Source organism: Streptomyces sp. NPDC013457 (assembly GCF_043089925.1).
Lineage (GTDB): Bacteria > Actinomycetota > Actinomycetes > Streptomycetales > Streptomycetaceae > Streptomyces.
The window spans coordinates 100,488-470,197 of record NZ_JBICBL010000008.1 but is presented as its reverse complement, the minus strand read 5'-3'; the positions used below and the strand labels follow the sequence as shown (position 1 = coordinate 470,197).

Genomic DNA, 369,710 nt, shown 5'->3' with positions numbered 1-369,710 from the left:
AGGCGAAGGAGTCCGTCCAGGTGGTGGACGTGGCCCAGCTGCTGCTCGACTCGGTGAAGACGAAGCCGGAGGACGTCGAGCCGGACGCCCCGGAGTCGGGTTCGGACTCGGATGCGGAGTCGGAGTCGGTCTCGGCCGAGTAGCGTCCGGCCGAGTAGCCGGTACGAACGAGGGAGCCGCCCCGCGCGAGATGCGCGGGGCGGCTTTCGTACGTGCGGCTGCGCGCTCTCAGTCCTGGCGGGGTGAACGGCGGTGATGGAGGGCGAACCCGAGCCCGGCGGCCCCGAGGGCGGCGAGACCGCCACCGGCTCCTATGAGGGTGGCCTCGTGGGCGGAGCCGGCGACCTTCTCGGCACCGGCTTTGACGGCGCCCTGGGGGACGTCGGCCCGGGGGACGTCGATCCGGGGGACGTCGATCCGGGGGACGTCGGTCCGCGCGGCCGACGGCGGCGCCACGACGGTGGTCGACCTCGTCGTGTGCTTCTCGGCGCGGTACTTCTCGACCAGCTTGCCGCGGAAGTCGTAGACCCAGCTGTTGCCGCCCTGCTTCGGGGTGTCGACGACGACGAACCGGTACTCCCCCTTGCCCACGACGACGAGCCTGTAGCTCCAGCCGCCGTGGTGGGCGGTGGCGTGCTTCGGGTCGAGCGTGGCGAGGCGCCGGCCGTCGGGCTGGGAGATCACGACGCGCGGCCCGTGAGAGCCCTTGACGAGCTTGGCGATGCGCCCGTCGGGCGTGGTGAGGGTGACGGAGGAGGCGGCCTTCCTCTGGACCTTCTTGTCGGGGACGGGCCTGGGCTTCGGCTTGGGCTCGGGCTTGGGCTCGGGCTTCGGCGCGGGCTTGTCGCCCTCGGTCCAGGAGGCGACGCTCCCGTCGGGCTGCAGGACGACGTGCAGGCCGTTGTTCTGCCCGTAGGCGGGGGATCCGGTGGTGGCGAGGGTGTCGATCAGCGTGCCGCCGGCCCAGATCTCGGCGGAGTACCGGTCCGTCCCCGTCTGGTAGACCTTGGCGACCGAACCGTCCGCGAGCCGGTACGACTGGATGAAGGCGCGCTCGACGGGCGGGCCCGTCCGAGGCTGCCGCTGCTCGTCGGGGAGGACCTCCGGCTGGTCGGGCTCCGCACCCTGGCCCGCCGTCGGCACGGGCGCCGGGACGGGCGCCGGGGCCGGGTGGTCGGCGGCGAAGGCGCCGGCGGTCGGGACGGCGAGGGCGGCGATGGTGCCGGTGGCGATCGCGGCGGTACGGATGGTGCGACGGGTGACGCGCATGGAAAGTACCTCGTGATGTCGGTTTCGTGCGTTTCGTCCTTCGACGCCCGTAAAGCTACGGATGGGACGTATAGGCGAAACATCAGCCTTGTAACAGTGGGCCGAGGGCCGGACACCGACCTTGTAAAGCCCTCAGGGGCCCCCTAGGGGATGTCACAGCTCAGTGGCAAAGGAGCGCCCACACAGCGGAAACGGGTACGTTCAAGGCGTGGCTGGATTCAGGAACGGACGCGGCCGGGACAACCGCCCCCCGCAACAACAACCGCAGCAGGCGCCGTACGGATACCCCGCGGCCCCGCCGCCCCACCCGCAGCAGCAGTGGGGCCGGCAGGCCCCGCAGGGCGGCGGGTACGGCGAGCCGGAGTACTTCGGGGACCCGCACGGAGCGCAGCAGCATCAGCAGCAGCACTACGCGGCGAACACACCGGGGCACACGCAGATGTTCAGCGTGAACGAGGACCCCTACGGCGACGCGGCGATGTACCACGCCGGCGCGGCCCCCGTCACGACGGGCCCGCGGCTGCCGTGGAAGGCCCTGCTGAGCGGCATCGTGCTGCGACCGGCGCCGACGTTCCTGCAGATGCGGGACCACGCGGTGTGGGGACCGGCACTGGTCGTCACGTTCCTCTACGGCCTGCTGGCGATCTTCGGCTTCGACCAGGCGCGCGACGAGGCGATCGGCGCGACGCTCTCGACGGCGATCCCGTACGTGCTGATGACGGGCGCCGGCTTCGTCGTCGGCGGCCTGATCCTGGGGGCGGTCACGCACACCCTCGCGCGCCAGCTGGGCGGCGACGGCAGCTGGCAGCCGACCGTGGGCCTGTCGATGCTGATCATGTCGATCACGGACGCGCCCCGACTGCTCTTCGCGATGTTCCTGGGCGGCGAGAACAGCCTGGTCCAGGTCCTCGGCTGGGTCACCTGGCTGGCGGCGGGCGCGCTGTTCACGCTGATGGTGAGCCGCTCGCACGACCTGCCGTGGCCGAAGGCGCTGGGCGCGTCGGCGATCCAGCTGATCGCGCTGCTCTCGATCATCAAGCTGGGCACGCTGTAGAACACAGAAGGGAGGGCCCCCGCCGCAACCGGCGGGGGCCCTCCCTCGTTCCGTGCCAGGCTCTCGGCCTCTTCGCCTCAGGCGTCGAGGACCTGGCCCTCGCGCCGCACGACGGGCGGCTCGACGGACCAGGGGAAGTTGATCCACTCGTCGGTCTTCTTCCACACGTACTCGCACTTCACGAGGGAGTGCGACTTCTCGTAGATGACGGCGGAGCGGACCTCGGCGACGTGGTCGACGCAGAAGTCGTGGACGAGCTTGAGCGTCTTGCCGGTGTCGGCGACGTCGTCGGCGATCAGCACCTTCTTGTCGCTGAAGTCGATGGCGTTGGGGACGGGCGCGAGCATGACGGGCATCTCGAGCGTCGTTCCGACGCCCGTGTAGAACTCCACGTTGACGAGGTGGATGTTCTTGCAGTCGAGGGCGTACGCCAGGCCGCCGGCGACGAAGACGCCGCCGCGCGCGATGGAGAGCACGACGTCGGGCTCGTAACCGTCGTCGGCGATGGTCTGGGCGAGCTCGCGGATGGCGCGGCCGAAGCCCTCGTAGGTGAGGTTCTCCCGTACGTCACTCATAGCTGTCACACCTGGGTCCGATGGAAGTTCATGTACGAGCGCGAGGCCGTCGGCCCCCGCTGCCCCTGGTAGCGCGAGCCGTACCGCTCGCTGCCGTACGGGAACTCGGCGGGCGAGCTGAGGCGGAACATGCACAGCTGCCCGATCTTCATCCCCGGCCAGAGCTTGATCGGCAGGGTGGCGAGGTTCGACAGCTCCAGGGTCACGTGCCCGGAGAACCCGGGGTCGATGAACCCGGCGGTGGAGTGGGTGACGAGCCCGAGCCGCCCGAGCGAGCTCTTCCCCTCCAGCCGTGAGGCGATGTCGTCGGGGAGGGTGATGACCTCGTACGTCGAGGCGAGCACGAACTCACCGGGGTGGAGGATGAACGCCTCGTCGCCCTCGGGCTCGACCTCGCGCGTCAGATCGAGCTGCTCGACGGCGGGGTCGATGTGGGGGTAGCGGTGGTTCTCGAACACCCGGAAGAAGCGGTCAAGCCTCACGTCGATGCTCGAGGGCTGCACCATGGATTCGTCGTACGGGTCGATGCGCACCCGTCCGGCATCGATCTCGGCCCGGATGTCCTTGTCTGAGAGAAGCACGCCCCCACGATACGCAGAGGGCGCGGACCTGCCCCAATCGGGAACCCGCCGCGCCCCGCGCCGGTCAGCGCCGCTCGAGCTCCACGGGCACCGCATGCCGCAGCCGCGCACAGCGCGGACACCGGATAAGCCGCCCTGGCCCGATCCGCCCGGCACCGAGCTGCTGCAGCGGGAACGAAGCGGTACTGAACACATGCCCTTCGGCACAACGAACGACGGTGCGCTCCATCGAACCCATCAAGTCCCTTCCCCGACAAGTGGTGGACGAGAGAGCCACATTAGAGGGGGACAGCACCCGCCTCCAGGCGCCGCTCCGTCACAGGGAGGTACGCCTCGACTTCGCGATGGGGTACAGTGTCCGAGTCTGCGGTACCGATCAACGAACCGCCAGGCGGATGTAGTTTAATGGTAGAACATGAGCTTCCCAAGCTTATAGCGCGGGTTCGATTCCCGTCATCCGCTCTTGAGAGAAGGCCCAGGTCAGCGACCTGGGCCTTCTTCGTCGTCTAGACCTCTCGACCCTCGTCAGTCATGTGGTCAGTCTGACGGCCCCAAGAGGCCTCACCCAGTGGATGATCGCACCAGGTCACGGAGACGGGATCTGCGATCCGTCCGAGCCTCTGACCTCGCACATCACAGCACGCGGCGAGCGTTGCGGCACATCTACCCGGGGTGGGGTGGCGAGCTGCGCGGGGTCACCAGGCCGGCTTCGTAGGCGAGGATCACGAGCTGGGCGCGGTCGCGGGCGTGGAGCTTGGCCATGGCCCGGTTGACGTGGGTCTTCGCAGTCAGCGGGCTGATCACCATGCGAGCCGCGATCTCGTCATTGGACAGGCCGTGCGCAACCAGGACGACGGCCTCCCGTTCTCGGCTGGTCAGTTCTTCCAGCCCCGGCCCCGTGTCGGTGGGGAGCGGCTGGGTGACGTACCGGTTGATCAGTTTGCGGGTGATCGAGGGTGCGAGGAGGGCGTCGCCGCGCGCGGCCACGCGTACGGCGTGCAGGAAGTCCTCCGGCACGATGTCTTTGACGAGGAATCCGGCGGCGCCGGCGGACAGGGCGTTGAAGACGTGTTCGTCCAGGCCGTAGTTGGTGAGGATGACGACGTGGACGCCGGTCAGGGCCGGGTCGGCCGCGATGCGCCGGGTCGTCTCGATGCCGTCGAGGACCGGCATCTGGATATCGACGAGTGCGATGTCGGGCAGGTGCTCTCTGGCGAGCGCCAGGCCCTCCTGGCCGTTGGCGGCCTCGGCCACGACCTCGATGTCGTCTTCGAGGTCGAGGAGCGCGCGGAAGCCGCTGCGGATGAGCGGCTGGTCGTCGACCAGCAGGACACGGATCACGATGCTCGTTCCACGGGGAGTTCGGCCCGGACGGTGAAGCCGCCTTCGTCGCGCGGTGCCGCCCGGAGGCGACCGCCGAGGGCGGTGACGCGTTCGCGCATCCCGAGCAGTCCGATGCCGGGCACGGGGTCGGTGTCCGGCGCGGCCTTGCCGTTGTCGTCGACCTGGAGGGCGACGGCGTCCGGACGGTAGTCGATGTGGACCGATGCCGTGGTCGCGTCCGCGTGACGGGCGATGTTGGTGAGCGACTCCTGGACGATCCGGTAGACGGTCCGACCCACCGCGGCCGGCACGTCATGCGGCTGGCCCTGGGTCGTCAGGGTCGCCTGCAGACCGGTCTTGCCGTGCCGTTCCACCAGTTCGGGGATGTGGTCGAGGCCGTGCGGTGGGCTGGTGTCGTCGTCGCGCAGCGCCTCCAGGGTGGCGCGGAGTTCCCGGGACGCTTCCCGGCCGGCCTCCCGTATCGCCAGCAGGGTCTCCGGGACCGGTTCGCCGCGCTTGCGGGCCACATGGACGGCGACTTCGGACTGCACCTTGATGACCGAGATCTGATGGGTGAGCGAATCGTGCAGCTCTCGCGCGATGTGCAGCCTTTCCTCGTCGGCACGTCGTCGCGCGCTCTCCTCGCGGGTGCGTTCGGCTTCGTCGGCTCGCTGCTCGGCCTGCCGGAGAGCTTCACCGGCGGCGCCGGCGGCGATGAGCCAGGCGATTTGGAGGGCGCCCCGGGCCTGCGCGAACGCCTCGCCCTTGTCGTGCAGGCCCGATATCAGGGCCGCGAGGGGGAGGGAGGCCAGCACGGCCACGCTGGTCACCACCGTGATGAGGCGGTGGCCCGCCCGCATCGCCGCGTACACCGCGAAGAGGAACGCGACGGCCGCCACGTCGAACCCCGCCGCTTGATACCCCACCGCACACAGCCCGGTGACGGCGAGGACGGGAACAGGAGCCCGCCGTCCGGCGGCGAGAGCCAGGCCGCCCACCGCCAGCAACACGTATCCGAGCAGGTCGAGTCCTGTGGCGGAGTGCTGCCCGGACAGCCCGGTGACCAGCAGCGCTGCCGCCACGCCTATGGCCATCAGCCAGTCTCTGACACCGGCCCGGACGCGGAACGGTCCTTTACTCATGGGCGCACCGTAGCCCGGGGCAGCCGCAGTCGAATCCCGCTGGCGGACGAGCACCCTGCTACCACGCACGCAGTAGCTCCGCAGCACGTGCCGCGTCCGTGGTAGCGCGAAGTGCCTGCGCCTGCTGGACGACCGGCGAGGGGCCCGGCCGACATGCTCGAAGCGCATCCAGTCGTGGGAAGAGAAGGAGCACCCCTGATGTCCGCTCGTCACCTGTTCGCCGCCTCCGCGACCGCCCTGCTCGGCGGGCTCGGTATTGCCCTTGCCACACCAGTGGCAGCGCACGCCTCGGTCCAGCCTGTCGCCGCGGGCGTCACCGACTTCAGCCTCGGGAGGCTCGGAGCCACCACCGGCGGGCTGCTGGGGCTGGCTGCCGTGGTCATCGCCGTACTGGCGCTGGCCCGTCCCGCCGGTCGTCTCGGCATTGCCAACGGGTCGCTCGGGGCCACGGCGGCGATAGTGGCGGGGCTGATCGCCATGGCTCTCGGCGGGCTGGTCGCGGCCACCGCTCACGGTGGACTCGGCACCGGCAACGGGCTTGGCGGCGCCTACGTGGCTCTGCTGCTCGGGCTGGCCGGCACCGCCCTGGGCGGGCGGGCTCTGACCCGCTCCCGCCGCACCCGTTGACCGCCCGGGATACGTGTTCGCGACGGTCACGCGCTGCGGGATCGGCGCCGCCGACCACAAGTCGGCGCGGTGCGGCACGGACCGTCGACACCCTCCTCGCCCACGCTCAGGCCATGGACGGGTGGCGGCGGTGGGGCGGCCGGCCAGGGGGCGGCCGCGATGATCAGGAGGGCAAGCGTGCTGAGCACGGAGCCGGCGGTCATCACGGCACGCGGTCCTCGGCGGTCGAGGATCCGGCCGATGGGGATGCCCGCCACGGCGGAGACGAGCAGGGCGCCGGAGAAGGCCGCGGTGGTGGCGGCCGGGGACCAGCCGGTGTCGGTGGTGATCCGGGAGCCCAGGACGGGGAAGGCGTAGGAGACGATTCCCCAGCTGGTGATCTGCGTCAGGCACAGGGCGGGCAGGGCGGCGCGTGGCCGCGACCGGACCCCCGTTCCGGTCGCGGCCACGCTGGCCTGTGTGTTGGGCACGGTGGTCAGCAGCCGCCGGAGACGGTGGCGGGGGCTCCGATGGCGAGGGTGGCCGGGGCGGCGCAGCAGCCGCCGCCGGTCTCTTCGGCGGCCTCGGGCTGGTCGAAGAGACCGGCGCCGCCGCACACTCCGGTCTCGGGGAGGGTGAGTTCGACGCGCTCGGCTGCTTCCTGGTCGCCGGCCAGGTGGGCGGCGATGGAGCGGACCTGCTCGTAGCCGGTCATGGCGAGAAAGGTCGGGGCTCGGCCGTAGGACTTCATGCCGGCGAGGTAGACGTCCTTCTCCGGGTGGGAGAGCTCGGCCGCGCCGTGAGGATAGACGGTGCCGCAGGAGTGCTGGTTGGGGTCGATGAGCGGCGCCAGCTCGACCGGGGCCTGGAGGCGCTCGTCGAGGCCGAGGCGGAGTTCGTCCAGGAAGGTGAGGTCGGGGCGGAAGCCGGTGAGGACGATGACCTCGTCGACCGGGTCCAGGCGGCGGCCGTCCTCGCCGACCAGGACCAGCCGGGCGTCCCCGTCGCGCTCGATGGCATCGGTGCGGAAACCGGTGACCGCATCGGCGTACCCGCCGTCGACCGCGGCCTTCGCCGCGAGGCCGAGAGCGCCGCGAGCGGGCAACTGGTCGGCTTCGCCGCCGCCGAAGGTGGAGCCGCTGATCCCGCGACGGAGGATCCAGGTGGCGTGCGTCCCGGTGCCGTCCTCGTCGTTCCTGGCGAGGTCGGCGAGGTAGGCCAGAGCCGTGAAGGCGGAGGCGCCCGAGCCGATGACGGCGGTGCGCTTGCCGGCGTACCGGGCCCGGACAGCCTGGTCCTTGAGGTCGGGGACGCGGTAGCTGATGCGGTCAGCCGCGCTCTTCTCGCCGAGGGCGTGCAGGCCGCTGCCGCCGGCCGGGCTGGGGGTGGACCAGGTGCCGGAGGCGTCGATGACGGCGCGGGCGAAGATCCGCTCCTCGCGGCCCTCGGGGCTGGTGAGGTGGACGACGAAGGGCTGGGTCTCGCGGTCGGCGTCGACGATGCGGTCGCGGCCGGTGCGCGAGACACCGGTGACGGTCGCGTTGTAGCGGACGCGGTCGCCGAGTACGTCTGCCAGGGGCTGGAGGTAGAGCTCGGCCCAGTCGCCGCCGGACGGGTAGGTGGCACCGTCCGGCTTCACCCAGCCGGTAGGGGCGAGGAGCTTCTCGGCCTCGGGGTCGACGACCTCTGACCAGGTGGAGAAGAGGCGTATGTGCGACCAGTCGCGCACGGCGGACGCGGCGGCCGGTCCGGCCTCCAGGACCAGGGGTTCGATGCCCCGCTCGATGAGGCGGGCGGCCGCGGCGAGTCCGATCGGGCCGGCGCCGATCACAACGACGGGCAGGGCTTCGGTGGATGCGTTCACGGCGGGCTCCCCAATTGATTCGACGTCTGTCGATGTCCTGACGCCTCCAGAGTGACCCCTGGATCGATGTTCGTCAACATAGACATCCGTCGAAGTTTTTCGGATGATGGGGGCATGACTACGAAGGTGTTGCCGCTGCTGGAGCCGGAGACCGTGGTCGCGTGCTGCCCGCCTCTGTCGGAGCGCCCGCTGACGGCCGAGGAGGCCGAGCGGACCGCGGTCATGTTCAAGGCCCTGGGCGACCCGGTACGCCTGCGCCTGTTCTCGCTGGTCGCCTCGCACGAGGGCGGCGAGGCATGCGTGTGCGACATCTCGGATGTGGGTGTGTCCCAGCCGACGGTCTCCCATCACCTGAAGAAGCTGCGGGAAGCGGGGCTGCTGTCCTCCGAGCGGCGCGGCACCTGGGTGTACTACCGGGTGGAGCCCGCGGTGCTCGCCGCGATGGGCCAGCTCCTGACCCGCGCGGCCTCCGCATGACCATCACGATCGCGTCGCTGACCGAAGTGCATGCCGATGAGGTCCTGGCGATCTACCAGGCGGGGATCGACGAGGGCAACGCCACCTTCGAGACCACCGCCCCCACCTGGCAGGCGTTCGACGCGGGCAAGCCGGCGGAGCACCGCTTCGCCGCCGTCGACGAGGACGGCAAGGTCCTGGGCTGGGTCGCGGCGAGCGCGGTCTCGGACCGGTGCGCTTACGCGGGCGTGGTCGAGCACTCCGTCTACGTCCACCCCGCCGCCCGAGGGCAAGGAGTCGCCATGCAGCTCCTTACCGCCCTGATCGGCTCGACGGAGGCCGCAGGGATCTGGACGATCCAGTCCGGCATCTTCCCCGAGAACCGCGCCAGCCTCGCCCTCCACCAGAGGGCGGGCTTCCGGATCATCGGCACCCGCGAGCGCATCGGCCGCCACCACGGCGTGTGGCGCGACGTGGTCCTGCTGGAGCGCCGCAGCCCCGCCATCACCTGACGGCACTGCGTTCTTCGGCGGCGATCTGGGCGCCGGAGTTGCCACCGCCGACCACGATCACCCGCTGGCCTGCGAACTCGGGGGGCTCTTGTACTGCACCGTGTGGAGCTGGCGGCCGGAGAACTCCCGGCGACCGGGGACGGCGGGGACGACGTGCTCGACGCCCAGGCGGCGCAGGTGGTAGCCGGCGGCGAGCCCCGCTCGGCCGCCGCCGATCACCACCACGTCCGTGCTGCACGTCATGCCGCGGGCTGCTCCGTGTCGCTCTTGCCGCGCATGAAGATGACCGCCACGAGCGCCAGCCCCACGACCGCGCCGACCAGTTGCATGCCGACGAACGCCGGGACCGAGGCGGGGGCGATGCCCGCGAACGTGTCGGTGAAGGCGCGGCCGATGGTCACCGCCGGGTTGGCGAAGGACGTGGAGGAGGTGAACCAGTACGCGGCGCCGATGTACGAGGCGACCGCGACGGGCGCGAAGCGCAGCCGGTCGGTACGGGCCAGGCCGAAGATCAGCAGGATCAGGCCGGCGGTCGCGACGACCTCACCGAGGAGGAGGTTTCCGGCGGAGCGGTCGTGCGTGGACCACTTCACCAGCGGCTCGCCGAACATGGCATCCGCGAGGATCGCGCCCGCGACGGCGCCGACGATCTGCGAAGGCACGTACACCGTCAGCTCGCGGGCGGTGACGCCACCACCGCCCCGGCGGGCGGTCCACCACTCGGCCAGGGTGACGGCCGGGTTGAAGTGCGCGCCGGAGACCGGACCGAGCAGGGCGATCAGCACGCCGAGGCCGAACACGGTGGCGGTGGAGTTGGCCAGCAGCTGCAGCGCCACGTCCTGGGTGAGCTCGGTGGCCTGGATGCCGGAGCCGACGACGACCGCGACCAGGGCCGCGGTGCCGACGAGCTCGGCGGCGGCGCGGGCGATCAGTGGGGTGCGGGGCGGGGTCGCGCCGGGTGCGGGCTGGGGCACGTCGGCGGCTATGTCGCTCTCCGCCGCGGGGGCGGCGCCGAGGGGCTCGGTGGCGGTCAAGTTAGGATCTCCTCGGGCAGGTGAGGCAGGCAGCGGGCTACGGGCAGGACCGCTTGAGGTTCGCTTCGGCGGTGGCACGCGCGGTCGTGGCGAGGTCGGCGAACTGACCGGCGAGGACTTCGATGACTTCCGGGCGCAGGCGGTAGTAGATGTACCTCCCGCATGGCTCCGTATCCACGACCCCAGCCTCGCGCAGCACCTTCAGGTGGTTGGAGAGGTTCGTCTGCTTGGCACCCGTCTCTTCCACGAGGTGGGTGGTGCACAGCGTCTCGCGGGCGAGCAGGGTCACGATCTGGAGCCTGAGCGGGTCGGCCAGAACCCGGATCAGGTCAGTGTCGACTGACGTCATCATGTACTGATACTTTCACATCAGCGGCCGCTGACACCAGCTCCGGCTGACGCCCTGCCGCCCGCGCTTCCCGCCTGCCCGAGAAGGGGCCCCGCATGACCTCCGCCAAGCCCTCCGTGCTGTTCGTCTGCGTCCACAACGCCGGCCGCTCCCAGATGGCCGCCGCCTGGCTGACCCACCTGGCCGGAGACCGCGTCGAGGTCCGATCCGCCGGATCCGCCCCGGCCGACTCGGTGAACCCGGCCGCGATCGAGGCCATGCGCGAGGTCGGCATCGACATGTCCGCCGAGACCCCCAAGATCCTCACCGTCGACGCCGTGAAGGCCTCGGATGTGTGCATCACCATGGGCTGTGGCGACGCCTGCCCCGTCTTCCCGGGTAAGCGCTACCTCGACTGGAAGCTCGAAGACCCCGCCGGCCAGGGCGTCGAGGCCGTCCGCCCGATCCGCGACGAGATCAAGAAGCTGGTCGAGGGCCTGATCGCGGAGATCGCCCCCGCCCCGTCCGCCTGACCGCTTGCGGGCGCAATCCCCGATGTCGGCGACCCGGATGACGCTCGTTCCCGCAGAGCGGGATTTCGGTCTGCCCGTCTACCCGAGTCCACCGAGACGGAGGGCGTCCCTTGTCCCGCCGAGCTTCGCGGTCGTCGCCGGGGTCCGTTCCCTCGCCTGTTCGGCGAGTCGGACGGCATCCTCGATCTCGCCGAGCTTCGCGGAGGACAGGACACCCGCCTGCTCGATCAGGTCGTCCCGGGACACGGTGGTCAGCCACCTGCAGGGGGTGAAACCCGGACGCGGAAAAGCGAACCGCAGCTCGCCTTCGTAGGGCAGTCCCTCCAAGGCGCCCACGGCCACTTCGACGCCCAGGCCGCCGATGTCGACGCCCGCCGGGGCGACGACCTGCAGCAGCCGGAGCCCGGACGCGCCGTCTCCCGACAGCAGTACGACCGGCCGTCGCTCGTCGAACTCGACCCACCAGATTTCACCGCGTTGCACAAGTCCTCCTGGTGCAGGACGGGGGTGGTCATGCCGGACAGGCGCGGAAGTCAGCCCAGGGCGAGCCAGCGGATGCCGAGCTGTTCGACCTGCGCGGCCTCCGCCTCGTTCAGTGGCTCCCGGCCAGTGGCCTTGCGCAGGAAGTGCGGACGGTCCCACTCCAGCCTGTCGGCCGCCGTGGCGTGCTCCGGGCCGAGGAGCAGCTCCGTCACGGCGTCACCGGCCGCCGGGGTGAGCCATGCCTCGCGTCCGAGTGCGTCGGCCATGTCGAGGCCGTGGACGGCGACTTCCACGACGCGGGTGAGGAGGAACTCCGACAGGAGCATGGCATCGCCATGACGTGTACGCACGGTCCGACCGGCCGGCTGGACCGTGCACAGCCGGTCGACCCGCCGCCAGGTCGCGGCGAAGTCCTCGGCGAAAGCGGCGCCGTTGGCCGGTGCCGCCGCGCGGTGCTGGGCCAGGGCGATGCGCTTGCCGTTGGTCCGGGGTGAGAAGCGGTCGTCCGGGCGGTAGTACTCCACCGCGGAGATCTCCGCCTCGCCGGGCGCCGGGGCGTCCAGCATGGCCGGAACCCAGTCGATCACCACGCACACGTGCCCGAGCAGGTCGCGTACGGTCCAAGGAGTGCAGCGTGTCGGGAGGTTCCGCTCGGCCTCGGACAGTCCGGCCAGGGCGGCGGTGAGGGCCCCGCATTCCAGCCGGAAGGCTTCGAGCACCTGGTCATGGTCCACTACGCGCCGCACCCCGTCCGTTCGCCGTCCCGCGCTCACTTCGCCGTCCCGCCGGTCCGCTTCGCGCGGAACACGACTTCTCGCTTCGCGCCTCTCAGATCATCGACACGCGTGCCGAAGCGGTCCCGGTTGCAGACCGCTGGAAAGAGATCGCCAGGCAGCGACCTACCAAGCGGCAGTGCTGCTCTTTCCCTCCGATTCGACACCCCGCCCGACCCCGCGCCCGTCGGAACGGTCCGGCTCGATCCCGCTCTCATCCCTGACGTCTACGCGGTCGTGAAGATCCGGTCCAGGTGGTGACCGAGCACCGCGACGGCCGACTCCGGACTCCGCTGGCCCACCAGGATGCTGGTGCCCATGGTCGCCGCCATCGCGAGCAGGCTGATCGCCTCCGTGCGCGCGTCGACGCCCGGATCGGCCAGGCCGGCCTCCTGCGCCTGCTCCAGGATCCCGGTCAGGGCGTTCTCCGCGGCGTCGGGGTTGTCGATGAAGGGCTGGGCGGCCAGCGCCTCATCGGTCACCGACAGGATCGCGTAGGAGCTGTACAGCAGGTGGAACGTGCGGCTCTCCTCGTCGGTCGGCAGCGAGGCCGACAGCAGCGCCTCCACCGTGGTGCGCGGGCCCGGGTCCGGGCCGGCGGCGGCCAGTCGGGCGCCCACCCTCGCGGTGAAACGGTCGGTCAGGTGCCGGAGGCCGTAGAAGAGCAGCTTCTCCTTGGTCTCGAAGTAGTACTGCACGAGCCGGAGCGACACACCGGCCTCCGCGGCCACGTCCCGCATGCCGACGGCGTGCAGCCCTCGCCGCCCCGCGACCTGGACGAGCGCCTCGGCGATCTGGGCGCGCCGCTCCTCGTGATCCACACGCTTCGGCATGTTCCCGTGTCTCCGCCCGTCGGTGGTGGGTTCGCGGTCCGCTCCCCGAACTCCTTCATGATACAGCCGTACCATGTTCATGGTACGGTCGTACCACGAAGAACGGATCTTCACAGGAGGTGCCGCCGTGCCCGAGAACACCGCCCGCGTACGCCGCGATGTCGGCCGCTACGTCAACGACACCCTGCGCGACCGCTACTTCGCCGCCGACGACGTGCTCCACGCGATGGGGGCACCCGTCCGCTCCGAGACCGACGTGGAGACCGCCTTCGGCACCACGCACGTCTACCGGTACGGGCCCGCGGACCCCGCCGCCGACTCCAGGACGCCGATCGTCCTGATCCACGGCGCCGGCTACGGCTCGGCGATGTGGTACCCCAACACCCCCGGGCTCAGCCTCCACCGTCCCGTGTACGCCCTCGACACCCCGGGCGACGCCAACCGCAGCGTCCACCGCGAGCCCATGTGGCAGCCCGAGCGCGCCGCGCAGTGGATGGACGAGGTCCTCGACACGCTCGGCCTCGACCAGGTCCACCTCGTCGGCTCCTCCTACGGCGGCTGGCTGGTACTCGACCAGGCCCACCTGCGGCCCGCACGGATCGCCTCCGTCACCGCCCTCGACCCCGGCGGCCTGGAGAAGGTCGGCCTGCGCTTCTTCGCCTGGGTCTTCGTGAGCCTGTTCGCCACCCTCGCCCCGAAGGCGCTGCGCCCGCGCCTCGCCGCCTGGCTGGACCAGCCGGTCCTCGCCGTCCCCGAGATGCGCAAGTGGATCCAGCTCGGAGCCCGCGCGTACCGGATCCGCCGTCCCGCACCCCTGCCGCTGGCCGAGGACGAGCTGCGGTCCATCCGGACCCCGCTCTACGTGATCATGGGCAGGCACAGCCTGCTCGTACACCCCAAGCGGCAGCTGGAACGCGTACCGCGCCTCGTCCCCGGAGCCCGCGCCGAGATCATCACCGCGACCGGGCACGGCCCGCAGATCGACCACCCCGACATGGTCAACGCCCGGATGCTCTCCTTCATGGAGGACATCGACTCCCGTCAGCCCCGCGAAGTGCGGCACCCGGAGGGCACGCACACGCCCTAGATGCGGGCGAACTTCTCGGTCTGGAAGACGAGTTCCTTGGCCATCGTGGCACTGACCGTGGGCCTGGTCTCGTCGATCGTGCGCAGGTAGTCGTCGGTGGTGGGGCGGGCCCGGGCTCCGGTGTCGAAGGTGCGCTCGAACTGGACCTGGGAGACGGTGCGCGCCACATGCGCGATGTCGGCAGGGGTGAACCCCTCGCTGGCGGACGCCAGGGCCGTGCTGTCGGCCTCCGCGCCGGCTCGGGTCAGGTAGCTCTCCCACAGCGCGGTCCTCGCGCGGTGGTCGGGCGGGCCGATCGGCAGCACGTAGTCGAAACGGCCGTGCCGCAGGAACGCGGAGTCGAGCGTGGTCACGTCGTTCGTGGCGCAGACGAGCAGCCGCCCGTCCTGACCCCGAAACCGGACGATCGCCTTCAGCAGTTCGTTGACGACACCGACCGCGGTCGCGTCCGCACCGCTCCGGGCCCCCGCGATCTCCTCGACCTCGTCGATGAAGACCAGGACGTGGTCGAGCCGGGCAATCTCGTCGAAACGCCGGTTCAGCCCGCTGGCCAGCCCGTACTCGGCAGCCAGCCGGGCGGGGAACAGTTCGAGGAACGGCCATCCCAGGCGGCTGGCGATCGCGTGCGCGAACGTGCTCTTCCCCGTTCCGGGCGGCCCGAACAGCATCACCGCCCGCGGCAGCTCCACCCCGTGCTGGGCTGCCAGTTCGGGATGGGCCAGCGGCAGGACCAGGCGCCGCTCGATGAGCTCCTTCTCCCTCTGCATGCCCGCGACCTTCTGCCACAGTCCTCCGGGGGGCAGCTCCGCTCCCAGCGACGCGAGCATGCTGACCGCCTTGGGGGTCACTCGCCCGTGCTTCTCGAAGAAGACCAGACCCGGGCGGCCGACGAAGCCGCAGTTGTGCAGGGCGGTGGCACCGGTCTCGCTCTCGGGCAGGACCGCGTGCAGCGTACGGACGCCGTCGGCGAACAGCCGGTGCTCCAGGGCCGTGATCAGGTCGCTGCCCAGCCCCTGGTGCCGCCAGGCAGGCGCGATGCTGATGCGCAGGATCCACGCCCGGTCGCCCTCCACCCTGCTCACCGCGGCACCGACCACCTCCTCGTCCGCGGTGGCCACCACCGCCGGATGAAGAGCCTGGAGGGCCGCCACCGCGTCCGAGAGCGGAAAGAGAGGTGCCTCCTCGGCCGTGCCGCTCTCCGCGTCGACTCGGAGCACCGCTTCGAGATCGTCCTGGGCGTAGTCCCTGACACGCCAACCCGTCATGGTCAGCTCCGCGTGCTCGGCCGTACTCCCCATCATCGCCCGATGTGCGCGGGACACGCACGCCGGGCGACGGGGCCTCGACTCATGTCGCCGCCCGGTGCTGGTGACCCACCTCGCGGGCGAGGTCCAGTCCGAGGACGCGGTCGAGAAAGGCGAACGTCTCGAACTTGGCACCGGCCGGTACGTCGGCGCGCTTCGCCAGGGTGACCAGCGTGTCCAGGACAGCGGGGACGCCGAGGTCCTCGGCCAGCTCGGCATGGGTGTGTCGCAGCGCATCGGCAGGGACCGGCCTGGACGGCTCCTGTGCCCAGTCGGCCACCAGCCGGCGCCAGTGCCCCAGCTTCCGCCGGGCCTCTTCAAGCGCAGTACCGGTGACCGTGATCGGTGTGCGATACGCGTGGCCGAGCAGAAGCATCCTCACCGCCAGCGGATCCGTCCCCTCCGGGGCGAAGGCGTCCAGGAGCCCCGGGGCCGGGAGGTGGGCACGGTCCGGAACGCCCTTGTCCCCGGAGGCCGTGCCGATCCGGCCCACGTCGACGCGGACCCCGTCCGCCGCGTCCTGGGCGGCGGTCCCGTACGCGCAGACGTGTACATCGGCAGCGGCGCGGACTGTTCCGGTCGGATGGTGAACACCGACGGTGGCGGGCGGATGGATGCCAAGAGCGGACATGGCGCCATCAAGTGCCTGGGCCTGCTCGTGCGGCAGGTCCGCCGTGGTGAGGAAGGTGCGGGACTGCAGGCCGTGCAGCTCCGCAGTGCGCGCCAGTACGTCCCCGACCAGGAGCACCCGCAGATCCGTCATGCCGATCCCGGCGCCGCCGACCGGCAGGTGGACGCAGATGCTGAGCAGATGGCGGCTCACGGAGGGAATCTCCGCAAGGTGGCCGGTACGGGTGTCGACGATACGCAGCATGATGCGGAGGTTAGCCGTGGAAACCGTCGCGCGCCCCGCTGCCCAGCTCACCGGAGCGGGCGGTGGCGGGCGGAGCCGCGGCTGCGCAGGGCCACGTAGAGCAGGTCTGCCACGAGTACCGCGATGCCGATGAAGAGCAGGAAGAGGAGTCCGTCGGCGACGGCGCCGATGAGGCCCAGAATGATCGCCACGATGATCAGGAAGAGGAAGAGTGTCATGGGGCCGCCTCCCCGGCGGTCGGGGGCTCAGCGTCGGGCCAGTTGGCGTTCGCCGTTCGCACCGGGTTCGTAGACGAGGCCGTAGTGACGGAAGACGGCTTCCTCGTCCTCGAAGGGCAGGACACCGTCCGTGCCGATCGAGGGGCTCCGTTTCACCAGTTTCCTGTCGCGGGCGACCCGCACGTACCCCGGCCCCACCGTCGCCCCCTCCAGGGGGACGAACACCAGGCGGTGCCGGGTGGGCAGGCCGACCCGGACCGTGGCCATCGCCGGTTCGTCGGTGCTGGTGTCGACGTAGACGGATTCCAGTTCGCCGATCTTGTGGCCGTCGGGGTCCACCACGTCCTGGTCGCGCCACTCGCGGATGTCCGCCGTCCGGATCATGCCGTTCCTCCCTGCTCGGTCGCCGGTGGGGGAAGCGCGGCGACGAGGAGCTCGGTGGCCGGCGTGATGTTGTCGGCGTGGACCGCGCGGGCCATGGCCGCGCGGGCGGCGTCGGGCTCCGTGTCCGGCGGCACCACCATCAGCGCGAAGTGGTCCTTGTCGCCGCGGGTGATCAGGGCGGTGTCGTCGCCGACCGGGAAGGAGTCGAGGTGGACGACCCGGTCGTCGATGATCATCCGGGGCGGAATCCCGTCCCACGCGGTGGCGTCCAGGCCGACCCGGGTGATGGGTCCGAGGTGTTCGGTCAGGGCTGCCACCAGCGCGGGAACCTCCTGCTCCACGTCGCGGGTGCGCGGCCACCACACCCCGTCGAGGACGCCCTGCCGCGAGTGCGTCGTCTCCAGCCGGAGCAGGGCCGTACCGGGGCGCACCGCCTCGTGGATCGCGTCCGGCAGGAGCAACGGGGGCGGGGGCGGAATGTCTGGGTCGACCATGGTGGATCCGCCCGTCTGCAGGTGAGCTGCCGCGACCCGCCGGCCGTGCCTGAGGGGGCGACAGGCCGCCGGCGGGGCGACTTGTTCTGTCAGTTCACGGTACCCCCGGCTCGCGTATGTCCGCCCGTCGCCGCACCCGCGTTCGTGCGGCTCGGAAGTCTCTCCCCTCATCAGGCCGAAAACGGGCTGTTCGGACGTAGGGTGGAGGTACCGGAAGTACTTCGAGCACCAGCTTCCACGCAGGTGTCATTTCCGGGGAACACGAAAAACCGGGCTGCCGACGGGCAGCCCGGGGGCAGGTTCGCCGCCATGACCACCACCCTCGACAGGACAGCGAACCGGGCCCTCACCCCAGGACTTCCGGCCCGCTTGTCGCTCACCCCGAAGACCCCACTCGTCGGTCGGCTCGACGGCGCCTGGTGGCCCCGCTCACGCGACCTGGCAGCCGAGCTGCCGGCGCTGGCCGACTCCCTCGAAGGACGCTGGGGCCGCATCACCCGCGTCCTGGTGAACCCGGGCCACTGGCCCGTCATCCCGCACAAGGTCGCCGCCACCGGCCATGTCCTGCACGTGGGCTGGTTCACCGAGCAGGACCCGGACAAGATCATCCTGCTGTCCTACACGACCGGCCGCTGCGACCTACTCGTGATTCCGCCCGAGACCGAACCCGCCTCCGCGGCCCGGCTGATGACCGCCGCCGCCCTCCCGGGCAGCGTCCTCACCGCGGGCTCGCTGATGTCCGGCGAGGCCGCGACCGGCCGCCGTATGCGGGAGGCACGGAGCAGCGAAGACGCCTGGGAGACCGACGGCGGGGCCGCCCCGGCGCCCCAGCCGCACCCAGCGGCGCACCCGGTCGTCGGCGCCCGGATGATTCCGCTGCCGGGACGCATCGGGAGGTGAGGACATGGAGACCGTGATCACTCTCCTGGCAGGCGCACTTCTGATCGCGCTCGGCGCACACCTGATCCACCGGCTGAACGCCCAGCACGACGCACGCATAGCGGCCCGCCACTTCAGCGACCCCTACCCCTCCCTCAGCCGTCCCCCCGGTCACGACAACCCCAGGCCGCCCGAACGGATCGCCGATCGCCGGCCTACGGGCACCTGGCCCTGACCTCAGACCACTCCTCCGACCGAAGGCCGCGGGTGGGGCACCCGACCCCAGGGACAACCCACCCGCCGGCCTCTCGCCTTGCCCCGAACGGAGCACGCCGTCTTGCAGCCCACCGAGAACGAGCCCCTGCCGCAGGGGGGACACGCCGAGATTCGTATCGTCTCCGCCGACCCCGAGGCCGCCCGTGCGGTCGCCGAAGTGATCCGCCGGTGCTTCGCCGGCGCAGAGCAGCGCAGCTACCCCGTGCCGGGCGGCGGCACACGGCTCCACCTCACCGTCGACACCGAGACCGCCGCCGGACCCGCCCGCACCTGGCTCGCCACCAGCAGACCTCCCACCGGCACCGGCCCCCACACCGAGGAATTCTGACCGGCCACGAACGACACCACACGACGACAGGACCACGCGGCCATGTCGACACTCCACGAGCGGCAGCGGTACCGCCGACAGATCCTCCAGGCCCTCTACGCTGCCGCCGAAGGCAACCGCCTGCTCGGCGTCACCGGAGCCGCGCTCAACCACGACCTGCGCATCCCGGAGCAGGATCTCGCCGCCGCCTGCTCCTACCTCGCGGGCGAGGGACTGGTCTCCGTCGACTGGGAGCCGGGAAACACACCCGCGATGGTCTCGCTCACCCACCAGGGCATCCGCCTCATGGAGGCGGAGGAGGAAGAGGGCGACTGAGCGGGTTCGCCTCCGGGCCCGGCGGGCTCGGAAGGCCCAGGGAGGGCGTCGTCGGCCGCATGCGGCCGATGGCCCCCCGCACGGTGGCCGGGTGGCGTGCCCTGCCGCCGAGAAGCATCCTGGAGGCCACGTCTCTGGTGCGGGCCGCTCCGGTACCCGGTCGCGGCGCGGTCGCGGTACCCGACCCGTACGGCAGGACCGGACGAGGTCATCGCCGCTCGGTTGGAGGCAACGGGATGACCGTCGGACCGCGCAGGGAACCCGATCGCTCGGAGAGCTTCGACGAGGGGCTTCTGGGAACGATCCTGGACCAGGCGCACGAGCTGCCCCCTCACCGGGTCGGGCTGGTCGTCACCGAGACGGTCGGCCGGCTGGGCGGCAGGAATCCGCAGATCCTTCTCCAGGACTATCAGCAGCAGAGGCTCGTCCCCCTGCTCTCCGAAGGACTGACGGGCGGCGAGACGCTGTCCATCGACAGCTCGGACGCCGGCAGGTGTTTCCTCACGTCGCTCCCGGTCGAGCTGGCGACGGCCGACGGAGTACGCGTCCACGTACCGCTGCTCGGCGGCGGCGACCAGGCCGGCGTCCTGGCCGTCACCCTGGACACGGTCGACGACGACGTCCGCCGCATCGTGCGCCGGATCGCGGGCCTGGTCGCCGACCTCCTACAGACCAAGAACGACTACACCGACCTCTTCTTCCGCACCCGTCGCAGCGAGCCGTTGAACGTCGCCGCGGAGATCCAGTGGTCGCTCCTGCCGCCGCTGACCATGACCATGCCGCGCGTCGCCGTCGCCGGAGTCCTGGAACCCGCCTACGACGTGGCCGGCGACAGCTTCGACTACGCCCTCAACGGCGACACCCTCCACCTCGCCATGATCGACGCCATGGGCCACGGCCTGGACGCGGCCACCATGGCCACCGTCGCCATCGGCGCCTACCGGCACGCCCGCCGCATCAGCGTGGAGCTGTCCGAGATCTACCTCTTCATGGACCGGGCGGTGGCCGAACAGTTCGCCCCCGACCACTTCGTCACCGCCCAGATGATGCGACTGGACACGACCGTCGGCCGCCTCCAATGGGTCAACGCGGGACACCCCGCCCCCGTCCTGATCCGCGAGCACCGTGTCCTGGGCCGCCTGGACAGCCCCACCACCCTCCCCGTCGGCTTCGGAGGAGCACAGCCACAGGTCAGCAGTGTGACGCTCGAACCGGGGGACCGCGTCCTCTGCTTCACCGACGGGCTGATCGAGGAGCACGAGAGCGGGCAGGAGCAGTTCGGCGAGGACCAGCTGATCGACTGGGTGAACCAGCTGGAGAAGACGGACCGGGGAGTCCGCGCGGTGGCACGGGACCTGTCCCACACACTCAAGCGAGCACGCGGCGAAGCCACCTCGGACGACGCCACTCTCGTCCTGGTCGAGTGGCGTGGCTGATCCGCCGCCGTGCACAACGTGCCCGTAGGGGCGGTCAACAGCGGACGGCAAGGGAGCCGAGGAGACGGCGAAGAAGCGGCGCCAGGCCAAGGGACCCGGGCCTTCGTCGTCTTCCAGACCGCTCGGGGACTCCCCCGGGCTCCGACCCGCTGACGCAGGTTCCGATGACTTGCCGACAGCCCAGCCGGCCGACCGCCCTGCTTCCGGCCCGCCGAATTCGGGGTGCACGAATACCTGTGTTCGCGGGCTGAGGTTTTAACGGCCGTCGCAGGCAGAGATTTTAGCGGCGCCACACAGGGAGAAATACTCGCGACACACAGGCGGCGGTGACGTGCTACTGTCGAACCCAGTTGCAGTTTTGGTACCCAAAAAACTTCAAGCGCCTCCCGTCGGCCGCGTGCCGCATGGAAGCGCTTTGTATTTCCGGTCATTTTCCGGGCAGGGCATCATCGCGGCGACACGGTATCCGTACGGTACGGATACCGTCGTACTGCCCAAAGGAGATATGACATGGCTACTGGCACCGTGAAGTGGTTCAACGCGGAAAAGGGTTTCGGCTTCATCGAGCAGGACGGTGGCGGCCCTGACGTGTTCGCCCACTTCTCCAACATCGCCGCCCAGGGCTTCCGCGAGCTCCAGGAGGGCCAGAAGGTCTCCTTCGACATCGCGCAGGGCCAGAAGGGCCCGACGGCCGAGAACATCGTTTCCGCCTGACGCTGACGCGTAATACGTAGCTGGGGCCCGCATCCCTCGGGGTGCGGGCCCCAGCTGCATGCATTTCGCAGGGTTTTCGCGTACACCTGCGCCTCTCGCATTTCTTTCGCTCGCCCGCTTGCGCCGACAATTCCATTGTCCTGAGCCAGGCTGCTTGCTTTCGCATTTCATTCGGCCCGTGTCTGTGATTCCCAACGCTGTTCATCCGCTGCCGGGTCCTTGATTACGCGCCGTATCAAGGAAGGTTCTGCATGAACCCCACACGCACGAACGGCCGTTCCGCCCGCACCCGCCGCAACGGCGGCCACACGTACGACTCCTCCGCCGGAACGGGCCGGAGCGGTCGACCCGGTTCGTCCGCCGCGAACCGGTCGGGAGGTCCTAGCCGGTCGGGAGGTCCTAGCCGGTCGGGCGGACGCGGCAAGCGTTCCGCCGCCGTGCAGGGGGAGTTCGCCCCGCCGAAGACGATCACTCCGGCACTGCCCGCCGTCGAGACCTTCGCCGACCTGGCCATGGACCGGCGCATCCTGGCCGCGCTCACCGCACAGGGCGTGTCCGTCCCGTTCCCCATCCAAGGCGCGACCCTGCCGAACTCCCTGGCGGGCCGCGACGTCCTGGGCCGCGGCCGGACCGGCTCCGGCAAGACCCTCGCCTTCGGCCTGGCCCTGCTGGCCCGCACCGCCGGACAGCTCGCCGAGCCCCGTCAGCCGCTGGCGCTGGTTCTCGTCCCCACCCGGGAACTCGCCCAGCAGGTCACCGACGCGCTCACGCCCTACGCCCGCGCCGTGAAGCTGCGCCTGGCGACCGTCGTCGGCGGGATGCCGATCGGCCGGCAGGCGAACGCTCTGCGAAGCGGCGTCGAAGTCGTCGTGGCCACCCCCGGCCGACTCAAGGACCTCATCGACCGCGGTGACTGCCGGCTGAACCAGGTCGCGATCACCGTGCTCGACGAGGCCGACCAGATGGCCGACATGGGCTTCATGCCCCAGGTCACCGCGCTCCTGAACCAGGTCCGCCCCGAGGGCCAGCGCATGCTGTTCTCCGCGACCCTGGACCGTAACGTCGACCTCCTGGTCCGCCGCTACCTCACCGACCCCGTCGTCCATTCCGTGGACCCCTCACAGGGCGCGGTCACCACGATGGAGCACCACATCCTGCACGTGCACGGCGCTGACAAGCATCGGCTGACGACGGAGATCGCGGCGCGCGACGGCCGGGTGATCATGTTCCTGGACACCAAGCACGCCGTGGACCGCCTCACCGAGGACCTCCTCCACTGCGGTGTCCGGGCCGCCGCCCTGCACGGCGGCAAGTCGCAGCCGCAGCGGACGCGCACCCTCACCCGCTTCAAGACGGGGCACGTCACCGTCCTGGTGGCGACGAACGTCGCCGCACGCGGCATCCACGTCGACAACCTCGACCTCGTCGTCAACGTGGACCCGCCGACGGACCCCAAGGACTACCTCCACCGCGGCGGCCGAACCGCCCGGGCCGGCGAGTCCGGCAGCGTCGTCACCCTCGTCACGCCCCAGCAGCGCCGCGACATGACTCGCCTCATGGCGGCCGCCGGCATCGTGCCGGAGACCACCCAGGTCCGATCCGGCGAGGAGGAGCTCCGCCGGATCACGGGCGCCCAGACCCCTTCCGGCACCCCCGTGACGATCACCGCGCCGCCGGCCGAGCAGCGCGAACACGGCACGGCCTCCCGCGCTCGGCGCGGGCGCGGCACTTCGGCGAGGCGCGCCGGCGGACGGCGTTCCGCCGGCGACGCGGCGGCCTGAGCCGTACGTGATCCGGAAGCTGACCCATCTCTGCAGGAGGCACGTCATGACGCTGGTCCAGATGCAGTCCCGCCCGACGCACCCCGCCCCCGCGCACCTGACGGCGGCCGACTCCGTCGACACGGCCGGACCGCTGGTCTGCGACGACATGACCGTGGAAGTGGCCCTGGCCGTCATGGCCGGGGCCCACACCACGCACCTGCTCGTCTGCGACAGCGATGATCAGTGCACCGGCCTGGTCACCCGGACCCAGCTCACCACCGTCCGTGACAGCCCCGCCTACACGGACCGGATCCAGCTGCGCGACCTCTCCGGCGACGGCGGGCCGCTCACCCCGGCCACCGCTGTGACGATCGGGCGGGCCGTACGCCCCAGGGTCGTCGCCTCGTCCTGCGTGGGCGGACAGGACGACACTCCGGGCGCCCTCGCGCCCGCTCTCGTCCTCGCGTGAACCGCCTCACCACGGCGGAACCATTCCCTTCCTCTCCCTGTGAGGCATCGTGCGCTGTGTCATCGCCCGTTTCCCCTTCGACCTCACCAAGAGCGGCGTCCTGGACTCCATGAAGGGCGTCAAGCCCGAGGAGGTCGTCGGCGAGTCCGTGATCATCGGCCGCCGCACGTACCCCGTCATGCAGGTCGGCCAGGTCATCACCCGCCAGGACCGCCGCGACTTCAGCGCGGGTGAAGTTCTCCGCGCCATGACCAAGCTCGGCTTCACCTGCCGCGGCCTCCCCCGGAACACCGCGCCCACCCACGCCCCCGACCCGTTCCAGCACGCCTCCGCGATGCTCGGCACTCCGGCTGCGGCCTGACCGTGACCCACGGGCGGACGTGAGCTGACACTCGGGCAGCCGAGAGGGCCCGACCGGTCCGCCGGTCGGGCCCTCTCGCGTAGCGGTGGACGAGTTCCCCGAGGGCTCGAAGTCAGTGATCGGAGTAACGGAAGTCGCCCATGGTCCAGGCGCTGACATCCGCGATCGAGACGCGGTACATCCCGCCGGTCTCCGGGATCCCCACCGTGCCCTGAAGGATCCGCGCCATGTGGAAGTGCAGGTACGCGGGCGGTCCGTCCCTCCTTGTCGTAGCGGTGAAGACCGCGGAGAACTCTCCCAGGCGGGCGGAGTCCGCCAGGACCTCCGAGACCCGCTGCCTCCACACCGCTTCGGGCGCCAGCCGACCGGTGATGACAGCACCACCGGTGACCACGGTCATGGACATCTGATTGCTCTGCCCGGACTCCACCAGCGTGGCGACGTCAACGAGCAGCTCGTCAAGCTTCGACATGAGAGCCGATCCTATTCACGGGTCGCCCCGTCCTCTCAACCGGTCGTGCGGCCGGGGAGACGCACAGTCGCCGTCTGACGCCGGCGAGGAGCACGACCACCTGTTCGGCCGACAGAAAGCCATACGGCCTCCGGACCAGGTGCCCATCCCAGGCACAGTCTGCCCCCTCCGACGGAACTTCCCCTGAACGGGGATCGAAGCTGGTCACATGGGGTGAAAGGGCTGCCTGGCTCGTTTCCTGTCCCCGGGCGGGAGACGTTGGTGCGGATGTGAACACCACGAGCATCGTCCCCATAGTGGCCACCTCCCACGCCGCCCCTGCCTCTACCGCCGTGCATGACTCGGGCGCGGACGGCGCGCCCGGCGTCATAGTCATCTCCTCCTGCACCACCCTCGGCACCACCCTGATGGTCCAGCTCGCAGGCGAGATCGACCACTACAGTGCCGCCCCGCTGCGGGCATTGCTGGCCTCGGCCGCCGACACCGGCTGCACCGGCCTCGTCCTGGACACCGCCCGGGTCACCTTCTGCGACTCCGGCCTCCTTGCCATCCTCGAACGGTGGCCACGCCACGGACGCAGGCTCCGGCTCGTCAACCGGTCCAGGCCCGTGCAGCGTCTCCTGAACGCCGCCACCGCGGCGCAGAAGCAGCCGCTCCGGACCTGCGCGCCGACGTCAGCAGCCACGCCAGGGCCTTCATACTCCTGACCGGTGTCACCATGCTCGCAACGGTTCCCCTCGTCCATCGAGATCCCGCGAACCTCGCCACCGCCCCGCCCGCCTTCCCCGGACAACGCCTCACAGGACGCTGATCCCTGCCGTGTGGCACCCCCGCCCCATGGCGCAACGGCACAGGTGACAAGAGGTGTCGGGGCCGCCGGCAGGCCCCGACACCTTCACTGTCCTCGATCGGCTGCGCCGTAGTGACGCCGATCCCTGCACCGGGCTCCCGGATACGCGGTGGGCAACCCGGCGGTGCCGCTCCGCGACCCCGCGCGTCACTGTTCGAGGCCGATTACCTATCCAGCGGACGCGCGAAAATCTATGTTGGCCGGAGTAGACATGCGGCTGTGGCGTGGCTATGGTTTCTCTCGTAACCCGGAGAGACAACAGGGCCCGGCAGAGATGAACTGCCGGGCAGGCGTTACCAGCAACTACAGCTGGTTGCAGTTCGCAGGACGGTGCGGCGGTGGAGTTTCGAAGCCAGGGCTTTCGCAGGACGGCGACGGGACTGGCGGCCGGACCGGGTGGCCCGCAGTGATCAGGGGCCGCCACAAGCGGGACCGCGGTCATGGCAAGTGCGGTACCCGTGGGTGCAGTACGCAGTACCCAGCAGTGAAGTCAGCAAGCGGTACCCCTGGTGAAGGCGTCGGCTGCGGACGCGCGCACCGGGAAGTTCGGCAGTGGGGTTCTAAGCCAGAGCAGACGCAGGACGGGCAACGGGGCTGGCTGTCGAAGAGTGGCGCTGTCACAGGCCGCTGAGCAAGCAGTACGCATCACCATGCAGTACCCGCAGTACGCAGTTCCCTGTAGTAAGTAGTTGATCACCGAGGAAGAACGGAGGAACCCGCCGCCATCAGGATCGCCCGGGCGGTACGTCTGAGCCCGGGTACCGCAGGACATCGATAGTGAGGTGGTCTCCGGTCAAGCAACCGCGATCCCCGCAACCCCGACAGCAACCAGGTCGGGTGCGCGGACACAGAACGCCGGCGCAGTATCAGGGCCGGCAGGTGGTGTAGAAGTTCCTTCGGGGCCCTGGTGCCAGTACTGGCACCAGGGCCCCTCAACGCGTTTCCCAGAGAGGTGCAAATGACAGCAGATGACTCGTACGGCCGTCTCGACGACGACGACTACCCCGCCTACACGATGGGCCGGGCCGCCGAGATGCTCGGCACCACCCAGGGCTTCCTCCGCGCCATCGGCGAGGCCCGCCTGATCACCCCGCTGCGCTCGGCGGGCGGCCACCGCCGTTACTCCCGCTACCAGTTGCGCATCGCCGCACGCGCCCGCGAACTCGTCGACCAGGGCACACCGATCGAGGCCGCCTGCCGCATCATCATCCTCGAAGACCAGCTCGAAGAGGCCCAGCGCATCAACGCCGAATACCGCCGCGCCGCCGCATCCGACGGGCAGCCAGAATCGGCTTGAGGTGAGTCCGCACGCCGTCGGCATCGACCGGAGGGTGCAACCCCGGGGCTTGGCGGAGGACTGCTCACGAGCAGATGCCCGCGCGAGGCCCGTCCCCCAGGTCAGCACTACGAGTGGCCTGGTAGGCGCTGTACGCCCGGCGTGCGCGTTCGTGTCGGGAGTTGCCCATCAGGCCGTGGATGCCTATGGAGACCGCCCCCGAGCGGTCCGGGAGAGTTCGTACTCGACTTCAGGCCGTCTCCGGGCAGCCCGCCGACCAGATGCCGCAGCACGGCATGCTCTCCGGTGACGGCTCGCTGTACCCGAGGTACACCGACGTCGTCGACCGACGACGTCACCGCGGGCTCGATGTGGCCTTCGTCGTCGTCCGGGCCTCTCCGGGCGCCCCGCGCCGGGGCCGGACGGGAGCGGTCAGAACTCCAGCACCTCGCGGTCGAGCGGGTACCGGGCCCGGTGGGGGCCGTCGTACGGCGAGGGTGTGATCGGCAGGACTCCGGTCGGCTGGAGGCCCAGGTTGTCGTCCCAGATCCGGGGTTCGACCTGTCCGACGACGCGGAACCGCCGGAACGTGAACGGCGGGCTGTCCGTCGGGAAGAACTCGGGCGTGGTCATCACCTGGAAGTGCAGGTGCGGCGTGGTCGAGTTGCCGCTGTTGCCGATCAGGCCGAGGACCCGGCCGGGTTCGACGTGGTCGCCCTCCCGGACCCTGAGCGAGCCGGGCTTCAGGTGGGCGTAGAGCAGATAGCGGCCCGGCGAGACCTCCACGGTGACGTGGTTGCCGACGGTCTCGTCGATCGGCGGGACCGGCGGAGTGACGGGCGGCGTGTTGTCCGGGATCCCGTCCTGGACCTCCACGACCCTGCCGCCGGCCGCCGCCACGACCGGCTGCCGGTAGCTCAGGTAGCTGGTGAGCCGGGCGGGGTCGCCCTCCCAGGTCTGTCCCTGCTCGCCGACCCGGTACCAGTCGATCGCGAACCGCTGCGGCACGTAGAAGCGGCCGTTGATCGGACCGAGGCCGCGCCGGTGGTGGGTGTTGCCGCAGCACGACTCGCTGGAGTACCAGGTGCCGGGGCGGACCGGCGCGTTCAGGTTCAGCGGCGCGGCGCGGTCGGTCGGGGTGACCTGGACCGTCTCCTCGAACGGGGAGGAACCGGAGGCGGTGAGGACGGCACCCGAGAGACGGTGTTCGAGGACCTCGGGCACCCGCCGGCCGCGGTCCAGGGCCAGGTCGATCCAGACGACCCACTGCTGGGAGCCCGGGATGACGGTCGGCGTCGGCCCCGGGGGCGCCGGGGTGTACCCGTCCGCACCCGGCAGGGGGTCGCCCACCGGGTTGGCGGCATCGGCCAGCGCCTGGCCGCTCAGCGCGCCCACCACCCGGTGCGTGCGGGCGTCCCGGACCTCGACACGGTCGAGCCGCACCTGTGCGCTGCTGGACAGTGCGTTCGTGGCGAGCAGTTCGTACGAGAGGTGCGTCTTGCCGTCCGTGGCCCGGAACGGCGCCGGTTCGGTCATCACCGCCGCCGTCAGCGGGGTGAACTGCGGTCCGGGCGCCGACGGGGTCGCGCCGGTTCCGAATCCGGGTGCCGCCGCAGCCGTCAGCATGCCGACCGCGAGCACGGCGGCGGCGAGCCCGCGACGTAGCGGGTTGCGGCCGGTGCGGTTGCGAGGGTGGCGCTCTGCCATGGTGCTCTTCCAGTCGTCGGGTCCGGGCCCGTGAAGGGCACCGGCACGCCCCGCGCCGAGGCGCAGGCCCATGTAATCCGGCCGAGCGGCGCTCCCGGCGGACGGCGCCGGAGTCGGGTACCGAACTACACCCGTCCAGCCGCACCGGACCGCCGGGCGGGAGCCGGCACGTGCCTCATCCGCGCCCTCCAGGGCGGTGACAGCGGTCACCACGGGTACGAGCAGAGCCTCCCGGCAGGACCCGCGAAGAGACTTGTCCGCAGGTCAGAGGCCATACGGACGGCCAGCAGCGGTGATTCCCAGGCTTATGGCGCGGGTTCGCCTCCCGTCATCCGCTCTTCTACGAAGCCCCAAGTCAGCGACCTGGGGCTTCGGCGGTCTTCCAGGGAGCAGGATTTTTCAGGGAGCAGGATCTCGCGGATCGTCGATGTCGACCGCGACTTCCCCCGGGGCCGAACCGGTGGGCAGGGACGGCTGGTCGGCGGCTGCCCCCAGCCCCGCTCAGCCTCGGCGGTCGGAGCGGCGTGTCGCGGCGGCGATCACGGCGGTGACGGCGGTGGTCACGGCGAGGCATCCCATCATGACCATCACCACGCCGACCATGAAGAGGCCGCTGGCGTCGTCCGACCAGTCGTAGAAGGCGGCGACCGTCAGCCCGGCGGTGGTGCCGGCCACCGCACCGACGACGTGGCGCCGGGACGCCGCCCAGGACACCGACGCCAGCAGAGTCAGCACCAGCCCGATCACCTGCCAGGCCTCGTAGGGGCCGGTCGTGGAGCCATCGGGGTGCACGTCGCGGTGCTGGTCCCAGCCCAGCCAGGCGGCCCAAGCGGCCAGTGTCGTAAGGACCAGCAGCAGAGTCACCAACGGCTGGTTGTCGAGCATCGGGAGTCGTCGTCGCATGGCCCAAGCGTTCCGGCTCGCCGCCGAGGAGGGCAGAGCGCACGTACTCACCGCACCCCGAGTACTTCCACCAGGTACGCCGGACGAGGTCCCTCCCGCCGCGCGGTCAACCGGAGGCCGGGATACCGAGTTCGTCGAGCAGGCCGTGGCGACGACCTCGCCCAGCCACAGTTGGGGAGCGGAGCGGTCGTGGGTGGAGAAGGACAGCACCGGTCGGCCGAAGACCGCGTTGGCCGGCAGCGAGCCGGTGACCGCGCCGCCGATCTGGGCGGGTACGTACGCGGCCACGTCCCGCCGGATTCACGGACGTCTCGATCACCCCGACCCACGCGGTCGCCGACGGGATGCACTCCGCGATCGTGAAGGCCACCAAGCGGGGGTAGGCGCCACCCCGGACGCAGCGCGCCGAACAGCGCGGTGGGGGAGACGTCGAGAACGCGGGTCGTGCGCCATCCGGGATCATGGGTCCGACAGATCGGCCGGCGTGTTCGTCGCCTCGTCACGGCAGGGGGATCGCATGGAAGAGCTGGTTGCGTCGGATGCCGGCGTGGCGCGCGGGGACAGGTTCGAGTGGTTCTGCCAGGCCGTGTCCAGCGATGTGATGCCCGTCCTGCTCAGCACACGGAGCAGGGCCGACTTCCACGCGCGCATCGCGGATCTGGATCTCGGTGTGGTGCGGCTGTCCACCGTGGCGTGCTCGCCGGTGAGTTCGCGCCGCACCCCGGTCCACGTGCGGCGCGGTGATCCCGAGCACCTGCAGCTGGCGCTCGTCACCCAGGGCGCGTTCCGGATCTCTCAGCGGGGCAGCGAGTCCGTGGTGGCGGGCGGACTCGTCCTCACCGACACCTCACGGCCCAGCGAGGGGGCCAGTGTGGGAGGGCTGGTCGAGTCGGTCGTACTGCAGATTCCCCGGCCCGCCCTGGCGCTGCGCGCCGACCGGGTGGACCGGCTCCTCGCACGGAGTCTGGCCGCTGACGTCGGGTCGGGGGCCGTCCTCGCCGGCTTCCTGAAGACGCTGCTCGCCCACGGCCCGCACTGTGGCCCGGAGGAGCTGCGCGCGATGGGGTCCGTGGCCCTCGATCTCGCCACGGCGCATCTCGCGCGGCAGCTCGGTGACCCCGGCGAGGCTCCTGCCGAGGCCCGTGCGCAGGAGACGCTGCAGCGGATCCACCGTTTCATCGAGAACAACCTCGGGGACCCGGACCTGACTCCTCAGGTGGTGGCCGATCGGCACGGGATGTCCCTGCGGAGTCTCCACACCCTCTTCCGCGACCAGCCCCTGACCGTCGCGGCGCAGATCCGGCACAGGCGTCTGGAGCGCGCCCGTGCCGACCTCGCGCGCGGGGAACTGAGCGGTCAGCCCGTGCAACTGATCGCGGCTCGCTGGGGGTTCTCCAGCGCGACCGCGTTCAGCCGCGCCTTCCGTGAGGCGTACGGGATCACCCCGTCCGAACACCGGTCGTCCTCGGCCCTCGCGGGACGCGGTGCGCGCGGTGTACAGAAAGTCTGCACGTCACGCACACCACCGCGCGCCGGGCGGACCTAGATTCTCCGCTGCCGGGGAACACCGCCGCAGCGAGAACGCGGCGGCGGTGGCCCGGCGATCTGCACGGGCCGAGACCTCAGGGGAAAGCATGAGCATGCGCAGGAAGATCGCCACGACCGTCGGAGCAACGGCACTGGCGTTCGCGGGAATTCTCGGCACCGCCGGTCAGTCCTTCGCCGGCTCCAACGGCCAGATGCTCCAGTTCTACGACAGGGAAGGTAAGACCTACTCCCTCTACGTCGTCGGTACGAATCAGAACGGCCAGCGGGTCGACGGCTGCTTCCAGACGCCCTCCACCTTCACCCTGCTCTCGGGCTATTGGTGGAAGGGGGCCGTCAGCTACATGGGCTTCGAGAGGGCGAACTGCACCGGCCCGACCACCGGCGCCGTCGACGGATGGGTTCCCGCGTACCAGGAGCACCAAGACATCTACACCATCAGCCTCTGACCGCCGCCACCCCGACAGAAGCCCCAGGTCCAACGGCCTGGGGCTTCTGTCGTGCGGGGGGGGGCCGGCTCAGCGGAGGGTGAGCGGGGTCTCCGACTCCACGTGGGAGAGCTTCTCGGGGTTCCGGACGTAGTAGAGGCCCGTGATGCGGCTGTCCTCGACGTGGATCGCCATGATGCCGTCGAGCTCGCCGTCCAGGTGGACGAGGAGGGCCGGGCTGCCGTTGATCACCGTGAAGGCGACCTCCATGGGGAGCTTGTTCTTGCCGAGGCCGCCCAGCATGAAGCGGGTCACCTTGTCCGCGCCGGCGATCGGGCGGAGCGCGGCCTGCTTGATGCCGCCTCCGTCGCTGACCAGGACGACCCCCGGGGCGAGTACGTCGAGAAGGCCCTGCGGGTTGCCCGTCTCGAGCGCCTGGCGGAACGACTCCAGAGCCGTCCGGGCCACGCTCGGCGAGACCGCCTGGCGGGGGCGCCGGGCGTCGACGTGGCGGCGGGCGCGGTGGGCGATCTGGCGGACCGCCGCCGGGGTCCTGTCGACGGCGGCGGCGATCTCGTCGTAGCCCAGGTCGAAGGCCTCGCGCAGGACGAAGACGGCGCGCTCGGTCGGTGCCAGCGTCTCCAGGACGAGCATCATCGCCATCGACACGCTCTCGGCGAGCTCGACGTTCTCGGCCACGTCGGGCGCGGTGAGCAGCGGCTCCGGAAGCCAGTTGCCGACGTACGCCTCCTTGCGGCGCTGCAGCGTGCGGAGCCGGTTGAGCGACTGCCGCGTCGTGATCCGGACCAGGTAGGCGCGCGCGTCGCCCACCTGTTCCAGATCGACCTTGACCCAGCGCAGCCAGGTCTCCTGGAGGACGTCCTCGGCGTCGGCGGCCGAGCCGAGCATCTCGTACGCGACGGTGAAGAGCAGGTTCCGGTGGGCGACGAACGCCTCGGTCGCCGGGTCGGTGGCTTGCTCGTCCATGTGCATCCTCGTCAGGGTCCTTTACGTCGAAAGGTGTTCGCTCAGACTCCGGCCCGCCGCGCCGGGGCGGGCGTGGCGGTCCGCGCGGCTGCCGCCGCCCGGAGCTGCCGCTCGCGCGTGCCCCCTCCCGCGACGCGGTGCAGACGGTACGAGCCGGGCTTGCCCGCCTCGTCGGCCAGGTGCTTGACCACGCCCACGCACACGAGCTCCTTGAGCTTCGCGCCCAGGCGGCCGTCGACCTTGAGCCAGACGGCGACGTCGGTCCGCTTGGCGAACTGGAAGATGCCGTCGCCCCGGCCCAGGCTGATGCACTGCGCGGCGAACGACTGGTTGAGGGTCTCGGGCCGCTCCCCCGCGATCCGGCTGAGCACCGTGTCGGCGGCCCGGGCGCCCATCGGCATCGCGGCCTGGCAGCTCATCCGCAGCGGCAGGTCCGAAGGCGCCGCCGAGTCCCCCGCCGCGATGATGCGCTCGTCGTCGATGCTGGTCAGCGTCTCGTCCGTCCGCAGACGGCCCAGCGCGTCGGTGCTCAGACCGCTGCGCGCGGCCAGGTCCGGTACGCCGAAGCCGACGGTCCAGATCGTCACCGCGCTCGGCAGCTCGCGGCCTCCGCTGAGCGTGACCGCGTCACGCGTCACGGCCGTCACTCTCGTGTCGGGGCCGTCGAGGACGGTCACCCCGAGCCCGGCCAGCCGCCTGGCGACCGAGCGCCGGCCCCTCGGGTGCAGGTACGGGCCGAGCACCCCGCCGCAGACCAGGGTGACGGCGCGGCCCGCCTCCGCCAGCTCGGCGGCGGTCTCGATACCGGTCGGACCGGCTCCCACGACCGTCACCGCGGCCGTCGCGGGCGCCGCGTCGAGGACCGGGCGCAGCCGCCCGGCCTCCTCGAAGGTGCCGATGGGGTAAGCGAATTCGGCCGCCCCGGGCACGCTCGGGTCGGCGCTGCCGCTGCCCACCGCGTAGACCAGGTAGTCGTAGTCGACCGTGCCGCCCGACGCCAGCTCCACGCTGCGTCCGGCCGCGTCGATCCGGGTCACGGTGTCGACCACCAGCCGTACGCCCTCGCCCAGTACCTCCCGGTAGTCGACGACCGCGCCGTCCGTCCCTCCCACCAGCTGGTGCAGGCGGATCCGGTGGACGAAGCTCCGGCGCGGGTTGATCAGCGTGACCGTCACGTCGCCGCGCCGCGTCAGGCGGTTGGCCGCCATGACGCCCGCGTACCCGCCGCCGATCACGACCACATCGGTGTTCTCGCTCATGGTGTGTCCTCCGCTTCAAGGGGTTCGACATCAAGACACCGACGACCCGGATTCTGTGACACGTACGGCCATGTGACCCGCACAACATTCGAGTTCACGCCAGTGCTGTCGTTGCACTGCTGTGCAGCGACTGCACGAAGATATACTTATGGCCTGAGGGGGCGTCAAGACCCCGCCGAACCGATCGCCCCGGGAGGACAGGGCACGATGAGCCAGGACGATCCCGCCCGCCGCGGCGGCCGCGAGGCGCAGCGCCGCCGTACCCGTAAGGCGATCGTCGACGCGGCGGTCCGGCTGAGCGCCGGCGGAGCGACGCCGTCCGTCGACGAGATCGCGGCCGCCGCCGACGTGTCACGCCGCACGGTCTATACGTACTTTCCGAGCCTCGACCACCTGCTGATCGACGCGACCGCCGGCGCGCTCAACGAGCCCCCGGTCGAGCAGGCGCTCGCCGATCCCGCGATCGCCGGCGACGCCGCTGCCCGGGTGGACGCCCTCATAAGGACGCTGTTGACGTACTCACCACAGTCACTGCCCCTCGGCCGCCGGCTGATCCGCCTGACCGTCGACCTGCCGGAGGGCGAGACTCCGGATCCGCCCGCCCCGCGCCGCGGCCCCCGCCGGATCCAATGGCTGGAGCAGGCCTGCGAGCCGCTCCGCGACACCCTGAGCCCGGAGTCGTACCAGCGGCTGATCTCGGCCCTGACCATCGTGGTCGGCTGGGAGGCGCAGATCGCTCTGCGTGATGTCCGTGGCCTCGGCCCGCAGGCCGAGGAGGAGGCCATCACCTGGGCGGCACGCGCCCTGGTGGAGGCGGCGATCAGAGAACACGAAGCGGGCGCGCCCTAAGGGGTGTTGCGAAGCTCCCGGCTGTCCCGCGACGCCCGACGAGCGCGCTGGGCGGGCCCCGCCGGCACCCGGGGCGGCGGAGAAGGGCGCTCTGTCCGCGTCGGTTCGCGGCGTGCGGTGCGCTGGGCAGCGGCTCGGAGGCGGGTCAGGACGGCGCGGTAGCGGGTGGAGTGTCGGTTCGGCGGCAGATTCGGCATCACGGTCGTCCGCTGACCGTCACACCGCGGGCGGGAATCCCGGAACCCCGGGATCGAGTGGCTCCCCGGCGCTCAGTAGTACTCGCGCATGATCTCGGTGGCCCAGTCCGGCTGCGTCACGGCACCGCGGGGGCCGAACTCGGACAGGTACGGCTTGATGTCGAGGACCGGGGTGCCGTCGACGGCGTCGAGGCCCTGCACGTGGACGTCGCGTCCGTCGACGCACAGCAGGCGGCAGCGGGAGACGCCGAGCCGGTTGGGTCGGTTCTTGCCGCGCTGGGCGAAGATGCCGACCAGCGGCCAGTCGGTGTTGCCGCGCGGGTGCCGGGCCCCGGTCTCCACCTTCTCCGCCGGCACCCGGTCGAAGTGGTAGACGACCTCCACGTGCGAGAAGGAGTCCAGGCCCGCGAGCGCGTCCGGACCGAAGCGCTCGTCCAGCCGGATCACCGCGGAGACCTCCCCCCATGCGTCGTCACGGACCTCCGCCCGCCCGCCGACCACTCGGCCGATCGGGTCCGAGACGACCTCGGCGGTGGGTGTGCGCTCCGACATGTGGTGCTCCGTTCGCGGGAAGGGAGTGATCGGCGTTCACGGTACTCAGCGGTCGACGGCGTTCTGCCACCAGGAGGGCGTCCCTCTGACGGCCGTCAGGAATCGAGAAGCGGCGGGCCACCGGCCCAACTAGCGTGGTGGGCATGGACATCACCATTCACACCACCGTCCTCCCGCACGACGACCCCGACGCCGCCGTGGCCTTCTACCGGGACGTGCTGGGCTTCGAGGTCCGCAGCGACGTCGGACAGGGCAGGATGCGCTGGATCACCGTCGGGCCCGTCGGACAGCCCGGGACCTCCATCCTGCTCGCGCCGCCCGCCGCCGACCCCGGGATCACCGAGGACGAGCGGCGCACCATCACCGAGATGATGGCCAAGGGCACGTACGGGTGGATCCTGCTGGCCACCCCGGACCTCGACGGCACCTTCGAGAAGGTGCAGGCCGGGGACGTCGACGTCGTGCAGGAGCCCACCCAGCAGCCGTACGGCGTGCGGGACTGCGCGTTCCGTGACCCCGCGGGCAACCTCGTCCGCATCCAGGAAGTCCGCTGAGCCGTCCGGCTGAAGGGAGTTCCACCCATGTGCCATCCCGCGTGGAGGCGGGCACGCGTCGCGGCGCAGCACCTGAAGGACCTCGCACGGCTGCGCCGTGTCCGCGACCGGATCGACCGGGAGTACGCGCGGCCCCTGGACGTCGACGCGCTCGCCCGTGACGCCGGCATGTCTCCCGGGCACCTCGGCCGCCTGTTCCGCCAGGCGTACGGCCGGTCGCCCTACTCGTATCTGATGGCCCGGCGCGTCGAGCACGCGACGGCGCTCCTGCGCGGGGGTGATCTCGGCGTCGCCGAGGTACGCGCCCGGGTCGGCTGCTCCTCGTCCGGCGTCTTCGGCGCGCACTTCGCCGAGCGGGTCGGCATGGAGCCCGACGACTACCGGCGCCGGGCGGCGGACGCGTTGGAGCGGTCCGCCGGACCGGTCAGGATTCGAGAAGCGTCGGCGGCCCTGCCGTCACTAGCGTGGCAGTCATGAACTCCATCGACACCGTCACCCTGGAGGTGGCCGACACCACGGCCGCCGAGCGCTTCTACACCGCCTTCGGTCTGGGCGACCAGGTCCGTCTGCGGGCCTCGGACGCCCCGACCACCGGCTTCCGCGGCTTCTCGCTGTCGCTCACGGTCTCCCGGCCGGCCGACGTCACGGCCTTCGTCGACGCCGCCCTCGACGCCGGCGCCACGGCGCTGAAGCCCGTCTCGAAGTCCTTCTGGGGCTACGGCGGTGTCGTCCGGGCGCCCGACGGCACGATCTGGAAGATCGCCACGTCGGAGAAGAAGGACAAGGGCCCCGCCACCGGCCGGATCGACCAGATCGTGCTCCTGCTCGGCGCCGCGGACGTGACCGCGAGCAGGCAGTTCTACGTCGAGCACGGCCTCACCGTGACGAAGAGCTTCGGCCGCAAGTACGTCGAGTTCGCCGCGGGGTCCGGCCCCGTCAAGCTCGCCCTGTACGGCCGTCGCGCCCTCGCCAAGGACGTCGGCGTCCCCGTCGACGGCACCGGCTCGCACCGGCTCGTCCTCGGCGGCGGAACCGAGGCCCTCACCGACCCCGACGGGTTCGCCTGGGAGCCCGCCCCGGCCACCAGCCGGATCTGACCCGCAGCACCCGATCCGACGAGTACGACGAGTACGAACCAGCGCGACCGGCACGGAGAACCGACCCGCCCCGACCCGCCCCAGCACCGCGAGAGGACCTGCCATGAAGAGCACCGACTCGGCCGCCACGTCGTACGACGGTTTCACGGAGGATGAGCGGGGCGCGATGAAGGAACGCGCCCAGGAGCTGAAGAAGGCCGCCCGCCGCAGCCCGCGCGCGGCCAAGGCGGACGGCGAGAGCGAGGTGCTCGCGAAGATCGCCGAGATGCCGGAGGCGGACCGCGTCCTCGCCGAGCGGATCCACGCCGTCGTGAAGGCCGCCGCGCCGGAACTCACGCCGAAGACCTGGTACGGGATGCCTGCCTACGCCAAGGACGGCAAGGTCGTCTGCTTCTTCCAGAGCGCGGCGAAGTTCAAGGCGCGCTACGCCACCCTCGGGTTCAACGACGCCGCCAACCTCGACGAGGGCACCATGTGGCCCACCGCCTTCGCCCTGACGCGGCTCACCGCCGACGACGAGGCGTTCATCGAGGCGCTGGTCAAGCGCGCGGCGAGCTGAGGCAGGCCCGCCACGGCTACGGGACTCCCGTCGGCGCCCGTCCCGTCAGGGCGCCAGGCGGACGAAGGCCACCTCGAAGTGGTCCACCGAGACCACCCGCTGGCCCTCCCGCTGGGACGACTCGTCCCGTACCCGCGCCGCCGGCTCCTCGCTCTCCAGCATCGCCGCCTCGTCCTCCCACAGGGTCAGCGACCTCGCCTTCCCCGTCACCCGGTCCACGAGGTAGAACGCGCCCCGGAACCCCGGCAGGTTCTCCACCTGTTTGACGATCACCTCCGACTTGGCGGCCAGGTCGCCCTCCGGCGGTACCGGCGACCCCTGGTAGGTGCTCAGCCTCGCGAACATCGACGGACGTCCTTTCCTCGGCCTTCCCCTGCGGGCGGGCGGCTCAGGACCAGCCTGCGTCGGCGGGGCGCGCGCCGCATGCCGGGTCGTCCGCACGGGACACGGGCCGCCCCCGCACAGGACACGTCGTGGGATCGCGGGAGAATGGGGGTACGAGGCATGAGGAGGCGGATGCCGTGGCGTCGTACATCGCCGTGACCGCCCTCAGCCACGCCGGGCTGGTGCGCGAGCACAACGAGGACAGCCTCGTCGTCGGGCCGTGGACCCTGTGCGGGACGGTGACCGACACACCCCAGACCCTGGTCTTCCCGCCGGACCGGCCGCTTCTCGTCGCCGTCGCCGACGGGCTCGGCGGCCAGCCGGCCGGTGAGGTGGCCAGTGCCCTGGTCGTCCGCCGGCTCGCGGGTCTCGGACCCGCGCTCGACGGCCCGGAGACGGTCGGCGAGGCGCTGACCCTGTGCAACCGTTCCGTGTACGCGGCCGCCGAGGGCCGTCCCGAGCTGGCCACCATGGGGACCACCGTCGCGGGCACGCTCGTCCTGGAAGGGTCGCTGCTGTCGTTCAACGTCGGCGACAGCAAGGTCTTCCACGCGGACAGGGACGGTCTGCGCCAGGTCAGCGTGGACGACAGCCCGCCGCCCGCACCCGGGCACCGCACCACGTCGGCCGTCACCCAGACCCTCGGCGGCAGCCTGACGTACAACCCCGTCGCCCCGCACGTCGCCGCCTTCCCGCTCTCGCCGGGCGACCGCTATCTCGTGTGCAGCGACGGGCTCACCGACCCGGTGCCCGAGGACGAGATCGAGGAGCTGCTGCGCGTCCACGACGACGGCAAGGCGGCCTTCGAGCTGTGGAAGGCCGCCATCGACGCCGGCGGGCCGGACAACATCACCATCGCCCTCGTCCGGATCGGCGAGTGATCACGAACTCCCGCCGGTCCGAGCGGGGCCGTTCGCGGACCGTCACCCGGGTGCCGCAGCAGCGCGGGGCGGGGCCGGGCCCCTGTCGTACGGTCGGCCGGCCGCGCGATCATGGGGCCATGAAGCCGCGCTGTGCCGTACTCGACGACTACCAGGGCGTCGCCCTCTCCTCCGCCGACTGGAGCCGGCTCGCCGACCGCGTCGACGTACGCGTCCTTCGCGAGCACCTGACCGGCCGGGACGCGCTGGTCGCGGCGGTCGGGGACTGCGAGATCCTCGTCGTCATGCGCGAGCGGACGCCGCTGGACGCCGAGCTGCTCGGCCGGCTGCCCCGGCTGCGGCTCGTGGTCACCTCCGGGATGCGCAACGCCTCCATCGACCTGACGGCGGCGGCAGCCCTCGGGATCACCGTCTGCGGTACGGCCAGCAGCTCCGAACCGCCCGCCGAGCTGACCTGGGCGCTCATCCTGGGGCTGGCCCGGCAGGTCCGGACCGAGGCACAGGCGCTGCGCGAGGGCGGGCCCTGGCAGTCGACGGTCGGCGCGGACCTGTCCGGGCGGACGCTCGGGCTCGTCGGCCTCGGCAAGATCGGCGGCCGGGTCGCCCGGGTCGGGCTCGCCTTCGGCATGGAGGTCGTCGCCTGGAGCCCGAACCTGACGGCACAACGGGCGGCGGAGCACGGGGTCGCCTACGTGCCGGACCGGCGGGCGCTGATGGAGCGCGCGGACGTGGTGTCGCTGCACATGGTGCTCTCCGAGCGGACCCGCGGGCTGATCGGGGAGCCCGAACTGCGGGCGATGCGCCCGTCTGCGTACCTGGTCAACACCTCGCGGGCGGGCCTGGTCGACGGCGAGGCGCTGCTCCGGGCGCTGCGCGAGGGCTGGATCGCGGGCGCCGGCCTCGACGTCTTCGCCACCGAACCGCTCGCGGCCGACGACCCCCTGCGCACCCTGCCGAACGTCCTGGCGCTGCCGCACCTGGGGTACGTGACGCGCGGCAACTACGACCGCTACTTCGGGCAGGCGGTGGAGGACATCGAGGCGTACCTGGCGGGCGCTCCCGTACGGACGCTGGGGGAGCGTTAGCGCGGAGGAGCGGTGACGCCCGGGAGAGAGCGGTAGCGCGGAGGAGCGGTGACGCCCGGGAGAGAGCGGTAGTGCGGGCGGCACACGTCGGCGGCGGCACGTAGTCGTGACGGCGGGGCGGCCGTATGGGACGGTGGACGTATGCCCGTACCCGTGATCCTCGACTGCGATCCCGGTCACGACGACGCGTTCAACATCCTGCTGGCCGCCGCTCATCCGGCCGTCGACCTGCTGGCCGTGACCACCGTGGCGGGCAATCAGACGGTCGAGAAGACCACCCTCAACGCCCGCCGGGTCTGCGCCGTCGCCGGGATCCGCGGGGTGCCGATCGCGGCCGGGCGGGACCGCCCGCTGCACGGGCCGCCGCTCGTCGCGGAGAACATCCACGGCGGCTCGGGGCTCGACGGCCCCGGCTTCGGCGACGGCGAACCGGACGTCCCGCAGGATCCGCGCGACGCGCGCACACTGATCCGGGACACCCTGCTCGCGCATCCCGCACCCGTCACGCTCGTGCCGACCGGGCCGCTGACCAACATCGCCACCTTTCTGCTCGCCCACCCGGAGCTGACCCCGCGCATCGAGCGGATCGTGCTGATGGGCGGCTCGACGGGGCGCGGGAACACCACCCCGGCCGCCGAGTTCAACGTCCTCTGCGACCCTGAGGCGGCGGACATCGTCTTCTCCAGCGGGCTGCCGATCACGATGTTCGGGCTCAACGCCACCCACCAGGCACGCGCGACCGCCGACGTCGTCTCCCGGATCGCGGCGCTCGGCACGCCGCTGTCCAGGCTCTGCGTCGAGCTGCTGACCTACTTCGCCGGTACGTACCGCGAGGTGTTCGGCTTCGACTCGCCGCCGCTGCACGATCCGCTGACCGTGGCGCATCTGATCGACCCGTCCCTGATCAGCCTGGTGCGGGCGGCGGTGTCGGTCGAGCTGACGGGCACGTACACGCGGGGCGCGACGGTGGTGGACCTGCTCGGGGTGACGGGCCGCCCGGCCAACGCGGAGGTGGGTATGGAGGTCGACGTCGCGGGCTTCTGGGATCTGATCGTGGAGGCCGTGCGGGTGCTGGGCGAACCCACCCGGGACTGACGAGACGGAACGTCTTGCAAGCTGGCGCGCGATCCCTTATCGTCGAACACGCGAGACGAGACGTCTCGTATCGGAATCCCAAAGTCGTCCACCGCGAGTCCTCGACCGACAGGCGTCAGCCGTCGACACCGTCCGGCTCCCCCGTCCCCGACGCGAAGGATCCCCACTTGTTCCGAGTCCAACTCACCGACGTCACCAAGCGCTACGACGACCGGCTCGTCCTCGACCGCGTCTCCCTCACCGTGCGGCCCGGCGAGCGCGTGGGCGTCGTCGGCGACAACGGCTCCGGGAAGTCCACCCTCCTCCGGCTCCTCGCCGGCCTGGAGGCGCCCGACAACGGCACCGTCGCCGTCGACTCCCCCGGCGGTCTCGGCCACCTCGCCCAGACCCTGGACCTCGCGGGGACGGCGACCGTCGGCGACGCGATCGACCTCGCGCTCGCCGACGTACGGAAGCTGGAACGCTCGATCCGGGAGGCCGAGGCGGCGCTCTCGCGCACCGGCGACCTCGACGGCTACGCCGCGCTGCTCGCCGCGTACGAGGCGCGCGGCGGACGGGACGCCGACCGGAGGGTGGAGACGACACTCCGCCGGCTCGGCGAACGCGAACCTCTCGACCGCGACCGCCCCCTGGGCACCCTCTCGGGCGGACGGCGCTCACGCCTCGCGCTCGCCGCGACCCTCGCCTCCGACCCCGAACTGCTGCTGCTCGACGAGCCGACCAACGACCTCGACGACGAGGCCGTGGCCTGGCTGGAGGAGCGTCTGCGCACCCACCGCGGGACGGTCGTCGCCGTCACCCACGACCGGGCCTTCCTCGACGGGGTCACCACCGCCGTCCTGGAGGTCGATCACGAGCTGCGGACGGTACGCCGTTACGGCAACGGCTACGCCGGCTATCTGGCCGGACGGGCGGCCGAACGGGCGCGGTGGGAGCGGGAGTACGAGGAGTGGCGGGCCGAGACCGCCCGCCACTCGACGCTCGCCGACGCGAACATCGGCCGCTTCTCCGCCATCCCGCGCAAGGCTCCGGCGGCGTTCAGCGGGGCGGGCGCGTTCCGGGCCCGGTCACGGGCGCACGGCGCGATGAGCAGGATCCGGGCCGCCCGGGAGAGGCTCCACCGGCTGGACCAGAACCCGGTGCCGCCGCCGCCGGAGCCGCTGCGGTTCACGGCGGACATCGAGGGCGACCCCGGCGCGGTCGCGCTGACGGACGTACGGGTGGAGGGCAGGCTGCGCCTGGACTCCCTGCATCTGGCCCCCGGCGAACGCCTCCTGGTCACCGGCCCGAACGGCGCGGGCAAGACCACGCTGCTCAAGGTCCTCGCCGGCGAACTCGCCCCGGACGGCGGGACGGTGACGGCCCCGCCGCGGGTCGGCATGCTCCGCCAGGACGGCGCCCCACCGGACGACCCGCGCACGGTCGCGGCGGCCTTCGGGCCGGCCCGGGAGGAGGAGCTGCTCCGGCTCGGGCTCTTCGGGGCGGCCGATCTGAACACGCCCGTACGGGAGTTGTCGACGGGCCAGCGCCGCAAGCTGGAGCTGGCCCGTCTGGTCAGCCGCCCGACGGACCTGCTCCTCCTCGACGAACCGACCAACCACCTGGCCCCCGGCCTCGTGGAGGAACTGGAGGCCGCGCTCGCCACCTACCCGGGCACGCTGGTCGTGGTCACCCACGACCGCCGCATCCGGCGGTCCTTCCCCGGCCGGCGCCTCGAACTGACCCCGGCGCAGGCGGCCCGGGTGTAGACCGTCGGCCCTCGAGGCCCGGCGCCGGGGCCCGCCCCCGGCGCCGGGGCCGCCCGGCCCCGGTGAAGGCCTCGGCCCTCGCCTCCGGCGCAGGGGCCTCAGCCCTCGGCGCCGTCCTCCAGGTCGCCCTCCGTGTCCAGGAAGACCTGGCGCAGGGCGGCCAGGGTCTGCGGGTCCGGCTTCTCCCACATGCCGCGCGACTCGGCCTCCAGGAGGCGTTCCGCGATGCCGTGCAGGGCCCAGGGGTTGGCTTCCTTCAGGAAGGCCTGGTTCTCCGGGTCCAGGACGTACGTCTCGGTCAGCTTGTCGTACATCCAGTCGGCGACCACGCCCGTCGTCGCGTCGTAGCCGAAGAGGTAGTCGACCGTCGCCGCCAGCTCGAACGCGCCCTTGTAACCGTGGCGGCGCATCGCCTCGATCCACTTCGGATTGACCACCCGGGCGCGGAAGACCCGCGAGGTCTCCTCGACCAGGGTCCGGGTGCGGACCGTCTCCGGGCGGGTGGAGTCGCCGATGTACGCCTCGGGGGCCGTGCCCGTCAGCGCGCGGACGGTCGCCACCATGCCGCCGTGGTACTGGAAGTAGTCGTCCGAGTCGGCGATGTCGTGCTCACGCGTGTCCGTGTTCTTCGCGGCCACCGCGATCCGCTTGTAGGCCGTCTCCATCTCCGAGCGGGCCGGACGGCCCTCCAGACCGCGGCCGTACGCGTATCCGCCCCACACCGTGTACACCTCGGCGAGGTCCGCGTCCGTGCGCCAGTCGCGCGAGTCGATCAGCTGGAGGATGCCCGCACCGTAGGTGCCCGGCCGCGAGCCGAAGATCCGGGTCGTCGCGCGCCGCTCGTCGCCGTGCTCGGCCAGGTCGGCCTGCGCGTGCGCCCGTACGAAGTTCTCCCCGGCCGGCTCGTCGAGCGAGGCGGCCAGCCGTACGGCGTCGTCGAGGAGCCCGATGACGTGCGGGAAGGCGTCCCGGAAGAAGCCCGAGATGCGCAGCGTGACGTCGATGCGCGGGCGGCCCAGCTCGGCGAGCGGCACCGGCTCCAGGCCGTTCACCCGGCGCGAGGCGTCGTCCCACGTGGGGCGGACGCCCAGCAGGGCGAGGGCCTCGGCCACGTCGTCGCCCGCCGTGCGCATCGCGCTCGTGCCCCACAGGGAGAGGCCGACGGAGGTCGGCCACTCCCCGTTGTCGGAGCGGTAGCGCTCCAGGAGCGAGTCGGCGAGCGCCTGGCCGGTCTCCCACGCGAGGCGGGAGGGGACGGCCTTGGGGTCGACGGAGTAGAAGTTCCGGCCGGTCGGCAGCACGTTGACCAGGCCGCGCAGCGGCGAGCCGGAGGGCCCCGCCGGGACGAAGCCGCCGTTCAACGCGTGCACGGCGTGGGCGAGTTCGTCGGTCGTGGCGGCGAGCCGCGGCACGACCTGCTCGCAGGCGAAGCGGAGGACGGCCTGGACGTCGGGACCGTACGCGGCGGCGACCGCCGGGACCGCCTCCACGGACCAGTCCGCCGCCTCCATCGCCTCGACCAGCTCGCGCGCCGTCGCCTCCGCCTCGTCGGCGGTGGTACGGGTCGCGGCCGACTCGTCGAGGCCCAGGGCCTCACGGAGACCCGGCAGCGCCTGCGTACCGCCCCAGATCTGCCGGGCGCGCAGGATCGAGAGCACCAGGTTCACGCGCTCGGGACCGGCCGGTGCCCCGCCGAGCACATGCAGACCGTCCCTGATCTGGGCGTCCTTGACCTCGCACAGCCAGCCGTCGACGTGCAGCAGGAAGTCGTCGAAGCCGTCGTCCTCCGGGCGGGCCTCCAGGCCCAGGTCGTGGTCGAGCTTGGCCGCCTGGATCAGCGTCCAGATCTGCGCGCGGATGGCGGGCAGCTTGGACGGGTCCATGGAGGAGATCTGCGCGTACTCGTCGAGCAGCTGCTCCAGGCGCGCGATGTCGCCGTACGAGTCGGCGCGGGCCATCGGCGGCACCAGGTGGTCGACCAGCGTCGCGTGCACGCGGCGCTTGGCCTGCGTACCCTCGCCCGGGTCGTTGACCAGGAACGGGTAGACCAGCGGGATGTCGCCGAGCGCCGCGTCCGGGCCGCAGGCGGCGGACAGGCCCGCGTTCTTGCCGGGCAGCCACTCCAGGTTGCCGTGCTTGCCGAGGTGGACCATCGCGTCCGCCCCGAAGCCGCCGTCCTCGGTGCGCGCCGCGATCCAGCGGTAGGCGGCCAGGTAGTGGTGGGACGGCGGGAGATCGGGGTCGTGGTAGATCGCGATCGGGTTCTCGCCGAAGCCGCGCGGCGGCTGGATGAGGACGAGGAGGTTCCCGCGCCGCAGGGCGGCGAGGACGATGTCGCCCTCGGGGTTCCGGGACCGGTCGAGGAACATCTCCCCGGGCGCCGGGCCCCAGTGCTCCTCGACGGCCTCGCGCAGCTCGGCCGGGAGGGTCGCGTACCAGCGGCGGTAGTCGGCGGCCGGGATGCGGACGGGGTTCTTCGCCAGCTGCTCCTCGGTCAGCCAGTCCTGGTCGTGGCCGCCCGCCTCGATCAGGGCGTAGATCAGCTCGTCGCCGTCCCCGGAGACCAGCCCGGGGATCTCCTCGACCGGGCCGAAGTCGTACCCCTCCGCACGCAGGCGCCGCAGGAGCGCGACGGCGGAGGCGGGGGTGTCGAGGCCGACCGCGTTGCCGATCCGGGAGTGCTTGGTCGGGTACGCGGAGAGGACCAGCGCGATCCTCTTCTCGGCGTTCGGGATGTGCCGCAGGCGGGCGTGGCGCACCGCGATCCCGGCGACGCGAGCGGCGCGCTCGGTGTCGGCGACGTACGCCGGAAGTCCGTCCTCGTCGATCTCCTTGAAGGAGAACGGGACGGTGATGAGCCGGCCGTCGAACTCGGGCACGGCGACCTGGCTCGCGGCGTCCAGCGGGGAGAGGCCCTCGTCGTTCTCCTCCCAGGCGGCGCGCGAGCCGGTGAGGCAGAGCGCCTGCAGGATCGGCACGTCGAGGGCGGCGAGCGCGCCCGCGTCCCAGGCGTCCTCGTCCCCGCCCGCCTGCGCCTCGGCGGGCTTGGTGCCGCCGGCAGCGAGGACGGTGGTGACGATCGCGTCGGCCGTACGAAGGGTGTCGAGCAGCTCCGGCTCGGGGGCGCGCAGGGAGGCGACGTACAGCGGCAGGGCCCGGGCGCCCGCGTCCTCGACCGCCGCGCAGAGCGCGTCGACGAAGGCGGTGTTCCCGCTCATGTGGTGGGCGCGGTAGTAGAGCACGGCGACGGTCGGGCCGTCGGTGGCGCGCGCCTCCCGCTCCAGCGGGCCCCAGGTGGGCGCGGCGGCGGGGGCGTCGAAGCCGTGACCGGTGAGCAGCACGGTGTCGGAGAGGAACCGGGCCAGCTGCTCCAGGTTGGCCGGACCGCCGTGCGCGAGGTAGGCGTGGGCCTCGGTGGCGACGCCCACGGGGACGGTGGAGGCCTCCATCAGCTGGGCGTCGGGAGCCTGTTCCCCGGAGAGCACGACCAGCGGCTTCTCCGTCGCCCGCAGGGCGTCCAGGCCGTCCTCCCAGGCGCGCAGACCGCCGAGGAGGCGTACGAGAACGAGGTCGGCGCCGTCCAGGAGCCCGGGCAGGTCGTCCAGGGCGAGGCGGGAGGGGTTGGCGAACCGGTACGCGACGGGGCCGCCGGCCGCGCGGGCGCTGAGCAGGTCGGTGTCGGAGTGCGACAGCAACAGAATTCGCATGCGTGCGCAGGCCTTCCTCGGGGTTGTCCGCGCCCCGGGTGGTCGTGTGGACGGCAGGAGTTCCTGACTCACCCGGCCCCTTCCGGGGCCCGGCTCACAGTGGCGGGACCGCGCCGGATTCTCACCGGGCTTCCTCCCCGGGGTCCTGGGACCCCATGCCGATCTGCATAGTAGATCGTGCGCTCGGCGGCCCGGGGGGTCACCCGGATTCACGTGGGTATGCTCGCCGCCATGCCGCCCACCACGCCCCCTGCGCCCAACCAGGGCGAACCTCTCATACGGGACCGTGGCGACGCCTGCCCCGGGGCGCTCCGACTGCACCCCGCCGACGACGGCCGCCTGGCCCGACTGCGCCTGCCCGCCGGATTGTTGACGTCTCGTCAGGTCGAGGTCCTGGCGTCGGCGGCGGAGTCCCTGGGCGACGGACGGGTGACGGTCACGTCCCGGGGGAACGTGGAGCTGCGGGGGCTCGGCGAAGGCTGCGGCGCGGAACTGGCGGACCGCCTGGCGGAGGCGGGCCTTCTCCCCTCGACCACCCACGAACGGGTCCGCAACATCGTCGCCTCCCCGGCGGCCGGACTGGACGGACTCGGCCACGCGGACGCCCAGTTGTGGGCCCGCGAGCTGGACGCGCTGCTGTGCGCGACCCCCTGGGCGGCGGCCCTCTCGGGCCGCTTCCTCTTCGCCCTGGACGACGGCCGCGGCGACGTGGCGGGGCTCGGCGCGGATGTGACCTTGATCGCAGGAGGCGCCCGGCCGGACACCGACCGGGGGTCGGGCGGGAGCCCGTCGGGCGGCGGAGCCAGGACGGGCGGGAGCGCATCGTCCGGCGACACCGGAGCCAGGACGGGCGGGAGCCCGTTGCCCGCCGGATCCACGGCGAGCGGCTGCGTCGGCCCGGCGCTGCGCGCCGGCGACGCCCTGCTGTGCGTCGGCGGACAGACGTTCCGCGTCGCAGGCGCCGACGCGCCGCGAGCGGCGCTCGCCGCGGCCGACGCGTTCCTGCGCGCCGCACAGAACGCCGGAAACGGCGCGTGGCGCGTGAAGGAACTGCCGCGCTCCGGGGCGCCGGAAGCGGAAGCCACCGACGACGCCGGCCCGAACGGGCTGCCAAGCGTCGGGCCGACGGGCGCCCCCGGCGCCGGGGAGGCCGGCCCAGGCGCCCCCGGGGCCGGAGAGGCCGGCGCGCCGAACGCCGGGACCGGCCTCCTCGACCTCGCCGCCGCGCTCGCGCGGGCCGGGGTCGACGCCCGCCCCGTCACCCCCGCACCGCCGCTGCCGCACCGCGCGCCGCCCGTGCCCGGGGCACTCGGCGGGCGCGCGCTGCACGTGCTCGCGCCCCTCGGGCGGCTGACCGCCGCCCAGCTGCGGGCGCTGCTGCCCGCCGACGAGGTACGGCTCACACCCTGGCGTGGCGCCGTCGTCGTCGGGGCCTCCCACGAGCGGCTGCCGGAGCTCGACGCGGCCGGCCTCATCACCCGACCCGCCGACCCCTGGGCCGGCGTCGGCGCCTGCACCGGGCGCCCCGGCTGCGCCAAGTCCCTCGCGGACGTGCGCGCCGACGCCACCCCCGGCCGCGGCGGTCTCCCCGTCCACTTCTCCGGGTGCGAGCGGCGGTGCGGCCACCCGCAGGGCCGCGCCTGGGTCGACGTCGTCGCCACCGCCGACGGCCACTACCTCGTGGACGGCCGCGCCACCCCCCGTACAGACCTTCCCCACGCCGTCGCGGCGGCCCGCACCCCAACGAGATGAGCGAGAGCAACAGGATGTTCGACTACGAGAAGGACGGCGCGGAGATCTACCGCCAGTCCTTTGCCACGATCCGCGCCGAAGCGGATCTGGCGGGTCTGCCCGCCGACGTCAGCCAGGTCGCGGTGCGCATGATCCACGCCTGCGGCATGGTCGACCTCGTCCGCGACCTCGCGTACTCGCCCGAGGTCGTCTCCCGCGCCCGCGCCGCCCTGCGCGCCGGCGCGCCCATCCTCTGCGACGCGCAGATGGTCGCCAGCGGCGTCACCCGCAAGCGGCTGCCCGCCGACAACGACGTGGTGTGCACGCTCTCCGACCCGTCCGTGCCCGCGCTCGCCGCCGAGCTCGGCACGACCCGCAGCGCCGCCGCGCTCGAACTCTGGCGCGACCGCCTCGAAGGCTCGGTCGTCGCCATCGGCAACGCCCCCACCGCCCTCTTCCGCCTCCTGGAGATGATCGAGAAGGGCGCAGGACGCCCGGCGGCCGTCCTCGGCATCCCGGTCGGCTTCATCGGCGCCGCCGAGTCCAAGGACGCGCTGGCCGACCAGACCCTGGGCCTCGACTACCTCGTCGTACGCGGCCGGCGCGGCGGCAGCGCGATGACCGCCGCCGCGATCAACGCCATCGCGACCGAAGCGGAGATCCAGGCATGAGTGCCACCACCCCCGGCAGGCTGTACGGAGTCGGTCTCGGCCCCGGCGACCCGAACCTGATGACGGTGGCCGCCGTGAAGGCGATCGCCTCCGCCGACGTGATCGCGTACCACTCCGCCCGCCACGGCCGCTCCATCGCGCGCTCGATCGCCGCCGAGCACATCCGCGAGGACCACGTCGAGGAGCGGTTGATGTACCCGCTCACGGTGGAGACCACGGACCACCCCGGCGGCTACCGGGGCGCGCTCGACGACTTCTACGAGGAGGCGGCCGCCCGCCTCGCCGCCCACCTGGACGCCGGCCGCACGGTGGCCGTGCTCGCCGAGGGCGACCCGCTCTTCTACGGCTCGTACCAGCACATGCACAAGCGCCTCGCGGACCGCTACGACACCACCGTCATCCCCGGTGTCACCTCCGTCAGCGCCGCCGCCGCCCGGCTCGGGGAGCCGCTGTGCGAGGCGGAGGAGGTCCTGACGATCATCCCCGGCACCCTGCCGGAGGACGAGCTCACGGCCCGCCTCGCGGGCACGGACTCGGCGGTCGTGATGAAGCTCGGCCGCACGTTCCCGACCGTGCGGCGCGCCCTGGAGCGGGCGGGCCGGCTGGAGGACGCCCGCTACGTGGAGCGGGCGTTCATGGCGGGCGAGCGTACGGCAGTCCTCTCCGAGGTCGACGCCGAGACGGTGCCGTACTTCTCGGTGGCCGTGCTGCCCTCCCGTATCGACGCCGTCGCCCCCGAGTCCCGCGAGACGGGCGGCGAGGTCGTCGTCGTCGGCACGGGCCCTGCGGGTGCGCCCTGGCTGACCCCGGAGTCGCGCGGCGCGCTGGTCAACGCCGACGACCTGGTCGGCTACACCACGTACCTCGACCGGGTCCCGGCGCTGCGTCCCGGCCAGCTCCGGCACGGTTCCGACAACAAGGTCGAGTCCGAGCGCGCCGAGTTCGCCCTCGACCTGGCCCGGCGCGGACGCCGGGTCGCGGTCGTCTCGGGCGGCGACCCTGGCGTCTTCGCGATGGCGACGGCGGTCCTGGAGGTGGCGTCGGAGGAGCGGTACGCGGACGTTCCGGTACGGGTCCTCCCGGGCGTGACCGCCGCGAACGCGGCGGCGGCCGCGGCGGGCGCCCCGCTGGGCCACGACTACGCGACCGTCTCCCTCTCCGACCGCCTCAAGCCCTGGGACGTCATCGCGGCGCGGCTGCGCGCGGCGGCCTCGGCGGACCTGGTCCTGGCGCTCTACAACCCGGGCTCGAAGTCCCGTACGCACCAGGTGGCGGCCGCCCGTGACCTGCTCCTCGAACTCCGCTCGCCCGAGACCCCGGTGGTCGTGGCGCGGGACGTGGGCGGCCCGGAGCAGTCGGTACGGGTGGTGACCCTGAAGACGCTGGAGCCGTCCGAGGTCGACATGCGGACGCTGCTGCTCATCGGCTCGTCCCAGACGCGCGCGGTCGAACGCGGCGACGGCCGCACGATCGCCTGGACGCCCCGGCGCTACCCGGAGGCGTAGGCGGGTGGGGCCGCGGCGGCCCCCGGAGGCGTAGGCGGGAAAGGGGCCTTCACGCCCGCGGCGGAGGTGCCTCCGCCCGCCCCCGCACCCAGGCGGCGGCCTCCTCCGGGGTCGCCGCCACCGGTACGCCCCGCGGGACCGGCGGGCGGCGGACCGTGACCACCGGAATGCCCGCCTCGCGGGCCGCGGCGAGCTTGGGGGCGGTCGCCGCGCCCCCGCTGTCCTTGGTGACGAGCACGTCGATGCCGTGGCGGGCGAGCAGCTCCCGCTCTCCCTCCAGGGTGAACGGCCCCCGGTCCAGAAGGACTTCGGTGCGGGCGGGCATCGGGGGCTCGGGGGCGTCCACCGATCGCACGAGGAACCACTGCGGGCAGTCGGCGAAGGCGGCGAGCCCCATCCGGCCGGTCGTCAGGAACACCCTGCCCCCGAGCCCGTCCAGGGTCCGCGCCGCCTCCTCCAGGGAGGAGACCGGGTGCCAGTCGTCCCCCGCCGCCGGGACCCAGCCGGGGCGGCGCAGGGCGAGCAGGGGAACATGGGCGGTGGCGGCCGCCCGGGCCGCGTTGAAGCTGATGTTCTCCGCGAAGGGATGGGTGGCGTCGATGAGCACGTCCACGGCGTGCGCGCGCACCCACTCCACGAGCCCGTCCACGCCGCCGAACCCGCCGATCCGGACCTCCCCGACGGGCAGCCGGGGGGCGGCGACCCGCCCGGCGAGCGAGCTGGTGACCCGTACGGTGGCGTGGAGTCGCGCGGCGAGGGCGCGGGCCTCGGTGGTCCCGCCGAGAATGAGTACGTGCACGGGAGCCCTTTCATGAGCGCAGGCGGCGGGCGCGACGCCCAACTCAAGCACACCGGTCTGCGCCCCGGGTGGACGACCGGGGCGTGCGCGACGGCGGCGACGACGGCCGCGTACACGGCGCTCCTGACGGGCGACTTCCCCGACCCCGTGACGATCACGCTGCCGAAGGGCGGCCGCCCGGCGTTCGCGCTCGCGGCGGAGGAGCTGACGGCGGACCACGCCATGGCGGCGGTCGTGAAGGACGCGGGTGACGACCCGGACGTGACCCACGGGGCGCTGGTCCGCTCGACGGTACGGCTCCTCCCGGCCGGCTCGGGCGTCGTGTTCCGCGCCGGTCCCGGCGTCGGTACGGTCACCCTGCCGGGCCTCCCCCTGGAGGTCGGCGAGCCGGCGATCAACCCGGTCCCGCGGCAGATGATGCGCGAGCACGTGGCGGAGGTCGCGGCGGCGCACGGCGCGGGCGGCGACGTGGAGATCACGGTCTCCGTCGACCACGGCGAGGAGATCGCCCGCTCGACGTGGAACCCGCGGATCGGGATCCTCGGCGGCCTGTCGATCCTGGGGACGACGGGGATCGTCGTGCCGTACTCCTGCTCGGCCTGGATCGACTCCATCCGCAAGGGCGTGGACGTGGCGCGCGCGGCGGGTCTGACGCATGTGGCGGGCTGCACCGGCTCCACCTCGGAGAAGACGGTGACGACGCTCTACGACCTTCCGGAGATCGCCCTGCTCGACATGGGCGACTTCGCGGGCGCCGTCCTCAAGTACGTCCGCCGCCACCCGGTCGACCGCCTCACCGTCTGCGGCGGCTTCGCCAAGCTCTCCAAGCTGGCCGCGGGCCATCTGGACCTCCACTCGGCCCGCTCCCAGGTCGACAAGGCCTTCCTCGCGGACCTGGCCCGCACGGGCGGTGCGTCGGAGGCCCTCGCCGCGGAGATCGCCGGGGCGAACACGGGCCTGGCGGCCCTCCGCCTCTGCGAGGCCGCGGGCGTCCCCCTCGGTGACCTGGTGGCCGCCCGCGCCCGCGACGAGTCCCTGACGGTCCTGCGCGGCGCCCCGGTCGCGGTCGACGTCGTCTGCATCGACCGCGCGGGCACGGTGGTGGGCCGAGCGGAACCCGCGGGACCGTGACGGCGCCCGGGCCCACCGGTCGCGGGACACGGGATGCGGCCCCCGAGCCCCGAACCTAGGCTGGCGAGGGCAGTGCCCCCACGAGAGAGGGATGTGGCCCCATGGCGAAGCGAGGCAACAAGAAGCGCGCCCGCAAGAAGAAGAAGGCGAACCACGGCAAGCGGCCGAACGCCTGACAGCCGGGGCCGGACACCCACCGGGGTGTCCGGCCCGGGCGCATTGGAGGGGTGCGGCGCCGGCCCACTGCTCCCGGTTCAGCAGGTGTGACGGTCCCTCGCCGGGTCGTAGAGGTGGCTGTCACGGAACTGCGAGGCCGCCAGCGTGCGGCCGACAAGGATCACCGCCGTCTTCGTGATCCCCGCCTCCTTCATCTGCCCCGCGATGTCCTCCAGCGTGCCCCGCAGCACGATCTCGTCCGGGCGGCTGGCCATCGCCACGACCGCGGCCGGGCAGTCCGCGCCGTAGTGGGGGAGCAGCTCGGCGACGACCCGGTCGACGTACCGGGCCGCCAGGTGGAGCACCAGGAGTGCGCCGCTGCGGCCCAGGGTCGCCAGGTCCTCGCCCTCCGGCATGGGCGTGGCCTGCTGGGCGATGCGGGTGAGGATGACCGTCTGGCCCACCGTCGGGACGGTGAGCTCCCGCTTGAGCGCGGCCGCCGCGGCGGCGAACGCCGGGACGCCCGGGACGACCTCGTACGGGATGTCCAGCGCGTCGAGCCGGCGCATCTGCTCGGCGACCGCGCTGAAGACGGACGGGTCGCCGGAGTGCAGCCGCGCCACGTCCTGCCCGGCCTCGTGGGCGCGGACGATCTCGGCGACGATCCGGTCCAGGTCCAGGTCCGCGGTGTCGACCAGCCGCGCGTCCGGCGGGCACTCGGCGAGCAGTTCGCGCGGGACCAGGGAGCCCGCGTACAGGCAGACCCCGCAGGAGGCGAGGGTGCGGGCGCCCCGCAGGGTGATGAGGTCGGCCGCGCCCGGGCCCGCTCCGATGAAGTAGACGGTCATGCTCCAGCTCCTGCCTTCGTTACGGACCACTGTGTGACCGGCATCGCCTGGCGCCAGCCGGTGAAGCCGCCCACCGGAACGGCCTGGGCGACGGCGAGCCGGACCAGCTCCCCGCCGTGCTCGCCGTACCACCGGGCGAGCAGCGCCTCGGACTCCAGCGTCACTGTGTTGGCGACCAGCCGTCCGCCCGCAGGCAGGGCGTTCCAGCACGCGTCGAGCAGGCCCGGCGCGGTGAGGCCGCCGCCGATGAAGACCGCGTCCGGGGCGGGCAGGCCGGCCAGGCCGCCGGGTGCGGCGGCGGTCACGACCCGCAGCGCGGGGACGCCGAGGGCGGCGGCGTTGCGTGCGATCCGGGCGGCCCGCGCGGGGTCCTTCTCCACGGCGACGGCCCGGCAGGACCGCTCCGTACGCATCCACTCGATGCCGATCGAGCCGGAGCCGCCGCCGACGTCCCACAGCAGCTCCCCCGGCGCGGGGGCGAGCGCGGCGAGCGTCGCCGCGCGGACGTACCGCTTGGTGAGCTGGCCGTCGTGCTCGTACGCCTCGTCCGGCAGCCCGGGTACGGCGCCGAGGCGTGGCGCGCCGGGCGAGCGGACGAGATCGAGGGCGATGACGTTCAGGGGGTCGACCCGCTCGTGCGGCGGCCAGGTGTCGGCCGTGCCGTCGACGGTCCGCTCGCGGTCCGAACCGAGCTGCTCCAGGACCCGCATCCGGGTCCCTCCGAAGCCCTTCTCCCGCAGCAGCGCCGCGACCGCGCCGGGCGTATCGGCGCCCTCGCTGAGGACGAGCACCCGACGGCCGTCGTGCAGCGACGCGGAGAGCGCGGCGAGGGGGCGGCCCACCAGGGAGACCGTCTCCACCGCCTCCAGGGCCCAGCCGACGCGGGCGCAGGCGTACGACACGGAGGAGGGGTGCGGGAGGACCGTCAGGCCGGCGCGGCGCTCGGGGTCCAGCGTCTCCACGAGCGTCCGGCCGATCCCGTAGAACATCGGGTCGCCGCTGGCCAGCACCGCGATCCGCCGGCCCCCGTGGGCGGCGAACAGTCCGGGGACGGCGGGCCGCAGCGGCGAGGGCCAGGCGATCCGCTCTCCGGGGCACTCGGCGGCGGGCAGCAGGCCGAGCTGACGGGAGCCGCCGATCAGGACCTCGGCGGTGCCGAGGACGCGGCGGGAGCGCGCGGGAAGGCCGTCCCAGCCGTCCGCGCCGATCCCGACGACCGATATCGCAGCTGGAGGAACGGTACTCACGTCGGCGAACTCTACGGGAGGCCCCTCCCGCCCCTGCTTCTGGGCGTTCCGGCCCACGTGGAAGAGGAGCCGGCGACCTGGACGGGAGCCGGGAATGGGACGCGGGGATGCGCGGTTGAGCGAGATAGTTTACGATTCAACCAACAGCCCCCGAGGCGAGAGGTGAGCACGATGCAGTTCGGGATCTTCACCGTCGGCGACGTCACGACCGACCCCACGACCGGCCGCACCCAGAGCGAGCACGAGCGGATCAAGAACACGGTCGCCATCGCGCTCAAGGCGGAGGAGGTCGGCCTCGACGTCTTCGCGACCGGCGAGCACCACAACCCGCCGTTCGTCCCGTCCTCGCCGACCACCCTCCTCGGACACATCGCCGCGCGGACCGAGAACCTGATCCTCTCCACGTCCACGACGCTGATCACCACCAACGACCCCGTGAAGATCGCCGAGGACTACGCCACCCTCCAGCACCTCGCCGACGGCCGCGTGGACCTGATGATGGGCCGCGGCAACACCGGCCCGGTCTACCCGTGGTTCGGTCAGGACATCCGCCAGGGCATCCCGCTCGCCATCGAGAACTACGCCCTCCTCCACAGGCTGTGGAGGGAGGACGTCGTCGACTGGGAGGGCAAGTTCCGCACCGCGCTCCAGGGCTTCACCGCCACGCCGCGCCCGCTGGACGGAGTCCCGCCGTTCGTCTGGCACGGCTCCATCCGCTCCCCCGAGATCGCCGAGCAGGCCGCGTACTACGGCGACGGCTTCTTCGCCAACCACATCTTCTGGCCCAAGCAGCACACCGAGAAGATGGTCCGTCTCTACCGCCGGCGGTACGCGCACTACGGCCACGGCACGGCCGAGCAGGCGATCGTCGGCCTCGGCGGCCAGGTCTTCATGCGGAAGAACTCCCAGGACGCCGTACGGGAGTTCCGCCCGTACTTCGACAACGCGCCCGTCTACGGCCACGGCCCGTCCCTGGAGGAGTTCACCCGCGAGACCCCGCTGACGGTCGGCTCGCCGCAGGAGGTCGTCGAACGCACCCTGTCCTTCCGGGAGTACGTCGGCGACTACCAGCGCCAGCTCTTCCTGGTGGACCACGCCGGTCTGCCGCTGAAGACCGTCCTGGAGCAGCTCGACATCCTCGGCGAGGAGGTCGTGCCGGTGCTGCGCAAGGAGTTCGCGAACCTGCGGCCGGCCGGTGTCCCCGAGACCGCCCCGCTCCACCCCGCCGTCACCCGCACCGGCACCGAGAACCAGGAGGCGTAAGTCATGCAGACCCTGAAGCTGGTCGCCGTGTCGGCCGGTCTGAGCAGCCCCTCCTCCACCCGGCTGCTCGCCGACCGCCTCGCCGGGGCGGCGAAGGCGCGGCTCACCGAGCAGGAGTACATCGTCGAGGTCCGCGTCGTCGAGCTGCGGGACATCGCCGTCGACATCGCGAAGAACTTCGTCACCGGCTTCCCCTCGGGGCAGCTCCAGGAGGCGATCGACGCGGTGACCGGTGCCGACGGGGTGATCGCGGTGACCCCCGTCTTCACCGCCTCGTACAGCGGTCTGTTCAAGTCCTTCTTCGACCTGATCGACCCGGTCGCGCTGACCGGCACGCCCGTGCTGATCGCCGCGACCGGCGGAACGGCCCGGCACTCCCTCGTTCTCGACCACGCGCTGCGCCCGCTCTTCGCCTATCTGCGGGCCCTGGTCGTCCCGACGGCCGTCTACGCGGCCTCGGAGGACTGGGGCTCGGGCGGCGACGAGTACACCGACGGCCTCCCGTCCCGGATCGCCCGGGCGGGCCACGAACTCGCGGACCTGGTCGCGGCCAGGGGCCCGGCGGGTGACGCGGACGAGGACGAGGTCGTCCCGTTCGAGCGGCAGCTCGCCGACCTGCGCCTGGATTGATCCGCTCTTACGTTGGCGTCGGGGGCAGATGTGCCGTACGACGAGCGGAGGTCGACATGGCCGGCAGGATCGTGGTGGGCGTGGACGGGTCGGAGCCGTCCCTGAAGGCGCTGAAGTGGGCGGCCGCCCAGGCCGCCCTCACCGGGGACTCCCTCCAGGCGGTGATCGGGTGGGAGTACCCGGCGTCCTGGGCGGCCGCGCCCGGGGTGCCGCCGGACTTCAACCCCGAGATGCTCGCAGAACAGTTCCTGGACGAGTCACTGGCCAAGGCGCTGGACCCGTCCGTCGCCGCCGGCGTCACCCGCACGGTCGTCGGCGGCAACGCGGCCCAGGCCCTGATCGACCAGGCCGAGGGGGCCACCCTGCTGGTCGTCGGCGACCGCGGCCGCGCCGGCTTCAAGGCCGCACTGCTCGGATCGGTCTCCACCCGGGTGACCCAGCACGCCCCGTGCCCGGTGGTCGTGGTCCGGGGCGAATGAGCCGGTTGCCGTGCAACCGGCCGTCGGCGGGCGCATGATGCCCTCATGGACATCAAGCTGGAACTGATCGGCGTGCCCGTCACCGACATCGAGCGGGCCAAGGCCTTCTACGAGCAGGTGGGTTTCCATCTCGACCACGACTTCCCCGTCAGCGACGACATCCGCTTCGTCCAGATGACCCCGCCCGGTTCGGCCTGTTCCATCGCCTTCGGCAAGGGCATCACGGAGATGAAGCCGGGCTCCCTCGACAACATGCAGGTCGTCGTGACGGACATCGAGGAGGCGCACGCCGACCTCAAGCGGCGCGGGATCGAGACCAGCGAGATCGACGACCAGCCGTGGGGCTCGTTCGTGTACTTCGCCGACCCGGACGGCAACCGCTGGGCGGTCCAGCAGACCACCCCGCGAGGGCAGTGACCCCGTACGGCGGTCACCTCGTACGGGGGTGACTACTTGCGGCGGTGACTACTTGCGGTTGTAGAGCCGCATCGTGATCGCACCGAAGACGATCACGAAGAGCGCGGACCACCCGAGCGACCATGCGATGTCCGCCGCCGGCCAGTTCCCGGCCATCAGCTCCCGTACCGCCGTCGCCACGTGCGTCACCGGGCTGTTGTTCACGAACGCCTGGAGCCAGCCCGGCATCGTGCTCGGGTCGACGAACACGTTGGACAGGAACGTCAGCGGGAAGATCACCATCATGCTGACGCCCATGACCGACTTCTCGCTGCGCAGCATCAGTCCGAACATCGTCCAGATCCACGAGAACGCGAACGAGAACACCAGCAGCAGCGCGACACCGAGCAGCACGCCGGGCACACCGCCGTCCGCGCGGTAGCCGATGATCATGCCGACCGTGAGCATGACCGCCGACGCGATCAGATAGCGGACGACGTCACCGAGCAGATAGCCGACCATCGGGGCGGGCCGCCAGATCGGCAGCGTGCGGAAGCGGTCGAAGACGCCCTTCTCGATGTCCGTGTTGACCGAGACACCCGTGTACATCGTGATCATCACGACGCTCATCACGAGGATGCCCGGCAGCAGGAACTGGATGTACGCCGAGACCGAGCCGGCCAGCGCGCCCCCGAAGAGGTACGTGTACATCAGCACCATCATGATCGGGAACGCCGTCACGTCGAACAGCTGCTCCGGCACGTGCTTGATCTTCAGCATGGCCCGCCAGCCGAAGGTCATCGACGCGGAGAGCGCGCTGGGGCGCGGCGGACGGGTACCGCCCACGAGGAGCGCCGCGAGTTCGTCCGCCTTCGGGGCGACGAAGTCGAGCGTGTCGGCCGCTTCCTTGCCGGTGGTGACGGTGGTCATGCCGTCGTTCCTTTCCTGTCCGTCAGTGCCAGGAACACCTCGTCGAGGCTGGGCTGGCCGAGCGCGAAGTTGTCGACCGTGATCCCGGCCCGCGACAGCTCCGCCAGCGCCCGGGCCGCCTGCTCGGCGGCGCCGAGGTCCGTGCCGTGGCCGTCGACGGTGGCGGTGAGGGCGACCGGGTCCTGGTCGAGCTGGACCGTGGCCTTCAGGGCGTCCCTCAGGACCCGCTCCGCCTCCGGGCGCTGCTCGGGGTCCCGGAGCCGTACGTGCACCGATCCCGAGCCGACGGAGGCCTTGAGCTCGCCCTTCGTACCCTCCGCGATCACCTTCCCGTGGTCGATGACGGCGATACGGGAGGCGAGCTGGTCCGCCTCGTCCAGGTACTGGGTGGTGAGGAGGACCGTGGTGCCCTGGGCGACGACCGCGCAGACGATGTCCCAGACCTGGTTGCGGCTGCGCGGATCGAGGCCGGTGGTCGGTTCGTCGAGGAAGAGCAGATCGGGCGTGTTGAGGATGGACGCGGCGATGTCGATGCGGCGCCGCATCCCGCCGGAGTAGTTCTTGATCTGCTTGTCGGCGGCCTCCGCCAGCCCGAACGCGGCGAGCAGCTGCTCCGAGCGGTCCCGAGCGGCGGGGCGGCTGTGGCCGAGGAGCCTGCCGAGGAGGACGAGGTTCTCGGTGCCGGTGAGGTCCTCGTCGACGGAGGCGTACTGACCGGTGAGGCTGACCCGGCCGCGCACGGTGTCGGCGTCCGCGACGACGTCCTTGCCGAAGACCCGGGCCCGCCCGCCGTCGGGACGCAACAGGGTCGCGAGCATCTTGACGGCGGTGGTCTTGCCCGCGCCGTTGGGGCCGAGGACGCCGTACACGGTGCCGGCCGGGACACGCAGGTCGACACCGTCGACGGCGCGGTTCGTACCGAAGACCTTGACCAGGCCCTCCGTCTCGATGGCGAGGTCGGTCATGCGCGTGCCTCCAGGCTGCCGGATGCGGTCCGCTCCACCCAGTCTCCGACGGACGCGGCCCGTATGCCAGAGAACGACCCGCTCTCCCCCGTCCGGCGGAGAGGCCCGGGCCCGCACGGCGACGCCCCGGCCCCCGGCCCGGCGGCACGCTCGGGACATGCCGAAGACGAACGTCCTTCCCGGAGTGCCCCGTTGGGCCGCCCTCGCCGCCCACGCCGTACCGCTGATCGTCCTCCCCTCGGGGATCTGGCGCATCGCGCTCACCCTGGGACTGCCCGTCGCCCACGTCGGCGACCCGGGCATCGCCCAGAACGTGTTCCAAGTCGTGCTGACCGTCGTCGCCGAGCTGCTCGCCTTCCTCACACTCGGCCTGGTCCGCTCCTGGGGCGAGGTGCTGCCGCGCCGGCTGCCCGTCGTCGGCGGACGGCCCGTCCCGCCCGGCGCGGCCACCGCGGCCGCGCTGGGCGGGGCGTTCGGGCTCTTCGCCCTTACGGGCTGGTACACGTACGTGGCGGTCGCCGGGATCGGCGCGGACGCCGCGGGCACCCACACCGAGGGGCCGGTCCAGGAGGCCCTGTTCCTGGCCTGCTACCTGCCCCTGGCGGCGTGGGCCCCGCTGCTCGCCGCCGTCGCGCTCGCCTACCGGCGCCGTCGCGCCACGGCGCGCTCCACGGCCGCGACGTCCTCGTGGGTGTAGAGCCAGTAGAACGCGGCGATGATGGTCCCCCCGGCGACGACCAGGCCGAGGACGGTGGCCGAGTACACGCTCGGGCCCGAGAGGCTGAAGAGGAAGCCGACGGCGCAGCCGGTGAGCACGCCCCAGGCCGCCGCGTGCACCTCGCGCGGCAGGACGTGACCCCACTGGCGCAGTGCGTACACGGCGCCCGCGAGCACGGCTCCGGAGACGATGCCGAGGACGACCTCGCCCCAGTCGATGATCCCTCCGTCACGGACGATCGCCGCCGCCCAGAAGCCGTAGGCGAAGCCCAGCGTGAGGGGCAGGACCAAGCCGTGGGTACTCAGATGCCTCCGGGCGGGCATTGCTGCGTGTGCGGCCATGGCAGGAGCTCCTTCACTCTCGCCCCCCTTGCACCCTCTAGGGCACACCCGCAGCCCCCGCCGCCGCAACCGGGCGGGACGGGGCAGGCGTCGGCCGGCGCCTCGGGGCCCGCCGGTTCGGGGTGAGGCCGGGCCGGAGGCGGTCAGACTGCCGGGCGGACCGCGACCGCGTCGATCTCGAAGAGCATCCCCGGCAGCGCGAGCGCGGCGACGCCGCTGAGCGTCTGCGCGGGCAACCGGTCGCCGAAGGCGCCGTGCAGCGCCCCGCCGAGGACCTCCAGCTTCGCGAGGTCGTGGTCGACGATGTACGAGCCGAGGCGCACGACGTGCTCGAAGCCGAGCCCCACGCCCTCCAGCGCGCGCCGGAGGTTGGTGAAGGCCAGCTCGACCTGGGCGGCGAAGTCCCCGGGGACGGGAGCGCCGGTCTCGTCGGAGGCGTACTGGCCGCCGATGAAGACCGGCGCGGCAGCAGCTCGGCCGTCATCACGGTGAAGATGCCGAGCGTGACGGCCGCGACCCGGGCCCAGCCCCCTTGCCGCGTCGCCACCTCCTTGATCTGGATATCCAGCATCCAGAATTACCCCCTTGAAAAGCCCTCCCGGCGAAGGGAGGGCGCGTCGAGAACGGCCCGGTGGGCCCGTCGGACCCCGCGGACCCCGCGGACCCGTCAGGCGTTGGCGAACCAGTGACGAATGCGCTCCGGGGCCGCGGGCGCCTGGAGCTCCGCCCGCTGTCGTACGTCGTCCAGGGTGCGGGCCGCCAGCTCCCGCCGCCAGGCCAGCTCGGCCGCCCCCATCGCGCCCGCGATCGCGCACTCGGCCGCGTAGCTCCCGGCCGGTCCGGCGCCCGGCCCCTGCTGCCGGATCTCGGAGCAGCGGAACGCCTCCTCCGGGCCCTCGATCGCCGTGACGACGTCCATGAGCGTGATCCGGTCGAGCGGCCGGGCCAGCCGGAAGCCGCCCTTGGGGCCGGAGACGGAGCTGACGATCCCGGCTCGGGAGAGGGCCTGGAGCTGCTTGTTGAGGTAGGCCGAGGGCAGCTCGTGATAGGCCGCGAGCCGCGCCGCCGTCACCGCCCGCTCAGGCCCGATCCAGGCCAGGTTGAGGCAGCTGTGCAGCGCCCACTCGACGCCCTCGTTCATCCTCATGTTCTGGATATTAGATGTCCAGGATTCCTGAGGCAAGTCCGGCGAGCCGCCGCAGCGCGTCGTCCAGGACCGGCAGCGGAGGCGAGGCGAGCCCCACCCGCACCGCGCCCGCCGCGCCGCGGCCCCCCGCCGCGAAGTCCGCGCCGGGGGTCAGCGCGATCCCGTGCTCTGCCGCCGCGGCCACGAAGGTCTCGGCCCGCCAGGGCGCGGGCAGCTCCCACCAGCAGTAGTACGCGTGCGGCGAGGTGCGGATCCCGTACCCGCCCAGATACCGCCGCACCAGCGCCTGCCGGGCCGCCGCGTCCGCGCGCTTCGCCGCCACCACCTCCGCCACCGTGCCGTCCGCCGCCCACCGGGTCGCCGCCGCGAGCGCCAGCCCGCCCGCCGTCCACGCGCCGGAGCGCAGCGCCCCCGCCAGCTCCTCCACCAGGCCCGCCGGCGCCACGAGATGGCCGACGGTCAGCCCGGGCGCGAGGCGCTTGGAGAGGCTGTCGACGAGCACCACCCGCTCCGGGGCGTGGGCGGCCAGCGGCGCCGGAGCGTCCGGCACCAGGAACGCCCACGTGGTGTCCTCGATCGCGGTCAGTCCCGACTCCCGCAGCACGCCCGCCAGTTCGGCCCGACGCTCCGGACCCGCCGTCACGGAGAGCGGGTTGTGCAGGGTGGGCTGGACGTACACGGCGGAGAGCGATCGCGCGCGGACCGCCGCCGCGAGCGCGTCCGGCCTTATCCCCTCTCCGTCGAGCGCGATCGGCACCAGCCGCACCCCCAGCCGCTCCGCCACCGTCCTGACCAGCGGATACGTCAGCTCCTCCACGCCCAGCACGCCCCCGGGCGGCACCAGCGCGGCGAGCGCCGCCGCGATGGCCTGACGGCCGCTGCCCGCGAAGAGCACCCGCTCCGGCTCGGGCGCCCAGCCCGGCCGCGCGAGGACCCGGACGGCGGCGGCGCGCGCCTCGGGCGTCCCCCCGGCCGCCGCCGGACCGTTCGTCGCCCCGCCCAGCACATCGGCGCGGGACAGCGAGACGAGAGCCCGCGCCATCAGTGCCGACTGGCCCGGCGCCACCGGGTAGTTGAGCTGAAGGTCGACCGGCGCGTGCCCGGTGGCCTCGGCGAGCGCGACCGCGGCCCCGGCCGGCGGCGGAGCCGCCCGTACGAACGTGCCGCGCCCCACCTCGCCCACGACCAGACCCCGGCGCGCCAGCTCCCCGTACACCCGGATCGCGGTCGAGTTGGCGATCCGCTGCCGGCGGGCGAACACCCTCTGCGGCGGCAGCCGGTCGCCCGGCCGGAGCCGCCCGTCCGCGATCCGCTCCGCGACCCGGTCGGCGATCCGGCGGTACTCCTCCATCGGGCCCCTCTCTCATTGCACCGAGAGCAAAGGATTCCATTGCACCGAGCGTTGGCGGCTCCCTAGCCTCTGACCATGCCTTCCGCAGAGATCGACGGACTGACGATCCGCTACGAGGACGAGGGAACGGGCCCCGCGCTCGTCCTGGTCCACGGCCATCCCTTCGACCGCACGATGTGGCGGCCCCAGATCGACCGCTTCTCCGCCACGCACCGGGTCGTCGCCCCCGATCTGCGCGGCTACGGTGCCACCACCGTCGTCCCCGGCACCACCCCGCTCTCCGCCTTCGCCGGGGACCTCGCCGCGCTCCTCGACCACCTCGGCATCGGGGAGTTCGTCCTCGGCGGCCTCTCCATGGGCGGCCAGATCGTCATGGAGTGCCACCGCCTCTTCCCCGGCCGGATCCGCGGCCTGGTCCTCGCCGACACGTTCCCCGCCGCCGAGACCGAGGAGGGGAGGGCGGGCCGCCGCGCCCTCGCCGACCGGCTGGTCCGCGAGGGCATGAGGGGGTACGCCGACGAGGTCCTGGACCGGATGGTCGCCCCGTACAACACGCACGCCGCGCCCCACGTCCACCGGATGATGTGCGCCACCGACCCCGAGGGCGCGGCGGCGGCGCTGCGCGGCCGGGCCGAACGGCCCGACTACCGCGAGCTGCTCACCACCGTCTCCGTACCCGCGCTGGTGGTCGTCGGCCGGGACGACACGTACACCCCCGTCACGGACGCGGAGGCGATGCACGCGGCGTTGCCGCAGTCCACGCTCGTGGTCGTCGAGCGCGCGGCGCACCTGCCGAACCTGGAGCGGCCGGAGGAGTTCGACGCGGCGCTCGCCGCGTTCCTCGACGCGCTCTGAGCCCGGGCCTCACCCGTACGGCCCAGCTGGACGTTCGCTCACGGACCGGCCGCCGCACGATGGCCCCATGAGTCAGCACACCGCACCCCCGCCCCCGCCCTCACCCCCGCCGCCGCGTCCGCCCCAGCCCTCGTCCGGCTCGGCGTGGGCCGCCGGCGGCACCCTGTTCGCCGGCGTCCTGATGCTCGTCATCGGCATCCTCGACGTCCTCCAGGGCATCGCCGCCGTGGCCGAGGACGACGTCTACACCCGCGTCGGGGACTACGTCTTCAAGTTCGACCTGACGAGCTGGGGCTGGGTCCACATCGTCCTCGGCATCCTCGTCGCCATCTCCGGCGCCGGGATCCTCAAGGGCTCCGAGTGGGGGCGCATGGGCGGCATCACGCTGGCCTCCCTGAACGTCGTCGCCCAGTTCCTCTTCCTGCCGTACCACCCCTGGTGGGCGCTGTTCTCGATGGCGATCTCGATCTTCGTGATCTGGGCGCTGGCCACGGACGACACCTCCTTCGGCAAGGACAGGGCGGCATCGGCATGACCGGCGCCCGTACCCCGCCCGGCGCCACCCGCACCCGGACCCGCGCCCTCTGCGCCACCGTCCTCCTCGCACTGGCCGTGACCGTCACAGGCTGCACCGAGGAGAGCCAGCAGAAGGCCGGGGACATCGTCTCCTCCGCCACGGCGGCGGCCGCCTCGGCGGCCCAGGAGAAGATGAACCAGGTCAAGGACGGGGTGAACGCCACCGACAACGTGAAGGCCGGAGCGACGCAGACGGACGGCGACCGGGTCACCGCCGAGATCACCGCCACCAACCCCACGGACAAGAACGCCGACTACACGGTCTGGGTCAACTTCCGTGACGCCGACGGCAATCTGCTGGACGCCGTCGTCCTCGACATCGACGGCGTGGAGCCGGGCGGCTCCAAGACCGGTACGGCGCGCAGCAACCGCTCCCTCTCGGGGGAGCCGAAGGCGGAGATCCAGCAGGCGCTGCGACACTGACGGGGTGGAGCACGTCCTGGCAGAGCACCGGCCCTCCGGCCCCGCGTCCCCTCCGACCTCCCCCCGGCCCGGGCGGCGGCTCGCCACCTGGGCCGCGGCCCTGCTCGCGGCCGTACCGGCCGTGGTCGCGGGCTGCCGCCTCCTCGGCACCGACGCGGTCACTCCCGTACCGCAGGCCCTGTCGTTCCTGCCCTGGCTCACCGTCCCGGCCGGCCTCGCCGCGCTGCTCGCACTGGCCGCCCGGCGGCGTCCGCTCGCGGCCTTCGCGGTCCTCGTCCTCACCGTCACGGCCTGGTTCACGCTGCCCTACGGACCGGACACCACCACCGCCCGCGGCCCCGTCGTCGAACGGCTCCGGGTGCTCACCGCCAACGTCGAGTTCGGCCAGGCGACCGGGGCCCTCGTCGAGGCCGTCCGACGGGAGCGGCCGCAGCTCGTGTACGTCTCCGAGTGCGACCCCGCCTGCGCCTGCGCCCTCACCGCCGCCCTGGCCGTCAGCCACCCGCACCGGGCGGTCGTGGACGGCGAGGGCTCGACCGGCTCGGTCGTCCTGAGCACGTATCCGCTCACCACACGGCTCCCGGTCCCCGCCGCGATGGGCATGCCGGGCGCCTCCGCCCGGATCGGCGGCCGGAACGTCGAGCTGCGGCTCGCTCACCCGCTGCCGCCGATCCCCGGCCAGGTCGGCCTGTGGAAGCGCGAGCTGGGGCGGCTGGAGGCGTTCGCCGCCGCGCACCGCGACGGCGGCCCCGTGCTCCTGGCCGGGGACTTCAACGCCTCCCAGGACCACGCCGCGTTCCGCGCCGTCCTCGACGCGGGCCAGCTGCACGACGCGGCACGGCTCGCGGGCGCCGCGCGGACGCCGACGTGGCCGCGGGAGCTGTCCCTGCCGCCGTACGTCCAGATCGACCACGTGCTGGTCAGCGACGACTTCCGGGTACGCGACGTGCGGTTCCTCGACCTGGCGGGGTCGGACCACCGCGCCGTCCTGACCGGGCTCGACCTGCACGCCGGGCGCTGATCGGCGACGCTGGAACCATGGACCGGATGTACGACGACGAGCAGATCCTCACGAACATCGGCGCCCTCGTCGAGGAGGAGCGGGCCCTGCGGCAGCGGATGGGCGGCCTCCTCCCGGAGGAGCGGACGCGGCTCGCCGAGCTGGAGGTGCAACTGGACCAGTGCTGGGACCTGTTGCGCCAGCGCCGCGCCAAGGTCGAGTTCGGCGAGGACCCGGACACGGCGGCCGTCCGCCCGGCTGCGGAGGTGGAGGGCTACCGCAGCTGACCGCCTGCACCTGCCCGCGCCCGCCTGCACCTGCCCACACCTGCCCGCAATCGCCTGCACCCGCCTGCCGGACGACTCGCCCCCGCCCACGTACCGTGAGCCCATGGCACGTCCCGCGCGGCTCACCCCACCGCCCTGGCTGACCGCCGGGCTCCGTCCCGCCCCCGCGCCCGTCCCCTGGGCGGCCGTCGCCCGCGCCTCCGTCGCACTGTCCGCCCCGCTCGCCGTCGGACTCGCCGTCGACCAGCCCGTCTACGGGGCCCTTGTCTCCATGGGCGCCCTCTCCGGGGTCATCGGCGACACCGCGGACGCGTACCGCATGCGGTTCTACAACATCGCCGTCCCCCAGCTCTTCGGCGCCCTCGGCGTCACCCTCGGCAGCCTCGTGTACGGCGAGGGCTGGCTCGCCGTCGGCGTGCTCACGCTGATCGCGCTCGTCTCCGGGATGATCTCCTCGATCGGCGCCGTCGCCTCCGTCTCCGGCCTGCTGCTGCTCCTCAACGCGGTGGTCGGCGCCGGACTGCCGATGCCCGACCCGTGGTGGAGACCGCCCCTGCTGCTCGGGCTCGGCGGGGCCGTCGTCCTCGCCCTGACCCTGCTCGGCTGGCCGCTGCGCGGCGGGGTCCCCGAGCGGACGGCCGTGGCGGGGACCTACCGGGCCGTCGCCGACGTCCTCGAAGCCGCCGGCACCGACGCGTACGACGAGCGGCGGCAGGACGTCACCGCCTCCCTCAACCAGTCGTACGACCTCGTCCTCGCCCGCCGCGCCCGCGAGCACGGCCGCGCGCCGATCCTCGTCCGGCTGCTCGCCCAGCTCAACGCGGTCATCGCGCTCGTGGAGGCCGCCCCGGCCGCCCATGTCGCCGCCCGCCGGTTCCACCGCCCCCTGTCCCCGGCGGTCCCGGCCGCCGTGCGCGAACTCGCCGCCGCGGTCGCGGAGGGCCGTACCGACCTCCCCGACCTCGACCTCCCCGCCGCCACGCGGCCCTCCGAGAAGGCCGTCGACCAGGCCCTGCGCCACGCGGCGAACGTCGTCCGCGCGGCGGAGCCGAACCCGTACAACGTGGACGACCGCCTCGGCCGCCCCGCGGCGCTGCGGGTCAGGTCCCGCCGGACGGTCCGCGGCGTCCTGCTCTCCGAGGCCTCCTGGCGGTACGGGCTGCGGCTCGCGCTCTGCATCGGCCTCGCCCAGACGGTGGTCTCGGTGATCGACGTACCCCGCTCGTACTGGGTCGCCCTCACCGTCACCTTCGTCATGAAGCCGGACTTCGGCTCGGTCTTCTCCCGGGCCGTGCTGCGCGCGCTCGGTACGGCCTTCGGGCTGGTCACCGCCGCGCTCGTGCTCGCCGAGGTGCCGCGCGGATGGTGGTACGTACCGGTGATGGTCGTCCTCGCCGGGCTGATCCCCGCCTTCTCCGCGAAGGGGTACGCCTTCCAGACCGCGGCGATCACCCCCGTCATCCTGCTGCTCTCCGACCTCCTCAACCAGCAGGGCTTCGACCTCGTACTGCCCCGGTTCTACGACTCCCTCATCGGCTGCGGGATCGCGCTGGTCGCCGGCTATCTGCTCTGGCCGGAGTCGTGGCACAGCCGGGTCGGCGACCGGCTCGCGGACTCCGTCGCCGACGCGGCGGCCTATGTGGCGCAGGCGTTCTGCCCGCCGGAGGACGAGGACCCGGGGGCCCGGCTGCGGGCCCGGCGGAAGCTGTACCGCGATCTCTCCGCCGTACGCTCCGAGTTCCAGCGTGCCCTGACCGAACCGCCGCCGACCGGCACCGTCGCCTCCGCCTGGTGGCCGCTGGTCGTCGCCGTGGAGCGGATCGTCGACGCGACGACGGCCGCCCGGGTCCGCGTCGATCACGGCGCCCCGCCCCCCGATCCGGAAGAAGCCGCCCAGCTGGAACAGCAGTTGCGGGAACTCGCCGACGGACTGCGCGGAACCGACGTGCTCGTGGAGGTCCGGGCGGAGCTGAACGGTGACGAGGAGGGCGTCCTCGCCGCGCTCCGCGCCGAGGTGACGGCGGCCCGTGCGATCGCCACTCCCCGCGCGGCATCGGACTAAACACCTCACCGGGGGCGTACGGATGCCCTTACCGGCGGTCACAGAACGGAACGTTCCATCCGCCGTTACCGGAATCCGTCAGGGCGACTACGATGCGCTCGATTCACCTTGATCCGTGCGCGGTCCGGCGAACAACTGACTCGGCGGCACGGTCACTCCGTCCTGCACCGCTCCCGTGCCCCCCAAGGACATCCGCCATGCGCACGACCACCGGCAGAGGGCTCCAGCCCAACGTTCTCGGGACGTTCGACACCATCGTCATGGCCGTCGCGGGCAGCGCGCCCGCCTACTCGCTGGCCGCGACCACGGCCGTGCTCTTCGGCGCGGTCGGCCTGGCGGGTCCCGCGGCGCTGCTCTACTGCGCGATACCCATGCTCGGCATCGTCCTCGCCTACGCGCGCCTCGGCCGGATCGACGTCAACGCGGGCGCCGGCTACTCCTGGGTGGGCCGCACCCTCCACCCCTTCCTCGGCTTCCTCTCCGGCTGGGCCCTCGTCGTCTCCGCGACCGTCTTCATGGTCGCCGGGTCGCTCCCCGCCGGCGCGCTCACGCTCTCCCTCGTCGACCCCGGCCTCGCCGACAACACCCCGCTGGCCGTGGCCGTCGGCGCCGGCTGGTTCCTGATGATGCTGCTCGTGGTCCTGGGCGGCGCCCGGCTCACCGTCCGGGCCCAACTGATCATGTCGGGCGTCGAGATGCTCGTTCTCGTCGCCTTCATCCTGGCCGCGCTGCTGCACCGCGGGCACGCGACCGCGTTCGACTGGTCCTGGTTCGGCTTCGGTCACTTCGACGGCCCGGCCGGCTTCGCCTCGGGCGCGCTGATCGCCGCGTTCTACTACTGGGGCTGGGACGTCACCAGCAACCTCAGCGAGGAGACCCGCGACAGCCGCCGCACGGCCGGGCTCGCCGCGCTGGTCGGCGTGGGCATCGTCTTCCTGGTCTTCGAGGCGTTCACGGTCGCGGTCAACGTGCTGCTGACGTCGGGGCAGATCGAGTCGGCGGGCGCGAACGTCCTGGCCGTCCTCGGCCAGGAGATCTGGCCGGGCGTCGGCGGAAAACTGCTGGTCGTGGCGGTGCTGCTGTCCACGGTCGCCACCCTGGAGACCACGCTCATCCAGGTCACCCGCTCGCTCTTCGCGATGGGCCGCGACCGCACGATGCCGGCCGCGCTCGGCACCGTGCACCGCCGCTGGAACACCCCGTGGGTGGCGATCGCCACCGTCGGTGGCGCCGCGCTGCTGATGTTCGCCGCGGCGGCGGCCGCCGGTTCGATGGGGCGGATCCTCAGCGACGCGGTGTCCGCGATCGGCCTGCTGATCGCGTTCTACTACAGCCTGGCCGGGATCGCCGCCGTGGTGGCGTACCGGGGGATGCTGCTGAACTCCGTACGGAACTTCCTCGTCGGGGGCGTCTGGCCGCTGCTCGGGTCGGCGTTCATGCTGTGGGCGTTCGTCGAGTCGCTCGGCGAACTGTCCACGACGTCACGGGTGATCGGCCTGGGCGGGCTGCTCGTGGGCGTGGTCCCGATGCTCGTGTACTGGCGCGCGGGCAGCGCCTACTACCGCCCGGCACGGCTCGACGCGGCGCGCGCGCTGGCGGCCGCGGGTCCGTTCGCGCCGAGCACGGCGCGGGCGCGCAGGACGGACGAGTCGCTGGCGACGGACTTCTGACGCCGGGCCGCGACAGGCCGCTCGACGGCAACTGGCTCGACAGCTTCTGGTTCCAGGGCTACTGGCTTCCGAGGGAGGATCTGGATGGCCGCTCTCCGCCGATCGGCGCGCTCGGCCCGTGCGGCCCGCTTCACTCCGGTCTTCGACCCGGACTTCGGCGACCGCGCGCTCACCGAGGCGCGGCACGACATCGTCATCGGCCGCTGGCAGGGCGTACGGGACCTGCTGCGGGACACCGGTGACGACTGGGCGCGCCGGACGCACCGGGTCCGGCTCCTCGCGCACGCCGCCGCGGGCAGTTCGTCGGTCGAGGCATGGCGGGCGGCCGAGCCGGACAACCCGGACGGGGCGGTGCTGCGGGCGGCCACCGAGGTCGTACGGGTCTTCGACACGGCGATCGCGGCCGGCCGGGGCACGGTCGTCGACCGCGGGCGGGTCGACGCCACCGTCGACGCCTGTCTGCGGGCGACGGAGGCGGCACCCGCGGACCCGATGCCGTGGGTCTCGCTGCTCTCGGTGGCCCGGCTGTACGAGGGCGGGGTGCCGCGCCGCGAGCTGCGGCAGTGGTTCGACGAGCTGCGGCGCCGCGACCCGTTCAACACCGAGGGCCACGCCCAGGTGATGCGCTACCTGTCGGCGCGGTGGCACGGCACGCACGGAGCGATGTACGACTTCGCGCGGGACGCGGCGGGCGTGGCGCCGCCCGGGTCGCCGCTGCCGGTCCTGGTGCAGGTGGCGCGGGTGGAGGAGTACCGCTACATCGCGGACGGGGCGCTCGGCCGGGGTCCGGTGCGCGGCTTCGACCAGCACTGGAAGCACGAGCTCGCGGTGGACGAGCTGCGCCGTACGTACGAGCGCTGGATCGGCAGCCGCGAGCCGGGCGGCCCTCCTGCGCCCGAGGAGGTACCGGACCTCAACTACCTGGCACACGCGGCCTGCTACGCGGGCCAGGTGGAGGTGGCGCGCGAGGTGCTCGGGATGCTCGGGGCGCGGGCCGCCTGGGTGCCGTGGGCGTACACGGGCGAACCGGAGGAGCAGTTCGTGCGGTTCAGGGAGGGTCTGGGGGTGGTGTGAGGGGCGGTGCCACGCCCCTCACACCACGTTTCAGGGGGCTCAGACGCCGATGTCGCGGCCGTCCTTGCGCCAGACGGAGACGACCGAGGGACGGACGATCCTGCCGGGTCCGTCGGGCCACTCCGACTTCGGGTTCTCGACGGAGGCCCCGTCGAGCTCGCCCGGGTGCTGGACCGCGACGACGACGCGGCGGTCCTGGATGATCGGGCCGCAGGTCTCGGCACCCTTGGGGACGGTCAGGAACTGCTTGATCTCACCGCGCCGCTCGCCCTGCGTGGCGACACCGAACAGGCCGTCGTGCGAGCCGAGCTGGGCACCGTCGGTGCTGATCCACAGGTTGCCGTGCGGGTCGAAGGCGACGTTGTCCGGGCAGGAGATCGGGGAGACCTTGTCCTTGGGGAAGCCCGCGAAGTACGTGGCCGGGTCGTTCGGGTCGCCCGCGACGAGGAAGAGGCGCCAGGCGAAGCCGTCGGAGGCCGGGTCGTCCCAGTGCTCGGCGAGTTCCAGGATCTGGCCGTGCTTGTTGAGGTTGCGCGGGTTGGCCTCGTCCGCGGGGGCCTTGCCGGCCTTGCCGCGGTCGGTGTTGTTGGTGAGCGCGACGTAGACGCGGCCGGAGCGCGGGGACGGCTCGACGTCCTCGGGGCGGTCCATCTTGGTGGCGCCGACCTTGTCACCGGCGAGGCGGGTGAAGACGTACACCTCTTCGGCGGTCATGCCCTCGACGTGCGAGACGTCGCCGGTGGCCAGCGGGATCCAGACGCCGGAGCCGTCGAACTCGCCGTCGTTCGGGAGCTTGCCGGTGCCGTCGATCTGGGCGGCCGGGCTGTCGCCGGTGAGCTTGGCGACGTAGAGCGTGCCCTCGTCGAGGAGCGTGAGGTTGTGCGCGTGCGCGGCGCGGGAGCCGCCCTTCATCATCCGCTTCGACGAAACGAACTTGTAGAAGTAGTCGAAGCGCTCGTCGTCGCCCATGTAGACGACCGGGCGGCCGTCCGCGGTGAGGCGGGGCTGCGCGGCCTCGTGCTTGAAGCGGCCGAGCGCGGTGCGCTTCTTCGGGGTGGACTCGGGGTCGTACGGGTCGAGCTCGACGACCCAGCCCTGGCGGTGGACCTCGTTGGGCTCCTGCGCGAGGTCGAAGCGCTTGTCGAACCGCTCCCACTTGCGCTCGGAGGCGGCGGAGCCGATGCCGTACCGCTTGTCGGTGGCGCTGGAGCCGTTGGCGAAGTACTGGTTGAAGTTCTCCTCGCCGTGCAGCGTGGTGCCCCAGGGAGTGGTGCCGCCGGCGCAGTTGTTCAGCGTGCCGAGGACCTTGCGGCCGGTCGGGTCGGCGGAGGTCTTCAGGAGCGCGGAGCCGGCGGCGGGGCCGGTCAGCTCGAACTCGCTGGTGGTGTGGAGACGGCGGTTGAGCGGGTGGCGCGTGACCGGCGTGAGCTTGCCGGAACGCTTCTCCTCCTGGACGACGACGACGGAGAAGCCGTGGGCGGCCCAGGCGACCTCGACCTGCTCGCGGGTCGGGTTGGCGGCGTCGTAGCCCTTGAACATCAGGATCTCGTCGGTGTACTCGTGGTTCGCGACGAGCACCTGCCGGTCCCGCTCCCCGGGGAGGGGGAGAAGGCTCAGGAAGTCGTTGTTGTAACCGAACTGGCCGGCCTGCGCGGCGGCGGTCTGCTTGTCGGCGTCGAAGGCCGGGGCGCCGCGGAGGATCGGCTCACCCCAGCGGATGACGACGTTCTGCTCGTACCCGACGGGCACGGTGACCTTGTCGGCGGTGTTGGGCGCGACGGGCGTGAAGCGGAGACCACGCGCGCCGTCGGCGACGGGGCGGCCCTTGGCGGCGGCCGTGGCGGCGTCGGAGTTGCCGGCGGCGACGGCGGGGGTGGCGCCACCCGGGCCGACCACGGCGCTGCCGGCCGCGGCGGCGACGGTCACGACGGCGGCGGCGCGCACCATGGAACGACGGGAGAGGGCGCCGGCTATGACGTCGCCGACGTACTCGTTGTCGCTGGTGTTGGGCACCTCGTGGAAGCAGGCGTCACCACAACGGAACCGGCAGGTGAGGGCGGAACGGCCGCCTCCGTGCGGGTTGGTGCTCAGCAGCGGCAGCAGTTTGCGCACTTGGTCCTCCTCCGGCGCGTTTCTGCGCCGCCCCTTGGTCCCGACATGGTGTCGGGATTCCGTCCGGCGGTGACGTTATGTGCACACATCTGCACGGGGGCGGCGCGCAAGTGAACGCCGAATGAATGAGCGGAAACGGGGGCTGGTTCGGGGGCGGTTGGGATGGAGGAGGGGCCGCTCGGGGCGGGGCCGACGGCAGGGATCCGCGGGGCCGTTCGGGGCCGCCCGAGGACCCGGGTCGCCGGTCCGCTTGGGACGGTCGGGGGGTGCGAATCCCGTGGTCCGAGGGGCGTACGGGTGCAGTGATTCCGCGTCCGGTTGGGGCGCCGGGGGCGACACACCAGGGGCCGCTAACCTTACGTGTCCGCCCTGGCCAGGGATGATTCCTCCCAGTACGGACATACACCGCACCCAACTCATGCGAAAGGCCTCGCCCATGGGCATTCGGAGCTTGCTGCGCAAGGTGTTCGGACGCGATCGTGCGGAAGGGCAGGCCGATACCCCGGCGACCTCCGTCCCGTCCCAGGCGTCGCCGTCCCGCCAGGAGGACGCCACGCCGACGCCGCCCCCGACCCAGGACGAGGCCCAGCACGCGGCGGCCGACCTGGTGGCGGCGGCCTTCGACAACCCGAAGGTGCCGGCGGCGAGGACGGCCGGGAAGCCGGCCGCCGAGGAAGAGCCGCCGGTGGCGGAACTGCCCAAGCAGGCCACGCCGGAGGCGGCGGAGAAGCCTGCGGAGGAGGTCCCGGCCGCCGAGGTTGCCGAGGAGCCTGCGGAAGCGGTGACCGCTACCGAGGAGCCCGCCACGGCGGAGAAGCCTGCGGAGGCGGTCCCGGCGGAGCCGCAGACCGGGGCGTCGGACGTGTCGGAGCCCGAGGCCGGCGCCGCCGAGACGGCGGACGAGCCGCAGGCCGAGGCCGCCCGGACGGTGGACGCTCCGGCGGAGGAGGTCGTGGCGGAGGCCGAGACCTCGCAGGACGAGCCCGTCGCGGACGAGGCGGTCGCGGACGAGGCGAAGGCGGAGGCGGCGCAGGACGAGCCCGTCACCGAAACGCCTGCCGCTGACGTCGCCGAGACGCCCGAGCAGGTCGCGGCGGAGCCGCAGGCCGAGGCTGCCGCCGAGACGGTGGAGGCTACGGCGGAGGCCGAGGCCGCGCAGGCGCCCGTCGCCGACACGGTCGTCGCCGAGGTCGCGGCGGAGCCGCAGGCAGAGGCTGCCGCGGAGACGGTGGACGCTCCGGCGGAGCCGCAGGCCGAGGCTGCGAAGGAGCCCGCCGCCACGGAGCCCGAGTCCGAGCCGGAAGCCACCCCGGCCGAAGCCCTCACCGCCCAGGCGGTCGAGGACGAGCCCGAGGCCACCGAGGCAGAAGCCCACGCTGCCGAGCCGGAAGCCACCCCCGCCGACGAAGCCGTCGCGGACGAGCCGGTCGCCGCCGAGGTGGAGGCCGACGCCACCGCCGAGCCGGTCGCCGCCGAGACGCCCACCACGCCCGGACGCACCGTCCTCACCTCCGACGCGCCGCAGCTCGTCGGGGCGTACGACGCCGCCGCGGGCGCCCTCGCGGAGCGTGGGCTCGTCGGGGCGGGGCCGGTCGCGGTGTACCTCGTCGTCGACCGCTCCGGCTCGATGCGCGGGTACTTCAAGGACGGCTCCGTCCAGCGCATCGCCGAGCAGACCGTCGCCCTCGCCGCTCACCTCACCGAGGACGCCGCCGTCACCGCCGTGTTCTTCTCCACGGACATCGACGGCACCGCCGAACTCCGCCCCGCCGGCATCGAGGGCCGCATCGACGAGATCAACGCGGGTCTCGGCCGTCTCGGCCGCACCAACTACCACCGCGCCGTCGAAGAGGTCCTCGCGCACCACGAGAAGACCGACCCCACCCGCCCCGCCTTCGTCGTCTTCCAGACGGACGGCGCTCCCGAGTCCAAGACGGCCGCCACCCAGGCGCTCGCCGAGGCCGCCGGGCGCCCGATCCACTGGCAGTTCGTCGCGTGGGGCGAGGAGGACAACAAGGCGTTCGACTTCGTCCGCAAGCTCACCGCGCCCCGTACCGGCCACTACCTCGCCGGCCCGACCCCGGCCGAGACCGCCCACGCCGACTTCTACCGCGGGCTGCTCTCCACCTGGGAGGCCTGACCGGGACTCCCGGCGCGCCCGGGACTCCCGGCGCGTCCGCCGGTGGTGACGGTGACCGGCAACGTCACCGTCACCACCAGGCCGCCCCCCTCCCGCTCCCCCCGGGCCACCGCGCCCACGGTCCCGCCGTGGGCCGCCGCGATCGACCGGACGATCGACAGACCGAGCCCGGCCCCCGGCCCCATCCGGTCGCGCCCCGCCCCCCGCCGGAACGGTTCGAAGAGCCCAGGGACCTCGTCGGGCGCCACGACCGGCCCCGTGTTCTCGACGGTCACCACACCACCGTCCACACGCACGTCCACGGACCCCCCGGGCACGTTGTGGGCGACTGCGTTCGCGACGAGGTTCCGTACGAGCTGCCCGAGCAGCACCCGGCTCCCCAGCACGACGGACCCCTCACCGGCACGGCGACCCCCGTCCCCGCCGGGACGGCCACCCCCGCCGGGGCGGCCACCCCCGCCCCCGTCCCCACCGCACTCCACCCCGAACGCCTCGCACTCCTCCGCGACCACCTCCCCCAGCGGCACGTCCTCCCGCTCCTCCAGACCGCGCTCACTCCTCGCGAGCACCAGCAGCCCCTCGATGAGCCGCTCGCTGCGCCGGTTGCTGTCCAGCAGGACCTGTTTGACCTCGTCCGCGTCGTCGAGCCCGATCTGGATCGCGGCACGCTGCGTGGCCAGCGGGGTCCGCAGCTCGTGCGAGGCGTTGGCGATGAACCGCCGCTGGCTGTCGAACACGGCCTCGAGCCGTCCCAGCAGCGCGTCGATCGTGTCGCCGAGCTCCTTCAGCTCGTCGTCGGGCCCGCTCGCGGCGATCCGCCCCCAGACTCCGTCCGGGGGAACCCCCACGTGCAGGTTCCGCTCCGAGAGCCGCCGCGCCCGCGCGGTCATCTCGTGGACCGGCCGCAGGACCCGTCCCGCCGTCCACCAGCCCACCGCGACCGCGCCGAAGGCCATGACGGCGAGGGCGAGGCAGGACCACATGAGCATCTGCTCGCCGGCGGCCCGGCTGACGTCGTCGCTCAGCCGGTACGCGGTGACCGTCTCGAACGGCGCCACCACCCGTACCCGCGCCGCGATGGCGTCCGCCTCGCCCTCCGTACCGGCCCGGGAGAGCAGGTTGACGATCGTCAGCAGGCATCCGCCGAGGACGACGAAGACGCCTCCGTACACGAGCGCGATCCGGGTCCGGATCGTCGAGCCGGCGCCCAGCAGACCGGCGCTCACAGCGCGTACCCCACGCCCTGGACCGTACGGATCAGCCCCGGCTCGCCGAGCTTCGCGCGCAGCTTGCTCATGCAGACCCGTACCGCGCCCGTGAAGGGGTCGGTGTGCACGTCCCAGGCCCGCTCCAGGAGCTCCTCGGCGGAGACTGTCGCGCCGTCCGCCTCCAGCAGGATCTGCAGCACGGCGAACTCCTTCGGCGACAGGTCGAGCGCCCGGCCGTCCCGCGTCACGGTCCGCCGTACGGTGTCCATGACCACCCCCGCACGGTCCAGGAGCGGCGGTACGGGCCGTGCGCTGCGGCGCCGCAGCGCACGCACCCGCGACACCAGCTCGGGGAACTCGAAGGGCTTGCCCAGGTAGTCGTCGGCGCCCAGATCGAGCCCTTCCACCCGGTCCTCCGTCGTGGCCGAGGCGGTCAGCATGAGGATCCGGGTCCGGGCGGTCCGGGCGACGAGGGCACGGGCCACGTCGTCGCCGTGGACGCGGGGCAGGTCGCGGTCGAGGACGACGACGTCGTAGTCGTGCAGGCCCAGGTAGGCGAGGGCGGCGTCGCCGCTGTAGACGGTGTCGACGGCGAAGCCCGCCCGCCGCAGACCGGTGGCGAGGAGCTCCGCGAGGACCTCCTCGTCCTCGGCGACTAGTACACGCATGATCTCTTCCTCGCTGCCGGCCACGGCTCTTTCTAAGCGGCCCAACGTTTCGCGAACGTCTCCGTCTCCCGCCGCCCGCACCGCACGCCCGGCCCCCACCCGTTATCGATGTGAGTGGATCTTGAACTGCCCGTTAGGATTTCGACCATGGCGGCCACTGGATCCGAGAAGCAGGGGGCGAAGGCGTACTACGTCTCGACCCCCATCTACTACGTCAACGACGCTCCTCACCTGGGCCACGCCTACACGACCGTCGCAGGCGACGTGCTCACGCGCTGGCACCGTCAGCGCGGCGAGAAGGTGTGGTACCTCACCGGCACGGACGAGCACGGTCAGAAGATCATGCGCACGGCCGAGGCGAACAACGTCACGCCCCAGGCCTGGTGCGACAAGCTCGTCGAGGAGGCCTGGAAGCCCCTCTGGGAGCACCTGAACATCGCGAACGACGACTTCATCCGGACGACGGAGAAGCGTCACACGGACCGCGTCCAGGAGTTCGTGCAGGACCTGTACGACAAGGGCGAGATCTACAAGGGCGGGTACGAAGGCCCGTACTGCGTGGGCTGTGAGGAGTACAAGCTCCCCGGCGACCTCATCGAGGCGGAGGACGGCACGAAGCTGTGCGCCGTCCACAAGAAGCCGGTGGAGATCCTCAAGGAGGAGAACTACTTCTTCAAGCTGAGCGAGTACGGCCCGAAGCTGATCGAGTTCTACGAATCGAACCCGGGCTTCGTCCAGCCGGAGTCCGCACGCAACGAGGTCGTGAACTTCGTCAAGCAGGGGCTCGAGGACCTGTCGATCTCGCGCTCGACGTTCGACTGGGGCGTTCCCGTCCCGTGGGACGACAAGCACGTGATCTACGTGTGGATCGACGCGCTCCTGAACTACGCGACGGCGGTCGGCTACAACGAGAACCCGGAGAAGTTCGACGAGACCTTCCCGGCCAACGTCCACCTCATCGGCAAGGACATCCTCCGCTTCCACGCGATCATCTGGCCGGCGATGCTGATGGCGCAGGGCCTGCCGGTCCCGGGCCGGGTGGCGGCGAACGGCTGGCTGATGGTCGGCGGCGAGAAGATGTCGAAGTCGAACCTGACCGGCATCAAGCCGCAGGACCTGACCTCGCACTTCGGCGTGGACGCGTACCGCTGGTACTTCCTGCGCGCGATCGCGTTCGGCCAGGACGGCTCGTTCTCGTGGGAGGACTTCACCGCCCGCTACACGAGCGAGCTGGCGAACGACTACGGCAACCTCGCCTCGCGCGTGGCGGCCATGGTCGGCAAGTACTTCGACGGCGCCCTGCCGGCCGCGACGGCCGACGGCGACGCGGAGAAGGCCGTCCACGAGGGCCTCGCGAAGGCGGTGGCCACGGCCGACCAGAAGATCGGCGAGGAGCTGGACTTCCAGGGCGGCATCCTGGCGATCTTCGACTTCGTGAAGCAGGTCAACGGCTACATCACGGAGCAGGAGCCGTGGAAGGTCGCCAAGGACGAGTCGGAGGCGGGCCGCGCCCGCCTCGCCACGATCCTCTACACGGCCGCGGAGTCCCTCCGCGCGGTCGCCGTCCTCCTCAACCCGATCATGCCGGAGACCTCCCAGAAGCTCTGGGACTCCCTGGGCGCGGAGGCCTCCCTGGGCGCCCTGTCCGCCCAGCAGGTCCAGTCGGCCGGCGACTGGGGCAGGCTCCCGGCGGGCACGACGGTGACGAAGGGCGCGGTGCTCTTCCCCCGTCTCGAGGAGCCGAAGAAGGACTGACGCAGTCCCGTCCACGTATGTGAGGAGAGCCCCGGAACCGGAAGGTTCCGGGGCTCTCCCCGTTCCGATCCTGCATCAAACAATCAGAGCGGGCACTACTGGCCGTCTCAGGAGAGCCTGGTCATCGGAAGGGAGGCGTTCGAGCGTGCAGGAATCACCATCCTCTGACAGGACCCCGCACACGGACGGTGAAAGTCACGGCGGGTACTGGCTCACCGGCTCTTCACTGGAGGAACTGGAACGACTCCCGTGGGAGCCAGACGCTGCGAAATATTCACTGAATCACTGGGAGCAACTGCGCGATGTGACTGTCGGCCGTATGCAGTCCCGCACTCTCCCGCCGGAGATCAGGATGCGATGGGGTCGCCTCGCCCTTGTCGCGATCTCAGGGAAGGGAAAGAGTCAGACGCCACAGGAAACGGTGATCGACTCTGCCCGCGTACGCGCCTACATGATTCAAGAATTCGGTGCCAGCGCAACAGATGAAGCCCGAAATCTGTCGAAGCTTTGCTCTGACGTCTCCCAGAGCGCCGGTATGTCGCTGGAGGCCGTCACTAAGCTCGCCGAGGACTGGAAATCGGCCCCTCGCGAGACGTGGCTGGCGCTGCGCCGGATCAAGAACATGCTCACGCCTCTGCTCCCCCTCCGCAGCCTCCTGACAGATGGTGACGCCGCCTGCCAGGAGACCCGAGCCTGGCTGGACATTCTTCCGAAGCTTCCCTGAGCGACGCCGAGGCGATGGGCACCCAGGCACTGATACAGCGCGCCCGATCGACACGCGAGGTGACCCGAGTGCAAATTGCCCCCTCCCTACTCCTTGATCTGGTGCGGAACATCGCATCCACTGATCCGAAGACACGCGAGCGAGCGGCGGAGCGAGTGACCGACCTGGAGTCCAGCTATTCCGTGGCCGACGGGCGCGTCCTCACCGGCGGCTTGGCTGCGGCAGCGGCATGCGAGCGCGATGCAGGAACCCTGGAGGCGGAGCTGAACGCGATCATCCAACTAGGTTCGCTTGCGGAGCCGGAGATGGTTCTCGGCTTGCAGAGTCTGAACACTGAAGATCTCCCCCGGAGAGCTCGGGAAGTACGTTGAAGACATCTTGGAAGGATGAGGACCAGGCTGATTCAACCGTGTCACCGCAGCCACCACCGGACAGAAGTGAGCCTCGCACTGTCGCCGGTCAACCTGTCTGGGATGCAACGGGACTCGGGACGAATCTCGTCCGTGGAGGGACCGCTGGATGATGTTGCGGCCGTGTGGGTCTTCTGTGATCCGCTCGCGGAAAGGGCTGCCTGGACATCGACGCTACCTCACCTGAATCAAGAGAAGTTCTTCACTTGGAAAGCAAATTTGCGCCCGGAAGGATGGGAACCACTCCGCGACGAGCCCTCGCTCCTGCGGCGGTTGAGAAAGCGAGCGGCGACGCACGGTTTCCCGGCACTGCCGTACTACGAGTCCACGTTTCGAGCCCTTCCGAACACCGCGACTGCAGTAGGTCGATACATCGACGAACTGAAAATGAGGAGTTCCGGGTTCGCGTGCGCCGTAGGAGAAGGGAACGAGACGGGTGACTCCTGGGTCCGGTCGTCACAAATCATGGAAGAGCATTTCTCACTCTCCCGAGATTTCAAGAACTCGATCGACCTGGAGGCGCAGCGTAGAAGCGTGACTTCCATGTACGTGAGCCTGTCCATCCAGGCAGGTTTCTGTCCCGTCATCCCCCTCAACAAGCACCCTAACGCCGGGTTCACCCTTTTCTGCCCCACTCGACACTATGCGGAGACTCTCCAGAGAATGTCGACTGGCGCGAGGGTCCTCGAAGGCGACGCGGCTGAAGACCAGATCCGCGGATTCATCGAACAAGGCGGAGATCTCGCCTACATCTGATGGTCCGTGCCCGAGTTTCAGCACCGCGATGCCACCTGCCAGCCCGCCGCGCTCCTCGCGGCCCATCTGCATCACGTGGAGCTCGACTCTCCGCAGAAGCCAGGAGAGCCCGGGTACCAGTCGGCGCCCGTTCATGTGAGACACCCGGCACGGAGCCGCACTACTACTATGACCGATAGTTTTACCCTGGTGAATGCCGAGATCCTGGCAACCCTCTATGGAGAGGTCCCGCCTCTCGACGGCTTCAGGCTGCGATCCCTCAATGTGGACTGGCGGGGGCCCACTGTCACCCTGAGGGTGGACCTTACGAGCTTCCCAGCCACACGCCATCCGGAGTGGGAGGGTGCGGACGTCGACACCGTCCAGTGCCACCTGCAGTTCCTGGCGGTGGAGGACCTGTCCCTGGCGCAGTGGAACCCCCCTGTACGCTCCGCGTCGTTCGATGCCCAACCCCTGGGCGAGGAAAGGAGAGTTCGGGTGCGGGTGACAGGTCCGGAGGTGGACCTCGGCTTCACCAGCAACGCGTCCGTCCTGGTGGGGCATGTCAGCGCCTTCAAGGTCGCGGCCGACGGCACGGACGGAAGCCGTCATTTCTTCTCTCGGAAGATCGACAGCCGGCGCCACGAAACCATTCCGGAAACCGATGAAAAGACCTTTCATGGGCGACTCTGACTGGACCTTGATCGTCGACTCCGCAGGGACGTTCACGGACGCCTATGCGAGGCCGCCGAGGCTGAATGAATGCGAACTTTTCTACGTACAGATCGACGAAAGAGACGCCTCGGTTACGTTGGGTTTCGAGACGTCCGTTCTCCCGTCGTCTCCGCCTCCCGCCTGGACAGGCCTGACGCACAACGCCGTCGAGTTCTACCTCAGGTTCATGCGGGTGAAGGAGCTCCGGATCGCGGGCTGGGACTCCAGTGCTCGCGATGCGGTGGTCACGCTGGACCGTTGCGATGACGAAAGCGTCAGAGTTTCCGTGGACGGCGAGCGATCGCACCTCGATTTCGCCGCCTCTGCTCCTCTCCTGACCCGAACGCGTCCATTCCTCCGCTCTGACGCCTCGTGACGCGGATGCCGATCGTCGTCCGCCCATCCCCTCAGACGCCCGGCCCCTCCCGCAACCCGGGGTCCGCGACGCGTCAGACGCTCGACGCGTACGCGACGAAGCCCGTCCAGGCGGTCGGGGTGAGGGTGAGTCGGGGGCCGTTGAGGCACTTGGAGTCGCGGACGTGGACGGTGGCGGGGGTCGTGGCGACCTCGACGCAGGAGTCGCCTTCGCTGCTGCTGCTGTAGCTGCTCTTGAACCACGCCAGTTCGGAGGCGTCCCCGGCCGAGGTGTTGCGGATCATGTCTCTCCCAGCAGTCGCTCGATGAGGGCGGTCGACTCACGGGGCGTGAGAGCCTGGGCCCGGATGATGCCGTACCGCAGCTCAAGGATACGGAGCTGCTTCCGCTCGGTCACCGGTCGGCCGTTGGACACGGCGGGGGAACGGCCGACCGCCGATCCGTCCCCGAACTTCAGCACCTCGATGCCACCGGCCAGCCCGGCGTGCTCCTCTCGGTCCATCGGCATCACCTGAAGCTCCACACTCCGCAGATGCGCCACGCCCAGAAGGTGTTCGAGCTGTGCTCGCAGCAACGCACGGCCACCCAACGGGCGTCGGAGTGTCCACTCCTCCAGGACGAAGCCGAGCTCAGGTGCCGGGTCCCGTTCGAACACGGACTTGCGTGCCATGCGCCCGGCCACCATCCGCTCCACCTCGTCCTGCGTGTACGCCGGCCGCCGCATCAGCAGCAGTCCGCGCGCGTACTCAGGCGTCTGCAACAGGCCGTGGATGTTGAGCGGGTCGTAGAGCTGGAGCTCGACCGCACCCGCCTCCAGCTTCGCCAGGTCGCGGACCTTCTTCGGGTACCGGACCTTGCGCACATCGTCCTTCATCGCCGCGATCATGCCGTCCGCCCTCAGCACCTCGTCCGCCCTGTCGAGGAACTCGGGGCGCGGGATGCGCTTCCCGCCCTCCAGCTTGTAGATCATGTCCTCGCCGTAGCCCACCGCGACTCCGAAGTCGCCGGCCCGCATCCCCGCCGCCTCCCGCCACAGCCTCAACTGCCGCCCCACGGTGGCGACGACGGCCACACCCCAGTCGTCGTCCGGGTCCACCTCCCAGCCCGGCTCGTCCGCCTCGCCCTTGAGCCGCCCCACCCCGTCATCCACCGACATGCCGCACCCTTCCTCTCGTCCTGCGTGCCGCAACGGCCCTACCCGCCGCAGAGGCACCGACAGCCCGGACAGCAGTGGACAAGCACCGGACAGTCACCCTACGCATCGGCGTCATCACTGTTCACGGTCGGCGTGGGCCGCCACGCTCGGTCACGTGAACCAGAAGAAGTACGCCCAACTCCGCGCCCCGTCACGTCACTTCCGTGTCCTGCTGTCCTCCACGCCACGCGGAGCGCGACTCGCCCGCCTGCTCGCCGTCGAGTGGCTGCGGGCGGAGGGGGAGCTGTCGTGTCGGGTCGTCGGGGCCGCCGAGCATGTCGTCGCGGAGCTCGCGGCGAACGCCGCCACGCACGGTCGTGTCGCCGGCCGGAACTTCCGCCTCGCGCTCGTCACCCAAGAGGACACCCTCCGTATCGAGGTCACGGACACCCGGGGCCGCGATCTCCCGCAACTGCGTGCGCCGGGAGGCGAGTCCGGGCGCGGGTTGCTCCTCGTCGATGCCCTCGCCGATCGCTGGGGCGTCGACCTCGGGCCCGTCCCCTGCAAGATCGTATGGGCCGAACTCGATCTACAAACCCTGTGACCTGCGAAAACGACTCACCCACCGGAGCCCGGGAGTGTGGGCTCCGGTGGGGCCGGCGGCCTTCCCAAGCAACGACGAGAGAGAAAGAACCCTCACCAAGCCCCACCCCTCCCGCCCAGGGCGGGACGATCACTCGCTCGGGTGAAATATGCCAACTTGACTGGCTTCAGGGCAGGTTGCCTGATCTACGCTCAGCGCGACAGATCACCCGACCGCAGAAATGCGTCGGCCCCCGCCGGGAGTGCGAATCCCGATGCGAGGGCCTACCAGCGAGGAAGTCAGACCTTCCTGATGGATACCCAGCACACTAGCGTGCACCCGCCCTCGCAGTCCCGTAACGCCGGGAAGAACCACCCTCAGCGGCGAACCTGCGGCGGTGTCATCCACGACAACGTCCGCCACACCACTCGCTTCACGGTGATCGGCAACCACCTCGCCCAGCACGCCGAGCTGTCGCTGCTCGCCATCGGCCTTGCCGTCCACATCCAGAGCCTGCCCAGCGGCACCGCCATCGACATCCGGTCCCTCGCCGCCCGTTTCCCGGAGGGCAAGGCCCGGATCGCCGGCGCACTGCGCGAGCTCGAAGCCCACGGCTATCTGCGCCGTACGTGCGAACGCACGAGCAGCGGCCGCATCGTCACCCGCACGGTCTCCTGCAACCAGCCGGGCCACACCAAGGGCGCGGGCGACCCGAACCCCCAGCCCCAGCGGCCCGCGCGCCGAGCGGACAAGCCCCCGCGCCGCGTCCTCCCCGCCGTACCGCAGCCCGCGTACCCCGCCCCCGACCTCCTCCGGACCGCCCTCGACGTGCTCGCCGGCCTCCACCGCGCGGATCCGCGACTCCTGCTCTCCGCCACGGACGCCGAGCACCTCGCGCCAGGGGTGGTCGCCTGGCTGGAACGGCAGATGCCACCGGACGCCGTCCGGCACGCCCTGACCTCCGGCCTGCCCCCAGAGCCCCTGCACCGCCCGGCCGCGCTGCTCGCGCACCGCCTCGCCGCCCAGCTCCCACCCCTGCCGCCGTTCCGCGGCCCGGATCCGCCGGTCGTCGACCTCCCCCTGCAGAACTGCGACCACTGCGACCGCGCCTTCCGAGGCCCGGAAGCAGGCACATGCGCCGGTTGCCGTGCCACGGACGAGCACCCCGGGTCCCGAACTTGCTGAAGGGCCCGGAATCCGTGAGGAATCCGGGCCCTTCGGCGAAGCTCAGCGGTGGTTGCTACCGCGCCGCGTCCGGGTGGACGGCGTCCGTGACCGGGCGGTCGGCGGTGGGCTTGTCCACGGCCTTCGTCTCGACCGGCTTGCGGAGCTGGATGTTCAGCTCCTTCAGGCGGGCCTCGTCCAGCTCCGTCGGGGCGCCCATCAGGAGGTCCTGGGCGTTGCCGTTCAGCGGGAAGGCGATCGTCTCGCGGATGTTCGGCTCGTCGGCCAGGAGCATCACGATGCGGTCCACGCCCGGGGCGATGCCGCCGTGCGGCGGGGCGCCGTACTCGAACGCGCGGAGCATGCCCGCGAACTCGTGCTCCACGGTCTCCTTCGAGTAGCCCGCGATCTCGAAGGCCTTGAACATGATCTCGGGCTCGTGGTTCCGGATCGCGCCCGAGGACAGCTCGATGCCGTTGCAGACGATGTCGTACTGCCAGCCGAGGACGTCCAGCGGGTCCTGCGTCTCCAGGGCCTCAAGGCCGCCCTGCGGCATGGAGAACGGGTTGTGCGAGAAGTCGATCTTGCCGGTCTCCTCGTCCCGCTCGTACATCGGGAAGTCGACGATCCACGCGAAGCGGAAGACGTTCTCCTCGAACTGGCCGGCGCGCTTGGCGGCCTCGACCCGGACCGGGCCCATGATCTTGGAGACCTCGTCGAACTCGCCCGCGCCGAAGAAGATCGCGTGGCCAGGCTCCAGGCCGAGGCGCTCGGTGAGGACCTTGACGTTCTCCTCGGTGAGGAACTTGGCGATCGGGCCGGTCAGGGCGTTGCCTTCGCCGACGCGGACCCAGGCCAGGCCCTTCGCGCCGAGGGAGACCGCGAAGTCGCCCATCGCGTCGAAGAACTTGCGCGGCTGGTCACCCGTGTTCGGGACGGCCAGGGCACGCACGTGCTTGCCCGCGAAGGCCTTGAACTCGGAGTTCTCGAAGACGTCCGAGATGTCGACGAGTTCGAGGGCGGTCCGCAGGTCCGGCTTGTCGTTGCCGTACTTCAGCATCGACTCGCGGAACGGGATCCGCGGGAACGGGGACGTGACGTGGCGTCCGCCGCCGAACTCCTCGAAGAGCTCGGTCATGAGCTTCTCGATCGGCTGGAAGACGTCCTCCTGCTCGACGAAGCTCATCTCGACGTCGAGCTGGTAGAACTCGCCCGGCGAACGGTCCGCGCGGGCGTCCTCGTCGCGGAAGCACGGCGCGATCTGGAAGTAGCGGTCGAAGCCGGAGATCATCAGCAGCTGCTTGAACTGCTGCGGCGCCTGCGGCAGCGCGTAGAACTTGCCCGGGTTCAGCCGGGACGGGACCACGAAGTCGCGGGCGCCCTCGGGGGAGGTCGCGGCGAGGATCGGGGTCGCCATCTCGTTGAAGCCGAGGGCCACCATCTTGGAGCGGATGGAGGCGATGACGGCGGAGCGCAGCATGATGTTGCGGTGCATGCGCTCGCGGCGCAGGTCGAGGAAGCGGTACTCCAGGCGCCGCTCCTCGTTCACGCCGTCGTCGGCGTTGATGGTGAACGGGATCTGCTTGGCGGCGCCCAGGACCTCGACCGTGGCGGCCTCGATCTCGATCTCGCCGGTGGCGAGCTCCGGGTTGACGTTCTCCGCGCCACGCGAGACGACCTTGCCGTCCACGCGGACGACGGTCTCCTTCGTCAGCTTGTCGAGCACCTCGGCGGCGGCGGTGCCGGGCCGGGCGACGAGCTGCGTGATGCCGTAGTGGTCGCGCAGATCGATGAAGAGGATGCCGCCCAGGTCGCGCCGATTGTGCAGCCAGCCGCTCAGCCGGACGTCGGTGCCGACGTCAGAGGCGCGGAGCTCGCCGCAGGTGTGGGACCTGTACCGATGCATCGTCGTTCATCCAGTCTTCGGGATCTACGGGAATCAGGGGTGTGCGCCGTCGTGACGGGTCGTGACGGCAGACCCGTCCCAGCCTACCGGGCGACCCAAGATCGCATTTCGAATACGCTCAGTGGCGACCTGCTGGCCGATATTCATAAAGTAGGGCAATGCGCACCGAGGACGTCCTGGCCGCGATCGCGACCGGCCTGTGGCGCTGGGACAACGCTTCCGGGACCGTCACCCTCGACGCCGAGGCCGCCCGGCTCCTCGGCCTGCCCGCCGAACCGGTCGAACTCACGGAAGCGGCCGTACGCTCCCGGTTTCATCCCATCGACTGGAACGAGATCGACGGGGTCGTGAACCTCGCCGTCGCCGAAGGGACGCTCGCCGAGGCCCGGCTGCGGATCATGGACGGCGACGGACGGGTGATCCGTACGGTACGGAGCCGGTCCAAGCCGCTCGTCGACGGTGACGAGTACGAACTCGTCGGCACCCTCCAGGAGGTCGCCGAACCGCAGCCGGGCACCGCCGCCCGTACGCCCGTCACCGGCGACTGGCGCCGCTCGCGCGAGGCCTTCCTGCTCGACGCGGGACGGGCGCTCGCCGAAGCCCGGTCGACCGCCGAGGTGCTGCGGGTCGCCGCCTCCCTCTCCATGCCGGGCTTCTCGCCGGACGGACTCGCCGTCTTCGGGGTCGCCGGCGAACGGCTGACGATCATCGGCCACCACGGGCACAACGCGGGCGACGAGGGCCCCTTCACCTCGATGTCGGTGGACACCGACTACCCGGCGGCCGAGGTCGTACGGAACGGGCGGGCGATCTACCTGCCGACACCGGAGGAGTACCTGCGCCGCTTCCCGGTGACCTGGCCGCTGGCGCAGCGGTTCGGCCGGCAGTCCTGGGCGTACCTCCCGCTGATCGTCGCGGGGCGCACGATGGGCGCCTGGATGGCCGCCTTCAAGCATCCCGTCGCCTTCACGCCCGACGAGCGCTCCGTCCTCACCACGGTCGCCCGGATGCTCGCCCAGGCCCTCGCCCGCGCCGGGGTCGCCGAGTCCGAGCGCGAGCTGTCGCTCGGCCTGCAGCGCACGATGATGCCCGTCCTCGGCCCCGGCATCCCGGGGCTGCACGTCGCCGCGCGGTACGTACCGACCGGCGGCGGACTCCAGGTCGGCGGCGACTGGTACGACATGATCCAGCTGCCGGGCGGCCGGATCGCCCTCGTCATCGGCGACGTCCAGGGCCACGACGTGCGCGCGGCCGGACTGATGGGACAGCTCCGGATCGCCCTGCGCGCGTACGCCTCCGAGGGCCACCCGCCCGACGCCGTCCTCTCCCGCGCCTCGCGCTTCCTGTACGGGATCACCGACGGGGCCGACGAAGGGGATGCCGCCCAGGCGACGGTGGACGGAGCCGTCCGCGGGGGCACCCCCGGAGGGCACCCGAACGGTGGCCCACGGGGCGGACGCCTCGCGCCGCACGACGGGACAGCGCCGGGCGGACGCCGCGCGCCGCACCACGGGACAGCGCCGGGCAGAGGTGGCGCGCCGCACCGGGGCAGCGCGCGGTACGGGGGTGTCGCCCCGGACGGGGTCTCCCCGGACGGGGACGGGCGGTCACCGAACGGGGTCTCTCCGAACGGGCGAGCCCAGGACGTGGGTCCGCGCTTCGCGACCTGCCTCTACCTGGAGATCGACCCGGTCACCGGTGTCGTGGACATCGCCCGCGCCGGGCACCCCGACCCGGCGGTCCGGATGACCGACGGAACGGTGCTGCTGCGTCCCACGGCCGGCGGCCTGCCCCTCGGCATCGTCCCGGACACCGACTACCCGACGACCCGGTTCACCCTGGAGCCCGGCGAGACCCTGATGATGTGCACCGACGGGCTCCTGGAGACCGGCGGCCACGACCTCGACAGCGGCTGGGAGCGGATCCGCGCACTCCTCGAAGGGCACGCCGAGGACTCCCTGGAGGACCTCGCCGACAGCCTGGTCGAGGCCGTCCACGGGCCCGGCTCGCACCACACCACGGGACCGCTCGCCGACCGGCGCGAGGACGACATCGCCGTCCTGCTCGTCTCCCGCCAGGGCGCGGCCGTCCGCGAGGCGCCGCGCCGCACCATGATGACCATCGCGCAGGCGGAGCCGGAGCGGATCGCCGCCGCCCGCCGGCACGTGCGGCAGCTGCTCCACGACTGGACGGACGAGGAGCAGCTCGACTCGGCGGTCCTCATGGTCTCCGAGATGGTCACCAACGTCCTCATCCACACGGACGGCGACGCGCTCCTCGTCGCCGCTGTGACCTGCACGGGGGAGGCCCGCCGGCTGCGCGTGGAGGTCTCCGACGGCAGCGACGAGCTGCCGCACAAGCGGCATCCGGGGGAGATGGCGTCGTCGGGCCGCGGCCTGGTCCTGATGGAGATGCTGGCGGACGCGTGGGGCGTGGACCCGCGGGGCGAGGGCAAGTCCATCTGGTTCGAACTGAACGAGCCCCCGTCGAAACGAGGCGACGGCTCCGGGTAGCCCGCGGCCAGACCCCGGTCGTACACCCGGGGGGCACGGCCCCGGGGGTACGACCGGGGCCTGCCCCCCGGGGAGGGCGGGCCCCGGCCTTACCCCCGCGGCCGGACCCCGCGCCGTACCCCCCGGCCCGGGCACGGCCGTACCCCCGCGGCCCGGGCACGGCCGTACCCCCCCGGCCAGACCCCGGCCGTACCCCCCCGGCCCGGGCACGGCCGTACCCCCGCGGCCGGACCCCGGCCGTACCCCCCGGCCCGGGCACGGCCGTACCCCGCGCCGCGCGCCCCGCAGCGTCGCGGAGGAGACTGGTGTCGTACGCCCGCCGTCACCGGGGGGACCACGGAGCACCCCATGGACACCCACAAGGTCGGAAGCGACACCACCGTTCTCGCCGACAGCCTCGAAGTGCCGGGCATCGGCCACCTCCCCGTCAGCGCCTACGTCGTCACCGCCACGGAACCGGTCGTCGTCGACACCGGTGTCTCGATATCCGACCGGGACTTCGTCAACGCGCTCGGCTCGGTCGTGGAACCCGCGGACGTCCGCTGGATCTGGCTCACGCACCCCGACCGCGACCACACGGGCGGCATCTTCGACCTGCTCGTGGCCGCGCCCCGGGCGAAGGTCGTGACCACGTTCATCGGCGCGGGGATCATGTCGACCGAACGGCCGCTGCCGATGGACCGCGTGTACTTCCTGAACCCCGGCCAGTCGCTCGATGTCGGCGACCGCATGCTGCGCGCGTTCAAGCCACCGCTGTGGGACAACCCCGCCACGGTCGGCTTCTACGACGAGAAGACCCGGATCTGCTTCAGCTCCGACTGCTTCGGCGGGCCGATGCCCACCGCCGAGCTCGCCGAGAGCGGGCACGCCAACGACCTCAAGCCCGAGGAGCTTCGGCAGGCACAGCTGCTGTGGGCCTCCGTGGACAGCCCGTGGGTGCACATGGTGGATCCGGCGAAGTACGGGGCGACGATCCGGCCGCTGCGGGAGATGAACCCGGAGATCGTGCTCTCCACCCATCTGCCGCCCGCCGTACGGATGACCGGCAGGATGCTGGAGACGATCACGATGGCCACGGACGTGGAGCCGTTCGTGGGCCCGGACCAGGCCGCGCTGGAGCAGATGCTGGCGACCTTCGAGCCGGGCGGCATGCCGGCCGCGACCTGAGCCCCCGGGTTACGGGTGCCTCGCCCTGAGTCCCTCAGGTGCCTGGGCCGAGTCCCTCAGGCGCGGGGGACGGCATCGTCCCCGGGCCCGTACCGCCCGCGCAGCTCGCCGATCACGCCGAACGCCGCCGCCGTCAACGGTACGGCGAGCAGCATGCCCAGGATTCCGGCGACGGACGCGCCTGCCGTGATGGCGAGCATGACGAGGGCCGGGTGCATCTGCACGGTCCTGCTCTGGATCACGGGCTGGAGGACGTTTCCCTCGATGACCTGCACGGCCAGGACGACGCCCAGGACCCAGAGCGCGATCACGAAACCCCGGTCGGCGAGGGCGACGAGGACGGCGACGGCCCCGGAGAGGAAGGCGCCGAGGTACGGGATGTAGGCGGTGACGAAGACCAGCGCGCCGAGTCCGACGGCGCCGGGCACCCTCAGGATCAGCAGCCCGATGGTGATCAGGACCGCGTCGACGAGGGCGACGACGGTCGTCCCGCGCATGAAGCCCTCGACGGCCTCGAAGGCGCGGCGGCCCATGGCCTCCATCGTGTCGCCGGTCGAGCGGGGTGCGAGGGAGCGCAGGGCGCCGGCGGCCTTGTCGGAGTCCCGGAGGAAGAAGAAGATCAACAGCAGGGCGAGGACGGCCATCGCGGCCACCTGTCCGACGACGCTCAGCCCCGAGATCACTCCGGACGCGGCGGTCCCGCCGAACTTCTCCAGGAGCGCCTTCGCGTTCTTGGCGAGGTCGTCGATCGAGGTCCCCGCCGCACCCAGATGGTCGGCGATGTCGACGGCGGCCTGCCGCAGCGAGGCGACGATCTGGTCGCCGGTCTCGATGAGCGCGACGACCACGATGTAGGTGGCGCCGCCGACGAAGGCGAGGACGGCGAGGACGGTGAGCCCGGCGGCCAGCGACTTCTGCACCCTCATCTTCACCAGGCGCCGGTACAGCGGCCCGAGGAGCGCGGTGCCGAGGATGGCGAGCAGGACGGGCGTGACGGCCGTCTGGAAGACGACGCAGAGCCAGATCCCCACGGCGGCGACCCCCGCGACGAGCAGCAGGACGACGCACCAGGCGGCGACCCGCCGCGCGGCGTCGGGGAGGAGGGGGCGGGGGCTCGGCGTCTGCACCCGTCCACCGGACCACGGCGCCCGGCATGGCGTCCTGCGCTACGGTCCGGACGAGTGACGCACCGTCAGAGCGGGTCGGGAGCAGCAGCGCGCCCGCACCCACACCCACACCCACACACGCGTACGGGGCCGAGCGCGTCGCACCCGACCCCGTACCGGCGAGCCTGCCCGCCCGTACCGCCGTTACTCGCCCATCCCGTGGACCGCCGGGATCGTGCCGAGCCGGCCCGCCTGGAAGTCCTCGAAGGCCTGGCGGAGTTCGGCCTGGGTGTTCATGACGAACGGGCCGTAGTGCGCCATCGGTTCACGGATCGGCCGGCCGCCGAGGACGACGACCTCCAGGTCGGGCGTGTGCCCGTCCTGCTTCTCGTCGGCCCGGACGGTGAGTGCGTCGCCCTTGCCGAAGACCGCCGTCTGGCCCGTGTGGACCGGCCTGCGCTCCGCACCGACGGAGCCGCTGCCCGCGAGGACGTAGACGAGCCCGTTGAAGTCCTCGCGCCACGGCAGGGTCACCTCGGCGCCCGGCCGGATCGTCGCGTGGATCATCGAGATCGGGGTGTGGGTGATGCCCGGTCCGGCGTGGCCGTCGAGCTCGCCCGCGATGACGCGGATCAGCGCGCCGCCGTCGGGGGAGGTGAGCAGCTGCACCTGGCCGCCGCGGATGTCCTGGTAGCGCGGGGCCATCATCTTGTCGGACGCGGGCAGGTTCACCCACAGCTGGAGGCCGTGGAAGAGCCCGCCGCTGACGACGAGGGACTCCGGCGGGGCCTCGATGTGGAGCAGCCCGGAGCCGGCGGTCATCCACTGGGTGTCGCCGTTGGTGATGGTGCCGCCACCGCCGTTGGAGTCCTGGTGGTCGAAGGTGCCGTCGATGATGTACGTGACGGTCTCGAAGCCGCGGTGGGGGTGCCACGGGGTGCCCTTGGGCTCTCCGGGGGCGTACTCCACCTCCCCCATCTGGTCCATCATGATGAACGGGTCGAGGTACTGGTAGTTGATCCCGGCGAACGCGCGGCGCACCGGGAAGCCCTCGCCCTCGAATCCGGACGGAGCCGTGGTCACGGCGAGCACGGGGCGGGAGACGGCGTCGGCCGGGGCGGCGACGCGCGGCAGGGTGAGCGGGTTCTCGACAGTCACAGCGGGCATGGCGGGACCTCCTTGTGCGACCAGTTTAGTTGAACAATGAACTTCCTGCCACCCGGAACGCGGAACGCCCGGGAGGAATTCCTCCCGGGCGTTCTCCCACGTGTCCAGCCTGCGTCAGCCGTACATCCGCCGCATCGCGAAGTCGACCATCTGCTCGACGGCCTTCGCGTCGAAGACCATCCGGTGGTCACCCTCCATGTCGAGGACGAAGCCGTACCCGGTCGGGAGGAGGTCGATCACCTCGGCGCCGGTGATCACGAAGTACTTCGACTCCTTGCCCGCGTATCGCCGCAGCTCCTTGAGCGACGTGAACATCGGGATGACCGGCTGCTGGGTGTTGTGCAGGGCCAGGAAGCCGGGGTTGTCGCCGCGGGGGCAGTAGACCTTCGAGGTCGCGAAGATCTGCTGGAAGTCCTCGGCCGCGAGCGACCCGGTCGTGAAGGCCCGCACGGCGTCGGCGAGAGAGGGCGGCGAGGGCTCGGGGTACAGCGGCGGCTGCTGACCGTACGGGGCGCCCTGCATGCCCGGCATCCCGCCCGCCATTCCGCCCGCCATCGGCTGCTGCGGCGGCGGGGCGTACTGCTGCTGGGCACCCGGGTTCTGCTCGTAGCCGTACATGGTCCCGAGCCTAGTGGTTCCCGGTGAGTACACGGTCCGCCCCGAGCGATTGTCGTCACAGATGACCGGATAGGGGTTGCTTCTTATTACCGGCGGGTAGCATCATCGGAGAGAGCATTGCGCTACTCGCTGGTACGTGTACGAGGAACCTGCCTCCCCGATCCTTACGGAGCCGTCGCCATGGGGCACTACAAGTCGAATCTCCGCGACATCGAGTTCAACCTCTTCGAGGTGCTCGGTCGCGACAAGGTGTACGGCACCGGTCCGTTCGAGGAGATGGACGTCGAGACCGCCAAGAGCGTCCTGGAGGAGCTGACCCGCCTCTCCGAGAACGAGCTCGCGGAGTCCTTCGCCGACGCCGACCGCAACCCGCCGGTCTTCGACCCCGAGACGAACACCGCCCCGGTCCCGGCCAGCTTCAAGAAGTCCTACAAGGCCTTCATGGACTCCGAGTACTGGCGCCTGGGCCTGCCCGAGGAGATCGGCGGCACCACCTCCCCGCGCTCCCTGATCTGGGCCTACGCGGAGCTGGTCCTCGGCGCGAACCCGGCCGTGTGGATGTACTCCTCCGGCCCGGCCTTCGCCGGCATCCTCTTCAACGAGGGCAACGAGGCGCAGAAGAAGGTCGCGCAGATCGCGGTCGAGCGCCAGTGGGGCTCCACGATGGTCCTGACCGAGCCCGACGCCGGTTCGGACGTCGGCGCCGGCCGCACCAAGGCGGTCCAGCAGGAGGACGGCTCCTGGCACATCGAGGGCGTGAAGCGCTTCATCACCTCCGGTGAGCACGACATGGAGGAGAACATCCTCCACTACGTCCTCGCCCGCCCCGAGGGTGCCGGCCCCGGCACCAAGGGCCTCTCCCTCTTCCTCGTGCCGAAGTACCACTTCGACTGGGAGACCGGCGAGCTGGGCGAGCGCAACGGCGTCTACGCCACGAACGTCGAGCACAAGATGGGCCTCAAGGCCTCCAACACGTGCGAGATGACCTTCGGCGACCAGCACCCCGCCAAGGGCTGGCTGATCGGCGACAAGCACGACGGCATCCGCCAGATGTTCCTCATCATCGAGTTCGCCCGCATGATGGTCGGCACGAAGGCGATCTCCACCCTCTCCACGGGCTACCTCAACGCCCTGGAGTACGCCAAGGAGCGCGTCCAGGGCACCGACCTGGCGAACTTCATGGACAAGGCCGCGCCCAAGGTCACCATCACGCACCACCCCGACGTCCGCCGCTCGCTGATGACGCAGAAGGCGTACGCGGAGGGCATGCGCTCCCTCGTCCTCTACACGGCCACCGTGCAGGACGAGATCCAGCTCAAGGAGGCCGCGGGCGAGGACGCGAAGGCGCTCATCGGCCTGAACGACCTGCTGCTGCCGATCGTGAAGGGCTACGGCTCCGAGAAGGGCTACGAGCAGCTCGCGCAGTCGCTCCAGACCTTCGGCGGCTCCGGCTTCCTGCAGGAGTACCCGATCGAGCAGTACATCCGGGACGCCAAGATCGACACCCTCTACGAGGGCACCACGGCCATCCAGGGCCAGGACTTCTTCTTCCGCAAGATCGTCCGCGACCAGGGCGCGTCCCTGAACGCGCTGGCCGAGGAGATCAAGAAGTTCCTCGCGGTCGGCACCGGCGGCGAGGAGCTGGCCGGCGCCCGCGACGCACTCGCCAAGGCGGCCGTGGACCTGGAGGGCATCGTCGGCACGATGCTCACCGACCTCACCGCGACCGGCGAAGACGTCAAGAACATCTACAAGGTCGGCCTCAACACCACCCGCCTGCTGATGGCCTCCGGCGACGTGGTCGTCGGCTACCTGCTGCTGAAGGGTGCGGCCGTCGCCGCCGAGAAGCTGGCCGCCGGCGCCTCCGCCAAGGACCAGGCCTTCTACGCCGGCAAGATCGCGGCCGCGAAGTTCTTCGCCGCCAACGTCCTGCCGGGCGTCGGCGCCGAGCGCGCGCTGGCCGAGGCCGTCGACGGCTCGCTGATGGACCTGGACGAGGCCGCGTTCTAGCAACGCATCTCGTTCATCGAGGAACGGCTCGCTCCCGGGGAGGGGAGCGGGCCGTTCCGTCTTTCGGGGTCCCGGCGCCGCATTCCGGGGCGTGCGTAAGGTGAACCCATGACGAGCACCGCCCGCTTCGACCGCGGCCACACCGACGACCTCATGACCTTCCTGGCGGCCTCCCCGTCGCCGTACCACGCCGTGGCGAACGCCGCCGAGCGGCTTGAGAAGGCCGGCTTCCGACAGGTCGAGGAGACCGCCGCCTGGGACGGGACGACCGGCGGGAAGTACGTGATCCGCGGCGGCGCGCTCATCGCCTGGTTCGTACCGGAGGGCGCCACCGCCCACACCCCGTACCGGATCGTCGGCGCGCACACCGACTCCCCCAACCTGCGCGTCAAGCCGCAGCCCGACATGGGCGCGCGGGGCTGGCGCCAGGTCGCCGTCGAGATCTACGGCGGGACGCTGCTCAACACCTGGCTCGACCGCGACCTCGGCCTCGCGGGCCGTCTGACCCTGCGGGACGGCAGCCACCACCTGGTCAACGTGGACCGCGCGGTGCTGCGCGTCCCGCAGCTCGCGATCCACCTCGACCGGCAGGCCAACGAGGGCCTCAAGCTCGAACGGCAGCGCCACATGCAGCCGATCTGGGGCCTCGGCGAGGTGCACGAGGGCGACCTGATCCGCTTCGTGGCCCAGGAGGCGGGCGTCGACGCGGAGGACGTCGCCGGCTGGGACCTGATGGTCCACGCGATCGAGGCCCCCTCCTACCTCGGCCGCGACCGCGAACTCCTCGCCGGGCCGCGCATGGACAACCTGATCTCCGTCCACGCCGGCGTGGCGGCGCTCGCCGCCGTCGCGGGCCGCGCCGACCTCCCGTACATCCCCGTCCTCGCCGCCTTCGACCACGAGGAGAACGGCTCCGAGGCCGACACCGGCGCGCAGGGCCCGCTCCTCGGCAACGTCCTGGAGCGCTCGGTCTACGCCCGCGGCGGCGCCTACGAGGACCGCGCCCGCGCCTTCGCGGGATCGATCTGCCTCTCCTCCGACGTCGGCCACGCGGTCCACCCCAACTACGCGGAGCGCCACGACCCGACGCACCACCCGCGCCCCAACGGCGGCCCGATCCTGAAGGTGAACGTCAACCAGCGGTACGCCACCGACGGAAGCGGGCGGGCGGTGTTCGCCGCGGCCTGCGAGAAGGCGGGCGTGCCGTGGCAGACCTTCGTCTCCAACAACGACATGCCCTGCGGCACGACCATCGGACCGATCACGGCGGCCCGTCACGGCATCAGCACGGTCGACATCGGCGTGGCCTGCCTGTCGATGCACAGCGCCCGCGAGCTGTGCGGCTCGGAGGACCCCTACCTCCTGGCGAACGCGCTCGTCGCGTTCCTGGAGGGGTAGCGCGCGGATACCCGGGTACCCGATCCCAACTACCCCACTAGGGAGGCGGGATTCATGGGCCTGGGAGGCTGCATCATTCTCATAGCCGTGGGCGCGATCCTCACGTTCGCCACGGACTGGGAGCTCGACGGCGTCAACCTCGACCTGGTGGGACTGATCATGATGGCGGTCGGTCTCATCGGTGTCGCGACCTTCACCAGCATCGCGCGGCGCCGGCGGGTCGTCGTCCCCCCGGCCGCCCCCACGGTCGTGGAGGAACGGCGCGACCAGGGCTTCTGAGCGGATCCGGGAGCGACGAAACATCCGGGAAAGGCGGCCTCCGGCACCGTCGGATCTCATGGATCGTCATGAGGGCCCGCCCCCGGGGAAGTTCGTCGCCTGCCTCATCACGGCCGTGCTCGTCGGCACGGCCGTGGCGGGCTACGGCATCGCGCGGTACAACGAACGCCCGCCCTGGGGCACCGACATCGCCTACGAGGGCGGATATCTGCAGGCCGTCCGGATCCGGAAGGCGGACCCGACCGGGGAGCGCAGCCGGGCCATGCTGTCGGGCGAATGCGCGCAGATGGAACGCATGGGCATGGGCGGCGGCCGGGCCGTGCACGACCCGGCCGCCTGGGTCACCGGCTGCCTGGACGGCGCGGCCGGCCGGCCGTCGCAGAACCAGGGGCTGGTGCGCTAGTCGGTGGCGTCCATGCCCGCCAGGATGAGCGGGAGGCGGGCGGCGCCCTCGGGCGTCACCTTCACCGGGACGCCCCAGTCCTGCTGGTGCACATGGCAGGCCGGGTACTCGTTGGCCGGATCGTCGTCGCAGGACGCGGCCATCGCTGAGACGTGCAGGACGCCCTCGGTGACCTCCGGGTCGAGGTCGAGCTCCCGGAACAGGTCCGTGCCCGTGCCCGAGCCGCCGAGCAGCAGCTCCGGCGGGGTCGAGGAGACCAGGAGCCGGGTGGAGGGGCCGTAGCGCTCGTCGAGCTTCTGGCCCGTCGGCGCCTGGAAGACCACGTCGAGCCGGAGCCGGCCCGGCGCGACCTCGGTGGCCTCGCGCTGCGTGCGGTGGGCGACCGCCTCGACCTGGACCGCCTCCTCGGGCAGCCGCAGCCGGGTCAGCCGGTGCCGGGCCGACTCGACGACCACGATCTCGTCGCCGACGAGCACGGCGTCGCTCGGTTCGCGCAGGTCGGTCGCCAGCGTCGTCACCTCGCCGGACGCCGGGTCGAAGCGGCGCAGGGCGTGGTTGTACGTGTCGGAGACCGCGACCGAGCCGTCGGGCAGGGCGGTCACGCCGAGCGGGTGCTGGAGCAGCGCCTGGCCGGCGTCGCCGTCGCGGTGGCCGAAGTCGAAGAGTCCGGTGCCGACGGCCGTGTGGACGACGCTCTCGGTGTCGATCCAGCGCAGGGCGCTCGTCTCGGAGTCGGCGATCCACAGCCGGTCCTCGGTGGCGGCGAGCCCGGAGGGCTGCGCGAACCAGGCCTCGGCGGCCGGCCCGTCGACGAGCCCCTCGTTCGTCGTACCGGCCGCGACCGCGACGGTCCGCGTCTCCGGGTCGTACGTCCACAGCTGGTGGACACCGGCCATCGCGATCCAGACCTTGCCCTGCCACCAGGCCACGTCCCACGGCGAGGAGAGGTCCACGTCGAGGGCCGGGCCGGAGGTCGGCGAGCCCTGCCACCACTGCGTGCCGGTGCCAGCGATCCGCTCGATCACGCCGGTGGCGGGGTCGTACATGCGCAGCGCGTGGTGCACGGTGTCGGCGACGACGACCTTGCCGTCGGGGAGCACGGTGAGCCCCTGCGGCTCACGGAACTCCCCGTCCCCGATGCGCCGCACCACGGTCTCGCCGTCCGGCTCCAGCTCGACGAGCTGGTGGCGGGTGGTGTCGGAGACGAGGAAGTTGCCGGTGGGGAGGAGGACGGCCTTGCCGGGGAAGCGCAGGTCGGTCGCGACCGGCTCCGGCGGGACGTACGGTCCGTCCCCGCGCCGCAGCGTGCCCTTGGCCTCGTGCTCGGCCTCCAGCTCCTCGACGAGCGTCCGGATCGCGTTCGCGTGCCCCTCACCCGCGTGCTGGGCGACGACGTACCCCTCGGGGTCGATGACGACGAGCGTCGGCCAGGCGCGTACGGCGTACTGCTTCCAGGTCGCGAGCTCGGGGTCGTCGAGGACGGGGTGGTGCACCTCGTACCGCTCGACGGCGTCGACGACGGCCTGGTGCTCGGCCTCGTGAACGAACTTCGGCGAGTGCACACCGACGATCACGAGCGTGTCGCGGTGCTTCTCCTCCAGGTCACGGAGCTCGTCGAGGACGTGCAGGCAGTTGATGCAGCAGAAGGTCCAGAAATCGAGGATCAATGTGCGACCTCGGAAGTCGGCGAGCTTCAGTTCCTTCCCGCCGGTGTTGATCCAGCCGCCCTTGCCGATCAGCTCGGGGGCACGGACGCGGGCACGCTTGCGGGGTGCGGGCGCGGGGGTGGGCGCCGGGGCAGCATCGTTCATCCTTCAAGCTTGCCATCCGGCTGTGAACGGCGGATGACCCGTACGTCAGGGCCCACAGACGGGCCCGGCGGCCGCGAGAAGCCCTGGGACGTGTCGGTCACTCGCTGACGCGCCGGGTCGGGATGACGGGCTGACGCCGCCGGATCGCGGAGTGAACCGCGATCCGGCGGGGAACGCGTCTCGGTATGAAATATCTCGTACGGGACAGAATCTTCGCCGTCGGTGACGACTACTGGATCGAGGACGAGCGCGGCCGCCATGCCTTCCTGGTCGACGGCAAGGCCCTGCGGCTGCGCGACACGCTGGAGCTGAAGGATCCCACCGGGCATGTCCTGGTCACGCTGCGGCAGAAGATGTTCAGCCTGCGGGACGCGATGACGATCGAGCGGGACGACCGGCCGCTCGCCACCATCCGCAGGAAGCGGCTCTCCCTGCTCCGCAACCACTACCGGGTCACGCTCGTCGAGGGCACCGAACTGGACGTCAGCGGGCGGATCCTGGAACGGGAGTTCACGGTCGAGTACGACGGTGAACTCCTCGCCCACATCTCCCGGCAGTGGTTCCACGTCCGGGACACCTATGCCGTGAACGTCGTCCGCGAGAACGCCGACGCCCCGCTGCTCATCGCGGTCGCCGTGTGCGTGATCCGGATGGCGGAACGGGAGGACTAGGGGCGCGCCTGGTGGGGTGCACCGCGCCCGTGCGCCCTCCCCGCAGAACCCAGTCCCGCAGAACCCGGTCCTACAGCAGCCGGTCCTACAGCACCCGGTCCTTCAGCGCCGGGAACTGCTCCCTCGTCGTGGTCACCCGTTCCGCGTCCAGCTCCACCCGCAGGATCTCCTCGCCCGGGCCCGCCTCGGCGAGGACCTCGCCCCACGGGTCCACGACGATCGAGTGACCGGCCTGCTCCACGCCCGCGTGGGTGCCGGCGGTGCCGCAGGCCAGCACGTACGCCTGGTTCTCCACCGCCCGCGCCTGCGCGAGCAGCGTCCAGTGGGCGCGGCGGCGGGCCGGCCAGCCGGCCGGTACGACGAAGGCCTGGGCGCCCGCGTCGACCAGGCCCCGGAACAGCTCGGGGAAGCGCAGGTCGTAGCAGGTGCCGACGCCGATCGTCAGCTCCGGCAGGTCGACCGTCACCAGTTCGTCCCCCGCCGCCATCATCACGGCCTCGCCCTTGTCGAAGCCGAAGCGGTGGATCTTCCGGTAGCAGGCGACGAGGTCCCCCGAGGGGGAGAGGACGAGCGAGGTGTTGAAGAGCGCCCCCTCCGCCGCCTCGACGATCGATCCGGCGTGCAGCCAGACGCCCGCGTCCCGGGCGGCCGCCGCCATCGCCTCGTACGTGGGGCCGCGCAGCGGTTCGGACTCCGCCGCGAAGGACTCGTACGCGAACGCTCCCATCGGCCACAGCTCCGGCAGGACGACGAGATCCGCGGCGCCGCGCTCTGCGCGCACCAGCTCCGCCACCCGCGCACGGCGCGAAACGACCGGTTCGTCCGGGTCTACTGCGATCTGGATCAGCGAGGCGCGCACACTACCACCGTCCTGGCATTCGAGCCGTCAACACGGGCCTACGATCGTCACACGAAAGCACTGCCGGGGTGCCTTCGGGCAGCGTAACTTAGCGTCCGAGCCTCCCACGCAGTCTTGTCTCCAGCCCGCCTGTCCGCTCGATCGTCAGCCCGTGCACCGCAGAACCGCCGAGGGGTCCCGTGACCGTCCATCCCAGCCTTCAGACCTACGCCGACGCCTGGACCCACTCCATCGAAGCGATATCCGAGCTGGTGCAGCCGCTCGTGGAAGGCGAGTGGAACCGCGCGACACCGTGCCCGGGCTGGTCGGTGCGCGACATCGTGTCCCATGTGATCGGCCTGGAGTGCGAGATGCTCGGCGATCCGCGCCCCATCCACTCCCTGCCCCGCGATCTGTACCACGTACGCAGTGAGTTCGCGCGCTACATGGAGATGCAGGTCGACGTGCGGCGGCACCACACGGGCCCCGAGATGACCTCGGAGCTGGAGTACATCCTGATCCGCCGCGCCCGTCAGCTGCGCAACGAGAACCGGCAGCCGGACCATCTGATCCGCGCCCCGCTGGGCGCCGAGCAGACCCTCGAAGTGGCGTACCGGATGCGGGCCTTCGACGTCTGGGTGCACGAGCAGGACCTGCGGATCGCCCTCGGGAAGCCGGGCAACCTGGACTCCCCCGGCGCGCTGGTGACCCGGGACAACCTGCTCGCCGCGCTGCCGAAGGTCGTCGCGAAGGACGCGGGCGCGCCCCCGAACTCGGCGGTCGTGGTGGACGTGCACGGCCCGGTGGAGTTCCTGCGGACGGTACGGGTCGACGCGGAGGGTCGCGGCTCGGTCGACGGGGCCCCGTCGCTGGGTCCGGCGGTGACGCTGGCGCTGGACTGGGAGACGTACGTACGGCTGGCCTGTGGCCGGGTCCGTCCGGCGGCGGTCGCCGACCGGATCAAGATCGAGGGCGACACGGACCTGGCGCAGGCCATCCTGGACAACTTCGCCGTCACTCCCTGACGGCGTCCGGGGTCACGCCGGCACGTGGACCGTCTCGACGCGGCTCGCGACGAGGCGTTCCTTCTCCCGGCGGGCCGTTCGGGACTTCAGGCGCAGGATCTGCACGACGCCCAGCGTCTCCAGGACGAACACGGACGAGAAGGCGATCCGGTAGTCGTCGCCGGTGGCGTCGAGCAGGATGCCGACCGCGAGCAGGGTCGTCATCGAGGCCGTGAAACCACCCATGTTGACGATCCCCGAGGCCGTTCCCTGACGCTCCGGCGGGTTGGCGGGGCGGGCGAAGTCGAAGCCGATCATCGAGGCGGGGCCGCAGGTCCCGAGGACCGCGCAGAGGGTGATCAGCAGCCACATCGGGGCGTGGTCGCCGGGGTACGCGAGGGTGGCGGCCCACAGCAGTGCCGTCGCCGCGACCGTGCCGAGGGCGAGCGGGGCCCTGGCCGCGTGGTGCCGGGCGATGATCTGCCCGTACGCGAGCCCCACCACCATGTTGGAGAGCACGACCAGGGTCAGCAGCTCGCCCGCGACGCCCCGGGAGAGCCCCTGGGCCTCGACGAGGAACGGCAGCCCCCACAGCAGCAGGAACACCATCGCGGGGAACTGGGTCGTGAAGTGCACCCACATGCCGAGCCGGGTGCCGGGCTCCCGCCAGGACTCTGCGATCTGCCGGCGGACGAACACGGCGCCCGCGTGCGCGGCGGGCGGCGGCTCGTGGCCCTTCGGGTGGTCCTTGAGGAAGAGCAGCAGCAGGACGAGCACGAGGACGCCGGCGAGTGAGCTGCCGACGAAGGTGGTCGTCCAGCCCATGCCGTGCAGGGCGCGGGCGATGACGATGGTGGAGACCAGGTTGCCCGCCATGCCGAAGAGCGCGGCGACCTGGCCGATGAGGGGGCCGCGCCGGGCGGGGAACCACCGGGTGCCCAGGCGCAGCACGCTGATGAAGGTCATCGCGTCGCCACAGCCGAGCAGCGCGCGGGCGGCGAGCGCCATGCCGTACGAGGGGGCGAGCGCGAAGCCGAGCTGGCCGATCGTGAAGAGCACGACGCCGATGGTCAGCACCTTCTTGGTGCCGAGCCGGTCGACCATGAGCCCGACCGGTATCTGCATCCCGGCGTAGACCAGCAGCTGGAGTATGGAGAAGGTGGAGAGGGCCGAGGCGTTGACGTCGAAGCGGTCGGCGGCGTCGAGTCCGGCGACGCCCAGGGATGTACGGAAGATGACGGCGACGAAGTAGACGGCGACGCCGACGCCCCAGACGAGGGCGGCGCGCCGGCCTCCGGGCGGGTCACCGGGGAGGGTGACGGCTGATCCGAACCCGTCGCGGCTCACCTGTCCTCACCCCGGACCAGGACCTTGACCCAGCTCAGGTGCTGACGGACGCAGCTCGCCGCGCCCTCGACGTCACCGGCCCTGATGCGCTCCAGGATCTCGGCGTGCTCGGTGATGTTCTTGGCGATCCGGTCGGGCTGGGACTGCATGACGGCGACGCCCATCCGCAGCTGACGGTCGCGCAGCTGGTCGTAGAGGCGGGCGAGGATCTGGTTGCCGGCGTACTTGACGATCTCGGCGTGGAAGCAGCGGTCGGTGACGGCGACCTCCGCGAGGTCCCCGACCTCGGCGTGCCGCTTCTGCTCCTCCAGGAGCTCTTCGAGCCGCTCGACGAGCGCGGGAGAGGCGGGAACGGCGCGGCGGACGGCGAACTCCTCGACGAGCAGCCGGGTCTCGACGACATCGGCGATCTCCTGCGCGGAGACGGCGAGGACGAGGGCTCCCTTCTTCGGGTAGAGCTTGAGCAGCCCTTCCATCTCCAGCTTCAGCAGGGCCTCGCGCACGGGGGTCCGGGACACCCCGACGGCCAGGGCGAGTTCGCCCTCGGTGAGCAGCGTGCCGCCCTCGTAACGGCGGTCGAGGACAGCCTGCTTCACGTGCATGTAGACGCGGTCGGCTGCTGGGGGTGCGGATGCCATGCGCACAGCTTAGATACAACAGGGGTGCATCAGTCGGCCCTGTCCGCGATGCGGACGGCCCCTGAGGGGAGCTGGGGGACAGACCCGGAAAACGGACCCGGCCGGGGGCGTTTGCCCCCGGCCGGGTCCGTTTCACGTGAAACAGCGCAACTCGGGCACCGGGTCAGTGCCGGGCCTGGTTCCGGGCCCGGCACCGGGCCCGCTGGTTCAGGACCAGGTCATCAGGCGCTTGGGCTGCTCCAGGATCGCCGCCACGTCCGCCAGGAACTTCGAGCCCAGCTCGCCGTCCACCAGACGGTGGTCGAACGACAGGGCCAGGGTGGTGACCTGACGCGGCTTCACCTTGCCCTTGTGGACCCACGGCTGGAGCTTGATCGCACCGACCGCGAGGATCGCGGACTCGCCGGGGTTCAGGATGGGCGTACCGGTGTCGACGCCGAAGACGCCCACGTTGGTGATGGTGAACGTGCCGCCCTGCATCGCGGCCGGGGTCGTCTTGCCCTCGCGGGCGGTGGCGACCAGCTCGCTCAGGGACGTCGACAGCTCCGGCAGGGTCTGGGCGTGCGCGTCCTTGATGTTCGGCACGATCAGACCGCGCGGGGTGGCCGCGGCGATGCCCAGGTTGACGTAGTGCTTGAGCACGATCTCCTGGTTCGCCTCGTCCCAGGCCGCGTTGATCTCCGGGTTGCGCCGGACGGCGACCAGGACGGCCTTGGCGATGAGGAGCAGGGGGTTGACCCGCAGGCCCGCCATGTCCTTGTCGGCCTTGAGCTCGTCGACCAGCTTCATCGTGCGCGTGATGTCGAAGGTGACGAACTCGGTGACGTGCGGCGCGGTGAAGGCCGAGCCGACCATCGCGGCCGCCGTGGCCTTCCGTACGCCCTTGATCGGGACACGCGTCTCACGGGCGTCCGTGGACACCGCGGCCGCGGGCGCTGCGGCGGGCGCCGCAGCCGGAGCCTGGGCGGCAGCCGCGGGCGTGGGGGCCTCGACGGCGGCCGGCGCCGGGGCGGCGGCCGCGTGGACGTCCTCGCGGGTGATGATCCCGTCCGGACCGGTCGGGACGACCGTCGTCAGGTCGACTCCGAGGTCCTTGGCCAGCTTCCGTACCGGAGGCTTCGCCAGCGGACGGGTGGCGGTCGCGGTGGCGCCGCCGTGGCCGTTGAGCTCGCCCTGGATCGCGGCGGCGGCCTGGGCGGGCGCGGCCTGCGCGGAGGCGCCCTGCGCGGGGACGCCCGCACCCTTGCGGGCACGGCGCTTGGTCGAGCTCGCGGCCACGCCGTAGCCGACCAGGACGGGCTGACGGCCCTGCGGCTCGCCCTCCTCGGCCGGCGTCCCGGCGGCGGGAGCGGGGGACGGAGCCTCCACGGGCGCCTGGGCGACCGGGGCCTCGGCCGCCGGAGCCTCCCCGCCCACGTTCACCGAGATGATCACCTGGCCGACGTCGACCGTCGTGCCCTCGGGGAAGAGCAGGTCGTGGACCGTGCCGTCGAACGGGATCGGCAGCTCGACGGCCGCCTTCGCCGTCTCGACCTCGCACACGACCTGACCGTCGGTGACCGTGTCACCGGGCTGGACGTACCACTTGAGGATCTCGGCCTCGGTGAGGCCCTCGCCCACGTCGGGCATCTTGAATTCGCGGATCGTCACGGTGCTCTCCTCAGTACGCCAGCGAGCGGTCGACGGCGTCGAGCACGCGGTCCAGACCCGGCAGGTACTCCTCCTCCAGGCGCGCCGGCGGATACGGCGCGTGGTAGCCGCCGACCCGCAGGACGGGGGCCTCCAGGTGGTAGAAGCAGCGCTCGGTGATACGGGCGGCGATCTCCGCACCGGAGCCGAAGAAGACCGGGGCCTCGTGGACCACGACCAGACGGCGGGTCTTCTCGACCGAGGCCTGGATGGTGTCGAAGTCGAGCGGGGAGATCGAGCGCAGGTCCACGACCTCGACCGACTTGCCCTCCTCGGCGGCGGCCGCGGCGGCCTCCAGGCAGGTCTTCACCATCGGGCCGTACGCGACGAGCGTGAGGTCGGTGCCCTCGCGGGCGACCCGGGCCTTGTGCAGCTCGCCGGGGATGGCCTCGGTGTCGACCTCGCCCTTGTCCCAGTAGCGGCGCTTGGGCTCGAAGAAGATCACCGGGTCGTCGCTCTGGATCGCCTGCTGGAGCATCCAGTAGGCGTCGGAGGAGTTCGCCGGGGTGACGACCTTGAGGCCCGCGACGTGCGCGAAGAGCGACTCGGGGGACTCGGAGTGGTGCTCGACGGCGCCGATGCCACCGCCGTACGGGATGCGGATGACGACCGGCATCTTGACCGTGCCGAGCGAACGGGCCCGCATCTTCGCCAGCTGGGTGACGATCTGGTCGTACGCCGGGAAGACGAAGCCGTCGAACTGGATCTCCACGACCGGCCGGTAGCCGCGCAGCGCGAGGCCGATCGCGGTGCCGACGATGCCGGACTCGGCGAGCGGGGTGTCGACGACACGGTCCTCGCCGAAGTCCTTCTGCAGACCGTCGGTGATCCGGAAGACACCGCCGAGCTTGCCGACGTCCAGGCCCATGATGACGACCTTGGGGTCGGTCTCCAGGGCCTTGCGCAGCGACTCGTTGAGCGCCTTCGCCAGGGGAAGCTTCTGAACAGCCATGGTTACTCGGCCTCTCCGCCCGTGAAGGACGCCTGGTAGGCGGCGAACTGCGCGCGCTCCTCGTCGACGAGCGCGTGCCCGTCCGCGTACACGTTGTCGAACATCGCCATGTGCTCCGGGACGGGCATGGCGCGGACGACCTCACGTACGTGCTTGCCGAGAGCCTCGCTCTCCGCCTCGAGCTCCTCGAAGAAGGCCGCGTCGGCGTGGCCCGCGTTCTCCATGTACGCCTTGAGGCGCAGGATCGGGTCCTTGGCCTCCCACGCCTCACGCTCGGCGTCACGGCGGTAGCGGGTCGGGTCGTCCGAGGTCGTGTGGGCGGCCATGCGGTAGGTGAACGCCTCGATGAGCGTCGGGCCCTCGCCGCGACGGGCACGCTCCAGGGCGGAACGGGTCACGGCGAGACAGGCGAGGACGTCGTTGCCGTCGACGCGGACGCCGGGGAAGCCGAAGCCTTGTGCGCGCTGGTAGAGCGGGACGCGGGTCTGCTTCTCGATGGGCTCGGAGATCGCCCACTGGTTGTTCTGGCAGAAGAACACGACCGGGGCGTTGTAGACCGCGGAGAAGACGAACGACTCGTTGACGTCGCCCTGGCTGGAGGCGCCGTCGCCGAAGTACGCGAGCACGGCGGAGTCCGCGCCGTCCTTGGCGATGCCCATGGCGTAGCCGGTGGCGTGCAGGGTCTGCGAGCCGAGGACGATCGTGTACAGGTGGAAGTTGTTGGTGCTGGGGTCCCACCCGCCGTTGTTCACACCGCGGAACATGCCGAGGAGGTTGGTCGGGTCGACCCCGCGGCACCAGGCGACACCGTGCTCCCGGTAGGTCGGGAAGACGTAGTCGTCGTCGCGCAGCGCGCGGCCGGAGCCGATCTGGGCGGCCTCCTGGCCGAGCAACGACGCCCACAGGCCCAGCTCGCCCTGGCGCTGCAGGGCGGTGGCCTCGGAGTCGAAGCGGCGGGTGAGGACCATGTCCCGGTAGAGGCCGCGCAGCTCGTCGGCGCTCAGGTCGATGTCGTACTCGGGGTGCTGGACGCGCTCCCCTTCGGGCGTCAGCAGCTGAACGAGCTCGGGCTCGGAAGTCTGGGACTTCTTGGCGCTCGCGCTGGCAGTGCGCTTGGTGCCGCTGCTGCGTCGCGTCGTCTTGCGCGCGGCAGTGCTCTCCACGGTCACGTGCGTGCTCCTCCGTCGGTCCGGCCCCCGGGGTTGCCGGGAAAGGCCAGTGCGGCTCGCCTGAATCCGTACTCGCGCACGGGGTGGGTGCGACTCGGCCGGGCCAGGCGTGACAGGTGCCCCGGCGAGCGCCCTGTCATAGGCACGTTACCCACTGCCGCGCATTCCTGCGAAACCCCATTTGACCTGCGATTTTGCTTGGATTTCCAAGTAAATCGAGAAAAGTGGGAACAGTAGCTGGTCAGCGCACTGGCAACGGCCTGGCAGGCCGCCGGAACACGGGGCACGTTATCCCGCGCACCCCGGGCACGGGAAGAGCCAATATGTGAGACTGAGCGGGTGCGCGAAGATGGAAAAATCCGGGTATTTCTGCTGGACGACCACGAGGTCGTGCGGCGCGGCGTCCACGAGCTGCTCTCCGTGGAGGACGACATCGAGGTGGTCGGGGAGGCCGGCACGGCCGCGGACGCCCTGGTCAGGATCCCCGCGACGCGCCCCGACGTGGCGGTGCTCGACGTGCGGCTGCCGGACGGCAGCGGTGTCGAGGTCTGTCGCGAGGTGCGTTCGCAGAACGAGGACGTCAAGTGCCTGATGCTCACCTCGTACGCCGACGACGAGGCGCTCTTCGACGCGATCATGGCCGGGGCCTCGGGTTATGTCCTCAAAGCCATCCGGGGAAACGAGCTCCTTTCCGCCGTTCGTGACGTTGCTGCCGGAAAGTCGCTGCTCGATCCGGTCGCGACCGCCCGCGTTCTGGAACGGCTACGCGACGGAAACAATCCGAAGGGTGACGAGAGGCTCGCCAATCTGACGGAGCAGGAGCGCAAGATCCTCGACCTGATCGGCGAGGGCCTGACCAACCGGGCCATCGGCGAACGGCTCCACCTCGCGGAGAAGACGATCAAGAACTACGTCTCCAGCCTGCTGTCGAAACTGGGCATGGAGCGCCGGTCCCAGGCCGCGGCGTACGTCGCCCGGCTGCAGGCCGAACGACGCTGAGGCCCCGACACGGCGCTGAGACCCCGGCACGGGGCCGAGGCCCCGATTCGGGACCTACGTCCTCGGCGAACCGGGGCAGGCGTCCCTTCCGGCACAGTGCCGGGTGGCGGGAGAGTGGAGGCCATGTCCACCGAGGAGATCCGCGCCATCGAACTGCTGGGCAGCGTCTCGTACGGACGGGTCGCGACCAGCATGCGCGCCATGCCGTTCGTCGCCCCGGCCCGGCACGTCGTGGACGAGGGCCGTGTCCTGCTCCGGATGCACCGCGGCCTCGGATACCACCGCGCGTGCGCGGGCAGCGTCGTCGCCTACGGCGCGGACAACTTCAACTCCGGCGCCGAGAACCTCTGGTCCGTGCAGTTCACCGGCACCGCGGAGGTCGTCGAACCCACCGAGGAACAGCTGGCCGCCTTCGGCCCCACCCCGCAGGTCGTGGACGGCGAGCCCTTCGACCCGGTCTACATGCGGATCGAGCCCCAGTTCGTGACCGTGCACCAGCTCGACTACACCACCGCGCGACATCTCCAGCACGTAGCGTGATCTAACATCTGGGGAGTGCCGCGCTCATCTGAAACGCTTGCTCCGCCCGTCGGCGCCCTGCTGCGCCGCTACCGCGAGGCCGGCGAGCCGCTCTCCTGCGAACCCGTCACCCAGGGGCTCCTCAACCGCGGCTACCGCCTCTGCACCACCCGCGGCGCCTACTTCCTCAAGCAGCACCTCGACGCCCCGACCGCCGACCGGGACACCATCAGCCGTCAGCACCGCGCCACACAGCGCCTGCACGCCCTCGGCCTGCCCGTCGCCCCGCCGCTCGCCGACTCCGACGGCCGCACGGTCGCCGTCATCGGCGGCCGCTGCTACGCCCTGCACCCCTGGGTCGACGGCCGCCACCGCGACGGCGCCCAGCTCTCCACCGGCGGGTGCACGCGCCTGGGCGCGCTCCTCGGGCACGTCCACACCTGTCTCGAGCAGGTCATGGAGTCCCCGCCGCCGGGCGAAGGCCACGAGAGCGCCCGCCCCGAGGACACCCTCCGGGTCATCGACGAGCTGCTCCGTCTGGCCCGCGCCCACCGGCCGCGCACCGGCTTCGACGCGCTCGCCGAGCACCGGCTGCTCGAACGCCGCGGGCTGCTCGCCGAGCACGCCCACCGCCGGCCGCCGCCCGCCACTGCGGCGGGCTGGGTGCACGGCGACTTCCATCCGCTGAACCTGCTCTACCAGGGGGCCGAGCCCGCCGCGATCGTCGACTGGGACCGCCTCGGGGTCCAGCCCCGTGCGGAGGAGGCCGTCAGGGCCGCCGCCATCTTCTTCGTACAGCCGGCGGGCGAGCTGGCCCTCGAGAAGGTGCGTGCGTACGCGCGCGCCTACCGGCGGGCGGCCGGCGCGGACGGGGCCGAGCTGGCGTCGGCGGTGCACCGGGTGTGGTGGGAGCGGCTCAACGACTTCTGGATACTGCGCTGGCGCTACCAGCTCCACGACCGAAGGGCCGACCCGCAGTTTCCCGCGGCGTCGGCCCTGGCGGTGTGGTGGACACGTCAGTACGAGGCGGTACGTGACGCCTTCGCGGGCTGACCGTCCCCGGAGGGGGCCGGCCGGCCTGGTGGTGCCGGCGGTGGTGCGGCCGGTCCCCGGTGGGGCCGGCCGGTCAGGGGTTGGTGCCCGGGCGGGTCGGCTGCCCGGTGCTGCCCTGCACGGCCGCCGGATCCGTGGGGTCGCCCGTCGGCGGGTCGGTCGGCTCGTCCGTCGGCTCGCCCGTGGAGCCGCCGTCGTCCGAACCGTCGTCCGTCGGCTTCGTCGACGGGGTGGTCGGCGGCGTCGTCTGCGGCGTGGTGGGCGGCGTGGTCGACGGGGTGTACGACGGCGTCCAGGGCTGCTGGTTGCCGCCCGTCGACGTGTCGGGCTCCTGGCTCTCCTCGCTCGGCGGCGGGCTCTCCTGGCTCGGCTCCTCCGACGGCGCCGACGAGGAGTCGGTGACCACCGGCGTCGTGGGCTTGTCGTTGCCCTTGTCGCCGGCCTTGTCCAGGGCGTACGCGACACCCGCGACGATCGCGATCAGCGCGAACGCCACGAAGAGCATCGCCTTGGCGCGGCCGCCCTTGCCGCTCTTCCCGCCGTGGTGCGAGCCGTAGCCGTCCTGGCCGTAGCCGCCGCGCCCGCCGTCGTATCCGCCGTCCTCCGGGTTCATCGGCGGCAGGATCGGGCCCTGCGAGGTCTCGTGGTGCATCGGGTGGCCCATCGCGGCCGTCGCCGCGACACCGCCGACCGGCGTGTGCGCGCCCTCGTGCACCTCCACCGGACCGGTGTTCCACGTACCGGTGTGGCCGCCCGCCTGCTGGAGCATCTGCAGGCCGTACTGGATCAGCCCACGCATCTCCTCGGCGCTCTGGAACCGGTCGTCCGGATCCTTCGCCAGCGAGCGCATCACCAGTCCGTCCAGCTCCGGCGGCGCGTCCTGGGCGACGTCGGACGGCGGGACCGGGATGTCCTGGACGTGCTGGTAGACCACCGAGAGCGGGGTCTCGCCGGTGAACGGAGGCCGCAGCGCGAGGAGTTCGTAGAGCAGACAGCCGGTGGCGTACAGGTCCGAGCGGTGGTCCACGGCCTTGCCGAGAGCCTGTTCGGGGGAGAGGTACTGCGGCGTGCCCATGACCATGCCGGTCTGGGTCATCGTCGACTGCGCGCCGTGCAGGGCGCGCGCGATGCCGAAGTCCATCACCTTCACCGCGCCGGCGTGCGTGATGATGACGTTCGCGGGCTTGATGTCGCGGTGAACGATGCCGTGCTGGTGCGAGTACGCGAGCGCCTCCAGCACACCGGAGACGATGATCAGGGCCTGCTCGGGACCGGGCGCCTCGGCGCTGATCAGCAGGTCACGAATGGTGCGGCCCTCGACCAGCTCCATGACGATGTACGGCACGGACTGGGTGCCGACGACATCCTCGCCGGAGTCGTACACCGCCACGATCGCGTGGTGGTTGAGGCCGGCGACCGACTGGGCCTCGCGTGTGAAGCGGGCCTTGGAGACCGGGTCCTCGGCGAGGTCGGACCGGAGCAGCTTCACCGCGACCGTGCGTCCCAGGCGGACGTCCTCGGCCGCGAACACCTCGGCCATGCCGCCGCGCCCGAGGCGGTGGGTCAGGCGGTACCGGCCGTCGCCGACCACTCCGCCGATGCCCCAGGACTCGGCGGCAGCGCCCGACAGGCCGCCGCCGCCTGCTTCGGATTCGGGTGCCATCAGTCCTCGCCGTCATGTGTCCGTCGTGTGGTGCCGTACCGCCGTCACGCTACAGGCTTCGTCCGACACCACGGTCCGAGTGGACCGGCCATCCAACCGTCTTCGCGTGTACCGATGCAAATTCCGGCCTTTTCGTGTAACGCTTCCGAGACGCTTCTTACGCGGACGGTCACGGAACGGGCACCCGGCTTGACGTGTCGGTGCCCTGGGGCAGACTTGGCCAGGAAATTCCGGATCAGCGCCGCCACGCGCGCGTAGGGGGAGCACGAATGAGCCAGGACGGCGCACAGGGCCGCTATGCGGGCGGTTCGGTCGCGAACGGCCGGTACCAGCTTCGCGACCTGCTCGGCGAAGGCGGAATGGCCTCCGTCTACCTGGCGTACGACAGCGCCCTGGACCGTCAGGTGGCCATCAAGACGCTGCACACGGAACTCGGCCGGGAACAGTCTTTCCGTGAGCGGTTCCGGCGTGAAGCGCAGGCCGTCGCCAAGCTTTCGCACACGAACATCGTGTCGGTCTTCGACACCGGTGAGGACACCCTCGACGGCGCCGTCATGCCGTACATCGTCATGGAGTACGTCGAGGGACAGCCGCTCGGCTCCGCCCTGGCCTCCGACGTGCAGCAGTTCGGCGCGATGCCGGCGGACAAGGCGCTGAAGGTGACCGCCGACGTCCTCGCCGCGCTGGAGACCAGCCACGAAATGGGCCTGGTCCACCGGGACATCAAGCCCGGCAACGTGATGATGACCAAGCGCGGCGTCGTCAAGGTGATGGACTTCGGCATCGCCCGCGCCATGCAGTCCGGTGTCACCTCGATGACGCAGACGGGCATGGTCGTCGGCACGCCGCAGTACCTCTCCCCCGAACAGGCCCTCGGCCGTGCGGTGGACGCCCGTTCCGACCTGTACTCGGTCGGCATCATGCTCTTCCAACTCCTTACGGGGCGCCTGCCGTTCGACGCGGACTCGCCGCTGGCCATCGCGTACGCGCATGTGCAGGAGGAGCCGGTCGCGCCCTCGTCCATCAACCGTTCGGTGACTCCGGCGATGGACGCGCTGGTCGCACGCGCGCTGAAGAAGAACCCGAACGAGCGGTTCCCGAGCGCGGCCGCGATGCAGGACGAGTGCCTGCGGGTGCTCTCGGCGGGGCAGACCGGAGCGCCGGTGATCGTGGCCGGCGGGCCCGTCAGCAGCGGTTCCGGTGTGGGCTCGGCGGTCTTCCCGCCGGTCGGCCAGACGCCGCCGCCCTCGACGCACGGTGTCCAGCAGCCGTACCACCAGCCGACGCCGCAGCCGGGTCCGTACGGTCCGCCGACGCCGGCCCCGTCGTACGGATACCCGCAGCAGGCGCAGACCCCGCCGCCGTCCCCCATGTACCAGACGCCCACTCCCGGGCCGTACCAGATGTCGCCGCAGACCCCGCTGAGCACGCCCATGCACAACGGATCCGGTGGGTCGGGCGGGTCGGGCGGCTCCGGGCGGAACATGCCGGTGGTCGTGGGGTCGATCGTGGTCGCGCTGCTGGCGATCGGCGGTGTGATCACCGCGATCTCGCTCAACAAGGACGACCCGGAGGGCAAGGCGGACGGCGACCCCAGCCAGAGCCAGTCGGCCGCGCCCGGGCACAAGGGTCCGGACCTCACCAAGACCATCGACGTGAAGAAGTGCACCGAGCCGAGGGAGTCGAGCGACGACCCGTCGAAGTTCGAGATCCCCGACTTCACGTACAAGAACATCCAGTCCGTGAAGGACTGCATCCAGGCCGCGGGCTGGAAGATCACGAAGCAGACCCCGGTGGACGAGGCGACGTACGGCGAGGGCACGGTCCTCAGCCAGTACCCGCCGGCCGGTGCGGACGCGTCGAAGGACGACGCCGAGTTCACCCTGGAGATCTCGACGGGCAACCCGGGGCAGTAGCCCCTCTCACCCCTCTCTCACCCCTCCAAGGGCCGAAGGGCGCGGCGTCCCGTCGCGCCCTTCATCCGTGCGCGGGTGCCCGGATGCCGGAAATGTCCCCCCATGTGACGCTGAGTGGGAAACCTCGGCGGTTCGGTACGGGAGGGGGGTCACCCGGTGACTCCAGGACTCCGCGACGCGCGGACGCGGGCACTTCGGTGGCGGGCACTTCGGTGGCGGGCATCACGGCGGCGGGCACCCCTTTCGGGCGGCCCGCGACGGCGGGCGCTTCGGCGGGGCGCGCCTCGGCGGGCGCTTCGCCTGCGGGCGCTCGGCCCGGTGGCGGCGTGCTGGCTGGTGGTGGGCGTCGTACCGATGGCGTACGGACACGAGCACCCCGGCCCCGCACCCTCGACGACGGCGCCGAACGGCGGACCCTCCAGGCAGTGGAAGCAGGGGCCGTCCCCGTGGGCCACTCCGTCCCCCTCGGCCTCGGCCCCGACGAGCGGTCCGCCGGGCACCCCGGGCGCGTCCGGCCCTCCAGGGCGACGGCCCCCTGGCGCCGCACCCTCCTCCCCGGCGGTGTCGCGCCCCGCGCCGGCACCGCCCTCCGAGGCTCCCGGGCCCACCCCGTCCCGCTCGCTCGCCGGCCGCCCCGCCGGGGAGGGCCGCGAACGGCCCGGCCGGCCCCCCGGCCCCCCGGAACCGAGCGGCACGGACGCGGCGGCCGACCCCTCACGTAGCAAAACCGCAACAGCCGAGGAGCCGCCGGAGGCGGTGGGCGAAGAGACCGACGAGGCGGGCGAGGTCCCCGAAGCGGTACCCGAGACGGAGGCCACGCCCTCCTCGCCGGCGCCCGCCAGCGTGCCCGCCGCGGCGCCGCGGCTCGGCTCCCGGACCGCCACCACCGCCGCTGACCGGCAGATTCCCGTACTCACGCTGGGCGCGGGGCTGGCTCTCATGGGGCTCGGTATCGGTTTTCTCGGCGTCAGGATGCGGCGCCGCTGAAGCCCCGGCTCCCTCCCGCGACCCCGGGTGTCCTCCCTGAGACGGACGGCCGTGTTCCGTCTCAGGTCGCTTGTCCGCCTCGGCATACTCGGTATACATACTGAGTATGTCGATCCGCCACGGGCTTCTCGCCCTCCTCGAACGCGGGCCACGCTACGGCTCGCAGCTCCGTACGGAGTTCGAGTCCCGCACAGGCTCCACCTGGCCCCTCAACGTCGGCCAGGTCTACACGACGCTCAACCGTCTCGAACGGGACGGGATGGTCGCCCAAGGCGGCGAGGACGAGGCGGGCCACGCGCTCTACGCGATCACCGACAGCGGTCGCGAGGAGCTCAGGGCCTGGTTCGAGAAGCCGGTGGACCGCACCAGCCCGGCCCGTGACGAGCTCGCCATCAAGCTCGCCATGGCCGTCGGAGCGCCCGGCGTCGACATCCGCGCCGTCATCCAGTCGCAGCGCCGCCACACCGTGAAGGCGATGCAGGACTACACCCGGCTCAAAGCCCAGGCGCTCACCGCGCTGGAGAGCGGGGCGTCCCGGGAGCGCGACGACGTGGCCTGGCTCCTCGTCCTGGAGCAGCTCATCTTCCAGACCGAGGCCGAGGCCCGCTGGCTCGACCACTGCGAGGCCCGGCTGATCCGCCTCTCGACGGCCGCCGTCGTCTCGGGGGACCCACGGCCCCCCGAGCCCGGTGAGCCCGCCCGGACGCCCACGTCGGGCTCCCTGCCCGAATCCGCGTCCCCGACCGCGCCCTCGACCGCCTCGCGGTCCACGTAGTCGTCCACGTAGTCACCCGCGCAGACGACCCCCGCGGCCCGGCACGGCGCCGCACCTCCCGTTCCCGCCCAGGCGCTCCGCGCCTCGCTCACCTCTCGCACCTCCCGTTCCCACCCGGCGCCCCGCGCCGTCCCGCACCACCTCTCCATCCGCTCCGTACGTGTGTCCCGACCGCGTTCGTACGTCCAAGGGGGACCCCTCCATGTCCACAGCGCAGCCCGTGCTGCAACTCCAGAACCTGACCCGCGTCCATGGCACCGGCGCCACCGAGGTGCACGCCCTGCGCGGCATCGACCTCGACGTGTTCCCCGGTGAACTCGTCGCCGTCATGGGCCCGTCCGGCTCCGGCAAGTCGACCCTGCTCACCATCGCCGGCGGCCTCGACACCCCCACCTCCGGCCGGGTGATCGTCGAGAACACCGACATCACCACCGCCGGCCGCAAGGCCCTCGCCGCCCTGCGCCGCCGCAGCATCGGTTACGTCTTCCAGGACTACAACCTCATCCCGGCCCTCACCGCCGCCGAGAACGTCGCCCTGCCGCGCGAGCTGGACGGCACCTCAGCCCGCAAGGCGCGCGTCGAGGCGCTGGCCGCGCTGGAGGAGATGGACCTCGGGCACCTCGCCGACCGCTTCCCGGACGAGATGTCCGGCGGTCAGCAGCAGCGCGTCGCCATCGCCCGCGCCCTCGTCGGCGACCGGCGTCTCGTCCTCGCCGACGAGCCCACCGGCGCGCTCGACTCCGAGACCGGGGAGTCCGTCCTCGCCCTGCTGCGCGCCCGGTGCGACGCCGGGGCCGCCGGCGTACTCGTCACCCACGAGCCGCGGTTCGCCGCCTGGGCCGACCGCGTCGTCTTCCTGCGGGACGGCGCCGTCGTCGACCAGACCGTGCGCAGCGAGGCCGACTCGCTCCTGACCGGCCAGGCGGCCGAGCGGTGAACAACTGGCTCCACTCCTGGCGTGCCGCGATCCGTATCGCCCGCCGTGACGCCTGGCGCTCCAAGGGACGCAGCTTCCTCGTCCTCGCGATGATCGCCCTGCCCATCCTGGGCGTGAGCGCCGCAGATCTGACCCTGCGCAGCTCCCAGCTCTCCACCGAGGAGAGCCTCTCCCGGACGATCGGCGCCGCCGACGGCCGATTCGTCGACGCATCCGTCGAAGGCGTGCCGATCCTCCAGGATCCGTCCGGCGAGATGAACACGACGGCCAAGGACTACGGCGACATGGCCTGGCCGAGCGGGCCGACCGACGTCACCAGGACCTTCCCGGCCGGCGCCACGTTCCTCACGGACGCCACCGGAAGTGCCAAGCTCACCACCAGCCACGGGCTGCTGCAGAGCGAGATCCGTGAACTGAAGGCCGACGACCCCTTGGCCCGCGGGATCATGACCCTCCAGGAGGGCCGCTTCCCGCAGAAGGCCGACGAGATCGCCGCCACCTCGCACTTCCTGGAGACCAGCGGGCTGAACATCGGCTCCACCCTCTCGGCGCGCGGCGACGACCGCGTGTTCCGGATCGTCGGCTCGTACGAGCTCCCCAACGACCTCAAGGCCGACCAGGTCAACGCCCTGCCGGGCGCCTTCCTCGCCCCGTACGCCAAGGCGGCCGAGAAGGCCGGGCTGAGCGGTTCCGACATCTCCACCACGTACCTCGTGAAGGCTCCCGGCGGTTTCAGCTGGGACGCGGTCCAGAAGGTCAACACCAAGGGCGTGACCGTCACCTCGCGGGCCGTGCTCCTCGACCCGCCCGCCAAGTCCGACGTCCCGCTGTACGAGAGGGAGGGCTGGGGCGACTTCCAGGCCAGCCCCGGCGCCCGGGCCGCCGAGCTCGCCGCCGCCGGCACGATCGTCGGCCTCGCGATGCTGGAGATCTGCCTCCTGGCCGGCCCCGCGTTCGCCGTGGGCGCCCGCCGTTCGCGCCGTCAGCTCGGACTCGTCGGCGCCAACGGCGGCGACCGCCACCACATCCGCGCCATCGTGCTGAGCGGCGGCCTCGTCATCGGCGTCGCCTCGGCCGTCGTCGGTACCGTCCTCGCCCTGATCCTGACGTTCGCCCTGCGCCCGCTCCTCGAAGACGCCATGGGCCAGCGGTTCGGCTCCTTCGACATCCGCCCGCTGGAGCTGTTCGGCATCGCGATGATCGCCGTGCTGACCGGCCTCCTCGCGGCGATCGTCCCGGCCGTCACCGCCTCCCGCCAGACCGTTCTCGCCTCGCTCACCGGCCGTCGCGGTGTCCGCCGCAGCAGCCGCGTACTGCCGCTCGTCGGCCTGGCAGCCCTGCTCCTGGGTGGTGCGATCGCCCTCTACGGGTCGGTGATCTCCGACCAGTTCGTGATCGTCGCGGGCGGCAGCGCCATCGCCGAACTCGGCGTGGTCGCCATGACCCCCGCCCTGGTCGGGCTCTTCGGCCGCACCGGCCGCTGGCTCCCGCTCTCGCCGCGCCTCGCCCTGCGGGACGCCGTGCGCAACCGGGGCCGCACGGCACCCGCCGTCGCCGCCGTGCTCGCCGCGGTCGCCGGAACGGTCGCCGTCTCCACCTACGCGGCCAGCCGCGACGCCCAGGGCGAGGCCGGATACACGGCGAAGCTGCCGCACGGCGCGGTCTCCGCGTTCGTGATGGAGGAGGGCGGCCGGGACGTCCCGGCGGTGCGCGACGCCGTGCAGCGCCTGGTGCCCGTCGACACCCGCGCCGATGTCCAGCGCATCCTCGTCGGCAAGCCGAGCTGCGCCCCGTACAGCGACAGCGCGGGCTGCGGCCGCTTCGAGATCGTCATCCCGGAGGCCAACGACTGCCCGCTGTGGGGGACCTTCGAGGAGGGCGAGGACCCGTCGACGAAGTTCACCGTCGAGCAGCGTCGCAAGCTGGCCGAGGACTGGCGCTGCAAGGACAGCCGCGGCGGTGAGCTGGGCGGCGGAGTCTTCGTCGAGGGCGGCCTCGTCGTCGGTGACGCCTCCCTGCTCAAGGTGCTCGGCATCAAGGACGCCGACGCGGAGAAGGCCCTCGCGGAGGGGAAGATCGTCTCCTTCGTCAAGGCTCCCGTCGACGCCTCCGGGAAGATCGGCATCAAGCTGGTCACCGACAACAAGAAGGCGCAGCAGGCCGAGCAGGACGGCAAGCCGGTCCCCGGCGAGGTCAAGACCCTCCCCGCCCACCTGGTGACCGGCGAGAACGCCTACGGCGTGGGGGCGATCCTCACCCCGGCCGCCGCGAAGGCCGCCGGCCTTCCGACGGTGCCGTTCGGCTCGTTCTTCTCCACCGACTCCCTGCCCACCGCCGAGCAGCGCCAGAAGCTCGACGGCGAGCTCGCCAAGATCGGCAGCGACACCGGGCTCTACGTGGAGGAGGGCTTCGTCAGCGACACGAGCATCGTGCTCCTGGCGCTGACCGTCTTCGCCGGCCTCGTCACCATCGGCGCCGCGGGCATCGCCACCGGCCTCGCGCAGGCCGACGCCGAGGCCGACCTGAAGACGCTGTCCGCCGTCGGCGCGCCCCCGCGGGTCCGCCGCACGCTCAGCGGCTTCCAGTGCGGGGTGGTCGCAGCGATGGGCGTGATCCTCGGATCGGCCGCCGGTGTGCTTCCGGCGATGGGCCTTCGGCTCACCGAGGAGCGCCAGGAGCTGCGCTTCTACCAGGAGAGCCTCGACCAGGGCTGGAGCACGTCGGCGGACGTGCCGTACGTCCCGATCGTCGTCCCCTGGGAGACGCTCGCGGCGCTCCTGGTCGCCGTACCGCTCGGCGCCGCGCTCCTCGCGGCCCTGGTGACCCGCTCCCGCGGGGCCCTGGCCCGCCGCGAGGCGACCTGACCGTCCTGACGGGTGCCGGCCTGACGGGTGCCGGCCTGACGGGTGCGGACCTGACCGGGCCGAAGGGTCCGGGCCCGACCTGACCGGCGACCGTTGCCGTCCCGTGCCCCCGGAGAAGGGTGGATCACCCTCCTCCGGGGGCACACCGTGTGGTGAGGCATGTGTGCGAGAGAATGGCGGCATGGAGATGCCGAGGAATGAACGGTCGCAGGAGACTCCCCAGGTCCTCATCGTGGGACAGGACGGGATGGCGCTCGGCGGCACTCAGGGTGACGACGAATCCCGCGAGGTCCCGGTGACGGAAATGGTCGAGCAGCCCGCGAAGGTCATGCGCATCGGCAGCATGATCAAGCAGCTCCTGGAGGAAGTACGCGCGGCACCTCTCGACGAGGCCAGCCGCGTCAGGCTCAAGGACATCCACGCCAGCTCCGTGAAGGAGCTGGAGGACGGGCTCGCGCCCGAGCTGGTCGAGGAACTGGAGCGGCTCTCCCTGCCGTTCACCGACGAGGCGATTCCCTCCGAGGCGGAACTGCGGATCGCGCAGGCCCAGTTGGTGGGCTGGCTGGAAGGCCTCTTCCACGGCATCCAGACGGCGCTGTTCGCCCAGCAGATGGCGGCCCGCGCCCAACTGGAGCAGATGCGCCGGGCGCTGCCGCCCGGTGCGTCGCACGAGGACGACGACGACCAGGGCCACGGGCACGCGGTCCGCTCGGGACCGTACCTGTAAGCGCGTACGAGAGGGCCCGGCACACCTCGGGGGTGTGCCGGGCCCTCTAGCACGGCGACGCGGCCTCTTGGTCAGCCCGCCTTGGGTGCCGTCAGCAGGACCTTGCCGACGTGGGTCCCGGATTCCAGGGCCCGGTGCGCCTCGGCGGCGTCCGGCATCTCCACCGTACGGTCGACGACCGCGCGTACCGTCCCCGATCCGATCAGCGGCCAGACGTGCTCGCGCACCGCCGCGACGATGGCCGTCTTCTCGTGCAGCGGACGGGCCCGCAGTGTGGTCGCGGTGATCGCCCCGCGCTTGGCGAGCAGTGCTCCGAGGTTCAACTCGCCCTTCACACCGCCCTGCATGCCGATGATCGCGAGCCGGCCGTTGACCGCGAGCGCCTTCACGTTGCGCTCCAGGTACTTCGCTCCGACGATGTCCAGGATCACGTCCGCCCCGGCTCCGTCCGTGGCCTTGCGCAGCTCCTCGACGAAGTCCTGCTCGCGGTAGTCGATCAGGATGTCCGCGCCGAGCTCGGCGCAGCGCGCGAGCTTCTCGGGGCCACCCGCGGTGACCGCCACCTTGGCGCCGACGGCCTTGGCGAGCTGGATCGCCATCGTGCCGATGCCGCTCGCGCCGCCGTGCACCAACAGCGTCTCGCCGGGCCGCAGATGGGCGATCATGAAGACGTTCGACCAGACCGTGCAGGTCACTTCGGGCAGCGCCGCGGCCGTGACGAGGTCCACCCCGTCCGGTACGGGCAGCAGCTGGCCGACGGGAACGACGACCTTCTCCGCGTACCCGCCGCCGACGAGGAGCGCGCACACCTCGTCCCCCACCGACCAGCCGGAGACACCCGGCCCCAGCGCGGCGATCCGGCCCGAGCATTCGAGGCCCGGGTACGGGGACGAGCCGGGCGGCGGGTCGTAGAAACCCTGCCGCTGAAGCAGATCGGCGCGGTTGACGGCGCTGGCCACCACCTCGACGAGCACCTCGCCCTCGGCGGGCACGGGATCGGGCGCCTCGGCCCAGACGAGGGCCTCGGGGCCCCCGGGTTCCGGAATCGTGATCGCATGCATGGCGGCGAGGCTACTCGGGCGGCGGCGACAGCGGGGTGACGGGCGCCGCCCGCACGATGGTGATCACACGGTCCGTCAACTGCAGCGGGCTGGCCGCCGGATCGTCGTAACCGAGCAGCCGATGCCCGCGCAACACGCTGACCACCAGGTCCTCGGTCTCCCGCACGTTCTTGCCGACCTCGGACTTTATGACCGGCCGCTCCACCAGATCGAGGCCCGAACCCTGCTGGATCAGATCCTCCATGACCGTGCCGGCGCTGGGGCTGAGCACCGAGAGCCCCAGCAGCCGTCCGGCGGCGCTCGCGCTGGTGATCACGGCATCCGCGCCGGACTGGCGCAGCAGCGGCGCGTTCTCCTCCTCGCGTACGGCGGCGACGATCTTCGCACCCCGGTTGAGCTGCCGCGCGGTGAGCGCCACCAGAACGGCCGTGTCGTCGCGCTGGGTGGCGATCACGACCTGCCGGGCCTTCTGGACCTCGGCACGGAGCAGAACGTCGCTCCGGGTCGCGTCGCCGACCACACCGACGAATCCGTCCGCGTTCGCCGTCTCGATCACCTTGGTGGAGGGGTCGACGATGACGATCTGGTCCTTCCGCAACCCCGTCGCGCAGAGCGTCTGGATCGCCGAGCGGCCCTTGGTGCCGAAGCCGACGACGACGGTGTGGTCACGCAAGGTGGACCTCCAGCGGTTCAGCCGCCACTCCTCCCGGGTCCGTTCGGTGAGGACCTCGAGAGTGGTGCCGACCAGGATGATCAGGAACAGGACGCGCAGCGGCGTGATCACCAGGATGTTGATGAGCCGGGCCGAGTCGCTGTACGGGACGATGTCGCCGTACCCCGTGGTGGAGAGGGTGACGGTCGCGTAGTAGGCGCAGTCGAGGAAGTCGAGCGTGCCGTTGGCGTTGTCGTGGTAGCCGTCGCGGTCGGCGTAGACGATCAGGGTCGTGAGGGCCAGCACCCCGAGGGCCATCAGCAGCCGCCTGGTCACCTGCCGCAGGGGCTTCTCGACGACACGCCGTGGCATCCGGATACGGGAGGGGGACGTCTTCTCGTCCGCTTGGCGGGCCATGACGTCACGGCTGGGAAGTTTCACGTGAAACACCCTCCCTGAGAAGCGCCCAGCGAAGGAGCCATCGGCCACGGAAGATCGAGAATCTCCAGGGCCTCTCCACGCCCTGCTCCGCCGGGCGCCACGACGGCCATCCCGTCCGCGGCGGCGATGCCACGGAGCATCGCCGGACCGTTGTAGTGCAGGGGTACCGCCTCCTCGCCCGCGTGGACGACGGGGACCAGCCGGGTGTCGTGCGGATGACCCTGGATCTCGTCCCGTACGGGAACGCGGTACGGCTCCGGCGCCGGGGCCCCGGCCAGGGCGCGCAGCAGCGGTTCGGCCAGGGTGAGCAGGCCGGAGACGGCGGCGAGCGGGTTGCCGGGCAGTCCGACCAGATGGCGGCCGGCGTCGAGGCGCGCGAGCAGCATGGGATGTCCGGGGCGCACCTTCACCCCGTCGACGAGCAGCACGGCGCCCGCCTTGGCGAGCACGGGGTGGACATGGTCCACGGGACCGGCGGCCGTGCCTCCGGTGGTGATCACGAGATCGGCGGGGGACCCGGTGACGGCCGCCGCTAGGGCGTCGGCGTCGTCGCCGATCCGGCGGGTGGCGAGCACCTCGGCACCGAGCGCGTCGAGCCAGGGGCCGAGCATCGGTCCGAGAGCGTCCCGGATCAGCCCGTCGTGGGGGAGTCCGGTGGTCAGCAGCTCGTCACCGAGGACGAGGACCTCCACCTTCGGGCGGGCGAGCGTCGGCAGCGCGTCGTAGCCGGCCGCGGCGGCGAGGCCGAGGACGGCGGGCGTCACCCGGGTCCCGGCAGGCAACAGCCGGTCGCCGGCGCGGCATTCCTGGCCCCGGGGCCGGATGTCCTGGCCGGGGACGACCTCGCGCCGCGCGTGCAGATGGCCGCTCGCGTCGGTACGGGCGTGCTCGCTGCGGATGACCGCCGTGGTCTCGTGCGGGACCCGGGCGCCGGTGGCGATCCGTACCGCCGTGCCGTCGGCCAGCGGAGCGGCGGGGGCGTGACCGGCGAGAACGGCGCCTTCCGCGCGGATCTCCCAGGGGCCGGGCCCGGCGACGGCCCAGCCGTCCATGGCCGAGGTGTCGAAGGACGGCAGATCGGTGAGCGCGCGGAGCGGTTCGGCGAGCACGTGGCCCATCGCCCGCCCGAGCGGTGTGCGGAGGGGGGCCCGGGCGGCCCCGACGGCCGCCCCGGCGCGGGCGGCGACGGACCGCGCGGCGGGCCACGGGGTGGCGCGGTGTTCTTCGGCGGACCCGGGCTTCTCACCGCGCGGCGAGGCGACGAGGGCGAGGATCTCGTCCACGCCGTCGTCGTCGGCCCCGGACACGGATCCCGGCTCGGATCCGGATCCGGACCCGGGCTGGGGCTGGGGCTGGGCTTGCGCCGCGCGCTCCTGAGGGGTCATCCGGCCGCGTCCCGCTCCGCTTCGGCCGCCCAGCGGCCGGCGAGCGCCGCGGCCTTGCTGGCGGCCTCGGCGACCGCCTCGGGCCCACCGCCGGACTCGGCCACCCGGCCGGCCGCGTACCCGACCAGGAACGTGGTCAGCGGTGCGGCGGGGCGGGCGACCCCGTGGGCGGCGTCGCGGGCCAGATCGAGCAGCACGCCGGTGTCGACGTCGATCTCGATGCCCAGTTCGGCCTTGACTGCGTTGATCCATTCGTCCAGCACGTTCCCATGCTCCCTGATCCGCGCCCGGGCCGTGGCGATGTCCTCCCAGGTGTCGCAGTCGAAGGAGGCGAGGGGGCCCGCGGTGACCCGGACGAGCCGCAGCCCCTGGGTGAGCAGACGCAGCGGGAGCCCGGAGAGGGTGCCGTGCGTGGTGATGAGGAGATCCATTTCACGCCGGAGGGCGGCGGCGCGGTAGGCGGCGACGAGCGGCTGGTCACGGCCGTCGGCGTCGACGAGGAGGGCCGCCTCGGCATCGGGCGCGGCAGTGAGGGCGTCCAGGAGCCGCCGGCCGGTGTCCTCGTCGAGGAACGGCAGGTCGGCGGAGAGCACGAGCACCAGGTCGGCCCCGAGCTCGCGCACCCCGGCGCCGAGCCCGGCCAGCGGCCCGCCGCCGGGCGGGTCCTCCCTGGCCCACACGACGGGCCGCACGGTCTCCCGCCGCCCGCCGACGACCACGGTGCGCCCGGCGCCCCGGCACCCCGTGAGCACCCGATCGAGCAGCGCCCGGCCTCCGACCCGCACCGCCGGCTTGTCCACCCCACCGAGCCGCTTCGCGCCTCCACCGGCGAGCACGACGGCGTCATACCCGATCGTCATCCCAGCAGTATGATCCGCTCCCCTTCCGGAAGCGCCCCTGCGTCTCAACCAGGGAGACGGAGCGCCGGGGAGACGAGGAGAACGATCCTGTGCGGCGCACCAGGGAGACGAGGAGAACGGTCCTGTGCGGCGCACCGGGGAATCGGGGAGACCGGTCCTGTGCGGCGCACCGGGGAGACAGGTAGACAGAACCCGTGCGGCAACCGGGGAGACAGGCTCCGGTCGGCCGGCCGATCGGGGCAGACGGGCCCCGGGCAGCCGGCTCATCGGCGAGCCGGGCCCGGGCAGACGGCTCGGGGCAGCCGGCTCGTCGGCGAGCCGGCCCCGGGCAGCCGGCTCGGGGCGGCGGGCGTCGGTGCCGCCCGCCGGAACGACGACGGGCGGGGGCGCGCGGGGCGGTGTCGCCCGGCGAGCCCCCGCCCGGCGGGGTCAGAGCGTGCGGAGCAGGACCGCCGGGTGTTCGACGCAGTCGGCGACGTAGCGGAGGAAGCCGCCCGCCGTGCCGCCGTCGCAGACCCGGTGGTCGAAGGTCAGCGAGAGCTGGACGACCTTGCGGACCGCCAGTTCGCCCTCGTGGACCCACGGCTTGGGGATGATCCGGCCCACGCCGAGCATCGCCGCCTCCGGGTGGTTGATGATCGGCGTGGAGCCGTCCACCCCGAACACCCCGTAGTTGTTCAGCGTGAACGTCCCGCCCGTCAGGTCGCCCGGCGTCAGCGTCCCCTGCCTGGCGGACTCCGTCAGCCGCGCGAACTCCTCCGTCAGCGACTCCGCCGTCCGCGTGCCCGCGTCCCGGACCACCGGGACGACCAGACCGCGCTCGGTCTGCGCCGCGAACCCGAGGTGCACGGACGGCAGCCGGACGATCTCCCGGGCCGCCGTGTCCACCGTGGAGTTGAGCTCCGGGTAGCGCGCGAGGGCGTGCGTGCAGATCCGGGCGAGCAGCGCGAGCAGCGAGATCTTCGGACCGCCCGCCGCGTTCATCGCGGCCCGCGCCGCCATGAGCTCGGTCGCGTCGGCGTCGACCCAGCAGGTCGCGTCCGGGATCTCCGTACGGCTGCGGGAGAGCTTGTCGGCGACGGCTCCACGGACCCCGCGCAGCGGAACCCGCTCACCCGCCGCGGTGACGGCGGCCGCAGGCACCGGCGCCGGGCCGGCCGCAGCCGTCTCGGCGGCGGCCAGGGCCGACTCGACGTCGGCCCGCAGGATCAGCCCGGCCGGACCGGACCCCCGCACCTCGCGGAGATCGATGCCCTTGTCCCGGGCCAGCTTCCGTACGAGCGGCGAGATCACCGGAACGGGCCCCGCCACGGGGGCGGAAGCCGCGGCCGGAGCGGAGGCCGGCGCCACGACCGCAGCCGGAGCGGAAACCGGAGCCGCCGCCGGAGCCACGGCCTTCGCCACCGCGGCGCTCTCGTGACGCACCCGGCGACGCCTCGCCGCCGGCCCTGCCGTGCCGTACCCGACGAGCACGTTGCCCGAGTACTCCGACGACTCGGCGTCCGCCGCGGCGACCGCCGGGGCCGCCGAAGCCCCCGCCTCACCGGACGCACCGGACCCCGCCGTACCGCCGACCGCGACCGTCAGCAGCGGTGCGCCGACGGGCAGTTCCGTGCCCTCCTCGCCGAAGCGGGCGGTGACGACACCGCCGTACGGGCACGGCACCTCCACCATCGCCTTGGCGGTCTCCACCTCGACGACCGGCTGGTCGATGGCGACGACGTCGCCCACGTTCACCAGCCAGCGCACGATCTCCGCCTCGGTCAGCCCCTCACCGAGGTCGGGCAGCTTGAACTCGAGCACCTGCGCCATCAGTTACCCGCCTCCCACTGCAGCCGCGCCACCGCGTCGAGCACCCGGTCCACGCCCGGCAGGTGGTGCCGCTCCAGCATCGGCGGCGGATACGGGATGTCGAACCCGGCGACCCGCAGCACCGGCGCCTCCAGGTGGTGGAAGCACCGCTCGCTCACGCGCGCGGCGATCTCCCCGCCCGGCCCGCCGAACCCCGTCGACTCGTGCACGACGACCGCGCGCCCGGTGCGCCGCACCGACGCGCAGACCGTCTCGTCGTCGAACGGCACCAGCGAGCGCAGGTCGACGACCTCCAGGTCCCAGCCCTCCGCCTGCGCGGCCTCCGCCGCCTCCAGACAGACCGGCACGGACGGCCCGTACGTGATCAGCGTCGCGCTGCGGCCGCTGCGCCGCACCACGGCCTTGCCGATCGGCTCCACCGACGCCGGCGCCTCCGGGCGCCAGTCGGACTTCGACCAGTACAGCCGCTTGGGCTCCAGGAAGACGACCGGGTCGTCGGAGGCGATGGCCGCCCGCAGCAGCCCGTACGCGTCCTCGACCGTGGCCGGGGTGACGACGTGCAGACCCGGCGTCGCCATGTAGTACGCCTCGGACGAGTCGCTGTGGTGCTCGACGCCGCCGATCCCGCCGCCGTACGGCACACGGATCACCAGCGGCATCGGCATCGCGCCCCGCGTGCGGTTCCGCATCCGGGACACATGGCTGATCAGCTGCTCGAACGCCGGGTAGGCGAAGGCGTCGAACTGCATCTCGACGACCGGCCGCAGCCCGTACATCGCCATGCCGACGGCCGTTCCGAGGATGCCCGCCTCGGCCAGCGGCGTGTCCGTGCAACGGTCCTCGCCGAACTCCTTCGCGAGGCCGTCCGTGACCCGGAAGACCCCGCCGAGCGTGCCGACGTCCTCGCCCATCACATGGACGGTCGGGTCCTCGGCCATCGCGTCGCGCATGGCCCGCTGGAGGGCCTGCGCCATGGTGGCGGGCTTGGCCGTGGCCTTGTCCGCCGCCGTCTTCTGCGCGGTCGTCATCACGCCTCACCTTCGGCGTCGAGCTCGGCCCGCAGCTGCGCGGCCTGCTCGCGCAGCTGCGCCGTCTGCTCGGCGTAGACGTGCGCGAAGAGATCCATCGGGTCGAGAACGGGTTCGGCGTTCATCCGCTCGCGCAGCGCCGCCGCCATCGTCTCGGCGGCCTCGGCCGCCGCCTGCTTGCGCGCCTCGTCGATGATCCCGCGCTCGGTCAGCTCCCGCTCCAGGATCACGATCGGGTCGTGAGCACGCCAGGTCTCGACCTCGCCGTCCCCGCGGTAGCGGGTCGCGTCGTCGGCGTTGGTGTGGGCGTCGATCCGGTACGTGACGGCCTCGACCAGCGTCGGTCCGCCGCCGCGCCGCGCGCGTGCCACGGCCTCGGTCAGCACCTGGTGGACGGCGACCGCGTCGTTGCCGTCGACGAGCCGGCCCGGCATGCCGTACCCGACGGCCTTGTGGGCCAGCGAGGGGGCCGCGGTCTGCTTGGCGAGCGGCACCGAGATCGCGAAGCCGTTGTTCTGCACCAGGAAGACCACGGGGGCCTGCCAGACGGCCGCGAAGTTCAGCGCCTCGTGGAAGTCGCCCTCGCTGGTGCCGCCGTCGCCGACCATGGCGAGCGCGACCACGTCGTCGCCCTTGAGCCGGGCGGCGTGGGCCAGCCCGACCGCGTGCGGCAGCTGGGTGGCGAGCGGGGTGCTCAGCGGCGCTATGCGGTGCTCACGCGGGTCGTAGCCGGTGTGCCAGTCACCGCGCAGCAGCGTCAGCGCCTGGACCGGGTCCAGGCCGCGGGCGACGGCCGCGAGGGTGTCGCGGTACGAGGGGAAGAGCCAGTCCCGGTCCTCCAGGGCCAGGGCGGCCGCGACCTCGCAGGCCTCCTGCCCCGTGGTCGACGGATACACGGCCAGTCGGCCCTGCTTGGTCAGCGCCGTGGCCTGCGCGTTGTACCGGCGACCGCGCACCAGCTCCGCGTAGAGCCGCCGCAGCAGCTCGGGGTCGGCGTCGGCCACCGCGTCCGTGCCGATGACCCGGAAGGGCTCGGCGTCGGGCAGCAGCGGGGCGGGGTCCGTACGCGGCTTCCACGCCGGGGGCGGGGTGGGCCGGTAGGCAGGGGCGGCAGCTGGCGGCTCTTGGACTGTCGAACTGCGCTGTTGCAACGAGTCCACCTCCTCGTGGGAGCGGGCATAAGACCCGAAGGCGGGTGGCGCGGGTGTGGCGCGCCTCACCTACCGATTGTTCGGTCGTGGAGGCATTTTGGCTACAGGCACCCTCAGCCTGTGGACAATCGGTTCTCCACAGCCTGGGATAGAGACATGTCGTCCATGGATGAGAGGCGGGGGGACATGGCGGATGAACAAATGGCCGACGGCTGGGAGCAGGCCCTGGCCCAGAGTCCGGCCGGAGTGCCACAGGGCCCGCCGGCCCGGCCGCTCGACGCGATCGACCGCGACATCCTGCGCATCCTGCAGACGGACGGTCGCGCCTCGATACGTTCCGTCGCCGAACGGGTGCACGTCTCCCGGGCCAACGCCTACGCGCGGATCAACCGACTGATCGACGACGGGGTGATCCGCGGCTTCAGCGCCCGCGTGAACCACGAGCGCGCGGGACACGGCGCCTCGGCCTACATCACGCTCAAGATCGTCCAGAACTCCTGGCGCACCGTGCGCGAACAGCTCCAGGCCCTGCCGGGCGCCGCGCACATCGCACTGGTCAGCGGAGACTTCGACGTCCTCCTGCTGGTCCACACCCCGGACAACAGGACGCTGCGGGAGCTGGTGCTCACCAAGCTCCAGTCGATCCCCGAGGTGCTCTCCACCCGCACGCTGCTGGTCTTCGAAGAGACGGACCTCGACCCGGACCACTGAGCGCCCGCGCAGGCACAGCAGGGGCCTCCAGCGGCCCCAGCGGCCCTCAGCGGGCCCGGGCAGTCCTCAGCAGCGGCCCGGCAAGTCCTCCGCAGCGGCCCGGCAGTCCTCAGCAGGGGCCCGGCAGTCCTCAGCGGGCCCCTGCCGGTCCCGGCGCCCAATGGGCCCGAGCATCACCTGGGCCCGGGCAGGGGCGGGCCTCCAGGCGCTCCAGGCAGCCCCAGGCGCCCCAGGCGGCCCCACGCACCCCCAGCCGCTTTCAGCGGGCCGTGCGCAGGCCGTCGAAGGCCAGGTGGACCACGGTGTCGGCGAGCTGGTCGCGCTCCGCGTGGGCGCCCGGCAGCGGCCGGTACCACTCCACCAGCGAGTTGATCATTCCGAAGAGCAGCCGGGTGGCGAGCTTGATGTCCACGTCGGCCCGCAGGTCCCCGTCGGCCACGGCCGCCTTCAGCAGATCGGCCACCCGGTGGTCGAACTCGCGGCGGCGCTCCATCGCCCAGCGCTCGGTGTCGGTGTTGCCCCGGACCCGCAGCAGCAGCGTCACGTACGGCAGCTCGGCGATCAGCACCTCGACCGTGCGCCGGGTGACGTACTCGACCCGCTCGATGGCCCGACCGCGCCCCGCGCCCGGCTCGTCGAGGATCCCGAACAGCCCGTCTATGGCGCGGCTGACGGCCCGCCGCAGCAGCTCCTCCTTGCCCGCGACATGGTGGTAGATCGAGGACTTGGAGATTCCGGCCGCCTTGGACAGGTGCTCCATGGACGTGCCGTCGTAGCCGCGCTCGTTGAAGACCTGCACGGCGACGGAGAGCAGCGTCTCGGGCGTGTACGTGTCACGCTTGGCGGTCGTCATGCCGTCGCCTCCGCCTCGGCCACGGCCGACTCCACCACCGCGGACTCGACCACGGCCGCCTCCGCGGCGGCACGCTCGGCGGCAGCCCGGCGGCGCAGCGCCTGCGAGGGGGCGTAGCGGCCCGTCGGGTACTCCTCGTGCAGGTTCGAGAGCGTCTCCAGGACCCAGTCGACGCCCAGCTCCTCGCCCCACGCGAGGGGACCGCGCGGGTAGTTCACGCCGAGCCGCATCGCCGTGTCGATGTCGTCGGCGGCGGCCACCCCGCGCGCGGCGGCGTCGAAGGCGAAGTCGGCGAGCATCGCGACCGTACGGGCGACGATCATGCCGGGCACGTCGCGGATGACGCTGACCTTCTTGCCGACCGCCTGGAAGAGGCCGATCGCCTCCTGCAGGGCGTCGTCCCCCACGGTGGCGGACGGCGCGAGCACGATCCGCTCGCAGGCGGAGAAGTCCAGCGCCAGGTCGATGTGGACGACCGGCATCTCGGCGTCCTCGGCCGCCGTCCCGTCGGCGAGGAACAGCCGGGTGCCGCTCGGCAGCTCGATCCAGCCCGGGTAGCCGGCCACGGCGTCGTCCCCGCGGTCGACCACGATCGCGGTCTCGTCGATCAACGCCACCAAAGCACGGGCCTGGTACAGGTCGCCCTGGACCGTCACCGAGGCCGGCGCCTCGGCGGGCGGCGCGGTGTGCGGCTCGGGGGCCGCCGCGCCGTCCCCGTACGGGAACCAGCCGTGCCCCGACTTCCGGCCGAGGCGCTCCGACTCCACCAGGCGCCGCTGGGCGAGGGAGGGCGTGAACTTGGGGTCCTGGTAGAAGGAGTCCCAGACGGACCGGGTGACGGCCTCGTTCACGTCCTGGCCGATGAGGTCCGTCAGCTCGAAGGGGCCCATGCGGAACCCTCCGCACTCGCGCAGGGCGGCGTCGATGGTGGCGGGGTCCGCCACGCCCTCCTCGTAGACGCGCAGCGCCTCCGCGTAGAAGGGCCGGGCTATCCGGTTGACGATGAAGCCGGGGGTGTCGGCGCAGCGCACCGGCGTCTTGCCCCAGGCCTTCGCGGTCTCGTACGCGCGCGTGGCGGCCGAGGCGTCGGTGGCGAAGCCGCTGACGACCTCGACGAGCGGCAGCAGCGGCGCCGGGTTGAAGAAGTGCAGTCCGACGAACCGTCCGGGCAGCCGCAGCCCGCCCGCGATCGCCGTGACGGAGAGGGAGGAGGTGTTGGTGGCGAGCAGCGTGTCGTCGCCGACGATCTTCTCCAGCTCGGCGAAGAGCTCCCGCTTGACCGGGAGCAGCTCGACGATCGCCTCGACGACGAGCGCGGCGTCGGCCAGGTCCGTCAGCGCGGCGGCGGCGTGCAGCCGGCCCACGGCCGCGTCGCGTGCCGCGCGGTCCATCCGCCCCTTCTCGACCAGGCGGTCCAGCCGGGCGGCGAGGGCGGCCACGGCCTCCTCGGCCCGGCCGGGGGCGCTGTCGTAGAGCCGTACGGGATGCCCGGCGACCAGCGCGACCTGCGCGATTCCCTGGCCCATGGTCCCCGTGCCGACGACGGCGACGGTACGGCTGCGGTCGAGGGCGTCGGTACCGGAGTCCGGCGCGGCGCCCGCCCCGGCGTCCGGCGCCGAGTCGCTCACATTGGCGGTCATACGACTGATCCTCCCCGATGGGTTGTCCACAGCTTCGACAGACCCCCTTGTCCCGACCGATCGTTCGGTTACTCTAACTCTGTCCGTCCTTTGCTGCCCACCCGTCTTCCACGACCACCCGTCGTGGAGCGCTCCGCGCGCCGAATCGATCTAGCTCGACGAGGAGTTGGTCCTGTAATGGCCGCCGCTCAGCTGACCACCGACGCCCTGGCCGAGAAGCACCGGTCCACGCTCGACCAGGCTCTCGACACCATCCGCACCCGTGCCTACTGGTCGCCCCACCCCGAGCACCCCAAGGCCTACGGCGAGAACGGCTCGCTGGACGCCGCCGCCGGCCTCGAGGCGTACAAGGCACTGCTGAACACCCGTTTCGAGCTGGACCAGCCCGGCACGGACGCCTGGACCGGCGACGAGACCTCGCCGTACGGCCCGTCGCTCGGCATCGAGTACCCGCACGCCGACATCGACGTCCTGCTGCCCGCGATGCGCGCCGGCATGGCCGGCTGGCGCGAGGCCGGCGCCGAGGTCCGCGCCCTGGTCTGCCTGGAGATCCTCGCCCGGATCTCGGCCCGTACGCACGAGTTCGCGCACGCCGTCATGCACACCAGCGGCCAGGCCTTCATGATGGCGTTCCAGGCCGGCGGCCCCCACGCCCAGGACCGCGGCCTGGAGGCCGTGGCGTACGCGTACGCGGAGCAGACCCGCACCCCCGGCAGCGCCGACTGGTCCAAGCCCCAGGGCAAGCGGGACCCGCTGGAGCTCTCCAAGGCCTTCACGCCGGTCGCGCGCGGCATCGCCCTCGTCATCGGCTGCAACACCTTCCCGACCTGGAACGGCTACCCGGGCCTCTTCGCCTCCCTCGCCACGGGCAACCCCGTCCTGGTCAAGCCCCACCCGCGCGCCGTCCTCCCGCTGGCGCTCACCGTGCGCGTCGCCCGCGAGGTCCTCGCCGAGGCGGGCTTCGACCCGAACCTGGTCGCGCTGGCCGTCGAGCGGCCCGGCGAGGGCATCGCCAAGACCCTGGCCGTCCGCCCCGAGGTCCGGATCATCGACTACACCGGCTCCACCTCCTTCGGCGACTGGCTGGAGGCCAACGCCCGCCAGGCGCAGGTGTACACGGAGAAGGCCGGCGTCAACACCGTCGTCGTCGACTCCACCGACGACTACAAGGGCATGCTGTCCAACCTGGCGTTCTCGCTGTCGCTGTACAGCGGCCAGATGTGCACCACCCCGCAGAACCTGCTGATCCCCCGCGACGGCATCACCACGGATGCGGGCCCCAAGTCGTACGACGAGGTCGTCACCGATCTCTCGGCTGCGGTCGGCGGTCTGCTCGGCGACGACGCCCGGGCGAACGCGCTGCTCGGCGCCCTGGTCAACCCGGACGTGAAGGCGCGCCTGGAGGCGGCCGCAGGACTCGGCGAGGTGGCCCTGGCCTCCCGCGAGGTGGCGAACCCGGACTTCCCGGACGCCGTCGTCCGTACGCCGGTGATCGTCAAGCTGGACGGCTCGAAGCCGGACCCGGAGGCGGCGTACTTCTCCGAGTGCTTCGGGCCGGTCTCCTTCGCCGTCTCCGTCGACTCGACCGCCGACGCGCTGGAGCTGCTGCGGCGCACGGTCCGTGAGAAGGGCGCGATGACGGTCGGGGCGTACACCACCTCGCCCGAGACCGAGCGTGCCGTCGAGGAGGTCTGTCTGGAGGAGTCGGCCCAGCTCTCGCTGAACCTGACGGGCGGCGTCTACGTCAACCAGACGGCGGCGTTCTCCGACTTCCACGGCTCCGGCGGAAATCCGGCCGCGAACGCGGCCCTGTGCGACAGCGCGTTCGTCGCCAACCGCTTCCGGGTGGTGGAGGTCCGCCGCCAGGCGTGACCTCCCGTGCTCGCGGGGGCCCTACGGGGTCTCCGCGGGCCGCCGCCGGTCAGGCGAGGCCCACGGGGGTCTCCTCTGGGGCAAAGCCCTACGAGGTCTCCTCGGGCCGCCGGCCGGTCACGCGCCGGGAGTGATCTCGGCGTACCGCTGCACCCACGCGTGCATCGCGATCGCCGCCGCGGCGCCCGCGTTGATCGACCGGGTCGAACCGAACTGGGCGATCGAGCAGACCATCTCCGCGTGCTCACGGGCCTCCTCGGTGAGGCCCGGCCCCTCCTGGCCGAAGAGCAGCACGCAGCGGCGCGGCAGCACGGTCCGTTCCAGCGGTACCGCGCCCGGCAGGTTGTCGATGCCGATGATCGCCAGACCCTCGGCCGCCGCCCACGCGGTCAGCGACTCGGTGTCCGGGTGGTGGCGCACATGCTGGTAGCGGTCGGTGACCATCGCCCCGCGACGGTTCCAGCGCCGCCGGCCGACGATGTGGATCTCCTTCGCCAGGAAGGCGTTGGCGGTCCGCACCACCGAGCCGATGTTGAAGTCGTGGCCCCAGTTCTCGACCGCGACGTGGAAGTCGTGGCGCCGGGTGTCCAGGTCGGCGACGATCGCCTCCCGCGTCCAGTACCGGTACCGGTCGACGACGTTGCGCCGGTCGCCGTCCGCCAGCAGCTCCGGGTCGTAGCGCTCGCCGTCCGGCCAGGGCCGCGGATGCGGTCCCACACCGACCTCGGGGGCGTACCCGTCGTCGTACTGGATCGGCTCGGACTGTTCAGCGGTGCTCACCCCACGAGGGTACGGGGGGCGGGTTCCTCACCCGAACGGCGCTGCTCGGGCAGCTCTCCTCCCCGGCGGGACAGCAGACGGTCCCGGCCGCGCACCACCCGCGCGCCCAGCCACACCAGGAACGCCGTCGGCAGGAACACCGCGTCCGCGGAGATCATCGCGAGCGAGAACAGGGGCAGTCCGAGGAGCACGGCGATGCCGGCGTGCTCCAGCATCATCGCGACCAGCAGGACGTTCTTGACCTTGCGGTTGAACAGGGCGAAGGGGAACGCGACCTGGACCAGCACGGTGCCGTAGGTCAGTACCAGCACCAGTACACCGCTGGAGCCGAACAGATCGGACAGGGCGGGCCAGGGCGTGAAGTAGTCCAGCTGGAGCGGGTAGTAGAGCGCGGTGCCGTCCTGCCAGCGCGAGCCCTGGATCTTGTACCAGCCGGCCGTCGCGTAGATCAGACAGACCTCGGCCATGATCACGACGAGGGTCGCGTTGTGGGCGAGGTTGGCAAGGACGTCGAGGAGCGTGCGGGGCTCGCCCGGGGCGTTCCGGCACACCCACCACCACAGCGCCTGCGCCAGCCACAGCACCCACAGCATCACCAGGAGCCACAGCGAGCCGGTGAGGTCGGCGAAGTACGTGGCGGCGAGCAGGAGGCCGCCCAGCACCGTCCACAGCAGCGGCCCGACGACGTCGCGGCGCGCCTCCCGCCCCTGGTCCGCCTCACGCGCCTCGCGGGCCGCCCGGCGGGCGTCGAGGGACCAGACCTGTCCGCAGCGGGTGAGGACGAGGTAGATCGCGGCGAGGTGGAGGACGTTGTCCCCGCCGTCCCCCATGAAGACGGAGCGATTCTGCAGGGACAGCACGCCGGCCATGAAGACCACCGACATGGCGCGGGTACGCCATCCGAGCAGAAGCAGGAGCGCGGAGGCCACGGCGAGGCCGTAGACGATCTCGAACCAGAGGGCGCTGTCGGACCACATCAGGACCGTGAAGGCGTCGTTCTGGGCGATCAGCTGCCGGCCCATCTCCCACGCCCAGGGGCCGTCGGGGCCGTAGAGCTCGTGCCGGTGGGGCAGTTCGCGCAGCAGGAAGAGCAGCCAGGTCAGGGAGAAGCCGATCCGGACGATCGCGGTCTGGTACGGGCCGAGCGCCGAGGCCGTCACCCGCTGCACACCCCGAGCGAGCCGCCGGTCGAACGGCTCCCGCGCGGCGGCGGGGGCCTGGGGGGCGGCGCCTTCGGCGTACGCGGCGTTCGCGGCGCCTCCGGCCTTCACTGCGTGCGCGGCGCCTCCGGCGCTCTCGGGCCCTCCGGCGTCCGGGTGCGTGAATGATCGGTTCACCTGGCCGCCTCCGTACGGTCGTCACGCGCCCCGCCCGGCAGATCGGCTGCGGTCACCTTCCACCACGGAAGCTCCCGGTGGACGGGTTCCGTGCTGATCTTCTCGGTGCTCCACGACGGTGCGGGAACGCCGCGTGTGGTGGAGCGGAGCTGTATCTGCTCCACGGCGCCGCCGAGCCGCTGCTCGTCGAGACGGAGCATGACGATCCGGCGGATGTAGTTCTCGGAGAGCCGGCCCCGCAGGCCGTTGGGGAGATGGTCCTCCGTGTGCGAGTTCAGGTAGAAGTCCCAGGCCCGGCGGAGCTCGTTCTGCTGGGTGTGGCTGGGCACGAGGCTGCCGCGTATCGCCTCGGCGTCCTGGGCGGTCAGATCGATCCAGCCGGTCGTGCGCGGGGTGCCGTCGCCGTCCCCGACGCGGGCGCGGACCTGGACGGCGACGTTCTGCTGCAGCGGGTTGGGGGCGAAGAGCTTCCAGTTCTGCTCGAACTCGGGGTACACCCAGTCGTCGACGGCGGCGCCGTGCTGCTTGGTCAGCGTGTTCGACGGCGCGACGTGCAGGAACACCATCGCGAGGTGGACGCAGGCGAGGACGCCGACGACGGCGAGCGAGACGGCCGCGACGACCTGGAACGGAAGGGAGAGGGCGGCGATCCCGGAGCCTTCCCGTGGACCCGGTTCCGGCAACGGATGCTCCTCGCGCGTGTCCGCGTCGTCGTGCGCTTCCATCCCGCCCCGATCCCGATCGGTCCACCCTCGGTTATCCACAGGGTTGACACCATACGGGCCGCCGACCGACCATTGAAGTCATTCAACCGAACGATCGGTCGGTAGGGAGTGCGATGACCGCAGGGACGGCAGCGACCGCAGTGACCGCGAGCGCGCAGGGCGCGCGGGCGGCCGCGCACGGCGAGCAGGACACGGCGGCGGAAGCGGCGCTCGCCGCCTACGAGGCGGTGTTCGACGCCGCCGTCGCCGCCGACGAGCGCATCGAGCCGCGCGACTGGATGCCCGACGCGTACCGGGCCTCCCTCGTCCGCCAGATAGCGCAGCACGCCCACTCCGAGATCATCGGAATGCAGCCCGAGGCCAACTGGATCACCCGCGCGCCCTCGCTGCGCCGCAAGGCGATCCTGATGGCCAAGGTCCAGGACGAGGCCGGCCACGGCCTGTACCTGTACAGCGCGGCGGAGACCCTCGGCACCGGCCGCGACGAGCTCCTCGACAAGCTCCACGCCGGCCGCCAGAAGTACTCCTCGATCTTCAACTACCCCACGCTGACGTGGGCCGACGTCGGCGCCATCGGCTGGCTCGTGGACGGCGCCGCGATCACCAACCAGGTCCCGCTCTGCCGCTGCTCCTACGGCCCGTACGCCCGCGCGATGGTCCGTGTCTGCAAGGAGGAGTCCTTCCACCAGCGCCAGGGGTACGAAGCCCTCCTCGCCCTCTCCCAGGGCACCGAGGCCCAGCACGCCATGGCGCAGGACGCGGTGAACCGCTGGTGGTGGCCCTCACTGATGATGTTCGGCCCCCCGGACGACGAATCGGCGCACTCCGCCCAGTCCATGGCGTGGAAGATCAAGCGGCACTCCAACGACGAGCTGCGCCAGCGCTTCGTCGACATCGCCGTCCCCCAGGCCGAGGCCCTCGGCCTCACCCTCCCCGACCCGGACCTGCGCTGGAACGAGGAGCGCGGGCACTACGACTTCGGCCCCATCGACTGGGCCGAGTTCTGGGACGTCCTCAAGGGCAACGGCCCCTGCAACGAACAGCGCCTCGACCGGCGCCGCCGCGCCCACGAAGAAGGCGCCTGGGTCCGAGAGGCAGCCGCGGCCTACGCCGACAAGCACACGGCAGCCCAGCACACGCACAAGAACACGCACACGGACACGAACGGGGAGGCACGGGCATGAGCACCGACGGATGGCCGCTGTGGGAGGTGTTCGTGCGCTCGCGCCGCGGGCTGTCCCACACGCACGCCGGCAGCCTGCACGCGCCCGACGCCGAGATGGCCCTGCGCAACGCCCGGGACCTCTACACCCGCCGCAACGAAGGCGTCTCGATCTGGGTGGTCCCCTCCACCGCGATCACCGCCTCCTCGCCCGACGAGAAGGACCCGTTCTTCGAGCCGTCGGCGGACAAGCCCTACCGCCACCCGACCTTCTACGAGATCCCCGAGGGAGTGAAGCACCTGTGAGCGAAGCACCCGCGAGCGCGACCGCCGGCACCACCGACACCGCCGCGATCACCGAAGCAGCCCTCGCCCTCGGCGACGACGCCCTCGTGCTCTCCCACCGACTGGGGGAGTGGGCGGGCGACGCCCCCGTCCTGGAGGAGGAGGTCGCCCTCGCCAACATCGCGCTCGACCTCCTCGGCCAGGCGCGCATCCTGCTCTCCCTCGTCGGCGACGAGGACGAACTGGCCTACCTCCGCGAAGAGCGGGCCTTCCGCAACTGCCAGCTCGTCGAACAGCCCAACGGCGACTTCGCCCACACCATCGCCCGCCAGCTCTACTTCTCCACCTACCAGCGGCTCCTGTACGGACAGCTGGCCGCCGGCGACGGCCCCCTGAGCGGCCTCGCGGCGAAGGCCGTCAAGGAAGTCGCCTACCACCAGGACCACGCCGAGCACTGGACCCTCCGTCTCGGCGACGGCACCGACGAGAGCCACGGCCGCATGCAGCGCGCCTGCGACGCCCTCTGGCGCTACACCGGCGAACTGTTCCAGCCCCTCGAAGGCCTCGCCGTGGACCTCGAAGCGCTCCGCGGCACCTGGCTCGACTCGATCACGGCCGTCCTCGAACGGGCCACCCTCACCGTCCCCGGCGGACCCGACACCGGCGCCTGGCGCGCCGGAGCCGGCCGACAGGGCCTCCACACCGAGTCCTTCGGCCGCATGCTCGCCGAGATGCAGCACCTGCACCGCAGCCACCCGGGGGCGACATGGTGACCACGACCATGACGGACCTGGAGCGGGAACTGGCCCGGATCGCCGGCGCCGTCCCCGACCCCGAACTGCCCGTCCTCACCCTCGAAGAGCTCGGCGTGCTGCGCGGCGTCCAGGTCCTCGGCCCCGGCCGCGTCGAAGTCGAACTCACCCCGACGTACACCGGCTGCCCCGCGATCGAGGCGATGTCCTCCGACATCGAGCACGCCCTGCACCAGCACGGCGTCCCCGACGTCTCCGTCGTCACCGTCCTCGCCCCCGCCTGGTCGACGGACGACATCAGCGACGAAGGCCGGCGCAAGCTCGCCGAGTTCGGCATCGCCCCGCCCCGCCCCCAGGGCCCGGCCGGCGGACCCGTCCCCCTCACCCTGGCCATCCGCTGCCCGCACTGCGGCTCCACCGAGACCGAGCTGCTCAGCCGGTTCTCCTCCACGGCCTGCAAGGCACTGCGCCGCTGCACGGCCTGCCGCGAACCGTTCGACCACTTCAAGGAGTTGTAGATGCAGTCCTCACGCTCCGGACGGGCTGAGTTCCATCCGCTCCGGGTGAGCGAGGTCGAGCAGCTCACGGACGACTCGGTGGCCGTCACCTTCGCCGTCCCGCCCGAGCTGCGCGACGCCTACCGCCACACCCCCGGCCAGCACCTCGCCCTGCGCCGCACCGCACGCGACGGCGAGGAGATCCGCCGTACGTACTCGATCTGCGCGCCCGCGGCCCCCAGCGGCCAGGATCCCGTCCTGCGCGTCGGCATCCGACTGGTCGACGGCGGCGAGTTCTCCACCTACGCCCTGAAGGAACTGACCGTCGGCGACACCGTCGACGTCATGGAACCCATGGGCCGCTTCACCCTCACACCCCGCCCCGGCCGCTTCGCCGCCGTCGTCGGCGGCAGCGGCATCACCCCGGTCCTCTCGATGGCCGCCACCCTGCTCACCCAGGAGCCGGACGCCCGGTTCTGCCTCGTACGGAGCGACCGCACCGCGTCCTCCACGATGTTCCTGGACGAGGTCGCCGACCTCAAGGACCGCTTCCCGGACCGCTTCCAGCTCATCACCGTGCTCTCCCGCGAGGAGCAGCAGGCCGGACTCCCGTCCGGGCGGCTCGACCAGGAGCGGCTGACCGGTCTGCTCCCCGCGCTCCTGCCCGTCGACGACATCGACGGCTGGTTCCTGTGCGGCCCGTTCGGCCTCGTCCAGGCCGCCGAAAGCGCCCTGCGCGGCCTCGGCGTCGCCCGCTCCCGGATCCACCAGGAGATCTTCCACGTCGACGACGGCTCGGCGCCCGCCTCCGCACCCACCGCTTCCGCCCCGGCCCACGCCACACTCACGGCGACCCTGCACGGCCGCTCCGGCAACTGGCCGGTGGAGAAGGGCGAGACGCTGCTCGAAACGGTCCTGCGCGCCCGTGCCGACGCCCCCTACGCCTGCAAGGGCGGGGTCTGCGGCACATGCCGCGCCTTCCTCGTCGAAGGCGAGGTCCGCATGGACCGCAACTTCGCGCTGGAGCCGGAGGAGACCGAGGCCGGATACGTCCTGGCCTGCCAGTCCCACCCCGCCACCGCCGAAGTGGAGCTGGACTTCGACCGCTGACCGTCCCCGCGCGGCCATTCCCTTCCCCTAGAACCTGTTCTATCTTGACGATCCGTCAGACAGGCAACGGGAGGGCATGGCCGTGGACTTCACCTTCACCGAAGAACAGCAGGCGGCCGTCGAGGCGGCCAAAGCGGTCTTCTCCGGCGTCACACCCGACGCCGTACCGAGCCCCGCGCTCACCCCCGGAGCCGTCGCCGACGACTTCGACCGACCGCTCTGGTCCCGCCTCGCCACCGCCGACCTCCTCGGCCTCGTCCTCGACCCCGAACACGGCGGCGCAGGCCTCGACACCATCGCCCTCTGCCTCGTCCTGCGCGAATCCGCCCGCGTCCTCGCCCGCGTCCCCCTCCTGGAGACCAGCGCGGTCGCCATGACCGTGCAGCGCTACGCCGACCCGCGCACCGCGGCCGAACTCCTCCCCCGCGTCGCACGCGGAGAACTCGTCCTCACCGCCGCCTCCAACGGCCGCACCGGCCACGACCCCGCCGAACTCGCCGTCACCGCCCACCGCGACGGCACAGGCTGGATCCTCGACGGCCTCCAGAGCGCCGTCCCCTGGGCCCACGGCGCCGACCGGATCGCCGTCCCCGCCCACACCACCGAAGGACAGACCGTCCTCGCGCTGCTCCCCCGCACCCACCCGGGCCTCACCCTCGCCGAGCAGTACTCCACCAGCGGCGAGCTCCTCGCCGAACTCCGCCTGGACTCCGTACACCTCGACACCGCCGACGTCATCGACACCGACGACGCCTGGGAATGGCTCCACGGCGTCCTCGCCACCGGCACCTGCGCCCTCGCCCTCGGACTCGGCGAGAACGTCCTCACCATGACCAGCCAGTACACGGGCAAGCGCGAACAGTTCGGCCACCCCGTGGCGACCTTCCAGGCCGTCGCCGTCCAGGCGGCAGACCGCTACATCGACCTACGGGCCATGGAGGTCACCCTCTGGCAGGCCGCCTGGCGCATCAGCAGCGAAGCCGGCGGACCACTGCCGCCCGCCGCGGACATCGCCGTCGCCAAGATCTGGGCCTCGGAAGGCGTACGCCGCGTGGTGCAGACCGCCCAGCACCTCCACGGCGGCTTCGGCGCCGACACCGACTACCCCCTGCACCGGTACCACGCCTGGGCCAAGCAGCTCGAACTCGCCCTCGGCCCGGCCGCGGCCCACGAGGAGACCCTGGGCGACCTCCTGGCCGCCCACCCCCTCGGCTGATCCCGCCCGGGCGAACCCATGCCCGGGCGTCCGATCCGTCCGGGCGAACCCGCCCGGACGCCCACGTCCTAGGCCACGAAGCCCGGGGCGCCCGCCGCCGTCACCACCGGCCGCCCGGCCGCATCCCAGGCGATCATGCCGCCGTCGACGTTCACCGCGTCGATCCCCTGCTGCACCAGATACTGCGTGACCTGCGCCGACCGGCCACCGACCCGGCACATCACATACGCGCGACGCCCGTCGGCCACCGCCTCGGTCACCTCACCGAAACGCGCCACGAAGTCGCTCATCGGCACATGCAGCGCACCCTCGGCGTGACCGGCCACCCACTCGTCGTCCTCACGGACGTCCACCACCAGGGCATCGGCCGGCACGGAAGCCACGTCCACCGAGGGGAGCGGGGCGAAATTCATGGGACAGGCCTTCTCTCGTACGAACGACTCGACGGAAGTCGAGCACTGTGAAACCTACTGCACCTACCCCGCGAGCGAGGCGAGCTCCGCCTCACGCTCGGCGACCTGCGCCAGGAGCTGCTCGGCGATCTCATCGAGGAGACGGTCGGGATCGTCGGGCGCCATCCGCAGCATCGCGCCGATCGCGCTCTCCTCCAGCTCCCGCGCCACCAGCGTCAGCAGCTCCTTGCGCTGCGTCAGCCAGTCGAGGCGCGCGTACAGCTCCTCGCTCTCGCTGAGCCGCTCCGGCTCGGGCACGGGACCGGCCGCCCACTCCTCGGACAGCTCACGCAGCAGCGCCACGTCACCACGGGCGTAGGCCGCGTTCACCCGGGTGATGAACTCCTCGCGCCGCTTGCGCTCGGCCTCCTCGCGCGCCAGGTCCGGGTGGGCCTGCCGGGCCAGCTCGCGGTAGAGCTTCCGGGCCTCCTCACCGGGCCGGACCCGCTTGGGCGGCTGCACCGGCTGCCCGGTCAGCATGGCGGCGGCCTCGGGGGAGAGCCCGTCGGAGTCCATCCAGTCGTGGAAGAGCTCGTCGACGGCCGGCATCGGCATCACGACGGCCCGCGCCTCCTGCGCCCGGCGCAGATCCTCCGGATCCCCGCTCCGAGCGGCCCGCGCCTCGGCGATCTGTGCGTCCAGCTCGTCGAGCCGCGTGTACATGGGGCCCAGCTTCTGGTGGTGCAGCCGGGAGAAGTTGTCGACCTCGACGCGGAACGTCTCCACGGCGATCTCGAACTCGATCAAGGCCTGCTCGGCCACCCGCACGGCCTTCTCCAGCCGTGCCTCGGGCCGCTGGGCACCGCCCGAATCCGCGCCTGTGCCCTGCGCGGCGCCCGCCGGGTCGCCGCCCGGATCCGAGCCCGCGCCCGGATCCACGTTCTGGTCCTGGTCCACGCCCACGTCCTCGCTCCGGTCCGTCACCACACCAGCCTACGATCCCCCGGGGGCCCCTCCCCCCTCCCTCCCCCGCCCCCGTCCCCCCGTGGTCGGCTTCGTCCGGCTACAGGTGCGGGCGCGCCTGTGGCCTCAGATGCCGAGTTCGGCCGCTATCCGGCCGTCGCGTACCGCCGTCACCAGGTCGGTGTGATCCGCCGTGGTGCGGTCGGCGTAGGCGACGGCGAAGGCCGCTACGGCCTCGTCGAACTCCTCGTTCTTGCCGCAGTAGCCCGCTATCAGGCGCGGGTCCGCGCTGTGGGCGTGGGCGCGCGCCAGCAGGGCGCCGGTCATGCGGCCGTAGTCGTCGACCTGGTCGGGGGTGAGCGCGGCCGGGTCGACGCTGCCCTTGCGGTTGCGGAACTGGCGCACCTGGAAAGGACGCCCCTGGACCGTTGTCCACCCGAGCAGGATGTCGCTCACGACCTGCATCCGCTTCTGCCCGAGGACCACGCGCTGTCCCTCGTGCCCCGCGTCCGGGACGGTGAAGCCGGCCGCCGGCAGGTGGGGGAGGAGCGCCGAGGGGCGCGCCTCCTTCACCTGGAGGACGAGCGCCTCGCCCCGGTGGTCGAGGAGCAGCACGACGTACGAGCGGGTGCCGACGCTGCCGGTGCCGACGACACGGAACGCTACGTCGTGCACGGCGTACCGCGCGAGGAGCGGAAGCCGGTCGTGGGAGACGGTGTCCAGGTACGGGCCGAGCGCGGCGGCGACGGCGGCCGCTTCCGCGTCCGGCACGCGGCGCAGGACCGGCGGTGCGTCGACGAACCGGCGGCCGCCGCCGTCGGCGTCGGTGACGGACTCGGTGGACTTGGCGGCGAACCGGGCGCTGGTGTTGTTCCGGGCCTTCTCCGAAACCCTTTCGAGGGTGCCGAGCAGGTCGCGGGCGTCGGTGTGGGAGACGAGCTCCTCGTCGGCTATCGCGTTCCAGGCGTCGAGTGCGGGGAGTTTGGCGAGGAGCCGCATGGTCCGCCGGTAGGCGCCGACGGTGTCGAAGGCGGCGGCCCGGCAGGTGTCCTCGCTCGCGCCGACCTCTCGTCCGGCGAGGACGAGGGAGGTGGCCAGTCGCTTGAGGTCCCATTCCCAGGGGCCGACGACGGTCTCGTCGAAGTCGTTGAGGTCGATGACGAGCCCGCCTCGGGCGTCTCCGTAGAGGCCGAAGTTCGCCGCGTGGGCGTCGCCGCATATCTGGGCGGCGACGCCGGTGACGGGCGAGGCTGCGAGGTCGTGGGCCATGAGCCCGGCGGAGCCCCGCAGGAAGGAGAAGGGGCTCGCGGCCATGCGGCCGACGCGGATGGGCGCGAGGGCGGGCACGCGGTCGCGGCTGGACTCCTCGACGGCACGGACGGCGTCGGGCCGGTCGTCGGCGAGGACGAGGGTGCTGTGGGTGGCGCGTGGGACGCGGGCGCGCAGGGCCTTGCCCTGTTCCTTGGGGGAGTTGGCGGCCCCCGCCGCCGCCCGCCGGGCGAACCCGGGCACGTGCGGTACGCGCCCGCTCTCCGTGCCTCGTTGTCCCGCAACCGCTGTCTGGATCTCGCCCATGGGACGCCTCCCCCGCCTTCGTACTGTGCTGTGCAACATCAACTGGGCAAGACGGTACCGCCGGGTTCGGTGGCCCGTCTTCCCCTGTGGACAACGACCTGTGGACAACTGTCCCCGGTAGCTGTCCACCAGGCCATGGGCCCTCAGACCCCGACGGCCTCCTCCATCTCGTCCTCAGTCGCAGCCTCCGACTCCGCCGCCCGGGGTCCTCCCGCCGCCTCGGACGGCGCCGGCTGGCGGCGGCGTGCTTCGGCCAGGCCCGCGCAGACCGTCACGGCCGCTCCGGCGAGGAGCCAGAGGGCGAGGACGAGCAGGTGTCCGCCGAACGCGTGGCCGTCGAAGTAGACGTGGCTGCGCACGCCCTCGACGAATCCGGCGCCGTTCCAGAAGGCGTGGAGGGCGCCGAAGAAGCCGGGTTGCAGCTCGGGGCGGTAGATCCCGCCGGAGCTGGTGAAGTTGAGCATGACGAACAGGACCATCACGCCGAGGGTGGTCCAGCGCCGCAGGAAGGTGTGGAGTCCGACGCCGATCAGCAGGATGCCGGCGGAGTACAGCCAGGACATGGCCCAGACTCCGCCGAGTCCCTGGTCGACGAGGTGGAACATCGGTCCGGCGAAGACGGTGCCGGCGAGGCTCACGACGAGGGACATTCCGGCGGCGAGCAGGGCGCGGACGCGCAGGGGCAGGACGGCTCCCGCCCCGCCGATGACGGCGACGGAGGCGTACGAGCCGATGCTGAGGGCGACCAGGAGGAAGAAGACACCCTGGCCGGTGGGGTCGCCCTGCGATACGGGTGCGACGTCGGTGACCTTGAGGGGCGCGTCCTGTGCGGCGGCGACCTTGGTGAAGACCTTCTCGACGGCGATGGCGCTGGTGTCGGAGGAGGCGGAGGCGACGAGCAGTTCGGGGTGGGCGCCGGGGAGGTAGGCGCCGAAGGAGGACTGGTCGCGGAGTGCCGAGACTGCCGACTCCCGGTCGGGGACGGTACGGATGTCGAGCGCCCCGGCCCCCTTGTCGTGGAGGGTCTGGGCGAGTACCTGGGTGGTGGGGCCCGAGCCGACGATGTCGACGCGCAGGTCGTGGGGTTGGGGGGCGTGGAACGCCCCGAGGTAGGCGAGGCCCATGCCGACGCACATGAGCAGCGGGGTCAGCAGGTGCCCGAGCACGTGCCGGAGCGCCCTCGTCGACGCCGGTCCCGCGGGGTGGGGTCCTGCGGACACCGCACACCTCCATGGTTGGCTTTTACAACTAAACAACCGTTGTACTATACAACTGAACCGGTGGGGAGCAAACCGGTCAGGTGAACCGGTGACCCAGGGAGCGCAACATGACCGACGGCCCGCGCGACGCATCCGTCGACATCATCCAGCGGGAGCTGACGGCGTTCTCCCGCCGTGCCCGCGCCGCGGCCGCCCGGCTCCACCCGGATCTGCCGCTCGTCTCCTACACCCTGCTCGCCCATATCGACGACCAGCAGGGCTGTCGCGCCACCGACCTCGCCGCCCACTACCTGCTGGACAAGTCGACGGTCAGCAGGCAGATCGCAGGTCTGGAGAAGCTGGGCCTGGTCGAGCGCCGACCCGACCCGGAGGACCACCGGGTCCACGTCCTGCACCCCACCGAGGCAGGCACCCGCGTCCTCGCCGCCACCCAGGCAAGCCGTCGCGCCGCCTACCAGGAGCGCCTCAGGGACTGGTCCGCCGAGGACCTCGCGCAGTTCGCGGCTTACCTGCTCCGCTACAACGCGGCGGGCGCCGCCGTCCTCCCCGACGTCACCCCCCGGGCCCCGGCAGCCGCAGAGGCCGCCGACGCGGACACGGCCGCCGAACAGGCCGCGGGCCGGGCATCGGACCCGACCCCGGGCTAGGGCGTGGGCTTCCAGTCGGCGGCGAGGAGCCCGAGCAGCACCTCGTCGAGGAACTCGCCCATCACCCAGGCCGAGGAGCGCAAGACACCCTCGCGGACGAATCCGTTGCGCTCGGCGGAGCGCAGCATCGCAGCGTTGTCCGCGAGGGTCTCGATCTGCAACCGGTGCATGCCGCGCACGACGAATCCGTAGTGGCACAGCACGGAGACCACGTCGGTGCCGTAGCCCTTGCCGCGGGCGGACGGCAGCAGTCCGAGCCCGATGTGCGCGGACCGGTGGTGGGTGTCGATGCCCCAGAGGTTCGCGGTGCCGACGAGGGTGCCGCCCTCCAGCTCCACCACGGAGAACGGGACGTGCCCCTCCTCCTTGTCGTCCACGACGAGCCGCGCGTCCTTCGAACCGGGCGTGATCGGACGCCACGGCGCGGACTGGGCCCGCGAGGTGCCGGCCACGTCGTCGTAGAGCTCGGTCCGCAGGATCGGGATGTCCTCGTCATGCCGGGCCCTGAGCCCGACCTTGCTACCCCTCAGCATGCGAGCTTCCTATCCGACCGGGCGGACCTGCGGCAAACCGATTTGAGCGGGCAACGACCGACCGAGGGGCCGGAGTTCGAGCCACCTTCAGGTCCCAGGGCCGCTCGACACCCTGTGCTGCCGCCGGCCCCCTCCCCTGGCCTCCCCGAGCCCTAAAGCCCCGCGTCGCGGGCCAGCAGGGCCGCCTGTACGCGGTTCTCGCAGCCCAGCTTCGCCAGGATCCGGCTGACGTACGTCTTCACCGTGGCCTCGCTCATGTGCAGCCGGCGCCCCGCGTCCGCGTTGGACAGCCCCTCGCCGAGCAGCGCGAGGACCTCGCGCTCCTTCTCGCTCAGGGCCGCCACGCGCCCCCTGGCCTGCTCGGCGCGGGCGACCTCCCGCCCCGACGCCAGCTGCTCGACCACATGACGGGTGGCAGCCGGCGAGAGGTACGCGTCTCCGGCCGCCGCGGCTCGTACGGCGCGGATCAGCTCGGCCGGCGCGGTGTCCTTGAGCAGGAACCCGGCGCCCCCGTGCTCCAGGGCCCGCAGCACGTTCTCCCGCTCGCCGAACGTGGTCAGCACGATCACCCGCGTCGAAGGCGCCGCCCGGCGCAGCTCCGGCAGGGCGGAGAGGCCGTCGAGCACCGGCATCTGGATGTCGAGCAGCACCACGTCGGCCGCGTGCGCCCGCGCCTCCTCGACCGCCTGTCGGCCGTCGGCCGCCTCGGCGACCACCTCGATCTCCTCGTCCGAGGTGAGGATCATCCGGATCCCGGCTCTGATCAGCGGCTCGTCATCGGCGATCACGACCCTGATGCGCTGCCCTGCCACAGCTACTCCCCAACGGCTACCGGTTCGGGCGGGTCAGCGCTAGCGCGTGACCTCGTACGACTTCTTCTCGATCAGCTTGCCGTCCTTGAAGCAGAACCGGAAAACCGGCTCCGCCTCGCTCTCCACCACCTCGGAGGACATCAGCACCAGGCACTTCGATCCCTCGGGCTCCGCGGGCCCCTTGCCGTGCAGGCCGGTGGTGGTGACGGTGTCGCCGGACGGCAGCCGGTCGCGTACGTCCTGCTCGGCGGCGCCGACCTCGACCGCGTCGTACTCGCCCGGGTCGATCATGCCCTTCTCCAGCGACGACACGAGGAAGTAGACGCCGAAGCCCCCCGCCACCAGCAGCAGCACGAGCGCCGCGAACGCTATCCCGCATCCCATCGCGACCCCGCGGCCCGTGCTCCTGCCCCCGCGCAACGCCATCGCCAGCTCCCGTTCCGTCAGCGTCCAGTCGGCCTGCCCGACCGGAACGCGACCACGGTCGCCCACGAGAGGCCCCGTCGACTGCTGCCGGAAGTCGTCCTCCGCATCGACCAAAGGCGCTGCTTCCACCGTCCCGTAGGGCAGCATCCCGGCGACCCGGAACCCGCCGCCGTCGACCGGCCCCGCGTGCACGATGCCGCCGACGAGCCTGGCCCGCTCGTGCAGCCCGGTCAGCCCCTGCCCGCCGCTGACCACGTCCCCCGGCGCGTGCGCGGCGGCCTCGTTGACGATCTCCACGACGAGGGAGTCCGGCTCGTACCGCACCTCCACGCCGATGAGCGCGCCCGGCGCGTGCTTGTAGGCGTTGGTGAGCGCCTCCTGCACGATCCGGTACGCGGCGTGGTCGGCGGCCGGCGGCAGTGGCCGGACCTCCCCGCGCCGCCGGAGCTCCACGCGGTTCCCGGCGCCCTGAGCGGTCTCCACGAGCTCCTGGATACCGGCGGTCCCCCGCGCCGCCCGTCCCGAGGAGTCGCCGGAGCGTGCCGGCGGGACGGCGGCGCCGGACGGCGCCGCGACGCCGTCGCGCAGGATGCCGACGACCTCGCGCAGTTCGTGCATGGCGGTTACCGAGGCGTTGCGCAGCACCCCCACCGCCTCCCGCTGGCGGTCGGTCAGCTCCCGGTCGACCTCCAGGGCGCCGGTGTGGACGGCGATCAGCGCGAGCTGGTGCCCGAGGCTGTCGTGCATGTCCTGGGCGATCCGCTGGCGCTCCATGAGCCGGGCCTGCCCGACCACCATCGCGCGTTCCCGCAGCAGCTGGGCGTTGTGCTCCTGCAGGGTGTGCAGCAGGGTCCTGCGCTGGGTCCAGTACCGGTTGGCGAGCCCGGGCGCGAGGGTCGTCGCCAGGTAGTAGAGCGTCGACATGAAGACGACGGTGAGCGTCCGGTGCAGGTCCCAGACGTCGACGACGCTGGCCGCGATGTTCAGCACGTACGCCACGGTGTACGCGATCAAGGCCCGTCCGGCGCCCGCGATGTACCGGCCCGACGACCAGCCGATCAGGATCAGGAGCATCAGGAAGCCCGGCACGAGCGGCGCGAGGCCGCCCGTGACGACGAGCATGGTGACGGGCAGCCGTCGGCGCAGCAGCGACAGGACGGCGGCGGCCAGGCCGACCGCGGCGAGCTGCCACCCCTCTCCGCCGAGCAGTTCCTCGCTGCCGGCGGCGAGCAGCCCGATCACGACGGCGAGCACCAGCTCGCCCGCCGTTCTGCGCCGCGACCAGAACTCGGGTGCGGCGAACCATCCCCATCCGGCGCCGATCCCGGCCCTGATCCTCGAAGTCGCGTCCACGCTCGCACCCTAGGCAGCGGCCGGCCCGGCCCGCGGTTCTCTTTCGTCTCGCCCCGCGACGACGAAGGTCGCATCGCTCACAGCGCCGCTCACATCGCCCGCCTGCCGGAGGCAGCCGCTCCACGGCCGACAACGCGAAAGCCCCGTAGGTCGATGACCTACGGGGCTTCCGTCTGGTGCGCGAGGGGGGAGTTGAACCCCCACGCCCTTTCGGGCACTGGAACCTGAATCCAGCGCGTCTGCCTATTCCGCCACCCGCGCATTGGGTGTGCTCCGGGCTCCCTCACCGCTTTTTCGGTGTGATCGCCTGGCGACATCTGAAGATTAGCACGTCGCAGACGCTGGATTCACATCCGTTGTTTGGCCCCCTCCCGGAGCGAACAGGGAGACAGGGGGCCGCCGAGTCGGACGGCAGCCGACGGCGGCGGGACAGGGCGGACCGCGGCGGGACGAGCGACAGGACGAAGGCGGGGCGGAGGCAGGACGGACGCGAGACGGACCGAACTGGAGCACAAGCGGTACACAGCCGGAGGAGAAAGAGGCCGGGCACCAGGCACCATGGGACGGAGCCCCGCACGCGGGAACGCGGACGGGACGGAAGAGCACGGGTAACGGGAGGAACGGGGCGGACCGCCCCCGCCGCCCCGCCCCGCTCCTCCAGCTCGCTCCCCGGGTGCGGGACACTGTCCAGGGGCCGCCTCTACGATCCGTGGGGAAAGCCTGTGAGAGGTGACACTCGTCCACAGGGCAGAGAAGGGGAACCAGCCGATTTCCCGACGCGTGGATACGATCAGTAAGCAGTACCAGGACGACAACGACGGAGGAGGTGCCCCATGGGAGTCCTGAAGCGTTTCGAACAGCGGCTCGAAGGCCTGGTCAACGGCACCTTCGCCAAGGTCTTCAAGTCCGAGGTCCAGCCCGTCGAGATCGCGGGCGCTCTCCAGCGCGAGTGCGACAACAACGCGACGATCTGGAACCGCGAGCGGACCGTCGTCCCCAACGACTTCATCGTCGAGCTGAGCACGCCGGACTTCGAGCGCCTCAGCCCGTACTCGGGCCAGCTCGGCGACGAGCTGGCCGGCCTGGTCCGCGACTACGCCAAGCAGCAGCGGTACACCTTCATGGGACCGATCAAGGTCCATCTGGAGAAGGCCGACGACCTCGACACCGGTCTGTACCGGGTGCGCAGCCGCACTCTCGCGTCGAGTTCGTCACAGCAGCAGGCCCCCGCCGCCGCCCCTCAGCCGGGCCGCGCGCCGGGTGGCTACGGCTATCCTCCGGTCGGTGCTCCGCCGATGCCCGCGGCCCCGCCGCCGGGCGCGGGCGGCATGCAGCGGCCCGGGCAGGCGCCCGCCGCCGGCCGCCCCACGGCCGGTGGTCCCGGCCCCATGCCCGCCGCCGGCGCCCAGGTGCGCCGGTGGATCGAGATCAACGGCACCCGCCATCAGATCTCCCGCCCGACTCTGGTCCTTGGCCGCAGCACCGACGCGGACGTGAGGATCGACGATCCCGGCGTCTCCCGTCGGCACTGCGAGATCCGGACCGGAACGCCCTCGACGATCCAGGATCTCGGGTCCACCAACGGCATCGTGGTGGACGGGCAGCACACCACCCGCGCTACGCTCCGCGACGGCTCGCGGATCGTCGTGGGCAGCACCACCATCGTTTACCGGCAAGCCGAAGGGTGAAGCGGGGGCAATGTCAGAGCTGACCCTGACGGTCATGCGGCTGGGTTTCCTGGCCGTTCTGTGGCTGTTCGTGATCGTGGCCGTCCAGGTCATTCGGAGCGACCTGTTCGGCACGCGTGTCACGCAGCGCGGTTCGCGCCGCCAGGACACCCGGCCGCAGCAGAATCCGCGCCAGGCGGCGACGCCGCCTGCCCAGCGCGGACAGCAGAACACGGGCGGCGGGCGCCAGCGCCGCGGCGCGCCGACCAAACTCGTCGTCTCCGAGGGGACGCTGACCGGCACGACGGTCGCCCTGCAGGGGCAGACCATCACGCTGGGCCGCGCCCACGACTCGACGATCGTGCTGGACGACGACTACGCCTCCAGCAGGCACGCGAGGATCTACCCGGACCGGGACGGCCAGTGGATCGTCGAGGATCTCGGGTCCACCAACGGTACGTATCTCGACCGGACCCGACTCACCACCGCCACGCCGATTCCGCTGGGCGCGCCGATCCGCATCGGCAAGACCGTCATCGAGCTGCGGAAGTAGTGCTACGTCATGTATGAGTGCGAGCGGAGCGAGCCGGCCGCGGCGGTCCCCACGACGGACCGCGCGGCGGACCGTCAGGTCCGGGCCGCGTACCGGCACGGGCTCCCGACCGGAGGGTGGGCAGTGTGGCTCGAGACCGGCTGTACCCCGAGGCGACGCCGACAGGGCAGGTGCGCATGAGCCTGTCACTGCGCTTCGCCGCCGGGTCGCACAAGGGCATGATCCGCGAGGGCAACGAGGATTCCGGTTACGCCGGGCCCCGGCTGCTCGCCATCGCCGACGGCATGGGCGGCCAGGCCGCCGGTGAGGTCGCCTCCTCCGAGGTGATCTCCACGCTCGTCACCCTCGACGACGACGTGCCCAGCTCCGACATCCTCACCTCGCTCGGTGCCGCGGTGCAGCGGGCCAACGACCAGCTGCGGCTGATGGTCGAGGAGGACCCCCAGCTGGAGGGCATGGGCACCACGCTCACCGCCCTGCTGTGGACGGGTCAGCGTCTCGGTCTCGTGCACGTCGGCGACTCGCGCGCGTACCTGCTGCGCGACGGTGTCCTCACGCAGATCACGCAGGACCACACATGGGTGCAGCGGCTGGTCGACGAGGGCCGGATCACCGAGGAGGAGGCCACCACCCACCCGCAGCGTTCGCTCCTGATGCGGGCGCTGGGCAGTGGTGACCACGTCGAACCGGATCTGTCGATCCGCGAGGTCCGGGCCGGCGACCGCTATCTGATCTGTTCCGACGGGCTGTCCGGAGTCGTCTCCCACCAGACGATGGAGGACACGCTCGCCAGCTACCAGGGCCCGCAGGAGACCGTGCAGGAGCTGATCCAGCTCGCGCTGCGCGGCGGCGGCCCCGACAACATCACGGTGATCGTCGCGGACGTCCTCGACGTCGACGGCGGCGACACCCTCGCCGGCCGGCTCAGCGACACCCCGGTGATCGTCGGCGCGGTCGCCGAGAACCAGGTGCAGCAGTCCGACGGCGGGGCGATGCAGACGCCGGCCGGCCGGGCCTCCGGTCTCGGCCGCACGGCGCCGCACCAGCAGCAGCCCGGTGGGCACGCGCCGCAGGGCTTCGGCCCGCCCGGCAGCGGTGACGAGCACGGCTACGGCGGGATGCCGCCGCAGGGCTCCTTCGGGGCCTACACCGACGAGAGCTTCGACAAGTACGAGAAGTTCGAGAAGCCGCGCACCGGCCGCAAGTGGCTGAAGCGCAGCTTCTTCCTGATCCTCGCGCTGGCCGTGGTCGGCGGCGGTGTGTACGGCGGCTACCGCTGGACGCAGACGCAGTACTACGTCGGCTCCAACGAGGAGCACGTCGCGCTCTACCGGGGTATCAGCCAGGACCTGGCGTGGGTCTCGCTCTCGGACGTGGAGAAGGACCACCCCGAGATCGAACTCAAGTACCTCCCGCCGTACCAGCGCAAGCAGGTCGAGGAGACCATCGCCGGCGGCAGCCTGGGCAAGGCCCAGACGAAGATCGCCGAGCTGGCCGTGCAGGCCTCGGCCTGCAAGAAGACCGAGCAGCGCCGCGAGGCCGCGGAGAAGTCCGCGGACCAGGCGAGCAAGCCGCCCGCCGAGGGCGCGACCACGCCCGAAGACAAGCCCGCCACAGCCGCTCCCTCCCCGGGCCCCACCCTCACGGAGGACGAGCAGAAGCTGGCCTCGAACTGCGGCAAGCAGTAAGCACCCGTAGGGGGCCTTTCACCACCATGAGCGTTGTCACCAACACGACCACCATCGGCGCGATCGAGGCGCCGAGCCGCCGGAACACCGAACTGGCGTTGCTGGCGTTCGCCGTCGGCATCCCGGTCTTCGCGTACCTGAACGTCGGTCTCGCGATCGACGGGAAGGTGCCCGCGGGGATGGCCGGCTACGGCCTCGGCCTCGGCCTGCTCGCAGGCGTCGCGCACCTCGTGGTGCGCAAGTTCGCCCCGTACGCGGACCCGCTGCTGCTGCCCCTGGCGACCCTGCTGAACGGGATGGGCCTGGTGCTGATCTGGCGCCTGGACCAGTCGCCGCGCATCATCAACCGGTACAAGACGTTCACCCCGGACGCTCCGAGCCAGATGCTGTACTCGGCGATCGCCGTCGCGATGTTCGTGGGCGTGCTGCTGATCCTGAAGGACCACCGGGTCCTCCAGCGCTACACGTACATCTCCATGGTGGCGGCCCTCGTCCTGCTGCTGCTGCCGCTGGTCCCGGGCCTTGGCGCCGACGTCTTCGGCGCCAAGATCTGGATCAGCGTCGCCGGCTTCTCCATCCAGCCCGGTGAGTTCGCCAAGCTCGTCCTCGCCGTCTTCTTCTCCGGCTATCTGATGGTGAAACGGGACGCGCTGGCGTTGGCCAGCCGCCGGTTCATGGGGCTCTACCTACCCCGTGGCCGTGACCTCGGCCCGATCCTCACCATCTGGGCCGTCAGCCTTCTGATCCTGGTCTTCGAGAACGACCTCGGCACCTCGCTGCTGTTCTTCGGCATGTTCGTGATCATGCTGTACGTGGCGACGGAGCGGACCAGCTGGGTCGTCATGGGTCTGCTGATGTCCACCGCCGGTGCCGTCGTGGTGGGCTCGACCGCCAGCCACGTGCAGTCCCGTGTCGCGGCCTGGCTCGACCCCTTCGAGTGCCTGAAGACGGCTCCCGAGGGATCCAACATGGCGGCGGCCTGCGACCAGATGAGCCAGGTGCTGATGTCCTTCGGCTCCGGCGGCATCCTCGGCACCGGCCTCGGCCAGGGCAACTCCGACCTGATCGGTTTCGCCGCCAACTCCGACTTCATCTTCGCCACCGTCGGCGAGGAGCTCGGCCTGACCGGCGTCATGGTCTTCCTGCTCCTGTACGGCCTGATCATCGAGCGCGGTGTCCGTACCGCCCTCGCGGCCCGCGACCCGTTCGGCAAGCTGCTCGCCATGGGCCTGTCCGGCGCCTTCGCGCTGCAGATCTTCGTCGTCGCGGGCGGTGTGATGGGCCTCATCCCGCTGACCGGTATGACCATGCCGTTCCTCGCGTACGGCGGTTCCTCCGTGATCGCCAACTGGGCCCTGATCGGCATCCTGATCCGGATCAGCGACACGGCGCGCCGCCCGGCGCCCGCCCCCGCCCCGTCCCCCGACGCCGAGATGACCCAGGTGGTCCGTCCGTGAACAAGCCCCTGCGCCGGGTCGCGATCTTCTGCGGCCTGCTGGTCCTCGCCCTGCTGATCCGGGACAACTGGATCCAGTACGTCCGTGCCGACGAGCTGAACGCCCACCCCAAGAACAGGCGCGTCACGATCGAGCGGTACGCGAACGAGCGCGGCAACATCATCGTGGACGGCAAGCCGATCACCGGCTCGGTCGACTCCCAGGACCCGTACTACCGGTTCAAGCGGACCTACACCGACGGCCCCATGTGGGCCCCGGTGACCGGTTACGCCTCGCAGGCCTACGACGCCAACCAGATCGAGAAGATCGAGGACGGCATCCTCACCGGCAACGACGACCGGCTCTTCTTCGACCGCACCCTGTCGATGTTCACGGGCGACAAGAAGAAGGGCGGCAACGTCGTCACGACGCTGAGCGGCGCCGCCCAGAAGGCCGCCTTCGAGGGCCTCGGCGACAAGACGGGCGCGGTCGTCGCCATCGAGCCCAAGACCGGCAAGATCCTCGCGCTCGCCTCCACGCCGTCGTACGACCCCTCGACCTTCGCCGGCTACTCCGGCAAGGACGAGAAGGCCTGGCTGGCGCTGGAGAAGGACAAGAACAAGCCGAAGCTCAACCGCGCGCTCCGCGAGATCTACCCGCCCGGCTCCGTGTTCAAGGTCGTCACGGCGGCCGCGGCGCTGGAGAACGGCAAGGTCAGCGACATCAACGCGCCGACGGACACCCCGGAGCCGTACAAGATCCCGCTCTCCACGAGGAACATGGTCAACCACGCCAGCGGGTGTGAGAACGCCAGCCTGAACAAGGCGCTCGAGGTCTCCTGCAACTCGGTCTTCGCCAAGCTCGGCGACGACGTCGGCCGCGACAAGATGGTCGAGATGGCCGAGAAGTTCGGTTTCAACGCCGAGCAGTTCACCCCGGTCCGCTCCGCCGCCTCCGTCTACGACAAGCAGATGGACCGCGGCGGTAACGCGCTCTCCTCCATCGGCCAGTTCAACACCGCGACCACGCCGCTCCAGATGGCGATGGTGGCGTCGGCGGTCGCCAACGACGGCAAGCTGATGAAGCCGTACATGATCGACAAGCTCGAGTCGCCGAACGTCGACGTGATCAAGCAGAACGAGCCCGAGGAGATGAGCCGCCCGGTCTCGCCGGAGACCGCGCAGAAGCTCCAGCAGATGATGGAGAACGTCGTCTCCAACGGCACCGGCGGCAACGCCGACGTGAAGATGGACGGCGTCAGGGTCGGCGGCAAGACGGGCACCGCCCAGCACGGCGAGAAGAACTCCAAGCGCCCCTACGCCTGGTTCATCTCCTACGCCAAGACCGACCAGGGCTCCCCGGTCGCCGTCGCCGTCATCGTCGAGGACTCCGAGGGCACGAACCGTGAGGACATCTCCGGTGGCGGCCTCGCCGCCCCGATCGCCAAGGCCGTGATGAAGGCGGTACTGAAGACCAGGAGCTGAGTTTGCGGCCGGGCACCGGCCAGGTACCGGTCAGGTATCAGGTGCCGGTCGCGGGCGGATCGCCCTCCCGTGGCCGGTAGCCTTTGCGCGAACAGCACACCGCCGGACCACACACGGGTGCGGTCGGGACAGACGGAGAGGGCTGGATCAGTTATGGAAGAGCCGCGTCGCCTCGGCGGCCGGTACGAGCTGGGCTCGGTGCTCGGCCGTGGTGGCATGGCAGAGGTCTACCTCGCCCACGACACCCGGCTCGGCCGCACCGTCGCCGTGAAGACGCTGCGGGCCGACCTCGCCCGCGACCCGTCCTTCCAGGCCCGGTTCCGCCGTGAGGCCCAGTCGGCCGCCTCGCTCAACCACCCGGCGATCGTCGCGGTCTACGACACCGGCGAGGACTACGTCGACCAGGTCTCCATCCCGTACATCGTGATGGAGTACGTCGACGGCTCGACCCTCCGTGAGCTGCTGCACTCCGGGCGCAAGCTGCTCCCCGAGCGCACGCTCGAGATGACGGTCGGCATCCTCCAGGCGCTCGAGTACTCGCACCGCGCCGGGATCGTGCACCGTGACATCAAGCCGGCGAACGTCATGCTGACGCGGACCGGTCAGGTCAAGGTCATGGACTTCGGCATCGCGCGCGCCATGGGCGACGCGGGCATGACCATGACGCAGACCGCCGCGGTCATCGGCACGGCCCAGTACCTCTCCCCGGAGCAGGCCAAGGGCGAGCAGGTCGACGCCCGCTCCGACCTGTACTCCACCGGCTGCCTGCTGTACGAGCTGCTGACCGTCCGCCCGCCGTTCGTGGGCGACTCCCCGGTCGCGGTCGCGTACCAGCACGTACGCGAGGAGCCGCAGCCGCCGAGCAACTTCGACCCCGAGATCACGCCCTCGATGGACGCCATCGTCCTCAAGGCACTGGTCAAGGACCCCGACTACCGCTACCAGTCCGCCGACGAGATGCGCGCGGACATCGAGGCCTGCCTCGACGGCCAGCCCGTGGCCGCGGCCGCGGCGATGGGCGCGGCCGCGTACGGCGGCGGGTACGGCAACGGCTACGGCGGCTACGCCCCGGACGACCAGCCGACGACGGCGCTGCGCCAGACCGACCCGGCCGGTCAGACGTCCATGCTGCCGCCGATGAACCCGGACGACGGCGGCTACGGGTACGACGACCGCCCGGACCGCCGGCGCCAGAAGAAGTCGAACACCTCGACGATCCTGCTGGTCCTCGCGGGCATCCTGGTCCTGGTCGGCGCGATCCTCATCGGCCGCTCGATCTTCGACGGCAAGGACGGCACGGCCCAGGTCGTCGTACCGTCCCTGGTCGGCCAGACCCTCCAGGAGGCCGAGGTCCGGGCGAAGAACGCCCAGGTCAAGGTCACGCAGTCGGGTTCCGAGCGCTGTGACCAGCCCAAGGGCAAGATCTGCAGCCAGACGCCGGTGGCCGACGGCACGGCGAAGATGAGCGTCGACGAGACGATCTCGGTCGTCGTCTCCGAGGGCGCCCCGCAGATCGAGGTCCCGGACGTCGTCGAGCAGTCGCAGGAGCGGGCCGAGGAGCGCCTCAAGCAGGACGGCTTCAAGGTCAAGGTCGAGTTCCAGGAGTCCGACGACGAGGTCGGGCGCGTCCTGGAGCAGAGCCCGAAGGGCGGCTCGAAGGCGGAGCAGAACTCCGAGGTCACGATCACGGTGGCGAAGCAGAAGAAGTCGCAGCTCCCGGACGTCACGGGTCGCCTCTTCGACCAGGCCGTCCAGGACCTCAAGACGCTCGGCTTCGAGAACGTCGCCCGTCAGGACGTCGACTCGGACCAGCCGGCCAACACCGTCATCGGCATGAACCCGCAGGGCCCCTCGAACCAGGCCAAGGACGTCCAGATCACGCTGAAGGTCTCCAAGGGCCCGCAGCAGACCCAGACGACGATCCCGACGGGCCTGACGGGCAAGAAGTTCGAGGAAGTGAAGCAGCAGCTGGAGGCCCTGGGCCTGCCGGTGCAGCAGACGGGCTCGGACAAGAACGACGCGATCGTCATGGGCACCAACCCGCCCGAGGGCAGCCCGGTGAACCCCGGTACGACGATCACCGTCTTCACGGCGGGTGGCGGCGGCAACGGCAACAACGGCGGCGGCTTCTTCGACTAGCGGCCGCGCGTACCGTACGCGCTGAGACGGAAGGGCCCCGGCATCCACCAGGATGCCGGGGCCCTTCCCGTTCGCCCGCCGGTGAGTCGCACCGGCGGGCGTTCAGCTCAGTTCCGCGGGCGGGGTCCGCTTCGCGTCGACCTTCTCCGTGCGGACCAGTTCGCCCCACACGATGTAGCGGAAGTCCGAGGTGTACATCGGCGTGCACGTCGTCAGCGTGATGTAGCGGCCCGGCTTCGACCTGCCCGACTCCTTCGGGACCTGCTGGAGGACGTCCACGTTGTACTTCGTCGTCTCCGGAAGGGACTTGTAGACCTTGTAGACGAACCACGTGTCCTTGGACTCGAAGACGATCGGGTCGCCGTCCTTCAGCTTGTGGATGTTGTGGAACTTCGCCCCGTGCCCGTCCCGGTGCGCCGCCAGCGTGAAGTTGCCCTGCTTGTCCTGCGGAAGGGCCGACTTGACCGGGTCCGTGTAGTAGCCGGCGACGCCGTTGTTCAGCGTCTTGCTGTCGGTGCCCTTCTTGACGAGTATCTCGTCCCCGCCCATCGCCGGGACGTGCAGGAATCCGATGCCGTCCTTGGTGTCCAGGGCGCCGGGCGCCGCCCAGTTGTCGCGGACCTGGTCGCCGTCCTTGTCGGCGGCGCGGTCGGCCAGGACGTTGGTCCACCAGAGCGAGTAGACGACGAAGAGGCCGAGCACCAGGCCCGCGGTGATGAGGAGTTCGCCGAAGACACTGACGACTCCGGCGATCCAGTTGCGCGCACGTGCCACTGCGTCGTCCCGTTCTGAAGTGTGTGGTCGTGGATCCGTAGGGTCTCAGCCTACGAGCGCGTCCGGCTTCCCCTTGCTGCGCGGGCGTTCCTCGACCATCTTGCCCCACACGATCATGCGGTACGTACTGGTGAATTCGGGCGTGCAGGTGGTCAGCGTGATGTACCGCCCGGGCTCCGTGAAGCCCGACTGCTTCGGCACCGGTTCGATGACCGACACGTTGGACGGCGCGGTCTGCGGCAGGATGCTCGCCATCTCGTACGTGTAGTAGGCGTCCTGCGTCTCGACGACGATCGGGTCCCCGGGCTTCAACTGGTTGATGTACCGGAACGGTTCGCCGTGCGTGTTGCGGTGCCCCGCGACGGCGAAGTTGCCCTCCTTGTCGCCGGGCATCGCCGTCTTCAGCTTGCCCTCGCCGTAGTGGCCGACCATGCCGCGATCCAGGACCTTGGGCTTGCTGATGCCCTCGGCGACGGGGACGACCACGTCCAGCTTGGGGATGTACATGATCGCGAAGCCCTGCCCCGGCTCGAACGCGCCCGGCGCGGCTCCCGGCTCCCGCCCCTTGGACCAGGAGTCCTCTATCTGTCCCTTGGCCTGGTTCGCCTGCTGTCCGGCCCGTACGTTCGTCCACCACAGCTGGTACGTGACGAAGAGCAGCATGACCACGCCGAAGGTGATGAACAGTTCGCCCACCAGCCGGCTCGCGACGACACCGACGCTGTCCTTCGCCGCCCTGGCCGCCCGTCTGGCCTCGACGCGGGACAGCGGCGCGGCGGGGGCGGTCTCGGCGGCGGGCGCGGCGCCCCGGCGGCCCTTCCCCTTGGCCCCCTTGCCCTTGGCGGCGCGCCGGCGCTCGGCCCTGCCGGGGCCGGCGGGCGGCGTCACGGCGGGCTCCACGGCCCTCAGAGCCATCGTCTCACCGTGGGGCTCGTGTGACTCGTAGGGCGCCTCCGGAGGCTCGTACGGGCCCTCCTGGGCCTCCTGCGAGGGTTCGTAGGGCGCGCGCTGCGTCTCGTAGGCCACGTCCCGCTGCTCGTAGGGCACGTCCCGCTGCTCCGGCACAGGCTGTGGCGGATCGGTGACGCCCTCCGGTATCGCGTCGTACGGGTACGCGTACTCGGCGTACGTGGCGGGGTGCGCCGTCGCGTACGGCGTCTCCTCCGGCAGCGATCCCGGTTCCGGTCCCGGCTCGTTCGTCGCCCGGAACCACGGCGACCCCGCCGTCACGCGACGGCCTTGCCCACCACCGGCGCGAGCCCCGCCGACCTGCCGATCGCCCCCCTGTCGCCGCACTGCTCCAGCCAGTTGGCGAGCATCAGGTGGCCGTGCTCGGTGAGCACCGACTCGGGGTGGAACTGCACGCCCTCGACGGCCAGGTCACGGTGGCGGAGCCCCATGATGATGCCGTCCTCGGTGCGCGCGGTGACCTCGAGCTCCGGCGGCACGGTCGTGGGTTCGGCGGCCAGCGAGTGGTACCGCGTCGCCGTGAACGGCGACGGAAGGCCCGCGAAGACGCCCTTGCCCTCGTGCGTGACGAGGGAGGTCTTGCCGTGCAGCAGCTCGGGGGCGCGGTCGACCACGCCGCCGTACGCGACGGCCATCGACTGCATGCCGAGACAGACCCCGAAGACCGGCACCCCGGTACGGGCGCAGTGGCGCACCATGTCGATGCAGACACCGGCCTGTTCGGGCGCGCCGGGACCGGGCGAGAGCAGGACGCCGTCGAAGCCGTCCTGGGCGTGGCTCAGTTCGACCTCGTCGTTGCGCAGCACCTCGCACTCGGCGCCGAGCTGGTAGAGGTACTGAACGAGGTTGAAGACGAAGCTGTCGTAGTTGTCGACGACGAGAATCCGCGCGCTCACTGGCCGTCCACCGTCACATCGTTGAACGGAAGCAGCGGCTCCGCCCAGGGGAACACGTACTGGAAGAGGGTGTAGACGACCCCCAGGACGAGGACGAGCGAGATGATGCCCCGGACCCACGCGTTGCCCGGCAGATGCCGCCAGATCCAGCCGTACATGACGTCCACTGCCCCTTCCGTTCGTTACGGGCACCAGAGTACGGGGCGAAGGGGGCGTGAGGGGTCAGCCCGTCAAAGCCGGTGGCTTGCCCTGCGTCACAGGCTGGGTGGCGTCGAGGTGCGCCCAGACGATCAGCCGGTGGCTGCTGCCCCACTCCGGCTCGCAGGTGGTGAGCGTCAGATAGCGGCCGGGGCCGTCGAAGGCGGCCGCGTCGCTGCGCAGCGGGCGGGGCACGGGATCGATCACGCCGACGTCGGTGGGGAGGGTCCGGTACGGCGCGCGGGCGATCCGGTACGTGAACCAGGTGGTGCCGTCGGTGAGGACGACCGCGTCACCCGGCCGCAGCCGGGGGAAGTCCTTGAACGGATCTCCGTACGTGCGCCGGTGGCCGGCCACGGAGAAGTTGCCGGTCCCGCCGAGCCGGGCGGTGGCGGCGTAGTGGCCGAGGCCCTTCTTCAGGACGGCGGCGGAGGTGCCCTCGAGGACGGGCCACTCCCAGTCCCCGCCGAGCCGGGGGATGTACATGACGGCGATGCCCCGGCCGTTCGCGTACGGCTTCGGGGGCGGCGCGGCCGTGGCGGCGCCGGGGACGGGCCGCTCCACCCACTCCCGCTCCAGGGTGTCGATCTGCCCGGCGGTCGCGCTCTCCGCCTGGACGCCGGTCCAGTGCAGCAGGTACACGACGAAGAGAACGATCACGGTCCCGACGGTGATGCACAGCTCGCTGAACGTCCTGACGATCAGTCGCACCCCCACCGGCCGGGCCTCCCCGCAGTCAGCTCACAGGCTTCGCGTAGTGGAGATCCACTGTGCCGGAGTAGCCGGGCAGAGTCATCGCCTTGCGCTCGTCGACTTTCCAGCCGAGGCCGTAGGCCTTCACGTACAGCTGGTAGTTCTGCACGGCCGGCGCTTCGGCGAGCGCCTTGGTGAGCTTCTCCTGGTCACCCACGGCGGTGATCTTGTACGGGGGCGAGTAGACCCGGCCCTGGAGGATCAGGGTGTTGCCCACGCAGCGCACGGCGCTGGTCGAGATGAGCCGCTGGTCCATGACCTGGATGCCCCGGGCGCCGCCCTGCCAGAGCGCGTTCACGACGGCCTGGAGGTCCTGCTGGTGGATGACGAGGTCGTTGGCCTGCGGCTCGGGGTAGCCGGGGGCCGCCTGGGCGTTCGGCGGGGCGTCGTTCAGGGTGACCGTCAGGCCCTGACCGGAGATCGCGGTGGTGCCGGCGGCCCTCTCCAGGGCGCGCAGCTTGGCGTCCTCGGCGCGCGTGGAGCCGTCGTCGCGGGCGGCGAGGGCGTCGACCTCGCCGCGCAGGGCGGCGGTGGACTCGTCCAGGCCGGCGTTCTTGTGGCTGCGCTCCTCGATGAGGTCGGAGAGCCGCAGCAGCGAGGCGTCCGTGCGGATGTTCGTACCCTTGGCGGTGTTGAAACTGGTCACGAAGATCAGCCCGGCCAGGGCGAAGACGGCAGCGGTCAGCACCCGGACGGGGCGCCACCTGGTGGGTCGGCCCGGCCCGGGGGAAGAGTCGGCAGAATTGCTCAACGTACCCTGATCCCCTTCGGTGCCGTGGAACCACTACGCTAACGGACGCCCGGGGGACGCAGTGGTCCTCCTACGTCACCCAGCCGTCCCACCCCGGCGCCAGCCACAGTTCCCTGCGCGGTCACGCAGCGCATCGACAGGAGAGTCCCTCGTGCCGAAGTCACGTATCCGCAAGAAGGCCGACTTCACGCCCCCGCCCGCCAAGCAGGCCACCAACATCAAGCTGACCAATCGCAGCTGGGTGGCACCGGTGATGCTGGCGCTGTTCCTGATCGGGCTCGTGTGGATCGTCGTCTTCTACGTCACCGACGGCACGCTGCCGGTGAAGTCCATCAACAACTGGAACATCGTGGTGGGCTTCGGCTTCATCGCGGCCGGGTTCGGCGTCTCCACACAGTGGAAGTAGCCGCCCTGGCGGTGGTCGCGACGGGCTCCCGGCGTGCCCGTCAAGCCTTGCCCTGAACTTATCCACAGCGTTGTGCACAGCACTGGATAACTTACGAAGATCTGTGGATAACCATCGCCCCGGTTGACGCCGGTGTGACTGCGGCACCCTTGCACAGATTCACCCGCACCCCCCGTTCCTGCTGGGAAATCCCAGCTCAGGAGCGGGGGGTGCGGTCGTTCTCCACGACATGCGCACAGTCCGCCACGCGCTGTGGATAACTCTGGGGAAAGCTTTGCGGAGAAGCTCGTCCACAGCCCTCTGCGCTCAGGTGAGCGCTGCCGAGCGGACGAGGATCATCCCCAGGTCGATCAGCAGCACCAGTCCACAGGCTCCGTACTGCACGAGGTTCCGCTGAGCCCGCGGCGCGTGCAGCAGGCCGTAGGTCACCAGGGCACCGCCGACGAGGCCGCCGATGTGGGCCTCCCAGGAGATCCCGGGCCGGGTGAAGGTCAGCAGCAGCGACAAGGCGACGAAGAGGACCACCGGCCGCATGTCGTACCGCTGGCGGCGGGTCAGCACGGCCCAGGCGCCGATCAGTCCGAAGACGACGCCCGAGGCGCCGAGCGAGGGCTGGTTCGGTGCGGCCAGCAGATAGGCGAGCGCGGAACCGGAGAGTCCGGAGAGCAGGCAGAGCGTGGCGTAGCGGATCCGGCCGAGCTCGGGTTCGACAATGCCGCCGATGACCCAGAGACCCAGCATGTTGAAGAGGAAGTGCGGGATCTCCTGGTGGAGGAAGGCCGAGGTCAGCAGCCGGTACCACTCGCCGTCCGCGATGCCCACGATCTCGCCGAGCGGCGGACTGAAGGCGTACCCGATCAGCGACAGCTCGTCCACGAGCCGGTCGCCGACCACCTGGACGGCGATGAAGAGGGCGAGGTTGATCGCGATGAGGATCTTGGTGACCAGACGGCCGTCCGATGCCACGCGGCCGCCGGCGAGCGTGCGGGGCTGGTTGGCATCGGGCGCGTGGCCTGTGCCGGATCCGTTCCGCACACAGTCCGGGCACTGGAAGCCGACGGACGCGGAGACCATGCACTGCGGGCAGATCGGCTTGTCGCACCGGGTGCAGCGGATGCCTGTCTCGACGTCCGGGTGGCGGTAACAACGCGGCAGGCCGGACTGCGGCTCCATGGAGGTCCCTCCCGAGGAGATGGGGGCGGCGAGGCGGCGCCCCGCCTCACCTGTACGGACGGGCGGGGCGGAAAGGTTCCCTGCGTGGGCGGGTCCGCGTGGGTCGACGGCGAGCGGCCCCGCCGGGGCGGCGACCGGTCAGCGGGTCTCGATGACGACCGATTCCAGGATCACGTCGTCGAGCGGCCGCTTGGTGTTCGGGTTGACGGGCGTGGCGGCGATCGCGTCGACGACCCTCTTGCTCGCCGCGCCGACGACCTCGCCGAAGATCGTGTGCTTACGGTTCAGCCACGTCGTGGCGCCGACGGTGATGAAGAACTGCGAGCCGTTCGTGCCCGGCCCCGCGTTGGCCATGGCCAGCAGGTAGGGGCGGTCGAAGAAGAGCTCGGGGTGGAACTCGTCGGCGAACTCGTACCCCGGCCCGCCGGTACCGTTCCCCAGCGGGTCCCCGCCCTGGATCATGAAGCCCTCGATGACCCGGTGGAAGACGGTGCCGTCGTACAGGCGGTCCGCGGCGACCGTGCCGGTGGCCGGATGCGTCCACTCCCGCTCGCCCTGGGCGAGTTCCGTGAAGTTCCTGACCGTCTTCGGGGCGTGGTTCGACAGCAGCCGAATCTCGATGTCGCCCTGGCTGGTCCTGAGAGTGGCGTAGAGCTGCTCGGCCACGGTCCGCCTTCCGTAAGTCTCCACTGACGCGCATCGCATCCTCGCACGGAAGCGTCGTGGCCATGCCCCGGATGCCAGCCCCGCATGCCGTACCGCGTTCTGGCAGGCATGATTTCGAAAAGGGTGGAAAGGCGAAATACCGACACCGCCACCGAGTAGGAGGATGCCGTGACCCGGATGGACAGCGTGCGCGCCGCGACCGATTCGGCCAAGGACAGCGTGCTGCACGCCGCGGAAGTGGTGGCGCCTTATGCCGACACGGCCAAGGAGCAGGCCGCTCAGTACGCCGGCACGGCCAAGGACCAGGCCGCGCGCTATGCGCACGAGGCACGCGTCAAGCTCGCGCCGAAGGTCTCGCAAGCCGCTCAGCAGGCCCGCAAGCAAGCTCGTGTGCAGTACGACTGCCTTGTCGCACCGCATGTACCGCCTCGGGTCGACGATGCCGCGCATCGTGCCGCGGTGGTGACCCGCAAGGCCGCCCGTCAGGCGGCGGACTACACGGTGCCGCGTGTGGAACAAGCGGTCGCCGCCACCGGACCCGTTCTGGACGAGGCCGGTTCACGTTCGGTGGCCGCCTGGGCCGCGCTGCGCGGTCAGGTGACACCGAGGGAGATCGAGAAGCTCGTGCGGAAGCACGAGCGTCGGGCCCGGGCCGGTCGTCTCGCCAAGGGACTCGCCGTCCTCGGCGTGGTGGCCACGGGTCTCTTCGTCGCGTGGAAGTGGTGGGACAAGCAGGCCAACCCGGACTGGCTGGTCGAACCGCCCGCTCCCACCGAGGTCGATGAGGCCGTTCCGGAACCGTCGTCCCGTACGTCGCCGCTGTCGTCCGTCGACGGCAGTGGGGCTCTCGATCCCGAGGTGGAGGCCAAGGAGGCCGAAGACGACATCGAGACGGATACGGATCGCGACGATCGTCGCTGAACCGCGAGGTCCGCTCGGCGTTCCGGCCGCGCCGTCGGGCCGGTCGTACCGGGTCCGCTCGCCGGGCGGGCGTGGGGAGCAGTGAAACGACTCCTCACGCCCTACGCCGCAGCGGCGAGCGCCCGGTCCGACAGCTCCGTCTGGTCCGAGAGATCGGTCTCGGCCGGGGAGTCGGCGCGCAGGTGGCGTACGGAGGGCGAGGAGTTGTGGGCCTCGGCCCGGATGCGCTGCTTGATCGTGGGCGGCAGGGAGCGCTCGCGGACGGTGGGCCACTGATACGCCGACCTCTGTGTCGGCACTGCCACGGTCGGGCGTGCCCCGGTGGCGGTGCCCGCGGTGGCCGGCTCCTCGGGCTGCTGGACGGCGGGAGCCTGCGCGGCGGCGGCGGTGGACGCCAGGCCGACGGAGGCGAGCAGGGCGAAGAGTACGGAGATGAAGGCGGTCCAGAACTGCTTGACCTTGGCGGTGGCCATGGCCCCTCACTTTCGTGACGCTACGTTCGTGGTGTTCTCGGATGGTTCATTTCGGATTGCGCGCTTTTCGTACCTTCCTCATGATGGGGACGCGGATCCGGATTTCCCGGAGCTACGCCGCCACCGCGCAGTTCTTCCGATGAACACCACTCGTACGGCTCAGTGGGCCGCCACGAGCTCCGTGGCGCCGTGGGTGACGGCTGCCCGGGGCGCCGTGGGTGACGGCTGCCCGGGGCGCCGTGGGTGACGGCTGCCCGGACGGGGCTGACCGATCCGCCCGACGGGCGAGGGTGAGCGCGATCCGCGCCACGGAGAGACCGCGGGCGCTCTGAGCCGGTGGCTCGGCCCCGGCCTGACAGGTTCATTGCGGGCCCTTGGGGAGGGCCAATCGACGAAAGCCCCTGCGAACCGCGCTGACGCGGTTCGCAGGGGCTTGTCCGGTGGAGCCTAGGGGAGTCGAACCCCTGACATCTGCCATGCAAAGACAGCGCTCTACCAACTGAGCTAAGGCCCCGGAACGAGAACAGAGTACCGGGTCACCCCCTCTTTCCCGCAAAAGGATTGGGACTCCCGGTGGACGACCACGCTCCGTAAGATGCTGACCGGGGTTCGCAGTGGCGAACCCAAGGGATGGGGAGAAGCAATGGACGCAGTACAGCAGGAAGCCACGGCAAGAGCCCGCGAGCTTCAGCGCAGTTGGTACGGAGAGCCGCTGGGGGCGCTCTTCCGTCGGCTGATCGACGATCTCGGCCTCAATCAGGCCCGGCTCGCGGCTGTACTGGGCCTGTCCGCACCGATGCTCTCCCAACTGATGAGCGGCCAGCGGGCCAAGATCGGCAACCCGGCCGTCGTCCAGCGTGTCCAGGCCCTGCAGGAGCTCGCCGGTCTGGTCGCCGACGGCAGCGTCAGCGCGGCCGAGGCCACGGACCGGATGGACGAGATCAAGAAGTCCCAGGGCGGCTCCGTCCTCACCGGCACCAGCCAGACCACCACCAGCTCGGGCGCGCCGACCGTGCGCCGCGTGGTCCGCGAGATCCAGTCGCTGCTGCGCTCCGTCGCGGCCGCGGGCGACATCATCGATGCCGCCGACTCTCTCGCCCCTGCCCACCCGGAGCTGGCAGAGTTCCTCCGGGTGTACGGCGCCGGGCGCACCGCCGACGCGGTCGCGCACTACGAGTCGCACCAGAACTGACGCAGAGCAGCCGGTCCGGTCGGACGGACCCGGAACGGGGAGCGGGCGCAGCGCAATGGGTGAGGTCTTCGCTGGTCGGTACGAGCTGATCGACCCGATCGGACGCGGTGGGGTCGGCGCCGTCTGGCGCGCCTGGGACCACCGGCGCCGTCGGTACGTGGCGGCCAAGGTGCTCCAGCAGAGCGATGCCCACACGCTGCTCCGCTTCGTCCGGGAGCAGGCCCTCCGGATCGATCATCCCCATGTCCTCGCGCCGGCCAGCTGGGCCGCCGACGACGACAAGGTGCTGTTCACCATGGATCTGGTGGCCGGCGGGTCTCTGGCGCACGTCATCGGCGACTACGGGCCGCTGCCGCCGCGCTTCGTCTGCATGCTGCTGGACCAGCTGCTCGCCGGATTGGCCGCGGTGCACGCGGAGGGGGTCGTGCACCGCGACATCAAGCCGGCGAACATCCTGCTCGACGTCACCGGAACCGGGCGGCCGCATCTGCGGCTCTCCGATTTCGGCATCTCGATGCGCAAGGGCGAGCCCCGCCTCACCGAGACCAACTACGTGGTCGGGACGCCCGGTTACTTCGCGCCCGAGCAGATGCTGGGCGCGGAGCCGGACTTCCCTGCCGACCTCTTCGCGGTCGGCCTGGTCGCGCTCTATCTGCTCCAGGGCCAGAAGCCGGACTCCCGCGCCCTGATCGAGTACTTCCTCGCGCACGGGACGCCGGGAGCCCCGGAGGGGATCCCCGAGCCGCTGTGGCAGGTCCTCGCGGGCCTGCTCCAGCCCGATCCGCAGGCCCGCTTCAGGACGGCCACGGGCGTACGGAAGGCGCTGACCTCGGCGGTCGAGATGCTGCCCGAGCCCCGCCCGGACGAGGAGTCGGTCGAGGTCTTCGACCAGATCGGCCCGCTGCCCGCCGGATTCGGCCCGAACGGCCCCGTGGCTCCCGAGCCGCAGGCCCAGGCCACCCCCGAGCCCCAGCCTCGCCCGGCCGCCCCCGCACACGTACCCGTACAGCCGCAGGACCAGGCCCGGCAGCAGCCGCCGGCACAGCTCCCGCAACAGCCGCCGAGCCCCTCCGAGACGGGCAGCTTCCATCTGCCCCCGCCGCCTCCTCAGCCGGTCGCCGCCCCCACGCAGCCCCCGGTCCCCGCATCCGCGCACACGGCCTCCCCCCATCCCGCCGCCGCGCCCGACTTCGCCCAGGCCTCGACGCCCGCGGTCTTCCACCAGCCTTCTACTCGTCAATACACCGCTCAGGCCGGTCAGGTTCCCGCCCAGGTCACACCGTCCGCCCCGGCAAAGCGGCCGGGACCGCCCCCGAAGGTGGCGATCCCGGTGCTCTTCGTCGCGCTGGTCTGCTTCGCCGTCGGCATCTGGGCGCTGACCCAGACCTGAGGCGCTGACCCAGACCTGAGGCGCGGCCCAGACCTGAACCCCGGCCCGGAGCTGAGGCCCGTCACGGGGACGTGACGACCCCTACCAGACCCGCAGGGCCCTACCAGGCCGTCGGCGGGCCGAACTGCGGCGGACCACCCTGCGGACCGCCCGGACCGTCCGCACCGCCCAACGGACCGCCTCGCGCCGCGTCCCGGGCGGCCCTGCGCCGCGCGGCGAGCGTCCACACACCGAGCCCGGCGACGAGGACCGTTCCGGCGCCGATGCCTGCCGCCGCGACCAGGGCCATGCTGTCGCTCTTCTCCGCCTGCGGCCCGCTCGCGCCGCTGGCGGCCGCCTCCCTGTCGTCGGCGGTCACCTTGAACGGCCCGGAGTCCCCGTCGTACGCGGGACCCGCCTTCGCCGTGCCGGTGACGCTCACCCGCAGGGACAGCGGCACCGGCTTGTCCCCGTAGGCCTTGGCGACCTCCGGACTCAGCGTCGCCGACAGGTAGTACCAGCCCGCGAACCGCAGGGCGTTGGTGTAGCTGTTGGAGGACCAGCGGTTCTCGAAGGCGACCGGCCGGTGCGGGTCGAGGGCCAGCGTCGCCGGCTTGCCGTCGTAGCTGACCGTGTCCTGGTCGACGTGGCCGCGCGCCGGGTTGTCGAGCGAGAGCACCAGCGCGTTGCCGATGAACTCGGTGGCGCCGGTGGCGCTGCTGCCCAGCTCGGCGGTGGCGAAGATCTGCTGCCCCCAGTCGACGGGCACCCGGTAGAACAGCGTCTCCCCGGGCTTGATGTCCGCGCGCCACTCGCCCTGCTTCAGCGAGACGGCGTCGTGGAACCCCGCGCCGCCCTGCCGCTTCTGCGGGCCGCCGGCGGGCGGCGGGGGCGAGGCGGAGGGCCAGTTCTCGGGCAGCTCCGTGGGGCCGGTCTGCTTCACGCCGGGCTCGGTGACGTAGCGGATCTCCAGCTCCCAGTCGTCGGGCGTGGAGACGGCCTTCGAGGTCCGCTCGACCAGCACGTAGTAGGCACCGGCCTGCTGGCAGGTGGAGCTGTCGGCCTCGATCGTGCGGTGGGCGTAGGCGGTGATGGGCCGGGTGAACGCGGCGGATTCGAAGGAGGAGTCCTGGTAGCCGCACTGCGCCGCGGAGCCGTCCTGGAGGCTGACCTTGATGCCGTCGCCGTACTCCGCCTTGCCGCCGGCCTTCGGCACGGCGACCACCGACACATACGCGTTCTGCTTGGCGTCGAGGTCGACCCGGTAGTAGAGCCGGCCGTCCTTCTTGATGCTGTCCCGGTAGCTCTGGCCGGCCTTCAACTGCCGGGCGTCCAGGCTGGTGGCCGCGCCCTTGATCGGTGTGGCCCCGCCGTCGAAGCCGTACGAGCCCCCGTCGGCGGCCCCCGCCGTCCCCGGCAGCGCCGCCGCCGTGAGCACCGCCGTCGCGACGAGCGTCCCGGCCGTCCGCCTCGCCCCCCGTCGCGTCGTCTCCACGCGCTGCGTCCTCACGCGCCTCTCCTCGTGTCCGTCGCTGTCCCGCCCCGTACCCGCCTCACGAGAACACCGCCCCCGCGATCAGTACGACGGCCCCGCCGCCCGCGAGATTGGCCCCGGTGACGGTCCATCCTGCCCCGCCCGTCCCTCCGCTGTCTGCGCGTACCGAGGTTCGCCCCGCTTGGCCCGCCTTTCCCCACGGGCGCCGCACATTTTGCTCTAGCAACGTAATGATTTGCTGGCGTGAACTCAAGAGGGCGGGCGGCCCTGGAACAGCACGAAGCCCCGGCCGCGCGAACGCGGCCGGGGCTTCGCCCTCAGACTGTCTGCGACTCAGACACCCGAACCTGCGGGCACGGAGTCGGTCGCCTCCGTCCACAGATCCTGCTCGGCGCGATCCGCCTGGATCTGGCGGTACACGAGGAGCCCGCCGATGGCGGCCAGTGCGACCAGGAGAAGCTTCTTCACCGCGCGACCTCGTCTTTCGTTGACGTAGGAGACTTCTGACGCCCACTCTACACACCGACCGATACCGATCGGTGACCTAGGCGGGGCCGGTCGTGCGAAAAGCAATCGGCCCGAACGGGTGAACCGTTCGGGCCGATCTGTCTGTGGGGCTAACAGGATTTGAACCTGTGGCCTCATCCTTATCAGGGATGCGCTCTAACCAACTGAGCTATAGCCCCGCCGCGCTCTGCGGTGTGTGTCCCGCGCGCTGACTCCTGAAGATTAGCGCACGTGGGGGCCAGTCCCAAAATCGGTTCCGGAAGGCCCCCCGCGCCTCACTCGTCCTCGGCCAGCGTCAGCTCCACACCGCCCACGAAACCGGCCGACAGGTTGTAGATGAACGCGCCCAGCGTCGCCAGCGCGGTCATCAGGACCACGTCGATCACGGCGATCACCGAGGTGAACATCAGCACCCGCGGCAGGGAAAGGAACGACTGCAGATCGAAGCCGTTGGACTCGTTCGAGCCCGTCGCCTCGCTGATCGTGCCGCCGACGGTCGAGAAGACGCCCATGGCGTCCATGACCATCCACAGCACCGAGGCCGCCACGACCGTGCAGACGCCCAGCGCGATGGAGAGCAGGAAGCTCACCTTCATCACCGACCACGGATCGGCCTTGGCCACCCGCAGCCGCGCCTTGCGCGTACGGGGCGTGGTGCGGGCCCCCGTACGCGGGCGGCGCACCGCGCCGGTGTTCTGACCGCCGGCGGCCGGCGCCTGAGCGCCGTACGCCTGCGGCGGGTGGTACGGCCCGCTCTGCTGCTGCGCGCCGGCGCGATCGCCCGGCAGCGGCCCGTTGTACGTCTCGTACGAGGGCCCCTGCCCTCGGGTGTCCGTCACCGCAACCCCCTGGGAGTCCGTGGCGGAGCCACGGGCACCGTTCGCTCCGGCACCAGCAGAAGCTCCGGCAGCCGCCGAACCTGCGCCCGTGGCTCCACTCACGCTCTACTCCTCGTGCTCCCCGGCCGAGGGCTCGGTGCCCTCGGCTGCCTCGACCGCGGTCGCGGCCTCGACGCCTTCGCCGATCTCGGCGCCGGCCGCTTCGACCTCTTCGGCCTCGCTGCCCGCCTCGGCGTTCCGCGCGATGCCCACGACGGCATCCCGCTTCCCCAGGTTGATCAGCTGGACGCCCATGGTGTCACGGCCGGTCTCCCTGACTTCGTTGACTCGCGTGCGAATCACACCGCCGGACAGCGTGATGGCGAGGATCTCATCCGTCTCCTCGACCACCAGCGCGCCCACGAGCGAACCACGGTCCTCCACGATCTTGGCGGCCTTGATACCGAGGCCACCGCGACCCTGGACGCGGTACTCGTCGACGTTGGTCCGCTTCGCGTACCCACCGTCGGTGGCGGTGAAGACGAACGTACCGGGCCGGACGACATTCATCGAGAGCAGTTCGTCGCCCTCGCGGAAACTCATCCCCTTGACACCCGACGTGGCGCGTCCCATGGGACGCAGCGCGTCGTCCGTCGCGGTGAACCGGATCGACTGCGCCTTCCTGCTGATGAGCAGCAGATCGTCCTCCGCCGAGACCAGCTCGGCGCCGATCAGCTCGTCGTCGCTGCCGTCCTCCGCCTCGCGGAGGTTGATCGCGATGACACCGCCCGAACGCGGCGAGTCGTAGTCCTTCAGCGCGGTCTTCTTCACCAGACCGGCCTTCGTGGCGAGCACCAGGTACGGCGCGGCCTCGTAGTCGCGGATCGCCAGGATCTCGGCGATCTGCTCGTCCGGCTGGAAGGCCAGCAGGTTGGCGACGTGCTGGCCGCGGGCGTCCCGGCCAGCGTCCGGAAGCTCGTACGCCTTCGCGCGGTAGACCCGGCCCTTGTTGGTGAAGAACAGCAGCCAGTGGTGGGTGGTGGAGACGAAGAAGTGGTCGACGATGTCGTCCTGCTTCAGCTTCGTCCCGCGCACGCCCTTGCCACCGCGCTTCTGCGAGCGGTAGTCCTCGGTCTTCGTCCGCTTCACATAGCCGCCACGCGTGATGGTGACGACGATGTCCTCCTCGGCGATCAGGTCCTCGATGGACATGTCACCGTCGAAGGGCACCAGCTTGGAGCGGCGGTCGTCGCCGAACTTCTCGACGATCAGCGCCAGCTCCTCGCTGACGATCTGCCGCTGACGCTCCTCGGAGGCGAGGATCGCGTTGTACTCGTTGATCTTCGCCTGCAGCTCGTCGTGCTCGGCGACGATCTTCTGGCGCTCCAGGGCGGCGAGCCGGCGCAGCTGCATCTCGAGGATGGCGTTGGCCTGGATCTCGTCGATCTGCAGCAGACCCATCAGGCCCTCGCGCGCGACCTCGACCGTGTCGCTGCGCCGGATGAGCGCGATGACCTCGTCGATCGCGTCCAGCGCCTTGAGCAGACCGCGCAGGATGTGGGCGCGCTCCTCGGCCTTGCGCAGCCGGAAGCGGGTCCGGCGCACGATGACCTCGATCTGGTGGGTCACCCAGTGGCGGATGAACGCGTCCAGAGAGAGCGTGCGCGGCACGCCGTCGACGAGCGCCAGCATGTTCGCGCCGAAGTTCGTCTGCAGATCGGTGTGCTTGTACAGGTTGTTGAGGACGACCTTGGCGACGGCGTCGCGCTTGAGCACGATGACGAGGCGCTGGCCGGTACGGGACGAGGTCTCGTCGCGGACGTCGGCGATGCCGCCGATCTTGCCGTCCTTCACCAGGTCGGCGATCTTCTGCGCGAGGTTGTCCGGGTTGGTCTGGTACGGAAGCTCCGTGACCACCAGGCACTGGCGGTTCTGGATCTCCTCGACCTCGACGACCGCGCGCATCGTGATGGAGCCGCGACCGGTGCGGTACGCCTCCTCGATGCCCTTGCGGCCCACGACCAGCGCACCGGTCGGGAAGTCCGGGCCCTTGATCCGCTCGATGAGCGCGTCGAGCAGCTCCTCGTGCGTGGCCTCGGGGTGCTCCAGCGCCCACTGGGCACCGGCCGCGACCTCGCGCAGGTTGTGCGGCGGGATGTTGGTCGCCATACCGACCGCGATACCGGCCGAGCCGTTGACCAGCAGGTTCGGGAACCGCGCCGGCAGGACCGTCGGCTCCTGGTTACGGCCGTCGTAGTTGTCCTGGAAGTCGACGGTCTCCTCGTCGATGTCCCGGAGCATCTCCATCGACAGCGGCATCATCTTGCACTCGGTGTACCGCATGGCTGCGGCCGGGTCGTTGCCCGGGGAACCGAAGTTGCCGTTGGAGTCCACCAGCGGCATCCGCATCGACCAGGGCTGGGCGAGGCGGACGAGCGCGTCGTAGATGGAGGAGTCGCCGTGCGGGTGGTACGTACCCATGACGTCGCCGACGACGCGGGCGCACTTGTAGAAGCCCTTCTCGGGCCGGTAGCCGCCGTCGTACATCGCGTACAGCACACGACGGTGGACGGGCTTGAGGCCGTCACGGACGTCGGGCAGCGCACGCGACACGATGACGGACATCGCGTAGTCGAGGTACGAGCGCTGCATCTCGGTCTCGAGCCCGACGGGCTCGATCCGCAGCACCGGCTCTTCTTCTTCGGTGGTCACAGGGGGGTTCTCGTCGGCCATTGCTGGTCGTCAGTCCTTTCGTACGGTCAGCTGAGACCGACTCAGATGTCGAGGAAGCGAACGTCCTTGGCGTTGCGCTGGATGAACGAACGCCGGGCCTCGACGTCCTCACCCATCAGCACCGAGAACAGGTCGTCCGCCTGGGCCGCGTCGTCCAGCGTCACCTGGCCGAGGACACGGTGATCCACGTCCATCGTGGTGACACGCAGCTCCTCGGCGTTCATCTCGCCCAGACCCTTGAAGCGCTGGATCGAGTCTTCCTTGATCCGCTTGCCGTTCCGCTTGCCCAGCTCGACCAGCGCGTCGCGCTCACGGTCCGAGTACGCGTACTCGAAGTCGTCCCGGCCCCACTTGATCTTGTAGAGCGGCGGACGGGAGAGGTAGACGTGCCCGGCCTCGACCAGCGGACGCATGAAGCGGAAGAGGAAGGTCAGCAGCAGGGTGTTGATGTGCTGACCGTCGACGTCGGCGTCCGCCATCAGAATGATCTTGTGATAGCGGAGCTTCTCGATGTCGAAGTCCTCGTGGACTCCGGTGCCGAAGGCCGAGATCAGCGCCTGGACCTCGGTGTTCTGCAGGATCTTGTCGATCCGCGCCTTCTCGACGTTCAGGATCTTGCCGCGGATCGGCAGGATGGCCTGGTACATCGGGTTGCGGCCGGACTTGGCCGAGCCGCCGGCGGAGTCACCCTCGACGATGAAGATCTCGCACTTGGTGGGGTCGTTCGACTGGCAGTCGCTCAGCTTGCCCGGGAGGGACGCCGACTCCAGCAGGCCCTTGCGGCGGGTCAGGTCGCGCGCCTTGCGGGCCGCCACGCGCGCGGTGGCCGCCTGGATCGACTTGCGGATGATGTCCGCGGCCTCGACCGGATTGCGGTCGAACCAGTCGTTGAGGTGCTCGTGGACGATCTTCTGGACGAAGGTCTTGGCCTCCGTGTTGCCCAGCTTCGTCTTCGTCTGGCCCTCGAACTGCGGCTCGCCCAGCTTGACCGAGATGATCGCCGTCAGACCCTCGCGGATGTCCTCACCCGTGAGGTTGTCGTCCTTCTCGCGCAGCAGCTTCTTGTCCCGCGCGTAGCGGTTCACCAGACCGGTCAGCGCGGCCCGGAAGCCCTCCTCGTGCGTACCGCCCTCGTGCGTGTGGATCGTGTTCGCGAAGGAGTACACACCCTCGCTGTACTGCGAGTTCCACTGCATGGCGATCTCGACCGAGAGCGTGCGCTCCTTGTCCTCGGCCTCGACGTCGATGACGGTCGGGTGGATCAGCTCGCCCTTGCGCGAGTTGAGGTACTTCACGAAGTCGACGATGCCGCCCTCGTAGTGGTACTTCACCGTGCGCGCGGTGGGCTCGGCGGCCGCCTCGGCATCCGGGTCGTCGGCGCCGACGGTCGCCTTCGCGGACTCGCGCTCGTCGGTGAGGGCGATGGTGAGGCCCTTGTTGAGGAAGGCCATCTCCTGGAAGCGGCGCGAGAGCGTCTCGAAGGAGTACTCGACCGTCTCGAAGATGTCCGGGTCGGACCAGAACGTGACCGAGGTGCCGGTCTCGTCGGTCTCCTCGTGCTGCGCGAGGGGCGCGGTCGGGACGCCCATCTTGTAGTCCTGCGTCCAGCGGTGACCGTCGGTCTTGATCTCCACCGAGACCTTGGTGGAGAGGGCGTTGACGACGGAGACGCCGACGCCGTGCAGACCGCCGGAGACCGCGTAGCCGCCGCCGCCGAACTTGCCGCCCGCGTGGAGGACCGTCAGCACGACCTCGACGGCCGGCTTGCCCTCGGACGGGACGATGCCGACGGGGATACCCCGGCCGTTGTCGACGACGCGCACGCCGCCGTCGGCCAGGATCGTCACGTCGATGGTGTCCGCGTGGCCGGCCAGGGCCTCGTCGACGGAGTTGTCCACGACCTCCTGCACCATGTGGTGCAGACCGCGCTCACCGGTCGAGCCGATGTACATGCCGGGTCGCTTGCGGACCGCGTCCAGACCCTCGAGGACGGTGATCGCGCTGGCGTCGTACGACGCAGCGTTGGCGGACGGAATGTTCTCGTTGGGGTTGCCGGAATCGGCCACGAAGCGCCCTTTCTGGCACAGCACAGGCCGTTCTCCGGGCATACGGGAGCGGCTGCGTCGTTCGACTTGTTCCGCGGGGTGGCGGGATTGTCTACCAGTCTACCGGTAGCGCTGACACGAATGGGGGTTTGCCGGTACCTGAGTCCGCATGTGCCGCCCTGGGCGGGAGCGAGACGACTCCCCATATCCGGGGAGGGGCTCCAGAAGCCCCTGACGGCCACCCAGCGCTTCGGGACGTGACCGGTTGTGGGCAAGCGTTCCGCAGGGGGCGCATCCCGCTGTGGACAAACGTGCGGCGCCCACCTTCACCCGCTGTGGACAAGCCTTCCGCCGGGCTGGGCGGACCCCCTCGGACCGAGTCGGGGGGCTGGTGCGCAGACGGAGTCCGCGGGCTGGTGCGCACGGGACCGGCACCCTTTCGCGGGGCGGGCACCGCAGGGCCCCGCACCCCGCTGCGCCGCGCTGCCCAGCGCCGCGCTGCCCAGCGCCGCGCTGCGCCGACGCCCCGTTGTCCGACGCCCTAGCCGTACGTATCCCCCGGTCCCACCGACCCCGGCGCCCGCAGCGGTCCGTACCCCTTGCGCGGCGCTCCCGGCCCCAGGACCTTGATCACCCGCACCGTCCCGTGTCCCAAGTCCTCGTTCAGCCGCGCCACCAGCCGCGGCGCCAGCAGCCGCAGCTGCGTCGCCCACGCCGTCGAGTCGCACTGCACGGTGAGCACCCGCTCCTCGGGATCCTCGTCGTACTTCAGCGGCACGCAGTGCTTCGCCAGGTCCTCGCCCACGATCTGCGGCCAGCGCCCCATGACCCCGCCCACCGCCGCGGGCGTCTCCCAGCCGCGCTCGGTGATGAGCCGGTTGATCGCGGCGCCCAGGCCGATCGGGTCCCGCCCGTCGGCGTGCGCGCCCGAGCGCAGCCCGCCGCCTCGCCGCGCCTGCTTCTTCTGCTGGGCCGCCGCGCCCCGTGCCTTCGCCTGTTCCTTGGCGGCGCGCAGCGCCACCCGGGCGAGGTCCACGCCGGAGGGCTCGGGCGTCCTGGGGGCGGGGCCGCCCTGGCCGGCCTCGGAACTCATGTTCTCGCTCACAGCCTCACGCGCCTCACAGCCTTGACGCGCCGCACAGCCCGCACGCGCCTCACAGCCTCTCCACCGCCCCGTCCGCGACCCCGTACCGCGCCCCGGCGAGCACCCCCGGAACGTCGTCGTCCACCGCCGCCGTCACCAGCACCTGCTCGCCCGGCGCCACCAGCTCCGCGAGCCGCTCCCGGCGCCGGGCGTCCAGCTCGGCGAACACGTCGTCGAGGACGAGCACCGGCTCGTTGCCCTCCGCCCGCAGCAGGTCGTACGAGGCGAGCCGCAGCGCCAGCGCGTACGACCAGGACTCCCCGTGGCTCGCGTATCCCTTGGCCGGCAGGTCGCCCAGCTTGAGCACCAGCTCGTCGCGGTGCGGGCCGACGAGCGTCACACCCCGCTCGATCTCCTGCTTGCGCACCTCCGCAAGCGCGGCGATCAGCTGCTCGTACAGCTCTTCCCGGGTGTGCCCGGGGCCCGGCGCGGACGGCCGGTACTCCAGCAGGATCGGTCCTCCGCCGGGGGCCAGCTGCTCGTAGGCCTTGTCGGCCAGCGGCTGCAGCACGCCGATCAGATCCAGCCGCTGCGCAAGCAGCTCGGCGCCCGCCCTCGCCAGATGCTGGTCCCAGACATCGAGCGTCGAGAGGTCCATGCCGCGGCCTCCGTGCCGCCGGGCCATGGCCGCCGACTTCAGCAGCGTGTTGCGCTGCTTGAGGACCCGTTCGTAGTCGGAGCGCACGCCCGCCATGCGCGGCGCGCGCGCCGTGATCAGGTCGTCGAGAAAGCGCCGGCGCTCGCCGGGGTCGCCCTTGACCAGGGCCAGGTCCTCCGGAGCGAACAGCACGGTCCGTACGATCCCCAGCACGTCACGGGGTCTGACCTGCGAGGACCTGTTGATACGGGCACGGTTGGCACGGCCCGGGTTCAGTTCGAGCTCGACCAGCTGGGAGCGCTCGCCCTGGGTGACCGCGGCCCGGATGATCGCCCGCTCCGCCCCCATCCGTACGAGTGGGGCGTCCGAGGCGACGCGATGGCTGCCGAGGGTGGCGAGATAGCCGACGGCCTCGACCAGATTGGTCTTGCCCTGGCCGTTGGCGCCCACGAAAGCGGTGACGCCCGGGTCGAGCGGGACCTCGACCCGGGCGTAGGAGCGAAAGTCGGCCAGCGACAGATGCGTGACGTGCATGGTGTGCGCCGACCTTCCCCCGGCTGCTGTGCACCGGGAGGTACACAGCCTGTGGACTACTTCTTGGACTCGACCGCGTGGCCACCGAACTGGTTGCGCAGCGCGGCGATCATCTTCATCTGCGGGGAGTCGTCCTGACGCGAGGCGAACCGCGCGAACAGCGACGCGGTGATCGCCGGCAGCGGCACCGCGTTGTCGATGGCGGCCTCCACGGTCCAGCGGCCCTCGCCGGAGTCCTGTGCGTAACCCCGGAGCTGGTCGAGGTGCTCGTCCTCGTCCAGCGCGTTGACCGCCAGGTCGAGCAGCCAGGAACGGATGACCGTGCCCTCCTGCCAGGACCGGAAGACCTCGCGGACGTCGGTGACGGAGTCGACCTTCTCCAGGAGCTCCCAGCCCTCGGCGTACGCCTGCATCATCGCGTACTCGATGCCGTTGTGGACCATCTTCGCGAAGTGGCCCGCGCCGACCTTGCCGGCGTGGACGGAGCCGAACTCGCCCTCGGGCTTGAGCGCGTCGAAGACCGGCTGGACCCGCGCCACGTGCTCGGCGTCCCCGCCGTACATCAGCGCGTAGCCGTTCTCCAGGCCCCACACGCCGCCGGAGACACCGCAGTCGACGAAGCCGATGCCCTTGGCGGCGAGCTCCTCGGCGTGCTTCTCGTCGTCGGTCCAGCGGGAGTTCCCGCCGTCCACCACGATGTCGCCGGGGGAGAGCAGGTTCGCCAGCTCGTCGACGGTGGACTGGGTCGCGGCACCGGCCGGGACCATGACCCACACGACCCGCGGACCCTTCAACTTGCCCACAAGCTCTTCCAGGCTGTGGACGTCGGCGAGGTCCGGATTGCGGTCGTATCCGATGACGGTGTGGCCTGCGCGGCGGATGCGCTCACGCATGTTGCCGCCCATCTTGCCGAGACCGACGAGACCGAGCTCCATCAGAGATTCCTTAAGCGTCGTGTGCGGTGTACCCGGGTCCGAGCCTACGCCCGGACCCCTGTGCACACCTGTGGGGTCAGCCGCTCAGTCGACGGCCACCCGAGCACACTCAGCCGCTGAGACGCACCGGCATGATCAGGTACTTGTAGGCCTCGTCGGCCTCCGCGTCGACGGCCGGCTTGCCGCTCAGCAGCGCGGGCTTGGTCGACGTCGTGAAGGAGAGCTGGGCGACCGGGGAGTCGATCGCGCTCAGGCCGTCCAGCAGGAACGTCGGGTTGAAGGCGATCGAGATGTCGTCGCCGTCCAGCTGCGCGTCCACACGCTCCACAGCCTGTGCGTCGTCGCTGGAGCCGGCCTCCAGGATCAGCACGCCCTGCTCGAAGCTGAGCCGGACCGGGGTGTTGCGCTCGGCCACCAGGGCCACTCGCTTGACGGCCTCGACGAACGGCGCGGTCTCGATCACCGCGATCGAGTTGAACTCGGTGGGGAAGAGCGTCCGGTACTTCGGCAGGTCGCCTTCGAGCAGCCGGGTGGTGGTGCGGCGGCCGGCGCCCTCGAAGCCGATCAGGCCCTCGCCCTTGCCGGAGCCCGAGAGCGCGAGGGTGACCGTGTCACCGCTGGTGAGCGCCTTGGCGGTGTCCAGAAGGGTCTTGGCGGGCACCAGGGCGACCGCGGAGGCGTCGGGGGCCTCGGGCTTCCACAGGAACTCGCGGACCGCGAAGCGGTAGCGGTCGGTGGAGGCCAGGGTGACCGTGTCGCCCTCGATCTCGATGCGCACACCGGTGAGCACCGGCAGCGTGTCGTCACGGCCGGCGGCGATGGCGACCTGTGCGGCGGCGGAGGCGAAGACCTCGCCGGGCACGGTGCCGGTCGCGGTGGGCATCTCCGGCAGGGCCGGGTACTCCTCCACAGGCAGGGTGTGGAGGGTGAAGCGGGAGGAGCCGCAGACCACGGTCGCCCGTACACCGTCTGTGGAAATCTCCACGGGACGGTTGGGGAGGGCGCGGCAGATGTCGGCGAGCAGGCGGCCGGAGACCAGGACGGTGCCGTCCTCCTCGATCTCCGCCTCGACGGAGACACGGGCCGAGACCTCGTAGTCGAAGCTCGAGAAGCTCAGCGCGCCGTCCTCGGCCTTCAGCAGAAGGCCCGCGAGTACGGGCGCCGGCGGACGGGCCGGAAGGCTGCGGGCCACCCAGGCCACCGCCTCCGCGAGTACATCGCGCTCCACCCGGATCTTCACCGGAACCGCCTCCTGCTGTTGCTGGCTCTTCGTCGACTGCGGGAACCAGTCTGACGTACGCCGCCGACACTCGGTGCGGCTCGGGGTCAAGTCGCGACAAGAGGCCGGGGAGGCTCCGGCGCCGAGTTGTGCACAGGTCCCACTTCGAAGCGGATTCCGGGCTAACTCTAGGTGGGAGTAGTAGTAGGGCCTGTGGAAACCGTGGATAACGCTGTATGCGCAGGTCAACCCCGGTTTTTTGTCCACTGACCCTGTGGGTGGAACCGGTGGACAACAGGCGTTCTCTGTGGACACCCGAAAGTTCTGCACACCCGGTACACAGGCCACGGGGACTTCTCCCCAGCGCTGTCCCCAGCTTTACCCACGTTCCCCACAGCCCAACCGTCCCTCTCGGTGTGACCGCTTTCACTCGACGCGGTGACCCCGGGCGTTTCGTTGCCGAACAGTGGACAGGGGTGTGGAGAACCTGTGGGCAACGGAACCGTCCTTGTGGGTTGCCAGTGGACAACCAACGAGAGCCCCTGTGGACGAAAGATTCGTCCACAACCTGTGGATCAAGGTTGCCAACAAATCCACACCCCTCTGACCTGGGATCTTGACCCCCAGCCCGCCCGGCCTGTGGAGAGGATCCGGATAACTCCGGAGTCCCCACCCTGTGGACGGAAGATCATCCCGCAATCTGTGGAGAACGCGCCACCGCCACGGAGAAATCGAACAGCCCGGCCTGTGCACAGACGTGTGGACCACGCCGGAGACCCCCTCCGGGCATGCGAAAGGGCGCTCCGGGAGGTGTCCCGGAGCGCCCCTGGAAGGTGCGGAGCGGCTCTCTCAGCCGTTCTTGATGCGGTTGGTGAGCTCGGTGACCTGGTTGTAGATGGAGCGCCGCTCGGCCATCAGCGCGCGGATCTTGCGGTCCGCGTGCATCACGGTCGTGTGGTCGCGGCCTCCGAACTGGGCGCCGATCTTCGGCAGCGACAGATCGGTCAGCTCTCGGCACAGGTACATGGCGATCTGCCGGGCCGTCACCAGCACGCGGCTGCGGGAGGATCCGCAGAGGTCCTCCACCGTCAGACCGAAGTAGTCCGCCGTGGCCGCCATGATCGCCGGCGCGGTGATCTCCGGCGACGAGTCCTCGCCGCCGGGGATCAGGTCCTTGAGGACGATCTCGGTCAGCCCCAGGTCGACCGGCTGCCGGTTGAGGCTCGCGAAGGCCGTCACACGGATCAGCGCGCCCTCCAGCTCACGGATGTTCCGCGAGATGCGGGAGGCGATGAACTCCAGTACCTCCGGCGGGGCGTTGAGCTGCTCCTGCACCGCCTTCTTGCGGAGGATCGCGATGCGCGTCTCCAGCTCGGGCGGCTGCACATCGGTGGTCAGGCCCCACTCGAAGCGGTTGCGGAGCCGGTCCTCCAGGGTCATCAGCTGCTTGGGCGGCCGGTCCGAGGAGAGAACGATCTGCTTGTTCGCGTTGTGGAGCGTGTTGAAGGTGTGGAAGAACTCCTCCTGCGTCGACTCCTTGCTCGCGAGGAACTGGATGTCGTCGACCAGCAGGATGTCCACGTCGCGGTAGCGCTTGCGGAAGGTGTCGCCCTTGCCGTCGCGGATCGAGTTGATGAACTCGTTGGTGAACTCCTCGGAGCTCACGTACCGCACGCGCGTACCGGGGTACAGGCTGCGCGCGTAGTGACCGATCGCGTGGAGCAGGTGCGTCTTGCCGAGTCCCGACTCCCCGTAGATGAAGAGCGGGTTGTACGCCTTCGCCGGCGCTTCGGCCACCGCGACGGCGGCGGCGTGGGCGAACCGGTTCGACGAACCGATGACGAAGGTGTCGAAGAGGTACTTGGGGTTCAGACGCGCGTGCTGCTCGTTCGGTCCGCCGGATCCGGCACCCTGCCCGGAGGCCGCGCCGACGCTTCCGCCGCCGTGACCCGACACGGAGCCACCGTGTCCGCCGGGGCCGCCATGTCCGCCGTGTCCGCCGGGACCTCCCGGCCGCGGGCCGGTACCGGGGCGCGGCGCGTCGGGCAGCTCGGCCCGCTCCGGCCGCTGGGGCTGGTCGTAGGCGGACGGGCGCTCGTCGTAGCGGGGCTGCTGGGGCTGCTGGGGGCGCGGGCCGGTGTACGGGTCGCGTTCCTGGAAGGACCCGAGGCGCGGCTGCTGCCAGCCGAGGTCCTCCTGGCTGCGCGGCCAGGAGCCCGGCTCGGGGCGCTGCTGCTGGTAGTCCGGGTACGCGGGGCGCGCGGTGGGCAGGCCGTCGTCCGGCAGGGGCCGGTGACCGTAGCCGTCGTACTTCTCGTACGTCTCCGCCGGCGGCCGCTCGTCGTAGCGGGGCGGCTGCTGCTGGATCGGGGGTGCGAGCGGGGTCGGCTCTCCGACGGAGTCGTCGACGGTGATCGCGATCCGGATCGGGCGGCCGCACTCGTGGCTGAGGGTCTCGCTGATGAGCGGGGCGAGGCGTCCTTCGAGGACGCGCTTGCCCCATTCGTTCGGGACGGCGAGCAGTGCGGTGTCGGCCACGAGCGCGAGAGGCTGGCAGCGCTCGATCCACTGCTTGTCCTTGGGCTCGATGCCCTGCTGGCCTTCTCCGAGGAGTTGCTCGAGCACGCGTGGCCACACTGCGGCAAGATCGGCAGGTACGTCAGCCACAGGGCACGCTTCCTCGTTGGTCCCACGAACGTGTGGTTCTCGGGACGGTGGGTCGATGTCCGTCAGGACAGGTAAGGACAGAACGGAAAAAAGATTGAGAAGAGTCCAGCCACGGTAGTCGCGGCGGATGACCTGGTTCAAGTTGTTGTCCACAGCCTGTGCACAATGGACCCCGGCGATCGGTCGGTTTGACCGGATGGCGTAGCCGCGCGTACCGTAACCAGGTCGAGTTGTCGATGGCTGCTGCCGCCTGCCTCCGATGGGCAAAGATCACGGTCTGTGATCGTGAAGCGGTGCACTCGGGCGTATTGCGAGCTACTCGTGGGCGCACGGTGACAGCCAGGCGATGTCCCGCCATCTACGAATCATTTCTGGAGCCCCCGAGTGAGCAAGCGCACCTTCCAGCCGAACAACCGTCGTCGCGCGAAGACCCACGGCTTCCGCCTGCGCATGCGTACGCGTGCCGGTCGCGCCATCCTGGCGAACCGCCGTTCCAAGGGTCGCTCGAGCCTGTCCGCCTGATCCGCTTAAACAGGTCATGACGTGCTGCCTACCGAGAATCGGCTGAGGCGGCGCGAGGACTTCGCAACCGCGGTACGACGAGGGCGCCGGGCTGGTCGCCCGCTCCTCGTCGTCCACCTACGCAGCGGTGCAACGGACCCGCACGCGCCTGGGGAGAGCGCTCCCCCGACGCGTGCGGGTTTCGTCGTGAGCAAGGCCGTGGGCGGTGCCGTCGTACGCAACCAGGTGAAGCGACGCCTGCGCCATCTCGTCCGCGAACGACTGTCCGAGCTGCCCCCCGGTAGCCTGGTGGTCGTACGGGCGTTGCCCGGAGCCGGTGACGCCGATCACGCACAGCTGGCCCGAGACCTCGACGCCGCGCTTCAGCGGCTCCTCGGAGGGGGCGCGCGATGAAGTACCCGCTGCTGGCTCTCATCAAGCTGTACCAGTGGACGATCAGCCCCCTCCTGGGGCCCGTCTGCCGGTACTACCCGTCGTGTTCCCACTATGGATTCACGGCCATCGACCGGCATGGCGCGATCAAGGGCACTGCCCTGACCGCCTGGCGCATTCTGCGGTGCAATCCGTGGTCGCCCGGCGGCGTGGACCACGTACCCCCGCGCAAGCGTCCTCGCTGGCATGAACTGCTGCGAAACGCACTGCGTGGCGACAAGGGCGGGTCCCCCGCCGAGACGAGCCCGGCCGCAGAGACTTCGCCCAATGCTCAAGGAGCCTGATTAGTGGACACGATTGCCAATTTTTTCAGCTTCATCACCACACCTGTCTCATGGGTGATCGTCCAGTTCCACAAGCTGTACGGGGCGATCTTCGGCCCTGACACGGGCTGGGCCTGGGGCCTGTCGATCGTGTCCCTCGTGGTGCTGATCCGTATCTGCCTGATCCCGCTCTTCGTGAAGCAGATCAAGTCGACGCGGAACATGCAGGCGCTCCAGCCGAAGATGAAGGCGATCCAGGAGCGCTACAAGAGCGACAAGCAGCGTCAGTCCGAAGAGATGATGAAGCTGTACAAGGAGACGGGTACCAACCCGCTCTCCTCGTGCCTTCCCATCCTGGCGCAGTCGCCGTTCTTCTTCGCCCTGTACGCCGTGCTCTCGCACATCGCCGAGGGCAAGACGATCGGTGTCATCAACCAGTCGCTGCTGGACAGCGCCCGCCAGGCGCACATCTTCGGCGCTCCGCTGGCGTCCACCTTCACGGACAGCGCCGCCGAGGTCGCCGCTCTCGACGCCTCGCTGACCTCGGTCCGCATCGTCACCGCGGTCATGATCGTCATGATGTCGGCCTCGCAGTTCTACACGCAGCGCCAGCTGATGATGAAGAACGTCGACCTCTCGGTGAAGACCCCGTACATGCAGCAGCAGAAGATGCTCATGTACATCTTCCCGCTGATCTTCGCTGTCATGGGCATCAACTTCCCCGTCGGTGTCCTCGTCTACTGGCTGACCACCAACGTGTGGACCATGGGCCAGCAGATGTACGTGATCAACCAGAACCCCACCCCGGGCAGCAAGGCCCAGGACGCCTATCTCCAGCGACTGCTGAAGAGTGTCGGGGCGCATGGTGAGGTCCGCGGCCGTCGCCGGAAGAACGTGGTCAAGGCGATCGTGGCCAAGGGCAGCGACCGCAACGAGAACGAGCGCCGCTTCTTCGCGGGTCTCGCCAAGGCCGGCTTCGCCGCCCAGGCCGACGGCACCGTGATCAAGGGCGACGCCGTCGCCGCCGAGGTCGAGGGCGGGGCCGCGGCCAGGCGTCAGCAGCCCAAGCGTCAGACCAAGGCGCAGCGCCAGGCCGCGGCGCAGCACGCCCCGGCCAAGGACACCGAGGAGACCGCCGACTCCGGCGAGGTCGCCAAGGAGCCCACCACCTCGCTGGAGAAGAAGCCCCAGGACAAGGCCGAGGACTCGGCGCAGGGTGACAAGCCCACGCGGCCGAGCCGGGCCAACTCCGGCGGCTCCCGCCAGGGCAAGTCCGGTCAGCGCAAGGGCCAGCAGCGCCCGAAGCACCCGTCGTCCAAGAAGTAGAAGGAGACCATCCGTGACGGAAGGCACCACCTCCGCCGCCGCTGAGGGTGGCGACACCCTGACCCGCCTGGAGCAGGAGGGTGAGATCGCGGCCGACTACCTCGAAGGTCTGCTCGACATCGCCGACCTGGACGGCGACATCGACATGGACGTCGAGGCGGACCGGGCCGCGGTCTCGATCGTCAGTGACTCGAGCGCCCGTGACCTGCAGAAGCTCGTGGGCCGTGACGGCGAGGTGCTGGAGGCGCTCCAGGAACTGACCCGCCTGGCCGTGCACCGGGAGACCGGTGACCGGAGCCGGCTGATGCTCGACATCGCCGGGTTCCGTGCCCAGAAGCGTGCCGAGCTCGCCGAGATCGGTGCCAAGGCCGCGTCCGAGGTGAAGTCGACCGGTGCGCCGGTCAAGCTGGACCCGATGACCCCGTTCGAGCGCAAGGTCGTGCACGACGCGGTCGCCGCCGCCGGTCTGCGCAGCGAGTCCGAGGGCGAGGAGCCGCAGCGCTTCGTCGTCGTACTCCCTGCCTGACCCCCCTCGCAGTGTCGGCCCCGTCTGCTCGCAGGCGGGGCCGATCTTGTCAGCCTGATAGTCAGCCACCACAGTGCGCTCGCACCCACGGGTGCGGTGCGGAAGGACGGTTCCCGTGACGGAGGCAGCGGAGCTCCCCCCTGCGCCCGAACAGGCGCGGACGGTATTCGGCGAGTACTTCCCGGAGGCCGTCCGGTACGCGGAGCTCCTCGCGGATGCGGGCGTCAAGCGGGGCCTGATCGGCCCGCGTGAGGTTCCCCGTCTCTGGGAGCGGCACCTGCTGAACTGTGCCGTGCTCTCCGAGGTGGTGCCCGAGGGCGTCACCGTGTGCGATGTCGGCTCGGGGGCCGGGCTGCCGGGTATCCCGCTGGCGCTGGTACGTCCCGACCTGAAGATCACGCTCCTGGAGCCGCTGCTCCGGCGGACGAACTTCCTCCAGGAGGTCGTCGAGCTGCTGGGTCTGGACCATGTGACGGTGATGCGGGGCCGCGCCGAGGAGGTACTCGGCAACTTCTCTCCGGTGCACGTCGTGACGGCGCGCGCCGTGGCGCCGCTGGACCGGCTTGCCGGCTGGGGTGTCCCGCTGCTCCGTCCCTACGGCGAGATGCTGGCCCTCAAGGGCGACACCGCGGAGGAGGAGATCGACGGCGCTCGTGCCGCGCTCTCCAGGCTGGGTGTGGTGGGCACGTCCGTGCTTCAGGTCGGTGAGGGGATCGTGGACCCGCTGTCGACTGTCGTACGGGTGGAGGTCGGCGAGAGCCCGGGCGGTGTGAGATTCGCCGCGAAGCGGGCCAAGGCCGCCCGCCCGAGCAGGACCCGGCGCCGCCGCTGAGCCGTCAACGTGACGCATATGAGCCGTCAACGCTGCGCAACTGATCCGTACAAGCTGCCATACGTACGTATTTCGGAGTGTCGAACGGTCCTGGGTCGGCTGCACGTGCATCGTGTTTCACGTGAAACGTCGCTCACTGCTGCAGGGGATCATCAGCCGCGGCCGCGCGGCTGCCACGCCCCGGGACCGCAAACCCCTCGCGAAACCACTCGCGAGGGGGACGGGATTGTCCACAGAGGTGGATTCATCCACAGAACCACGGGCCTCGCTGGTTCACGACCCCGAAAGCATGGCAGGCTCTGTTCATCGCGAGCCTGAAGCCGAGGAGAGTGAATCCTTGCGGTCCGACGCCAACATCGCGGGACCGATGACCGATCCGGTCCCCGGTCCCCGAACCGAATCGGCGGGGGAGGATGTTTCACGTGAAACACCGCCCCCGATGGACGACACCCCCATCGGTCGTGCTGCCCAATTGGCAGTAGAGGCGCTGGGTCGTGCCGGCGAGGGTCTTCCCCGGCCTGCCCAGACCCGCGTGATGGTGGTGGCCAACCAGAAGGGCGGAGTGGGCAAGACGACCACGACGGTCAATCTTGCTGCTTCCCTGGCGCTGCACGGTGCCCGTGTGCTGGTCATCGACCTGGACCCCCAGGGCAATGCCTCGACAGCCCTCGGTATCGATCACCACGCCGACGTGCCCTCGATCTACGACGTCCTCGTGGAGAGCAAGCCGCTCTCCGACGTGGTGCAGCCGGTGCGGGATGTCGAGGGCCTCTTCTGTGCCCCCGCCACCATCGATCTCGCCGGTGCAGAGATCGAGCTTGTGTCGCTGGTGGCACGGGAGAGCCGGCTGCAGCGGGCCATCCAGGCGTACGAGCAGCCGCTGGACTACATCCTCATCGACTGCCCGCCCTCGCTCGGCCTGCTCACGGTCAACGCCCTGGTGGCCGGCGCCGAGGTGCTGATCCCGATCCAGTGTGAGTACTACGCACTGGAGGGCCTGGGCCAGCTCCTGCGGAACGTGGACCTGGTGCGTGGGCACCTCAACCCCACGCTGCATGTCTCGACGATCCTGCTCACCATGTATGACGGCCGGACGAGGCTCGCCTCGCAGGTCGCCGACGAGGTCCGCAGTCACTTCGGCGAGGAGGTGCTCCGGACCAGCATCCCGAGGTCCGTCCGCATCTCGGAGGCACCGAGCTACGGACAGACCGTCCTCACCTACGACCCGGGCTCCAGCGGCTCGCTGTCGTATCTCGAGGCGGCCCGTGAGATCGCGATGCGGGGCGTCGGTATTCACTACGACCCGCAGCACGGCCACATGGGTCACCAGAACAGCCAGCACAGCATGTCGGAGGGGATCCAGTGAGTGAGCGACGTAGAGGGCTGGGGCGTGGGCTCGGTGCGCTGATCCCCGCTGCTCCCCAGGAGCGGCAGGTACCGGCAGCCGGCGGGGCGGCGGGATCCGCCTCTCCCGTGGCCGTTTCGGGCCTCGCCTCCGAGCGTGGGGTGGCAGCCGCGAAGGTGGCGACGCTGCCGCAGAGCCCGCAATCCCCAGACAGCGTGGTCCCGGTCGTCGAGGCGCCCGTGGTCGTGGAGCCGGAGGCTCCCGCTGGTGCGCACTTCGCCGAGCTGCCGTTGGACTTCATCACGCCCAACCCGAAGCAGCCGCGTGAGGTGTTCGACGAGGACGCTCTCGCGGAGCTGGTCACCTCCATCAAGGAGGTCGGCCTGCTGCAGCCCGTCGTCGTACGGCAGCTGGGTGCCGAGCGCTACGAACTGATCATGGGTGAGCGCCGTTGGAGGGCGTGCCGTGAGGCAGGCCTGGAGCGTATCCCTGCGATCGTCCGGGCGACGGAGGACGAGAAGCTTCTCCTGGACGCGCTCCTGGAGAACCTTCACCGGGCGCAGTTGAACCCGCTGGAAGAGGCCGCCGCCTACGACCAGCTGCTGAAGGACTTCAACTGCACTCATGACCAGCTGGCCGACCGGATCGGGCGCTCGCGTCCGCAGGTCTCCAACACGCTGCGTCTGCTGCGGCTTTCCCCTCCGGTCCAGCGTCGCGTCGCCGCGGGTGTGCTCTCCGCCGGCCACGCCCGCGCGCTGCTCTCCGTGGAGGACCCGGAGACGCAGGACAAGCTGGCGTATCGGATCGTGGCCGAGGGGCTCTCGGTGCGTGCGGTCGAGGAGATTGTGACGCTGATGGGCTCCGAGCCCACCTCCACGACCAAGCCCAAGGGTCCCAGGGCCGGGGCGCGTGTCTCTCCGGCGCTGACGGGTCTGGCCTCGCGGCTCTCGGATCGCTTCGAGACACGGGTGAAGGTCGATCTGGGTCAGAAGAAGGGCAAGATCGTCGTCGAGTTCGCCTCGATGGAGGATCTGGACCGGATCCTCTCGACTCTGGCGCCCGGCGAGGGGCGCGTCATGGATCAGGGGAGCTCCGAGCAGAGCGACGACGACGTCGAGGGCTGACCTCAGCAACTGCCTCCGCGACTCAGGGCGGGCCGTGATCCGGTGAAAGCCGGAACGCGGTCCGCCCTTTGCCTGCGAGCGGTATCGCCCTGAACGCCCCATCGATACGATTCTGGGAGGGCGTATCCGTACTGCGAAGGCCGTGGGAAGCGAGGGAACAGCCGTGGGGCGTCGGCTCGTACCGCTCACTCTGGACAACCTTCCTGACCTCCCCAAGCGATGCCGCTCCTGCGTCTTCTGGGAGCTGGACCCGGTGAGCGGGGAAGCGGCGGTGAAGGCGGGCCGACCGGAGCTGGAGAAGGAGGCCTGGATCTCGGCTGTGCTCCTGGAGTGGGGATCCTGCGGTCGCGTGGTCTACGTCGACGAGGTGCCCGTCGGCTTCGTTCTGTACGCGCCGCCCGCGTACGTGCCGCGCTCCATGGCCTTCCCCACGAGCCCGGTCTCCGCAGATTCCGTCCAGTTGATGACTGCCTGGATCATGCCGGGGTATCAGGGGCAGGGGCTCGGCCGGATGATGGTGCAGACCGTTGCCAAGGATCTGTTGCGCCGGGGCTTCAAGGCGATCGAGGCCTTCGGGGATGCACGCTGGAAGGAGCCGGCCTGTGTGCTCCCCACTGACCACCTCACGGCGGTGGGCTTCAAGACCGTACGGCCCCACCCGACGTATCCGCGCCTGAGGTTGGAGCTGAGGACGACGCTGTCGTGGAAGGAAGACGTGGAGCTGGCCCTGGACCGGCTCCTGGGCGCCGTCCAGAAGGAACCGGCGCTGCGGCCGCTCTGACCGAGCACGTCCGCTCCGATCGTCTCCCTGCGCCCCTCACGAGGACGGCCCGCCTCCCTGAGGAGGCGGGCCGTCGGTGTTTCACGTGAAACAGGGGTGTCAGGCAGTGGCCTCGACGAAGCCCTCGAGGTCGCGGAGGAGCGCGGCCTTCGGCTTGGCGCCGACGATCGTCTTCACGACCTCGCCGCCCTGGTACACGTTGAGCGTCGGAATGGACATGACGCCGTACTTGGCGGCAGTGGCCGGGTTCTGGTCGATGTTGAGCTTCACGATCTCGATCTCGCCGTGCTCAGCGGCGATGGCCTCCAGCGACGGGGCGATCTGGCGGCACGGGCCGCACCACTCGGCCCAGAAGTCCACCAGGACAGGCTTGTCGCTCTTGAGGACGACCTCGTCGAAGTCGGCGTCGGTCACGTTCTTCAGGGTGCCGGCCACGGCAACCTCCCTTTAACTTTGCGGGGTGTGAGTGGTGAAGATGGGGGTCAGACCGCGGGGGTCTCGGCGAGCTTCTCGCTCTTCTCGCTGTCGGCGAGGGCGGCGAGGAAGCGTTCGGCGTCGAGTGCCGCGGAGCAGCCGGTGCCCGCAGCGGTGATCGCCTGACGGTAGGTGTGGTCGACGACGTCGCCGGCGCCGAAGACACCGGCGAGGTTGGTCCGGGTCGAGGGGGCGTCCACCTTGAGGTAGCCCTCCTCGTCCAGCTCCAGCTGGCCCTTGAAGAGCTCGGTGCGCGGGTCGTGGCCCACGGCGATGAACAGACCGGTAGCGGCCAGCTCGGTGGTCTCGCCCGTCTTGGTGTTGCGGAGCGTCAGGCCGGAGAGCTTCTGGTCTCCGTGGATCTCGGCCACCTCGCTGTCCCAGGCGAACTTGATCTTCGGGTCGGCGAAGGCACGCTCCTGCATGGCCTTGGAGGCGCGGAGGGAGTCACGGCGGTGGACGATTGTCACGGACTTGGCGAAGCGCGAGAGGAAGGTGGCCTCCTCCATCGCGGTGTCACCGCCGCCGACGACGGCGATGTCCTGGTCCCTGAAGAAGAACCCGTCGCAGGTGGCGCACCAGGAGACTCCGCGGCCGGAGAGCTCGTCCTCCTTGGGGAGACCGAGCTTGCGGTGCTGGGAGCCGGTGGTGACGATGACGGCCTTGGCGCGGTGCACGGTGCCGGCGGTGTCCGTGACGGTCTTGATCTCGCCCGTCAGGTCCACGGCCACGATGTCGTCGGGCACCAGCTCGGCGCCGAAGCGCTCGGCCTGGGCGCGCATGTTGTCCATCAGGTCCGGGCCCATGATGCCGTCACGGAAGCCGGGGAAGTTCTCCACGTCGGTCGTGTTCATCAGAGCGCCACCGGCGGTGACAGCCCCCTCGAAGACCAGCGGCTTCAGCGACGCACGCGCCGTGTAGAGCGCAGCGGTGTAACCCGCGGGCCCGGAGCCGATGATGATCACGTTACGGACGTCGCTCACGGGTTTCTTCCTCGTCTCTGCAGACTGCCTACTGCCTACGGGGCGGTCGTATCGGTGACTCTCACCCCACCCAACGGATCCTACGGGGCAAGCATTCCCGAGAATGCCGCACGGCACGGCTGAGGAGTCAGGAGCGAGGGTAGGTCTGCGTCGACAGAATCTCAGCCTTGGCCGGTCCCGCGTTCTCGGCGCACGAGGCATCCAGGACGTACGCCTGCACATGGCTGCCCGCGGTGCCCTCGGGCAGGACGAGGAGATAGGCAGGGGTTCCCTGGTAGTCGCCCCTCTGGAAGGCGAGCACGGTGTCGGTACGACCGGTGCCGGCCTTGACGCAGTCGGGCAGGGGCTCGTCCGTCCCCCGCTTGGGGGTGTTGCCGCCCTCGGCGCTGAGTGATTCCGGGCTGGTCTTGGGGGCCCTGACATTTTCCCCCTGGAGCAGCTCCTGGACCTGGACTTCCACCGGCCGGTCGTTGAACCGGCCGTCGCCGATACTGCTCGCGGCGGTGGAGGTCTTTTTGTCGGCCGACTCACCGCCGGTCAGCGACTGCATGCCTCCCTGGGTGAGGAAGAGCGTCATGCCGAGCGCGGCTGCGCCGAAGACCGCGCCCAGAGCGGCGGCGCGGCGGCGACGGGCCTTGGAGCGACCAGGGCCTGTCGCGGCGCGGCCGGCGGTGGCACGGGGGTGTCCGGCCGGCCGATCCGGGGCCGGGGCAGACGCAGCCGTGGAGGGCCGCGCGTCGGGCTGATCGCTCGCTGTTTCACGTGAAACATGCGTGCCGGTCTCGGGGGTGGTCGCGTTGAGCAATGCTTCGGCGGCCAGGGCCGCGTCGATACGGCCCGCGATGTCGGCGGGCATGCGGGGCGGGCCGGGCAGGGTGCCGAGCAGACCGCGGATCTCCTCCAGGGAGGCCTGTACGTCCGCGCAGAGCGAGCAGCCCTCGATATGCCGACGCACCTCTGCCGTACGGGACGGCGAGAGCAGCCCTTCGGTCAGGTCGGAGATCTCCGAAACGTCCGGGTGCTGTGCTGTGTCGGCCCTGCCGGTCGTGGAAGTCACGCGCGCCCACCTCCGCCCTTCACAGCAGCCGGCCCGCTCGGTCCGGTATCCGATGGCCCCGACACCGGTGGGACGGATGTCCCCGGCGTCCGGTTCCTTCCCCGGTCGGGGCCTTCGTTACCCACGGTGTCGGCGCGCAGATGGCTGAGCATGGGCAGCAGCCGGGCGCGCCCGCGCGAACAGCGGCTCTTCACCGTTCCGGTGGGGACGTCCAGGATGCGGGCGGCTTCCGCCACTGGGTAGCCCTGCATGTCCACGAGGACGAGAGCGGCCCGCTGGTCTGCGGGGAGAGTGGCGAGCGCTGCCACCAGTTCACGGTGGAGGTCCTGGCGCTCGGCGGGGGCCTCGGCAGACTCGGCGGGTTCGAGGAGCTGCTCGAACCGTGCGGTGTCGTCCATGGGCGAGGTCCTGCGGGATGCGGCCTTACGGACTCGGTCGAGACAGGCGTTCACGGTGATGCGGTGGAGCCAGGTCGTGACGGCTGACTGGCCGCGGAAGGTGTGGGCGGCCCGGAAGGCGGACACCAGGGCGTCCTGGAGGGCGTCAGCGGCCTCCTCGCGGTCGCCCAGCGTCCGCAGCGCCACAGCCCAGAGTCGATCGCGGTGGCGCCGCACAAGCTCACCGAAGGCGTCGGGGTCGCCGGCGACATGGCGCGCCAGGAGTTCCTGGTCGCTGGTGTCGCCGCCTATGGCCTGTTCCAATGGTGAGCCCCCTCTCCCGATGCCGTCAGCTGGTGATCTTGATATCCGTGATCTTGCCGCGGTAGCCGCCGCCGCTGCTGGGCAGGTCGGTCAGCCAGACGAGAAGGTAGCGCGTCTTCACGGGCTTGTCGGCCGCGAGTGCGACCTGCGTACCCGAGCCCGAATCGACGGTCGTGAAGCCTTCGGGTGCCGCCGGCTGGGACGTGGCGTTCTCGGGTGCGGCCCGCAACTGGACGGCGGTCGTGCCCTGGAAGGTGACGTCGGCCTTGGAGACCTGCTGGACCGTGCCGAGGTCCAGTACGAGGCCCACGCCTTCCTTGAGCCTGCCGAAGTTCGAGTACCCGTAGTAGATGGACGTCTGCCAGGACGTGGAGGGGTTGCCGTCGAAGGCGTTCCTTATCTCCGACGGGGTCTCGGCGCCGTCGCCCTGGGGGTCGAAGTCCTGGGCTCCGGCGATCGTGACCGGCTTGCCCGTCTCGGGCTCCTTCTCATCGTTGTCGTTGTTCTGCGGCTGGGTGGTCTGCGGGGTCTCCTTGTTCCTGTCCTGGTCGAGGAGACGGTCCGCGATCTGCCAGCTGCCGAGCCCGAGGGCGGCGATGAGCAGCGCCGACACAACCCACTTCAGTACCCGGCCGGTGGGGCTCTCCAGCGGGGCGGGAGGCGCGATCACGGGCTGGGTCGGCGGGACGCCCGGTCGGGGCTGCGGGCGGCCGTAGGTGCCCTGCTGGTAGGTCGTGCGCTGGTAGTCGGGCGGCGAGGGGAACTCGGGCTCCGGCGGACGGATGCGGGGCATCGCCGCGACGGCCTTGGCGAGCTCGTCCGGAGTGGTGCAGGGCGGCTCCTGGCGCGAGGCGGTGGCCCCGTCGTTGGCCAGGGCGCGCATCGCGATCTCGGAGAGACCGCGGTGGACCCCTGCCCGCACCTGGTCGGGAGGGAGCAGGCCGACACCCTTGGGCAGCCCGGAGAGGCCGTAGGCGTCGCTGTCGTACGGCCAGCGCTGGGTCAGCGCCGCATAGAGCAGGGCGCCGATGGCCTCGGTGTCGGTGCGCTGGGGGCGATCGGCGCTGATGCCCCGCAGCGCGGCGTTCACGGCCAGGCCGCGGATCCGGTACTGACCCGTGGAGCTGCGCAGTACGGCGCTGGGCGTGAGGCGCAGGTGCGCCAGGCCTTCGCGGTGCGCGGCGGCCATGGCCTGCGAGACCTGGCTGACGAGCTGGTAGGCGTCGTGCGGCTCCAGCGGGCCGGCTGCGAGCAGCGCCGTCAGCTCGGTGGAGTCGGGAAGCCACTCGTGCACGACGTACACGAGGTCGTTCTCCTCGACGGCGTCGAGGACCTGGACGAAGCGGGGGTCTCCGAGGAGCGCCGAGGAACGGGCCGCCGCGAGGACCGAACGGGCCCGTGGGTGGTCGGCCGGCAACAGATGTACTCCGACGGCACGCCGAAGTTTCTCGTCGACGGCACGCCAACTGCTGAAACCGTCCAGACGAGTGACGCACTCCTCCAGTCGGTACCGCCTGGCCAACTTGTGGCCGCTGTGCAGCTCGGGAGTCTCGATGGAGGGCTGTTCGCCGTTCTGCCGCTGAGCGGCGTCGTCCTCTACGACCTCGGCGGACTTCTCCACCGTGTCCTGCGCTTCCGCCACCCCGTCGGTCGCGGCCTTCTCCGCCTTGGCGGTCAGCGGGTCGTCACCGCTGTTGTCGGCCACGTCGACGGCAGCCGTGCTACGTTCCGCCACCGTCGTTCCTGCCTCCCCATCCGTTGCGCCACATCCAACAGCCATGCCAATTGTGCCCACAGTCGGCTGCTATGCACGACACGCGGCAACCGACGATGGTTGTGCGGCAGCTGTCTTCCTATCGTCCCAGGCGTCCACGGACCATACCGACCATGGAGTTCAGCTCCGCGATCCGCATGCGCTTGGCGGCCACGAAGAAGACGCCGAGCAGGACCGCGCCGCCGACGACGAGGGCCACGAGCGAGCCGAGAGCGCCCTCGCCGAGAAGCTTCAACAGGCCGAAACCGACGGCGCCTGCCACGACCGCGGCGGGCAGCGAGGCCAGGCAGAGGCGGGCGTAGGTCCGCATGATGTGGGCGCCGTCCAGGTCGCCGCCCAGCCGGTTGCGCAGCCGCCGCCAGGCGACGCCGACACCGACGGCGTAGGCGAGCCCGTAGGAGGCGGCCATGCCGACGACGGCCCACTGGGCGGGGAGCACGAAGTAACAGGCAGCCGAGGCGGCCGCGTTGACGGCGGCGACGATGACCGTGTTGTAGAACGGCGTCCGGGTGTCCTCGTAGGCGTAGAAGCCGCGCAGGACGACGTACTGGACCGAGTACGGGATGAGGCCGAGGCCGAAGGCCATCAGGATGAATCCCATGCCCTGGGCGGCCTGGACGCCGCTGGAGGCATAGAGCAGGGTGCACATCGGGACGCCGAGCGCCAGGAAGGCGAAGGCGACCGGGACGATCGCGACGGCGGAGTTCCGCAGGCCCTGCGAGATGTCGTCGCGGACCGCGCCGGGGTCGTCGTCGTGAGCGGCGCGGGAGATGCGAGGCAGCAGGGCGGCCATGACCGAGACGGTGATGATGGCCTGCGGCATGCCCCAGATCAACTGGGCGTTGGAGTACGCGAGGAAGCCCGCGCCGTTCTTGCCGGACTCCTCGCCCGCCGCCGTGGCGAGCTGGGTCACGACGAGCACGCCGGCCTGGTTGGCGAGGACGAACAGCACGGTCCACTTGGCGAGCTTGACGGTCTTGCCGAGGCCGTGGCCCTTCCAGTCGAAGCGGGGGCGGAAGCGGAAGCCCGTCTCGCGGAGGTACGGGATCATCGCCAACGCCTGGACGACGAGGCCGAGGAGGGTGCCGATGCCGAGCAGACGGATGCCGTCGTCGGGGATCGTCTGCACGCCCATCTGGGATTCGGCGGAGGTGCCGTAGACCCAGATGAACAGCCCGAACGTGACGATCATGACGATGTTGTTGAGGACCGGGGTCCACATCATCGCGCCGAACTTGCCCCGCGCGTTGAGGATCTGACCCATCACCACATGCACACCCATGAAGAAGATCGTGGGCAGGCAGTAGCGGGCGAAGGTCACGGCGACGCTGTTGGCAGCGGCATCGTCGGCGATCGTGTTCGACATCAGCCGGATCAGGAGCGGGGCGGCGAAGACGGCGATGACCACGATGGCGCCGAGCGCCACCATGACCAGGGTCAGCAGCCGGTTGGCGTAGGCCTCGCCGCCGTCCTCGTCGTTCTTCATCGAGCGGACGAGCTGCGGCACGAAGACCGAGTTGAGGCCGCCGCCGACGGTGAGGATGTAGATCATCGTCGGCAGGGTGTACGCGATGGTGAAGGTGTCACCGAGCAGGGCGGCGCCGAGCGCTCCGGTGATCACCAGGCTGCGGACGAAGCCGGTGAGCCGGGAGACCAGGGTGCCGGCCGCCATCACCGCACTGGACTTCAGGAGGCCGGAGGCGCGGCCGGACTTCTTCGGTGCGGGAGCGGGCATCGGATTCGGCTCCGGGGCGGGCGGGGGCACCTGGCCGGGCGTCTGCTGATCCCGGTACAGGTGGGCGAAGGCGTCCGGCTCGGGCTGCTCGTCGCCGGCCCGCGTCACGAGATCGTCCACCCCGGTGAACTGGACGGTGCGGGCGTCGTCGCCGTACGGCAGATGCCGCGAGGGGCCGTCCGGCTCGGGCGCAGGGGTCTGCGCCCATACCCGGGGGTCAGGGGCGTGCTGCGGGGCCGCGGGCTGCTGGTAGAGCGGCTGAGGCTCCTGGTACGTGCCCGGCGGGGGCGGCGGGTGCGCGGCGCGGTCGTAGAGCGCCTCGGTCACCGGGTCCTGCGCGGACAGGTCCCGTGCCTGGTACGGGTCGTGGGCGTACGCGTCCTGGACGTAGGGGTCCTGAGCGTACTGGTTCTGGGCGTACGGGTCCGAGGCGGGCTGCTGCTGCGACGGAGGGCCCGGCGGCCGGCCGGGTCCCGGGGTCGCCGCGGGCGTTCCACCGGACGGCTCGGTGCCGCCCACGCCCTGGCCGCGGTCACCGTCGTACGGCGCGTTCATGGTTACCCCACCTCATCGTCCCCGGCCGACCGGCCACGACATCGCTCAACGGTCCACCTTCTCACCCGCGTCGGACGGGTTACCGCTTTCGGGACCGGTGTCCGGCGCAGGGTCACTCGGCTGCTCCGGATCGTCGCTCTCCGCAGTCTCCGCTTCGGCGTTCCGTGCCGCCGCGCGCTTGCGCTGGGTGTACATCCGGGCTCCGGCGAGGACGAGGAGCAGCACACCGCCGGCGATGACGAGCATCACGGTCGGAGTGATCTCGGAGACCTTCACGGTGAAGGTCATCTCCTGTCCGTACGGCGTGCCGTCCTTGGTGAACAGCTGGGCCGTCATGGGCACCGGACCGTTAGCGTTGGCCGAGGCGGTGAACTTCACCGACTGGCTGTGCCCGGCGGCGATCTTGACCGGGAGCTCGGCGACGGCGTCGCCGCCGTTGAGCTTCAGCCGGGTCTTGTTGCCGGAGGTCAGCCTCAGGACGAGATCGTCCACGCCCTGCAGCAGCTTGTTCTGGACGGTCACCGGGATGGTGGCGCTGCGGCCGGAGAGCGTGAGGTCCGACTTGTCGACGAGCTGTACCTCGCGCGTGAGGCTCTCGAGGTACTGGTGCACCGTGATCCGGTACAGCGAGGCGGAGGCGGCCTGGCCGCGCCAGGAGGTGGACATCTCGCGGCTGATGGCGTTGCCGAAGGGCGTCACCACGCGGTCGGGCAGGGTGAGGATGACCTTGAAGTCGTCCAGGGCCGCGCGGGTGCCCTTCATGTCGCGGAAGGCCTCGACCGGGAGCTCCTGCTTGCGCAGCGCACGGGGGTACCGGGATGCGCCCGGCACCGTGGTGGCGGCGTCGGGGTCCGGCTTCACGGCTGAGGCAGCGATGAGGTCGAGGGGCTGCGTCCAGCGCTGGGCCGTCAGGCCGCGCAGTGCGGTCGCCATGCTCTGTGCCTGCGAGGTGGTCGGAATCCGCTGGGGGGCGACCACGATGCTGCGCTGCTGCTCGGGCTGTTCCAGGGTGACCGCGAGCGTCTGGGCGAGGAACTCCTGGACGGCGAGGGTCGAGTTGCCTGCGCGGAGCAAGTCGCCCTCGAAGGCCGTCGAGAGGGAGGCGTCGCTCACGACGGCGGTGGTACCGCCCCCGACGGGGCGAGCCGCCGTCGGCGTGTACGAGAGGTCGTCCCGGAAACTGTCGCTGCGGGCGATCACCTTGTGGGCCCCCGCCGAGGTGGCCACATCCATGATCGAGGGGTCGACGGCCCCGTTCACGGGCCAGGAGAAGTCGGTGGACGGCTTCACATGGAGGATGGTCTCCACGGTCGTCCCGGCCAGCTCCGTCGCCGGCCGGAGGTGGCTCAGCGAGCCGGGGACGTCCTTGCCGCGGTGGGCGAGAGAGGCGATGTCCGGGTCCGCGAACGGCAGGGCGACGACCTTGCGGCCCACCACGGCCTTCTGCAGCGAGTCCAGCCACCGCTTGGCGACGGCCTGCTTGGTGCCCGGTACCGTGCCCGTGCCGTCCTTCACCTGGTAGCTCCGCGTCATGGCGTCGACGGTGGCCAGCAGGTCCGGGTCGATGACCCAGGTGACGGGAAGCTCCTTGCCCAGCGTGACCATCTGGTCCAGCCGTCCGCCGGGGGCGAGCTCGGCAGCCAGGTCGTCGTTCTCGAAGACCGGCGTCTGCTGGTCGTCGGAGCCGGTCTCGGCGGAGACGTGAGCCGAGGAGATCAGCGGCCAGAGGTAGGTGAGCTGGGTCTTCTTCTCCGCCGCCTCGGGCTGGTACGGCAGGAAGGTCCGCTCGATGCCGAGGACGCGCTTCCCGAGCTGGGAGGCGGTCTGGCCGGAGAGGGAGACCCCCAGCTGGTAGACACCCTCGTCATCGAGTCCGAGCTTGTCGACCGGGACGGAGAGCGTGAAGTCCTTGCTGAGCCCGGCCGCGAGGCTGGGGATCTTGACCGTGTAGCGGCCGCCGAGCGGGGCGGGGTCGCTGCCGGCCCGGAAACCGGTACGGCCCGAGATCTGCTCGATCTGGCTCCGGCTCGTCATCCGGGGGCCGACCCTGACGTCCACCGTGGCATCGGTCACGGTCTGCTTGCCCTTGTTGGTCACCGTCCCGGAGACCGTGACCGTGTCGCCCTCCACCGGCGCGCTCGGCTTGAGCGTGTCGAGAGACACATCGACGGTGCGCGAGCCGGTGCCGTCCTCAGCGGTGACGACCGACGGTTCCATGGCGGTCGCGGCGACGGCCGGCGGCGCCACCGCGCCCTGCAGAAGCCCGACGAGGAGGGGCGCCCCCGCGAGGAGGGACGCCGTGCGCCGCAGCCACCGACGGGCAGGTGAGGGATGGGTCCCCTGGATGTCTGCCGCCTCGGCCACGCGTTCGCCCGTCCTCGTCGTAATCAGTGGTGCAGGTGGTTCCCCATTGCTGTGTCCACGCATGGTAACGAGGCACGCCGGGAGCAAGTGCCGGGGACTGCTCCAGCCGATCTCGACGGGATCACCGGACCCCCGGGAAAACGGGGACGTCGGCGGGGGCCGGGGCACGTACCCTTTTCTGTTGTGCCGAACGCCAACGAAGACACCCCGACTGCACTGAGCCAGGTGCAACGCCGCGCGGTCAGCGAACTACTGCGCGTGTCCCCTGTCGCCGACGACCTCGCCGTCCGTTTCCAGGATGCAGGTTTCAGCCTCGCGCTGGTCGGCGGTTCGGTGCGGGACGCGTTGCTCGGGCGGCTCGGCAACGATCTCGACTTCACCACCGACGCCCGGCCCGAGGACGTCCTGAAGATCGTCCGCCCGTGGGCCGACGCGGTCTGGGAGGTCGGGATCGCCTTCGGCACGGTCGGCTGCCAGAAGAGCGGCTACCAGATCGAGGTGACGACGTACCGCTCCGAGGCGTACGACCGCACCTCGCGTAAGCCCGAGGTCTCCTACGGCGACTCCATCGAGGAGGACCTCGTCCGGCGTGACTTCACCGTCAACGCCATGGCCGTGGCCCTGCCGGAGAAGGAGTTCGTCGACCCGTACGGGGGCCTCGACGACCTTGCCGCGCGGGTGCTGCGCACTCCTGGTACCCCGGAGGAGTCGTTCTCCGACGATCCGCTGCGGATGATGCGCGCGGCGCGCTTCGCCGCCCAGCTCGACTTCGAGGTCGCCCCCGAGGTCGTCACGGCGATGACCGAGATGGCCGGCCGTCTGGAGATCGTCTCCGCGGAGCGGGTCCGGGAGGAGCTCAACAAGCTCTTGCTCGCCGCTCACCCCCGCAAGGGGCTCGGTCTGCTCGTCGACACGGGTCTGGCTGACCATGTGCTGCCGGAGCTGCCGGCGCTGCGGCTCGAGAGTGACGAGCACCACCGGCACAAGGACGTCTACGAGCACTCTCTGACCGTTCTCGACCAGGCGATCGACCTGGAGGAGGACGGGCCGGACCTCGTGCTGCGTCTCGCCGCGCTGCTGCACGACATCGGCAAGCCCCGTACCCGTCGCTTCGAGAAGGACGGTCGTGTCTCGTTCCACCACCATGAGGTGGTCGGGGCGAAGATGACCAAGAAGCGCATGACGGCGCTGAAGTACTCGAACGAGATGATCAAGGACGTTTCGCGTCTGGTGGAGCTGCACCTGCGCTTCCACGGATACGGAACGGGTGAGTGGACCGACTCCGCCGTCCGCCGTTATGTGCGCGACGCGGGGCCTCTGCTCTCGCGACTGCACAAGCTGACGCGCTCGGACTGCACGACGCGGAACAAGCGTAAGGCCGGCGCCCTCTCGCGGGCCTACGACGGGCTGGAAGAGCGGATCGCCCAGCTCCAGGAGCAGGAGGAGCTGGACGCGATCCGTCCCGACCTGGACGGCAACCAGATCCAGGAGACCCTCGGCATCCGTCCCGGCCCGGCCGTCGGGCAGGCGTACAAGTTCCTGCTGGAGCTGCGTCTGGAGAACGGGCCGATGGAGCATGAGGCTGCTGTCGCGGCGCTCAAGGAGTGGTGGGCGGCTCAGAGCTGAGGCGAACGCGGTCGATGTTTCACGTGAAACATCGACGCGCGGCATCGACGGAGGGGTGATGTTTCACGTGAAACATCACCCCTCCTTCCGTCGGCTCCACAGCATCAAGGCGATCGACGCATAGACGGCGGCGACCATCACCACGACAGGGACGGACCGGCCGTCGGGGGGCAGCATCAGCGCCGCGACCGCTGCCGCACCTACGAAAGCGACGTTGAAGAGCGTGTCGTAGAGCGAGAAGACCCGTCCGCGGTAGGCGTCGTCCACGGATGTCTGGACGACCGTGTCCGTCGCGATCTTGGTGCCCTGGGTGACCAGCCCCAGGAGGAAGGCCGCGATCATCAGCGGGGTCTGCGCGAAGGGCAGCCCCAGCGCGGGCTCCAGGACGGCCGCTGAGCCCGAGCACACGATCATCCAGCCGAAGGGACCGAACCGCCCGATCGCCCAGGGCGAGATGACGGCGGCCGCGAAGAACCCGGCCCCGGAGAACGCCACCGCGAGACCGAGCAGCGCGAGCCCTTCCGACTCCGTGGAGCTCCAGGCGTAGCGGCAGAGCATCAGCACGGTCACCGTGAGGGCGCCGTAGCAGAAGCGCATCAGGGTCACCGCGGCCAGTGCGCGGGCCGCGGGCCGCCGCTCGGCCAGATGGCGCAGTCCTGCCACCAGTCCATGGGCCGTCGACGCCAGCGCGGCACGGAGCCGGGGCTGGACGAGGTCCGGGTCGGGGCCGAGGAGTTCCCTGGGCATCCGCAGGGAGGCGAGGGCGGAGCAGAGATAGAGGAGGGCGCCGAGCACCACGACGGCTGCGTCGGAGTCCTCGGACAGGATGCGCACTCCGAAGGCCAGTCCGCCTCCCGCGGTCGCGGCCACGGTACCGGCGGTCGGGGAGAGGGAGTTGGCGACGACCAGCCGCTCGTCGTCGACGACCCGTGGTAGTGCGGCCGAGAGACCGGCGAGGACGAAGCGGTTGACGGCCGTCACCGACAAGGCGGAGGCGTAGAAGAGCCAGTCGGGCACGGAGGCGAGCATCAGCACCGCCGTACCGCAGGCGAGGAGGGTCCGCAGCAGGTTTCCGTAGAGGAAGACCTGGCGTCGCTGCCAGCGGTCCAGGAGTACGCCCGCGAAGGGCCCGACGAGGGAGTACGGGAGGAGCAGCACGGCCATGGCGGAGGCGATGGCCGCGGGAGAGGTCTCCTTCTCGGGGGAGAACACGACGTACGTGGCCAGTGCCACCTGGTAGACGCCGTCGGCGCACTGGGAGAGCAGACGGACGGCGAGAAGGCGGCGGAAGTTCGTCAGGCGCAGGAGTACGCGCAGATCACGTACGACGGGCATGGCAGCAAGACTCACATACGACGAGGGCCCCCGGGTGAAACACCGGGGACCCTCGATCGACGAAGTGGATCAGCGCCTCAGCGCTCGACCTCGCCCTTGATGAACTTCTCGACGTTGGCGAACGCCTCGTCGTCGAAGTACTGCACCGGCGGGGACTTCATGAAGTACGAAGAGGCAGAGAGGATCGGGCCACCGATGCCCCGGTCCTTGGCGATCTTCGCGGCGCGCAGCGCGTCGATGATGACACCGGCCGAGTTCGGGGAGTCCCACACCTCGAGCTTGTACTCCAGGTTCAGCGGAACGTCACCGAAGGCGCGACCCTCGAGGCGGACGTACGCCCACTTGCGGTCGTCCAGCCAGGCCACGTAGTCCGACGGGCCGATGTGGACGTTCTTCTCGCCCAGCTCGCGGTCGGGGATCTGCGAGGTGACGGCCTGGGTCTTCGAGATCTTCTTCGACTCGAGGCGGTCGCGCTCGAGCATGTTCTTGAAGTCCATGTTGCCGCCGACGTTGAGCTGCATGGTGCGCTCAAGACGGACACCGCGGTCCTCGAACAGCTTTGCCATCACGCGGTGCGTGATGGTGGCGCCGACCTGGGACTTGATGTCGTCACCGACGATCGGGACACCGGCCTCGGTGAACTTGTCGGCCCACTCCTTGGTGCCGGCGATGAAGACCGGGAGGGCGTTGACGAAGGCGACCTTGGCGTCGATGGCGCACTGCGCGTAGAACTTCGCGGCCTCCTCGGAGCCCACGGGCAGGTAGCAGACGAGCACGTCGACCTGCTTGTCCTTGAGGACCTGGACGACGTCCACGGGAGCCTCGGCGGACTCCTCGATGGTCATGCGGTAGTACTTGCCGAGACCGTCGAAGGTGTGGCCGCGCTGAACCGTGACGCCCGAGTTCGGGACGTCGCAGATCTTGATGGTGTTGTTCTCGCTGGCGCCGATGGCGTCGGAGAGGTCGAGGCCGACCTTCTTCGCGTCGACGTCGAAGGCGGCGACGAACTCCACGTCACCGACGTGGTAGTCGCCGAACTGGACGTGCATCAGGCCGGGCACCTTGGACGCCGGGTCGGCGTCCTTGTAGTACTCGACGCCCTGTACCAGCGAGGCGGCGCAGTTGCCCACGCCGACGATGGCTACGCGAACCGAACCCATTCCGGTTGCTCCCTGTGTGATCGTGGAAGCCCTGCGGGATGCAGGGATTCACTTGGCGGTGTCGTCGGACGGATCCGGCCGGGTACTGCCCCCGTGCCGGGGCAGGCCGCCCGTTTCTCCAGAATCGTTGTCCTGCTGAGCGGCGCCCTCGGGGGCGTCGGGACCGGATCGCTGATCCCGTCCCGCCCGCTCGCTCTCGATGAGCTCGTTCAGCCAGCGCACTTCGCGCTCCACGGACTCCATTCCGTGGCGCTGCAGCTCAAGTGTGTAGTCGTCGAGGCGCTCGCGTGTGCGGGCCAGAGAGGCGCGCATCTTCTCCAGACGCTCCTCCAGCCGGCTGCGGCGGCCTTCCAGTACGCGCATCCGCACCTCGCGCTCGGTCTGGCCGAAGAAGGCGAAGCGGGCGGCGAAGTGCTCGTCCTCCCAGGTGTCCGGACCGGTGTGGGAGAGGAGCTCTTCGAAGTGCTCCTTACCTTCGGCCGTCAACCGGTAGACGATCTTGGCGCGGCGTCCTGCGAGTGACGCGGCCAGGGCATCTTCGGGGGCGCTGCCCGGCTCCTCGATCAACCAGCCGTTGGCGACCAGCGTCTTGAGGCAGGGATAGAGGGTCCCGTAGCTGAAGGCCCGGAAGATGCCCAGCGAGGTGTTGAGCCGCTTGCGCAGCTCGTACCCGTGCATGGGCGCCTCGCGGAGCAGGCCGAGAACGGCGAATTCGAGGATTCCCGAGCGCCTGCTCATCCGTCCCCTCCTCCGCTGTCGGGTGCCCTTATGCCGTACTGATGTATCGACTCGATACATCATGACGATAGAACGGCCATCCTGCTGCGACAAGTGGGGCCACGGTGACCGGCGTCACATCGTCAATTCACAGCAATCGACTTGCCTGATTTGGGGTGAACTTCGGCTCTAGGAGGGTTTTGGCCGTGCGTAGTCTGTCCGGCATGCAGACCACCGGGAACCGAGCGACGCCGCAGTGCGTCAGTGATCGGGGTGACCGGCTGCGGTACGGGAGGGCTTCTGGTGAAGCCCGGCCGTGCGCATTTCGGGGGGACCGGAACTCAACTGCCGCTTCCAGGCGTACGCGCCTGCCCGAGGAGTAGTCGTTCGATGAGCGAGCATCGTCGCAAAATGCCGCAGTCGCAGCCGCCGAGTGGCGGCCGCGCGGCGGCCCGGCGCGCCGCCCAGCAGCCCCAGGGCCGCCGGTCGGCCCAGGGACGGGATGTCAGCACCGGCTCCCCTTCGTCTGGGTACGGAGAGGAGCCCACCTACGGTGGACGGGCCGAGGCTCGTCGTGCCGCGCAGCGCGGAGGCCGTCGGCGTGCGCCCGACGGCGGCGCGGGCGGCGGCCACGGTGGTGGCCGTCGTGGCGGTGGAGGCGGCGGGCAGGGTGGTGGCCCGGGCCGTGGCCGTGGGGGCGGTCGCCCTCCGGGCAGGAAGCGCCTGATCGACTACCCGCGGTACGACAAGTACGGCTGGCGCCGCTGGGTGCCCTCCTGGAAGCTCGTCTCAGGCCTCTGCCTGGCGTTCCTCGGCCTGGTGATGGGGGCGGCGACGATCGCGTACTCCCAGGTGGGGATCCCCAAGGAGGCTCTGGCCGCCAAGGCGCAGAACAACGTCTACTACTGGTCCGACGGCTCGCAGATGGCCGCGACCGGTGGTGAGGTCAACCGGCAGATCATCGGGATCGACCAGATCCCGAAGGACATGCAGAACGCGGTGATCTCGGCCGAGAACAAGACGTTCCGCGACGACTCCGGCGTCGACCCGATGGGCATCGGCCGCGCCGTCTGGAACATGGCCAAGGGCGGCGAGACGCAGGGCGGCTCGACCATCACCCAGCAGTACGTGAAGAACAACCTGCTCAACGACCAGTCGCAGACCCTGTCTCGCAAGGTCAAGGAGCTCTTCATCTCCATCAAGGTCGGCGCCGAGATGGAGAAGCCCGAGATCATGGCGGGCTACCTGAACACCGCCTACTACGGGCGCGGCGCCTACGGCATCCAGGCGGCGGCCCGGACGTACTTCGGCAAGGACGCCAAGCACCTCAACGCGAGCGAGTGCGCGTTCCTCGCCTCGCTCCTCAAGGGCGCGACGTACTACGACCCCGCCGGCTCCACCGAGATCGACCCCCAGGCGACGCCGCAGGCGAACCTGAAGCGGGCCACGGACCGCTGGTCGTGGATCCTCGACGAGATGGTCAAGGACAAGCACATCACCGCGGCGGACCGGGCGAAGTACCCGGCCTTCCCCAAGGTGCAGCCGCCGAAGAAGAACGCCCAGCTGACCGGTCAGGTCGGCTACCTGGTGAGCACGGCCAAGGCCAACTTCATCAACAACCATCCGGGGATGGACGAGAAGAAGCTCGCCGGGGGTGGATACGAGATCTACACGACCTTCGACAAGAAGAAGGTCAAGGCTCTCGAGGACTCCATCAAGAAGGTCTACGACGAGCACATCGACCCGAAGAAGCGGCCGAAGGAGGACACTCACGTCCAGTTCGGCGGTGCCTCGGTCGACCCGAAGACCGGTGAGATCGTCGCCCTCTACGGCGGCACCGACGCCACCAAGCACTTCACCAACAACGCCGACCAGACCGGTGCGCAGGTCGGATCGACGTTCAAGCCGTTCGTGCTGGCCGCGGCCATGGAGTACGGCGTCCGCGACCCCGACGAGGGCAAGGTCCAGGACGCCACGACCCGCACCATCGTCGACCCGAACAAGAGCCGCTACAACGGCAAGAACAAGCTCCGGATCAAGAACTACGACGGCACGGTCTGGCACAACGAGAAGGGCGAGGAGTGGCTGCAGGTCAACGACGATGACGCCAGCTACGGCCCGATGAGCCTGCGCGAGGCGATGATCCGCTCCGCCAACTCGCCCTACGTGCAGCTCGGCATGGACGTCGGCATCGACGAGGTCCGCAAGACGGCCGTCAGGGCCGGTCTGCGGGAAGGCTCGCTGGTCAAGGCCAACGTGCCGTCGTTCTCCCTCGGTATCTCCGACCCGAGCGCCATCCGCATGGCCGGCGCGTACGCGACCTTCGCGAACAACGGCGAGCGCAACGACCCGTTCTCCGTGAAGGAGGTGAAGGAGAAGGGGCAGGTCATCTACAAGCACGAGTCGAAGACCGAGCGGGCCTTCTCCTCGGCGGTCGCCAGCAACGTGACCGACGTCCTGCGCGACGTCGTCGAGAACCCGAAGGGCACCGGCCGCAAGGCCGCGATTCCGGGCCGGGACGTGGCCGGCAAGACCGGTACCACCGACGGCAACAACTCGGCCTGGTTCGTCGGGTACACGCCGAACCTGTCGACCGCGATCGACATGTACCGCTTCGACGACGACGAGAGCAAGGAAGGCCGTAAGTTCCTGTCGATGTTCGGCACGGGAGCCCAGCCCAAGATCCACGGTTCGTCCTTCCCCTCGCAGATCTGGAAGGACTACATGACCGACGCCCTTAAGGGCATGAAGGTCGAGTCGTTCCCGGAGCCGGAGGACCTGGACGCGGAGGCCGTCTTCGGCGGTGGCGCCGCCAGCCCCACCCCGACGCCGACCGAGACCCCGTCGCAGTCGCCGTCCGCGACCATCACTCCCTCGCAGACGCCGTCGCAGACGCCCAGCAAGTCGCCTGGCCCGGACAAGACCTGTGACGTCTGGGACTGGCCGTGCGAGGACAACGGCGGCCAGAACGGCGGTCAGGACGGCGGCCAGGACGGCGGAGCGACGGGGACACCGACGGCTCCGACGACTCCGACGTCACCGACGCCGACGGACACCGGCAAACCCGGCAGGGCCAGCGGCGGAAGCGGCTGGCTGGGCGGCTGACACCCGCCCGCCAGCCCCTGTCCGGCAGCGCCCCGAGGGCCGCGGTACCCGGCACGTACGCACACGTACGTCGCCCGGTACGGCGGCCCTCACCGTTTCCCGGGGACGTACGGCAGGATGTCCCCATGCCGAGCCTCCACAAGACGAGTCCGCAGCGGGACCGGCCGCAGAACCCGGCGACGGTGTGCCCCACCCGTCGCGACGAGGTCGCCGCGGCGGGCAGCGAGCTGATCGGCGGGCCGGTCGGCCGTCGGGCCCTGCTCGGCAGCGGGCAGCTCACCCCTGTGCGGGTGATCGCACTGGTGGCCATCGGGATGTTTGCGCTCGGCATGGTGCAGAAGATCCCGTGTTACGACTGGGCCTGGTTCCGGGGCACCACCTCGCAGTACACCCACGCCTGTTACTCCGACATCCCCCATCTCTTCGTCGGACGCGGGTTCGCCGAGGGCCTGGTCCCGTACTTCGACCGGCTGAGCGGCGACATAGAGTTCCTGGAGTACCCGGTCCTCACCGGGCTGTTCATGCAGGTCGCGGCCTGGCTGACGCCCGGTGGCAGCGACCTCGTGCACCGCGAGCAGATGTACTGGATGGTCAACGCGGGCATGCTGATGGTCTGCGCCGTCATCATGGCCGTGTGCGTGGCCCGTACGCACCGCCGTCGGCCCTGGGACGCCCTCCTGGTCGCCCTGGCCCCCGCGTTCGCCCTCACGGCGACGGTCAACTGGGACCTGCTTGCCGTGGCGCTGACCTCGGCCGCCGTCCTGATGTGGTCGCGCGGCCGTCCACTCGCGTTCGGGGCCCTGCTCGGCCTGGCGGTCGCGGCGAAGTTCTACCCGTTCCTGATCCTGGGGCCGCTGTTCCTGCTGTGCTGGCGGGCCGGCCGCTGGCGCGAGTTCGGCGCGGCGCTGGTCGGGGCGGCCGGTGTGTGGCTCGCCGTGAACCTGCCGGTGATGCTGCTCGCGCCGGAGGGCTGGAAGCAGTTCTACGCCTTCAACGAGGCGCGGAACGTCGACTTCGGGTCCGTCTGGCTGCTCATCAGCCAGCGCACCGGCGAGCAGATCTCCCCCGGCAGCGCCAACACGTACACCATGGTGCTGATGGCCGTCGTCGCCGCGGCCCTCGCCGTCCTGGCGCTGACGGCGCCCCGCCGACCCCGGTTCGTCCAGCTGGCGTTCCTGATCGTGGCCGCGTTCGTGCTGACCAACAAGGTGTACTCGCCGCAGTACGTGCTCTGGCTCATCCCCCTCGCCGCCCTCGCCCGGCCGCGCTGGCGGGACTTCCTGATCTGGCAGGCGTGCGAGGTCATGTACTTCCTGGGCATCTGGATGTACCTGGCCTTCACCACCAGCGGCAACAAGCAGGGGCTGCCGACGGACGGCTACCACTTCGCGATCGTGCTGCACCTGGTCGGCACGCTGTACCTGTGCGCGGTGGTCGTGCGCGACATCCTGGCGCCCGAACGGGACGTGGTGCGGCAGGACGGCTCCGACGACCCCTCCGGGGGCGTCCTGGACGGCGCTGAGGACGTTTTCGTACGGGGCAGGGCGGCCCACCCCGCCCGGCACGCGGCCCCGGCCGTGGAGGGGCCGCGTGTGGAGTGGGGAGTCCCCGCGGACGGGGCTCCCCGGGACCCGCGGGCCGACTAGGGCCTGTCCTTCGGACTAGCGCTCGACGAGCCGGTCGAACTGCGTCGTCGTGTGCCGCAGATGGGCCACGAGCTCGTCGCCGACCTTCGGCTCCTGGGCGTCGGCCGGCACGAACAGGATCGACACCTGCATGTGCGGCGGCTCGGCGAACCAGCGCTGCTTGCCGGCCCAGACGAACGGAGAAAGGTTCCGGTTGACGGTCGCGAGACCGGCGCGGGCCACGCCCTTGGCGCGTGGCATCACACCGTGCATCGCCTTGGGCGCCTCCAGACCCACTCCGTGGGAGGTGCCGCCGGCGACGACCACCAGCCAGCCGTCGGAGGCGGCCTTCTGCTGGCGGTAGCCGAAGCGGTCGCCCTTGGCGACGCGCGTGACGTCCAGGACCGCTCCGCGGTACTCGGTGGCCTCGTGGTCGCCCAGCCAGAGCCGGGTGCCGATCCGGGCACGGAACCGGGTCTGCGGGAACTGCTGCTGGAGCCGGGCCTGCTCCTCGGCCCGCAGATGGCTGACGAACATGGTCTGCAGCGGCAGCCGTGCGGCCCGCAGCCGGTCCATCCAGCCGATGACCTCCTCGACCGCGTCGGTGCCGTCCGTGCGGTCCAGGGGCAGATGGAGGGCGAAGCCCTCGAGCCGTACGTCCTCGATGGCCGCGTGAAGCCGTCCCAGGTCCTCTTCGAGGACGCCGTGGCGCTTCATCGAGCTCATGCACTCGATGACCACCCGTGCGCCCACGAGGGCGTGCACGCCGTCCACGGAGGACACGGAGCGGACCACGCGGTCCGGCAGCGGCACCGGCTCCTCGCCCCGCCGGAACGGGGTGAGGACCAGCAGGTCGCCGCCGAACCAGTCCTTGATCTTCGCGGCCTCGTACGTGGTGCCCACGGCGAGCATGTCCGAGCCGAAGCGCGAGGCCTCGTCGGCCAGCCGCTCGTGGCCGAAGCCGTAGCCGTTGCCCTTGCAGACCGGGATCAGGCCGGGGAACTGGTCGATCACGGACTTCTGGTGCGCCCGCCAGCGAGCGGTGTCGACGTAGAGGGAGAGCGCCATGGCCGGCCCGGAACCTTTCTGGTGGCTGCGGTGTATCAAAGGTGTGTACGAGACTTACGAGATTACGTACGAGGTTACGGGCGCGACGCCCGGCCCGTCAGCGACGCGACATGTAGATGTCCAGCGCCTTGTGCAGGAGCTTGTTGAGCGGGAAGTCCCACTCGCCGACGTACTCCACCGCCTCGCCGCCCGTTCCCACCTTGAACTGGATGAGACCGAAGAGGTGGTCGGTCTCGTCGAGCGAGTCCGAGATGCCCCGCAGGTCGTAGACGGTCGCACCCATCGCATAGGCGTCGCGCAGCATCCGCCACTGCATCGCGTTCGAGGGCCTGACCTCGCGGCCGATGTTGTCGGAGGCGCCGTAGGAGTACCAGACGTGCCCGCCGACCACGAGCATCGTGGCCGCCGAGAGGTTCACGCCGTTGTGCCGGGCGAAGTACAGCCGCATGCGGTTGGGGTCCTCGTTGTTGAGGACGGTCCACATACGCTGGAAGTACGACAGCGGGCGCGGGCGGAAGTGGTCGCGGACGGCCGTGATCTCGTACAGGCGCTGCCACTCGGCGAGGTCCTCGTAGCCTCCCTGGACGACCTCGACACCGGCCTTGTCGGCCTTCTTGATGTTGCGGCGCCACAGCTGGTTGAAGCCCTTGAGGACGTCGTCGAGCGAGCGGTTGGCGAGCGGTACCTGGAAGACGTAGCGCGGCTGGACGTCACCGAAGCCGGCGCCGCCGTCCTCGCCCTGCTGCCAGCCCATCTTCCGCAGCCGGTCGGCGACTTCGAAGGCGCGCGGCTCGATGTGCGAGGCCTCGACGTCCTTCAGGCGCTTCACGTCCGGGTCCTGGATGCCGGACTTGATCGCGGCGGAGTCCCAGCGGCGGATGACGACCGGCGGGCCCATCTTCACGGAGAAGGCGCCCTGCTGCTTGAGATGCGCCAGCATCGGCTGCAGCCAGTCGTCGAGGTTCGGGGCGTACCAGTTGATGACCGGGCCCTCGGGCAGATAGGCCAGGTAGCGCTTGATCTTCGGCAGCTGGCGGTAGAGCACGAGGCCCGCGCCGACGAGCTCGCCGGACTTGTCGAACCAACCCAGGTTCTCCGACCGCCACTCGGTCTTCACATCAGCCCACGCCGGGACCTGGCAGTGGCTCGCCGAGGGCTGGCTCTGGATGAATGCCAGATGCTGCTCACGGCTGATGGTCCTCAGGGTCAGGCTCACGGGGCGCTCCTCGGCAGGTGTGTCCCCATCGGTTCAGGGGCTCCGGCTCTCGCGCCGAAGCCTACTGTGACCGGGGAGCGCCCCGACGGGACGTGTGTCCCTTGGCCGGTGACCGACCCGGATGCCTCAGATGAGGCCCCCGTAGAACATGCCGAGATAGAAGCCCACCGCCGAGGCTCCGAGCCCGACGATCAGGGCGAAGCGCTCCCTCGTGGTCACGGAGATGAACTGGCCGGACGCGCCGGTCATGATGCCGATCAGTCCGGACCAGGAAGCCAGTACGTGCAGGCTGTGGAACTGCGCGGTGATGAAGGAGAGGACGCCGAGGAAGAGCGTCACCGCCATCAGGGTGTCCTGGAGCGGGTGGGGCCTGCCGTCGGTGGCGAGGAGGGAATGTCCGGGGTCGGGTCGCATTGCCTGTGCCATGGGGCACCTCCTGCGTGGCTGCGGGAAGGCGGCGCATCGTAGCGCCGCCGACATCCGTTGTGTACAGATTGCGTCCCCCCACCACCGGATTTCAACCGGAAGCGGATGTGCGGGTACTCTGTACGGTCTGCACCGGTGTCTGCCCTGGTCCGTCTCGGACCTCGACGGTCTCCTCGCTCGCCGAGGGGCATTGTCAGTGGCGGCCGATACCGTTGCTTACGCATCACGACCCTCCTGCCACGGAACGACCGTGGCCGCTGAGTCCAAAGGAGGTGGGTTCCACATGCGTCACTACGAGGTGATGGTCATCCTCGACCCCGATCTCGAGGAGCGCGCTGTCTCCCCGCTGATCGAGAACTTCCTCTCCGTCGTCCGTGAGGGCAACGGAAAGGTTGAGAAGGTCGACACCTGGGGCCGTCGTCGTCTCGCCTACGAGATCAAGAAGAAGCCCGAGGGCATCTACTCGGTCATCGACCTGCAGGCCGAGCCTGCGGTCGTCAAGGAGCTCGACCGCCAGATGAACCTGAACGAGTCGGTCCTCCGGACCAAGGTCCTCCGCCCCGAGACCCACTGAGCGTCTAGCTCAGAGGTCATCGGGTTCGAGTAGCAGTAAGCAGCCAGAAGCAATCCCGCCGAGAGGTTCATCCAATGGCAGGCGAGACCGTCATCACGGTCGTCGGCAATCTTGTCGACGACCCCGAGCTGCGCTTCACCCCGTCCGGTGCGGCGGTCGCGAAGTTCCGTATCGCGTCCACTCCCCGCACCTTCGACCGTCAGACCAATGAGTGGAAGGACGGCGAGAGCCTGTTCCTGACCTGCTCGGTCTGGCGTCAGGCGGCGGAGAACGTCGCCGAGTCGCTCCAGCGAGGCATGCGCGTCGTCGTGCAGGGCCGGCTGAAGCAGCGGTCGTACGAGGACCGCGAGGGCGTCAAGCGCACGGTCTACGAGCTGGACGTCGACGAAGTCGGCCCCAGCCTCAAGAACGCCACGGCCAAGGTCACCAAGACCACCGGTCGAGGTGGCCAGGGTGGCTACGGCGGCGGTGGCGGCCAGCAGGGCGGCGGCAGCTGGGGTGGAAACTCCGGCGGTGGCCAGCAGGGTGGTGGCGGTGCTCCCGCCGACGACCCGTGGGCGACCAGCGCGCCGGCCGGTGGCGGCCAGCAGCAGGGCGGCGGAGGCAGCTGGGGTGGAAACTCCAGCGGCGGCGGCTACTCGGACGAGCCCCCCTTCTAGGGCACTCCCCTCGAAGGGCAGCTCGTACCCAAACTTCTTGATCACACAGGAGAAACACCATGGCGAAGCCGCCTGTGCGCAAGCCTAAGAAGAAGGTCTGCGCGTTCTGCAAGGACAAGACCGCGTACGTGGACTACAAGGACACGAACATGCTGCGGAAGTTCATTTCCGACCGCGGCAAGATCCGTGCCCGCCGCGTGACCGGCAACTGCACGCAGCACCAGCGTGACGTCGCCACGGCCGTGAAGAACAGCCGTGAGATGGCGCTGCTGCCCTACACGTCCACCGCGCGATAAGGGAAGGGTGACCGAAAAATGAAGATCATCCTGACCCATGAGGTCTCTGGCCTCGGTGCCGCCGGCGATGTCGTCGACGTCAAGGACGGTTACGCTCGCAACTACCTGGTCCCGCGTGGTTTCGCGATCCGCTGGACCAAGGGTGGCGAGAAGGACGTGGCGCAGATCCGCCGCGCCCGCAAGATCCACGAGATCGCGACCATCGAGCAGGCCAACGAGATCAAGGCCCGGCTCGAAGGCGTGAAGGTGCGTCTGGCCGTTCGCTCCGGCGACGCCGGCCGCCTCTTCGGCTCCGTGACCCCGGCCGACATCGCCACGGCGATCAAGTCCGCGGGTGGCCCCGACGTCGACAAGCGTCGCGTCGAGCTCGGTTCGCCGATCAAGACCCTGGGCTCGCACCAGGTGTCCGTGCGTCTGCACCCCGAGGTTGCCGCGAAGCTCGGCGTCGAGGTTGTCGCCGCGTAACGCTGCTCTCAGCAGTACGGAAGGGCCGCACCCCTCAGGGGTGCGGCCCTTCCGCCGTTTTTCACCGTTTCACGTGAAACATTCAGCGCGTGGCCCCGGTGACGATCCAGCGTCCGGAGCGGGAGCGCAGCCAGAGGGTCAGCATCCGGACCGTCATCATCAACGTCATCGCCCACCACAGCGCGGTGAGCCCACCGCCGAGTGTGGGGACCAGGAGCGCCACCGGGGCGAACACGGCCAGCGTGAGCAGCATGGCCCAGGCCAGATAGGGGCCGTCGCCCGCGCCCATCAGGACCCCGTCGAGGACGAAGACCACACCGGCGATCGGCTGGGAGACCGCGACGACCAGGAGAGCCGGGAGCAGGGTGTCCTGGACCGTGGTGTCGCCGGTGAAGAGCGCGATGAAGAGCGGGCGGGCGAGGATGAGGAGGGCGCCCAGAACGACTCCGGAGACCACACCCCACTGCACCATGCGGCGGCAGACCTGGCGGGCGCCGTCGGCGTCGTCGGCGCCGAGGTACCGGCCGATGATTGCCTGACCGGCGATGGCGATCGCGTCGAGCGCGAAGGCCATCAGGCTCCACAGGGACAGGATGATCTGGTGGGCGGCGACCTCGGCGTCCCCCATGCGGGCCGCGACAGCGGTGGCGATCAACAGGACCGCGCGCAGGGAGAGCGTACGGACGAGAAGCGGGGCGCCTGCCTGGGCGCTGGCACGTATACCGGCCGCGTCCGGTCGAAGGGAGGCGCCGTGGCGCCGCGCTCCACGGACCACCACGACGAGATAGACGGCGGCCATGGCGCACTGGGCGATGACCGTGCCCCAGGCGGATCCGGCGATGCCCAGGCCGGCGCCGTAGACGAGGGCCACGTTGAGCACTCCGTTGGCCGCGAAGCCTCCGATGGCCACGTACAGCGGTGTACGGGTGTCCTGGAGGCCGCGCAGGACACCGGTGGCGGCCAGGACCACGAGCATGGCGGGGATGCCCAGGCTGGAGATGCGCAGATAGGTGATCGCGTACGGAGTGGCCGTGTCCGAGGCGCCGAAGAGGTCGATCAGCCATGGGGCGGCGGGCAGGGTGACGGCGACGACCGCGGCTCCCAGCAGCAGCGCCAGCCAGATGCCGTCCATGCCCTGACGGATGGCTGCCGTGAGGTCGCCGGCTCCCACCCGGCGGGCGACAGCGGCCGTGGTCGCGTAGGCGAGGAAGACGAAGACGCTGACGGCTGTCGAGAGCAGGGCTGCCGCGATGGCGAGACCGGCGAGCTGCGGAGTGCCGAGGTGTCCGACAATGGCGCTGTCGACCATGAGGAAGAGCGGCTCGGCGACGAGCGCGCCGAAGGCCGGAACGGCAAGCGAGATGATCTCTCGGTCGTGCTGCCGACGGGCGGCCTTGGGGGTCGGGGGAGCCTGGGTCATGGGTGTCAATCTAATCTTCCACAGGTAAGAGATGCAATGGTCCAGTAGTCCTTACATTGCCTTGGTGTGGAGCTTCGGGTGTGCGCCGTTTGTTCTGATCTTGGTCCGGAGTGAAAAGTTTTTCTCCCCCACAGCCCGTGGATCGAAAAGATGCAGGTCAGGCGGGTGCCATGGGCTGGGTTATGAGTTTGTCCACATGGCTGTCCCCCGGTCCGTGCACAGGTTCGGCGGGGTTCTCCACAGCATCTGGTCGTTCACCCACAGGCCCTGTGGATAACCAGATTGGCTGACGGTGCCGACGGGCCTACCGTGGTCCGGCGCACGACGCGCCAGAAGCGGAGTCAAAGCCTCTTGTTTGTCCGAGCCGTGGCGTAAGAAAGAGTGGCACGGCGAGGTCCGCGGAGCGGACGGGAGGAGGTGGCTTGGTGAGCATTCCCGAGCCCTTGGACGACCCCTGGGCCGACAGCGGACCGAGTGACCGGCTTCCCGTCGCACGACCCCGCGGCGAAAGCCGTGGACGCGGTAGGGGCCGTGAGGACCAGCACGAACGCGGCAGCGACAGCGGCCCGTGGGACAGCGGTCTGTCCGGCTTCGAGCGGGTGCCCCCGCAGGATCTCGACGCCGAGCAGTCCGTCCTCGGCGGCATGCTGCTCTCCAAGGACGCCATCGCGGACGTCGTGGAGATCATCAAGGGCCATGACTTCTACAAGCCCGCCCACGAGACGGTCTACGCGGCCATCCTCGACCTGTACGCGAAGGGCGAGCCGGCCGACCCGATCACGGTCGGTGCGGAGCTCACCAAGCGGGGCGAGATCACCCGTGTCGGCGGGGCCTCCTATCTGCACACGCTCGTCCAGTCGGTGCCGACCGCGGCCAACGCGGCGTACTACGCGGAGATCGTCCACGAGCGCGCCGTGCTGCGCCGTCTCGTGGAGGCCGGCACCAAGATCACGCAGATGGGCTACGCGGCCGACGGCGACGTCGACGAGATCGTGAACTCGGCCCAGGCCGAGATCTACGCGGTCACCGAGCAGCGCACCACCGAGGACTACCTGCCCCTCGGCGACATCATGGAGGGCGCCCTCGACGAGATCGAGGCGATCGGCTCGCGCAGCGGCGAGATGACCGGCGTCCCGACCGGTTTCACCGATCTCGACCAGCTCACCAACGGTCTGCACCCGGGCCAGATGATCATCATCGCGGCCCGACCCGCCATGGGTAAGTCGACGCTCGCCCTGGACTTCGCACGGGCCTGCTCCATCAAGCACAACCTGCCCAGCGTCATCTTCTCCCTCGAAATGGGCCGCAACGAGATCGCGATGCGCCTGCTCTCGGCGGAGGCCCGGGTGGCGCTGCACCACATGCGCTCCGGCACGATGACCGACGAGGACTGGACCCGGCTGGCCCGCCGTATGCCCGATGTCTCCCAGGCCCCGCTCTACATCGACGACTCCCCGAACCTGTCGATGATGGAGATCCGCGCCAAGTGCCGTCGGCTCAAGCAGCGTGCCGGGCTCAAGCTCGTGGTCATCGACTACCTCCAGCTGATGCAGTCCGGCGCCAAGCGGTCCGAGAGCCGTCAGCAGGAAGTCTCGGACATGTCGCGAAACCTCAAGCTCCTGGCGAAGGAGCTCGAGCTGCCGGTGATCGCGCTCTCGCAGCTGAACCGTGGCCCCGAACAGCGCACCGACAAGAAGCCGATGGTCTCCGACCTGCGTGAATCGGGATCGATCGAGCAGGACGCGGACATGGTCATCCTGCTCCACCGCGAGGACGCCTACGAGAAGGAGTCCCCGCGCGCGGGCGAGGCGGACATCATCGTGGGCAAGCACCGAAACGGTCCGACGGCGACGATCACGGTGGCCTTCCAGGGCCACTACTCGCGCTTCGTCGACATGGCACAGACCTGACCGAGGCCCGTGCAGGGTCTCAGATTTCGCTGCACAGTCTCACGCTCCGCTTCATATCGGCTGCACCTATGAAGCGGTCGTGAGACGAGCAGGTCGGCTCGTTCACTCGTTCGGGATGCTCGGCTCCCGACTGAAGGTGGGCGCAAGGCCACGAGATGATCGATTCATGACTGAGATAGTTCTGATGTCGGACCCGAAGGTCGCAGCCGTGCCTTTCCACGAGTGCGGTGAACGGCTCGTAGACGTGCGACGAGAACGCTCCTTGCTGGTCGACGAGCGGAAGTGGCAAGACTCCGCCGGTGCCTTCGCCCACCTGCGGGAAGGAGTGCTCGACCGGCTCCTCAAAGCACAGTCGCAGCTGCCTCAAGGAATGCGGCTGCTGTTCGTCGAGGGATACCGCCCGCCCTCCCTTCAACGCCGCTACTTCGACGAATACGCGGCCCAACTGCGCGCGGAACACCCGGAATGGACTGCTGAACAGGTCCGCTCGGCAGCCAGCCGCTACGTGTCTCCGCCCGAGATCGCACCGCACAGCGCCGGGGCAGCTGTCGACCTGACGCTCGCTGGTGACGACGGGCGCGAGCTTGAGATGGGCACTCGGATGAACGCGACTCCGGAGGAGAGCGCGGGGGCTTGTTACACGCAGGCCGGGAGCATCAGTGACGAGGCTCGCGCTCATCGGGACATCCTGGGCACTGCGCTCACCGCTGCAGGCCTGGTCAACTACCCCACAGAGTGGTGGCACTGGTCATACGGAGACCGCTACTGGGCCTTGCAAACAGGAGCGGAAGCCGCCCACTACGGGCCCAGGGAACTCGACTGACCGCAGATCTAGCGAAGGTCTCGAATCATAAGAAGTCAGGGCGATGCTCTATGACACCGATCGCGAGACCCTACAGCCCGCTCAGCCGGCGGGGGAGTCGCTGACCTTGCCGACCGGGGTGATCTGGAGGGGGCGGCTCGGGGAGTCCGGGTTGTCGACCGGGAGCGAGCCCGCAGGCCACTTCAGGCTGATGGTCTTCGTCTCGTTCGGCGGGGTCACGAGGATCGTGGAGATGCGGACACCCGAGCCGCCGCTCGTGTTGAGCGGGAACGAGATGTTGAAGGCGGCGGACTCGCCGTCCTTGAGAACATCGGCGGTGGGCTTGTCGCCGCTGCGGGCCACCGACAGAGTGTCGCCCGCCGCGGTCCTCAGGTCGACCCCGGCGAAGCCGCGGATCGTGCAGTCACGGCCACCGCCGTTCTTGAGCTGAACCGTGACGATGCCCTCCACCTTGTCGGTGGTGTTGTCGACGACGCTGATCTCCAGGTCGTCGCTGCGGCAGATGCCTGCCGACGTCCCGCCGGAACCCGAGCCCGATGTGCCTCCGTTGGCGCCGCTGCTGCTCTTGCCGTCGCCCTTGCCGCTTCCGCCGGCGTCCGTGGCCGCGTCGGTGGGGGCGGCCCCGGTGCCGGCCGAAGGAGAGGAGGACGCGGAGCCGTTGGATGCGGAACCGGCGGGCGTGGTGTCTGCGGGCTTGGCGTCCGTGGTGCCGGCGTCGCCGTTGCAGGCGGTCAGGGCGAGAGCGCTGACCAGCGTGAGGCCGGCGAGGAGCGTCTTGGTGGTGTGCGTCAGCTTCATGTCTTCCCCGTGGAGTGTGGTGGTGATCGCGGCCGGTCGGTGCTTCCGTCCGGCTCGGCAACAGAGAATCCGTTCCAGCGGACCGCGGGCAAGCGGACCTGCGGCATCAGGGACGCTGGAATGCCGATGCGGTTCTGACCTGCTGAAACGCCATGCCCTGGAACGCTGCCGTGGGACGTGTCCGAGGCTTCGCCGGAGTCGAACTCGTCCTCGCCACACGGGTATCCGACGCGAAATGTGGTCGACGCCCGCTCGGTCACAGCGTTGGATCAGTGCATGACCTCACCTCTCGAAGCTCTGCTTCCCAGTACCGAACGGGCGCTCCTGCACCGTGTCGCGGTCGCCCAGTCCGAGGGTCGTACTCCCTCTTTCGTCGGGGCTGTGGCCCGCGACGGGGGGATGGTGTGGACCGGTGCGCGCAGTTGCGTCGACGGGCACGATCCGGACGCCGACACGCAGTACCGGATCGGCTCGCTCACCAAGGTGTTCACCGCCGTGCTGGTGATGCGGCTGCGTGACGAGGGCCTCCTGGATCTGAACGACCCTCTGGAGAAGCATCTTCCGGGTACAGGCGTGGGCGAGACGACCATCGCCCAACTCCTCGCCCACACAGGAGGTCTCGCGGCGGAGAGCCCCGCTCCCTGGTGGGAGCGGACGCCCGCGGCGGTCAGGCCGAAGCTGGCCGATGTGCTCGGTGAGGAGCCACTGCTCCACCCGGTGGGGCGTCACTTCCACTACTCCAACCCCGGCTACACGCTGCTCGGTTCGCTGGTCGAAACGGTGCGCGGGGTCTCCTGGGAGGAGGCTCTTCGGGGCGAGATCCTGGAGCCGCTGGGGCTCACGCGAACCAGCGTGCAGCCGGTCGCTCCCCACGCCGGCGGCTGGGCCGTGCACCCGTGGGCCGACGTGATGCTGCCCGAACCCTCCGAGGATCTGGGGCTGATGGCACCGGCCGGACAGCTCTGGTCGACAGCCGAGGATCTCTGCCGCTTCGCGGTGTTCCTCGCGCGGGGCGACGACCGGGTGCTCGGCGCGGCCACGGTCGAGGAGATGCGCACCCCGGCGTCGGCGCCGGGTGCCGGTGACTGGGAGGGCGGCTACGGGCTCGGTGTCCAGCTGCTGCGCAAGGACGGCCGGACGCTGATCGGTCACACGGGTTCGCTGCCGGGCTTCGTCGCCTGTCTGTGGGTGTGCATCGAGGACGGTGTCGCGGCGGTCACCCTCGCCAATGCCACGTCCGGGCCGCTGATGGCGTCCGTGGCGGCCGATCTCGTACGGATCGTGGCGGAGGCCGAGCCCGGGTTCCCCGAGCCGTGGAGGCCGATGCCCGAGGCCGAGGTCGATCGGGAGCTGCTGGAGCTTGCCGGGCCCTGGTACTGGGGCACGTACGCGTTCGGGCTACGCCTTGGTGTGGACCGGGGTGTGACCCTCGAACCGCTGAGCGGTGTCGGACGGCGGGCGACCTTCCGGGCGCTGCCGGAGGGCGGCTGGATCGGCCTGAACGGCTACTACCTGGGGGAGACGCTCCGCCCGGTCCGTCGTCCGGACGGATCGGTGAGCCATCTCGATCTGGGGTCGTTCGTCTTCACCCGGGAGCCGTACGAGCAGAGCGATGCGGTTCCGGGCGGAGTGGACGAGGCGGGCTGGCGCGGCCTCTGAGCGGCTGTTTCACGTGAAACAGGACACCGAGGGCGGCTAGGCGGGAGCGGGGGCGCCTTCGACGACGCGGACCAGGGGCGCCAGCTCCGGGTTCTTGGCCGCTTCGTCGAGCGCTTCGCGGAGCGCTCGGTCATTGGTGGGCCGGGCCTCTGTGAGGAGTTCCATGCCTGCCTCGGTGACGTCGGTGTAGATGCCGCGTCGGTCGGTGGCGCAGAGATAGCGGGTCAGGAGCCCCCGGTCCTCCAGACGGGTCACGAGCCGTGTGGTGGCACTCTGGCTGAGGACGACGGCGTCGGCGACCTGCTTCATCTGGAGATGCCCGCCGGGACCGCTGTGCTGGCGGCTGAGCACATCGAGGAGGGAGTACTCGCGAACGCTCAGGCCGTGCTGCGACTCCAGCGCGCGCTCGATGTGGGACTCGATCCTGCCGTGCAGCAACGAGAGGGCACACCAGCCTTGGGAGAGGGCGGTGAGTGCGGGGGCGGTCGCGGTCATGGTCTCTCCTCGGTCCGGAGCGGCTTCTCCCAGAGTAGACGATGCGCGCAAAAGCCCGCGTGTGCAATTGCTGGTTATCCCGCCGCCACACTCAGGGGCGCGAACCGACGGCTCCAGTCGCCCGGAAGGTCGGGCCGGGAGCGCATCATGACCGCGTTGAACGCGATCGGGGCGAGGCCGCACGCCTTGAGCCAGGTCAGCAGCGCCTCGTGTCGTACGTCGACGTCCGTGCGCAGGGGACGGTCGGTGGCGGCGGCCAGGGCAGCGACAAGGGCCTGTGCGGTGGCCGTGTTCCGAGCGATCAGCGGGCCGACCACATGGGTGTCCATGTTGGGCCAGGCCGCTGCGAAGCCGGTGATCTCGCCGTTCTCCTCGGCGACACGAAGGTGGTCCGCGAAGGCCGGCAGCCGGGTGATCATGTGGGTGCGGTCCAGGCCGAAGACCTCGGCGTCCAACCGGAGCACGGCCGGGAGGTCCTCGGCCGTGGCGGCGCGGGTCGCGATCTCGGGGATCGGCTCCGTCGCGGTGAAGTGGCCGCGGAGCATCTCCGCACGGCCCGTCTGGGCGAAGCCCAGCTGCTCGTAGAGCGGCTGACCGTTCGGGGTGGCGTGGAGCGTGAGTGGGGTGTCTCCGGCCTCCGCCACCAGGTGCCGCATGAGGCGGATGCCCACTCCCCGGCGGGCGTAGCGCTCGGCGACCAGCACCATGCCGATCGCGGAGAGCTCGGACCCGTACGAGGTGACGACGCTCGACGCGATCAGCCCCTTGCCGTCGGGGTCGTCGATGCCGTAGCCGGTTCCCGCGGTCAGTAGAAGGTTCCACTTGTGCTCCTCGCGCGGCCAGCCCCGGTCCTCCGAGAGATCGGCACAGGCGGTGAGGTCTGCGGAGGTGAGGACACGGATGGGGAGCTGGTCGAGCGGGGCGAGCGAGGTCGGCATGAGGCTCAGGCTCTCTGACGCGATGATCGTTCGTCCAGCCCTTTACGGGAAGTGGTCAGTGCCCGCCGGCGACGGCCCCTGCGGGTCAGGCCCCAGGGCTTCAGCACCGAGATGGCGGTCATGAAGAGATAGGCCGTCGTCGACACCGTCGGTGCCGACACCAGGCTGGGATCGGGCACCCCGGCAGCGGCCGCGTGCTCGATCTGCGGGCGCAGGGCGAAGACGGTCGCGGCCGCGGTGGCGAGGGTGATCCAGAACTTGATCCAGACCCAGCGGTGCCGCGCCAGCCCCCAGGGAGTTCCCAGCGAGAGCACCAGCCCGCTCACCAGCGTCACCACCGCGACGGGAGCGAGCAGCCAGTCCGCGAAGACCTTCATCGCGCGATACGAGGCTTCCGTGAGGGAGGAGTCGCCCGTCGTATAGGCCGCGATGCCGAGCGTCAGCAGTCCCACACTGAGCCCGAGCCACGCCACGGAGACGGCGACATGGACGACGAGGAGAGCCCGCCGAGCGGGGCGCTGGAGATGTTTCACGTGAAACACCGTGGCGCCCGGCGCCCTCACTCCGCGTCTGACGGGAGGAGTAACCACAGGTACTAGCCTCGGCGTACATGACCACTTCTCCGGGCGCGGGCAAGCTCCATCTCTTCGATCTCGACGGCACCCTGATCAAGGGCTCGGCGGCCGCGGTGGAGATCTCGCGGCAGCTCGGCGTCACCGAGGAGATCGCCGCTCTGGAGCGCAGGTTCCTGCTGGACGGGATGGCGCCCGACGAGTTCGCGGTCCAGGCCCATGCCCTCTGGTCCGCTCTGACTCAGGAGCAGGTCACGGCCGCCTTCGAGGGGGCTCCCTGGCTGGCCGGCATTCGTGAGGTCTGGGCCGACATCCACGCTCAGGGAGGGCGCTGCGCCGTCATCTCGCTCTCGCCGGACTTCTTCGTCGAGCGTCTCCTCGACTGGGGGGCTGACGCGACCCATGGCTCCCGGTGGCCGGCGGTTCCGTTCGCCGCGCCGATCCACCGTCCGGGCATCCTCACCGCCGCCGCGAAGGTGAGCATCGCGCGCCGACTCTGCGCGGAGTACGGCCTGGGCCTGGAGGACTGCGTGGCTTATGGCGACTCGATGTCCGACGCGGAGCTCTTCGCCGCCGTGCCGCTCACCGTGGCGGTGAACGCCGATCACCACCTTGCCGGGCTGTCGCGTCACACCTACACCGGGGGCGATCTGCGCGAGGCCTACGACCTGATCCGAAAGAGCGCAGCCTAGCCCGCACCACGGGGCTAATGCCCGAGAATTCCACTTTCTGTCCGAACCGGGGGCCGAACCTGTCAAGCTGCGGCGACAAGAGCCGCATGCGTGAGGCGAGGCACACGATGGAAGAGGCCGTGCACGACGACGGCGAAGAGCCGCCCGGGATAGCTCCGGAGAGACCGCCGTCTCCGGACAGACCGTCTCCCGACGAACCGTCCCCCCACACCCCGTCCCCCGACGCGATCCTCATACGCCGCACCCTGGCCGAGATCGCTCCCGTCGCCGACAAGGTGACCTCGTACTTCTACGCCTTGCTCTTCATCCGCCACCCCGAGCTGCGCGCGATGTTCCCCGCGGCGATGGACACCCAGCGCGACCGCCTCCTCAAGGCGCTGCTGACGGCGGCCGAGCACATGGACGACGCGGCCGTACTCACGGATTACCTCCAGAACCTGGGCCGTGGACACCGCAAGTACGGAACCCGGCCGACGCACTACCCGGCCGTCGGCGAGGCGCTGATCGGTGCGCTGATCCGGTACGCCACCCTGACCTGGAACGAGGAGACCGAGGCCGCCTGGGTGCGGACGTACACGACGATCTCGCAGATCATGATCGACGCGGCGGCCGAGAACGAGCGGCACGCGCCCGCCTGGTGGCAGGCCGAGGTCGTCTCCCACGATCTGCGGACCCCGGACGTCGCGGTGATCACGCTACGGCCCGACCAGCCGTACACCTTCCTCGCCGGCCAGTACACGACGCTGGAGACGCCGTGGTGGCCGCGGGTGTGGCGGCACTACTCCTTCGCCTCGGCTCCTCGCCCCGACGGGCTGCTCACCCTCCACGTCAAGGCCGTCCCGGCCGGCTGGGTATCGAACGCCCTGGTGCACCACGCGCGCCCCGGCGACGTCCTGCGTCTCGGCCCGCCCGCGGGGTCGATGACGGTCGACCACTCCACGGACAACGGGCTGCTGTGCCTGGGCGGCGGTACCGGGATCGCGCCCATCAAGGCGCTGGTCGAGGACGTTGCGGAGCACGGGGACCGACGCCCCGTGGAGGTGTTCTACGGCGCGCGCAGCGGACACGACCTCTACGACATCGACACGATGATGCGGCTCCAGAAGACCTACCCCTGGTTGTCCGTGCGGCCGGTCACCGAGGATCAGGCACAGCTGCCGGACGCCGTGCGCCAGTACGGCCCGTGGACCGAGTACGAGGCCTACTTGTCGGGCCCGCCCGGCATGATCCGGCGTGGGTTCGACGCCCTGCGGGGGGCCGGTATCCCCGCAGAGCGGATCCGCCACGACCTTCTGACAGAGCTGGCGTCCTAGCCCGGAGGCCCGATCAGGGCCCCAGGAAAGCGCTCCTCGGCCCGGTCAGCCCAGGTCAGGGGCGTGCATCGCGCGGACGCCCTCGATGTTGCCGTCCAGGTAGTGACGCAGGGACAAGGGCACGAGATGGACGGCGGCGATGCCGACCCGGCTGAAGGGCACCCGGACGATCTGGTACTCGCCGCAGGGCTCCTCCACCTCGGGCCCGTGCCTCAGCGACGGGTCCATCGACTCGAGCCGGCAGACGAAGAAGTGCTGGACCTTCACTCCCGAGACTCCCCCGTCGACGATGTGCTCGACGGTGTCGACGAAGCAGGGGACCACATCGGTGACCTTGGCGCCGAGCTCCTCGTGCACCTCGCGGTGCAGGGCTTCGACGACGGTGGTGTCCGAGGGCTCGACCCCGCCGCCGGGCGTCACCCAGTAGGGATCCACCCCCGGCTTCGTGCGCTTGATGAGGATCAGGTCGTTTCCATCGAGCAGGATGGCGCGTGCGGTGCGCTTGACCACAGGACGTTCGGTCATGGGAAGAAAATGGCCCGCAACAGGTGTCCTGAAACTCACCAGTCGCCGGAGGCTCGCAGGAGCCACTCGTGAGCCCGCGCGATGTGCGGCAGCGCGAGGGTCCCGGTGCGGACGACGAGGAAGTACGTACGCAGCGGCGGCACGGGCGGATCGAGCAGTGCCACGAGGCGGCCCTGGTCCAGGGCCTCCTCGCACAGATAGCGGGGCAGGACGGCAAGGCCCGCCCCGGAGGCCGTGGATTCCAGCACGGCCCGCAGGTCGGGCGCCACGACGGTGGCGGTCGCGGCGGGCTTGGTCTCGAAGACCGCCGCCCAGTAGCGGGCGACGAACGGCAGCGACTCGTGCACCTCGACCACCGGCAGCTGCTCCAGGACCACGGCACCCCTGCGCAGGAGCAGGTCGGGCGCCAGCCGGGCGGCCCAGCGCGGGGCGGCGACCAGCACATGTTCCTCGTCGCAGAGCGGAGTGGAGTGGAACAGCCCTCCGCGCGGGCGGGCGGTGGCGACGGCCAGATCGTGGTGGCCCGCGGCGAGCCCGTCGAGGATCTCCTCGGTCGTGGCGGGGAACCCGGCTCGCACGGCGAGCCCCTGGGCGACCAGCGGGGTGAGGGCGGGTAACACCCGCGCGGAGGTGAACTCGGGGGGCCCGGCGAGATGGAGGGTGCGGACGCCGTTCTCCTCGTCCAGGCCGGTCTCGGCGATCTCCACGAGGGCGTCAAGGTGCGGGGCGGCGCGGTGGGCGAGCTCGTCGCCGATGGTGGTGGGGGTGACCCCACGAGCCTGTCTGAGGAAGAGCGGCCGGCCCAGCTGACGTTCCAGGGTGCGGATCTGGCTGGTGACCGCGGGCTGGGAGAGACCGAGAAGGGCCGCGGCACGGGTGAAGGAACCGGCCCGGTGCACCGCGACGAAGGTGCGCAGTAGGGCGAGATCCATGTCCGCCCCCTCCCGGCCGTGTCGGCCTCGACTCAGACGGTCTGCTGACTACGCCTCAGGACCGTCCAACTATAAATAAGTCGATAGGTCTCTGTCGCTACCGTGATTGGACACTGACGCAGAGTCAACTAGCCTTGTGCAGGCGGTTCTCCGCGCGTGGAACCAGGGGCGTTCCGAGCCATGAGGGGGGAGGCTCGGAGCGCCCCGGTTCTGTGCGGGGCGGCTCTCAGCCGACCGTGGCCGCTTCCGCCGCGTCCAGGGCGCGCAGGACGTCGGCGATCAGGTCTTCCGGGTCCTCCGCTCCGACGGAGAAGCGGATGAAACCCTCGGGCACGGCGTCGCCGCCCCACCGACCGCGCCGCTCGGCCGTCGAGCGCACACCGCCGAAGCTGGTCGCGTCGTCCACGAGCCGCAGTGCGCCGAGGAACCGCTCCGCCCGCTCCCGGTCGGCGAGGACGAAGGAGACCACGGGCCCGAAGCGCCTCATCTGCGTCGCCGCGACCGCATGGGACGGGTCGCCCGGCAGCCCGGGATAACGCAGCCCGGTCACCTCTCCGCGCTTGCTCAGCGCCTCCGCGAGAGCGAGCGCCGAGGCGCACTGCCGGTCGATGCGGAGCTGGAGCGTGGCCAGGGAACGGTGGGCGAGCCACGCCTCCATCGGGCCGGGGATGGCCCCGACGATCTTGCGCCAGCGCCGGACGTCCGCCGCGAGGCCCGGGTCGTGGCAGCTGACATGGCCGAGGAGGATGTCGCCGTGGCCGGTCATGCCCTTGGTGTCGCTGGCGACGGAGAAGTCCGCCCCCAGTTCCAGGGGCCGCTGGCCGAGGGGAGTGGCCAGGGTGTTGTCGACGGCGACCAGCGCCCCGGCCTCGTGGGCGGCCCGCGCCAGACGGCGGATGTCGCAGACGTCGAGCCCGGGGTTGGAGGGCGTTTCGATCCACAGCAGCCGCGCACCCTCCAGTACGGACAGCTGGGCGTCGCCGCCGGTGGGCGCGGTGCGGACCTCGATCCCGTACGCCCTGAGCTGTTCGTGCACCAGGGGCAGCGCCTGGTAGCCGTCATCCGGCAGGACGACCGCGTCCCCCGCCTTCAGCTGGGAGAAGAGGACGGCGGAGATGGCGGCCATGCCCGAGGCGAAGACGAGCGTCTCGACGCCCGGCTCCCCCGGCGCCTCCAGCTCCCCGATGGCGCGTTCCAGGTGCGTCCAGGTGGGGTTCTCGTCCCGGCCGTACGTGTAGGGGCCGGTGGGGTCGCCCGGCAGATGGAAGTGGGCGGCGAAGACCGGTCCCGGCAGGGTCGGTTCGTGCTTCACCGGTTCGGGGAGTCCCGCCCGTACCGCCCGTGTCCCGTCGCCGACGGCACCGAGGTCCTCGGCGCCCCCGAACGTGTCCGTGCTCATGCCGCCCGACCCTCCACACTCTCGCTCACCGCGGCCAGCAGTCCCTCGCTCGCCGCCTCCACCATCTCAAGACACTCCTCGAAGCCTTCCGACCCCCCGTAGTACGGGTCGGGCACGTCGAGGCCGCCGGCCGCCGGGTCGTACGAGCGCAGCAGCCGCACCTTCGCCGCGTCCTCCGGGGTCGGCGCGAGCGCGCGCAGTGCCCGTAGATGTCCCTCGTCGAGGGCGATCACCAGATCGAGGGCAGTGAACCACGAGGCGCGGAACTGGCGGGCTGTGTGTCCGGAGGCGTAGCCGTGCTCCTCCAGGACGGCGATCGTGCGCGGGTCGGCGGCGTCACCCTCGTGCCATCCGCCGGTGCCCGCGCTGTCCACCTCGACCGCGCCCGCCAGGCCGGCCTCCTCCACGCGGGCGCGGAAGACGGACTCGGCCATCGGCGAGCGGCAGATGTTGCCGGTACAGACGAAGCAGACGCGGTACGTCATCGTCCGCACTCAGTCCCCGTCGGGGAGGACGACGTTGAGCGCCCAGGAGACGATCGAGATGATCAGACCGCCGAGGACGGCGGTCCAGAAGCCGTCGACGTGGAAGTCCAGCCCGACGGTGTCGGCCAGCCAGGAGGTGAGCAGAAGCATCAGGGCGTTGATCACCAGGGTGATCAGCCCGAGGGTGAGGATGAACAGGGGAAGCGAGATCAGCTTGACGACCGGCTTCACCAGGAAGTTCACCAGGCCGAAGACCAGGGCGACGAGTATGAGCGTCCAGGCCTTGTCGGCGGTGCTGTCACCGGTCAGCTCGATGTCCGGCGACAGCAGCCAGACGGCCACGCCCAGGGCACCCGCGTTCGCGAGTGTCTTGACTACGAAATTCATCATGTGTCTGATCGTGGCAGACATGATCGGGCCAACGGCAGGGGCAGACGACCGATGAAAGCATTCCGACTGGACGAACTGGAGGCGGAGCGCGCCGCCAACGACGGTGCGTACCTCCAGTTCCTGCGGGAGCGGAACATGTCCGTCGGCCTGTACGCCCTCGACGCGGGCTCGCTCGACCCTCAGCAGCCGCACGGTCAGGACGAGGTGTACTTCGTCGTGAGCGGGCGGGCCGCCATCACGGTCGGTATGGAGACGACGCAGGTGGCGCGGGGCAGCGTGGTCTATGTGCCGGCGGGTGTCGCCCACAAGTTCCACCACATCACCGAGGACCTGCGGGTCATGGTGGTGTTCTCGCCGCCGGAGAGCTGAGTCGACGGAGAGCCGAGCCGGGGAACGATCGGGTTGCCCCCGTCGAGGGCCGGACTCCCCTAGGGGGCGGATCAGGGGAGAGCAAGGGCTCCGAGGCCCCCGCGGGCACAGGTGTCACGCCTAGCATCGAGAGTGTCCGGCGCAGAGTGCGCGGGACGGATTCTTCGGAGATGAGGGAAGCGCGATGGCGGTACGAGAGATTCTCGCGGGGATGCCCTGGTGGGTGAAGTGGGTCGCCATACCCGTCATCGCCCTGTTCGTCTTCGGCGGCCTGATCACCAGCATCGCGACGGTCGTGATCGGTCTGCTCTTCAAGGCGCTGATCTTCGTCGCCCTCGTCGGCGGACTGATCTACGTCGTACGGAAGTTCATGTCCTCGTCGTCGTCGCGCGAGGACTGGTAGAACACGCTACCGAGCGGTAAACGTGGGCCGGGGGTGTGTTAGCCCGGGCGAGGGAAGCGGCCCGAGAATCCAGGCTCGGGCCTGAGAGCTGCCATTAGAGTGCAGATCTCTGCCGCCCCGGGGAAAGCCGGCGTAGACCTCCGCATCGTCCTGCGGTGGCCCACCCGACCCGGGCGGGTCCGCCATGGACCCCACCGGTTCCCAGGCCGCGGCGGGCGCGGGGGCGGCCCCCGCGGGCGGGTGTTCGGCACCCGTCGTCACGCCTGGGGGTGACCTTTGGCCACGGCTACGCAGTCCGCCGCTCCTACCCTGATCGGCTCGGTGCAGCGGGCGCTGAGACTACTGGAGGCCGTGGGCTCCCACGAGGACGGAGCCCCCGCCAAGCAACTCGCGCGTGAGGCGGGCCTCCCGCTGCCCACCGCGTACCACCTGCTCCGCACCCTGACGCACGAGGGCTATCTCCGCCGCGAGAAGGGCGTGTTCGTCTTCGGCGACGCGGCAGGTCGACTGGCCGGTGGCGGAGTTCTGCAGAATCGTCGCACCAAGATCGAAGACTCCCTCGCGCGCTGGCGGGACGAAATCGGGGTCCCCGTCTACTTCGCGATCTACCGCGAGGGTGAGATCGAGCTCGTCGCCGTCGCCGACACCCCGTCCGCCCCTGCCGTGGACGAATGGGCCGACTTCCGCGAGACGGGTCATGCGCATGCGATCGGTCAGTGTCTGCTCAGTCAACTGGATCTGAAATCTCGTCAAGACCACCTCGATCGCCATCCGGTGGAATCCATCACTCCGTACACGGTGCGTAACCGCCGTACCCTTTTGGATCGTTTGGGCGGTATGGGGCGAATGGAACCCCTGGTGGAGCGTCAGGAATATGCACTGGGCACGGTCTGTGCCGCAATCCCCATCACCGCGGGCTCCACAGCGGCCACGATGGCCATTTCCCTCCCCCTTCACCAGGAGGAACGGTTGCTGCCCGCAGTCAACCGACTACGCAACGAAATCGGAGGGCTCTTCAGCTCCTTCGCTTTCTCTATCAGTATCTGAAAAATCACTCCTTGTGATCTGCTAGTGCGTGCAGCACGATTGCGTCAAGCAGGCCAGGGGGATCATTCCTGGCCGTTTTGCTAACAGCTTTCAGCTGCTGTGTTTACACACGTGCTTCATCTACAGCGGGGTACATCATGCGAGAGTCGGTGCAGGCCGAGGTCCTGATGAGCTTCCTCGTCTCCGAGGAGCTCTCCTTCAGGATTCCGGTGGAGCTGCGATACGAGACCCGGGATCCCTACGCGGTGCGGATGACGTTCCACCTCCCCGGAGACGCCCCGGTGACCTGGGCGTTCGGCAGGGAGCTGCTGCTCGACGGCATCAACGGGCCGAGCGGCGACGGCGATGTGCACATCGCGCCCACCGAACCCGAGGCCCTCTCGGACGTCGCCATCCGGCTCCAGGTCGGCAGCGACCGCGCCCTGTTCCGCGCCAGCGCTCCGCCCCTCGTCGCGTTCCTCGACCGTACGGACAAGCTCGTTCCGCTGGGCCAGGAACGGACATTGGGTGACTTCGAGGACAATCTGGAGGCGGCGCTCGGCCGGATCCTCGCGGAGGAGAACGCCGGCTGAACCGGCGCCCGGCTGAACCGGCGTACTCACTTGGCGCGACGGCGGCGGCCACCCCTCGCCACGGGCTTCCCCGTGCCGCCCGGCCGGTCGGCCGAGACCACCAGGGCAGCGAGAGCCGTGGTGAGCGGAACCGAGGCGACCAGCCCGATCGATCCCACCAGTGTGCGGACGATCTCCTCCGCGACCAGTTCGCTGTTGGCCACGGTCCCCACGCTGCTCTGAGCGATGGAGAAGAGCAGCAGCAGGGGCAGGGCCGCACCCGCGTACGCCAGCACCAGCGTGTTCACCACGGACGCGATGTGGTCGCGACCGATCCGGATCCCGGCCCGGTACAGCGCGCGCGGCCCCATACGGGGGTCGGCCTGGTTCAGCTCCCACACGACCGAGGTCTGTGTCACCGTCACGTCGTCGAGCACACCGAGCGAACCGATGATGATGCCCGCGAGGAGCAGCCCCGACATGTCGATCTCCGGGTAGAGACCGTGGATCAGCCCGGTGTTGTCGTCGGTGTTCCCCGACAGCGACGCCCAGCTGATGAAGTACGAGCCGAGCAGCCCGATCAGCAGCAGCGAGATCAGCGTCCCCAGAACCGCGACCGATGTGCGGGCCGACAGTCCGTGGCACATGTAGAGAGCGATCAGCATGATCGCGCTCGACCCGACCACCGCCACCACCAGGGGATTCGACCCCTGCAGAATCGCCGGCAGGATGAAGAAGGTCAGCACCATGAAGCTGATCGCCAGCGCGATCAGAGCCATCACGCCGCGCATCCGTCCGACGAGCACCACGGCGACGGCGAAGATCCCGGCGAGGACGGCCAGCGGAATCTTGCGGTCCACGTCCGTCACCGAATACTGCAGATCGCGGGGGGCGTCGGGCGCGTACGCCACCACCACGCCCTGCCCCTCGTCCAGTTGACGCGGTGCGTCCGGCTGCACGATCTCGGTGAAGGTACGGCCCTTGTCCGGACCGCTCGTGACCTCGATCGTCGCCCTCTCGCACTGCCCCTGCTGCGCGTTGAGCGCCTCACGCCCCTGGGGCGCGGAGGGGTTCTCGGTCGGCGGCACCTGACCGGCGTTCACGTCCTGGCAGTCGACCTGCTCGACCGAGGTGACCTGGCCCTGATAGGTCTGCCGGTCGAAGCCGACGCCGGTGCGTTCGTGCTCGGGAGCCCCGCCGGGCCACAGGACGACGAGCCCGACCACGACGGCCGTGGCGAACGGGATCAGGACGGCGGCGATGACTCTGCGCAGATGCCGGGAGACGGGTGCGGCCGGTCCGTGGCTGTGGGTGTGGCCGTGCCCGTGACCGGCGTCGCCGGGTCCGTGACCGACGTCGCCGTGTCCGTCATGGCCGTCGGGTTCCGGGGTCTGCTGCGAGGAAGTCACCGACCGATCATCGCAAGAACGGCGGGGGCCCACTGTTCAGCACGGCCGGGTTGACGCTAGCGTGGTGCCACCTTTGCACACGCGGGAGCTCGGAGCACCGGGCTGAGAGGGCGCTGATCACCGTACGCGCGTACCGATGTACGTACGGGAGGAGGCTGCGCCGACCGCCGAACCTGTTACCGGGTAATGCCGGCGTAGGGAGATCGGTCTCATGACCATTCAGGATGCACGCACGCCTGCCACCAGCGAGAACGCGGCCCAGGACGAGCGCAAGCCGGGCTGGCACAAGGGATACGTCGAGGGCTCGCGCCCCGACCTCCGGGTGCCCGTCCGCCAGGTGCACCTCACCAACGGCAAGGACGTGACGCTGTACGACACGTCCGGCCCGTACACCGACCCCACCATCGACACCGACGTACGGCGGGGCCTTCCGCCGCTGCGCGAGAACTGGATCATCGCGCGGGGTGACACGGAGGAGTACGCGGGCCGCCCGGTCCGCCCCGAGGACGACGGCATCAAGCACACCTCGCCGCGTGGTGGCCTGAAGAACCTCGACGCGGTCTTCCCCGGCCGTCCGCGCCAGCCCCGCCGGGGCCGCGACGGCCAGGCGGTGACCCAGCTCGCGTACGCCCGCCGGGGCGAGATCACCCCGGAGATGGAGTACGTCGCGATCCGCGAGAACGTCTCCCCCGAGGTCGTACGGGAGGAGATCGCGGCAGGTCGGGCCGTCCTCCCGGCCAACGTCAACCACCCGGAGATCGAGCCGATGATCATCGGCAAGCGGTTCCTGGTGAAGGTCAACGCCAACATCGGCAACTCCGCCGTCACCTCCTCCATCGAGGAGGAGGTGGAGAAGATGACCTGGGCGACCAAGTGGGGCGCCGACACGGTCATGGACCTCTCCACCGGCCGCAACATCCACACCACGCGCGAGTGGGTGCTGCGCAACTCTCCCGTGCCGATCGGCACCGTGCCGCTCTACCAGGCCCTGGAGAAGGTCGACGGCAAGGCCGAGGAGCTGACCTGGGAGATCTACAAGGACACGGTCATCGAGCAGGCCGAGCAGGGCGTCGACTACATGACGGTCCACGCCGGCGTGCTGCTGCCCTACGTGCCGCTGACGGCCCGTCGCAAGACCGGCATCGTCTCGCGCGGCGGCTCGATCATGGCCGCCTGGTGTCTGGCGCACCACAAGGAGAACTTCCTCTACACGAACTTCGAGGAGCTCTGCGAGATCCTGGCGACGTACGACGTCACGTACTCGCTGGGCGACGGCCTGCGGCCCGGCTCGATCGCCGACGCCAACGACGAGGCGCAGTTCGCCGAGCTGCGCACGCTCGGCGAGCTGAACACGATCGCCAAGCGCCACAACGTGCAGACGATGATCGAGGGCCCGGGCCACGTCCCGATGCACAAGATCAAGGAGAACATCGACCTCCAGCAGGAGATCTGCGAGGAGGCGCCGTTCTACACGCTCGGCCCGCTCACCACGGACGTCGCCCCGGCGTACGACCACATCACCTCGGGCATCGGCGCCGCGATGATCGCCTGGTGGGGCACGGCGATGCTCTGCTACGTCACGCCCAAGGAGCACCTGGGCCTGCCCAACCGCGACGATGTGAAGACCGGTGTCATCACGTACAAGATCGCGGCACACGCGGCCGACCTGGCCAAGGGGCACCCGGGGGCGCAGGAGTGGGACGACGCGCTGTCGGACGCGCGGTTCGAGTTCCGCTGGGAGGACCAGTTCAACCTGGCGCTCGACCCGGACACGGCCCGCGAGTTCCACGACGAGACGCTGCCCGCGGAGCCGGCGAAGACCGCGCACTTCTGCTCGATGTGCGGTCCGAAGTTCTGCTCGATGAAGATCTCGCAGGACATCCGCCGGGAGCACGGCGGCGACCTCAAGTCCGACGAGATCGCGGCCGGCATGGAGGAGAAGTCCAAGGAGTTCGCGGCCGCGGGCAACCGGGTGTACCTGCCGCTGGCTGAGTAGCCGAGGGCTTTCGTACGTACGTCCTGTCGGGTCGCATGAAGCGGCGGGTGTGGACCGCATGGTCGGGGGGCCGTGTGGCTCGCGCCCGCCGCGGCGTCTGTGGCGGCGGCGGGTCCCGCACCCGGCCGGTCCGGTGGGCGCCGGGCGCCCCTCTGCTCCGGTCCGGTTGCTCGGGCTGGTCTGTTCCGGGCCCGTCCGCCCGGCCGTCTGCGCCGGTTCGCCTACTCCGGGCCGTGGTCCGGCGATCCGAAGTCCGGGCTGGAGAAGTCGGGGCTGCTGAACGTCGGACGGGTGCCCGGAGAACCCTCGTTCGGGCTGCTGAAGTCCGGGCCGCTGTAACCGATCTTCGGTATGCGATCGGTGCGGGGTGGCGCGAGGGGCGGCGCCGCCGGCAGGGGGCCCGGGGCCGCCAGGGCGTCGCGCAGGAACGGCACGATGCCCCGGTCCACCAGCGCGCGGCGCCAGGCCTGGCGCGCGCGGGACAGTTCGTCGTCCGGTTCGGCCGGCGGCGGATCACTCGCGGCCACTTGCGTGGACCGGTTGCCCAGCGCCGTGACCAGCAGCCCGACCGCGGCGCAGAAGAGACCGGCGGCGGCGACGGCGCCGAAGAACCACCCCGCGGTCAGCAGCGTGTCGGCGAAGGCGAGCGTGGGCGCCAGCACCTTCAGTACGGCGCCGACCAGCAGGAATATCACCGCCGCCGTGCCGGCGAGAACCGGGGCGAGGACCGTCACGATCGCGACGATGCCGGCGCCCGGTCCGGCGCTCGGCCCCTCGCCCTCCGCCGCCAGGACGGCGTTCACCACACTCGAACCGCTCGGTGAGCGACTCTCTTCGCGGACCTTCACGAAGTGGTCGTACTCGACCGCCGCCGCGGCGGTGATCAGCGCCGTCGCGTTCAGTGCCATCGTGCGCAGTTGTTCGGCCGTGAGCCGCTTCCCGGTCTCGGCGAGATCCGGATGGTCGTGCGCGTTGCGCAGTGCGTCGTCGAGGAGTCGCACGTACTCGGCACGATCCTCGGTCAGCAGGTGCGGAGCCACGTTCATGTGCATCCCCCGATGCTCCGTAGGGCCTGGCCGGCCGCGAGGAACGGCCGGTTGGGCGGAAACGGAGGAGAGCCTGCTACGGATGATCCGATGGTATTGCGGTTATGGCACAGGGTGACAGGGGGTTTCCCGAAATCGACTTCCCCGGATGCGGAGGGTTATCCCTCAGCCCTGCAGGGGGAGTTGGACGACCAGCAGCTTTCCGGCCATGGTCACTCCGCCGTCCATGGCGATCGCGAGACCGTCCGCGTACACGTGCGGACCGTCGACGATCGGGTCCGAACCGCCCTCGGCGTCCTCTGTGCCGACCTGGCCCAGGAGGTACGGGATGGGGCTGTGACCGTGCACGACACGGCCGCCGCCGTACGTGGCGAGGAGCTCCTGGACGGCCTCGGGGCCCGCGTCGTCACGGAAGGCGAAGCGCTTGGTGAACTTGCGGAACAGGTCCCAGACCTCGTCCGCGTCGTTCCGGTTGATGATCTCGTGGACGGTCTCGTTGACGTCCTCGATGGTGGAGCCGTAGTCGAGGTAGGCGGTGGTGTCGGAGTGCATCAGCAGATGCCCGTCCTCCTCCACCACGGCGTCGAGCCGGGACATCCACTGGAGGTGGACGTCCTGGAGGCGGTCCATGTCGTGCTTCTGGCCGCCGTTGAGCAGCCAGGCCGCCTGGAAGGTGGCGGTGCCCGCGCCGGAGTTGACGGGGGTGTCCCCGAAGCGCTTGGCGCCGATGAGGAGCAGCTCGTGGTTGCCCATCAGGGCCTTGCAGTAGCCGCCGGCGGCCGCGGCCTCGGCGGAGAGCCGCATGACGAGGTCGATGACCCCGATGCCGTCGGGGCCGCGGTCGGTGAAGTCGCCGAGGAACCACAGGCGCGCGTTGCCCGCGGCCCAGGCGCCGTTCTCGTCGATGAGGCGCCGCTCGTGCAGGGCTGCGACGAGCTCGTCCAGGTATCCGTGGACGTCACCGACCACCCAGAGGGGGCCGGGGCCTTCGCCGTTCGGGGCGGGCGCGGGGGCCGCGTCCGGGTCCACGTGGACCTGGAGGGTGTCGCCCCGGTTGATGACCGGAAGGTCGCGTTCGGTGGGGGTGTAGCCCTCGGGGAGCTGGTCGTCCGGAAAGGCGTTCCCAGGGTGGCCCGGGGTCGCGGCCGCGGGGGTGACCAGGGTGGTCAGGGCGGAGAGCGCGGAGGAGGGCCGGCCGAGGAGGAGCGTGGGGTCGGCGACGGTGACGCGGGCGGGGGGTACCGGCTCGGACGGTACGACCGCTTCGGTCGGCTCGACGTACTCGACGGGTTCCACGGGCTCGACGAAGTCGACGCGCTTCGCGAATTCGACCCGTTCGAAGGAGTCCCCGTGCGCGACGGGTTCGCCGTGCGCACCCGGCTCGACGGGTGCGCCGGGCTCGTACGGCACGACGGGGTGCCCGGACGGAGGCTCCGGGGCCTGACCCTGCACGGGTACCCGGGCGTACGGCGGTACGCGGAAATCACGCAATGTCGCCGTGCGCACCACGGGTTCCTGCCCGGCCCCCTGAGTCATCGACCCCTCCACCACCGTCGCGATGCCCTGCACATCGCGGACCGGCCTGGTCGGGGTGGTCCGCGGTGTCGTGCGCCCATCATAGGAATGAGGGTCCGCCTGTGTGACGCACCAGGGGTGGTGAATCCGGGTCCACTCCGGGTTCACCGGTTGTTTCGCCCGAATTGAGAAGGTCCAGTCCAGGGTTGGGGCAGGGCCGAGGCCTGGTTTGTGTCCGGCTTCGGGTCCGTGCCCTCTCCGTACCCGCTTCGTACCCGACCCCCACCCGACCCGGCGTGGGCCGGGTTTCGGCGCGTACGTGTTCTTCTTCAGTCCTTCGAGGGTGACCGGGGAGGACTCACCGTCGTCCGCGGAGAACGCCTCTGGGAGGACGTCCGCACGATGAGTTCGGTCGGTATCACCTGTTCGACCGGTCCGTCGGTGTCGATCCCCTCGATGGCGTCGATGAGGAGCTGGACGACGGCCGTGCCGATCCGGCGCGGTTTGAGCGAAAGGGTCGTGATGGGCGGTTCGGTGGTGGCGTAGACGGTCGACTCGCTGCAGCAGACCAGCAGCAGATCTTCCGGTACGCGCAGTCCGTAGCGGCGGGCCGCCGCCAGGAGATCGGTTCCGTTCGGGTCGAAGAGTCCGTAGACGGCGTCGGGACGGTCGGGGCGGGCGAGCAGCCGGTCGGCCGCGACGGCGCCCGCGCACGGGTCGTGCGCCGGGTAGGCCTCGTAGACGGGGTCCTGCCCGACCCGCTCGCACCAGTTGAGGTACGCGGTGGTGGACAGGCGGGTGTACGTGTCGGTGGTGGTTCCGGTGAGAAGGCCGATCCGGCGGGCGCCGGCGGCGGCGAGGTGGTCGAGGAGGTCGAGTACGGCGGCTTCGTGGTCGTTGTCGACCCAGGCGGTCACCGGGAGGGTGCCGGCGGGGCGCCCGTCGGAGACGACGGGCAGGCCCTGACGGACGAGCTCGGTGACGACCGGGTCGTGGTCGGAGGGGTCGATGACGACGGTGCCGTCGAGGGCGACGTTCGACCAGACGTCATGGCGGGAGGTTGCGGGCAGGATGACCAGGGCATAGCCACGGGCGAGCGCGGCCGATGTGGCGGCTCTGGCCATCTCCGCGAAGTACGCGAATTCGGTGAAGGTGAAAGGTTCATCCCCGTAGGTCGTCACGGTCAGGCCGATGAGGCCGGACTTGCCGGTACGGAGCGTGCGGGCCGCAGCGGATGGGCGATAGCCCAGCCGGTCTGCGACCTCGCGGACGTGGCGGCGGGTGGCGTCCGGGAGCCGGCCCTTGCCGTTGAGCGCGTCGGAGACAGTCGTGATGGAGACCCCGGCGGCGGCGGCCACATCCCGGATGCCCGCTCGCCCCTGCCGGCTTCCCCGGGTCTGTGCCCGGCTCACCTGGTGCTTCCCTGCTGCTGTCATGGCGAGCCGATAGTAGGGCGAGGCCGGGTGGTTGGGACGCCCGCATATGCACCCGTTGACAGGCACGTTTTTGCATGATCAAAAACTGTCAATTACCTTGGAATTCAAGCGAGTTAAGGCCTCTTGGGTGTGATCTGCGGTTGCCGACCCGCATGGGCCTGCCAAGGAGGCCATGTCTCGAAGAGGTCTCAACTCACCTCTACGAGGGACGCGCGCCACGGCGCTCGCCACCGGCGCGCGCCACCCGACCCCGCGCTCCCCCACTCGTCCACAGGTTCCCCACTCCGTTGTCCACAGCCCATTCGCAGCGGAGGCGAATCCTCATAAGGTGAGGAGTATTGGTGGTACGGACGGTCGAGGAGGACCACAGTGAGCGCAGTGAGCGAGACCGGCGGAGACGGCGCGGCCGGCGGGACGGGCGCGGGCAGCCCCAGGCTGCGTGCCGTTCTGGACGGCATTCCCACCTACAAGCCGGGCAAGCCCGCCGCCGCGGGAGGTGCCGTCGCCTTCAAGCTGTCCTCCAACGAGAACCCGTATCCGCCCCTGCCGGGTGTGATGGAGAGCGCGCTGTCCGCGGCCGCCGCCTTCAACCGCTACCCCGACATGGCCTGCACGGGCCTGATGAACGAGCTCGCAGACCGCTTCGGGGTCCCGGTCTCGCACCTGGCCACCGGTACGGGGTCGGTCGGCGTGGCGCAGTCGCTGCTGCAGGCCACCTCGGGCCCGGGTGACGAGGTCATCTACGCCTGGCGGTCCTTCGAGGCGTACCCGATCATCACGCAGATCAGCGGGGCCACCTCCGTGCAGGTGCCGCTGACCGACGGCGAGGTGCACGACCTCGACGCGATGGCCGAGGCGATCACCGACCGGACGCGGCTGATCTTCGTCTGCAATCCGAACAACCCCACGGGCACGGCGGTGCGCCGCGCCGAGCTGGAGCGCTTCCTGGACCGGGTGCCCTCCGACGTCCTGGTGGTGATCGACGAGGCGTACCGCGAGTTCGTCCGTGACACCGACATCCCCGACGGCATCGAGCTGTACCGCGACCGGCCGAACGTCGCCGTGCTGCGGACGTTCTCCAAGGCGTACGGCCTGGCCGGGCTCCGGGTCGGTTTCGCGATCGCCCATGAGCCGGTCGCGGCGGCGCTGCGCAAGACGGCGGTGCCGTTCGGTGTGAGTCAGCTCGCGCAGGACGCGGCGGTGGCCTCGCTGCGTGCCGAGGACGAACTGCTCGGGCGGGTCGGCTCGTTGGTGGGCGAGCGCGAGCGGGTCCACGCGGGGCTCGTGGCCCAGGGCTGGACCGTTCCGGACACTCAGGCGAACTTCGTCTGGCTGCGGCTCGGTGAGCGGACGCTGGACTTCGCGGCGGAGTGCGAGCGGCACGGCGTGGTGGTGCGGCCGTTCGCGGGCGAGGGCGTGCGCGTCACGATCGGTGAGTGCGAGGCCAACGACCTGTTCCTGAAGACGGCGGAGGGCTTCCGTAACGGAGGCTGATCGACGGATGCCGATCGACGGACGCTGATCGACGGAGGTGATCGGCGGACGCTGATCGGCGCGCCGGGAGGTCAGACCTCCACGCGCTCGACGCGGATCGGGTCACCGTCCCTGACGGTGGCCAGGACGCGCGCGTCGCCGTCGAGCGAGCCCAGCACGTTGCAGGGGCTCGCGAGCCGGCATTCGGAGCCCCGGGATATCGGGGTGGGGCCGTAGGGGAGTGCGAGGGCGTCGCCCTCGGTCCAGAAGGCGACCGTGCCCGGCTCCACCACCTGCCGCGCGCCGGCCTCGACGGCGGTGGAGACCGGAGTGTCGAAATACACCTCCTCGCCCCAGGTCCGGGCGGTGGAGGAGATCGGCAGAGCCCCCACGAGCGCCTTGCTCGTGGGGGTTTCGTCGAGGGTCGCCGTGGTGTGCCCGGCGGGCCAGGAGATACGGATCTGAAGGGTCATAGCCAGGATTCAACAATATGTTGAAGGCCCTGGGAAGGGGTGACCTTCGGTAGGGGGGCCCCCGGTCTTACATACGGATTTCGTATGAGCCATAATGCTTGTGAATGTGAACGCGTTCACAAGCGTGTCCCGTTCATCCCTGGATTGGTGGGATTAAAGGGGCAAACTGCCGATGTGATCACGGCAAGGTAAGGAGAAGACGACGTGGACCTAGCTCTGGCGCCAGAGACCTTGGCGCGATGGCAGTTCGGCATCACCACCGTCTACCACTTTCTCTTCGTCCCCCTGACGATCTCCCTCGCCGCCCTCACCGCCGGTCTCCAGACCGCGTGGGTGCGCACGGAGAACGAGAAGTACCTCAAGGCGACGAAGTTCTGGGGCAAGCTGTTCCTGATCAACATCGCCATGGGTGTCGTCACCGGCATCGTGCAGGAGTTCCAGTTCGGCATGAACTGGTCCGACTACTCGCGCTTCGTCGGCGATGTCTTCGGGGCGCCGCTGGCCTTCGAGGCGCTGATCGCCTTCTTCTTCGAGTCCACGTTCATCGGCCTGTGGATCTTCGGCTGGGACAAGCTGCCGAAGAAGATCCACCTGGCCTGCATGTGGATGGTGTCGATCGGCACGATCCTCTCGGCGTACTTCATCCTGGCGGCCAACTCCTGGATGCAGCACCCGGTCGGCTACCGGATCAACGAGGAGCGCGGCCGGGCCGAGCTCACCGACTTCTGGCTGGTGCTGACCCAGAACACCGCGCTCACGCAGTTCTTCCACACCATGACGGCCGCCTTCCTGGTGGGAGGCGCGTTCATGGTCGGCATCTCCGCCTTCCACCTGGCGCGCAAGAAGCACGTCCCGGTGATGCGGACCTCGCTGCGGCTCGGCCTGATCACCCTGATCATCGCCGGACTCGGCACCGCCATCAGCGGCGACCTGCTCGGCAAGGTCATGTTCAAGCAGCAGCCGATGAAGATGGCCGCCGCCGAGGCCCTCTGGGACGGCGAGGCGCCCGCGCCGTTCTCGATCTTCGCGTACGGCGATGTCGACAAGGGCCACAACAAGGTGGCCATAGAGATCCCGGGACTGCTGTCCTTCCTGGCCAACGACGACTTCAGCTCGTACGTCCCGGGCATCAACGACATCAACAAGGCCGAGCAGGAGAAGTTCGGACCCGGCGACTACCGGCCCAACATCCCCGTCGCGTACTGGGGCTTCCGCTGGATGATCGGCTTCGGCATGGCCTCGCTGACCATCGGCATGGTGGGCCTCTGGCTGACCCGGAAGAAGTTCATGCTGGCGCCCGGGATGCGGACCGGTGAGGACGAGGTGCCGAATCTGGTCCTGTTCAAGCGGAAGGCGCTCAGCCCCCGTCTGGGCAGGTGGTACTGGATCATCGCGCTCTGGACCATGGCGTTCCCGCTGATCGCCAACTCATGGGGCTGGATCTTCACCGAGATGGGACGCCAGCCGTGGGTCGTCTACGGCGTGCTGCGCACCAGGGACGCGGTCTCCCCCGGCACCTCCCAGGGCGAGGTCCTCACCTCGATGATCGTCTTCACGCTGCTCTACGCGGTGCTCGCCGTGATCGAGGTCAAGCTGCTGGTGAAGTACGTCAAGGCCGGACCGCCCGAGCTCAGCGAGTCCGACCTCAACCCGCCCACCAAGATCGGCGGGGACGACCGTGACCCCGACCGGCCCATGGCCTTCTCGTACTGAGGCTCAGGAGATCGAGGCATGGAACTCCACAACGTCTGGTTCGTACTCATCGCCGTCCTCTGGATCGGCTACTTCTTCCTTGAGGGCTTCGACTTCGGGGTCGGCGTCCTTACCAAGCTGCTCGCCCGGGGCCGCACCGAGAAGCGGGTCCTGATCAACACCATCGGTCCCGTCTGGGACGGCAACGAGGTGTGGCTGCTCACGGCCGGCGGCGCGACCTTCGCGGCCTTCCCCGAGTGGTACGCGACGCTCTTCTCCGGCTTCTACCTGCCGCTGCTGATCATCCTGGTCTGTCTGATCATCCGTGGCGTCGCCTTCGAGTACCGCGCGAAGCGGCCCGATGAGAACTGGCAGCGCAACTGGGAGGAGGCCATCTTCTGGACCTCCCTGATCCCCGCCGTGCTGTGGGGTGTCGCCTTCGGCAACATCGTGCGGGGCGTGAAGATCGACAGCGAGATGGAGTACGTCGGCACCTTCGGGGACCTGCTCAACCCGTACGCGCTCCTCGGCGGCCTGGTCACTCTCGCCCTCTTCACCTTCCACGGGACGGTATTCGCCGCGCTCAAGACGGTGGGGGACATCCGGGCCCGTGCCCGGGCGCTCGCGCTGAAGCTGGGGCTCCTGACGGCCGTCCTCGCGCTGGTCTTCCTCGTCTGGACGCAGGTGGACAAGGGCGACGGCTGGAGCCTGGGCGCCATGCTCGTCGCCGTGGTGTCGCTGGTCGGCGCCATCGTGGCGATCAAGGTGGGGCGTGAGGGCTGGTCGTTCGCACTGTCGGGTGTCACGATCGCCGCGGCGGTGGCGATGCTCTTCTTCACCCTGTTCCCGAACGTCATGCCGTCTTCGCTCAACCCCGAGTGGAGTCTTACCGTGACGAACGCTTCGTCGAGCCCGTACACCCTGAAGATCATGACCTGGTGCGCCGCGATCGCCGCTCCGCTGGTGATGCTCTACCAGGGCTGGACCTACTGGGTGTTCCGCAAGCGCATCGGTACGCAGCACATCGCCGGCGACGCCGCTCACTAGGGGGAGATGTTTCACGTGAAACCGATCGATCCGCGTCTGCTCCGGTACGCCAGGGCCACCCGCTTCTTCCTCGGAGCGGTCGTGGTGCTCGGCCTGGCCGGGGCGGCGCTGGTCGTCGCCCAGGCGATGCTCATCGCCGATGTGGTCGTGGGCGCCTTCCAGGAGGGCCTGTCGGTTTCCGGCCTGACCACACCCCTGCTCCTGCTCGCCGGAGTCGCGGGGGGCCGGGGGCTGGTCTCCTGGCTGACCGAGCTGGCGGCCCACCGGGCGAGCGCCGCGGTCAAGTCCGAACTGCGGAGGCGGCTGCTCGACCGGGCGGCCGCACTCGGTCCGGGATGGCTCAGCGGCCAGAAGGCCGGCTCGCTGGCTGCTCTCGCCACCCGCGGAGTGGACGCGCTCGACGACTACTTCGCGCGCTACCTTCCGCAGCTGGGGCTCGCGGTGGTGGTGCCGGTGGCGGTCCTGGTCAGGATCGTCACCGAGGACTGGGTCTCGGCCGCGGTGATCGTCGTGACCCTGCCGCTGATCCCGCTCTTCATGATCCTTATCGGCTGGTACACCCAGGCCCGGATGGACCGGCAGTGGAAGCTGCTGTCCCGGCTCTCGGGCCACTTCCTCGACGTGGTGGCCGGGCTGCCGACGCTCAAGGTGTTCGGACGGGCCAAGGCCCAGGCCGATTCGATCCGCGCGATCACGTCGGAGTACCGGCGGGCGACGATGAAGACGCTGCGCATCGCCTTCCTCTCCTCCTTCGCCCTGGAGCTGCTGTCGACGCTCTCGGTGGCGCTGGTCGCGGTCGGGATCGGCATGAGGCTGGTCCACGGCGACCTCGACCTGTACACGGGTCTGGTCATCCTGATCCTGGCGCCCGAGGCCTATCTGCCGATCCGGCAGGTGGGGGCGCAGTACCACGCGGCGGCGGAGGGGCTGGCGGCCGCGGAGGAGATCTTCGAGGTCCTGGAGAGCCCGGCGCCCCAGAACGGCAGGGGCACGGTGCCTACGGCGCCCCGGATCGAGCTGACAGACGTGACCGTCCGTCACTCGGGCCGGGCCGAACCCTCGCTGGACGCGGCATCGCTCCTCGTCGAGCCTGGAGAGACCGTCGCCCTCGTGGGGCCGAGCGGGGTCGGCAAGTCCACGCTGCTCGACGTGGTGCTGGGGTTCGCGACCCCGGATGAGAGCGGCTCGGTCCGCGTCGGGGGCGCCGAACTCGGCACGCTCGACATGGAGGAGTGGCGCTCGCGGATCGCCTGGGTGCCGCAGCGGCCCTATCTGTTCGCGGGGACGATCGCCGAGAACGTCCGTCTGGCGCGCCCCGACGCCTCCGACGAGGCGGTACGGGAGGCCCTGCGAGACGCCGGCGCGGACGGGTTCGTCCGCGCCCTCCCGGCCGGGGCCGACACCGTGCTCGGCGAGGACGGCGCGGGTCTCTCGGCGGGCCAGCGCCAGCGACTCGCCCTGGCTCGCGCGTTCCTGGCGGACCGGCCCGTGCTGTTGCTGGACGAGCCCACGGCCGCGCTGGACGGCGCGACCGAGGCCGGCGTGGTCGAGGCGGTCCGCCGCCTCGCCGCGGGCCGTACGGTCCTCCTTGTCGTCCACAGGCCGGCACTGCTCGCGGTCGCGGACCGCATGGTGGAGCTCGTGCCGGCGACCGCCCCTGAGGAGCGGCCCGCCAGGCCCCTCGACCGCTCGTCCTGGGCCTCCGCCGTGCCCGCGCAGGCCGCGACGGAGCCGGCCGCTCCCGCCGCGACGGAGCCGGCCGCGCCCGTCGAGGCAGGGGCAGCGGTGGCAGACATCCCCGAGACGGAAGAGGGACGATCGGCCTTCGGGCGCGTCCGCGCCATGGCCGGGGAGCTGCGGGGGCGGATGGGCCTCGCCCTGCTGCTCGCGAGCCTGGCGCTCGGATCCGCCGTAGGACTCATGGCGGTCTCCGGGTGGCTCATCTCCCGGGCCTCCGAACAGCCCCCGGTGCTCTACCTGATGGTCGCCGTCACGGCCACGCGGGCCTTCGGCATCGGCCGGGCCGTGTTCCGGTACGCCGAGCGGATCGTGTCCCACGACGCGGTGCTGCGGATGCTCGCCGAACTCCGGGTCGCCGTCTACCGGCGCCTGGAGCGCATCGCCCCCGCCGGGCTGCGCCGCACCCGTCGCGGCGACCTGCTCTCCCGGCTCGTCCAGGACGTCGACGCGCTCCAGGACTACTGGCTGCGCTGGCTGCTGCCCGCGGGCGCGGCGCTCGTCGTGGGGGTCGGCTCCGTGGGGTTCACCGCCTGGCTGCTCCCCGAGGCCGGGGCCGTGCTCGCCCTGGGCCTGCTCACCGCGGGTGTCGCCGTGCCGCTGCTGAGCGGGCTGCTGGCCCGCCGCGCCGAGCGGCAGCTCGCCCCCGCCCGCGGCGCCCTCACCGCCACCGTCGTCGATCTGCTGCGCGGCTGTGCCGAACTGACGGTGGCCGGGGCACTGAAGGACCGTACCGAGCGGGCCGGAGCGGCCGACCGTACGCTCACGGCCATCGCCCGCCGGCAGGCGGCGGCCACCGCGCTCGGGGCCGGCCTCTCCGCCCTCGTCTGCGGTCTGACCGTCGCCGCGGCCGCGTTCGTCGGGGTCCAGGCCCTCCGTGACGGCCGCCTGGAGGGCGTGGCGCTGGCCGTCGTCGTCCTGACCCCGCTCGCCGCCTTCGAGGCCGTCACCGCCCTCCCGCTCGCCGTCCAGTACCGCCAGCGGATCAAGCGGAGCGCCGAGCGGGTGTACGAGGTCCTCGACGCCCCCGCACCCGTGCACGAGCCCGCACGGCCCGCCACACCGCCGCGAAGCCCCTTCCCGCTGGAGGTCGTCGGCCTCTCGGCGCGGTACGCGGGCCAGGAGCGGGCGGCGCTCGGCGACTTCGCGCTCACTCTGGGGGCCGGGCGACGGGTCGCCGTCGTCGGCACCTCCGGTTCCGGCAAGACCACACTCGCCCAGGTGCTGCTCCGGTTCCTGGACGCCGACACCGGCTCGTACCGGATCGGCGGGGTGGAGGCGGCCGAGCTCGACGGCGACGACGTCCGGCGTCTCGTCGGTCTCTGCGCCCAGGACGCCCACATCTTCGACAGCACCCTCCGCGAGAACCTGCGCCTGGCGCGGACCGGCGCGAGCGACGACGACCTGCGTGCGGCGCTGGACCGAGCCCGCCTCCTCGACTGGGTGGACGGGCTGCCCGACGGGCTCGACACCCTGGTCGGCGAGCACGGTTCGCGGCTCTCGGGGGGCCAGCGGCAGCGCCTCGCACTCGCCCGGGTCCTCCTCGCGGACTTCCCGGTCCTCGTCCTGGACGAGCCGGCGGAACATCTGGACCTCGCCACGGCGGACGCCCTCACCGAGGATCTGCTGCTCGCCACCGAGGGGCGCACCACCGTTCTCATCACCCATCGGCTGCACGGCCTCCATGCCGTCGACGAGGTCGTGGTCCTGGACGAGGGACGGACGGTGCAGCGCGGGCCCTACGCGGAGCTGGCACGTGTCGACGGCCCGCTGCGGCGGATGCTGGAGCAGGAGCGCGCGACCGATCTCCTGCTCACTCCGGGACAGGCTTCGGGCGGGACCTCGGGTGAGGTCTCGGCGGAGACCCCGGGAGACGCCCCGGGCGGGACCTCGGGTGAGGCTTCTGGGCATACCGCGGGGCACCCGACTTTTCTTGGCAAATAGGACTTACTAGGCTCAAGGCCATGACCGCCGCCGTGCCTGATCTCCCGGACCCCCTGGAAGCCGCCACCCAGGCCACCCGCAGCCTCCAGGGCCTGTCCACGGAGCTCACCGCGCGCGTGCCCCAGCTCCTGGAGGCGATGCGCTCCGTCGGCACCGGGCTCGAACTGCACTCCACCCTCGACCGCATCTGTGAGACGGCGGCCGAACTCGCCGGCTCCCGCTACGCGGCCATCGGCGTCGTCGACGAGGAGGGCGAGGGCCTCTCCGACTTCGTCACCTACGGGGTCGACGACGAGGTCGCCCGCCGGATCGGACGCCGCCCCGACGGTCACGCCGGACTGCTCGGCGCACTCATCCGCGACCCCCGCACGATCCGGCTCGCCGATCTGTCCGCCGATCCCCGCTCCGCCGGATTCCCGCCCGGCCACCCGCCGATGCGGACCTTCCTCGGGGTCCCGATCCGGGTCCAGGGCGAGATCTTCGGCAACCTCTACCTCGCCGAGAAGAACGACGGCGGCGAGTTCAACGACTACGACGTCCACATGGTCCGCGTCCTCGCCACGGAGGCGGGCATCGCCATCGGCAACGCCCGCCTCTACGAGGCCGCCCGCCAGCGCGAACGCTGGATCGACGGTTCGGTGGCCGTCACCACCGCCCTGCTCTCGGGCGGCGACGCGGACGACGCGCTCTCGGTGGTCGCCGAACAGGCCCGCAGACTGGCGGACGCTGCCGCCGGGATCGTGCTCCTGCCCGCCGAGGAAGGCGGGCTCGAGATCGTCGCCGTCTCCTCAGAACCGGTGTCCCCCGCGCTGGGCACGGTGATCCCGCCCGAGAGCGCCGTGGTGGACCGGCTGCTCGAAGGCGAAGCCGTCTTCGTCGACGACGCCTCGACCGACCCGCGCATGGTCAGCCGCCTCGCCGCCCGGTACGGCCCCAGCATGCTGCTGCCCCTGCACAGCGGCGGCAGGGTGCTCGGCGCGCTCGCCACGCCACGCGCGCGTGGCGGCCGCCCGTTCACCGAGGCGGAGCGGACGCTCGCCACCCAGTTCGCCTCCCAGGCGGCGCTCGCGCTGATGATGGCCGAGGCGCAGCGCGACCGGGAGCGGCTGGCCGTCTACGAGGACCGCGACCGGATCGCGCGTGACCTGCACGACCTGGTCATCCAGCGGCTCTTCGCCACCGGGATGATGCTGGAGAGCGCCCAGCGGAGGTCGGTCGTGCCCGCGGTGCGCGACGGCGTCGGCAAGGCCGTCGACGAACTGGACGTGACCATCCAGGAGATCCGTACGGCGATCTTCGCGCTCCAGCAGGGGCCCGCCGAGGCCCCCTCCGGGCTGCGCACCCGGGTGCTACGGGAGATCAACATGGCCGCCGTGCCGCTCGGCTTCAAACCCGCGCACCGCTTCCTCGGGGCGATCGACTCCACGGTCGGCGAACTCACCGGCAAGAACCTCATCGCCGCGCTGCGCGAGGCGTTGTCCAACGCCTTCCGGCACGCGCGGGCGACCCGGATCGAGGTCGTCGTCGACGCGGGCGTCGAACTCCCCGACGGCGCCGCCGGGGTGCGGCTCTCGGTGGCGGACGACGGCGTCGGCATCCCGGAGGGCGGGCGGCGCAGCGGACTGCGCAACCTGGCGCGGCGCGCGGAGTCGCTGGGCGGGTCGAGCTGGTGCGACCCGGGCATCGGCGAGGACGGCGGCGGTACGACGGTGGTGTGGCAGGCCCCGTTGTAGGGCCGCCCGTCCCCGCAGGCCGACCGCCCCCCTGGGCCGACGGTCTCCCCTGGGCCGACCGTCCCCCATGGGCCGACCGTCCCCGTAGGGCCCACCGGCCCGGTACGGCCGACCGTCCCCGTACGGCTGTCGGCCTGCCCGAGGCCTGCCCGCCGGCCCGTGCCGGATCCGCCACCGGGGCGTCAGTCGTCGATCGTGCCCGCGAGGACGCGCTCGATCACGACGGCCACACCGTCCTCGTTGTTGCCGACCGTGCGGCGGGAGGCGGCGGCGAACACGTCCGGGTGCGCGTTGCCCATCGCGTACGAACGGCCTGCCCAGCTGAGCATCTCGATGTCGTTCGGCATGTCCCCGAAGGCCACGACCTCATCGGCGGAGATCCCGCGCTCGGCGCAGCACAGCGCCAGCGTGGACGCCTTGGAGACCCCGAGGCCGCTGATCTCCAGCAGCGCCGTCGGGCTGGACCGGGTGAAGGAGGCCAGCGCGCCGGCGGACGCGCGGGCCGTCGCGAGGAAGTCGTCGGGCTCGAGGTCCGGGTGCTGGGCGAGGAGCTTGAGCACCGGGGCGGCGGCTCCCGGCTCCTCCTCGAAGAGCAGCTTCTCGGCGGAGGCGACGGTCGCACCCGGGTCGAGGAAGAACGGCGGGTACTGCGGCTCGTAGTGGATGCCGGTGGTGAGCTCGACCGCGAACGAGGTGCCGGGCGCGGCGGCACGCAGCGTCGACACGACGTCGAGGGCGACGTCGCGTGCCAGCGGACGCACTTCCAGGAACGTTCCTCCGGAGTGGAGGTCGACGACGGCCGCGCCGTTGGCGCAGATCGCCTGGCCGTGGCCGTGGACGTGGTCGCTGACGACGTCCATCCAGCGGGCCGGGCGGCCGGTGACGAAGAAGACCTCGATGCCGGCCCGCTCGGCGGCGGCGAGCGCGGCGATCGTGCGGTCCGACACGGACTTGTCGTCCCGCAGCAGCGTGCCGTCGAGGTCGGTGGCGATCAGTCGGGGGGCCGGGGCCGCGCGGCGCGCGGAGTGGGGTGAGGTCACCGATCCATTCTTCCGCACGTGGTGCACGTGCGTGCGAGGGGGCGCACATCTGAGAGGGGCATTCACCGCCCCGCCGTGCGCCCCCGCCGCTGTTCCGCGCCTCTGGCACCCGCCCCTGCGCTTCCGGGGACCGCCCCTGCGCTCCCGGCACCCGCCCCTGCGCCCCGACGCCTCGGCGTCAGGAGAGCTGAGCGGCGGCCTCGGTGGCGATCTGCTCGAAGACGCGCTGGTCGGCTGCGAAGTCCGAGTCGGGGATCGGCCAGTGGATCACGAGCTCGGTGAAGCCGAGCGCCTGGTGGCGGCCCGCGAAGTCGACGAACGCGTCCACGGACTCCAGGGGCCGGCCGCGGTCCGGCGTGAAGCCGGTGAGCAGGATCTTGTCCAGGTCGTCCACGTTCCGGCCGGTCTCCGCGCACGCCTTGCCGAGCTTCTCGACCTGGCCGCGGATCGCCTCGACGGACTGCTCCGGCGTGCCCTCCTCGTACAGCTTCGGGTCACCGGTCGTCACCCAGGCCTGGCCGTACCGGGCAGCGAGCTTCAGCCCGCGCGGGCCGGTCGCGGCGACCGCGAAGGGAAGCCTCGGGCGCTGGACGCAGCCAGGGATGTTGCGGGCCTCTTCCGCCGCGTAGTGCGTGCCCGGCTGGGTCACCGCGTCCTCGGAGAGCAGCCGGTCGAGCAGCGGCAGGAACTCTCCGAACCGGTCGGCCCGCTCCTTCGGAGTCCAGGCCTCCTGACCGAGCACGGTGGCGTCGAAGCCGTTTCCGCCGGCTCCGATGCCCAGCGTGACCCGGCCGCCGGAGATGTCGTCGAGGGAGATGAGCTCCTTGGCGAGCGTCACCGGGTGGCGGAAGTTCGGCGAGGTGACCAGAGTGCCCAGACGGAGCCGTTCGGTGGCCGTGGCGGCGGCGGTGAGGGTGGGCAGGGCACCGAACCAGGGGCCGTCGCGGAAGGTCCGCCAGGACAGGTGGTCGTAGGTGTAGCCGGCGTGGAAGCCGAGCTCCTCGGCGCGCTGCCAGCGCTCGCGGCCGCCGTCGTGCCAGCGGTGGACGGGAAGGATCACGGTGCTCAGGCGCAAGGTCATGCACACGAGCCTACGGCGGCCGGCGGGAAGCGCGCAGGGCGCGGGAGGCCGATCCGCGTCAGCGGACCCGTCCGCTCAGCCAGGGGGTCAGCCTGTCGTCCAGGATGAGTTCCCTGTACGTCTCGTCGCCGGGCAGCGGCACGATCAGACGCCAGCCGGGCGGGAAGAACCTGCCCTTCACATGGGCGAGCCCGCCGTGGACCGAGCGTACGAAGGCAGGGACGTGGTCGCGGGGGACGTCCTCGAAGTCCACGCCGTCGACGGTGATCTTCGCATCGTCCTCGGGGAAGAGGCGGACGGTGACCGCCGGGGAGCCGCCGAGCTCGACGAAGGCCTCGTGCGGGAGGGAGCCGTCCCGGTCGAGGACGGTGAAGACACCCGCGGAGGTGCGCCGGGTGGTCTGGTCGGCACCGATGTCGTCGGTGACGTTCATCTCCAGGTCGTACTCACGGGCGATCTCGCGGATCGCGGTGACGGCCGACTCGGTGGTGGGCAGATGAGGGTGCGCCATGGGAACGATCATGCCTCAGGCATGGCCCGGTCCGGGTGTCCCGGCGGGGCCCGGCCCATGCCTCAGCCAGGAAGGCGGAGGAACTCCGGGGGAACCGCGTCGGTCAGCCAGACGCCGTTGGCGCTGACATGGAACACATGGCCCGCCCGGTGCATCGCTCCGGCGTCGACGCCGAGGACGACCGGGCGGCCGCGGCGGGCGCCGACGCGGGTGGCGGTCTCCCGGTCGGGGGAGAGGTGGACGTGGTGGCGGGCCATGGGGCGCAGGCCCTCGGTCCGGATGGCGTCCAGCCGGGCGGCGACCGTACCGTGGTAGAGGTACGCGGGCGGCTCCGCGGGCGGCAGGTCGAGATCGACCTCGACGGTGTGGCCCTGGCTGGCGCGGATCCGCGTTCCCTCGATCGCGAAGCGCTTCTTGTCGTTGGAGTCGACGACATGGTCCAGTTCGGCGCGGGTGATCGGGAAGCCGTTGGCGGCGGTCGCGCGCAGGAGGTCGTCGATCTCGGTCCAGCCGTGCGCGTCGAGGGTCAGCCCGATCCGCTCGGGCTGGTGCCGCAGGTGTTTCGAGAGGTACTTCGACACCTTCACGGTGCGTCTCTCGTCCATCGGTCTGTTCATGAGGCCAGGATGCCGGAGCGCGGATCTGTCGACCAATGAATTCGCCGGGGATGTTTGATCCACAGCGAACTGTAGTTATCCACAGGGGAATTGACGATTCTGTGGACAACGAGCCTTCCGTATCAGTGCATTTGGGCTACTCCGCCACTTTCATTGTGATTTGAGGCGAGCGTGTCCAATGTCCTTGTCTGCACTTCGCGTTCGGCGGCCGCCGCGATGAAGGCGGCCACGTTCTCGGCGCCAACCAGACGCTGTACGGCTCGAATCGTGCCGGACGGCAGGACCACCGGGCGGGGCTCCTCGTCACGCACCGGCGGGGGCTCGGGCGACAGGTGGTGCTGGAGATGCCGCGTGGCGAACAGGCGCATGGCCCGGGCGAGTTCGGCGTCCACGGTCTGCTGGGCGAGCGGTCTCAGCCGCCGTACCATCGCCGCCGCCTCGACCGCGTCGGAGTCCGTCGGCGGCCGGTGCTCCAGATATCGCGCGAAGACGTGCTCGGTCGTGAACTCCAGGAAACGGGAGGCGATGTGCTCGACCTGGACGCGAAGTTCCCGCAGATGCCCGGAGATCGCAGGGAGCGGGACGCCCGCCTCGTACAACTCGGCCGCCACCGCCAGCTCTTGGGGGCTCGGGACGAGGAACTCGTCCTCCCGGTCCGGGATCCGCTCCAGGACACCGAGGTCGATCGCCTCGCGGATCGCGTCCTCGTCGGGCTTGCCGCCGAAGGTGGCGTCCAGATCCGCACGGGAGATCCGGTCGGCCTCCTCGTCCGTCCACGGGCCGTCGACCTCGGCGACCAGGCCGAGGACGCCGCCGAGACCGCGCCCCGCGTCCCAGGCCTCCAGGAGCTCCTTGATCGAGGCCAGGGTGTAGCCCCGGTCCAGCAGGTCCGCGATCTGCCGCAGCCGGGCCAGATGCGTGTCCCCGTACACGTTGGACCTGCCCCGGCGCTCGGGCCGGGGCAGCAGGCCCCGGTCCTGGTAGGCACGGATCGTCCGGACCGTGGCGCCGCTGCGGTGGGCGAGATCCTCGATCCGGTACTCCGCCGGGGAGGCCTGTGCCGAGGCGGCCCCGCCTCCCTGCGCTGTCTGCTCCGACAAACCCACTCCCACGCTCGATCCTGCTACCCGATCGCGGTCCTGCGCGGGGAGCTCTCCCGCGAGGGATGGTACGACCGCCGGCCGGCGCCCGCACCGGCCCTCATGCCGGCGGCTCCAGCCGGGCTATCGCGCGCAGCGCCTTCGGGGCGAAGCGGGACAGGAGGTGGGCGCCGCGCGCCTCGGGGGTCACGGGGACGACGGCCTGATCCCGGACGACGGCGCGCAGGATCGCGTCCGCGACCTTCTCCGGCGGGTAGTTGCGCAGCCCGTAGAGCCGGGAGGCCTTCTTCTGGCGGCGCCTCTCCTCCTCCTCGCCGGCACCGGCGAACCGGGCCGTCGCGGTGATGTTCGTGTTCACGATCCCGGGGCAGATCGCCGACACCCCGATGCCCCGGTCCGCCAGCTCGGCGCGCAGGCATTCGCTCAGCATGAGCACAGCCGCCTTCGACGTGCTGTACGCGGGCAGGGCGCGCGAGGGCTGGAAGGCCGCGGCGGAGGCGGTGTTGACGATGTGGCCGCCCTGGCCGCGCTCGGCCATCTGGCCGCCGAAGATCCGGCAGCCGTGGATGACGCCCCACAGGTTGACGTCGAGGACCTTCTTCCAGTCCTCGCTGGTCGTGGCGAAGAACGAGCCCGAGAGGCCTATCCCCGCGTTGTTCACGAGGACGTCGACGATTCCGTACTCGCTCGCGACCTTCGCCGCGAGCTTCTCCATGGCCTGTTCGTCACTGACGTCGACGGTCTCGCCCCAGGCTTCGGGGGCGCCGATGAGCCGGGCCATCTCCGCCGTGCGCGCCGCGCCCTCGCCGTCCCGGTCGACGGCGACGACCCTCGCGCCGGCCTCGGCGAAGGCGAACGCGGTGGCCCGGCCGATACCGCTGGCCGCGCCCGTGACCAGCACCAGCTGGCCGCCGAACCGCTCGGCGTACACGGGATCGGCCGTGCTCTTCGCGGCTGTGCTCGGTGCCCTGGTGGCCGGATCCTCGTTCGCCCGGACGAACTCGGTGATCCAGGAAGCCAGTTGGTCGGGCCGGGTGCGCGCGACCCAGTGCTTGGCCGGCAGGGAGCGCCGGGTCAGGTCCGGGACCCACGCGGCGAGGTCGTCGTAGAGCCGCTCGGACAGGAACGCGTCGCCGGTGGGCGTGATCAGCTGCACGGGCGCGTGGGCGTACGCGTCGGCGCGCGGCCGGCTCAGCCGGGAGCGGACGTTGTCCCGGTAGAGCCAGGCACCGTGCGCGGCGTCCTCGGGCAGCGAGGGCGTCGGATAGTCGCCGCTCGGGACCTTCTCGACGCGCTCCAGAAGCTTGGGCCACCGCTTGCCGAGCGGTCCACGCCAGGCCAGCTCGGGCAGGACGGGGGTGTGCAGCATGTACACGTACCAGGACTTGGCGCCCTGGCCGAGGAGCTGGCCGACCCTGCGCGGGGTGGGCCGGGTCATGCGCTGCTTGATCCAGTGCCCGAAGTGGTCGAGGGACGGGCCGGACATGGAGGTGAAGGAGGCGATGCGGCCTTCGGTGCGCGGGACGGTCACGAACTCCCAGGACTGGACCGAGCCCCAGTCGTGTCCGACCAGGTGCACGGGCCGGTCGGGGCTCACCGCGTCCACGACGGCCAGGAAGTCGTCCGTCAGCTTCTCCAGCGTGAAACCGCCGCGCAGCGGAGCGGGTGCCGTGGACCGTCCGTGACCCCGGATGTCGTACAGCACGACGTGGAACCGCTCGGCGAGCCGGTGGGCCACCTCCGACCAGACCTCCTTGGAGTCGGGGTAGCCGTGCACGAGCAGGACGGTGGGCCGCGCGGAGTCGCCCAGCTCGGCGACGCACAGCTCGATCCCGCCCGTACGGACCCAGTGCTCCCGCGCCCCGTTCAGTGCCGCCGTCATGCCGCCGCCCCCTCTTCGTTCCAGCGCCGCACGTGCGGCAGGTCGTCGTCCAGCCAGAAAGCGCTCTGCTCGGGATCCTTCGAGTCGGTGACGACGAGGATCTCCTCGAACTTCGCTCCCGTACCCCGGAATCCGAGGTGCGGCTCGACCGCCCAGAGCCCTGCCCGGGGCGGGTGGTCGGAGAACGTGTACGGCGACCAGAGCGGCGACCAGCCGTCTCGGTGGCCGTGGATCGCGTCGCTCACGAGGCCCTTCAGCGACTGGGTGCCGAAGCCGAAGAGGGTGGGGGACCAGCGGCGCTCCCTGACCCGGTCGATCTTGTGGGCGATCACTCCGAAGGGATACGCGCGGTGCCGGTTGGCGTATCCCTGGCGGACCATGAGCCGGTCCACGTCCTCGTAGATCTCCCGCAGCGAGCGGCGCTCGCGCACCTCGGCCAGGATCAGATCGCGGTGGGCCCGGAGGTCGGCGAGGAGCTTGTCGTGGACCGGGTTCAGGCCCAGACAGCCGGAGTAGCCGATGTCCGAGGTGTAGCCCTTGTACACGGGGGCCATGTCGAGGATGAACGGCATCCCCGCTTCGAGCCGCCGGTTCGTGGGGAAGAACTGCAGCGGGATCTTGAAGTCGACGAAGGCCGTGCGGTCGCCGAACCATGCGAACGGCCGGTGGAACCAGTCCCTGACCCCCCGCTCGTACAGCCAGTCGCGCTGCATCCTCGCGGCCTCGCGCTCGGTCACGCCCGGCCTGAGCTGCCCCGCGACGGCCTCCGCGCACTCGTACGAGAGACGCTGCACTTCCCGGAACCCGCGCAGCTCCGCGGTCAGTTCGCTTGTCACTGCTGAGGCCATGCCACCCGTCCGTCCCATGAACATCCGTGTGTGCGCTACGTGGTCGTAACTTGACACTGATGAATGTGACAATGCCCGGCGGCTACGTCAAGAGGTGTGCAGGGCGCCTGTGGAAAACTCGTCGGGGGCGCTCGCGGAAAGACTTTGGTCTCGACTTCCCCTAAGGATCTGTACGCCTGGAGTCGTACAAGGATCGAGCCGTTGGGCTGACGACTCCTGTGGCGCGCGCCACTACCGTCGAACCGTGACTGTGATCGCCACCGAAAGCCTCAGCAAGCGGTTCCCCCGGGTGACCGCTCTCGACCGGCTCTCCCTGGACATCGGGCCCGGTGTGACCGGACTGGTGGGTGCCAACGGAGCCGGCAAGTCCACGATGATCAAAATTCTCCTGGGCCTGTCCCCCGCCACGGAGGGCAGCGCCCACGTGCTCGGCCTGGACGTCGCCACCTCCGGCGCGCAGATCCGTGAACGGGTGGGGTACATGCCCGAGCACGACTGCCTCCCGCCGGACGTCTCGGCGACCGAGTTCGTCGTCCACATGGCGCGGATGTCGGGCCTGCCCGCCACCGCCGCCCGCGAGCGGACGGCCGACACCCTGCGCCACGTCGGTCTGTACGAGGAGCGGTACCGCCCCATCGGCGGCTACTCGACCGGTATGAAGCAGCGGGTGAAGCTGGCCCAGGCGCTGGTCCACGACCCGCAGCTGGTCCTCCTCGACGAGCCGACCAACGGCCTCGACCCGGTCGGCCGCGACGAGATGCTCGGCCTGATCCGCCGGATCTGGACCGACTTCGGCATCTCCGTGCTCGTCACCTCCCATCTCCTCGGCGAGCTGGAGCGGACCTGCGACCACGTCGTCGTCATCGACGGCGGCCGGCTGCTGCGCTCCAGCTCCACCAGCGACTTCACCCAGATCACCACGACCCTCGCGGTCGAGGTCACCGACTCCGACTCCCACCCCGACGGCTCCCAGGCGCTGCGCACCGCGCTCGCCGCCGCGGGCGTCACCCTCCACGAGGGGCTCGAGGACGGGCTGCCCGGCGCAGGCCACATCCTCCTGGTGGAGGCCGTGGGCGAGGAGACGTACGACCTCGTCCGCGACACCGTCGCCGACCTCGGCCTCGGTCTCGTACGGATGGAGCAGCGGCGGCACCACATCGCCGAGGTCTTCCGCCCCGACGCCCAGCAGCAGGAGGAGGTGCCGGCGCGATGAGCTCCCAGGCCCCCGAGACCACGCAGATCCACAACATCGGCTACCGCAACTACGACGGGCCGCGCCTCGGCCGCGCCTACGCGCGCCGTGCGCTCTTCTCCCAGTCGCTGCGCGGAGCGTACGGACTGGGTCGCAGCGCGAAGTCCAAGGTGCTGCCGATGCTGCTGTTCGCGGTGATGTGCGTGCCCGCGCTGATCATCGTCGCCGTCGCGGTCGTCACCAAGTCGTCGAAGCTGCCGATCGAGTACACCCAGTACGCGATCTTCCTCCAGATGGTGATCGCCATCTTCCTGGCCGCGCAGGCACCGCAGTCGGTCTCCCGCGACCTGCGGTTCCGCACGATGCCGCTCTACTTCGCCCGCCCCATCGAGCGCGTGGACTACGTGGTCGCCAAGTACGGCGCGATGGCCTCCGCGATGTTCATCCTCACCGTCTCCCCGCTGCTGATCCTCTGGATCGGCTCGCTGCTCGCCAAGATGGACTTCGCCGAGCAGACGCAGATGCTGGGCCAGGGCCTCGTCTCCGTGACGCTCCTCTCGCTGCTCTTCGGCGGCATCGGCCTCGTCATGGCCGCGCTCACCCCGCGCCGCGGCTTCGGCGTCGCCGCCGTCATCGCCGTCCTGGTGATCTCCTACGGAGCGGTCTCCACCCTCCAGGGCATCGCCTACGGCACGGACAACGTCGGCGCCGTCAAGTGGATCGGCCTGTTCTCGCCGATCACCCTCATCGGCGGAGTGCAGGACGCCTTCCTCGGCGCGCCCACCGCCGCCCCCGGCGGGGAGGCCGCCGCGCCCGGCACCGCGGTCGGCGTGATCTATCTGCTGGTCGTCCTCGCGCTGATCGCCGGCTCGTACGGAGTCCTGATGCGCCGCTACCGAAAGGTCGGGCTGTGACAACGCTCAACATCGACCACACCTCGCGGTGGTTCGGCAACGTCGTGGCCGTCAACGACGTCACGATGACGATCGGCCCGGGCGTCACCGGCCTCCTCGGCCCCAACGGCGCCGGGAAGTCCACCCTCATCAACATGATGGGCGGCTTCCTCGCCCCCTCCACGGGCACGGTCACCCTCGACGGGGCGGCGATCTGGCGCAACGAGTCCGTCTACCGGCAGATCGGCGTCGTGCCCGAGCGGGAGGCGATGTACGACTTCCTCACCGGCCGTGAGTTCGTCGTCGCCAACGCCGAGTTGCAGGGGCTGGGGGACAAGGAGGCCCAGGCCGCGCTCGCCACGGTCGAGATGGAGTACGCGCAGGACCGAAAGATCGCGACGTACAGCAAGGGCATGCGCCAGCGCGTGAAGATGGCCTCCGCCCTCGTCCACGACCCGTCGGTGCTCCTGCTGGACGAGCCGTTCAACGGCATGGACCCGCGTCAGCGGATGCAGCTGATGGACCTGCTGCGCCGCATGGGCTCCGCGGGGCGCACGGTGCTCTTCTCCTCGCACATCCTGGAGGAGGTCGAGCAGCTCGCCTCGCACATCGAGGTGATCGTGGCCGGGCGGCACGCCGCCTCCGGCGACTTCCGCAAGATCCGCCGACTGATGACGGACCGGCCGCACCGCTATCTCGTACGGTCCAGCGACGACCGGGCGCTCGCGGCCGCGCTGATCGCCGACCCGTCCACCTCCGGCATCGAGGTCGACCTCGCCGAAGGCGCCCTGCGCATCCAGGCGGTGGACTTCGGCCGCTTCACGGAGCTGCTGCCCCGGGTCGCCCGGGCGCAGGGGATCCGGCTGCTGACGGTCTCGCCCTCGGACGAGTCCCTCGAATCGGTCTTCTCGTACCTCGTAGCGGCCTGAAAGGAGCCTGACCGATGTACAACCCCACAGTCGCCCGGCTCACCTACCGGGCCCTCCTCGGCCGCCGGCGGGCGCTGATCCTCTTCCTGCTGCCCGCGCTCCTGCTGGCGATCGCCGCGGCGGTACGGGTGTTCAACGGCGCTGACGACCAGGTCGCGGCCGATGTCCTCGGCGGCTTCGCGCTCGCCACGATGGTGCCGCTGATCGGTGTCATCGCCGGAACGGGCGCGATCGGCCCGGAGATCGACGACGGCTCGATCGTCTATCTGCTGTCCAAGCCGGTGAAACGGCCGTCGATCATCTTCACCAAGCTGATCGTCGCGATCGCCGTGACGATGGTCTTCTCGGCGGTGCCGACCTTCGTCGCCGGCATGATCCTCAACGGCAACGGCCAGCAGGTGGCGGTGGCGTACACCGTCGCGGCGCTGGTCGCCTCCATCGCGTACAGCGCGCTCTTTCTGCTGCTGGGCACGGTCAGCCGCCATGCGGTGGTCATCGGGCTGGTCTACGCACTGGTCTGGGAGGCCCTGTTCGGCTCGCTGATCTCCGGAGCGAAGACGCTGAGCGTGCAGCAGTGGTCGCTCGCGGTCGCCCAGAAGGTCAGCGGCGAGGGTCTGATCACCTCGGACGTCGGCCTGGCGACGGCGGTGTCGCTGCTGATCGGCGTGACGGTCCTGGCGACCTGGTACGCGGGCCAGAAGCTGCGGACGCTGAAGCTGGCGGGCGAGGAGTAGGACGAGGAGAGCACGAGCAAGCGGCGCACCGGAGCCCCGAAGGGGCCGGTGCGCCGCTTCCCGGGGGTCACGTTCGCGGCCTGCGGTGGGTCAGACCTTGCGGTCCCCGGCCGCGAGGAGGCCCACCACCAGGGCGGTCGCGCAGACTCCCAGGACCAGGACGATCGGCACCGTCCATGAGCCGGTCGCCTGGTGCACCGCGCCGGCGACCAGCGGCCCGGCCGCCGCCAGCAGATAGCCGACCGTCTGGGCCATCCCCGAGAGCCGGGACGCGGTCACCGCGTCCCCGGCCCGCAGCACGATCAGGGTGAGGGCGAGTCCGACGCCTCCGCCCTGTCCGACGCCGAGAAGCGCGGACCACAGCCAGGCGCCCTGCACGGGCGCGGCCAGCAGCCCCGCGTAACCCGCCGCGACCAGCGTCGTGACCAGGACGACCAGCGGGCGCTGACTCCGCATCCGGCCCGCGAGCAGCGGCACCGCGAAGGCCCCCGCCACCTGGGTCAGGGTGTTGAAGGCGAACATGACACCGGCCGTGGACCGGCTCATGCCGTGGTCCGTGAAGATCGTCGGCATCCAGGCGATCAGGACGTACGTCCACAGGGACTGCAGGCCCATGAAAAGGGTCACCTGCCAGGCGAGCGCCGAGCGCCAGACGCTCCGCGCGGGCGCCGCCGCCACCACGGATAGGGCCCCAGGCCCATCGTGCGGACGACGGCCCCGCCCCGCCTGTTCCGCCCGTCCTGCCTGTTCCGCCTGTCCCGCCTGTCCCGTACGGCCCTTGGCGAGCAGCACCTGCGGCAGCCAGGCCACCGCGGCGAGCGCCGCCAGCAGCGACCAGAAGGCGAGCGAGGCCTCCCAGCTCCCGCCGAAGGCATCCTCCAGCGGCACCGATGCCGCCGCGACCACCGTCGCGCCCGCGATCATCGCGCCCGTGTAGAGCGAGGTCATCGGCGCGGCACGGTCGGGGAAGTCACGCTTGATGAGGCCCGGCATCAACACGTTGAGCAGGGCGATGGCCGTACCGACCAGGACACCGCCGCCGTACAGCGCGTACACCGACGGCAGGACGCGCACCAGGATGCCGGCGCCGAGCAGCACGAGCGCCGCGAGCAGGACCGGTTCGACACCGAAGCGCCGCCCCAGCCACGGCGCGACCAGCGCACCCGCCCCCAGGAAGAGGACCGGCACGGAGGTCACCAGCGAACTGGCCGTGGACGACAGGCCGTACTGCTCCGCGATCTCCCCCACCAGGGGAGCCACGCTCGCCAGCGCGGCCCGCATGTTGAGGGATGCGAGCACGATCGCGGTCATGAGCAGCAGCGGGTGGGCGAGCCGTGCGCGGCGCCCCGCGGTCGCCGGGGCATCGGTCGCCAGGGCCTCGGTGACCCCGGTCGCCCTGGGGACCACGGTCGTCCCGGCGTCCCCGCTCGGCGCGCCGAGGGCCGGGCGTCCGGACTCCGGCCTCACCGCGACTCCCCCGTCAGAGCCGTCACCGTCTCCATCGGTACGCGCAGCAGCTCGCGGGCCTGTGCCTCCGCCGCGTCCGCGTCCCCCGACTCGATCGCCGCGATCAGCGCCTCGTGCGCGTCGATGTCGACGGGCGGCATCTCCCGGTCGCCGAGTGCCTCGACGAGCACCTCGTGCACCTGAGTGGAGAAGAAGCGGTACACCTCGCCGAAAGCCGTGTTGTGCGTGGCCGCGACGACGGCCAGGTGAAAGGCCAGGTCCGCGTCCGCGTCGCGGTCGCCCTCCTCGCGGAGGGTCGTGAGGGCGGCCCGCAACCGCAGCAGGTCGTGGGTGTCCCGCCGTACCGCCGCGAGGCGCGCGGCCTCCGCCTCCAGCGCGACCCGCAGCTCCAGGACGTCCCGCGCGCCGGCATGGCGGACCCCGCGCAGGACGGCCGCGGGGTCGGCGGTCGAGCGGACGAACGTGCCGTTGCCCTGGCGCGAGGCGAGGAGGCCCGCGTGGACCAGGACCCGGACCGCCTCACGGACGGTGTTCCGGCCGACGCCGAGCTGTTCGGCGAGCTCGTGCTCGGTGGGGATGCGGTCGCCGACCGCCCACTCGCCCTGCGCGAGCTGCTCCCGCAGCTGCTCGACCACCGAATCCACCAGCGAGGTACGCCCCGCCGCCTTGAGCGCCATCATCACTCCACCTCGATTGGCCCGGTTGCCCAGTCATCCTACAACTGACTCTCGGGGCCCTCCGGGGAGCGCCGGACTACTGTGGCTCCGTACGGGACACGAACACCCTCACCACCCTCGGGAGTCAGTCATGTCAGACCGCTTCGACGTCGTCGTACTCGGAGCTGGCCCCGGCGGCTACGTCGCCGCCATCCGCGCCGCCCAGCTGGGCAAGCGGGTCGCGGTCGTCGAAGAGAAGTACTGGGGCGGTGTCTGCCTGAACGTCGGCTGCATCCCCACCAAGGCGCTGCTGCGCAACGCCGAACTCGCCCACATCTTCAACCACGAGGCCAAGACCTTCGGCATCAAGGTCGACGGCACGGTCTCCTTCGACTACGGCGAGGCGTTCAGCCGCAGCCGGACGGTCGCGGACGGCCGGGTCAAGGGCGTCCACTTCCTCATGAAGAAGAACGGCATCACGGAGCTCGACGGCCGCGGCACGTTCGTCGACGCGAACACGATGCAGGTCGCCAAGTCCGACGGCACCACGCAGACGATCACCTTCGACAACTGCATCATCGCCACCGGCGCCACCCCGCGCCTGCTGCCGGGCACCGCCCGCAGCGAGCGCGTCGTGACGTACGAGGAGCAGATCCTCGCCGAGGACGTGCCGCAGTCGATCATCATCGCCGGCGCCGGCGCGATCGGCGTCGAGTTCGCCTACGTCCTGCACAACTACGGCGTGAAGGTCACCATCGTCGAGTTCCTCGACCGGATCGCGCCGCTGGAGGACGCGGACGTCTCCAAGGAGCTGGCCAAGCAGTACCGCAAGCTCGGCATCGACGTCCTCACCTCCACCCGCGTCGAGGCGATCGACGAGTCCGGCCCGCAGGTCCGCGTCACCGTCACCGGCAAGGACGGCGCGCAGAAGGTCCTGGAGGCCGACAAGGTCCTGCAGGCCATCGGCTTCGCCCCGAACATCTCCGGCTTCGGCCTGGAGACCACCGGCGTGGCGCTCACCGAGCGCGGCGCGATCGAGGTCGACGGCCGCTGCCGCACCAACGTGCCGCACATCTACGCCATCGGCGACGTGACCGCGAAGCTGATGCTCGCGCACACCGCCGAGTCCATGGGTGTCGTCGCCGCCGAGACCATCGGGGACGCCGAGACGATGGAGCTCGACTACCCGATGATCCCGCGCGCCACCTACTGCCAGCCGCAGATCGCCAGCTTCGGCTGGACCGAGGCGCAGGCGCGGGAGAAGGGGTACGACGTCAAGGTCGCCAAGTTCCCCTTCACCGCGAACGGCAAGGCGCACGGCCTCGGCGACTCCACCGGCTTCGTGAAGATCATCGCCGACGCGCAGTACGGCGAGATCATCGGCGCCCACCTGATCGGCCCCGACGTCACCGAGCTGCTGCCCGAGCTGACGCTGGCCCAGCAGTGGGACCTGACGGTCCACGAGGTCGCGCGGAACGTCCACGCGCACCCGACGCTGGGCGAGGCCGTGAAGGAAGCGATCCACGGTCTTGCCGGACACATGATCAATTTCTGAGAACTCTCCCGGCGCAGGGTGATAGGCACTGAAACGTGCCGAGTGAAACCCTCCCCGGTGGTGCGACGCCGGGTGGCGAACCGTCCCGACCGATCAGGTCGTGGGTGCGTTCGTCACCCGGTACGCATGTGTGGCTGCTCGTCATCGCGATCACCAGCATCGTCATCGCTCTGTCGTCCGACGGTGTGGAGCACTACCTGCTCCACCGCAACAGCAGCAACCTCTACCAGCTCTCCCACCACCCGATCCGGGCGCTGCTCGGCAGTGCGTTCTGGATCGAGGACCCGGCGGACTTCCTGCTGTACGCGCTGCTGTTCGAGGTCTTCCACGCGCCCGTCGAGCGCTGGCTCGGCACACTGCGCTGGCTCGTCACGGTCGCCACGGCGCACATCGCGGCCACGCTCATCAGCCAGAAGGTCGTCCTGGAGGCGATCCAGGACCACGACGTGCCGCGCAGCATGGCGCATGTGGTGGACATCGGGGTCAGCTACGGGATCGCGGCGTCGGTCGGGATCCTGACGTACCGGATCCCGCGGCCGTGGCGGTGGCTCTATCTGGCGGGAGCGGTGACCTTCTTCGCCGTACCGCTCTTCACGAGCCACACGTACACGGATCTGGGGCACGCGATCTCGCTCGCCATCGGGCTGGCCTGCTGGCCGCTGACGTGGGGCGAGCCGCCGGGAAAACCGGTGGCCTCCGAACCGCCCCCGCGCGCACACTAGTTGTGCGGGAGATGCCCGCCATGAGGCCGCAGGGCCGGCCACGAGACCGGGGAGGAGCACGACGATGACCGACACCAGTTCGAGCCGGAGTTCGAGTCCGTCGAGCTCCCTGCAGGGCGGCGCCCCCTAGCGCCGCCGGGGCGGCCGCTTCGAGCGCGCGGGTTCTCCGCGCGAGGCCGCCCACCCGGAGGATTGGCCGAGCGGTAAGGCACTGGCTTGCTAAGCCATGGTCGGGGTCACCCCCGCGCGCGTTCGATTCGCGCATCCTCCGCGCAACGCCCGCTCCGACGTGCGCACGACGCCTGCTCCGACGCGTGCACTGGGCCTGCGTCAGGAACAGCGCCGGCACCGGCACTCACGCCTACGCCCGCAGCAGGCGCTCCAGCACCACCGCGATGCCGTCCTCCTCGTTCGAGGCCGTCACCTCGTCCGCGACCGCCTTCAGGGAGTCGTGCGCGTTCGCCATCGCCACACCCCGCGCCGCCCAGCCGAACATCGGGATGTCGTTCGGCATGTCGCCGAAGGCGATCGTCTCCGCCGCCTTCACGCCGAGCCTGCGCGCAGCGAGCGAGAGGCCCGTGGCCTTGCTCAGGCCCAGCGGCAGGATCTCCACGATCCCCGGGCCCGCCATGACCACGTCCACCAGACTGCCGGCCGTGAGCCGTGCGGCGCCCGCCAGCTCGTCGTCCGACAGCGTGGGGTGCTGGATGTAGAGCTTGTTCAGCGGGGCGGACCACAGCTCCGCCGGGTCCTTGAAGGGCACGTACGGCAGCGGTCCCTCCTGCACCCGGTAGTCGGGGCTGACCAGCACCTCGCCGTCCAGACCGTCCCTGCTCGCCGCCAGGGCCAGCGGCCCCACCTCGGCCTCGATCTTCGACAGCGCCAGACCGGCCAGCTGCCGGTCCAGGGTCACCGAGGTCAGCAGCCGGTGCTCGCCGGCGTGATAGACCTGCGCGCCCTGACCGCACACCGCGAGTCCCTCGTAACCGAGGTCGTCGAGGATGTGCCGCGTCCAGGGCACGGAGCGGCCGGTGACGACGATGTGCGCCGCCCCCGCCGCCACCGCGGCGGCGAGAGCGTCACGCGTCCGTTCCGAGACGGACTCGTCGGCGCGCAGCAGCGTGCCGTCGAGGTCCGTCGCGACGAGCTTGTACGGGAAGGAGCTCACCGGGAGATCGGCTCCAGGACCTCGCGGCCGCCCAGGTACGGCCGGAGGGCCTCGGGAACCCGCACCGAACCGTCCGGGAGCTGGTGGTTCTCGAGGATCGCCACGATCGTGCGCGGTACGGCGCACAGGGTGCCGTTCAGCGTCGCCAGAGGCTGGACGACCTTCTTGCCGCCCCGCTCGTCGCGCATCCGCACGGACAGGCGGCGCGCCTGGAAACCGTCGCAGTTCGACGCGGAGGTCAGCTCGCGGTACTTGCCCTGCGTCGGGATCCACGCCTCGCAGTCGAACTTGCGCGACGCGGAGGAGCCGAGGTCGCCGGTGGCCACGTCGATGACCTGGAAGGGCAGCTCAAGGCTGGTCAGCCACTGCTTCTCCCACTCCAGGAGCCGCTTGTGCTCGTTCTCGGCGTCCTCAGGGGCGACGTACGAGAACATCTCGACCTTGTCGAACTGGTGGACCCGGAAGATGCCCCGGGTGTCCTTGCCGTACGTGCCGGCCTCGCGGCGGAAGCACGGCGAGAAGCCGGCGTAGCGCAGCGGGAGCTTGTCCGCGTCGATGATCTCGTCCATGTGGTACGCGGCGAGCGGCACCTCGGACGTACCGACGAGGTAGAAGTCGTCCTTCTCCAGGTGGTACACGTTCTCCGCGGCCTGGCCGAGGAAGCCGGTGCCCTCCATGGCGCGCGGGCGGACCAGCGCCGGCGTCAGCATCGGGATGAACCCGGCCTCGGTCGCCTGCGCGATCGCCGCGTTGACGAGGGCGAGCTCCAGCAGGGCGCCGACGCCCGTCAGGTAGTAGAAGCGCGAGCCGGAGACCTTGGCGCCCCGCTCGACGTCGATGGCGCCGAGTGCCTCGCCCAGCTCCAGGTGGTCCTTGGGCTCGAAGCCCTCGGCCGCGAAGTCGCGGATCGTGCCGTGCGTCTCCAGGACGACGAAGTCCTCCTCGCCGCCGACGGGCACGTCCGTGTGGACGATGTTGCCGAGCTGGAGCAGGAGCGCGCGGGCCGTCTCGTCGGCCTCGTTCTGCTCGGCCTCGGCGGCCTTGACGTCGGTCTTGAGCTGCTCCGCCTTCTGCAGGAGCTCGACGCGCTCCTCGGGGGAGGCCTTGGGGATCAGCTTGCCGAGCGCCTTCTGCTCGGATCGGAGCTCGTCGAAGCGGACGCCGGACGACCTGCGCCGCTCATCGGCGGAGAGCAGGGCGTCGACGAGCTCGACGTCCTCTCCACGGGCGCGCTGGGAGGCGCGAACACGGTCGGGGTCCTCACGGAGCAGGCGAAGGTCAATCACCCCACCAGGCTACCGGTGCGTGCTCGCCCCACCCCACCCGATATAGCCGTGCGTGTCGCTATGCCCGAATTGCCGGTATTGGGAAATGCTCCCCCTATTCGTCAATAAACAGGACAGGGGCCCCCGAAAAGGGGCGGACCGGTGCGCGCCGCTGACCGAACCGCCCTGCGGGGACACGGACTCCTCCACAGCGGATGCCGACCCGACGGAGTTTTCCACAGGCTGTGCGGAACTTCTGTGGATGGTGAACGAATTCCTGGGCGCAATCATGATCAAACCACCCCCCGGCACTCTTCCGGGTGGGAATTCCTCGTTCTCACTCGCCCTAAAGAGTTGATCAACGGAATGGGGGTGACGGCAGGCGGGCTGCGCCCTGTGGGTGACCGGGAGCCGACCGGAGCGATTTGTCGACCTCACTCCCCAGCCATATCGACTTGTCCCCAGGTCGAGCGCGCAGCCTGTGGATAACTATGTGCGCGGAAGGAAAATATGCAGGTAGGACCGATGGTTCGCACCTGTGGACGACCGCCTCCGGTGATGGAGGCGGTGGGGCACGATCAGGTCAGGCCCGACCGTCCTGGGCCCTCGCCAGCCAATCGGAGGCCGCCATGAACTCCGCGTCCGACGTACCGCGCCGCAGCGCTCGTACGTCCTCCGCCGCCACGCCCGCACGCGGGTACGAACCGAGGAACCGCACCTTCGGGCAGATCCGCTTCAGACCCATGAGCGCCTCACCCACGCGCCGGTCCGAGACATGGCCCTCGGCGTCCACGGCGAAGCAGTAGTTGCCGATCCCCGCGCCCGTCGGACGGGACTGGATCAGCATCAGGTTCACCCCGCGCACCGCGAATTCCTGCAGCAGCTCAAGGAGGGCACCCGGATGGTCATCACCCAGCCACAGCACCAGCGACGTCTTGTCCGCGCCCGTCGGCGCCGCGGGCCGGGCCGGACGGCCCACCAGGACGAACCGGGTCTCGGCGTTCTCCGCGTCGTGGATCTCGGTGACCAGGGCCTCCAGGCCGTAGGTCGCCGCCGCGAACTCGCCGGCGAAGGCGGCGTCGAACCGGCCCTCCTGCACCAGTCTGGCCCCGTCCGCGTTCGAGGCCGCCGACTCCCACAGGGCCTCGGGCAGGTGGCCGCGCAGCCAGTTCCGCACCTGCGGCTGCGCCACGGGGTGACCGGTGACCGTCTTGATCGCGGACAGCTCGGTGCCCGGCCGGACGAGCAGGGCGAAGGCGATCGGCAGGACCACCTCGCGATAGATCATCAGCGGTTCGCCGGAGGCCAGTTCGTCCAGCGTCGCGGTGACGCCACCCTCCACCGAGTTCTCGATCGGTACGAGAGCGGCGGCCGCCTCTCCGTTGCGTACGGCGTCCAGCGCGGCGGGGACGGAGACCATCGGGACGAGCTCCCTGGTCGCGGCCTCGGGCAGCGTACGCAGCGCGGCCTCCGTGAACGTGCCTTCGGGGCCGAGATACGTATACCGGGTGGCTGACATACGGTCACCCTAATAGGCGCCCGGCTTTCAGGACTCCAGAAGCCGCTGGCCCACGTACTCGCCCTCCGCCGCCCCGCCCGGTACGGCGAAGAGACCGCTCGCCTCGTGCCGGAGGAAAGGGGAGAGCGCGTCGCCCCGGTCGAGCTTGCGCTGGACGGGCACGAAGCCCCTGAGCGGGTCTGCCTGCCAGCAGATGAAGAGCAGCCCGGCGTCGGGGGTGCCGTCGGGCGCGATGCCGTCGTGGAAGGAGAACGGGCGGCGCAGCATGGCGGCTCCGCCGTTCTGTTCGGGGGCGGAGATCCGGGAGTGGGCGTTGTCCGGGATCACGAGCTTGCCGTCGGGTCCGGTCCTGTCGAGGTCGAGTTCGGTGGTCTCGGACCCTCCGGTGAGCGGGGCGCCGTCGGACTTGCGGCGGCCGATGACCTTCTCCTGCTTGTCGAGGGGGAGCTTCTCCCAGTCGTCGAGCAGCATGCGGATCCGGCGGACGACCGCGTACGAGCCCCCGACCATCCACTCCTGCGCTCCGGACGCGCCGGTGCCGCCCCCGGCGGGGACGAAGATCCGCTGGTCGAAGTCGGGGTCGGACGGCTTGGGGTTGCCGGTTCCGTCCACCTGGCCCATCAGGTTGCGGGCGGTCATCGGCCGGGCCGTGGCGCCCGCGGACCGGTTGAAGCCGTTCATCTGCCAGCGGACGGTGGCGGCCGAGCCGGCGTCCTTCTGCAGGGCGCGCAGCGCGTGGAAGGCGACCAGCGCGTCATCGGCGCCGATCTGCACCCAGAGGTCCCCCTCGGACCGCTTGGGGTCGAGGGCGTCGGCGGAGAAGGCGGGCAGAGCGTCGAGCTGCGCGGGGCGGCGGCCGGTGAGTCCGGTACGGCCGAAGAAGGAGTGACCGAAGCCGAAGGTGACCGTCAGGGAGGAGGGGCCGGCGTCCAGGGCGATGCCGGTGTCGTCGGTCGATGGTTCGCCCGCCATCAGGGCCTTGGCCGTCGCCGACCAGCGGCGCAGCAGCGCGGCGGCCTCCTTGCGGCCGGCTCCGGGCGCGAGGTCGAAGGCGATCAGATGGCCCCTCGCCTGAAGCGGAGTGGTGATCCCCGCCTGATGTTTCCCGTGAAACATCGCCCGGGTCGAGCCGACCGTCGCCAGTGCCGTTCCGTCGCCGGCGGACGAAGCGGACGTGCCGGAGTCGGCGACCGCCGCGTACACCCCGGTACCGCCGGCCGCGCCGAGTGCGAGGCCGGCCGCGCCCGCCGCGCCGACCGTGCCGAGAAGCCGCCGCCGGGAGAGTTCAAGGTTGTCGTCGTTGCTCACGTCGGTCAGCCGATCTTCACGTTCTTGTCGATGGTGGTCTGGTCGATGTCGGAGGTGCGGACGGTCACCTGGATCTGCCAGTCCCCGGCCATCGGGATCTGCACTCCGTTGGCGCTCCAGTGTCCGGCCTGGATCCGCTCGGGTACGACGGGCAGCGGGCCGACGTCCTTCGCCTTCAGCGTGAAGGCGACCTTGATCTCGGGGAGGTCCAGGGGGCGGCCGTCGGGGTCGTCGACGAAGAGGTGCAGGACGTTGGCGCCGGTCCGGCCGGGGTCGAGGCTGAGCCGTACGGTCCCCTTGCCCGCTGCGCCTCCGGTGTCGAAGGGCAGCCGGATGTCGACGGGCCGTTCCGGGACGGCGGTCGAGCCGGCGGCGGACTGCGAGCGTCCCGCCTCCTCCTCGGTGCGGCCGGGTTCGGTCGAGGTCAGGACGGTCGTCACGGCGAGCAGGACGACGGCGACGACGGCTTCGGTCAGGACGGAGCGTCGCAGGCCGGTGCGCTCGGGGTCGGCGTCCCGGTCCCGCTTCGTGCGGGCGGTGGCCACGGCGGCGCGCTGCCGCGCGAGCTGGGCGGCCCGCTCGGGGTCGACGGCCTCTTCTTCCCGGCTGCTCGCTCCCTGAGCGGCCACGCCGACGGCGGTCGGCTCCGTGCCGGCCTCGGCCACGGTGGCTTCCTCGGGCCGGTCGGCGTCCTCCGCCCCGGGGGCTTCCTCGGCCTCGGACGCCTCGGACGCCTCGGACGCCTCGGCCTTGGACTCTCCGGACTCTCCGGACGCCTCGGGCTCCCCGGACTCTCCGGACGCCTTGGACTCTCCGGGCTCCCCGGACTCCTCCGAGTCCTCGGACACCGTCGGGTCGCCGAGGCGCTGGGTCCAGCGTCGGGACACCCAGGCGATGCCGACCAGGACGGCCACGAGCCCGATCTTGGCCAGGAGCAGCCGGCCGTAGGACGTGCCCGTCAGAGCGGACCAGGAGCCGACCTGACGCCACGACTGGTAGAGCCCGGTGGCCGCGAGGACGACGACCGAGCCGAAGGCGATCTTCGAGAAGCGTTCCACCGCCACCCGCTCGATGCCGGGCGCCCGGTAGAGCGCGACGAGCAGGGCGGTCAGCCCGCCGAGCCAGGACGCCACAGCGAGCAGGTGCAGCAGGTCGACGGGCATCGCGATCGCCGGCTGGATGCCGGTGGAGGCGTGCTCGGCGAGAGCCCAGGTGCCGGCGATTCCGGCGGCGACCACGGAGCCGCCGATCGCGAGCCCGAAGGTGAGGTCCTTCTTCTCCTTCTCGTCGGTCCGCTTGGTGTACGTCCCGAAGAGCACGGCGATGAAGAGCGCGGCGGCGCCGAGCAGCAGCAGCCGGGAGATGAGCGAGGCGCCCGTCTTCGTCTCCAGGACGGAGCCCAGTCCGCCGAGGTCGAAGACGTCGGCGAGTTCGCCGGAGCCGGTGTACGGGTTGCGGAGCAGCAGCATGGCCAGGGTGGCCGCGGTGAGGGTGAGCCACCCCCTGACGACGAGCCGCTGGAGGGCCTGGACGCTCGCGCCGCGCGGCCAGCAGGCCAGGACGAAGGCGCCGCCGCCGACGAGGACGACGAAACCGGCGTACGAGAGGTAGCGGGCGATGCCGTAGAGCGCGCCGACGAGTCCGCCGCCCACCTCCTGGTCGGGGAGTGCGACGGAAGTCTGGGAGGGGGCGCCGATGGAGAAAGTGAAGGCGCCCGCGATGGGGTGGCTGTCGGCGGAGACGGTCTGCCAGGCGACGGTGTACGTGCCCTCGGGCAGCCCGGCGCGGAGTCCGACCCCGTATCTGACGATCGAGCCGCTGCACAGGTCGCGTATCTCGGAGGTGTCCACGCGCTTCCCCGACGGGTCGAGGACCCGGATCGAGTCGTCGCTCATGGCGACCTGCTCGGAGAAGGTGAGGTTGACGTCCTTGGGGGCGGTGGCGACCACCGCCCCGTCCTGCGGGTCGCTGCCGGTGAGCGCGGCATGCGCGGACGCGGGCGCCGCTGCGGCGAGCAGGGTGCCGAGAAGCGTGGCCGCGACGAGCAGCAGCCGAACCAGGGCGGTTCCGAGGCGCGGGGCGGTGGTGGTGGGCATGTGTGTTGTCAGTCCCTCAAGTAGCTCAGTGCTGCTTCGGGTTGTGGGTGGCGGCCTCGACGGGAAGGTCGACCTTGATGGGGTCGGACTTCTCGAAGTGCAGCTCGATGCTGACCTTCTCGCCCTGCTTGGGCTTGGTCTTCAGCGCCATGAACATGATGTGGCTGCCACCACGTTCGAGCTTCAGCTCGCCGTTCGCAGGGATGTCGAAGGACTTCACCTGCTGCATCTTCTGGTTCTTCGTCTCGTGGATCTGGACGTCGTCCGAGATCGGGCTCGTGACGGAGGTCAGCTTGTCCGCGGCGCCGCCGTCGTTCTCGATGGTCAGGAAGCCGCCGGCCATGTCCATCACCGGCTGCGGCATGAACGCGCCGCTGACCTTCAGTTCTGGCTTGCCGTCGGCTCCGGCGGCCCCGGCGGAACTGTCGGTCGAGCACCCCGTCAGCGCCAGCCCGGAGGTGAGGGCGAGGGCGGCGATCAGGGTGGTGGTGCGGCGGTTCACGGGTTCTCCCCCTTGATGAGCTTCGGCAGGTCCTCGGCGTAGTCCTCGACCCTCGTGTCCTCGCCGTACAGGACGTAGCCCTGGTCGGTCGTGGGCGAGAAGGCGATCACCTGGGCGCCGTGCATGGAGACGACCGAGCCGTCCTTCTCCTTCTTCGGCGGGTCGATGCCGATGCCGATCTGGCGGGCGCCCGCCTGGATCGTGGTGAAGTCGCCGGTGAGCCCGACGAAGGACGGGTCGCCGGCGGCGGGCAGCCACTTGCCGAGCTCGGCCGGAGTGTCCCGCTCGGGGTCGGTGGTGACGAACACGACCTGGAGCTTGTCCTGGTCGGCCTTGGGGAGCTGCTTCTTGGCGATGGCGATGTTGCTCATCGTCAGCGGGCAGACGTCGGGGCAGTGCGTGTAGCCGAAGTAGATCAGCGTCGGCTTGCCCTTGGTCTGTGCGCGGAGGTCGAACGGCTTGCCCTTGGTGTCCGTGAGGACGAGGTCGGGCTTGGTGAAGGGGCGGTCGAGGACGGTCGCCGCCTTGGCGTTGTCGCTGCCGCCGGAGACCTCGGCGACCGTTCCGCTGCCGGAGCCGGGGGTCTTGTCGTCTCCGCCGCCGAGGCCGACCGCGACCGTCACCGCGAGGGCGGCGACGATCGCGGAGGCGGCGACGATCAGGGGTGCGCGGCGGCTGGGCCGGGGCCGCGCGTCGGTGCTGGGATCGTTCGTCTTCTGGACGGACATGGAACTCGTTCTCTCGTGGTTCTCTTCGGTTCAGGCCGAGCGGCGGCGGCCGGCGAGCAGGCCGAAGGCGACGCCCGCGACGCCGACGAGGATGCCGACGACGCCGAGGACACGGGCCGTGGTGTCGCTGCTGCCGGAGTCGGCGGCGCTCTCGGTGTGGGCCTTGTCGCCCTTGGCCTCGTCCTTGGCCTTGTCGTCGTGGCCGGCCTTGTCGTCCGCCTTCGCGCCACCGCCGTGGTGGTCGTCGCTCGCCGCGGAGAGCTTCAGCACGGGCGCGGGGTTCTGGAGTTCGGCGCCGTCCTTGGGCTCCTCGATCCAGCGGACGACCTCGCCGTTGTCGTACGTCTGGATGGCCTTGATGACGAGCTGGTCCGTGTCCTCCGGCAGCTGGCCGAGCGAGAGCGGGAACTGCTGGAACTGGCCGGGGCCGATCTTCGCGCCGCCCTCGGCGGTCCAGGTGACCTTGGTGACGGCCTCGTTGATGGACTTGCCGTGCAGCTCGAGCGGCTTGGCGAGCTTGGACTTGGTGACCTCGGGCTTCCAGCCCGGGACGGGCTGCGGCATCACCGAGGCGAGGGGGTGGTCGGCCGGGAAGTTGACCTCGACCTTGATGGTGGAGGCGTTGTCGCGCTCGTTCGGGACCTTGACGTTGACCGTCGCGTAGCCGCCCTTGGCCGCCTCGCCCTGCGGCTGGACGCCGACGTGCGCGAAGGCGGTGCCGGAGAGCAGCACGACGGAGGAGAGGGCGATGCCACCGGTGAGGGCGATACGGGAAACGTTCATGGTTCAGGACACTCCAGCTCGTAAGAAGGGTCGGGGTTCCGGCACGCCGACGGCCGGAAGGGTGTGCTCCGGGTGGTGCGGGCGTACGAAGGGCCGCGGGTCCGCTCCGTGTCGAGCGGTCCGCGTCAGGCTGCGAGGACGCAGTCGGCGGCCGGGGGGCCGCGCCGGACGACCGTGTACTGGAGTGCCTCGGCGCCGGTGGGCGGCGAGGTGTCGTCCGCGGTACGGGCGGCGCGGAGCGAACCGGCGGCCGGAAGCCCGGGGAGGCCGGCGAGCAGGGCCCGTACGAGAGTCAGCGCGACGCGCAGGGAGCGGACGAGGGCGCATTCGGCGAGCTCGGTCGCGCCGTGGGTGGAGAGCCGGACGAGCCGGCCGAGGGCGAGGTCGCCGTGGCGCAGGAGCCAGCCGGTGGCGAGTGCGGCCAGGAGGTGGCCGAGCACCATCGGCAGGTCGGGCAGGAGGTCGACGCCGGCCGCTCCGGCCGCGCCGGTCGCCAGGTGGGGGCCGTGGGCCGCGTGCGCGGTGGCGGCGTCGGCCGGGTCGAGGCCGGCGTCGCTGATGATGCGGGTGGCGTCGGCGGCGCTCAGGGACGTCGCCCCGCCGCCGCAGACGATCTTGGCGGCCATCCGGATCAGCGCGTCCTCGGTGACCGGGCCGAGGGAGCCGGCCGCGAGCGGCCGCTGTCCGAGCCCGAACAGGACGTGCAGGCCGAGCTGTCCGCCGGCCAGCGCGGTGACGATGGCGGGCAGCGAACGCTCCCGCCCGGCGAACAGCACGGTGACGCCGAAGATCACCAGGAAGCCGACGGCCACTGCCCACAGGGCGATGCCCGCGCACGCGGCGAGGGCGTGCCCGAGCCCGGACAGCACGACGCAGACCGCGGTGAAGACCGCGGCCCTCAGCATGCGTGGCGCGAGCGCGGGGGCAGACATGGCGGGCCCATCATCGCACCAGCCCCATGGCTCACATGAGGCAGGTCCGGAAGATCACCTTTGGTGCCTTCGGGCCGACTTCGGACGGGGTGCCGGGTCGTACCTCGGGTGGGCCTCGGGCGCGGCTCGAGTGAGGCTCGGGTGCGCCTTGGGCGGGGCTTTGGGCGGGGCCTTTGGCGGGCTTGGGCGGGCCTTTGGCGGGGCTCTGGACGGGCATACACCGCCGCACGGCGCGTCCACATCCGCCGAACGAGGGCTGTTGTGGTTGCGAGGGGCTTACGGACCCCTTAGGGCGGCAATAGGTAACGGTATGTCGCGCCGCAGCATGTCGAGCCGCAGCCAGGAGGCTGAAGCATGAGCATCTGGTGGTCCCTCCATCTGAGGCGCGAGGCCGCGAGCGTCCCGCTCGCCCGGCGGCTGTTGCTCGGCACGATGGAGACGGCCGGGGTCGACCCCGACGTCTCCTACGAACTGTCGGTCGCGCTGACCGAGGCGTGCGCCAACGCCGTGGAGCACGGCGGGGACTCCGGTTCCGGCCCGTCCTCGGAGGAGTACCGGGTCACGGCCTATCTGGACGGCGAGACCTGCCGTATCGAGGTGGCCGACTCGGGGCCGGGTTTCTCCGCGGCCGGGTTCCCGGTGGCCTCCGCCGCCGCGGATGCCGAGAACGGGCGGGGTCTGCGGCTGATCGAGGAGCTGGCGGACCACGTCCACTTCGGCCGCACGGGCCGGGGCGGGGCGCTGGTCAGCTTCGACAAGATCGTGAAGTGGCGGACGGACGCGCCGCTCGCGCTGACCTGACCCCGCCTGGTGTGACCTGACACGGTGTACGAAAAGGCCCCCGCCGACCGTGACGGTCCGCGGGAGCCTTCGTCGTGCGGCGGGTCAGGCCTTCAGGCCGGCCATCCACGCCTCGACCTCGTCGGCCTGGCGCGGCAGCGAGGCGGAGAGGTTCCGGTTGCCGTTCTCCGTGACGAGGATGTCGTCCTCGATCCGGACGCCGATGCCCCGGTACTCCTCCGGCACGGTCAGGTCGTCGGCCTGGAAGTAGAGCCCGGGCTCGACGGTCAGGCACATGCCCGGCTCCAGGGTGGTGTCGACGTACGCCTCCGTGCGCGCGGCGGCGCAGTCGTGGACGTCCATGCCGAGCATGTGTCCGGTGCCGTGCAGCGTCCAGCGGCGCTGGAGACCCAGCTCCAGGACACGGTCGACGGGACCCTCGACCAGGCCCCACTCGACCAGCTTCTCGGCGAGCACGCGCTGGGCGGCGTCGTGGAAGTCGCGGTAGGCGGCGCCGGGCTTCACCGCGGCGATGCCCGCCTCCTGCGCCTCGTACACGGCGTCGTAGATCTTGCGCTGGAGCTCGCTGTACCGGCCGTTGATCGGCAGGGTGCGGGTCACGTCCGCGGTGTAGAGCTCGACCGTCTCGACGCCGGCGTCGAGGAGCAGCAGCTCGCCGGAGCGGACGGCGCCGTCGTTGCGGACCCAGTGGAGGGTGGTGGCGTGCGGGCCGGCGGCGCAGATGGAGCCGTAGCCGACGTCGTTGCCCTCGACGCGGGCGCGCAGGAAGAAGGTGCCTTCGATGTAGCGCTCGCTGGTGGCCTCGGCCTTGTCGAGGACCTTGACGACGTCCTCGAAGCCGCGCGCGGTGGCGTCGCAGGCCTTCTGGAGCTCGGCGATCTCGAAGGCGTCCTTGACGAGACGGGCCTCCGAGAGGAAGACGCGCAGCTCCTCGTCGCGCTCGGCGGTGACCTTGTCGGTCAGCGCGGCCTCGATGCCGGCGTCGTGGCCGCGGACGGCGCGGACCGGCCCGGTGGCCTCCTTGAGCGCGGCGGCCAGCTCGCGGACGTCCTTGGCCGGGATGCCGAGGAGCTTCTCGGCCTCGGTCAGGGAGTGGCGGCGGCCGACCCAGAGCTCGCCCTGGCCGTCGAGCCAGAACTCGCCGTTCTCGCGGTCGGAGCGCGGCAGCAGGTAGACGGTGGCCTTGTGGCCGTTCTTCGTGGGCTCCAGGACGAGGACGCCGTCCTGCGTCTGGTCGCCGGTGAGGTAGGCGTACTCGGTCGACGCGCGGAAGCTGTACTCGGTGTCGTTCGAGCGCGTCTTCAGGTTGCCCGCGGGGATGACGAGCCGCTCGCCCGGGAAGCGCGCGGAGAGCGCGGCGCGGCGGTCGGCCGTGTGCCCCGCCTGGGCGATCGGCTCCAGGCCGTGCAGCTCGGTGTCGGCCCAGCCGGACTTCATGTTCTCGGCGAGCTCGTCGGATACGCCCTGGTACAGGCCGTTCTTGCGCTGCTTGATCGGCTCTTCGGTCTCGTCCGGGGTTTCCGGGGTGAGCTCGTCTGCCACGGGGGTCTCCTTTGGTACGACACTGAACCCCCTCCATCGTACGGTCGTACGGAAGGGGGCCCAGGGCCGGAAGACCCATTACCGCTGAGTCACCTGCGGGCTACGCGGCGCTCATTCGAAGCCGGCCGAGCGCGGGCCGCTCATTCGAAGCGGGCCGCGAGCAGGACGACGTCCGCTCCGTCGACGCCGTGGTCGAGCCCTTCGGGCAGCAGCGTCCGCAGGACGTGGTCGGCGATGGCCCCGGGATCCGTACGGTCCGCCTTCGGGACGCTCGCGGCGGCCGCGTGCAGACGTGCGAAGGCCCGGTCCATGGGGTCGCCGGTCCTGCGGAGCAGCCCGTCGGTGTAGAGCAGCACCGTTTCTCCAGGGGCGGGGGCGATCTCGATGCTCGGCGCCTCCCAGCAGGCGAGCATCCCCAGCGGCGCCGACAGCGAGGTCTCGACGAACTCGGTGCGGTGGTCGCCGATGATCAGCGGCGGGGTGTGTCCGGCCCCGGCGAGGACGAGTCTGCGCTCCTGCGGCTCCGAGTAGGCGAAGAGCGCGGTGGCCGAGCGGGCGGGCTCGGTGAGGCGGAGCAGAAGCTCCAGATCGGAGAGGACGGCGACGGGGTCCTCGCCCTCCATGACCGCGTACGCCCGCAGGGAGGCGCGCAGCCGGCCCATGGCGGCGAGCGCGCTGGGACCGGTCCCGGAGACGGAGCCGACGGCGAGGCCGAGGGCGCCCTCGGGCAGGGGCAGCGCGTCGTACCAGTCGCCGCCGCCCTGGGGGCCGGTGCGGTGGCGGACGGCGAGCTGGACGCCGGGGACCCGGGGGAGGCGGCTGGGCAGCAACTCCTCGGCGACGGTGGCGACCTGGGCGCGGGCCCGCTCCAGCTCCAGGAGGCGGGCGAGGTGCTCGGTGGCGTGGCGGCTGTAGAGACCGACGAGGTGGCGCCGGCGCTCGGTCGGTTCGGCGGGTTCGTCGTAGAGCCAGACGACGGCGCCGAGCTTCCCGGCGGCCTCGGTGGCGAGGGGGAGGGCGTAGCTGGCGGCGTAGCCGAGCCGGGCGGCGACCTCGCGGTGGCGGGGGTCGAGCTCCGCCTCCCCGAGCAGGTCGGGGACGGCGATCGGATCGGGGAAGCCGGGGACGCCGGTGGGTTCGGGGAAGCCCGGGACGGCGGTGGGGTCCGGGAAGCCGGGGGCGCCGGGCACGCCGGCCGGGTCCGTGGCGGCCCGGGTGGGGGCCGGGGCCGGTTCGGGGAGGCCGTCGAGGATGCGGCCGTACGAGGTGGCACTGCGCGGCACGGTCTCGATGGTGCCGAGGTCGGCGTGGGCGAGTCCGAGTCCGATGGTGGAGGTGGGGCCGAGACCGTCGCCCGGTTCGAGGACGGCCATGCCGCGACGGGCGCCGACGAGGGCGGCTCCGGCGCGCAGCACCTCGCGCAGCGCTTCGTCCAGGGAACCGGTCTTGATCAGGCGTTCGGTGAGTTCGTGGAGGGTGGTGAGGTCGGAGACCCAGCCGGCCAGCCGGTCCTGGATCATCGCGTCGGGGATGGCGGGGAGGGCCGACGCGGACGGGTGTACGGGCGGAACGGGCGCGGTAGTGTGCGCGGGCGAGGGAACCGTGGAATCGATTCCAGCCACTTTCGGCAGGTGCGGGGCGCTCATGTCGGACGGCTTTCCGACGGGTGCGTTTCGCTCAATAGCATCGCAAACCCCCATGTCAATCTGCGCCGCTAGCAATGCATCCACATGTACACGCACAAGAGGAGCGATGTCCAGCATTGTCCCCACGGGACTTGTGGTGTCCGTGAGGTTTGGCAGAGGGGTTGAAGTGCAGGCCAAGTTGGCTGAAAATTGCCCCCTCGGCGCACCTTTTGCGGTCGACTGGCGTCGTTTGAAAGCGCGTTGATTTGAACGTGACGGGTACGTAATCGGTGATGGCCAGGGGCAGTTGGAACCGCCCCGGAACCTGGCAGGGTGCCTGGGCGTCCTCACCGCCGCAGGCCGCGCCCCTTCGATGGACGACGAGCCTCAGCTCGGCCCCTCCCGCCCCACCACGGGGCGGTGAACCGCCGACCTTGTACGCGCTGATACGCACAGTGAAGTGATCTGCACATGGTGTGATGTGGATTCGGCGTTCAACGGAAAGGAACGAGCGCTCATGCGCGAGATCCTCGGAAGGCGACGCAGGTTCCGGTTCCGGCGCAGGGAAAGGACCGTCCAGCTCGACGCGGCGCTCGTCTGCGCCGGCGAGTGGGGCTGGCCCGTACTGCCCGGTGTGGGGCTGAAGGCGACGACCCGTACGTCCAGAGGGCCAGGCTGCGCCTGTCCCGACCCGGAGTGTGTCGTCCCAGGCGCGCACCCCTTCGACCCCGGACTGCTCGCGGCGACCACCGACGAGCGCATGATCCGCTGGTGGTGGACCCGGCGCCCGGACGCCCCGGTGGTCCTGGCCACGGGTGGCGCCGCGCCGTGCGCGGTGAGCCTGCCGGCCGTCGCGGGAGCGCGTGCCCTGGTCGAGCTCGACGCGATGGGCATGCGGCTCGGACCGGTGGTGGCGACGCCCACGCGCTGGTCGCTGCTGGTCGCCCCGTACGGCCTGGAACAGCTCGGCGAACTCCTCTACGCGAAGGACAGCGTGCCCAGTTCGCTGAGGTTCCACGGCGAGGGCGGCTACCTGATGCTGCCGCCGTCGGTCGCCGGGACGGGACAGGTGCGCTGGGAGCGTGCGCCGCTGGAGGGTTCGGCCCGGCCCTGGCTGCCGGACGTGGAGGCGGTCGTGGACGCGCTGGTCGAGGCGAGCACCGGAGCGCCGGGCGGCGGCAGCAGGCTCGCGTACTGACGCCGGGCACGTGACGGTGCGGGTGACCGGGCGGGTGACGGGAGCGCACCGACCCCGAGGTGACGGGCGCGCACCGACCCCGAGGTGACGGGCGCGTACCGACCCCGAGGGGCGCGGCGCGGGGGCCGGATGCGCGTGCTCGCGGGTCTGCCTCACCCGTACGGGTGTGAGGCCGCCCGACTTGTACCGGAAATGGGCGCGCGGCGCGCTGTGCGCCACCGATCCGCCGATATCTTCGGCCCACCGCTCACGTTGATCACGTAGCGCGCGTTCCTCCACGCAGTACACGCAGTGCACGCAGTACACGCCCTTCACACGTCGCAGCCAGCCGGGCAGGTGGGTCCCATGAATCTCCGCATGATCGGGCTCGGGGCCGTCGTGGTGTGTGCCACGCTCCTGCCGCTGGTCGCCCTCGCCGGCGAGGCCGTCGGCCCTGGCCCGGACGGTGACGCCAAGCCGCGCGCGGAGGAGGCCGGACGGCGGGCCGACGACGGACTGCTGCCGGGGCTCGGCCTCGGCGCACAGGAGGCCCCTCCGGCCCCCGCGCCGCCCGAGCCCTCCTCCCCCTCGGCCGCGCGGGCCCCGTCGGACGTTCCCGGCCGCGCCTCGCACTGCGGTCCCGATCTGACGTCCCCCGACGGGATCGAGGCGCAGACGTGCGTGCTGACGGAGGGACCCGACACCTGGGCGCGTACGTACTACCGCAACGCGGGCGGCCAGCAGCTCGACTCTCTGCTCACCCTTATGGGCCCCGGGGGGCGGACCGTACAAGTGCGTTGCGCTGTTCCGGCACAGGATGAACCGGGGGCGTGCGAGACGCCGCGCGAGCCCTCACGGGGCGCCGCTTCCGCATATTCGGCCGTGGCGGAATTCGCCGGTTCGGGAGAGGGCGGAAGTACGCCGCTGCTGCTGCGAGCGGGGAGCAACATGGCCGCGACGGGCGGCAGTTGAGCCTCGGGACGGGATCCGTCCGGGCATGAGAAGACCCGATCGCTGGCGACGGGGGATGCACCAGCGACCGGGCTTCTAGAACGGTAACAAGAGATCTGCGGTTCGCAAATTCGATCTCGGTTATTCGGACAGGGATTTACCTGGCCGCACGAGGAGTTGTGGCGGATGTCACCGACTGGTTGGTCTGTCAGTCCCCACCGTCACCACAGACACCAGGGGTGTCAGCTCAGAGTGACCTGACGGTTGGTGAGCCCGCCGCGGGCGCGACGCTCCTCCGGGGTGAGCGGGGCGTCGGTGGCGAGCGCCGCCGCGAGCCGCTCGGCGAACTCGGCGGCCGGCTTCTCGCAGTCCTCGGCGCGCATCGCGGTCGGCAGGTCCCAGACCGGGACCATCAGGCCGTGGGCCCGGAAGGAGCCGACGAGACGGGTGTCGTCGCCGAGGGAGGACGTACCGGCGGCGTGCAGCCGGGCGAGCGCGTCGAGGAGCTTCTCCTCGGGGTGCGGCATGACCCAGCGCAGGTGGTTCTTCTCCGGGGTCTCGCACCAGTACGCCGCGTCCACGCCGGTGAGCTTGACGGTCGGGATGGCGGCGGCGTTGGCGCGCTCCAGGGAGGCGCTGACCTCGGGGTTGGAGTTCTCGGAGGAGGACTCCGGAACCCAGAATTCGAAGCCCGTGTGCACGACCGGCGCGAAATCGCCGTTCGGGTCGAGCAGATCCTGCAGACGCGGGCCCTCGGCCGGAACGCGACGGCCGGAGACCGGCGTGCCCGGCTCGGTCTCCAGGGCGCGCTGGAGGGTGTCGGCGAGATCGCGGGCGAGGTCGCCGGAGGAGGAGTCGTTCTGCAGGGCGAGGAGCACCGAGCCGTCGTCACGGCGGAGCGCGGGCCAGGCCATGGGCAGTACGGTCGCGAGCGTCACGGACGGCACGCCCTCGGGCAGCCCGTCCTTGAGGGTGAGCGGAACGGTGGCGGCGGGCACCAGCTCGCGCAGCGCGACCCAGTCGCACTCGCCGGGCAGCCCCTCGAAGGGGCGCTGGACCAGCTCGGTCACGGCGTGCGCGGCGGCCCGGCCGTGACACGCCTTGTAGCGGCGGCCCGATCCGCAGGGGCACGGCTCGCGCGCACCGACGACCGGGATCTCCCCGTTCGTGACCTGTGCCTTGACGGCCTTCGTCTGGGGGCGCTTCTTGGCCATGGTGTGGCTTCTCCCGATAGCGGCAGTGCGTGTGGTGCAGGCCGCGCTCGGTGCACGGCTCTGTGTCGGGCGAGCCTAGCCGTACGGAAGCACCGAGGGCCTCAGGCGGACACGTTCACGGCGCGGGGTCCGCGTGTGGCTCGCCCGGGGCGCGGTCGGTGCCGCCGGGGACCGGGTCAGTCCAGGTCGTCGTAAGCGTCCAGGAACTCGAAGCCCTGGCCGCCGCCGACCCGCGCTGCGAAGTCCTCGCGGCGATGGCCCTCGGTCACGACCACCCAGACCGTCACCTCGCCGGCCGCGTTGTCCCGTACGCCCCAGTCCTGGGCCAGCGCACTGATGATGTTCAGCCCGCGGCCGCCGCGCGCGGTGACCGAGGGCGTCGACGGAACAGGCCGTGTCGGACCACCGCCGTCCGTCACCTCGACCGTCAGACCACCCGACGGATCGACGCGCCAGGCCGCACGGACGTCCCCGTCGCCCACCTCCGCCCGCCCCAGCGGCCTGCCGTGCCGGCAGGCATTGCTGAGCAGCTCGGAAAGGATCAGTACCGCATCGTCGACGACCGATTCGGACATCCCGCTGCGGCTCAACTGCTCCCGCATACGGTGTCTCGCCTCACCCACGCCCGCAGGGCCATGGGGTACGGCCATGCTCGACGACGTGGGCACCTCCTGTGCCACCACAAACGCCACCCCCGAGACCTCCTTTGCCCCACGCCACGGTGTGGATGCCCCGCTGGCCTGGACCGGAAACCGCCTCATGAGCGCGCGGTGACGCACTCGTGACGATCGAGTACGGACCGAACGCGCCGGTGCACTCCCTGTTAACCGTGTGACGGGTGGGAAAGGAGGAAACGCGTGGGGAGGCATATGGAATCAAAGGCGGCCCAACTGGGACAGCACCTGCTTGGGTCGGTTGGTGATGATCGCGTCCACGCCGAGCCGCTCGCAGAGTTCGACGTCCTCCGGTTCGTCCACCGTCCATACATGGACCTGGTGACCGGCCTTCTGGAGGCGAAGGATCACGGCGGGGTGGTGGCGGACGATCCGGATCGACGGTCCGGCGATCCGCGCGCCGGCGGGCAGCCTTCCGTCCCGCAGCCGGGGGGTGACGAACTGTGCCAGGGAGACGGTGGGCAGGGTCGGCGCGGCGGTCGCGATCCGCGAGAGCGAGCGCGCCGAGAAGCTCATGACCCGTACGGGAGAGTCCTCGGGGGCCTCCGGCTCCGCGAGGCCGAAGCGCTTGAGCAGGTGGAGCAGCCGCTCCTCGACCTGGCCGGCCCAGCGGGTGGGGTGCTTGGTCTCGATGGCCAGCTCGACGCGGCGCCCGGCGTCGGAGACGAGCTCCAGGAGGCGTTCGAGGGTGAGTACGGAGGTGAGTCCGGAGTCCTTCCAGTCCGGGCTCTCGCCCGCCTCGTCCCGGCCTCTCCAGGTGCCGAAGTCCAGGGCGGCGAGGTCGGCGAGCTCCAGGGCGGAGACGGCGCCGCGGCCGTTGGAGGTGCGGTCGACGCGGCGGTCGTGGACGCAGACGAGGTGGCCGTCGGCGGTGAGCCGGACGTCGCACTCGAGGGCGTCGGCGCCGTCCTCGATGGCCTTCACGTAGGCGGCGAGGGTGTGCTCCGGGGCGTCTTCGGAGGCTCCGCGGTGCGCCACCACCTGGACGGGGGCGGGGTTCGGGTGCGGCCGGGGGTGCTGCCGTGCGTGGGTCACCGCGTCATGGTGCCATTGGCGGGGCGGACGTATCGGACCGCGTCCGTTCTGTCCGTATATAAAGAATGGGGTGCGGATGCACAGCTCCGTCTTACAGTGGCCTGACGGCCTGTGGGAAAAGCTGTTCGCAGCACCCTAGAGATGGCATCCACCCGTGCAGTGAACGAGGAGAGAGCTGTGAGCACCGAGAACGAGGGCACCGAGGTTCCGGCGGACCCGAGTGCCCCGTCCGCCCCTCCCGCCCCTCCCGCCCCTCCCATGCCCCCCGTCGCCCCGCCCGCCGCCCCCGAGCCGGCGGCGGAGAGTGCCCAGAGCGCGGCGGACACCCAGGCGCACACCCAGCCCCAGCCGCCTGTGCACCCCGAGGCCCAGACCCAGGCGCACGCGCATGTCCAGGCCCCTGCCCATGCCCCCGCCCAGGCCGCCCCCGCGGCCGGGGCCGGTGGCTGGCCGCCGCCTCCGCCGGCCGTGCCGGCCTGGGGCGCGCCCGTCCCGCCCGTGCCGCAGGCTCCGCGCAAGCGGACCGGCGGCCTGGTCGCGGCGGTCCTCGTCGCGGCGCTGGCGGCCGGTGGCGTCGGCGGCGGCATCGGCTACTGGGCTGCCGAGCGCGGCGACGAGTCGATCAGCTCGACGACGGTCGCCGCGGGCGACTCCCCGGCGTCCTTCAAGCGCGACCCGGGCACGGTCGCGGCGGTGGCGGGCAAGGCGCTGCCGAGCGTCGTCACCATCCAGGCGAAGTCCGGCGGCGCCGGCGGTGAGAGCGAGGGCGCGGGCGGTACGGGCACCGGCTTCGTCTACGACAAGGAAGGCCACATCGTCACCAACAACCACGTGGTGGCGTCGGCGGCGGAGGGCGGCACGCTCTCGGCGACCTTCTCGAACGGCAAGACGTACGACGCGGAGGTCGTGGGCCGCGCGGAGGGCTACGACGTGGCCGTCCTGAAGCTGAAGAAGGCGCCGGAGGGGCTGACTCCGCTCGCGCTCGGCGACTCCGACAAGGTCGCGGTGGGCGACTCGACGATCGCGATCGGCGCGCCCTTCGGCCTGTCGAACACGGTGACGACGGGCATCATCAGCGCCAAGAACCGCCCGGTGGCCTCGGGCGACGGTTCGGGCGGCGGCAATTCGTACATGAGCGCCCTGCAGACGGACGCCTCGATCAACCCGGGCAATTCCGGCGGCCCGCTGCTGGACGCGAACGGCTCGGTGATCGGCATCAACTCGGCGATCCAGTCGACCGGCAACGGCCTCGGCCAGACACAGGCGGGCTCGATCGGCCTCGGCTTCGCCATCCCGGTCAACCAGGCCAAGAACGTGGCCGAGCAGCTGATCAAGACGGGCAAGCCGGTCTACCCGGTGATCGGCGCGACGGTGAACATGACCGAGAAGGGCGAGGGCGCCACGATCGCCGACGAGGGCGCGGGCGGTACGCCGGCCGTCGTCCCGAACGGTCCGGCGGCGCAGGCGGGCCTGAAGCCCGGCGATGTGATCACGGGCTTCGGCGACCGCCAGATCGACAGCGGCCCGACGCTGATCAGCGAGATCTGGACCCACAAGTCGGGCGACTCGATCAAGCTGACCTACGAGCGCGGCGGCAAGGAGGCGACCACCACGGTCACCCTCGGCGAACGCACGGGCGACAACTGACCCGCTGAGCCGCCCCCCCCCGCGCCGTCCTGAACAGGACCAGGCGCGGGGGCACTTGCCCCAGGACCCACCCGGCCGCGGACCGACAGACGAGCGCGCCGCGCTCTCGCGGAGGCCCCGTGCGCCCGTCCGGGGTTGAAGTGGGCACGGTGGCACACGAAGTTACCGTGGCCCGCCGCGCGTGGGGGTCGGTCCCCAATGGGTCCGACCGGCACCGGTTGCTGAAGGAGCACGCCGGACTCGTTGTCGCTGCGCTCTACGCAGCAGAATCGCGAATCGACCACGACCCGGACCAGGCGGTGAAGGATCTGGCTCGGATGCTAGTCAGGATTGCGGATCGATACGCGGCGGGGAGGCTCGGAGGGCTCCTGGACGAGGACCAACTTGACGGCCTTACGCCGGTCGCAGACCGGGAGCCCTTGCGAATGGCCGTCACGGCGGTGGTAGTCGCCAGTATTGGGAAGGGAGTTGCCCTGCTCGATCTCCCTGGCATGGCTGAGACGTACTTGATTGGTGGCGCTGGCGCCGCTGTTGTCGCGCTTCTTTATGGGCGTCGGGCTCACCGTGGACTCGATGTGTTGGACGCTGTGAGGGGCATCCAAAGACCGTGAGAAGACCCCGGAAACGGAAGTGCCCCCGCCATCGGGCAGGGGCACTTCCGTTTCCGGGGCTAGGACGGGGGCAGATTGGTCTGCTCCCCAAGGGCCGCATCGATGAGCTCGTTCGCCTTGTGCTGCTGGCCGCGGAGGAGCTTCGCGTAGAAGCGCCACAGGACCGCGATGCTGTGGCCGGCGCGGCGGGCGACTTCGACCGGGTCGACTCCTGCCTTGATCCAGAGAGAGACGCACGCGTGTCGGAGCGAGTAGGGCACGTCGGCGAGCGGCGTCTTCACCTCCTCCTCGGAGAGGACCTTGCGGCGGGCCTTCTGCCAGATCTCGGTGTACTCGTTCGACCGGACCCGGCCCCCGCGCACGGCCCGGAAGAGGCGGCCGTCAAGAGCCAGTCCCTGGGTCCCGATGTGGTCGCGGAGCATCTGGACGAGAACCGGCGGGATGGGTACGGGGCGGGTGGCGCGGCGAGCCCGGCGCTTCAGGCCCCGGCTGCATCGCTGCAGCCGGGGGCCCTGTTCAGGTCACTGACCGACGCTCATTGCCCAGCGCACGGAGCTGGGAGCCTGCACGTTGATGGACGCGGAGTCGCGGTCGTGCTTGAGCTCGATCTGGTTATAGGTGTTACTGACCTCACCGTCCACGCACTTGAGCGGGAAGGAGAGCCCGGCGGGCGTGAAGGAGACGTTGATCGTCCCTTTCCCCTGACACGCCACCATGATGCCGAGCGGGCCCTTCTTAACGCCTTCCTTAAGAGGGATCTCCCTATTCCCCGCGACGTTCGCCACGGTCGCTATCGCGGTCGTGTCCGGGAGTTTGGGTGCCACCGCGACCGATCCCGCAGGACTATCCGCGCCAGATTCCGAGGGCCTGCCGGTCGGCGACGTGCTTGACGAATTCGTGGGCGAAGAGTTGGGTTTGTCCTCGGGGGTGCATCCGACGGAAACGAGCGTCGCGGAAACCGCAGCGCCCACCATCAGACACCTCAGGGCCTGCGTCCGCACCGCTTCGCTCATCACTTTTCCCAAAGGTTCCACCCCACGTGCCAGGGCGTGTAGCTGGTTACGGTGCTCTTCGCCGACGTCTTGCAGTTGCTGTACATGGTGTAGCTCGTCCCCGTGTTGTGCATGCGCCACACCCCGTACGAACCGTAGGTGGTCTTCCGGGGCGGTGTGTCGATCTGCACCTCGTTGCCGACCTTCGCCGTGACCTCGACGGAGAGGTCCACTCCGTACTTGGCTTCCAGTTCGGCGACCACGACTCCGGCAGAAGCCTTGAGTTCGCCGGAGTAGGTGAGCTTGACCGTGCCTCCCACTCCGGCCTTGAACCACGAACGCGCGGTCCTGCTGGTGCCGTTGTAGTTGGCCTGGGTCACGCTCACGGCCTTGTGGCTCTTGCCCTTGTTGGCGGTCGGCTTGTAGATGTTCTTCGGCGGGCCGCAGTATTCCGCGTTCGGGCCGTCTGAGGGCTTGCCCGAGAAAGGCGGAAGCTCCGCCTCCTCCAAGGGGGCTTCCACGAATCCGCTCTCGTCCTCCTCGACGGGCGGGCCCGGCTGCAGAACCCCTTCCTCGATCGGCGTCGGAGGAACGGTCTCGGCGAATGCCGTCGTACTGGTCCCCCCGAGGAATGCAACGGCCACGGTGGTCGCCGCCAAGGTGTTCCTGATGTTCGTACGCATGAATCCCCCTTCAAGGTGATCGTCTGGTCAGGACGATCGGTCGAGAGGAACCTATCGCGGGACCCGGGAATTACGGTCCGCGGAGATTGAGGAATCTACCGTTCCGGGCGCCCGCGGAGTGGGAAGGCAGAGCTCTCCTGCGGACGCCGAAAACGCACGGTGTCGGGATACCTCACCGTGATGCGGTGGTGTTGCCATCGAAGGGCAGATCGAGCATCCGGATCGCGTTGCCCCGCAGGAGCTTGTACGTGACGTCGTCGGGAAGGCCGGCCACGTGATCCGCCGCCACCTGCTTCGTGTGGGGCCACGTCGAGTCGACGTGCGGATAGTCGGTCTCGAAGGTGGCGTTGTCGACGCCGACCGTCTCGATCGCCTCGATTCCGTGCTTGTCGCGGAAGAAGCAGCAGAAGATCTGCCGGTAGTAGTACGTCGACGGCGGCTCGGGGATCAGATTCTTGACCCCACCCCAAGCTCGGTGCTCCTCCCACACGTCGTCGGCGCGCTCCAGGGCGTACGGGATCCAGCCCATCTGGCCCTCGCTGTAGGCCAGCTTGAGTCGGGGGAACTTCACCAGGACCCCACTGAAGAGGAAGTCCATCGCCATCGAGGCCATTGCGTTGTTGAAGCTCAGCGCGGCCTGAACCGCAGGCGGCGCGTCGGGGGATGCGGCGGGCATCTGCGACGACGAGCCGATGTGCATGTTCACCACGGTCCCGGTCTTCTCGCAGGCCGCGAAGAACGGGTCCCAGTAGCCGGAGTGGATGGACGGCAGCCCGAGGTAGGTGGGGATCTCGGAGAAGGTCACCGCGCGCACGCCCCGGGCCGCGTTCCGTCGGATCTCCGCTACCGCCAGGGTGACGTCCCAGGGCGGGATCAGGCAGAGCGGGATCGGCCGGCCCCCGCTGTCACCGCACCACTCCTCCACCATCCAGTCGTTGTAGGCACGGACGCAGGCGAGTCCGACCTCCTTGTCCGGGTCGGGCAGCGCCTGTTCTTCGCGCTCGGTCCTGAGGACGTCCTCAACCTGACGTGACCGGTCCTGGCTGCACCCGACGGCCTTGCGGATCCGCTCGGCGTCCAGGTGCTCGTACGACCAGTCGGCCGTCAGGGAACGGGCCTTGGTGAGCGCTTCGTCCCAGCTCATGCGGGGACTGTTCTTGTCGCGCGCGGTGCGGCGCCGTGGCCGGGGCTTCGGAGGCTCGGTCTCCTCGTCCTCGTGCTCGTCCTTGGCTGCTTCGGGGTCGAGTTCGCCCATCCGGTCTCCGGCGAGAAGCACCCCGAGCGGGATCTCCTCCTGCCGTCTGCCCGAAGCGAGGACGGTTCGCAGGCATCCTGACTGGGGGCCGGCGCCGCGGGGTGGGAGACTCATGGCGGACGGGCTCCGTGGTCAGCCGTACGGCCTGTGGTCAACCTGTGGTCAGACTTCCCTGCCGGATGCGGCCACCCGGTAGGCTGTAGCCGCTCCGCAGCAGGTGAGGCGGGGCGTGGGTGGGTTGCCCGAGCGGCCTAAGGGAACGGTCTTGAAAACCGTCGTGGCGCGAGTCACCGTGGGTTCAAATCCCACACCCACCGCAGCGGATCAGAGAACGCACTGATCAGAAGGGGCACCCCGGTTTCGGGGTGCCCCTTCGTCATGGGCGGGTGTCGCTTCGTGAGGCGGTGGCGTTCGGGGGGTCTGCCGGCTGGGCGTTCCGGGTGAGGCGGGCCGCCGAGAGGATCGTCGTGCGGGCCTCGTGTTCGGTCAGGCCCGTGTGGACCGCCGCCGTGGTGAGGGCTTCGGCGAGGGAGTCGCCGAGGCCGTTCTCGTACGCCCGGCAGGCCGCCCAGAACAGGCGCGTGTTGCGCTGGCCCTCGTGGGCGCTGCGGACGAAGTGGATCAGGCCGCGGCCGTGGCGTGGGCTCGGCGGAGTGTGATGGGGGCGCGAGGGCGTGGTGGGGGGCGCGATCAGGTCGAGGAGGGCGCGCGGGCAGGGCGCGGGATCGAGGTGCTCGCTGCCCGGAGCCAGCCGGTACGCGCCCTTGGCCGTGACCGAGCCCGGCCCCACGAGGTAGCCGCCGGCGCCGCGGATGTCGATGCCGGGGGCGAGGCGGCTCGCCGAGTTCGGGACGACGACGTCCGGCGGGCCGGTCAGCCACAGGTGGCGGCCGCCGGACGGAGTGAGGACGGTGACCGTGGGCGGCAGCGTGAACAGGTGCTGGAGCGCGAGGTGGCGCAGCTCGGTCGTGGCGGTCGTGGCGGCGTCGCCGTGCAGGACGTCGAGGTCGACGCCGATGAGGTGGTGCGGCGGGCGTCCGCAGGCGATGCCGTAGCCGGTGGCCCAGGGGGCGGCGGCGAAGAGGGCCCGTACCGCCGCGGGGTCGCTGCTCGCGTCGTGCACGCCGTGCCCGGGTCGGCCGCACTCGCCGTGGCAGACGACGGGGTGCGGTTCGTGCCGGTGGGGTGAGCGGAGGGCGGGGAGCTTGGAGGCCGACAGGGGGATGACGGGGAGCCCGCGCTCTGCCGCAGACAGGGCGTGGGCCAGGGCCAGGGTGGCGGAGCGCCGATCGGAGGTGGCCATGACCTCAGTTTCGTACACTCGTTCGAAAAAAGAAAGAGGGGAGGATTGGCTGAAAATCTGCCGGAACGCTTCCCCCGTTGCGAGGGTGCGGTTCCGGCGGCGAGATACGGCCTCCACCCCTGTGAGCTGCGCCTTCGGGTGCGTGGAGGGGGTTTATCGACTTGTCCTCACGCTTGAGGGGGAATCGGCTGCTGAGGGGTGGTTCGCCGGGGATTGTGTGGGCAACTCTGGAGTCGCGACGTCGAGCACAACGACCGAGGCGGTCGGCCAACTGCCTTGGAATCAGCCGTACTTCAGTGCTCCGGCACGACAGCTTCAGCTCAGCTCACGGAGGAAAAGACATGGCAAGCATCCGTACCGCCCGCGTTCTCGCCGCTGCCGCCGCGCTGCCCTTGGCCGCCGCTCTCTTCAGCGGCGTCGCGCAGGCCGACAACGGCGGATTCGCGGACGACGGATCGAACACGAGCGTCGCCTCCATCATCGGCAGCGGCGTGGGGGGCGACAACTTCGGCAACTCGACGACCACGCAACAGGTGGCCACCGGCTCCGGTGCCTCCAATCAGAACAACACCGCGAGCGTGAACGGCTCCGGGCTCACCGCCATCGACCAGTCGAACGCCACGGTCAACTTCCACCCCTGGTGGTTCTAGCCGTCAGCTGGGGTCCGGCCCGACGGGGGGAATGACCGCGGGGGGAACGACCGCGGGGTGAACAGCGGCCCGTGCGACGGCGCTTCGGCGCCGGCGTACGGGCCGCCGCGCGTTCCGGGCGCGCGCTCGCCTCGTCCGTGACCTTGACACGGCTCCCGTATCTGACGGACAGTCAGAAAACGTAGCCGTACCCCCGGGAGGCCGTCGCCGTGCACCTCGCCCCGACCGAGCGGCAGCTGCGGCTGCGCGCCGAACTCCGCGCATACTTCCGCGACGTGATGCCCGACGGTCCGCCGTCCGCCGGCGACACCGCCGCGCAGCGCGCGCTGCTCCGCCGCATCGGCGGCGACGGGATGCTGGGGCTCGGCTGGCCGCCGGAGTACGGCGGCCAGGGGCGTGGCCCCGACGAGCAGTTCGTCTTCTTCGACGAGGCCTACCGGGCCGGTGCCCCCGTCTCGATGGTCACGCTCAACACCGTCGGCCCGACCCTGATGAAGTACGGGACCGAGGAGCAGAAGGCGTACTTCCTCCCCCGCATCCTGCGCGGCGAGACCGTCTTCGCCATCGGCTACAGCGAGCCGGAGGCCGGCACCGATCTGGCCTCGCTCCGTACGAAGGCGGTGCGGGACGGGGACGCCTGGCAGATCGACGGGCAGAAGATCTTCACCTCGAACGCCCAGAACGCCGACTGGATCTGGCTCGCCTGCCGCACCGACCCCGAGGCGCCCAAACACCGCGGCATCTCCATCGTGCTCGTGCCCACGGACTCCCCCGGCTTCTCGTGGACGCCGATCGAGACGGTCGGCGGACTGACGACGACCGCGACCTACTACGACTCCCTCCGCGTCCCCGCCGGGAACCTCGTCGGGGAGGAGCACGGCGGCTGGGGGCTGATCACCAACCAGCTCAACCACGAACGCGTGGCCCTCGCAGCCATCGGCATGCAGGCCGAGGACTTCTACGAGGCCGCCCTCCGCCGGGCGCGTACACCCGATCCGGTGACGGGGCGGCGCCGCATTGACGAGCCGTGGATTCGGATTCGGGCCGCCGAGGCACATGCCCGGCTGGCGGCGACGCGCCTGCTCAACTGGCGTCTGGTGGGGGATGTGGGGGCGGGCCGACTGGCCCCGGGAGACGCCAGCGGCGTGAAGTTCGCGGGAACCGAATCGGCGGTGGAGGTGTACCGAATATGTCAGGAGATCGCGGGCGGAGCGGGTCTCGTGCGGGCGGGGTCGCCGGGGGAGTTCGACGGCGGTGAGCTCGAGCGGATGAACCGCGCCGCGCAGATCAACACCTTCGGGGGAGGGGTGAGCGAGGTGCAGCGCGAGATCGTCGCGACGATGCGACTCGGCATGAAGGGGAGGGGGCGGCGGTGACGGACGGTCTGTACGAGCGGCTGAAGGGGTACGAAGGACGGCCCGCCGCCACCGCGGGCGTCGGCAAGGACCTGGTCAACGAGCCGATGATCAGGCACTGGTGCGAGGCGATGGGGGACGCCGACCCGGCGTACCGGGGGCCGGACGCCGTCGCGCCGCCCACCATGCTCCAGGCCTGGACGATGGGCGGGCTCTCCGGCCACACGGACCGGTCGGGGGCGTACGACGAGCTGCTCACGCTCCTGGACGAGGCCGGGTTCACCTCCGTGGTCGCCACCGACTGCGAGCAGGAGTACCCGCGGCCGCTGCGACCGGGCGACGCGATCACCTTCGACGCCGTGATCGAGTCGGTGTCGGAGCGCAAGACCACCAAGCTCGGCACGGGGCACTTCGTCACCACCCGGATGGACATCCGAGCCGACGGCGAGCTCGCGGGCACCCACCGCTTCCGCATCCTCAAGTACGCGCCGAGGGCCCCGCGGCCGAAGGAGAGCGGCGCCCCCTCCGCCAGGCGGCCCAGGCCGGTGATCAACAGGGACAACGCCGGGTTCTGGGAGGGAGTCGCGGCGCACCGGCTGCTCATCCAGCGCTGCGCGGGCTGCGCGGCGCTGCGCCTCCCCTGGCTGCCCGGGTGCAACGCCTGCGGCTCGCCGGAGTGGGACACCGTCGAGGCGGGCGGCGAAGGGACCGTCTTCTCGTACGTGGTGATGCACCACCCGCCCTTCCCGGCCTTCGATCCCCCGTACGCGGTCGGTCTGATCGAACTGACCGAAGGGGTACGGATGATCAGCAACGTGGTCGGGGTGCCGTACGACAAGGTCCGGATCGGGATGCCGGTCCGGCTGGAGTTCCTCCGCGTGGACGAGGAGCTGGAGCTGCCCGTCTTCCGGGCGCTGGACGGCGGGGAGGGCTGACATGGACTTCACGCCCACGGAGGAGCAGAGCGCGGCGCAGGAGCTGGCGGCGCGGATCTTCGGCGACCTCGCCACGCACGAGCGGCTCGCGGCGGCCGGCACGGGCACGGACGCCGAGCTGTGGAAGGCCCTGTGCGCGGCGGGGCTGCCCGGAGCGGTCGAGGAGATCGGGCTGCTCGGCATGGTGCTCCTCGCCGAGGAGCAGGGCCGTACGACGGCGCAGGTGCCGTTCGCGGCGAGCGGGGTGTTCGGCCTCCTCGCCGTCGCCCGCCACGGCACCGAGGAGCAGCGGGAGCGGCTGCTGCCCGGGCTCCGCGACGGTACGAGCGTGGCGACCGGGGCCTTCCCGCCCGCCGGACAGGTGCGGGCCGACGGGGACGGCCGGCTGACGGGGACGGTGGAGTGGGTGCCCTGGCTCAGGGACGCCACGCACGTCCTCGTGCCGGACCAGGACGGCGCGCTCCGGCTCGTGCCCATGGCAGGGGCGTCCGTGGAGGCCTCCACAGCGGCCTCCATAGAGCCATCCTCAGCAGCCTCCGTCGTGCCGGTTGAGCTCACGGCTCCCTGGGCCGCCGGCCGGCTCGTCCTCGACGGCGCGCGGGGCGAACGGATCGGGGGCCCGGGCGCGTTCGCCGACGTGCTGGCCACGGCCCGGATCGTGTTCGCCGGGCTGCAGGCCGGTGTCTGTGCCGGCTCGCTGGCCCGGGCCGTGGCGTATACCTCGGTACGGGAGCAGTTCGGCCGCCCGCTCTCCACCCACCAGGCCGTCCAGCTCCGGGCCGCCGACGCCCATATGGACACCGAGGCGATCCGGGTGACCGTCTACGAGGCGGCCTGGCGCCTCGACGAGGGGCTGCCGGCCGCCGAGCACGCCCTGACCGCCGCCTGGTGGGCGTCGGAGGCGGGAAAGCGCGTCGTCCACGCGGGCCAGCACCTGCACGGCGGCATGGGGGCGGACCTCGACCATCCCGTCCACCGCCACTTCCTCTGGGGCAGGCAGCTCGACGCGTACCTCGGCTGCGGTACCGAGCTCCTCGCCGAACTGGGTGACCTGATCGCGAACGGAGAGCGCTCATGAAGGCCGGGGACACGCTCGCGCCGCTGGAGATCCCGATCACCCGCACGCTGATCGTCGCCGGGGCGGTCGCCTCCCGGGACTACCAGGACGTGCACCACGACGCGGAGTCGGCGAGGGCGAAGGGCTCCCCCGACATCTTCATGAACATCCTGACGACGAACGGCCTGGTGGGGCGGTACATCACCGACCGTCTGGGCCCGGGCGCGGTCCTGCGCAAGGTGGCGATACGGCTCGGCGCGCCCAACTACCCGGGGGCCACGATGACGTTGACGGGCACGGTCACGGAGGTCGACGGCGCCACGGCCCAGGTGCGGGTGGTCGGCGCCAACGGGCTCGGCCACCACGTGACGGGCACGGTGACGGTGAGCCTCCCGGTGCCGGTGCCGGTGCCGGTGCCGGAGCCGGAGCCGGAGCCGGAGCCGGGGCCGGTGCCGGTGCCGGGGCCGGTGTCGAAGTCGACTCCGGTCGGCCCTTCTGTGTCGGCGGCCGCCCCCGAGGCCGGGGAGGCGGGAGCATGAGCATCCGGAGGGCCGATCGGCTCGGAGGGCGTGCCGCCGTCGCCGGGATCGGGGCGACCGAGTTCTCCAAGGGCTCCGGCCGCAGCGAGCTCAAGCTCGCCGTGGAGGCGGTGCACGCGGCGCTCGACGACGCCGGGCTGACCCCCGCCGACGTCGACGGCATGGTCACCTTCACCATGGACACGAGCCCGGAGATCACCGTCGCCCAGACGGCGGGCATCGGTGAGCTGTCGTTCTTCTCCCGCATCCACTACGGGGGCGGGGCCGCCTGCGCCACCGTCCAGCAGGCGGCGCTCGCCGTGGCGGCCGGGGTCGCCGACGTCGTCGTCTGCTACCGGGCGTTCAACGAACGCTCCGGGCGCCGCTTCGGCTCGGGGGTCCAGCAGCGCGAGCCCTCCGCCGAGGGCGCCGCGCTCGGCTGGCAGCTGCCCTTCGGGCTGCTCACCCCGGCCTCCTGGGTCGCCATGACCGCCCAGCGGTATCTGCACACGTACGGGCTGACCCCGGACGCCTTCGGCCAGGTCGCCGTCACCGGCCGCCGGTACGCGGCCACCAACCCCGCCGCGTACTTCCACGGCAGACCGATCACGCTCGCCGACCACGCCGCCTCGCGCTGGATCGTCGAGCCCCTCCGGCTCCTCGACTGCTGCCAGGAGACCGACGGCGGACAGGCGATCGTCGTCACCTCCGTCGAGCGCGCCCGCGACCTGCGCCATCCGCCCGCGGTGATCGTTGCCGCCGCCCAGGGAGCCGGACGCGCCCAGGAGGCCATGACGAGCTTCTACCGCGACGACCTCACCGGCCTGCCCGAGATGGGCGTGGTGGCGAGACAGCTCTGGCAGACCTCCGGGCTCGCCCCCGGGGACATCGACGTCTCCATCCTGTACGACCACTTCACCCCCTTCGTCCTCATGCAGCTGGAGGAGTTCGGGTTCTGCGGCCCCGGCGAGGCGGCCGACTTCGTCGCGGCGGACGCGCTGCCGATCAACACCCACGGAGGCCAGCTGGGGGAGGCGTATCTGCACGGGATGAACGGGATCGCGGAGGCTGTGCGGCAGGTGCGCGGTACGTCCGTGAACCAGATACCCGGCGCGGCGAGGACGCTGGTCACGGCGGGCACCGGAGTCCCCACGTCCGGTTTGATCCTGGGCGCGGACGGCTGAGGCGCCGGCCGGGCCCGACCCTGACTCCAGGCTCATCCCACCTCCACCTTCAGGAGGTCCAGCCGTCCCCACCCCTACAACCTGAGGGGGAGTGCGGTTCGGGACCTGGGGCCGATCCGCCGCCCACGTACCCGCTCCTAGCGTGGAGTCATGACTCCGCCACCTTCCGGCCCCGTCTGTGTCGGCGCCTCCACGGCCGCCGGCTACCCGTCGTTCTCGTCCTACGTACGGGCTCGCGGGCCCGTGCTGCTGCGCACCGCGCGCTCGCTCACCGCGAACCCCGCGGACGCCGAGGACCTGCTGCAGACCGCGCTGACCAAGACGTTCGTCGCCTGGGACCGGATCGAGGACCACCGCGCCCTGGACGGCTATGTGCGACGCGCGCTGCTGAACACCCGCACGTCCCAGTGGCGCAAGCGCAAGGTCGACGAGTTCGCCTGCGAGGAGCTTCCGGAGCCGGCCGTGCTGCCCGAGCCGGACCCGGCCGAGCGGCAGGTGCTGCACGACGCCATGTGGCGAGCGGTGATGAAGCTCCCGGACCGCCAGCGGGCGATGGTCGTCCTGCGGTACTACGAGGACCTCAGTGAGGCGCAGACGGCCGAGGTGCTGGGCGTCTCGATCGGTACGGTCAAGAGCGCGGTGTCACGGGCGCTCGGCAAGCTCCGCGAGGACCCGGAGCTCTCCCCCGTACGCTGACGGGCCCCACGCCGTCACCCCGGTTTTCCGCTTCCGGTTTCCGCTTCCCGTTTTCCTTCCCGTCTCCGCCTCCGCCTCCCGTCTCCGCCTCCCGTCTCCGCCTCTGCCAGCGAGCACTGGCAATTTCCCTACTCCCGGGTAGTGACATACCGAGCGGTACGTGCGCAGAATCTCCACACCCTTACTGCCACGTAGCGCCCACCGGGAGGACGCCGTGCTGAGCACCATGCAGGACGTACAGCTGACCGTGACCCGCATCCTGAACCACGGGATGACGATCCACGGAAAGTCCCTGATCACCACCTGGACCGGGGAGCCCGAGCCGCACCGCCAGACCTTCGCGGAGACGGGCGCCCGCGCGACCCAGTTGGCGAACGCCCTGCGCGACGAGCTCGGAGTCACCGGTGACCAGCGCGTCGCGACGCTCATGTGGAACAACGCGCAGCACGTGGAGGCGTACTTCGCGATCCCCTCCATGGGCGCGGTCCTGCACACCCTCAACCTGCGGCTTCCCCCCGAGCAGCTGGCGTTCATCGTGAACCACGCCGACGACCGGGTGGTCATCGTCAACGGTTCGCTGCTTCCCCTCCTCGTGCCGCTCCTGCCCCACCTGCCGACGATCGAGCACATCGTGGTCTCCGGCCCCGGCGACCGTTCGGCGCTGGAAGGAGTGGCGCCCCGGGTGCACGACTACGAGGAGCTGATCGCGGGCCGCCCCACCACCTTCGACTGGCCCGAGCTCGACGAGCGCGCCGCCGCCGCCATGTGCTACACCTCCGGCACCACGGGCGACCCCAAGGGCGTCGTGTACTCCCACCGTTCGATCTACCTGCACTCCATGCAGGTCAACATGGCCGAGTCGATGGGTCTCACGGCCGCGGACACGACCCTCGTCGTCGTCCCGCAGTTCCACGTCAACGCCTGGGGCCTGCCGCACGCCACGTTCATGACCGGTATCAACATGCTGATGCCGGACCGTTTCCTCCAGCCCGCCCCGCTCGCCGAGATGATCGAGCGCGAGAAGCCCTCCCACGCCGCAGCCGTCCCCACCATCTGGCAGGGCCTGCTCGCAGAGGTCACCGCCAACCCCCGCGACCTCTCCTCCATGAAGCAGGTCACCATCGGCGGCGCGGCCTGTCCGCCCTCGCTCATGGAGGCCTACGACCGGCTCGGCGTCCGCCTCTGCCATGCCTGGGGCATGACGGAGACCTCCCCGCTCGGCACCATGGCCCACCCGCCGGCCGGTCTGACCCCCGAGGAGGAGTGGTCGTACCGCGTCACGCAGGGCCGCTTCCCGGCGGGCGTCGAGGGTCGCCTCGTCGGCCCCGGCGGCGAAATCCTGCCCTGGGACGGCGAGTCGGCGGGCGAGCTGGAGGTGCGCGGAACCTGGATCGCGGGCTCGTACTTCGGCGGTGTCGACGGCGAACCGGTGCGCCCCGCCGACAAGTTCAGCGAAGACGGCTGGCTGAAGACGGGGGACGTCGGCGTCATCAGCCCGGACGGCTACCTCACCCTCACCGACCGCGCCAAGGACGTCATCAAGTCCGGCGGCGAGTGGATCTCGAGCGTCGAGCTGGAGAACGCCCTCATGGCGCACCCGGAGGTCGCCGAGGCCGCCGTCGTCGCCGTACCGGACGAGAAGTGGGGTGAGCGTCCGCTCGCGACCGTCGTCCTGAAGGACGGTGCCACGGCGGACTACGAGTCGCTGAAGGACTTCCTCGCCACCGAGGGCGGGATCGCCAAGTGGCAGCTCCCGGAGCGCTGGGCGATCGTGCAGGCGGTGCCGAAGACGAGCGTGGGCAAGTTCGACAAGAAGGTGATCCGCAGGCAGTACGCGGAGGGCGAGCTGGACGTCACCCAGCTGTAGTCCGCGCGCAGACGCAAGGATGCGAGGAGGGGGAGCGGTGCAGGTGCACCGCTCCCCCTTCTTCATCCGTACAGGGCTTCTCCGTCCGTACGGACCTCAGTTGGTCCCTATCTTCGCGAGCAGATCGACGATCCGGGCCTGCACCTCGTTGCTGTTCGAGCGCTCCGCCAGGAAGAGGACCGTCTCGCCGGACGACAGCGTCGGCAGCTCGGCCTCGTCGAGGTCGGCCGAGGTGTAGACGACGAGCGGGGTGCGGTTCAACTGCCCGTTCGCGCGCAGCCAGTCGATGATCCCGGCGCGCCGGCGGCGTACCTGCATCAGGTCCATCACCACGAGGTTCGGCCGGATCTGCGTGGCCAGCGTGACCGCCTCGGTGTCGGCCGAGGCCCGCGCCACCTGCATTCCGCGTCGCTCCAGGGTCGCGGCGAGCGCCTGCGCGATGTGCTCGTTCTCCTCGATGAGCAGCACGCGCGACGGGTGCTGCTCGCTGTCGCGGGGCGCCAGCGCCTTGAGGAGTACGGCGGGATCGGCGCCGTACGCAGCCTCCCGGGTCGCCTGCCCGAGTCCGGCCGCCAGCAGGACGGGCACCTCGGCGGCGACGGCCGCCTGGCGGAGCGACTGGAGCGCGGTACGGGTGATGGGCCCGGTCAGCGGGTCGACGAAGAGCGCGGCCGGGAAGGCGGCGATCTGGGCGTCGACTTCCTCGCGGGAGTGGACGATCACCGGCCGGTAGCCGCGGTCGCTCAGCGCCTGCTGGGTGGAGACGTCCGGCGCGGGCCAGACGAGCAGCCTGCGCGGGTTGTCCAGGGGCTCCGGGGGCAGCTCGTCGTCGAGGGGCCGCGGCACGGGCTGGTGCGCGACCTCGACCGCGCCGCCGGGACCGTCGAGCGGCTCCGGGCCCTCGTCGGCGCCCTCGGCGGGCGCTCCTATGGCGTACGAGCGGCCTTCGGGGGCCGCGGGGGCCAGCTTGGGCTGCGGGTGCGGCTTGGCCGCGGGCTCGGCGGGTGCCGTCGGCGCCGCCGTCACGGCGGCGGGAGCGGGGCGGTCGCCCTCGGGCGGGGTGGCGAGCTTGCGTCGCCGCCCGGAGCCGTTGCTCCCGGCGGGCGGCGGGGTCTGCCCGCTCTGCGCGTTCTGCCCGCTCGGCTGCGCGGCGTTCTGCTGCGCGGCGAGCTGCTGGGCGAAGGGGACGCCCTGCCCGAGCGTCCGCACGCTGAACGCCCGTCCGCCCTGCGTGCCGTCCCTCGGCTCCTTCGGCACGGCGGCCGCGGCTGCGGCGGCCGCAGCCGGGGGCACGGCCGGGGACGGCGCGGGAGCGGCGGCGGGCGCGGGGATCTCGGGCGGCAGCGGTACGGATCCGGTACCGGTACCGCTCCGCGTCTCCTGCGGCCCGCTCGTGTTCCGGCGGCGACCGGTCGGTTCGGGCAGGGGGTGCGGCTGCGGCGGAGTGTGTTCGGCGTCCGGCACGGATCCAACGGCGTCGTGCCGACCCTCGTCGGTGCCGGGCATCGGCATCGGCAGGGGCATCGGCATGGGCATCGGCGTTGCCATGGGCATGGCCATGGGCGCCGGCTGCGGCTGTGCCACCTGCGGCGCGAGGACGGCCTGCGGCTGCTCGCTCCCCGCCTCCGGCGCGCGGTCCGCGTCGGCCGGAGGCAGCGCGAACGGCGTACGGGGCCCGGCCTCGGCGGCCGCGCTCCGCTCCTGCGCCGCGAGCGCCCGGCGCGCGCGGCGCCCGGTGGGCTGCGGCGCGCCCGTCTCCTCGCCACCCGCCACGGGCGCCGCGGGCAGGGCCCGGGCCGGCGCGGGAGCCTCGGCGGGGGCGCCCTGGGCGGGTACGGGCACACCCTGCGGGGGCACGGCGGCCCCCAGCGCGGCGCGGCCCTGCGCGCCTTCGGCGGCGGTCACCACGGAGCCCTCGGCGGGCCGGCCGCGACGACGCCCGGTCGGCTCGGCGACGCCGGGGGTCCCGGGGGTCCCGTGGGTTCCGGGGGTCCCATAGATCCCGGGGACTCCGGGGATCCCGGTGCCGCCCCCGTCCGTGCCGCCCGCCGGCATACCGCCCGCCGTCATACCGCCCGCCGTCCCAGCGTTCTGGGCGGGGATCAGCTCGGCGGGAGCGGCCGGAGCCTGCTCCGTACGGCCTCGGCGGCGGCCGGTCGGTTCGACGGCACCGGCGTTGCCTGCCTCGGCGGCCACCGGGCTCTCCAGGAAGGCGTCGGTGGACGCCCGCCGGGCGCGCCGCCGTCCGCCGCCGTTCGTGTCGGAGGCCTGCGCGGGCAGGGCGAGCGCGGCCCCGTCGGACGACGCGACCTCCAGCTCGGAGGAGGTGGCGGAGGCGGCGGAGGGCGCCGGTGCGGCGGGGGGCGCGGGCGGGGGCGTGACCGTCCCCTTCCCCGCGCCGAGCGGCACCTCGAGGACGTACGCGCTGCCGCTCATCCCCGGCACCTCGTGCGTCTGCACCACACCGCCGTGCGCGGCCACGATGCCGCGGACGATGGGCTGGTGGACGGGGTCCCCACCGGCGTACGGTCCGCGGACCTCGATCCGTACGACGTCGCCGCGCTGTGCCGCGGCCACCACGATCGTGGAGTCCGCGTACCCGGCGCCCGGCACGACGCGGGCCTTGCCGGTGGAGTCGACGCCGGCGACGTCGGCGACGAGATGGGCGAGCGCGGTCGCGAGCCGACCCGCGTCCACCTCGGCCTCGATCGGCGGGGCGTGCACGGCGAACTGCGCGCGGCCGGGCCCGATGAGCTCCACGGCCCCGTCGACGCCGGCCGTGACGACCGTGTCGAGCAGGACGACGGACCTGCCGAGCGTCTCCGTCCCGGAGTCCAGCCGCTGGTAGCCGAGGACGTTGTCGACGAGGGTGGTCATCCGGGCGTATCCGGCGGCCAGGTGGTGCAGGAGCTGGTTGGCCTCGGGCCAGAGCTGTCCGGCGTCGTCGGCGGCCAGGGTGGAGAGCTCGTTCCGCAGCTCCTCCAGCGGCCCGCGAAGCGACTCGCCGAGGACGGCCGTCAGCTGCTCGTGCCGGGCGGCCAGCGCCTCGTACCGCTCCTTGTCCGCCGCCGCCCGCTCCTCGTGGCTCTTCTTCAGCTCGGCGAGCTCGGCCGCGTGCTCCTCGGCGAGCGTCGCGACCTCGGTCGCCCGCTCCTTGGCGAGCTGCTCGTACGGCCGGCGGTCGGTGAAGGTCATCACCGCGCCGACGAGCTGGTCCCCGTCCCGTACGGGCGCGGTCGTGAGGTCGACCGGCACCTGGGAGCCGTTCTTCGCCCAGAGCACCTGGCCGCGGACGCGGTGCTTGCGCCCCGACTTGAGGGTGTCGGCGAGCGGCGACTCCTCGTACGGGAAGGGCTCGCCGTCCGCGCGGGAGTGCAGGATCAGCGGGTGCAGGTCCTTGCCGCCGAGGTCGCTGGCGCGGTAGCCCAGGATCTGCGCGGCGGCGGGGTTGACGAGGACGACCCGTCCGTCGGTGTCCGTACCCACGACACCCTCGGCGGCGGCGCGCAGGATCATCTCGGTCTGGCGCTGCGAGCGGGCCAGCTCGGCCTCGGTGTCGAGCGTGCCGGTGAGGTCGCGGACGACGAGCATGAGCAGCTCGTCACCGGTGTAGGCGGTGTACGAGTCGTAGGCCTCGCGGCCGTCCTCCAGGCTGGCGCTGGTCACCTCGACGGCGAACTCGCCGCCGTCCGTCCGGCGCGCGATCATCCGCGTCGGCTTCGTACGGCCCTGTTCGTCGGTGCCCTCGGGGCGCCGCATGGAGCCGGGGATCAGGCGCGAGTCGAAGCCGGGCAGGAGGTCGAGCAGCCCGCGCCCGACGAGAGCGGTGCCGGGGGTCTCGAACATGCCGAGGGCGATGGTGTTGGCGTTGACGACCGTGCCGTTGCAGTTGACGAGCACGAGACCGTCGGGAAGGGCGTCAAGTATGGCTGCGAGGCGAGCAGCGCCTCGGGATGGCCTGCTGCTCACGACGACGCTTCCTCCCTGACCCACTGCACCTTGCCCCGGCTGGCCGGCCCCATCTTGCCCTCCGGACCGCAGCCTGTCACTGAGAGGGAGTCTAAAGGCAGGCCCGCCGGTCTCGGGGTGCGGTCGCGTGCCCCCGGCAACATCCCGACGGCATCCTCACCTCATCACCGCACGTGGGGCAGTACGGGCTCCAGGTTCTCCCACCGCTCGATCTCACATCCGTCGGCCCGGGAGAAGCGGGCGTCGACGGTGCGGCCGCGCCATTGGCCGGTGATGCGGGCCGTGGCGGGGCCGCCGTGCTGGAGGGAGCAGATCCGGTCCTCGGCGACGGGCGCGAAGGGGTTCTTCCCCGCCTTGGCGTGCCCGTCCAGGCGAGCACAGGCACGCGCTGCGGCCGGGTGTGTCCCGCCGGGCCTGTCGCCGCACTCGAGCTCGAAGGTGCCGTCGGCGTTCCGGTGGCCGCTCTTGGTGATCGTCACGGTGAGCGTGTCGGGCGAGGAGGTGTCGGGCGAGGACGAGGAGAGCAACGGCAGGGACGGCAGGGGCCCGAGCTCACCGACACCCCCGAGGCCGGCGGCGGTGGTCGTGGTGGCGGCGAGGGTGGCGAGGACGAGGCTGCGCAGCATGCGAACTCCAGGAAGGCGGACGGGGCCGTGGGGCGCGGGCCCCATCTCCTCTAACGCTCCGTACTGCCGTTCGTTGCGCAACCGGGGTGCGCCGAGGGGCTTTGCTCTCCGCCCCGGAGGGCTAGTACGGTGAGAAGCGATTGGTGACACCGAGCCTGCCTGTGTCATCATCTGCACGCACCACTCACGCCCGCGTGACGGTGCATGGAGGCGTCGCCTAGTCCGGTCTATGGCGCCGCACTGCTAATGCGGTTTGGGCCTTAAAGCCCATCGAGGGTTCAAATCCCTCCGCCTCCGCCCCACCCGAAGCCCCGGCCCCACAGGCCGGGGCTTCGCCCGTTCCTGGGCCGGGACCGGTCCGGGGTGAGCCGGGCGGGACGTCGGCCGATCGGAACCAGACCCGCGCACCGGTGCGCGCCCGTTCCGGCGTCCGGATCGGCGATTCGCCGCGGAACGGGATCCCCCGCTTGGCGGTACCGCGGGGTGGAGGGAAACCCTCAGGATGGCGTTTCCGCAGGTCAGAGGGGGTTTGGCTAATGGATTTCGCGCTACGGCGCAGGTCATGTAATGTTGTCCACGCAACGCCGACCGGCAAGAAAAAAGCCGGGAAGCACAAGCACTCGTAGCTTAACGGATAGAGCATCTGACTACGGATCAGAAGGTTGCAGGTTCGAATCCTGCCGAGTGCACACAGCTCAAAGGCCCCCTGGACATCGTCCAGGGGGCCTTTGATATCAGCGGGTGACATCAACGCGAACGACGGGACCGGCAGGCGGCCGTCGGCATGCCACTTCCCTCCGGCCACCGTCCGCTCCTGTTCCTGGACGGCCCGGTGGGCGGCGAGCACGTCCACGCACCGCTTGGGGAGCGAGACCGTACGGACGGACCGGGCCGTCTTCGGGGTGCCGAACGATGAGTTCCCGCTTGATCCGCTGAAGGTTCCGCCGGACGCGGGGCTGCCCTGTGCGAGATCGACGTCCGCCCACGTGAGCCCGAGGGCCTCGCCACGGCGCAGGCCGGTTGACAACAGCAGGAGCCACAGCGCGTAGAGGCGGTGGGACCCGGGCGGTCTTGAGGAGCGACCGGGCTTCGCCCGCGTGATCAGGGGTCACCACCAGGCGCCTTGTTCCTGGGCCGGGAGCGCTCGGTCCGGGTGCCGGCCGGTCGGCTACGACCCCGCACTCCCGCACGCGTAAAGCCTCCGGGTGCCACTCGTGGCCTCGTCGGCGATGTCACGGTGGGGTTCGGGTGGCCGCTGGCCAGGCTGGGTGAGCGCAGCTCGACTCGTCAACCCAGGTGCTCAGCATCATGCGTAGAGCTTGATGGTGTCGGTGATGAGGTGGCGGGTGTCGCCGGGGCTGAGGGCCTGAGTCTGCAGGTGGGCGTGCACCGCGCCGTACTGCTGCACGTGGGCCGGCCTTTCCAGGCAGAGGCCGCTGGTGAACCTCTCCAGATACACCAGTGCCTCGCGGCTGTCGGGGAACCGCAGGAGGGAGAACTGTCCCGTAAGGCCAGGGTGAGCACCCGCCGTGTGAGGAAGGACCTGCACAGTGATGTGCGGCTCGGTGCTCAGCGTGTGCAGGTGCTCCAACTGCTCGCGCATGATCTCCCGGCTGCCGACGACGCGCCGCAGGGCCGACTCGTCCAGGACCACCCCCAGGCGAAGGCGGCGGGCAGGGTCGTAGAGCCGGTGCTGACTGCGAAGCCGCACCCTCAGGCGCGCGGCGGCCTGCTCGACCGTGACCAGGGGGATCGTCTCCTCGATGACCGCGGCCGCGTAGGCGGGCGTCTGCAGCAGACCGGGGATCACCATGGCCTCGAAGGTATCGATGGAGGCGGCCTCCGCCTGAAGGCCGACATACACGCTGTGGGGGATGTCGCCGTACGCGTACCACCAACCGTGCCGGCTCGATTCCCTTGCGAGCTCCGTCAGGGAATCTACGACATCCTGGTCGGAGACGCCGTAGAGCGTGCACAGATCACGCACGTCGCGGGGACTGACGGCACGGCGGCCGGTTTCCATGTGACTGACCTTCGCCTGGGAAACCAGCAGGTGCGCCGCCACCTGCATCCCGGTCAGACCGCTGGCCAGACGGAGCCGGCGCAGCTCCGCTCCCAGTCGTCGTCCCCTGACGGTGGGGTTGTTGTTCGCCGCCACGGTCGGTGTACCTCCAGCTCCCATGCATGCGTGAGCCAGCAGGTTGGCATGGAGCACCGACCGTTGATCATCCGCCGTGCCGTCGGCTTCAGCCGCGGTGGAAACGGATTGTGACCATGTAATTTGCCGCTCGATGAGGCCTCGAACAGAGCGGTGCTCCACGCCGTAAGGGAGGGGGCGACGACCGGCGGGGCAAGAACAGCCGGCCATGCCGCGCGACCGGAACGCACCCCTCGGGACCGGCCCTGCCGACAGCGTTTCCGGCCTCGCCGTCCCCGAGTCGTCCGCCCAGCGCCGGACGCGCCTTCCGGGTGAGGGGGGTTTCCGCTACGGCGAATTTATGGCTCCTCTGAACAGCGGTCGACGATCGGCATGGCAGGAGGGATTACCGCATCAACGTCGGATCGCCGCACAGATGGGGGGAAGCCAATCGGCTCAATATTGATCGTACATTCCTTGATGTGTATTGATGATTTCGGCGACATCACCCGAGTGAATGGCCGCCTGGGTTGAGTGACTGCGTAATATGCCGCCGACAAGAGGCGATTCCGTTTTGCGAGGAACGCCGGACGCCACCACCCCCTAACAGGAGTTGGCTCCTCGATGACACTGAACATTCCCGATGCGCCGCAACGGCGCACGATGACGGCTTGGATCGCGGGGGTACTCACCCTGCTGGTCGCTGTTGCCGTCGTGGCAGTTACGCCTACACGAGCAAATGCAGCAACAGTTGTCCCGCTGGGTACAGCGGAAAGCTTTGCGGTACTGGCCGGTTCGACGGTCACCAACGACGGAAATTCCGTGGTCACCGGCGATGTCGGTGTATCTCCGGGGACGGCCGTTACGGGATTCCCGCCCGGGACGGTGATGGACGGGACGATCTACGCAGGCGCGGCGGCTGCAGGAGCGAAGGCCGATCTCGGCACCGCGTACGACAACGCCTTCGGTCAGCCCACGGAATTCAACCTTTCCCCGGCACCCGTGACGCCCACGTTGGTTCCGGGTACCTACGCCGTCGAGTCCGGTCTCCTGGTGAACGGGACGTGGACCCTGGATGCCCAGAACAACCCTGACGCCGTCTGGGTGTTCAAGGTGCCTGCGGGGCTGACCACGGCATCCGGGAGCAGCATTGTCCTTCAGAACGGCGCCCAGGCGTGCAACGTGTTCTGGGTGACCGACGAATCGGCCACGCTCGGATCCGGCTCGACCTTCGTGGGCACCCTCATGGCGCTCACGTCGATCACTGTCAACAGTGGAGCGACCATCGAGGGCCGCGTGCTGGCCCGCAACGCGGCCGTGACGCTGAACAACAACGTGATCACCAGGCCGTTGTGTGAGGACACCACCACGACGACCACCGGCGACGCCGCGACCACCACGACCACCGGCGACGCCGCGACGGGTGACGCTGCCACGGGTGATGCCGCGACCGGTGACGCTGCCACGGGTGACGCTGCCACGGGTGATGCCGCGACCGGTGACGCTGCCACGGGTGACGCTGCGACGGGTGACGCCGCGACGGGTGATGCCGCGACCGGTGACGCTGCCACGGGTGATGCCGCGACGGGTGATGCCGCGACCGGTGACGCTGCCACGGGTGACGCTGCGACGGGTGACGCCGCGACGGGTGATGCCGCGACCGGTGACGCCGCGACCGGTGACGCTGCCACGGGTGATGCCGCGACCGGTGACGCCGCGACGGGTGATGCCGCGACCGGTGACGCTGCCACGGGTGACGCTGCCACGGGTGACGCTGCCACGGGTGACGCTGCCACGGGTGACGCCGCGACCGGTGACGCCGCGACCGGTGACGCCGCCACGGGTGACGCCGCGACGGGTGACGCCGCGACCGGTGACGCTGCCACGGGTGACGCCGCCACGGGCGGGCACGCCACGGGCGGGCACGACACGGGTGGGCACGACACGGGTGGGCACGACACGGGCGGATACGGCGACTGCGCGTGCGACTCCCCGGTGAAGCCGGGGAAGCCCGGCCACCACGACGGGCCGCACAAGCCCGGCCACCACGACGGGCCGTACAAGCCGGGCAAGCACGGCGAGTACGCGTGGCACGTTCCGCACTGGGTGTGAGACGGGTGGTGCGCGGCGGATCGTCTTCGATGCCGTCGCGCACCGCCGGCGGAGCAGGAGCAGCAGGTGCGAACAGTCAGGATCGGAAGGACCCGGTGGGGCCGTGCTGAGCGGTGCTGAGTCGACAAACGTGGAGTATCCGCAGCGGACCGGCGCTGAGCCGGCAACGCAGGACGGCGGCGGGGGGTCGGGGAGCGCCCGTGAGATCTCGGGGCCACCCCGCCTGCTGAGCGCTGGAACAGGAGCCGCAGTGGCCCTGTGCCTGGCAGTGACCTTGGTCCATGTACTTCTGGTGTTTCTGTACGTGGCGCCTCCGAACGCCGTCTCGAAGGCGTACAGCCAGCAGGTCAACGCGTGGGTCCGGCCCGTGTTCGAGCAGAACTGGCGGCTCTTCGCCCCGAATCCCCAGTCCGTCAACCGGCAGATCTCGGCGAGGGTCAAGCGGACAGCACCGGACGGCACCGCCCAGGTGAGTGACTGGATCGACCTGACGGCTACGGACGACTCCGCCGTCAAGCACAACGTCTTCCCGAGCCATACGGCACAGAACATGCTGCGCCAGGCCTGGAACGCGTTCCTCAAAACGCACGGCAGCGACAATCAGCCGCGCTCGGAACGGGCTGTGATGATCGAGAAGTATCTGCGCAACATCGCGGCGGATCGCGTCGCCGCCCAGCAGGGCGGCCACTTCGATTCCATCCAGCTGCGGGTGATCACGCGGCCTATCGCCGCGCCCGGCGCAGCGGTTGAATCCCGCCCGGCCGCAGCGGCACCGGCGCGGGCCGCAACCCGGTATCTGCCCTGGTGGAAGGTAGCCTCCCATGCAACGGACTGAGCAGGAACCAGTCGTGGCGCCGAAGGTGTCGCAGCGTGCCACCGAGCGGGCAGCCGTACGCATGCCGCAACGCGTACTGGACCGAGTTCACGCGTGCCTCGGCCTTCTGACCGAACGGCCGGTGTCTCTGTATGCGGCGGCGGTGCTGCGCATCGGCTACGGGCTGCTCTATCTCGTCTTCCTGCTCCGCGAGTTTCCACACCGCGACGAGATGTGGGGCCCTGGGTCACCGTGGACCCCCACGCTGGCCAGGCAGATGTTCGACCAGAGCGGTTGGGCCAGCATTCTCACCCTGTCCGACAGCCAGGTGTACTTCGAGGTCTGCTACGCGGCGGCCCTGATCACGTGTGCGCTGTTCTTGTTGGGCTGGCGGACACGGGCGGTGTCCGTGCTGTTCGCGGTCGTGGTGGTGTCGTTCCACGCCAGGGCACTCTTCATGGCGGACGGCGGGGACAACCTCATGGTCCTCATGGCTGTCTACCTGGTCTTCACCGCGTGCGGCCGGCGCTGGTCCCTCGACGCCCGAAGGGCCCGGCTCCGGGCGCCGGCGGGCAAGTCGCCAGATCCGCGCGGCGGCGATCTCCGGCACCATCTCGGCGGCGCCCGCATTGCCTTGACCACGGTGCTGCACAACTGCGGCATGCTCGTCATCGCCGCCCAGGTTTGCTTCCTCTACGGATGCGCTGGCCTGTACAAGGTGCAGGGACCCAGGTGGGGTGATGGGACCGCCCTCCACTACGTCCTGAACATCGACCTGTTCCGGCCCTGGCCCGAGCTGTCTCAGATGGTCGCCAGCCATCACGTGCTGATTGCCGTCGTCGGCTATCTGACAGTGCTGGTGCAGGTCGCCTTTCCGTTCGTTCTCTTCGGCAGGCTCAAATACCCCGTCCTCATCCTGCTGTTGGGCATGCACGTGAATATCGCGGTGCTCATGGGGCTGCCACTCTTCTCGGGCGCGATGATCGTCGCGGACGCCGCGTTCCTGCCGGACCGCTTCTACCGCGCCCTGGGAGGGCTGTGGCGGCGCGCTTTCCGGCGCACAGGAAGCACGGGAGCGGAAGCCACGGTCGGGACGGCATCCGCTGCGGTACCGCCGCAGCCCTCACCGGAGTAGGAGTCAACAGTCCGGTTCCCCGCGCATGTGGGCAGGGAGAGAGCAGGTGGCTGTGCCGCCCGGTAGGCGATGGCGGTTCTTCGCGACGACTCGATAGACGCCGCCTGCCAGCCAGTTGACGGGCGGCACTCGCAGGGCAAGCCCGAGCCACCGCCAGCGCCTTCGTCCGCACATCAGCACAGCGGACAGGGCGCGTGGTCCACCGTAGACCTCGCCGTCGACCGGGCCGATCCAGAGGACCTCGCGGTCGGCTCTGGCTTCGGTGACGCCCAGGGCGGCGAGGTCGGCGTACTGCCAGGGGACGAATTGCACACCCGGCTGAACGATGCGTCGAACCTTCTCGATTGTTCTGCTGCAAAAGCCACAGTCTCCGTCAAACAACAGAATGGGCTGGCTCGCCATCTGGGCTCCATTTCTCGACGTTGCTGCGCTGAAGAACCTCAGTGTGCGGCGAGCAAAAGCCGATTGGCGGGCAACACGACCTACGGAGCGCCCACATGATCCGGCCGCCATCGGAGAGCGGGCCGTACATGAGCGCCCCGGGCACCGAAGGACCGCCGTCTGGGACAACTACGCCGACAAGGTCCCCCTCTGCGACGGGCACGGCCGGACCATCGACGCCCCGCCCTGGGCTCCTGGGTGGCTGAGGACGGCAGCGGGCTACATTCACCGGGTGAGTACCGAGAAGCCAGTGAGCTGCGCGTTCTGTATGGGAACCACCGACGTCGGCCGTTCCGGTGATGGCGTCATGCTGGAGATCACTCGGGCCGGGGAGCAGAGCGTGCAGTTCCTCTGGGCCCACATGAGCTGCATGGACGAGCGACTTCACGAGCAGATCACCCGAGGCCCATGGCTCGACGAATAGCCGCGTGCCCCTCCCGTGCCCGATCGAGGTGTCCGCGTACGCGGGGTGCGCGGCCGGCTCTGGCAGGTGATCTCCTGGCCATCGACGAAGCCCGATCGTCGGTTAGGTCCCGGACGAGTCTCCGGGCCGCCCCCGGACAGGTCGGGGATGCCACCATTTCCTTCAGAGCTGGAACCCCCGGAAGCCGACCGCGCGGTGGAGACGATAGCGGCCCTCACTGACAACGGCCTGCTGGTGGCGCGCCATCGTGACAACGCGAAGCGCATCCACGTCGCTCTAGAGCGGTGGTTTCCTGGCAGGCAGCGGCAGCGGCCAGCCAACGCAGGCCACCAGTGCGCTGCGGTCCTCGGTGAGGAAGAGCAGGGTGAACCATGTCCGGTTGTCAGGATCGATCAGCGCTGTGCGCACCGGCCGGCCATGTTCCCTGACGAGCTGCACTGCTCGCTCCAGGCCAGGAGGTTCGTATCCGCGCATCCGCATGCGCTGAAGTCGGTGGCCGAAGACTCCGGCATGCACACCGGTGGGCTGTACCCGCTCCTCCACCGAGTAGGGCGCGCCGCTGCGGAGGGCGGCCAGAGCTCTCACGGACGCCTCGTCATCACCGGTCAACAGCGATTCCAGCACATGACGTTCCATGCTCACCCCCCGTGTGGATCGTGCGGTCGGCAGCCAGGTACAGCAACCCGGGCAACCGCCCCGAACGATAGCGTCCCTCCGGGCACACCCAGCGGCCGGTACCGCAGCCCTGGATGGCCGGCGCCCCCCGCCGACGGAGCTCTGCGGATCCATGGCGAGGCGCTCGTTCCCGACCGGTCCGCCGTCCCGCTCCCGGACGCCCTTCGTGTGTACGCGGCACGGCACGGTGTCCCCATGGCAGAGACCTCGGCGCACGCCCTCCCGCGTCCTGAGACCCGCCGTGCCCCCGTTGTCAGTGGCCCGGAGCAGACTGGTTCCGTGACGTGGCGGTGTGTCGGGATGCGGTGGAGCGGTGGTGTGCCCGGGCTTCGCTGGGACGGTGGGCGGGTGTCCGTGCTCGCGTACGGGCAGCAGGTCGCCTTCCGGGTCGTCGGGCCGCGGCTCTGTCCGGGCGCCCGCGGGAACGCCTGCCCGCTCGACGCGACCGTGCCCGCCCGCGCCACCGGCGGGCAGTGCCCCGAGTGCGCGCGGCTCGACCGGGTCCACTCGGTCGCCGCCGACACGATCGCCGACGACCCCCGGACGTACCGCGTGTATCTCGCCTGGTTCGGGCCCGGGATGACCAAGGTCGGGATCACGGCCGAGGAGCGCGGTGACGCCCGGCTCCTGGAGCAGGGGGCCGTCGCCTTCGGCTGGCTCGGGCGCGGGCCGCTCATGGCCGCCCGCCGGACCGAGGAGCTGCTGCGGCACGCCCTGAAGGTGCCCGACCGGATCCCGTACGCCCGTAAGCGCGCCGCACGGCACGGCCTGCCCGGACCCGAGGCGCGCAGGCGGGAGATCGAGGAGCTGTACGGGCGGGCCACCGGGCTCGCCGGCTGGGCCGAGACCCTGGAGCGGGTGGAGTTCGAGGCGTACGACCATGCAGAGGCCTTCGGGCTCGACGGCCTGCCCCCGCTCTCCGGCACCGTGACCGAACTCGTCGACGGCGGTGTCGTCGCCGGGCGGCTCCTCGCCGCCGCCGGGCCCGACCTGCACCTTCGCGACTCCGCGGGGCGCTGCCTCGCCGTCGACACCCGTGTCGTCCGCGGATGGGGGCTCGTCTCCGCGGACCCGGGGCACCCCGTCACCGTGCCCGTACGGAAGGCCGACACCGACGTCCAGGACGAGTTGTTCCCTCTGTAGCCCGCAGAAGCGCCTCGCGGCTTCCGCAGCGCCTCGTAGCCCCCGTGGGCCTCGTAGTGCCTCTTGCGTAAAGACTTGGATCCCCTTCGGCGGCCCTTATGGACACACCCGCCCCGCCCGGCGGAGGGTGATCCACATGACCCCGAACCTGGTGGCGGGCCTCGAACCGCCCTACTACACCGCTGTCTTCACCTCGATCCGTCCCGACGACCCCGAGGGCTTCGCCGAGACCGATGCCCGCATGCTGGAGATCGTCAGCGGGCTCCCCGGCTTTCTCGGCGCCGAGGGTGCCCGCACCCCGGGCGGCATCGGCATCACCGTCGCGTACTTCCGCGACCTCGCGTCCCTCGACGCCTGGCGGGACAATGCCGAGCACCAGGCCGCGAAGCGTCGCGGCCGGGAACAGTGGTACGAGAGTTACAGCGTCCACATCGGCAAGGTCGAGCGGAGCTACGGTTTTGAGCGCGGCTGACCCGACGCGGCAGCTCGCCCGGCGGCTCGGGATCCCCGGGCTCGTCGACGTCCACACCCACTTCATGCCCCAGAACGTCCTGGACAAGGTGTGGGCCTACTTCGACGCCGTCGGCCCGCTGACCGGTGTGGAGTGGCCCATCACCTACCGCGAGGAGGAGGACCGGCGGGTCGCCCTCCTCCGCGAGTTCGGGGTCCTCGCCTTCACCTCGATGCTCTATCCGCACAAGGCCGGCATGGCCGAGTGGCTCAACAGCTGGGCCGCCGGCTTCGCCGCCCGTACGCCCGACTGTCTGCACACCGCCACGCTCTTCCCCGAGCCGGGCGCCACCGGCTACGTCCGGCACGCCCTCGACTCCGGAGCCCGTGTCTTCAAGGTGCACCTCCAGGTCGGCGGGTTCGATCCGAACGATGTTCTTCTCGACGACAGTTGGGGACTCCTCGCCGAGGCCGGCACGCCCGTCGTCGTCCACTGCGGTTCCGGGCCGACCCCCGGCAAGTTCACCGGGCCCGCGCCGGTCGGGCGGGTGCTCGCCCGCCATCCCCGGCTGCGGCTGATCGTCGCCCACATGGGCATGCCCGAGTACGCCGACTTCCTCGACCTCGCCGAGCGGTACGAAGGCGTCCATCTGGACACCACCATGGCGTTCACCGATTTCAGCGAACGCCTCGCGCCGTTCCCCGCCGCCGAACTCCCCCGGCTGCGCGCGCTCGGGGACCGGATCCTCCTCGGCTCCGACTTCCCGAACATCCCCTATCCGTACGTCCACCAGCTCGACGCGCTCGAACGGCTCGGCCTCGGGGACGACTGGCTGCGCCGCGTCCTGTACGAGAACGGGGCCGCGCTCTTCCCCCAGGTTTCTCAGGGAATTCACAGGTAAGGGAAAGGGAGCTCTCAGTACCCCGGGCCAGCGTGGCGTCATGACTGCCACGAAGCCCCGCGGGCGCGGGCGCACCGACATGCTCCGGCCCGACGGCTCCGCCGTCCGCGTCCTCGTCGTGGACGACGAGGCCTCGCTCGCCGAACTGCTCTCGATGGCCCTGCGGTACGAGGGCTGGCAGGTGCACAGCGCCGGAGACGGGGCCGGGGCGCTGCGCGCGGCACGGGAGTTCCGGCCGGACGCGGTGATCCTCGACGTGATGCTGCCCGACATGGACGGGCTCTCCGTGCTCGGCCGGCTGCGCCGCGAGCAGCCGGATGTGCCGGTGCTGTTCCTGACCGCCAAGGACGCCGTGGAGGACCGGATCGCCGGGCTCACGGCGGGCGGCGACGACTACGTCACCAAGCCGTTCAGCCTGGAGGAGGTCGTAGCGCGGCTGCGCGGGCTGATCCGGCGGTCGGGCGCGGCGCAGGCGCGGAGCGATTCGCTGCTCGTCGTCGGGGACCTGACCCTGGACGAGGACAGCCACGAGGTCACGCGCGGTGGCGAGTCGATCCATCTCACCGCGACCGAGTTCGAGCTGCTGCGCTACCTCATGCGCAATCCGCGCCGGGTGCTCAGCAAGGCGCAGATCCTGGACCGGGTGTGGTCGTACGACTTCGGCGGCCAGGCGAACGTCGTCGAGCTGTACATCTCCTACCTGCGCCGGAAGATCGACGTCGGGCGGGCCCCCATGATCCACACCCGGCGCGGGGCGGGCTATCTCATCAAGCCGGGGGAGTAGACCGACCCATGCGAGGCCCCCGCTCGTGGTCGCTGCGGACGCGGCTCGTCGTCTCCGCCGTCACGCTCATCGCGGTCGTCGCCACCGTGATCGGGGCGGTGACGACGATCGCGTTCCGGTCCTACCTCTACGACCAGGCAGACGGGCAGCTCCAGGGCGTCGCCAACCGGGCCGCCGGGCCGCCGCAGGACATGCCGGTGCCCGTCCCGGGCGGCACCTTCGAGGCGCTCGGATTCCTCACCGGTCCAGGAGCCCCGCTCGGCACGGTCGGCGCCTCGGTCCTGGACGGCGAGCTGCGGGACGCCGCCGTCTCCGAGGAGGAGGAGCAGGGGACGTACGGTCCGAGGTACCGCGCACAGGATCTGGACGCGGCCCAGCGCGCCGCCCTCGCCGCCGCCCCGCGCGACGGCGCTCCGCACACCGTCGAGCTGCCGGGCATGGGCGACTACCGGGTCGAGTACGCCTCCGGGAGCCGAGGGGACTATCTCGTGGGGCTCCCGCTCTCCGACGTCCAGGACACCCTCTCCACCCTGATCCTCGTCGAGGTGAGCGTCACCGGCGCCGGCCTCGTCGCCGCCTCGCTCGCGGGCTCGGCGCTCGTCGGGATCGCGCTCCGCCCGCTGCGCCGGGTCGCCGCCACCGCCACCCAGGTCTCCGAACTGCCCCTGCACAGCGGCGAACCGGCCCTCCACCACCGAGTCCCCGAGGCCGATCCGCGCACCGAGGTGGGGCAGGTCGGCGCGGCCATCAACCGGATGCTCGACCACGTCCACTCCGCGCTCCACTCCCGTCAGCAGAGCGAGACGCGGGTACGGCAGTTCGTCGCGGACGCAAGCCACGAGCTGCGGACGCCGCTGGCCTCGATCCGGGGGTACGCGGAGCTGACCCGGCGCGGCCGGGAGGAGTGCGGGCCCGACACCCGGCACGCGCTCGGACGGATCGAGTCCGAGGCGACCCGGATGACGGGCCTCGTCGAGGACCTGCTGCTGCTCGCCCGGCTGGACGCCGGACGCCCGCTCTCGTACGAGAGCACCGATCTCGCAGCGCTCGTCGTGGACGCGCTCTCGGACGCCCGCGCGGCGGGACCCGAGCACCACTGGCGGCTCGAACTCCCCGACTCCGCCGCGCCGGTACGGGCGGACGCCGCGCGCATCCATCAGGTGCTGGTCAACCTGCTCGCCAACGCCCGCACCCACACCCCGCCGGGCACGCACGTCACCGCACGCGTACGGACGGAGGGCGTCCGAGCCCAAGGAGCCCCCGGCCCTCTCCGCGCCCTCGTCGAGATCGTGGACGACGGCCCCGGCATCCCGGCCGAGCTGCTGCCCGTCGTCTTCGAGCGCTTCGCCCGCGGGGACGCCTCCCGCACCCGCCGTGCCGGCGGCGGCGGCAGCACCGGGCTCGGGCTGGCCATCGTGCGGGCCGTGACGGTCGCGCACGGCGGTGAGGTGACCGTCCGGAGCCGGCCGGGAGAGACCGTCTTCACGGTGGCCCTCCCGGTGGAGAACCGGCACGACTCACAGGCGGGGCACAGGCCGATCACACAGCCGTGACAGCCACCCTGGCGAGGGTCTGTGCCATGCGAACCCAAACGATCGCGGGCACGCTCCCCGCCCGGGACCACCTGCCCGTGGGGACGGCCGGGCGGCCCGTCCTCGATGTGGTGATCCCCGTCTACAACGAGGAGAGGGACCTGGAGCCGTGCGTGCTGCGGCTCCACGACCACCTCTCCCGCACCTTCCCGTACGGCTTCCGCGTCACGGTCGCCGACAACGCCTCCACCGACCGGACCCCCGAGGTGGCGGCCGCCCTGGCGGCGAAGCTGCCCGAGGTGCGTTCGGTACGGCTGGAGCAGAAGGGCCGGGGCCGGGCGCTGCGCACCGTCTGGTCGCACTCGGACGCGCCCGTCCTCGCCTACATGGACGTGGACCTCTCCACCGACCTCAACGCCCTCCTCCCGCTCGTCGCGCCGCTCATCTCGGGTCACTCCGACCTCGCGATCGGCTCGCGGCTCTCCCGCTCCTCGCGGGTCGTGCGCGGTCCGAAGCGGGAGTTCATCTCGCGGGCGTACAACCTGATCCTGCGCGGCTCGCTCGCCGCGCGGTTCTCCGACGCGCAGTGCGGCTTCAAGGCCATACGCGGTGACGTCGCCGAGCGGCTGCTGCCGATGGTCGAGGACACCGGCTGGTTCTTCGACACCGAGATGCTGGTCCTCGCCGAGCGCGCGGGCCTGCGCATCCACGAGGTGCCCGTCGACTGGGTCGACGACCCGGACTCCACCGTCCACATCGTGCGGACCGCGACCGACGACCTGAAGGGCGTCTGGCGCGTCGGCCGGGCGCTCGCCACCGGCTCGCTGCCGCTCGACCGGCTCGCCCGCCCCTTCGGGGACGATCCGCGCGACCGGCGACTGGCGGGCGTGCCCGGCGGGCTGGCCCGGCAGCTCCTCGGATTCTGCGTGGTGGGCGCGCTCTCCACCCTCTTCTACGTGGCGCTGTACTCGTCCTTCCGGCTCGGCATGGGGTCCCAACAGGCCAACGCCGCAGCCCTCCTGGTCTCCGCCGTCGCCAACACGGCGGCCAACCGGCGCCTCACCTTCGGCGTGCGCGGCCGGGACCGTGCCGTACGCCACCAGGCGCAGGGGCTCGTCGTCTTCGGCATCGGTCTCGCCCTGACCAGCGGCTCGCTCGCGGCGCTCGGCGCGGCCACGGGCCGGGCCGACCACTCCACCGAACTCGCCGTGCTGATCGTGGCCAACCTCGCCGCGACCGTCGTGCGGTTCCTCCTCTTCCGGCTCTGGGTCTTCCCGGACACCTCGCTCTCCAGGGACACACGATGACCACGACCACGACTCCTTACGACCCGGCTCTCCCACCGGCCGCGAACGCCGCGTCGTCGCCTCCCGGCGGCCGTCTCGCCCGCCTGTGGCGCGGGCGGGCCGAGGACGCTCCGTGGGTGCGTCCCGCCCTCCTCGCCCTCCTCGCCGTCACCACCGCGCTCTACGCCTGGAACCTGAGCGCCTCCGGCTATGCCAACTCCTTCTACTCCGCCGCCGTCCAGGCCGGCAGCGAGAGCTGGAAGGCCTTCTTCTTCGGCTCGCTCGACGCCGCCAACGCCATCACCGTCGACAAGCCGCCGGCCGCACTCTGGCCGATGGCGCTGAGCGTGCGCCTCTTCGGGCTCGGGTCCTGGCAGATCCTGCTCCCCGAGGTGCTGATGGGGGTGGCGACCGTCGGCGTGCTCTACGCGGCGGTACGGCGCCGCTTCGGCGCGGGCGCCGGCCTGATCGCGGGCGCGGTGCTCGCGTTCACGCCGGTGGCGGCGCTGATGTTCCGCTTCAACAACCCGGACGCGCTGCTCGCGCTGCTGATGACGGTCGCCGTGTACTGCGTGCTGCGGGCGCTGGAGGACGCGAGGGGCGGCGCGAAGTGGCTGGTGTGGGCCGGGGTCGCCTTCGGCGTCGCGTTCCTCGCCAAGACGCTCCAGGCGTTCCTGATCCTGCCGCCGCTGGCGCTCGTGTACGCGGTGTGCGCGCCGGCCGGGTTCGGTCGCCGGATGGGGCAACTGGCGCTCGGTGGGCTCGCGATGGTCGTCTCGGCCGGCTGGTGGGTGGCCCTGGTCGAGCTCTGGCCGACGACCTCGCGCCCGTACATCGGAGGGTCGCAGAACAACAGCTTCCTCGAACTCACCTTCGGCTACAACGGCCTCGGCCGGATCAACGGCAACGAGACCGGCTCCGTCGGTGGCGGTGGCGGTGGCGGTGGCGGGGGCCGGGGCGGCGGCTGGGGCGAGACGGGCATCGGGCGGATGTTCGGCGATGCCGTCGGCGGCCAGATCTCCTGGCTCCTGCCCGCCGCGCTGATCCTGCTCGTGGCGGGTCTGGCGGTCACCCGGCGTGCGTCCCGTACGGACACGGCCCGTGCCGCGTTCCTGGTCTGGGGCGGTTCGCTGCTGATCACGCTGGCCGTGTTCAGCTTCATGGCCGGCATCTTCCACGAGTACTACACGGTGGCCCTGGCCCCGTACGTCGCGGCGCTCGTCGGCATGGGCGCGGGGGTCCTCTGGGAGGAGCGCGGCCGAATCCCCGCCTCGGCGGCGCTCGCGGTGACGGTCGCGGCGACGGCGGTCTGGGCGTACGTGCTGCTGGGCCGGACGCCCGACTGGCTGCCGTGGCTGCGCTGGACGGTCCTGGCCGCCGGCTCGGCCGCCGCGCTCGGGCTGCTCCTCGCGGGTCGGCTCGACCGGCGGATCGGGCTCGGGATCGCGGGGCTCGGTCTGGCGGCGGGGCTCGCGGGTCCCTTCGCGTACACGCTGGAGACGCTGAGCACGGGCCACCAGGGCTCGATCGTGACGGCGGGCCCGGCGGGCGGCGCGATGGGCGGCCGGCCGGGCGGCGGCATGCGGATGCCGGACGGCCAGGGCCAGGTCCAGGTCCAGGGCCAGGTCCAGGGCCAGTGGCCGGGACAGGGCCAGGGTCAGGGCGGCAGGGGTCCCGGCAGCCAGGGCGGTCAGATGCCCGCCGGCCCCGGTGGCCAGGGCCGGCCCCCCACCGGCCAGATGCCCGGCGGCACCCCGCCCCGGGGCATGGAGCGCGGAGGCGTGGGCGGTGGCGGCGGGATGGGCGGCCTGCTCAACGGCGCTACCGTCGGTGCCGAGGCCAAGGCGGCGCTCCTCGACGGCGCCGACGGCTACACCTGGGTCGCGGCGGCCATCGGCGCCCAGAACGCGGCCAGTTACCAGCTCGCCACCGCGGAGCCGGTGATGGCGATCGGCGGCTTCAACGGCAGCGATCCGTCCCCGACCCTGGCCCAGTTCAAGCAGCACGTCGCCCAGGGCAAGATCCACTACTTCGTCGGCGGGGGCGGCATGGGTGGCGGCATGGGCGGCGGGCCGGGCGGCGGAACGGGCAGCGGCTCGGAGATCTCCGCCTGGGTCACGGACACCTTCGAACAGGTCGCCGTCGACGGCTCCACCTTCTACGACCTGACCCGCCAGAAGTAATCGCTATACAGCGTAAGGGAGACCCTTGTACGGTGTACGAGACCTAGTCCCGTACACCGTACAAGGGGGAACCATGACGGCGACGACCGCCGCCTCCTCGCCCACCACCACCGGTGGGCACCCGCAGCGCTGGCTGATCCTCGGCGTCATCTGTCTCGCCCAGCTCACCGTGCTGCTCGACAACACCGTCCTGAGCGTCGCGATCCCCTCGCTGACCTCCGAACTCCACGCGTCCACCACCGACATCCAGTGGATGATCAACGCGTACTCGCTCGTCCAGTCCGGTCTGCTGCTCACCGCGGGCAACGCCGCCGACCGCTACGGCCGCAAGAAGCTCCTCGCCGTCGGCCTCGCGCTCTTCGGCCTCGGCTCGCTCGCGGCCGGACTCGCCGGCTCCACCGGGCAGCTCATCGCGGCCCGGGCCGGCATGGGTGTCGGCGGCGCGCTGCTCATGACCACCACGCTCGCCGTCGTCATGCAGATCTTCGACGACTCGGAGCGGGTCAAGGCCATCGCGCTCTGGTCCACCGTCAGCTCGCTCGGCTTCGCCGGCGGCCCGCTGATCGGCGGAGCCATCCTGAACCACTTCTGGTGGGGAATGATCTTCCTCATCAACATCCCGGTGGCGCTGATCGGCCTGGTCGCCGTCGTGAAGCTCGTACCGGAGTCGAAGAACCCTCAGGGCGAGCGCCCCGACCTGCTCGGCGCGCTGCTCTCCACGATCGGCATGACCGCCGTCGTCTACGCGATCATCACCGGGCCCGAGCACGGCTGGACCTCCGCCGAGGTGCTGGTCCCGGCCGCCGTCGGTGCCGCCGTCCTCGGCGCCTTCGCGCTGTGGGAGCTGCACACCCCGTACCCGATGCTCGACATGCACTTCTTCCGCAACCAGAAGTTCATCGGCGCCATCGGCGGTTCGCTGCTCGTCGTCTTCGGCATGGGCGGTTCGCTCTTCCTCCTCACCCAGCACCTGCAGTTCGTCCTCGGGTACGAGCCGCTGGAGGCCGGTCTGCGGATGGCGCCGCTCGCGCTGACGATCGTGGGTCTCAACCTGACCGGCCTCGGCCCGAAGCTCGTGATGAGGATCGGCACCCCCATGGCCGTCCTGATCGGCATGACGCTGGTCTCCGGCGGTCTCACCTCGATCGCCGTGCTCGGCGGCGGCACCGACGGCAGCTACTGGGGCATGCTCCTCGGCCTGGTCCTGATGGGAGCGGGCATCGCCGTCTCGTCCCCCGCCATGGCCAACGCGATCATGAGCGCGATCCCGCCGGAGAAGGCGGGCGTGGGTGCCGGAATCAACGGCACGCTCGCCGAGTTCGGCAACGGTCTCGGCGTCGCCGTCCTGGGCGCCGTGCTCAACGCCCGGTTCGCCGCCCTGGTCGCCGTCACCGCGACCTCCCTGCCCGCGGCCCTCGCGGCGGCCGGAAGCGAGTCCGAACGGGCGGAGATCTCCGACGCCTTCGCCTCCGGCCTCCAGACCAGCCAGCTGGTCGGCGCGGTCGCCGTCTTCGCGGGCGGTCTGGTCGCGGCGGCGCTGCTGCGCAGGGCGGAGCGGTCCGAGACGAAGGGCGCGGCTGCATAGCATGGTGAAGGACCGCTGACAGGTGAGCGCACGGAGGAACGCGATGGTCAAGGCCGCCGATCGGGCCAAGAACCCGGCGGGTTCCAGCGTGTGGCTCGAACAGCGGGCCCCGCGCAGCGGAGGCGGGCCGGCCGGCCTCGACCGCGAACGGATCGTGGCGACCTCGATCCGGATGCTGGACCAGGACGGTCTGGCCGGTCTCTCGATGCGCAAGCTCGCGACCGAGCTGGGCGTCACGGCGATGTCGCTCTACTGGTACGTGGACACCAAGGACGACATCATCGAGTACGCCGTCGACTCGGTCTACGGCGAGATCGACCTCTCCGCGGTCGACGCCGCCGGGGGGTGGCAGGACCGGGTCCGCGTCCTCGCCCTGGACTACCGGCGGATGCTGGTGCGCCACCCGTGGATGTCGCCGAGCGCGGGCCGGTACCTGAACATCGGCCCGCACGCGATCGCCGTGGGCGCCAAGATCCAGGAGGCGATCGGGGACACCGGTCTGCCGATGCAGCGCCAGCCGAGCGCGATGTCGGCGGTCTTCCAGTTCGTGTACGGCTACGGGACGATCGAGTCGCAGTTCGAGCGCCGGGCGGCCGAGGCGGGGATGTCCCAGGACGACTTCTACGGCGAGTCGATCAAGGCCTTCCGGGACGACCCGCAGTTCACGGAGGCGCTCGAACCGATCGCGGAGATCCTCGACGAACGCGCCTCGCACGGCAGCGTCAGCGACATCTGGGAACGGGACTTCGCGTACGCCCTCGACATCCTGGTCGCCGGCATCGAGGTCATGGTCGCCCGCGAGGGCGGCAGGCCCCAGGGCGTGTAGCCACGGGAACGGGCGGGGGCCGGCGTCACAGGACGCCGGCCCCCGCCCGTACCTCGGGAGGCGGTGCTCAGCCCTCCCGTACCGCCTGGATGTCCAGGGTCACCCGGAGCGTCGCGCCGATCGCCGCGATGCCCGCCGCGACCACCTGGTTGTAGGTCATCGCGAAGTCCTCGCGCCGTAGTTCGGTTTCGGCGCGGAACGCCGCCCGCGTCCCGCCCCACGGGTCCGCGCCCGTCCCCAGGTAGGTGAGGTCCAGCGGGACCTCCCGCGTGACGCCCCGCAGCGTCAGTTCGCCGTTCACGGTCCACCGGTCCGGGCCCGCGGCCCGCAGGGCCGTGGAGCGGTACGTGAGGTCCGGGAAACGGTCCACGTCGAGGAAGTCCGCGGACCGAAGGTGCTTGTCCCGCAGACCGTTTCCGGTGTCGATGGACCCGGCCGCGACGACGGCCTCCACGCGCGAGGCCGGGAGGTCGGGCGCGATCTCGATCCGGCCGGTGAACTCGGTGAAGCGGCCGTGCACACTGGAGATGCCCAGGTGCTGGGCCACGGCGCCGACCGAGGAGTGCGCCGCGTCCACGGTCCACACGCCCGGCGGCGGCAGTTCGGTACCGCCCGTTCGGGCGAGGACGACCGTCCCCACGTCGGCCCGGCCCGTCCCGCCGACCAGCGCCGTACGCGCGTCCGGCGCGTAGCCGAGCGCGGTCACGACCACCGTGTACGCCCCCTGCGCCAGCGAGCCCTCCGCCCGCGCGACGCCGTCCCCGTCCGCCGCCGCCCGCAGGACCTGCGCGCCCGAAGCGTCGGTCACGGTCACCACCGCGTGCTCGACCGGCCATCCGTCGCGGGTCCGTACCTGTGCGTGCAGTCCCATCCGAATCCTCAACCCTCAGTACGAAGAACAGCGGGGCGGCAGGCCGTCCCCATGACTCCTGCCGCCCCGGACCCGGTCGCGCCTCCGCTCGGAGCGCGGCCGGGAGTCGGTCACTCGCCCGGGTGGGCGAGTTCGATGTCGTGGCCGTCGACCCCGGCTCCGGTCACGGTGAGCCGCCCCGCCACCGGCGGGTAGCCGGTCGCGATGAGCGTGTACTCGCCGGTGTCCAGGTCCGCGAAGGCGTAGGCCCCCTCGGTGTCCGTGGTCGCCGAGGCCTTCACGTTCCCGGCCGCGTCGACCAGGGTCACCCGCGCGTCGGCCAGCGGCCGGTGGTCCAGGCCCGCGCGGACCGTGCCGTGGACGACCGCTCCGGCCACGAGGGCCACGTCGAGCCGGGTCGTGCCCTGGCCGCCGATCTCGACGGGCAGCGCCTGCGGCCGGTACCCGGCGGCGGTGACCGCGACCGTGACCGCGCCCGGCACCAGCTCGCCGAAGACGAAGCCGCCGTCCGCGCCGGACTTGCCGGTGGCCAGCACCTCGCCCCGTACGTCCGTGATCACGACCATCGCCCCGTCCACGGGCGCGCCGCCCTCGGCGGAGGTCACCGTGCCGCTGAGCCCGCTGGTGCCGGTCAGGAGCACGTCGTGGCCGAGCGGTCCGTCGTGGACGACGACCGTGGAGGCCTGCGGCTGGAAGCCGTCGGCGGAGGCGATGAGGACGTACGAACCGGCAGACGGCGCGTCGAGGGCGTACCGGCCCTCGCCGTCGACGACCGCGCGGCCGAGCTGCTGCCCGGCGAGCGAGATCAGCGTGAGCGTCGCGCCGGCGAGGTCGGTGCCCTCGGCGGTGCGGACGGTGCCGCCGACGGTCAGGCCGGTGGAGACGGCGACGACCGTGTCGGCCGCCGGCTCCTCGGTGGTGACCGGGGCTTCGTCGGCCTTGGGGGCCGAACCGCTCTTCAGGGCGACCTCCTTGATGAACAGCGTCACCAGGAAGGCGAGCAGCGCGAAGGGGGCCGAGTAGAGGAAGACGTCGCCCACGCCGTGGCCGTACGCGTCCTCCATGACGGTACGGATCGGGGCCGGCAGCTTGTCCATGTCGGGGATGCCGCCGCCCGTGCCGCCGCCGCCCATGGCCGCGGCCTTCGGGCCGAGCGCGGCCATGCCGTCCTGGACGTAGTTCGTGACCCGGTGGGCCAGGATCGCGCCGAGCGCCGAGACACCGATCGCGCCGCCGAGCGAACGGAAGAAGGTGACGACGGAGGAGGCGGAGCCGAGGTCGGCCGGGGCCACCTGGTTCTGCGTGCAGAGCACCAGGTTCTGCATCATCATGCCGAGGCCGAGACCCATGACGCCCATGAAGAGGGCGATGTGCCAGTACTCCGTGTCGTAGCGGATCGTGCCGAGCAGGCCGAGTCCGCCGGTGGTCAGGGCGCCGCCGCTGACCAGCCAGGCCTTCCAGCGGCCGGTCTTGGTGATGACCATGCCGGAGACGGTCGAGGAGACGAACAGACCGGCGATCATCGGGATCGTGAGGACGCCGGACATCGTCGGCGACTCGTTGCGGGCCAGCTGGAAGTACTGGCTGAAGAAGACCGTGCCGGCGAACATCGCGACGCCCACGAAGAGCGAGGCGACCGAGGCGAGGGTGATGGTGCGGTTGCGGAAGAGGCGCAGCGGGATGATCGGTTCGCTGGCCCGGGACTCGACGAGGACGAAGAGCGCGCCGAGGACCACGGAGCCGCCGACCATCGCGGCCGTCTGCCAGGACATCCAGTCGTACTTGTCGCCCGCGAAGGTCACCCAGATCAGGAGGAGGGAGACGGCGGCGCTGATGACGAAGGCGCCGGCCCAGTCGACCTTGACCTTGCGCTTCACGACGGGGAGCTTCAGCGTCTTCTGCAGGACGAGGAGCGCGATCAGCGCGAAGGGCACGCCGACGTAGAAGCACCAGCGCCAGCCGAGCCAGTCGGTGTCGGTGATGACGCCGCCGAGCAGCGGGCCGCCGACGGTGGCGACGGCGAAGGTGGCACCGAGGTAGCCGCTGTACCGGCCGCGCTCACGCGGGGCGATCATGGCGGCCAGGATGATCTGGGAGAGGGCGGTCAGACCGCCGACGCCGATGCCCTGGACGACACGGCAGGCGATGAGCATGCCGGTGTTCTGGGAGAGACCGGCGACGACCGAGCCGGCGACGTAGATGACCAGGGCTATCTGGACGAGCAGCTTCTTGGAGAAGAGGTCCGCGAGCTTGCCCCAGAGCGGGGTGGTCGCGGTCATCGACAGAAGTGCGGCCGTGACGACCCAGGTGTAGGCGGACTGGCCGCCGCCCAGGTCGGTGATGATCTGCGGGAGGGCGTTGGAGACGATCGTCGACGACAGGATGGCGACGAACATGCCGAGCAGCAGCCCGGAGAGCGCCTCCATGATCTGCCGGTGCGACATGGGCGCACCGGCAGCGGCGTGGCCGCCCGCCTGCGTTGGCGGGGCGGGTGTGGTCGTGGCCATGAACGTCCTTTGCTGTTACGCGTGGTGGGCCCGGCAGTCCCCGAAGGAGTCGCGGAGGCGGGCGAGCAGGTGGGTGAGGAGTTCGACGTCGTCGTCGGACCAGTCCGCGAGGTTGCGGGTGAGCATCGCGGTCAGCCGGCGGTCCAGCTCGTCGAGCTTCGCCCTGCCCTCGTCGGTGAGGTGCAGGATGCGGGAGCGCTTGTCGGCCGGGTCCGGAAGCCGCTCGACCCAGCCGCGGTCGACGGCGTGGGAGACGTGGCGGCTGCTGACCGACATGTCGACGGCCATCCGCTCCGAGATCCGGCTCATCCTCATGTCCCCGTCGTGTTTGAGCAGGGCGAGGACGATGGCTGATCCGCTGGGGCAGTCGGCGGGCAGGGAGCGGGCCATCCCGCGCTTGACCGCGCCGATGGCGCTGACCTGTCGGGCGAGGTTCTCGTACCGGTTCGGCTTGTCCACTGTGACCCCATGACCCGATGCATCTTGTTGCTTAGGGCAACCATAGAGATGGATGGTTGCTTCAGGCAAACTAAATCGGTCAAACGGCGCTAAAGAATCGGCAAAGGGGGAGCGGAGGCCGGGAGGAGGCCTGCGGGGGATCGGTGCCAGTCCCGTGCAGTCCCGTGAAGTCCCGTGCCGGACCGGTGCCGGACCGGTGCTCGGCCCACGCCGGGGCTTGGGGCCGGAAGCCGGGGTTCGCTAGGGTCCTGGCTCATGGCACACAACCCCCAAGCTCCGTACGGTCAGGGCCCCGGCCCCGAGGGCAACTACGACCCCGCCGGCAGCACCCAGATGTTCCGCGCCTTCGTCGACGAGGGCGCCCCGCAGGGCGGCGGCGGCCGCCAGGCCGCGCCGGCCCCCCAGTCCTCCGGCCCCCGCGTGGGCCTCATCGTCGGCGTGATCGCGGCGATCGTCGTCGTGGCCGCGGTGGCCTGGCTGGCCCTGGGCTGAGCCCGGACCCCGTACGGCGGAGACGCGAACCGGCACCGCAGCCCTCCGGGGCCGCGGTGCCGGTTCCGTCAGGGTCGTTCCGTCACGGACAGCTGTTGCGGAAGTCGCCCGTGTCGGTGGAGCAGGTGTCGAAGCCGGTTCCGCCGTAGGCGGCGTCGTTGCCGGTGACGGCGTCGCGGGTGTCGAGGCTGTCGTTTCCGGCGTCGCCGTTGAGGCGGTCGTTGCCGCTCTGGCCGATGAGCCGGTCGGTTCCGTTGCCGCCGCTGACCAGGTCGTTGCCGGGTCCGGCGTACACGGTGTCGTTGCCGCTTCCGCCATTGACGGTGTCGCTGCCGCTCAGGGCGCAGATGACGTCGTTGCCGAAGGTGCCGTTCAGCGTCTCGTAGTTGCTCGTGCCGATGATCGTGCAGCCGCGGGCGTTGTTGACCGTGGTGGCGGCGTTGGCGTTGTTGTTGCCCGGCGCCGGGTCTGTCTCGAGGGCCGCGGTCGCCACCCAGTCGGTCAGGGTGCCGGTGGCGCGGGGTTCGGCGACCACGGTGACGGTGGCCGACGCGCCCGGGGCGAGGTTGCCCAGTGGGCAGGTCATCGTGGTGGGGTTGACGGTGCAGGGGCCGCCCTGGCTGGGCGTGGCCGACAGCAGGGTCCCGGAACCGCCGGTGAGCGTGTCGGAGACCGAGGCCGCCGTGGCCGTCGCCGTGGTGCTGTTGTTGGTGACCCGGATCGTGTACGTGGCCTGGTCACCGATGCTGATCGTGCCGGGCCCGGTCTTCGTCACCGAGACGTCCACGCTCGGCGGCGTCGGCGCACCTCCGCCTCCTTCGTAGCGGGCGACCGCGAAGTCGCTGTCCGGCCCCCCGGTGCCCGCCGCGACGATCTTGCCGTCGGACTGCAGCGCCACCGCGTTGGCGATGTCGGAACCGTCGAACGAGGTGGTCACCCGGCCTCCGGTCCCGAAACCGGGGTCGAGCGCGCCGTCGGGGTTGTAGCGGATCAGCCCGAAGTCGCCGCCGGTGGTGCCACCCCTGCCCGCGACGAGGATCCGGCCGTCGGCCTGCACGACCCCGTCCCTGGCCGCTCCGCCGGTGGTGGTCACCCTGCCGTCACCGCTGAAGCTCGTGTCCGGGCTCCCGTCGGCGAGATACCGGGCCACCGCCGCGTCCCCGTCGGTGTTGCCGATGGCGACGACCCTGCCGTCCGCCTGGACGACGATTTCCTCGGCTCCCTCGTACGCGCCGAAGTCGGTCCGCACCATGCCGTCACCGCTGAACCCGGTGTCCAGGCTGCCGTCGGCGTTGTACCGGATCAGCATGAAGTCGAAGCGGGTGGTACCCACCTCGCCGCCGACGACGACCTTGCCGTCGGACTGCAACGCGAGCGACCGGCCCGTCCCGCCGGCTTCCGGACTCGTCGGGTCCGGGTCCGTGGCGACCACGCCGTCGCCGTCGAAGGTGGCGTCCGGGGTGCCGTCCGCGAGGAGACGGGCCACCGCGAACCGTCCGCCCGCATAGCCGGCGGCGACGATCCTGCCGTCCGGACGCACCGCCACGTCCTGCCCTCCCGCGGGCTCGCCGAACGCGGTGAGGAGCGTGACGCCGCCGTCGCCGAACGTCGTGTCCAGGCTGCCTGCCGCGGTGTAGCGGACCACCGCGAAACTGCAGCACGTCTCGAAGTCCGTCGACGCGCTCCCGACCACGACGATCTTGCCGTCGGCCTGCACCGCGGCCGCCTCGGCGGTCTCGATGAAGCCGCGGTCGGTGGACACCTTTCCGCCGTCGCCGAAGGTGGAGTCCAGGCTGCCGTCCGCGAGATGGCGGACCAGCGCGTAGTTTCCGACGGAGTCGGGCGCGTCGGTGCCGACGACGACGATCTTGCCGTCGCCCTGCACCAGCACGTCGTTGCCGGACTCCTCACCCCCGGCGGCGGTGAGGACGGTGCCGTCGCCCCCGAAGCCGGGGTCCAGATCTCCCGGGGCGGCCAGCGCCGCTCCGGGAAGGGCGAGCACCAGCGCCAGACTCGCGGCGGCCGCGAGTCCTCCGCGCCCCAGGGCTCTTCGCAGACCGGTGAATGTGGACATGGGGGAGACCTCCCGTATCGGGCCGTCCTGCGTGACGGTCCACAGACTCCGGCCCCGCCGCTCGCCCGCAGGCCGACGGCTCGGCCGCGCTGAGCTGCATGGACGGTGTGATCCACTCACCTGGGTGAGGACCGGCCGGGCCTCCGCGCCGGCGTGCTCCGGTCAGCGCGCGACGGACCGCGCGAGGCGGAATCCGACGTCGTCGACACGGAACGTGGGGTGGCTGCGGCGCCTCACCGAGGCCCGGCAGCTCCAGTGCTCGTCGAACCATCCGCCGCCGCGCAGGACGCGGTAACTGCCGTAGACCTCGGCGTCGTAGACGTCCCAGCACCACTCCCAGACGTTGCCCAGCATGTCGTGGAACCCCCACGCGTTGGGCCGCCTGCCGCCCACCTCGTGGATCCGCTCCTGCGAGTTGCCGCGGTGCCAGGCGATCTCGTCGAGCGGCCCGTACCGGGGCCCGGCCGTCCCGGCCCGGCAGGCGTGCTCCCACTCCGCCTCGGTCGGCAGCCGGTAGCCGTCGGCCGAGGTGTCCCACGTGACGTCGTCCCCGCCGTCGTCCGACGGGATCAGATAGGCGGGCGTGAACCCCTCCAGCTCGGACAGGACGTTGCAGAACCGGGCCGCGTCCCACCAGGACACCCCTTCGACGGGCAGCTCCCCACCGCGGACGGCGCCGGGACACTCGCCGGCGACCCGCGCGTACAGGGCCTGCGTGACCGGGTACGCCGCGATCAGACAGGGGGCGACCTCGACCGTCCAACTGCGCTGTGTCCGGCGGTCCGAGAGGGCCACTGGCCCCGCCGGGACCGCGATCATCGCGTGCTCCGCACTGGCATCCATGAACGCGACCCTATTTCTCCGCCCCCACCGGTCACACAGGAGCGGCGCGCTCCGTCAGTGGGGTGTACGAGCGAGCAGCGCTCGCCACCGCCGAACCGAGGAGCCCGAGATGTCCACCACCCACATCGTCGTCACCGCCGTCGCCGCGTTCATGGTCGGCTTCTCGGCGTTCTCGATCTTCGTCAAGGCCCCGTGGGTGACCCAGCCGCTGACCGAGTACGGCGTCCCCCGGTCCTGGTGGACCCGGCTCGGCCTGGCCAAGGCGGCCGGCGCGGCGGGCCTCGTCGTCGGCCTGTGGATCCCGGCGATCGGCCTCGCGGCGGGCATCGGCGTGGCCCTGTACTTCACCGGCGCCCTCGTCACCGTGATCCGCGCCCGCTCGTACGCGCACGTGGTCTGGCCGGTGATGTACGCGGCGCCGGCGGTCGCCGCGCTGTTCCTCGCCTGAACCCGGGGGCGTACCGCTACGGCTCGATCCAGCGCCGCAACGCGTCGACGGTGGTCTCCGGCGAGGTGTTGAAGCAGAGCCGGATCCCGGGCACGGCCTCGGTGAGGACGTTCACGAGCCGTTCGAAGAGCAGGGTGTGCTCGGGCATCATGCGCACCCCGCCACCGATCATCGCCAGACCGAACGCGTCGCCCTTGAGCAGTTCCCGCACGGCGTCCTCGGCGCTGTCCGGGGAGGGGTCCACCAGACAGGTCACCACGTCGAACCCGGCCTCGCGCAGCGCGGCGTTCCCGGCGGCGATGCGCGCGGTGAGCGACGCCTCGTCGATGCCGTCGGGCAGGCTGCTGTAGTCGAGCGAGCGGGGGTGCAGCCCGATGGACAGGACCCTGGTGTGCCCCACGGCGGTCACAGGGCACCCACGAAGGAGTCCCACGCCGTACGGCCGAACACGAGAGCGGGCCCCTCGGGGGCCTTGCTGTCACGCACGGGGACGAGGCCGGGGAATCCGGGGGCGACTTCGAGGCAGTTGCCGCCGTTGTCTCCGCTGTAGCTGCTCTTGATCCATGTCGCGGCGCCCAGATCGTGCCTCTCCATGCTGCCCGTACCCTTCGATCAAGTCGCTTGTCAGAGCGGCGGATTCGCGGGCAGACAGCGCGTCCGCCCGCAGCCCATCATAGGTCTGGGCGTGCCGCCGCAAGATGGACGGATCGTCGCTGAAGTGCCCGCTGTCGAGGGACTCCGAGTAGACCCATTCGTGACCGTCGGGCAGCTTGATCAGCGACAACGACGTGTTCGGGCGGTGCAGGTCGTGATCGCGAGCCGGTGCGATCTGCACGAAGACGTTGGGAAGCTTGCCGACCTGCAGCAGGTGAGCGCACTGAGCGCTCATGACGTCCGGACCGCCGATGACGGTCCGGAGGCAGCTCTCGTCCAGGACGACCGAGTACAGCGGGCCGCCTGGCAGTAGGAAGCGTTGCTGGCGGCTCAACCTGGCACGGACCCGCTCTTCCAGCTCTGCGCCACTCGTGGCCCGGGAGAAGAGGGCGTGGGCGTACTCCGGGGTCTGCAGCAGACCCGGGATCACATGCACCTGGTACTCCCGCAGCGACACCGCCTTGGCGTCCATCTCCGCCCGCCGCTCGAACCAGTCCGGGTGCTGGACCTCCGGATACCAGTCGATCCGGCGCCACAGCCTCAGTAACACCCCACCCGTCTCCAGCAGTTCGTCGCACGCCTTCGCGAGCGTGTCCTGCGGGACCCGCGTCCCCGCCTCCACCCGGGCCACGTGCGAGCGGTCGCAGGGGATCTGGCGGGCCAGGGCGTCCTGGGTGAGGCTCGACGCCTCCCGGTAGTGCCGTAGAAGCTCGCCGAAGACTCCGGCCGTCGTCGCGGCCGTACCCCCGGTGGCGTTACGTCGGCTCACTCCGTCCCCCCTTGTGACAGTGGGCCCTTGGCACGCGTCGAGCGTTGTGGCCGCCCTCTCCATTGAGCAACGCTGTAGCCACCGAGAGTAGTCGCCCGATCGGGTGAGGAGCTGTGGAATGGCAGGGCAGATGGAGTGCGGAGGGTTCGTCTACGACCCCGCCGCCCGCAAGGTCGGCGAGTACCGGGGCGAGGCGGGGCCGTACGCGATGCTGCGGCCCGTCGGGGGCGGGCGGGAGTGGCAGGCCGATCCGGAGCGGCTGCGGCCCGCCACGGCCGCCGAGCGGCTCAGCGCGGGTGTGCGGGCCGCGAACGGGCGTGCGGAGGCGGTGTACGGGCTGAGTCGGCCGCCCGTGCCCGTGCCGGGCTGTGCGGAGTGCGCGGAGCTCGCCGCGCGGCGGACGGCGGCACGTGTCCGGTTCGACTGGAGCGCGGAGACCGACGCCAACGTGCTGCTGCGCCGGCACCGTGCCGGGGATCACGTCCCGGACGATCCCCCTGTCACTTCCATGTCGCCGTGACCTTCCGGGTGTCGACGTGCATGCCGAGCGGGACCCGCCATGACTCCACGCAGACCGTGTACGTCTGCGTCCTGGCCGCCCCCGCGGCGATCGGCGCGGGGAGCGGCTGGGTGGACTCGATCGTCGCCCAGTCGACGCCCAGGGCGCCGATGATGTGGGTGGCGAAGGTGACCGCGCCCGAAGTGGCCGCCCTGCCACCCGTGTTGCGGAAGGTGACCGTCACGCGCTCGCACCAGCGCTTGTCGGCGTCGGTGAGGACCGGGGCCGAGAGGGTGAGCGCGGCGGGGGTGGCGGGGGTCGCCGGTGGTGGCGGGGAGGTCGGCGCGCCCGGGGGCGGGGCGGTCGCGGTGCGCGGCGGGGTCGTGCCCGGCCGGGCGGGTGTCGTCCCGGGGCGCGAGGTGCCGGGAGTCGCACCCGTGCCCGGGCCCGTATCTCCGTCCGTACCCCTGTCCCCGTCCGTACCGCCGGCGGACGGTGCCGGTGTCGGGCCTGGGGTCGCGCCCGGTGGGCGTGGTGAGGGGGACGACGTGCTCGATGTCGTACCGCTTGCCGACGGGGAGTCCAGGGGGATCAGCGTGACCGCCCCGGATGGCCGCACCGCGTCCTTCGGGGTGGAGCCCGCGCCGACCGCCGCGTAGCCCTCGCCCTCGCCTCCGCCGCACGCGGTCAGCGCTCCGCCGAGGCAGAGCGCGACCACTGTCAGAAGTGACTTCTGTCGCCGCATGGCGCCAGTGTTGCTGACACCATGTCAGTTGTGAACCGGAACGGCGAACTTCAGTCGGCGATCAGGCCCTGGCGAAGCTGCGCCAGCGTCCTCGTCAGGAGCCGCGAGACGTGCATCTGTGAGATGCCGACCTCCTCGCCGATCTGCGACTGCGTCATGTTGGCGAAGAAGCGCAGCATGATGATCTGCCGTTCGCGGGGCGGGAGTTTGGCGAGCAGCGGCTTCAGCGACTCGCGGTACTCGACGCCTTCGAGTGCCGTGTCCTCGTACCCGAGCCGGTCCGCGAGCGAGCCCTCGCCGCCGTCGTCCTCCGGGGAGGGGGAGTCGAGCGAGGAGGCGGTGTACGCGTTGCCGACCGCGAGGCCGTCGACGACGTCCTCCTCCGACACCCCCAGTACAGCGGCGAGTTCGGGGACGGTGGGCGAGCGGTCGAGCTTCTGGGCGAGCTCGTCGCTGGCCTTCGTCAGGGCGAGCCGCAGCTCCTGGAGCCGGCGGGGGACGCGCACCGACCACGAGGTGTCGCGGAAGAAGCGCTTGATCTCGCCGACGACCGTCGGCATCGCGAACGTCGGGAACTCCACGCCCCGTTCGCAGTCGAAGCGGTCGATGGCCTTGATCAGACCGATCGTGCCGACCTGGACGATGTCCTCCATCGGCTCGTTGCGGGAGCGGAACCGGGCCGCCGCGTACCGCACGAGCGGCAGGTTGAGCTCGATGAGGGTGTCGCGCACGTACGTCCGCTCCGGGCTGTCCGCGGCGGCGCCGGCGTCGTCCAGGGCGCGCAGCCGCAGGAAGAGGGAGCGGGAGAGCGTGCGGGTGTCGATGGCTTCCGGCGTGACGACGATCGGCGCGGCGGGCTCGGCACTCTCGGCCGTCGGCTGGACCGGCATCGGTACAGGCGTCTGCGCGGGCGTGAGCGTGAGCACCTTCGAGCTGCCCTGTTCTGCGGACATGCCACCCCCTTGAGGTCGCGGACGGTCGCGGCGGCCACGACCATCGGAGGAACGCAGCCTCCACCTGAATACCGGAGGCGGAGCTGCGCCAAACGCGGTTCCAGCAGAATGTCACATGTCGGCAACACGCTGTAGTGACTTGTCGACATGACGTGGGTGAATATCCGCAGGAAACAGGGGGTGTACGGCATTTGGGCCGTCGTGGAACTGCTCCGAACCGGTCTACCCGTTTCGGTTACGCCTCGATCCTGTTTGCGGATCTCAATCGGGCGAAGCTCCGGGCGAGGAGCCTTGACACGTGCATCTGCGAGACGCCGAGTTCCTGGCTGATCTGGGACTGCGTCAGATTGCTGTAGTAGCGGAGCATCAGGATCCGTTGCTCGCGCTCGGGCAGCTGGACGAGCAGATGCCGTACGAGATCCCGGTGTTCGACCCCGGCCAGCGCGGGGTCCTCGTAACCGAGCCGGTCGAGCAGTCCTGGCAGTCCGTCGCCCTCCTGGGCCGCCTCCAGGGAGGTGGCGTGGTACGAACGCCCGGCCTCGATGCAGGCCAGCACCTCGTCCTCGCCGATCTTCAGGCGCTCGGCGATCTCGGCGGTGGTGGGGGAGCGGCCATGGGCCGTGGTGAGGTCCTCGGTGGCGCCGTTGACCTGGACCCAGAGTTCGTGGAGGCGGCGCGGCACGTGCACGGTGCGGACGTTGTCGCGGAAGTACCGCTTGATCTCGCCGACGACGGTGGGCATGGCGAACGTCGGGAACTGCACGCCGCGGTCCGGGTCGAAACGGTCGATGGCGTTGATCAGGCCGATGGTTCCGACCTGGACGACGTCCTCCATCGGTTCGTTGCGGGAGCGGAACCGGGCCGCCGCGTACCGCACGAGCGGGAGGTTGGCCTCGATCAGCGCCCCTCGGACGCGGTCGTGTTCCGGGCTGCCCGGCTCAAGCCCCTTGAGCTGCCCGAAGAGCACCTGGGTGAGCGCGCGGGTGTCGGCTCCCCGGGTGCTCGGGGGGCGGCTGCCCTGTGGCCGGCTGCTCTGGGGGCGGGGGCGCGGGGTGTTGTCCGGGTCGCCGGCCTCGTTCTGGGGCGGGACCTGAGGCGCTGTACTGGCCGGCACGTTCACGCCACCCCTTTTGCTGGTCAACTACGGTCAACTCATCCGTCAAAAGCGGTCATAGCATCACAAGACATGTCCACTGTGTGCAAGCACCGCATAACCACGTGTTGACGGCGTCGGGGCGGACGCGGACGGCAGGAAGGCCCCCCGCCACGGTGGCGGGGGGCCTTCCGGAACCGAACGTGTCTAGAACGCGTAGTCCGCGATCACCCACGTGGCGATCTCGCGCCAGAGCGCGACTCCGGCCTGGTGGGCGGGGTGGTCCAGGTAGCGCTGGAGCGCATCCGTGTCCTCGACCGCCGAGTTGATCGCGAAGTCGTACGCGATCGGCCGCTCGGAGATGTTCCAGCCGCACTCCCAGAAGCCCAGCTCCGGGATCTCCTTCTCCAGCCCGTCGAACGCCTCTGCGGCGGCGACGGCACGCGGGTCGTCCTTCGTGATGCCCTCGTTGAGCTTGAACAGGACCAGATGGCGGATCACAGCAGGACTCCTCGTCGGTGGTTCTAGTTGACGAGCTCGGTCATGAACTCGCCGACGCCCTGTGCGGCGGACGATATGCCCTCGAACCCTACCTGGACGAGATCGGCCGCCCTGTCCGGGGAATTGATGATCGTGTACAGCACAAAGACCACGAGCGCGTAGAGCGCGACCTTCTTCGCTTGCGCCATCTGCCGCGCCCTCCCCTGTCTGCTGCCCCTGCGTGGACGCGTGAGTCTAACGGAGCCGTCTCAGCCACTTCACCGGGCCTTTATGGACCAAGGGCCCGGTGATCGGGGTCCTTTGCCGCCCTCCGGAAGGGTGACGGCAGAGCAGTATGGATGTCGAGCCCGGCGGATCTGGCAGGAGTCCGCAGGGGTCGAGGAACCGGCCCTCACTGCGGGGTCCGCGCCGCGAGCTTCCCCCCTGACAGCGGCGCGGACTTGCAGGACCGGTTCGCATCGGGGGGAGCGGCTTGTCCCCCCGATGCCGCTCCCCCCGTCCGACGAAGAGGCCCCGGCCGCGCACACAGGCGCGGCCGGGGCCTTTCGTGCGGAGAGCCGTCAGCTCATGTGGTTGTACGTGCCCCCCGGTGGACATCCGAGGCCGCGCGGGCCTTGAAGGGCCTGTGCCGGTCGCCGGTGCCCGAGTACAGGTAGACGGTCTTCGAGCCCGGGTGGGCGGCGAACAGGTCGGCCCTGCCGTCGTGGTCGACGTCTCCCGCCCGGACGAGCTGGGAGTACGTCTGCCAGCCGCCGCCGATTCTCGTGCGCTGGACGAAGGTGCCGTCGCCCTTCCCGAGGTGGAGCCAGAGCACGCCGTCCTTGTCGCGCTCACCGTGACGACCATGTCCCCGGACGGGTCGGCCCTGCCCTAGACCGTGTCGTAGAGCGTGTCGCGCGTCGCGCCGCCCCCCGTACGGAGTCCAGCGGCCCCGAGGGTGACGGCGAGACAGACGGGGGTCGAAGCGCCAAGAAGGCGGTTGTACGGCAACGCGCCATGGTCGGAAACGAGATGAAGGGCCGGTCCCTTACGGGACCGGCCCTTCATCTACCAGCGGTAGCGGAGGGATTTGAACCCTCGGTGACTTGCGCCACACTCGCTTTCGAGGCGAGCTCCTTCGGCCGCTCGGACACGCTACCGAGAGAGAGCTTAGCCCAAAGAGGCTCTGCGATGAAATCCGTATCGCCCCGCAGGTCGGAGGTGGGTTCAGCGGGTCCTGAAGAAGGCCGTGAGCTGCGCCGAGCACTCCTCGCCGAGGACGCCCCGGATCACCTCGGGACGGTGGTTCAGCCGCCTGTCCCGTACGAGATCCCAGAGCGAACCGGACGCGCCCGCCTTCTCGTCGGGTGCGCCGAACACCAGGCGGTCGACCCTGGACTGCACGAGCGCGCCGGCGCACATCACACAGGGCTCCAGGGTCACGACGAGCGTGCAGCCGGTCAGCCGCCACTCCCCGGTCCGCGCCGCGGCCCGGCGCAGGGCCAGGACCTCGGCGTGGGCGGTCGGGTCGCCGGTCGCCTCGCGCTCGTTGTGCCCGAGGGCGAGGACCGTGCCGTCGGGGGACAGCACGACCGCGCCGACCGGCACGTCACCGGCCGACGCGGCCTTCTCGGCCTCGGCGAGGGCGAGCCGCATGGACTCCCGCCAGGGATCCCGTACGGGATCGGGTACTGCCTCGGGGTCGGGCACGGGATCGGGATCGGGATCGGGTACTGCTTCGGTCACTAGCGCACGGTCTCCAGGACCTCCGCGGCGCCCAGCGCGTCCGCGATCTCGGCGAGCGCGTCGCCGTCGAGCTCCTGCAGCTGGCTCTCGGACATGCCGAGGTCCGCGAGGAGCAGCCGGTCGCCGACCGGTGCGGCGGGCACCGCGTCGACGGACGCACCCGCCTCGTCCTCGTCGTCGTCGCGGTCGAGGGGCTCGCCGTCCTCCGTACCGTCGAGGTTCAGGTCGTCCAGCGTGTCGTCGTCGTCCAGGTCGTCCCCGAGGATCTCCTTGGTGAGGATCTCTCCGTACGAGGAGCGGGCGGCGGCCGCCCCGTCCGACACGTAGATGCGAGGGTCGTCCTCGCCCTCGATGCGCAGGACGCCGAACCAGGCGTCCTCCTGTTCGATGAAGACGATCACCGTGTCGTCGTCGATCGAGGCCTCGCGGGCCAGATCGATCAGATCCGACAGGGTCTCCACGTCGTCGAGCTCTGTGTCGCTCGCTTCCCACCCGTCTTCGGTGCGCGCGAGCAGTGCGGCGAAGTACACCGTGACTCTCCCACTGATCAGAGGTGAACGATCCGGCGGCGCGCTTCCGATGCCCCGCCCAATCGGCATCGTGGCAGAAACAGCGGCTTCAGGAGAGGTCTTCGGCTCTTGCGTCGTGCATCAGTCTGATCCTGACGCCCATCGGGCGGGTACGCAGACCCGGCGCACGGACCGGCGCACGGACCGGCGCACGGGAGGCGCACGGCGCGGGCCCGGCGCCGTGGCCCTCACCAGCGAAAGGTCCTCATCCGCATCTGCTGGCGCATCCGCGCCGCCCGCGCGCGCCGGGGCTGCACACGGTCGCGGAGCGCCTTCGCCTCGTGCAGCTCGCGCAGGAACTGGGCGCGGCGCCTGCGGCGCTCCGCGTCCGTCTCCGGCGGCTTCTCGCCGTCCTCGTTCCTGGCGCCCCGCGACTGCGCCGGGTCTGCCGGGTCGGGCATGGGCCACACCACCCCACGACTGGGTCCTGTGCCCCCACCTTCCCTCCAGGGCATGGGTTGATGCCAGTGCGGGCTACTGTGTGACCATGCGTCTCCACGTCGTCGATCACCCGCTGGTCGCCCACAAGCTCACCACGCTGCGCGACAAGCGCACGGACTCCCCGACCTTCCGCCGGCTCGCCGACGAGCTGGTCACCCTGCTCGCCTACGAGGCCACCAGGGACGTGCGGACCGAGCAGGTCGACATCGAGACCCCCGTCACGCCGACGACCGGCGTGAAGCTGTCGTACCCGCGGCCGCTGGTGGTCCCGATCCTCCGCGCCGGCCTCGGCATGCTCGACGGCATGGTCCGGCTCCTCCCGACCGCCGAGGTGGGCTTCCTCGGCATGATCCGCAACGAGGAGACGCTGGAGGCGTCGACCTACGCGACGCGGATGCCGGAGGACCTCTCGGGCCGCCAGGTGTACGTCCTGGACCCGATGCTGGCGACCGGCGGCACGCTCGTCGCCGCGATCAGGGAGCTGATCAAGCGCGGCGCGGACGATGTCACCGCGGTCGTGCTGCTCGCCGCCCCCGAGGGCGTCGAGATCATGGAGCGCGAGCTGGCGGGCACGCCGGTGACCGTCGTGACGGCCTCGGTCGACGAGCGCCTCAACGAGCACGGGTACATCGTCCCCGGCCTCGGCGACGCGGGCGACCGCATGTACGGTACGGCCGACTAGCCGGCCGTACCGGGCGAGAGATACCGGTTCAGCACTTCCCGGCGGGCGGGGCCTTGGGCTTGTTCAGAGCGACCAGGGCCGCGTCCGCCGTCGCTTTGGGGTCCAGGTTCTTGAAGGCCGTCCCGATGATCAGGTCCACGTCCGCGGTCGCGCGGGTGTCCGTCTTCGTCGTGACGCCCTTCAGCTGGGTGCCGAGGACCGGGAACGCGCCCTTGGCCGCCCCGGGAGCACCGAGCAGGACCCCGGCGCCGACGACCTTCTTGTCGTACGCGGCGGGGGCGTTGCCGATCTTGCCGATGAGGAAGCCGCGCTTCTTGAGCTCGTCGGCGGTCGTCTTCGCCAGCCCGCTGCGCGGGGTCGCGTTGTAGACGTTCACCGTGATCTGAGCGGGCTTGGGCAGCGCGGCGACGACCGCGGTCGTCGGCTTGGGCGCGGGCTTGCAGTCGGTGCGGTGACCGGCCGTCGTCTTCGTGTCCTCGTCACCGCCGGAGAACACGTCGACGAGCTGCACGGTTCCCCACCCGGCCGCGCCGAGCACGACCACGGCGGCCGCGGCCGCGAGGACGATCCTGCGACGGTGCCGGGGGCGGCGCATACGGGGGTACTTGTCGCCCGTGATGCGGTATTTTCCGCCCATTCCGGGGGGAGTGAGCATGCTCATGGACGCAGCGTAATGCCGTCCGTCGAGGTTGGATACTTGACGATCATGTGATCGCGTCCGGATGGACGGGCAGGGCCCCCGAAAGGGTCAGAACGGCGCGTCGCCGCTAGTCCATCTCCAGTACGCGGGCGTGCAGCACCTGGCGCTGCTGGAGCGCCGCGCGCACCGCGCGGTGCAGCCCGTCCTCGAGGTAGAGGTCGCCCCGCCACTTCACGACGTGCGCGAAGAGGTCGCCGTAGAACGTGGAGTCCTCCGCGAGCAGCGTCTCCAGGTCCAGCTGGCCCTTCGTGGTGACCAACTGGTCGAGGCGGACCGGGCGCGGGGCGACGTCCGCCCACTGCCGGGTGCTTTCCCGGCCGTGGTCGGGGTACGGCCGGCCTTGTCCGATGCGCTTGAAGATCACACGGAAAGCCTACCGGGCAAGCGGCTCCCGGCGCAGCCACGCGGGGCCGGTGCGATGCTGGGGCAAACCGCCACGATTCCGGAACTAGAGGTCCTGTCATGAGCGTGAGCGAGCAGTCTCCGGCCGGCGGGATCGCGGCGGGGTACGCCTTCTCCGGACCGGCGCTGGAGCTGGGCGCGCTGCTGTGGGACGGGGAATGTCACCCGGACGCGGGTATCCGCGTCCCGCTGCCGATGCTCAACCGGCACGGCCTGGTCGCCGGTGCGACGGGCACCGGAAAGACCAAGACCCTGCAGCTCGTCGCCGAGCAGCTGTCCGCGAACGGCGTGCCGGTCTTCCTCGCCGACGTCAAGGGCGACGTCTCGGGCATCTCGGCCCCGGGCGCGGACTCCGAGAGGACCAGGGAGCGGGCGGGGCAGGTCGGGCAGGAGTGGAAGGCGACGGGCTTCCCCTGCGAGTTCTACGGTCTCGGCGGCATCGGTGCGGGGATTCCCGTACGGGTCACGGTGACGAGCTTCGGGCCGGTGCTGCTGTCGAAGGTGCTCCAGCTCAACCAGACGCAGGAGCAGTCGCTCGGGCTGATCTTCCACTACGCGGACCAGAAGGGTCTGGAGCTGGTGGACCTGAAGGATCTGCGGGCGGTGGTGGCCTTCCTCGTGTCGGACGTGGGGAAGCCGGAGCTGAAGGGGATCGGCGGGCTCTCGACGGCGACGGCCGGGGTGATCCTGCGCTCCGTCACGGCGTTCGAGCAGCAGGGGGCGGCCGGGTTCTTCGGGGAGCCGGAGTTCGACACGGGCGAGTTCCTGCGGACGGCGGCGGACGGGCGCGGCACGGTGTCCGTACTGGAGCTGCCGGCCGTGCAGGACAAGCCGCAGCTGTTCTCCACGTTCCTGATGTGGATGCTGGCGGACCTGTACGGGGATCTGCCGGAGGTCGGGGACCTGGAGAAGCCGAAGCTGGTGTTCTTCTTCGACGAGGCGCACCTGCTCTTCAAGGGGGCGTCGAAGGCGTTCCTGGAGTCGATCACGCAGACCGTACGGCTCATCCGCTCGAAGGGCGTGGGCGTCTTCTTCGTGACGCAGACGCCGAAGGACGTGCCGGGTGACGTGCTCGCGCAGCTGGGGAACCGGGTGCAGCACGCGCTGCGGGCGTTCACCCCGGACGACGCCAAGTCGCTGAAGGCGACGGTGCGGACGTTCCCGACCTCGGCATACGACCTGGAGGAGGTCCTGACGGGGCTCGGCACGGGCGAGGCGGTCGTCACCGTACTGAGCGAGACGGGCGCGCCGACCCCGGTGGCGGCGACACGGCTGCGGGCGCCGGAGTCCCTGATGGGCCCGATCGCGGCGGACGCGCTGGAGGCGGCGGTCAAGGAGTCGCCCCTGTGGGGGCGGTACGCGGAGGCGGTGGACCGGGAGTCGGCGTACGAGCGCCTCTCGGCGCGGCAGGAGCGGCAAGCGCAGCAGGAGCAGCAGGAACAGCGGGCGAAGCCGGCGGCGCGGGCGCCGAAGGAGGACGAGTCGCTCGTCGAGCAGGTGGTGGACAGCGGGATGTTCACGTCGCTGGCGCGCTCGATCGGGACGCAGTTGGGGCGGGAGATCTCCCGGTCGCTCTTCGGCACCGCACGGCGGAGGAGATAGGGGAGAGGCGGAGGGGCGGGGCGGGATGTCTCCCGCCCCGCCCCTCGTGCCTTCGGTGCCCGGACTCGGTGCTACTCCGTGCTGATCCGTGCTACTCCGTGACCTCGTGGCCGTGGCCGTCGTGGAGGCCGCCGCCGCTGCCCGCGTCGCCCTCCGTCGGGACGCTGACGACCGGGCGCTTCAGAGAGCTGATGTCGTGGGCGTAGGTGCCCACGGCGTTGGCGATGATGTCGATGTTGGCGTCGAAGGCCTTCATGTTGACGTTCGACAGGTTGTCACCGGCCGCGTGGTAGTTCACGTCGTACGCGACACCCGCCGTCCCGCCGAACTTGGCCGCCTGCGCCGCCGTCTTGATGCCCTCGGCGCCGGTGAAGGTGCCGCCGGAGGGGATGCCGATCTCGATGAACGGGCCGTAGTCCGAGCGGCCCGTGAAGTCGGTGCCCTCGTGCGGCAGGCCGCGCTTGTCCATGAAGTCGGTGATGTCCCGCTCCAGTTGGGCGGAGCCCTCGGGACCGGCGCCCGCGCCGACGTTGTCGGAGTTGTCGCCGTCGTAGACGAACAGGCCGTAGTTCGGCGAGGCGATCATGTCGAAGTTGAGGTAGAGCTTGACTTCCTTCTTGTCCAGCTCGCTCATGTTCGCGACGTAGTGCTCGGAGCCGAGCAGCCCGTTCTCCTCCGCGGACCACCAGGCGAAGCGGACCTTGTTGCGGACCTTGTCCTTCGACTCGGCGAGCTCCAGGGCGGCCTGGAGCAGACCGGCGGAGCCCGAGCCGTTGTCGTTGATGCCGGGGCCGGCGGTCACGGAGTCCAGGTGCGCGCCGAGCATCACGGTGTTGGCGGCGTTGCCGCGCTTCGTCTCCGCGATGACGTTGTTGGTGGAACGCTTCTCCTGGAGCTGGCGGATCTCGAAGGAGATGTTCACCGGGCCCTTGGCCAGGTCCGCGGCGAGCTTCACGCCCTCGGCCTGGGTGACGCCGCCCGTCGGGATCTTGCCGGCGGCCGGGTCGCCGAGGGTGCCGGAGAGGGCGCCGTCGGTGTTGTTGTAGACGATCGCGCCGACGGCGCCCGCCGCGGCGGCGTTCTCCTGCTTGACGGCGAAGGTGCAGCCGCCGCGCTTGACCAGCGCGATCTTGCCGGTGAACGTGCCCGACGCGAAGTCGGCCGGCTCACAGCCGGTCGTGCCGTCCGCGTCGACCGGGACGGCGGCGAGGTCGGCCTTGATGCCGCCGACGGGGGTCGACTTCGTGTACGTCATCGCCGAGATCGCGATGTCGCGCGGCGCGGGGGAGACGACGGACGCCTTCTCCGCCAGCGTCTGGGTGTAGATGAAGTCGAACTTCTGGTACGAGACGTTGTAGCCGGCCTTCTTCAGCTGCTGGTAGACGTACGCAGCCGAGGCGTCGTGTCCGAGCGAGCCGGCCGCGCGGTGGCCGCCGGCCGAGTCGGCTATCGCCTGGAACTTCTGCAGGTGCTCGTAGGCGTCCTTGCCGGACGTCTCGCGGACCAGCTTCTTCGCCAGCTGCGCCGCGTCCCGCGCGGGCTTGGCCCCGGGGTCCGCGACGGCGGTGGCGGGGGAGGCGCTGGCCAGCAGGAGCGGGGTCGCGAGTGCGGCTGCGGCCAGGGTGGCCGCGGCTCTGCGAGAGGATGCGTTCACAGAGGTCCTTCCCGATTCGGACGAGGTAGAGGGGAAGCTAGCGATCTCTGACGGCTCCTGTGAACAGCTCCGGCACAATTCATGTCGGATTTAGCAGGATTGACATCCGGAGCGTTCAATTCCCGGATGATTTCTGTGCCTTCGCCGCCTTTGCGGCGGCCTTTGCCTCCTGCTTGAAGGCACGAACTTTCGCCAGCGACTCCGGACCGGTGATGTCCGCCGCGGAACGGTACGAGCCCTGCTCGCCGTACGCACCCGCCGCCTCCCGCCACCCGGTGGGCCGGACGCCGTACCGCTTGCCGAGCAGCGCCAGGAAGATCTGCGCCTTCTGCACCCCGAAACCGGGCAGCGCCTTCAGCCGCGCGAGCAGCTCCGCCCCGCTCTCCACGTCCGCCCAGACGGCCTCGGCGTCACCGCCGTACTCGTCGACGAGGAACTGGCAGAGCTGCTGGATCCGCTTGGCCATCGACCCCGGATAGCGGTGCACGGCGGGCTTCGCGGAGAGCAGCGCGCCGAAGGCCTCGGGGTCGTACGCGGCGATCTGCCCCGCGTCGAGATCGTCCGTGCCGAGCCGCTGCGCGATCGTGTACGGCCCGGAGAACGCCCACTCCATGGGCACCTGCTGGTCGAGCAGCATGCCGACGAGCGCGGCGAGCGGGGAGCGGCCGAGCAGCTCGTCGGCCTCGGGCTGCTGGGCGAGGTGGATCTCGGTGGTCATGCTCCGATGATCGCGCCCGAGAGCCCACCCCGCACGGCCTGACACCCGATCCGGTCACGGGCCCGGGCCGGGGCGCGCACGCGTCGGCCACCCGCGTCACACGCCGCCGACACCCGTGTCAGGGGTTCCGGTCGGCCTTGCGGGAGAGCGTCCAGACGTAGTACCAGGCGTTCTCGCGGAGCGTGCGCGGGCTGTTGTCGGCTCCCGCCTGGAACGCTCCCCACAGCCCGCCGGCCGCCCCGCCCACGACGGCCGTCAGCGCCGACTGGAGGGCGGGGCCGTAGACGGCGACCAGGCTGGCGGTGACCGTGCCGACGACCGCGCCGGTCACGGCGACGGCCCGCTTGCGGCGGACCTGGTTCATCTGGGCCTGCATGCCCCGGACCCCGTCCTGCATCCGGAGGCCGATCTTCATCAGCGCCTTCTGCCGCCCGTCCGCGTCGAGCGCGCCGTCGACGTCCGCCAGCTCCATCCGCAGCCATCCGCGATGGGCCCGGTAGGCGTCGAACTCCTCGACGGTGATCTTGCTGAACTCCTCCAGGGAGACGCCGTCGATGAAGGGCAGTTCCAGTTCCTCGATCACCGGGATCACGAGCTGGCTGAGCACGGCGGGCGTGTGGCTCTGCGCGACGACCCGGCGCCCGGTGGCCGCGAAGTCGAGCAGGCCCGGCACGTCGGAGTCCGTGACCGGGCCGGAGTGCTGCTCGTAGGTGGGGTCGATCGGCGCCCCCGCGTAGCCGTAGCGCGTGGTGTGGCGGGACACCGCGTACGTGGGGAGGTACCAGGCGCAGCCCGCGCGCAGCAACGGCTCGGTCTGCAGGAGCCAGCGCCCCAGCCGGTCCGGGTCCGGGCAGTTCATGTACAGGTCTTCCGTCGTGCTCGTCCCGGTGGGCAGGACGCCGGTGCGCTCCTCCTCCTCCGTCTGGGGAATGGACGAGTCGCTGTGCGAGAGCTGCCTGAGGTGGTGGCGGCCGCCCGCCCCGTTGTGGGAGAGCAGCAGGGTGTCCGAGACCAGCACCGCCCGCTTGGTCAGGTCGGCGAAGTCGTCGGCCCCGACGCCGATGCCGACGTGGAAGCGCGAGGCGGCGAAGCGCTTCTCGTCCACGAGCCTGCGCCGCCGCCGGTGGAAGAGATGCGCGCCGTACGCCTGGGCCACCAGCCCGGGGTCCTTACGGGTCTCGGCCGACAGCCCTCTGAAGAAGCCCCGCATCTGCCCGGCGACGACGGTGTTCTCGACTGCTCCTGCCCTGCTGAGCCACCTCATGGCTCGCCACCCTAGGCAACACCGACGGGGCCGCGGGCGGACTCCGTCACGGTTCGCCCGGGAGGGCGACGGCCCGGCCCCGAGGCCTCACCTGGGGGGCTCGAGCCGGGTCTCCGGGTCCTCGCACCACCGCAGGACCGAAGGCCACTCCCCGTACCCGGAGTCCGGGGTGAGGTGCTCGCCGCCGGGGATCACGTCCATGTCGAGGCCGAGGGGGGTGCCGTAGGGGACGTCGGCGCCCTCGGGGCAGTAGGGGTCCCCGGCCGCGTAGACGAGCCGCGCCGGTGCGTCGAGCCGCACGGAGCCGAGGTCGAGCCCCTCGGCGAACGCGGCGATCTCCGGGATCGAGGCCGTGACGGCGGGGGAGGGCGGGGCGACGAGCAGGACCCGGTCGACGTCCGGCGATGCGGCACGCAGCCAGAGCAGGACGGAGAGGCTGTGCGCGATGACGACGAACTCGCCCTCGGCGGGCCGGTGGAGGTGTGCGCGGAGCGCCGCCGTCCAGTCCTCCAGTACCGGTGCGTCCGGCTCGGGCAGCTGCGGGTAGCGCACCTCGTGCCCGCGCTCGGCGAGCCGGCCGGCGAGCCAGTGGTGCCAGTGGCCCGGCGGACGGTGGTTCTGGAATCCGTGCAGGATGAGGAAGGTCGCCATGGGCGTGATGGTGCGCCGCGGCCGGTGGCCGGGTCCAGATCGTTTCAGGGTGTGGACGGGGCCGGGGTGCGGGAGGCGTACCGGCGGCGGCCCCCCCGCCGCGTCCCCGGCACCCCCCCCCGCCGCGTCCCCGGCACCCCCCCCGCCGCGTCCCCGGCGCCCCCGCGTCCCCGGCGCCCCCGCGTCCCCGGCGCCCCCGCGTCCCCGGCCCCTCGCGTCACCGGCAGCGCGTCGTCGCCCGCCGCACCCGCGCCCGCGGCCTGGCTCAGGCGCCCACGTACTCCCGCAGGTGGCGCGCCGTCAGCGTGTCGCCCTTCTCGACCAGGTCGGACGGCGTGCCCTCGAAGACGATCCGGCCGCCGTCGTGGCCCGCGCCGGGGCCGAGGTCGATCAGCCAGTCGGCGTGCGCCATGACCGCCTGGTGGTGCTCGATGACCACGACCGTGTTCCCCGCGTCGACGAGCCGGTCCAGGAGGGCGAGGAGCTGGTCGACGTCGGCCAGGTGGAGGCCGGTCGTCGGCTCGTCGAGGACGTAGACCGCGCCCTTCTCGGCCATGTGGATCGCCAGCTTCAGGCGCTGGCGCTCGCCGCCCGAGAGGGTGTTGAGGGGCTGGCCGAGACGCAGGTAGCCGAGGCCGACGTCCTTCAGGCGGCCGAGGATCGTCCGGGCCTGGCCCTTCGCCGCGAAGAAGTCGTATGCCTCCTCGACGGACATCGACAGGACCTCGTGGATGTTCCTGCCGTCGAGCGTGTAGGCGAGCACCTCGCTCGTGAAGCGCTTCCCCTCGCACTCCTCGCAGACGGAGGCGACGCCCGCCATCATCGCGAGGTCGGTGTAGACGAGCCCGAGGCCGTTGCACTTCGGGCAGGCGCCCTCCGAATTGGCGCTGAAGAGCGCCGCCTTGACCCCGTTGGCCTTGGCGAAGGCGGTACGGATCGGGTTCAGCAGCCCCGTGTACGTCGCCGGGTTCGAGCGGCGCGAGCCGCGGATCGGGGACTGGTCGGCGACGACGACCCCGTCCCGGCCGGGCAGGTTGCCATGGACGAGGGACGACTTTCCGGAGCCGGCGACCCCCGTGACGACGGTCAGGACGCCGGTCGGGATCTCGACGCTCACGTTCCGGAGGTTGTGCTGCGAGGCGCCCGTGACGGAGAGCGCGCCGGTGCGGGGGCGCACCTCGGGGCGGAGCTTCGCCCGGTGCGCGAGGTGCTCGCCGGTCAGCGTCCCGGAGGCGCGCAGGCCCGGCACGTCGCCGGAGTAGCAGATCTCGCCGCCGTTCGTCCCGGCGCGCGGGCCGAGGTCGACGACGTGGTCGGCGATCTCGATGACCTCCGGCTTGTGCTCCACGACGAGGACGGTGTTGCCCTTGTCGCGCAGCCGCAGCAGCAGGTCGTTCATGCGGCGGATGTCGTGCGGGTGCAGTCCGGTGGTGGGCTCGTCGAAGACGTACGTCACGTCGGTGAGGGAGGAGCCGAGGTGGCGCACCATCTTCACGCGCTGCGCCTCGCCGCCCGAGAGCGTGCCGGAGGCCCGGTCCAGACTGAGGTAGCCGAGCCCGATCTCGACGAGGGAGTCGAGCAGTTCGCGCAGACCGGCCAGGAGGGGGGCGACGGAAGGGTCCTCGATCCGGCGTACGAACGCGGCGAGGTCGCTGATCTGCATCGCCGAGCACTCGGCGATGTTCACCCCGTCGATACGGGAGGAGAGCGCGGCGCGCGTGAGGCGGGTGCCCTCGCACTCGGGGCAGGTGCGGAAGACGACGGCCCGGTCCACGAAGGCGCGGATGTGGGCCTGCATGGCGTCCCGGTCCTTGGAGAGGACGGTCCGCTGGAGCTTCACCACGAGACCCTCGTAGGTGAAGTTGTTGCTGCCGACCTTCACCTTGCAGGACGGCCTGTGGAGGAAGTCCTCCCACTCCTGCCCGGTGAAGTCCGCCAGCTTCTTGTCGGGGTCGTAGAAGCCGGACTGGGCCATGATCTGCCACATCCAGGAGTCGACGGCGTACCCCGGCACGGTGATCGCGCCCTCGTTGAGGGACCTGCTCCGGTCGACGAGCTCGTCGACGTCGATGTCGGAGATCCGGCCGACGCCCTCGCAGCGCGGGCACATGCCCTCGGGCAGGTTGAAGCTGAAGGCGCCGGAGGTGCCGACGTGCGGGGTGCCGAGACGGCTGAAGACGATGCGCAGCATCGTGTACGCGTCGGTCGCCGTGCCCACCGTGGAGCGGGAGTTGGCGCCCATCCGCTCCTGGTCGACGACGATCGCGGCGCTGAGGTTGTGCAGTCCGTCCACGTCCGGGCGGCCGAGCGCCGGCATGAAGGACTGGAGGAAGGCGCTGTAGGTCTCGTTGATCAGGCGCTGCGACTCGGCGGCGATGGTGCCGAAGACGAGCGAGGACTTCCCGGAGCCGGAGACGCCGGTGAAGACGGTGAGACGGCGCTTGGGGAGGTCGACGTCGACGTTCCTGAGGTTGTTCTCGCGGGCCCCGCGGACCTGGATGACGTGGTGGTTGTCCGCTGCGGCGGGGGTGGTCATGGCTGCGCCCTCCGATGGTGGTCCCAGTACCCGAGCCACGTTACTCTATACAGCGTACAAAGTAATGGGGAATAGGTCTGACCTGCGAGAATGGGTGCCATGGTGAAGGAGCGGAGCAGCGGCGCGGGCGATCCCGCGCGGACCCTCGAACTGCTGTGGCGGGACGGTTCCCCACCGCTCGCCGGTGGCCGGCGCGGCCCGCGGCAGGGGCTGACCGTCGACGGGGTCGTCGACGCGGCGATCGCCCTGGCCGACGAGGGCGGGCTCGACGCGCTCACCATGCGCGCGGTCGCGCAGCGCCTCGCCGTGACCCCGATGACCCTCTACACGTACGTCCCCGGCAAGGCCGAACTGCTCGACCTGATGCTCGACCTGGTCTTCCGGCGGATGCCCCGAACCCCGTTCGCGCCGGAGGAGCCCTGGCGGGAGCGGGTGACGGCGGTCGCCGACGAGAACCGCGCGCTGTATCTGCGCCACCCCTGGCTGGCCGAACTGCGGGTCCACCGGCCCCCGCTCGGGCCCGGGGTGATGACGAAGTACGAGCACGAACTCGGCGCCTTCGAAGGGCTCGGCCTCGACGACGTGGCCATGGACTCGGCGCTGACGCATCTGCTCGGGTTCGTGCAGTCCGCCGCCCGTACGGAGCTTGACGGGCGGGCCGTCGACCGGGAGAGCGCGATGTCCGACCACGAGTGGTGGGACGCCCACGCGCCGCTGCTGGCCCGGATGTTCGACGCGGAGCGGTTCCCGCTGGCATCGCGGGTGGGGGAGGCGGCGGCCGTCGCGTACCAGGGCATGTACAGCCCCGACCACGCCTACGCCTTCGGTCTGGCGCGCGTCCTGGACGGACTCGCGGCGCTCATCCCCCCAGGTTCAGCAGCGCGTCGACCCCGGCCTTGAGCTCCTCGGCGGAGAGCGCGCGTTCGACGGTGAGGTGGTGCATCAGGCTCGGCGAGAACGGGGCGAGCAGCAGGTGCGCGAGGAGCGCCGGGTTGGTTTCGGGCCGGACGCGGGCGAGCAGCATCGCGACGTGGGCGTGCATGGCGAGGTACGCGCCGCTGGTGTAGCGCGCGCTCGGTGCGGCGGCCTGGGCGGCGAGCAGCAGCTCGCGCTGTTCGATGATCCGGTCGACGAGGGCGTCGAGGAAGGCGCGCAGGCGCTCGTCGTCGGGGGCGCCGGGGCCGAGCGGCGGCGGGCCGCTGAGGTACGCCTCCTGGAACTGGCGCTCCCGGTCGTCGAGGAGCGCCCACAGGAGCTGGGCGACATCGCCGAAGCGGCGGTAGACGGTGCCGACGCCTATCCCGCTGGCATGGGCGACCTGGTTCATGGTCACGGCCTCGGGCCCCACCTCGGCGACGATCCGGGCGGCTGCGTCGAGGATCCTGCGCCGGTTCCGCGCGGCATCGGCCCGCTCGGTCACGACGGGCGCTCCGGCGGAGGGGAGCAGGGTGACGGCGGGGGGTATACCGCCGCCGGCCCGGGGCGCGACGGCGGGAGTCCGGGGCGCGGCGGGGGCTGCCGGGCGGGCGGGGGCCTGGGGCGCCTCGCTCGTCTCGGACGCCCGGCTCGTCTCGGACGCCCGGCTCGTCTCGGGCGCCCGGCTCGTCTCGGGTGCCCGGCTCGTCTCGGGCGCCCGGCCCTGGCGGTGGTCCGCTCCGGTGTCCTTCGTGCGCGCCATGTCCGCCTCCGCCTCCGCCTGTCCGCTCGCTCGCTCCGATCCCCGTCGGTCGGTCCCTGCCCACGAGCATAACGGAGCGCTATCCGGTTCCTCGATGATTCCCCTTGCAAAGCGGATGGCTATCCGCTTACGCTCGGAACCGTTGAAGCGGAAATGAATCCGGTTGAAGGGGTACGCCATGTCCGTCAAGGTCGCCGTCATCTACTACTCGTCCACCGGCAGCGTGCACCAGCTCGCCCAGGCCGTCGCCGAAGGTGCCGAGAAGGCCGGCGCGGAGGTCCGGCTGCGGCGCGTGACCGAGCTCGCCCCCGACGCCGCCATCGACGGCAACCCGGCATGGCGCGCCCATGTCGACGCCACCGGTGACGTCGAGATCGCCACGCTCGACGACCTGGAGTGGGCGGACGCGTACGCGCTCGGCTCGCCGACCCGGTACGGCAACATCGCCGCCCAGCTGAAGCAGTTCATCGACACAACCGGCGGCCTGTGGGCGCGCGGCGCCTTCGCCGACAAGCCTGCGACGGCCTTCACGAGCGCCCACAACGTTCACGGTGGCAACGAGTCCACGCTGCTGGCGCTCTACAACACCTTCCACCACTGGGGTTCGGTCATCGTCTCCCCCGGTTACACGGACGCTTCCGTCTACGCCGCGGGAGGCAACCCCTACGGCACCTCGCACCCCGCCGCGAACGGTGCCCCGGACGAGAACACCCTCCAGGCCGCCCGCTACCAGGGCGCCCGCCTCGCGAAGATCGCCAAGCGCCTGAAGGGCCTCGCGACCGACTGACCCGCGGCGGCACATCGCCTTCCGCGTCCCCAAGGGCCGGGCCTCCGTACGGCGGAGGCCCGGCCCGTTGCCGTTCCGGCAAGCGGGCCAGATACCCCCAGGGGGTACTTCTGCTAGGGTCGGGGAGTCGGACCTGAACACCACCCTGACCCGCCTCAGCTCGGGCCCGGAAACTCCCTGACGGAGGCGGCCGGCCTCGCGTTCACCGGCTCAGTCGGGCGGCCTTGGTGTGGAGGTAGTGGCGTTCCGGGAGGCTGAGGGTGAGGGCGGCGGCCTGGGTGTAGGCGGCGCGGGCGGCTTCGGTCGCGCCCGTGCGCTCCAGGAGGTGGGCGCGGACCGCCCAGAGTCGGTGGTGGTCCTTCAGGCGGGGTTCCAGGGCGGTGAGTTCGGTGAGACCCGCCTCCGGGCCGTGGGTCATCGCGACGGCGACCACGCGGCCGAGTTCGGCCATCGGGTCGGGCCAGTCGGCGACCAGGACGTCGTAGAGGGCGAGGATCTGCGGCCAGTCCGTGTCCTCGGGAACGCGGGCCTCGTCGTGGAGCGCGGAGATCGCCGCCTGGAGCTGGTACGGCCCCGGCGGGCCCTCGGTCAGGGCCTCCTCCACCAGGGCCGTGCCCTCGGTGATCGCGGCCCGGTCCCAGAGCGACCGGTCCTGCTCGTCGAGCGGGACCAGTTCGCCGTGCGCGCCCGTGCGGGCGGCGCTGCGGGCCTCCGTGAGGAGCATCAGGGCGAGGAGCCCCGTCACCGTGGCCTCGCGGGGGAGCAGTCTGCGGACCGCCCGCGTCAGCCGGATCGCCTCCTGCGCCAGGTCGGCCCGGCGGAGGGCGGCGCCCGAGGTGGCGGTGTAGCCCTCGTTGAAGATCAGGTACAGCACCTGCAGGACCGTCGCCAGGCGTGCGTCCCGGTCGTCGGGGCCGGGCGGATGGAAGGGGTGGTCCCGCAGCTTCGCCTTCGCCCGGCTGATCCGCTGCGCGATCGTCGCCTCCGGTACGAGATGCGCCCGGGCGATCTCCGCCGTCGTGAGGCCACCGACCGCGCGCAGCGTCAGCGCGATCCGGGCGGCCGGCGCGAGCGCGGGGTCGCAGCAGAGGAAGAGCAGCGTCAGGGTGTCGTCGTCGGACGGCGCGGCCCGGGTCTCGCGGGGCTCCAGACGCGCCGCGGTCTCCTCCCGCCGGGCCCGCGCCTCGTCCGCCCGCAGTTGGTCCGTCAGCCGCCGCGCGGCCACCCGGATGAGCCAGCCCCGCGGATTCGCGGGCGTCCCGGACTCCGGCCACTGCCGGGCCGCGGCCAGCAGGGCCTCCTGCACGGCGTCCTCGGCGGCGTCGAAGTGCCCGTACCGGCGCACGAGCGCGCCGAGGACCTGCGGCGCGTGCCTGCGCAGCAGGTCCTCGACCCTCTCCTCCCCGTCCACGCTCAGCCGGCGAGGAACTCGGACTCGGACCGCTCGTCGATCTGGCGGATCACCACCGGGTACTCCGGCGCACCGTCGGGCTGCGGGCACCGCGCGACGCGCGCCGCGATCTCCGTGACCCGCTCCAGGCTCGCGCAGTCGAGAACCCAGTAGCCAGCGAGCAGCTCCTTCGTCTCGCTGTACGGCCCGTCGGTGATCACCGGCTGCCCGGCCTTGTCGACGGAGACGAACCGGGTCCTGGCCGGCTCGACGAGACCCTGCGCGTCGACGAGCTCTCCCGACTCCGCGAGGTCGTTGTTGATCGATCCCATGTGCTCGAACATCGCCTGCATGTCCTGCTCGCTCCACGCGGGGCCCTGCCCGGTGCTCTTGCCGGTCATCGTGTCGTAGTCGGCCTGGGACCCCTGCACCATGACGAGGTACTTCATGATGTTCTCCTTCGGAGGTGGTGGCTTCGCTTCACCCGTTCCCGGATGCCTTTCACAGGGGACGTCGGAGCCGCGTGCCGATTCTCGACACCTCGCCGGGAGCCGGAGGGGATTCTTCGGGATTCCACCCGGGGGGACCACGGACGCCCTTGCGCCGGCGCCGGTGCGTACCCGCGCCCGGGTACGCGAACGGGCTACGGCGCGCCCGCGAGCTCCCGTTCCAGCGGCGTACGGAACCGGGGCGTCACCCGGACCTCCCCCAGCCGGCCGCGCAGCCGCGCCGCCTCCGCCTCGACGGCCGCCGTCGCCTCCGCACCGCCCTCGTCACCCCGGCCGCTCAGGAGACGGACCGCGATCTCGCCGTCCGGGCGCTGCGCCCAGCCGCCGACGACACGGCCGTTCCACCACACGGTGGGGCCGATGTTGCCGTTGCGGTCGAAGAGCGCGGCCCGGTGCGCGGGATCGGTGTACCAGTCGCGGTGCTGCCAGCCCATCGCCGTCGGGTCCAGGGCGGGGAGCAGCGCCGCCCACGGTTCGGGGTCGGCCCGTACGGGTTCGAGGTCGTCGGGCAGGACATGGCCGGTGCCCTCCGCCAGCTCCACCGGCTCCGCGCCCGTCGCCGCGAGGGCCCTGCGGACGTCGGTGACCTTCCACCCGGTCCACCACTTCAGGTCCGCCTCGGTCGCGGGACCGCAGGCCGCCAGCCACCGCCGTACGAGTTCGGCGTGGGCGTCCTCGTCGCTCGGGTCGGGCTGCCGGGGCGTCGGCGACCAGCGGAACTGGCTGGAGGTCCACGCCCCCAGCGGGCGCCCCCGCGCGATCCGGCCCTCCATGCCGAGGATCCGCAGCAGCCGGCTGGAGAGGGGCTGGGGCCCTTCCTGCCGGGTGCCGACCCCGTACAGGTACTGCGCGCGCAGCCGTGGCACGGCCCGGCCCAGCTCCGCCCCGGTCGCCTCGCCCCGTGCCGTCAGCTCGGCCAGGACCTGCCGCTCGGTCTCGGCGAGCCAGGCCTCGTCGTACTCGCTGCCCTTGCGCAGGTCCCTGAGCAGCATCGTGCGCTCGCGGACGGCGACGTCGCGGGTGGTCGAGGCGTGGACGGCGGGGACGAGAGCGGTCGGGAAGACGAAGAGCGTGTGCCGCATGCCGTGCATCCGGGTGAGCGTCCGGTCCTCGTACAGGGCCCGTTCGAGCCCGGCCACCGGACTCCCGCCCCCGGCGAGCCGCGCCCCCACGGCGAGGAACACGCTCGCCGGGTCGGTCGCGTGCAGGGCCACGAGGGAGGCCGCGACCTCCTCGGCGCTCGACGCCCGCGCCGAAGGCGCCAGCCGGTGGCGTACGGCGAGGCGGGCCCGGCGTTCGTCGGCGTCGACACGGCGGCGTGTGTGCGTCCCCATACGAGCAAGCATGGACCAGGGGACGGCGCCGGGGCGGGCTTCCGGGCGGCGTGGCCGGCCCGCCGCGCGCGTACCCGTGCTCGGGCGGCCGCCGCGCGCGTGAGCCCACGCTCGGGCGGCCCGTCTCGCGCGCGAGCGGTCGCCTGGTCAGCCCGCCGCGCGGTCCGTCGTCGGCCTGCGCCGCAGCGACACGTCCGTCAGGGACTCCGGCTGCCAGACGCCGTCCGCCCGGTAGAGGTTCGTCCCCGGCGGGACGATCTCGTCGATCCGGTCGAGGACCTCGTCGTCGAGGACGAGCGACGCGCCCTTCAGCAGCCCCTCCAACTGCTCCCCCGTCCGGGGCCCGATGATCACGGACGTCACCGCAGGGTGCGCCGTCACGAACGCGAGGGCCAGCTCGGGCAGCGAGCAGCCGATCTCCTCGGCCAGGGAGGCCAGTTGCTCGACCGCGTCGAACTTGGCCGCGTTGCCGGGGAGTTCCGGATCGAAGCGGTGCGGGGTGAGCGCCGGGCGCCCGCCGGTCAGATCGACCGGCCGGCCCTTGCGGTACTTCCCGGAGAGGAACCCGGAGGCCAGCGGGCTCCAGGTCAGCACACCCATCCCGTACCGCCGCGCCACCGGCAGCACCGAGGCTTCCACGCCCCGCGCGAGCAGCGAGTACGGCGGCTGCTCGGTACGGAAGCGGCGCAGGCCGCGGCGCTCGGCGACGGCGTGCGCCTCGACGATCTCCTCGGCGGGGAACGTGGAGCAGCCGAACGCACGGATCTTGCCCTGGGCCTGGAGGTCGCCGAGGACGGAGAGCGTCTCCTCGATGTCCGTACGGTGGTCGGGCCGGTGGACCTGGTAGAGGTCGATCCAGTCGGTGCCGAGCCGCGTCAGGCTGTCCTCGACCGCCCGGGTGAGCCAGCGCCGGGAGAGCCCGCCGCGGGCCGGCCCCTCGCCCATCGGGAAGTACCCCTTGGTCGCGAGGACGGTCTCGGCGCGGCGGCGCGGGTCGCGCAGCGCCTTGCCCACGATCTCCTCGGACTCCCCGGTCGAGTACATGTCGGCGGTGTCCACGAAATTGACGCCCTGGTCGAGCGCGGCGTGGATGATCCGTACGGAGTCCGCGTGGTCGGGGTTGCCGACGGCGCCGAACATCATCGTGCCGAGGCAGTAGGCGCTGACTTCGATGCCGGTTCCGCCGAGTACGCGATAACGCATGCTTCTCATCTCCCCGTTGGGCGTACGGGCCGGGTGTGCGCGGCCGCTTCGGCGACGCACTCTAGAAGTTGGAGTGGACTCCAGCGCAAGGGGTGACTCGGCCCGGGCCTTCCCGGTCTTCCGGGCCGTCCGGGCCGTCCGGGCCGTCCGGGCAGTCCGAGCCGTCCGGGCCTTACCGGCCGTCCACGTCGCGGAGGAACGCGGCGAGCAGCTGTTGGAGTGCGTCTGGCCGCTCCAGATGGACGTCGTGCCCCGTGGCCGGGACGCTCGCGGTCCAGGTGTCGGGGCGCCGGCCGACCATGCCGTCGAACTCGTCCGCCGTGATGATCCCGTTCTGGGCGATCACCATGAGCTTCGGGCAGTCGATCGCCGCCCACTCCTCCCACCAGGCCCGGGTGGCGTTCTCGGCGAGCGAGCGCACCATGACCTCGGCGTCGAACCGCGGCCACAGCCCGCCGCCGTCCCGTTCCTCGAGGCCGGCCGCCCAGCCCTCGCCCACGGGGCCGCCGCCCAGGAAGCGCGCGGCCGCCTCCCGGGTGGGGAACGGCACCGGCCAGGTCTTCAGCCATGCGCCGATGTCATCGGCGACCCCCGGGTCACCCTGCGCGGCCCCGGCTTCGACGAGCACCACACCCCTCAGCAGGCCGGGGTGGGCGGCGGCGGTGAGCATGGCGGCGTGCCCGCCGAGCGACTGCCCGATCAACACGGGCCGGATGAGGCCGAGTTCCTCGATGACCGCCACGGCGTCGGCGACGTACGCGGCGCGTGAGGTGTCCTGCGGGAGCCGCTCGCTGAGGCCGTGCCCGCGCTGGTCGACGGCGACGACCCGGTGGCCCTCGGCCCGGAGCCGTACGGCGGTGGCGTCCCACTCGCCGGCGTGCCCGGCGAGCCCGTGCAGGAGGACGACGGCGGGCGAGGTCCCGAAGCCGTCGCCGCCGTCGCCGTCACCACCGCCGTCGCCGCCGTCACCACCGCCGTCACCGCCCCAGTCGCGGCAGGAGAGCCGTACTCCGTCGCGTATGACGACACGCTCGGACCAGGACCACGACCAGGTCATACGAGTTCCTCCGTGGGGGAGAGCAGGGCGTCCGCGACCGAGGTGCGGGCGTAGAGGACGGAGCGGCCGCTGCGGTGCGCGGTGACGAGGCCCGCGTCGCGCAGCGCGGTGAGGTGCTGGGAGACGGCGGCGGCCGACAGGCCGCAGTCGGCGGCGAGCCGGGTGGTGGAGGCCGGGGTGTCGAGTTCGGTGAGGAGCAGGGTGCGGGAGCGGCCGAGTACGGCGGCGACGGCATCGGTCGCGGCGGCCGCGCGCGGCTCCCAGAGGTTGCCGATACCGCGTGCGGGATAGGCGAGTTGGGGCGGTTCGGGTGCCACCGCGCGGGTCAGGACGCGGGGCCAGGCGAACGCCGAGGGGACGAGCAGCAGCCCGGAGCCCGCCTCGTCGCGGGTCAGCGCGCAGTGGCGGCGGACCAGGCGGAGGGTGCCGTCGTCCCACCGTACGGTCTCGTGCAGTTCGCTCAGGACGCGCGCAGAGCCGTGTTCGGCGACCTGCCGGGCGCGGTGGAAGACGTCGGCTTCGAGGAGGCGGCGGATGCGGGCCCAGTAGGGGGCGAGGGCGAGTTCCCAGTACGCCTCGATCTCGGCGACGACCTTCTCCAGGGCCTCCTCGGGGGCCTCGCGCAGCAGCCGCATACGGGGGGAGGGGCGGTGCCCGGGGCCGCGCGGCTCCTTGGTGCGGAGGATGTCCAGGTCCTTGCGCACCTGCGCGGGAGTGGAGGCGCGGATGGCGTCGAGCTCGGCGGCGAGGGTGGGGAAGGGGGTGGTGGGGGTCGGGTTGAGGAAGTCGGCGAGATAACCGTGCCCGGGGATCAGCTCGGCGAGCCAGCCGTGGTCGAGCCCGGCACCGCCGACCCGGGGCCGCACCTGAGCGGCCCAACGCCGGTGCAGGGGCGGGTCGTCGGCTTCGCGGAGCAGCCGGAAGCTGGTGACGACCTCCCACATGGGGGAGACCGCGAAGCGGGTCTGGGCCAGATCGGCCGCCGAGAAACTGAGTCCGGTCTCCACACGCGCCCCCTCGTCACCGACGGTGGATTCGGCCTGAGCTTAATCATTGGATGGGCCGGGTGTCCCGGGCGCATGGTCCTCGCATGCTCTCCTCCTTCCGCGGACTCCCGCCCACCGTGTGGACCCTCTTCGCCGGAACGGTCATCAACCGTCTCGGCTTCATGGTCACCCCCTTCCTCGTCTTCTTCCTCGCCGCGCGCGACGTCACGGGCCCGGAGACGACGTACGTCCTCGGCGCCCTGGGCGCGGGCAACCTCCTCGGCCCGGCCGTGGGCGGCGTCCTCGCCGACCGCGTGGGCCGCCGCCCCACGATGCTGCTCGGCCTCGTCGGCTCGGCGGCGGCGCAGGGCGCGCTGTTCGTGGCGCCCGGCGTGTGGACGATGGCGGTGGCGGCGCTGCTGATCAGCGCGATGGGGGCACTGGTCGGCCCGGCGGCGTTCGCGCTGATGGCCGACGCGGTCGACGCGGAGCGCAGGCAGCGCGCGTACGCCCTCTTCGGCTGGGGCGTGAACATCGGTACGGCGGTGGCGGGCGTCCTCGGCGGCTTCCTGGCGGCGCAGGGCTACTGGCTGCTGTTCGCGGTGGACGCGGGAACGATGCTGATCTACGCGGTGGTGGTGGCGACGCGCCTGAAGGAGGCGCGGCGCGAGGAGCCGGCACGGGGCGCGAAGGACGGCATCGGCTACGGAGTGGTGTTCCGGGACCGGCTGGCCCTGGCACTGCTCCCTCTCTTCGGGATCCAGCTCTTCGTCTACTCCCTGACGGAGGTGGCCCTGCCGCTCGCCGTCCAGGACAGCGGTCTGTCGCCGGCGGTGTACGGGGCGATGGCGGCGGTCAACGCGATCCTGGTGGTCGCGCTCCAGCCCCTCGTCACGGCGAGGCTGACCCGCCTGCCCCAGCTGTGGGTGCAGGCGGCGGGCAGCGTCCTGATCGCGGTCGGCGTGGCACTGACGGGCCTCGCGGACGGGATCGTGGGCTTCACGGTGTCGGTGGTCGTCTGGTCGCTGGGCGAGGTCGTGGTCGCGGGCATCGCGGCGACGGTCGTCGCCAACCTGGCCCCGCCCCACGCCCGCGGCCGCTACCAGGGCGCCTTCAGCTGGACCTGGGGCGTGGCCCGCTTCACGGCCCTCACCGTGGGCGTCACGCTCTACACGGGCGCGGGCCCGTCGACCCTCTGGTGGACGGCCCTGGCAGGCGGCCTGACGGCGGCGACGGCGACGCTGGCCCTGACGGGCCGGGTGACGAAGCGAACGGCGCACGCGCTGGCGGCGTGAGGGGCGGGCCGGGGGCGGGGCAGGGCCGTTGCCGGCCGGGGCGCCCGGGGACCCGGGGCGGGGCGGGCCGGGGCGGGCCGGGGCGGGGCGGGCCGGGGCGGGGCGGGGCCGTTGCCGGGGAGAGCCCCCGGCGCCTGGGGACCCGGGGCGGGGCCGGGGCGGGAGGGAGACCCTGGCGCCCAGGGACCCGGCCCCGGGCGGGGCCCCTGGGCGGGGCCCCTGGGCGGGGCCCCTGGGCGGGGCCCCTGGGCGGGGCCCCTGGGCGCGCGGGCCCTTGGCCCCCGACGAGCCCCTGGCGTGCGGGCCCGTTGCCCTCGACGAGCCCCTGGTGTGCGGGCCCGTTGCCCTCGACGAGCTCTTGGCGTGCGGGCCCTTGGCCCTCGACGAGCCTCCGGCGCGGGGGCCGTTGGCCTCCGACGAGCCTCCGGCGCCCGTCGCCCTGGCGCCCGGCGGCCGGTCAGTCGCGGCGGATGTGCTCAGGGTCGACGTGACGCCGGACGAGCGGCAGGGAGGCGACGGTGGCGGCGGCGAGCACGCCGAGGCAGCAGGCAAGGAGCAGGGGAAGCCCACTCCAGTCCCAGTGCACGGCCCCACCCCCGGTGATCAGATAACTGGACTCGGCCAGCCACCCGGTGACGACGGCGGCCCCGAGCCCGAGGGCCAGCGGCAACACCACCTGAGCACACTGCACAACCCGCAAGGTCGCGGCCCGCGCCCCGAGCAACGCGAGCGCGGCCACCTGAGCCCGCCGCTCCATGGCCCGATCGGCGACGGACACGACGAACGCAGCGACGCTGATGACGAGCCCGAGGACCATGCCGGCGGCTAGGAGGCTGCGGATGACGGTGAGTTGGGCTAGGGAGCTGATGACGATGCCGACGGGTTGGATCGTGGCGGTGGGGGCGATGGTGCCAAGGGCGTCGAGGGTGGTGCGGACTGACTCTGAGTCCGCGTCACTGAGTAGTACGAGCGTGGACTGAGCAGGAAGCTCGTGGGCGGGCATGAGGTTAGGTGGGATCAGCACGTCCGCTCCGAAGGCCGAGGGGTCGAACCCCCTCACGCTCACTTGTTGGCTCGGAACCGTGACGCTAAGCCTCCGGCCGTCGAGCTGGAACGGGAAGCTGCGCCCGGGTTGTGCATCCTCGTTACTCGAAAGCGTCGCATCGTGGAGGCGAAAAACCTGTCCGTCAACGCACCCCCGTGACCACTCTACGAATGCAGTCAGTTGAGCGCACGTTGCGATCACGGCGCGGAGGGAAGGCTGACGAGTGCCGTCGGGGCCTGGCGGCGAGAAGGAGGAAAGAGTGGTCGCGTGGGCCTTTACGCCCTCGGCTTCTGTCATCCTCTTCGCCTGCTCCGCTGTCAGCACGTCGTGCGCCACGTTGTACTCCTGAACCGGTGCCGTACGTCGACTGACCTGATCGAGCTCGACCAGTACACCTTGGGTCAGGGAGGCGGCGAAGATCAGGAGTACAAGCCCGGTGACCACGCGCAAGGAGGCACCCGGCTCCACTTCGGCGCGGCGCATCGCGAGTGCCAGAGGGAGCGATCGGGTGGTGCGGGCGAGCCTCCGAGCGAGCCACATGGTGATCGGCGGCAGCCCGAAAACCAGCCCAGCTCCGGTGAGTAGGACAGCGGCGGGGATGAGCAGCGAGTTGGCGGATCCCCCAGACGGATCCTTTCCCAGCACACTGAGCGCGCAGTAGCCGGCGATGACGCCGAGCCCGGGGAGCAGGAGCAGGGACCCGTATATCCGAGGCTGCTTGGGTTCGGCGGTGCGCCGGACATTGAGCGGGGTGAGCGCAGCCGCACGGGCGCTATGGCGTCCGACGAACCAGGCGATCGTCGGGCAGAGGATCAAGCACGCGGCGAGTGCGCCGACCCCGGGACGGCCGTCGGCGGGATACCAGTGAAGGCCAGGCAAGCCGATCCGCGCCATGATCTCGTTGACGAGGAGGTATCCGCCGGTGCCGACCAGCGCCCCAAGGAAGGCTGCTGAGACCGTCTCACCGGCGTTGACCCGGAGAGTGTCTTTGACGCTCATTCCTACAAGCCGCAGTGCGGCGAGCCGGCGGGTGCGTGATTCGGCCGAGAGCCTGGCGCACACCGACAGGAACACAGCGAGGGGGAGCAGGACCACGCAGGCGAGCGTGAAACGCAGGATGTCGAGCGTGGATTCATCAACCACCGTGTAGGGCGGCCACCGCGAACCGAAGTAGTCGACCTCTCTTGCCTGGGGCAGGTGAGCATGGGTACTGCCGACATACGCGAAGAGCTCGTCTGGTCCGGTGACGCCAGCCGACCCGATCGTGCCGACGACCACTCCTGGCAACAGGCCTGCCAAGGAGGGGTGGATCGCTAGTTCATCTCGCAGTCGGGGAGAGACAAGTACCTCGCCGGGAGCCGGCAGGCGATCCACACCCGGCGGAACCGGGGACGGACCGGAAGCGGGGCGAGCGACGAAGACTCGACGTAGCGGTTGGGAGCCGTAGGAATCCACCAGAGGGTCCATGGCAAAGGTGTTCGAGGGTGCTGACGGGCCTTCGCCTTCGCGCACTACCTGCGGGCTACGGGCGGCGGCCCGGTCGTCGTGGGCAGCGAGAATTCCTGGAATCGCGAGAACGGCGGCGAGGCAGGCCACCCCAAGCGAGCAGCCGAACGTCATCAGGAGAAAGCGGGCGCGGCCCCTACGTCCACCACGCCACACCAGCACCATGCCGAGCAGGAAGGGGTTCATTTCAGGATCCCGTCGGCCATCGTGTACCGGCTGTCGGCGTGCTCGGCCACCGTCGCGTCGTGAGTGACGATCACGACGGCCGTGCCCTGATCCCGTGCGAGCCGCAGGAACTCTTCCAGCACGGCGGAGGCGTTGACGCTGTCGAGCGCGCCGGTCGGCTCGTCGGCGAACACGACGTCCGGCCGGTGGACAAGAGCCCGTGCGACGGCGACCCGCTGGCTCTGCCCGCCGGAGAGCTGGGAGGTCCTGCGTTGCAGCAGCTCGGTCATCCCGAGCCGCCCGAGGACCTCCCCGGCAGCCGCATGCGCGGGCGCCTTGCGCTGGCCGGCGAGCCTCAGCGGCAGGGCCGCGTTCTCCTCGACCGTCAGCTCGGGAAGCAATTCCCCGTACTGGAAGACGAAACCGAACCGCTCCCGTCGCAGCGTGCTCAGATCGTCGTTGCTGAGCGACGAGAGCGCGGCACCGTCGAAAACCACCCTGCCGTGCGTGGGCGCGAGTACCCCGGCTAGGCAGTACAGCAGCGACGACTTTCCGGAACCGCTGCTCCCCATGATTGCCGCCACCTCCCCGCGCTTCAGCGTGAAGTCCGCACCACCGACTGCTTGGTGCGTCCCGTAGAAGAGATCCACGCTCTCGGCGCGGAGAATGGCGTTCATGGGCGAGGCTCCTGGGTTGAGTGGCCGTCGACTACAGGCGCTTGTACGACTTCGGGTGCGAGCAGTTGTCCGGCCTCAGGGAACCTCGATCGCGACAGACTCGAATGTCCGCGGTGCTTGTGTATCGCGCTGCACCGTCATAAACGATCTTGTCCAGCTTGACGGTCTTTGTCTGGACACCGTTGAAGCGGTTCCATCCGTAGCCCTCGACCTTGGCCTGGACGTACACGTTGTGTCCGTCCTTGGGCTTCCTGTCGACGAGGCTCCCCTTGAAATGGAAGCCGCCGTGGTTACGCCCCCGGGGTTCCCAGGTGTAGGACCAGTCCGAGAACGAGGCGCCCGTAGTCATAAGGCCCCCTACGGCGTGCCAGGAATCCGCAACCGCCACCCCCGCCCCACTCAAGAACAGCCCCGCCGCAACCGCTGCCGTCATCAACTTCCGCACGTTTCCTCCTGCTTGAGCACCCCCACCGGGTGTTGCACAGAGTGTTGCAGTGATCACGTAGCGCATGCGCGGGCGTAACGTCTCTGCCGCTGCGGACCCCCCGAACCGGTGACATCACCACACGAGTCCGACCACATCCCCACCCCCACCCTCACCCACATCCCCACCCCGGCCGGCCCGCCCCGTAGGAGTGATCATCGGTGTGGCGGCGTGAGGCGTCGGCGCTTCGGGGCCAAGGATGCGGGCATGCGCATTCCCACATCCCTGCCCCGCCGTGCCCTCCTCCCCCTCGTGGCCGCCGTCGCGTTGCTGGCCACGGCCGGGTCCTCCGTGGCGATCGCCGGGGAGGCCTGCGGGTCGGTCATCACGGCTCCGCTCGCCCGGCCCGTCTCCGCCGACGATCCCTGTCCGAGCGCCGACCCCGTCGTGTGCCGGATCCGAGTCCTTCCCATGGACGAGAAGGTGGAGGCCCAGCGGACCCGGATGCAGTACCACGAGCTCCTGGAGGACATGCACCGCACCGAGGCCAACATGCGTGAGGCGGGTGCGTCGGACGAGGAGATCGCCCGTGAGCTGGTCGACATGCGCAACCAGGCCAAGGCGATCACCCGCGCCGGCATGACCGAGGAGGAGGTCCGCATCCTGGAGGAGCGGAACATGGCCAAGTACGGCAACCCTCTCGGTCCCACGGCCGACCAGCTTTACGTCAAGTACGGCTCCTGGCAGCAGGTCATCGACGCGTCGATGCGTACCAGCTACGCGGTCGACCGCGAGCTGAGCCTCGAGTACCGGCCCTGCCCCGTCTAGCAGCCGGTCGGCAGGCGTCCCGGCAACCGTCTAGCAGCCGGCGGCCGGCAACCGTCTTGCAGCCGGTCGGCAGGCGTCCCGGCAACCGTCCAGCAGTCGGCGATCGGCAACCGTCGAGCAGTCGGCGGCCGGAAACCGTCCAGCAGTCGGCAACCGTCCAGCAGTCGGCGGCCGGCAACCCGTCGAGCAGTCGGCGACCGACAGCCGTCCCGCGGCCGCATGCGCGCGAGCCCCACGGGTACGTGACCCATGGGGCTCTCGCAGAACGATGGTCCTCACTCCCCGGCCGGCTCCTCCGGTTCCCTCACGCGGTCCGCGTCGCAGTACTCCTGGTGCCAGTACGGGTACGGAAGCGGCGGCGCGCTGACCCCGTCGAGAGCGGCACGCTCCTCCTCGGTCAGCGACCAGGCCGTCGCGGCCAGGTTCTCCGCCAGCTGGCGTTCGTTGCGGGCGCCGATGACGACCGAGGTGACGCCGCGGCCCTCCAGTACCCAGCGCAGCGCCACCTGGGCCGGGGACACCTCCCGCTTCTTCGCGATCTCGCGGAGGACCTCGATCGTGTCGAACGTGCGCTCCGGGTCGACCGGTTCGAAGTAGCCGACCGCCCGCCGCGTGCCCGCCGGGGGCCTGCCGCCCCGTTCCTGGTGGCCGCTGAGCAGCCCGCCCGCGAGCGGGCTCCAGACCATGACGCCGACCTCCTCCGCCTCGGCCATGGGCAGCAGCTCCCACTCGACCTCGCGGGCGGCCAGGCTGTACTGGATCTGGTGCGAGGCGAACCGCTCCAGGCCCTGCCGCTCGCTGGTGGCCAGCGCCCGGGTGAGCTGCCAGGACGTCAGGTTCGACGCGCCGACGTAGCGGACCTTGCCGGCCCGTACGAGATCGTCGAGGGCCCGCAGGGTCTCCTCCCACGGTGTCCGGCCGTCCCAGCCGTGTGTCTGGTAGAGGTCGATGTAGTCGGTGCCCAGGCGGCGCAGACTGGCTTCGACCGAGCGGACGATGTGGTGCCGGGAGAGCCCGCGGTCGTTCGGGCCGCTGCTGCCGTCCGGCATCTGCCAGCGCACCTTCGTCGCGATGACGACGTCCTCGCGACGGTCGCCGAGGGCCGCGCCGAGCACCTCCTCGGACTGTCCGGCGGAGTACATGTCGGCGGTGTCGAAGAAGTTGACGCCCGCGTCCATGCTCTGGTGGACGAGCCGTCGGGCCTCGATGGTGTTGAGCCGGCCCATGTGCTGGAAGCCGTGGCGGCCCCCGAACGTCATGGTGCCGAGGCAGATCTCGGAGACCTGCAGGCCGGTACGGCCCAGGTAGCGCATACGCATTCGGATCGTGCTCCTCGGTCTGTCAGCGCGCCGCGATCTGCTGGTCGGCCAGTGGAGTCCCGGTCCCGGTCCCGGCCCCCGCGTCAGGCGCAGTAACCGTCTGGCGGGGTCGGAGGAACGCGATGGCGACCAGGCCCGCGAGGAGCAGCGCGCCGGCCGCGAGGAGCAGACCGTTCTGTACGCCGTCGAGGACCGCGGCCGGGCCGCTGCCGCCGGCCGAGTCGATGCCGGCCGCGGCGACCGTGGCCAGGATCGGGGTGCCGACGGTGACACCGAGCTGCTGGCCGGTGTAGGCGAGACCCGTGGCGAGGCCCTGCTCGTGGTCGGGCAGGCCCGAGGTGGCGGTGATCATGTAGCCGACGACGGCGAGGAGGTGGCCGAAGCCGCCGGTCGCGGTGGCGACGAGCAGCAGCGGCATGCCGCCCTCGGTGTCGAGGAAGTAGAGCGCCGCGGTGCTCGCCGCCTGCAGCAGCAGACCGTAGACGAGCGCGCGGTGGACACCGATCCTGCCGATGATCCGGGCGGCGAACGCGCCGCCGAGGACGGCCGCGACGCCCAGCGAGGCGAACGTGAATCCGGCGTTGAGCGGGCTCATCCCGCGGACCTGCTGCATGTAGAGGGTCAGCAGGAAGACCATGCCGGTCATCATCGCGAAGGTGACCAGGCCGGTGGTGTTGCCCCAGCTGACGGTCCGCCGGCGCAGTACCCGCAGGTCGACGAGCGGGGCGGTGACGCGGGACTCGACGGCGAAGAAGGCGATCAGGAGCACGAGTCCGGCGCCGAGGGAGAGCAGGGTCGTGGTGGAGGCCCAGCCGTTGCGTTCGGCGGAGGTGATGCCGAAGATGATCGACAGCAGGCCGCCGGTGACGGTGACCGCGCCGAGGAGGTCGAGCCTCGGCGTCTCCTCGTTACGGCTCTCCTTGATCAGGATCGGGGCGGCGATCGAGGCGACGATCCCGACCGGGACGCTGATGAAGAGCGTCACCCGCCAGCTGGTGAGGTCGGTGACGACCCCGCCGAGGACCACGCCCGACAGGAAGCCGAGCGACAGCAGGGCGCCGTTGATGCCGAGCGCGCGGTCGCGCTGCGAGCCCTCCGCGAAGCTGGTGGTGAGCAGCGACATCGCCGCCGGGGTCAGCATCGCCGCCGCGACGCCCTGTGCGGCACGGGCCGCGAGCAGGAATCCGGGCGTGGGGGCGAGGCCGCCGGCCAGCGAGGCGACGGTGAAGAGCACCATGCCCGCGATGAACCAGTTGCGACGGCCGTAGAGGTCCGCGGCCCGGCCGAAGAGCAGCAGCAGGCCGCCGGACGGCAGGGCGAACGCGGTCACGACCCACTGGAGGTCGCTCAGTTGGAAGCCCAGGTCCTCGCCGAGGACGGGGAGGGCGACGCTGAGGATGGAGAAGTCCAGGGCGAGCATGAACTGCGCGCCGCACAGGAGCGCGATGATGAGCCACTGGCGGGTCGTGAAGGGCACCTTGCCCTGCGAAGTGGCGGAGTCGGAAGTCATGCCAGAAGGCTGGCAAATATCGCCACGGCGTGGGGAGCGCGAAAGTATCATGGGTTCATGACCACCAGCCTCAACGCGGTACGGGAGCCCCGCCGACGCGAGGAGCTCAAGCACTTCCTGCGCACGCGCCGGGAGCGTCTCGGCCCCGAGGACGTGGGTCTTGCTCCCGGTGGTCGCCGGCGTACTCCGGGACTGCGCCGGGAGGAGGTCGCGATGCTGGCCGGCATCGGTGCCTCCTGGTACACGTGGCTCGAACAGGGCCGGGACATCAAGGTGTCGGAGCAGGTCCTGGACGCGATCAGCCGGACGCTGTTGCTCGACGCGGTGGAGCGGGACCACCTGTACCGGCTGGCGGGGATGAACCCGCCGCGGCGCACGGCGGCGGACGAGCCGGGAGATCCGGCCCAGTTGACGGCTCTGCTGGAAGGCTGGATGCCGAGCCCGGCGTACGTCATCGACCGGTGCTGGAACATCGTGGGGGCCAACCGGGCCGCCGAGCTGGTCTTCGGCTTCGGCGAGGGTGACACCAACTGCCTGGTGGCCTTCTTCACCAACCAGGCCTTCCGGGCGCGCCATCGCTACTGGGCGGAGGTCGCGCCGGGCCTGGTGTCCGAGTTCCGCCGTGACGCCGCGCGGTACCCCGAGGAGCCGGAGTTCACCCGGATCGCGCGCCGACTCGAGGCGGAGAGCGCGGAGTTCGCGTCGTTGTGGTCACGGTACGAGCTGACGGCGACCAACCAGGGCGTGAAGGCGATCGACCATCCGTGGGCGGGGTGTCTGATCTTCGATCACTCGGTCCTCGAGATCCCGGACCGCCCTGGCATCCGTCTGATGCTTCACACGGCACGGTCCGGTACCGATGTACGCGAGCGGGTCGTGGAGCTGCTCGCGCGGGACGAGCGGAAGGGCCGGATCTCGCTGGTCGAGGCGGGCTGAGGCGGGCTGAGTCGGGTGGGGCGGGCTGAGACGGGCTGAGGCCGGTTGAGGCGGCTGAGGCGGGTGGGGGCGGGCTGATCCGCGAGGTCCGCACAAGAACCGCTGAAGGCCGACAAGAGGCCAGCCCAGGAAGCCAAGACAGACCACGATTCAGTGCCAATGCTCTGATAAACATGGCTGCGGTCAGGTTCCCGTGAGCAGAGGACGTTTCCCGTGGTCAAGAAGAGCAAGCTCGTCACGGCCGGTGCCGTCGCCGCTGTGGCGTTCGGCGTCGGATTCGCCACCCAGCCCGTCGCCCAGGCCGAGATACCGCCGGTGAGCGCGGTCGTGCTGAGCGAGGGCGTCACGTCGGCACCCTTCAAGATCAAGGCGAACGGCGACCGCAAGGTCCTCTACCGCAAGGCGGTCGTGCAGCCGGGTGCCTCCACGGGCTGGCACTACCACCTCGGCGAGGAGATCGCCGTCATCGACTCCGGTACCTTCACCCGGATCGAGGGCGCGGACTGTTCGGTACGGGAGTACGGCCCGGGCGAGTCGCTCGTGGAGCCCGTGGGCCCCGACACCGTGCACATGGGCATCAACAACGGCACGGAGCCGGTCGAGCTGTACGTCGTCGACATCCTCCCCAAGAACGCCACCGGCCCGACCAAGGCGGCGCCCGACCCGGGCTGCGAGGTGCCCGGGCAGAGCGCTGTGGGGCAGAGCGCTACGGGGCAGAGCGCGGCCGGGAAGCGCGCGGCCGCCGGGGCCGAGTGATGCGTCTCCCCAGCCCGTTGGGCATCTCCGCCCCCTCGGTCTGGCTGCCCGCCGGGCGCCAGAGCTCCGAGGAGGCCGTCGCGAGGGAGCTGGTCGACGCCGAGACCGCCGAGGAGCTGGGCTACGACCGGCTTCCGGTGGCCGACCTCGCCCCGCCCGAGATGGCGGTCGAGGCCGGCCGCCACGCCCTCGCGACTGCGGGGGTGGACGCCGCAGCCGTGGGCCTGGTCATGCACGCCTGGATCCACTACCAGGGCCACGACCTGTGGTCCCCCGCGCACTTCGTCGCCGACGGGATCGGTGCCAGGGACGCCGTGCCCGTCGGCGTCCAGCAGGTGTGCAACGGCGGCGCGGCGGCCGTGGAGCTGGCCGCCGCCCGGCTCTTCGTCGAACCTGAGCTCGGCCACGCCCTGATCACCACGGCCGATGCCTTCGTGGAGCCGGGCTTCGACCGCTGGAGCGGGGACTACGGCATCGCGTACGGAGACGGGGCCACCGCGCTCGTCCTGCACCACCTGCCGCGGACCGAATCCGAAACCGGAACCACGCCCGGAACCACGCCCGGAACCGGGGCCGGGGCGGCGGGTGCGACCGGAGGCGGCCGGCCGGCCGACCTCGTCCTGCACGCCCTCTCCACCGTGGCCGCGCCGAGCCTGGAGCGGATGCACCGGGGGGACGACCCGTTCAGCCCGGCGGCCCGCTCCCTCGGGCCGCGCGTCGACATCCGCCGTACCAAGAAGGCGTTCCTCCAGGCGGAGGGCATGGAGGCGTTCACCGGGGCGAGCGCCGCGGCGCTGCGGTCGGCGGTGGGCGACTGCCTGGCGGCTGCGGGCGATGTGGCGCTGCGGTACGTGGTGGCGCCGCGTCTTGGCCGCAAGACCGTCGACCTGGCCTACGCGCCGGAGCTGACGAAGCTCACCGGTGCGGAGTTGCTGCGGCCCGGCGCCGACACCGGGCACCTGGGCGCCGGAGACGCCGCGGCCAGCCTCGCGGACCTGCACTCCCGGCGGCTGCTCGGCCCCGGCGAGTACGCCCTCGTGGTGAGCGCCGGCGCCGGCTTCACCTGGTCGTGCCTGCTCGTCAGCGGGACCTGAGGAACCGAGGACCGCGGGTCGGCGGCGCCGCCCCCGTGCCCAGGCCCGCCGGTCACCCGCGCCTGGCGCCCCCAGGGCCGTGGTTCGACGGGCCCCGACGCGCCGAGGGCTCCGGCATGACGAGGACCTGCGGTTCGACGGGCCCCGACGCGCCGAGGGCTCCGGCATGACGAGGACCTGTGGTTCGACGGGCCCCGACGCGCCGAGGGCCCCGGCATGACGAGGACCGCGGGGGGGGGGGGGGGGGGGCCCGCCCCCCCCCCCCCCCCCGGGGGGGGGGCGCCCCCCCCCCGGGGCGGGGGGGGCCCCCCCCCCCCGCGGGCGGGCCCCCCCCCGGGGGCGCGCGGGGGGGGGGCGGGCGCCCCGCGGGCCCCGCCCCGCGGGGCCCCGCGGCCGGCCCCCCCCCGCGGCGGGGGGTGCGCGGCCCCGCGGGCGGGGGGGGCCCCCCCCCCCCCCCCCCCCCGCGGTCCTCGTGTCTCCGTGCCGCCCGTGGCCGGACGGCTCCCCCGTCAGCCGGTCGCCCGCATCTGGGGGGCCAGGTGCACCACATGCCGCATCGCTCTGCGGTCCGCCTGCCGTACGACCACGTCGGCGGCGGCCCGCAGCCGCGGCCAGTCCAGGGACGGTTCGCCGCGGAGGATGTCCTGCTCCAGCTGGACCAGGAACGGTGAGGGCTCCAGGCCCAGTTCCTCCACGAGCCGGGCGCGCAGCCGCCGCATGACGGCGAGCGACTCGGCCCGCCGGCCGCAGCGGTACAGGGCGAGCATCAGGTGCCGGTGGAAGTTCTCGTGCAGCGGGTGGCGGGTGGTGAGCTCGGTGAGCTCAGGCACCAGAGTGTGGTGTGCTCCGCGCTGGAGATCGGCGTAGATCCGGTGCTCCAGCGCGCACAGCAGGGACTCCTCGAGGTGGACGATCCGGGCGCCGAGCAGCTCGCCGGCCTCCACGTTGACGAGCGCGGGCCCGCGCCAGAGTCCGACGGCCCGGTGCAGCAGGTCCGATGCCTGGACGAATTCCTCACGCTGAATCGCCGCGTTACCGGTCGCGACGAGCATCTCGTACTCCGTGGAGTCGAGAGCGACATTCGCGGTGGACAGCACATAGCTGCCACCCTCGGTTATCAGGATTTCCTCGGCGACCTGATTGGCGCTCTTTCCGAGGGATTCTGCGATGGTACGCCGGACCTGTCCGATGTAAGTCTGTATTGTGGCGGTGGCCGTTCGCGGCGGATTGTTCCCCCACAACTCCTGAACGAGTGCGTGGACGGATACGGCGCTGTCCGCATTGACAGCGAGTAAAGCCAGCAGTCGGCGCGGCTTGGGCGCCAGGACGATCGGTTCAAGCTCGTCGTTCAGGATCGTCATCGGTCCCAGGACATGAATCTGCACGACTCCCCCTTGTCTGCACCACTCCCCCTGAATTGGGCCATCCATCCCGTCGGTGGCGAAATGGTTGATCCCTGCATCCCCCGTAGCCCGTGGTGCGCAGCACGCGAGACCAGCCAACCATAGCAGGACCCTGTCCTAAAACTGTTTAGGGTCAGCCCTCGGTGGCAAACATTTACACGTTCTGTTCCTGCTATTTACTTTGGTCGCAGCAGTTCGGCCGCAACAGCGAAAAAAGGAAACCGCGGTGATTCGTCGTAGCTGAATTCACCGTGGTTTCCTCAGGTCACGCCAAGGGATTCGGAGGGCTATTCCAAGGACCCCAGGACGGTGATCGCCCGCTCCAGGTACTCCCGGAAGTGGGCGAGCTCCTCGGGCGTGAACTCGGCGCTCAGCGAGCCCTCGACACGCAGGGCCGCCTTGTCCGCCTTCTTGGCGATGGCGCGGCCGGCCCGGGTCGCCCGGTTGACCACGACCTTCTGGTGGAGCTCCGAGGGCTCGCGAAACACGAGATCGGCCTTCTCCAGGTTGGTCAGGACCGTGGCCATCGTCTGCGGCGTGACCATGCACTCACGCGCGAGCTGTGCCGCGGACATGCCGTCGGAGAGCGACAGCAGCAGTAGGACCGAGTACTGCGGAACCGTCAGTCCGAATTCGCGCAGCACTTCGGTCTTGCGTCCGATGAGGGCCTGCTCCGCCCTCTTGATCGTGTGCCCGAGTCGGCCGGCGGCGACCGTCTCCGTCGTCGTGTTCGCCATGTCAATAGTCTTGCATACGGCAGAGGACGAAGCAGTAGTCGCGCATTGCCGCCTTCGGGCAGGCCCGCGGTCGTTCCCCGGGGCCTCCCGGGTCACCGGCTCGACCGGCGCCGGGCCGGCGGGATCGCGCAGGTCAGCCGGGCGGTGCAGGTGCGCCGCCCGCGGTCGTCGGTGATGACGATCTCGTACGTGGCGGTGTGGGTGCCCACGTGCAGTGGCCGGCAGTGGCCGGTGACCTTGCCCGAGCGTGCCCCGGCGTGGTGGGTACAGGACAGTTCCTGGCCGACGATGATCCGGTCGGCGCCCGCGTGCACCCAGGCCGCGAGCGAGCCGAGGGTCTCGGCGAGCACGGCGTTGGCTCCGCCGTGCATCAGTCCGATGGGCTGACGGTTGCCCGACACCGGCATGGTGCCGATCACGAGATCGGGCTCGCACACGCTGATCTCGATGCCGAGGCGCTCCACGAGCTGCTCGTCGACGTAGGGCGGCAGGACCTCGACGGGTCCGAGGGCGGTCTGGGTCACGGTCGCCCCCTCAGTGCGCGGCGGCGGGCTCGGGCGCCGCCGCGGCCGGGTCGCCGTCGGACGCGTCGTCGGACCCTTCGGCGGAGTCCTTACGGCCCTTGAGCAGGCTGCCGACGACGACC

General features: G+C 71.1%; 353 protein-coding genes, 9 tRNA genes, 7 pseudogenes and 2 riboswitches (1 of these 371 only partly in view). Of the genes and pseudogenes, 173 read left to right on the top strand and 196 right to left on the bottom strand.

Going from position 1 to position 369,710, the window contains the following annotated elements; genetic code table 11:
* Positions 1–228: 228 nt before the first annotated feature.
* Positions 229–1,269, bottom strand: a complete 1,041-nt coding sequence (locus tag ACF1G2_RS24045) for a hypothetical protein (RefSeq protein ID WP_391800205.1) — start codon at positions 1,267–1,269, stop codon at positions 229–231.
* Between the two features lie 208 nt (positions 1,270–1,477).
* On the opposite strand from ACF1G2_RS24045, the gene ACF1G2_RS24040 reads away from it, so the two are divergent.
* On the top strand, positions 1,478–2,323 hold the full coding sequence (locus ACF1G2_RS24040; protein ID WP_391800204.1) for a Yip1 family protein: 846 nt from the start codon (positions 1,478–1,480) through the stop codon (positions 2,321–2,323).
* A 77-nt stretch (positions 2,324–2,400) separates the two neighbouring features.
* On the opposite strand, the gene ACF1G2_RS24035 is transcribed toward ACF1G2_RS24040, so the two are convergent.
* Positions 2,401–2,898 carry a phosphoribosyltransferase gene (locus ACF1G2_RS24035; RefSeq protein WP_361669786.1) on the bottom strand — a complete coding sequence of 166 codons (498 nt, stop codon included), beginning with the start codon at positions 2,896–2,898 and terminating at the stop codon, positions 2,401–2,403.
* A 5-nt stretch (positions 2,899–2,903) separates the two neighbouring features.
* Positions 2,904–3,479, bottom strand: a complete 576-nt coding sequence (gene dcd / locus ACF1G2_RS24030) for a dCTP deaminase (RefSeq protein ID WP_030690788.1) — start codon at positions 3,477–3,479, stop codon at positions 2,904–2,906.
* 391 nt (positions 3,480–3,870) lie between these two features.
* Between dcd and ACF1G2_RS24025 the strand changes: the two genes are divergently transcribed.
* Positions 3,871–3,941, top strand: a tRNA-Gly gene (locus ACF1G2_RS24025).
* 201 nt (positions 3,942–4,142) lie between these two features.
* On the opposite strand, the gene ACF1G2_RS24020 is transcribed toward ACF1G2_RS24025, so the two are convergent.
* Together ACF1G2_RS24020 and ACF1G2_RS24015 are read right to left on the bottom strand one after the other, a co-directional pair.
* The gene (locus tag ACF1G2_RS24020; protein ID WP_391800203.1) at positions 4,143–4,820 is read right to left on the bottom strand and encodes a response regulator; all 678 of its coding nucleotides are present in this window, start codon (positions 4,818–4,820) and stop codon (positions 4,143–4,145) included.
* Complete coding sequence (locus tag ACF1G2_RS24015; RefSeq protein WP_391800202.1) at positions 4,817–5,944, bottom strand: sensor histidine kinase; 1,128 nt, start codon at positions 5,942–5,944, stop codon at positions 4,817–4,819. The genes ACF1G2_RS24020 and ACF1G2_RS24015 overlap by 4 nt, the downstream gene beginning before the upstream one ends.
* A 198-nt stretch (positions 5,945–6,142) precedes the next feature.
* On the opposite strand from ACF1G2_RS24015, the gene ACF1G2_RS24010 reads away from it, so the two are divergent.
* Positions 6,143–6,571, top strand: a complete 429-nt coding sequence (locus ACF1G2_RS24010) for a DUF6223 family protein (protein ID WP_391800201.1) — start codon at positions 6,143–6,145, stop codon at positions 6,569–6,571.
* A 146-nt stretch (positions 6,572–6,717) separates the two neighbouring features.
* On the opposite strand, the pseudogene ACF1G2_RS24005 reads toward ACF1G2_RS24010, so the two are convergent.
* Both ACF1G2_RS24005 and ACF1G2_RS24000 read right to left on the bottom strand, forming a co-directional pair.
* Positions 6,718–7,041, bottom strand: a pseudogene (locus ACF1G2_RS24005) (MFS transporter); the annotation flags it as partial.
* 5 nt (positions 7,042–7,046) lie between these two features.
* Entirely contained in the window at positions 7,047–8,414 is a 1,368-nt protein-coding gene (locus ACF1G2_RS24000) for an NAD(P)-binding domain-containing protein (RefSeq protein WP_391800200.1), read from the bottom strand.
* A 114-nt stretch (positions 8,415–8,528) separates the two neighbouring features.
* Here ACF1G2_RS24000 and ACF1G2_RS23995 point away from each other — a divergent pair, with 114 nt between their 5' ends.
* Positions 8,529–8,891 (top strand): ArsR/SmtB family transcription factor, encoded by a 363-nt coding sequence (locus tag ACF1G2_RS23995; protein WP_391800199.1) that lies wholly within the window; start codon positions 8,529–8,531, stop codon positions 8,889–8,891.
* Positions 8,888–9,382 (top strand): GNAT family N-acetyltransferase, encoded by a 495-nt coding sequence (locus tag ACF1G2_RS23990; protein ID WP_391800198.1) that lies wholly within the window; start codon positions 8,888–8,890, stop codon positions 9,380–9,382. Before ACF1G2_RS23995 ends, ACF1G2_RS23990 begins: the two co-directional genes overlap by 4 nt.
* Positions 9,383–9,395: 13 nt before the next feature.
* Here ACF1G2_RS23990 and ACF1G2_RS23985 read toward each other — a convergent pair.
* From ACF1G2_RS23985 to ACF1G2_RS23975, 3 genes and pseudogenes are all read right to left on the bottom strand, one after another.
* Positions 9,396–9,625: pseudogene (locus tag ACF1G2_RS23985) on the bottom strand (hypothetical protein); the annotation flags it as partial.
* Positions 9,622–10,416, bottom strand: coding sequence for an aquaporin (locus tag ACF1G2_RS23980; protein WP_391800197.1), 795 nt, complete (start codon positions 10,414–10,416; stop codon positions 9,622–9,624). The gene ACF1G2_RS23980 and the pseudogene ACF1G2_RS23985, both read right to left, overlap by 4 nt.
* 37 nt (positions 10,417–10,453) lie before the next feature.
* Entirely contained in the window at positions 10,454–10,768 is a 315-nt protein-coding gene (locus tag ACF1G2_RS23975) for a helix-turn-helix transcriptional regulator (RefSeq protein ID WP_079407384.1), read from the bottom strand.
* Positions 10,769–10,860: 92 nt separating this feature from the next.
* Here ACF1G2_RS23975 and ACF1G2_RS23970 point away from each other — a divergent pair, with 92 nt between their 5' ends.
* Positions 10,861–11,277 (top strand): arsenate reductase ArsC, encoded by a 417-nt coding sequence (locus ACF1G2_RS23970; protein WP_391800196.1) that lies wholly within the window; start codon positions 10,861–10,863, stop codon positions 11,275–11,277.
* 78 nt (positions 11,278–11,355) lie between these two features.
* Here the strand turns inward: ACF1G2_RS23970 and ACF1G2_RS23965 are convergent, their stop codons facing one another.
* From ACF1G2_RS23965 to ACF1G2_RS23955, 3 genes are all read right to left on the bottom strand, one after another.
* Positions 11,356–11,760, bottom strand: coding sequence for a type II toxin-antitoxin system PemK/MazF family toxin (locus tag ACF1G2_RS23965; protein WP_391800195.1), 405 nt, complete (start codon positions 11,758–11,760; stop codon positions 11,356–11,358).
* Positions 11,761–11,810: 50 nt separating this feature from the next.
* A complete protein-coding gene (locus tag ACF1G2_RS23960; protein ID WP_391800194.1) occupies positions 11,811–12,494 on the bottom strand; it encodes a maleylpyruvate isomerase family mycothiol-dependent enzyme in 684 nt (227 codons plus the stop codon).
* Positions 12,495–12,760: 266 nt separating this feature from the next.
* Positions 12,761–13,366 (bottom strand): TetR/AcrR family transcriptional regulator, encoded by a 606-nt coding sequence (locus ACF1G2_RS23955; protein ID WP_391800193.1) that lies wholly within the window; start codon positions 13,364–13,366, stop codon positions 12,761–12,763.
* 127 nt (positions 13,367–13,493) lie between these two features.
* On the opposite strand from ACF1G2_RS23955, the gene ACF1G2_RS23950 reads away from it, so the two are divergent.
* Positions 13,494–14,453, top strand: coding sequence for an alpha/beta fold hydrolase (locus tag ACF1G2_RS23950; protein ID WP_391800192.1), 960 nt, complete (start codon positions 13,494–13,496; stop codon positions 14,451–14,453).
* On the opposite strand, the gene ACF1G2_RS23945 is transcribed toward ACF1G2_RS23950, so the two are convergent.
* From ACF1G2_RS23945 to ACF1G2_RS23925, 5 genes are all read right to left on the bottom strand, one after another.
* Complete coding sequence (locus ACF1G2_RS23945) at positions 14,450–15,718, bottom strand: ATP-binding protein (protein ID WP_391800191.1); 1,269 nt, start codon at positions 15,716–15,718, stop codon at positions 14,450–14,452. The two genes, ACF1G2_RS23950 and ACF1G2_RS23945, sit on opposite strands and share 4 nt — an antisense overlap.
* Positions 15,719–15,800: 82 nt before the next feature.
* Positions 15,801–16,631, bottom strand: a complete 831-nt coding sequence (locus tag ACF1G2_RS23940) for a hypothetical protein (RefSeq protein ID WP_391800190.1) — start codon at positions 16,629–16,631, stop codon at positions 15,801–15,803.
* A 47-nt stretch (positions 16,632–16,678) separates the two neighbouring features.
* Positions 16,679–16,849 (bottom strand): hypothetical protein, encoded by a 171-nt coding sequence (locus ACF1G2_RS23935; protein WP_391800189.1) that lies wholly within the window; start codon positions 16,847–16,849, stop codon positions 16,679–16,681.
* A gap of 27 nt (positions 16,850–16,876) precedes the next feature.
* On the bottom strand, positions 16,877–17,233 hold the full coding sequence (locus tag ACF1G2_RS23930; RefSeq protein WP_391800188.1) for a PRC-barrel domain-containing protein: 357 nt from the start codon (positions 17,231–17,233) through the stop codon (positions 16,877–16,879).
* Positions 17,230–17,727, bottom strand: a complete 498-nt coding sequence (locus ACF1G2_RS23925; protein ID WP_391800187.1) for a DUF5994 family protein — start codon at positions 17,725–17,727, stop codon at positions 17,230–17,232. The genes ACF1G2_RS23930 and ACF1G2_RS23925 overlap by 4 nt, the downstream gene beginning before the upstream one ends.
* Positions 17,728–18,036: 309 nt before the next feature.
* Here ACF1G2_RS23925 and ACF1G2_RS23920 point away from each other — a divergent pair, with 309 nt between their 5' ends.
* The 9 genes from ACF1G2_RS23920 to ACF1G2_RS23880 all read left to right on the top strand — a co-directional run bounded on the left by ACF1G2_RS23920 (position 18,037) and on the right by ACF1G2_RS23880 (position 24,268).
* Positions 18,037–18,627, top strand: a complete 591-nt coding sequence (locus ACF1G2_RS23920; protein WP_391800186.1) for a DUF5994 family protein — start codon at positions 18,037–18,039, stop codon at positions 18,625–18,627.
* Between the two features lie 4 nt (positions 18,628–18,631).
* On the top strand, positions 18,632–18,841 hold the full coding sequence (locus ACF1G2_RS23915; protein WP_391800185.1) for a hypothetical protein: 210 nt from the start codon (positions 18,632–18,634) through the stop codon (positions 18,839–18,841).
* Between the two features lie 102 nt (positions 18,842–18,943).
* Positions 18,944–19,210, top strand: a complete 267-nt coding sequence (locus ACF1G2_RS23910; RefSeq protein ID WP_391800184.1) for a hypothetical protein — start codon at positions 18,944–18,946, stop codon at positions 19,208–19,210.
* A gap of 42 nt (positions 19,211–19,252) precedes the next feature.
* Positions 19,253–19,525 (top strand): hypothetical protein, encoded by a 273-nt coding sequence (locus ACF1G2_RS23905; protein ID WP_391800183.1) that lies wholly within the window; start codon positions 19,253–19,255, stop codon positions 19,523–19,525.
* 236 nt (positions 19,526–19,761) lie between these two features.
* Positions 19,762–20,961, top strand: a complete 1,200-nt coding sequence (locus ACF1G2_RS23900; protein ID WP_391800182.1) for a PP2C family protein-serine/threonine phosphatase — start codon at positions 19,762–19,764, stop codon at positions 20,959–20,961.
* A 510-nt stretch (positions 20,962–21,471) separates the two neighbouring features.
* Positions 21,472–21,675: a cold-shock protein gene (locus tag ACF1G2_RS23895; RefSeq protein ID WP_030323642.1), complete on the top strand. Its 204-nt coding sequence runs from the start codon at positions 21,472–21,474 to the stop codon at positions 21,673–21,675.
* Positions 21,676–21,926: 251 nt separating this feature from the next.
* A complete protein-coding gene (locus ACF1G2_RS23890; protein WP_391800181.1) occupies positions 21,927–23,456 on the top strand; it encodes a DEAD/DEAH box helicase in 1,530 nt (509 codons plus the stop codon).
* A gap of 46 nt (positions 23,457–23,502) precedes the next feature.
* Entirely contained in the window at positions 23,503–23,907 is a 405-nt protein-coding gene (locus ACF1G2_RS23885) for a CBS domain-containing protein (RefSeq protein WP_391800180.1), read from the top strand.
* Positions 23,908–23,956: 49 nt separating this feature from the next.
* Entirely contained in the window at positions 23,957–24,268 is a 312-nt protein-coding gene (locus ACF1G2_RS23880) for an SCO5918 family protein (protein ID WP_391800179.1), read from the top strand.
* Positions 24,269–24,380: 112 nt separating this feature from the next.
* On the opposite strand, the gene ACF1G2_RS23875 is transcribed toward ACF1G2_RS23880, so the two are convergent.
* Entirely contained in the window at positions 24,381–24,740 is a 360-nt protein-coding gene (locus ACF1G2_RS23875) for a hypothetical protein (RefSeq protein ID WP_391800178.1), read from the bottom strand.
* Between the two features lie 296 nt (positions 24,741–25,036).
* On the opposite strand from ACF1G2_RS23875, the gene ACF1G2_RS23870 reads away from it, so the two are divergent.
* Together ACF1G2_RS23870 and ACF1G2_RS23865 are read left to right on the top strand one after the other, a co-directional pair.
* A complete protein-coding gene (locus tag ACF1G2_RS23870) occupies positions 25,037–25,447 on the top strand; it encodes an STAS domain-containing protein (RefSeq protein WP_391800177.1) in 411 nt (136 codons plus the stop codon).
* 1,101 nt (positions 25,448–26,548) lie between these two features.
* Positions 26,549–26,887, top strand: coding sequence for a MerR family transcriptional regulator (locus ACF1G2_RS23865; RefSeq protein WP_391800176.1), 339 nt, complete (start codon positions 26,549–26,551; stop codon positions 26,885–26,887).
* Positions 26,888–27,298: 411 nt separating this feature from the next.
* Here the strand turns inward: ACF1G2_RS23865 and ACF1G2_RS23860 are convergent, their stop codons facing one another.
* Both ACF1G2_RS23860 and ACF1G2_RS23855 read right to left on the bottom strand, forming a co-directional pair.
* Entirely contained in the window at positions 27,299–28,573 is a 1,275-nt protein-coding gene (locus tag ACF1G2_RS23860; protein WP_391800175.1) for a M23 family metallopeptidase, read from the bottom strand.
* A 501-nt stretch (positions 28,574–29,074) separates the two neighbouring features.
* Positions 29,075–29,476: a hypothetical protein gene (locus ACF1G2_RS23855; protein ID WP_391800174.1), complete on the bottom strand. Its 402-nt coding sequence runs from the start codon at positions 29,474–29,476 to the stop codon at positions 29,075–29,077.
* A 293-nt stretch (positions 29,477–29,769) separates the two neighbouring features.
* Here ACF1G2_RS23855 and ACF1G2_RS23850 point away from each other — a divergent pair.
* From ACF1G2_RS23850 to ACF1G2_RS23840, 3 genes and pseudogenes are all read left to right on the top strand, one after another.
* A pseudogene (locus tag ACF1G2_RS23850) lies at positions 29,770–29,859 on the top strand (arsenite S-adenosylmethyltransferase); the annotation flags it as partial.
* Positions 29,860–29,993: 134 nt separating this feature from the next.
* Positions 29,994–31,022, top strand: a complete 1,029-nt coding sequence (locus tag ACF1G2_RS23845; protein WP_391800173.1) for a helix-turn-helix domain-containing protein — start codon at positions 29,994–29,996, stop codon at positions 31,020–31,022.
* Positions 31,023–31,110: 88 nt separating this feature from the next.
* A complete protein-coding gene (locus tag ACF1G2_RS23840; protein WP_391800172.1) occupies positions 31,111–31,470 on the top strand; it encodes a hypothetical protein in 360 nt (119 codons plus the stop codon).
* Positions 31,471–31,539: 69 nt separating this feature from the next.
* Here the strand turns inward: ACF1G2_RS23840 and ACF1G2_RS23835 are convergent, their stop codons facing one another.
* Positions 31,540–32,436 carry an RNA polymerase sigma-70 factor gene (locus ACF1G2_RS23835; protein WP_391800171.1) on the bottom strand — a complete coding sequence of 299 codons (897 nt, stop codon included), beginning with the start codon at positions 32,434–32,436 and terminating at the stop codon, positions 31,540–31,542.
* A 41-nt stretch (positions 32,437–32,477) separates the two neighbouring features.
* Complete coding sequence (locus ACF1G2_RS23830; protein WP_391800170.1) at positions 32,478–33,695, bottom strand: NAD(P)/FAD-dependent oxidoreductase; 1,218 nt, start codon at positions 33,693–33,695, stop codon at positions 32,478–32,480.
* A 207-nt stretch (positions 33,696–33,902) separates the two neighbouring features.
* On the opposite strand from ACF1G2_RS23830, the gene ACF1G2_RS23825 reads away from it, so the two are divergent.
* On the top strand, positions 33,903–34,544 hold the full coding sequence (locus ACF1G2_RS23825) for a TetR/AcrR family transcriptional regulator (protein ID WP_391800169.1): 642 nt from the start codon (positions 33,903–33,905) through the stop codon (positions 34,542–34,544).
* A gap of 269 nt (positions 34,545–34,813) precedes the next feature.
* Here the strand turns inward: ACF1G2_RS23825 and ACF1G2_RS23820 are convergent, their stop codons facing one another.
* Positions 34,814–35,293 carry an SAM-dependent methyltransferase gene (locus ACF1G2_RS23820; protein ID WP_391800168.1) on the bottom strand — a complete coding sequence of 160 codons (480 nt, stop codon included), beginning with the start codon at positions 35,291–35,293 and terminating at the stop codon, positions 34,814–34,816.
* A 143-nt stretch (positions 35,294–35,436) separates the two neighbouring features.
* Here ACF1G2_RS23820 and ACF1G2_RS23815 point away from each other — a divergent pair, with 143 nt between their 5' ends.
* The 4 genes from ACF1G2_RS23815 to ACF1G2_RS23800 all read left to right on the top strand — a co-directional run bounded on the left by ACF1G2_RS23815 (position 35,437) and on the right by ACF1G2_RS23800 (position 37,503).
* Positions 35,437–35,847, top strand: a complete 411-nt coding sequence (locus ACF1G2_RS23815) for a VOC family protein (RefSeq protein WP_391800167.1) — start codon at positions 35,437–35,439, stop codon at positions 35,845–35,847.
* A gap of 27 nt (positions 35,848–35,874) precedes the next feature.
* Positions 35,875–36,324 (top strand): helix-turn-helix domain-containing protein, encoded by a 450-nt coding sequence (locus tag ACF1G2_RS23810; RefSeq protein ID WP_391800166.1) that lies wholly within the window; start codon positions 35,875–35,877, stop codon positions 36,322–36,324.
* On the top strand, positions 36,321–36,944 hold the full coding sequence (locus tag ACF1G2_RS23805) for a glyoxalase (protein ID WP_391800165.1): 624 nt from the start codon (positions 36,321–36,323) through the stop codon (positions 36,942–36,944). The genes ACF1G2_RS23810 and ACF1G2_RS23805 overlap by 4 nt, the downstream gene beginning before the upstream one ends.
* Before the next feature lie 103 nt (positions 36,945–37,047).
* Entirely contained in the window at positions 37,048–37,503 is a 456-nt protein-coding gene (locus tag ACF1G2_RS23800; protein ID WP_391800164.1) for an iron chaperone, read from the top strand.
* 45 nt (positions 37,504–37,548) lie between these two features.
* Here the strand turns inward: ACF1G2_RS23800 and ACF1G2_RS23795 are convergent, their stop codons facing one another.
* Positions 37,549–37,848 carry a hypothetical protein gene (locus tag ACF1G2_RS23795; protein WP_391800163.1) on the bottom strand — a complete coding sequence of 100 codons (300 nt, stop codon included), beginning with the start codon at positions 37,846–37,848 and terminating at the stop codon, positions 37,549–37,551.
* 176 nt (positions 37,849–38,024) lie between these two features.
* Here ACF1G2_RS23795 and ACF1G2_RS23790 point away from each other — a divergent pair, with 176 nt between their 5' ends.
* The 4 genes from ACF1G2_RS23790 (at position 38,025) to abc-f (ending at position 42,696) form a co-directional block, all read left to right on the top strand.
* Positions 38,025–38,768: a PP2C family protein-serine/threonine phosphatase gene (locus tag ACF1G2_RS23790; RefSeq protein WP_391800162.1), complete on the top strand. Its 744-nt coding sequence runs from the start codon at positions 38,025–38,027 to the stop codon at positions 38,766–38,768.
* A gap of 119 nt (positions 38,769–38,887) precedes the next feature.
* Entirely contained in the window at positions 38,888–39,853 is a 966-nt protein-coding gene (locus ACF1G2_RS23785) for a D-2-hydroxyacid dehydrogenase family protein (protein WP_391800161.1), read from the top strand.
* A 141-nt stretch (positions 39,854–39,994) separates the two neighbouring features.
* Positions 39,995–40,948, top strand: coding sequence for a nucleoside hydrolase (locus ACF1G2_RS23780; RefSeq protein ID WP_391800160.1), 954 nt, complete (start codon positions 39,995–39,997; stop codon positions 40,946–40,948).
* 167 nt (positions 40,949–41,115) lie between these two features.
* On the top strand, positions 41,116–42,696 hold the full coding sequence (gene abc-f, locus ACF1G2_RS23775) for a ribosomal protection-like ABC-F family protein (RefSeq protein WP_391800159.1): 1,581 nt from the start codon (positions 41,116–41,118) through the stop codon (positions 42,694–42,696).
* A gap of 98 nt (positions 42,697–42,794) precedes the next feature.
* On the opposite strand, the gene cobN is transcribed toward abc-f, so the two are convergent.
* Positions 42,795–46,403 (bottom strand): cobaltochelatase subunit CobN, encoded by a 3,609-nt coding sequence (cobN, locus tag ACF1G2_RS23770; protein ID WP_391800158.1) that lies wholly within the window; start codon positions 46,401–46,403, stop codon positions 42,795–42,797.
* Positions 46,404–46,439: 36 nt separating this feature from the next.
* A riboswitch (cobalamin riboswitch) is annotated at positions 46,440–46,579 on the bottom strand.
* Positions 46,580–46,622: 43 nt separating this feature from the next.
* Here cobN and ACF1G2_RS23765 point away from each other — a divergent pair.
* From ACF1G2_RS23765 to ACF1G2_RS23755, 3 genes are read left to right on the top strand one after another with little or no spacing between them, the layout of a single operon-like run.
* On the top strand, positions 46,623–48,155 hold the full coding sequence (locus ACF1G2_RS23765) for a cobalamin biosynthesis protein CobG (RefSeq protein WP_391800230.1): 1,533 nt from the start codon (positions 46,623–46,625) through the stop codon (positions 48,153–48,155).
* A gap of 14 nt (positions 48,156–48,169) precedes the next feature.
* Positions 48,170–48,805, top strand: a complete 636-nt coding sequence (locus tag ACF1G2_RS23760) for a precorrin-8X methylmutase (RefSeq protein ID WP_391800229.1) — start codon at positions 48,170–48,172, stop codon at positions 48,803–48,805.
* Entirely contained in the window at positions 48,802–50,310 is a 1,509-nt protein-coding gene (locus tag ACF1G2_RS23755; RefSeq protein WP_391800157.1) for a precorrin-2 C(20)-methyltransferase, read from the top strand. The genes ACF1G2_RS23760 and ACF1G2_RS23755 overlap by 4 nt, the downstream gene beginning before the upstream one ends.
* A 49-nt stretch (positions 50,311–50,359) precedes the next feature.
* On the opposite strand, the gene ACF1G2_RS23750 is transcribed toward ACF1G2_RS23755, so the two are convergent.
* Positions 50,360–51,109, bottom strand: a complete 750-nt coding sequence (locus ACF1G2_RS23750) for a cobalt-precorrin-6A reductase (protein ID WP_391800156.1) — start codon at positions 51,107–51,109, stop codon at positions 50,360–50,362.
* Between the two features lie 12 nt (positions 51,110–51,121).
* Between ACF1G2_RS23750 and ACF1G2_RS23745 the strand changes: the two genes are divergently transcribed.
* Together ACF1G2_RS23745 and ACF1G2_RS23740 are read left to right on the top strand one after the other, a co-directional pair.
* Positions 51,122–52,240, top strand: coding sequence for a cobalt-precorrin-5B (C(1))-methyltransferase (locus ACF1G2_RS23745; protein WP_391800155.1), 1,119 nt, complete (start codon positions 51,122–51,124; stop codon positions 52,238–52,240).
* A gap of 101 nt (positions 52,241–52,341) precedes the next feature.
* A complete protein-coding gene (locus tag ACF1G2_RS23740) occupies positions 52,342–52,416 on the top strand; it encodes a 50S ribosomal protein bL37 (protein WP_099895366.1) in 75 nt (24 codons plus the stop codon).
* 78 nt (positions 52,417–52,494) lie between these two features.
* Here the strand turns inward: ACF1G2_RS23740 and cobM are convergent, their stop codons facing one another.
* Positions 52,495–53,244, bottom strand: a complete 750-nt coding sequence (gene cobM, locus ACF1G2_RS23735) for a precorrin-4 C(11)-methyltransferase (protein WP_391800154.1) — start codon at positions 53,242–53,244, stop codon at positions 52,495–52,497.
* Positions 53,241–54,491 carry a precorrin-6y C5,15-methyltransferase (decarboxylating) subunit CbiE gene (gene cbiE, locus ACF1G2_RS23730; protein ID WP_391800153.1) on the bottom strand — a complete coding sequence of 417 codons (1,251 nt, stop codon included), beginning with the start codon at positions 54,489–54,491 and terminating at the stop codon, positions 53,241–53,243. The genes cobM and cbiE overlap by 4 nt, the downstream gene beginning before the upstream one ends.
* Positions 54,492–54,662: 171 nt before the next feature.
* Between cbiE and ACF1G2_RS23725 the strand changes: the two genes are divergently transcribed.
* From ACF1G2_RS23725 to ACF1G2_RS23710, 4 genes are read left to right on the top strand one after another with little or no spacing between them, the layout of a single operon-like run.
* Positions 54,663–55,754, top strand: coding sequence for an LLM class flavin-dependent oxidoreductase (locus tag ACF1G2_RS23725; RefSeq protein ID WP_391800152.1), 1,092 nt, complete (start codon positions 54,663–54,665; stop codon positions 55,752–55,754).
* Positions 55,755–55,757: 3 nt separating this feature from the next.
* Complete coding sequence (locus ACF1G2_RS23720) at positions 55,758–56,384, top strand: FMN reductase (protein ID WP_391800151.1); 627 nt, start codon at positions 55,758–55,760, stop codon at positions 56,382–56,384.
* A 56-nt stretch (positions 56,385–56,440) separates the two neighbouring features.
* A complete protein-coding gene (locus tag ACF1G2_RS23715; protein WP_391800150.1) occupies positions 56,441–56,863 on the top strand; it encodes a universal stress protein in 423 nt (140 codons plus the stop codon).
* Between the two features lie 45 nt (positions 56,864–56,908).
* A complete protein-coding gene (locus ACF1G2_RS23710) occupies positions 56,909–57,280 on the top strand; it encodes a VOC family protein (protein WP_391800149.1) in 372 nt (123 codons plus the stop codon).
* A gap of 48 nt (positions 57,281–57,328) precedes the next feature.
* Here the strand turns inward: ACF1G2_RS23710 and ACF1G2_RS23705 are convergent, their stop codons facing one another.
* Both ACF1G2_RS23705 and ACF1G2_RS23700 read right to left on the bottom strand, forming a co-directional pair.
* Positions 57,329–58,189, bottom strand: a complete 861-nt coding sequence (locus ACF1G2_RS23705) for an ABC transporter permease (RefSeq protein ID WP_391800148.1) — start codon at positions 58,187–58,189, stop codon at positions 57,329–57,331.
* Positions 58,186–59,154, bottom strand: coding sequence for an ATP-binding cassette domain-containing protein (locus tag ACF1G2_RS23700; protein ID WP_391800147.1), 969 nt, complete (start codon positions 59,152–59,154; stop codon positions 58,186–58,188). The genes ACF1G2_RS23705 and ACF1G2_RS23700 overlap by 4 nt, the downstream gene beginning before the upstream one ends.
* A gap of 157 nt (positions 59,155–59,311) precedes the next feature.
* Between ACF1G2_RS23700 and ACF1G2_RS23695 the strand changes: the two genes are divergently transcribed.
* Positions 59,312–59,851 (top strand): hypothetical protein, encoded by a 540-nt coding sequence (locus ACF1G2_RS23695; protein WP_391800146.1) that lies wholly within the window; start codon positions 59,312–59,314, stop codon positions 59,849–59,851.
* Here the strand turns inward: ACF1G2_RS23695 and ACF1G2_RS23690 are convergent.
* The 4 genes and pseudogenes from ACF1G2_RS23690 to ACF1G2_RS23675 all read right to left on the bottom strand — a co-directional run bounded on the left by ACF1G2_RS23690 (position 59,794) and on the right by ACF1G2_RS23675 (position 62,711).
* On the bottom strand, positions 59,794–60,213 hold the full coding sequence (locus tag ACF1G2_RS23690) for a hypothetical protein (RefSeq protein WP_391800145.1): 420 nt from the start codon (positions 60,211–60,213) through the stop codon (positions 59,794–59,796). The genes ACF1G2_RS23695 and ACF1G2_RS23690 overlap by 58 nt on opposite strands.
* 143 nt (positions 60,214–60,356) lie before the next feature.
* Positions 60,357–60,677, bottom strand: a pseudogene (locus tag ACF1G2_RS23685) (RidA family protein); the annotation flags it as partial.
* 203 nt (positions 60,678–60,880) lie between these two features.
* Positions 60,881–61,354: an Rrf2 family transcriptional regulator gene (locus ACF1G2_RS23680; RefSeq protein ID WP_352187373.1), complete on the bottom strand. Its 474-nt coding sequence runs from the start codon at positions 61,352–61,354 to the stop codon at positions 60,881–60,883.
* Between the two features lie 16 nt (positions 61,355–61,370).
* Positions 61,371–62,711, bottom strand: a complete 1,341-nt coding sequence (locus ACF1G2_RS23675) for a PLP-dependent aminotransferase family protein (RefSeq protein ID WP_391800144.1) — start codon at positions 62,709–62,711, stop codon at positions 61,371–61,373.
* Between the two features lie 75 nt (positions 62,712–62,786).
* Between ACF1G2_RS23675 and ACF1G2_RS23670 the strand changes: the two genes are divergently transcribed.
* The 8 genes from ACF1G2_RS23670 (at position 62,787) to ACF1G2_RS23635 (ending at position 70,658) form a co-directional block, all read left to right on the top strand.
* Positions 62,787–63,566, top strand: a complete 780-nt coding sequence (locus tag ACF1G2_RS23670) for an alpha/beta fold hydrolase (protein ID WP_391800143.1) — start codon at positions 62,787–62,789, stop codon at positions 63,564–63,566.
* 67 nt (positions 63,567–63,633) lie between these two features.
* Positions 63,634–64,101 carry a hypothetical protein gene (locus ACF1G2_RS23665; protein WP_391800142.1) on the top strand — a complete coding sequence of 156 codons (468 nt, stop codon included), beginning with the start codon at positions 63,634–63,636 and terminating at the stop codon, positions 64,099–64,101.
* Positions 64,098–64,565, top strand: coding sequence for a hypothetical protein (locus tag ACF1G2_RS23660; RefSeq protein ID WP_391800141.1), 468 nt, complete (start codon positions 64,098–64,100; stop codon positions 64,563–64,565). Before ACF1G2_RS23665 ends, ACF1G2_RS23660 begins: the two co-directional genes overlap by 4 nt.
* A 4-nt stretch (positions 64,566–64,569) precedes the next feature.
* Positions 64,570–65,586: an endonuclease/exonuclease/phosphatase family protein gene (locus ACF1G2_RS23655; RefSeq protein ID WP_391800140.1), complete on the top strand. Its 1,017-nt coding sequence runs from the start codon at positions 64,570–64,572 to the stop codon at positions 65,584–65,586.
* A 26-nt stretch (positions 65,587–65,612) separates the two neighbouring features.
* A complete protein-coding gene (locus ACF1G2_RS23650) occupies positions 65,613–65,852 on the top strand; it encodes a DUF2630 family protein (protein WP_391800228.1) in 240 nt (79 codons plus the stop codon).
* A 103-nt stretch (positions 65,853–65,955) separates the two neighbouring features.
* Positions 65,956–67,914 carry an FUSC family protein gene (locus ACF1G2_RS23645; RefSeq protein ID WP_391800139.1) on the top strand — a complete coding sequence of 653 codons (1,959 nt, stop codon included), beginning with the start codon at positions 65,956–65,958 and terminating at the stop codon, positions 67,912–67,914.
* Positions 67,915–68,111: 197 nt separating this feature from the next.
* Positions 68,112–69,584 carry an APC family permease gene (locus ACF1G2_RS23640; RefSeq protein WP_391800138.1) on the top strand — a complete coding sequence of 491 codons (1,473 nt, stop codon included), beginning with the start codon at positions 68,112–68,114 and terminating at the stop codon, positions 69,582–69,584.
* Between the two features lie 84 nt (positions 69,585–69,668).
* On the top strand, positions 69,669–70,658 hold the full coding sequence (locus ACF1G2_RS23635; RefSeq protein WP_391800137.1) for a hypothetical protein: 990 nt from the start codon (positions 69,669–69,671) through the stop codon (positions 70,656–70,658).
* A gap of 39 nt (positions 70,659–70,697) precedes the next feature.
* Here the strand turns inward: ACF1G2_RS23635 and ACF1G2_RS23630 are convergent, their stop codons facing one another.
* A complete protein-coding gene (locus tag ACF1G2_RS23630; protein WP_391800136.1) occupies positions 70,698–72,770 on the bottom strand; it encodes a PhoX family protein in 2,073 nt (690 codons plus the stop codon).
* Between the two features lie 436 nt (positions 72,771–73,206).
* Between ACF1G2_RS23630 and ACF1G2_RS23625 the strand changes: the two genes are divergently transcribed.
* The gene (locus ACF1G2_RS23625; protein WP_391800135.1) at positions 73,207–74,910 is read left to right on the top strand and encodes a VWA domain-containing protein; all 1,704 of its coding nucleotides are present in this window, start codon (positions 73,207–73,209) and stop codon (positions 74,908–74,910) included.
* Here ACF1G2_RS23625 and ACF1G2_RS23620 read toward each other — a convergent pair.
* Complete coding sequence (locus ACF1G2_RS23620) at positions 74,877–76,136, bottom strand: sensor histidine kinase (protein WP_391800134.1); 1,260 nt, start codon at positions 76,134–76,136, stop codon at positions 74,877–74,879. The genes ACF1G2_RS23625 and ACF1G2_RS23620 overlap by 34 nt on opposite strands.
* Positions 76,133–76,786, bottom strand: a complete 654-nt coding sequence (locus ACF1G2_RS23615; protein WP_391800133.1) for a response regulator transcription factor — start codon at positions 76,784–76,786, stop codon at positions 76,133–76,135. Before ACF1G2_RS23615 ends, ACF1G2_RS23620 begins: the two co-directional genes overlap by 4 nt.
* Positions 76,787–76,933: 147 nt before the next feature.
* Here ACF1G2_RS23615 and metG point away from each other — a divergent pair, with 147 nt between their 5' ends.
* The 6 genes from metG (at position 76,934) to ACF1G2_RS23585 (ending at position 81,500) form a co-directional block, all read left to right on the top strand.
* Complete coding sequence (gene metG, locus ACF1G2_RS23610) at positions 76,934–78,541, top strand: methionine--tRNA ligase (protein WP_391800132.1); 1,608 nt, start codon at positions 76,934–76,936, stop codon at positions 78,539–78,541.
* A gap of 145 nt (positions 78,542–78,686) precedes the next feature.
* A complete protein-coding gene (locus tag ACF1G2_RS23605; protein WP_391800131.1) occupies positions 78,687–79,265 on the top strand; it encodes a hypothetical protein in 579 nt (192 codons plus the stop codon).
* Between the two features lie 68 nt (positions 79,266–79,333).
* Positions 79,334–79,636 carry a hypothetical protein gene (locus tag ACF1G2_RS23600; RefSeq protein WP_391800130.1) on the top strand — a complete coding sequence of 101 codons (303 nt, stop codon included), beginning with the start codon at positions 79,334–79,336 and terminating at the stop codon, positions 79,634–79,636.
* 132 nt (positions 79,637–79,768) lie between these two features.
* Positions 79,769–80,431: a hypothetical protein gene (locus ACF1G2_RS23595; protein ID WP_391800129.1), complete on the top strand. Its 663-nt coding sequence runs from the start codon at positions 79,769–79,771 to the stop codon at positions 80,429–80,431.
* Between the two features lie 189 nt (positions 80,432–80,620).
* Positions 80,621–81,103, top strand: a complete 483-nt coding sequence (locus ACF1G2_RS23590; RefSeq protein WP_391800128.1) for an Imm50 family immunity protein — start codon at positions 80,621–80,623, stop codon at positions 81,101–81,103.
* Positions 81,090–81,500: an Imm50 family immunity protein gene (locus ACF1G2_RS23585; RefSeq protein ID WP_391800127.1), complete on the top strand. Its 411-nt coding sequence runs from the start codon at positions 81,090–81,092 to the stop codon at positions 81,498–81,500. The genes ACF1G2_RS23590 and ACF1G2_RS23585 overlap by 14 nt, the downstream gene beginning before the upstream one ends.
* Positions 81,501–81,573: 73 nt before the next feature.
* On the opposite strand, the gene ACF1G2_RS23580 is transcribed toward ACF1G2_RS23585, so the two are convergent.
* Complete coding sequence (locus tag ACF1G2_RS23580) at positions 81,574–81,783, bottom strand: DUF397 domain-containing protein (protein WP_391800126.1); 210 nt, start codon at positions 81,781–81,783, stop codon at positions 81,574–81,576.
* Positions 81,780–82,655 carry a helix-turn-helix domain-containing protein gene (locus ACF1G2_RS23575; protein WP_391800125.1) on the bottom strand — a complete coding sequence of 292 codons (876 nt, stop codon included), beginning with the start codon at positions 82,653–82,655 and terminating at the stop codon, positions 81,780–81,782. The genes ACF1G2_RS23580 and ACF1G2_RS23575 overlap by 4 nt, the downstream gene beginning before the upstream one ends.
* A gap of 154 nt (positions 82,656–82,809) precedes the next feature.
* Here ACF1G2_RS23575 and ACF1G2_RS23570 point away from each other — a divergent pair, with 154 nt between their 5' ends.
* Both ACF1G2_RS23570 and ACF1G2_RS23565 read left to right on the top strand, forming a co-directional pair.
* Complete coding sequence (locus tag ACF1G2_RS23570) at positions 82,810–83,238, top strand: ATP-binding protein (protein WP_391800124.1); 429 nt, start codon at positions 82,810–82,812, stop codon at positions 83,236–83,238.
* Between the two features lie 291 nt (positions 83,239–83,529).
* Positions 83,530–84,402, top strand: coding sequence for a helix-turn-helix domain-containing protein (locus tag ACF1G2_RS23565; RefSeq protein ID WP_391800123.1), 873 nt, complete (start codon positions 83,530–83,532; stop codon positions 84,400–84,402).
* A gap of 55 nt (positions 84,403–84,457) precedes the next feature.
* Here the strand turns inward: ACF1G2_RS23565 and aspS are convergent, their stop codons facing one another.
* Entirely contained in the window at positions 84,458–86,287 is a 1,830-nt protein-coding gene (aspS, locus tag ACF1G2_RS23560) for an aspartate--tRNA ligase (RefSeq protein WP_391800122.1), read from the bottom strand.
* 158 nt (positions 86,288–86,445) lie between these two features.
* Here aspS and ACF1G2_RS23555 point away from each other — a divergent pair, with 158 nt between their 5' ends.
* Entirely contained in the window at positions 86,446–88,800 is a 2,355-nt protein-coding gene (locus ACF1G2_RS23555; RefSeq protein ID WP_391800121.1) for a SpoIIE family protein phosphatase, read from the top strand.
* 348 nt (positions 88,801–89,148) lie between these two features.
* Complete coding sequence (locus ACF1G2_RS23550; protein WP_391800120.1) at positions 89,149–89,967, top strand: MBL fold metallo-hydrolase; 819 nt, start codon at positions 89,149–89,151, stop codon at positions 89,965–89,967.
* 56 nt (positions 89,968–90,023) lie between these two features.
* Here the strand turns inward: ACF1G2_RS23550 and ACF1G2_RS23545 are convergent, their stop codons facing one another.
* From ACF1G2_RS23545 to ACF1G2_RS23535, 3 genes are all read right to left on the bottom strand, one after another.
* On the bottom strand, positions 90,024–91,094 hold the full coding sequence (locus ACF1G2_RS23545) for an AI-2E family transporter (RefSeq protein WP_391800119.1): 1,071 nt from the start codon (positions 91,092–91,094) through the stop codon (positions 90,024–90,026).
* Positions 91,095–91,277: 183 nt separating this feature from the next.
* On the bottom strand, positions 91,278–92,240 hold the full coding sequence (locus ACF1G2_RS23540) for a pirin family protein (protein ID WP_391800118.1): 963 nt from the start codon (positions 92,238–92,240) through the stop codon (positions 91,278–91,280).
* A 114-nt stretch (positions 92,241–92,354) separates the two neighbouring features.
* Positions 92,355–92,858 carry an SseB family protein gene (locus ACF1G2_RS23535; RefSeq protein ID WP_391800117.1) on the bottom strand — a complete coding sequence of 168 codons (504 nt, stop codon included), beginning with the start codon at positions 92,856–92,858 and terminating at the stop codon, positions 92,355–92,357.
* A gap of 180 nt (positions 92,859–93,038) precedes the next feature.
* Here ACF1G2_RS23535 and ACF1G2_RS23530 point away from each other — a divergent pair, with 180 nt between their 5' ends.
* From ACF1G2_RS23530 to ACF1G2_RS23515, 4 genes are all read left to right on the top strand, one after another.
* Positions 93,039–94,868, top strand: coding sequence for an acyl-CoA dehydrogenase (locus tag ACF1G2_RS23530; protein WP_391800116.1), 1,830 nt, complete (start codon positions 93,039–93,041; stop codon positions 94,866–94,868).
* Between the two features lie 108 nt (positions 94,869–94,976).
* On the top strand, positions 94,977–96,266 hold the full coding sequence (locus ACF1G2_RS23525) for a M18 family aminopeptidase (RefSeq protein ID WP_391800115.1): 1,290 nt from the start codon (positions 94,977–94,979) through the stop codon (positions 96,264–96,266).
* Between the two features lie 54 nt (positions 96,267–96,320).
* Positions 96,321–96,545, top strand: a complete 225-nt coding sequence (locus ACF1G2_RS23520) for a DUF6458 family protein (protein WP_391800114.1) — start codon at positions 96,321–96,323, stop codon at positions 96,543–96,545.
* A gap of 58 nt (positions 96,546–96,603) precedes the next feature.
* On the top strand, positions 96,604–96,948 hold the full coding sequence (locus ACF1G2_RS23515; RefSeq protein ID WP_391800113.1) for a hypothetical protein: 345 nt from the start codon (positions 96,604–96,606) through the stop codon (positions 96,946–96,948).
* Here the strand turns inward: ACF1G2_RS23515 and ACF1G2_RS23510 are convergent.
* On the bottom strand, positions 96,945–98,759 hold the full coding sequence (locus ACF1G2_RS23510) for an NHL domain-containing thioredoxin family protein (protein ID WP_391800112.1): 1,815 nt from the start codon (positions 98,757–98,759) through the stop codon (positions 96,945–96,947). The genes ACF1G2_RS23515 and ACF1G2_RS23510 overlap by 4 nt on opposite strands.
* Before the next feature lie 185 nt (positions 98,760–98,944).
* Here ACF1G2_RS23510 and ACF1G2_RS23505 point away from each other — a divergent pair, with 185 nt between their 5' ends.
* Positions 98,945–99,430, top strand: a complete 486-nt coding sequence (locus ACF1G2_RS23505) for an LURP-one-related/scramblase family protein (protein WP_391800111.1) — start codon at positions 98,945–98,947, stop codon at positions 99,428–99,430.
* Positions 99,431–99,515: 85 nt separating this feature from the next.
* On the opposite strand, the gene ACF1G2_RS23500 is transcribed toward ACF1G2_RS23505, so the two are convergent.
* Entirely contained in the window at positions 99,516–100,289 is a 774-nt protein-coding gene (locus ACF1G2_RS23500; RefSeq protein ID WP_391800110.1) for a carbon-nitrogen family hydrolase, read from the bottom strand.
* 179 nt (positions 100,290–100,468) lie between these two features.
* Here ACF1G2_RS23500 and ACF1G2_RS23495 point away from each other — a divergent pair, with 179 nt between their 5' ends.
* Positions 100,469–101,293: a maleylpyruvate isomerase family mycothiol-dependent enzyme gene (locus ACF1G2_RS23495; protein WP_383224201.1), complete on the top strand. Its 825-nt coding sequence runs from the start codon at positions 100,469–100,471 to the stop codon at positions 101,291–101,293.
* Positions 101,294–101,305: 12 nt separating this feature from the next.
* On the opposite strand, the gene ACF1G2_RS23490 is transcribed toward ACF1G2_RS23495, so the two are convergent.
* From ACF1G2_RS23490 to pdhA (ACF1G2_RS23470), 5 genes are all read right to left on the bottom strand, one after another.
* Entirely contained in the window at positions 101,306–102,619 is a 1,314-nt protein-coding gene (locus ACF1G2_RS23490) for a nitrate/nitrite transporter (RefSeq protein WP_391800109.1), read from the bottom strand.
* The gene (locus ACF1G2_RS23485) at positions 102,616–103,257 is read right to left on the bottom strand and encodes a GntR family transcriptional regulator (RefSeq protein WP_391800108.1); all 642 of its coding nucleotides are present in this window, start codon (positions 103,255–103,257) and stop codon (positions 102,616–102,618) included. Before ACF1G2_RS23485 ends, ACF1G2_RS23490 begins: the two co-directional genes overlap by 4 nt.
* Before the next feature lie 207 nt (positions 103,258–103,464).
* Complete coding sequence (locus tag ACF1G2_RS23480) at positions 103,465–104,886, bottom strand: dihydrolipoamide acetyltransferase family protein (RefSeq protein WP_391800227.1); 1,422 nt, start codon at positions 104,884–104,886, stop codon at positions 103,465–103,467.
* 31 nt (positions 104,887–104,917) lie between these two features.
* Positions 104,918–105,898 carry an alpha-ketoacid dehydrogenase subunit beta gene (locus ACF1G2_RS23475; protein WP_383170639.1) on the bottom strand — a complete coding sequence of 327 codons (981 nt, stop codon included), beginning with the start codon at positions 105,896–105,898 and terminating at the stop codon, positions 104,918–104,920.
* A 2-nt stretch (positions 105,899–105,900) separates the two neighbouring features.
* A complete protein-coding gene (pdhA, locus tag ACF1G2_RS23470; protein WP_391800107.1) occupies positions 105,901–107,067 on the bottom strand; it encodes a pyruvate dehydrogenase (acetyl-transferring) E1 component subunit alpha in 1,167 nt (388 codons plus the stop codon).
* A 339-nt stretch (positions 107,068–107,406) separates the two neighbouring features.
* On the opposite strand from pdhA (ACF1G2_RS23470), the gene ACF1G2_RS23465 reads away from it, so the two are divergent.
* The 3 genes from ACF1G2_RS23465 (at position 107,407) to ACF1G2_RS23455 (ending at position 109,638) form a co-directional block, all read left to right on the top strand.
* Positions 107,407–108,066: a response regulator gene (locus ACF1G2_RS23465; protein WP_391800106.1), complete on the top strand. Its 660-nt coding sequence runs from the start codon at positions 107,407–107,409 to the stop codon at positions 108,064–108,066.
* 123 nt (positions 108,067–108,189) lie between these two features.
* Complete coding sequence (locus ACF1G2_RS23460; RefSeq protein WP_391800105.1) at positions 108,190–108,606, top strand: pyridoxamine 5'-phosphate oxidase family protein; 417 nt, start codon at positions 108,190–108,192, stop codon at positions 108,604–108,606.
* Between the two features lie 15 nt (positions 108,607–108,621).
* Positions 108,622–109,638 (top strand): phosphotransferase, encoded by a 1,017-nt coding sequence (locus tag ACF1G2_RS23455; RefSeq protein ID WP_391800104.1) that lies wholly within the window; start codon positions 108,622–108,624, stop codon positions 109,636–109,638.
* A 73-nt stretch (positions 109,639–109,711) separates the two neighbouring features.
* Here ACF1G2_RS23455 and ACF1G2_RS23450 read toward each other — a convergent pair whose 3' ends face one another.
* Positions 109,712–111,301 (bottom strand): protein kinase, encoded by a 1,590-nt coding sequence (locus ACF1G2_RS23450; RefSeq protein WP_391800103.1) that lies wholly within the window; start codon positions 111,299–111,301, stop codon positions 109,712–109,714.
* A gap of 269 nt (positions 111,302–111,570) precedes the next feature.
* Here ACF1G2_RS23450 and ACF1G2_RS23445 point away from each other — a divergent pair, with 269 nt between their 5' ends.
* From ACF1G2_RS23445 to ACF1G2_RS23420, 6 genes are all read left to right on the top strand, one after another.
* A complete protein-coding gene (locus ACF1G2_RS23445) occupies positions 111,571–113,217 on the top strand; it encodes a protein kinase (protein ID WP_391800102.1) in 1,647 nt (548 codons plus the stop codon).
* A gap of 756 nt (positions 113,218–113,973) precedes the next feature.
* The gene (locus tag ACF1G2_RS23440; protein ID WP_391800101.1) at positions 113,974–114,204 is read left to right on the top strand and encodes a hypothetical protein; all 231 of its coding nucleotides are present in this window, start codon (positions 113,974–113,976) and stop codon (positions 114,202–114,204) included.
* A gap of 106 nt (positions 114,205–114,310) precedes the next feature.
* Entirely contained in the window at positions 114,311–114,979 is a 669-nt protein-coding gene (locus ACF1G2_RS23435; RefSeq protein ID WP_391800100.1) for a PadR family transcriptional regulator, read from the top strand.
* Between the two features lie 202 nt (positions 114,980–115,181).
* A complete protein-coding gene (locus ACF1G2_RS23430) occupies positions 115,182–115,916 on the top strand; it encodes an ABC transporter ATP-binding protein (RefSeq protein WP_352187279.1) in 735 nt (244 codons plus the stop codon).
* Positions 115,913–118,780, top strand: coding sequence for an FtsX-like permease family protein (locus tag ACF1G2_RS23425; RefSeq protein ID WP_391800099.1), 2,868 nt, complete (start codon positions 115,913–115,915; stop codon positions 118,778–118,780). Before ACF1G2_RS23430 ends, ACF1G2_RS23425 begins: the two co-directional genes overlap by 4 nt.
* A 181-nt stretch (positions 118,781–118,961) precedes the next feature.
* Entirely contained in the window at positions 118,962–119,507 is a 546-nt protein-coding gene (locus ACF1G2_RS23420; RefSeq protein WP_352187277.1) for a bacterial proteasome activator family protein, read from the top strand.
* Positions 119,508–119,578: 71 nt separating this feature from the next.
* Here ACF1G2_RS23420 and ACF1G2_RS23415 read toward each other — a convergent pair whose 3' ends face one another.
* The 7 genes from ACF1G2_RS23415 to pdhA (ACF1G2_RS23385) all read right to left on the bottom strand — a co-directional run bounded on the left by ACF1G2_RS23415 (position 119,579) and on the right by pdhA (ACF1G2_RS23385) (position 127,906).
* The gene (locus ACF1G2_RS23415) at positions 119,579–120,568 is read right to left on the bottom strand and encodes an NAD(P)H-quinone oxidoreductase (RefSeq protein WP_391800098.1); all 990 of its coding nucleotides are present in this window, start codon (positions 120,566–120,568) and stop codon (positions 119,579–119,581) included.
* 10 nt (positions 120,569–120,578) lie between these two features.
* A complete protein-coding gene (locus ACF1G2_RS23410; protein ID WP_391800226.1) occupies positions 120,579–121,637 on the bottom strand; it encodes a potassium channel family protein in 1,059 nt (352 codons plus the stop codon).
* Positions 121,638–121,657: 20 nt separating this feature from the next.
* The gene (locus tag ACF1G2_RS23405) at positions 121,658–123,046 is read right to left on the bottom strand and encodes a molybdopterin molybdotransferase MoeA (RefSeq protein WP_391800097.1); all 1,389 of its coding nucleotides are present in this window, start codon (positions 123,044–123,046) and stop codon (positions 121,658–121,660) included.
* On the bottom strand, positions 123,043–123,906 hold the full coding sequence (locus ACF1G2_RS23400) for an NTP transferase domain-containing protein (protein ID WP_391800096.1): 864 nt from the start codon (positions 123,904–123,906) through the stop codon (positions 123,043–123,045). Before ACF1G2_RS23400 ends, ACF1G2_RS23405 begins: the two co-directional genes overlap by 4 nt.
* 429 nt (positions 123,907–124,335) lie before the next feature.
* Positions 124,336–125,718 carry a dihydrolipoamide acetyltransferase family protein gene (locus tag ACF1G2_RS23395; RefSeq protein ID WP_391800095.1) on the bottom strand — a complete coding sequence of 461 codons (1,383 nt, stop codon included), beginning with the start codon at positions 125,716–125,718 and terminating at the stop codon, positions 124,336–124,338.
* A complete protein-coding gene (locus ACF1G2_RS23390) occupies positions 125,718–126,746 on the bottom strand; it encodes an alpha-ketoacid dehydrogenase subunit beta (RefSeq protein WP_391800094.1) in 1,029 nt (342 codons plus the stop codon). The genes ACF1G2_RS23395 and ACF1G2_RS23390 overlap by 1 nt, the downstream gene beginning before the upstream one ends.
* Entirely contained in the window at positions 126,746–127,906 is a 1,161-nt protein-coding gene (gene pdhA, locus ACF1G2_RS23385; RefSeq protein WP_391800225.1) for a pyruvate dehydrogenase (acetyl-transferring) E1 component subunit alpha, read from the bottom strand. The genes ACF1G2_RS23390 and pdhA (ACF1G2_RS23385) overlap by 1 nt, the downstream gene beginning before the upstream one ends.
* Before the next feature lie 177 nt (positions 127,907–128,083).
* On the opposite strand from pdhA (ACF1G2_RS23385), the gene ACF1G2_RS23380 reads away from it, so the two are divergent.
* On the top strand, positions 128,084–128,608 hold the full coding sequence (locus tag ACF1G2_RS23380; protein ID WP_391800093.1) for an Lrp/AsnC family transcriptional regulator: 525 nt from the start codon (positions 128,084–128,086) through the stop codon (positions 128,606–128,608).
* Between the two features lie 259 nt (positions 128,609–128,867).
* Here the strand turns inward: ACF1G2_RS23380 and ACF1G2_RS23375 are convergent, their stop codons facing one another.
* Both ACF1G2_RS23375 and ACF1G2_RS23370 read right to left on the bottom strand, forming a co-directional pair.
* Complete coding sequence (locus ACF1G2_RS23375) at positions 128,868–129,461, bottom strand: TetR/AcrR family transcriptional regulator (protein WP_383224243.1); 594 nt, start codon at positions 129,459–129,461, stop codon at positions 128,868–128,870.
* Positions 129,458–131,101 (bottom strand): 3-hydroxyacyl-CoA dehydrogenase, encoded by a 1,644-nt coding sequence (locus ACF1G2_RS23370; protein ID WP_391800092.1) that lies wholly within the window; start codon positions 131,099–131,101, stop codon positions 129,458–129,460. Before ACF1G2_RS23370 ends, ACF1G2_RS23375 begins: the two co-directional genes overlap by 4 nt.
* A 177-nt stretch (positions 131,102–131,278) precedes the next feature.
* Here ACF1G2_RS23370 and paaN point away from each other — a divergent pair, with 177 nt between their 5' ends.
* Entirely contained in the window at positions 131,279–132,973 is a 1,695-nt protein-coding gene (paaN, locus tag ACF1G2_RS23365) for a phenylacetic acid degradation protein PaaN (RefSeq protein WP_391800091.1), read from the top strand.
* A gap of 117 nt (positions 132,974–133,090) precedes the next feature.
* Here paaN and ACF1G2_RS23360 read toward each other — a convergent pair whose 3' ends face one another.
* Genes ACF1G2_RS23360 through ACF1G2_RS23350 form a run of 3 tightly spaced genes read right to left on the bottom strand, consistent with a single transcriptional unit; the run spans position 133,091 to position 135,815 of the window.
* The gene (locus tag ACF1G2_RS23360) at positions 133,091–133,753 is read right to left on the bottom strand and encodes a TrmH family RNA methyltransferase (protein WP_391800090.1); all 663 of its coding nucleotides are present in this window, start codon (positions 133,751–133,753) and stop codon (positions 133,091–133,093) included.
* On the bottom strand, positions 133,750–135,090 hold the full coding sequence (locus ACF1G2_RS23355) for an HTTM domain-containing protein (RefSeq protein WP_391800089.1): 1,341 nt from the start codon (positions 135,088–135,090) through the stop codon (positions 133,750–133,752). The genes ACF1G2_RS23360 and ACF1G2_RS23355 overlap by 4 nt, the downstream gene beginning before the upstream one ends.
* Positions 135,087–135,815: a DUF5819 family protein gene (locus ACF1G2_RS23350; RefSeq protein WP_391800088.1), complete on the bottom strand. Its 729-nt coding sequence runs from the start codon at positions 135,813–135,815 to the stop codon at positions 135,087–135,089. The genes ACF1G2_RS23355 and ACF1G2_RS23350 overlap by 4 nt, the downstream gene beginning before the upstream one ends.
* 113 nt (positions 135,816–135,928) lie before the next feature.
* Here ACF1G2_RS23350 and paaA point away from each other — a divergent pair, with 113 nt between their 5' ends.
* From paaA to ACF1G2_RS23320, 6 genes are all read left to right on the top strand, one after another.
* Positions 135,929–136,999, top strand: coding sequence for a 1,2-phenylacetyl-CoA epoxidase subunit PaaA (gene paaA, locus ACF1G2_RS23345; protein ID WP_391800087.1), 1,071 nt, complete (start codon positions 135,929–135,931; stop codon positions 136,997–136,999).
* Positions 136,996–137,283 carry a 1,2-phenylacetyl-CoA epoxidase subunit PaaB gene (gene paaB, locus ACF1G2_RS23340; protein ID WP_391800086.1) on the top strand — a complete coding sequence of 96 codons (288 nt, stop codon included), beginning with the start codon at positions 136,996–136,998 and terminating at the stop codon, positions 137,281–137,283. Before paaA ends, paaB begins: the two co-directional genes overlap by 4 nt.
* The gene (gene paaC, locus ACF1G2_RS23335; RefSeq protein WP_391800085.1) at positions 137,280–138,035 is read left to right on the top strand and encodes a 1,2-phenylacetyl-CoA epoxidase subunit PaaC; all 756 of its coding nucleotides are present in this window, start codon (positions 137,280–137,282) and stop codon (positions 138,033–138,035) included. Before paaB ends, paaC begins: the two co-directional genes overlap by 4 nt.
* Positions 138,029–138,532 carry a 1,2-phenylacetyl-CoA epoxidase subunit PaaD gene (gene paaD, locus ACF1G2_RS23330; protein ID WP_385852106.1) on the top strand — a complete coding sequence of 168 codons (504 nt, stop codon included), beginning with the start codon at positions 138,029–138,031 and terminating at the stop codon, positions 138,530–138,532. Before paaC ends, paaD begins: the two co-directional genes overlap by 7 nt.
* Positions 138,533–139,621, top strand: a complete 1,089-nt coding sequence (locus tag ACF1G2_RS23325; protein ID WP_391800084.1) for a 2Fe-2S iron-sulfur cluster-binding protein — start codon at positions 138,533–138,535, stop codon at positions 139,619–139,621. It abuts the gene before it with no gap.
* 82 nt (positions 139,622–139,703) lie between these two features.
* Positions 139,704–140,837 (top strand): acyl-CoA dehydrogenase family protein, encoded by a 1,134-nt coding sequence (locus ACF1G2_RS23320; protein ID WP_391800224.1) that lies wholly within the window; start codon positions 139,704–139,706, stop codon positions 140,835–140,837.
* 68 nt (positions 140,838–140,905) lie between these two features.
* Here the strand turns inward: ACF1G2_RS23320 and ACF1G2_RS23315 are convergent, their stop codons facing one another.
* The 4 genes from ACF1G2_RS23315 to ACF1G2_RS23300 all read right to left on the bottom strand — a co-directional run bounded on the left by ACF1G2_RS23315 (position 140,906) and on the right by ACF1G2_RS23300 (position 144,987).
* Positions 140,906–141,250 carry a rhodanese-like domain-containing protein gene (locus tag ACF1G2_RS23315; protein ID WP_391800083.1) on the bottom strand — a complete coding sequence of 115 codons (345 nt, stop codon included), beginning with the start codon at positions 141,248–141,250 and terminating at the stop codon, positions 140,906–140,908.
* Between the two features lie 63 nt (positions 141,251–141,313).
* Positions 141,314–142,213: a hypothetical protein gene (locus tag ACF1G2_RS23310; protein WP_391800082.1), complete on the bottom strand. Its 900-nt coding sequence runs from the start codon at positions 142,211–142,213 to the stop codon at positions 141,314–141,316.
* A gap of 105 nt (positions 142,214–142,318) precedes the next feature.
* Positions 142,319–143,767 (bottom strand): DUF2252 domain-containing protein, encoded by a 1,449-nt coding sequence (locus tag ACF1G2_RS23305; protein WP_391800081.1) that lies wholly within the window; start codon positions 143,765–143,767, stop codon positions 142,319–142,321.
* Positions 143,768–143,910: 143 nt separating this feature from the next.
* Positions 143,911–144,987 carry a hypothetical protein gene (locus ACF1G2_RS23300; RefSeq protein WP_391800080.1) on the bottom strand — a complete coding sequence of 359 codons (1,077 nt, stop codon included), beginning with the start codon at positions 144,985–144,987 and terminating at the stop codon, positions 143,911–143,913.
* Positions 144,988–145,094: 107 nt separating this feature from the next.
* Between ACF1G2_RS23300 and ACF1G2_RS23295 the strand changes: the two genes are divergently transcribed.
* Positions 145,095–145,634 (top strand): MarR family winged helix-turn-helix transcriptional regulator, encoded by a 540-nt coding sequence (locus tag ACF1G2_RS23295; RefSeq protein WP_391800079.1) that lies wholly within the window; start codon positions 145,095–145,097, stop codon positions 145,632–145,634.
* Here ACF1G2_RS23295 and ACF1G2_RS23290 read toward each other — a convergent pair.
* The 4 genes from ACF1G2_RS23290 to ACF1G2_RS23275 all read right to left on the bottom strand — a co-directional run bounded on the left by ACF1G2_RS23290 (position 145,631) and on the right by ACF1G2_RS23275 (position 149,019).
* Positions 145,631–146,167, bottom strand: a complete 537-nt coding sequence (locus ACF1G2_RS23290) for a GNAT family N-acetyltransferase (protein WP_391800078.1) — start codon at positions 146,165–146,167, stop codon at positions 145,631–145,633. The genes ACF1G2_RS23295 and ACF1G2_RS23290 overlap by 4 nt on opposite strands.
* Positions 146,168–146,319: 152 nt before the next feature.
* Complete coding sequence (locus ACF1G2_RS23285) at positions 146,320–146,979, bottom strand: response regulator (RefSeq protein WP_391800077.1); 660 nt, start codon at positions 146,977–146,979, stop codon at positions 146,320–146,322.
* A 39-nt stretch (positions 146,980–147,018) separates the two neighbouring features.
* Positions 147,019–148,758: a sensor histidine kinase gene (locus tag ACF1G2_RS23280; RefSeq protein ID WP_391800076.1), complete on the bottom strand. Its 1,740-nt coding sequence runs from the start codon at positions 148,756–148,758 to the stop codon at positions 147,019–147,021.
* 174 nt (positions 148,759–148,932) lie between these two features.
* Positions 148,933–149,019 (bottom strand) — tRNA-Leu (locus tag ACF1G2_RS23275).
* Positions 149,020–149,591: 572 nt separating this feature from the next.
* Here ACF1G2_RS23275 and ACF1G2_RS23270 point away from each other — a divergent pair.
* The 6 genes from ACF1G2_RS23270 to pknB all read left to right on the top strand — a co-directional run bounded on the left by ACF1G2_RS23270 (position 149,592) and on the right by pknB (position 157,725).
* Complete coding sequence (locus tag ACF1G2_RS23270) at positions 149,592–150,446, top strand: FhaA domain-containing protein (protein ID WP_391800075.1); 855 nt, start codon at positions 149,592–149,594, stop codon at positions 150,444–150,446.
* Positions 150,447–150,456: 10 nt separating this feature from the next.
* Positions 150,457–150,978: an FHA domain-containing protein gene (locus tag ACF1G2_RS23265; protein WP_391800074.1), complete on the top strand. Its 522-nt coding sequence runs from the start codon at positions 150,457–150,459 to the stop codon at positions 150,976–150,978.
* 176 nt (positions 150,979–151,154) lie between these two features.
* A complete protein-coding gene (locus ACF1G2_RS23260; RefSeq protein WP_391800073.1) occupies positions 151,155–152,666 on the top strand; it encodes a Stp1/IreP family PP2C-type Ser/Thr phosphatase in 1,512 nt (503 codons plus the stop codon).
* Between the two features lie 26 nt (positions 152,667–152,692).
* Entirely contained in the window at positions 152,693–154,123 is a 1,431-nt protein-coding gene (locus ACF1G2_RS23255; RefSeq protein ID WP_391800072.1) for an FtsW/RodA/SpoVE family cell cycle protein, read from the top strand.
* Positions 154,120–155,586, top strand: a complete 1,467-nt coding sequence (locus tag ACF1G2_RS23250) for a peptidoglycan D,D-transpeptidase FtsI family protein (RefSeq protein WP_391800071.1) — start codon at positions 154,120–154,122, stop codon at positions 155,584–155,586. The genes ACF1G2_RS23255 and ACF1G2_RS23250 overlap by 4 nt, the downstream gene beginning before the upstream one ends.
* A gap of 153 nt (positions 155,587–155,739) precedes the next feature.
* A complete protein-coding gene (gene pknB, locus ACF1G2_RS23245; RefSeq protein WP_391800070.1) occupies positions 155,740–157,725 on the top strand; it encodes a Stk1 family PASTA domain-containing Ser/Thr kinase in 1,986 nt (661 codons plus the stop codon).
* 102 nt (positions 157,726–157,827) lie between these two features.
* On the opposite strand, the gene ACF1G2_RS23240 is transcribed toward pknB, so the two are convergent.
* From ACF1G2_RS23240 to ACF1G2_RS23215, 6 genes are read right to left on the bottom strand one after another with little or no spacing between them, the layout of a single operon-like run.
* Positions 157,828–158,499 carry a class E sortase gene (locus ACF1G2_RS23240; RefSeq protein ID WP_391800069.1) on the bottom strand — a complete coding sequence of 224 codons (672 nt, stop codon included), beginning with the start codon at positions 158,497–158,499 and terminating at the stop codon, positions 157,828–157,830.
* Between the two features lie 45 nt (positions 158,500–158,544).
* A complete protein-coding gene (locus ACF1G2_RS23235; protein ID WP_391800068.1) occupies positions 158,545–159,729 on the bottom strand; it encodes a class E sortase in 1,185 nt (394 codons plus the stop codon).
* Positions 159,726–160,364 (bottom strand): aminodeoxychorismate/anthranilate synthase component II, encoded by a 639-nt coding sequence (locus tag ACF1G2_RS23230; RefSeq protein ID WP_352187245.1) that lies wholly within the window; start codon positions 160,362–160,364, stop codon positions 159,726–159,728. The genes ACF1G2_RS23235 and ACF1G2_RS23230 overlap by 4 nt, the downstream gene beginning before the upstream one ends.
* Complete coding sequence (locus ACF1G2_RS23225; protein WP_260228500.1) at positions 160,361–160,531, bottom strand: hypothetical protein; 171 nt, start codon at positions 160,529–160,531, stop codon at positions 160,361–160,363. The genes ACF1G2_RS23230 and ACF1G2_RS23225 overlap by 4 nt, the downstream gene beginning before the upstream one ends.
* A 55-nt stretch (positions 160,532–160,586) precedes the next feature.
* Positions 160,587–161,279 (bottom strand): class E sortase, encoded by a 693-nt coding sequence (locus ACF1G2_RS23220; RefSeq protein ID WP_391800067.1) that lies wholly within the window; start codon positions 161,277–161,279, stop codon positions 160,587–160,589.
* Positions 161,280–161,298: 19 nt separating this feature from the next.
* Positions 161,299–162,066 (bottom strand): DUF881 domain-containing protein, encoded by a 768-nt coding sequence (locus tag ACF1G2_RS23215; RefSeq protein WP_391800066.1) that lies wholly within the window; start codon positions 162,064–162,066, stop codon positions 161,299–161,301.
* A 151-nt stretch (positions 162,067–162,217) separates the two neighbouring features.
* Here ACF1G2_RS23215 and crgA point away from each other — a divergent pair, with 151 nt between their 5' ends.
* Positions 162,218–162,472 (top strand): cell division protein CrgA, encoded by a 255-nt coding sequence (gene crgA, locus ACF1G2_RS23210; RefSeq protein ID WP_137988265.1) that lies wholly within the window; start codon positions 162,218–162,220, stop codon positions 162,470–162,472.
* A 306-nt stretch (positions 162,473–162,778) separates the two neighbouring features.
* Here crgA and ACF1G2_RS23205 read toward each other — a convergent pair whose 3' ends face one another.
* Together ACF1G2_RS23205 and ACF1G2_RS23200 are read right to left on the bottom strand one after the other, a co-directional pair.
* Positions 162,779–163,645, bottom strand: coding sequence for a rhomboid family intramembrane serine protease (locus tag ACF1G2_RS23205; RefSeq protein ID WP_391800065.1), 867 nt, complete (start codon positions 163,643–163,645; stop codon positions 162,779–162,781).
* Positions 163,646–163,783: 138 nt separating this feature from the next.
* Positions 163,784–164,311: a peptidylprolyl isomerase gene (locus tag ACF1G2_RS23200; protein WP_391800064.1), complete on the bottom strand. Its 528-nt coding sequence runs from the start codon at positions 164,309–164,311 to the stop codon at positions 163,784–163,786.
* Between the two features lie 168 nt (positions 164,312–164,479).
* Between ACF1G2_RS23200 and ACF1G2_RS23195 the strand changes: the two genes are divergently transcribed.
* Entirely contained in the window at positions 164,480–165,232 is a 753-nt protein-coding gene (locus ACF1G2_RS23195; RefSeq protein WP_391800063.1) for a DUF5324 family protein, read from the top strand.
* A 101-nt stretch (positions 165,233–165,333) separates the two neighbouring features.
* Here the strand turns inward: ACF1G2_RS23195 and ACF1G2_RS23190 are convergent, their stop codons facing one another.
* Both ACF1G2_RS23190 and ACF1G2_RS23185 read right to left on the bottom strand, forming a co-directional pair.
* Complete coding sequence (locus tag ACF1G2_RS23190; RefSeq protein WP_391800062.1) at positions 165,334–165,705, bottom strand: DUF6344 domain-containing protein; 372 nt, start codon at positions 165,703–165,705, stop codon at positions 165,334–165,336.
* A gap of 441 nt (positions 165,706–166,146) precedes the next feature.
* Positions 166,147–166,219: transfer RNA gene (locus tag ACF1G2_RS23185), tRNA-Ala, on the bottom strand.
* 129 nt (positions 166,220–166,348) lie between these two features.
* Between ACF1G2_RS23185 and ACF1G2_RS23180 the strand changes: the two genes are divergently transcribed.
* Both ACF1G2_RS23180 and ACF1G2_RS23175 read left to right on the top strand, forming a co-directional pair.
* Positions 166,349–166,897 carry a DNA-binding protein gene (locus ACF1G2_RS23180; protein ID WP_352187237.1) on the top strand — a complete coding sequence of 183 codons (549 nt, stop codon included), beginning with the start codon at positions 166,349–166,351 and terminating at the stop codon, positions 166,895–166,897.
* Positions 166,898–166,952: 55 nt separating this feature from the next.
* On the top strand, positions 166,953–168,287 hold the full coding sequence (locus ACF1G2_RS23175) for a protein kinase (protein ID WP_391800061.1): 1,335 nt from the start codon (positions 166,953–166,955) through the stop codon (positions 168,285–168,287).
* A 100-nt stretch (positions 168,288–168,387) separates the two neighbouring features.
* Here the strand turns inward: ACF1G2_RS23175 and ACF1G2_RS23170 are convergent, their stop codons facing one another.
* The 11 genes from ACF1G2_RS23170 to dnaA all read right to left on the bottom strand — a co-directional run bounded on the left by ACF1G2_RS23170 (position 168,388) and on the right by dnaA (position 182,961).
* On the bottom strand, positions 168,388–169,776 hold the full coding sequence (locus ACF1G2_RS23170; protein ID WP_391800060.1) for a hypothetical protein: 1,389 nt from the start codon (positions 169,774–169,776) through the stop codon (positions 168,388–168,390).
* Between the two features lie 318 nt (positions 169,777–170,094).
* Positions 170,095–170,229, bottom strand: a complete 135-nt coding sequence (locus ACF1G2_RS23165) for a DLW-39 family protein (protein WP_003958712.1) — start codon at positions 170,227–170,229, stop codon at positions 170,095–170,097.
* Between the two features lie 144 nt (positions 170,230–170,373).
* A tRNA-Ile gene (locus ACF1G2_RS23160) sits at positions 170,374–170,447 on the bottom strand.
* Positions 170,448–170,543: 96 nt separating this feature from the next.
* Positions 170,544–171,209, bottom strand: a complete 666-nt coding sequence (locus ACF1G2_RS23155) for a DUF3566 domain-containing protein (protein WP_391800059.1) — start codon at positions 171,207–171,209, stop codon at positions 170,544–170,546.
* A 3-nt stretch (positions 171,210–171,212) separates the two neighbouring features.
* A complete protein-coding gene (gene gyrA, locus ACF1G2_RS23150) occupies positions 171,213–173,819 on the bottom strand; it encodes a DNA gyrase subunit A (protein ID WP_391800058.1) in 2,607 nt (868 codons plus the stop codon).
* A gap of 41 nt (positions 173,820–173,860) precedes the next feature.
* Positions 173,861–175,909 carry a DNA topoisomerase (ATP-hydrolyzing) subunit B gene (gene gyrB, locus ACF1G2_RS23145; RefSeq protein WP_391800057.1) on the bottom strand — a complete coding sequence of 683 codons (2,049 nt, stop codon included), beginning with the start codon at positions 175,907–175,909 and terminating at the stop codon, positions 173,861–173,863.
* Between the two features lie 496 nt (positions 175,910–176,405).
* A complete protein-coding gene (locus ACF1G2_RS23140) occupies positions 176,406–176,957 on the bottom strand; it encodes a DUF721 domain-containing protein (RefSeq protein WP_391800056.1) in 552 nt (183 codons plus the stop codon).
* A gap of 61 nt (positions 176,958–177,018) precedes the next feature.
* Positions 177,019–178,140, bottom strand: a complete 1,122-nt coding sequence (gene recF, locus ACF1G2_RS23135) for a DNA replication/repair protein RecF (protein WP_391800055.1) — start codon at positions 178,138–178,140, stop codon at positions 177,019–177,021.
* A gap of 56 nt (positions 178,141–178,196) precedes the next feature.
* A complete protein-coding gene (gnd, locus tag ACF1G2_RS23130; RefSeq protein WP_383224318.1) occupies positions 178,197–179,075 on the bottom strand; it encodes a phosphogluconate dehydrogenase (NAD(+)-dependent, decarboxylating) in 879 nt (292 codons plus the stop codon).
* 109 nt (positions 179,076–179,184) lie between these two features.
* Positions 179,185–180,315, bottom strand: a complete 1,131-nt coding sequence (dnaN, locus tag ACF1G2_RS23125; RefSeq protein ID WP_383166701.1) for a DNA polymerase III subunit beta — start codon at positions 180,313–180,315, stop codon at positions 179,185–179,187.
* Positions 180,316–181,143: 828 nt separating this feature from the next.
* Entirely contained in the window at positions 181,144–182,961 is a 1,818-nt protein-coding gene (gene dnaA / locus ACF1G2_RS23120) for a chromosomal replication initiator protein DnaA (protein WP_391800054.1), read from the bottom strand.
* Positions 182,962–183,345: 384 nt separating this feature from the next.
* Between dnaA and rpmH the strand changes: the two genes are divergently transcribed.
* From rpmH to ACF1G2_RS23075, 9 genes are all read left to right on the top strand, one after another.
* Positions 183,346–183,483, top strand: a complete 138-nt coding sequence (gene rpmH / locus ACF1G2_RS23115) for a 50S ribosomal protein L34 (protein ID WP_060891143.1) — start codon at positions 183,346–183,348, stop codon at positions 183,481–183,483.
* Positions 183,484–183,504: 21 nt separating this feature from the next.
* Complete coding sequence (gene rnpA / locus ACF1G2_RS23110; RefSeq protein WP_361670128.1) at positions 183,505–183,876, top strand: ribonuclease P protein component; 372 nt, start codon at positions 183,505–183,507, stop codon at positions 183,874–183,876.
* On the top strand, positions 183,873–184,199 hold the full coding sequence (gene yidD / locus ACF1G2_RS23105) for a membrane protein insertion efficiency factor YidD (protein WP_352187225.1): 327 nt from the start codon (positions 183,873–183,875) through the stop codon (positions 184,197–184,199). Before rnpA ends, yidD begins: the two co-directional genes overlap by 4 nt.
* Before the next feature lie 3 nt (positions 184,200–184,202).
* Positions 184,203–185,504 (top strand): membrane protein insertase YidC, encoded by a 1,302-nt coding sequence (gene yidC / locus ACF1G2_RS23100; RefSeq protein ID WP_391800053.1) that lies wholly within the window; start codon positions 184,203–184,205, stop codon positions 185,502–185,504.
* A gap of 13 nt (positions 185,505–185,517) precedes the next feature.
* On the top strand, positions 185,518–186,030 hold the full coding sequence (locus tag ACF1G2_RS23095; RefSeq protein WP_391800052.1) for a protein jag: 513 nt from the start codon (positions 185,518–185,520) through the stop codon (positions 186,028–186,030).
* A gap of 115 nt (positions 186,031–186,145) precedes the next feature.
* On the top strand, positions 186,146–186,862 hold the full coding sequence (rsmG, locus tag ACF1G2_RS23090) for a 16S rRNA (guanine(527)-N(7))-methyltransferase RsmG (protein ID WP_385852082.1): 717 nt from the start codon (positions 186,146–186,148) through the stop codon (positions 186,860–186,862).
* 289 nt (positions 186,863–187,151) lie between these two features.
* On the top strand, positions 187,152–188,228 hold the full coding sequence (locus ACF1G2_RS23085) for a ParA family protein (protein ID WP_391800223.1): 1,077 nt from the start codon (positions 187,152–187,154) through the stop codon (positions 188,226–188,228).
* Positions 188,225–189,331 carry a ParB/RepB/Spo0J family partition protein gene (locus tag ACF1G2_RS23080; protein ID WP_391800051.1) on the top strand — a complete coding sequence of 369 codons (1,107 nt, stop codon included), beginning with the start codon at positions 188,225–188,227 and terminating at the stop codon, positions 189,329–189,331. The genes ACF1G2_RS23085 and ACF1G2_RS23080 overlap by 4 nt, the downstream gene beginning before the upstream one ends.
* 163 nt (positions 189,332–189,494) lie before the next feature.
* The gene (locus ACF1G2_RS23075) at positions 189,495–190,112 is read left to right on the top strand and encodes a GNAT family N-acetyltransferase (RefSeq protein WP_352187219.1); all 618 of its coding nucleotides are present in this window, start codon (positions 189,495–189,497) and stop codon (positions 190,110–190,112) included.
* A 99-nt stretch (positions 190,113–190,211) separates the two neighbouring features.
* On the opposite strand, the gene trxA is transcribed toward ACF1G2_RS23075, so the two are convergent.
* From trxA to ACF1G2_RS23040, 7 genes are all read right to left on the bottom strand, one after another.
* Positions 190,212–190,547 carry a thioredoxin gene (trxA, locus tag ACF1G2_RS23070; protein WP_352187218.1) on the bottom strand — a complete coding sequence of 112 codons (336 nt, stop codon included), beginning with the start codon at positions 190,545–190,547 and terminating at the stop codon, positions 190,212–190,214.
* Positions 190,548–190,594: 47 nt separating this feature from the next.
* Positions 190,595–191,569, bottom strand: a complete 975-nt coding sequence (gene trxB / locus ACF1G2_RS23065) for a thioredoxin-disulfide reductase (RefSeq protein WP_352187217.1) — start codon at positions 191,567–191,569, stop codon at positions 190,595–190,597.
* A 127-nt stretch (positions 191,570–191,696) separates the two neighbouring features.
* The gene (locus tag ACF1G2_RS23060) at positions 191,697–192,626 is read right to left on the bottom strand and encodes a hypothetical protein (protein WP_391800050.1); all 930 of its coding nucleotides are present in this window, start codon (positions 192,624–192,626) and stop codon (positions 191,697–191,699) included.
* Positions 192,623–193,327, bottom strand: a complete 705-nt coding sequence (gene sigM, locus ACF1G2_RS23055; protein ID WP_383294574.1) for an RNA polymerase sigma factor SigM — start codon at positions 193,325–193,327, stop codon at positions 192,623–192,625. The genes ACF1G2_RS23060 and sigM overlap by 4 nt, the downstream gene beginning before the upstream one ends.
* Positions 193,328–193,352: 25 nt before the next feature.
* Positions 193,353–195,062, bottom strand: a complete 1,710-nt coding sequence (locus tag ACF1G2_RS23050; protein ID WP_391800049.1) for a protein kinase family protein — start codon at positions 195,060–195,062, stop codon at positions 193,353–193,355.
* Positions 195,063–195,180: 118 nt separating this feature from the next.
* Positions 195,181–197,391: a murein biosynthesis integral membrane protein MurJ gene (murJ, locus tag ACF1G2_RS23045; RefSeq protein WP_391800048.1), complete on the bottom strand. Its 2,211-nt coding sequence runs from the start codon at positions 197,389–197,391 to the stop codon at positions 195,181–195,183.
* A 45-nt stretch (positions 197,392–197,436) separates the two neighbouring features.
* Entirely contained in the window at positions 197,437–199,755 is a 2,319-nt protein-coding gene (locus ACF1G2_RS23040; protein WP_391800047.1) for a DUF6049 family protein, read from the bottom strand.
* Positions 199,756–199,938: 183 nt separating this feature from the next.
* Between ACF1G2_RS23040 and ACF1G2_RS23035 the strand changes: the two genes are divergently transcribed.
* Positions 199,939–201,381 carry a CCA tRNA nucleotidyltransferase gene (locus ACF1G2_RS23035; protein WP_391800046.1) on the top strand — a complete coding sequence of 481 codons (1,443 nt, stop codon included), beginning with the start codon at positions 199,939–199,941 and terminating at the stop codon, positions 201,379–201,381.
* 75 nt (positions 201,382–201,456) lie between these two features.
* Here the strand turns inward: ACF1G2_RS23035 and ACF1G2_RS23030 are convergent, their stop codons facing one another.
* The 3 genes from ACF1G2_RS23030 to ACF1G2_RS23020 form a co-directional block, all read right to left on the bottom strand.
* Complete coding sequence (locus tag ACF1G2_RS23030; protein ID WP_391800045.1) at positions 201,457–202,716, bottom strand: MFS transporter; 1,260 nt, start codon at positions 202,714–202,716, stop codon at positions 201,457–201,459.
* A gap of 77 nt (positions 202,717–202,793) precedes the next feature.
* The gene (locus ACF1G2_RS23025) at positions 202,794–203,876 is read right to left on the bottom strand and encodes an inositol-3-phosphate synthase (RefSeq protein WP_391800044.1); all 1,083 of its coding nucleotides are present in this window, start codon (positions 203,874–203,876) and stop codon (positions 202,794–202,796) included.
* A 48-nt stretch (positions 203,877–203,924) separates the two neighbouring features.
* The gene (locus ACF1G2_RS23020) at positions 203,925–204,614 is read right to left on the bottom strand and encodes a helix-turn-helix transcriptional regulator (protein WP_356887272.1); all 690 of its coding nucleotides are present in this window, start codon (positions 204,612–204,614) and stop codon (positions 203,925–203,927) included.
* A 532-nt stretch (positions 204,615–205,146) separates the two neighbouring features.
* Here ACF1G2_RS23020 and ACF1G2_RS23015 point away from each other — a divergent pair.
* From ACF1G2_RS23015 to ACF1G2_RS23005, 3 genes are all read left to right on the top strand, one after another.
* Positions 205,147–205,320 (top strand): hypothetical protein, encoded by a 174-nt coding sequence (locus tag ACF1G2_RS23015; protein ID WP_391800231.1) that lies wholly within the window; start codon positions 205,147–205,149, stop codon positions 205,318–205,320.
* Positions 205,317–207,698 carry a transglycosylase domain-containing protein gene (locus ACF1G2_RS23010; protein WP_391800222.1) on the top strand — a complete coding sequence of 794 codons (2,382 nt, stop codon included), beginning with the start codon at positions 205,317–205,319 and terminating at the stop codon, positions 207,696–207,698. Before ACF1G2_RS23015 ends, ACF1G2_RS23010 begins: the two co-directional genes overlap by 4 nt.
* 125 nt (positions 207,699–207,823) lie before the next feature.
* Positions 207,824–209,344: a glycosyltransferase family 87 protein gene (locus ACF1G2_RS23005; RefSeq protein WP_391800043.1), complete on the top strand. Its 1,521-nt coding sequence runs from the start codon at positions 207,824–207,826 to the stop codon at positions 209,342–209,344.
* Positions 209,345–209,359: 15 nt separating this feature from the next.
* Here the strand turns inward: ACF1G2_RS23005 and ACF1G2_RS23000 are convergent, their stop codons facing one another.
* The 3 genes from ACF1G2_RS23000 to ACF1G2_RS22990 all read right to left on the bottom strand — a co-directional run bounded on the left by ACF1G2_RS23000 (position 209,360) and on the right by ACF1G2_RS22990 (position 212,033).
* Positions 209,360–210,391 (bottom strand): alanine racemase, encoded by a 1,032-nt coding sequence (locus tag ACF1G2_RS23000; protein WP_391800042.1) that lies wholly within the window; start codon positions 210,389–210,391, stop codon positions 209,360–209,362.
* A 97-nt stretch (positions 210,392–210,488) separates the two neighbouring features.
* The gene (locus ACF1G2_RS22995; RefSeq protein ID WP_391800041.1) at positions 210,489–211,607 is read right to left on the bottom strand and encodes a lipid II:glycine glycyltransferase FemX; all 1,119 of its coding nucleotides are present in this window, start codon (positions 211,605–211,607) and stop codon (positions 210,489–210,491) included.
* Between the two features lie 126 nt (positions 211,608–211,733).
* Positions 211,734–212,033, bottom strand: coding sequence for a hypothetical protein (locus ACF1G2_RS22990; RefSeq protein ID WP_391800040.1), 300 nt, complete (start codon positions 212,031–212,033; stop codon positions 211,734–211,736).
* Positions 212,034–212,316: 283 nt separating this feature from the next.
* On the opposite strand from ACF1G2_RS22990, the gene rpsF reads away from it, so the two are divergent.
* The 4 genes from rpsF to rplI all read left to right on the top strand — a co-directional run bounded on the left by rpsF (position 212,317) and on the right by rplI (position 214,027).
* Positions 212,317–212,607, top strand: coding sequence for a 30S ribosomal protein S6 (gene rpsF, locus ACF1G2_RS22985; RefSeq protein WP_004950685.1), 291 nt, complete (start codon positions 212,317–212,319; stop codon positions 212,605–212,607).
* A gap of 74 nt (positions 212,608–212,681) precedes the next feature.
* Positions 212,682–213,266: a single-stranded DNA-binding protein gene (locus ACF1G2_RS22980; protein ID WP_361435422.1), complete on the top strand. Its 585-nt coding sequence runs from the start codon at positions 212,682–212,684 to the stop codon at positions 213,264–213,266.
* A gap of 59 nt (positions 213,267–213,325) precedes the next feature.
* Complete coding sequence (gene rpsR, locus ACF1G2_RS22975; RefSeq protein WP_005315025.1) at positions 213,326–213,562, top strand: 30S ribosomal protein S18; 237 nt, start codon at positions 213,326–213,328, stop codon at positions 213,560–213,562.
* Between the two features lie 18 nt (positions 213,563–213,580).
* The gene (gene rplI, locus ACF1G2_RS22970) at positions 213,581–214,027 is read left to right on the top strand and encodes a 50S ribosomal protein L9 (protein ID WP_158988579.1); all 447 of its coding nucleotides are present in this window, start codon (positions 213,581–213,583) and stop codon (positions 214,025–214,027) included.
* Between the two features lie 82 nt (positions 214,028–214,109).
* Here the strand turns inward: rplI and ACF1G2_RS22965 are convergent, their stop codons facing one another.
* On the bottom strand, positions 214,110–215,447 hold the full coding sequence (locus tag ACF1G2_RS22965; protein ID WP_391800039.1) for an MATE family efflux transporter: 1,338 nt from the start codon (positions 215,445–215,447) through the stop codon (positions 214,110–214,112).
* Between the two features lie 425 nt (positions 215,448–215,872).
* Here ACF1G2_RS22965 and dnaB point away from each other — a divergent pair, with 425 nt between their 5' ends.
* Together dnaB and ACF1G2_RS22955 are read left to right on the top strand one after the other, a co-directional pair.
* The gene (gene dnaB / locus ACF1G2_RS22960; protein WP_391800038.1) at positions 215,873–217,357 is read left to right on the top strand and encodes a replicative DNA helicase; all 1,485 of its coding nucleotides are present in this window, start codon (positions 215,873–215,875) and stop codon (positions 217,355–217,357) included.
* 166 nt (positions 217,358–217,523) lie between these two features.
* Complete coding sequence (locus tag ACF1G2_RS22955) at positions 217,524–218,180, top strand: M15 family metallopeptidase (RefSeq protein WP_391800037.1); 657 nt, start codon at positions 217,524–217,526, stop codon at positions 218,178–218,180.
* 81 nt (positions 218,181–218,261) lie between these two features.
* Here ACF1G2_RS22955 and ACF1G2_RS22950 read toward each other — a convergent pair whose 3' ends face one another.
* Complete coding sequence (locus ACF1G2_RS22950; RefSeq protein WP_391800036.1) at positions 218,262–218,978, bottom strand: DUF4232 domain-containing protein; 717 nt, start codon at positions 218,976–218,978, stop codon at positions 218,262–218,264.
* Positions 218,979–219,254: 276 nt separating this feature from the next.
* On the opposite strand from ACF1G2_RS22950, the gene ACF1G2_RS22945 reads away from it, so the two are divergent.
* On the top strand, positions 219,255–220,637 hold the full coding sequence (locus ACF1G2_RS22945; protein WP_391800035.1) for a serine hydrolase domain-containing protein: 1,383 nt from the start codon (positions 219,255–219,257) through the stop codon (positions 220,635–220,637).
* Positions 220,638–220,673: 36 nt separating this feature from the next.
* Here the strand turns inward: ACF1G2_RS22945 and ACF1G2_RS22940 are convergent, their stop codons facing one another.
* From ACF1G2_RS22940 to ACF1G2_RS22930, 3 genes are all read right to left on the bottom strand, one after another.
* Positions 220,674–221,132, bottom strand: coding sequence for a MarR family winged helix-turn-helix transcriptional regulator (locus ACF1G2_RS22940; protein ID WP_391800034.1), 459 nt, complete (start codon positions 221,130–221,132; stop codon positions 220,674–220,676).
* A gap of 74 nt (positions 221,133–221,206) precedes the next feature.
* Entirely contained in the window at positions 221,207–222,070 is an 864-nt protein-coding gene (locus ACF1G2_RS22935; RefSeq protein WP_391800033.1) for a GNAT family N-acetyltransferase, read from the bottom strand.
* 5 nt (positions 222,071–222,075) lie between these two features.
* Complete coding sequence (locus tag ACF1G2_RS22930; RefSeq protein WP_391800032.1) at positions 222,076–222,603, bottom strand: DUF2269 domain-containing protein; 528 nt, start codon at positions 222,601–222,603, stop codon at positions 222,076–222,078.
* Between the two features lie 77 nt (positions 222,604–222,680).
* Between ACF1G2_RS22930 and ACF1G2_RS22925 the strand changes: the two genes are divergently transcribed.
* Both ACF1G2_RS22925 and ACF1G2_RS22920 read left to right on the top strand, forming a co-directional pair.
* Positions 222,681–223,334, top strand: coding sequence for an HAD family hydrolase (locus ACF1G2_RS22925; RefSeq protein ID WP_391800031.1), 654 nt, complete (start codon positions 222,681–222,683; stop codon positions 223,332–223,334).
* Between the two features lie 17 nt (positions 223,335–223,351).
* Positions 223,352–224,647 (top strand): globin domain-containing protein, encoded by a 1,296-nt coding sequence (locus tag ACF1G2_RS22920; protein ID WP_391800030.1) that lies wholly within the window; start codon positions 223,352–223,354, stop codon positions 224,645–224,647.
* A 45-nt stretch (positions 224,648–224,692) separates the two neighbouring features.
* On the opposite strand, the gene ACF1G2_RS22915 is transcribed toward ACF1G2_RS22920, so the two are convergent.
* From ACF1G2_RS22915 to ACF1G2_RS22895, 5 genes are all read right to left on the bottom strand, one after another.
* A complete protein-coding gene (locus ACF1G2_RS22915) occupies positions 224,693–225,172 on the bottom strand; it encodes an NUDIX domain-containing protein (protein ID WP_391800029.1) in 480 nt (159 codons plus the stop codon).
* A 35-nt stretch (positions 225,173–225,207) separates the two neighbouring features.
* On the bottom strand, positions 225,208–226,104 hold the full coding sequence (locus ACF1G2_RS22910; RefSeq protein ID WP_391800028.1) for a LysR family transcriptional regulator: 897 nt from the start codon (positions 226,102–226,104) through the stop codon (positions 225,208–225,210).
* Positions 226,105–226,330: 226 nt separating this feature from the next.
* Complete coding sequence (locus ACF1G2_RS22905; protein ID WP_391800027.1) at positions 226,331–227,503, bottom strand: cystathionine gamma-lyase; 1,173 nt, start codon at positions 227,501–227,503, stop codon at positions 226,331–226,333.
* The gene (locus ACF1G2_RS22900) at positions 227,500–227,988 is read right to left on the bottom strand and encodes a low molecular weight protein-tyrosine-phosphatase (RefSeq protein ID WP_391800026.1); all 489 of its coding nucleotides are present in this window, start codon (positions 227,986–227,988) and stop codon (positions 227,500–227,502) included. The genes ACF1G2_RS22905 and ACF1G2_RS22900 overlap by 4 nt, the downstream gene beginning before the upstream one ends.
* 9 nt (positions 227,989–227,997) lie before the next feature.
* A complete protein-coding gene (locus ACF1G2_RS22895; RefSeq protein ID WP_391800025.1) occupies positions 227,998–228,378 on the bottom strand; it encodes a phage holin family protein in 381 nt (126 codons plus the stop codon).
* Positions 228,379–228,429: 51 nt separating this feature from the next.
* Here ACF1G2_RS22895 and ACF1G2_RS22890 point away from each other — a divergent pair, with 51 nt between their 5' ends.
* The 5 genes from ACF1G2_RS22890 to ACF1G2_RS22870 all read left to right on the top strand — a co-directional run bounded on the left by ACF1G2_RS22890 (position 228,430) and on the right by ACF1G2_RS22870 (position 230,769).
* Positions 228,430–228,747: a cupin domain-containing protein gene (locus ACF1G2_RS22890; protein ID WP_355110745.1), complete on the top strand. Its 318-nt coding sequence runs from the start codon at positions 228,430–228,432 to the stop codon at positions 228,745–228,747.
* A gap of 184 nt (positions 228,748–228,931) precedes the next feature.
* Positions 228,932–229,150, top strand: a complete 219-nt coding sequence (locus ACF1G2_RS22885) for a DUF5326 family protein (protein ID WP_352188573.1) — start codon at positions 228,932–228,934, stop codon at positions 229,148–229,150.
* Between the two features lie 309 nt (positions 229,151–229,459).
* A complete protein-coding gene (locus ACF1G2_RS22880; protein WP_391800221.1) occupies positions 229,460–230,197 on the top strand; it encodes an IclR family transcriptional regulator in 738 nt (245 codons plus the stop codon).
* 99 nt (positions 230,198–230,296) lie between these two features.
* Positions 230,297–230,365, top strand: a complete 69-nt coding sequence (locus ACF1G2_RS22875; RefSeq protein ID WP_391800220.1) for a hypothetical protein — start codon at positions 230,297–230,299, stop codon at positions 230,363–230,365.
* The gene (locus ACF1G2_RS22870) at positions 230,335–230,769 is read left to right on the top strand and encodes an SsgA family sporulation/cell division regulator (RefSeq protein WP_352188575.1); all 435 of its coding nucleotides are present in this window, start codon (positions 230,335–230,337) and stop codon (positions 230,767–230,769) included. Before ACF1G2_RS22875 ends, ACF1G2_RS22870 begins: the two co-directional genes overlap by 31 nt.
* Before the next feature lie 26 nt (positions 230,770–230,795).
* Here the strand turns inward: ACF1G2_RS22870 and ACF1G2_RS22865 are convergent, their stop codons facing one another.
* A complete protein-coding gene (locus ACF1G2_RS22865; protein WP_391800024.1) occupies positions 230,796–232,157 on the bottom strand; it encodes a YibE/F family protein in 1,362 nt (453 codons plus the stop codon).
* Positions 232,158–232,228: 71 nt separating this feature from the next.
* Positions 232,229–232,375, top strand: a riboswitch (TPP riboswitch).
* Between ACF1G2_RS22865 and thiC the strand changes: the two genes are divergently transcribed.
* Positions 232,369–234,153: a phosphomethylpyrimidine synthase ThiC gene (gene thiC, locus ACF1G2_RS22860; protein ID WP_391800023.1), complete on the top strand. Its 1,785-nt coding sequence runs from the start codon at positions 232,369–232,371 to the stop codon at positions 234,151–234,153. Its footprint overlaps the riboswitch before it by 7 nt.
* A gap of 221 nt (positions 234,154–234,374) precedes the next feature.
* Here thiC and ACF1G2_RS22855 read toward each other — a convergent pair whose 3' ends face one another.
* The 3 genes from ACF1G2_RS22855 to ACF1G2_RS22845 all read right to left on the bottom strand — a co-directional run bounded on the left by ACF1G2_RS22855 (position 234,375) and on the right by ACF1G2_RS22845 (position 238,150).
* Positions 234,375–235,205 carry a hypothetical protein gene (locus tag ACF1G2_RS22855; protein ID WP_391800022.1) on the bottom strand — a complete coding sequence of 277 codons (831 nt, stop codon included), beginning with the start codon at positions 235,203–235,205 and terminating at the stop codon, positions 234,375–234,377.
* 159 nt (positions 235,206–235,364) lie between these two features.
* On the bottom strand, positions 235,365–236,735 hold the full coding sequence (locus ACF1G2_RS22850; protein WP_391800021.1) for a metallophosphoesterase: 1,371 nt from the start codon (positions 236,733–236,735) through the stop codon (positions 235,365–235,367).
* Between the two features lie 308 nt (positions 236,736–237,043).
* The gene (locus ACF1G2_RS22845; protein ID WP_362467928.1) at positions 237,044–238,150 is read right to left on the bottom strand and encodes a LacI family DNA-binding transcriptional regulator; all 1,107 of its coding nucleotides are present in this window, start codon (positions 238,148–238,150) and stop codon (positions 237,044–237,046) included.
* A 378-nt stretch (positions 238,151–238,528) separates the two neighbouring features.
* On the opposite strand from ACF1G2_RS22845, the gene hisC reads away from it, so the two are divergent.
* The gene (gene hisC / locus ACF1G2_RS22840) at positions 238,529–239,644 is read left to right on the top strand and encodes a histidinol-phosphate transaminase (RefSeq protein ID WP_391800219.1); all 1,116 of its coding nucleotides are present in this window, start codon (positions 238,529–238,531) and stop codon (positions 239,642–239,644) included.
* 71 nt (positions 239,645–239,715) lie between these two features.
* On the opposite strand, the gene ACF1G2_RS22835 is transcribed toward hisC, so the two are convergent.
* Positions 239,716–240,096, bottom strand: a complete 381-nt coding sequence (locus ACF1G2_RS22835; RefSeq protein ID WP_391800020.1) for a cyclophilin-like fold protein — start codon at positions 240,094–240,096, stop codon at positions 239,716–239,718.
* A 204-nt stretch (positions 240,097–240,300) separates the two neighbouring features.
* Between ACF1G2_RS22835 and ACF1G2_RS22830 the strand changes: the two genes are divergently transcribed.
* From ACF1G2_RS22830 to ACF1G2_RS22815, 4 genes are read left to right on the top strand one after another with little or no spacing between them, the layout of a single operon-like run.
* A complete protein-coding gene (locus ACF1G2_RS22830; protein ID WP_391800019.1) occupies positions 240,301–241,809 on the top strand; it encodes a cytochrome ubiquinol oxidase subunit I in 1,509 nt (502 codons plus the stop codon).
* Between the two features lie 18 nt (positions 241,810–241,827).
* Positions 241,828–242,835: a cytochrome d ubiquinol oxidase subunit II gene (cydB, locus tag ACF1G2_RS22825; RefSeq protein ID WP_391800018.1), complete on the top strand. Its 1,008-nt coding sequence runs from the start codon at positions 241,828–241,830 to the stop codon at positions 242,833–242,835.
* Between the two features lie 15 nt (positions 242,836–242,850).
* Positions 242,851–246,516, top strand: a complete 3,666-nt coding sequence (cydD, locus tag ACF1G2_RS22820; RefSeq protein WP_391800017.1) for a thiol reductant ABC exporter subunit CydD — start codon at positions 242,851–242,853, stop codon at positions 246,514–246,516.
* A gap of 20 nt (positions 246,517–246,536) precedes the next feature.
* On the top strand, positions 246,537–248,249 hold the full coding sequence (locus tag ACF1G2_RS22815) for a GAF domain-containing protein (protein WP_391800016.1): 1,713 nt from the start codon (positions 246,537–246,539) through the stop codon (positions 248,247–248,249).
* A gap of 182 nt (positions 248,250–248,431) precedes the next feature.
* On the opposite strand, the gene ACF1G2_RS22810 is transcribed toward ACF1G2_RS22815, so the two are convergent.
* From ACF1G2_RS22810 to ACF1G2_RS22780, 7 genes are all read right to left on the bottom strand, one after another.
* The gene (locus tag ACF1G2_RS22810) at positions 248,432–249,289 is read right to left on the bottom strand and encodes a Cof-type HAD-IIB family hydrolase (RefSeq protein ID WP_391800015.1); all 858 of its coding nucleotides are present in this window, start codon (positions 249,287–249,289) and stop codon (positions 248,432–248,434) included.
* Between the two features lie 178 nt (positions 249,290–249,467).
* Positions 249,468–250,370 (bottom strand): LLM class flavin-dependent oxidoreductase, encoded by a 903-nt coding sequence (locus ACF1G2_RS22805; protein ID WP_391800014.1) that lies wholly within the window; start codon positions 250,368–250,370, stop codon positions 249,468–249,470.
* A 58-nt stretch (positions 250,371–250,428) separates the two neighbouring features.
* On the bottom strand, positions 250,429–250,881 hold the full coding sequence (locus ACF1G2_RS22800; RefSeq protein WP_391800013.1) for a hypothetical protein: 453 nt from the start codon (positions 250,879–250,881) through the stop codon (positions 250,429–250,431).
* A 62-nt stretch (positions 250,882–250,943) separates the two neighbouring features.
* A complete protein-coding gene (locus tag ACF1G2_RS22795) occupies positions 250,944–251,486 on the bottom strand; it encodes an RNA 2'-phosphotransferase (RefSeq protein ID WP_391800218.1) in 543 nt (180 codons plus the stop codon).
* Between the two features lie 134 nt (positions 251,487–251,620).
* Positions 251,621–252,598 (bottom strand): MerR family transcriptional regulator, encoded by a 978-nt coding sequence (locus ACF1G2_RS22790; protein ID WP_391800012.1) that lies wholly within the window; start codon positions 252,596–252,598, stop codon positions 251,621–251,623.
* Positions 252,599–252,698: 100 nt separating this feature from the next.
* Positions 252,699–254,480, bottom strand: a complete 1,782-nt coding sequence (locus tag ACF1G2_RS22785) for an SDR family oxidoreductase (protein ID WP_391800011.1) — start codon at positions 254,478–254,480, stop codon at positions 252,699–252,701.
* A complete protein-coding gene (locus ACF1G2_RS22780; RefSeq protein WP_391800010.1) occupies positions 254,477–255,328 on the bottom strand; it encodes a M24 family metallopeptidase in 852 nt (283 codons plus the stop codon). The genes ACF1G2_RS22785 and ACF1G2_RS22780 overlap by 4 nt, the downstream gene beginning before the upstream one ends.
* Before the next feature lie 250 nt (positions 255,329–255,578).
* Between ACF1G2_RS22780 and ACF1G2_RS22775 the strand changes: the two genes are divergently transcribed.
* The 4 genes from ACF1G2_RS22775 to ACF1G2_RS22760 are packed head-to-tail and all read left to right on the top strand — an operon-like array spanning position 255,579 to position 259,076.
* Positions 255,579–256,541: an ABC transporter ATP-binding protein gene (locus tag ACF1G2_RS22775; protein WP_391800217.1), complete on the top strand. Its 963-nt coding sequence runs from the start codon at positions 255,579–255,581 to the stop codon at positions 256,539–256,541.
* Entirely contained in the window at positions 256,538–257,434 is an 897-nt protein-coding gene (locus tag ACF1G2_RS22770; protein WP_391800009.1) for an ABC transporter permease, read from the top strand. Before ACF1G2_RS22775 ends, ACF1G2_RS22770 begins: the two co-directional genes overlap by 4 nt.
* A complete protein-coding gene (locus ACF1G2_RS22765; protein WP_352188592.1) occupies positions 257,431–258,342 on the top strand; it encodes an ABC transporter ATP-binding protein in 912 nt (303 codons plus the stop codon). The genes ACF1G2_RS22770 and ACF1G2_RS22765 overlap by 4 nt, the downstream gene beginning before the upstream one ends.
* A 14-nt stretch (positions 258,343–258,356) precedes the next feature.
* Positions 258,357–259,076: an ABC transporter permease subunit gene (locus tag ACF1G2_RS22760; protein WP_391800008.1), complete on the top strand. Its 720-nt coding sequence runs from the start codon at positions 258,357–258,359 to the stop codon at positions 259,074–259,076.
* Positions 259,077–259,166: 90 nt separating this feature from the next.
* On the opposite strand, the gene ACF1G2_RS22755 is transcribed toward ACF1G2_RS22760, so the two are convergent.
* Both ACF1G2_RS22755 and ACF1G2_RS22750 read right to left on the bottom strand, forming a co-directional pair.
* On the bottom strand, positions 259,167–260,483 hold the full coding sequence (locus ACF1G2_RS22755) for an MFS transporter (RefSeq protein ID WP_391800216.1): 1,317 nt from the start codon (positions 260,481–260,483) through the stop codon (positions 259,167–259,169).
* Positions 260,484–260,539: 56 nt separating this feature from the next.
* On the bottom strand, positions 260,540–261,220 hold the full coding sequence (locus tag ACF1G2_RS22750) for a FadR/GntR family transcriptional regulator (RefSeq protein ID WP_391800215.1): 681 nt from the start codon (positions 261,218–261,220) through the stop codon (positions 260,540–260,542).
* Positions 261,221–261,350: 130 nt separating this feature from the next.
* On the opposite strand from ACF1G2_RS22750, the gene lpdA reads away from it, so the two are divergent.
* From lpdA to ACF1G2_RS22735, 3 genes are all read left to right on the top strand, one after another.
* On the top strand, positions 261,351–262,754 hold the full coding sequence (gene lpdA, locus ACF1G2_RS22745) for a dihydrolipoyl dehydrogenase (RefSeq protein ID WP_391800007.1): 1,404 nt from the start codon (positions 261,351–261,353) through the stop codon (positions 262,752–262,754).
* 104 nt (positions 262,755–262,858) lie between these two features.
* Positions 262,859–263,476, top strand: coding sequence for a rhomboid-like protein (locus ACF1G2_RS22740; RefSeq protein ID WP_391800006.1), 618 nt, complete (start codon positions 262,859–262,861; stop codon positions 263,474–263,476).
* 186 nt (positions 263,477–263,662) lie between these two features.
* Positions 263,663–263,747: transfer RNA gene (locus ACF1G2_RS22735), tRNA-Ser, on the top strand.
* A 90-nt stretch (positions 263,748–263,837) separates the two neighbouring features.
* Here ACF1G2_RS22735 and ACF1G2_RS22730 read toward each other — a convergent pair.
* The 9 genes from ACF1G2_RS22730 to ACF1G2_RS22690 form a co-directional block, all read right to left on the bottom strand.
* A complete protein-coding gene (locus tag ACF1G2_RS22730) occupies positions 263,838–264,644 on the bottom strand; it encodes an HAD family hydrolase (RefSeq protein ID WP_391800005.1) in 807 nt (268 codons plus the stop codon).
* Entirely contained in the window at positions 264,641–265,930 is a 1,290-nt protein-coding gene (serS, locus tag ACF1G2_RS22725; protein ID WP_391800004.1) for a serine--tRNA ligase, read from the bottom strand. Before serS ends, ACF1G2_RS22730 begins: the two co-directional genes overlap by 4 nt.
* Positions 265,931–266,492: 562 nt before the next feature.
* Positions 266,493–267,428, bottom strand: coding sequence for a prephenate dehydratase (gene pheA / locus ACF1G2_RS22720; protein ID WP_391800003.1), 936 nt, complete (start codon positions 267,426–267,428; stop codon positions 266,493–266,495).
* Between the two features lie 27 nt (positions 267,429–267,455).
* A complete protein-coding gene (gene efeB, locus ACF1G2_RS22715) occupies positions 267,456–268,736 on the bottom strand; it encodes an iron uptake transporter deferrochelatase/peroxidase subunit (protein WP_391800002.1) in 1,281 nt (426 codons plus the stop codon).
* Positions 268,737–268,741: 5 nt separating this feature from the next.
* Entirely contained in the window at positions 268,742–270,832 is a 2,091-nt protein-coding gene (locus tag ACF1G2_RS22710) for a copper resistance protein CopC (protein WP_391800001.1), read from the bottom strand.
* Positions 270,833–270,857: 25 nt separating this feature from the next.
* Complete coding sequence (locus ACF1G2_RS22705) at positions 270,858–271,334, bottom strand: copper chaperone PCu(A)C (RefSeq protein ID WP_391800000.1); 477 nt, start codon at positions 271,332–271,334, stop codon at positions 270,858–270,860.
* Complete coding sequence (locus ACF1G2_RS22700) at positions 271,331–272,062, bottom strand: SCO family protein (RefSeq protein ID WP_391799999.1); 732 nt, start codon at positions 272,060–272,062, stop codon at positions 271,331–271,333. The genes ACF1G2_RS22705 and ACF1G2_RS22700 overlap by 4 nt, the downstream gene beginning before the upstream one ends.
* A gap of 30 nt (positions 272,063–272,092) precedes the next feature.
* Positions 272,093–272,845, bottom strand: a complete 753-nt coding sequence (locus tag ACF1G2_RS22695; protein WP_391799998.1) for a YcnI family protein — start codon at positions 272,843–272,845, stop codon at positions 272,093–272,095.
* A 125-nt stretch (positions 272,846–272,970) separates the two neighbouring features.
* Positions 272,971–273,777: a hypothetical protein gene (locus ACF1G2_RS22690; RefSeq protein ID WP_391799997.1), complete on the bottom strand. Its 807-nt coding sequence runs from the start codon at positions 273,775–273,777 to the stop codon at positions 272,971–272,973.
* Positions 273,778–274,131: 354 nt separating this feature from the next.
* Here ACF1G2_RS22690 and ACF1G2_RS22685 point away from each other — a divergent pair, with 354 nt between their 5' ends.
* Complete coding sequence (locus ACF1G2_RS22685) at positions 274,132–274,578, top strand: ATP-binding protein (protein WP_391799996.1); 447 nt, start codon at positions 274,132–274,134, stop codon at positions 274,576–274,578.
* An 84-nt stretch (positions 274,579–274,662) separates the two neighbouring features.
* Here ACF1G2_RS22685 and ACF1G2_RS22680 read toward each other — a convergent pair whose 3' ends face one another.
* Positions 274,663–276,120, bottom strand: coding sequence for an aminopeptidase P family protein (locus ACF1G2_RS22680; protein ID WP_391799995.1), 1,458 nt, complete (start codon positions 276,118–276,120; stop codon positions 274,663–274,665).
* A gap of 140 nt (positions 276,121–276,260) precedes the next feature.
* Positions 276,261–277,883: a PP2C family protein-serine/threonine phosphatase gene (locus ACF1G2_RS22675; RefSeq protein WP_391799994.1), complete on the bottom strand. Its 1,623-nt coding sequence runs from the start codon at positions 277,881–277,883 to the stop codon at positions 276,261–276,263.
* Positions 277,884–278,262: 379 nt separating this feature from the next.
* Between ACF1G2_RS22675 and ACF1G2_RS22670 the strand changes: the two genes are divergently transcribed.
* Both ACF1G2_RS22670 and ACF1G2_RS22665 read left to right on the top strand, forming a co-directional pair.
* Positions 278,263–278,943, top strand: a complete 681-nt coding sequence (locus tag ACF1G2_RS22670; RefSeq protein ID WP_391799993.1) for a bifunctional DNA primase/polymerase — start codon at positions 278,263–278,265, stop codon at positions 278,941–278,943.
* A gap of 345 nt (positions 278,944–279,288) precedes the next feature.
* Positions 279,289–279,894, top strand: a complete 606-nt coding sequence (locus ACF1G2_RS22665; protein WP_391799992.1) for a hypothetical protein — start codon at positions 279,289–279,291, stop codon at positions 279,892–279,894.
* Positions 279,895–280,115: 221 nt separating this feature from the next.
* Here ACF1G2_RS22665 and ACF1G2_RS22660 read toward each other — a convergent pair whose 3' ends face one another.
* The 3 genes from ACF1G2_RS22660 to ACF1G2_RS22650 form a co-directional block, all read right to left on the bottom strand.
* Positions 280,116–281,087 (bottom strand): DUF5926 family protein, encoded by a 972-nt coding sequence (locus ACF1G2_RS22660; protein ID WP_391799991.1) that lies wholly within the window; start codon positions 281,085–281,087, stop codon positions 280,116–280,118.
* A gap of 176 nt (positions 281,088–281,263) precedes the next feature.
* Positions 281,264–281,866 (bottom strand): ATP-binding protein, encoded by a 603-nt coding sequence (locus ACF1G2_RS22655; RefSeq protein ID WP_391799990.1) that lies wholly within the window; start codon positions 281,864–281,866, stop codon positions 281,264–281,266.
* Positions 281,867–281,962: 96 nt separating this feature from the next.
* Positions 281,963–282,796, bottom strand: coding sequence for a glycerophosphodiester phosphodiesterase (locus tag ACF1G2_RS22650; protein WP_383227473.1), 834 nt, complete (start codon positions 282,794–282,796; stop codon positions 281,963–281,965).
* A gap of 177 nt (positions 282,797–282,973) precedes the next feature.
* Here ACF1G2_RS22650 and ACF1G2_RS22645 point away from each other — a divergent pair, with 177 nt between their 5' ends.
* Positions 282,974–284,443, top strand: a complete 1,470-nt coding sequence (locus ACF1G2_RS22645; RefSeq protein WP_391799989.1) for a S1C family serine protease — start codon at positions 282,974–282,976, stop codon at positions 284,441–284,443.
* 670 nt (positions 284,444–285,113) lie between these two features.
* Here ACF1G2_RS22645 and ACF1G2_RS22640 read toward each other — a convergent pair.
* The 4 genes from ACF1G2_RS22640 to ACF1G2_RS22625 all read right to left on the bottom strand — a co-directional run bounded on the left by ACF1G2_RS22640 (position 285,114) and on the right by ACF1G2_RS22625 (position 288,098).
* Positions 285,114–285,476, bottom strand: a complete 363-nt coding sequence (locus ACF1G2_RS22640; RefSeq protein WP_391799988.1) for a hypothetical protein — start codon at positions 285,474–285,476, stop codon at positions 285,114–285,116.
* Positions 285,477–285,575: 99 nt separating this feature from the next.
* A complete protein-coding gene (locus tag ACF1G2_RS22635; RefSeq protein ID WP_391799987.1) occupies positions 285,576–285,878 on the bottom strand; it encodes a hypothetical protein in 303 nt (100 codons plus the stop codon).
* Between the two features lie 188 nt (positions 285,879–286,066).
* Complete coding sequence (locus ACF1G2_RS22630) at positions 286,067–286,729, bottom strand: hypothetical protein (protein WP_391799986.1); 663 nt, start codon at positions 286,727–286,729, stop codon at positions 286,067–286,069.
* Between the two features lie 172 nt (positions 286,730–286,901).
* Positions 286,902–288,098 (bottom strand): amidohydrolase family protein, encoded by a 1,197-nt coding sequence (locus ACF1G2_RS22625; RefSeq protein ID WP_391799985.1) that lies wholly within the window; start codon positions 288,096–288,098, stop codon positions 286,902–286,904.
* Positions 288,099–288,216: 118 nt separating this feature from the next.
* Here ACF1G2_RS22625 and ACF1G2_RS22620 point away from each other — a divergent pair.
* Positions 288,217–288,301, top strand: a tRNA-Ser gene (locus ACF1G2_RS22620).
* 59 nt (positions 288,302–288,360) lie between these two features.
* Here the strand turns inward: ACF1G2_RS22620 and ACF1G2_RS22615 are convergent.
* Positions 288,361–289,287, bottom strand: a complete 927-nt coding sequence (locus tag ACF1G2_RS22615; protein ID WP_391799984.1) for a bifunctional DNA primase/polymerase — start codon at positions 289,285–289,287, stop codon at positions 288,361–288,363.
* 341 nt (positions 289,288–289,628) lie between these two features.
* Between ACF1G2_RS22615 and ACF1G2_RS22610 the strand changes: the two genes are divergently transcribed.
* The 8 genes and pseudogenes from ACF1G2_RS22610 (at position 289,629) to ACF1G2_RS22575 (ending at position 297,549) form a co-directional block, all read left to right on the top strand.
* Complete coding sequence (locus ACF1G2_RS22610) at positions 289,629–289,937, top strand: hypothetical protein (RefSeq protein WP_391799983.1); 309 nt, start codon at positions 289,629–289,631, stop codon at positions 289,935–289,937.
* Between the two features lie 209 nt (positions 289,938–290,146).
* A complete protein-coding gene (locus ACF1G2_RS22605; protein ID WP_391799982.1) occupies positions 290,147–291,313 on the top strand; it encodes an acyl-CoA dehydrogenase family protein in 1,167 nt (388 codons plus the stop codon).
* The gene (locus tag ACF1G2_RS22600; protein WP_391799981.1) at positions 291,310–292,227 is read left to right on the top strand and encodes a bifunctional MaoC family dehydratase N-terminal/OB-fold nucleic acid binding domain-containing protein; all 918 of its coding nucleotides are present in this window, start codon (positions 291,310–291,312) and stop codon (positions 292,225–292,227) included. Before ACF1G2_RS22605 ends, ACF1G2_RS22600 begins: the two co-directional genes overlap by 4 nt.
* A gap of 1 nt (position 292,228) precedes the next feature.
* Positions 292,229–293,305, top strand: a complete 1,077-nt coding sequence (locus ACF1G2_RS22595; RefSeq protein ID WP_391799980.1) for an acyl-CoA dehydrogenase family protein — start codon at positions 292,229–292,231, stop codon at positions 293,303–293,305.
* A pseudogene (locus ACF1G2_RS22590) lies at positions 293,302–293,679 on the top strand (MaoC family dehydratase); the annotation flags it as partial. The gene ACF1G2_RS22595 and the pseudogene ACF1G2_RS22590, both read left to right, overlap by 4 nt.
* 140 nt (positions 293,680–293,819) lie before the next feature.
* Entirely contained in the window at positions 293,820–294,986 is a 1,167-nt protein-coding gene (locus ACF1G2_RS22585) for a lipid-transfer protein (protein WP_391799979.1), read from the top strand.
* 150 nt (positions 294,987–295,136) lie between these two features.
* Positions 295,137–295,682 (top strand): SigE family RNA polymerase sigma factor, encoded by a 546-nt coding sequence (locus tag ACF1G2_RS22580; protein WP_391799978.1) that lies wholly within the window; start codon positions 295,137–295,139, stop codon positions 295,680–295,682.
* 214 nt (positions 295,683–295,896) lie between these two features.
* Entirely contained in the window at positions 295,897–297,549 is a 1,653-nt protein-coding gene (locus tag ACF1G2_RS22575) for a long-chain fatty acid--CoA ligase (protein WP_391799977.1), read from the top strand.
* A 96-nt stretch (positions 297,550–297,645) separates the two neighbouring features.
* Here the strand turns inward: ACF1G2_RS22575 and ACF1G2_RS22570 are convergent, their stop codons facing one another.
* Complete coding sequence (locus ACF1G2_RS22570) at positions 297,646–301,518, bottom strand: PAS domain-containing protein (protein ID WP_391799976.1); 3,873 nt, start codon at positions 301,516–301,518, stop codon at positions 297,646–297,648.
* 164 nt (positions 301,519–301,682) lie between these two features.
* A complete protein-coding gene (locus tag ACF1G2_RS22565) occupies positions 301,683–302,144 on the bottom strand; it encodes an SSI family serine proteinase inhibitor (RefSeq protein WP_391799975.1) in 462 nt (153 codons plus the stop codon).
* Between the two features lie 206 nt (positions 302,145–302,350).
* Between ACF1G2_RS22565 and ACF1G2_RS22560 the strand changes: the two genes are divergently transcribed.
* Positions 302,351–302,441: transfer RNA gene (locus tag ACF1G2_RS22560), tRNA-Ser, on the top strand.
* Positions 302,442–302,760: 319 nt separating this feature from the next.
* A tRNA-Arg gene (locus ACF1G2_RS22555) sits at positions 302,761–302,833 on the top strand.
* 617 nt (positions 302,834–303,450) lie between these two features.
* On the opposite strand, the gene ACF1G2_RS22550 is transcribed toward ACF1G2_RS22555, so the two are convergent.
* A complete protein-coding gene (locus ACF1G2_RS22550; protein ID WP_391799974.1) occupies positions 303,451–304,302 on the bottom strand; it encodes a helix-turn-helix domain-containing protein in 852 nt (283 codons plus the stop codon).
* 603 nt (positions 304,303–304,905) lie between these two features.
* Between ACF1G2_RS22550 and ACF1G2_RS22545 the strand changes: the two genes are divergently transcribed.
* The 3 genes from ACF1G2_RS22545 to ACF1G2_RS22535 all read left to right on the top strand — a co-directional run bounded on the left by ACF1G2_RS22545 (position 304,906) and on the right by ACF1G2_RS22535 (position 308,342).
* A complete protein-coding gene (locus ACF1G2_RS22545; RefSeq protein WP_391799973.1) occupies positions 304,906–306,393 on the top strand; it encodes an ice-binding family protein in 1,488 nt (495 codons plus the stop codon).
* Positions 306,394–306,643: 250 nt separating this feature from the next.
* Positions 306,644–307,228 (top strand): DUF5819 family protein, encoded by a 585-nt coding sequence (locus ACF1G2_RS22540; protein ID WP_391799972.1) that lies wholly within the window; start codon positions 306,644–306,646, stop codon positions 307,226–307,228.
* 61 nt (positions 307,229–307,289) lie between these two features.
* Entirely contained in the window at positions 307,290–308,342 is a 1,053-nt protein-coding gene (locus tag ACF1G2_RS22535) for an HTTM domain-containing protein (protein ID WP_391800214.1), read from the top strand.
* 3 nt (positions 308,343–308,345) lie between these two features.
* Here ACF1G2_RS22535 and ACF1G2_RS22530 read toward each other — a convergent pair whose 3' ends face one another.
* Entirely contained in the window at positions 308,346–308,744 is a 399-nt protein-coding gene (locus ACF1G2_RS22530; RefSeq protein WP_391799971.1) for a thiol-disulfide oxidoreductase DCC family protein, read from the bottom strand.
* A gap of 271 nt (positions 308,745–309,015) precedes the next feature.
* On the opposite strand from ACF1G2_RS22530, the gene ACF1G2_RS22525 reads away from it, so the two are divergent.
* Positions 309,016–309,207: a hypothetical protein gene (locus tag ACF1G2_RS22525; protein ID WP_391799970.1), complete on the top strand. Its 192-nt coding sequence runs from the start codon at positions 309,016–309,018 to the stop codon at positions 309,205–309,207.
* A 276-nt stretch (positions 309,208–309,483) separates the two neighbouring features.
* On the opposite strand, the gene ACF1G2_RS22520 is transcribed toward ACF1G2_RS22525, so the two are convergent.
* Positions 309,484–309,843, bottom strand: coding sequence for a hypothetical protein (locus ACF1G2_RS22520; protein WP_391799969.1), 360 nt, complete (start codon positions 309,841–309,843; stop codon positions 309,484–309,486).
* A gap of 339 nt (positions 309,844–310,182) precedes the next feature.
* Here ACF1G2_RS22520 and ACF1G2_RS22515 point away from each other — a divergent pair, with 339 nt between their 5' ends.
* The 9 genes from ACF1G2_RS22515 to ACF1G2_RS22475 all read left to right on the top strand — a co-directional run bounded on the left by ACF1G2_RS22515 (position 310,183) and on the right by ACF1G2_RS22475 (position 320,573).
* Positions 310,183–311,025, top strand: coding sequence for a DUF2797 domain-containing protein (locus tag ACF1G2_RS22515; RefSeq protein ID WP_391800213.1), 843 nt, complete (start codon positions 310,183–310,185; stop codon positions 311,023–311,025).
* Between the two features lie 136 nt (positions 311,026–311,161).
* On the top strand, positions 311,162–311,497 hold the full coding sequence (locus ACF1G2_RS22510; RefSeq protein ID WP_391799968.1) for an antibiotic biosynthesis monooxygenase family protein: 336 nt from the start codon (positions 311,162–311,164) through the stop codon (positions 311,495–311,497).
* The gene (locus ACF1G2_RS22505; protein WP_391799967.1) at positions 311,484–312,377 is read left to right on the top strand and encodes an amidohydrolase family protein; all 894 of its coding nucleotides are present in this window, start codon (positions 311,484–311,486) and stop codon (positions 312,375–312,377) included. The genes ACF1G2_RS22510 and ACF1G2_RS22505 overlap by 14 nt, the downstream gene beginning before the upstream one ends.
* 40 nt (positions 312,378–312,417) lie before the next feature.
* Positions 312,418–313,161, top strand: coding sequence for a response regulator transcription factor (locus tag ACF1G2_RS22500; protein WP_391799966.1), 744 nt, complete (start codon positions 312,418–312,420; stop codon positions 313,159–313,161).
* An 8-nt stretch (positions 313,162–313,169) separates the two neighbouring features.
* Positions 313,170–314,714, top strand: a complete 1,545-nt coding sequence (locus ACF1G2_RS22495; RefSeq protein ID WP_391799965.1) for an ATP-binding protein — start codon at positions 313,170–313,172, stop codon at positions 314,712–314,714.
* A 26-nt stretch (positions 314,715–314,740) separates the two neighbouring features.
* Complete coding sequence (locus ACF1G2_RS22490; RefSeq protein WP_391799964.1) at positions 314,741–316,000, top strand: glycosyltransferase; 1,260 nt, start codon at positions 314,741–314,743, stop codon at positions 315,998–316,000.
* Positions 315,997–318,162: an ArnT family glycosyltransferase gene (locus ACF1G2_RS22485; RefSeq protein WP_391799963.1), complete on the top strand. Its 2,166-nt coding sequence runs from the start codon at positions 315,997–315,999 to the stop codon at positions 318,160–318,162. The genes ACF1G2_RS22490 and ACF1G2_RS22485 overlap by 4 nt, the downstream gene beginning before the upstream one ends.
* A 73-nt stretch (positions 318,163–318,235) precedes the next feature.
* On the top strand, positions 318,236–319,747 hold the full coding sequence (locus ACF1G2_RS22480) for an MFS transporter (RefSeq protein WP_391799962.1): 1,512 nt from the start codon (positions 318,236–318,238) through the stop codon (positions 319,745–319,747).
* A 43-nt stretch (positions 319,748–319,790) separates the two neighbouring features.
* A complete protein-coding gene (locus tag ACF1G2_RS22475; protein ID WP_391800212.1) occupies positions 319,791–320,573 on the top strand; it encodes a TetR/AcrR family transcriptional regulator in 783 nt (260 codons plus the stop codon).
* 67 nt (positions 320,574–320,640) lie between these two features.
* Here the strand turns inward: ACF1G2_RS22475 and ACF1G2_RS22470 are convergent, their stop codons facing one another.
* From ACF1G2_RS22470 to ACF1G2_RS22460, 3 genes are all read right to left on the bottom strand, one after another.
* The gene (locus tag ACF1G2_RS22470; RefSeq protein WP_391799961.1) at positions 320,641–321,444 is read right to left on the bottom strand and encodes a YceI family protein; all 804 of its coding nucleotides are present in this window, start codon (positions 321,442–321,444) and stop codon (positions 320,641–320,643) included.
* Between the two features lie 110 nt (positions 321,445–321,554).
* Complete coding sequence (locus ACF1G2_RS22465) at positions 321,555–323,951, bottom strand: MFS transporter (protein WP_391799960.1); 2,397 nt, start codon at positions 323,949–323,951, stop codon at positions 321,555–321,557.
* A 15-nt stretch (positions 323,952–323,966) separates the two neighbouring features.
* Entirely contained in the window at positions 323,967–324,410 is a 444-nt protein-coding gene (locus tag ACF1G2_RS22460; RefSeq protein ID WP_391799959.1) for a MarR family winged helix-turn-helix transcriptional regulator, read from the bottom strand.
* A gap of 255 nt (positions 324,411–324,665) precedes the next feature.
* Between ACF1G2_RS22460 and ACF1G2_RS22455 the strand changes: the two genes are divergently transcribed.
* Positions 324,666–324,902 (top strand): hypothetical protein, encoded by a 237-nt coding sequence (locus ACF1G2_RS22455; protein WP_352188640.1) that lies wholly within the window; start codon positions 324,666–324,668, stop codon positions 324,900–324,902.
* A gap of 82 nt (positions 324,903–324,984) precedes the next feature.
* On the opposite strand, the gene ACF1G2_RS22450 is transcribed toward ACF1G2_RS22455, so the two are convergent.
* Both ACF1G2_RS22450 and ACF1G2_RS22445 read right to left on the bottom strand, forming a co-directional pair.
* Positions 324,985–326,976 (bottom strand): calcium-binding protein, encoded by a 1,992-nt coding sequence (locus ACF1G2_RS22450; protein WP_391799958.1) that lies wholly within the window; start codon positions 326,974–326,976, stop codon positions 324,985–324,987.
* Between the two features lie 162 nt (positions 326,977–327,138).
* A complete protein-coding gene (locus ACF1G2_RS22445) occupies positions 327,139–327,819 on the bottom strand; it encodes a formylglycine-generating enzyme family protein (RefSeq protein WP_391799957.1) in 681 nt (226 codons plus the stop codon).
* A gap of 109 nt (positions 327,820–327,928) precedes the next feature.
* Between ACF1G2_RS22445 and ACF1G2_RS22440 the strand changes: the two genes are divergently transcribed.
* On the top strand, positions 327,929–328,267 hold the full coding sequence (locus ACF1G2_RS22440) for a DoxX family protein (RefSeq protein WP_391799956.1): 339 nt from the start codon (positions 327,929–327,931) through the stop codon (positions 328,265–328,267).
* A 16-nt stretch (positions 328,268–328,283) separates the two neighbouring features.
* On the opposite strand, the gene ACF1G2_RS22435 is transcribed toward ACF1G2_RS22440, so the two are convergent.
* The 3 genes and pseudogenes from ACF1G2_RS22435 to ACF1G2_RS22425 form a co-directional block, all read right to left on the bottom strand.
* A complete protein-coding gene (locus ACF1G2_RS22435; protein ID WP_391799955.1) occupies positions 328,284–328,667 on the bottom strand; it encodes a hypothetical protein in 384 nt (127 codons plus the stop codon).
* A gap of 5 nt (positions 328,668–328,672) precedes the next feature.
* Positions 328,673–328,777: pseudogene (locus ACF1G2_RS22430) on the bottom strand (DUF397 domain-containing protein); the annotation flags it as partial.
* Positions 328,746–329,690 carry a Scr1 family TA system antitoxin-like transcriptional regulator gene (locus tag ACF1G2_RS22425; RefSeq protein WP_391799954.1) on the bottom strand — a complete coding sequence of 315 codons (945 nt, stop codon included), beginning with the start codon at positions 329,688–329,690 and terminating at the stop codon, positions 328,746–328,748. The gene ACF1G2_RS22425 and the pseudogene ACF1G2_RS22430, both read right to left, overlap by 32 nt.
* 118 nt (positions 329,691–329,808) lie before the next feature.
* Between ACF1G2_RS22425 and ACF1G2_RS22420 the strand changes: the two genes are divergently transcribed.
* Positions 329,809–330,210 carry a hypothetical protein gene (locus ACF1G2_RS22420; RefSeq protein ID WP_391799953.1) on the top strand — a complete coding sequence of 134 codons (402 nt, stop codon included), beginning with the start codon at positions 329,809–329,811 and terminating at the stop codon, positions 330,208–330,210.
* Here the strand turns inward: ACF1G2_RS22420 and ACF1G2_RS22415 are convergent.
* The 10 genes from ACF1G2_RS22415 to ACF1G2_RS22370 all read right to left on the bottom strand — a co-directional run bounded on the left by ACF1G2_RS22415 (position 330,191) and on the right by ACF1G2_RS22370 (position 336,176).
* On the bottom strand, positions 330,191–330,934 hold the full coding sequence (locus ACF1G2_RS22415; protein ID WP_391799952.1) for a hypothetical protein: 744 nt from the start codon (positions 330,932–330,934) through the stop codon (positions 330,191–330,193). The two genes, ACF1G2_RS22420 and ACF1G2_RS22415, sit on opposite strands and share 20 nt — an antisense overlap.
* A gap of 50 nt (positions 330,935–330,984) precedes the next feature.
* Entirely contained in the window at positions 330,985–331,887 is a 903-nt protein-coding gene (locus tag ACF1G2_RS22410; RefSeq protein ID WP_391799951.1) for an RNA polymerase sigma factor SigF, read from the bottom strand.
* Positions 331,888–332,122: 235 nt separating this feature from the next.
* Positions 332,123–333,001, bottom strand: coding sequence for an RNA polymerase sigma factor SigF (locus tag ACF1G2_RS22405; protein WP_391799950.1), 879 nt, complete (start codon positions 332,999–333,001; stop codon positions 332,123–332,125).
* 186 nt (positions 333,002–333,187) lie between these two features.
* A complete protein-coding gene (locus tag ACF1G2_RS22400; RefSeq protein ID WP_383170464.1) occupies positions 333,188–333,481 on the bottom strand; it encodes a Dabb family protein in 294 nt (97 codons plus the stop codon).
* Positions 333,482–333,504: 23 nt separating this feature from the next.
* Complete coding sequence (locus ACF1G2_RS22395) at positions 333,505–333,669, bottom strand: hypothetical protein (RefSeq protein ID WP_175439350.1); 165 nt, start codon at positions 333,667–333,669, stop codon at positions 333,505–333,507.
* A 377-nt stretch (positions 333,670–334,046) separates the two neighbouring features.
* Positions 334,047–334,295, bottom strand: coding sequence for an FG-GAP repeat domain-containing protein (locus ACF1G2_RS22390; RefSeq protein ID WP_391799949.1), 249 nt, complete (start codon positions 334,293–334,295; stop codon positions 334,047–334,049).
* 240 nt (positions 334,296–334,535) lie between these two features.
* Positions 334,536–334,620, bottom strand: a tRNA-Ser gene (locus tag ACF1G2_RS22385).
* Between the two features lie 67 nt (positions 334,621–334,687).
* Positions 334,688–335,206, bottom strand: a complete 519-nt coding sequence (gene tadA / locus ACF1G2_RS22380) for a tRNA adenosine(34) deaminase TadA (RefSeq protein WP_391799948.1) — start codon at positions 335,204–335,206, stop codon at positions 334,688–334,690.
* Positions 335,206–335,736, bottom strand: coding sequence for a hypothetical protein (locus tag ACF1G2_RS22375; protein ID WP_391799947.1), 531 nt, complete (start codon positions 335,734–335,736; stop codon positions 335,206–335,208). Before ACF1G2_RS22375 ends, tadA begins: the two co-directional genes overlap by 1 nt.
* 227 nt (positions 335,737–335,963) lie before the next feature.
* Entirely contained in the window at positions 335,964–336,176 is a 213-nt protein-coding gene (locus ACF1G2_RS22370) for a hypothetical protein (RefSeq protein ID WP_391799946.1), read from the bottom strand.
* Positions 336,177–336,262: 86 nt separating this feature from the next.
* Between ACF1G2_RS22370 and upp the strand changes: the two genes are divergently transcribed.
* The gene (gene upp, locus ACF1G2_RS22365) at positions 336,263–336,898 is read left to right on the top strand and encodes a uracil phosphoribosyltransferase (RefSeq protein WP_361435637.1); all 636 of its coding nucleotides are present in this window, start codon (positions 336,263–336,265) and stop codon (positions 336,896–336,898) included.
* Between the two features lie 28 nt (positions 336,899–336,926).
* Here upp and ACF1G2_RS22360 read toward each other — a convergent pair whose 3' ends face one another.
* Complete coding sequence (locus ACF1G2_RS22360) at positions 336,927–337,559, bottom strand: LytR C-terminal domain-containing protein (RefSeq protein ID WP_391799945.1); 633 nt, start codon at positions 337,557–337,559, stop codon at positions 336,927–336,929.
* A 106-nt stretch (positions 337,560–337,665) separates the two neighbouring features.
* Positions 337,666–337,962 carry a type II toxin-antitoxin system VapB family antitoxin gene (locus ACF1G2_RS22355; RefSeq protein ID WP_260230859.1) on the bottom strand — a complete coding sequence of 99 codons (297 nt, stop codon included), beginning with the start codon at positions 337,960–337,962 and terminating at the stop codon, positions 337,666–337,668.
* A 98-nt stretch (positions 337,963–338,060) separates the two neighbouring features.
* Here ACF1G2_RS22355 and ACF1G2_RS22350 point away from each other — a divergent pair, with 98 nt between their 5' ends.
* Positions 338,061–339,602 (top strand): helicase HerA-like domain-containing protein, encoded by a 1,542-nt coding sequence (locus ACF1G2_RS22350; RefSeq protein ID WP_391799944.1) that lies wholly within the window; start codon positions 338,061–338,063, stop codon positions 339,600–339,602.
* 91 nt (positions 339,603–339,693) lie between these two features.
* On the opposite strand, the gene ACF1G2_RS22345 is transcribed toward ACF1G2_RS22350, so the two are convergent.
* The 5 genes from ACF1G2_RS22345 to ACF1G2_RS22325 form a co-directional block, all read right to left on the bottom strand.
* Positions 339,694–341,256, bottom strand: coding sequence for a M28 family metallopeptidase (locus tag ACF1G2_RS22345; protein WP_391799943.1), 1,563 nt, complete (start codon positions 341,254–341,256; stop codon positions 339,694–339,696).
* Positions 341,257–341,371: 115 nt separating this feature from the next.
* Entirely contained in the window at positions 341,372–341,974 is a 603-nt protein-coding gene (locus tag ACF1G2_RS22340) for an HhH-GPD-type base excision DNA repair protein (protein WP_391799942.1), read from the bottom strand.
* 118 nt (positions 341,975–342,092) lie between these two features.
* Positions 342,093–343,238 (bottom strand): hypothetical protein, encoded by a 1,146-nt coding sequence (locus ACF1G2_RS22335; protein ID WP_391799941.1) that lies wholly within the window; start codon positions 343,236–343,238, stop codon positions 342,093–342,095.
* A gap of 87 nt (positions 343,239–343,325) precedes the next feature.
* A complete protein-coding gene (locus tag ACF1G2_RS22330) occupies positions 343,326–343,889 on the bottom strand; it encodes an RBBP9/YdeN family alpha/beta hydrolase (protein WP_391799940.1) in 564 nt (187 codons plus the stop codon).
* Between the two features lie 265 nt (positions 343,890–344,154).
* Entirely contained in the window at positions 344,155–346,425 is a 2,271-nt protein-coding gene (locus ACF1G2_RS22325; RefSeq protein ID WP_391799939.1) for an ATP-binding cassette domain-containing protein, read from the bottom strand.
* 99 nt (positions 346,426–346,524) lie between these two features.
* Here ACF1G2_RS22325 and ACF1G2_RS22320 point away from each other — a divergent pair, with 99 nt between their 5' ends.
* Entirely contained in the window at positions 346,525–347,325 is an 801-nt protein-coding gene (locus tag ACF1G2_RS22320) for a TetR/AcrR family transcriptional regulator (RefSeq protein WP_391799938.1), read from the top strand.
* Here ACF1G2_RS22320 and ACF1G2_RS22315 read toward each other — a convergent pair.
* Positions 347,285–347,890, bottom strand: coding sequence for a TetR/AcrR family transcriptional regulator (locus ACF1G2_RS22315; RefSeq protein ID WP_391800211.1), 606 nt, complete (start codon positions 347,888–347,890; stop codon positions 347,285–347,287). The genes ACF1G2_RS22320 and ACF1G2_RS22315 overlap by 41 nt on opposite strands.
* Positions 347,891–348,281: 391 nt before the next feature.
* Here ACF1G2_RS22315 and wrbA point away from each other — a divergent pair, with 391 nt between their 5' ends.
* Entirely contained in the window at positions 348,282–348,890 is a 609-nt protein-coding gene (wrbA, locus tag ACF1G2_RS22310) for an NAD(P)H:quinone oxidoreductase (protein WP_391799937.1), read from the top strand.
* A gap of 202 nt (positions 348,891–349,092) precedes the next feature.
* On the opposite strand, the gene ACF1G2_RS22305 is transcribed toward wrbA, so the two are convergent.
* The 6 genes from ACF1G2_RS22305 to ACF1G2_RS22280 form a co-directional block, all read right to left on the bottom strand.
* Positions 349,093–350,301 carry an RNA polymerase sigma factor gene (locus ACF1G2_RS22305; protein WP_391799936.1) on the bottom strand — a complete coding sequence of 403 codons (1,209 nt, stop codon included), beginning with the start codon at positions 350,299–350,301 and terminating at the stop codon, positions 349,093–349,095.
* Between the two features lie 2 nt (positions 350,302–350,303).
* Complete coding sequence (locus ACF1G2_RS22300) at positions 350,304–350,729, bottom strand: YciI family protein (protein WP_391799935.1); 426 nt, start codon at positions 350,727–350,729, stop codon at positions 350,304–350,306.
* 194 nt (positions 350,730–350,923) lie between these two features.
* Positions 350,924–352,123, bottom strand: coding sequence for a winged helix DNA-binding domain-containing protein (locus tag ACF1G2_RS22295; RefSeq protein WP_391799934.1), 1,200 nt, complete (start codon positions 352,121–352,123; stop codon positions 350,924–350,926).
* A gap of 147 nt (positions 352,124–352,270) precedes the next feature.
* A complete protein-coding gene (locus ACF1G2_RS22290; RefSeq protein ID WP_391799933.1) occupies positions 352,271–353,326 on the bottom strand; it encodes an aldo/keto reductase in 1,056 nt (351 codons plus the stop codon).
* Between the two features lie 172 nt (positions 353,327–353,498).
* A complete protein-coding gene (locus ACF1G2_RS22285; protein ID WP_391799932.1) occupies positions 353,499–354,383 on the bottom strand; it encodes an alpha/beta fold hydrolase in 885 nt (294 codons plus the stop codon).
* Positions 354,380–355,390: a DUF5937 family protein gene (locus tag ACF1G2_RS22280; RefSeq protein WP_391799931.1), complete on the bottom strand. Its 1,011-nt coding sequence runs from the start codon at positions 355,388–355,390 to the stop codon at positions 354,380–354,382. Before ACF1G2_RS22280 ends, ACF1G2_RS22285 begins: the two co-directional genes overlap by 4 nt.
* An 83-nt stretch (positions 355,391–355,473) precedes the next feature.
* Here ACF1G2_RS22280 and ACF1G2_RS22275 point away from each other — a divergent pair, with 83 nt between their 5' ends.
* Complete coding sequence (locus ACF1G2_RS22275; RefSeq protein ID WP_391799930.1) at positions 355,474–356,664, top strand: MDR family MFS transporter; 1,191 nt, start codon at positions 355,474–355,476, stop codon at positions 356,662–356,664.
* A 457-nt stretch (positions 356,665–357,121) separates the two neighbouring features.
* Here ACF1G2_RS22275 and ACF1G2_RS22270 read toward each other — a convergent pair whose 3' ends face one another.
* The 3 genes from ACF1G2_RS22270 to ACF1G2_RS22260 are packed head-to-tail and all read right to left on the bottom strand — an operon-like array spanning position 357,122 to position 360,502.
* Positions 357,122–359,401, bottom strand: a complete 2,280-nt coding sequence (locus ACF1G2_RS22270) for an FtsX-like permease family protein (RefSeq protein WP_391799929.1) — start codon at positions 359,399–359,401, stop codon at positions 357,122–357,124.
* Positions 359,398–360,057, bottom strand: coding sequence for an ABC transporter ATP-binding protein (locus tag ACF1G2_RS22265; protein WP_391799928.1), 660 nt, complete (start codon positions 360,055–360,057; stop codon positions 359,398–359,400). Before ACF1G2_RS22265 ends, ACF1G2_RS22270 begins: the two co-directional genes overlap by 4 nt.
* A gap of 31 nt (positions 360,058–360,088) precedes the next feature.
* Positions 360,089–360,502, bottom strand: coding sequence for a hypothetical protein (locus ACF1G2_RS22260; protein WP_391799927.1), 414 nt, complete (start codon positions 360,500–360,502; stop codon positions 360,089–360,091).
* A gap of 246 nt (positions 360,503–360,748) precedes the next feature.
* On the opposite strand from ACF1G2_RS22260, the gene ACF1G2_RS22255 reads away from it, so the two are divergent.
* Positions 360,749–361,309 (top strand): hypothetical protein, encoded by a 561-nt coding sequence (locus ACF1G2_RS22255; RefSeq protein ID WP_391799926.1) that lies wholly within the window; start codon positions 360,749–360,751, stop codon positions 361,307–361,309.
* Between the two features lie 275 nt (positions 361,310–361,584).
* Here ACF1G2_RS22255 and ACF1G2_RS22250 read toward each other — a convergent pair whose 3' ends face one another.
* Positions 361,585–362,628 carry an aldo/keto reductase gene (locus ACF1G2_RS22250; RefSeq protein ID WP_391799925.1) on the bottom strand — a complete coding sequence of 348 codons (1,044 nt, stop codon included), beginning with the start codon at positions 362,626–362,628 and terminating at the stop codon, positions 361,585–361,587.
* A 22-nt stretch (positions 362,629–362,650) separates the two neighbouring features.
* Positions 362,651–364,138 carry an MFS transporter gene (locus ACF1G2_RS22245; RefSeq protein ID WP_391799924.1) on the bottom strand — a complete coding sequence of 496 codons (1,488 nt, stop codon included), beginning with the start codon at positions 364,136–364,138 and terminating at the stop codon, positions 362,651–362,653.
* Between the two features lie 57 nt (positions 364,139–364,195).
* Here ACF1G2_RS22245 and ACF1G2_RS22240 point away from each other — a divergent pair, with 57 nt between their 5' ends.
* The 3 genes from ACF1G2_RS22240 to ACF1G2_RS22230 all read left to right on the top strand — a co-directional run bounded on the left by ACF1G2_RS22240 (position 364,196) and on the right by ACF1G2_RS22230 (position 366,924).
* Positions 364,196–365,074 (top strand): helix-turn-helix transcriptional regulator, encoded by an 879-nt coding sequence (locus ACF1G2_RS22240; protein WP_391799923.1) that lies wholly within the window; start codon positions 364,196–364,198, stop codon positions 365,072–365,074.
* Between the two features lie 213 nt (positions 365,075–365,287).
* Positions 365,288–365,830 carry a cupin domain-containing protein gene (locus ACF1G2_RS22235; protein WP_391799922.1) on the top strand — a complete coding sequence of 181 codons (543 nt, stop codon included), beginning with the start codon at positions 365,288–365,290 and terminating at the stop codon, positions 365,828–365,830.
* Complete coding sequence (locus ACF1G2_RS22230; RefSeq protein ID WP_391799921.1) at positions 365,830–366,924, top strand: 3-oxoacyl-[acyl-carrier-protein] synthase III C-terminal domain-containing protein; 1,095 nt, start codon at positions 365,830–365,832, stop codon at positions 366,922–366,924. The genes ACF1G2_RS22235 and ACF1G2_RS22230 overlap by 1 nt, the downstream gene beginning before the upstream one ends.
* Before the next feature lie 509 nt (positions 366,925–367,433).
* Here ACF1G2_RS22230 and ACF1G2_RS22225 read toward each other — a convergent pair.
* From ACF1G2_RS22225 to ACF1G2_RS22205, 5 genes and pseudogenes are all read right to left on the bottom strand, one after another.
* Complete coding sequence (locus ACF1G2_RS22225; RefSeq protein ID WP_391800210.1) at positions 367,434–368,021, bottom strand: AfsR/SARP family transcriptional regulator; 588 nt, start codon at positions 368,019–368,021, stop codon at positions 367,434–367,436.
* 66 nt (positions 368,022–368,087) lie between these two features.
* Positions 368,088–368,285 (bottom strand): annotated as a pseudogene (locus ACF1G2_RS22220) (winged helix-turn-helix domain-containing protein); the annotation flags it as partial.
* 329 nt (positions 368,286–368,614) lie between these two features.
* Positions 368,615–369,064, bottom strand: a complete 450-nt coding sequence (locus tag ACF1G2_RS22215; protein ID WP_391799920.1) for a MarR family winged helix-turn-helix transcriptional regulator — start codon at positions 369,062–369,064, stop codon at positions 368,615–368,617.
* Between the two features lie 92 nt (positions 369,065–369,156).
* Positions 369,157–369,588 carry a hotdog fold thioesterase gene (locus ACF1G2_RS22210; RefSeq protein ID WP_383226446.1) on the bottom strand — a complete coding sequence of 144 codons (432 nt, stop codon included), beginning with the start codon at positions 369,586–369,588 and terminating at the stop codon, positions 369,157–369,159.
* A gap of 10 nt (positions 369,589–369,598) precedes the next feature.
* Positions 369,599–369,710 carry the final stretch of an MFS transporter gene (locus tag ACF1G2_RS22205; protein ID WP_391799919.1) on the bottom strand. The gene runs 1,457 nt beyond the window's last position, so the window shows 112 of its 1,569 coding nt (coding positions 1,458–1,569); its start codon lies off the right edge, out of view — the gene reads right to left on this strand; it ends in the stop codon at positions 369,599–369,601.

What these genes read in the sequence shown, in the direction of transcription:
- ACF1G2_RS23525 (WP_391800115.1), top strand. Translation starts at nt 94,977, where the DNA reads ATGACGAGCACCGCCCGCTTCGACCGCGGCCACACCGACGACCTCATG.
- metG (WP_391800132.1), top strand. Translation starts at nt 76,934, where the DNA reads ATGGCGGCCACTGGATCCGAGAAGCAGGGGGCGAAGGCGTACTACGTC.
- ACF1G2_RS23415 (WP_391800098.1), bottom strand. Translation starts at nt 120,568, where the DNA reads ATGCATGCGATCACGATTCCGGAACCCGGGGGCCCCGAGGCCCTCGTC.
- ACF1G2_RS23680 (WP_352187373.1), bottom strand. Translation starts at nt 61,354, where the DNA reads ATGAACGAGGGCGTCGAGTGGGCGCTGCACAGCTGCCTCAACCTGGCC.
- ACF1G2_RS22510 (WP_391799968.1), top strand. Translation starts at nt 311,162, where the DNA reads ATGACCCCGAACCTGGTGGCGGGCCTCGAACCGCCCTACTACACCGCT.
- ACF1G2_RS22290 (WP_391799933.1), bottom strand. Translation starts at nt 353,326, where the DNA reads ATGCGTTATCGCGTACTCGGCGGAACCGGCATCGAAGTCAGCGCCTAC.
- ACF1G2_RS22770 (WP_391800009.1), top strand. Translation starts at nt 256,538, where the DNA reads ATGAGCTCCCAGGCCCCCGAGACCACGCAGATCCACAACATCGGCTAC.
- ACF1G2_RS22480 (WP_391799962.1), top strand. Translation starts at nt 318,236, where the DNA reads ATGACGGCGACGACCGCCGCCTCCTCGCCCACCACCACCGGTGGGCAC.
- ACF1G2_RS23445 (WP_391800102.1), top strand. Translation starts at nt 111,571, where the DNA reads ATGAGCCAGGACGGCGCACAGGGCCGCTATGCGGGCGGTTCGGTCGCG.
- cobM (WP_391800154.1), bottom strand. Translation starts at nt 53,244, where the DNA reads ATGACCGTCTACTTCATCGGAGCGGGCCCGGGCGCGGCCGACCTCATC.
- ACF1G2_RS23265 (WP_391800074.1), top strand. Translation starts at nt 150,457, where the DNA reads ATGTCAGAGCTGACCCTGACGGTCATGCGGCTGGGTTTCCTGGCCGTT.
- ACF1G2_RS23295 (WP_391800079.1), top strand. Translation starts at nt 145,095, where the DNA reads ATGACCGACGGCCCGCGCGACGCATCCGTCGACATCATCCAGCGGGAG.
- ACF1G2_RS23930 (WP_391800188.1), bottom strand. Translation starts at nt 17,233, where the DNA reads ATGATCCGGACGGCGGACATCCGCGAGTGGCGCGACCAGGACGTGGTG.
- ACF1G2_RS22940 (WP_391800034.1), bottom strand. Translation starts at nt 221,132, where the DNA reads ATGACCGCGACCGCCCCCGCACTCACCGCCCTCTCCCAAGGCTGGTGT.
- ACF1G2_RS22690 (WP_391799997.1), bottom strand. Translation starts at nt 273,777, where the DNA reads ATGTCTGCCCCCGCGCTCGCGCCACGCATGCTGAGGGCCGCGGTCTTC.
- ACF1G2_RS23585 (WP_391800127.1), top strand. Translation starts at nt 81,090, where the DNA reads ATGGGCGACTCTGACTGGACCTTGATCGTCGACTCCGCAGGGACGTTC.
- ACF1G2_RS22465 (WP_391799960.1), bottom strand. Translation starts at nt 323,951, where the DNA reads ATGGCCACGACCACACCCGCCCCGCCAACGCAGGCGGGCGGCCACGCC.
- ACF1G2_RS22610 (WP_391799983.1), top strand. Translation starts at nt 289,629, where the DNA reads ATGGCAAGCATCCGTACCGCCCGCGTTCTCGCCGCTGCCGCCGCGCTG.
- ACF1G2_RS23920 (WP_391800186.1), top strand. Translation starts at nt 18,037, where the DNA reads ATGACCACCACCCTCGACAGGACAGCGAACCGGGCCCTCACCCCAGGA.
- ACF1G2_RS23865 (WP_391800176.1), top strand. Translation starts at nt 26,549, where the DNA reads ATGACAGCAGATGACTCGTACGGCCGTCTCGACGACGACGACTACCCC.
- ACF1G2_RS22420 (WP_391799953.1), top strand. Translation starts at nt 329,809, where the DNA reads ATGGCAGGGCAGATGGAGTGCGGAGGGTTCGTCTACGACCCCGCCGCC.
- ACF1G2_RS23815 (WP_391800167.1), top strand. Translation starts at nt 35,437, where the DNA reads ATGGACATCACCATTCACACCACCGTCCTCCCGCACGACGACCCCGAC.
- paaN (WP_391800091.1), top strand. Translation starts at nt 131,279, where the DNA reads ATGGCCGCCGCTCAGCTGACCACCGACGCCCTGGCCGAGAAGCACCGG.
- ACF1G2_RS23390 (WP_391800094.1), bottom strand. Translation starts at nt 126,746, where the DNA reads ATGACGACCGCGCAGAAGACGGCGGCGGACAAGGCCACGGCCAAGCCC.
- wrbA (WP_391799937.1), top strand. Translation starts at nt 348,282, where the DNA reads ATGTCCGTCAAGGTCGCCGTCATCTACTACTCGTCCACCGGCAGCGTG.
- ACF1G2_RS22445 (WP_391799957.1), bottom strand. Translation starts at nt 327,819, where the DNA reads ATGGATGCCAGTGCGGAGCACGCGATGATCGCGGTCCCGGCGGGGCCA.
- ACF1G2_RS23990 (WP_391800198.1), top strand. Translation starts at nt 8,888, where the DNA reads ATGACCATCACGATCGCGTCGCTGACCGAAGTGCATGCCGATGAGGTC.
- ACF1G2_RS24035 (WP_361669786.1), bottom strand. Translation starts at nt 2,898, where the DNA reads ATGAGTGACGTACGGGAGAACCTCACCTACGAGGGCTTCGGCCGCGCC.
- ACF1G2_RS22990 (WP_391800040.1), bottom strand. Translation starts at nt 212,033, where the DNA reads ATGGCACAGGCAATGCGACCCGACCCCGGACATTCCCTCCTCGCCACC.
- ACF1G2_RS22565 (WP_391799975.1), bottom strand. Translation starts at nt 302,144, where the DNA reads ATGCTGCGCAGCCTCGTCCTCGCCACCCTCGCCGCCACCACGACCACC.
- ACF1G2_RS22335 (WP_391799941.1), bottom strand. Translation starts at nt 343,238, where the DNA reads ATGAGGTGGCTCAGCAGGGCAGGAGCAGTCGAGAACACCGTCGTCGCC.
- ACF1G2_RS23690 (WP_391800145.1), bottom strand. Translation starts at nt 60,213, where the DNA reads ATGGCCGCACACGCAGCAATGCCCGCCCGGAGGCATCTGAGTACCCAC.
- gnd (WP_383224318.1), bottom strand. Translation starts at nt 179,075, where the DNA reads ATGGAGCTCGGTCTCGTCGGTCTCGGCAAGATGGGCGGCAACATGCGT.
- ACF1G2_RS22585 (WP_391799979.1), top strand. Translation starts at nt 293,820, where the DNA reads ATGAGCATCCGGAGGGCCGATCGGCTCGGAGGGCGTGCCGCCGTCGCC.
- cobN (WP_391800158.1), bottom strand. Translation starts at nt 46,403, where the DNA reads ATGCGAATTCTGTTGCTGTCGCACTCCGACACCGACCTGCTCAGCGCC.
- ACF1G2_RS23700 (WP_391800147.1), bottom strand. Translation starts at nt 59,154, where the DNA reads ATGACCGACCTCGCCATCGAGACGGAGGGCCTGGTCAAGGTCTTCGGT.
- ACF1G2_RS23555 (WP_391800121.1), top strand. Translation starts at nt 86,446, where the DNA reads ATGCGCACCGAGGACGTCCTGGCCGCGATCGCGACCGGCCTGTGGCGC.
- ACF1G2_RS22285 (WP_391799932.1), bottom strand. Translation starts at nt 354,383, where the DNA reads ATGACCTGGTCGTGGTCCTGGTCCGAGCGTGTCGTCATACGCGACGGA.
- ACF1G2_RS23350 (WP_391800088.1), bottom strand. Translation starts at nt 135,815, where the DNA reads ATGGAAGCGCACGACGACGCGGACACGCGCGAGGAGCATCCGTTGCCG.
- ACF1G2_RS22945 (WP_391800035.1), top strand. Translation starts at nt 219,255, where the DNA reads ATGACCTCACCTCTCGAAGCTCTGCTTCCCAGTACCGAACGGGCGCTC.
- ACF1G2_RS23805 (WP_391800165.1), top strand. Translation starts at nt 36,321, where the DNA reads ATGAACTCCATCGACACCGTCACCCTGGAGGTGGCCGACACCACGGCC.
- ACF1G2_RS22870 (WP_352188575.1), top strand. Translation starts at nt 230,335, where the DNA reads ATGCGAGAGTCGGTGCAGGCCGAGGTCCTGATGAGCTTCCTCGTCTCC.
- ACF1G2_RS22530 (WP_391799971.1), bottom strand. Translation starts at nt 308,744, where the DNA reads ATGGCGAGCCAGCCCATTCTGTTGTTTGACGGAGACTGTGGCTTTTGC.
- thiC (WP_391800023.1), top strand. Translation starts at nt 232,369, where the DNA reads ATGACCATTCAGGATGCACGCACGCCTGCCACCAGCGAGAACGCGGCC.
- ACF1G2_RS22485 (WP_391799963.1), top strand. Translation starts at nt 315,997, where the DNA reads ATGACCACGACCACGACTCCTTACGACCCGGCTCTCCCACCGGCCGCG.
- ACF1G2_RS22700 (WP_391799999.1), bottom strand. Translation starts at nt 272,062, where the DNA reads ATGTCCGTCCAGAAGACGAACGATCCCAGCACCGACGCGCGGCCCCGG.
- ACF1G2_RS23480 (WP_391800227.1), bottom strand. Translation starts at nt 104,886, where the DNA reads ATGCCCGACGTGGGCGAGGGCCTCACCGAGGCCGAGATCCTCAAGTGG.
- ACF1G2_RS23810 (WP_391800166.1), top strand. Translation starts at nt 35,875, where the DNA reads ATGTGCCATCCCGCGTGGAGGCGGGCACGCGTCGCGGCGCAGCACCTG.
- ACF1G2_RS23575 (WP_391800125.1), bottom strand. Translation starts at nt 82,655, where the DNA reads ATGTCGGTGGATGACGGGGTGGGGCGGCTCAAGGGCGAGGCGGACGAG.
- gyrA (WP_391800058.1), bottom strand. Translation starts at nt 173,819, where the DNA reads ATGGCCGACGAGAACCCCCCTGTGACCACCGAAGAAGAAGAGCCGGTG.
- ACF1G2_RS23765 (WP_391800230.1), top strand. Translation starts at nt 46,623, where the DNA reads ATGCTCGCCGCCATGCCGCCCACCACGCCCCCTGCGCCCAACCAGGGC.
- ACF1G2_RS22470 (WP_391799961.1), bottom strand. Translation starts at nt 321,444, where the DNA reads ATGGGACTGCACGCACAGGTACGGACCCGCGACGGATGGCCGGTCGAG.
- rplI (WP_158988579.1), top strand. Translation starts at nt 213,581, where the DNA reads ATGAAGATCATCCTGACCCATGAGGTCTCTGGCCTCGGTGCCGCCGGC.
- ACF1G2_RS23820 (WP_391800168.1), bottom strand. Translation starts at nt 35,293, where the DNA reads ATGTCGGAGCGCACACCCACCGCCGAGGTCGTCTCGGACCCGATCGGC.
- ACF1G2_RS23710 (WP_391800149.1), top strand. Translation starts at nt 56,909, where the DNA reads ATGGACATCAAGCTGGAACTGATCGGCGTGCCCGTCACCGACATCGAG.
- ACF1G2_RS23975 (WP_079407384.1), bottom strand. Translation starts at nt 10,768, where the DNA reads ATGATGACGTCAGTCGACACTGACCTGATCCGGGTTCTGGCCGACCCG.
- ACF1G2_RS22885 (WP_352188573.1), top strand. Translation starts at nt 228,932, where the DNA reads ATGGCGGTACGAGAGATTCTCGCGGGGATGCCCTGGTGGGTGAAGTGG.
- ACF1G2_RS23665 (WP_391800142.1), top strand. Translation starts at nt 63,634, where the DNA reads ATGAGTCAGCACACCGCACCCCCGCCCCCGCCCTCACCCCCGCCGCCG.
- ACF1G2_RS23410 (WP_391800226.1), bottom strand. Translation starts at nt 121,637, where the DNA reads ATGGCCCGCCAAGCGGACGAGAAGACGTCCCCCTCCCGTATCCGGATG.
- paaA (WP_391800087.1), top strand. Translation starts at nt 135,929, where the DNA reads ATGACCGCAGGGACGGCAGCGACCGCAGTGACCGCGAGCGCGCAGGGC.
- ACF1G2_RS23140 (WP_391800056.1), bottom strand. Translation starts at nt 176,957, where the DNA reads ATGAGTTCCGAGGCCGGCCAGGGCGGCCCCGCCCCCAGGACGCCCGAG.
- ACF1G2_RS23450 (WP_391800103.1), bottom strand. Translation starts at nt 111,301, where the DNA reads ATGGCACCCGAATCCGAAGCAGGCGGCGGCGGCCTGTCGGGCGCTGCC.
- ACF1G2_RS22475 (WP_391800212.1), top strand. Translation starts at nt 319,791, where the DNA reads ATGGTCAAGGCCGCCGATCGGGCCAAGAACCCGGCGGGTTCCAGCGTG.
- ACF1G2_RS23260 (WP_391800073.1), top strand. Translation starts at nt 151,155, where the DNA reads ATGAGCCTGTCACTGCGCTTCGCCGCCGGGTCGCACAAGGGCATGATC.
- ACF1G2_RS22325 (WP_391799939.1), bottom strand. Translation starts at nt 346,425, where the DNA reads ATGACCACCCCCGCCGCAGCGGACAACCACCACGTCATCCAGGTCCGC.
- ACF1G2_RS23695 (WP_391800146.1), top strand. Translation starts at nt 59,312, where the DNA reads ATGCCGAAGACGAACGTCCTTCCCGGAGTGCCCCGTTGGGCCGCCCTC.
- ACF1G2_RS23905 (WP_391800183.1), top strand. Translation starts at nt 19,253, where the DNA reads ATGTCGACACTCCACGAGCGGCAGCGGTACCGCCGACAGATCCTCCAG.
- ACF1G2_RS22595 (WP_391799980.1), top strand. Translation starts at nt 292,229, where the DNA reads ATGGACTTCACGCCCACGGAGGAGCAGAGCGCGGCGCAGGAGCTGGCG.
- ACF1G2_RS23845 (WP_391800173.1), top strand. Translation starts at nt 29,994, where the DNA reads ATGGAAGAGCTGGTTGCGTCGGATGCCGGCGTGGCGCGCGGGGACAGG.
- ACF1G2_RS22630 (WP_391799986.1), bottom strand. Translation starts at nt 286,729, where the DNA reads ATGCGTACGAACATCAGGAACACCTTGGCGGCGACCACCGTGGCCGTT.
- ACF1G2_RS22230 (WP_391799921.1), top strand. Translation starts at nt 365,830, where the DNA reads ATGCGTCTCCCCAGCCCGTTGGGCATCTCCGCCCCCTCGGTCTGGCTG.
- paaD (WP_385852106.1), top strand. Translation starts at nt 138,029, where the DNA reads ATGGTGACCACGACCATGACGGACCTGGAGCGGGAACTGGCCCGGATC.
- ACF1G2_RS23430 (WP_352187279.1), top strand. Translation starts at nt 115,182, where the DNA reads ATGTCCACAGCGCAGCCCGTGCTGCAACTCCAGAACCTGACCCGCGTC.
- ACF1G2_RS23895 (WP_030323642.1), top strand. Translation starts at nt 21,472, where the DNA reads ATGGCTACTGGCACCGTGAAGTGGTTCAACGCGGAAAAGGGTTTCGGC.
- ACF1G2_RS23505 (WP_391800111.1), top strand. Translation starts at nt 98,945, where the DNA reads ATGAAATATCTCGTACGGGACAGAATCTTCGCCGTCGGTGACGACTAC.
- ACF1G2_RS22855 (WP_391800022.1), bottom strand. Translation starts at nt 235,205, where the DNA reads ATGCACATGAACGTGGCTCCGCACCTGCTGACCGAGGATCGTGCCGAG.
- ACF1G2_RS22440 (WP_391799956.1), top strand. Translation starts at nt 327,929, where the DNA reads ATGTCCACCACCCACATCGTCGTCACCGCCGTCGCCGCGTTCATGGTC.
- ACF1G2_RS22980 (WP_361435422.1), top strand. Translation starts at nt 212,682, where the DNA reads ATGGCAGGCGAGACCGTCATCACGGTCGTCGGCAATCTTGTCGACGAC.
- ACF1G2_RS22515 (WP_391800213.1), top strand. Translation starts at nt 310,183, where the DNA reads ATGCGGTGGAGCGGTGGTGTGCCCGGGCTTCGCTGGGACGGTGGGCGG.
- ACF1G2_RS24015 (WP_391800202.1), bottom strand. Translation starts at nt 5,944, where the DNA reads ATGAGTAAAGGACCGTTCCGCGTCCGGGCCGGTGTCAGAGACTGGCTG.
- ACF1G2_RS23460 (WP_391800105.1), top strand. Translation starts at nt 108,190, where the DNA reads ATGTCCACCGAGGAGATCCGCGCCATCGAACTGCTGGGCAGCGTCTCG.
- paaB (WP_391800086.1), top strand. Translation starts at nt 136,996, where the DNA reads ATGAGCACCGACGGATGGCCGCTGTGGGAGGTGTTCGTGCGCTCGCGC.
- ACF1G2_RS22490 (WP_391799964.1), top strand. Translation starts at nt 314,741, where the DNA reads ATGCGAACCCAAACGATCGCGGGCACGCTCCCCGCCCGGGACCACCTG.
- upp (WP_361435637.1), top strand. Translation starts at nt 336,263, where the DNA reads ATGCGTCTCCACGTCGTCGATCACCCGCTGGTCGCCCACAAGCTCACC.
- ACF1G2_RS23535 (WP_391800117.1), bottom strand. Translation starts at nt 92,858, where the DNA reads ATGTACGGCTACGAGCAGAACCCGGGTGCCCAGCAGCAGTACGCCCCG.
- ACF1G2_RS23875 (WP_391800178.1), bottom strand. Translation starts at nt 24,740, where the DNA reads ATGTCGAAGCTTGACGAGCTGCTCGTTGACGTCGCCACGCTGGTGGAG.
- ACF1G2_RS22660 (WP_391799991.1), bottom strand. Translation starts at nt 281,087, where the DNA reads ATGGCCAAGAAGCGCCCCCAGACGAAGGCCGTCAAGGCACAGGTCACG.
- rpsF (WP_004950685.1), top strand. Translation starts at nt 212,317, where the DNA reads ATGCGTCACTACGAGGTGATGGTCATCCTCGACCCCGATCTCGAGGAG.
- ACF1G2_RS22450 (WP_391799958.1), bottom strand. Translation starts at nt 326,976, where the DNA reads ATGTCCACATTCACCGGTCTGCGAAGAGCCCTGGGGCGCGGAGGACTC.
- aspS (WP_391800122.1), bottom strand. Translation starts at nt 86,287, where the DNA reads ATGCATCGGTACAGGTCCCACACCTGCGGCGAGCTCCGCGCCTCTGAC.
- ACF1G2_RS23580 (WP_391800126.1), bottom strand. Translation starts at nt 81,783, where the DNA reads ATGATCCGCAACACCTCGGCCGGGGACGCCTCCGAACTGGCGTGGTTC.
- ACF1G2_RS23635 (WP_391800137.1), top strand. Translation starts at nt 69,669, where the DNA reads ATGGCCGCTCTCCGCCGATCGGCGCGCTCGGCCCGTGCGGCCCGCTTC.
- yidD (WP_352187225.1), top strand. Translation starts at nt 183,873, where the DNA reads ATGAAGTACCCGCTGCTGGCTCTCATCAAGCTGTACCAGTGGACGATC.
- ACF1G2_RS22800 (WP_391800013.1), bottom strand. Translation starts at nt 250,881, where the DNA reads ATGGCGCACCCTCATCTGCCCACCACCGAGTCGGCCGTCACCGCGATC.
- ACF1G2_RS23515 (WP_391800113.1), top strand. Translation starts at nt 96,604, where the DNA reads ATGGATCGTCATGAGGGCCCGCCCCCGGGGAAGTTCGTCGCCTGCCTC.
- ACF1G2_RS22500 (WP_391799966.1), top strand. Translation starts at nt 312,418, where the DNA reads ATGACTGCCACGAAGCCCCGCGGGCGCGGGCGCACCGACATGCTCCGG.
- ACF1G2_RS23645 (WP_391800139.1), top strand. Translation starts at nt 65,956, where the DNA reads ATGGCACGTCCCGCGCGGCTCACCCCACCGCCCTGGCTGACCGCCGGG.
- ACF1G2_RS23800 (WP_391800164.1), top strand. Translation starts at nt 37,048, where the DNA reads ATGAAGAGCACCGACTCGGCCGCCACGTCGTACGACGGTTTCACGGAG.
- ACF1G2_RS23020 (WP_356887272.1), bottom strand. Translation starts at nt 204,614, where the DNA reads ATGAGCAGGCGCTCGGGAATCCTCGAATTCGCCGTTCTCGGCCTGCTC.
- ACF1G2_RS22295 (WP_391799934.1), bottom strand. Translation starts at nt 352,123, where the DNA reads ATGGGGACGCACACACGCCGCCGTGTCGACGCCGACGAACGCCGGGCC.
- ACF1G2_RS23855 (WP_391800174.1), bottom strand. Translation starts at nt 29,476, where the DNA reads ATGCGACGACGACTCCCGATGCTCGACAACCAGCCGTTGGTGACTCTG.
- ACF1G2_RS23420 (WP_352187277.1), top strand. Translation starts at nt 118,962, where the DNA reads ATGGAGATGCCGAGGAATGAACGGTCGCAGGAGACTCCCCAGGTCCTC.
- ACF1G2_RS22520 (WP_391799969.1), bottom strand. Translation starts at nt 309,843, where the DNA reads ATGGAACGTCATGTGCTGGAATCGCTGTTGACCGGTGATGACGAGGCG.
- ACF1G2_RS23530 (WP_391800116.1), top strand. Translation starts at nt 93,039, where the DNA reads ATGGGGCACTACAAGTCGAATCTCCGCGACATCGAGTTCAACCTCTTC.
- ACF1G2_RS22615 (WP_391799984.1), bottom strand. Translation starts at nt 289,287, where the DNA reads ATGGCCACCTCCGATCGGCGCTCCGCCACCCTGGCCCTGGCCCACGCC.
- ACF1G2_RS22890 (WP_355110745.1), top strand. Translation starts at nt 228,430, where the DNA reads ATGAAAGCATTCCGACTGGACGAACTGGAGGCGGAGCGCGCCGCCAAC.
- ACF1G2_RS22640 (WP_391799988.1), bottom strand. Translation starts at nt 285,476, where the DNA reads ATGCTCCGCGACCACATCGGGACCCAGGGACTGGCTCTTGACGGCCGC.
- ACF1G2_RS23005 (WP_391800043.1), top strand. Translation starts at nt 207,824, where the DNA reads ATGCCGAGCCTCCACAAGACGAGTCCGCAGCGGGACCGGCCGCAGAAC.
- ACF1G2_RS22845 (WP_362467928.1), bottom strand. Translation starts at nt 238,150, where the DNA reads ATGACAGCAGCAGGGAAGCACCAGGTGAGCCGGGCACAGACCCGGGGA.
- ACF1G2_RS22270 (WP_391799929.1), bottom strand. Translation starts at nt 359,401, where the DNA reads ATGAACCCCTTCCTGCTCGGCATGGTGCTGGTGTGGCGTGGTGGACGT.
- ACF1G2_RS23640 (WP_391800138.1), top strand. Translation starts at nt 68,112, where the DNA reads ATGCGCACGACCACCGGCAGAGGGCTCCAGCCCAACGTTCTCGGGACG.
- ACF1G2_RS23485 (WP_391800108.1), bottom strand. Translation starts at nt 103,257, where the DNA reads ATGGCATCCGCACCCCCAGCAGCCGACCGCGTCTACATGCACGTGAAG.
- ACF1G2_RS22245 (WP_391799924.1), bottom strand. Translation starts at nt 364,138, where the DNA reads ATGACTTCCGACTCCGCCACTTCGCAGGGCAAGGTGCCCTTCACGACC.
- ACF1G2_RS23830 (WP_391800170.1), bottom strand. Translation starts at nt 33,695, where the DNA reads ATGAGCGAGAACACCGATGTGGTCGTGATCGGCGGCGGGTACGCGGGC.
- ACF1G2_RS22835 (WP_391800020.1), bottom strand. Translation starts at nt 240,096, where the DNA reads ATGACCCTTCAGATCCGTATCTCCTGGCCCGCCGGGCACACCACGGCG.
- ACF1G2_RS22935 (WP_391800033.1), bottom strand. Translation starts at nt 222,070, where the DNA reads ATGCCGACCTCGCTCGCCCCGCTCGACCAGCTCCCCATCCGTGTCCTC.
- ACF1G2_RS22545 (WP_391799973.1), top strand. Translation starts at nt 304,906, where the DNA reads ATGACACTGAACATTCCCGATGCGCCGCAACGGCGCACGATGACGGCT.
- ACF1G2_RS22850 (WP_391800021.1), bottom strand. Translation starts at nt 236,735, where the DNA reads ATGACTCAGGGGGCCGGGCAGGAACCCGTGGTGCGCACGGCGACATTG.
- ACF1G2_RS23325 (WP_391800084.1), top strand. Translation starts at nt 138,533, where the DNA reads ATGCAGTCCTCACGCTCCGGACGGGCTGAGTTCCATCCGCTCCGGGTG.
- ACF1G2_RS22535 (WP_391800214.1), top strand. Translation starts at nt 307,290, where the DNA reads ATGCCGCAACGCGTACTGGACCGAGTTCACGCGTGCCTCGGCCTTCTG.
- ACF1G2_RS23760 (WP_391800229.1), top strand. Translation starts at nt 48,170, where the DNA reads ATGTTCGACTACGAGAAGGACGGCGCGGAGATCTACCGCCAGTCCTTT.
- ACF1G2_RS23725 (WP_391800152.1), top strand. Translation starts at nt 54,663, where the DNA reads ATGCAGTTCGGGATCTTCACCGTCGGCGACGTCACGACCGACCCCACG.
- ACF1G2_RS22905 (WP_391800027.1), bottom strand. Translation starts at nt 227,503, where the DNA reads ATGAGCACGGACACGTTCGGGGGCGCCGAGGACCTCGGTGCCGTCGGC.
- ACF1G2_RS22675 (WP_391799994.1), bottom strand. Translation starts at nt 277,883, where the DNA reads ATGCTGGACATCGCTCCTCTTGTGCGTGTACATGTGGATGCATTGCTA.
- ACF1G2_RS23405 (WP_391800097.1), bottom strand. Translation starts at nt 123,046, where the DNA reads ATGACCCCTCAGGAGCGCGCGGCGCAAGCCCAGCCCCAGCCCCAGCCC.
- ACF1G2_RS23255 (WP_391800072.1), top strand. Translation starts at nt 152,693, where the DNA reads ATGAGCGTTGTCACCAACACGACCACCATCGGCGCGATCGAGGCGCCG.
- ACF1G2_RS23625 (WP_391800135.1), top strand. Translation starts at nt 73,207, where the DNA reads ATGGGCATTCGGAGCTTGCTGCGCAAGGTGTTCGGACGCGATCGTGCG.
- ACF1G2_RS22780 (WP_391800010.1), bottom strand. Translation starts at nt 255,328, where the DNA reads ATGGCCTCAGCAGTGACAAGCGAACTGACCGCGGAGCTGCGCGGGTTC.
- pheA (WP_391800003.1), bottom strand. Translation starts at nt 267,428, where the DNA reads ATGTCAGCCACCCGGTATACGTATCTCGGCCCCGAAGGCACGTTCACG.
- ACF1G2_RS23780 (WP_391800160.1), top strand. Translation starts at nt 39,995, where the DNA reads ATGCCCGTACCCGTGATCCTCGACTGCGATCCCGGTCACGACGACGCG.
- recF (WP_391800055.1), bottom strand. Translation starts at nt 178,140, where the DNA reads ATGCACGTCACGCATCTGTCGCTGGCCGACTTTCGCTCCTACGCCCGG.
- ACF1G2_RS23290 (WP_391800078.1), bottom strand. Translation starts at nt 146,167, where the DNA reads ATGCTGAGGGGTAGCAAGGTCGGGCTCAGGGCCCGGCATGACGAGGAC.
- ACF1G2_RS23885 (WP_391800180.1), top strand. Translation starts at nt 23,503, where the DNA reads ATGACGCTGGTCCAGATGCAGTCCCGCCCGACGCACCCCGCCCCCGCG.
- ACF1G2_RS23540 (WP_391800118.1), bottom strand. Translation starts at nt 92,240, where the DNA reads ATGCCCGCTGTGACTGTCGAGAACCCGCTCACCCTGCCGCGCGTCGCC.
- cydB (WP_391800018.1), top strand. Translation starts at nt 241,828, where the DNA reads ATGGAACTCCACAACGTCTGGTTCGTACTCATCGCCGTCCTCTGGATC.
- ACF1G2_RS23840 (WP_391800172.1), top strand. Translation starts at nt 31,111, where the DNA reads ATGAGCATGCGCAGGAAGATCGCCACGACCGTCGGAGCAACGGCACTG.
- ACF1G2_RS23825 (WP_391800169.1), top strand. Translation starts at nt 33,903, where the DNA reads ATGAGCCAGGACGATCCCGCCCGCCGCGGCGGCCGCGAGGCGCAGCGC.
- ACF1G2_RS23670 (WP_391800143.1), top strand. Translation starts at nt 62,787, where the DNA reads ATGCCTTCCGCAGAGATCGACGGACTGACGATCCGCTACGAGGACGAG.
- pknB (WP_391800070.1), top strand. Translation starts at nt 155,740, where the DNA reads ATGGAAGAGCCGCGTCGCCTCGGCGGCCGGTACGAGCTGGGCTCGGTG.
- ACF1G2_RS22750 (WP_391800215.1), bottom strand. Translation starts at nt 261,220, where the DNA reads ATGGCGCTCAAGGCGGCGGGGCGTACCTCGCTGGTGGATTCGGTGGTC.
- ACF1G2_RS22955 (WP_391800037.1), top strand. Translation starts at nt 217,524, where the DNA reads ATGACTGAGATAGTTCTGATGTCGGACCCGAAGGTCGCAGCCGTGCCT.
- ACF1G2_RS23305 (WP_391800081.1), bottom strand. Translation starts at nt 143,767, where the DNA reads ATGGGCGAGATCCAGACAGCGGTTGCGGGACAACGAGGCACGGAGAGC.
- ACF1G2_RS23660 (WP_391800141.1), top strand. Translation starts at nt 64,098, where the DNA reads ATGACCGGCGCCCGTACCCCGCCCGGCGCCACCCGCACCCGGACCCGC.
- ACF1G2_RS22670 (WP_391799993.1), top strand. Translation starts at nt 278,263, where the DNA reads ATGCGCGAGATCCTCGGAAGGCGACGCAGGTTCCGGTTCCGGCGCAGG.
- ACF1G2_RS22965 (WP_391800039.1), bottom strand. Translation starts at nt 215,447, where the DNA reads ATGACCCAGGCTCCCCCGACCCCCAAGGCCGCCCGTCGGCAGCACGAC.
- ACF1G2_RS23900 (WP_391800182.1), top strand. Translation starts at nt 19,762, where the DNA reads ATGACCGTCGGACCGCGCAGGGAACCCGATCGCTCGGAGAGCTTCGAC.
- ACF1G2_RS22410 (WP_391799951.1), bottom strand. Translation starts at nt 331,887, where the DNA reads ATGTCCGCAGAACAGGGCAGCTCGAAGGTGCTCACGCTCACGCCCGCG.
- ACF1G2_RS22580 (WP_391799978.1), top strand. Translation starts at nt 295,137, where the DNA reads ATGACTCCGCCACCTTCCGGCCCCGTCTGTGTCGGCGCCTCCACGGCC.
- ACF1G2_RS23175 (WP_391800061.1), top strand. Translation starts at nt 166,953, where the DNA reads ATGGGTGAGGTCTTCGCTGGTCGGTACGAGCTGATCGACCCGATCGGA.
- ACF1G2_RS22370 (WP_391799946.1), bottom strand. Translation starts at nt 336,176, where the DNA reads ATGCCCGACCCGGCAGACCCGGCGCAGTCGCGGGGCGCCAGGAACGAG.
- ACF1G2_RS22415 (WP_391799952.1), bottom strand. Translation starts at nt 330,934, where the DNA reads ATGCGGCGACAGAAGTCACTTCTGACAGTGGTCGCGCTCTGCCTCGGC.
- ACF1G2_RS23615 (WP_391800133.1), bottom strand. Translation starts at nt 76,786, where the DNA reads ATGCGTGTACTAGTCGCCGAGGACGAGGAGGTCCTCGCGGAGCTCCTC.
- ACF1G2_RS22950 (WP_391800036.1), bottom strand. Translation starts at nt 218,978, where the DNA reads ATGAAGCTGACGCACACCACCAAGACGCTCCTCGCCGGCCTCACGCTG.
- ACF1G2_RS23915 (WP_391800185.1), top strand. Translation starts at nt 18,632, where the DNA reads ATGGAGACCGTGATCACTCTCCTGGCAGGCGCACTTCTGATCGCGCTC.
- ACF1G2_RS23370 (WP_391800092.1), bottom strand. Translation starts at nt 131,101, where the DNA reads ATGACCGCCAATGTGAGCGACTCGGCGCCGGACGCCGGGGCGGGCGCC.
- ACF1G2_RS23785 (WP_391800161.1), top strand. Translation starts at nt 38,888, where the DNA reads ATGAAGCCGCGCTGTGCCGTACTCGACGACTACCAGGGCGTCGCCCTC.
- ACF1G2_RS23650 (WP_391800228.1), top strand. Translation starts at nt 65,613, where the DNA reads ATGTACGACGACGAGCAGATCCTCACGAACATCGGCGCCCTCGTCGAG.
- ACF1G2_RS23315 (WP_391800083.1), bottom strand. Translation starts at nt 141,250, where the DNA reads ATGAATTTCGCCCCGCTCCCCTCGGTGGACGTGGCTTCCGTGCCGGCC.
- ACF1G2_RS22215 (WP_391799920.1), bottom strand. Translation starts at nt 369,064, where the DNA reads ATGGCGAACACGACGACGGAGACGGTCGCCGCCGGCCGACTCGGGCAC.
- ACF1G2_RS23000 (WP_391800042.1), bottom strand. Translation starts at nt 210,391, where the DNA reads ATGGCGCTCTCCCTCTACGTCGACACCGCTCGCTGGCGGGCGCACCAG.
- ACF1G2_RS23890 (WP_391800181.1), top strand. Translation starts at nt 21,927, where the DNA reads ATGAACCCCACACGCACGAACGGCCGTTCCGCCCGCACCCGCCGCAAC.
- ACF1G2_RS23205 (WP_391800065.1), bottom strand. Translation starts at nt 163,645, where the DNA reads ATGGAGCCGCAGTCCGGCCTGCCGCGTTGTTACCGCCACCCGGACGTC.
- ACF1G2_RS23795 (WP_391800163.1), bottom strand. Translation starts at nt 37,848, where the DNA reads ATGTTCGCGAGGCTGAGCACCTACCAGGGGTCGCCGGTACCGCCGGAG.
- ACF1G2_RS23520 (WP_391800114.1), top strand. Translation starts at nt 96,321, where the DNA reads ATGGGCCTGGGAGGCTGCATCATTCTCATAGCCGTGGGCGCGATCCTC.
- ACF1G2_RS23395 (WP_391800095.1), bottom strand. Translation starts at nt 125,718, where the DNA reads ATGGCGCAGGTGCTCGAGTTCAAGCTGCCCGACCTCGGTGAGGGGCTG.
- ACF1G2_RS23755 (WP_391800157.1), top strand. Translation starts at nt 48,802, where the DNA reads ATGAGTGCCACCACCCCCGGCAGGCTGTACGGAGTCGGTCTCGGCCCC.
- ACF1G2_RS23190 (WP_391800062.1), bottom strand. Translation starts at nt 165,705, where the DNA reads ATGGCCACCGCCAAGGTCAAGCAGTTCTGGACCGCCTTCATCTCCGTA.
- ACF1G2_RS22710 (WP_391800001.1), bottom strand. Translation starts at nt 270,832, where the DNA reads ATGCCCACCACCACCGCCCCGCGCCTCGGAACCGCCCTGGTTCGGCTG.
- ACF1G2_RS23375 (WP_383224243.1), bottom strand. Translation starts at nt 129,461, where the DNA reads ATGACGACCGCCAAGCGTGACACGTACACGCCCGAGACGCTGCTCTCC.
- ACF1G2_RS22330 (WP_391799940.1), bottom strand. Translation starts at nt 343,889, where the DNA reads ATGGCGACCTTCCTCATCCTGCACGGATTCCAGAACCACCGTCCGCCG.
- ACF1G2_RS23030 (WP_391800045.1), bottom strand. Translation starts at nt 202,716, where the DNA reads ATGCCCGTCGTACGTGATCTGCGCGTACTCCTGCGCCTGACGAACTTC.
- ACF1G2_RS22625 (WP_391799985.1), bottom strand. Translation starts at nt 288,098, where the DNA reads ATGAGTCTCCCACCCCGCGGCGCCGGCCCCCAGTCAGGATGCCTGCGA.
- ACF1G2_RS22665 (WP_391799992.1), top strand. Translation starts at nt 279,289, where the DNA reads ATGAATCTCCGCATGATCGGGCTCGGGGCCGTCGTGGTGTGTGCCACG.
- ACF1G2_RS22495 (WP_391799965.1), top strand. Translation starts at nt 313,170, where the DNA reads ATGCGAGGCCCCCGCTCGTGGTCGCTGCGGACGCGGCTCGTCGTCTCC.
- ACF1G2_RS23180 (WP_352187237.1), top strand. Translation starts at nt 166,349, where the DNA reads ATGGACGCAGTACAGCAGGAAGCCACGGCAAGAGCCCGCGAGCTTCAG.
- ACF1G2_RS23475 (WP_383170639.1), bottom strand. Translation starts at nt 105,898, where the DNA reads ATGGCTGTTCAGAAGCTTCCCCTGGCGAAGGCGCTCAACGAGTCGCTG.
- ACF1G2_RS23085 (WP_391800223.1), top strand. Translation starts at nt 187,152, where the DNA reads ATGGCAGGCTCTGTTCATCGCGAGCCTGAAGCCGAGGAGAGTGAATCC.
- ACF1G2_RS22760 (WP_391800008.1), top strand. Translation starts at nt 258,357, where the DNA reads ATGTACAACCCCACAGTCGCCCGGCTCACCTACCGGGCCCTCCTCGGC.
- ACF1G2_RS22455 (WP_352188640.1), top strand. Translation starts at nt 324,666, where the DNA reads ATGGCACACAACCCCCAAGCTCCGTACGGTCAGGGCCCCGGCCCCGAG.
- ACF1G2_RS22265 (WP_391799928.1), bottom strand. Translation starts at nt 360,057, where the DNA reads ATGAACGCCATTCTCCGCGCCGAGAGCGTGGATCTCTTCTACGGGACG.
- ACF1G2_RS23745 (WP_391800155.1), top strand. Translation starts at nt 51,122, where the DNA reads ATGAGCGCAGGCGGCGGGCGCGACGCCCAACTCAAGCACACCGGTCTG.
- ACF1G2_RS22920 (WP_391800030.1), top strand. Translation starts at nt 223,352, where the DNA reads ATGCCCGAGAATTCCACTTTCTGTCCGAACCGGGGGCCGAACCTGTCA.
- ACF1G2_RS23940 (WP_391800190.1), bottom strand. Translation starts at nt 16,631, where the DNA reads ATGCTGCGTATCGTCGACACCCGTACCGGCCACCTTGCGGAGATTCCC.
- ACF1G2_RS23835 (WP_391800171.1), bottom strand. Translation starts at nt 32,436, where the DNA reads ATGGACGAGCAAGCCACCGACCCGGCGACCGAGGCGTTCGTCGCCCAC.
- ACF1G2_RS23510 (WP_391800112.1), bottom strand. Translation starts at nt 98,759, where the DNA reads ATGAACGATGCTGCCCCGGCGCCCACCCCCGCGCCCGCACCCCGCAAG.
- ACF1G2_RS22395 (WP_175439350.1), bottom strand. Translation starts at nt 333,669, where the DNA reads ATGGCGCAAGCGAAGAAGGTCGCGCTCTACGCGCTCGTGGTCTTTGTG.
- ACF1G2_RS23720 (WP_391800151.1), top strand. Translation starts at nt 55,758, where the DNA reads ATGCAGACCCTGAAGCTGGTCGCCGTGTCGGCCGGTCTGAGCAGCCCC.
- ACF1G2_RS23380 (WP_391800093.1), top strand. Translation starts at nt 128,084, where the DNA reads ATGGCGGATGAACAAATGGCCGACGGCTGGGAGCAGGCCCTGGCCCAG.
- rpsR (WP_005315025.1), top strand. Translation starts at nt 213,326, where the DNA reads ATGGCGAAGCCGCCTGTGCGCAAGCCTAAGAAGAAGGTCTGCGCGTTC.
- ACF1G2_RS23025 (WP_391800044.1), bottom strand. Translation starts at nt 203,876, where the DNA reads ATGGGTTCGGTTCGCGTAGCCATCGTCGGCGTGGGCAACTGCGCCGCC.
- ACF1G2_RS23400 (WP_391800096.1), bottom strand. Translation starts at nt 123,906, where the DNA reads ATGACGATCGGGTATGACGCCGTCGTGCTCGCCGGTGGAGGCGCGAAG.
- ACF1G2_RS22250 (WP_391799925.1), bottom strand. Translation starts at nt 362,628, where the DNA reads ATGCGTATGCGCTACCTGGGCCGTACCGGCCTGCAGGTCTCCGAGATC.
- ACF1G2_RS22300 (WP_391799935.1), bottom strand. Translation starts at nt 350,729, where the DNA reads ATGAAGTACCTCGTCATGGTGCAGGGGTCCCAGGCCGACTACGACACG.
- ACF1G2_RS22915 (WP_391800029.1), bottom strand. Translation starts at nt 225,172, where the DNA reads ATGACCGAACGTCCTGTGGTCAAGCGCACCGCACGCGCCATCCTGCTC.
- ACF1G2_RS23715 (WP_391800150.1), top strand. Translation starts at nt 56,441, where the DNA reads ATGGCCGGCAGGATCGTGGTGGGCGTGGACGGGTCGGAGCCGTCCCTG.
- ACF1G2_RS22785 (WP_391800011.1), bottom strand. Translation starts at nt 254,480, where the DNA reads ATGACGGCGGCACTGAACGGGGCGCGGGAGCACTGGGTCCGTACGGGC.
- ACF1G2_RS22895 (WP_391800025.1), bottom strand. Translation starts at nt 228,378, where the DNA reads ATGATGAATTTCGTAGTCAAGACACTCGCGAACGCGGGTGCCCTGGGC.
- ACF1G2_RS24045 (WP_391800205.1), bottom strand. Translation starts at nt 1,269, where the DNA reads ATGCGCGTCACCCGTCGCACCATCCGTACCGCCGCGATCGCCACCGGC.
- ACF1G2_RS22240 (WP_391799923.1), top strand. Translation starts at nt 364,196, where the DNA reads ATGACCACCAGCCTCAACGCGGTACGGGAGCCCCGCCGACGCGAGGAG.
- ACF1G2_RS23270 (WP_391800075.1), top strand. Translation starts at nt 149,592, where the DNA reads ATGGGAGTCCTGAAGCGTTTCGAACAGCGGCTCGAAGGCCTGGTCAAC.
- ACF1G2_RS23925 (WP_391800187.1), bottom strand. Translation starts at nt 17,727, where the DNA reads ATGGTCGACCCAGACATTCCGCCCCCGCCCCCGTTGCTCCTGCCGGAC.
- ACF1G2_RS23995 (WP_391800199.1), top strand. Translation starts at nt 8,529, where the DNA reads ATGACTACGAAGGTGTTGCCGCTGCTGGAGCCGGAGACCGTGGTCGCG.
- ACF1G2_RS24010 (WP_391800201.1), top strand. Translation starts at nt 6,143, where the DNA reads ATGTCCGCTCGTCACCTGTTCGCCGCCTCCGCGACCGCCCTGCTCGGC.
- ACF1G2_RS22795 (WP_391800218.1), bottom strand. Translation starts at nt 251,486, where the DNA reads ATGGACGAGAGACGCACCGTGAAGGTGTCGAAGTACCTCTCGAAACAC.
- ACF1G2_RS22685 (WP_391799996.1), top strand. Translation starts at nt 274,132, where the DNA reads ATGAGCATCTGGTGGTCCCTCCATCTGAGGCGCGAGGCCGCGAGCGTC.
- lpdA (WP_391800007.1), top strand. Translation starts at nt 261,351, where the DNA reads ATGTCAGACCGCTTCGACGTCGTCGTACTCGGAGCTGGCCCCGGCGGC.
- ACF1G2_RS22360 (WP_391799945.1), bottom strand. Translation starts at nt 337,559, where the DNA reads ATGAGCATGCTCACTCCCCCCGGAATGGGCGGAAAATACCGCATCACG.
- ACF1G2_RS23435 (WP_391800100.1), top strand. Translation starts at nt 114,311, where the DNA reads ATGTCGATCCGCCACGGGCTTCTCGCCCTCCTCGAACGCGGGCCACGC.
- ACF1G2_RS23675 (WP_391800144.1), bottom strand. Translation starts at nt 62,711, where the DNA reads ATGGAGGAGTACCGCCGGATCGCCGACCGGGTCGCGGAGCGGATCGCG.
- ACF1G2_RS23550 (WP_391800120.1), top strand. Translation starts at nt 89,149, where the DNA reads ATGGACACCCACAAGGTCGGAAGCGACACCACCGTTCTCGCCGACAGC.
- ACF1G2_RS22275 (WP_391799930.1), top strand. Translation starts at nt 355,474, where the DNA reads ATGCTCTCCTCCTTCCGCGGACTCCCGCCCACCGTGTGGACCCTCTTC.
- ACF1G2_RS22695 (WP_391799998.1), bottom strand. Translation starts at nt 272,845, where the DNA reads ATGAACGTTTCCCGTATCGCCCTCACCGGTGGCATCGCCCTCTCCTCC.
- ACF1G2_RS23705 (WP_391800148.1), bottom strand. Translation starts at nt 58,189, where the DNA reads ATGACCACCGTCACCACCGGCAAGGAAGCGGCCGACACGCTCGACTTC.
- ACF1G2_RS22900 (WP_391800026.1), bottom strand. Translation starts at nt 227,988, where the DNA reads ATGACGTACCGCGTCTGCTTCGTCTGTACCGGCAACATCTGCCGCTCG.
- ACF1G2_RS22910 (WP_391800028.1), bottom strand. Translation starts at nt 226,104, where the DNA reads ATGGATCTCGCCCTACTGCGCACCTTCGTCGCGGTGCACCGGGCCGGT.
- ACF1G2_RS23565 (WP_391800123.1), top strand. Translation starts at nt 83,530, where the DNA reads ATGGATACCCAGCACACTAGCGTGCACCCGCCCTCGCAGTCCCGTAAC.
- ACF1G2_RS23945 (WP_391800191.1), bottom strand. Translation starts at nt 15,718, where the DNA reads ATGACGGGTTGGCGTGTCAGGGACTACGCCCAGGACGATCTCGAAGCG.
- ACF1G2_RS22805 (WP_391800014.1), bottom strand. Translation starts at nt 250,370, where the DNA reads ATGACCTTGCGCCTGAGCACCGTGATCCTTCCCGTCCACCGCTGGCAC.
- ACF1G2_RS22255 (WP_391799926.1), top strand. Translation starts at nt 360,749, where the DNA reads ATGCGCATTCCCACATCCCTGCCCCGCCGTGCCCTCCTCCCCCTCGTG.
- ACF1G2_RS22815 (WP_391800016.1), top strand. Translation starts at nt 246,537, where the DNA reads ATGACCGCCGCCGTGCCTGATCTCCCGGACCCCCTGGAAGCCGCCACC.
- murJ (WP_391800048.1), bottom strand. Translation starts at nt 197,391, where the DNA reads ATGAACGCGCCGTACGACGGTGACCGCGGCCAGGGCGTGGGCGGCACC.
- ACF1G2_RS22320 (WP_391799938.1), top strand. Translation starts at nt 346,525, where the DNA reads ATGGTGAAGGAGCGGAGCAGCGGCGCGGGCGATCCCGCGCGGACCCTC.
- ACF1G2_RS22350 (WP_391799944.1), top strand. Translation starts at nt 338,061, where the DNA reads ATGAGCGTGAGCGAGCAGTCTCCGGCCGGCGGGATCGCGGCGGGGTAC.
- ACF1G2_RS22925 (WP_391800031.1), top strand. Translation starts at nt 222,681, where the DNA reads ATGACCACTTCTCCGGGCGCGGGCAAGCTCCATCTCTTCGATCTCGAC.
- ACF1G2_RS23935 (WP_391800189.1), bottom strand. Translation starts at nt 16,849, where the DNA reads ATGACACTCTTCCTCTTCCTGATCATCGTGGCGATCATTCTGGGCCTC.
- ACF1G2_RS23970 (WP_391800196.1), top strand. Translation starts at nt 10,861, where the DNA reads ATGACCTCCGCCAAGCCCTCCGTGCTGTTCGTCTGCGTCCACAACGCC.
- ACF1G2_RS22340 (WP_391799942.1), bottom strand. Translation starts at nt 341,974, where the DNA reads ATGACCACCGAGATCCACCTCGCCCAGCAGCCCGAGGCCGACGAGCTG.
- ACF1G2_RS23955 (WP_391800193.1), bottom strand. Translation starts at nt 13,366, where the DNA reads ATGCCGAAGCGTGTGGATCACGAGGAGCGGCGCGCCCAGATCGCCGAG.
- ACF1G2_RS23860 (WP_391800175.1), bottom strand. Translation starts at nt 28,573, where the DNA reads ATGGCAGAGCGCCACCCTCGCAACCGCACCGGCCGCAACCCGCTACGT.